The organism is Streptomyces mirabilis (genome assembly GCF_039503195.1).
Classification (GTDB): domain Bacteria; phylum Actinomycetota; class Actinomycetes; order Streptomycetales; family Streptomycetaceae; genus Streptomyces; species Streptomyces mirabilis_D.
The window spans coordinates 1186664-1648036 of sequence record NZ_JBCJKP010000001.1 but is presented as its reverse complement, the minus strand read 5'-3'; the positions used below and the strand labels follow the sequence as shown (position 1 = coordinate 1648036).

Genomic DNA, 461373 nt, shown 5'->3' with positions numbered 1-461373 from the left:
AGGCCCACCCCGGCTCGTGCCGCCACGTCCTTCATGGTCGGACGGTTGCCGTAGCGGTTCTCGGATCGGCGGGCGGTCTCTGCCACGATGCGCTGTCCTGTCCTGTCGTCCACGGTTCCCGTCGTCCACGCGGCGGTCCCTGTCGGCCACGGGTCCTGTTGTCCACGGGGGTGCGTCGGTCCATGGGGTTGTATGAGGATGTGGCGTCGAGCATAGAGCCTGGACAACGTTGTCAGATGCGGGAGACACTGTCCACCGCATTCTCCGGCCTGCGCCACCCATCGCGAGACCGGTCTGCCCCTTTCACCAGGTTCACCGGGAGAACTGACACTGATGCACACCGACCTCGTGGCCGCGCTCGACATCGGCGGCACCAAGATCGCCGGAGCGCTGGTGGACGGCCGCGGCCGCATTCTTCTGCGCGCGCAGCGCGCGACGCCCGCGCAGGAGGACGGCGACACCGTGATGGGGGCCGTCGAGGAGGTGCTCGGCGAGCTGACCGGGTCACCGCTGTGGAGTCGGGCGGGGACCGTCGGCATCGGCAGCGCGGGGCCGGTGGACGCCTCCGCGGGCACGGTGAGTCCGGTGAACGTGGCGGGCTGGCGCGACTACCCGCTCGTCGAGCGGGTAGTCGCGGCCACCGGGGGCCTGCCGGTCGAGCTGATCGGCGACGGGGTGGCCATCACGGCCGCCGAGCACTGGCAGGGTGCGGCGCGCGGCCATGACAACGCCCTGTGCATGGTGGTCTCGACGGGGGTCGGGGGCGGGCTGGTCCTGAACGGTCAGCTCCACCCCGGTCCCACGGGCAACGCGGGCCATATCGGGCACATCAGCGTGGACCTCGACGGTGACCCCTGCCCGTGCGGTTCGCGCGGCTGTGTGGAGCGCATCGCGAGCGGTCCGAACATCGCGCGGCGGGCGCTGGACGGCGGCTGGCGGCCGGGGCCCGACGGTGACACCTCGGCCGCCGCGGTGGCCGTCGCCGCGCGCGAGGGCGACCCGGTGGCGGTGGCCTCGTTCGAACGCGCGGCGAAGGCGCTGGCGGCGGGCATCGCGGCGACCGCGACCCTCGTCGAGATCGACATCGCCGTCATCGGTGGGGGCGTGGGCAAGGCCGGGGACGTGCTCTTCGAGCCGCTGCGCAAGGCGCTGGCCGACTACGCCACCCTGTCCTTCGTGCGGCGGCTGACCGTGGCGCCCGCGCTGATGGGCACGGACGCCGGTCTGGTCGGCGCGGCGGCGGCCGCGCTCAGCAGGCAGCCGAACACGACCGCGGAGCGGGTGGCGGGCTGAGCGCCGCCCCGAGCCGCGGCTGATCGGCCGGGGCCCGGGTTGGCCCGCCGGGTCGGGGGGCCGATGGCCCATGGCCGGTCGGCTGAGCGGGCGTGCGCCGCGGTTCGCGTGCCCGGGCCGGGTGTGCCGACCGGAGGTGCGGGTGATCCGCCGGGTGTGCCGACCGGAGGTGCGAGTGATGCGCCGGGGGTGAGGGAGCGCGGTCGCGGCCCGAGCCGTGCGCGGGCCTGCGGTCCGGGACCGACGCTCCCTGCGGGAGCCTGCTTGGGTCAAGTCCCCCGGCGCGGTCGGCTCGGCCCCGGTCGTGCCGAGCACTTCGGTTGCCGGCGGAGTGTCCGGGGCGGGGTGCCGGTGTGGGGCGGCCGGCGACCGGCAAGGGGCCGATCGGTCGGGTTTCCCCCGCTGCCGAGCCGGGAGGAGACCCCCGGCTCGGCGCACCGGTCAGCAGGTCAGTCGGGCGTCCGCCCAGTCCGCGTGGTCCGAGTCGACGCCGTCGCCGCCGTCGGTGACGACGAGGCGAACCACCTGGGCTCCGGTCACGTCGGCCGAGAACGGCTGGGCCGGCATCGCGTTGGTGAGGACCCCGGTCGAGGCGACCTTCGTGCCATCCGCCCAGATCTCGAACGCGACGGTGCCCTTGGCGCCCTTCTCGTCGTCGACGCCGACATCCGCGGTGACGGTCCGGCACCGCTTGCCTGTGTAGTACTCGACGGCACTCGGGGCGTGCGCACCGAGCCCCTTGGCGTAGACGACTCCGCCGAGAGTGATCGGATGACCGTCGCCCGCGGCGCTCTCCCCGTTGCTGGTGTTGCGCTCAACCGGGCCGAATCCATTGGTCGTCGACAGCCATGGCAGGTCGCCGAGGTAGGAGACGCCCGAAGGGGGAGCCACGACGACGGAGACCGTGAGCGGGAGCACGCTCTCGGCGCGTATGCCGGTCGGTGAGCGGTACGCGGCCCTGAGCGTCAGGTCGTACGATCCCGCGGCCGTGCCCTCGGGCGCGGTGACCTGCCACTTCGTACGCAGGGAGTGTCCCGTGCGTACCGTGCCCGCCGTGGTCGGTGAGGCGGCCGCGACCTTCCAGCCCGTCGGGCCGCTCAGCGCCACCGAGACGCGCCGCGCGGGCGTACGGCCGAGGTCGGTCACCGCCGACGTCAGGGAGACCGGCTTGCCCGCCTCCACCAACGGGCCTCCGTCCAGGCCCACTTCGACGGCGGGCGGGTTCTTGGCCCAGTGGCGGTCGGCCGAGACGCGGACGAGGACCGTGCCGTGCGCGGGGACGGTCGCGGAGACGGCTCCGGCGGTGTTGTAGCTCCGGTGCTGCCACAGGTCGCGCAGGGTGTAGCCGTGGGCGGCCGGCAGCCCCACGGCCGCCGTGGTCGTGGCGATGTGCTGGGCGCTGCCGGTCTCGTTGAACAGCGCCACCGTCCGGCTGCCGTCCTTCATCTCCTTGGCGACGACCCAGCGTCCGCCCTCGGAGGAGAGCACGGTGCCCTGCTTGCCCAGGGGGTCCTGGTCGACCGCGATGACTTCCTTGTTGTCGAGGATGTCGAAGGTGGCGGGCGACGCCTTGCGCAGATCCGAGCCGATGAGCAGCGGAGCCGCCATGACCGACCACATCGAGAAGTGGGAGCGGTACTCGGTGTCGGTCATGCCGCCGTTGCCGACCTCCAGCATGTCCGGGTCGTTCCAGTGACCGGGACCCGCGTGCGGGGCGAGGGGCAGGTTCTGCTTGAGGATCGACAGCATCGAGCCCCAGTTGTCGCTGATGTCACCGGTCGTGCGCCACAGATGTCCGACGTCCGAGGCCCACTCCCAGGGCTTGTTCTGGCCCCATTCGCAGAGGCTGTAGACGATGGGCCGCCCGGTCGCCTTGAGTGCGTCCCGCATGGTCGTATAACGCAGCTTGGCGTCCACGCCCTGGTTGTTGCAGTTGTCGTACTTGAGGTAGTCGACGCCCCAGTCCGCGAACTGCTGGGCGTCGCTGTACTCGTGGCCGAGGGCGCCCGGGAATCCGACGCTGTCGCACGTCTTCGTGCCCGCGCTGGTGTAGATGCCGAGCTTGAGCCCCTTGGCGTGCACGTAGTCGGCGACCGCCTTGATCCCGTTCGGGAAGCGCACCGGGTCGGGTACCAGCTTGCCGTCGCCGTCCCGGGACGGCAGGGCCCAGCAGTCGTCCAGGTTGACGTACTGGTACCCGGCGTCCTTGAGCCCCTTCTCCACGAAGAGGTCCGCGATCCCCTTGACCATGGTCTCGTTGAACTCGGCCCGGCAATGTGTGGAGTTCCAGTTGTTGAAGCCCATCGGAGGGGTGAGCGCGAGGCCGTCGGCCAGGGCGGGGGACGCGGGGGCTTCGGTGGGGCCGGGGGCGGCCAGGGCCTCCGGGGCGGTCAGGCCGGTCGTACACAACAGGGCCGTCGCGAGTGCTCCGACCACTCTTCGGCGGGTTGTGCGGGTGGGAAGGTGACGCATCGTTACGTTCCTCCGAACTCGCGAAAGATAGGATGACTGCATGTCCGCGACAAGGGTGCGCGCTTACGGTAGGACCTGTCCAACTCTGTTGGAAGAGAAGTGGTAACGGTTGTTCGATATCTCGTCCGAACCCTTGACGACACTCCGACATGGGAGTGAGATCCAAGCCTCGCGTTCGGTTGTGTTGGGTGGCACCCCGAGGAGGGGGACATGGCACAGTCATCGTTGAAGGGGATTGTCGTGCCCGAAGGCACCTCAGGTCATCGGATGTCCCGGCGAAATCTCTTGCGTGGTGCGGCGCTCGGCGCCGGCGCGCTCACGCTCCCCGCCCTGCTGTCCGCCTGCGGCAGCGGACCCGGCGGAAACAAGAACGAAGTCACCGTGGGGTCCAACGCCTCTGACCCGGTCCCCAAGAAGGCGTACGCGGCGGCCTTCTCGGCGTACGAGAAGAAGTCCGGCAAGAAGGTCAAGGTCAACACCAAGGACCACAACGACTTCCAGGAGAACATCAACCGCTATCTCCAGGGCACGCCCGACGACGTCTTCATGTGGTTCGCGGGGTATCGCATGCAGTACTTCGCGGAGAAGGGGCTCCTGCACGAGATCAGCGACGTGTGGAGCGGATTCACCGGCTTCTCCGACGCCCTGAAGGAGCAGTCCACCCACTCCGGCAAGCAGTACTTCGTGCCGTACTACTACTACCCGTGGGCCGTTTTCCACCGCAAGAGCCTCTTCCAGTCCAAGGGCTACCAACAGCCCAAGACCTGGGACGACTTCATCGCACTGGCCAAGCGGATGTCGAAGGACGGGACGCCCGTCGCCTTCTGCGACAAGGACGGCTGGCCCGCGATGGGCACCTTCGACTACATCAACATGCGCCTGAACGGATACGACTTCCACAAGTCCCTGATGGCCGGCACGGAGTCATGGACCGACACCAAGGTGAAGAACGTCTTCGACACCTGGCGCGAGGTCATGCCCTACTACCAGAAGGGTGCGCTCGGCCGGACCTGGGAGGAGGCCGGGCAGAGCCTGCAGCAGCGCAAGACGGGGATGGCGGTCTTCGGAATGCCGCACCCGGGAACCCAGTTCCCCGAGAACGAACGCGACGACATCGACTTCTTCGCCTTCCCCGAGATGGACCCGCAGTACGCGCAGGACGCCGTGGAAGCGCCCATCGACGGCTTCCTGGTCGCCAAGAAGTCGAAGAACCTCGACGGCGCCATGGCCCTCCTGAAATGGCTGGGCACCCCCACCGCCGAGAACACCTACCTCGCCCTCGACCCCAACAACGTGGCCGTCAACGACGGGGCCGACACCACCAAGTACAGCGCCCTGCAGAAGAAATCGGCCCAGCTCGTCTCGGGCGCCAAGCAGATCTCGCAGTTCATGGACCGCGACACCCGTCCGGACTTCGCCTCGACCGTGATGATCAAGGCGATCCAGGACTTCATCGGCAACCCGAAGGACGTCGACGGTCTCTGCAACAGCATCGAACGACAGAAGAAGACCATCTTCTCGTCGCCCGTCGGCTGATCACTGGGGGAAGACGTTCCGTGGCGCTCAACATCCCACGGCGCGCCGGACGACGGCGGCTGCGGCGGTTCACCCGCCGCGACACCGTCGTCCTCGGCGTGCTCCTCGGCATACCCGTCCTGCTCGACATCGTCATCGTCTGGGGCCCGACCCTCGCCTCCATCGGGCTCTCCTTCACCTCCTGGGACGGCGTCGGCGACATCCACTGGGTGGGCGGCGACAACTACAAGAACGTGTTCGAGAACTACCCGGCGTTCTGGCCCGCCGTCCGCCACAACGTTCTGTGGCTGCTCTTCCTCGGCCTGATCGCCACCCCGTTCGGACTGTTTCTCGCGGTGCTCATCGACCGTGGAGTGCGCTTCAGCCGCTTCTACCAGTCCGTGATCTACCTGCCGGTCGTGCTCTCGCTCGCCATCGTCGGCTTCATCGCCCAGCTGATCCTCGGCACCGACCAGGGCGTGGTCAACACGATCCTCAACAACCACGAGAACCCGATCGACTGGCTCGGCGACGCGCACCTCAACATCTGGATGATGATGATCGCAGCGAGCTGGCGGCACACGGGTTACGTCATGATCCTCTACCTCGCCGGGCTCAAGTCCGTCGACCCGCAGCTGAAGGAAGCCGCCGCGATCGACGGCGCGAACGCCCGCCAGACCTTCTTCCGTGTCGTCTTCCCGACCCTGCGCCCGGTCAACGTGATCGTCGGTGTCATCACCGTCATCGAGGCGCTGCGCGCGTTCGACATCGTCTACGCGGTCAACAAGGGCCGCAACGGCCTGGAACTGCTCTCCGTCCTGATCACCGACAACATCATCGGGGAAGCCAGCCGCATCGGATTCGGCTCCGCCATCGCGGTCGTCCTGCTCACCGTCTCCCTGGGGTTCATCGTGACGTTCCTGGTCCAAGAGCTGCGAGGTGCGCGCGAACGATGACCGCCGACATCCGCACCGGCGCCCCCGTGCGCCCGGCACCCGCTCCGGAGAAGGCGCCCGCTCCCCGCCGCCGGCCGCGTCCCGGCCGCTTCGGCGTCCACATCTTCCTGATGGGCGTCTCGCTCGCCTTCCTCGCGCCGCTCCTGCTCGCCGTCTACGCCTCGCTGCGCCCGTACGAGGAGACGGCGCAGAACGGCTACTTCTCCTTCCCGAAGCACCTGTCCTTCGAGTACTACCGCCGCGCCTACAGCGAATCCGGCATGGGCAAGTACTTCACCAACACCCTGCTCATCGCCGTGCCCGCCGTCCTCGTGACCCTCTTCCTCGCCTCGTTCGTCGCCTTCGCCGTGTCCCGGCTGAAGCTGCGTGGGGGCCTGGTCCTGCTGATGTTCTTCACCGCGGGCAACCTGCTGCCCCAACAGGTCATCGTCACCCCGCTGTACGTCCTGTTCAACAGGATCCCGCTGCCGTGGTGGATGTCCGACTCGCTGACGATGTACGACTCCTACTGGGCCGTCATCATCGTCAACATCGGCTTCCAGATGGGCTTCTGCGTCTTCGTGCTGGCCAATTTCATGCGGACGCTGCCGCAGGAGATCCTCGAGGCCGCCATCGTCGACGGCGCGGGAGTGTGGACCCAGTTCTGGCGCATCACCCTCCCGCTGTGCCGCCCCGCCCTCGCGGCCCTCGGCACCCTCGAGTTCACCTGGATCTACAACGACTTCCTCTGGGCCCTGATCTTCATCTCCAACCCCGACAAGCTCCCGATCACGTCATCCCTCAACAACCTCCGCGGCCAGTTCTTCACCGACTACAACCTGCTGGCCGCGGGCTCCGTCCTGGTCGCCCTCCCCACGATCCTGGTCTTCCTGCTCCTGCAACGGCACTTCGTCGCGGGCCTGACACTGGGGTCCACCAAGGGGTAGGTCCTGACGCGCAGACGTCGGCCTCAGGCATGAAGTGCGCACAGACCGGGAGCCGCCGTCGGCCTCCAGCCGGGTCGCGCGTCACGTCGGTGGAGACCACGCTTCAGGCCCGCCGCCGTGCCACTCGATCACCCTTGAGTTGGCCACGTCGACTTCGTCGATCCCTTCCAGTCCGGCGTAGCGGAGGAAGGCGGCCAGGTCGCGCAATGAGTGTGCGGTGAGAAGTTCTCCGTTGACGCGCACCTGCCGACTGCCGTCGGTCGGGGATGGGGGGTACACGATCACATGCAGCTCTCCGGGCATGGTTTCAGACTCGCCCGGCCCGCCCGGATGCGCATCCGGAGCCCGGGCTCAGAGCGCCCCCGTACGCGTGCCGGACGGCGTGGGCGCTCGTAGGCCGACGTACCTTCCCGGCAAGCGGTGGCGCCGGCCCCCGGTGCCGGCCCGTTCCCCTACGGGGCGCCGCTGGACCGGCCGTACACCCTGGTCGTGGATGAGCAGGCGGATCCGGCGGCGGCGTCACCGTTCCGGGCCGATGGCACGGTGCTGCTCGCGCCGGTCACGTCCGCTCCAGCGCGGCCAGTCGCAGCTCAAGCTGGTCAACCCGGTGCCGTAGCAGAGTGACCTGGGCTTCCAGGCTGACTTCCCGTTCCGCCCTGCGCTGAATGCGTGGTGACGCGGCGGCGCGCTCGATCACCGCGTCCAGCTGGACCAGGCGCTGCGGTCCGTTCGGGCCGTCCACCAGCCGGGACCGGATCTCGCCGTTGCGGTACCAGGACCGCAGGGCCGAGCGGGAAACGCCGGTCTCGGCTTCCGCCTTGGCCAACGTGACCCAGGGTGTCTCGTCCAGCTGTTCGAACAGCTCCAGCTCATTCTGCCAGCGCGCGAGCCGGCCCTCCCAGTCCGACGGTGTCTCCATCGCACCCTCCCTTCAACAGAGTGACCCTATTAATAACAGTGTATTGACATGGTTGGGACTATGGAGCCATGCCATTTGAACGGTTCACGGTGGAAGCCCGCAAGGCGGTCGTCACGGCTCAGGAGGAGGCGAGGCTGCTCAAGCACCACCACATCGGCACGGAGCACATCCTGTTGGGGCTGCTCGACGCGCCGGACAGCACGGCGGCGAAAGTTCTGCACCGACTCGGGTACGACAAGGAGACGGCGCAGGTCGATATCGCCGCGGTGGCCAAGCCCGGCACGCAGGAGCTGAGGGGCCATATCCCGTTCGCGCCGAGCGCGAAGAAGACGCTGGACCTCGCCCTGCGAGAGGCGCAGCAGCTGCACCACACCTCCATCGGTACGGAACACATCCTGCTCGCCCTGGTCACCGGGGACGGTGAGGGCGTCGGCGCGAAGGTGCTCGCCGAGCGGATCAATCCGGTCAACAAGATCCGTGCCGCGGTGCTGGCGTCATTGGAGGGATCGCAGGACATCGAGGCCGGCCCATGGCCGGCCGGCACGCCTGCCACCGAGGACACGGTGGCCGCCGCCAGCGCGCTGGCCGGTGGTGCACCGGTCGGCAGCCATCACCTGCTCGAGGCGATGCTGCGGGCGGAGAACAGCATGGCGGCCAGGGTGCTGCGCGAACTCGGGGTCGACCCGGACGCGGTCGCCGCCAAGATCGACGAACTGGATCCGGAGACGACCACGGACGCGAACCCGGAGGAGGCCGCCGCGCGCACGATGGAAATCCGGCTGGTCGACGACGAGGTGCACCTGATCCTGCGGGACCCGACGACGGTCGCGATCGCCAAGAAGGTCACCGAACTGTCCAACGGCCCGATCCAGGGCGTCGGGCCGGCGGCCGGCATGTTCGTCCCGCTCTGGCGGTCGACCCATCAGCTGCTGCTGCAGATCCAGCGTGTGCTGGAACCGGAACCCGGAGAGGAGGACGGATCCGCCGCGAGCCACGTGGCCAAGGTCGTGCGCACGGTCCTCGCGCCCCGGCTCCGCCGGTGAACCGGCTGAGCAGCGGGCCGGAACCTGTCGGTGGGACAGGTGAGGACGGGGTGTGGTGAGCGACGATGCGCCGGCGCCGTTCTCGCCGGCGACCAGGGCGTCGTTCACAGGCCGCGTTCGCCGCGCCCACCGAGGCCCGGCGCGGCGCCTGGCAGGCCCGTCGCCGTCGGCCGGCCCGCGCCGGTAGTCGCGCCTCGCCGAGCCGACCGAGGCCGGCCGACCAGGTTCCCGACCGAGGCCGGCCGACCGGCCGACCAGGTTCCCGACCGACCGACCAGGTTCCCGACCGAGGCGATCGGCGCGTCCGGTCCCGCGTTCGGCGCCGCGCCGGTGCTGGCCCGCGCGCACCACGGGTCGATCTCCCGCGAGCAGGCAATACGGCGAATCGGAGGCGACCATCACCATCACCATCGCTGGAGCCGGACCGGACGGCCTGGCCCTTGTCCGTGTGCTGCACGTGAGCGGACGACGAGCAACGTAGTACCCGGGCCGAGCGGATCATCTGCGTGCTGGTGGCTCGGCGGCGCAGCCGGCCCGCGTTGTCAGTGGCCGCCCGTAGCATGGTCGTCGACATCCCAACGATCCAGTCGGGTTGTTGCTGATGCCCCGCCCGGAACAGCGCCCGGTGCGGGGCTCGCTGCTGTCGGAAGCGGCGGGACAAGGCGTCCCGACTGCGACACCGGGTCCACCGAGGGCTGATCCGCGTGTCACTCGCAGCCGACGCCGTCCCCGTCGCGGTCCAGGTGGCGGCCGTAACCGGGGTCTCCCACGTGGACGGGCGCGGCGCCCGCCGCCCGGGCCGCGGCGCAGTTCTCGTAGTACACGGAGCCCCCGCCGCTGTCGTCGCTGCCGCCACCGCCCGCGGCGGCGGGCTGCGCGGTGACCGTCGCGCGTGACCCACCCGTGACTCCTCGTCGCGTTGGGAGTTGAACCGGGCATGAAGAAGCGCAGCATGCTCGCCATCGCCTCCCTCGCCACCGGGTTCGTCGTCGCGGCGATCACCCCGTCCCACGCCGTCGACGGCGATTCCCTGGGCGACCTGCCCGTCAAGGACACGCTCAGCAGCCTCGACCACACGCTCAGCAGCGACAGCCTGGCGGTGGACGACACCGCGCTCGGCCACGACGGCTGAAACGCCGGGGCGGACACGCGGCGCCGGTGCTCCCCGCGACGGAACACCGGTGCCGCGCCGTCGGCTCCCTCATCTGCGGCTGGTTTCCGTGGCAGGGTGAAGCGGGCAAGCCTCAGGGGGCCAAGAGAAGAGGGGGAACTGTCCGTGATCGTCTGGATCAACGGAGCGTTCGGTGCGGGGAAGACCTCCACCGCACGGGAACTGATCGACCTGATCCCGAACAGCACGCTCTTCGACCCCGAGGTGATCGGCGGCGAGCTCGCGCACCTGCTGCCCGCCAAACGCCTCGCCGAAGTCGGCGACTTCCAGGACCTGCCGATCTGGCGGCGCCTGGTGGTCGACACCGCGGCCGCCCTGCTCGCGGAGCTCGGCGGCGTGCTCGTGGTTCCCATGACCCTGCTGCGCCAGGAGTACCGTGACGAGATCTTCGGCGGCCTCGCCTCGCGCCGGATCGAAGTACGCCATGTGCTCCTCGCCCCGGCGGAAACGATCCTGCGGGCGCGCATAGCCGACCGGGAGATACCCGAGAACCTCCCCGACGGCGAGACACGGGTGCGCCAATGGTCCTACGACCACATCGAGCCCTACCGCGCGGCGCTCGCCTCCTGGCTCACCGCCGACGCCCATCCCGTCGACACCAGCGCCCTCACCCCGTACGACACCGCAGTGCGCGTCGCCGAAGCCGTACGCACCGGTGACGCGTCGGCGTGCGACATCGTGCAGACCCCCGAACCGACCTCCGAGACCGTCGCCGCCGGAGTCCTCCTCTTCGACGAGGAGGACCGGGTACTGCTCGTCGACCCCACCTACAAGGCGGGCTGGGAGTTTCCCGGCGGCGTCGTCGAACCGGGGGAGGCTCCAGCGCGCGCGGGCATGCGCGAGGTCGCCGAGGAGACCGGCATACGGCTCGAGGACGTACCCGGTCTGCTGGTGGTGGACTGGGAGCCGCCCGCGCCCCCCGGCTACGGCGGTCTGCGCCTTCTCTTCGACGGCGGCCGCCTCGACTCCGACGAGGCCCGCCGGCTGCTCCTCCCCGGCCCCGAACTGCGCGCCTGGCGTTTCGTGACCGAGCGGGAGGCCGCGGACCTGCTGCCGCCCGTGCGCTACGAGCGGCTGCGCTGGGCCCTGCGGGCGCGGGAGCGCGGCGCCGCACTCTACCTGGAGGCCGGTGTACCGCTCGGCTGACGTCGATGCCGGGCCACCCCTCGGCCGACGCCGGGGGCGTACGGACACGGGGTGATCCGGCGCCGATGGTCAACGGCGCACGGAGCGCAGGCTGTTCACCAGACCGAGCCAGAGGGTCCTCGACGGGTCGCGAGGACCCTCTCGCCGGGTGGTCAGCTCGCCGCGTACTTCTGGAGGAACAGCGCCTCCGTGACCGAGAGACGCTCCAGCTCGTCGGGGGAGACGCTCTCGTTCACGGCGTGGATCTGCGCCTGCGGCTCGCTCAGGCCGATGAGGAGGATCTCCGCGTGCGGGTAGAGCGAGGCGAGGGTGTTGCACAACGGGATGGAACCGCCCTGGCCCGCGGACTGCATCTCCTCGCCCGGGTAGGCGACGGCCATCGCCTCGGCCATCGCCGTGTACGCCGGGCTGGAGGTGTCGGCGCGGAACGGCTGGCCCTGGCCGATCTGCTCGGTGCTCACCCGCGCGCCCCACGGCGTGCGCGCCTCGAGATGGGCCTGGAGGAGCTTGGTCGCCTCGACCGCGTCCACGCCCGGCGGCACCCGCAGACTCACCAGCGCACGCGCGCCCGCCTGCACGGACGGGGTGGCGCCGACGACCGGCGGGCAGTCGATGCCGAGCACGGTGACGGCCGGACGCGCCCAGATGCGGTCGGCGACCGTACCCGAGCCGATCAACTCGACCCCGTCCAGCACCTTGGCGTCCTTGCGGAACGCCTCCTCCTCGTACTGCAAGCCTTCCCAGCGCGCGTCCCCGGTCAGCCCGTCGATCGTCGTCGAACCGTCCTCGGCGCGCAGCGAGTCCAGTACGCGGATCAGCGCGCCCAGCGCGTCGGGCGCCGCCCCGCCGAACTGGCCCGAGTGCAGATTGCCTTCCAGCGTGTCGATCTGCACGCGAACGAGCGTCATCCCGCGCAGGGTCGAGGTGACCGTCGGCAGACCCAGCCGGAAGTTGCCGACGTCGCCGATGACGACGGTGTCGGCGGTCAGCAGCTCCGGGTGCTGTTCGGCGTACCGCTCCAGACCGCCCGTGCCCTGCTCCTCCGAACCCTCGACGATCACCTTGACGCCCACCGGAACGCCACCGTTCGCCTTCAGCGCGCGCAGCGCGAGCAGGTGCATGATGAACCCGCCCTTGCAGTCGGCGGCGCCGCGCCCGTACCAGCGGCCGGCGCGCTCCGTCAGCTCGAACGGCGGGGTCGTCCAGGCAGCCTCGTCCAGTGGCGGCTGCACGTCGTAGTGCGCGTACAGCAGCACGGTCTTGGCGCCCTCGGGCCCGGGCAGGAAGCCGTACACCGACTGCGTGCCGTCCGGGGTGTCCAGCAGCGCCACGTCCTGAAAACCCTCGGCGCGCAGCGCGCCGGCGACCCAGTTCGCGGCGCCCTCGCTCTCACTCCTGGGGTACTGGTCGAAGTCCGCCACCGACTTGAAGGCCACCAGTTCGGCGAGCTCCGCCTGCGCCCCGGGCATGAGCGAGGCGACGGTCTCGGCGACCGGATTCGACGACATGGGCACGCTCCTTGTAGGTGCGACGTTGTACTTCTGTGTACAAGTGATCGGGCGGTGCGTACGCGCGTTCCTGGTGTGCAGGGCGCATACGCCCCCGATCCTCCCACAGCGGCCTGCGGCGATGCCCGCCGTAGGATGCTCGGGACCGTGGCGGCAGACGGCTGGACTGGAGCAGTAGACCATCGTGAGCAGCGAGAACTCTTCGGCGGACGACGAACAGCGGGTGTGGGACGTCGTCGTGGTCGGCGCGGGGCCGGCGGGCGCCTCGGCCGCCTATGCGGCAGCGGTCGCGGGACGCAGCGTCCTGCTGCTGGAGAAGGCGGAACTGCCCCGCTACAAGACGTGTGGCGGCGGCATCATCGGCCCCTCGCGCGACGCCCTGCCGCCCGGCTTCGAACTTCCTCTCCAGGACCGGGTGCACGCGGTCACGTTCTCGCTCGACGGCAAGTTCACCCGCACCCGGCGCTCCAGGCAGATGCTGTTCGGGCTCATCAACCGGCCCGAGTTCGACCAGCAGCTCGTCGAGCACGCCCAGAAGGCGGGAGCCGAGCTGCGCACGGGAGTGACGGTCTCGCGGGTCGAACAGCACGGGTCCGCGGTGCCCGACCGGCGCACCGTCGCCGTCGTCCTTCAGGGCGGCGAGGCCGTGCTGGCGCGGGCGGTCGTCGGCGCGGACGGCAGCGCCAGCCGCATAGGGGCGCACGTCGGGGTGAAGCTCGACCAGGTCGACCTCGGCCTGGAGGCGGAGATCCCGGTGCCGGAGACCGTCGCCGAGGACTGGCAGGGGCGGGTCCTGATCGACTGGGGTCCCATGCCGGGCAGTTACGGCTGGGTGTTCCCCAAGGGGGACACGCTCACCGTCGGCGTGATCTCCGCGCGCGGCGAAGGTGCCGCCACCAAGCGGTACTTGGAGGACTTCATCGCCCGGCTCGGGCTCGCCGGTTTCGAGCCGAGCGTCTCCTCCGGTCACCTGACGCGCTGCCGCGCCGAGGACTCCCCGCTGTCGCGCGGGCGCGTGCTGGTCTGCGGTGACGCGGCGGGGCTGCTCGAACCCTGGACCCGCGAGGGCATCTCCTTCGCGCTGCGCTCCGGGCGGCTCGCGGGGGAGTGGGCGGTACGGATCGCCGAGGCGCACGACGCGGTGGACACCCGGCGCCAGGCGCTCAACTACGCCTTCGCCATCAAGGCCGGGCTCGGCGTGGAGATGGCCGTCGGCAAGAGCATGCTCGCGGCCTTCGAGCGCCGGCCGGGCATGCTCCACGCGGCGATCACCAGTTTCCGGCCCGCCTGGAGGGCGTTCGCCGGGATCACCCGCGGTTCGACCACGCTGGGCGAGTTGGTGCGTTCCCACCCGATGGCAGGGCGCGCCCTGTCCGCGCTCGACCGGCGCTCGGCCGTCGCCGCGCCGACGGTCGCCGAGAGCACTCCGACCACGGAGTGACCGTTGGCCGCGGAGTCGTGTCCGTGGCTGCGTCCGCGTCCGTGTGCGTGTCCGCGTCCGTGTCCCTCTCCGTGGCCCTGGAGTGCCGGTGGCCGACGGGGGTGTCCGTCGGCTTCCGGCCGGTCAGCTCGTGACCGTGATCCGGAAGACCGGGTGGTCGGGAGCGATGCGCCGCAGCTCCTCGGGGGAGGAGTCGGGGCCGACGCCTCCGAAGAAGACACCGACCTCCGCCTTCCAGCGCTTGAGGTAGGCGCGCAGCAGCGGAACCTTGTCGTCGTCGCCGACCTCGGTCGCGGTGAACGTGTCCACCCTCTTGCCGAGGCGCAGTTCGCCTCCGCCCGCGGCCCGCATGTTGTGCGTCCACTGGACGTGGCCGCGGGGTGCGACCAGGTACTGCTGTCCGTCCACGGTGAGCAGATTGACCGGGGTGGTGCGCCATGCGCCGCTCTTGCGGCCACGGACGGCCAGGACCCGGGAGCCCCAGATGCTGAGACCGCGGCGGGTCATGAACGCCACGCAGCGGTTGAAGACGTTGACGGTGAACCAGCCGGGCTTCTGGACGTGCGTGGACATGATGACCCCCATCGGTTGCGAGAGCGCCGCTCTCTGCGAGGGAGCGCTGCTCTCTTTTGTGAGCACTGCTCTCGATTGAGAGCAGTCTGCATGAGATCAGTGATCCAAATCAAGAGCAGTGCTCTCGTTTGTGTGCACTGCTCTGAAGGCGTGGCACACTCTCCGCATGAGTACCGCACGCGGAGCACGCGCCCGAGCCAGGATCGAGGTCACCGCGGCCATCAAGGAAGAGGCACGCAGACAGCTCGCCGCGGAGGGCGCCGCCAAGCTCTCGCTCAGAGCCGTCGCCCGGGAGCTCGGCATGGTCTCCTCCGCGCTCTACCGATACTTCCCCAGCCGTGACGACCTGCTGACCGCGCTCATCATCGACGCCTACGACTCCCTCGGCGAGAGCGCGGAGGCGGCGCACGCGCAGGTCGCGGGCGCCGGGCCACGCGAACGCTGGATCGCGGTGTGCATGGCGGCGCGCCGTTGGGCCCTGGCGCAACCGCACGAGTACGCGCTCATCTACGGTTCGCCCGTGCCCGGCTACACCGCGCCGGACACGACCATCCCGGCCGCCTCCCGCGTGGGGCTGCTGCTGGTCGGCATCGTGCGTGACGCGTATCGGGGCAAGGGGGTGGCCCGCACCCCGCTGCCGCCCGACCTGAAGGCCGAGGCGCAGCGGATGGCCGCCGACCTCGCGCCCGACCTGCCGCCCGAGGCGGTCGCGGCGCTCGTCGCCGCCTGGGCCCAGCTCTACGGGCTGATCGGGTTCGAGCTCTTCGGGCAGTTCAACCGGCTCGTGGAGGACCGCGAGCCGTTCTTCCGGCACGCGGTGGACCAACTCGCCCACGGCGTGGGCCTGGTGTACCCCGAGCCGACCGGGTCATCGGGCAAGGGGAACGGCACGGGCGGTCCCTGACGACGACCGGGTGGTGATCCGTGGAGGGACCGGGCGGTACTCCGTGGGGAGTACGCGTGATCACCTCGCCCGGCTGACGCCACCGGCGGCCCGTGCCGTCTAGCGTGACCGTCATGGAAGAGCAGCGAACCCCCAGGTCCCCGGTGTGGGCCGGGGGACCGCCGTGGTGGCGGCACGGGCCACCGGGGTGGCGCCGATGGAGCGGCGAGGACCAGGGCGACGGGCGCGGCGGGCGCGGTGACCGGTGGCCGTGGCGTTCCACCCTGCTGCTGACCGTCTTCGTGCTGGGCGGCTCTCAGTTCGCGGCGCACGCCCAGAACGGCGAACGCATCACCCTGGACCTTTTCGGGAGGGCGCTGCTGATCCTCGGCACCGGCCTGCTGCTGTGGCGGCACCGGCACCCGGTGCTCGTCGCCTTCGGCACGGCCGCGGCGGCGCTGGTCTATCTGGCCGCCGGATATCCGTACGGGCCCGTGTTCGTCACCGTCGCCGTCGGCTGCTTCGGAGCGGTCGTCGCGGGGCACCGCTGGGCCGCCTGGACGGCCGTCGGCATGCTGTGGGCCAGCCATCTGCTGGTGGGGCACTGGCTCTACCGTTGGTTGCCGCCCGCGGGGGACCGGGCCGCCTCCTGGAATCAGGAACTCGGCTTCCTCACGTGGGGCGTGCTGGTCGTGGTGGTGTCGGAGCTGGCCCGGATACGCCGTGAGCAGTGGGCCCGCGACCGCGCCGAACGCGCGCGGGCCGCCGCCCGGCGCGCCGACGAGGAGCGGCTGCGGATCGCCCGTGAACTGCACGACGTGCTCGCTCACAGCATCTCCGTGATCCATGTTCAGGCAGGCGTCGGCCTCGCGCTTCTCGACTCCGACCCGGAACAGGCGCGCACGGCGCTCACCACCATCAAGGAGGCCAGCAAGGAGGCGCTCGGCGAGGTCCGCCAGGTGCTCGACACACTCCGTACGCCGGGGGAGGCGCCGCGCGCGCCGGCGCCCGGGCTCGACCGGCTCCCCGAACTCGTCGAACAGGCGGCGAGCGCGGGTCTGACGGTCGAGGTCGAGAAACCCGTCGGCGTTCCGAAGCTTCCGCCGGGTACCGACCTCGCCGCGTTCCGTATCGTCCAGGAGGCCCTCACCAATGTCGTACGGCACTCGGGGTCGCGGCACGCGCGCGTGCGGCTCGAAGCCGCACAGGGCACGCTGCGGCTGCGGATCGACGACGACGGGCCCGCGACCGGCACCGACGCGGGCGGCAGCGGCAACGGGCTGGCCGGTATGCGGGAGCGGGCCGTCGCCCTCGGTGGCACGATCGAGGCGGGCCCGCGCGACGACGGAGGCTTCCGGGTGCTGGCCGTGCTCCCGCTGAAGGTCAAGGAGGACCGGTGAACGGTGAAGGAGAGCCGGCAGATGACGCAGGAGAGCCGGAGGGCGGCGGGGGAGGATCGATGGACGGCGCGGGAGGAACGGTGATCCGCGTCCTGCTCGCTGACGACCAGTCACTGGTCAGGGCGGGCTTCAAGGCGCTGCTCGACGCACAGGCGGACCTGGAGGTGGCCGGTGAGGCGGCCGACGGCGAGGAGGCGGTGCGCAAGGTGCGCGAACTTCGCCCCGACGTCGTTCTGATGGACATCCGCATGCCGCTGCTCGACGGCCTCGCCGCGACCCGCCGTCTCACCGACGACCCGGACCTCGAGGACGTGAAGGTGGTCATGCTCACCACCTTCGAGCTGGACGAGTACGTCTTCGAGGCGATCCGCTCCGGTGCCTCCGGCTTCCTCGTCAAGGACACCGAGCCGGACGAACTCCTACGCGCGGTACGGGCGGTGGTCGGCGGCGACGCGCTGCTGTCACCGGGCGTGACGCGCCGGCTGATCGCGGAGTTCGCGGCCCGCTCCAAGGAGCCCGCGGCCGCGGAGTCGCTCGTCCGGCTCACGGAGCGGGAGCGGGAGGTGATGGCTCTCGTCGGTATCGGACTGTCGAACGACGAGATCGCGCGGCGTCTGGTCGTCAGCCCGCTCACGGCCAAGACCCATGTCAGCCGCACGATGGTGAAGCTCGGCGCCCGTGACCGGGCCCAACTGGTCGTGCTCGCCTATGAGTCGGGGTTGGTGCGGCCGGGGTGGCTCGGGTGAGTGCCGGCCGCGCGGCCGAAGCGGACGAGCACCGTGACCACGCGTACCGCGAAGAGCGCGGTCGCCAGCAGTACCCCCGAGGTGATCAGGCCCTTCTCGATGGTGAGCGGGAGATCGAAGAGCAGCGCGGGGCCGGATACGGCGCCCAGCGCCAGGCCCGCCGCGAAGGTCGCGCTGAGGAGCGCGTACCCGATCTCGATCGTCATCGCGTCCCGCTGCTCCTGCGTGCGTCTCCCCATGGTCCGAGTCTGTCACGACAGCGCGCCCGGCGGACAAGGGGTTGCCTGCCGGGCGCGTCGGGTCGAAGCGTCGGTTCCAAGTGTCGTGTCCACGTGGTGAGTTGAGGTCGACGGCGAACCGGATCAGTCGCCGATCGCCACCCGCCCCTCCGAGCCCTCCCGTACGGAGTCCTTCCGCACGGATTCGTTCCCCATGGAGTCGTTCCCCACGGACCGTGCGACCACGACGGTCGGCCTCGGTCGCCGGGTTCGCAGCCCCGGCAGGGTGATCAGCAGCCCCGCCACGGCGATCCCCGTCACCACGATCAGACCGGGCCGGTAGCTGTCGAGGACGGCCTGCGGCGAGGAACCCGCCGAGGAGTTCGCGGTCACGACGGCCGTCACCACGGCCAGGAAGAGGGCGCCGCCCACCTGGACCGAGGTGTTGAGCAGACCCGAGACCATGCCCTGCTCGTGGTCGTCGACACCGTTGGTGGCCTGGATGTTGAGCGAGGGGAAGATCAGTGCGCAGGCCGCGCCGATCAGCAGCATGGTCGGCAGGATCACGGCCGCGTACCCCGGGTCGAGGCTGATGCGCAGGAACAGCGCGTAGCCGACGACCATCAGCACGAAGCCCACCGCGATGAGCCGCGGGGTCCCGAAGCGGTCGACGACGGCACCGACCTTCGTGGAGGAGAGCGCGACCAGCGCGCCGGCGGGCAGGAAGGCGAGCGCGGTGTGCAGGGCCGACCAGCCGAGCAGCGACTGCATGTACAGCGTCACCAGGAACTGGAATCCGACGTACGAGCCGAAGAACGCCATCGCGCCGAGCTGGGCGCGGATCTGACTGCCGGAGCGGAGCACGCCGAGCCGGATCAGCGGCCCCGCCGAACGCCGCTCGACACGGACGAAGACGGTGAGCAGGACGGCCACGGCGAGGAAGGACAGGAGGGTACGGGTCGAGGCCCAGCCGACCTCGGGGGCCTGGACGACGGTGAACACCAGCAGCAGCATCGAGGCCGTGCCGAGGACGGCGCCGGGGATGTCGTAGCCGTTGTGGTCCTTCTCGCGTTCGCTGCGCGGCAGCAGCTTCAGACCGACGAGCAGGGCGAGCAGCGCGATGGGCGCGGGCAGCAGCATGGTGAGGCGCCAACTGGCCTCGGTGAGCAGGCCGGACAGTACGAGGCCCATCGAGAAGCCAGTGGCCGCGCACGTCGTGTAGATGGACAGGGCGCGATTGCGCAGGGGGCCCTCGGCGAAGGTCGTGGTGATGATCGACAGGCCCGCCGGGGCGGTGAACGCCGCGCTCAGGCCCTTGATGAAGCGGCTGGCGATCAGCAGCGGGCCCGAGTCGACGAGCCCGCCGAGCAGCGAGGCGAGCGCGAAGACGCCCAGGGCCACCAGGAAGACCTGGCGGCGGCCCAGCAGGTCGGCGGTGCGACCGCCGAGGAGGAGCAGTCCGCCGTATCCCAGGATGTAGCCGCTGACGATCCATTGCAGCGTCGAGGTGGAGAGGTCCAGTTCGGAGCCGATGGACGGCAGGGCGACGCCGACCATCGACACGTCCAGCGCGTCCAGGAACATCGCGGCGCAGAGCACCAGCAGGGTGCCCCACAGCCGCGGGGTCCAGCGTCCCTCGGTGGTGGGGGTGGTGAGCGGAGAGGTCATGCGGGAGACAGTACATGCACATGCATCGGATGCAAGCGCATTTAATTCCGATGCAACAAACTCGATTCTTTGCTACGGTGCGGCCATGGCGGCGAAGAAGGCCGAGCAGGTGCTCGTGGACCAGTGGCGTGACATCCTCGCGGTGCACGCGCGCACCCTGTGCGAGCTCGACCGCGAGCTGCACGGACACGGCCTGGGCGCAAGCGACTTCGAGGTGCTGGACGTGTTGGCCGGGGGCACCGCGTCCGACGGTGACTGCTCCTACCGCGTCCAGGAGATCTCCGACCGCGTCCATCTGAGCCAGAGCGCCCTGTCCCGGCTGATCGCCCGCCTGGAGAAGGACGGTCTCGTGACGCGCGGCATGTGCCCGGAGGACCGCAGGGGGGTGCGCGTCTGCCTCACCCCGAAGGGACGAACGCTCCACGCCGAGGTGCTACCGGTGCAGCGGGCGGTGCTGACGCGGATGCTGGCGGACGGGACGGCCACCGGCGCCTGACACCGCGGACCGCGGGCCGGAGGCCACCCCACGGGATGGCAGGTCGGAGGCCACCACACGCGGACCGCCATCGCACGCGGACCGACCCGGACCGACCCGGTCGGTCCCCGGTGTCTCAGCCCCAGGTGACGCCGGACTTCTCCCGCCACAGCGCGGCGAGCGAGGTGTCACCGGTCAAGTCGGGGAACGGCAGCCGGTTCCACAGCGCCAGATAGAGCTGTGCCGCGGGCCCCGCCAGCTCGCAGTCGACGTCTCCGGCCGCCGTCGCGCCCCGCTCGCTGACCGGCGGCTCGGGCGACAGCCGTACGGTCCACACCGCGTCCACGTCGGTGGCGCGCACCCGCAGCACACGGGGCGTTCGGGAACGCACCTGGCTCCTCGGACGTCCGTGGAAGCCGCGCAGCAACTCGTCGATCCCGTCCACCGCGAAGCCCCGGGTCACCGTGTCCGGCGTCGCGCCGAGCGCCGACTGCGCGTCGACCCGGTGGATGGTCGTCTCGTGCGCCTGCCGCCGTGCCCAGAAGGCGAGCGGCGAGGGCGCGGGCAGAAAGCTCCAGCAGGACAGGTCGGGCGGAGCGGCCGCGAGCGTGTCGACCAGGCGGCGGTGGCCGTCCCTGAACCAGGCCAGCAGTTCGGCGCCGTCCAACTCGGGCAGGCCGCCGTCCGGGTGGTACGCGGCGTACCCCTCGGCGACGAACGCCGTCGCCCACCGGTGCACCATGCCCGTGTGCCGCACCAGATCCCGCACCTGCCACCCCGGGCAGGTCGCCACCTTGGCGTCGGGCCCCGCCTGCTCAGCCGCCGCGGCGAGCGACCGGCCCTCCTGGTCCAGGGTCTCCACGAACTCCGGAATCTCCATGTGGCGAGTGTGCCCGGTGGTGGACAAGGAGAAGCCCCGGCTGGACGGGGGAGACCAGCCGGGGCCGTATGTCGTGGCCGACGGAGGGCGGTCGCCTCGCGGCGGAACGCTCCATGGGGCTTCAGCCGGACGATCGTCCCCATGGGCTGTAGGTGAGACCCGGGGACACTGTCCCCTCCGTAGCCACGCACGGATCAACGGCCGATGCCCCTGGGTTGTTCCCGCCCGGCTCCGTGGCCCGCTGTGAGGTGGAGCACGCCCGCCCCCGGTCCGCGGGGGCGCCCGACAGGACCCAGGGGCGACGTACCGTCAGCCCACGGCCGCCCGGCGGGTCCCGAACCCGATGAGCGCGGCCAGCGCCGCCAGCACCGTCACGCTGGTGAGGGCGACGGGCAGCGAGAACCAGTCGGCCATGAACCCGATCGCGGGCGGGCCCAGGAGCATGCCGCCGTAGCCGAGCGTCGAGGCGATGGCGACACCGCTCGGGCCGGCGAGGGAGCCGGCGCGTTCGACGGCGACGGGGAAGATGTTGGCGAGTCCGAGCCCTGTGATCGCGAAGCCGAGAAGGGCCGCCCACACGGAGGGGGCGAGCGCGCCGAGCAGCATGCCGGTGGCGGCCGTGGCGCCGCCTCCCACCAACGTCCGTGTGCGACCCAGCCGTTCCAGCAGCGTCGTACCGCCGGCCCGGCCGATGGTCATGGCGAGCGCGAAGCAGGAGTAGCCGGCGGCCGCGACGCCCGGGTGGGCCCGCAGATCCTGTTCCAGGTGGAGGGCTCCCCAGTCGGCCAGGGCACCCTCGCCGTACGCGGTGCACAGGGCGATCAGGCCGAAGACGAACACCAGCCCTCGGGTGCGTGCGTCGAGGCGACGCGGGGCGCGCTCCTCGTGCGACGGTCCGCGCTCCGGGGGCGTCGCAGGCTCATGGCTCAGCAGAGTGCGTCCGGCGAGGGCGGTCACCAGCAGGCCGATCACGGTGAGCGCGAGCAGGTGCCGGGTGGGGGACAAGGAACCCGCCACCAGTGCGCCGAGCCCCGCGCCGATCATGCCGCCCAGGCTGAACGCCGCGTGGAAGCTCGGCATGACAGGCCGCCGCAGCGCGGCCACCAGGTCGACGGCGGCGCTGTTCATGGCGACGTTGATACCGCCGTACGCCGCTCCGAACACGAGCAGGACCAGCCCCAGCGCGACCGCCGAGTGCGTCAGCGGGGGCAGGGCCACGCTCAGCGCCAGCAGGATGCCGCAGACGACGGTCACCGGATGGCTGCCGAAGCGGCGGCACAGTCGGCCGGTGAGCGTCATCGTGATCACCGCTCCGGCGGAGACGCCGAGCAGGGCGAGCCCCAGGGCGCTCACCGAGGCGCCGGTCTGCTCCTTGATGGCCGGGATGCGCACGACCCAGCCCGCGAAGACGAAGCCGTCGAGGGCGAAGAAGGCGGTGATGGCGCCACGCAGGCGGGTGAGGCCGGCGGGGCCCCGCACGGCACTGTGCGACCTGGCTTTGTTTATTAGCGGCACAAAGTCAGCGTAGGCGGCGGGCGGGGGTGGGGCAAGGAGCCTGTCGCGCCGAGCCGGACACGCGCACGGCGGAACCGCGCGACGCCCTCGCCTGCGCCGGGGCGCAGCGCGTGGTGTCGTTCGGCCGGGCCGGCGGTGCGCCACCGGTCCTCTCCCGCGACGGCTTCCACCCCCTGCGGCGCCTCATGCGTGGGGTGAACGACGAGTGCATCGGCCTCCGATCCGCTGTCGGGACCCGAGCGCCGATGGCCTGTTCGGGTCCGGGCACGCCAATTCCCACTCTTCCGTTACGACAGACACCCTTGACAGCTTGCGTACTGATTCGCGACGTTTGAGCCTCGCGGAACAGTTCGAGACGCGTCATGGGGGAATGGGGGGCGGTCGGCCGTGCGATCGATGAACAACGATCCTCACGCCTTAGGGGTCCGCGCTGCGAACGGTACGTCCCTCGCGGAGCCCGCGGAAGGGCGGTTGATCTGAGGTGGAGATCACGATCCACAGACCGGAGGAGCTGAGCAGTTCGCTCCTCCTGGCCTGGCATCGGGTGATGGACGAGTCGCCCGACTACGCCAACCCGTTCCTGGCCCCGGAGTTCGCGGCGGGGATCGACAGGTACCGGGGCGGGGCGCACGTGGCGGTCCTCCACGAGAGAGGGGAGCCCGTCGGCTTCTTCCCGTACGAGCGCAACTCCCTGGGCGTCGGCCGAGCCATCGGTCTCGGTCTCTCCGACTGTCAGGCCCTGGTGCACCGCCCCGGGGTCACCTGGGACACGCAGGAACTACTGCGGGCCTGTGGGCTGTCCGTCTTCGAGTTCGACCACCTCGTCGAGGAGCAGAAACCCTTCGGCAGACATGTCACCGGGACGTTCGCCTCACCGGTGATAGACCTGAAGGTCGGCGAGGGCACCTACGCCGAGTGGCTGCGCGGCGCCTACCCGGGACTGGCCAAGACGACGCTGAAGAAGGAACGCCGCCTGGGACGCGACCTGGGCGAGATGCGGTTCGTCTACGACGAGCGCGACCCGCGGGTGCTGCGCACCCTCATGCGCTGGAAGTCCGCCCAGTACCGCAGGACGGGACGGATGGACCGCTTCGCGCGGCCCTGGATCGTGGACCTGGTGGACCATCTCTTCCGGGTCCGTGAGGAGCACTTCAACGGAGTGCTGTCCGTGGTGTACGCCGGTGACCGGCCGGTGGCCGCACACTTCGGACCGACCTCGCGCACGCTGTTCGCGGCCTGGTTCACCGCGTACGACCCCGAACTCCGCTACTACTCGCCCGGGTTGATCATGCACCTCCGGATGGCCGAGGCCGCAGGGCGGGAGGGCGTGCGGCTCATGGACCTGGGCCGTGGCGACAAGGAGTGGAAGGACTGGCTCAAGACCCGGGAGCTGCGCGTGGGCGAAGGGTTCGCGACCCGCCCCCACCCGGTGGCCACGGCGCACCGGCTCTGGCGCAGGCCGGTGCGGGGCCTGCGCAACACGGTCCTGGCCCATCCCCGGCTGCGGGATCCGGCCGACCGGCTGCTGAAGACGGTCGGCACGCTGCGTACTTCGGGTCGGCCGGACTCCGGCGCGGCGGGCCCCCGCGCCCGCTGAGCGGCTTCTCCACCGATGGTCCGGGGGCCGTGCGGCATCGGTGGGGCGCGTCCACCCGGAGGGTTTCCGGGTGGTGTCGCGTGGCTTGGAGTGGCAAGGGCGACGTGGTGGGTAATCTCGCGCTCCGACCGGCGGCATCGCTGCGAGCGGACCCAGGAGAAGACCCATCACCGAACCGAAGCCCGTACGGGCGGAGCCCGCGTCGGGAGATCAGCCCCGCGAGGCCGAGCAGCTGAGGGACATGCTGCGGCAGCCCGCGTACCGGCGGACGTTGCTGTTCTGCGGCCTGATCGGGATCCCGGTGTCGTTGGTCGCGTTCTGGTTCCTCGTCCTGCTGCACGAGCTGGAACGCCTGATCTGGGTGGACTGGCCGCACCGTCTCGGGTGGTCGAATCCGCCGTGGTGGTGGCCGTTGCCGCCGGCTCTGGTGTCGGGTGCGGTCGTCGCCCTGGTCGTCCTGCGGTTTCCCGGCCGGGGCGGACACGTCCCGGCGGGGGGCCTGCAGCCCGGAGGCGCGTCGAAGGCCGCCGTTCCCGGCGTGGTCCTCGCCGCGCTGGCGAGTCTGCCGCTGGGAGCCGTGCTCGGGCCCGAGGCGCCCCTGATCGCCCTGGGCGGCGGTCTGGCGCTGATGTTCCGGGATCTCGTACGTGTTCCCGCGACGGAGGCGAACACGGAGTTGCTCGGTGCCGCGGGCGCCGCGTCGGCCATCTCCGTGATCTTCGGAAGTCCGCTGGTGGCGGCGGTGCTCCTGATGGAGGTGTCCGGAGTGGGCGGGCCGCAGTTGTTCGCGGTGATGCTTCCCGTCCTGCTGGCCGGCGGAATCGGCGCCATCGTGTTCACCGGCTTCGGACACTGGACCGGGCTGAAGACCGGGAGCCTGGAGATCGGACTGCCCGCGCCCTCCGTTCTCGACGCCGGGGACGTGGTGTGGTCGGTGCTCATGGCGGTCGTCATCGGGGCGGCCATCCACTGGATCATCGTGGGCGGGCGGATCGCGGCGCGCCTCGTGGTCGCGCACCCGTTGCGCAACACGGTGCTCTGCGCACTCGGCGCGGCCGTCTGCGCGGCGCTCTACGCGGTCCTCACCGGCCGTTCGCCGTCCGACGTCGCCCTGTCGGGCCAGTCCATGCTGGGGCAGCTCGCCACCGACCCGCACGCCTGGTCGGTCGGCAGCCTGGTGGCGGTCCTGGTGTTCAAGAGTGTCGCCTACGCGCTCTGCCTGGGCAGCCTGCGCGGCGGTCCGGTGTTCCCCGCGTTGTTCCTGGGCGGCGCGACGGGCGCCCTGCTCGCGCCGCTGCCGGGGCTCGGCGTCGTGCCGGGCGTGGCGGCGGGCATGGCGGCCTCGTCCACCGCCGCGCTCCGGCTGCCGGTCAGCTGTGTGGTGCTGGTCGTGCTGATGGTGGGCAACTCGGGCACGGTGCCGGTGATCGTGCTCGCCGCCGTGGTGTCCTTCGTGACCACCGAACTGCTGTCGCAGGGGCCGGGAATCCCGGTGTTCAGCGATGGAGCGCGTCGAGCGCCTCGTCCAGCGTCGTCGCGGCCATGATCAGCGAGAGATGGGTGAAGGCCTGCGGGAAGTTGCCCAGTTGCTCCCCGCTGGGACCGATCTCCTCGGCGAACAGGCCGACGTGGTTCGCGTACGTCTGCATCTTCTCGAAGGCATAGCGGGCCTGGGAGAGGCGCCCCGCGCGGGCGAGGGCGTCGACGTACAGGAAGGTGCACAGACTGAAGGTTCCTTCGGAGCCGCGCAGTCCGTCGGGCGAGGCCCCGGGGTCGTAGCGGTAGACCAGGCTGTCGGAGACGAGGACGCGGTCCATGGCGTCCAGGGTGTTGAGCCAGCCGGGGCTGCGGGGGGCCAGGAATCCGACCCGGGGGACGAGCAGCAGGGAGGCGTCCAGGACGCCGCTGCCGTAGTACTGGACGAGGGCCTGCTCCTTCTCGTTCCAGCCGCGCTCCATGACCTGTTCGAGGATCGCGTCCCGGGCCCGGGTCCAGCGCACGGTGTCGGCCGGTCTGCTGAACTCGTGCGCCAGCTTCAGGCCGCGGTCGAACGCGGCCCAGCACATCACCCGGCTGTAGGTGAAGTCCTTGCGCCCGCCCCGGGTCTCCCAGATGCCCTCGTCGGGCCGGTCCCAGGAGTCGGCGAGCCAGTCGAGGGTGGCGGCGAGCCCCTTCCAGCCGTGGTAGCCCGTCTGTTCGCCGACCTCGCGGCCCTCGGCCAGGGCGTAGAGCACCTCGCCGTAGATGTCGAGCTGCAGTTGGTCACTGGCGGCGTTGCCGGCCCGGACCGGGTAGGAGCCGCGGTAGCCCTCGAAGTGCGCCAGGGTCTCCTCCGTCAGATGGGGGTCACCGTCGACCCGGTACATGATCTGGAGGGGTTCGTCGTCGGGACCCTCGCGGGCGCTCAGGCGGTCGCCCAGCCAGCGGGTGAAGCGGGTGGCCTCCTCCACGAAGCCGAGGTCGAGCAGGGCCCGCACCGAGAGGGAGCCGTCCCGCACCCAGGTGTAGCGGTAGTCCCAGTTGCGCTCGCCGCCGACCTGCTCGGGCAGTCCCATGGTGGCGGCGGCGACCGGGGCGCCCGTGGGGGCGTAGGTGAGGAGCTTGAGGGTGATCGCGGAGCGGTGCACCATGTCCGTCCAGCGGCCGTGGTAGCGCGAGGTGCGCACCCACTTCTGCCAGAAGTCGATGTTCTCCCAGAGGTCTTCGGTGGTCCCTTCGACCGTGGGGGGCGGCGGCGCCTCCCCGTCCGGCGCGCAGACGGTGAACACCACGACCGCCGCCTCCCCGGCGTTGAGGGTGATGGCGCCTCGGACGTCCTGCCCGTCCCGTTCGAGCGGGATGCTGCCCTGGAGGTAGGCGGTCGTCCCGGGAGCCCGGAACGTCGCCGTCTCCTGCATCGGCCTGTCGTGCGTCAGGTCGAGGTCGTGGGCGGCCCGCGCGTAGTCGAACCGCGGCCGGCATTCGAGTGTGAAGCGCACGGTGCCGCGCACCGAGCGGACGACCCGCACCAGGCTGTGCCGGTCGGTCGCCGTCGGGCCCGGCTGGACCGGCATGTGGTCGACGATCTCGCCGACTCCGTCGGGCGACATGAAGCGGGTCACCACGATGGCGGTGTCCGGGTAGTAGAGCTGTCTCCAGGTGCCTTCGGGGTGTTCGGGCGCGAGGAGGAAGTAGCCGCCGCCGTCGTGGTCGAGCAGCGCGGCGAAGATGCTCGGTGAGTCGAAGCGCGGTGCCGCGAACCAGTCGATGACCCCCTGGGACGAGACCAGAGCCGTGGTCTGAAGGTCCCCGACGAGCCCGTGGTCGGCGATGGGCGGATAGCGATCCATGCTGCTCTCCTTGTCAGGCGTGTCAGGCGGTTTCCGCCTTGACCCGCCCGGAACGGACGGCGTCGACGAGTGCCCGGTGGTCCTGCTCGTTCTGGTCGGCATAGCGCTCGGCGAACCTCACCAGCGCCCGGTCGAAGACCTCGCCCCCGCCCAGGTAGGCGGCGATGGCGATCCGGTCCCCGGACCTCGCGTGCGCGCGGGCCAGCGTGGCACCGCACAGTTCACCGAAGGCCCGCATCCCGTCCGGCACCATCGACTCGGGCTCGGCGATGCCCTTCCAGTCCCGCAGCTGCCGTACATAGAAGTCCCGTCGGCCGCCGTCGATGCCGTCGGCCCGAGCCCAGCCGAGGAAGATGTCGCTGGTGGCCTGCATGAGCCGCTGACCACAGACCACGCGCTCGCCCTGCGTCCGGCAGTCGCTCGCCCCGGTGAACGGCGCGAGTACCGACTCGTCGGCCTCCTTGGCCTGCAGGAGCAGCGGATCCTGGTCGTCGCGACCGAGCAGCAGAACGATCCAGCAGCGGGTACCCACGCTGCCGACCCCGACCACCTTGCGGGCCATGTCGACCAGCCGGTACTGCTCCAGCAGCAACCGCCGGTCCGACGAGAGGCTCTGACCGTACCGTTCGATCATCCGGCGGATCCGCTCCTCCAACGCGTCGCGTTCGACGTCCGGAAGCAGGTCCTGGAGCGGTGTGACCAGTGGGGGATCCGGAGCGATGCGGACCCTCCCGTCGACGACGTGGGTCAGCTTGTCGAAGGCCTGGAGGCTGTCGCGGGTGCATGCCTTCGCCACCGACCGGGTCCAGCGCTCGCGGGCCCGCGCGCTCACCTCCTGGATGACGTGGGTCCGCACCCAGTCGTCGTCGAACCGGGCGTACCACACGGGGAGGTTGCCCAGCGCGGCGAAGCGCCGCTGCCACTCGCGGTACGACCGCACCGTCGACCGCACGACGCCGGCCCGCTCCTTGGCGCTGAAGCCGTTCGCCCGGCCGGCGATGACGAAACTCGTGCACAGCCGCTTGACGTCCCACTCCCACGGGCCGGGCAGTGTCTCGTCGAAGTCGTTGATGTCGAACATCACGCGGCGCTCGGGCGAGGCCAGCAGCCGGAAGTTCAGCAGGTGCGCGTCGCCGCACACCTGCGTGGTGATCCCGGTGCGGGGAGTGTCGGCGAGGTCCCCGGCCATGATGGCGGCGGCCCCCCGATAGAAGCGGAACGGTGACTCGATCATCCTCCCGTAGCGGATCGGCACGAGCTCGGGCACTCGGGTCGCGGACTGCGCCTCGATGACGTCCACGGGGTCGGGCCGTTTCCGAGCGGGAGTGAACTCGGCGTGACGGGAGCGGGGTACGGCGGCCCGGGCGGCCTTGCCGGTCTCGGCACGCTCGCGGGGGGTGCGGTGCGCGACGACGCCGTCGGCGGGGTGGTGCGAGGTCATCGCAGTCGGTCCGCGATGCGATCACCGACACGCAGGGCGTTGGCGATGGCCGTCAGGGACGGATTGACCGCTCCGATGCTCGGGAAGAAGCTCGTGTTCCGCGACAGGAGATGGTGTTCGTGCATGCCCAAGTGGCTGAGCATGCCCTGCAGTTTGTGCCGCAGGTGGTTCAGTCCGGCGATGTTGTTCTTCTCGTCGAGGGCCAGGTGGATGCCGCCGTCCCGGTCCAGGGTGACGCGGTTGTCGGGGGCGGGCAGGTCCTCTCCCCACAGCCAGAAGTCGACCGCGTGGTGGGCCAGTACCTCGAAGGGCATGTCGGGAGAGACGGCCCCGGCCCAGCGGGGCGCCTCGCCGTGGATCTGTTCGGAGTCGGACTTGCCGAGCATCTGGATGCCACCGAGGGGGAACTCCCAGTCGTCGGATCCCAGGTACCAGTCGTGCAGGGCCAGGGTCTTCTGGAACCTGGTGTCGTTCGGTTCCTTGGACACGGCCATCAGGGCGAGGTTGTTGTGCCGCATGTAGTGCCGGCCCACGACGTCCGAGCAGTTGGCCAGACCCCGCGGATGCCGGTCGTTCGCCGAACGCAGCAGCAGGACGGCGGAGTTGACGGCGCCGCAGGCGACGACCACCTGTACGTCGGCCTTCGCGCCGACCAGGCAGGGGAAGCCGTCGACACGGTCGCAGCGGATGCAGGCGCTGGTGTGGGTGGCCCGGCCCCGGTCGTCCTGGGTGAGGTTCACCCCGATCGGGAGGTGGAAGGGGTGCAGCCCCTGCTTCTCCAGATCATGGCTGAGCTGCTCGATGCGCGGCTCGTGCTGGGCCGGCGGATACGCGTACTGGGCGCTGGTGGGACCCTCGGTCGGGTCCTCGCCGTGCCGGCCGTGGACGAGGTAGAGATGCTCGGCCTGGGTGTAGTACGGCTCGAGTTCCTCGTAGCTCAGTGGCCAGGCGGGGGAGATGCCGTCGTGGTGGCGGAGTTCGCCGAAGTCCTCGGGGCGCATACGGAAGAGCGCGGCGCCGTAGAACTTGGTTTTGCCGCCCACGTAGTAATTGACCTCGGGCGGGAACTGGTTTCCGTGTTTGTCGAACCAGAATTCCGGCGCGCGGTATTTCCCTTTGACGAAGACGGCGGTGGAATCCCAGTTGTCACGTTCACGAGGAAGACAGTCCCCGCGTTCGAGAAGGAGGATCCGCTTCCCCGTGGGCGCCGGCCGGTGAGCGATCGTGCCACCGCCCGCACCGGTGCCGACCACGATGACGTCGTAGTGCTGTGCGTCGGTCATGCAGGCCACCGTCCCCACTGCCCACCGTGGGCATCTGCCCCGAAGCCCAAGGTATCCCTGGGGGATATTTACGGCGAGTTGGACTGTTCGGGTGAGCCGAGGTGCCGGGACACGACGGGTTCCCGCGCGATCACCGCTCCGGCGGTGATCCCGGCGGCGATGACGACACAGAGCCCGATCAGCCATGACAACACGGTGAAGACCGCACCCAGCGACCCGTAGCGGTCCAGGCCGCGGTTGAGCGCGCTGGGCACGTACAGCTTGGCGACCACCGACAGTGTGGTCAGGGCCACCCCGGTCAGGAGCGCACCGGGCAGCAGGGGCAGCCAGGGGACGCGCGCGGCCAGCAGCAGGTGTTGGGTCCACCACCAGACGCCCACCTGGGTGACCAGCAGGAGCGGCACGCCCAGCCACGCCCCCACGCCGAACCCGGTGCGCAGCGGTCCCTGCAGGGCGAGGATGACCAGCCAGGCCGCGATCCACACGAGCCATCGCCAGGCGGCGATCCGTGCCCTCGCACCCGGCAGCCGCCAGGCGCGTTGGCACAGGCGCTGCATCGCCCGGCTGCACGCCGTGGCGGAGAGCAGCACCATCAGCGAACTGACCACTCCGGCGCTCTGCTGCAGGTTCGCGGGATTGGCCTCGAAGACCTTCTTCAACTCCTGTTCGGAGGAGCCGTTGATACCGAAGACGTCGTGCAGAGAGGAGACGATCTCCTTGCGCACCCCCTGCGGGGCGAAGGACGCGACCACGAAGAGCAGCGGAACGGCGGTCAGGAACACCTGGGCCGCCAGCCGGGTCGCGGAATCCAGCAGGTTCACGGCGATCAGGTGCGAGGTGAGGCGGGTGATCACCGGGAAGCGTTCCTCTGCGCCGGCGCGCAGCCGGCGCAGCCGCGCCCCCAGTTCCGCGGCCCGCCCGCGCAGGCGGGCCGTCCGGCCGTCGGTGGGCGGGCCCGATCCTCTGCCTGCGCGCAATTCCGCTCCCCGGGTCCGGACTGGGCTCCACGCCCCGAGGCGTGACCACGCCACCAGGGTGCCGTCCCGGGCGGCCGCCCGCCTGCGGCGCGAGCGCCGTTGCGCCGTGCGGGGGAGAGGCCGCCCGAGGAGTCCCGGACGGCACCGCTGAATGGTGGGTGCGGGCGGGAGCGGTGACGATGGGGCCATGCGCGCATCCGCCGCCGCCCCGAACCTCGCGCGGCCGTACGGGGGCAGCGATGGTCCTTGACCTGGTCCTCATCGGTCTGGCGATCGCCGTGAACCCCTTCTCGGTGACCGCGTTCGTGCTGGTGCTGTCCACACGGGGCGGGATCTGGAACGGGCTGGCCTTCGTCCTCACCTGGCTGGCCAGTTTCGTCGCGATCATCGCCGTGGTGCTGCTGATGACCGGCGGGAAACCGCCGCCGCCCAAGTCGCCGCCCTCCACGGTCGCCCTGGCCGCCAAACTGGCCATCGGCGTGGGCCTCGTCTGGTACGGGGAGCGCACCCGCCGCAGGAGGGGCAGGCGGCGCAAGTCGTCCGGGATGATGTCCCGGCTCGACCGGATCTCCCCGTGGACGGCGGCCGGACTGGCGCTGTTCCTCCAGCCCTGGGGGCTGGTGGCCGCCGGTGCCGCCACCGTGGTGGAGGCGGACCTCTCCCACGCCGCCTCGTACGCGGCGTTGCTGGGCTACTGCCTGCTGGCCAGCTCCAGCCTGCTGGTCATGGAGGTCTACGCGACCTTCGCCCCCGACTCGTCCCGCGTCCGGCTCGGGCGGCTGCGGACGTGGGTCGAGGGCCATCAGGACGAGGCGATCGTGACGGTGTGCCTGCTGCTGGGTCTGTGGCTGGTGGGCAAGAGCATCTACCAGCTGACCGCCTGACCCTGACCGGCCATCACCGCACCGCCCGGGTGACGGCGACCATCACGGCACCGTCGGGGCGAGCGCCGGCCACTACGGGACCGCCCGGTGACGACCGTCGTCACAGGATCGCCAGGGGATTGACGGGCGAGCCGGTGGCCGCGGGCAGCCGGAGCGGGGCGATCACGCACAGGAACGACCAGCGGCCTTCCCGCGCGCAGATCGGCGCGAGGTCCTCGAACCGCAGATAGTCGAGCAGATGCAGCCCCATGGCGTGGACGGCGAGCACATGCACCGGGAACGCGACCCCTCGCACCGCGCTCGGAGCCGTGTCGTTGTTGCTGTCACTGCCGAGCACCGCCACCTCCCGGTCGGCCACGAACTCCATCGCGGTCGGATGGAGTCCGGCACGGGCGGCGGCCACGTCCCAGGGGCCCAGCTCCTCGCGGCGCCGGCGGTGTCCGACCCGTACGAGCAGGATGTCGCCGCGGCCGACCCGTAGCCCCTGCCGGGTCTCGGCGGCGCTCAGATCCTCGGCGGTCACGTTCGATCCGGGTTCGAGCCAGGAGAGGCCGTGCACCCGGGGTATGTCGAGGAGGACGCCACGCCCGACGATGCCGTCGCGGGCCAGCTCGACGGACAGGACGCTCGCGCCCTCCGGCGACAGCGCGTCGGCCGCCGGTATGCCGCCGTGCAGCGTGCCGTCGTAGATGACATGGCACAGCGCGTCGAGGTGGCTGTCCACATCGCCGTGAATGTTCATGGCGAAGCGGTCCCGAGCGAAGTCCAGTCCCTTCGGGGCCGGTTCGCCGTCGGCCGGAGCGGTGAGCCGGTGCTCGGCCGGATCGGCGTCGTCGGGTTCGGTACGGGTCTCCACGGGGGCGGCGAGCGACACCGTACGTCCCGACCGCACCTCGCGGACGGCCGCCAGCACCTGTTCCGCGGTGATCGTGTCCAGGGCGCCTCGGCGCCTGCCACCGAGAGAGGCCGTGCCGCGCAGTCGGCGGTAGAGCGACCGGAACTCGGCCTCGCTCAGCTCGTCGGGCATCGGCATGTCACCAGCCTCCGACAGAAGCCGGATTCCGGCACGCCGAGTTGCCGGGGGCAGGTCCCACCGCGTTAATGAAGGGGCGACCTGTCCACGTCACGAGCCGGCGCACCGCACCGAAACGCGGAGGTCCGGATGGACATGATTCATGTCCGCGCGGTGTGCCCGCCGGAACTCACGCGGCGCACCATGGCCCTGCTGGGCGACGAGCCGTGCGCCTTGAACGTGGTCCTCCAGACGGGCGGCGTACGCAACCCCGACGGTGACGCCATCGAGTGCGACGTCCTGACCGGAGCCGCGAACGACGTGCTGCGCGGCCTGCGGGACCTGGGCCTTGAGCGCCACGGCTCCATCGTCCTCGATCCGGTGGACACGGTGTTCTCGGAACACGCCGCGAGGACCGGGGCCCAGCGGCTCGGGGCCACGCCGCGCGCACCGGTGTGGGCGCAGGTGGAGGCGCGGATCCGGGCCGAGGGCAGATACCCCCCGAGCTTCTACCTCTTCCTGGTCGTCGCGGGGCTCATCGGCGCGGTCGGCATCATCACCAACTCCCAGATCCTCATCGTCGCCGCCATGGTGGTCGGACCCGAGTACGGGGCCATCACCAGCGTCGCCCTCGCGATCGACCACGGCTCCCGGCCGAGAATCCGGCAGGGCCTGATGGCCCTGCTCGTGGGCTTCGCGCTGGCCGTCGCCGCGACCTTCCTCTTCTCGCTGTTCGTCCGGGGCTTCGGGCTTCAGCCGAGGGCCTTCGAACTGGGTGTCAGGCCCGTGTCGAATCTGATCAACACCCCCAACTTCTTCTCGGTCGTGGTGGCGGTGCTGGCCGGCGTCGTCGGCATCGTCTCGCTGGCCGAGGCCCGGACCAGCGCTCTCCTCGGCGTCTTCATCTCGGTGACCACCGTCCCGGCCGGGGCCGACATCGGGGTCTCGTGCGCGTTCGCCAGCTGGGACGAGGCCTGGGGGTCGCTGCTCCAACTCCTGCTCAACATCGTCGTACTGATCGTGGTCGGGACCGGCACGCTCAAGTGCCAGCGGGCGATCTGGCGGCGGGTGGGCGAACGCCGGCACCGGCGCGAGGTCAGGCGGACGGCGTAGGGGCGGACGGCGCCGGAGGAGACGGCGTCGAACCGACCGCGGCCGACGGAGCGCCGGTGTCCAGGAACTCGCGGATCGCGAAGGCGACCAGCACGATCACCACGGTCCACACCACGACCCACGTGGTCGGGTAACTCCAGGTGAACAGCACGATCGCGGCGACCGCCAGGATCGCGGCGCCGATCCACCGCTTGAAGCGGTGCACGAACCGGCCGACCGGACCCAGCGGGAGCCCCGCCGACACGGCGACGTCGCGCAGGGCGCCGATGCCCCTGCGACAGCCCGTACGGATCAAGGCGGCGATCCGGGACGGCCCGATGAGGAAGGCGCCTGCGGCCGTCACGAGCGCGAGCGCGCCGACCGCGCGAACACCGGCGCGCAGGAACCTGACCAGGGAGTCGAACACCGTGGCGGCGGCGTCCTCGGACGTCCCGACGGGCATATGGTCGAGATAGACCGCCCGCGCGACGGCCAGGACGATGCCGAGCACGACCATGGCGGCGAACACCCCGAGCGCGGCCCCGATCAGGGCCCGGCGACGGTCGGTGGCCAGATACACGCCCGCGGCGGCGATGAGCACGGCGATGACGGGGAGCCAGCCGCCTATGATGTCCAGCACCCGCAGATACGTCTTGATCTTGCCGACGTCCTTCGACGCGAACACCACGAAGTCCGTGTGGACGGCCGGGATCCGAGCGGCCGGTTTGAAGCCGGCGCTGACCAGCCGGTCCTTGACCTGGGCCACGATCGGCGCCACGTCGATGGTGACCTGACCGTTCTTGGCGGACACCGCACCGGTGGCGTTGCCCGTGAGAGCCTTGTCCAGCGCGCTGTGGGCCCGGCGGTTGGCGTCCACCCAGACGGTCTCGAAGGCCTTGCTGGAGACCACCCGCTGCACGGTGTCGCCGACCAGACTCTTCAGACCGCTGGTGATCGGGCCGCTCAGGTCGCCGAGCAGCTTGGCCGCCCTTGGCGGGGCACCCTTCTCCGACGCCGCCCGTTCCAGATCCTTGACCAGCGCGTCCACGTCGATCTGCGCGAGGACGGCGGTGGTGACCCGGTTGGTGACCGCCTTCTGCACATCCGGATCGCTCGCCAACGGCCCCACGGTGGCGACATAGCGGTCCGTGTCCCGGACGATGCTGTTCGCCCAGACCGCGACGACGGCCAGCAGCGACAGCAGCGAGGCGAGGAGAATCAGCAGGACCGAACCCGTCGAGCGGAGCCAGTGGTGCCGCGCGGCCCGCGACGGCCCCCCGGTCTCCAGAGCGCTCACCCGGTGCCGCAGCTCGTCCAGCTCGTTGCGCTCCCGCGCCGAGAGCCGCTGCTCGCCGGACGGTTCTGGGGGCTTCCGGTCCGGGTCCGATGGAGGCGGGCTGCTCGTCATGGTTACAGCAGAGGCGTACGGATCCGATCCCGCGACCCGGAACCGGCCCGGCGGGTGAACGCCGCACCGAGGTGCGGCGCCTTCCGTCCGATGCTGCAATGGAATTCCGGCCCCGTCGATGCGCAGGCATTCGGGGACAGGGGAAACTCCATGACCACCCAGGGGTGAAGCCGTGAGCGATTCCGCCGTGAGCGATGAATTCGCCGAAATGGGCCCGATCGACTACATAGTTGTCGAGTTTCCCGGCAACCGCATGACCGGCGAAGGCCTTCCCCTGCTGGTCGACCTGGTGGACCGCGGCGTCATCCGGATCCTCGATCTGATGTTTGTCAGGAAGGAGGAGGACGGATCCGTGGTCGGCATGGAGATCGCCGACTTCACCGGCGACGGAGCCCTCGACCTCGCCGTTTTCGAGGGCGCCTCCTCCGGCCTGCTGGGCGAGGACGACATCGAAGAAGCGGGCAGCGCCCTGGAGCCCGGCAACTCGGCCGGAATCCTGGTCTACGAGAACCTGTGGGCCGCTCCCTTCGCCACCGCCCTGCGCCGCGGCGGTGCGCAACTGGTCGCCTCCGGGCGCATCCCGGTGCCCGCCGTGCTGGCCGCGCTGGACGCGACGGAGTAGCACACGGCCGCCGCCCGCGCGTTCGGGAGGCATCGGCGCCGTACCCGTGAGTGCCTGATCCGTCAGGGGCCCGGGCGCCCGGCGCAGCGCTCGACGCCGGCCCGCACCCGGGCGAGGTTCATCGGCAGGTCGGCCGTGGCATCCAGGGTCATGCCCGGCTCGTCCCGCTCCAGCGGCTCCAGTGTCTCGAACTGCGAGTCGACCAGGCGGGCGGGCATGAAGTGGCCGGTGCGCCGGGACACACGGTCCCGGGCCGTCGCCCGGTCCAGGGCGAGGTACAGGTACCGCAACGCCGGCCCCCCGGCCTCCCGGAACTCGTCGCGATAGGCGCGCTTGAGGGCCGAACAGGCGACGACCAGTCCCTCGTGGGCCTCGGCGGAGCGACGGATGCGGTCGGAGAGGGCACGCAGCCAGGGCGCGCGGTCGGCGTCGTCCAGGGCGTGGCCCGCGGTCATCTTCGCGAGGTTCGCCGCGGGATGGAAGTCGTCGCCCTCGACGAACGCCAGGCCGAACTCCAGGGCGACCGCTTGGCCGAAGGTGGTCTTCCCGGATCCCGACACGCCCAGGACCACCATGATGGGGGGCGTTTTCCCGCACCCTTCGCCGCCTCCGGCCCCGGTCACGGATTCTCGGGTTCCCGGCCTGGTGCCGTCTGCCGCAGGTCCGCCTCGGTGAGGGGCTGGAGCGCCCCGCGGGTGTCCAGCCGGTAGAGCAGGACGAGCGGCGGCCCCACGAGCACCACCGCGATGATCGAGACCAGCATCAGCCAGCGCAGCGTCGTCGACGCGCCGGCCGCCTCGGACACGGTCAGTGACGTGGGGATGAGGTAGGGACGCTGGGCCAGTCCCCAGGCCACGACGACGAGGGCCACGCTGCCGATCGCGGTGACCCTCGCCCATCCCGTCGCGACGCGGTACAGCAGCCAGGCGGTGGCCAACGCGCTGACGACGGCGATGAGCACGAGGACGAGACCGACTCCGCCGGTCAGCCCGTCGTGGACGTAGGGCGCGTCGTCGTGGGTCACGGCGAGGCCGACGATCGCCAGCACGGCGAGGACGACGAGAGTGCACCAGGCCCGCAGCCGGAAGTAGCCGACGAGGTCGGGGGCGTCGAAGCGGCGGGCGTCGGCGGTCAGGAACACCGCCCCGAGGAAGGCGGTCGCGGCGACGGTGAGCAGGCCGGCGATCACGGAGGTCCCGTTGGACCAGGCGTCGCCGGACGCCTGTGTACCGGGAGCCACCCGGCCCGTGGCGATGCCCCCGACCGCCGCGCCGAGGAAGAAGGGGGTCAGCAGCGAGGAGACGGCGAAGACGGCGCCGTAGACCCTGCGCCGGGTGAGGCGCCGCGCGGGCTTGCGCAGGGCGAAGCCGGCACCGCGCAGGACGAGTCCCACGGCCGCGAGTGCCAGCGGGAGCCACATGGCGGAGAAGACCGTCTGGAACAGGACCGGGAACCCGGTCCACATGATGACCAGGACGAAGATGAGCCAGACGTTGTTGGTCTCCCACACGGGTTCCATGGCGTGGTCGATGAGCCACCTCGGGCGCTTGCCGCGTTCGGCGCCGCCCGCGACGAGGTCCCAGAATCCGGCACCGTAGTCCGTGCCACCGGCACACGCGTAGGCGGCCACCGCCACCAGCAGCACCCAGGCGACGACGTCCTCGATCATTCGTCTCCCCTGTCCCCGCTCGCGGTGGTCGACAACGGGCGGGGCCCGTACGGAGTGTCGCCCTCCAGATCCCCGGCGGCGGCACCCGCGGGCGCGCCCTCGTCGGCCAGCCGCCAGCGGTGGCTCATCTTCACGAGGACGGTCAGGAAGGAACCGAAAGCGAGGACGTAGACCACCGCGACGATGCCGAACATCGTCCACAGGGACGCGGCGCGGGTGCCCGTGACCGCCTCCGAGACCCGCATGTTCTGGTAGACGATCCAGGGCTGCCGGCCCACCTCGGTCGTGATCCAGCCGCACTCCACGGTCAGCAGACAGGCGGCGCCGGCGAGGGCGGCACACCGCAGGAACCAGGGCGACCGGGGCAGTTCACGACGTCGCAGCCGGCACCAGCCGTACCAGAGCGCGAGCAGCACGAGCAGGCTTCCGACGGTCACCATGATGTCGAACGCCCAGTGGGCGATGGTGGCCTGGATCACCGTCGGGCGGTCGCTCGCCGGGACCGATGTCAGGCCGGTCACCTCGGTGGACGGTCTGAATCCGGCGAGGATCGAGTCCAGTTGGGGGACCTTGATCCCGCCGGAGACCGACCCGTCGGCGTGCAGACGCCCGAAGAGGTACTCCGGTACGTGGGTGTCGGTCTTCCACACCAGCTCGGTGGCCGCGAACTTCACGGGCTGCTCGTGGAAGACGGAGCGGGCGATGGAGTCCCCCAGCACGAACTGCACGGGGGTGAGGATCGCGGCGACGGTGAACGGCAAGGTGAAGCCGAGCCGGTGGTAGCGGTCCCGGCGACCGCGCAGCAGGCCGACCGCGTACACCCCGGCGACGACGTATCCGGCGGTCAGGACCACGCCGACCACGAAGTGCCAGTACTCGGGGCCGAACATCGGTGTGAAGACCGCCTGCCGCACATTGACGTGCACCGGCTTGCCGGAGGCGTCGAGAGTGAAGCCGCGCGGGGTGTTCATCCAGGCGTTCGCGGCCACGATGCCGAACGCCCCCATCAGGGCGGCCAGCGGCAGCGGCAGGCCGAGCCAGAAGTGCGTCCACGGCTTGAGCCTGCGCCAGCCGTACAGGTAGAGGGCGATGAGGATCGCCTCGAGGAAGAACGCCCAGGCCTCGATCCCGAAGCCGAGGCCGAAGACATCGCCCCACCGGCCCATCATCCCCGGCCACAGCAGACCGAACTCGAAGGACAGCACGGTGCCCGTCACGATGCCGATCGCGAACTGGACGGCCATGACCGCCGACCAGCGCCGTGCGAGGAGCAGGGCGACGGCGTCGCCCTTGCGCAGCCCGCGGTAGTGCATGAGGAGCGTGATGGCGGGCAGCGCCACGCCGAAGGGTACGAGCAGGATGTGCGAGGCCAGGGTGAAGGCCATCAGCTCCCGGGCCGGGAGGAGTTGTGGTGGGCCGTCCGCGAGAAGGTGCTCGACTGCGCTGTTCACATGACCTCGGTGGTTCGTACGGGATGGCTGAGGGGCCCCGCGCTTCAGCCGCCGGTGGCGAAACCGGGGAACAGCGTCATTCCGCCGTCCACGTAGATCGTGGTGCCCACGACGTAGTCGAAGAGGTCGGACGCGAGCGCCGCCACCGCGTTCGCGATGTCGTCCGGGTCGCCCACGCGGCGGTAGGGGATGAGCCGGAGGAGGTCGGCCTCGGCCTCGGGGGTGTCCCAGGCGTCGCGGTTGATGGGCGTGCGAATCGCGCCCGGGGCGATGGCGTTCACCCGGATCCCCTGCGGCGCGAGCTCCTGCGCGAGGGTCGCCATGAGCATCTGCACCCCGCCCTTGGACGACGCGTAGTTCACATGACCCGCCCACGGGATGATCTGGTGGACCGAACTCATGCAGATGATCTTCCCGGCCGAACGGGAGACCTCGGGGACGACGCCTCGCCGCAGGAACTCCTTGGTCGCTTCGCGGGCACACAGGAACTGTCCGGTCAGATTGACGTCCAGCACCTTCTGCCACTGGGCCGTGGTCATCTCGGTGACGGCGGCGTCGCGCTGGAGCCCGGCGTTCGCCACCATGATGTCGATGGTCCCGAACTCCTCGACCATGCGGGACACCATGTCGACGACCTGGTTCTCCTGCGACACGTCCGCCTCGTGCGCGTAGGCGCGCACTCCGAAGCCCTCGATCTCGCGTACGACCTCTTCCGCGGCGTCCCGCCCGGACACGTAGTTCACCACCACGTCGGCGCCCACCCGGCCGAGGCCGATGGCCGTGGCCTTGCCGATGCCGGAATTCGCACCCGTCACCAGCGCCTTCTGCCCCTTGAGGAGCGGGAAGGCAAGAGGTTGGCGACCATCATTGCCGCTGGTTTCCACGCATGTCTCCCTGTGGGTGCCGACGCGGACCATCGGAGGAATCCGCTTTTCGGAGGAATCCGCCCCACAACGAAAACACTGGTGCGCCGGGACGGCGCGTCGGCACGTCCGCTGTCAGCCGGTCGGGGGGCCGACCCGGGCTGAACGGCCGAATGCCGATCCGCGGGGTCCACAGGGGTCCACCCGGGACGGCGCGCTCGGCTACTCGGTGCGGGGCTGCCGGCTGATTCCGACGCACAGCGCCCAGATGACGAAGGCGTCCACGGCGATCAGCACGATGGCCCAGACGGGGTAGTACGGCAGCCACATGAAGTTGGCGATCATCGACAGGCCCGCCAGGGTGATTCCGACCACGCGTGCCCACATCGCTCCGGTGAACAGGGCGGCGCCGGCGAGGACGACCAGGACGCCGAGGGAGAGGTGGATCCAGCCCCAACTCGTGAGATTGAAGTTGTAGGCGTAGTTGCGGGTGAGGACGAAGACGTCGTCTTCGGCGATGGCGGAGATTCCCTCGAATATCGCCATCACTCCGCCGAAGATCATCATGACTGCGGCGAAGGCGGTCCAGCTGGACGCCCACGGTCCGCCGCTCCCGGCCTCGTGTCGCTGGTGCATTCCAGTCGTGGTCATATCGAGCTCCTCCCACGTAGACCTCACCACTGACCTGTGACCGGTCGGTGGTCCGCATTTCAGCTTGCCATGAGAGTCACCGTCCGGCAGAACGGCGGAATTCCCGCGGGGTGGCACCGATGCCGATGTGCGGGGAAATCCGTGCGGTGCTCCAATGGAGGTGTCCCATGCGCCGTGAATTTCCCGTCGGCCAGGGGAGTGTGGATATTTCGCGGGCCGCCTCCCGGAATCGCGGGCCGCCTCCCGGAATCGCGGGCCGCCTTCCGGATTCTCGGGCTGCCTTTCCAGAAAGGAAACCGCCGTGCCAGGTCTCCTTCGCGGGGTCGCCCGCACAGCCGTGGTGGCCGGTACCGCGACCGCCGTGTCGAACCGTGTGTCACGCCGTCAGCAGGGGCGATGGGCTCAGCAGGAGTACCAGGAGGCCCCGCCGCAGCCCGCGCCCGCCGCGCCGCCCCCGTCGCCCGCCCCCTCGGCCGACGACATGAGCGGCAGGATCGATCAGCTGAAGCAGCTCGGGGAACTCAAGGCCCAGGGCGTCCTGACCGAGGCCGAGTTCGAGGAGCAGAAGCGCCGGATCCTTGGGTAGTGACGTTCCATGAACCTCACGCCTGCGGAAGGCCTGCGATGGGAGCCCAGCGGGCGCTGGGTGCGCGGGTGCAAGGGCGAGGTCACGGTCGTCGACAGCCGGCACCCGGTCCTCGTCTGGGAGCCCGACGTGCCCGTTCCGCTGTACGCCTTCCCACGCGAGGAGGTCCGCGAGGATCTGCTCCGCCCGGCCCGGAACCCGCCGACCGGCACGCACAGCGGATCGCGGGTCTTCCACGACCTCGAAGTCGACGGCCAACTGCTGGAGAACGCGGCCTGGACGTTCCCCGGCGACGACCTGGCCGCTCACATCGCCTTCGAGTGGTTCAGCCGCAGCGGCCGGGGACTCGACCACTGGTACGAAGAGGACGAGGAGATCTTCATCCACCCCCGCGATCCGCACAAGCGGGTGGACGCCCTCCCGAGCAGCCGTCACGTCCGGGTCGAGGTCGGCGGCACGGTCGTCGCGGACACCCGCCGTCCGGTGCTGCTCTTCGAGACCGGCCTGCCGACGCGGTACTACATCCCGCGGGAGGACGTCCGCCTCGACCTGTTCGTCCCCAGCGACCTCAGCACGGGGTGCCCCTACAAGGGCACCGCCGCGTACTGGTCGTGGCGGGGTGGCGGCGACGCCCCGGCGAACCTCGTCTGGAGCTACCCGGAGCCACTGCCCGCGGTGGGCGCCGTCAAAGGCCTCCTCGCCTTCTACAACGAGGCGGTCGACATCACCGTGGACGGGGAACGCCTCGAGCGGCCCGTCACCCCGTTCACCACGACACTCTCGGCGTAACCCGCGACGTGACGGCGGCGCGGGCTGTCACCTGGCCTCGTTGACGAAGTCGTTGGTGTACGTCTTGGACAGATCGACGCTGTGACCCTTGACCGTCGGGTCGAAGGTGGCGAGGACCTTGTAGACGGTCCTGGGACCGTCGGCGGGCATCAGACCGTCGGGGGAGTACATGCCCTTCTCGTTCTGGAGCGCCTGGGTGTAGACGGCCTTGCCGACGCCCGCGTAGTAGGCGGCCGGCATCTTGTCGGCGATCTCGGCGGCGGAGTGGGCCTGGATCCACTTGAGCGTCTCGACGTAGACGTCGACCAGCTTCTGCACCACCTCCGGGTTCTTCCGGACGTACCCGGTGGTGAGGTAGAGACAGGAGGCGGGGTAGGTGCCGCCGAGCGTGGCCTTCGCGCCCGCGGCCGTGCGCAGGTCGATCAGCGGCTCGGCCAGCTTCTTCCGCTCCAGCAGCGAGACGGTCGGCTCCGTGGTCATACCGGCGTCGATCTGTTTGTTCTGCATCGCCGCCACGAAGGTGGAGCCGGCGCCGACGGCCACCGACGTGGCGCTGCCGGCCTTGACGCCGTTCTTCGCCTCCAGGTACTGGGTGAGGAAGTTGGTGGAGGAGCCGAGGCCGGTCACGCCCAGGTGCTTGCCGCCGAAGTCCGCCGGACTCTTGACGCTGTCCGCCTCGTCGGTGCGGACCATCTCGACCTCGCCGGGGGCGCGGAGCAGTTGCACGACGGACTCGGTGGACCTGCCCTTGGACCGCAGGTCGACGGTGTGGTCGTAGAACCCGACCACCGCGTCCACCTGGCCGGAGATCATGGCGGTCTCGGCCTCGACCCCGTCCGGCTCGTCGTAGAACCGCACATCCAGACCCTGCGCCTGGTAGTAGCCCAGCTCCCGGGCGAGCGTCACCGGCAGATAGATCTGCTTGTCGAGGCCGCCGACGATGATCCGCACCGCGGGCGCGCCGTCGCCGTTCCTGGACGCGACGGCGGCGCTGGACCTGCCCCCTCCTCCGCTGCAGGCGGGCACGGCCAGGGCGAGGGCGGCGCAGACGGCCCTGGCGAGCAAGGACGTGGTGACCGGCTTCATCACTGGTCTCCTTTTGCGAGCGGGTGGGCGGGGACATGCGGGCGTGGCGCAGAAGGTACCCGCCCGAATGCTCGTGCTCACGGCCCGGGGCCGCCCAGGTGGCAAGCACCTGGGCGGCCCCGTGATCGGCGAGGCTCAGCCGTTCGGCCCTGCCGGGGTCGTGGTGGTCTTGAAGCCCTCGGTCTTGTTGGCCTGGATCGCGAAGTCATTGGTGAACGTCTTGCTGAGGTCCACCGCCCCCTTCACGTTGCCGACCAACTGCTCTGTCGCCAGAGAGGTCTTCGGACCGCCGGCCGGCATGATGCCGTCCGGGAGGAACTGACCCTTGTCCTGGGTCAGGGCCGAGATGTAGTCGGCCTTGGTCACCAACTGGTTCGACACGAACGACGCCGGAAGCTTGTTGGCGATGTCGGCCGCGCTGTGCGTGTTGATCCAGTGCATGGTGGCCACGAGTGCGTCGACGACCTTCTGCGTCGCGTCCTTGTGCGAGTTCACCCAGTCGGTGCGGGCGATCACACTGGCCGCGGGATAGGCACCGCCCATCGCCTGCGTGGCGCCGGCCGTGGTGGCCAGGTCGATCGCGGAGGCACCGACACCCTTCTTCTGGATCGCGGCGACCGTCGGCTGCGTCGTCATGACGCAGTCGACCTTTCCGTTCTGCAGCGCGGCGATGGCCGTGGATCCCGCGCCGACCCCGATCCGGTGGTACTGGCTGGTCTTGATGCCCTTCTTGGCGGCCAGGAACTGGGTGAGGGTGTCGGTGCCCGAACCCAGGTCGGTGACGCCGAGGGTCTTGCCTTTCAGGTCGGCGCCCGAGGTGACGCCCGACTTCTTGGCGCACATCTCACGCTCGCCCGGGGCGCCGGAGAGCTGGACGACGTCCTCGACCGCCTTCCCCTTCGCCTGGAACTCGATCGTGTGGTTGTACCAGGCGCCCGCCATGTCCACCTGCCCCGAGGCCATGGCTTCCTCGGCGCCGACACCGCCGTCCTGCTCGGTGCTCAGCTGGACGTTGACGCCGTACTTCTTGTAGAAGCCGAGCTGCTGGGCGAGTTGGTACGGCAGGTAGATCTGCTTGTCGAGGCCGCCGGCCATGAGCTTGACGGTCGGCGTGGAGCCCGAACCGCCGCTCGAGGCGGATGAGTTGCCGGAACAGGCACTGACCGTGCCGAGGGCGAGAACGGTGAGCAGAGACGCGGCGACGGCGACGGGTCGTCTGGACATGGCTGACCACATTCCTTTGCTGAGGGTTCTGAGATGAAGGAGGGGAAAGTGCGGAGGCGTCAGAGGGAGTTCGCCTCGGTGGGCGCCGGCGGGCGCCACGACAGCAGCCGGTGCTCCAGCTTGCTGATCAGCCACTCGGCGCCGAGCACGATGACCGAGATGACGAGCATCGTCGCGAACACGCCGTTGGGATCGAACTGGTTCTGCGCGGTCTTGATGACCAGGCCGAGCCCGCTCTGCGCGCCGAGCACCTCGCCGACCAGCGCGCCGACGATGGCGAAGCCGAAGGCGCTGTGCAGGCTGGCGATGATCCAGGTGAGAGCGGAGGGCACGGTGACGTGCCGGATGATCTGCGCCTGCGAGGCGCCGAGCACCTTGGCGTTGGCGAGGATGTTGCGGTCGACCTCACGTACGCCCTGGAAGGCGTTGAAGAAGACGATGAAGAACACCAGTACCGCGGCGAGCAGGATCTTCGGCAGCACACCGATGCCGAACGCGACGATGAAGATCGAGCCGAGGACGATACGCGGGATCGCGTTGACCACCTTGATGTAGGGGCCGAGCACATCGGCGAGGAACCGGCTCTGGCCGAGTGCGACGCCGAAGATCACGCCGGCGACGGCCCCGAGGGCGAAGCCGGCGAGCGCCTCCTGGATCGTTGTCCAGATGTTCGCGTAGAAGGACCCGAACTCGGTGCCGTGCTGGAAGAGGTCGACCAGCCGCTTGGCGATGCCCGACGGCTGCCCGAAGAAGAACGGGTCGACGATCCCCCAGGTGGTGAACGCCTGCCAGCCGCCGATGACGAAGGCCGCGAGGCCGATACGGCCCGCCCACACCAGCGCGGTGCGCCGCCGGGCGGCCCGCTTCGCGGCGGCCGCGGCCGAGGACGGTGTGCCGTCCTTGACCAGCGCGGCGGAAACTGCGGACGTCGTGCTCATGCCGTACCTCCTGCGGTGCGTGCGTAGGCGCGCTCCACCTCCTCGCGCAGCGTTTCCCAGATCTGGTGCTGAAGTTCGATGAAGCGGGGCTGGAAGCGGATCTCCTGGACCGCGCCGCGCGGGCGGGGCAGGTCGATGTCGAAGACCTCCTTGACCGATCCGGGGCTGGACGTCATGACGACGACCCGGTCGGCGAGTGCCACGGCCTCGTCGAGGTCGTGGGTGATGAAGATGACCGACGGACGGATCTGCTCCCACAGGCCCAGCAGCTCGGTCGACATGATCGCCTTGGTCTGCACGTCCAGGGCGCCGAACGGCTCGTCCATGATCAGGATCTTCGGTTCGTTGATCAGCGCCGCGGCCATCGCCACGCGCTTGCGCATACCGCCGGAGAGCTGGTGCGGGTAGCGGTCCTCGAACCCGGACAGGCCCACCCGCCGCAGCCAGTCGCGCGCCGAGACCTGGGCCTTCTGCTTGGGGACACCGCGGAAGACCGGGCCCATCAGCACATTGCCGAGGACGGTCTTCCAGGGCAGCAGCGCGTCGGTCTGGAACATGAAGCTGACGCCGTCGGTGACACCGTCCACCTCACGGCCGCCGACCTTGACCGAGCCCTCGCTGGGCCGGTCGAGCCCGGAGACCATGCTCAGGGTCGTCGACTTGCCGCAGCCCGTCGGGCCCACCACCGCGCAGAACTGGCCAGGCTCCACGGTGAACGAAACGTCCTGCAGCGCCGTGAACACCTCACCCGCGGGAGTCAGAAATCGTTTGGTGAGCCCTGAAATCTCGACTCGCGCGCTGTCCTGGCCGCTTTTGTCGGCGGCCGTGCTCAACGCGGCATCGTTTCGCGAAGCCATCTGAGGCCGTCTCCTTCCCTAACCTCGGGGTCGAGGAAGGCAGACGCTAGAGGCCGCCCCGTATTACGTCGCTGTTTCAGACGTATCTCGCGTTAGTTGTGTTAACCGGGGTTCTGCACGTTCTGCTCAGGGGGCCGGGGGTGGGCAGGATGTCCCTGGTGGGGCACAATCACGCCACCACGGGTTACGGCGAAGGGGCCGGGCCCGGCAGCAAGACAAGGGCGAAGGCACCTGTGATGCCCATCCGAATCCGGATCGGCCGCGTCGGGAAGGGGAGGCTCTCCGCGCGGATTCTGGCCAATCAGCTGGCCATCCTGGCCCTCTCCGGAGCCATCGGTTTCGTACTGTTCGCGTTCGCTCAGCGGGCCGAGATCGACCGCTCATACGAGCAGCGGGCGCTGGCCATCGCCGAGACCACGGCCGCCGAGCCGCAGATCCAGCAGGCCATGGAGTACGGCGGTGGCGGCGACATCGTGCAGACCGTCGCCGAACGGATCCGGAAGGCGTCGGGGGCGTCGTACGTGGTCGTGATCGACCTGCACGGCATCCGTCACTCGCACCCCACCCCGGCACTGATAGGCGAGCCGGTGGGCGAGCCGATCGCGGTGCTCGACGGCCTTCCCCACGTCGGCTCCGACCAGGGCGCGACCGGGCGGTCGGCCAACGGCAAGGCTCCGCTGAGGGGGCCCACGGGCACGCTGGTCGGCGAGGTCTCGGCCGGCATCCCGGAACGCGACGTACTCGGCGAGCTGTGGCGGGAGCTGCCCACCTTCGGTCTGTACGCCACGATCGCCGTCGCGCTCGGCTCGGTGGCCGCGTTCCTGCTGGCCAGACGCCTGAAGCGGACGACGTTCGGGCTGGAGCTGGAGGAGATCGCCGGCCTGCTGCAGGACCGGGAGGCGATGCTGCACGGCATCCGGGAGGGTGTGGTCGCCTTCGACCCCGAGGGCCGGATCACCGTCATCAACGACGAGGCCCGCCATCTGCTCGGTCTGGGCACGGCACTGGGCAGCCGGCTGGACGAACTCCTGCCCGAAGGGCGGCTGCGCCGGGCACTGGACGGCAGCCTCAGCGGGACGGACATCACGGTCCTCACCGACGACCACTGCCTGGCCGTCAACCGGATGCCGGTGACGCTGCACGGCCGGGCGCTGGGAGCGGTGGTCACCGTGCGCGACCGCACCGAACTGGTCGGACTGCTCAGGGAGCTGGACTCGGTGCGCGGGCTGACGGACGCGCTGCGGGCCCAGCAGCACGAGTTCACCAACCGGATGCACACCCTGGCCGGGCTGCTGGACGTGGGGGAGTACGAGTCCGCGTACGAGTACGCCGTCGAGCTGGCCGGAGCCGACCAGGAGCTGACCGAGTCGGTGCGCGAGCACATCGGGAACGCCCTGATGGTGGGTCTGATCGTGGCCAAGACGACGGTCGCCGCCGAGCGCGGCGTACGGATCGTGCTGGGTGAGGACTCCGCGCTCGGTGAGCAGCCGCCGCATCTGCACCGGCTGCTGACCATCGTCGGCAACCTGCTGGAGAACGCCCTCGACGCCGCGGTCGGCGGACCGGCCCCGGCGGGCGGCCGGGAGGTACGGCTCACGGTCGCCGAGGCCACCACGGAGGTGCTGGTACGGGTGGCCGACACCGGACCTGGCATCCCGCCGGGCGCGGCCGAGTCCATCTTCGAGGACGGCTGGTCGACCCGGCCGGACCGCGGGACCGCCCGGCGCGGCCTCGGACTCGCCCTGGTCCACCGGCTGGTCCAGCGGCACGGCGGCACCATCACGGTCAGCGAGGGGTCCGGCGCGGTCTTCACCGTGACACTGCCCCTGCCGGACGCCGCGCCCGCGCCGCAGGGCGCACTGTTCACGACGGCCATGCCGGTACCGGCAGGTGCCCTGGCCGCAGCCGATGGAGGGGAGCGCTGGTGATACGGACCCTGGTGGTGGACGACGACTTCCGGGTGAACGGACTCCACTGCACCTATGTGGCCCGCGTCGAGGGCTTCGAGGTCGTCGGCCAGGTGGCGAACGTGGCCGAGGCGCTGGACGCCGTCCACACGCTCCACCCGGAACTGCTGCTCCTCGACATCTTCCTTCCCGACGGCAGCGGCCTCGACGTGCTGCGACAGCTGACCGGCGACGCGGGTGGCGCCCGCCCCGACGCCATCGTGATCACGGCCGACCGGGACATCACCTCCGTGCGGACCGCGATGAAGCTCGGAGCCGTCGGATACCTCGTCAAGCCCTTCGGCGCCGACGCCCTGGCCGAGCGGCTCACCGCCTACCGCGCACTCCAGCACCGGGTGAACGTCCTGGGCCCGGCGGCGGAGACCGACCAGGCCGACGTGGACGCCCTGTTCAGCGTCGTCCGCCCCACCGCCCTGCCCACCGTCCCGGCCAAGGGCCACTCCGCGCCGACCCTCGCCCTGCTCCACGAGACGGTCCGCACCGCCCGCCGGGACGTGTCGGCGGCCGAGGCGGCGGAACTGACCGGCGTCTCCCGCGCCACGGCCCAGCGCTACCTGTCCTACCTCGTTCGGGAGGGCATGGTCCGACTGGAACTCCGTTACGGCGCGACCGGCCGCCCCGAACACCGCTACCGCACCGTGTCCTGACGCCCCGGCCGGTGCTGTCGGCGCACACTGAAGGCATGCTCACGGCGGACCCCTCCCGTCCGCCCTGCACCCACAGGAGTCACGCGTGCCCCTGCTGCGTACAGGCGACCTGGACCTTTACCACCAGGTCGTCGGGGAGGGCGACCCGCTCGTCCTCGTCCACGGTTCGTGGAGCGACCACACGTCGTGGCAGCTCGCGATCGAGGCCGATCTTCGGGCGTCGTTCCGGGTGGTCACCTACGACCGCCGGGGTCACGGCAAGAGCGAAGCGGGGCCGGGACAGGGCACCCGCCGACAGGACGAGAACGACCTCGAGGCCCTGATCGAGCGGCTCGGCCCCGCGCCCGCCCACGTGGCGGGCAGTTCCTTCGGCGGGTCGATCGCACTGGGGCTTGCGGCGCGCCGGCCGGAGTTGTTCCGCAGCATCACGGTCCACGAGCCCCCGCTCGTCGCGATCGTGGCCGACGACCCGGACGCGCTGGGACAACTACGCCCGACGCAAGCCTCGATGGACGCCGTCCTCGCCCATCTCCGCAAGGGCGAGCACCGACAGGGCGCACGGCAGTTCGTGGAGGAGGTGGCCATGGGACCCGGCACCTGGGACCGGCTGCCCGCGGCGGTGCGCGAGACGTTCGTGCACAACGCGCCCACCTGGCTGGACGAGCAGTCCGACCCCGACTGGGCGAAGATCGATACCGACGCCCTCGCCCGGTGCGCCGCACCGGTACCGCTCAGCGGAGGCACGCGGAGCCCGATGTGGTTGGGGACGATCCTCGACCGGCTGGCCGCGGCCCTGCCACGGGCGCGGCGGGGGACCGTCGAAGGGGCGGGGCACATTCCCCATGTCACCCATCCGCGGCGGTACGCCGCCGCCCTCACGCGCTTCGTCCGGACGTCCTGAGACGCGGGCCCCGCCACTCGTCGGTACTGTCGGAAGGGATCGCCGCTCGCTCTCCGCTCCTGGTTCCCCGACCGGGCGGCGGAGCGAAGGAGGCAGGGTGTCGTGACCGTGATCTCCCTGAAGTCCGCCCAGGTGCGGGAAGGGCTCACGCTGCCCTATGCCGAGGCCGGCTACCCCAGTGGCACACCGGTCGTCTTCGTGCACGGACTCGGTGACTCCTGGTGGGCCTTCGAACCCCTCCTCAGGCGCCTTCCGGCCGCCCTGCGCGGTTACGCGCCCACCCAGCGCGGCCATGGCGACGCCGACCGCCCGTCCGAGGGCTACACGCCCGAGGACTACGCCGCCGACCTCGTCGCCTTCCTGGACGCCGTCGCCATCGACCGCGCCGTGCTCGTCGCGGCCTCGAGCGGCGGCGTGGCCGCCCGGATGGTCGCGGGCAGCCATCCCGACCGGATCTCGGGGCTGGTGCTGATCGGCGTACCCGGCACGCTCGAGGACAAGCCGGCGGTGACCGGTATGCGGGAGGCCGTCGAGGGGCTCTCGGACCCCGTTCCCCGGGAGTTCGTCGAGGAGTTCGTCTCCGGCGCGCTGGCCCGACCCGTCGCCAGGGGCCTCGTCGAGACGATGATCGACGAAAACCTCAAGGTCCCCGCGTACGTCTGGCAGGAGACCCTGCGCGGACTGCTCGACACCGATCTGCGCGCGACCCTCGCGGGCATCCTGGTGCCCACCGTCGTCATCTGGGGTGACCAGGACGACCTGCTGCCCCGCGGCGACCAACAGACCATCCTGGACGCCATCCACGGTTCACGCCTGATCGCCTACGAGGGCGTCGGGCACGACGTCCACTGGGAACAGCCCGACCGCGTGGTCGCCGACCTCGCCGCCTTCGCCGCGCATCTCGAACACCCCGCGACTCCCGGCACGTCATAAAGGCGTGGGGGACGGCAGATTGGCCGGTTACCTATTGAATACCCGGGGTTACATCCACCTGGCCGACAAGACTTGCTATCGTGTTACTCGTTGGTAGCAAGCCGAACGGGGGCCACGAGGGGCCGGCGTATGCATCGCCGCCGCTCCTCGGGCGGGTTGGTCGAGACGGACTGTCCGGCAAGGGGGCCGGGCGGCCACGGCACCTGCGCATACGCACCCCGCGGCCTTCGAACTCCACTTTTCTCGCTCACTCATGCGAACAGGTGAGACTCCTCATATGGCTCGTTCCCTGGTCGACTTACTGACCACGCACGCCTCGCAACAGCCGGAGCGGACGGCATACCGCTACCTCGTCACGGGCGACTGCGACGGAGAGATCCAGGACATCTCGTACGGACGTCTGGCCCGTCGGTCCCGCGCCGTCGCCGCCTGGCTGCAGGAACGCGGCCTGGCCGGATCCCGTGCGCTGCTGCTGTACCCGCCCGGCCTGGAGTTCATCTGCGGCTACCTGGGCTGTCTTTCGGCCGGGGTCGTCGCCGTGCCGGGCGTTCCCCCGCAGGGGCGGTCGCAGAACCACCGTGCCCTGACCCGCATGAAGCGCCTCATCGCCGACGCGGACGCCAAGGTGATCCTGGGCGGCCGTGAGGTGCTCGCCACCCTGGCCGCCCAGGCGGAACACCTGCCCGAACTGGACGGGATCACCTGCGTCGCCACCGAGGACATACCCGACGAGGCGGCCGACTCCTGGCGCGAACCCGACCTCACCGCAGACTCGGTCGCCTTCCTCCAGTACACCTCCGGCTCCACCTCCGCCCCGCGAGGCGTGATGGTGACGCACGGGAACCTGCTGGACAACGAGCGGGCCATCACCGAGCGGATGGGCCACACCCCGGACACGCTCGCGGAGTACGACCACGAACTGTTCGTCAGCTGGCTGCCGGTGTACCACGACATGGGCCTCATCGGCCCGGTCCTGAACACCGTCCACCTCGGCGCCACCGCCACGCTCTTCTCGCCCCTGCACTTCCTCCAGCGGCCCGCGCGTTGGCTGACCGCCCTCAGCCGCTACCGCCCGCACACCAGCGGCGGCCCCAACTTCGCCTACGAGCTGTGCCTCAAGCACGCCACCCCCGAACTCCTCGACGGACTCGACCTCGGCCGGTGGAAGGTCGCCTTCAACGGAGCCGAACCGGTACGGGCCGCCACCCTGCGGCGCTTCACCGAGACCTTCGGGCCGGTCGGCTTCCGCCGCGAGGCCCTCTATCCGTGCTACGGCCTCGCCGAAGCCACGCTCATCGTCACCGGTGGGTCGGCCGACACCCCGCCCCTCCTCGCCGCGGCCCCCGGGTCAAGTCCGCACGCGGGCGCGGCCGACGCGGCAGCCGTCGGCTCCGGGCGGCCGATCCCCGGTACGACCGTGGTGATCGCCGACCCCGAGCGGCGGGAGGAGGTGCCGGAGGGGGAGGTCGGCGAGATCTGGGTGAGCGGCGCGGGCGTCGCCAAGGGCTATTGGCGCAACGCCCTCGCCACCCGCGAGACCTTCCGGGCCACGCTGAAGGACCGTCCGGACCGTTTCCTGCGGACCGGAGACCTCGGATTCCAGCGCGAGGGCGAGCTGTTCGTCACCGGCCGCCTCAAGGACCTGATGGTCATCGACGGACGCAACCACTACCCGCAGGATCTGGAGCTGTCCGCCGAGATGTCCCACGGGGCGCTTCGGCCGGGCTGCACCGCCGCGTTCTCCGTGGACGGCGGCGTCGAGGGCGAGCAGCCCGTCATCGTCGCCGAGACGGCTCCGGACGCGGCGGCCGACTCCGAGCGGATCACCGAGGTGATCCGCAGCGCGATCGGCGAGGCCCACGGCCTCGCGGTGCGTGACGTCGTGCTGGTCCACCCCGGCACCATCCCCAAGACGTCCAGCGGGAAGATCCAGCGCCACGCCTCCCGGGCGGCCTATCTCGCCGACGCCCTCGCGGTCGTGGGCGCGTCCGCCGCGAGATGAGGTAGACGAGGTCAACCCCCCCTGTCGGCGCGGACACCCGCGCCGAGGGGGCATCCCGGTGTACCCGCCGTACACCTGGGGTTCCTCAGTCGTGCGCCGGTGCCTGCGCCGTCCACCCATCACCGTCGACCGGTCGCCGTCCACGGTCGCCGTCCACGGTCGCCGTACCCGTCGTACGGAATCCGCCTGACCCGAGTTCACGAGGACACCTTTCCCGATGCCTGCGAGCGAGTCCCCGAAGCAGTTCCCCGAGATGTCCCTCACGACCTCCGAGGACGTGACCTCCGAGGACGTGCGGGCCTGGCTGACGTCGGCCGTCGCCGAGGCGGCCGGGCTCGACCCACTGGCCGTCGACCCCGAGCGGCCGATCGCCGAATTCGGCCTGGGATCTCGCCAGTTGGTGACCCTGGCCGCGGAGCTCTCGGGTCGGATCGGCCGCCCCGTGGAGCCGTCCCTCGTCTTCGACCACCCCACCGTCGCGGCGCTCGCCGCGGCGGTCCTCGACGATGGACCCGTCGGCGCGGCGGCGCCGCCGCCGGCGGACGCGCCCGTGCGCGGCGACGAGGACATCGCCGTCATCTCCATGGGCTGCCGCTACCCCGGCGGCGCCGACGACCCCGAGGCGCTGTGGCGGCTGCTCGCCTCCGGCGAGGACGCCATCACCGAGGTGCCCGCGGGCCGTTGGGACACCCGGGGCCTCTACGACCCCGACCCGGAGGCCCCCGGCACGGCGTACACCCTGCGCGGCGGCTTCCTCTCCGACATCGACCGTTTCGACGCGCACTTCTTCGGGATCTCACCGCGCGAGGCCGCGGCCATGGACCCCCAGCAGCGGCTGCTGCTCAGGACCGCCTGGGAGACCATCGAGCGCGCCGGGATCGTCCCGGACACCCTGAACGGCAGCTCCACGGGCGTCTACATCGGGCTGTACGACAGCGGCTACCAGGCCTCGGCCGCGCTCGGCCGGCTCGACGGGCACGTCGGCACCGGTTCGGCGTCCAGTGTGGCCTCCGGACGCATCGCCTACACCCTCGGCCTTCAGGGCCCGGCGGTCACCGTCGACACCGCCTGCTCCTCCTCCCTCGTCGCCCTGCACCTGGCCGCGCGGGCGCTGGCGAGCGGCGAGTGCGACCTCGCGCTGGCGGGCGGCGCGACGCTCCTTGTCACCCCGCGCGGACACGTCGAGTTCAGTCGGCTGCGCGGGCTGTCGCCGTCCGGGCGGTGCAGCCCGTTCTCGACCGACGCGGACGGCGTGGTGTGGGCCGAGGGCTGCGGTCTGGTGCTGCTCAAGCGGCTCGCGGACGCGCGCCGCGACGGCGACCGGGTCCTCGCCGTCGTCAAGGGGTCGGCGATCAACCAGGACGGCCGCAGCCAGGGCCTGAGCGCCCCGAGCGGCCCGGCGCAGGAACGGGTGGTGCGGGCCGCCCTCGGCGCGGCCGGACTCCGCCCGGACGACCTGGACCACGTCGAGGCGCACGGCACGGGCACCCGGCTCGGGGACCCCATCGAGGGCCGGGCGCTCGCCGCCGTCTTCGGGCCGGGGCGCCCGGCCGACCGGCCGCTCGGTGTCGGCTCCCTCAAGTCCCAGATCGGTCACACCCAGGCCGCGGCGGGCATCGGCGGTGTCATCAAGACGGTCCTGGCCCTCGGCCACGAACTGCTCCCCGCCTCGCTGCACGCCGACACCCCGACCGAGCACGTGGACTGGGCGGGCGGCGGCCTGCGGGTGCACAGCGTCGCCCGGACATGGCCGCGGGGCGGCGACCGGGTGCGGCGGGCCGGGGTGAGCGCGTTCGGGATCAGCGGTACGAACGCGCACGTGGTGCTGGAGGAGGCGCCGCGGGACCTCGTACGGCCGGCCACCGGGACACCCCTGGCGGACCTCCCCGGCGCGACCCTCTTCCCGCTCTCCGCCCGTACCCTCCCCGCCCTCCGGGGCCAGGCCGCCCGCCTCCTCGAAGCGCTCGACGCACAGCCGCGGCCGACGCTGCCCGAAGTGGCCGCGACGCTGGCCCACCACCGCACGCACTTCGAGCACCGGGCCGTCGTGCGGGCGACCGACCGCGACGGCCTGCTGACCGCCCTGCGCGCACTCGCCGAGGGCCCAACCGACACCGACACCGACACCGGTACTGGTACTGGTACTGGTACTGGTATCGATACGGTCGTGGGACCCCAGCAGACCGTCCCCACCGGCAAGTTGGCGTTCGTCTTCCCCGGCCAGGGCTCCCAGTGGGCTGGTATGGCCCGCGACCTGCTCGACCGCGACCCGGTGTTCGCGGACGAACTCGACCGCTGCGACGCCGCCCTGCGCCCTTTCACCACCTGGTCGGTGGCGGCCGTCCTGCGTGGTGCCGAGGGCGCCCCGCCCCTGGACCGCGCGGACGTCGTGCAGCCGGTCCTGTTCGCCGTGATGGTGTCCCTGGCCGCGGTGTGGCGGGCCCGGGGTGTACGGCCGGACGCGGTGGTCGGGCACAGCCAGGGCGAGGTCGCCGCGGCCTGCGTCGCGGGCGCGCTCAGCCTGAGCGACGCCGCCGCGGTGGTCGCCCTGCGCAGCCAGGCCCTGACCGGGCTGTCGGGCACCGGCACCATGGCCGTCGTCGCCCTCCCGCACGACGAGGTCGAGGACCGTCTCGCCGACCTCGACGGACGGGTATGGGTCGCCGCCGTGAACAGCGGCCGCTCGACGGTGATCGCCGGTGACGTCGAGCCCCTGGAAACCCTGCTCGCCGACCTCGACCGCGAGCAGGTCTTCGCCCGCCGCCTCGACGTCGACTACGCCTCCCACAGCCCCGGGGTGGAGCCGGTCCGCGCGACGGTCCTCGACGAACTCGACGGCGTCACCACCTGCCCGACCTCCGTCGCCTGGTACTCCACCGTCACCGGCGAGCCGGTCACCGAGGAGCTGGAGGCCGACTACTGGTACACCAATCTGCGCGAACCCGTCCGCTTCGCACCCACCGTGGAGCGCATGGCCGCGGACGGGTACCGCTGCTTCGTCGAACTCGGCCCCCACCCCTCCCTCGTCACCGCCCTGCACACCGTCGCCGAGGACTCCGGCCACGAGAACCTGGTCGCCGTCGGCTCGCTGCGCCGCGACGAGGACGGACCCGCCTGCCTGGACCGGGCCACCGCCGAACTCCACGTCCACGGACGGCGGATCGACTGGCGCCGGCTGGTCCCCGACACCGCCCCCGCCGACCTGCCGACGTACGCCTGGGATCCGCGGCGCCACTGGATCGAGCCCGAGTCCACGACCGGTGCCTCCGGCCTCTTCGACCGTGCCGCGCACCCCCTGCTCGGGATCCAGCTCCAGTCGCCGGACGAGACCCGCTGGACCTTCCGGGGCGAGTGGTCGGAGGACACCGCCGACTGGCTGCCCGACCACACGGTGTTCGGCCGGACCGTCGTCTCCGGCACCACCCTGATCGAACTCTGCCGCGCCGCACTCGCCGTGGCCCGCCCGGACGACCCGGCCGACCTCACCGATCTGCTCCTCCTCAGCCCTCTCACCCTCCCCGACTCCGGCACGGTCGAGGTGTCCGTCGAGGTGGTCACCGCCGGCCCCCTGCCGGAGATCACCGTGCACAGCCGCCCGCGCGCCCAAGAGGCCACGGGCTGGACCCTGCACGCCACCGCGTCCGCGTCCGCGCCCGCCGCGCCGACGGCGGATCGGCCCCCGGTGTGGCCGGAGGCCGCCGAACCGGCCTGGACCCCGGAGACGTACGAGCGGCTCACCGCGCTCGGCCTCGGCTACGGCCCGGCCTTCCAGGGCGTACGGTCGGCGGTCACGACCGGCGACGGCGAACTGCTGGCCCGGCTCTCGCTGCCGCCCACGGCCCGCGACGCGGCAGACCCGTACCCCCTCCACCCCGCCCTGCTGGACGCCGCGCTGCACGTGGCCGCCGGGCTCGACGCGTCCGACGGTCGGGTGCTGCTCCCGGTCGCGGTGGGCCGGTGCGTCCTGCCGCCCGGTGGCGCGAGGGACCTCACCGCTGCCGTACGACGCACGGGCGGCTCCGGCACGGACCTCACCCTGGACGTCGCGCTGTGGGACACCGACGGCTTCCCGGCCGGTCGTCTGGAGGGCGTACGACTGCGGGCGGCGGACCCGGCTGATCTGAACGGCGCCTCGGAGAACGCCCGGCACCTGTACGAGGTGGTCTGGACGGCCGTACCCGAACAGCCCGACGCGGCGGCGGGCACCGAGTGGGCCGTCGTCGGCGCCCCCTCGGACCCGGAGGTCGCCGGGGCCCTGCGCGGCCTCGCGGAGGCGGGGAGGACCCACGTCCGGAGCGGGACGGGCGGCGCGGACGTGAGCGGGGCGGGCGGCGTCGACGTGTTCGTACGGTTCTGGCCGCGCCCGGCGACGGACGTCGAACCGTCCGCGGCGGCACAGGAGTTGGCGGCCTCGGCCCTGGCCGAACTGCGTGCCCTGATCGCCCTCCCGCAGGACGCGGCACCCGCCCGGACCGTGTGGGTGACGCGCGGTGCGGTCGCGGCCGTCGACGAGGACACCGTGCCCGGCCTCGCCCAGTCCGTGCTGTGGGGGCTCGCCCGCAGCGCCCGCGCCGAACACCCGGAACTCGGCCTGACCCTGCTCGACCTCGACGACTCCGACCCGGCGGACGTGCTCCTGACCGCCGCCACCCGCCCCGAGGAGCCCGAACTCGCCTCCCGCGCGGGCACCTTGCTCGCGCCGCGGCTCGTCCGCGCCCGCGACCGGGACGCGACCGGCACCCCGGTCGTCCCCGACCCGGTCGGCCGCCCCGCCCTCGTACCCACCGACGGCACGGTGCTGATCACCGGAGGTCTCGGTGCCGTCGGGCGGCACATCGCCCGGCTGCTCGCCGAACACGGCGTTCCGCGCCTACTTCTGACGTCTCGTCAAGGACCGGACGATCCACGCGCCGCCGAGGTCGCCGCCGAACTGACCGCGCTCGGCGTCGAGGTCGAGGTCGCGGCCTGCGACATCGCGGACGCGGCGGCCGTGGCCGGGCTGCTCGGCCGTATCGGGGAGGAGTCGCCGCTGCGCGGTGTCGTGCACTGCGCCGGAGTCCTGGCCGACGGGGTGGTCGCCGAGCTGACGCCCGAACGCCTCGCGCAGGTACTGCGCCCCAAGGTCGACGGCGCCGCCCACCTGCACCGGCTCACCGCCGACGCGCGACTCGACCTGTTCCTGCTGGTCTCCTCGGCCGCCGGAGTCGTCGGCAACGCGGGACAGGGCAACTACGCGGCGGCCAACGTCTTCCTCGACCAACTCGCCCACCACCGGCGGGCCCTGGGCCGGCCCGGCGTGTCCCTCTCCTTCGGCGCCTGGGCGGGCGAGGGTCTCGCCGCCGCGCACGCCGACCTGAACCGGATGGCCCGGCTCGGCCACCGCGCCCTCACCCCCGATCAGGGCCGCGAACTCGTCGAGCTCGCCCTGCGGCAGGGCGCCCCGCACCTGGTCGCCTGGGCCCTGGACCTACCACGCCTGCGCGAGACCGCGGCAACGGCGGCCACCACGGGCGTCGGCAGTACGGCGGCGGTGTGGCGCTCGCTGCTGCCCGCCCCCCGCACCGGCCGCAGCGGCGGCGACGGTCTGGCCGACCGCCTGGCCCGGCTGCCCGAGGCCGAACGCGCCGAACGTGTCCTGGCCCTGGTCCGCGAGGAGATCTCCCGCGCCCTCGGCCTGCGCTCGACGGAGTCCGTCCGCCCCGACCAGCCGCTGCGCGAACTCGGCATGGACTCGGTGACGGCGGTCGAACTCCGCAACCGCATCGGCGCCCGGATCGGTGCCAAGCTCCCGGCCACCCTGCTGTTCGACCACCCCACCGCGGCCCGGCTCGCCGCGCACCTGCTGTCCACCGCCCTCGCGGCGGGCGACCGCACCACTCCCGCCACACGTCCCACACGCGTCACGACGCCGGCCGCCGACGAACCGGTGGCCCTGGTCGCCATGGCCTGCCGGCTGCCGGGCGGTGTGAGCGATCCGGAAGGCCTGTGGACCCTGGTCGCGGAGGGGCGCGACGCGGTGGGCCCCTTCCCGGCCGAACGCTGGGACGTGGCGGCGCTGTACGACCCGGACCCGGACGCCGTCGGCAAGTCGTACGCCCATGAGGGCGGCTTCCTGAACGACGACGACCTGACGTCCTTCGACGCGGGCTTCTTCGGGATCACCCCGAAGGAAGCGGCCGCGATGGACCCGCAGCAACGCCTGCTGATGGAGACGGCCTGGGAGGCGCTGGAGCGCGCCGGGATCGTGCCCGCCGAACTCGCGGGCAGCGCCACCGGTGTGTACGTCGGCATGTTCGGCAGCGACTATCTGGCGGGGTCCCGCCTCGACCAGCTGGACGGGTACGTCGGTACGGGCTCGGCGCTGAGCGTGGCCTCGGGGCGGCTCGCCTACGTGCTGGGGCTCGCCGGCCCCGCGCTGACGGTGGACACGGCGTGCTCCTCGTCGCTGGTGGCACTGCACCTGGCGGCGCAGGCGCTGCGAGCCGGAGAGTGCGACCTCGCGCTCGCCGGTGGCGTGACGGTGATGGTGACCCCGGGAACCTTCGTGGAGTTCAGCCGACTGCGGGGCCTGTCCCCGACCGGCCGCTGCCGCTCCTTCTCCGACGACGCCGACGGCGCCATATGGGCCGAGGGCGCCGGCATGGTCGTACTGAAGCGACTGAGCGACGCCCGGCGCGACGGTGACGAGGTGCTGGCCGTGCTGCGCGGCACGGCCGTCAACCAGGACGGCCGCAGCCAGGGGCTGTCCGCGCCGAACGGCCCGGCGCAGGAACAGGTGATCCGGCGGGCCCTGGAGCTGTCCGGGCTGCAGCCCGCCGACATCGACTACGTGGAGGCGCACGGCACGGGCACCACGCTGGGTGACCCGATCGAGGCGAACGCCCTGGCGGAGGTCTTCGGCGACTCACGCCCGCAGGACCACCCCCTGTACCTGGGCTCGCTCAAGTCCAACATCGGACACGCGCAGGCTGCTTCGGGTGTGATCGGCCTCCTCAAGGTGGTGCAGTCGCTGCGCCACCGGACCCTGCCGCGCACCCTGCACGCCGACACACCCAGCAGGCACGTCGACTGGGAGAACAGCGGCCTGCGGCTGGTGCGGGACACGGCGCCCTGGCCGTCGTCGCCGGGGCGGACACGACGGGCCGGAGTGAGTGCCTTCGGGATCAGCGGGACCAACGCGCATGTGATCGTGGAGGAGGCCCCGCCGGTCGAGAAGGCGGACGAGAAGGACGAAATCCCGGCGGGGAAGCGGCTGTTCGCGCTGTCGGGACGCAGTGAGGCCGCCCTGCGGGGGCAGGCCGCGCGACTGGCCGACCACCTGACCGAGGAGGCCGGCGAGGACATCGCCCTCCCCGACGTCGCGCACACCCTGGCCCGGCACCGCAGCCACTTCGAACGGCGCGCGGCCCTCGTCGCGGGTGACCGGGACGAACTGCTGCTGCGACTGGACGCGTTGGCGAGGGGACGGGCGCCCCTCGCCGCGCCCCGCGACGACGGGACGGGCAAGGTGGCGTTCGTCTTCGCCGGGCACGGCGGTCAATGGCCCGGAATGGGCGTCGAGTTGATGGCCGGGTCGGTGGCGTTCCGCGAAGAGCTGGTCCGCGTCGACGAGGCCGTTCGCCGACGGGTCGGCTGGTCGGTGCTCAACGCCCTGCGGGCGCCGGAGGAGTTCGCCCCGCTCGGCCGCACCGAGTTCCTGCAACCGGTGCTGTTCGCGGTCAACGCCTCACTGGCCGCCGCCTGGCGCGCGCTCGGCGTCCGCCCGGACGCCGTCGTCGGGCACAGCCTGGGCGAGATCGCCGCCGCGTACAGCGTGGGCGCCCTCACCCTGGACGAGGCCGTGACCGTGGTGACCGGACGCGGACAGGCGGTCGTACCGCTGGTCGGCAAGGGCGGCATGCTGTCCCTGGAGCTGCCGCCCGCGCGGGTCGAGGAGCTGCTCGCGCCGTTCACGGGCCGCCTGTTCGTCGCGGCGGTCAACAGCGCCCGGTCCACGGCCGTCTCCGGCGAGGTCGACGCACTGGCCGAGCTGCGCGAGCGCCTCGACGAACGGGGCATCGCCGCACGCCCGCTGACGACACCGTTCGCCTCGCACACCCCCCTGATGGACCCGCTCCGCGCGGAGCTGCTCGACCGCTTCTCCGGCGTCAGGGGCGTGCGGACACCGACCCCGCTGTACTCGGCGGTGCTGGCCGAACCCGTCCCCGGCGACCGGCTGGACGCCGACCACTGGTACGCCAACCTCAGGGAGCCGGTCCGGTTCGCGGACACGGTCCGACGGATGCTGGACGACGGCTACCGCTACTTCGTCGAACTGAGCCCGCACCCCTCGCTCACCTCGTCGATCGAGGCGGTGGCGGCGGAGGCCGGGATCGACGCGGTCGGCGTCGGCTCGCTGCGCCGGCAGAGCGACGGACACGACGTACTGCTGCACGGGCTGGGAGAGCTGTACACGGCCGGGTACACGCCCGACTGGCCGCTGCTGTTCCCGCAGGGCCGCCGGGTCGACCTGCCGACCTACGCCTTCACCCGCGAACGCCACTGGCTCGCGCCCGCCCCGGCCACCGCCTCGGCCGGCGGATCACCGCTCCTGGGCACGCATCTGGAGGCCAGCGACGAACCCGACCGGCACCTCTTCCAGGCAGACGTCGACCTCGACGACAGCCGCTTCGCCTATCTCACCGACCATCGGGTCACCGGTGAGGTCTGGCTGCCCGGCGCCGCCTTCCTCGACATGGCCCTGGAGGCCGCGTCCACGCTGCGGGGCGGCGGCGAAGTACGGCTGGCCGACGTCAGGTTCGAACAGCCGCTGCCGCTGGAGGTGGACCGGCCCGTACGGCTGCAACTGGTCCTGAGCCCGGCCGAGGACGGCTTCCGGGACTTCACCATCGCCTCGACACCCTCCGGTGGGCACGGCGCGCCGTGGCAGCGGCACGTCAGCGGACGTCTCGCGGTCACCACGGAAACCGCCACCGACGACGAAGAGCGGCTCGACGCCGTGCGCGAACGGTGCGACGAGCAAGTCGATCTGGCGGCGGTCTACACCGGGCTCGCGGCCCTGGGCATCGACTACGGCCCCGCCTTCCGGGGGCTGGAGGAGGGCCGCCGTACGAACGTGGCCGCCCTCGGCCGCCTGGCCCACACGCCCGCCGCCGGACATCTGCTGCATCCCGCCGTCCTCGACGCGGCCTTCCACACGGCCGCCCTGCCGGGCGGCGCGCCCGAGGGCCGGGCGTTCGTGCCCGCGGCCGTCGGGCGACTGACGTTCACCGGACTGCGCACGGCCCCCGTGTGGGCGACCTGCCGACTGCGTTCCGTGGACGGCGACACGGCGACCGTGGACCTGCGGCTGTGGGACGAGGACGAGCAACTGGTCCTTGAGGCAAGAGAGTTCGAACTGGCCGCGCTGTCTCCGCTGGACGGCGCGCTCTTCGAGACCCACTGGCAGCCGCGTCCGGCGGCACAACACCCGCCCGCCGAGGGCGGTGGGCTGATCCTGGCGGACGACACGGGCGTCGCGGCCGAACTGACGGAGCGGCTCGGCTCGAGCGTGCCGTGGGTGATCGCCCGCAGGGGTGAGTCGTTCGGCGTCGACGGACCCGGTCGTTACGTGCTCGACCCCGCCGATCCGCGGCACCTGGCCCGCCTCCTGGACGAGGCCTTCCCCGACGGGCCGCCCGAGCGGGTGGTCCAGCTGTCCGCGCTCGACGCCCCGGCGATCACGGATGCCGGTACGGCCGAGGAGGCGGCGCGGCTGTGCTGCCTGAGCACGCTGCACCTGGTACGGGCGCTGGCGGACCGGCCGGTGGGCCGGGCCCCCCGTCTGTTCGTCGTCGCGCGCGGCAGCCAGGCCGCCGGTGACAGCACGCGGGTGACGCACCCTGAGCAGGCCCTCGCCTGGGGCTTCGGCCTCGCGGTGGCGCAGGAGTACCCGGAGCTGTCGGCCACCCTGATCGACCTGCCGCCCAACGACGGTGTCGACGCCCTGTGGACACAGCTGCGGCACGCGGACGACGAACGGCTCGTCGCGCTGCGGGAGTCGGGCCGACTGGTCCCGCGCCTGGCCCGCACCCGCCCCGACGACGGCGGCAACGGCGAGGTCACCTCCGACGGGGTGTACCTGATCACCGGCGGTCTGGGCGGCCTCGGCCGGGTCGTCGCCGAACGACTGGTCCGCCGCGGCGCCCGCCGACTGGCCCTGATGAGCCGCGGCGAGCCCGACGCGCGCACCGCGAGCTGGATCAGGGGCCTCGAAGGACACGGGACCACCGTCCACCTCGCCCGCGCCGACGTGGCCGACCGCGAGGAACTGACGGCAGCCCTGGGCGCCGTACGACGGGAAGCGGGGCCGATCGCCGGAGTCGTTCACGCGGCCGGTGTCCTCGACGACGCGACGGTGGCGAACCTGACCGACGAGCGCGTCCTGCGCGTGCTCGCCCCCAAGGTCCTCGGCACCACGCTGCTCACCGAACTGATCCCGGAGGCCGAGAGCCTCGTCCTGTTCGCCTCGGCGGCCGGTCTCCTCGGCTCCGCGGGACAGAGCCCGTACGCGGCGGCGAACGCCTTCCTCGACGCCTGGGCGCACCACCTCTCCCGCGCCGACCGCCGGGCCCTGAGCCTGGACTGGGGCGCCTGGGCGGGCGTGGGCATGGTCGCCGAGTCCGGCGTCCGGGCGGCCGAGACCGGCCGGTCCGGGCTGCTCGCGCTCTCCCCGCAGGACGGGGGCGAACTCTTCGAACGGGTGCTGGCCACCTCCCGCCGCCAACTCGCCCCCCTCGCCCTGGACTGGGAGACCCTCGCGCACGACCCGGACGCGGCCCGCACCCGTCCGATCCTCGGTGACCTGATCACCGTACCGACCGGCGGTGACGGCGCGGACGACCTCGTCGCCAGCGTGTTCGCGGCGACGACGGAACGGGACCGCGCGGACCGCCTCGAAGCGTATGTACGGGCCCGGGTCGGCCAGGTCTCGGAAGGCACGGTGGACGTCTCCGCGACCACGGCCCTGAAGGAACTCGGCCTGGACTCCCTCATGCTCGTCCGGCTGCGCAACGCCTTCGCCCGCGAGCTGGGCGCCGAACTCCCGGCCGCCACCGTGTTCTCCGCCTCCGACATCCGCGGCCTGGCCCGGGCGCTCGGCGAGGTGCTGCCCGAACGGGACACCGCCGCGCAGGCCGGGGAACGGCGGCCAGAGGCGCGGCGGCCCGAGGCCGCCGTCGAGGTGCCCGAGAGCGAACTGCTGCCCGCGACCCGCGATGTCCTACGACTGCTGCGCAGCGCCCCGCCGGGCATGCCGGACGCGGCCCACGCGGTCGGCCTGGCCCTCCGGCTCACCACGCCCACGACCCGCGAGGAGCTCACCGACATCCTCACCCGTCTCGCCGGACGGCACGCCGCGCTGCGCACCGCGATCGTGACCGGTGCCGGAGGCGAACACGCGCGGCTGCTCCGGGTGGACCGAGAGCTCGCAGGGCCGGTGCTGCGCTGGACGGACGTGCCCGGCGACGACGAACTCGACGGGGCCGACCGGCTGCGTCGGCTGCTGGAACCGCCCTTCGACCTGGTGAACCCTCCGCTGTGGCGCTTCGAGCTGCTCGATTCCGGTGCCCGGGGCCAGGTCCTGGCGTTCGGCGCGCACCACGCGGTGAGCGACCTGCAGTCGCTGCTGCTCGTGGCGGGGGAACTCGACGCCGAACTGTCCGGCACCTCGCTCGGCGACGCCGTCACCAACCGGGACATCGATCTCCTGATCGAGGCGCAACCGACGGACGACACCCCCGGCGAGGGCGTGACCGCATGGCGTGAGGCCTTCCAGGGCAGCGACCGACTCGACCTGACGCTCGCCCGGCCCCGCCCGGCGACCCGCTCGTACCGGGCCGGCAGCGTGAGCGTGACGATCCCCGACGGGCTCATGGAACGGGTGTCGGCCGCCGCGAGCGCGCTCGCGATCACGCCCGCCGCCTTCTGCCTCGGCACCCTGACCGTGCTGCTCGCCAGGATGCGGCAGAAGGAACGCTTCGTTCTCGCCGTGCCCGTCGACACCCGCATCCACGCCGACGCGTACGACGCGGTGGGCTTCTTCGGAGTGCCGGTGCCGTTCCCGGCCGAGGCCGGGGCGGGCGAACCGATCGAGCGGGTGCTGCGCCGCACCGACGGCCGCCTCGACCGGGTCCGCGCGAAGGGCGCCATGTTCTCGGACGTGCTGTCGACCCTCACGCGACAGGGGCTGCACCGGGCGAACGCGCCATTGGTGGAGGTGTACTTCAACTACGTACGCTCCGCGGCGGGCCGTCTCGCCCACCTGGAGGTTCTGCCCGCCGGGACCGGGTACTCCGACCTCGACCTGATGATCACCATGACCCCCGACGCGGGCCGGATCCGGCTCGACCACAACCTCGACATCCTGGACGCGGCGACCTCTGTCGAACTGGGGGAGGGGTTCCTGCGGCTGCTCGCGGAGGTGGCGGACGATCCGACGGCGGCGGTCCGTTCGATGCCGGATACGGCGGTCGAGGCGACGCCGGCGGTCCGTTCGACGTCGGGTACGGCGGTGGACGTGCCCGAGGGGGCGCCCGAGGACACTCGCCACCCCCCGCGCCGGTCGCTCGCCCTCGCCGCCACCTTCGCCCTCGGGAATCTGCCCCTGCTGTGCGAGGCGGCGGTCGAGGAAGGCGCGTGGGACGGCGGCCTGACCGTCGCGGAAGCCCCGTACCACCAGGTGCTCGCCGCCCTGCGTGACCCCTGCGGCGTCTTCGCCGACCCCACGGCGGCGGTGGGCGTGGCGCTGCTGCGGGCGGCGGACATGGAACGGTTCGGCCCGGTGGACGACGCGCTGCTCGCCGAGTTGCGCACCGCGTTCCCGGCCGCGCTGCGCGCCGTGTCCGAACGGACGCGAAAGCCGCTGATCGTCGGCTTCCTGCCGTCCGCGCACGCGCGGGGCCGCTTCGCACGGTGGGAGCGCGAGGTCGCCGACGAACTGGCCGAGGTGCCCGGCATCGCGGTGCTCCGCCCCGACGACTGGACTCGATGCCACGCCGTCGAGGAACCCTTCGACGAGCGGACCGAGCGCATCGCCCACCTGCCCTTCACCCCGCACTTCCAGGCGGCGGTGGCGCTGTGCCTCGCCGACGTCGTCCGTGCGGTACGGCGCCCCGCGCCCAAGGTGATCGCGGTGGACGGCGACGAGACGCTGTGGGGCGGAGTGGCCGGGGAGATCGGCCCGGAGGCGGTGGACCTGACCGGACCGCGTGCCCTGCTCGCCCGCCGACTCCTTCAGTGGCGTGCGGCGGGCGCGCTGTTGGCACTGGTCAGCAACAACGACGAGGCCACGGTACGGGCCGTCCTGGACCGCCCGGACAGCCTGCTCGAGGCCGAACACTTCAGCGTGCTCTCCGCGACCTGGGGCCCGAAGTCCGCACGGCTCGCCGAGGCGGCCCGGACGCTCGGCCTCGGCCCGGACAGTTTCCTGTTCCTCGACGACAACCCGGTCGAGATCGCGGGAGTGCGGTCCGCGCTGCCGGAGGTGCTGTCGGTGACCTGCCCGCCGTCGGCCGAACTGGGGGAATTCCTGGGCAGGTTGTGGCCGCTCGTGCCGGCCGCGGCGACGGCCGAGGACGCGCTGCGGGCACGGTTCTACGAACAGGAGCGGGACCGGGACGCGGTGCGCGCGCAGGCCGGATTCGAGGAGTTCCTCGCCCAGCTGGAACTTGAGGTCGACATCCGGGCCCTGTCCGGGGCCGATGTCGAGCGGGCCGAGCAACTCCTCCGCCGTACCAATCAGTTCACCCTGCGGGGCCGGTCCGCCGACGGGGGCGATCTCGGGCGGTGGCGGGAGCGCGGTGAGGTGTGGACGGCCGCGGCCCGGGACCGGTTCGGCGACTACGGCCAGATCGGGCTGCTCGCCCTCCGTGCGGACGGCGACCAACTCGACGTACTGGCCTGGCTGATGAGCTGCCGGGCGCTCGGCCGGGGAGTCGAGGAACGGCTGTTGCGGTGGCTGGCCGACCGTGCCGACGAGCTGGGCTGCGTCAAGGTCCGACTGACGGCGGAGCACACTCCGCGCAACGTACCGGCCCGGCGGCTGCTGGCCGCGCTCGGTGGCGGGGACCAGGACGACGAACGTCTGGAGACCGTGGTCACGCCGGAACACCTGCGGGCCTTCCGGTCCTGGCGGCGGGGGTGAACCGGCGGCGCCGACGGGTGAAGGCGGTGGCAGTGGTGGCAGTGCGCGAAAGGACAAGTCACGGGGTGAAGGGCTCTCATGCGTGAGATGAACGAGGACGCGTCGGTGTACGCCGGACAGCGGGCGGCGGCCGAGGCGATCGAGCGGGGTGGTGGCGGGCTGAGCGTGGACGCCCTGCTGGCCAAGGTGAGGACGGCCGCGGCGCCCACGCCGACCGGTCCCGCCGCAGGCGTTGCGGCGGGGGCGGTTCCGGACGTGGTCCGGGACGTGGAGGGTCCGGCGGCAGCGGTCCGGGACGTGGAGGGTCCGGCGGCAGCGGTCCCTGACGTGGCGGCTCTGGCGGCAGCCATCGCCGCCGTGGCGGGCCGGCATCTGCCCGAGGGGCACCTGTCGCCCGACGTCGACTTCTTCGACGCCGGGGGCACCTCGGTGGGCGCCGTGGAACTCGTCGCCGCGCTGGAGGACGAGCTGGGCATGGAGATCGCCCTCGACGACGTCTTCGCCGACGCCCGCCCGACCAGCCTGGCCCACCGCCGGCTGCCGACGGCGGGCGCCACGGCCGCCCTCTCGGCCCCGGCCGCACCGAAGACGCCCACGCCCGGGGTGATCCGGGCCCCGGACACGGCAGGTACAGCCAGGTCCGAGGGGACCTCGGGTTCGGTCACGGTGGGAAGTCCGCCTCCGTCGTCCGCCGCGGGCAACCGTCCGGCGCCCGCACCCGGCATCCTCCCCGTCCCGGGCCCCCGCACCGCCCCCGCGGTGGCCGTCCCCGCGGTGGCCGCCCCCCCGCCCCGTACGCCACGGCCCGGTCCGAGGACCTCGACCGGATCCTGGCCGACCTGACGCTCGCCGACCGGCTGCCCTGGACCGGCGACCCCGAGCCGCTGCCGCCCCGTCGGATCCTGCTGACCGGCGCCACCGGCTTCCTCGGCAGCCATATGCTCCTCGACCTGCTGCGGCACAGCGACGCCCATGTCTACTGCCTGGTCCGCGCCGCCGACGAGGAGGCGGCCCTCGGGCGGCTCGGTGAGGCGCTCAAGAGATACGAGCTGCCCTGGTCGTCGGAGGTCCGCCGCCGGGTGACCGTGCTCCCCGGCGACATCCGGCGCCCGCACCTGGGCCTGTCCGACGAACGGTGGACCAGGCTCACCCACGAGCTGGACAGCGTCGTCGGCGTGGCGGCGGCCGTGGACTTCCTGCGCGGCTACCAGTCGCTGCGGCAGAGCAACGTCGTCGGCTCGCTGACCCTCGCCGAGCTCGCGGCGACGGGCCGGCCGAAGCCGCTGCACCACATCTCCTCCATCGCGGTCTTCAACGAGGTCGGCATCACCGCGATGGGCGAGGACGACCCGCTCGCCCATGTCGACCGCCTCGTCGCGGGATACGACCAGACGAAGTGGGCGGCGGAGGTCGCCCTGCGACGGGCCCGCGACCACGGCCTGATCGTCACGGCCCTGCGCCCCGGCGGCATCGGCGGCCACACCAGGACGGGCGCCTACAACCCGCAGGACCTCAGCAGCGGTCTCCTCTCGGCCTTCGGCCGCTTCCGCACGGTCCCCGCCTTCAGCCACCTGAACGCGGCCCCGGTGGACTGGGTGAGCCGGGTCGCGGTCGGCGTCGTCTGCGAACCGGACGCGTGGGGCTACGACTACAACCTGACCGGCGTACCCAACACCCTCGACGACGTCGTGCGGGACATGGCGCTCGGCGGGATGCACGTACGCGTACAGGACTGGGACGAGTGGCGGACCCACGCCCTGGCCCGGCTGGAAGCCGAGCCCGTGCCCGAACTGGCCTTCCTCACCAGGGTGTTGCAGAGCCCCACCGCGCTCAGACTGTGCGAGGCGACCCTGAAGGGCCCGGCGGCCGCCGCCGAGCGCACCGCCGCGCTCGTCGAGGCGCTCGGATTGCGGCCCGCCGCCCGCTACGACGCCCAGGCCCAGCTGAGGACGTTCGAGCGGCTCGCCCAGGACGGGTTGGCCCGGCTGCCGCACAAGGACGACCAGCCCTATCTGTGGTTCTCCGAGACGACCGAGGGCGGTGTCGGCCCGGTCGGAGCCCCCGCCGACACTCCCTGCTCGATGGCGCTCACCCTCTCCCTCGCGAGCATGTACCAGCTGGTGAAGGAGCGCCGCGTCGACGTCACCGGCGAGTTGACGTGCGCGGCGGTTCATCCCGAACCGCTGGTCGTCGAGCACGGCGACCTCTGGATCCGGCCCGAGGAGGGCATCCCGCAGCGGCACGGTATGCGCCACCGACTCCTCAGCTACCGGCTGGCGTTGCGTGACGCGGAAGGCGGCCGCTGGTGGCTGGAGGGCCACAAGTACGCCCGGGCCCGTCGTGACGTATGGCGCCAGACCCGGGCGCTCACCGTCGAGATCGGCCGCGAGGGCGCACCGGCGGCCCTGGCGGGCGAGCTCGTCGTGCCCGCCGACAGCTATCTGCGCGACCAGGTCGACGGCATCAAGGTCGACCCGCGCCTGACCAGCCAGGAGAAGCGGGCCGCCAAGCTGACCTGGCTCGCCTGGTTCGGCCTGGAGATGGGCCGCGGTCTGCTCGGCCCCTTCGCCCGGGCCGCCGCCGACCTCCTCGACCTCCGCCGCACCACGACCCCCTCGGAGCACCACCGATGATCCTCCGGAGCACCGACTCCCGCACCAGGCCGATGCTCCGCAGGGTCAGGAGCACCACGACCCTGCGTCCCCTCCACCACCGCCTCGACCCGGCGCGGGTCGAGGAGATCCCCTTCCGGGCGGGCGACGGCGTACGCCTCGGCCTGACCCGGGTGGACAGCGGCGACACGGACCGCCCCGCCGTGCTGCTCCTGCACGGGCACACCGCGTCCGCCGACATGTTCCTGCTGCCCGAGACCCGCAACCTGGTCGACGTCCTGCTCGACGACGGCTACGAGCCCTGGCTGCTCGACTGGCGGGGCAGCTGCCGGCTGCCGTACAACGAGACCGGCCAGAAGTACACGTACGACGACGTCGCCCTGTACGACATCCCGGCGGCCGTCTCCCACATCCGCGGCCGCATCGGCGACCGGCCGCTGTTCGTGGTCGCCCACTGCGTCGGCTCCCTCACGCTGTCGCTCAGTATGACGGCCGGGCTGGTCCCGGGCCTCGCGGGTGTGGTGTCCCAGGGCGTGTTCCTGACGCCGAAGCTCGCGGGCCGCACCTCGCTGCGCATGTCGCTGGCGGGAGAGCTGCTCAGGTCCCGCATCGATCACATACCGGTCGACATCCGCAGGGCCGGCCTGTGGTCGAAGTACACCCCCCTGTTCGCCCTCGCCTCGCGCGGGGCGAGCTGCCCGGATCCGACCTGCCAGATCCTGCACAACTCGGCGTGGGGGACGGGCGCCTCGCTGTTCGTGCACGAGCACCTGTCCGAGGCCACCCACCACCGGCTCGCCGAGCTGCTGGGCCCCGCCCCGCTGTGGATCCTGCCGCATCTGCGCCGTATCGAGCTGGCCCGCACCGTGGTGCGCTGGCACGACGGCGACCACCGCTACCGGGCGCTGCCGCAGAACGCGCTGGACGCGGCGGCCCGAATCGACACCCCCGTCCTGCTGCTCGCCGGCAGCGAGAACGGTCTGTGGCTCGACTCCCAGAGGCTCTGTCACGACGTACTGGCCCGCAGACAGCCACAGCTGGACGTCGCGTACACCGAGATTCCCGGCTACGGCCACCTGGACACGTTCCTCGGCCGGGGCGCGGCCCTCGACGTGTTCGGGCACATCCTCGAATTCCTCGGCGAACGACGGTGACGGCGGACCGGGCGGCCGGTTACCGTACCCGTCAGTAACCGGACCGCATCGCAGGAGGCCACCCATGCCGCAGCTCGAAGTCGACGGCGCCAGGCTGACGTACGACGACGAGGGCCCCCGTGACGGTGCGGGCGCGCCCCTGGTGTTCATCCACGGCTGGACCGCCAACCGGCACCGCTGGGACCACCAGCTGGCCCACTTCTCCGCCACGCGGCGGGTCATACGTGTCGATCTGCGCGGCCACGGAGAGAGCGACGGCTCGGGACGGCGGAGCATCGGGGAGCTGGCCGGTGACGTCCTCGCCGTCCTCGATCACCTGAAGGTCGAACGGTTCGTCCCCGTCGGTCACTCGATGGGCGGGATGATCGCGCAGACCCTGGCGCTGGGCCACCCGGACCGGATCGAGCGCATGGTCCTGGTGAACTCGATCAGCCGGATGACGTACAGCAGGGGGAGGGGCCTGCTGATGGCGGTGTCCACGCGGGTGCCGTTCAAGGTGTTCGTCGCCGCCAACATCCAGCGGGCCTTCGCCCCCGGGTACCCGCGCGAGGAGATCAAGGAGTACATCCGGACCTCCGCGGCCACACCGCGGGAGGTGGTCATGACCTGCTACGGCGCGATGCGGTCCTTCGACGTCCTCGACCGGGTCGGGGAGATCCGTGTCCCCACCCTCATGATCCACGGTTACTACGACATCCAGCTGCCCGTCTCCCAGATGCTGCGGATGGCGAAGGCCTACCCCGACGCGGAGGTGCGCATCCTGGACGCCGGCCACGAACTCCCGGTGGAGAAGCCCGAGGAACTCACCTCGACCATCGACCGGTTCCTGACCGAGCGCCCCTGAGGCGCCCGCGAGCCCACGAGGTTGCCCTAGGCCGTCGCGATCGGCAGGGGGCGCCGGGCGACCTCGTGGGCCTCCTCGGGGGGCAGGCCCAGCATGCGCAGGACGAGTTCGGCCATCTCCTCGTCGGCGCCGGGGCCCGACTGCTCGGATTTGGCGGACGACTTCAGCTGGAGCAGCCCGAGGAGGGAACCACCCACGGCGCTGAGGGCGACGAGGGGACTGTCCACCTGGAAGCGGCCGGAGGCGTTGCCCCTCTCGATGTCCCGCAGGGCGCGGGGGCCCAGGCCGAAGTCGGCGTGGATGTAGGGGAGGCCGCCGTAGCGCAGGACGCGGGTGAGTTCCGGGTGGGTGTCGGCGAGCCGGAAGGTCAGCCGGACGCTCACCGCGAACACCTCGGCGGGGTCGTCGAGGTCGCCGGTGATCGAGTCGATCAGCTTGCCGTACTCCTCCAGCGCGTCGACGACCGCCGCCTCGAAGAGCTCCGCCTTCGTCTGGAAGTGGTTGTAGAAGGAGCCGAACCCGACGTCGGCACGCGCGGCGATCTGCTGGATGCTGACCTCGCTCGTGCCCTGCTCGGCCAGGATCCCCTGGGCGGCGGCGATCAGGGCATGGCGGGTCCGGGCGCGCCTGCGTTCGAAGCGGTTGGCGGGCTGGGCGGCGGCGGCTCGATCGGGCATGCGATCATCCTAGCCGCGGCCTCTTCAGAACTGATGAGCGGATCAGTCGGCGAGCGTCGGTGATCTCGCGACGCACGGGCGACCGTCGTGCCTCGTAGACCCCGCGGCACGGCAAAGGCCGGAGCGGCGGACCCCCGCTCCGGCCTGCGCACCTCCGTCGGAACTACAGCCCGGCGGTCGACAGCCAGCTCTTGGCCACGTCCAGCGGGTCCTTGTTGTCGTTCTGCACCTGGGCGTTGAGCTTGACCAGGGTGTCCGTGTCGAGCTTCGCCGATACGGCGTTGAGCGCGGAAACTCCGGCGGCGGAGAGGCCGCTCTTGTAGGCCAGTGGCGTCACGTTCTCAAAACCGAAGAGATTCTTCGGGTCTTGAAGGACCACGAACTTGTTCTTGGTGATTCCGGGGTCGGTGGTGAAAATATCTGCGGCCTGAATGTTGTTGCCCTTGAGGGCGGCCACCGTCAACGGCCCACCCGCGTCCAGCGCCTTGAACGACTTGAATTCAAGGCCGTATTCGGACTTGAGGCCCACCAATCCCTGCTTGCGCGTCTGGAACTCCGGTGACCCGCCGATGACCAGGTCCTTGGCCGAGGCGGAGAGGTCGGCGATCGTCGACGAGGTCGTGAGCTTGTACTTCTTGGCGGTCGCCTCGTTGACCGCGATCGCGTCCTTGTCCTCCGCCTTGGAGGGCTCGAGCAGGGTCAGCTTGGAATCGAGCGCGGCCGCGATGGCCTTGCTGGTGTCCTCGACCGTGGTCGGGGCGGCCTTGGCGTTCAGATAGGCCAGCAGCGCGCCGTTGTACTCGGGCAGGACGGTGATCGTGCCGTTCTTGATCAGACCGTAGGTGGTCTCGCGGCTGCCGATGTTCAACTTGTAACTGACCTTGACGCCCTTGGCCTTCAGGGCCTCGCCGTAGATGTCGGCGAGCAGGATGCTCTCGGGGAAGTTGTTGGAGCCGACCACGACCGTGCCGCCCTTGGCGGTGTCGCCCTTCAGCGGGTCCTTGCTGCCGGAGTTGTCGGAGGAACCGCAGCCCGTGAGGGCGGCCGCAGCCACAACCAGCAGGGATACAGCGTACGTTGCGTTGGTTCTGGTGCTTCTGGCGTGGGTCACGTTGGTCATCCAGACTTGTGCATGGGCGGTCGACGGCCGGAAGGCATGGCGTGATGACGATCCAATCGAGCCCAGTAACGCACCGTCAAGACACGAATAGATCACCGATGGAGACCACACGGCTTCGCCGTGTGGGCGCAACCTGACCGAAACGGGAGCGAATCCGACGTATCACCATGTCAGTTTTTGGTTGATCATGGCCGTACTCTTGCGGCAGCCGCTAATGTTGGCCGAGTCGGGGGACCTGGTTCCACTTGCTCGGCCCGAGCGTGCTGGCATGACTCAGTCCACGCAGCCCGGGCTGCGGGCTTCCAATTGGGAATGAAGTCAAGGAGGTTTGGTGCCCGCGCACAGGAAAGCCGCCCGGGGGCCGCAGACCACGGCTCCCCGAATAGGCCGGACGCCTTCCCTCCTCGACCGTTGGCCTTTCCGCAGGAAACTCAACGTCCTGGTGATTGTCCCGCTCGCCGTCGTTTCGGCGATGATCGCCTATGTCGTGTACGCCGAGATCGACTCGGCCCGTTCCGCCGCCTCCACCGCCCAACTCGTGCGGGACAGCGCGCAGGTCACCCAGCTCATCGACGGCGTGCAGACCGAGCACCGCCAGGCGCTCCTCGTCTCCCTGCGCTACGAGGCCGCCCGCTCCGGAGAGAAGGCGCCCAACACCTCCGCCTTCCTCCAGGCGCAGCAGAAGGTCACCGCCCAGGCGGAGGCCGTGCGGTCCACCTACGGGGACCGGCTGCCCGACGCCGAGGCCCAGGCGCTCAAGGAGCTGGAAGGCCTCGACAGCCTCCGCAAGACCATCGAAGAGGGTCCGATCCCCGCCGACAACATCGACCCGGCGTACGGATCGGTCATCGAGGGCCTCATCAACGGCCTCGGGCTCGGTCAGTCGGGCGGCGAGTCCTCGGAGGCCGCGGGCAATCTGCTGGACGCGCTGCTGCGCGCCGACACCGCCCACGCCTCCTTCGAGACCAGTGTGTTCGCGGCCCGGACCCGGGACCCCAACGCGCTCATCGAGTACACCGGGGCCGTCGGCGACTACGAGCAGTACACCTACCAGGCCGAGCGGTTCACCCGGTTCGCCAGCCAGGAACAGGGCGCCGAACTCGCCGCGATCGAGCACAGCCCGTACCAGAGCGTCGTCGCCCAGCACTACGCCGCGCTGCAGGTCGACCCCAGCGGTCTGGTCGCGGAGAACGCCTCGCAGCTGCGCGCCGCGCTCGACGACGCCCTGGCCGCCGACCCGACGTACCAGCGTCAGGCCGAGAACCGGCTGAAGATCACCGAGTCGCTCATCCACCAGATCGCCGCCGACACCCAGAAGGCGTCCAGCGACGCCTGGTGGCAGGTGCTGTGGCTGGTGGCCGCCAACCTCGCCGCCTTCGCGGCCTGGATCCTGTTCTCCGTACTGGTCCGCCGCTCCGTGGTGCGGACCGTGCGGAGCCTCACCGAGGCGGCCCAGCACGTGGCCGACGCGGCCGAGACGGAGCTCGCCCGGGTCGCCGACGACGACGCCGACGACGCGAGCCCGCCGCGCCTCGAGGCCGTACCCGTGCCGGTCCGCGACGAACTCGGCGAACTCGCCGAAGCCTTCAACCAGGTGCAGGTGACCGCGACCGCCCTGCTGGAGCGCCAGGTCATCAGCCGCCGCAACATCGCCGAGATGTTCGGCAACGTCGGCCACCGCGTCAGCAACCTGACCGCTCGCCAGCTCGCGCTGATCGACTCGGTGGAGCGCGGCGAGACCGACCCGGAGGTACTGGACCGGCTCTACCGCATCGACCACATCGCGGTACGCCTCCAGCGCAACGCCGACAGCCTGATGCTGCTCGCCGGCCTCCGCGAGACGGGCCTCAACACCGGGCCGATGCGGCTCAGCAACATCGTCCGCGCCGCGCTCGGCCAGATCGAGGGCTACCAGCGGGTCACCCCGCACGCCGAGGGCGATGTCACCGTCGCCCCCGACATCGTCGGCGACCTCACGCTGATGCTCGCCGAACTGCTGGAGAACGCGGTGACGTTCTCCCCGGCGTCCAGCAGCGTCGAAGTCGTCCTGCGGCCCCGGCACGGCTCCGGCGGCGGCGCCCTGATCGAGATCATCGACCACGGGCTCGGGATGAGCGCCGAGCGGCTGGAGGAGGAGAACGCCCGCCTGATCCGCCGCGAACGGCTCGACCTGGCCCCGACCGAGGTCCTCGGCCTCTTCGTGGTCGGTGGTCTGTCCCGGCGCTGGGGCATCGAGGTCGTCCTGACCCGCACCCCGGGCGGCGGCGTCACCGTCACCGTCGCGGTGCCCGGCTCCCATCTGCTGCTCGCCGACCCCACGGGGGCCGCGACCAGGGCCCCGCACATCCTGCCGCCGCCGCGCCGCCCCGGCGGGACCGAACCGCGCCCCGCGGCGGTCGACCCGGAACCCGGCCCCTCGTCCCTGCCGCGCAGGATCCCCGCGCGCGGCCGGGGAGCGGACGGCCACACGGGCCGTCAGGAACCGATGGGCGACGGCGCCTCGGGCGGCTACGGCGGCCCGGGCGCCTCCCGGCCCCGTCCGGGCGGCACACCGGGCGCCACGACTCCGGGGGCGGCGCAGCCCGCGGAGCGCGCGACAGCGGGACACGGTACGCCTCAGGACGCGGTCGGCGGCCCGGGCCACCGGCGTGGCACCGGCATGGAGAGCGGACAGAGTCGGCCGTCACGCGCCGCGGGCAGCGGCATGGACGGTGGGCTCCTGCAGCGCTCACGCGGTGCGAGCACCGGCCCGGGGAGTGCGGCGGGGCAGCCGCCGCGCGGCCCGAACAATGGCACGAGCAGCGGGCTCGGTCAGCCGCCCCGCGGTGCGAGCGCCGCGCGCGGCTCCGGTACGGCCCCTTCGGCACCCGGCAGCGCCCCGGCGCGACCGGGCGAGGGCGGCCCCAGTCCGCTCAGGCGGCGCGTGCGCGGGGCGACCCTGCAGGCCACCACCGCCTCGACCCGGCTGCCCAAACAGACCATCACCAACCCACGGCCGCCCGCCTGGCAGACCGCCGACGCGGAAGCGGCACGATCCGAGATCGACGAGTTCGAGGAAGCCGTTCTGCGGGCCGAGCGCGAGAGCGCGACAGAGGCTCGCGGTACCGGCTTCGGGTCGGCCCGTTCAGGGGGCCGTCCCGACATCTCTGGCGATTCCAGCACAGAGAACAACAGACCCTCATTCCCGGAAGGCATGAGCAAGTGACCATGTGGACAGGTGGACCGGAGTCCGCAGCCGTGGAACAGGCGACGGACGTGAAGGCCGCCGCTGCCGACTTCAATTGGCTGCTCAATCGTTTCGCCACCGAGACCGCCGGTGTCGTCGACGTGATCGGGGTGTCCTCCGACGGTCTGTTGATCGCGGTGTCCCAACTGCGCGGCAAGGCGGACTCGGAGCGGCTCGCGGCCATCGTCTCCGGGATCACCAGCCTCGCCATGGGCGCGTCCGGCAACTACGGCCTCGGCGGGCTCAACAAGGTCATCATCGACCTGGAGGAAGGGCACGTCCTGGTGTCCGCGCTCGGCGCGGGCGCGGTGCTCGGCGTGGTCGCCTCCAAGGAGGCGAAGCTCGGGAACATCGCGTACGAGATGACCCTCTTCGCCAACCGCGCCGGTGCCGCTCTGAGCCCGCAACTGGTCATGGAGCTCAAGAACACCGTGGGGATCGCGCCGACCGGTTGACGGTCGGCGGGGGCGTCACGAAGGCCGGGACGACCCGCGAGGTGAAGGGTGAGGACGAGATGACGGCCGGCGAGCCATCAGCCGCCGACGACGACGCATGGGGAGCGGAGCACCCCCCGTCGATCGTCAGGCCATTCCTGCTGACCGCGGGACGGATCGCCGGCGGTGACAGTCTGGTGCCGACGATTCCGATCGAGACGCAGGTCGTCGCGACGGATCTCGGTCTGGCCACGCTGGACGCGTTCGTCTTCGACCAGCACCGCGACATCATCACGGTCTGCCGCCAGCCGCAGTCGCTGGCGGAGATCGCGGCGAAACTGCGGATGCATTTGAATGTGATCAGGGTGCTCGCCGACGATCTGCGCGCCGACGGTCAACTGGCCTTGTACGCACCGCAGGCCGAATCCGCCCGCGACGCCACCGTATTGCGAAGGGTTATCGATGGTCTCCGAGCTATCCCCGACTCCCGGGGCGCGATCCGTGAGCGCTGACACCGAGGGTCCCCGGCCGCCGATGCCGGTGAAGATGGTGATCGCGGGCGGCTTCGGTGTGGGCAAGACCACCACCGTGGGTGCCATCTCCGAAATCGAGCCGCTCACCACCGAGGCGTCCATCACCTCGGTCGCCGCGGGCATCGACGACCTCTCCCACACCCCGGAGAAGATGACGACCACCGTCGCCATGGACTTCGGCTGTGTCACGCTCGACCCGACCCTGAAGCTCTATCTGTTCGGCACCCCCGGCCAGGAGCGCTTCGGGTTCATGTGGGACGACCTGGTCGAGGGAGCCCTCGGCGGGCTCGTCATCGTCGACACCCGCCGACTCGACGACTGCTACGCGGCCGTCGACTACTTCGAGCACCGCGAGATCCCCTTCGCGGTGGCCGTCAACGCCTTCGACGGCAAGGTCGAACACGATCTGAACGACGTACGGTGGGCCCTCGACGTCGGCGACCACGTGCCGCTCACCGTGTTCGACGCCCGCGAGCGCGGGTCCGTACGGGACGCGCTCCTCGTCGTCCTCGAACACGCCCTGGCGACCGCGCAGCAGTGAACGAGGGAAGAGGGGGACGGTCCTTGCGGTTCGTCCCCCCTCTTCCCTTTTCCTCAGGCCGTACGTCGCCTGCGCACTCCCGGGGACACCGCCACCCGGGCAATGGCCCAGAACAGCACCAGCACGAGCAGCGCCAGGATCGCGGTGAGGGCCGCGCCGCCCACCACCTTCTCGTAGTTGCGCTGGTAGAGGCCGTCCAGGATGTAACGGCCGACTCCGCCGAGGCTCACATAGGCCGCGATGGTCGCCGTGGAGACGATCTGGATCGCCGCCGAACGCAGACCGCTGAGGATCAGCGGCAGCGCCGCCGGCACCTCGACCTGGAACAGGACCTTCCGCTCCGGCATGCCCATTCCGCGGGCGGCGTCGACGGGGGAGGGATCCAGGGTGCGGATCGCCTCGTAGGTGGTGATGAGGATCGGCGGGACCGCCAGCACCACGAGCGGGATCATCACGGGCACGATGCCGAGGCCGAGCCAGACGAACATCAGCACCAGCAGCCCGAAGGTGGGCAACGCCCGAGCACCCGCCGACACGAACGCCAGCGCGTTGCCGCCGCGTCCCGTGTGTCCGGTGACCAGGCCGACGGGCAGGCCGACGGCCGCGGCGATCGCGAGCGCCCCGGCGGTGTACTGGAGGTGTTCCCACACGCGCTGCGGGATCCCGTCGTACCCGTGCCAGTGGGAGCCGTCGGAGAAGAAGGACTGAATGAAGTTGAGTACGTTCACGAGACGCTCTCCGGGGTGCGGGCGGCGCCCGCGATCGTGGACGTACGGCGTTTGGCCCTGCGGCCGGAGGCGGGCTGCCAGGGGGTGAGCACGCGGCGCAGCAGGACGAGCACGGCGTCGACCAGCACCGCGAGAACGGCGGTGGTGACGACCGAGTTCACGGCGAGGAGCGGGCGGTGGTAGAGCATCGCGGTGGTGAGCAGGTTGCCGAGCGCCCCCTGGTTGCCGATCAGCGAGCCGACGCTGACCAGACTGATGCTGGAGGCGGTCGCCACGCGCAGTCCGGCCATGATCGCGGGTACGGCGATGGGCAGTTGGACCTGGAGGTAGCGTCGCAGCGAACCGATGCCCATCGCCGCGGCGGCGGCGTTCGTCTCCTCGGGGACCGAGCGGACGCCGTCGACGACGGCCGGGACGAGAACCACCAGACTGTAGAGGGTCAGCGGGATCATCACGGTGGTCTTGCTCAGGCCGGTGTAGTCGATGAGCACCACGAAGAAGGCGATCGACGGGATCGCGTACAGCACCGTGGTGATCCAGAGGACCGGCGGATAGATCCAGTTGACACGAACGCACAACAGGCCGATCGGCAGCGCCAGCAGGAGGCCGACGAGAACCGGGACCAGCGCCTCCTGCATGTGTGTGGAGATCAGGCCGAGATAGCTGCTCTGGAGGTCGCTCGGGATGTCGAAGAAGCCGTTCATCGCGAGGCCTTCACCGTGGAGACGCCCTCGGAGTCCGCGGCGCGGCGCTGCCTGGCCGCGCGGATCGCGGCGGCGACCGTCTCCTGCCCGGCGAGCCCCAGCACGCGTCCCGCCCCGTCCACGGCGACCGCCTGACCGGTGGGCGAGAGCACCGCCCGGTCCAGCGCGACCCGTAGCGAGTCCTTGCCCACCTCGAAGGCCTGCCCATGCGGCTCCAGCGCCTGGACGTCACCGGCCCACACCGTCAGGTCGGCCCAACCCAGCGGCTTTCCGTCCGCGTCGGTGACCAGGACCGGCTCCGTGCCGCCCGGCTTTCCGGCGAGCTCCTGCCAGCCGCTGCCGACCGGGAAGACCCGGGAGCGGTCGAGTGCGAGGTCGCGGGTGGACAGGAACGACAGCCCGCGGATGCCCCGGTCGCCGCCGAGGAACTCCTCCACGAACGCGTCGGCGGGCGCCGACAGCAGCTCGTCGGGGGCGGCGAACTGGGCGAGCTTGCCACCGGTGCGTAGTACGGCGACGCGGTCACCGATCGTGATGGCCTCGTCCATGTCGTGGGTGACGAACACGATGGCCTTGCCCAGCTCGCCCTGGATGCGCAGCAACTCCTCCTGCAGACCCCGGCGGACGACCGGATCGACGGCGGAGAACGGCTCGTCCATCAGCAGGATCGGCGGGTCGGCGGCGAGCGCGCGGGCGACACCGACGCGCTGCTGCTGGCCGCCGGAGAGCTGGTAGGGGTAGCGGCGGGCCATGGCCGGGTCCAGGCCCACCCGTTCCATCAGTTCCGCCGCGCGGGCGCGGGCGCGCTGCTTGGACCAGCCGAGCAGCCGCGGCACCGTGGCGATGTTGTCGAGGATCGTGCGGTGCTGGAAGAGCCCCGCGTTCTGGATGACGTAACCCATGGACTGGCGCAGGGCGTTGACCGGCTTGCGGAGGATGTCCTCGCCGTTGACGCGGATCGTGCCGCTGCTGGGCTCGATCATGCGGTTGATCATCCGCAGGGTGGTGGTCTTGCCGCACCCCGAAGGCCCGACGAGCACGGTGATCGAGTGGTTCGGTATCTGGAGGGACAGGCGATCGACGGCCACCGTGCCGTCGGCATATCGCTTGCTGACATCTTCGATGGCTATCAAGCGTCGAAACCCTTCGGGAACGGCTGTGATCGGACGTGACCGGATCACATGCACGAGGCTGCGTAGTCTAGCCAGTTGGCGCGTGCGTTCGGGCACCGCAGGGTGGCCGGTTGTGGAGGGTGTGCAGGTGGAGCCCGCCGCGTCGCACGAGCCGGTCGGGTGAGAGCGGGCGCTCCGCCGTGCGGGTGATCTTCGGGCGTGGCGGCGCGGAGGTGACGACACCCCTGGGGAGACTGTCGTCCTCATACTCTGTCGCCCCGCCCGCCACAGCCCGGAGAGACCCACTTGCGATTCCCCTTCCGCCGGGCCGCGCTGGCCGGCGCCGCCGTGCTCGTCGTGTCGTCCGCCCCGGCCACACCCGCCGCCGCGGACGACACGGTGGCCGACCCGGCCCAGTACGTGAACCCCTTCGTCGGTACCGCGCCCGGAGGGGCCGATTTCGGCCATGGCGGCGGTGCCGGAAACACCTTCCCCGGCGCGACCGCACCCCTCGGCGGGGTGCAGTGGAGCCCGGACACGGTGACCTATCAGCACGGCGGGTACGCGTACGGGGACAACCGGATCAGAGGGTTCAGCCTCACCCACATCTCCGGGGCCGGCTGCAAGGACTACGGCAACGTGCCCTTCATGCCGATGCTCGCCGGCGACACCAGCGGGCAGGCGACCTTCTCGCACGCCAACGAGCAGGCGACACCGGGAAACTACCGGGTCACCTTCGACAACGGCATCGGCAGCGAACTCACCGCCACCCAGCGCTCCGGCATCGCCCGCTTCACCTACCCGGCCACCGACGACCGCCCCGCCGCGCTGAGTGTCGACGCGGGCAAGGCGTTCAACGCGGCGAAGGGAACGGTCGACATCGGCACCGACACCCTGTCCGGGTTCACCGACAGCGGCGGCTTCTGCAAGTCCGCCAACCGCTACCGGCTCTATTTCCACGCCGTGTTCGACCACCCCTTCGCCCATGTCGTCCACCCCGACGGCAGACCGGGCGCCGCGCAGGTCTCCTTCGACCCCGACGTACGCACGGTGACCGTCCGCGTCGGCGTCTCCTTCGTCGGCGTCGACGGCGCCCGCGGCAACATCGCCGCCGAGCAGCACACGAACGCCTACGACCAGATCCGGCGGGCCGCCCGTGCCCAGTGGAACGACTGGCTCGGCCGCATCAGTGTCGGCGGCGGCACCGACACCCAGCGCCGGATCTTCTACACCGCCCTGTACCACTCGCTCCTGCACCCCAGCGCCTTCAGCGACGCCGACGGCCGCTACCCCGGCATGGACGGCCGCATCCACACCACTCCCACCGGACACGTCCAGTACGCGAACTTCTCCGGCTGGGACGTCTACCGCTCCCAGGTCCAGCTGCTCGCCCTGCTGGCCCCGCACGAAGCCTCCGACATCGCGCAGTCCGTCCTCAACCAGGGCCTCCAGGCGGGCTACTTCGACCGCTGGACCCTCGCCAACGGCGGCACCGGCGTCATGGTCGGCGACCCGCTGCCCGTCATCGCCTCCGCCGTGTACGCCTTCGGCGCCACCGACTTCGACGCCCGCGGCCTGCTGCGCGCCGCCATGGCGGGCCGCGACGACGAGCGTCAGCGGCCCGGACACACACAGTACGACGCCCTCGGCTACATCCCCGCCGGCACCAAGGGGGTGTGGGGCTCGGCGGCCACCACCCTCGAATACGCCGTCTCCGACTACGCGTTGGCCCAGCTCGCCCACCGTCTGGGCGACACCGCCGCCTACGACACCCTGCTGAAGGCCTCCGGGAACTGGCGCAACCTCTTCAACCCCGCCACCGGCTACCTCCAGCCGCGCGCGGCCGACGGCACCTGGCCGGCCTTCACCCCCGCGCAGACGAAGGAGTACGTCGAGGGCAACGCCGCCCAGTACACCTGGATGGTCCCGCACGACCTGCCCGGCCTCTTCACCCTGATGGGCGGGAACGCCGCCGTCACCGCCCGCCTCGACACCTTCTTCACCCAGCTCAACGCGGGCGGCACCCAGCCCTACGCCTACCTCGGCAACGAGCCGTCGTTCGACACCCCTTGGGCGTACGACTTCGCCGGCCGCCCCGACCGCGCCCGCGACACCGTCCACCGCGCCCTGGCCACCCTGTTCAGCGACCGTCCCGACGGCCTCGTCGGCAACGACGACCTCGGCGCCATGTCCTCCTGGGCCGTGTGGGCGAGCCTCGGCATGTATCCGCAAGCCGCCGGCACCGGGCAACTCGCCCTGGCCGAACCGGCCTTCCCCAGTGTCGTCGTGCACCGCCCGGGCGGCCCGAGGACGGTGCTCGTCGCGCCCGACGCCTCCGCCACCAGGCGCGACATCCGCACGCTCGCGGTCACCGCGCCGCAGCGGAAGGGTTCATGAGTCCGACGTCGAGGCAGCGGGCCGGTCGGGGCCGTCAGACGGCGACGACCCCGACCCCCGCCTCCGTGAACCGCCGCACGGTCTCCTCGTCCACCGCCGCGTCGGTGACCAGTGTGTCCACCGACTCGGCCGCGCAGATCCGGGCGAAGGCGCGTCGGCCCAGTTTGCTGGAGTCGGCGGCGACGATCACACGCTCGGCGCGCTCGCACAGCAGCCGGTTGATCGCCGCCTCGGCCTCGTCGTGGGCGGCGGCCCCGTGCGTCACGTCGAAGGCGACCACGCCCAGCACGGCGACGTCCATGGTGATCTGGCTGAGCACACCGTCCGCGAGCGGCCCGACCAGCTCGTACGACTGCGGGCGGGCCACGCCGCCGGTCAGCACGATCTTGAACTGGGGCCGCACGGCCAGTTCGCCCGCGATGTTGAGCGCGTTCGTCACCACGGTCAGCGCGGGCGACCCCGAGGCGAGATCGGGATGTACCGCCAGTGCGCGGGCCACCTCGGTGGTGGTCGTGCCGCCGGTCAGGCCCACCGCCTCGCCCGGCGCGACGAGATCGGCGACCGCCTTCGCGATGCGCTGCTTCTCCGTGGCGTGCCGGGCGGTCTTGTAGCGCAGCGGCAGTTCGTACGACACGCCGTGGACGACCGCGCCGCCCCGGGTGCGTACGAGCATCTGCTGCTCGGCGAGCTGGTCGAAGTCGCGCCGGATCGTGGCGGGTGACACCTCCAGCTCGGCCGCGGCCTGCTCGACCTCCAGCCGGCCCCGCTCCACGAGCAGTTCCAGCAGGGCCTTCCAGCGGGCGTCGCGCGACATCCGCACTCTCCGTTCCTCGATCCTTCGCGACCCTAGCGCACCCCCCGGCACACCACATTCCCTGGCATTTCCGCAGTCGACATGCTTGATTGTGCTCGAAAGTCGGCCTTAACTTGCACTATCTTGCATGGACAGCGTCAATGGGAGGGGTACGGCATGACCCATGTCGAGCATGAGCTGAAGAGCCAGCCTGAGTGCTGGATCCGCGCCGCCGAGCAGGCCAAGGCGCACGACGGCGCGCTGCCGGAAGTGGGGGAGCGGGTCGCGATCGTGGGCTGCGGGACCTCCTTCTTCATGGCGCAGGCCGCCGCCGCCCTGCGTGAGGGGTCCGGGCAGGGCGAGACGGACGCCTTCGCCGCCTCGGAGTTCCCGGAGGGCCGCTCCTACGACCGTGTGGTCGCCCTCACCCGTTCCGGCACCACCACCGAGGTGCTCGAACTCCTCGGGCGGCTGCGCGGACGTACCCGGACGACCGCGATCACCGCCGACCCCGCGACTCCCGTGATGGACCGCGCGGACGACCTCGTCGTACTCGACTTCGCGGACGAACGCTCCGTGGTGCAGACCCGGTTCGCGACCACCGCGCTCACCCTGTTCCGCGCCCACCTCGGACTGCACACCGACGACGTCGTCGCCGACGCGCGCACCGCGCTCGCGACCCCGCTGCCCGAAGGGCTCGTCGACTGCGCGCAGTTCACCTTCCTCGGCCGCGGCTGGACCGTCGGGCTCGCCAACGAGGCCGGGCTGAAGATGCGTGAAGCCTCCCTGGCCTGGACCGAGGCGTACCCGGCGATGGAGTACCGGCACGGGCCCATCAGCGTCACCACCGCCGGCACGGCCACCTGGATGCTCGGCGAGGCCCCAAAAGGGCTGGCCGAGCAGGTACGGGCCACGGGGGGACGCTGGGTGGCGGGTGCACTCGACCCGCTCGCCGAACTCGTCCGCGCCCAGCGGCTCGCGGTCGCCGTCGCCGCGGCCCGCGGACTCGACCCCGACCGGCCCCGCCACCTCACCCGCTCGGTCGTCCTCGCCCCGTCGGCCCGCTGAGCCGTCGGGCCGCGCACCCAGAAGGAGGAGTTGTGCCACTCGCAGCCACCGGTGACCTGGTCACCGCCGCGGCCGGGGCGCGGACCGCCGTCGCCGCGTTCAACATCATCACCCTGGAACATGTCGAGGCCGTCATCGCGGGCGCCGAGTCCGTGGTCGCCCCCGTCGTCCTCCAGGTCAGCGAGAACGCCGTGAAGTTCCGCTACGGACGGCTGCTGCCGCTGGCCCGCGCCGCCGCCGCGGCCGCCGAGCGCGCCTCGGTGCCCGTCGCGCTGCATCTCGACCACGTCCAGAGCGACGACCTGCTCCGCCAGGCGTCCGCCGCCGGATTCAGCTCGGTGATGTACGACGCGGCCCGGCTGCCGTACGAGGAGAACCTCGCCGCCACCCGGGCCGCCGCCGACTGGGCACACGCACAAGGCCTGTGGATCGAGGCCGAGCTGGGGGCGGTGGGAGGCAAGAACGGTGAGCCGCCGCTCGACGCGCACGCGCCCGGCGCCCGCACGGACCCCGCCGAGGCCCGCGCCTTCGTGGCCGACTCCGGCGTGGACGCCCTGGCCGTCGCGATCGGCAGCTCGCACGCCATGACCACCCGCACCGCCGCCCTCGACCACGACCGCCTCAAGCGGCTGACCGCGGCACTCGGAGTGCCGCTCGTCCTGCACGGCTCCTCCGGAGTGCCGGACGACGAACTGGCCGCGGCCGTCGCGGGCGGCATCGCCAAGGTCAACGTGGGGACCGCCCTGAACATCGCGATGACCGGCGCCGTCCGGGAGTTCCTCGCCGCCCACCCCGAAGCCGTCGACTCCCGCAAGTACCTCAGCGTGGGGCGGGAGGCGATGGCGGAGACGGTGGCACGCCTGATCCGCGTACTGGGCGCCTGACCTCAGGGGGCACCGACGTCGACCAGCTTCTCGAAGAAGAACTCGTGCTTGAGGAACGACACGTCGTACTCGCCCCCGGGACACGGCGGGATCAGCTGTGCCGCCTGGAACAGCCGCCAGCCGTCCCGCAAGGCGTCCACACCCGACGCGTACGGCGGCTCGTCGCTGTCCCCGGTCGTGGGGGACGTGCGGCCGGTGCCGTCGTAGGCCGACCAGCCCACCACCTCCGAGTCCAGGGCGGAGGTGGCCAGATAGAGGACCAGAATCTGCTGACGGACATTCATACGGTTTCCTCCCTGGGCTGGTTGGAGACCCGGGTCACCCAGTGGTCCAGGTCGAAGGAGTCGTCCCCGGTGAGCGCGCGCCACAGCAGGACACGGTGGTAGATCTCGAGACGGCCGGTGGCGTGCTCGTACCAGGGGAAGGTCGTGGAGAGTTCCTCGGCGACCCGCGGGTCGCCGAGGTCCGAGGTGTCCCACAGCCGCCGCTGCCGCACGGTCGGGTTGAAGCGGATCTTGAACATGTAGCGGACCGCGTCGCTGTCGTTGCGCCGCCCGCCGTGCCACAGGCCATGGTGCAGAAACACCACGGTGCCCGCCGGGCAGACCAGCCGGCTCTGCCCGCGCAGATTCTGGTAGCGCCCGGTGTCCGACTCGTTGGTGCGCCGCAGATGGCTGCCCGGCACGCTGAGGGTGCCGCCCATGTCGAGGGTGACGTCCTGCGGGTAGTACATCAGCTGCACGTCGAAGGCGTCGGTGCGCACATCGATGATCGCGTCGGCGTGCAGCGGCTGCGCCCGCCCCTCGTGCGGCTCGCGGAGGTGGACGTAGTGGTGGTCGACGGCGGGTCCTGGCCCGACGAGGCTTCGCAGGGCCCCGGCCACGGCGGGGAGTTCCAGCAGCCGGCGGACGAAGGAACCCGCCGGGTAGGCGGCCGGCACGCAGCTGCCGTAGGGCACCTCGGGCACGCCCGCGCGCAGCACCTCCATGCCCTCGGCGTTCATCTCCGGCGGCACCACGGCGTCCAGCCGCAGCGAGCCGTGAGCCACGAAGTGCGCCATCCGGACCGAACTCAGGAGTGGGATGTTCGAGGTGTGCTCCAGTGTGTGGGTCATGCGCCTCAACGTAGGGTCGGGGCCGCCGACGGCGCGTGGGCGCGGCTCACCACTGCTGGTAGCTTTTCACCATGCGGGAGACGGACGTCCACCTCGGCGAACCGCCCGCCGTCGTCAACATCGGCGTCGGCGTGCACGGCGTGGCGAGCCGCACGGACGTCTTCCGGCTGCCGGAACTGTGGCAGCTGCACCTCTACCAGTACGACGCCGAGCTGACCGTCGACGGCACCGCGCACACCATCCGCCCCGGCCGCGTCAGCCTCGTACCGCCCGGCACCACGGTCCGCTACCGCTACCAGGGCCGCTCCGAACACCTCTACGCCCATCTGCGCATCGCCCCCGCCGGGCCGCCTCGCACCGTCCCCGTGATGCAGGACGCGGGGCCCGAGTTCCCCATGCTCTCCGGCCTGTTGCTGAACGCGATCGCGGCGGCCCCCGGAGCGCCCGAGCACACCCGGGCCGAGATCTGGACCGCGCTGTGGCGCGTCGCCCGGCTCACTCCGCCCACCGCCACGAGCCGCGGCCCGCACCCGGCGGTCGGCACGGCCATCGCCCACATCGAGGCCCGGCTGGCGGCACCGCTCACCATCCCGGAGATCGCCCGCGCCGCCGGAATCTCCCACAACCACCTCACCCGGCTCTTCCGCGCCGAGACCGGCACCACGGTCGTGGCCTACATCCGCCGCCGCAGACTTCAGCGCGCCCACCATCTGCTGCGCGCCACGACGCTCTCCATCCCGGCGGTCGCCGCCTCCGTAGGCATCCCCGACCTGCAGGCCTTCAACAAGGCGTGCCGCCGCGAACTCGGCGCCTCGCCCCGCGTACTGCGCGGAACTACTTCTTGACGGCCCTCAGGACGACGAACTTCGCGTCACTCGCCACGAGTTCGCTGTTGCCGAAGAGGCGGCGCAGCTTCAGGTGGTAGCCGAGATGGCGGTTCCCGATGACCCACAGCTCGCCGCCCGGCCGCAGCGCGCGCCGCGCCCCCGAGAACATCCGCCAGGCCGTGGTGTCCGTCGTCGCCTGGTGCGAGTGGAAGGGCGGATTGTTCAGGACGAGGTCCACGCTCCCGGCGGGGACCTCCGCGAGCCCGTCGCCCACGCGGAACTCCGCGCCCAAGCCGTCGGTGTTCTCCCGGTACGTCTCCTCGGCCGAGGCGACCGCCTGGTACGACTCGTCCACGAACAGCACCTCCGCCTCCGGGTTGGCCAGCGCCATCGCCGTACCGACGACTCCGTTGCCGCAGCCCAGGTCCACGATCCGCTCGGGGCCCCGGCTGCGCGGCAGGTGCTGGAGGAGGAAGCGGGTGCCGATGTCGAGACGGTCGGCGCAGAACACACCGGCGTGGTTGACGACGGTACGGCCGGAAACCGGTCCGATGCCGTCGGGGAGCCGGTAGCTGTACGGCCAGGGGTTGGCGGCCCGGGCGATCCCGGGGTAGGGGGTGCAGAAGATCAGCCGGGCCTTCTTCTCGGCCAGCGAGGTCCGGGTCGGGCCGAGGATCCGTTCGAAGAGGTGCAGCGTCGAGGTGTGGATCTCCTTGACCATGCCCGTGCCCACGACGACGGTCCCCTCGTGCACGCCGGGCGCCAGCCGGTGCAGCTGGTCCTCCAGCAGGGCGAGGCTCCTCGGCACCCGGACGAGCAGGACGTCGATGCGGTCGGGGGGCGTGTCCTGGGTGGTCAGCAGCCGTACCGCGGTTGCCTCGACCCCGTTGCGGGCCAGGTTCGCCCGGGTCGCCTCCTGCGCGAGGAAGGAGTCGGTGATCTGCGTCGGCCGGTGCGCCGACAGCGCCGTGGCGAGCGCTCCCCAGCGGTCGCCGACCACCACGACCGACCCGGACAGCGGCGTTCCGCTCTCCGCGAGGTGCCGCAGCAGATAGGTGTCGGCGGCGTCCCAGGCACGGAGCTGGTCGCGGGGGTCCTCGGGGAAGCGGGCCAGCGCGTACTCGGCCCAGGGCGCGGTCATCCGGTCGTTCATCGTGGGTCAAGGCTAGCCGAGCCGCAGCTCAGCCACGTGCGGGCCGGGTCTTGATCAGATGCGGGCACGGAACGGGCGGGGTGCGCGAGGATGGTGGCATGTCCATGGATGCTGAGCTGTTCCCCCGGAGCCGGGCGGAGATCGCGCCGGGCGCGGTGCATCTGCCGGACTGGCTGGACCCGGTTGCCCAGCGGGAGCTTCTCGACGCCTGCCGTGCGTGGGCCCGCCCACCGGCCGGACTGCGAACGGTGCGCACGCCCGGCGGCGGCACGATGACCTCCCGGCAGGTGTGCCTGGGCTGGCACTGGTACCCGTACCGGTACGCGCGCACGGTGGCCGACGGCGACGGCGCCCCGGTGAAGCCCTTCCCCGCCTGGCTGGACGAGCTCGGCCGCCGCGCGGTCGCGGACACCCTGGGCCCCGAGGCCGCCACCGCCCCGTACGACATCGCACTGATCAATTTCTACGACGCCGACGCCCGGATGGGCATGCACCGCGACAGCGACGAGAAGTCCGACGCGCCCGTGGTGTCGCTGAGCCTCGGCGACACGTGCGTCTTCCGCTTCGGGAACACCGAGTCGCGCTCGCGCCCGTACACGGATGTCGAGCTGCGCAGCGGGGACCTGTTCGTGTTCGGCGGGGCCTCCCGGCTCGCCTACCACGGGGTTCCCCGAGTGCTCCCCGACACGGCGCCGCCCGAACTGGGCCTGACCGGCCGTCTGAACGTGACGCTACGGGTGAGTGGCTTCCAGGTGCCTTCGGACGGGGCACCGCACGAGCGGATCATGGGAGACTCGCCCTCATGAACGGCAAGGCGGGCCCCCGGACGGCGGGGGAAGGGAACACGCGGACACGGCTGGACCGGGGGCGCGGGGCGCTCGGACCCGCGCTGGAACTCGTGCACACCGGACGTGCGCCGACGCGTGCCGTACTCACCGCCGAGCTGGGCGTCACCCGGGCGACCGCCGGCGTGGTGGCCTCGGAGCTGGAGGCGCTCGGGCTGATCCGGGTCGACGCGCGGCCCGGCGCGGCGGCCGGTTCGCAGGGACGGCCCTCGCACCGGCTGGAGGTCGCCGAGGACGGTCCTGTGGCGCTGGCCGCACAGGTGCACGCCGACGGGTTCCGCGCCGCACTGGTCGGGCTCGGCGGCCGGATCGTCGCCACCGCACCCAGCTGCGAGACCGTCGACGCCGACCCGGCGAAGGTGCTGGGCGCCGTCGTCGAGACCGGAGCGGAGCTCCTTCGCGAGACCGGGCGGCGCTGCGTGGGCGCCGGACTCGCCGTACCGTCCGCCGTCGCCGAACCGGACGGGCTCGCCCTCAACCCCCTTCACCTCGCCTGGCCCGCGGGCGCCCCCGTCCGCCGGATCTTCGCCGAGCGGGTGCGCGCGGCGGGCATCGAGGGCCCGGCGTTCGCCGCGAACGACATCAACCTCGCCGCGCTCGCCGAACACCGCCACGGCGCCGGGCGCGGCGCCCGCGACCTGCTGTGCGTGGCCACCGGGCACCGGGGCGTCGGTGGCGCGCTCGTCCTCGACGGACGACTGCACACGGGCAGCTCGGGCCTCGCCCTCGAAGTCGGCCACCTCACCGTCAATCCCGAGGGCCGCCCCTGCTACTGCGGCAGCCGCGGCTGCCTCGACGTCGAGGCGGACCCCCTGGCGTTCCTCACGGCGGCGGGCCGTGACCCCGGCCCCGAGGTGTCCCTCCTCCAGCAGGCCAACGACCTGATCCGCACCCGGTACGACCAGGACCCCTCCGTCCGCACGGCCACCGAGGCGCTGATCGACCGCCTCGGCCTCGGCCTCGCCGGACTGGTCAACATCCTCAACCCCGACCGGATCATCCTCGGCGGCCTGCACCGCACCCTCCTCGACGCCGACCCCGACCGGCTGCGCGCCGTCGTAGCGGACCGCAGCCTGTGGGGCCAGAGCGGCGGCGTACCGATCCTCGCCTGCACCCTGGACCACAACACCCTGGTGGGTGCCGCGGAGCTGGCCTGGCAGCCGGTCCTCGACGACCCACCGGCGGCGCTGGCTCGGACCTGAGGCCGGACCTGATACGAGGCCGTCCAGGCGGTAGCGGCCCCTCACGTCCTCGGCGTAATCAGACTCACAGCGCCATGGACCCTGGTGTCACGGGAGAGCAGCGGCAGGTCCGGGGAGCGCGGGACTGCCGAAGAAGAGGTGGTCATGGGCGTCGCACACCCCGAGGTGCTCCGGCGGCACGTCTCCGAGGACCGTACGGACCCTCGCGGGGACGGCGCCTTCGGGGCTTGTGGGGGCAGGGCTCACCACTGCCGGCCACGGGGCAGCCGGTCGCGCCCGGGGGCCGACAAGTGCAGCACCTGGAAGACCCCGCCGGGAGCCTTGGGCGTGTCGTGGTCCCAGAGGGAGAAGTGGACCAGCTCCCAGTGGCGCGGGTCGACGGCGGCGGCCGCGCACACCGCGCCGTCGAGCGAGGCCAGCCGCTCCGTCTCCGCCGCGGCGTCCGCCATCACCTCGGCCAGGTCGACGCCCTCCGGTACGGGCTGCCGTCGCCGCACCGCGACCTGGGCCGACGCGTCGGCGGCGCCGCCCTCCTCGTACGCGAGGCCCGTCCAGTTCTGCACCACCGGCCGCCCGAAGTCATCGACCAGTCCCTGGAAGGCGCCGTCCCAGAGGAAGGAGTTCATGCCCTCGACGGTGTTCCAGAGGTAGAAGGGCGCGTACTGGTTGACCGGCGAGCCGCGCACCCCGCGCTCACGCATCAGATACGTCTTGAAACCGAGCCCCTCCCAGTCGTCGAGGAGGTGTCCGACGCGGGAGACCCGGGTGCGGATGATCCCCATGTCGTAGTCGGCGGGGAACGTCAGTTCGTACTGCGTCGCGTGCATCGCATGCCTCCTTGAGGGGCCTTCAGGCCTTCAGGTCTTCAGCCGAGGCCCCGACCGGCGGGGGAGAGCAGGGCCAGCAGTCCGCGGACGGCCGTGTCGAAGGCGGCCGGGGAGCCGGAGGCGCGCGCGAGCACATAGCCTCCCTGGACGGTCGCGAGGATCGTCGCGGCGATCTCCTCGGCGTCCAGCGACTGCGCGAACTGCCCCTGTTCCTTGCCCTCTTCGACGATCCCGGCCAGTCGCTCGCGCAGCCAGTCGATCGTCTCGTCGACAGGGGCGCGCAGCTCCGCACTGGCGATCACGTCCGGGTCCATCGTCAGCCGCCCGACCGGACAGCCGCGCAGGACGTCTCGCTCCCGGCGCAGATACGCCTCGACGCGCTCGTAGGGCGAACCGGGCGCGCCCAGTACGCCCTCGGCAGCAGCCCGCAGTTCCTCGGCGGTGCGTCGGATCGCGGCCAGGGCGAGATCGGGCTTGCCCTGGAAGTGGTGGTACATGCTGCCCTGCCCGGCGCCCGCGTGCTCCTGGATCGCCTTGGGACTGGTGCCCACGTAACCGCGCTCCCACAACAACTCACGCGTGGACTCGATCAGCCGCTCCGGAGTACTCATGAACTCACTGTACATACTAGTAGGTACAGAGTCGAGGGCGGTAAGAGCGGACTGAGGAAGCAGGCGGGGGCGCCCCGCGTACTCCCCGGAGGTACGGGAACGGCCGCTGGCCGTACGACGACTCGGGCGCCTTCCCGGAGCGAGTCTCGATGCATCGCAACAGCTCCCACCCACAACTGCTCCTCTAGGAGATGACTCGAGATGCAGACCCTGGCGAACTGGGACGGCGGCCCGGCCCGTGGATCCTGTTCTTCCCGCTGATCTGGGCGGCCGTCGTGATCGGTGTCGTGACGGTCCTGCGCCGCACCGTGGGGCGCGGGCGCCGCGGACCGTGGCGCGCCATGGGCGACTTCGGCCCGCCCCGCGACTCCCGCCAGACGGGCGACTCGCCGATCGCGCTGCTCGGCCGCCGCTTCGCCACCGGAGAGATCGACGAGGACGAGTACTGGCGCCGACTGTCGGTCCTGGACGAGCAGTTCGGCCGCCCGGGCAAGGGAGGAGCGGCATGACGACCGCCACCACGACGCGTCATGCCGCGGGTGTCACCGACGCCGTCAAGGTGTACGGCAGCGGCGACACCGCCGTCAGGGCCCTGGACGGGGTGAGCGTCGGCTTCCCGGCCGGACGCTTCACCGCGATCATGGGCCCCTCGGGCTCCGGCAAGTCCACCCTGATGCACTGCGCGGCGGGACTGGACACGCTCACCTCGGGCGCCGCGTTCATCGGCGACACCCCACTGAGCACGCTGGACGACCGCCGTCTCACCCTGCTGCGCCGCGACCGTATCGGCTTCGTCTTCCAGGCGTTCAACCTGATCCCGACGCTGACCGTCGCCGAGAACATCACGCTGCCCCTGGACCTCGCCGGGACGAAGGGCTCCCGCGAGTGGATCGACGCGCTCGTCGACGTCGTCGGCCTGCGCGACCGGCTCCACCACCGCCCCGCCGAACTCTCCGGCGGACAGCAGCAACGCGTCGCCGTGGCCCGGGCGTTCGCCGGCCGTCCCGACGTCGTCTTCGCCGACGAACCCACCGGCAACCTCGACTCCCGCTCCGGCGAGGAGGTCCTGAACCTCCTCGGCCGCGCGGTGCGCCGGATGGACCGTACGGTCGTCATGGTCACGCACGACCCGGTGGCGGCCGCACACGCCGACGAGGTCGTCTTCCTCGCCGACGGACGCCTCGTGGACCGGATGGAGTCCCCGACGGCCGACAAGGTCCTCGACCGGATGAAGGCGTTCGACGCCCAAGGCGGGCGGTCGTGAACGCCTCCGTGCGCCTGAGCGTGTCCTCCCTGCGCGCCCACAAACGCCGCTTCGCCGGTACGTTCCTGGCGGTGCTCCTCGGTGTCGCCTTCCTGGCCGGAACGCTGGTCATGGGCGACACGCTGCGAGCGAGCTTCAGCACGCTGTTCGGCGACGCCACGAAGGGCACCGACGCGGTCGTCCGCAGCGCCGACGCCATCACGACGCCCGGTGAGAGCCAGGGTGTGCGCCAACCGGTCGACACCGCCCTGGTCAAGACCGTCGAGCGGGTTCCCGGCGTCGCGGCCGCCGCCCCTGAGATCCAGGGCGCGGGCCAACTCGTCGGCAGCGACGGCAAGCCCGTCGGCGGCCAGGGCCCGCCCACCCTCGCCGGCAACTGGATCACCGACCCGAAGCTCAACCCGTACCAACTCGCCGCGGGCCACGCCCCGTCGAAGTCCGGCGAGGTCGTCGTCAACCGGGGCGCAGCGAAGAAGGGCGGCCTGAAGATCGGCGACACGACCACCCTGCGCACCCCCGGTCCCGTCAAGGTGACGATCGTGGGCCTCGCGACCTTCGGTGGCGAGGACGGCATGGCGCAGGTGACGTTCACCGGGATGACGCAGGCCGACGCCGAGAAGTACCTCACCGCGAAGCCCGGCGAGGCGGCGAACATCCGGGTGCGGGCCGGTCCCGGGGTGGGTCAGGCCGAGCTCGTCGCGGATCTGACTCCCGTCCTGCCCAAGGGAGTGGAGGCGATCACCGGCCAGGAGTCGGCGCGGGAGAACACCGACATGATCTCCAGCCAGTTCCTGAACATCTTCACCACCTTCCTGCTCGTCTTCTCCGGCATCGCGCTGCTGGTCGCGACCTTCTCCATCCACAACACCTTCGCGATCGTCGTCGCCCAACGCACCCGGGAAAACGCCCTGTTGCGTGCCCTGGGCGCCTCCCGCCGCCAGGTCACCGCCTCGTCCCTGGTCGAGGCGAGCGTGGTCGCGGTGACCGCGTCGGCCGTCGGCCTCGCGGGCGGCATCGGGATCGCGGCCGGCCTGCAGGCGCTGTTCCCCGCCATCGGGTTCCCCTTCCCCCAGGGCGGCTTGGTGGTCAGCGCTCTGTCCATGCTGCTGCCGCTCGCGGTCGGCGTCGTGGTCTGCCTGGGCTCCGCGCTGCTGCCCGCCGTACGCGCCGGACGCACCGCGCCGCTCGCCGCGCTGCGCGAGACCGCCGTCGACGGGTCCGGGGTCTCGCGGGGGAGGGCGATCGTGGGTGCGGCGCTGGCCGTGCTCGCGGTGGGAGCCACCCTGACCGGCGTACTGGTGAGCCCGTCGCTGTGGCTCGCGGGCCTCGGCGCCGTACTCGCCCTCGCCGCCTTCGTGGTCCTCGGACCCGTGGCGTCGTCGGCCGCCGTACGAGCACTCGGCGCCCCCCTCGACACGCTGCGCGGTGTCACCGGCGGCCTGGCCCGGCGCAACGCGCTGCGCAGCCCGAAGCGGACCGCCGCCACCGCGAGCGCCCTGATGATCGGCGTCGCCGTCGTCTCGCTGTTCACGATCTTCGGCGCCTCGCTGAAGGCCACCATGGACCAGACGGTCTCCCGGTCCTTCGCGGGCGACGTCGCCGTCAGCACCCCGTCCTTCGGCGCGGGCGGCAGCGGGCTGAGCCCCGAGCTGGCTCCCGCGATCGCGCGGCAGCCGGCCGTCCGGTACGCGGTGGGCCTCGGCCGCGGGGTCGCCCAGGTCAACGGCAAGGGGCGGGCGCTGACCGTCACCGACCCCGTCACACTCGGCAAGGTGTTCGACCTCGGTGAGGTGCGCGGCTCGCTCGACGACCTGGGCACCGACGGCATCGCGCTCACCCGGAAGGAGGCCGCGGATCAACACCTCACGACCGGCGACACCGCCCGGCTCACCTTCACCGACGGCAGGCGCGAGAACTTCACCGTCCGCGCGGTCTACGGCCGCTCCGAACTCGCCGGCGACTACGTCGTCACCCGCGCCGCCTGGGCCCCGCACCGCACCCAGGACTCCGACTCGCTCGTCGCCGTCACCTTCAAGAACGGTGTCGGTACGGCCGACGGCAGGGCGGCCGTCGAGAGGGTGGCCGCGCGGTACGGCAACCCCGACGTGCAGACCCGCGACGCGTACGCGCGGTCCTCGGCCGGCGGCATCGACATGATGCTCACCCTGGTCTACGCGCTGCTCGCACTCGCGGTGCTCATCGCCCTGCTCGGCATCGCCAACACGCTCACCCTCGCGATCCACGAGCGCACCCGTGAACTCGGTCTGCTGCGGGCGGTCGGGCAGACCCGGGCGCAGCTGCGCGCCATGGTCCGCTGGGAGTCGGTCCTCGTCGCCGCCTTCGGAACGGCGGGCGGACTAGCCCTCGGTGCCTTCCTGGGCTGGGTGCTCGTCGAGGCCTCCGACGGCGCGTCGGACAGTGCCTTCGCCTTCGCGATCCCGCCCGTGCGGCTCGGCGTGGTGGCGCTCGTGGGCCTGTCGGCGGGAGCCCTCGCGGGGCTGCGCCCGGCCCGGCGGGCAGCACGCCTGGACGTGCTGCGCGCCATCGCCACCGAGTGACGTACGAGACGGGGGTCACCGCCCGGTCAGCCGGCAACGGCGGACCGGGCGGGAGCGTGTCCGGGCCGGCGTTCGTCGAGGGGGTCGAGCGGGGCGACGGCGTGTCGGCGCGTGGTCTCGCGAGCCTGTTCGTACGACGGGAGCACGGGCTCCGCCACCGCGGGCGAGGTCGCCGGCAGGGAGAACCACACGACCTTGCCCGACTCGCCGTCCGGGCGCACGCCCCAGCTCTCGCTCACCGCGGCGATCATCGCGAGACCGCGTCCGCAGGTGGCCGTGGGGTCCACGTCCTGTACCTCGGGCAGGCGGGGGTCGTGGTCGTGCACCGAGACCGTGAGCCGGTCGAGCAGCAGCTCGATCTCCACGGTGCACACCTTGTCCGGCTGGGCGTGCCGGTGCACGTTGGTCAGCAGCTCGGTCACTCCGAGCGCGGCCCGGTCTATCAAGGGGTCCTGATGCCAGTAGCGCAACTGCGCAGAAAGGATTCTGCGGACCTGGCCGATCCGCGACGGCAGGGCTTGGAGCTCCACCGTGCAATGCCTGCTTGGCTGGCTGATCACGGCTGCGACTCCCCGAATTGAGGTCCGGAAGAAGACGGAGATCGGATCCAGCAGAGTGGCTGAGTGGAACGGCCGCCTGCTGTAGTGACCGGCGGACTGATTCGTAGCGTTATCGCCGGTGAACCCAGAGTGATGATGTGAGAACAGCGTGACTCAGGGGGTGCGGTCCTGCAACTCGCGGTGCGGTCCGCTCCGGCCCGAGCCGTCGCGGGGCGGGGGCCTCGCCTGAGCGGCGGCGTCCGGCGGTCCCGGGTTCATCGTTCACCGCCGCGGGCCGGGAATTGATCGCTCACGCACCGCACGTCACCCACCACGAACGGGGGCTGCCACGCCGAGGGCGCTGATCCCGGACCGGGTTCGCCTCGGCCGCGGCCGACCGAGTCCCCGGGCGCCACCCCTCGCCCCCCGGGCCCCGAAGCCCTCCGCCCGCGGTCCGGTGGCTCCCACCCCGGGCTTGGCCGTGCGGGAGCCGGAGGCTCGCGGTCCGGGGTGGGCCGGTGGGGAGCCTGAGGCTTTTCGGCCGCCCGTGGCCGACCGTCGGCGGGTGGCCCCCAGCCCGGGCTTCGCCGTGCGGGGGCCGGAGGATCCGTAGCCGGGCTTCGTCGGCGGGGGGTCCAGGGGTTCGTCGCCGGCCGTCGCCGACCGTCGGCCCGGGGCTGCCCCGTCGACGGTCGCCGGTTGCGCGCGGGTGGTTCTCGCCTCGGGTTTCGCCGGGCGTGGGCCGGAGGGTTCCGGATCGGGCGCGGGTGGTTGTCGGCCCAGGGCTTGCGCGCCGGGCGGCGCCGACTTCGGGCCCAGGGCTTTGTCGTGGGCCGTCGGTGGTCGTGGGCCGACTGCCTTCCCGTGGGCCGTTGGTGGTCGTGCGCGGGCGGCTGTCGCGCCGGGTCCCGCGTCGGGTTTCGCCGGGCGCGCGTTCGGGGCGTGCCGTCGGTTCTCGTCGACCGAGAGGCCCGGCATCGGGACTCCCCGGTCCGGGGATCGTCGGCTGCGGGCCCGAGCCCGGGCGTTGCCGGTCGGCTGTGGGCGGCTGTGGTGAGCGCGTTCGTGCCGGACGTCGACGGTGGGACGTCCGAGGCTCGCCCGGTCGCCGTCGCCGGTTGCGGGCCGGGGCTGCCCGGGCCGACGACCTGGGGGTGCGGGCCCGGGGCCCGCGTGCCGACCGCCGCGGGTCGCGAGCGTCGCTGGTAGCGCGCTCGGGGGTGCCCGGTGGGCGGCCGTCGGCCGGAGGCCGAAGTCCTGCGCGCAGGGCGTCGCCGGTCGCGAGTCGTGGGTGCCTGTGTCGGCCCTTGCCGGTGGCGAACCGAAGGCTCCCGTGTCGGTTGCCGCGCGGCCGACTCAGCCGTTGCGCCCCGCCGCCCTGCGAACCGCCTCTATGAACCGGCGCGCCGACGGCGGCCCCGGCCTGCCCGGCGCGGGATCGTGCTCGCCGAGCGTGAGCGAATAGCGGGTGCCGTTGACGTCGGCCAACGCCCGGTCCTCGGGCGCGAACCACGGCTTCGACGCCCGCACCGCCTGCACCGGCGCACTGTCGATCTCGCTGCCGTAACTCGTCAGCAACTCCAGCCTGCCGTCGCTGATCCGGACCTGTCCGGCCCGGGTGAGCGACCGCAGCCTCTTCCCGATCCGCACGCCCGTGGCCGTGAACTCCGGCTCCGCCATGATGCTCCGCCCCCTTGTGCGCGTCGGCCGTGCTCTGTCCCGCGTCGCTCTGTCCCGCGTCCCGGGCCCGGATGTCGCGCGGGTCGTGCTCCGGTGTGCGCGACCGCTCCGGGAGTGTCACCCCGCGCGGCGCGGTCGGACGCGGGCCGCGTGCCCTGCGGTGCAGTCTGCCCGCAGGCAGCGGCGAGCACCAGTGCGCAAGACGAGGTGACGGCGGGGACGGGAGCACTCGCCCGGGTGCGCCCCCGTCGCTTCGGACACCCCTGCTCCAGGGGTGCCTTTGAGGTGCTCAAAGGTATGTTTATGCAGGTGAGAAGCGTGCGCAAGGTGTTTATGATCGAGGCGTCCGACCATCTGAACCGGCGTCGGCGCGATGCGTTAGGAGCCCCGCCGTGAGCACCCCTCAGCAGATCCGGACCGGCGAAACCCTCGACGTCGACCACAGCGACGCGCGGTACCGGACCTGGCTCAAAGAAGCCGTCCGCAAAGTCCAGGCCGACGCGAACCGCTCGGCGGACACCCACCTGCTGCGCTTCCCGCTGCCCGAGGCGTGGGGTATCGACCTCTACCTGAAGGACGAGTCGACCCACCCCACCGGCAGCCTCAAGCACCGCCTGGCCCGCTCGCTCTTCCTGTACGGGCTCTGCAACGGCTGGATCAGGCCGGGCCGCCCGGTGATCGAGGCGTCCAGCGGCTCGACCGCGGTCTCCGAGGCGTACTTCGCGAAGCTGATCGGCGTGCCCTTCATCGCGGTCATGCCGCGCACCACGAGCGCCGAGAAGTGCCGTCTGATCGAGTTCCACGGCGGCCAGTGCCACTTCGTGGACGACTCCCGCAGGATGTACGAGGAGTCCGCCGCCCTCGCGGTCGAGACCGGCGGCCACTACATGGACCAGTTCACCTACGCGGAACGGGCCACGGACTGGCGCGGCAACAACAACATCGCCGAATCCATCTTCCGCCAGTTGGAGTTGGAGCGTTTCCCGGAGCCCGCGTGGATCGTCGCCACGGCCGGCACCGGCGGTACCTCGGCGACCCTCGCGCGCTACGTGCACTACATGCAGGCCGACACCCGAATCTGCGTCGCCGACCCGGAGAACTCGTGTTTCTTCGAGGGCTGGACCACCGGCGATCCGGACGTCACCTGCGACTGCGGCTCGCGTATCGAGGGCATCGGCAGGCCCCGTATGGAGCCGAGCTTCGTGCCGGGCGCGATCGACCGGATGATGAAGGTGCCGGACGCCGCGAGCGTGGCGGCCGTACGGGCACTGGAACAGGCCATCGGCCGCAAGGCGGGCGGCTCGACCGGCACCGGGCTGTGGAGCGCGCTGAAGATCGTCGCCGAGATGGTGACCGAGGGGCGCAAGGGGAGCGTGGTGACGCTGCTCTGCGACCCCGGGGACCGCTATCTCGACAAGTACTACTCGGACGCGTGGCTGGCCGAACAGGGGCTGGACATCGCCCCCTACACCGCTGCGATCACGGCCCTGCTCCAGACGGGCGTCTGGCCGGACTGACCTCGGGGCACGCCCTCAGGCGGACCTCCTCGTCACGCGTGTGTGGACGCCAGCCGTCGGTCCAGCGCCGTCACCGCCTGGCGGAACGCGCGGCCCAGACCCGCCCGGCCCAGCCTCAGGGCCAGCCGGAACGGGGCCGCGCCGTCGACGGCGAAGGTCCACTGGACCCGGGTGCCCTTCCCGGCCGGAGCCAGCCGCCACTCCTCGACCAGAGCCCGGGGGCCGGGCGCGTTCGAGACGTCCACCCGGTACGCGTACACCTCGGGGGCCTCGGCCACGAGGACCGTTTCCTGGAAGCGCGTACCGCCCCGGAGCCGGATCTCCCGCCCGGCGCCGTCCCCGGTCGGCCGGGCGAGTGTCACCGCCGAGAACCACTCGCTCCAGCCGGGCACGTCCTCGGCCAGCGCGCGGAAGACCACCTCGGGAGGGGCCGCCACCTCGCGGGCGAACACCAGACGCAGGGGAGCGGTCTCGGTGAAGTCGAGCCCCACCGGGCGAAGACGGCGTGCCATGGACGAAACCCCCACCTGGGAACGGAGTCTCCGGTCCCGCGTAGAGAGCCGCGGGCAGCGTCACCTTAGCTGGCGGACCGTCAGATGTCTGTACCGTCCTCGGGCTCTCCGGCAACCACCAGGCGCCGCAGGTGTTCGGAGACCTCCGCCCGCGCCTCCGCCGGCAGCCCGGCGTCGGTGACCAGCGTGTCGACCTGGTCCAGTGCGGCGAACGAACTCAGACCCACCGTGCCCCACTTGGTGTGGTCGGCGACCACGACGACCCGCCGTGCGGACTGCACCAGCCGCCGGTTGGTCTCGGCCTCCGCCAGGTTCGGCGTCGACAGGCCCGCCTCGACCGATATCCCGTGCACCCCGAGGAACAGCACGTCGAAGTGGAGCGCCGCGATGGCCTGGTCGGCCACGGGGCCGACCAGCGAGTCCGACGGGGTGCGCACCCCGCCCGTCAGCACGACCGTGGCCGCGCCCTGCCGCTGGCCGGAGAGGCGCTGCGCGGAGTGGAAGACATCGGCGACCCGCACCGAGTTGGTGACCACGGTCAGGTCCGGCACGTCAAGGAGCTGATGCGCCAGCGCGTACGTCGTCGTACCGCCCGAGAGCGCGATCGCCGTGCCCGGCGCGACCAGCTCGGCGGCGACCCGCGCGATGTCCTCCTTGGCGGTCAGCTCCAGGCCCGACTTGGCCTCGAAACCGGGCTCGTGCGTACTCGCTTCCACCAGCGGCACCGCGCCGCCGTGCACCTTCTCCACCACGCCCTGGCGGGCGAGCGCGTCGAGGTCACGACGGACCGTCATGTCGGAGACGCCCAGCTTGCGGGTCAGCTCGTTCACGCGGACGCCGCCCCGGCGCCGTACCTCGTCGAGAATCAGGGCCCGACGCTGCTCCGCGAGAAGGTTCTGATTCTCACTCACGTCCGCTCCGATCCTTGCGCCACAAGCTGCCCGACACTCCGGTCCGAACCCACTCCCACGTGGACATTCTCCTTGTCCTAGGCCTGGAGGACGACCCATCCTCGCACGGGCCACCGACACGTGCGCCACTCCCCGCAAGGACACCGCGTCCCGCTCGTCGCGTCACTGTCACACGTATCGGGGAGATTCCGTGACCACAGGTGCGCGCGCACCCCTGAGCGGAGATCCTTGTGCCTGCACATGACACATGCCAGACGCGCGCACGGGGGAAGTGCAGAAAAGTGGAACGTGCACGGGAACACGCCTCGGCGGGAGAGCTCAGAGGCCCCGCACAGCGGCCCGAAGCGGCCGATACCGCCCTCGAACTCCTGGTCCACGGAGTCGGGGGCACCACACCCGAGGAGATGCTGGACGATCCGCGGACGGTCCGGATCAGCGGAGACGACACCGCGGCCGTCTACCGGCGCGTCGACGACGCCGACGCGGAGCGGCGCCCCGACGACTACCGGGGCAAACCGGTCCCCGAGGCCTATGTGTGGTGCAACCTCACCTCCGGCAACGGCACCCGGGCCCTGTGGCTGTTGCTGCTGCCCTTCATGGTCGTCAACCTCGCGCACTGGATGCGTCCCGCCACCCGCGGCCGCACCCGGACGGTCCGCCTGTACGGCCTGCTCGTCCGGCTGGCCGGGCTCACCCTCACCGTGCTGCTGGTCGCCGCGGCCTGCGAGGTCGCGCTCGACCTGACCGCCTGGCAGTGCGCGGGCACCCGCGCGTGCGCCGAGGCGCACGCGTGGCTCGGCTTCCTCTCCCCGGACCTGTCCGACAACGGCTGGTGGAGCCGACCCGGCCGCCGCCTCGCCCTGGCCGCCCCGGTGCCCGCGGGTCTCACCTGCCTGCTCTGGTACCTCTCGCACCGCACCTGGAGCGCGTACGAGTCCCAGCAACCCGTGTCCCGCAGGCCCGAGCCCGCCGAGGAGACCGGCCGCACCGGACTCGGCAGGCCCGGCTTCTGGTACGGGCGCCGTCTGGTCGCCCGGCTGCGCGCCGCGCACACCGCGGCGGGACTCCTCACCGTCACCGCCGCCGTCGGCGGCCCCGCGGCCCGCTTCGACCGGGAGGCCGGGGGACCCGCCGTGCTCGGGATCCTCGGCCTGCTGCTCTACGCAGTGCTCGTCGTGGGCGCGGTCGTGGTGCTGTGGGTGGTCTGTCGGCGCGGGCGCAGCGAACACCGGCTGGACCAGGAACTGGACGCCACGCTCGTGCGCCTGCTGCCCCTGGGCTCGATCGTCCTGTTCGCGCTGACCCTGCTGTACGCCGGATGGTCACGGCCCGGCTGGCACTCGACGGGGCGGCTGCCGGGCGACACGACCTTCGGAGGCCTCGCCCTCGCCCAGGGGCTGCTCGTCATCACACTCGGCGTGGTGGCCCGCGTTCTGTACCGCACCAGGCCCGAACCGCGCACCGCCCTGCGTGGTCTGGCCGGACCCGCCGTCGCGATGCTGGCCTGCGCCCTGGGCGGCGTGATGTCCGGCGGAGTCGCGCAGCGCGTCGCCGACTGGCTGGACGGCACGCGCGGCTCGCTGCCCGGCCCGCCCGTCCTGCTGACCTGGCAGGCGTCCGTGATCCCGCCGACGCTCCTCGTGCTCCTCGGCCTGTGCGGCAGGCTGGCCCTGCGCACCTGGCGGCTGCGCGCCGTCGAGACGCGCGCCGTGGAACTCGACTACCTCGGCGAGGCCAAGGACACCACCCGTACCCGCCGTATCGCGAGCACGCGCGCGATGGCCGCCCTCACCGACCGGGCGCCCCTCATGATCGGCGTGATCTCGTTCGTGACCCTGCTCCTCGGCGCCGGAGCCCTGGTGGGCGTCCTGACCACCGGCGACGCTCCGGCACAGGCCGCGCGAGGGTCGTACGCCTTCGTCCGAGGCGCAGCCGAAGCCGCGCAGGCGCTCGGGTCCTGGCTGATCGGCCTCGGCTTCATCCTTCTCGTCACTTCGGGGCGACGCGCCTACAAGGACCAGGCGGCCCGCCGCACCATCGGCATCCTCTGGGACGTCGGCACCTTCTGGCCGCGCGCCGCCCACCCCTTCGCACCGCCCTGCTACGCCGAGCGTGCCGTGCCCGACCTGACGTGGCGCATGGTCACCTGGACCCGGGCCACCGGCGGGCGCCTGGTGCTCTCCGGGCACTCCCAGGGCAGTGTGCTGGCCGCCGCCGCGGCCTGGCAGCTGAAGCCCTCCGTACGCAGGCGGGTCGCGCTGCTCACCTACGGCTCTCCCCTGGAACGGCTCTACGGGCGCTGGTTCCCGGCCCACTTCGGCCCGGCCGCCCTCACCTCGCTGCACCGGGAGGTCGACTGCTGGCGCAACCTGTACCGGCTCACCGATCCCATCGGCGGCCCCGTTCGGCTGCCCGGCGACTGCGGCCCCCAGGTCGACCGCGCGCCCCTGAAGGACCCGCTCGCCTACGGACGCACCCAGGAGCATCCGCTGCCCGCGCCGATCCTCGGACACGGGGACTACCAGGCGGACCCGGCCTTCGCCGAGGAACGCGAACGGCTGCTGGCGCGGCTGCGGCCGGAGGCGGTACCGGGCCCCCGTGCCGACGGCGACGCCACGGCCTGAGGGCGACCGCCCGTCCAGGCGGCGAGGCTCAGGGCAGCTCCGGCAGGTCCTCGGGGTAGAGCAGCGTGAGGTCGTCCGTGCTCGGCTCGTCGAGCTGGGCGACCCGCCCCGCGTGCCGCTCGACCATCGCCTCGAAGGTCTGCCGCGCGGTGCGGCCGTTGCCGAACGCCGGGCCCTTGGGGATGGCCGTGAAGTACTTCAGCAGCGCCTCGGGCGCGCCGGGCGCCAGGCTGTACTCGTGCTCCTCGGCCTGCTGCTCCACGATCCGCAGCAGCTCCTCGGGGACGTAGTCGCTGAAGGTGATGGTCCGCGAGAAGCGGGACGCCACACCGGGGTTGGCGGTGAGGAAGCGCTCCATCTCGGCCGTGTAACCCGCGACGATCACGACGACCGCGTCCCGGTGGTCCTCCATCAGCTTCACGAGCGTGTCGATGGCCTCGCGGCCGAAGTCGCGGCCCGAGTCCTCCGGCGACAGCGCGTACGCCTCGTCGATGAACAGGACACCGCCGCGCGCCCGGTCGAACGCCTCCTGGGTGCGGATCGCCGTGGAGCCGATGTGCTCGCCCACCAGGTCGACGCGGGACACCTCGACCAGGTGCCCCTTCTCCAGGACACCGAGCGAGGCCAGGATCTCGCCGTACAGGCGGGCGACCGTCGTCTTGCCGGTGCCGGGGGAGCCGGTGAAGACCAGATGGCGGCGGGCGGAGGCCGCCTTGAGGCCCGCCTGCTGTCTGCGGCGGCCCACCTCGATCATGTCGGTGAGGGCGCGCACCTCGCGCTTGACGCTGTCCAGGCCCACCAGCCCGTCGAGTTCGCCGAGGACGACCTTCGGGGTACGGGCCGGCTGCGCGGGTTCGGGCTCCGAGGCGGTGACGAGCGGTTCCTGCTCGGTGGTGCGCTGGCCCGGGATCGCGCCGAGCAGGCCCGTGGACGGGTTGGACGTCTGTACGGCCGTCTCGTGCGCCGGGGGGCGCACTCCGCCGCTCTCGTCGCTCGTGCAGTCCTCGACGACCGGGCCGCCGCCCGGTGCGTTGCCGCCGTCGGCGAACTCGTAACCCCCGCGTGCGCAGCGTTCCGTACGGCACTTCTTCAGCGTCGCCCGGCAGCCGTCGATGACATGGAAGCCGTAGCCCCCGCTGCCCGTCACCCGGCAGTTGTGGAAGGTGCCGCGGCCACCCGCCGACACGTAGAAACCGGCCTCCGCGGGGGAGTCGACCGTGCAGCGCTCGATGGTGGGGTCGGCGCCCTTGGTGACGATCACGCCGGTCTGGGTGCCGTCCACGGTGCAGCCGGACAGGGTCCCGCCGCTTCCGTGGTCACGGAACCAGGCGCCCGTAGCGGCGTCGCGGATACGGCAGTCGTCGAGCTGCGCCGTCGCGCCGTCGCTCACCGACACGGCGGTGTTGCGCACTTGGGAGAGGTCGCTGTCGACGACGTCCACGCGTGAACCGCGGTCGAGGACGAACAGGGCGTCGGGCACGTCGTGCACCCGGCAGGACTCGAGCACCGCGGTCGCGCCGTCGCTGACCCACACCGCGGGGTAGTCGCCCGTGCTGTCGAAGATCTCGCACTGGTTGGCGTCCACGCGCGTGCCCGGGTCCCAGACCGACAGGCCGTTGCGCCCGAACTGCCGGACGGTGGTGCGGGTCAGGGTGAGGACCGAGCGGGAACGCAGGTCCACCGCGTTCTCCGGGATGTCGTGGATGCGGCAGTCGGCGAGGGTGAGCACGGCGTCCGTGTCCAGGGTGACGCCGTCCGACGTCGTGCGGTGCACATCGCAGTCGGTGAGATGGGCGGCGGCGCGCCCGGTGATCTGCACACCGGAGCCCTTGACCTCGTACACCTCGCAACCGACCGCCTCCAGCGAGGAGTTCTCGCCGGTCACCGACAGGCCCGCGCCGGAGGCGTGGTGCACCCGGCAGCGCTCCAGGCGGGGATGCGCGCCGCCGCGGACCGCGATGCCGGACTGTCCGGCCGCGACGACCTCGCACTCCTCGAACACGCCACCGCCGCCGTCGAGTACGGCGATGCCGACGCCGGCCGGATTGTCGACCGTGCAGCGCCGCACGGTCGGACGGGCGCCGCCGCGCACCTCGATGCCGGCCGCGGAGCGCGTGACGATCCGCACGTCGAGGAGCTCCGGGGTGCCCTCCTCGACGAGCAGCGCGGGCGCCGCCGAGTCCTGGCCCTCCACGTGCAGGTCCTGGACCACGGCCGAGGCGCGCACGGTCAGCGGCACGCCGTCCACCGGCGCGATGCGCACGGAGCCGGGGGAGCCCTCCGGGCCGCGCAGCGTCACCGCGCGCTGGACCACGAGATTCTCCCGGTAGGTGCCGGGTGCGACGGTGAGCACGTCCCCGTCGGCCGCGGCCTCCAGGGCGGCGGCCAGCGATGCGTACTCTCCTGTGCGGCGCCGCCACCGCGAGGTGCCGGTGTGCGTCACCTGGACCGTGCCCTGTGCCATGGCGCTGTTGTGCCCCCACCTCGTCGTACGCGGGTCCTGCGAGGCCGTGCTGAAACCCCGTCGCGATCAAGAACAGCTTCTCACGACGGTGCCGAACGATTCGGTCGGTCCACCGTAGCGTGCGCGGGCACGGTGGGTTGACCGGAGCCGGAAGGCGGTCAGCTGCCGGTGCCCGTCCTGCCCCAGTCCGGCCCCGCCCTGTCCCATGCCTGATCCCAACGGGCGTACCGGCGAAGGGTCATGCGCCACACGATCAGACGTCTGCCGCTGTCGAGGAGCCCGGCGGTGAGCAGGGCCGCGCCGATGCCCGCCAGCACGGCGTGCGTCGTCGCGGTGGCCGAATCCAGCGGGCGGGCGACCAGGTCACCGTGCGCGTCGGTCCAGAGCGTGAAGTGCTCGCCCTTGTGCGGTGACTTGAGGGCGGCTATCACCTTGCCGTGATGCGCCGTGCCGTCCGGAGCGATCCAGTCGGCGAGCACACGGCTGTGCGGATCCTGCGCCGACGAGGCCTCGGGATCGGGGTCCAGCGGGGCCCGGGCCGCCTTGCCGACCACGGTGGCCGTCACTTCGTGGCGGCCCAGGTGCTGGTCCCGAACGGCCTGTTGGAGGGCGTCCTCGGCCGTCGCTCCGGTGAGGGCGCCGAGCAGGGGCGCGAGGGCGAGGATCAGCAGGACGGCCAGCAGGGCCAGCCACGCCTCGACCAGATCGGTCGTGCGGCGCAGCGGATTGTGCCGCCAACGCCAGAGTCCGCCGATAGCTCGCACCGTCCCGCACCCCCTTTCGCCTCCGTGATAACCCCCGGCGAAGCCGTTCCTCTGCGAGCCCCGGGAAAGAGAGAGCGAAATCACCCTTCCCACGGGTCTTTCATGAACTTCTCACACGCTCAACGACCGTGCCCGGGGCCCGGGTTCCCGGGGGCGTCATTCAAGGACGGTGACCGGATCGCCGATCCGCACCGTGCCGCGGGACTCCGGCACCAGGTTCTGTCCGAAGACGAGCTGGGAGCCGAAGCGGCGGTGGCGTCCGAGCGTGCGCAGTGGCTCCTTGCCGCGCCGGGCGGTGTCCTGGTCGGTGGTGGTCACGACGCAGCGGCCGCACATCTTGGGCACCCGGAAGCAGACCTCGCCGATGGCGATCCGCCGCCAGCCGTCCTCGGCCCATGCCGTCGTGCCCGCCACCACCACGTTCGGTCGGAAACGGTTCATCGGGAGCGGGCCCTCGTCGGCGCGGTCGCCCTGCGCGATCAAGGAGTTGAGCGCGTCCAGCGAGGCGAGCGTGGTGACCAGCAGGGGATAGCCGTCGGCGAAGCTGACGGTCTCGCCCGGACGCGCGTAGTCCGGGTCCACCGGCCTGCGCGTGGCGGGGTCGTCCATGTGCAGGAGACGGACCTCGGTCCCCAGATAGTCACTGCACCAGGCGTGCGCGTCCGCGTCGGCGAGGACCGCCTCCAGCTTGTCGCCGAAGAGATCCAGCGGCGTCGTGCCGGCCGGCTGGGGCACGCGGACGGTCAGCGGCTCACGGCCGGGCGCGGACAGGCGTATGCCGCCGTCGGGCAGCAGCTCCGCGGCGGCCAGTGCCAGCCGTGGTTGCTGACGCTGGGTGACGACCTTTCCCCGTCGTCGATCAGTACCCAGCGTCGGTCTCCGGCCAGCCCCCAGGGCTCCACGACGGCCTCCCGGGGCGAGAGAGCCCGGAAGGCCTTGACCGGGTGGACATGGATCGAGTGCAGCTCCGCATTCCCCATGACTCCATCGTGCCAGCGGGCACCGACAATCCGGTCCGAATGCCGTGGTGCCCGCGTACCTCAGCTCCTCAGTACCCGCGGTACTGCTGGTTGTTGTACGGGTCCTGGTACGGAGCCGGGGCGGGACGGGGAGCCGCGGGGCGCATGGCCTCGTAGCCGGTGCCGGCCGCCATCGGGCGCTGCGGCTGCTGGGGTCCCGGGTAGCCACGCGGGGGGCCGGCCTGCTGCGGGATGTAGGGCGCCGGGGCCTGCTGCAGCGGTGCGGGCTGTTGGGCCTGCGGGTAGCCGCCGTACATGGGGGCCTGCTGCGAGGGGCCGGCGGGCAGGGCGGGAAGTGCCGAGGGGAGCGCGGGAAGGTAGCTGCTGCCCGTGTCGTAGGCGGCGGGAACCCGGATCGGGGCGATCTGGGGAGTGCCCCGCTCGGCGACCAGGGAGTCGTAGATCGGGGTGTCCGGGAAGGACGGCGCGGAGTAGTAACCGCCGCCATAGGTGGAGCGGGGGGAGGTCATGGCACATAAGTTAAGCCCACGATGTGCTGGTTGGGGAGACCGATAAGAGGGTTGTTTTCCGTGTCGGCAGTGACGCGGGATCCCCAATGCGAGCGAACTCGGCAAAAAAGGGCGCCGAACCGGGTTCAGATCGTGTAAAGGCCGAGTTCCGAGGGGGTTACCGGTGGTTGGCCAGCAGTCTTCGAAGCCCCTCGTGCGATCTTCCGCGGCACCTCACAGGAGTTCTCCGCCTTCGGGGAATAGGTTGGTCGGGAAAGGGCCCGAGGGACGGCCCGAGGCGCGGCCTGGCGCGGTGACACGTGATGGGGGCGGACATGACAATGCCTAAAGGTTCGAATGTTCCTGTGCCGACGCGTGCGTTGCGCGTCGAAATGGGGTGGCGTTCGGGGCCCGGGGTCCCCGACGCGGATGCTTCCGCGCTGTCGCTGGTCTCCGGAAAGGTCCGCTCGGACGGCGACTTCGTGTTCTACAACCAGCCGGCACACCCCTCCGGCGCCGTGCGGCACGAGGGCAAGCGGGGCGACGGCGGTCAGGTGACCGACACACTGTTCGTCGACCTCGCGCGTGTGGAGGGCGCGATCGAGACCGTGGTGCTGGCCGCCTCCGCGGACGGCGGCACCTTCGGGCAGGTGCCCGGTCTGTACATCCGCGTGCTCGACGCGGGACAGGGGACGGAGATCGCGCGCTTCGACAGCAAGGACGCGACCGTCGAGACCGCCTTCGTGCTCGGCGAGTTCTACCGGCGCCAGGGTGCCTGGAAGTTCCGCGCGGTCGGACAGGGCTACAGCAGCGGACTGGAAGGGCTGGCGAAGGACTACGGAATCACGGTGGACGAGCCGCAGCACGCGGCACCGCCCCCACCGGCCCCCGCACCGACCGCCGCCGCGCCGATCGCCCCCGTACCGTCGGCGCCCGCACCGCCCGGCCCCACACCCTCCGCCGCCGTGCCGCCGGCGCCCGGCACACGTGTGGCCGGTCCGCCGCCGGTCGGGCCGCCGGTGAACATGCCCCCGCCCGTCACCGCACCGCCGGTCACCGTCTCGCCCCCCGCCATCGCTCCGCCGCCCGCCCGGCCCGGGGCGGCCCCGGTCCGCCTCTCCAAGGTCACGCTCACCAAGGAGGCGCCCTCGGTCTCGCTGACCAAGCAGGGCGGCACGTCCGGGGCCATGCGTGTCAACCTCAACTGGCAGGTGCGCAAGCAGTTCTCGGGGTGGGGCAGCAAGCGGGGCCGGGCCGTCGCGGCGCACAGGGACCTCGACCTCGACCTCTGCGCCCTGTACGAGCTGTCCGACGGCCGCAAGGGAGTCGTCCAGGCGCTCGGCAACGCCTTCGGGGCGCTGCACCAGCCGCCGTACATCCATCTCGACGGCGACGACCGCACCGGTGCCGTGGCGAGCGGCGAGAACCTCACCGTCAACCTCGACCACAAGCAGAGTTTCCGGCGCATCCTCATCTTCGTCACCATCTACGAAGGGGCGCGTTCGTTCGCCGACCTGCATGCCACGGTCACCCTGCAACCGCTGAACGGCGCCCCCGTCGACTTCTCGCTCGACGAGTGCACGGTGCCCTCGACGGTCTGCGCCCTCGCCCTCATCACCAACAATGGCGGCGACCTGATCGTCCAGCGTGAAGCCCGCTACCTCGTCCCCGAGCGCGGCGTGAGCCCGCAGCGCACGGTGGACCGCGTCTACGGGTGGGGCATGAACTGGACCCCCGGCAGGAAGTGACCCACGGAAGTGGCCCACGGAAGTGACCCACGGAAGTGACCCACGGAAGTGACCCAGGAAGTGACCCGCAGGAAATGACTCGCGGGCAGTGACCGGTCAGCGCTCGTCGAGCGCCGTGTCCGGGCGCGCGTAGGTGCGGCCCTTCCAGGCCGCGCCGCGCCCCCTGTAGTGCTGCACCGCGGAATCGACCGTCATGAGGAGGTACAGGAACGCGGTCACGGGCAGCGACGCGGCGAGCCACACGGGCTGCCGGTAGTAGCGCAGCATCGGCAGATACGTCGCCGTCATCAGCAGCCACGCGAGCCCGCCGGCCGCCGCGACCCCCGTATGCCCGGAGAAGAGACCCGTGAAGACGGCGACCGGGGGCACCAGGTACACCACGGCGAGGCCGAGGACCGTACCGAGGAGCAGCAGCGGGTTGTGCCGCAGCTGGGCGTACGCGCTGCGCGAGACCATGCGCCACAGGTCGTGCAGCCGGGGATAGGGACGCACGCTGTCGACCCGCTCGGCCAGCCCCAGCCAGATGTGGCCCCCGCTCCCCTTGACCGCCCTCGCGAGCGCCACGTCGTCGATGACGGCGTGCCGGATGGCGTCCGGAATCCGCGCCCGCTCGGCGGCGTCCGCGCGCAGCAGTACGCAGCCGCCCGCCGCGGCCGCCGTCCGTGAGTCCTTCACCGCGATCCACCGGAAGGGATAGAGCTGTGCGAAGAAGTAGACGAAGGCGGGGACGACGAGCCGCTCCCACACGCTCTCCACCCGCAGCCGGGCCATCTGCGAGACCAGGTCGAAGCCGCCGGCGCGCGCCGCGGCGACCAGCGTCCGCAGGCTGTCCGGCGCGTGCGCGATGTCCGCGTCCGTCAGCAGCAGGTACTCGGGGCCACGCGCGCGTGCCAGGCCGATACCGTGACGCACGGCCCAGAGCTTGCCGGTCCAGCCCGCGGGCGGCTCCCCGGGCGAGTCGACGGTGAGCGGCAGCCCGCCGTGCGTGCGGGCGAGCGCACGGGCCAGCTCCCCGGTGCCGTCCGAGCTGCCGTCGTCGACGAGGAAGATCTCGGCGCGCCCCGGATAGTCCTGGGCGAGCAGCGAGGGCAGGCTCTCGGGCAGTACGGCGGCCTCGTCGCGCGCCGGTACGACGACGCAGACGGACGGCCAGTCGTCCGGTTCCCGACGCGGCGGCAGCCGCAGATCCGTACGCCAGAAGAAGCCCTGGCCGAGCAGCAGCCACAGCCAGGCGGCCAGTGATCCCACGGCGGTCCACGCGACGGCACTCACCCGCCGCAGTCTGCCCCACCCCGGGGGTCCGCCGGGGCGGATCGTCTATGGTGACCGGGTGAAGATCGCGCTCATGGACTCCGGAATCGGACTGCTCGCTGCCGCCGCCGCGGTACGTCGACTGCGGCCGGACGCCGATCTCGTGCTCTCCTCGGACCCCGGCAGCATGCCCTGGGGACCACGTACGCCCGAGGACGTGACCGCCCGCGCGCTAGCCGTCGCCGAGGCCGCCGCGCGACACCGTCCCGACGCCCTGATCGTCGCCTGCAACACCGCCTCCGTCCGCGCCCTTCCGGCGCTGCGGGCCCGCCTGGAGCCGGAGGTGCCCGTCATCGGCACCGTCCCGGCGATCAAGCCGGCCGCGGCCGGTGGGGGACCCGTCGCGATCTGGGCCACGCCCGCCACCACCGGCAGCCCCTATCAGCGCGGGCTCATCGGCGCGTTCGCCGAGGGAGTGTCCGTGACCGAAGTGGCCTGCCCCGGGCTCGCCGACGCCGTGGAGCACGGTGACCAGGAGGGCATCGACGCCGCGATCGCCGCGGCGGCCGAGCGCACCCCCGGCGATGTGAGGGCCGTCGTCCTGGGCTGCACCCATTACGAGCTGGTCGCCGAACGCATCCGCACGGCCGTGCGGCAGCCCGGCCTCGCGCCGCTCGTGCTGCATGGCTCCGCCGGGGCGGTCGCCGCGCAGGCACTGCGCAGGATCGGCGAGCTCCCGGACCCGGAGGCCCCCGCCGAGGGCTCCCTCACCGTGCTCCTCAGCGGCAGCGAGGGCGGCCTGTCGGCGACCGCGCTGGCGTACGAGGAAGGCCGCCATCTCCAGGCGGTCAGCCCCGCCCGCTGACTCTGCCTCCGGGCGGAGGCTCCGCCCGACGACCGTCCGTCACGGCTCGAACGCCCCGCGTGCGCGGTGCGCCCACCCGGAGCAGTGGCCCTCCGCGACCCGGTGCCCGCGGTGCGGAACCTGAGTAGTCTTTTAAACATGAGGGACCACCTCCACCGCGAAAACTTCTCGCACCCCGATGTCTGGACCGGGCGTGCGACCAATCGCGTCCAGTGGCTGCCCGCCATAGGCGGGGCCGCCTGCATCGCGCTGGGTGTCGAACTGGCCGTCGACTCGACGTGGACGTCGGGTGTCGCGGCACTGGCCATGTCCGTCGTCGGCTGCATCGCGGCGGGACTGCTCATCATGTTCGGCACGCTCGCCTTCGTGCATGTCGCCGTGAAGGTCGACAAGGACTGCCTCGAAGTGCGGTGCGGCCACATCGGTCTGCCCCGCCGGCGTATTCCGCTCTCGAGCGTCGTCGGCGCCGACTTCGCCCCCCGGGTCACCCCGCGGCAGTGGGGCGGCTGGGGCTACCGCTGGCGTCCCGACAAGGGCACCGCGGTCATCGTCCGGCGCGGCGAGGGTGTGGTGCTCCGGCTCGGTGACGGACACACGTTCACCATCACGGTGGACAACGCGGAGGCGATGGTCCGGATCATCCGGGACCGGCTGCGGCCGGCCACGCCCGGCGCGGTCATCTGACCGTCGCGCAGTTCACGGCTCCAACTGGTTCCTCGGGGTCTGGTCTCCCGCGTTCAGGACGCGCTCCAGGTCCTCGTCGGCCAGGGGACGTGCCGTCGCGAGCCCCGCGAGCAGCCCCGCACCCGCCGTCACCGTGGTGAAGCTCAGCGCGTTGCCCAGCGAGGCGATCACGGCCAGCGCCGTGAGGGCCGCGCCCGCCGTCAGCGCGATCGTCGTGGCCCGCGGCGAACGCCACAGCGAATAGAGGACCCAGCAGAAGACCGCGGCGAGCAGGGCGACGCCGACCAGACCCTGCTCGGCCGCCTGCTGCCACGGTGCCGAGTGGGGCTTGCCGTCGGGCAGCAGCGACTGTGTGACCGTCGGACCGAGTTCCCCGTACCGCCCGGGCCCCACACCCAGGGCGGGATGGTGTCCCGCCAGGTGGAGCGCGTCGCGCCAGAGCAGGACCCGGTGCTCGGTGAGCGGCCCCTCCAGGGACGCGGTCAGACCGTCGGGCAGCACGTTCTCCGCGACCGCCCAGGTCGCGCCCGTCACCAGCGCCGCGGCGAGCGCGAGACCCCCGAGTCCGAGGGCGCGCCGGCGCATGCGGTCGGCGGCGAGCGAGCACAGCAGCACTCCGGCGCCGGCGGCGGATCCCGTGGTCGAGCCGAGCACCGCCGCGCTCACCACGATTCCGACGGCGAGCAGACTCAGCGCGAGCCGCTGCGCAGGGCTGCGTGCCGCCCAGGCCGCGCAGCACGCCGCACCGGTGGACAGGGCCAGCAGCGCGGCCGTGGCGCCGCCGTGCCCGAGGGGCGTCGTGAGCTGCGGGCCCGGGGTGGTGTGCGCGGCGGTGAGTGCGAGGCCCAGTCCGGCGAGGGCCCCGGCACCCGGCGCCGCGACCGGCAGGAGAGCCCCGAGGATCCGGCCCGAGGCGTACCCGGCGGCCACGGCGAGCACGGCCAGGAGCACGCCCTCGGGCCGCCCGTCGTGCGCGGTCGCCGTGATCAGGGCCCACACCGCGCAGGCCCCGAGCACGATCACACCCATGGCGTCCGAAACGTTTCGTCTCTCGCCTTCGGCCGCCGAACCGGCCGCGGACCTCATCCCCGTGGATCCCACCCCGTCGCCCCCCGACCTGTGCCGGACCCCGACCGACACGCCCGCATCCGGCCGCACGTCAGAGGCTCGGGCACACCGTAACGGCTGATGCGCCGGTTTGTGGATGAGTTGCGCAGGAACGGTGCATCAGGCGGCCATGCGAGGGTCTGCGGAGCGGACGGACCACCCCCCGGCGCCGCGAGGTTCATGGTGCGGACCGTGCTGTCGGAGCCCAGCTCACGCGCCGTACACTCCCCGAGTGACCGCCACCGCAACTTCCGTAGACGAGCCGGATCAGCTCGAACCCCAGGCCGCGCCCGCATCCCGCGGGGCCAGACTGGCTCGGCGATACGCTCCGGCCGCCGCCGCGGCGCTCTCCGGAGTACTGCTCTACGTCAGTTTCCCGCCGCGCACCGTCTCCTGGCTGGCCCTGCCGGCCTTCGCGGTCTTCGGCTGGCTTCTGCGCGGTCGCTCCTGGAGGGCGGGCCTCGGGCTCGGCTATCTGTTCGGCCTCGGCTTCCTGCTGCCGCTGCTCGTGTGGACCGGTGTCGAGGTCGGTCCCGGCCCGTGGCTGGCCCTCGTCGCCGTGGAAGCGGTGTACGTGGCGCTCGTCGGCGCGGGCATCACCCTCGTCTCCCGGCTGCCCGGCTGGCCGCTCTGGGCGGCGGCGGTCTGGATCGCGGGCGAGGCGGCACGCGCGCGTGCGCCGTTCGGCGGCTTCCCCTGGGGCAAGATCGCCTTCGGCCAGGCGGACGGCATCTTCCTTCCCCTGGCCGCGGTGGGCGGCACCCCGGTGCTCGGCTTCGCGGTCGTGCTCTGCGGCTTCGGGCTGTACGAGGTCGTGCGCCAGGTCGTCGAGGGCCGGCGCACCGGCGTCGTACGCCGAGGGGCCGCCGCGGCGGCGCTGCTCGGCGTGGCCGTCCCCGTCGTCGGGGCGCTCGCGGCGCGGTCGCTGGTGAGCGACAAGGCCGAGAACGGCACGGCGACCGTCGCCGTCATCCAGGGCAATGTGCCGCGCGCGGGGCTCGACTTCAACGCCCAGCGGCGCGCCGTGCTCGACTACCACGCACGGGAGACCGAGCGGCTGGCCGCCGAGGTCAAGGCGGGCAAGGTCGCCCGGCCCGACTTCGTGCTGTGGCCGGAGAACTCCTCCGACGTCGACCCCTTCACCAACGCCGACGCCCGCCTCGTGATCGACGACGCCGCCAAGGCCATCGGCGCGCCCATCTCGGTCGGTGGCGTCGTCGAGCGCGACGGCAAGCTCTACAACGAGCAGATCCTGTGGGACCCGGTCAAAGGCCCCCTCGACACGTACGACAAGCGACAGGTCCAGCCCTTCGGCGAGTACCTTCCGCTGCGCTCGCTGCTCGGCGCGATCAACAAGAACTGGACCTCGATGGTCCGCCAGGACTTCAGCCGGGGCCACAAGGCGGGCGTGTTCACCATGGACGGCTCCAGGGTCGGACTGGTCACCTGCTACGAGGCCGCCTTCGACTGGGCCGTGCGCAGCACCGTGACCGACGGCGCGCAGCTGATCTCGGTGCCGAGCAACAACGCGACCTTCGACCGCAGCGAGATGACCTATCAGCAGCTCGCCATGTCCCGCGTCCGCGCCGTCGAGCACAGCCGTACCGTCACGGTGCCGGTGACCAGCGGCGTCAGCGCCGTGATCATGCCGGACGGGAGGATCACCCAGCGGACCGGGATGTTCGTGGCGGACTCGCTGGTCCAGAAGGTGCCGCTGCGCTCCTCCGAGACCCCCGCCACGCGGCTCGGCATCCTGCCGGAGATGCTGCTGGTGGCGGTCGCGGTGGGCGGTCTCGGCTGGGCGGGTACGACGGTGGTCCGGGGGCGCCGGAACGGCGCCGTTCCGGGCGATCTCGCCTGACCCCGGCCGGATGACGGAATCCGGCCGTTAGGGTCGGTCCATGGCTACTCCTGACTTCATCCGCACCCTCCGGGCCTCGGCCGGCCACCAACTGCTGTGGCTCCCCGGAGTCACCGCCATCGTCTTCGACGACGAGGGCAGAGTGCTGCTGGGCCGGCGCACCGACACCCGGAAGTGGTCGATCATCGGCGGCATTCCGGACCCGGGCGAGCAGCCCGCGGCCTGCGCCGTGCGGGAGGTGTTCGAGGAGACCAACGTGCGCTGCGTCGTCGAGCGCGTGGTGCTGGTGCAGGCCCTGGAGCCGGTCACGTACGAGAACGGCGACACCTGCCAGTACATGGACACCACGTTCCGTTGCCGGGCTGTCGGCGGCGAGGCGAGGGTCAACGACGACGAGTCGCTGGACGTCGGCTGGTTCGCGGTCGACGCGTTGCCCGAGCTGAACGAGTTCGGGATGTTCCGGATCAAGCAGGCCCTGTCGGACGCGCCCACGTGGTTCGACCCCCACGACCTGACCAAGGGCGCACTGGGGACCGGACGGCTCACAGCCGGATGACGACGAGCGCGGTGTCGTCGTCGGGGCCGCGCTGAGGTGCGGGGACGAGATCGGCGAGCACGGCGTCGGCGAGGGCCTCGGGCCCGAGCAGATGATGATGTTCGACGCTGTGGGCGAGGCGGTCCAGGCCGGCGTAGATGTCCTCGCCCCGGCGCTCGATGAGACCGTCGGTGTAGAGGACGAGGGTGCTGCCGGGATCGTAGCCCACCGTCGCCTCGCAGCGGGGAAGGGAGTCGTCACCCGCTCCCAGGGGCGGGTCGGTGGCCGAGTCCAGCACCTCGACCGCGCCGTCGCCATGGGCGAGCAGAGGCGGCGGGTGGCCGGCGCGACTGTAGGTGACGGTGAGGGCGGCCTGGTCGATGACGACCTGGACGGCGGTCGTCGCGAGCGCGCCTTCGACGGTGTGGGCATGCGCCGCGAGGGTGGTGAGAGCGGTGGCGGGCCGCCCGGTGGCGCGGATCGCCGCGCTCAGGGCGCTGCGCAGCTGCCCCATGGTCCCGGCCGCCTCCAGACCGTGCCCCACCACGTCACCGACCGCCACGGCCAGCCGTCGCGCGTCGAGGTCGATCAGGTCGTACCAGTCGCCGCACACGTTGAGGAAGCTGGTCGCGGGCCGGTAGCGCACGGCCACCCCGGGCCGGTCGGGCAGCGTCGTACTCGGCAGCATGGCTCGCTGCAGCGTGACGGCGACCTCGTGCGCGCGGGCGTGGGCCTTGCGCAACTCCTCGTTGAGTGCCTCCAGTTCCAGGGAGCGGTTCAACAGATCGGCGGTCATCGCGTCCTCGGCGGTGAGGGGCACCTCCGGTGCGGCGCCGAGTGCCCGCCGGGCGCGTATCAGCGCGGTGACCTCCTCGACGCGGTGGACGATGAGTGTCACCTGGCCGTCGGCGTCGAGAAGAGGGATGTTGACGGTGCTCCAGTAACGCTCCTCGAACACGCCGGGCCGGTCGGGCACGTCCACGGAGTACTTCTGCACGGCCATGGTGTCGGGGCCGCCGGTGGCGAGCACCCGCTCCAGCGAGGCGCGCAGCGCCTGGGGACCATTGGCCCGGGGATCGGAGGGGTTGTCGGGAAACACGTCGAAGATGCACCGACCGAGCAGCTGCGCGAGGCTCCGTCCGGAGACCCTTTCGTAGGCCCGATTGGCGTCGACCGCCACCATGTCGGGCGTGAGCAGCAGCACGGGACTGGGCAGGGCCCGGAAGACCTCCGCGTAGTGGATGCCGATGCCCCGGCCGCCTCTTTCGGCCGGCGCATCACTGTCACTCATGTCCCCTGTCTACTCCGCCCCCTGGTCCGATGCGACACGGTGACCGATTCCGGCCCGCCCGAGCGCACGGCTCGTGGCCGCGTTCTCTGCCAGGCGATGTTCGTGAGGATGATGGAGGATGGATCGCAGAGCCCCCAACAGGGCCGTGCTCACCAAAGAACGAGGTGAGGACATGAACTGTTACGACTGCCTCGGTACCCCCGGTCCCGCGGTCGCCGTATGCATCCGCTGCGGCGCGGCGCTCTGTCGCACGCATGTGCACGAAAGCCACCCGCCGACCCAGGACATCGCCGGAACCGGCCGGGCCACCCACGAGAAGCCGGCCCGCCACATCACCTGCGGCTCCTGCCGCGCGGCGGAGACGAGCTGAGTCCGGCAGCGCACCGGCCGCGACCCACGGTGTGAGCCGCGGCGTTCCTCCCTCGACCTGAACGTCACCTGAACAGCCACCGCCCCCAGGCATCCCGGTGGGCCGTTCCGCCCTCTCTCCGAGCGAACGGCGAGTACACCGGGAAGGTACGTCCATGGTCAGCACCACCGCAGCGATCATCGCGTCGGCCCAGCGGACGGGCGGGCGGCTGCTAGCCCGTCCCGGGACGTCCGGCCGCAGCCCGGTGGGAGGACCGGCCCACGCCAGACCCGCGCTGCTGGCGATCCTCGCGATGGCGGCCCTGCTGTTCACCTGGGACATCCAGCACAGTGGCTACCACGCGTTCTACGCGCAGACCGCGCGCAGCATGTCCGAGAGCTGGAAGGGCTTCCTGTTCGGCTCCTTCGACCCCGGCAACTCGATCACGATCGACAAACTGCCCGGCTTCCTGTGGCCCCAGGCGCTGTCCGCGCGGATCCTCGGATTCCATCCGTGGGCGCTCACCCTGCCCCAGGTCATCGAGGGCGTGCTCAGCGTCGCCGTCCTGTACCGCGCGGTGCGCCGCTGGGCGGGGGAGAGCGCGGGCCTGCTCGCGGCGGGCGCGTTCGCGCTCACCCCGGCGGTCGCGGGGCTCTTCCGCACGCAGGCCGAGGACCCCGCGTTCACCCTGCTCGTCCTGTTGGCCGCCGACGCCACGCTGGGCGCGGCCCGCGAGGCCCGGCTGCGCCCGCTGCTCGCGGCCGGCATATGGGTCGGCCTCGGTTTCCAGGCCAAGATGCTGGAGGCCTGGGCGGTCCTCCCGGCGCTCGGCCTGCTGTACGTGGTCTCGGCACCGGCGGTGCTGCGCCGCCGCCTGGCCCACCTGGCCGCCGCAGGCACGGTGTGTCTGGCGGTCTCGGCCTCGTGGGTGCTGCTGGTGACACTGACCCCGGCCAAGGACCGTCCGTACGTGGACGGTACGACGAACAACTCGGCCATCAGCCAGGTCGTCGGATACAACTTCCTCACCCGTTTCTCCAGCCTCGGCATCGACGCCAAGGACACCGGAAGCGTGGCGGCACAGACCATGGCGGGCACCGTCCCCAAAGAGCCCGGGGCCGGACACGCCGCCACGCAGTGGGCCAAGATGGTCGGCCCGTCGCTGGCCTCGCAGGTCGGCTGGCTGTACCCGGCGGCCGCGCTCGCCGCGGTGTGCGGTCTGGTGTGGCTGCGCGGCAGGCCGCGTACGGACCCGCTGCGGGCGGGCTTCCTGCTCTGGGCGGTCTGGCTGGCCACGTACTTCCTGGTGTTCAGCGCCGGAGCGGTCGGCGGCCATACGTACTACATGGGTGTCGTGGCCGTACCGCTGGCGGCGCTCTTCGGCGCCGGGACGGTGCAGTTCTGGCGTGCCTGGCGCAACGGGAGCGGGGCACGGACGTGGGCGCTGCCCGTCGCCGTGGTGACCACGGTGGTCTGGTCGGCGGTGGTCGCGGGGCAGTACCCGACGTTCCTGCCGTGGCTGGCCCCGGCCGCGATCATCCTTGGAGCGGGCGCGCTGGCGCTGTTGGCCCTGTCCCGTACCGACGGCGCCGTAGGGGCGCGACGGCGCATCGCGGTGCTGGGCCTCGGTCTGGCCGTCGTGGCGATGCTGGGGCCCTCCGCGGCCTGGGCCGCCTCGGTCCTCGACCCCGCCTACGGGCACTCCGGCATGGGCTCCACCGGGCCGGTGTCCGCGTGGCACCACCACAACGCGCGGCAATGGACCCTCTCCGCACCGCCCGCCGCCGGGACCGCGGGCGGTAAGGTCCCGAAGTCCACCGACGGACTCGACGAGGACCAGCAGCGGCTCCTGGCCTACACCCGGGCCCACCAGGACGGAGCCACCTACCTCTTCGCGACGACCAGTTGGCGGTCCGCCGCCGCGTACATCCTCTACGCGGGCGCCAAGGTGCTTCCCATGGGCGGATTCACCGGGGCCGCGCCCACGCCCACCGACGCCCAGTTCCGTCACCTCGTCGCCACCGGCCGGCTGCGCTACGTCGTCCTCGGCGGCGTGGTGACCGTCCCGGGCCGGACCAACGCCGAATGGGTGCGCGCCCATTGCATACGCGCACCGCTCCCGATGTCACGCCTCTACCGCTGCTCGCCCCGTTCTGCCGCCGCACTTCCTTGACATGGTTCCCCCGTCAGTCGCGGCCGGTGCCCCGGTAGAGGTCCAGTTCGCCCTCCAGCTCGACGGCGAGGACGGTGGCGTACTCGTCGAGGTCGGCCGCGGCGGGCGCGTCGATCCACGTCACGCCCGGGACGGTGTCGAGGCCGCCGGTGACGTGGTGGGCCAGTTCGGTGCCGGTGCCCAGGACCGTGACGCGCTTGACCTCGTTGCGCAGGCCGCGCAACGAGACGTTGTCACGGGGGGCGTCGAAGCAGACCAGGTACAGCGTGCGCCGGTCGGCGGAGAGGGTGCTGGGACCGTAGTGGTGCCCCGCGGGCAGCCCGGCGACCGTCCCGTACACCGCGTCCGTGTGCCGCCCGATCCACGCGCCGAGCCCCTCCAGGCGTTCGATCTGCTCCTCGGGGATGGTCCCGTCCTCGCGGGGCCCGGCGCCGAGCAGCAGATTGCCGCCCATACCGATCGTCTCGGTGAAGTAGCGCACCAGCTGACGCACCGACTTGAAGTCGCGGTCCTGCGGCCGGTGGCTCCACGAGTCGTTGATCGTCAGGCACAGCTCCCACGGGCCCTCCGGGGCCTGCAGCGGGGTGCCCTGCTCAGGGGTGGCGTAGTCGCCGTGGCTGAGCATCCGCGCGTTGAGGACGGCGTCGGGGTTGCCCGCGAGGATCAGCTCGGCGAGCTCGTCCGTCCGCCACTGCTCCTCGGTGCGCTCCCACTCGCCGTCGAACCAGAGCAGGTCGGGGCGGAAGCGGTCCATCAACTCGCGGACCTGGCCGTCGCGGTAGGCGAGGTAGCGCTCCCAGGCGGCCGGGTCCTCCTTGCCGGGCTCGGCGTGCGAGTAGGGACTCGGCGGTTCGCCCGGCCTGACGTGCCGGACGCTGGGGTAGTCGGGGTGGTTCCAGTCGGAGTGCGAGTAGTAGAGCCCGACCTTCAGCCCCCGCTCGCGCAGCGCGTCGACGAAACCCGTGACGAGGTCCCGGCCGGCCGGGGTGTCCCGGACGACGTCGAGACTGCGGTGGCCGGTGTCCCAGAGGGCGACGCCGTCGTGGTGCTTGGTGGTGAGGACCGCGTACCGGGCGCCGATGCGGGCGAACAGCTCGGCCCAGGCGTCCGGATCGTACTTCGACGCGGTGAAGCCTTCGAGCTGTTTCATGTACTGCTCGTGGGTCATCTCGCCCGTGTAGAACGACCAGGACTCGGCCGCGCCGCCCACGGCGTAGACACCGTAGTGGATGAAGACGCCCAGCTTGGCGTCGGGAAACCAGGGTTGCATCGGCATGCGCCCACGGTAGGCGGCGGGGCCTGCGAGGCGCGTGGGCCCCGGTCACCATCGCTGGTTCGTTTTCACCAAGGCCATCGCCTCGAAGCCCTGGCCGACGGGTGGGAAAAGCGCTCCCCCCGCGCTCCCGGGCGGGCCGGCCGACACTTCAACCGCTGTACAGATCCTCGTACTTGGCGTTATCCGGTGGTACACCGTGGCGGGTCTGCGTGTTCAATCACTGGTGTCGCCGCACGTACGGACAGTCCCGCCTGTCAGGAGGCCCCGTGATCGCCGTTCCCGAACCGGAACTCACCGAACGCGAAGTGATCGAGCGGGCCGTGGCGATGCGGCCCGCGCTGCTCGAACGTCAGCCGGAGACCGAGCGGCTGACGATCTACCCCAAGGACACCCACGAGGAGTTCCTGCGCGCCGGTTTCTACCGGATGCTGCAGCCGCGCAGGTACGGCGGCTACGCCTTCGGCCTGCCGACCTTCTACCGCGTCGTGACCGAGGTCGCGCGCGGTTGCCCCTCCACCGGCTGGGCCCTGTCTCTCACCGCCGCCCATGTCCTCCAGGTCGCCTCGGTCTTCGAGGAGAAGACACAGGACGAACTCTTCGGCGACGAGGGCGACTTCCGGGCCGCTTCCACCGCGACCCCCGTCGGGGTGGCGCGGCCCGACGGCGAGGGTCATGTGGTCCTCGACGGCACCTGGTCCTATTCCTCCGGCTCCCCGTACTCCACCCACTACGTCGGTCAGACCCTGCGCGCCCCCGAGAAGCCGGAGGACCCGCCGGGGCCGCTCGTGCTGTTCGTCGCGCCGCGCTCCGCCTGGACCCTGCTCGACGACTGGCAGGGCGTCCTCGGCCTGCGCGGCAGTGGTTCCCACAGCATCCGCCTCGACGAGGCCCGCATCCCCGCGCACTTCACCCGGGAGGCGAGCCTGCTCGACCTGCCCGTCGAGGGCGGCTCCGTCGGCTCGAAGCTGCACGGCCATCCCATGTACGCGGGGCGCGCGGCGAGCTTCTTCCACGGCGAGCTGGCCGCCCTCATGATCGGCACCGCGTACGCGGCCGCCGACGAGTACGCCCGGATCATCGCCGAACGGCCGCTCGTCCTGGACCCCGGCCGCACCCGCGCGGACCTCCACGACTACCAGCGCCACCTGGGGGAGGCGCTGGCCGCGATCCGTACGGCGGACGCGGCGCTGCGGGCGACCGCCGACGACTGGATGGAGGCCTGCTGCGACAACGTGTCGGGCCGGGCTCTCTTCACGACCGCCGTCGACAACCGGCTCGCGCTGGTCTTCGTCACCGCCGGGCGCCTGGCCTGGGACGCGCTCCAGGGCATCCTCTTCCGCACGGCGGGCTCCCGGCACGCCCGCGACGGCGCACGGATGCAGCGCTACTTCCGGGACGCCGCCACGATCTGGTCGCACCTCGGCCCCACGATGGCCGAACCGCTGGCCCGCCGCGTCGGCCGCGACCGCCTCGGCCTGCCCTCGGACGACATCCCGCTGATCTCCTGATCTCCTGACCTCCTGACCTCTCGGTCTCTCGACCTCGTGAGCACCGGCGGGCGGGGGCGGGGAATGCCCCGGCCGCGAGTGGGTACGCGCGACAGGAGCCGCGCCCGGGGCGAGTCCCGCCCCGGGCGGCCTGTCCGTCACTACCTGGGATCTGCCAATGGACACACCCTCGAACAACCATCACTACCTGCCGACGGCCACCACACCGGCCCAGGAGGCACTGAACGCACTCGCGGAGAACACCGAGAACCCGCTGGCGCTGGACACCCTGGCCGGCAGCGAGGTGCTGGTCCCGGTGCCGGACGACGCGAGCGAGGAGGACGTACGCGACCCCGCGGCCGTGGCACTGCCCGTGCTGGAGCAGCCGGGCGGGGAGCAGGTGGTGCCGGTGTTCACCTCGGAGCCGGCGATGGCCGAAATGCTGCCGTCCGTCTCCCGCTACCGTCTGGTTCCGCTGGGCGCGCTCGCCTCCCAATGGCCGACCGGTGATCTGTCGCTCACCATCGACCCGAGTTCACCGAACGGCCTGACCCTCACCTCCGAGGGCGTTCGTACCCTGTTGGTCCGGCCGCGGGCCTGACCGTTCGACATGCGGGTCGCGGGCCCCGTTCGCGCCGTACGAGATCCGTTGCGCTGAAGACGTCCGCGTCGGACGTGAGAATGACCGCATGAAATGGATCTCGGGCGTGGCCGGTGGCCTGCTCCTGCTGCTGGTGTTCGCCAGCATCCTGCGCACCCTCGTCGTGCCCCGCGGGCTGTACTCCTCGATGGTGATCCGCTGGTGGCGCTCCCTGCGCTTCCTGCTGCGCCTCGCCGCCCCCGGCGGCAGCTACCGTGCCATCGACCGCGCACAGACCTGGCTCGCCCCGCTCATGTTGATGGGCACACTCGTGAGCTGGCTCGGCGGCGCCCTGATCGGCTTCGGACTGCTGCTGCACGCCATCTCCTCGCTGACCTGGACCCAATCGGTCCGGGAGGCGGGCTCCAGCCTGTTCACGCTCGGCTTCGCCAGCGGCGACCGACTGCACCTGTCCGTGGTGGACTTCATCGCGGCCGTCACCGGACCGGTCGTGATCGCCCTCCAGATCGCCTACCTGCCCACCCTGTACGCCGCCTACAACCGCCGCGAGCTGGAGGTGACCCTGCTCCAGTCGCGCGCGGGCGAACCCGCCTGGGGACCGGAGATCCTCGCCCGGCAGTGGCTGGTCGACACCGAGACCGCGCTGCCCGAGCTCTACCGCTCCTGGGAACGGCTCGCCTCCGACATCGGCGAGAGCCACTCCACGTACCCCGTCCTGCTCGCGTTCCGCTCACCGCGGCCCTACCGCAGCTGGATCGTCGCCCTCGTCGCCGTCATGGACGCGGCCGCCATGCAGCTCGCCCTGACCCCGAGCAGCGCCCCGCCCGAGGCCCGCCTGATGCTGCGCGCCGGATTCACCGCACTGCGCGACATCGCCCGCTCCCTGCGTTTCCCCTACGACACCGACCCCGCACCCGAGACCCCGATCCAGCTCACCTACCTGGAGTTCGACGCGGCCGTCGCGATGCTGGAGGCGGCCGGGTTCCCCGCCGAGCGGACGGCCGAACAGGCGTGGCCGCACTTCCACGGCTGGCGGGTCAACTACGAGACGATCGCCTTCGAGTTGTGCCGCCGCGGCGACGCGGTCCCGGCGCTGTGGACCGGACCGCGGGACTTCCCCTCGACACCGATCCCGCCCGCGCGCCCCGCGGACCGGCGCCCCGGCGAAGATCGTCCCGAACTGCCCCCGGCCGCCGCGTAGTTCTGGCCGCCGAGTGGGGAAGATCCTCCGGGTACGGTTTCATGCGCAGGGAGGGGAGCCCCCTTGAAAGTCGTCCTGCTGGGCACGGCCGCCGGTGGCGGCTTCCCACAGTGGAACTGCGCGTGCGCGCTCTGCGCGGCCGCCCGCGACGGAAAACTGCCCGCGCGGACCCAGGAGTCCGTCGCCCTGAGCGGCAACTCCCGCGACTGGTGGCTGCTCAACGCCTCGCCCGACATCCGTACGCAGCTGACCACCACCCCGGCTCTCGCGCCCGGACCGGGGCCTCGGGACACCCCCGTACGGGGCGTGCTCCTGACCGACGCGGAAGCCGACCACGTCGCCGGGCTGACCGTCTTGCGCGGCGGAGCCGGGCTCAAGGTCTACGCCGCACCGCCCGTCCTCGCCACCCTGGCCCCCCTGCGTGACCTGCTCGACCGCTACGCCCCCTGGGAGTGGGCGGACAGCCTGACCGAGGGCGGATTCGTGCTGTCCGGCGGTCTGGTCGTCACCGCGCACCCCCTCGGTCCCAAGGCCCCGAAGTACGTCGCCGGCCCCGACCCGGACGACCGCTGGGTGACCGCGTACCGGATCGAGGACCTGGCAGGCGGCGGAGTGCTCCTGTACGCGCCCTGTCTGGGCGCCTGGACCCCGGAGCTGGACGACCTGCTCGCCTCGGCGGACTGCGCACTGCTCGACGGCACGTTCTTCGCGCCCGACGAGATGGGCACGGCCGTGCGCTCGCGGGGCGGGCGGCAGGCGGCGATGGGGCACCTTCCGGTGGCGGGCGTGCGCGGCAGCCTCGCGGCCCTCGCCCGTCATTCCGGCCCCCGACGGATCTACACGCACCTCAACAACACGAACCCGCTGCTCGACCCGGACTCGGACGCCCGGGCGCGGGTGAGCGCGGCGGGGGTCGAAGTGCTGCCGGACGGGGCCGAGTTCGTGGTGTGACGCGTTCGTGTGGGGAGGGGCGAGGTGCGGCGGGGGGACGCTAGACGTTCAGCATGCGGGCCAGCACGGCGCGTTGCAGGGGGCGTACCTCGGCGTGCAGGTCGCGTCCCTTGCGGGTGAGCGCGACCCACACACCGCGCCGGTCCTCCAGACACACGGTGCGTTCCACCAGGCCGTCCTTCTCCAGCCGCCCGATCAGGCGGGACAGGGCGCTCTGGCTCAGATGGACACGGTCGGCGATGTTCTGCACCCGGCAGTGCTCGCCCTCGTGCGCGAGCTCGCTCGAGACGAGGATGTCCAGCACCTCGAAGTCGCTGGCGCCGAGACCGTGCGGGTGCAGCGCGCGGTCGATCTCACACATCGTGCGCGCGTGCACCGACAGGATGTCCCGCCACCGGTCCTCGAGCCGGGCCTCGCCCACCACGTTCGCTGCCATATGTGAACGGTAACAGAGGTCCAGGGTTTTATTGAGTGTGCAACTAGTGCGGTTGCAACAACCCGGCGGGGCTACGCGCCGGAGCCGTCCTGGAGGAGCCCGACGAGGTTCCCGTCCGTGTCCTTGACCGAGGCGATCAGCCTGCCGCCGCCCACGTCCTGGACGTCCTGGAGCGTCTCGGCCCCGGCTCCCAGCAGGGCCGCCAACGTCGCCCGGATGTCGTCGACGTGCCAGTACGGGACCGGTCCGGTCATCCCCTTGGCGTGACCGTTGGGGTCGAGGCCGACGTCCTGCCCGGAGTCCTTGAATCCGACGTAGTACGCGGTGTCCGCGTAGGGCTCCGTGCCGAGCAACGCGCCGAACAGGGCCTTCGCCCGTGCGAGGTCCTTGACGGGGTAGACGATGGTCTTCAGCCCTGCGGTCATGGTGACTCCTCCGTGGTGTGTTCCGGTGCTTTCACGGTAGAGCGGGGGAGGGCCGGGAGGCTTCTCGAATCCTGACCGGTCCCGGCCCCCAGGGCCTGTCCGGCGGATCAGGTCGAGTCGCGTCGTACCAGTTCCGTCGGCAGGATCACCGCCGCCGGGTCATCGCCCCCTATCTGGGCGAGCAGCACCCGCACCATCTCGTTGCTGATGCGGTCCCAGGGCTGGCGGATGGTGGTGAGGGCGGGGGTGACCGCGGTGGCGGCGGGGGAGTCGTCGAAGCCGCCGACGGCGACGTCCTCCGGGACCCGGCGGCCGGCCTTGTGCAGCGCGGCCAGCACGCCCTGGGCCATCAGGTCGGAGGCGACGAACACCGCGTCCATGTCCGCGGCGCGGTCGAGGAGCTGTTCGGCGGCCGCCTCACCGCTGGCCCGGCTGTAGTCGCCGGAGGCGACGAGGCGGTCGTCGGCCTCGATGCCCGCCTCGGCGAGCACCTCCCGGTAGCCCGCGAGCCGCTCGACACCGCCCGGGGTGTCGAGCGGGCCCGTGACCATCCCGATGCGGCGACGGCCCAGGGAGACCAGGTGCTTGACCATGTCCCGGGCGCCGTCGCGGTCGTCGGCCGCGACGTAACTCACCTTGGAGCCGAGCCCGATGGGCTTGCCGCAGGCGACCAGCGGCACGCCCGCCTCACGCAGCTGCTCGGCGACCGGGTCGCCCGAGTGGCTGGAGACCAGCAGCACTCCGTCGACGTGGCCCGCCGTGATGTACCGCGTTATGCGCCGCCGTTCGTCCTCGGTGCCCGCGAGCATCAGCAGGAGCGGAATGTCGTGCCCGGCCAGCGCCTGGGTGCAGCCGCGCAGCAGGACGTTGAAGTTCGGGTCCTCGAAGAACCTCTCCTGCGGTTCGGTGAGCAGGAAGCCGATCGAGTCGGAGCGGCCGGTGATCAGCGAACGGGCGTGCCGGTTCACGACGTAGCCCGTTCTGCGGATGGCGGCGTTGACCGCCTCCTGTGCCGCCGGGCTCACGTAGTGCCCGCCGTTGAGCACCCGCGACACCGTGCCCCGGGACACGCCGGCCTCGCGCGCGACATCATGGATCGTCGGCGGTCTGCGCCTGCCGCCCGCGTTGGTCATGGTCACGACTTTACGGCTCCCGAGAGGAGATCGAGGCTCCAGAATCGCTGGATGACCAGGAAGAGAGCGATGAGCGGAACGATCGCGAGCAGCGCGCCGGTGATCACCAGCGTGTACAGCGCCGGGGTGTTGGAGCCCTGTTCGAGCAGCGTGAACAGACCCAGCGTGATCGGGAACTTCTCGTCGTCGCTGAGCATGATGTACGGCAGCAGGAAGTTGTTCCACACGGCGACGAACTGGAAGAGGAACACCGTCACCAGTCCGGGCACCATCATCGGCAGCGCGATCCGGGTGAAGATCCGCCACTCGCTCGCCCCGTCCATCCGCCCGGCCTCGACCACGTCACCGGGCACGGCCGCGGAGGAGTAGATCCGGGCGAGGTAGACGCCGTACGGGGAGAGGATGAGGGGGAGCAGCACGGACGCGTACGAGTCCGTGAGGTCCGCCTTCGCCAGCAGCAGGTACTGCGGGATCGCCAGGATCACGGGCGGCATGAGCACGCCCGCCATCAGGACGCCGAAGACGGTTTCGCGGCCGCGGAAGCGGTAGATCGCGAGGGCGTAGCCGCTGAGCGCCGAGACGGCCGTCGACAGGAGGGCGCCGAGGCCCGCGTAGAGGGCGGAGTTGCCCATCCACTTCCAGTAGATCCCGTCGCGGTAGGCGTTGAGGTCCTTGACGTTCTGCGTGAAGCCGGAGCCCGGCAGGAACGTGAAGGTCGAGAACAGCTCACGGCCCGACTTGGTCGCCGCGATCAGCACCCACGCGACGGGCAGCAGGCAGTAGAGCGCGCCGAGCAGCAGCGTCAGGGTGGGCACGAGGGCGATACGGCGGCGCAGGGGCGGGCCCTGGGCGGTGCCGGGGGTGGTACCCGCGGCCGGTGCGGCCTTGCGTACGGCAAGAGAACTCATCGTGCTGCCTCCTGCTTGTTACGGGAATTCGCGGCCCGCAGGAAGCCGAAGGACAGGACGAGGGTGACGACGGCGATGATCGCCGCCTCCGCGGCGGCCGAGTAGATGTCGCCCTTGCCGAAGGCGTCCTGGTACACCTTCATCAGCGGACTCCAGGTCGTGGAGACGGAGTTGGTGAGGGGTTTGAGGGTGGTCGGCTCGCTGAACACCTGGAGCGTCGCGATGATCGAGAAGAAGAAGGTGAGCACCAGCGAGGGCGCCACCATCGGGATCTTGATCTTCAGCGCGATCTGCAGGGGCGTGGCGCCGTCCAGCTTCGCCGCCTCGTACACCTCGGCCGGGATGGCCTGCAGCGAGGTGTAGATGACGATCATGTTGAAGCCGGTGCCGCCCCAGACCGCGATGTTGGACAGGGCGAGATACAGCGGGCCGCCGTCCAGAAGGTTCGGCTGCGGCATCCCCAGCTTGTCGAGGACGAAGTAGAAGGGGCTGACGTCGGGGAGGTACAGGAAGCCCCACAGCAGCGCGGCGACGACGCCGGGAATGGCGTACGGCAGGAAGATCGCGAGCCGGGTGAAGGGGGCCAGGCGCACCTTGTCCGTGTCGAGCATCAGCGCGAACAGCAGTGCGAGGCCCAGCATCACCGGGATCACGATGGCGCCGTAGCCCAGCACGCGCACCGCGCCGCTCAGCAGCTCGGAGTCGGAGAGGGCGTCCTTGTAGTTCGCCAGCCCCGCCCAGACCTCCTTGCGGGCGCCCGAGCCCAGGCCCAGGCCCTTGACCTGCACCTTGTGCAGGCTCAGCCAGAGCGCGTAGCCGATGGGCAGCGCGAAGAAGAGGGCGAAGAGGATCGTCGCGGGGAGGAGGAAAGCGTACGGGGCCCCCTTGACCCCGTACGACTTCCGACGTGCCGTCGTCACTGAGCGACCCCGAAGCCATGCTTCTTGAGGTCGGCCACCGTGTTGTCCTGCATCTTCTTCAGGGCGGTACCGAAGTCCGACTTGTCCTTGGCGGCGGCGCCGAAGGCGTCATTGAAGGTCGTGTAGGCGACGTTCACGTTCGGGCCCCAGGCGGAGGGCGCGGTGGTCTTGGCGATCTCCGCGGCCTTCGGGTAGAAGTCCGCCTGGTTGGAGAAGAACGCCGGCGGCTGGGAGAAGGCGTCACTGGTCTGCGCGGTGGTGGCGGCCGGGTAGATGCCGCCCTCCTTCGCCAGCGCGGCCACCGCCTGCGGGTCCGTGTTCAGCCAGGTCGCGAACTTCGCGGCGGCCGCCTTGTGCTGCGAGTCCGTGGTGACGGCCGTCGAGGAGCCGCCCCAGCTGCCGGTGACGTCCGTGCTGCCGTCCCACTGAGGCAGCGGGGCCATCGCCCACTTGCCCTTGGTGTCGGGGGCCGCGGTGGTGAGGGTGCCCGGCGCCCACACCGCGCTGACCCAGGCGATCTGCTTGCCGGTGTTCAGCGCCTTGTTCCAGGAGGGCGTGTACATCGGCTGGTTGTCGATCGCGCCCTCCTTGACGAGGCCGCCCCAGAAGTCGGCGACCTTCTTCGTCGCCGCGTCGTCGATGCCGACCTTCCACTTGTCGCCCGAGGCGGTCCACCACTTGGCGCCCGCCTGCTGGGCGAGACCCGCGAAGAGGCCGGAGTCGTTGGCGGAGAAGGTCGTCAGGTCCTTGTCCGGAGCCTTCTTCTTCAGCGCGCGGGCCGTCTCGGCGAACTGCTCCCAGGTCGTGGGAACCGTCAGGCCGTACTTCTTGAAGAGGTCCTGGCGGTAGTAGAACATCATCGGGCCGATGTCCTGCGGGATCGCGTACACGGCGTCCGAGCCCAGGGTCGTCTGCTGCCAGACACCGTCGGCGAACTTGCTCTTCGCGTCCTTCGACTCGCCCGCTATGTCGGCGAGCGCGTCATTGCTGACCAGGGTCGGCAGCGCCTGGTACTCGGCCTGGACCAGGTCCGGGGCCTTCTTCGCCTTGTGCGCGGTGAGGATCTTGGTGACCAGCGTGTCGCCCGACGCCTGCTTCTTCACCGTGACCGTGATCTTCTGCTGCTTGCCCGGCCCCTTGTTCCAGAGGTCGGTCACCTTGTCCATGCCCGGAGCCCAGGACCAGTACGTCAGGGACACGGGGCCCGACTCGGACGAGCTCTTGTCGTCCGACGTGCCGCAGGCGGCGAGTGCGGTGCCGCCGAGCGTGACGGCGATGGAGGTGGCCACGAGGCGACGCAGCTTCGTGTTTGGCATGGATCTTTCTCCCCTGACCTGGGTCTCCGCCTGCTGCGGCGACCGTGCCATGCTTCTGTGAGCGTTCACAGTAGAGAAACATCCCGGACACTTGTCAATGGTTGTTGCTGTGCGGTTATGTTGGCCTCGCGCCGCTGATCGAGTGTGTGCACGTTCCCAAATGATCGATTAAACGGGAGAAGATCCATGCCGGAGACCACACCCAAGGGCCTCACCGGGCTCGCCTTCGGTGGGGACTACAACCCCGAGCAGTGGCCGGAAAACGTCTGGCACGAGGACGTCCGGCTGATGCGCGAGGCGGGTGTCACGATGGTGAGCGTCGGGATCTTCTCCTGGGCGCTGCTCGAACCCGCCCGGGGGACGCACGACTTCGGCTGGCTGGACCGACTGCTCGACCTGCTGCACGAGAACGGCATCCGTGCCGACCTCGGCACCCCGACCGTCGCGCCGCCCGCCTGGTTCTACCGCGAGCACCCCGAGGCGCTGCCGGTGGCCGCCGACGGCACCCGCTACGAGTTCGGCTCGCGCGGCGCCATCTGCCACAGCAACAGCGACTACCGCGCCGCCGCGGCGAGCATCACCACCGCACTCGCCACCCGGTACGCCGACCATCCCGCGCTCGCCCTCTGGCACGTCCACAACGAGTACGGAGTGCCCGTCTCGGCCTGCTACTGCGCGTCCTGCGCCGCCCACTTCCGCCGCTGGCTGGCTCGCACGTACGGGACCGTGGACGCGGTCAACGAGGCCTGGGGCACCGCCTTCTGGGGCCAGCGCTACGCGGACTTCGAGCAGATCAACCCGCCGCGCGTGACCCCCACGGTCGGCAACCCGGCCCAGGCCCTGGACTACAAGCGCTTCGCCGACGAGACCATGCGCGAGAACTTCGTCGCCGAGCGGGACATCCTGCACCGCCTCGCCCCCGGCATCCCGGTCACCACGAACTTCATGACCGCCCTCAGCCAGTGCGACTCCGTCGACTACTGGGCCTGGGGCCGTGAGGTCGACCTCGTCACCAACGACCACTACCTGATCACCGACGGCCGCCGCACCCACGTCAACCTCGCGATGGCCGCCGACCTCACCCGCTCCGTCGCGGGCGGCGCCCCCTGGCTGCTGCTCGAACACTCCACGTCCGGCGTCAACTGGCAGCCCCGCAACCCGGCGAAGTCCCCGGGCCAGATGGCCCGCAACTCCCTCGCGCACGTGGCGCGCGGCTCCGAGGGCGCCATGTTCTTCCAGTGGCGGCAGTCCCGGCGCGGCGCCGAGAAGTTCCACTCGGCGATGCTGCCGCACGCCGGCACCGACTCCCGGGTCTGGCGCGAGGTCGTCGAACTCGGCGCGTCCGTCGAGTCGCTGACCTCGGTCAAGGGCAGCCGCACCGTCGCCGACGCCGCCGTGCTGTGGGACTGGCACTCGTGGTGGGCGCAGAGCCTCGACTGGCGCCCCAGCGAGGACCACGACCCGCGCGAGCGCGCCGACGCGTTCTACGAGGCGCTCTACGACCGTCACCTCACGGTCGACTTCGCCCACCCGGAAGCCGATTTGTCGGCCTATCCCCTTGTCGTCGTCCCCGCCCTCTACCTGATGACCGAGGCCGCCGGGAACAACCTCAGGGAGTACGTCGGACACGGCGGCACCCTCGTCGTCTCGTACTTCTCCGGCATCGTCGACGAGCACGACGCCGTGCACCAGGGTGCCTACCCCGGTGCGCTGAGGGACGTGCTCGGCCTGACCGTCGAGGAGTTCTCGCCGCTCCTGAAGGACGACCGGGTCCGGATCACCGGCCCCGACGGCTCCGAGCTCACCGGCGACGTCTGGACCGAGTTCGTGGTGCCGCGCGGCGCCGAGACCGTGTGGACGTACGCCGACGGACTCACCGCGGGCCACCCGGCCGTCACCCGTCACCGGCTCGGCGAGGGCTCCGCCTGGTACGTCTCCACCCGCCTCGGCGCGCAGGGCCTGGACGCCCTCATCGGCTGGGCGTCCGACGACGCGCGGATCGCGCCGCCGGCCGACCTGCCCCGCGATGTCGAAGTGGTGCGCCGCAGCGGTGAGTCGGGCACCTTCCTGTTCGCGATCAACCACACCTCGTCGGACGCCAAGGTGCCGCTGGACGCGGCCGGCACCGAGCTGCTGACGGGCGAACGCGCCACGGGCCGCCTCGTGCTGCCCGCGGGGGCCGTCCGGGTCGTACGGCTCGACGGCTGAGCCGACCGCCGTCCCGGCCGTACGGCCTGACGGCTGAGCCGACCGCCGTCCTCGCCGTACGACTTCACGCCTCACCCGACCGCCGCCGGGTCGCAGGGCCCCGCGGCCGAGCCGAACTCCCCTCCGCCCGTGAGTGCCACGAGAGCCGCGGGCGGAGGGGGCGCCCCCAGAGCCACTCCGGGGGCACCCCCATTCCCATCACGTCGAAGGGACGACGGACGAAGATGTTCCATCCCAGACGCACACTCAGGACCCTGCTGCTGCCGCTCGCGGCCGGGCTGGCCCTCACCGCCCTGCCCGCGCAGACGGCACAGGCGGCGAGCACCCTCACCAACGCCGGATTCGAGGCCGACGGCGCCGGCACGGCCACGCCCGCCGGCTGGTCGGAGTACGGCGACACCGGCGCCTCCTACGTGGAGGCCGGGGGCCACAGCGGTGGTTACCGCCTCACGCAGTACTCCTCCGCCGCCTACAAGGTGGAGACGTACCAGTACCTCTCCGGACTGACCAACGGGAACTACCGGCTCACCGCCTGGGTGCGCTCGGGCGGCGGCCAGAACTCCGCCTACCTCGCGCTGAAGAACTGCGGCGGCACCGAGCAGCGCACCGACCTGCCGGTCTCCAGCAGCGGATGGATACACCTCGTCGTCCCCGTCGTGGTGACCGGCAACCAGTGCACGATCAGCATCGACTCCGATGCCAACGCGGGCAACTGGATCAACGTCGACGACCTGACGTTCACCTCCGGCAGCGCCACCGGGCTCTCCGTCAAGGGCTCCGACATCTCCTCCCTCGCCAAGAGCGAGGCCCTCGGCGGCGTCTACAGGACCAGCTCCGGCACCACCGGTGACGCGCTCGCCATCCTGAAGTCCGCAGGTATGAACTACGCGCGCCTGAAGGTCTGGGTGAACCCCGCCGACGGTTACAACAACAAGACGCGCGTCCTGGCGATGGCCAAGCGCATCAAGGCGCAGGGCATGAAGCTCCTGGTCGACTTCCACTACTCGGACACCTGGGCCGATCCCGGCGCCCAGACCAAGCCGGCCGCCTGGGCGGGCCACTCCTACAGCCAGCTGAAGACGGACGTCTACAACCACACGTACGACGTCCTCAACGCGCTGAAGGCGCAGGGCACCACCGCCGACATGGTCCAGGTCGGCAACGAGATCAACGGCGGGATGCTGTGGTCCGAGGGCTCCACCGACAACTGGTCGCAGCTTGCCGGGCTCCTCAACTCCGGCTACGACGCCGTCAAGGCCGTCAGCTCGTCGACGACCGTCGCGCTGCACCTCGCCAAGGGCGGCGACCTGTCCGGCACCCGCTGGTGGTTCGACAACGCGGTCTCAAGCGGCGTGAAGTTCGACGCCATCGGCCTGTCCTACTACGGCTACTGGCACGGCCCGCTCTCCGACTTCCAGACGACCCTGGACGACGCGGCCGCGCGCTACGGCAAGCCGGTGTTCCTGGCCGAGACGGCCTACCCCTTCCGTCTCGACAGCGACGACTCGCTCGTCAACCAGATCGACACGACCGGTGAGCTGGTTTCCGGCTACCCGGCCACCACCGCCGGGCAGTCCGCGTGGCTGCGGGACGTGATGAACGTCGTGGAGGCCGTCCCGAACGGCCGCGGCCTCGGTGTCTTCTACTGGGAGGCCACCTGGACCGCCGTCACCGGCAACGGCTGGGACCCGGCCGACGCCACGTCCGGCAACGGCTGGGAGAACCAGGCGCTGTTCGGCTTCGACGACAAGGCGCTGCCCGCCATGTCGCAGTTCGGCCACCGCTGATCAGCCACCTGATCAGCGGCCTGATCAGTCACCGTCGATGACATGAGGGCCCGGCTGCCGCGGCGGCCGGGCCCTTGTGGTCGTCCAGGGACTTTCGGGCCGCGCGCAGGCGTGGAAGTCCCGTGCGGGTCGCTCCGGGCTGCGGGACAGTGGTGACACAGCGCCACCATCACGAAGAGCAGGGGGGACGAGATGCTGAGGGTTCCCGTCGGCGGGCAACGGCTGGACATCCTGGAGTGGCTGCGGGACCCCGCCGCGCACTTCCCGCCCGAGCGCCACGGCTCTCTCCTCGACGGCGTCGACGCGGCCACCCTCGCCACCAAGCTCGGCGTGAGCCACGCCGTCGCCCGCACCCACCTCGATCTCCTCGTCGGGGTCGGGCTGCTGCGCGCGAGGAAGATCGGGCGACGCACGCTCTACCGCCGCGACGAGTACCGCATCGCGGAGGTCCGCTCCCTGTTCGAGAAGGGCTGGTAGGGCGGGGAGAGGAAGCGTGGGAGGGGCGGCGGGGGCGCCGCGTGCCCCGGTCGAGTGTGCGAGGGCGATGGGGTCGGCGTTACCCTGTTCAGCGGCCGCGATCATGTGTCGCGGCGCGGCGGTGGGGCCCGCCGTACCCGAACCGCGGCGCTGATGCCGCCAACGGTCCCTACTTGCGATGAGGTGTGCCCGGGGGCCCGGGCCCGGCGAGTAGGAGAAGTACGTCATGACAGTCCCGCATCCCGAGCGCGTCGACGAGCCGGGTGCCCCCGCACGGCCGACCCCGCGGCCCGCGTCCCCCTGGCACGGCCAGGCTCCGGTCGTGGCGATGGTCTCGCTCGGCGGAGCCATCGGCGCCACCGCCCGGTACGGGGCCGCGCGGCTGTGGCCCGTGGAGACGGGCGGGTTCCCCTGGACCACGTTCTGGGTCAACGTCATCGGCTGTGCGGTGATCGGCGTCTTCATGGTCGTCATCACGGATGTGTGGGCGGCCCACCGACTCGTGCGGCCCTTCTTCGGCACCGGTGTGCTGGGAGGGTTCACCACCTTTTCGACGTACGCCGTGGACATCCGGAAACTGGTCGACTCGGGCCACCCCGGAACCGGCCTCGCCTATCTCGCCGCGACCTTGTGCGCGGCGCTCACGGCGGTGTGGCTCGCGGTGACCGCGACCCGCCGCGCCCTGGTAAGGAGGCAGCGATGACACGGCTGACGGGCAGCGCCCTACGGGTGACGATCTTCATCGGCGAGAACGACGTCTGGCACCACAAGCCGCTGTACACGGAGATCGTGCACCGCGCCCACGCGGCGGGACTGGCCGGCGCGAGCGTCTTCCGTGGCATCGAGGGCTTCGGCGCCTCCTCGCTGATCCACACCTCGCGGCTGTTGTCGCTGAGCGAGGACCTGCCGGTGGCGATCGTCATCGTGGACACCGAGGACCGCGTCCGTGCCTTCCTGCCCCAGCTCGACGAACTCGTCGGCGAGGGGCTGGTGATCCTCGACGACTGCGAAGTCATCCGGTATGCGGGACGTGACGGCGAATCCGACAAAACGGGCAAGAAAGGTAAGAGGTAGTTGTGAACTGGCTGCTGGTGATCGTCGGCGGAATGGTCGGCGCGCCCCTGCGCTATCTGACCGACCGTGCGGTGCAGACCAGGCACGACACCGTCTTCCCCTGGGGCACCTTCGCGGTCAACGTCGTCGGCTGTCTGGTTCTCGGCCTGCTGACCGGCGCGGTCGCCGCGGGGACCGCGGGGTCCCACCTTCAGCTGTTCCTCGGGACCGGCCTGTGCGGGGCGCTGACCACATACTCGACGTTCTCGTACGAGACACTACGGCTGACCGAGACCGGCGCGGGGTTCTACGCTGCGGCCAACGTGCTCGTGAGCGTGACGGCCGGGCTCGGCGCGGCGTTCGCGGGTGTCTCGTTCGCCCAGGCGTTGTGGGCCTAGGCATCGGACGTCACTCGCGCATAGTAAGACTGTCTACAGCACTGTCGACCAACCTTCCTCATCATCAACCCCTCAGACCTAGAACTGGATCCCATGAGCGTCATCAACGTCGGTCAGGCCGTCGTCCTCGGAGTCGTCGAGGGAGTGACCGAGTTCCTCCCCGTCTCCTCCACCGGCCACCTCAAGATCACCGAGGGGCTGATGAACATCCCGGTCGACGACAAGGCCGTCGTCGGGTTCTCGGCGGTCATCCAGGTCGGCGCGATCGCCGCCGTACTGGTGTACTTCTTCAAGGACATCGTGCGGATCGTCTCCGCGTGGGGCCGGGGGCTGCGCAACCGCGAGGAGCGGCAGCACCACGACTACAAGTTCGCCTGGTGGGTCATCTACGCCACCGTCCCGATCGTGATCGTGGGCCTCGCCGCCAAGCCGCTCATCGACGGGGCGCTCGGCTCCCTGTGGGTGGTCGCGGGCTCGCTGATCGTCGGCAGTGGTGTGATGTGGGCGGCGGACCAGATGGGACGCCACAAGCGCGGTGAGGACGACACGTCCTTCAAGGACGCGATGCTGGTCGGTTGTTCGCAGATCCTCGCGCTGCTCTTCCCGGGCTTCTCGCGCTCCGGCGCCACGATGTCGACCGCGCTGATCCTGGACCTGGATCGGGTCGCCGCCACCCGGCTCTCCTTCTTCCTCGGCATCCCCGCCCTCACCGGCGCCGGTCTGTACGAGCTCAAGGACGCCCTGGGTACGGGGGTGGGCGCCGCGCCGCTCGCCGTCGGCACGATCGTCTCCTTCGTCGTCGCCTACGGGTCGATCGCCTGGCTGCTGAAGTTCGTCGCCAAGCACTCCTTCAACGCCTTCGTGATCTACCGGATCGTGATCGGTCTGGCACTGTTCGGGCTGCTGGCGAGCGGGACCCTCGCCAGCTGATCGCGGAAACAGCAGCTCACAGGGGGTGCGAAGCCGGTTTACAGGCTTCGCGCCCCCTGAATGTTTCTTTTCACTCCCCTTGACAGCCCCCTCTTGTCACCCGCAGGATCACCCCCGTGAACCTGTCAGACAGCCAGACAGGTGGATCGGTACCGCGGCGCGTCAGCGCCATGGAAGCGGTGCTCACCCACCTTCGCAGCGCCATCGAGCGCGGCGAATACGCCATCGGTGACAAGCTCCCCTCCGAGGCCGAGCTGTGCCGCCGCCTGGAGGTCAGCCGGCCGGTGCTCCGCGAGGCGCTGCGGGCCCTGCAGGTGATGGGCCTGACCGTGTCCCGTACGGGCAAGGGCACCTTTGTGGTCGCCAACACGGTCGAGGACCCCACCTTCGGCGACTACGCGGCCAGCGACCTGCTCGAGGTGCGCCGCCACGTCGAGATCCCGGTCGCCGGTTACGCGGCGGTGCGCCGCACCCCGGAGAACCTCGACCACCTGGCCCATCTGCTGGACCGGATGGAGCGGGAGACCGACACCACGGCGTGGGTCGCGATGGACACGATCTTCCACATCGCGGTCGCCGAGGCCTCGCAGAACCCGGTCTTCCGCAGGGTGATCGAAGAGATCCGGGACGCTCTGGCCCGCCAGTCCGCCTTCCTCAACGAGCTCGGCGGGCGGCGCGAACAGTCCAACCGTGAGCACCGGGCGATCGTCGAAGCGCTGATCGACGGCAGTGAACACGACGCGGTGGAGGCGATGTCCCATCACCTCGACCGCGTGGAGACCACCCTCACCGACATCGTGCGCCCCGCGCGTACGGACATCCCCACGGAAGGCGGACCCGAGGCGTGAGCGAGCAGTCCCTCAAAGACGAGGCCACATCGGCAGGCAAACCGGCCGCGCACGTCGACGCCGGAGACGCGGGTTACAGCAAGTCGCTGAAGTCCCGGCACGTCAACATGATCGCCATCGGCGGTGCCATCGGCACCGGCCTGTTCCTCGGCGCGGGCGGCCGGCTGGCCGACGCCGGCCCCTCCCTCTTCGTGGCGTACGCGGTGTGCGGCGTCTTCGCCTTCCTCGTCGTGCGCGCGCTCGGCGAACTCGTCCTGTACCGGCCGTCCTCCGGCGCCTTCGTGTCGTACGCCCGGGAGTTCCTGGGGGAGAAGGGCGCGTACGTCGCCGGCTGGATGTACTTCCTGAACTGGGCCACCACCGGTATCGCCGACATCACCGCCGTGGCCGTCTACACCCACTACTGGGGCATGTTCTCCGACATCCCGCAGTGGGTGATCGCGCTCGTCGCGCTCGCCGTCGTCCTCACGGTGAACCTGATATCCGTACGCATGTTCGGCGAACTGGAGTTCTGGTTCGCGATCATCAAGGTGAGCGCGCTCGTCGTCTTCATGCTCATCGGCATCTTCCTGCTGGTCACCCAGCACCCCGTCGACGGCACCACCCCCGGCCCGTCCCTGATCACCGACAACGGCGGAATCTTCCCCAACGGCCTGCTGCCGATGCTGCTGATCATCCAGGGCGTCGTCTTCGCCTACGCCTCCGTCGAGCTGGTCGGTGTCGCGGCGGGCGAGACGGAGAACCCCGAGAAGATCATGCCGAAGGCGATCAACTCGATCATGTGGCGTGTCGGCCTGTTCTACGTCGGTTCGGTCGTCCTGCTCTCGATGCTGCTGCCCTGGAACAAGTACAGCGCGGGCCAGAGCCCCTTCGTGACCGTCCTGTCGAACATCGGAATCCCGGCGGCGGGCGGCGTGATGAACCTGGTCGTGCTCACCGCGGCCATGTCGTCCCTCAACTCCGGCCTCTACTCCACCGGCCGCATCCTGCGCTCCATGGCGATGTCGGGCTCCGCTCCCAGGTTCACCGGCGTGATGAGCCGCAGCCAGGTCCCGTACGGCGGCATCCTGCTCACCAGCGGGATCTGCGTCCTCGGTGTCGGCCTCAACTTCGTGGTCCCCGCCGACGCCTTCGAGATCGTCCTGAACTTCGCCGCCATCGGTATCCTCGCCACCTGGGGCATGATCATGCTCTGCCATGTGCTGTTCTGGCGGAAGACCCAGCGCGGCGAGCTGACCCGGCCGAGCTACCGCCTGCCCGGCTCGCCGTGGACCGAGCTCGTGACGATCGGCTTCCTCGTGTCCGTCCTCGTCCTGATGTACGCCGACGGGGGAGCGGGGCGCACCACCGTGCTGTGTCTGCCGCTGATCGCCGTGGCGCTGGTCGCCGGGTGGTACGGGGTGCGCCGCCGGGTCTCCGGCATCCGTGACGGAGTGGACGCGTGAGCACGAGCATGACGTACGCCGCCTCGATCGCCGCCGCCCCGGTGATCCGCGAACCCCTGCACGCCCCCGTCGCCCACCTCGTCCGCGGTGGAGTCGTCGAAGGCATCCACTACGGCTCGGTGGTCGTACTGGCCGCCGACGGCGGCGTCGACCTCCAGATCGGCGACATCGAGGCCGCGTTCCACCCGCGCTCGGCACTCAAGCCCGTCCAGGCGGTGGCGATGCTGCGGGCGGGACTGCCGCTGGACGGCGAACTGCTCGCGCTGGCCGCGGCCAGTCACTCGGGCGAGGAGCGGCACCTGGCCGGGACCCGGCGGATCCTGGAACTGGCCGGAGTCACCGAGGACGACCTGCGCAACGTGCCCGACCTGCCGTACGACCCGGTCGTGCGGGACGCCTGGATCCGCGAGGGGCGGCTGCCGTCCCGGCTCGCGCAGAACTGTTCCGGCAAACACGCCGCCATGCTGATGACCGCCCGGCTCAACGGCTGGTCCCTCGACGACTACCTTGACCCGGGTCACCCCCTCCAGCAGGCCGTCGCGGAGATCGTCGAGGACCTCACGGGGCAGGCGATCGCCCAGGTCACCGTCGACGGTTGTGGCGCGCCCCTCTTCTCCGTCTCGCTGCACGGGCTCGCCCGCGCCGCCGCCCGGATCACCACCGCACCGGCCGGCACCCCCGAGGCGCGGGTCGCCGACGCGATGCGCGAGCACGCCGAGATGGCGTCCGGCTCCGGCCGCGATGTCGCGGCGCTGATGCGGGCCGTTCCGGGACTGCTCACCAAGGACGGCTTCGAGGGCGTCCAGATGGCCGCGCTGCCCGACGGCCGGGCCGTCGCCGTGAAGATCGCCGACGGTGCGGACCGGGCGCGTGGGCCGGTGGCCGCGGCGGCGCTGGCGCGCGCGGGGGTCGCCCCGGCGTTGCTTGCGGAGTTCGGCGCCGTGCCGTTGCTCGGAGGCGGTGCCGTGGTGGGCGGGCTTCGCCCCGCCCGGGCGCTCGATCCGCTCCCGGGCTGAGCGGTGTGCGACCAGGTCGTGGGGGTGCGTCGCCGAGTGCGGGCCGTTGTGGCTGGTCGCGCAGTTCCCCGCGCCCCTTGGGCCCGTGCACCTCGGGCCCGGAAACGGCTCGCCCCCGACCGCCTCACCCATCCCACTCCCACCCCTCCGAAAGAGGACCGCTCAGTCATGACCGTCGCCGTAGCGCACCGCAGTGAACACGATCTGCTCGGGGACCGTGACGTCCCGGCCGAGGCGTACTGGGGCATCCACTCCCTGCGCGCCACCGAGAACTTCCCCATCACGGGAACGTCGATCTCCGCCTACCCGCATCTGATCGAGGCCCTGGCCGCCGTCAAGGAGGCCGCCGCCCGTGCCAACGAGGAACTCGGCCTGCTGGAACCGGAGAAGGCCATGGCCATCGTCGCGGCCTGCCGGGAGATCCGCGCCGGCAAGCTGCACGACCAGTTCGTCGTCGACGTGATCCAGGGCGGCGCCGGCACCTCGACGAACATGAACGCCAACGAGGTCGTCGCCAACCGGGCGTTGGAGCTCCTCGGCCGTGCCAAGGGCGAATACCAGTACCTGCACCCCAACGAGGACGTCAACCTCGGCCAGTCGACCAACGACGTCTACCCCACCGCCGTCAAGGTCGCCACCGTCTTCGCGGTGCGCGAGCTGCTCAAGGCGATGGCCGTGCTCCAGGACGCCTTCGCCGCCAAGGCCTTCGAGTTCCGCGACGTGTTGAAGATGGGGCGTACCCAGCTCCAGGACGCGGTGCCGATGACCCTCGGGCAGGAGTTCTCGGCGTACGCGGTGATGCTCGACGAGGACCGCAGCCGTCTCGCCGAGGCCGTCGAGCTGATCCACGAGATCAACCTCGGCGCCACGGCCATCGGTACCGGCCTCAACGCCCCCGCCGGATACGCGGAATCCGCCCGCCGCCACCTCGCCGCGATCACCGGGCTGCCCCTGGTCACCGCCGCCAACCTGGTCGAGGCCACCCAGGACTGCGGCGCCTTCGTCCAGATGTCCGGCGTGCTCAAGCGGATCGCGGTGAAGCTGTCGAAGAGCTGCAACGACCTGCGGCTGCTGTCCTCCGGGCCGCGCGCGGGCCTCAACGAGATCAACCTGCCGCCGGTGCAGGCCGGTTCGAGCATCATGCCCGGCAAGGTCAACCCGGTGATCCCCGAGGTCGTCAACCAGGTCGCCTTCGAGGTCATCGGCAACGACGTCACCATCACCATGGCCGCGGAAGCGGGGCAGCTCCAGCTCAACGCCTTCGAGCCGATCATCCTGCACTCCCTGTCCGAGAGCCTCACCCACCTGCGTACCGCCTGCCTGACCCTCGCAGAGCGTTGCGTCACCGGGATCACCGCCAACACGGAGGTCCTGCGCGCCGCGGTCGAGAACTCCATCGGCCTGGTGACCGCCCTGAACCCGCACATCGGGTACACGGCCGCCACCGACATCGCCAAGGAGGCCCTCGCCACCGGGCGCGGCGTCGCCGAACTCGTCCTGGAGAAGGGCCTGTTGCCCGCTGAGCGGCTGGCGGCGCTGCTGCGGCCCGAGGTGATCGCGGGCAGCGGCAGCCCGCAGGCGGTGTGACCCGATGCGCACCGGGACCGGCCCGGCGGCACAATGGTGATCATGGCTGCTTCGTCGTATCCGTCGTCCCCGACCTTCCAGCCGGTCCTGGAGCGCATCGCCACCGAGATCGGGCAGACACCCGGCCGCGGGCGGCCCGCCGACTACATCCCGGCGCTGGCCGCCTGCGACCCCCGGCGCTTCGGCATGGCCGTGGCCGAGCTCGACGGCACGGTGTACGGCGTGGGGGACTGGCGGCAGCCGTTCTCCACGCAGTCCATCACCAAGGTCTTCACGCTCGCCCTCGACCTCGCCCGTGAGGGCGACGAACTGTGGGAACACGTCGGTCGCGAGCCCTCCGGCAACCCCTTCAACTCGCTGGTGCAGCTGGAGTACGAGAACGGCATCCCTCGCAATCCCTTCATCAACGCGGGCGCCCTGGTCGTCACCGACCGGCTCCAGACCCGTACCGGCGACGCGGCCGGCACCCTGCTGGCCTTCCTCCGTGCGGAGAGCGGCAACGCCGACCTCACCTTCGACAAGGAGGTGGCCGCCTCCGAGGCCACCCGCGGCGACCGCAACGCGGCCCTCGGCCACTTCATGGCCTCGTACGGCAATATCGACAACCCGGTGCCGGTCCTCCTCGACCAGTACTTCCGCCAGTGCTCGATCGAGGCGTCCTGCGCCGACCTCGCCCTCGCCACGAGCTTCCTGGCCCGGCACGGCATCCGCGCCGACGGCTCCCGACTGCTCACCCAGAGCCAGGCCAAGCAGGTCAACGCGGTCATGCTGACGTGCGGCACATACGACGCGGCGGGCGAATTCGCCTACCGCGTCGGCCTCCCCGGCAAGAGTGGCGTAGGCGGCGGCATCATCGCGGTGGTCCCAGGCCGCTGCACCCTGTGCGTGTGGAGCCCAGGTCTGGACGAGCGGGGCAACTCGGTGGCGGGCGTGGCGGCCCTGGACCGCTTCACGACACTGACGGGCGTGTCGGTGTTCTGAGTCCGTACGGGTGGGGTTCACCCCGTCCCGGCTCGGTGGAGCGCCCCCGTCAGGGGCGCGGGGCTGTGACACGATGCGGCTCCGCCGCGTGGGCGCGACAAGCCACCACGCACCCGCACCCGACGGAGCGCCACGCGGAGGTAACTCCACGGATGCCGCCGGGAAGGCACGACGTCGCTGTCCGGCCACCCGCCCTTGACACGCTTGCCAAGTGTTGGCCAAGGCTCCCTTCGATCTCCACCGCTGTCAGGCCCTGGGCCTGACCGGTACCGCCTTCCTCGCGCTCGGCGGTGAGACGGCCGGCGCCCTGCCCACGCGGGACTTCCTCGCCCCCGGCTCCGCGCGTGCCGTACTCGGCGTGGTCGGGGTCTACTTCGGCGTCGTCCTGCTGATCGCCGCGTGGGTGCTGCTCGGCAAGGTCGTACGCGGTCCAGAGCCGCCGACGCCACGCGCACTGCTCCTGGTGCTCGCCGCGTGGGCGGCGCCGCTGCTGCTCGCGCCGCCGCTGTTCAGCAGGGACGTGTACAGCTATCTCGCGCAGGGCGCCATGGTCGACGCGCACATCGACGTGTACGCCAACGGGCCCGCGCAGCTCGGCGGGCCGCTCGCCGACGAGGTGGCACCGGTGTGGCAGCAGACCTCGACGCCGTACGGTCCGGTCTTCCTCGCCGTCGCCTCCGCGCTGTCCGGCCTCACCCGCGGGGAGATACCGGCCGGCCTGCTCGGCATGCGCCTGGTCGCGCTGCTCGGCGTCGGCCTGATGGCGGCGGCGCTGCCCCGCCTCGCCCGGCACAGCGGTGCCGATCCGGCCGCCGCGCTGTGGCTCGGCGCGCTCAACCCGCTCGTGCTGCTGCACCTGGTGGCCGGTGCGCACAACGACGCCATCATGCTGGGACTGCTCGGCGTCGGCCTGGTCGCCGCGCGCGGCCGATGGCACCTGCTGGGCGTCGTCCTCATCACCCTCGCCGCACTGGTCAAGGCGCCGGCCGTGCTCGGCCTGCTGGCGGTGGTGGCGCTGCGCGGGCGTCGCGGAGCAGTACGCACGGTCCTGACCACGACCGGGGTCGCGCTCGCCACCACGGCCGCGGTGACCGCCGTGGCGGGCACGGGGTACGGCTGGATAGCGGCCCTGAAGACCCCCGTCTCCCCGCACAACTGGTCGCCCACCAGCGTCCTCGGCCGCGCCACCGGCGCCCTGTTGGAGGATCTCGGCAGCGGTCTCGCCCCGCTGGCGATGCCCGTCTGGCACGCGACCGGGCTGGTGGTGACCGTCCTGGTCGTCCTGTTCATATGGCTGCGCCTGCGGCCGGGCCCCATCTACGCGCTGGGCCTGAGCCTGGGCGCGGTCGCCGTGTTCGGTCCCGCGATCCGGCCCTGGTACGCCCTGTGGGGCCTGTTCCTCATCGCCGCCGCGGCGCCCAACGGCTCGGTGCGCCACCGGGTCGCGGCGGCCAGTGCGGTACTCGCGCTCGCCGTCCTGCCCAGTGGCGGACCGCCGGACGTGGATCAGGTGGTGCTGGCCGTATCCGGCGGCGCGCTCGCCCTCGTCGTGCTCTGGCAGGCCCGTCAGGCCGCCAGGGCCGAGGAGCCGGCGCAGCCGCCGGTGCTGGGACGGACGGCATGAGACATCTGGACACCGACGGCCGACGGCTGCTCGGCCTGCTCTCTCTCGCCGTCTCGGTGGGCGTGTTCACCGCGACCGTGCCGCTGCTGCGCGGCTGGTTCGATCTGCGCGTCTACTACGGCACCGTCGACGCCTGGGTCCATCACGGCGGCCGGATCTACGACTACTGGGTGCCGGGAACCACGTACGGATTCACCTATCCGCCGTTCGCGGCCGTGGCCATGCTGCCGATGGCGCTTGTCGGGCTGCGCATCGCGATCGCCGTCTCCGTGGTGCTCAATCTCGTGGCGCTGGCGCTCGTGGTGTGGATCCTGGTCGGGCCCGCGCTGCGCCGCTACGGCTGGTACGGCTACGCCCTCGTGGCCTGTCTGCTGACCCTGCTCGAACCGGTCCGCGACACCTTCAGCTTCGGGCAGGTCAACCTGCTGCTGCTGGCCCTCGTCCTGAGCGACGCCTGGCTGCTGTCGACCGGCCGGGGACGCCGGGCGGGCGTCGGCATCGGGCTGGCCGCCGCGATCAAGCTCACCCCTGCGCTCTTCATCGGTCTGCTGCTGTTCGGCCGCCGCTGGCGCGCCGCCGGCGTCGCGACGGCCGTCGCCGCGGCGGCCACCGGTCTCGCGGCCTGGGCGGCACCGGACGCCTCGCGTTTCTACTGGTCCGAGGCACTGTGGGACACCACTCGCATCGGACGTCTCGCCTATGTCTCCAACCAGTCGCTGCAGGGCGTCCTGGCCCGGCTCGCCGCACCGGGCGAACCGAGTCGGGCCGTGTGGGCGGCGACCGCCCTGCTGATCCTGTGCGTCTGGGCGTGGCGGACCTCGAGGGCGCTGGCCGACGAGGACTGGACGGCCGCGTTCGCCCTCACCGGGCTCGCCGCCTGCCTCCTCAGCCCGATCACCTGGGTGCACCACCTCGTCTGGCTGCTGCCGTCCTTCGCCGTACTGCTGCACCGGCACCGGGCGCGGGTCGCGGCGGCCCTGTACGCGGTGCTGTGCAGCAGCGTGGTGTGGCTCTGGTTCGACGACTCCTCCGGCCTCGACGGATTCCTCGGCAGCAACACGTACACGTGGATCACACTGGGGCTGTTGCTGTGGCTGCCGGCGGGTCAGTCGCGGGTGGCCCGCACGCCCTTGAGACGCAGAGCGAGGGCCACTCCGCCCGCGCCCAGACCCGCGGCGCCCAGGATTCCGGCCGCCTCCGGCCAGCCGCCGTCGGGGCCGCCCGCGGACCCGGTTCTCGCCTGCACGGGCGAGGCGCCCGCCGCCGGGACGGACCGGCTGTCGGGGAGCGATCCGACGGGTTCGACGTGCCCGGCGGCCGCGAAGCCCCAGTCGAGCAGCGAGCGGGCCTCCTCGTACACCGTGGTGCCGCCACCCGCCTGAGGGTTCATCACCGTGACGAGGAGGGTGCGTCCGCCCCGGTGCGCGGCGGCGACGAGTGTGTTGCCCGCGTTGGTGGTGTAGCCGTTCTTGACGCCGATCAGGCCTGGGTAGGGCGCCACCCCGTCGGCGCCGGTCAGCAGCCGGTTGGTGTTCTGGATCTGGTACGGGTAGCCGTCGCCGGGGAAGGTGGCCTCGGCGGTGGAGCAGTAGCGCGCGAACTCCGGGTTGCGCAGGCCGGCCCGTCCGAAGACCGCGAGGTCGTACGCCGACGAGACCTGGCCGGGGGTGTCGTAGCCGTCGGGCGACTCGACATGGGTGTCGAGGGCGCCCAGCGAGCGGGCCTTGGCCTGCATCCGGACCGCCGTCCGGTGCCAGCCGCCGTTCATCGCGGCCAGTACGTGCACGGCGTCGTTGCCGGAGTTGAGAAAGACGCCGCGCCACAGGTCGGCCACGCGGTAGGTGTGCCCCGCGGCCACGCCCACCAAGCTGCTGCCGTCGCCGATGCCCTCCAGTTCCTCCTCCTTGACGGTGTGCTGGATGCCGGCGGGCAGCGCCGGGAGCACGGTGAGCGCGAAAAGGGTCTTGAGGGTGCTGGCGGGCGGCAGCTTGAGGTGCGCGTCGTGCGCGGCGAGCACCTCGCCGGTGCCTGAGTCGGCCACCACCCACGACAGCGCCGAGACGTTCGGCAGTGCGGGGGCGTCGGACCGTGTGCGTACCTGTGTCCCGGCCCGCTGGAGGTAGGGCGTCTGGGCGGCCATGGGTCTCGGCAGGCCCGTACCGAGGCGGGCGAGGGCCGGACTCGGCGCGAGGGCCAGTGCTCCGGCCACACAGAGGGCGGAGCAGGAGAAGGCGGTCAACGAGACGACCATCCGGGATGGGAATCCGATTGTCATACTGTCAACGTAGGAACGGAGTCGCCGTGCGCCGGGGTGCCAGGCCCGAGCGAGGGGATGCAGTACCCGGATGCCACACGCGGGAGAGGTCCGGGGGTCCGGCGTGGCGGATTCGCGGTGGGGTCAGGCGGTGGGCAGGGTCGGCTGGACCTGACGCAGGAAGGTCGCGTTGTCCGGCGTGGCGCGCAGCCGCTCCAACAGGGTTTCCAGGGCGGCCTGGGCGTCCCGGCTCTGCAGGGCGCGTCGCAGGCCGCGTACGGCCGTCAACTCGGCCCCGGGCAGGAGCAGTTCCTCGCGGCGGGTGCCGGAAGGGATGATGTCCACGGCCGGGAACACACGCCGTGAGGCGAGGATACGGTCGAGGCGGAGCTCCATGTTGCCGGTGCTCTTGAGCTCCTCGAAGAAGTAGTCGTCGGCGCGGGAGCCGGTCTCCACCAGGGCGGTGGCGAGGATGGTGAGCGAGCCGCCCTCCTCGGCGAGGCGCGCGGCGCCGAAGAACCGCTTGGGACCGTGCACCGCGGCGGCGTCGACGCCGCCGCTGAGGGTGCGGCCACCGGAGGCGGCCGCGTTGTTGTGCGCGCGGCACAACCGGGTGAGCGAGTCCATCAGGATGACGACGTCCTCGCCCTGTTCGACGAGCCGCTTGGCGCGCTCGACGACGAGCTCGGCCAGGGCGATGTGCTGCTTCGGCGTCTTGTCGAAGGTCGAGGCGTAGACCTCGCCACGGACGGAGCGCCGCATGTCGGTGACCTCTTCGGGCCGCTCGTCGAGGAGCAGCACGATCAGACGGCATTCGGGGTGGTTGCCCGCGACGGCGGCGGCGAGCTGCTGGAGCAGTACCGTCTTGCCGGTCTTGGGCGGGGCGACGATCAGACCGCGCTGGCCCTTGCCGACGGGGGAGACCAGGTCGACGACGCGTCCGGCCATGCCGCTCGCCGGGTGCTCCAGGCGGAGCCGGTCGCGCGGGTGCAGCGGGGTGAGGTCGTGGAAGTGCGGGCGGCGGCGCAGCTCTTCGGGGGTGCGGCCGTTGATCCGCTCGACCTCGGCGAGGGCGCGGGGTCCGCCGCGTACGCCTTCGACGGTGTCGCCCTTGCGCAGGCCGTGACGGCGGATCAGCGCGGCGGAGACCTGGACGTCGGTCGGCGTGGGCAGGCAGCTCTCGGCGGCGCGCAGGTACCCCTGCCCGTTGTGCGCGATGTCGAGGACACCGGTGGCGTGGGCCGGGAGCTGCTTCTGTACGGGAGGGTGTTCGAGTGTGGTGGTCATGAGAGGTGGTCCTTTCGAGGACGGAATCATGAGGTCATGAAGAAGGGAGGGGTGTGCCGGGGGGAGGCGGCGTGCTCACGCCTCGGTGCGGCGGGGAAGATCACCTGAAGGAGCTACGGCTGACCGCGCTCGGAAGGTGATGCGAAGAAGCTGGTCGCCCGATCGGAAACGCGACGGGGATGTCAGCGAAAGAAGGGGATTCAGCACCGGCGCCCGAGACGGGGCGTACACAAGTGCTGAGTGCAGACTACCACGGCCTGTGGCGAAGTGGCTGTGATCTAGCTCTCAACGGCCCGCCAGGAGGCCGTACAGCAGCGGAATGCGCGGCTCCCCCTCCGGCAGGCGCCACCAGCCGGACGGCGTACGGACCATCTGCGGCCAGCGCGGCCAGGGAAGCTCGTCGCTCTCCCGGAGCCGGCGGACACCGAGTCCCGCCCTCGTCAACGCGTTGATGACCTCGTCCATTCCGTGCATCCACTCGTAACTGTCGGTCGCGCCCTCGACGGCCGGTCCGTCGGTGTACGTGTAGGTCGCGTTCCGGTGCACGGCGTCCCGGCCGCCCAGGTAGTCGTGGCGCAGCAGCAGTTCGGTGCCCTCGCCCTCGGCGGGCTTGGGGCCCAGCGCGTTGAGCAGCGGATGGAACTCGGCGATGTACAACCTCCCTCCCAGGCGCAGCAGTTGAGCGATGACGCTGGCCCAGCGGTCCAGATCGGGCAGATAGCACAGGGCGCCCTTGCCGGTGTAGATCACGTCGAACCGCCGCCCGTCCAGGGCTTCGACGGCGTCGTACACATTGGCCCGTACGTACGTCACGTCGGCGCCCGCCCGTGCCGCGATGTCGGCAGCGGCCGCCACGGACGCCTCGGAGATGTCCAGGCCGACGGTCCGCGCGCCGCGCTCGGCGAAGGCGATCGTCTCGGTGCCGAGGTGGCACTGGAGATGGAGCACGTCGAGGCCGGCCAGGTCCCCGAGGTCCTCCCACTCGAAGGCGGCGAACCAGCGCGCCGGGTCGAGCTTCTCGCCCAGCCCGTAGAACCGGCTGGCGAGATGGACGGGGGTCCGCGCGTCCCAGTTGGCCTGGTTGGCCCGCATCATCCGCTCGTGCTCGTCGGTCATGGAACCATCCAACCGTGGACTCAGGCTCATCCGGGGGAAGAACCGCGGATCGGCGCGTACGCCCTCGCTGTCGGTCACGGGGCCGAGCGGGCAGAATCCTTCGTCGTAACGGCTCGCAGCGCCCGCGCCCGACTCCCCACGCCCATAAGGAGACCTCCGGTGGACACCTCTCCCGTCACGCCGCACCGCATGGACCCGGCCGGTGGCTGTCCGCACGCCGACAACGCGCGGCTGCTCGAGCGGAGCGCCGTCGCGGCGGTGGTGCTGCCCGGCGAGGTGGCGGGCATGGCGGTGCTCGGTCACGAGGCGTTGAAGGAGTTCCTCGCGCATCCCGAAGTCGCCAAGGGCGCCGAGCACTTCACCGCGCTGCGGGAGGGGCGGATAACGCCGGGGTGGCCGCTCACGACCTTCGCGACCGTACGGGGGATGACGACCGCGGACGGCGAGGACCACCGGCGGCTGCGCTCGCTCGTGAGCAAGGCGTTCACCGCGCGCCGGGTCGAGGAACTGCGGCCCCGGATAGAGGAGTTGACGGCGGGACTGCTCGACGACCTCCGGGCCGCGGCCGAGCGGGACGGCGGAGTCGTCGATCTGCGGAGGCACTTCGCGATGCCGCTGCCCATGGGGGTCGTCGGGGAACTGCTCGGGGTGGACACGGAGCACCGCGACCGGCTGCACCACCTGTCGAACCAGGTGGTCGCCACCGACATCGGCCCCGAGAAGGCCCTGGCGGCCAACCGTGAACTCGTCGCCGTGCTCACCGCCGTGGCCGTCGCGCGGGGCGAGCGGCCGGGCGACGACCTCACCAGCGCGCTGATCGCCGCCCGGGACGAGGAGGGCGACCGGCTCAGCCAGGAGGAGCTGATCGGCACCCTGGTACTGATGATCATCGCGGGGCACGAGACCACCCTCAACCTCCTCACCAACGCGGTACGGGCGCTCTGCGGCCATCGGGACCAGCTGGAGCTGGTCATGAAGGGCGAGGGCGGGGTGGGCTGGGCGGACGTGGTCGAGGAGACCCTGCGCTGGGACGCGCCCGTCAGCTACTTCCCCTTCCGTTATCCGGTGCGGGACCTGACGGTTGACGGCACGGTGATCCCCAAGGGGACGCCCGTGCTGGCCGGTTACTCGGCGGCGGGGCGCGACCCGTCCGTGCACGGCCCGGACGCCGACCGCTTCGACGTCACCCGGCCCGCCAGGTCCGGCGCCGCCCGCCACCTCTCCCTCGGACACGGCGCCCACTACTGCCTCGGTGCCCCGCTGGCACGCATGGAGGCGACCATCGCCCTGGAACGGCTGTTCACCCGCTTCCCCGACCTCGACCTCGCCGTGACGGAGGCGGAGCTCTCCCGGCACTCCAGTTTCGTCGGCAACAGCGTGCGGGTGCTTCCGGTACGGCTGGGCACCTCCCACGGCTGACCGCGCGCATACCGCCGTACGACACCGCGCCGCATACCGTCGTACGACACCGCACCGCATACCAGCCATACGACACCGCGATGCCCCTGCGCCGACCCTTTTCTTGTTCTGGGCAAGGGCCGTCCCCGCGCTGCCAGCACCGCACACCGGCGGTACGGGACAAGGGACATGGCCATCATGGGTCGACTGGCCGGAAAAATCGCTTTCATCAGCGGAACGGGGCCGGAATAGGGCGGGCCGCGGCCCAGGTATTCGCCGCGGAAGGCGCCACCGTATTCGGCTGCGACCTCGATGCCGACGCCACCGCGGAAACGGTGGAACGCGTCGAGAAGGCCGGCGGTGTCATGCGGTCCCTCGCCCCGGTGGACCTCTCCACCGAGGCGGGGTCGGTGGCCGCCGTCCGGGGCGCCCCCTGCCGCCACCCCGGACGGGAAGGACCGCGCCAAGGCGGTCTCCACCCGGACGCTCAGCATCTCCCTCGCCTCCGCGGTCGGACCGCTGTCCTCCGGGGTCCTCGCCACCGTCGCCGACTTCCGCTGGGCGTTCGTGCCGCCCGTCGTCCTCGGCCCGGCGGTCGCGGTCGCCTGCTGGAAACTGGTCACCTCACCGACTCCAAGGCCCCCGAAGGCCGCGCCCTGGACTGGCCGGGCCAGATCACCATCGCCGTCGGCCTCACCGCCCTGCTCTGGGGCATCATCGAGGGCGGCGACCGCGGCTGGGGCAGCGCGGCGATCGTCGGCGCGCTGGCCCTCGCGGCGGTGGCCCTCGTCGGCTTCGTCGTCGCCGAGACCCGCGCCGCCTCGCCCATGTTCAACCTGGACCTGCTGAGGATCCCTTCCTTCGCCGCGGCGGCCCCCTGCTCGGCGCGCTGGTCACCCTGCTGCTGGTGCGCAAGAACACCGCCCGAGCGGCGGTCGGCGTCGGCGGTGAGCCGTCGGTGCGCACGGCTACCGCGTAGCGCGGAACGTCACGAAGGGGCCGGGACCCGGGTCCCGGCCCCTTCGCGTGCCCAGGGTGTCGAATCGGGGCGGTCCCGTTCGTCGGTGGGGTGTAGGAAGTTCATGAGCACCGGGAGGAACCGTGAAGTACATGTTGCTGGTCTGCGGCGACGACACCGCCGACGCCTCGGGCATGGCGCCCGTCGAGCCCTGGGTCGAGGAGCACGGCGCCCGCAGCGGTGTCCGGCTGCACGGCCACCGGCTCCGGCTCCCCGCCGAGGCGGTCACCGTGCGGGTGCGCGACGGCGAGGTGCTGCGTACCGACGGGCCGTTCGCCGAGACGAAGGAGTACGTCGCCGGATACGACATCCTCGACTGCGACAGCCTGGAGGAGGCCGTCGAGGTGGCCGCGCAGCACCCCGTGGCGACCATCGGCGCCATGGAGGTGCGCGCCTTCTGGGACGACGAGGACGCCGAGACCCAGATCCGTCGGCTCGACGCGGAACTCACCGCCGCCGGCCGGGATCGGGACTTCGACCGGGCGATGGCCTGCTACGCCCCCGACGTCGAGGTGTTCCACCCCGTGAGCGGTCTGGAACAGAGCGGCGTCGAAGCCCTGCGCAAGGCGGAGGAGCTGTGGTTCTCCACCCTGAGCGGGCCCGTGCACCGCGAGGTGTCCGACTTCCGCGTACGGGTCGACGAGGGCGTCGCCTTCAGCCACGCGCTCGTACGGATCCGCGCCACGCTCGCCACCGGTGAACCGCTCGACACCACCGCCCGGGTGACCACCGGCTACCGCGCCGCGGGCGACCGCTGGCAGATCGTCCACCAGCACACCTCGATCCCGTTCGACACCGGTGTCACGGAGGGCCTGTCATGAAGTACGTCCTGTTCATCTGCACCCCCGTCGGCGGCGAGGAGCTGAGCCCCGCGCAGATCGCCGACGACCCCCGCTTCACCTCGTACATCGACGAGGTCCGCAGCCGCGACATCGTCAAGGGCGGAGCGCGGCTGCGACCGTCCGCCGACGCCACCACCGTCCGTGTCCAGGGCGACGAAGTCCTGCTCAGCGACGGGCCGTTCGTGGAGTCCAAGGAGTACGTGGCCGGCTTCGACCTCATCGAGGTCGCCGACCTCGACGAGGCCATCGCGCTCGCGTCCCGGCATCCGGCGGCGCTGGGCGGCGGCTCGGTCGAGGTGCGGCCGGTCTGGGAGTGAACGACATCCGCGACGTGGAGGCGGCGGTCGCCGCCGCCTTCCGCGAGGAATGGGGCCAGGTCGTCGCCACCCTGATCCGGGTGACCGGCGACTGGGACCTCGCCGAGGAGTGCGCACAGGACGCCTTCGCCCAGGCCCTGGACCGGTGGCGGCGCGACGGAGTGCCGCGCCGCCCCGGCGCCTGGCTGACCACGACCGCACGCCACCGGGCCCTGGACGTGCTGCGCCGCGAGGCGGTGGGGGCCCAGAAACTGCGGGAGGCGGCGGTGCTGGCACGGGACGAGGGGCCCGGAGACCCGGAGTACGACGGCGACGACAGCGGCGTCCGGGACGACCGGCTGCGCCTCATCTTCACCTGCTGCCACCCGGCGCTCCCCATCGAGGCCCGGGTGGCACTGACCCTGCGCACCCTCGCCGGGCTCACCACCCCCGAGATCGCCCGCGCCTTCCTGGTGCCCGAGGCGACCATGGCGCAGCGCCTGGTGCGCGCCAAACGGAAGATCCGCAACGCCGGCATCCCCTACCGCGTACCGCCCGCGCATCTGCTGCCCGAACGCACCACCGGCGTCCTCGGCGTGGTCTACCTGCTCTTCAACGAGGGGTACGCCGCCACGGCCGGCGCCGACCTCGTGCGCACGAACCTCTGCGCGGAGGCCGTCCGGCTCGCCCGGGTCCTGGCCCGACTGATGCCCGACGAACCCGAGGTCCTCGGTCTGCTCGCCCTCCTGCTGCTGCACGACGCCCGGCGCGCCACCCGGGTGGACGCGGCCGGCCAGCTGGTGACGCTGGAGGACCAGGACCGTACCGCCTGGGACAAGGCCGCCGTCGACGAGGGCGCCGCCCTCCTGGAGAACGCCCTGCGCCGCGGACGCCCGGGGCCCTACCAGATCCAGGCCGCCATCGCCGCCTGTCACACCACCGCCGCGACGGCCGAGGACACGGACTGGGCCGACATCGCCGCGCTGTACGGGGAACTGACGCGCTTCGTGCCCTCCGCCGTGGTGCGGCTCAACCATGCGGTGGCGGTGGGCATGTCCGAGGGCCCGGAAGCGGGGCTGGCGCTCGTCGCGGAGCTGGAGCGGGAGGGCGAGCTGGACGGCTACCACCTGCTGCCCGCCACCCGCGCGGATCTGCTGCGCCGCATGGGACGCCCGGTGGAGGCGGCCGAGGCGTACGCCCGGGCGCTGGAGCTCGTGGAGAACGCCGCCGAGCGGCGCTTTCTGGAGAAGCGGCTCGCGCAGTGCCGATCGGTGTAGGACCCGTCCGGGGCGGCCGTCCCCGGGCCGGGTGGTCACACCGAGTCGAGCGCGTTCGCGATCGCCTTCACACCGCCGTGTGCGCAGTAGCCGCCGTCCACGGTGATCTCCGTGCCGTTCACGTAGGACGACTCGTCGGAGAGCAGATACACGACCAGCGGAGCGGCCTCCTCGCAGCTGCCCGGGCGGCCCTGCGGAGTCTGCGCGTTCCTGGACCGGGGCAGGGACGGCGACTAGCGGTCGGCGCCCAGGTCGAAGATCCCGTACGCGAAGCCCTCGGCGGTGATCGTGGAGCCGTTCACCGTGACCCCGTCGGCCTCCAGGGGCACCCCGGCGCGGGCACCGTCGCAGGCACAACTCGCGCTCCGCTCCCGTGGGTTGATGACCACGAGGTAGCGTCCGCCGCGCAGGTACACGAACGGATGGCCGGCGTGCAGCACCTCCACCGAGCCGCGGGAGCCGAGCTGCGGGGTGTGGGTGCGCAGGGTGACGAGGCGGCGTACGAGGTGGAGGAGCGAGGTCTCGTCGGCGCGCTGGGTGGCGACGGTCGGGCGGGTGGGCGACGGGTCGAGGGGGAGGTAGAGGCGGTCCGGCGCGGCCGTGGAGAAACCGGCGTTCGGGCCCTCGTCCCACTGCATCGGTGTGCGGGAGCCCGCGCGGTTGTAGCGGGGGCCGAGGACGCTGCCCTCCTGGTCGGGCAGGCCCGGAACGTAGCGCATGCCGATCTCGTCGCCGTAGTAGATCGCCGGGAGCGTCGGCCAGGTGAGCTGGAACGCGAAGGCGGCGGGCAGTTGCTCGGGTGTGCGCGGGCCGCAGTTGAGGCGGGAGAAGTCGTGGTTGGCGGTGGGCAGGGAGATGAAACCGCTCGCGCCGAGCGCGGTGGACGCCTTCTCCCAGGCTTCGAGGAAGGAGCGCGGCGAACCCCGGCCACTCCGGTCGAAGAAGCAGTCGAGCGGGTCCCAGCTCTCGTTGACCGTCCCCTCGCCGTTGCTCCACAGCGAGCGCAGGGCGAGGCCGTCGGTGGGGCCGCCGAACTGGAGGAAGAAGTCCGCGTGGAAGCCCGCCGGGACGGACACCTCCGGCTCGCCCCACTCCGAGAGCAGTACCGCGTCCGGATGCGCGTCGTCCAGCCAGTGGCGCAACTCGGCCCAGACCTTGGCGGTTTCCGTCCTGTCCGGATCGTCCTTGACGAGCGAGGCGGCCATGTCGACACGGAAGCCGGACAGGCCGAGACCCAGCCAGTGGTCCATGATCGTGCGCAGCGCGGCCCGGTTGGCGCGCGGCCCCTCGGCGTCGACCGGCAGGCGCCAGGGCTCGGCCGGATTCGCCCGCGCGTAGCCGAAGTTGAGTGCGGGCTGGAAGGCGAAGAAGTTCGGCAGGTACGTGCCCGGGCGGGTGCCGGGGGAGGGAACGAAGCCGTCGGGACGGCCCTCGGCCGCCCAGATGTACCGGTCGTCGGTCGGATCGTGCGCGGCGGCCTTGAACCACGGGTGCTCGTCGGAGGTGTGCCCTGCCACGAGATCCAGCAGGACCCGGATGCCGCGCCGGCCCGCCTCGTCGACCAGCTTGGCCAGGTCGTCGAGGGAGCCGTAGCGCGGTGCGACGGTCAGGTAGTCGCTGACGTCGTACCCGGCGTCGCGGAACGGTGAGACGAAGCACGGGTTCAGCCACACGGTGTTCACGCCCAGCCACGCGAGGTGGTCGAGGCGCTCGGCGATCCCGTTGAAGTCGCCGATGCCGTCGCCGTTCGAGTCGGCGAAGGACTGCGGATAGATCTGGTAGAAGACGGCGTCGGCCAGCCAGGCGGGGGCGGGACGGAACGAAGTCATGAACGGGACCCTAGACCGGCGCCCGGGGCGCGCGCTGCCCCTAAGCTGAGGGCGATGTTCACCCCGCAAGGTCCCACCCTCCGCGAACTCGCCGCGCAGGCACTGTCCTCCGTCGAGCACGGCTATGACCTGCTCCCACCCAAGTTCGACCACACGCCGTTCCGGACTCCGGACGCGATCCTCGACGCCGTGGCCCGCGCACTGGGCCCCATCGGCCCGTTCGACCACGGTCTCGACCTGTGCTGCGGCACGGGCGCGGGCATGGAGGTGCTGAGCGGACTGTGCCGGGGGCGGGTCACCGGGGTCGACATCAGCGCGGGGATGCTGGCCGTGGGACGGGAGCGGACGGGTACGGGGGGACTGAAGCGTACGGAAGCGGAAGCGCCGGGGGTCGCGCCCCCGGCGCCCGAACGCGCCCGCGGCCCGGCGCGCGAGCGGGGGCGAGCCCCGGATCGTACGAGGGCATGGACCAGGGGATGTCGCCGCGCCTCACGTGGGTACGGGGTGACGCGCGGGCCCTGCCCTTCGGCCCCGTCTTCGACCTCGTCGTCAGCTTCGGCGCGTTCGGGCACTTCCTGCCGCGCGAGCTGCCGGGGCTGTTCGCCCAGGTCCACTCCGTCCTGCGGCCGGGCGGCCGCTTCGCGTTCCCCGTCACGGCCCCGCCGCGCGCGAGTTCGCCCTGGTACTGGGCCCTGTGGGGTTTCGACGCGGCGATGCGGGTGCGCAACGCGGTCTGGCGGCCACCGTTCGTCATGTACTACCGGGCGTTCCGGCTCGGCGACGTACAACGGGAGCTGAGGCGGGCGGGATTCGAGGTGGAGCTCCTGGCGCTGCCCGAGTTCGGGTGGCGGCGTGACGGCGGCCCGCGATGCCGCATGGTCGTGGCCACCCGAAGCGGCGGCGCCTCCGCCGCTTCGGATGCCGCTTCCGGTTCCGGCTGACCCGCGCTGTCGCGGGAGGTCAGGCGAAGCGGCGGGCGAACTCCAGCGCGGTGTCGGCGACCTCCTGCCAGCCGTGGTCGATGGTCAGCGCGTGTCCACGGCCCGGGATCTCGGTGATCTCGGTGACGCCCGGGTTGTGCTGCTGCTTCTTGTACGAGGCGTTCGCGATCGCCCACGGCACGGTGTGGTCCTTCTCGCCCGAGATGATCAGCAGCGGGCCGCGGTCGGGGTTCTCGGTGTCGACCTTGACCTCGGTCCACGGGTTGAAGTTCGCCGTGGCGGCCTGGAAGAGCGGGGCACCCGGCGCGGGTACGGCGAACGTGTCGTACAGCTCCTTGGCCTCCTCCTCGCTCACCGCGTTGGCGAAGCCGTAACGGAACTGGTCGAAGGTGAGCGGGACGGCCCGGTGTCGGTTGGCCGGGTTGCCCAGGACCGGCGCGGCGGAGCGCAGCGACGAGATCGGCAGCGGCAGCACGCCGCGGAACGGTGCCGGGTCGATCGCCACCGAGACGGCGGACCGGCCCCGGCCGGCGAGGATCTGGGTGAGCAGTCCACCGAAGGAGTGGCCGATGACCGCCGGCTTCTTCTCCAGGCCGCCGATCAGTGACTCCAGATGGTCGGCGACCTGCCCGACCGTCTTGCCGGCGAGGACCTCCGGGTGGGCGTTGGCCTCCTCGACCGTGTCGGGGTCGTCGGGCCAGGACAGGGAGACCGGCGCGTAGCCCGCCTGCTCGAAGTGTGCGGTCCACCGGTCCCAGCTGCTCGGCAGGAGCCACAGGCCGTGAACGAAGACGACCGGGACGCGGCCCGTGGCGTTCGCTCGCTCGATCTGCTGTGCGTCGTTGGTGGTCATGTCTCGAACCTAGTCGCCCACGGCGCTCCTGGGATCTGTCACGTGACTGCGTCCCCGGACCGGTCACCCCGCCGCCGGCAGCGTGAACTCGTAGACGAGGGCGTCCTGTTGGGCCTCCACCAGCAGTTCGGTGATCTCCAGGGGCCGGTCGTACTGGTCGTGCACACGCCGGGTGACCCGCACGGACTGCGGGAGCCGGGTGATCGCGTCCCGGTGGTGCAGGGTCAGCCCGGCCTTGCGCATCCAGTCGTACGCCCGCCGCAGCTGCGCCGACGCGCAGCCGTCCGCACGGTCGCGGTAGCGGGCGAGTTCCTCGACCTCGGTCACGGCGACGGCGGAGAACGAGGTGACGGCCGTACGCAGTCCGCTGCCGTCCGCCGCGGCCGACTCGTAGCGATGCACGAGGGTCGGCCGGGCCGGCGCGAGTCCCAGTGCCTCGGCGTGCTCGGGCGGGGGAGTCTCCCAGGTGACACTGGCGCGGTGGACGGCGCACGGCTCGGCGGTGTGCGCGCCGACGGGGAAGTCGAGCGAGGGGATGTGCTCGGCGGTGGTGCCGGGCAGGGTGGCGTGGCTGCCGCGCCGGTCGGTGGAGACGAGACCGTCGCGCCGCAGCCGCTGCAGCGCCTGCCGCACCGTCTCGCGGCTGACGCCGAAGCGCGTGGCTAACTCCCTTTCTCCCGGCAGTCGTTCACCGGGCGGAACCGTCCCGTCGCGCAGTTCGCCGAGCAGTTGTGCGGCGATCCGCGCGTAGCGGGGCTCCTGGTCGGACGAGTGGATGCTGGTTGGACTGGTGGTGCGGGCCATGTCCGCGCCTCCTGAGAGGTGACCGTGGTGAGCGTGCTGATCGTGGTGACAAGACGTAGCCGTGCGGGCTCTGTGCGCCACCAGATCTAGCATTGGTCTAAACCACGAGGGAAGAGCGGTCGGACGGTTCGGCCGGTTTCAGTCCGCACCCACCGGGCGTCGCGGGCGCGCTCAGAGCGCGCTGTACAGGGCGTCCACGAGCGCCATCTTCCTTGGGTCGTCGGCGATGTGCGGGCCCATCCGGTTCATGACGTACCCCAGGGAGAGGCCCGACTCCGGGTCGGCGAGACCGCAGGAGCCGCCGAAGCCGTCGTGTCCGAAAGCCCTCGGGTGGGGACCGTACGAGCCATTGGGCCCGCTCAGCCACAGCCCGAGGCCGGCTTCCGTCTCGTGCTCGAACCCGGCGCCGAGCACCAGGTCCCGACAGCTGCCCTGCCCCTCGCGCACCCGCTCCGCGGCCTCCGGGGAGAGCACCTGCCGCGAGCCGTACGCCCCGCGCCCGGCGAAGATCCCGTACAGCGCGGCGACCGCGCGGGCGGTGCCGTGGCCGTTGGCCGCCGGTATCTCGGCGGCCCGCCATCGGGCCGTGTTGGCCTCGGTGGCGCCGACCAGCGGATTGGTGAGGGCGGCCACCGCCGCAGGCGCCAACTGGGCGAAGATCGCGGCCTGTTCACTGCTCGAGGCGACCGGCGGATGCACCAGCTCGGCCGCCCGCTCGGCCTCCTTCTCCGGCAGCCCGATGGTGAAGTCGATCCCGAGCGGCCCGGTCACCTCCCGCTCCAGGAACGCGCCCGGCCGCAGCCCGGAGACCCGCCGCACCACCTCTCCCACCAGATGGCCGAAGGTGAGCGCGTGGTACCCGGACCGGGTCCCCGGCTCCCACCACGGCTGCTGCGCCGCCAGCCGCTCCACGGTCAGCTCCCAGTCGCACAGCTGGGCCAGATCGTGCGGCTCACGCAGCCCGGCCAGCCCCGCGCGGTGCGACAGCAGATGTCGTACGAGCACGGACTCCTTGCCCGCCGCCGCGAACTCCGGCCAGTACGCGGCCACCGGGGCGTCGAAGTCGAGCAGCCCGCGATCGGCCAGGATGTGCGCGCACAGCGCGGTCGGGCCCTTGGACGTCGACCAGACGTTGACCAGCGTCTCGCGCTCCCAGGGCCGGGTGCGCGCCGCGTCGGCCCAACCGCCCCACAGGTCGACCACCGACTCGCCGTCGAGCGTGACGGTCACGGCCGCGCCGAGCTCGTCGCGATCCCGGAAGTTCTCCTCGAACGCGGTGCGCACCGCCGCGAAGCGGGCGTCGCAGTGGCCGTGAACACGCGGCGCGGGCTGGGTCATGGGACCTCCGTCATCCATCGGGACTCCGGGCCCGAACGTACCGACTGGTCGGACTGGAGGGAAGCGGTGTGACGGCATCCGTCTTCCGTATGTGTCGTCGTCGCCCGTCGTCCTTCACCGCGGGATCTTCCGGAAGTCACCCAACACCCCTACGCTGCACGTCGGTTGACCACCGAGACGCAGGAGGCAGGGGAACATGTACAGACATGTGAGGGTGTTGGCGCGTACCGGGATCGCGGTGGCGACGGCGGGAGCCCTCGCCCTGACCACGGCCCCCGGCGCCACCGCCGCGGACCTCTCGTACTCCGCCAGCACCTCCGTCGGGGTCCACAACTCCTACGACAAGGCCAAGTACACGTACTTCGCCGACGCGCTGGACTCCGGCGCCGGAATGCTCGAACTCGACGTGTGGACCAATGTGTTCGGCGCCTCCTGGCGCGTCTCGCACAGCAACCCGATCGGCAACGACAACAACTGCGAGAACGCGGCGAACGCCTCCGAACTGCGCACCAAGTCCCGCAACCGCGACCTCGCCGGCTGCCTCTCCGACATCAAGGCCTGGCACGACGCGCACCCGGGCCACCGGCCGATCCAGCTGAAGATCGAGATGAAGGACGGCTTCCAGGCCAACAACGGCCGCGGTCCCGCCCAGCTGGACGCCCTGCTCACCGCGAAGCTCGGCGATGCCCTGTTGCGCCCCGCCGACATCGTCGGCTCCCACGCCGACCTCGACTCGGCCGTACGCGCCGACGGCTGGCCCGCCCGCTCGGCCCTCGCGGGCAAGTTCATGGTCGAGCTGATCCCCGGAACCGTCGAGGAGAGCAACCCCCTCGACTCGCTCTGGACCGACCGCGAGTACGCCACCCACCTCCGCGACCTCGCCGCGGCCGGGCGGCTGCGCGAGGCGGCCGCCTTCCCCGCCGTCCACAACGCGGCCACGGGCGACCCGCGCACCCGCTACACGGACCCGGCCATCCGCCCCTGGTTCGTGATCTTCGACGGCGACGCCGCCACCTACGCGAACGGCACCATCGACACCGCCTGGTACGACGACCGCCACTACCTCGTCGTCATGACCGACGGTCAGAACGTGCCACCGGCCATCGACGCCACCAACCCCACCCAGGCCCAGGCCCTGGACCGGGTCGCCCTCCTCGCCCGGCAGCACGCGAGCGTGGTCTCGGCGGACTGGTACCCCCTGCCCGCGGTCCTGTCGACGGTCGTACCACGCGGAACGGCGGGCTGAGCACCGGCCGTCACCGCTCCACGGCCGCGTCAGAGGTGCGCGGGCAGCCAGGCCAGCTTGGCCGCCTCCTGGTAGGGGCCGCCGCCCTCGTGGTCGTTGAAGTCGTAGACCTCGATCTTCTTGTCCTCGTGGTCCCAGGCGTTGAAGGCCGCGAAGATCGTGGAGGGCGGGCAGGTCTGGTCCTCCAGCGCGACCGAGAAGAGGGCCGGCGCCCGCCCGCGCGCCGCGAAGTGCACCCCGTCGAAGTAGGACAGCGTGCGCAGGACGTCCTCGGTGCGGCCGCGGTGGGTCTTGAGGTAGTTGCCGATCTCCCGGTACGGGTGCCGGTCCGTCAGCGTCGTCGCACGCGGGAAGTCGCACAGGAACGGCACGTCGGGCGCGATCGCGGCCAGGTCGGGGACCAGACCGCCCACCGCGATCGTGATCCCGCCGCCCTGACTCCCGCCGACGGCCGCCACGCGTTCCGCGTCGACCAGCGGATGCGAGCGGGCGGTCTCCACCGCGCGCACGCCGTCGGTGAACACCCGGCGGTAGTAGTAGTTCTCGGGGGCGTCGATGCCACGGGTCATGTAACCGGGGTACGCGGGCGCGCTGCCCACCGGGTCCGGGGTCTCGCCGCCGCCCCACGCGCTGCCCTGGCCACGGGTGTCCATCACGAAGTGCGCGAAGCCCGCCGAGGCCCACAGCAGATGCGTGTGCGAGAGGCCGCGACCGCCGCCGTAGCCGACGAACTCGACGACCGTGGGCAGGGCGGAGTTCGCCCAGGCGGGCAGCGTGAGCCAGCCCTTGACCGGGTGCCCGCCGAACCCGGCGAACGTCACGTCGTACACCTTGACCGTCTTGAGCGGCGTCTCGACGGGTTCGAAGCGGGCGTCGAGGTCGTGCTCCCGCGTCTCCTGGAGGGTCTTGGCCCAGAAGGTGTCGAAGTCCTCGGGCTCGGCGGACGCGCTGCGGTATGCGCGAAGTTCGTCGAGGGGGAGGTCGAACTGGGCCATGAAGGACCACCTTTTGACGTCACGGGTGCGGATGATCACACCGTACGTGTGACGCCGGAGGGCCGCCAGACCACCGTTCGGTCAGCCGCCGGGGCCGAGGGCCAGGGCCACGGACCAACCGCAGTCACGTCGCCCGACCCGGTCGTCCTCACTCTTGCGCGACCAGCGGTTGGCATTCACGGCGACCTCCTTCGCGCCGGCCCCGACACGGCGTCGGGCGGGCGAGCGCCAGGCTAGGAAGCGCCGTCCCGCCGTGCCACGTCACGCGTGCACAGTCGGGCCGCCGGACGCGCCGCCGGGGCGGACGGGAGCCGTTCCGGTGCACAGGACGGCGGGCGCGCCACCTCACCGGTGCACAGTCCGGCGCCGGTGAGGGGCGTCTCAGGCGGCCGGCAGGAAGGGGCGGCCGGTGCCGGCGTGCAGCGCGAACGCCAACGGGCGTACGCCGCTGAGCGCCTGCTCGTGCTCGTTTCCGTCGAGCGCCTCCGTCTCGTCCGGGCCCACCGGCAGGTGGCGCTGGATCAGCGGCGCGGCGGCCCGCAGGTGACTGCGGACCGTCACCGGTGCCACGTCAAGGGCGGCGGCCGTCCGACCGGTGTGGGTGTCGTTCTCCAGCCAGACCCGGAGCGTGCGCAGCAGATCGCGGCGGTCGGCCCGCAGCGGCTCGAGGAACGAGTCGGCCCAGGCGCGGACCTCCGGAGCGGACACCATCGCGGTGAAGTCCGCCGCCGGGTCGGCCGAGTGCGCGTCATGACCGTACTTCACGACGACCTGGAGCGCCGTCGAGACCACCACCCGGTTCAGGACCTGGCCGCGGTCGAGGCCGAGCAGACCGAAGCCCTTGCTGATGCGGTGGGTCACCGTGTTGCGGTGGATGCCGAGCAGCCGGCCGACGGCCGTGTGCGGGAACTCGAGCCCCAACTCCAGTGTCCGCACGAGCTGTTCGCGCTGCCCGGCCGGCAGGGTGAGCACCGGGCGCAGCAGTGTGCCCGCCCACCGTCGGGCCGTGGCCGGCGGCAGGACGTCCATCAGGTCGGCACGCTGTTCGGCGAGCGCGACCCGGCCGGCCGTCCTGCGCGCCGTCACGAGGGCGCCGGCCGCCTGCGTGTACGCGTCCGCCACACTGCTCAGCGCGTACACCCGGCTGCCGCCCATGCAGTGCCCGGGCAGTGCGGCGACGACCGCCTCCAGTGTGTGCCACACACCGCCCGGAGCGTCCTCGTCCGTCTGGAGCGGATCGACCACGATCAGGTGATTGAACACCGGGCACCGCGCCAGCAGCGCGCGTCCGGCGAGCGCGTCCTCCGCCTGCCGGAGCGCCACCTCACGGTCCTCCCGCGCGCAGTCGATCACATGGACACGCACCGACTCGGTCGCCAGCAGCCCCGGTGCGAGGCCGGCCAGCACGCGCTGGGCCGCCACCTCCTCACCCACCATCAGCAGTTGCAGGACGCTCAGCTGCACCTCGCGCCGGGTCTCCGCCAGTTGGTCCGGCAGCCGAGTCCGGTCGATGAGACCCAGCGCCTTCGCCGCGTGCCCCATCAACTCGGTGCGTACGTCGTCGAGCGGACGGCGGGGGGTCACCGACAGCACCGCGCCGGAACCGGCGGCGCCCAGCGGGAGCGACTCCGTCCGCGTCCGGGGAAAGGCGGTGCGAGGGGGCTGCCGGGTGAGGACGTCGGGTGCCGCGGCCAGGACACCGCGCAGGGGATCACTGACCACCACTTCGGCGTCCACCGCGGCCGCCAGCCAGTCCGCTATCCGCTGCATCGCGTCCGTGTCCGCATCCGTGACCGTGTGCGCGTCGGCGAGCCGGTCCGGAAGCCGGTTCAGGAGCGCGGTGAGCTGATCGGCGTGCCATTCGGCCTGCCGGTAGCGGTACTCGCGCAGCCGCGGGATCAGTTCGTGCCAGTCGTGCAGCTCCTTCGTCGTGGTCAGCAGTGGTACGCCGAGGCGGACGGCCGAGCTGCGGATCACCACCGGAACGGACTGCGCGCCGTGCTGCCCGACCACCACGGCGAGTCCGGCGGCCCGCTGCCGCGACAGCTCACGCAGCAACGGCTCGACCCCCTCGTGCACGGACGTCCGCCCGGAAGCCCGGACGTCACCGATCACCACCAGCGCGTCCCTCACATCACCCAGCGAGCCGCCCGCGGCCGCGGCCAGGGACAGGGCGCGTACGGAATCGACCGCGCGGTCGGCCATCGGGCCCCCGTTGACGAACCGAAGACAGAAGTCGGGCTCCTCGCACAGGTTGATCAGCGTGGGCATGGCGTCCTTCCCGTGTCGATGGCGCACCGGCCGCTGCCGACACCGTAGGCGCGTCCGGCGCCGGAGCGCAGTACGGGGTGCGCGAAAAGGGCGCGGGAGGGGTGGTATCCGGCGCAGTCAAGACGGGTGGTACTCCGCGCCGTCAAGACGGGTGGATGCCCCGCCGTTGCGACGGGTGGTTCCCCCGCCATCAAGCCGTGTGCCGTCGCCACTTGGGCCCCGTACGCGCCCACTCCCGCTCCCACTCGGCCAGACGGCGACGCGCGGCGATCCGCCGTACGGCGAAGTGCCAGGCGAGTACGACGGCCACGACTCCCGCGGCGGTCGACACACCCGTCGTCAGCGCGTGTTGCCAGACCGCGCCGGTGGTCACCGGCGGACCGACGTTCCGGCCGCGCGCATCGAGCCAGACCGCGACGCGGTCGCCGCGCTGCCCGCCCGCGGGGACCAGGGCCTCACCGGTCCGGGGCCCCTTGCCCGGCTCGGTCCAGCGCACCTTCACCCGGAACGTGGGCAGCCTGGCACCCTGTGGCGAGGGCACCGCCGCGGGCGCGGTCTCCACGAGTACGGCGCTCACCCGCTGCCGCTCGGCCCGCTGCGTCGCCGCCCGTGCCTGTGCGCTCTCGTACCGCCACCACCCCACAGCGGCTCCGGCCGACGGCGCACCGACGAACACCAGCACGGCGACGGTCAGTACCGTCCACGCCTCGACGACGTCCGAGCGGCGGCGCAGTGGATTGCGGCGCCAGCGCCAACCGCGTACCCGGGTACGCATCTTCACCTCCTCGCCTCCAAGGTCCCGCCCGCGGAGGGCCGAACGGACTCCGCACCGGGACGATTCGGCCCACCTGGCGTGACTGATCCGCGCCTCCTGTGGAACCCGCGCACCACTCCACGCAGCGAACAGGAGCCACCATGACCTGTGCCCATCCAGCAGCACTCGACGCGCACTGGCGCGTAACCGATCTCCGCACGAAGGGCAGTTGTCCGCGGTCGCGCCCCCTGGGAAGGCGGGAGCCATGAGCACCGACACGCGGACGATCACCGTGGGCATCGACGGCTCGCGATCCAGCCTGGACGCGGCCGACTGGGCCGCCCGTGAGGCGCAGCGCCGCCGGCTCCCCCTGCGGCTGCTGCACGCGGGGACCGAACCGGCCGTTCCCGGCGGCGTCTTCGACACCGACGACATAGACGACATCGACGTTCCCGCCGGGCGCACCCGCGCCGCACTCGACCGGGCCGCCATCGAACTCTCCTACGCCCACCCGGCCTTGGACATCATCGCCCGCCGCACCGCGACACCGGCGGTCCCGGCGCTGCTCGCCGCGGCCGTCGAGGCGGAGACGCTGGTCCTCGGCTCGCGCGGCCGTACGGGGAGCGCGGGGTTCCCGGTCGGCTCGGTCGCCCTCGGCGTCGCGGCCCGCGCCGACCGCCCGGTCGTCCTGGTGCGCGCGGGCGAACTCCCCGAGGACGAACGGATGCCCGTCGTCAAGGGCTCACCGCCGAGTACGGCGCCCTACCTGCCCGTCGTCCTCGGACTCGATCCGGACGCCTCGGCCGACGACCTGATCGGCTACGCCTTCGACACGGCCGCCGTCCGCTCCGCGCAGCTGCACGTGGTGCACCCGTGGGCCCTGCCCACCAGCACACTGCGGCCGTGGCGCCACAGGTTCCCCGGGACCACGGTCCGCGAGCACCGCGTCGACGGCGATCCCGGCCCCCGTCTGCTGGAGGCGTCCGCGCGGGCCGGTCTGCTGGTCGTCGGGCGCCGCACCGGCCGGGGCCCGGGCCGCGCCGCGCGGTCACTGATCCGGCACGCCGACTGCCCGGTGGCGGTCGTTCCGCACGACTGACCGGGTTCGACGGGTGAGGACGTCTCAGCCGACCGGGTTCGAGGGGCGAGACGTCTCAGCCGACCGGGTTCGACGGGCGAGACGTCTCAGCCGAAGCGTTCGATACGAATGCGGTCCACCGGCTGCCCGGCCTCCACCAGCAGCCGCGAGGCGTGCTCCGCGAACCCGTTGGAGCCGCACACATAGGCCTCCCACCCACCCGGTGGCCGCTCGGCCAGCAGCGGAGCCAGATGCGCCGCCGCGAGCCGTCCCACGGCCATCCCCTCGGGTGCGGTGCGCGTGAAGACGGGCGTGGTCTCGGCACCGTACTCCCGCGCGTAGATGAGCTCTTCGGGGCCGCGCGCGGAGACGAGCAGCCGCAGCGGCACGTCCAGCGCGCGGGCCCGGTGGTGGCGCAGCATCGACATCAGCGGTACGACACCGGAGCCGGCGCCGACGAGCAGCGCGGGCCGGTCGCCGGGCCAGGCGAAGAACCCGCTGAGCGGCCCGCGCACCTCGACCGAATCACCGGGCCTCGCCACCGTGTGGAACCAGCCGGAGACCTCGCCGCCCTCGACGTGGTCGAGGGTGAGTTCGATGTGCGCGGTGTCGTCGGGCGGCGACGCGAGGGAGTAGTGACGCTGCGCCACGTACCCGTCCTCGGCGGTCAGCCGCAGCATCAGGTGCTGCCCCGGCAGATGCCCCGACCACTCCGGCACCGCGAACCGGAAGGTGACGGCGCCCGGCGTCTCCCGGCGGATCTCGGTGAGCGTGGCGGTCTGCCAGGTGGCGGCGGCCCGGTTGCTCACCGCGATCCGCCCGGGCACGGCGAACCGGGTGGGCGGTACGAACGTGTCGGTCATCGTCTCAGTCACCGGAGTAGCGCTGTTCTTCCCAGGGGTTGCCGCGTGCGTGGTAGCCGTTCTGTTCCCAGAAGCCCGGCTCGTCGTGGTCGAGGAGCCGGAGGCCCGCGATCCACTTGGCGCTCTTCCAGAAGTACAGGTGTGGCACGATCAGCCGCGCCGGCCCGCCGTGTTCGGCGGGCAGTGGCTTCCCCTCGTACTCCCAGACGATCCAGGCACGACCGCCGGTGATGTCGGCGAGCGGGAGGTTCGTCGTGTACCCGGTGTGCGAGTAGGCGACCACGTGGGTGGCGGACGCGTCCGGGCGCACGGCGTCCAGGAACGCGTCCAGGCGGACACCCCCGAAGCGCACCCCGAACTTCGACCAGCTCGTCACACAGTGGATGTCGCCCTCGTACGCCGAGGCGGGCAGCGCGTGCGCCTGTTCCCAGTTCCAGGTGCGCGGCTCGGCCACCAGCCCGTCGATCCGGAAGGTCCAGTCGGCGGGTGCCAGGTCGGGGGTGACCTCGGCGGACAGGACGGGCCAGTCGTCGCCCGCGTCGTACTGGCCGGGTGGCAGTTGGGCGTGGTCGACGCGGGGGCGCCCGGTGAAGGCTCGGGTGACGTTCATGACGGTGGTGCCTCCAGGCCGTCGGGTGCGGCGGCCCGCGGATCGAGCGTGATCGGTGCTTACGCATTCAACCGTACGTGGCCGTGGGCCGTGCTCCGTGCCCGGGCGGGATCCCGATCATTGCGGCCGTATGAACTCTCCCGGGACCTGGGAATAGCCGCGCCGTGATCTTCCTTGCCGATAGTGCCGTCCGTGGTGGTGACGGCGGAGGAGAGTGAGGAAGCAGATGCCCAAGGCGTACGTCTTCACCCGGTACGGCGGACCGGAGACCGAGGCCCTGGTGGAGCAGGACCGGCCGAGCCCGGGTCCCGGCCAGGTACTCGTGGCGGTCCGCGCGGCGGGCGTGAACCCCGTCGACTGGAAGCAGCGGACGGGATACGCCCGCCCAGGCGCCGGGGCACGCGAGCTGCCCGCCGTCCTCGGCAACGAGGTCGCCGGCGTCGTCGAGGAGCTCGGTCCCGACGTGACCGGGTTCACCGTGGGGGACGAGGTCTTCGGCAACCCGGTGGCCGGCGGATACGCCGAGTACGCGCTGCTGCCGACCGCGGTCACCGCCCACAAGCCCGCCGCGCTCTCCTTCACGGATGCGGCGGCCCTGCCCATCGCCGCGGCGACCGCGTACGACGGGATCCACCAGCTCGGCCTGCCCTCCGGCGCCACCGTGCTGATCACCGGCGCGGGCGGTGGCGTCGGTGTCGCGGCCACGCAGATCGCGCGCGCCCTCGGACTCGCCGTGGTCGGCGTCGCGAGCGAGGGCAAGAAGGACTTCGTCGAGGAGCTCGGGGCCGTGCACGTCCCGGCGGGGCCGGATCTGGCCGAGCGGGTGCGGGCCGCCGCGCCGGACGGGGTGGACGCCGTCTTCGACCTGGTCGGGGGCGAGGTGCTGGAGGCCGCGGCGACCTTGCTGGACGACCGTACGAAGCTGATCACCGGCGCCGACCGGGAGACGGCCGCCCGGCTCGGGGGAGGACCCGTCGAACGCGCCCGTACCGCCGCCGTCCTCGACGAGGTGGCGCGCCTGGTGGTCGACGGCCGGCTGAGGCCCTTCGTGACGGGGACGTTCCCCCTCGACCGGGCCGGCGAGGCGCTGCGCACGGTCGAGGACGGCCACGCCCGCGGGAAGATCGTGATCGAGGTCGCCCGATGAGCGACCGTCGCCTCACGAGCCCCCGTCCGCCGACCGACGCCACGCACCCGCTGGACAACCCGTCCCTCGCCTCGCTGACCGGCCCACACGCCCACTTCGCCGAACGCCGGGGACACGTCCTGCGCTATCCCGTCGACGTGTCGCCGTGGCTGGCCCTGCCCGACGACCCGACCGACGACGACTGGGCGGACCTCGCCGCCCTCGTCGGACCCGGCGGCGAGGCCCCGCTGGCCGGCTTCAACGGGCCGACCCCGGAAGGCTGGGAGGTGACCTTCAGCCTGGACGGCGTCCAACTCGTCGACGACGGACTCGCCGCGGCGCCGGACGCCGAAGCGGTGCGGCTCGGCCCCGCCGACGTACCCGAGATGCTGGACCTGGTGGAGCGCACCAGGCCCGGCCCCTTCCTGCCACGCACCGTCGAGCTCGGCACCTATCTCGGCATCCGGCGCGGCGGCGCGCTGATCGCCATGGCGGGGGAGCGGCTGCACCCGCCGGGCTGGACCGAGATCAGCGCGGTCTGCACCGACCCGGACTTCCGCGGCGAGGGGCTCGCCACCCGTCTGATCCTTGCCGTGGCGCACGGCATCCGCGAACGCGGCGAGACCCCCTTCCTGCACACCGCCGCGAGCAACACCAACGCCATCCGGCTCTATGAGTCCCTGGGCTTCAAACTGCGCCGCGGCACGCGGTTCATGGCGGCACGGGTTCCGGAGCATCTGACGGACGGCCGGGCCGTGGGGGTCCGTTGACGGCTCCCGAAGGCCTCCGGTGGTGAAGCCTCAGCTCCCGGAGGCCTGTGCGGCGGGCGGTGCCCCGGCCGCCGCCGTGTTGTACCGCACCAGGTAGGCGGCGAACCGCTCCAGGTCCGCCGGCGGCCAGTCCGCGAGCCGCTCACGGAACGCGATCCGGCGGCTCTCGGTGACCTGGGCGAGGATGCGGGTGCCCGCCTCCGTCAGCTGGAGCACCTGCACCCGGTGGTCCTCGGGGTCGACTCGGCGTTCGATGAGCCCGGCCCGCTCCAGCGCCGACACCTGTCGGCTCACCGTGGACTTGTCCAGGGCGTAGTGCGCGGCGAGGTCGGTGGCACGACAGCCGCCGCTCTCCTCCAGATGACCCAGCAGGGTGTACGAGACCAGCGACAGCTCCGGATGCATACGCCCCGCCGAGGCCCGGGCGCGGCGGGCGAAGGCCGTCATCTCGCGCTGGATGGTCTCGACGGACGCCTCGGCTGCATTCACGGGAGCTCCTTCCTCTCTAGTTGCATAGTACAACTTGGTGGTCCGCGACCGGCGTGCGGCGAGGGAGCACCTCCCTCGCCGTCCGGCCCTTCCTGTAAGGTGACCGTCCTGGCTGCGGACCGCCCCAGCCCGGGAGTTGCCGAGGAGGTGAGACCCATTACCGCTGTGTCAGGTCGGGTGCTCTCACCTCAGGACCCTGCGGATCGCCGCCTGTAGGTGACCGCGAGAGCGCCCTTCGGCTCACCGAAAGGCTTCTCGGCTCTCATGCCCCCTCTTTCCGATTCCGTTGTCGCCGCGCTCCGCTCCGCGGGCTGTGTCTTCGCCGAGGACGAGGCGGAGTTGATCCTCTCCACCGCCCGCACCCCGGACGAGGTCTCCGCCATGGTGGACCGGCGCGTCTCGGGACTCCCCCTCGAACACGTCCTCGGCTGGGCCCGGTTCCACGACCTGCGCATCGTCGTCGAGCCGGGCGTCTTCGTACCCCGCCGCCGCACGGAGTTCCTCGTCGACCAGGCCGTGGCTCGCGCGCGCGGCGCCGCCCTCGTCGTGGACCTGTGCTGCGGCTCCGGCGCGGTGGGTGCCGCACTGGCCGCCGCCCTCGGCGGCCCCGAACTGCACGCCGCGGACATCGATCCGGCCGCCGTGCGCTGCGCGCGCCGCAACGTCGCACCTTTCGGCGGACACGTCCACCAGGGCGACCTGTTCGACGCCCTGCCCGACGCCCTGCGCGGCCGCGTCGACGTCCTCACCGCCAACGTGCCGTACGTTCCCACGCACGAGGTCGGCCTGCTGCCGCCGGAAGCCCGCGACCACGAACCGCTCGTCGCCCTCGACGGCGGCGCGGACGGCCTCGACGTCCTGCGCCGCGTCACCGCCGAGGCGCCCCGCTGGCTGGCCCCGGGCGGCTGTCTTCTGGTCGAGACCAGCGAGCGCCAGGCCCCCGCGGCCGTCGAGGCCTTCGCCCGCGGCGGTCTGACCGCCACGCTGGCCGTCTCCGACGAGCTGTACGCGAACGTGGTGGTCGGCGTCAGGCCGCCACGGGCGGTCTGACCTGCGAGGCGGGCTCGGCGAGCGCCCGGGTCCGCCCGTCGCCATGGAGCAGGGGCGGTCCTCAGTGAGTGACCTCCGTCATTGTGCAACTAGTTGCATAAGGCGTTGCCCGTCGTCTACAACAGACACACGACACCGCGCACGGAGGGCCCGATGAGCCGTTACCCGCACCTGATGAACCCGCTCGACCTGGGCTTCACCACGCTGCCCAACCGCGTGCTCATGGGCTCCATGCACGTGGGCCTGGAGGAGGCCGAGCGCGGCTTCGAGCGCATGGCGGAGTTCTACGCCACCCGGGCCCGCGGCGGAGTCGGTCTCATCGTCACCGGTGGCATCGCGCCCAACGACGCGGGACGGCCGTACGAGGGCGGCGCGAAGCTGACCACCGAGGCGGAGGCCGAGCAGCACACGGAGATCACCGCCGCGGTGCACCGCGAGGGCGGGAAGATCGCGATGCAGATCCTGCACTTCGGGCGCTACGCCTACCACCAGGACCTGGTCGCCCCGAGCGCCCTGCAGGCCCCGATCAGCCCCTTCCCGCCGCACGCGCTCACCGACGCCGAGGTCGAGCGGACCATCGACGACTACGCCCGCGCCGCCGAGCTCGCACAGCGGGCCGGGTACGACGGCGTCGAGATCATGGGCTCCGAGGGCTATCTCATCAACGAGTTCATCGCCGCGCAGACCAACAAGCGTGAGGACCGCTGGGGCGGCTCGTACGAGAACCGCATGCGCTTCCCCGTCGAGATCGTGCGGCGCGTGCGCGAGGCCGTCGGCGAGAACTTCATCATCATCTACCGGCTCTCCATGCTGGACCTGGTGCCGGGCGGCTCCACCCTGGACGAGGTGATCACGCTGGCCCGGGCCGTCGAAGCGGCCGGAGCGACGATCATCAACACCGGCATCGGCTGGCACGAGGCCCGTATCCCCACCATCGCGACCTCCGTGCCGCGCGGCGCCTACACCTGGGTGACCAAGAAGGTCATGGGCGCGGTCTCCATTCCCCTGGTGACCACCAACCGCATCAACACCCCCGAACTCGCCGAGCAGTTGCTCGCCGACGGCCACGCCGACATGGTGTCGCTGGCCCGGCCGATGCTCGCCGACCCCGACTTCGTGGCCAAGGCGGCGGCCGGGCGGCCGGAGGCCATCAACACCTGCATCGGCTGCAACCAGGCCTGCCTCGACCACACCTTCAGCGGGAAGATCACCTCCTGCCTGGTCAACCCGCGCGCCTGCCACGAGACGGAACTCGTCCTCGCGCCGACCCGGCTGCGCAAGCGCGTCGCCGTGGTCGGTGCCGGGCCCGCCGGCCTGGCCTGCGCGGTCTCCGCGGCCGAACGCGGCCACGACGTCACCCTCTACGACGCCGCGAGCGAGATCGGCGGCCAGCTCAACGTGGCCCGCAAGGTCCCCGGCAAGCAGGAGTTCGACGAGACGATCCGCTACTTCCGCACCCAGCTCGAACTGCACGGCGTGAACGTCCGGTTGAACACCCGCGTCGCCGCCGAGGACGTCCGCGCCTACGACGAGGTCGTGGTCGCCACCGGCGTCAGCCCGCGCACCCCCGAGATCCCCGGCGTCGACCACCCCAGCGTCCTCGGCTACCTCGACGTCCTGCGCGACGGCGCCCCCGTCGGCGACCGGGTCGCGATCCTCGGCGCCGGCGGGATCGGCTTCGACGTCGCCGAGTACCTGACCGACGGCGGCGACAAGGCGAGCGAGGACCCGTCGACGTACTTCCGCCACTGGGGCGTCGACATGGACTACCAGGCACCCGGCGGCCTCGCCGCACCCGAGCGCCCCGCCCCGCCCCGCACGGTCCACCTCCTCCAGCGCAAGGCCTCCAAGGTCGGCGCCGGACTCGGCAAGACCACCGGCTGGATCCACCGCACCGAACTCAAGCACCGGGGCGTCACCATGGTCCCGGGCGTCCAGTACGACCGGATCGACGACGCCGGACTGCACGTCACCGTCGAGGGCCACAGCCAGGTCCTGGAGGTCGACACCGTCGTGCTGTGCACCGGCCAGGAGCCGCGCCGGGACCTGTACGAGGAACTGTCCGCGGCGGGACGCAGCGTGCACCTCATCGGCGGTGCCGACGTGGCCGCCGAGCTGGACGCCAAGCGCGCCATCAAGCAGGGCACGGAGCTGGCGGCGGCGCTGTGACCGGCCGAGCCGCGGCCGGAGCGATCGCGCCCGGGGCCTCGGTCCGGCGTCCCTAGGATGACCCCATGTCACTCCCGCACGCGATCCTCACCGCCCTGCTCGAGAAACCGTCGTCGGGCCTCGAACTGACCCGGAGGTTCGACAAGTCGATCGGCTACTTCTGGTCGGCGACGCATCAGCAGATCTATCGCGAGCTGGGAAGACTGGAGTCCGAGGGCTACATCCGCGCCCTGCCGTCCGAACAGCCGGCCCGGGGACAGAAGAAGAGCTACGAGGTGCTGCCGGCGGGCCGCGACGAACTGGCCCGCTGGACCTCCGCGTCCCAGGATCCGAAGCCCATGCGGGACACGATGCTGCTGCGGCTGCGCGCCTCGGCCGTCGTCGGCACCGCGGGCCTCGCGACGGACCTGCGCCGCCATCTCGACCTGCACCAAAGGCAGTTGGCCGAGTACGAGGAGATCCAGAAGCGCGACTTCCCGCCCGGCAAGGACGCTCCCCAGGACCGGCTGCGGCATCTGGTGCTGCGGGCCGGGATCGACCTGGAGACCTTCTGGACCCAGTGGCTGACGCAAGCGCTGGACGAGTTCGAGCACCTCGACGAGCAGTAGGGGCCGTCCTCTCGATCGGAGTCGGCCGTCCAGCGGACCGGAGTCGGCCGTCCAGCGGACCGGAGTCGGCCGTCCAGCGGACCGGAGTCGGACGGACGGCCGCCGGTGCGACGGACCCCGTGATCAGAGCCGGTGGGGCTTGGCCCGGCGGCGCAGGTACCAGGCGGTCGCCACGACGCCCGACGCCACCAGCGCACCGCCGCCCACCAGTGTGGCGGTCCCGTAGTCCCTGGTGGCCCCGCCGAGACCGCCCATCACGCCGCGCGACGGCGAGGAGGGCAAGGAAGGCAAGGAGGTGGAGGAGATCCTCGGGGTCTTGGTGACCTTGGGGACCGCGCTGGTCGAGACGATGACGGACTGGGTACCGGCCGTCGTCCCGTCCTGGCAGACCACGACGACGGTGTAGGTGCCGGCGCTGACGTTGGACCAGACCGCCGACTGAGTGGCGCTCGTTCCGGACAACGGCATCTGGCGGCCTTGGGAGAAGTTCACCTGCCCATTGGCGAGCAGCGAGGCATTGCCGAAACTGCTGCCGTTGCTCGGGCAGGAATTGGTGGTGACCGACACGCTGGACCCGCTGGTGCTCACCGAGATCCCCGAACCGAAGGCGGCGGCGGACTGAGCGGTCATGGTGAGCGGAAGCGCAGCGACGGCGGCCACGGTCAGGCCGGAGCGGAGAAATATCTGAGAAGTACGCATAGGACTGCCCTCCAGCGGCACGGTTGGCGGTACATCCCATGCGCCGCCGAGGATTGGAAAGGCCCGTGCTGCCTCAGGGAGAGCCAATGCGCATCCGGCTCGGGGCGCACGTGGACGGGGACCGGGCAGGTGACGAATTCGTTCGTCCGGCGGATGAATCCCGCGTTGCGCTGGTGATTCTCTCTGGGCGGATGACAGATGACGGATGACGAAATTTGTTATCCGTCATCCGTCATCCGTCAGCTGTTATCCGCTATCTGCTATCTGCTCTCCGTCGTCACCACGTGCGGCCCGCGTGAAGCAGCCGCTCTCGGACAACTGCCACATGCGGGTTGTCCGACGCGCCCGGCCGCTGGGTGAGGTACCCGGTGTTGATGGGCGGTTCCTCGGGGGACAGCAGGGGCACCAGGGCACCGGAGGCCAGCGCGTCGAGGCACAGGTAGCGGGGGAGCACGGTGATGCCGGCGCCCGCGACCACCGCGGCCAGTACGCCCCGTAGGTCGGGCACCGTGATCGACGCCGGGCCGGTAAGCCGTACGCCGAACACGTGCCGCCAGTAGCGCCGGGCGATGGGCAGATCCTCGGCGTATGTCACCAGGGGCGCCCCGTGCAGCGCGGCGGGCCCCTCGGCCGCCACTCGGGCCGGGTCGATGCGCTCGGCCCACGACGGGGCGGCGACGAGCACGAACTCCTCGTCCATCAGCGGCACGGCGGTCAGGGTGCGACCGCGCGGCCGGGTCGTGGCGATGACCAGGTCGAAGCGGCCGCCGCGCAGCCCGTCCAGCAGCTCGTCGGTGAGGCCGGGAGTGACGCGCAGACGTACGCCCTGTGCGGTCAGCGGCGCCAGCGCGGGCAGGACACGCGTGCACAGCAGCTCGGCCGGGCCCGCCAGGTGCACCGGGTCCGGCGGCTGGTCCGCGCCGGCCCCGCGGCGGTCCGCGACCGCCGCGAGCGCGTCCAGGGGCGCGGCGACCTCCGCGGCGAGTTCGTCCGCCACCGACGTGGGCACCACGCCCCGTGGCTGCCGTTCGAACAGCTCCCGTCCCAGTTGCTCCTCCAGTGACCGCATCTGCGTCGTCACCGTCGGCTGGGACAGACCGAGCAGCCGCGCGGCCGCCGTGAACGACCCCGCGCGGTGCACGGCGAGGAAGGTGCGCAGCAGGGAGAGGTCCAGGGGAGCCGTCGAGGTATCGAGTTCGCTATGGGGCACGGAGGTGAGCCTACGGTTCGCCTATTTCGGGGTGCCGGCGTTCCCACCCTCGGCGGAGCCCGTCGTCACCGTCCGCTCCGCCGAGAACCCGCCCCAGGTGCCGTCCGGCAGCTTCGCCCTGATCCGCACCCGGTACGCGACCCCGGCCTCCCGCCCGACGTAGAAGCTGTAGGTGGCCCTTCCGCTGGGCGGTGTGCCGCCCCAGACGAGTGAGGTCGCCTGTCGGCCGTCCAGGTCGATCCGGTACTCCGTGACCACCCCGTCCGTCCGCGGTGGCAACCAGGACAGGTCGAGGTAGTACGCCCCGTCCGTGCGGTGGGAAGTCGCGCGGAACCCCGTCGGCGCGGTGCCACGGCCGTCGTCCGCGCCCGGCGCGGTGGTGAGCCGGACCGCGGCGCTCGCGGGGGAGAGGTTGTCCGCCGCGTCGCGGGCTCGCACGGTGAAGGCGTACGCGGTGCCGGGTCTCAGCCCGGTGACGACGGTCGCCGTCTGTCCGCCGCCCACGCTGTGGATCTTCGAGCCGCCTTGGTAGACGTCGTACGAGACCACGCCCCGGGCGTCCGCCGACGCCGACCACTCCAGTTGGGCCGCCCGGCTCCCGACGGCCCTGCCGTGCGGCCGTCCGGGGCGGGTCGGGGGCGTGCGGTCGGCGGCGACCGCGACCGGTGTGGTGGCGCGCACCGGCTCGCTGGAGGGTCCGGGGTTTCCGTCGGTGTTCAGGGCGCGGACCGTGAAGACGTACTTCGTGGACGGGGCCAATCGGGTGACGTCCACCATGTGTTCGTCGCCGGGCACCCGCTCGACCCGTGCGGTGCCGCGGTACACCTCGTAACCGGTGACCTTCACGTCCCCGGAGACGCGGTTCCACATGACGTGCACGCTGGTCGCGCTGCCCGCCGTCGCGGTGACCCCCGTCGGGGCCGGGGGCAGCCGCTCGCCCCCGGCGTCGGCTCCCGCACCTCCTCCTCCGCACGCGGTGAGGACGAGCAGCGAGCCGCAGATCAATCCAAGGGAAACGCGTCGCACCGGCCTGCCTTCCCTCGACGGGATTGGTCTGTACCTATAAGACACGGCTGGCGCGGCCACATCAAGGGGGCGGTGGCCGTTCGTCGGACCGTCCTCGGGCTACGTATGCTGATGCCTGACGCGGCGTGAACTCACCCTCTCGACAGGGGAGTTCGCGCCCACGGCGCGGACCGCTGTCGTCGCTGATGCCGCGCCGGCGAGGGCGGTCGAGAAGCCCGGGTCCACCACGGCTCGGGCTCTCGGCCGCAATGCACCCGCCGAATCCGCCGCGTACCCGCCGATCCGCGTGCACCCGCCGAATTCGCCGCGTACCCGCCGTGCCCCCGTCGGGCCCGCCGTGCACCGTCCGGCCCCTTCCCAGTGGACGTACCGTCAGAAACCCGCCAAATTTTGCTGAACAACCGTCAATGTCCCCCAGGAGAGAGTCCTTTATCGTGCGTGTTCAGTCGCTGACGCTGGTCGCGGCCGGCGTGGCCCTGCTCGCCCCCGCCCCGCTTCCCGCCGCCCGTCCGAGCCCGCTCGTGGCGGTGCGGGAAGGGAATGTGCGCGCCGCGGATCTGCTCGCCAAGGTCCGTGACTGCGTACCCGTCTCGAAGGGGCGCTATCGCTCCGACGCCCGCAGCCGCGCCGAGATTCCCGTCTGCGGCGCGCGGGGCGCGGTGTTCTGGAAGGCCGACATGGACATCGACTGCGACGGCCGCCCAGGGCTCCTGTGCAACGGGCGGACCGACCCGCTCTTCTCCGGGACCACCGCGTACCAGCAGTCCGACGGGCGGTATCTGAGCGCCGAGACCCTCCCGTACGTCGTGGTGCCCACACCCAGTGGCATCTGGGACCACCGCGCCCACGGCATCCGAGGCGGCTCGGTGGTCGCGGTGATCTACCGGGACCGGGTCGAGTACGCGGTGGTCGGCGACACCGGACCGCGCGAAATCATCGGCGAGGCCTCGTACGCCACCGCCAAGGCGCTCGGGATTCGCCCCGGCCCGCACGGTGGCGGGACGAGTTCCGGGGTCACCTACATCGCCTTCAAGAACTCCCGGGTGTCGCCCATCGAGGATCACGCGGCAGCCGTGACAGTGGGTGAGCGGCTGGCCCGGAAGTTCGTGCGCGGCGGCTGAGCGGCCGCGATGGGGAGGTCCGTCAGGCGATGGAGGGCGTCAGACCGCCGACCAGCCGTTGTCGACGGGCAGGATCGCGCCGTTGATATTGCTCGCCGCGTCGGAGGCGAGGAACAGGATGGCGGCGGCCTGCTCCTCGGCCTCGGCCGCGGTGCCCACATTGCCCAGGTACGAGGCGAGGACCTGCGGGCCGAGGGCGTCGCGGTCGGCGTCCACGGCGATGGCGGTCTTCGTGCCGCCGGGGGCGATGGCGTTGGCCCGGATGCCCTTGTTGCGGTACGTCACGGCGAGGGACTTGGTGAGGCCCGCGATGCCGTGCTTCGAGGCGGTGTACGCGGCGCCCGCGGCGCTGCCGCGCAGGCTGGCCTCGGAGGCGGTGTTCACGATGGCGCCCTTGCCCGCCTCCAGCATGTGCGGGAGCACCGCACGGGTGAGCAGGAAGGGAGCGGTGAGGTTGACCCGGATGACCCGCTCCCACTCCGCGTCGCCGACCTCACCGGCCGCCGACATGCGGTCCATGATCCCGGCGTTGTTGACCAGCACGTCCACCCCGCCGAACTGCTCCACGGCGGTCGCGGTCACCCGGTCGACCACGGCCTGCTCGCTCAGGTCGCCCGTCACGGCCACGGCGGTGCCACCGGCCGCCACTATCTCCCCGACGACCTTCTCGGCGCCCCCGGCGTTGAGGTCGGCCACCAGGACACGGGCGCCCTCCGCGGCGAAGGCCAGGGCGGTGGCCCGCCCGATCCCGGAGCCCGCTCCGGTGACGATGACGCAGCGGCCGGCCAGTCCAGTGGTGCTCATGACGTGCTCCCAGAAGTGCGTACGTGATGCGACGAGGTCGTCGTGCGCCACACGGTACGACTTAATGTCTCTCCATGACATAAAGTCGGGAGCCGTTTTCGAGATCGTTAGAATCGCGGCAGCCCGGGCGACAGCCGCCCGTCGTCGAGTCGAGGGAGTCGCCAGTGCCGGACGGCGCGATCACCGAACCCCCCGGCCGGGGCCGCGGCCGCACGGGCCGGCCACCGCTGACCGAGCGGCGCAAGGCCGAGATCCGGCTGGAGATAGCCCGCGCCGCGGTGGAACTGTTCGTCGCCCAAGGGGTGGCCGCGACCACCGGGGAGCAGATCGGGCAGGCCGTCGGCGTCTCTGCGCGAACCGTGTGGCGTTACTTCCCGAGCAAGGAAAGCTGCGTGAGCCCGCTGTTCGCGGCCGGGATCGACGCGATCGCCGCCTCCCTGCGGGCCTGGCGCCCCGACCGGCCGCTCGAGGACGCCTTGGAACGGGCGGCCACGACCGGCGATCCCTCGACGCCCCGACCGCACCTGCCCAAGATCCGGGCGCTGATGAGACTGACCCGGACCGAGCCGGGCCTGCGCGCCGTCTGGCTCCAGGCGCACGACGAGGCCGAGCCGGTCTTCGCCCGCGCCCTCGCCGACCGGGCCGGCTTGCCCGCCGTCGACCTGCGCTCGGAGATCCAGGCCGCCATGCTCAACAGCGCCCTGCGCACGGCGGTCGAGCACTACGCGTGGCGCACGGACGAGGAGCAGCCCGACCCCGCGGTGGCGGAGGCCGAACTGGTGTCGACCGTGCGCTCGGCCCTCGCCATCGTCGCGGAAGGGCTCGCCTGAGGGCTGAGCCGACCGCCGAGGCCTCCGTGCCCCAGCGCTCAGACCTCCGGCCCGCGCGTTCAGACCTTCCGGCCCACGCGTTCAGACCTCCCGGCCCCCGCGATCAGCCCTTCCGACCCCGCGTTCAGACCTCCCGGCCCGGCGATCACCTCTTTCGGTCCCCGCACTCACACGCTCCAGCCCCTGCTCTCACGCCTTCCGGTAGGTGTACGCCTCCGCGGCCGCCGCCTCGACCGCCGCGAGGTCGGCTCCGGCCGAGGCCGTGACCACCGCGGCCACCGCGCCCTCGACGAAGGGCGCGTCCACCAGGCGGCTGTTGGCGGGGAGCTCGTCCCCCTCCGCCAGCAGGGCCTTCACGGTGAGGACCGCGCTGCCCAGGTCGGTGAGCACGGCGACCCCGGCGCCGCGGTCCACCGAGGCGGCCGCCGCGGAGATCAGCTCGGCGCTGGTACCGAGACCGCCGTCCACCGTGCCGCCGGCCGCGGCGACGGGAGCGGTCGTCTCGCCGCCCGCGAGTCCCGTCGCCAGCTCGGCCACCGAGGCGGCGACGGCGGCGCTGTGGGAGACCAGCACGATGCCGACGAACTGGTTCGTGCTGTCCGGGGATTCACTCATCGCGGGCCTCCATGAGCGCGCCGATCAGCAGGGACGAGGACGTGGCACCCGGATCCTGGTGCCCGATGCTGCGCTCACCCAGGTAGCTGGCCCGACCCTTGCGGGCCTGGAGCGGTGTCGTCGCGACGGCACCCTCCTCGGCGGCCGTCTTCGCCGCGCCGAAGGACTCGGCGAGCGCGTCCACCGCGGGCACCAGCGCGTCGATCATGGTCTTGTCGCCGGGCGCGGCTCCGCCCAGCGCCATCACCGCGTCCACGCCCGCGCGCAACGCGTCCGTGAACTGTTCCTCGGTGACCTCCGCGGCGTCCCCGAGGGCCTTGCCCGTACGGCGGAGCAGGGTGCCGTACAAGGGACCCGACGCGCCGCCGACCGTGGAGATCAGCCGGCGTCCGGCGAGAGTGAGCACGGCGCCGGGGGTGTCCGGCGCCTCCTTCTCCAGCGCGGTCACCACGGCGGTGAAGCCGCGCTGCAGATTGCTGCCGTGGTCGGCGTCGCCGATCGGCGAGTCCAGAGCGGTGAGTCGCTCCGCCTCGCGATCCACGGACGCGGCGGTCGCCGTCATCCAACGGCGGAAGAACTCGGCGTCGAGCACAGAATCTCCTTGCGTGGTACGAACGTTGACCGGGCGGGGGCGACATCGTGCCGATGCCGCCGGGATTCACACGCCCCAGCGCAACGCGGGCGTCTTCACCGGCGCGTCCCACAGCCGCAGCAGTTCCTCGTCCACCTGGCACAGCGTCACCGAGGCGCCCGCCATGTCCAGCGAGGTGACGTAGTTCCCGACCAGCGTGCGTGCCACGGGCACCCCGCGCTCGGTGAGCACCCGGGTCACCTCCGCGTGGAACCCGTAGAGCTCCAGGAGCGGCGTCGCGCCCATACCGTTGACCAGCAGCAGGACGGGATTGCGCGGGTTCAGGTCCTCCAGGATCGCGTTGACCGAGAAGTCGGCGATCTCGTGCGAGGTCATCATCGCGCGCCGCTCCCGGCCCGGCTCGCCGTGGATGCCGACGCCGAGCTCCAGCTCCCCCGGCGGGAGGTCGAAGGTGGGGCTGCCCTTGGCCGGCGTGGTGCAGGCGCTCAGTGCGACACCGAAGCTGCGGGAGTTCTCGTTGACCTGCCGGGCCAGCGCCTGCACCCGCTCCAGCGGCGCGGCCTCTTCGGCCGCGGCGCCCGCTATCTTCTCCACGAACAGGGTCGCGCCGGTGCCGCGCCGCCCGGCGGTGTACAGACTGTCGGTGACGGCGACGTCGTCATTGACGAGGACCTTCGCCACCTGGATGCCCTCGTCCTCGGCGAGCTCGGCCGCCATGTCGAAGTTGAGCACGTCCCCCGTGTAGTTCTTCACGATGAACAGCACGCCCGCGCCGCTGTTCACGGCCGCCGCCGCGCGCAGCATCTGGTCCGGCACCGGTGACGTGAAGACCTCGCCAGGACAGGCCGCCGACAACATCCCGGGGCCCACGAAACCACCGTGCAACGGTTCGTGCCCCGACCCGCCGCCGGATACGAGTCCCACCCTGCCGGGCACCGGGGCGTCCCGCCGTACGATCACCCGGTTGTCCACATCCACCGTCAGCTCGGGATGCGCGGCCGCCATACCCCGCAGCGCGTCCGCGACCACCGTCTCCGCCACGTTGATGAGCATCTTCATGGATACCTCCTGGTGAGACTAAAAGGTGAGCCTCTGACCTCTATTTTTGCAGGTCAGACCATGTTGGGCGAGCAAATGATCTTGGCGGTTCAGGCTGGTCGGGGGCGGGTTCCGGCGGTGCTGACGCCGACCCGGCGCCGACTTCGGTGGCGGGGTGTCGGATGGGGCCGGCATGCATACGGATCGACCCGAGAAGCCTGCCCGGGAAGAGTCGGCGCCGGGGATGCGGTGATCATCGGTGCGCATGCGAGCGGAAACGTCTGCGGCTGTTCGGCTGCCGGGCGAAGCCCGCCCTCGGGGCGGACTGTGGAGACACTGTCCGACGGAGTGTTCATCGGAGGCGCGGAGGGCTCCGGCGCGAGTGTAGTAAGCACTTCGTGTCTCGATCCCAGGCTCGGGCGTGTTCCCCATTCCATGCAGGCCTGGTGGTGGAGAAGTCTGTTACGGCCCGCTGAACCGAGCATCCCCGAAATTCTGGCTGGCTGCCAGATGTCGTGAAGAGGGTCCGAGGGGACGGCAGCCGCAGCCGTGGCGGGGTCGCATTCGGTGGAGGGATCGTCGCGTGGTGGAACTTCATCGGGCGGTTTGGAGCGCGCGTCCGTAAGACGTGGTTGGTGCGCCCTGGGCAGGAGCGACCCAGAGGAAGGGGCGCGTCTCGGGGTGGTCGATTCCGGCCGGGCTGCAACGTTGCACGTGAAGGCGTCTGTGACCAGGTCTGATCAGGCACGGCTCACCGCCAAAGGGCACCCATGGCCTCCTCGTTCATTCGGCACGGCGCACGCCCACCCCCACTCATCACGGTGGGCCGGGAATCAAGCAGGTGCGGGAACCGGTGGCAGAGAAGCTGGCGGAGGACCGGACGTCGGAGCGGAGGGGACACAGGGCAGACCGTCCACACCGAATATCCTCTCATCCACGGGACTTGGCATGATTGTGGTGCTCGACCGAGTCGCCGCGGGCGACGAATACGTCGGCGACCAGCGTCGGAGGGAACAGGCCGTGCTCGACGACGCCGGGGGTGGCGCCGAGCAGCGCCGCCAGGCCCGCGGGGTCGTCGACGGCACCGTGGTGGTCCGCGATGACGCCGCCGTCGGGGCTGCGTGGCACGTCGCGCAGGGAGACCGGGTGGAGCAGGCGCATGGTCGCGGCCAGCCCGAATGCGAGCAGCTCGAGCGGGACCGGCGGGTGCAGCGCTGTCACTCGCTTGCTCGAGTCGGCGATCACGACGAAGCGGGCAGCGGCCGCCGCGACAATCTTCTCCCTGGTGTGCGCGGCGCCGCCGCCCTTGACCAGCCAGCCGTCCGGCGTTATCTGGTCCGCACCGTCAATCGCGATGTCGAAGCGGTCGATGCTGCCGAACGGTTCAACCCGCAGATCGAGCATCAGGGCCGCCTCCTCGGTCTGCGGCGACGTCGCGACACACCGCAGTGACAGACCGCGGCGGGCCAGCGCAGGCAGGAGGTGGGCGACGGTCGAGCCGGTGCCGAGGCCGATGGTCATGCCGTCCTCTACCAGCTCGGCCGCGGCCTCGGCGGCACGTTGCTTCTCATGCTCGACGCTCACGGTCCTCCTCCTTGGGCCAGGTCTCAGGTTGAGGGCGGCCAGGCCCGGGCTTGCGGTGCCGCGGGTCAGAGGACGAACTGCTCGACCGCGTTCGCGAAGCCCTCCTCCTCGTTGCTCGTCGTCACCCGCCTGGCCGCGCGCTGGACCTCGTGGCTTGCGTTGCCCATCGCGATGGACAGTCCCGAGTGGGCGAACATCAGTACGTCGTTGGGCATGTCGCCGATCGTGGCGATCTGGTCGGGGGAAATCTGGAGCTTGGCCGACCAGTACTTGACGACACCGCCCTTGTTGGCCTGCGGATGGGTCACATCGAGGTAGTAGGGCTGCGAACGGGCGGCCGAGACATGGTCGCCGAACTGCGCGCGAGCTGCGACCGCGGCCGCCTCGACGACCTGGTGGTCATCGCTGACCCCGACGACCTTGGCGGTGCCCTGCTCGAGACCGTCGAAGTCGGGGACGAGCGTCGGCGCGAACTGCACCGTCCAGCTCTCGCGATCCACGTGCGGCCCCTTCACGTCGCGGACGTACCAGTCGGCACCCCGGTAGATCCAGACGCTGAGGCCGAACGACTCCATCAGCGCGACGACCGGGGCCACCACCTCCGCGGGAATGACCTGCTGTTCGACGACGGTCATATCCGGGTTGACGATGAGACCACCGTTGAAGGCGGCGAGTTCAGTGGTCAGGGCCAAGGGCTCGATGATCATGGACATGCCGCGGGGTGGTCTCCCGCTGGTCACCGCGAAGAGGACGCCTGCGTCGTGGAGCTTGTGGACCGCACGGACGGCGCGGTCGGTGAGGACCTTGTCGCTCGTGACCAAGGTGCCGTCGACGTCGGCAAGAAGCAGGCGGATCGGGGTGGTTGGCATCACGCCTCCGTAAGCTCTGGTCGCGGCCGGTCCGGGTGGGAAGAGGCAACGGCTCATGGATGCGGGGGCCTGTGGGACGGGTTCGCAGTCGGCTTGATTTCCGAAAGTTGCTGGAGGGTACCGTCGCGGTCGGCAACGAGTCGCAGTCGCGTTCCTCTCGAACAGAGGGGGAAGGTCAATGCTCTTCAGGGCGCGCAATGCTTGGGTATACCCCTTGGGTTTCGATATAACCCTGTAAGAGTGATGTGGCGAATATAAAGGACATGTGCGAGCGTTGAGGATTACATGGCGAAGCTCTTATGGGGCCTGACGTCCAAAATTCACACAACGCATTTTGGGCCGGCCCCTGAGGGGAGCGGGCAGTGGCGCAGGCGAGTCTGGACAAGACGGCCCACGTGGTGGGGATCGACATCGGCGGAACCGGTATCAAGGGAGCGCCGGTCGACCTCGAGCTCGGCAGCCTCATCGGTGAGCGGGTCCGGATCCCGACCCCGCATCCGGCGACCCCGGGGGCAGTCGCGGACGTGGTCGTGCAGGTGCTCACCCAGATCGGCGTCCCAGGGCCGGTCGGGCTGACGCTCCCGGCAGTCATCCGGGGAGGCAAAGTCCAGACGACGTCCAATATCGACCCGGCCTGGATGGAGACGGACGCGGCCCAGCTCTTCGCACGAGCGACCGGCCGCGACGTGAGGGTGGTGAACGACGCGGACGCGGCCGGGATCGCCGAGATGCGCTTCGGCGCCGGCAAGGGACGCAAGGGCGTCGTCGTGATGGTGACGCTCGGCACCGGTATCGGCAGCGCCGTCTTCTCCGACGGGTTCCTGGTGCCCAACAGCGAGCTGGGGCACCTGCCGTTGCACCACGAGGATGCCGAGGACTGGGCCGCGGAGTCGGTGCGCGAGCACGACGACCTGTCCTGGAAGAAATGGGCGCACCGTCTGGAGAAATATCTCGAGCTCGTCCAGCGGCTGTTGTGGCCCGACCTGATTGTCATCGGCGGCGGCGTCAGCAAGAAGGCCGACAAGTTCCTGCCGTACCTCGAGCTCAGGACCGAGATCGTACCGGCGCAGCTGTTGAACGATGCGGGCATTGTCGGCGCGGCGCTCTTCGCCCCGGCCGGGAAAGCTCAACCCTAGTCTGCCGCACTCGACATGAGCGCAGAGGCGGCACCTTCAGGGAGGCTCGCGTTGAGCAACAAGGACCTGGAAACACTTTCCGTCAACACGATCCGCACTCTGTGCATGGACGCCATCCAGGCGGCCGACTCCGGCCGTCCGGGGACGCTGCTCGCCTACGACACGCAGCGAACGGTGGCGGACGCCAAGGCACCGCACGCAAGGGCCGCCCGGCGCAACCTCTTCAGCGAGATCCCCGGGACGCCCGAGGGGCTGCCGGAGATCGAGGAGGCCATCGCCTCGGGCGTTCCGTTGAGTGGGGCGTCGAGCTCGGCGACGTGCTTGCTGTCGCGATCATCCCGCAGCTCGAGAGCGCGACCGACCCCGAACGCGGACACGACTCGTCCACGAACGCGCTGATGCGGCACTACCGCACGCTCAAGGACTAGGAGGCGCCAGATGGCGACAGACAAGCCCATGCAGCTCGGGATGATCGGGCTCGGCCGGATGGGGGCGAACCTGGTGCGTCGGCTGATGAGAGACGGCCACAGTTGCGTCGTGTCCGACGTCGACGCCGACGCCGTCGCCGAACTGGTCGGCGAGGGCGCGACGGGCGCGGACTCACCCGGGACTTCGTCGCGAAACTGGACAAGCCACGGGCCGTATGGCTCATGCTTCCGGCCGCGATCGTCGACTCCATCCTCGGCCAGCTCGAGCCGTTGCTGGAGCCCGGTGACATCCTGATCGACGGCGGCAATTCCTACTACCGCGACGACATCACACGCGCCAAGCGTCTTGCCGACAAGTCGCTGCACTATGTCGACTGCGGGACCAGCGGTGGGGTCTGGGGCCTGGAGCGCGGCTACTGCTTGATGATCGGCGGTGAGGACGAGGTCGTGGCCCATCTGGACCCGATCTTCAAGACGATCGCTCCCGGCGAGGGCTGCGCCGAGCCGACGCCGAGCCGGACCCGTACCGACGGCACCGCCCCGCTCGGGTACCTGCACTGCGGGCCGAACGGCGCCGGGCACTTCGTGAAGATGGTCCACAACGGGGTCGAGTACGGGATGATGGCCGCGATCGCCGAGGGCCTCAGCATCATCAAACGCGCGGACGTCGGCAAGGGCCGGCAAGACGTCGACGCGGAGACGACGCCCCTGCGCGACGCGTGGGCCTACCAGTACGACATCGACGTCGGAGAGGTGGCCGAGGTCTGGCGGCGCGGCTCGGTCGTCGGCTCGTGGCTGGTCGACCTGATCGCCGACGCCTTCGCCGGCTCGCCCTCCCTCGACGGCTTCGCCGGGCGGGTCTCCGACTCCGGGGAAGGCCGTTGGACCGTCCTCGCCGCGGTGGACGAAGGCGTCCCGGCACCGGTCATCACCACCTCGCTCTACGAGCGCTTCGAGTCCAGGGAGGCCGGGGAGTTCACCGACAAGATCCTCTCGGCGATGCGCTCGGAGTTCGGCGGGCACGCCGAAAAGAAGGGCTGAGGGCTGTGCAGCACGAACTCCAAGTCGTCGCCGACCCCGATGCCGTCGCCGGCACCGCGGCGGCGTTCGTGGCGCGGCTGGCCCGGACCTGCGTGCAAGCCCACGGCCGATTCACGTTCGCCGTCAGCGGGGGGCACACGCCATGGGCGATGTTCGCGCGGCTCTATCCTGCGCTCGCCCGCGCCCAGCAAGTGCTCTGGTTCATCACCGGAGCGGACAAGCGCGAACCGCTCTCGAGGCTCGTTGCGGGAGACCGGTCGATTCCCGCCGGCCGGGTCGAGGCGGCGGCGTCGCTCGTCCTCGCGGACACGGCGGCCGGCCAGGTCCCGGCTCGCGCCGGCGCCCAGCCGCCAGCATGACCATGACGCCCGACCCTCATGACGCCCGACCCTAGTGCCGTGCCGGCCCCGTAAGGGGGATCAGATGGCTTTGAACTCGTCGAACGTTCCCGCAGACGTGCTGGTCATTTTCGGGATCACTGGCGACCTCGCGCGAAAGATGACGTTTCGCTCGCTCTATCGGCTTGAGCGGCGCAAGCTGCTGACCTGCCCGATCGTCGGCGTGGCGCGCGACGGTTGGTCCGACGACGCGCTGCGTGACCACGCCCGCGCGGCGATCAAGGCAGCGGGCGAGCCGCTCGACGACAGCGTCTTCGCCCGGTTCGCCGCCCGACTCAGCTATGTGCAGGGCGATTACGCCGACGAGGAGACGTTCCATCGCCTCGCCCGGGAGGTCGACGGCAGGCGACACCCCGTTTTCTACCTGGAGATCCCACCGTCGCTGTTTGCCCGGGTGGTCGGGGGCCTGGCAGGCGTCGGGCTGACCAAGGGCGCCCGGGTTGTCGTGGAGAAACCGTTCGGGCACGACCTCGCGTCGGCGCGCGCCCTCAACGCCGAGCTGCGTCAGCTCCTCGACGAGGATCAGCTGCTGAGGATCGACCACTTCCTCGGCAAAGAGCCGGCGATGGACATCCTGTTCCTGCGGTTCGCCAACTCCGTGTTCGAGCCGGTGTGGAACCGCGACCACGTCTCCTGCGTGCAGATCACCATGGCCGAGGACTTCGGGGTCGAGGACCGCGGGCACTTCTACGACCCGGTCGGCGCGCTCCGCGACGTCGTGCAGAACCATCTGCTGCAGCTGCTCGCCCTGGTGGCGTCCGAGCCGCCGTCAGCCGCCGACGCGGACGCGCTCCGAGACCGCCGGGTTGATGTGTTCCGGGCGATCCCCGACGCCGACCCGGCCCACTACGTCCGCGGGCAATACGAGGGGTACGTGCAGGTCCCCGGCGTGCGGCCGCACTCGCGCACCGAGACCTTCGTCGCGTTGCGGCTGGAGGTCGAGAACTGGCGCTGGTCCGGGGTGCCGTTCTTCATCCGCGCCGGCAAGTCGCTCCCCGAGCGAGTGACCGAGATCCGGATCATGTTCAAGCGCCCGCCGCGGCTTGCGTTCGCGGAGCGGTTCGCGCCCGAGCCCGACCAGTGGATCCTGCGGATCGATCCGAGCCCTGGCATGAACTTCTGTATCCAGGCCAAACAGCCGGGCAAGCAGGCCACGCAGCTGGTGGACCTCGACCTCCTCTTCGCGGCCGAGCTGGGTGAGGCACCCGAACCGTACGAGCGCCTGCTCAGTGATGCAATGCAAGGCAACGCGAGCCTGTTCACCCGAGAGGACTCGGTGGAGGAGACGTGGCGAATCGTCCAGCCACTGCTGGAGGCGCCCGGCGACCCCGAGCGCTACCGGCAGGGAACCTGGGGACCGACGGCCGCGAACAAGCTCGTCGCCGGATATCCGCGATGGCACGAACCATGGCTGCCGGCGAGCTCTCCCGACTGACACGGCCGCGCCCGGACCCGGTGCGCGCAGGGTATGAACACCGGCATCCAGACGCGCTGAACCCGGGCCGGCAGCTCGCCGTCGTCTGCCAGGGTGCCGCACCTGAGGAACTGCTGGAGACCTACGAGGCCGAGCGCGTCCCGGTCTGCCCCAACGTCCTGCGCTTCACCGACCGCGCCTTCACCATCGCCACCAGCCGCAACGAGGCGGAAACGCCTGCCTACCTCCGGCCGCGTCGCAAGCACAGACGGCTCGGTCACGCTGAGCGCCACCGGCACGCTCATCCCGACGGCATCGTCGCCGAACTGAAGCATCTCGGACATGAGCCGCAACACTCCTGGTCGCGCCGCAGGACACCCCCACTGCCCGGCCATCCTCGCCTTGAACCCGCCCTGACACCGGAACATCCGAGGATGCCGCGCGCCGTCGTCCCGCACACTCACGCCCCTCCCACCGCCCGCAGCCGAAGAACCCTCCCCGGGGCGCCGTTCATGAACCATTTTCCGGGCCGAGTGAACCTGAACGGCACCGCGCCCGTAATGCTCTTCGTCCGCCCCAGTCGGGCGATGACGAATCGGCGGATTTCTTGACGGGCAGGAGGAACGGTGCAGCGTTCGCTGAACATGGTGGGCGGTATCTTCGTAGGGGGCGCGCTGGCCCTGACACTGGGCGCGCTGGTCTACCCGTCGATGCTCGGAGTTGACACCGTGTCGACCTCGAACGACCGGATCATCGCCAACACCCAGTGGGGGCCGTTGACCGAGGGGGACCGGGCCTTCGTGGTGGCGGTGCGCGCTGCCGGTTTGTGGGAGCACCCGGTGGGGCAGATCGGGCTCCAGAAGGGGCAGAGCAAGGGGGTCCTCACCGCCAGTCAGCACCTGGTCGACGGGCACGCGGCGCTGGACGAGACCTGCCGCAAGATCGCGCCGATGCTGAACGTGACGCTGCCCAACGTGGCCAGTCCGCAGCAGGAAGGATTCGTCACCACCCTCAAGGCGGACAGCGGCAAGCAGTTCGACATCGACTTCGCCAACATTCTTCGCCAGACGCACGGTTCGATCTTCAACACCGTGGCAAAGATCCGCTCGACGACGAAGAACACGCTGGTGCGCGCCCTGGCCGACCAGGCCAACGACACCGTCCTGGACCACATCACGGTGATGGAGAAGACCGGCCTGGTCGACTTCGACACCACGCTGTTCAAGCAGACCACCCCGCCGAAGCTGCCCAAGTCGGACATGACCCCGCCGGTCCCGCCCGCCGGCCAGCCCGTGATCGTCCTCCCTCCGCCGCCGAACGCCACGTCCACCCCGGTGGACCTGGGCCCGGCATTGAACGGCCAGTCCGCCAACGGCAGGTAGGCGCTGTTTCTCGGGTCTCCCGACGTGGGTGGGGTGTGGGGGTCAGGCCGGCTGTAAGGGGCGTGGGGATCTGGCGAATGCGGAGTGGGATCGGCTGACGGGCAAGAGCTCCTGCCTGGCGTCACCGTGAACATCGGCGGCGGAGAGTAGACCCGGCTCACCCACCGGACCGAAGGGCACCGCCACCGGCGAACTCCCAGTGCCCAGCCGCAGGGCCGAGTTCTGGATCAAGCAGGTCGAGTCACTCGAGGGCTACGACCTCTACAAGCCGACGAAGACCTTCACCGCCGAGCCGGGCGCCCCGGCCACTGTGACCGTCACCAGCGCCGAGACCGCCACCACGCCCGAGCACCGAGAAGCCGGCCGAGAGCGCCTCCGGCGGGTCAAAGGCCACCCCGACGGCCACTGACCTTTCGATCGTCCCCGTCCGCGGACGGGGACGGACTCCGCGTCACCGAAGGCCCCGGCCGGCTCCCTCGCCCGCACCGGCGCCGACACCACCGTGTGGATCCTCGGCGGCGCCGGACTCCTGCTCGCCGGCGGCATCGGCGCGGTTGTCGCCGTGCGAGGACACAAGGACTCCGGGTCCGAGCAGGATGAGAGCGACGAGACCAGCTGCTCAGATCAGGCAAGCAGCAGGCCCCCCCCGGACTCACGCTCAGTCCTGGAGGCGTGGTGCGCATCAGTGCTCCTGCGCGATCGCCTGCGCGTCTTCGCGGGGTTCGAGTGACAGGGTGGACGTGCCTTCCTACGGTGGCGTAGTCCACGCCGAGGTGGACAAGTGCGCTGGGGTCACAGCCGCAACCGGGTGAAACACCCCCCGGATCGAATTGCGACAGATCAGTTACGGGTAATTGCTGATGGCCTCCATTTGGCCTGGATCCATCATGCTCTGACGCCAAAACGAACTGCGCGTATCGAGGAAGGACTCCGACCATGAGAAAAAGAGTCATCTGGACGGTCGCTCTAGTGACTGCCTCCGCCTCTCTTGTCACCCCGGCAGCAGCCACCCAACGTGGGCATGACCATCACACCTGCCACGTCTCAAACGCCGCCAACCCCAATAGGGGTGACTGTTTCGTAGAGTTCGGCGTGCAGTTCGCACAGGTGAAAAAACTCAACCTCGGGGGGCCGCCTGGGCCGAGTCTCGGCGACGAGATGATTTTGAGCCTTGACGTGTTTCAGAATGGTCGGAAGATCGGTGTCGGGGACGGCACCTTCACCACGACGCGGGTCACTGGTTCAGGGCCCAACGCGGTGGTCGAATCGCAAGGGATTTTCACCCTGCGGCTGCCCGATGGGCAATTGAGCATTCAGTTCATTCAGCTCCGTGACAATGAGCAGATCCTACCTGTTGCCGTCACGGGTGGCAGCGGAGTCTTCCGCGGGGCCGGAGGCGACGGGACTATCACGAAGGGCAACAACTCCGGCGTCGTCAGGCTGCACCTCCAGTTCGCGTAAGGCCGCCCTGGGAATGACGCGCCTTGTCCGCTCTGCGCCCGCACTGTGCTCACCGTGGCCAAGCACGTCAATCGGCGGGGAACCACGGGCAAGACCGGGGAACCACGGTGTGCCCAAACGAGAGCGGCCCCCGACCGATGCACCTGGTCAGGGGCCGTTCCTCTGCGGTGGGTGTGAGATTTGAACCCACGGTGACATCGCTGCCGGGCCTGCGTCGGGAGCGGATGGGCGACCTACCGCGGACCAGTGGGATGAGGGCGTGGCTGTCATGGAGGTTGGCGGCAGAGATACCGATCGACAGGCGCAGGCCGCTTCGGTCGACTATGAGGTGGATTTCGATCCGTTATTGCCGCGGTCGGTCGGATTCGGTCCCGTCGGCTGCCCCCTATGAGGGCTCGCCGTGAAGACCTCCACGCGTCGACCTCACTCGGAGGACCGCGCGGAGCTGTCGGCGCTGGAGGGTCGGCCCGTGCGGTGGGCGGCCCGCCTGACGCCGTACGGCCACGACACTCTCGCCTACGGCCAGTCCCGCCCCCGGGCCGAGCCTCCGCCCGGTGAGGCAGCCTCGGACCGGCAGCTTGTGGAGCTGATTCCGTCGCAGATGGCGGCGCTGCGGGTGTTCGTCGGCCTCGCCAGCCGGCTCCGGGTGCCGCCGGCCGACGGGCTGGCGGAGCAGGTCCGTGCGGCCTCGTGTGATCACGGGATCAAGCGGTGGCGGCTGTATCTGACGCAGGAGCAGATGGGGTCCGTGGTGTACGGGTTGTGGTTGCACCGGATGACGGGCTCGGCTGCGGAGGCCAACCGCTTCGGCCGCGAGTACGGCGTCGTACACAGCCCAGTCCGAGCCTCGGACGAAGAATCTCCGGCCGTCGACGGACTGCCGTCGGCGGCCAGAGCGGACGCGCGGGGTAGTGCGGGGGTCAGCGGGCGAGGGTGACCGTGATCGGCTGGTCGGGGCAGATACTGAGGGCCTCGGAGAGCGCGGCGTGTTCGGTGGGGTCGATGGACAGGCCCCACCGGGTCTTGTCGGCGCCCCAATCGGTCGCGTACGGGCAGCGGTAGCCCTGGGCGTGCGGCTGCCAGGCCAACGCCTTCAGCACGACGGTGACGCCAAACGAGTCGGAATGGTCCAGCTCGATCGAGGCGAAGGAGAAGTTCACCGCGGCCCGGATCGGCGGCGCCGGCTCACCGCCGGGCTGCGGCGCGGGGGCCGGCCTCAGGCAGGGGCGACCAACGCCCAGCCTCCGGGGCTCGGGACAGGAGCTGCTCGCTGTAGGGGAACCGGTGCAGGAAGTTCCCGTTCCGGAGAGAGCACCAGCACGGCGCCGGGCCGACGATCGGAAGCTCGCCAGCAGGGTCTCCCAGGCGAGGGCAACCTCGCTAGCGCTGGCCGCGGCGGCGATGTTCGCGAGTTCGGCGATCCCGGCGAGCGCGTCTTGGCCGACCTTCAATGGACGGACCCAGATCAGCCCGGCCACTTTGCCGCGCACCAGGCATCATCAGCGGGCGCGCCACCACCCCCTCGCCCAGCGAGGCGGCGCACGTCTCCTTAGAACCACACGTCGGGCGCGAACGAGCGCGCCGCGGCGGCGAGTGCCAGCACGAGACTCACTACGTCGTAGTTCATAGTGGCGTCTTTCCTTCCTTTCAGGCGGCGGCCTGACTTCTCCGTCCCCGGGTCGGGCGGGCAGACACCTAGAGCACCGTTGCTCCGGGGAACAGATAAGCCAACCGGTGTGGGGAAACGTACAGACCTCCGAACACATATTTCTAACGGAAGGCAACTTCCCGATTACTATGCAGATATCGATGCTTTGCTGGCGCGCACCGCCACACCCCGCATCCATCGCGCCATGCCTACCGAACTGGGCAGACGTCCGGATCGAAGAATTCTGAACTCGGTCTGCATATACCTGCAATTGCACGGTCAATTTCACGGTGTGGCTCAGACCACGTCCGCTCATCGGTGATGCGTACTCCAATGCATACTCGCCAGAGAGTGAAACCCTACGGCGCGCCGCCTTGACCAGTCTCCATGCATTCTGACCGCCACTTCGAGCCGCACACAGGTGGGCACAGGGAGAGCGACAGTCAGGCAGTGCGGCGACTCAGAGCAGCAATGGCCAACGATAACCGGTCGAAATGCCAACTATCCGCCCTAGCCTGCCCAGCGTGCCGACGGGGTGGTGATGGAAGCCGCCCGTGAACAGCCAGAGGTTGGCATCTATCGGGAGCGGAAGGTGGCCAGGGCGCCTCTGTATACGGCCCCACGAAGCGAACTGATCCAGAATGGCCAATTCGATAATCACCCCTACCGTAAGATCGACCAGTATATACCGCTGAAGGGGTTTTGTGTGCATGTAAAATCGAGCGAAATAGGCCACCATGTGGAACGAAACGCGAAGAGCACTATCGCCAATTTGCTTGCGCTCCACTGCTCGACAGGTATAAAAAGATCAAGTTCGCTACGCCGAATTCGCAACGGATCTTCTCTGACCAGGAAGTTCGGTGAGTTCGGTGAATCAGAAGGGGGAATCGGGGAGTGTCATTCACGTCACCCTTCGCCCCCTCCGAAGCATGGGGGAAGCAAGTGAAGAAGAGCAAGAAAAGCATGCTTGCCGCCGTCACAGGTATCGCGACCGCGGCCATGCTCGGCGCGGCAGCCATGCCGGCCAACGCGCAAGGAACGCCCACGCCCGGCGCTCGTGCAACCCTTCGGGCAGCAGTCGGATCGGCACAGCATCCCATGAGGGAGGTCGTCAGCTGCGCTGTCACGGCTCAGGAACCTGATTTCCTAGTAAGCGGTAGCGAGACCATCTACGCATCGGGGAAATTCGGGAGTTGTTCTTCGCCCGCGCCCGATGAATGCCACCTGACGGTCAGCATCGCCAACGGCGGCTTCAGCGACGTTGCACACAAGGACGGCGGATGACGATCATGCACAAGCCAGACGCTCAAGGTGTCTTATCACTGTGCCGGCGTAGTCGGTAGGCATCCCTACACCACGGTAGCCACTCTGGCAATTCACTACCAGGGTCAGGCGGGAAGCAAGGTAGTCCACTCCCACGCCAAGACGCTGTGGTGCGGCTGATCCTCACATATGTTGCGGCTGGCGGGCAACTTCCGCCAGCCGCAACGGCTGTCAATCCTTTTCCATAATTTCCTGGGCCTCTGCAACCTCGCGATCACCGGACTCGACACAGAAATGGTTGCCTTCAGGATCCGCCAAGGTGACCACGCCCAGCCCGAGTTCCTTGTGCCGCCAGCGTCTTTCGATGACGGTAGCCCCCAAGGCTGTCAGCCGCTCCACTTCCTCAGCGAGCGACGCCTGTAGCGGGCTCAGCCACAAACGAGTCCGGCTCCGCGGACGTATCCGGTCTCGCTCCTCGATGAGATAGAGGAACTGTGGAGTGTCGCCGGGAAACCTGATGGTTACCCCATCACTTCCCGATCCGATGGGAGAACCCAGCACGGCACTCCAAAATCGCCCTAGAGCGATCGGGTCAGTGCATTCAACTTCTAATACTCGCAGCGCGATTCGCATTTTCACACGCTAGCCTAAACTCGCGCCCTGAAAGAGAGCAGCCCTTCCAAGATTTGGCAACATCGAGTAATCAGGGGGACGAGTCAATGGGAGAACCGGCCCTCCGGGCTCCCCTGCCGTCGACAGCTTCGTGCCCGACGGAATGTACGGGATGCGGCGCGGCGACGCGTGCTTGGCGACGGAGAGGCCCGTCGACGCTCCGCTCATGATGACCGGATGGACAGGAAGCTCGGCTCCGCGACATCGGCTGCCCTGGCAGACAGGACGTGCGTTGGGGGAGTGGCACTGCGATCCGTCTGAGCGTGGGCGGCGGTCGCGGAACTGGTCGCAGCACAGGTAGGGCCGCGCGCAGTAGCGCTGGTGGGAAGAGCTTCCGTCGGGAAGCGGCTGAAGCCGTGTGCGGATTGCATGGACGCCGGGCTCTTCGCCACCGGGCTGCCCGAGCTCCCCGCCGACTCCGACGTGGACACGCTGCCCGGGGGCCCGGCCGCACTCGGCTGTCATTAGCCGGAAGTGGGTCGTGTACTGGGCGCTCGTCTACCGCACCAACGAGCCCATGTCGGGAGCCAAGTTGACGGCGATGCGGTGTCTCGCGGTATGGCGGCCGGAGCGGACCGTCGCTCCCGGATCCTCTCCACGGAAACCCCTCGGCTCGTACGTGATTAGCCACCCCTGCCACGGAGGTTGTCGCCATGTCAGCGAGCGGATCAGCCAGCTGCGGTATTCGGCCAGGTCCGATGGCTTCGTGCCATTCGTCGGCAACCCCGTCCCAACATCGCTGAGGCCCCGCTACATAAGGAGGCTGGGGTGGCGTGTTGCCATCCCCGCATGGTGATGGCCGTTCGTGTGGGGGAGGTCGGGACGGTTGCTGACCATCAACGTGACGCTGCTGCTCGCAGTCATCGTGTTCTTCCGGCTGCGGCGGCGTACGGAGGCCCGCAGCCGCTTCGACCAAAAGCTGACCGTCGTCATCGTCCTGGCGCTGGGCGTCCTGATCGCACCCACCCCGGCGGGCCAGGGGATCTTGAACATCTTGGGACAGCTCGCGAGCGGCGTCACCCAGGCCAGCCGATGAACCCCCGCCCACGCACGGGCCGGACGGCGCCCGCCGGTGCGCACCGCGGATCACGGGTCTGGGGAGCGGGGGAGTGATGGCGGCACGTCGACGGCGTCGGCGCTTGAAGAAGCGGACGCGCAGGCAGCTGCAGGGCTGGGGTGCGGTGGCGGTGGCGGCGGTGGCGGTGGCCGCCGCGTTGTGGGTGGCCCGGCACTGGTCGGTGGTGTGGCCCGTACTGGTGGCCGTGCTCGCCACGGCCGTGGTGGGCGGGGCCGGATGGACGCTGCTGCGATCGCACCGTCTCGCGGTCGGCCAAGACCGCGCGTGGCGATCCGGATCGGCTCCGTCGACGCCCTCGCCACGGATCTGACCCGGCGGGATCTGCTGCTGCAGGCCACCGAGCTGCACCGGCAGGTCCGCGCCCGCGCCACCACCGACGGGCAGCTCCCCCTGGGCGGCGAACTGGTCACCGCCGGCTCCAGCGGGCTGCCCGAGATGACCAGCCGCGACAAGCTGGGTGCCGAGCTGGACGTCCTGTCCATCGATGTCTCCCACCACTTGATGGAGCACCATCACCGGCTGCTGCGTGAGCTGGATGCCACCGACGCCGCCCACCTGCGCAACCTGCATCCCGGGCAGAAGGTGCTGGTGGCCGGGGTGCGGGCATCCACCCAGACTCCGCCGATCCCGTCGGGCAAGCGGGTCATCTTCGTCACCCTCGAAGACGGCTCCGGACTGGTCGACATCGCCTTCTTCGAAGACAGCCACGACGCCTGCGCGCACACCGTGTTCCACTCCGGGATGCTCCTGGTGCGCGGCACCGTCGAAGCCCGCGGCCCGCGCCGCACCGTCGTCGGCGAGATGGTGTGGGACCTGGAAGAAGTCGCCGCCGCCCGCCGCGACCACGGCCCCCAGGCCGCCCTGGACCTGCTCGGCCGCACCACGCCCGCCCCCACTCCAGCCCAACCTGCAGCGCCACAGCGGACGCTCACCGACGGCACCGCCGGGGCCCGGCTGCACCCGTACGCGGACCTCCAGCCCGCCGGCAGCCGCTCCGCCGATCTCCGTCGTCTCGGGCACCGCAGTCAGGGTTCTCCAGGCTGATATGTGGCTCATGAGACATAGAGGAAGAGTGCCGCGCCTCAGCGACGCGCAGCGGCTACGCGACGGGCTGCGTAACCACGCTCGCTCGTCATCCCGTCCGGCTCGCGTGTGTTGTGGCGACCGGACGCCTGCGGAGGTCCCGCATTTCGGTGCCGGCGCGTAGGTCTTCGGACCGCCCCCAGAACCCCGAAACGCAACCATGCTGACTGTGCGCCGCCGTTGCCGTCCAGGCTGCCGTCAACTCGAACAGCGGCGTGTACCCACCTGAGCTGGCCCAGCGACGTGGTCAGTGCAATTCATAGCCTGACCGCAATCGAGGTTCCGAGGGCGGCGGTCGGTCAGCAGGACGCGGGTGGGACGCTCTGCTCGTACAGGAAGACGTTGCGGGGATCGGACTTCTGCTTGATCTTGCGGAGCCGGTCGAAGTTGCCGTCCCAGTAGGCGGTTTCCCAGTCCTGCATGCCGATGTTGGGGGCGTTCACGTAGGCGCCGTGTACGTAGGGCCGCATGGCTTGGCTGAACTCGGCGATCCAGGCCTGGGCCTGCGGGTGAGCACCGGCCGCAACGGTCCCGCCCCACGACTGTGCCCCAGCTTGTCCCTGCCGATCGACGTACCCGTCTACCTGATATTCAGGCTTTTTTCAGCATATCGAGTCACCGTTTGCATACCAAACCAGTCAGCGCTAGCGTGAGTAGCAGTTCAAAAATCAAACCATGTGAGGTCATTCCTCGGCACGGCCTAGTCCACCTGCGTAGGGGGCATTCCATGTCACTCAGCGGCGTCGTCGCTGTTGCCGGCGCTGAGGGCAAGGTCGATACACACGCGCCGAGCCATTGCTGCAGCGGGGGCCTGTGCTCGCGCACTCCGGCGGCACATGGTCACGGCGCTTGCGGGCCGCCAGGGCGGAGATGGTCGTCGGGATCTGCTTGAGCTGGAAACTGCAGCTGTGCGCTGACGGGGCTCGAATCGGCGCATTTCGCGCATCCGGTCGAGCTGGGCCTGGTCCAGACGACGGCACTGTTCGCGCAGCCTGCCCATGAAGCATGTGGGCACGCGGTGGTGAACATGTCGCAGAAGCCTGCGAGCCCCGACGTCAAAAGCACTTCCGTCATGAACAAAGGTGGCTGATCTTGGTGCGGTACTGGGACATTCAAGAGTTCACGCCTGAGAACCGGGCCGAAGCCGTGCGCGAGGTCATCGCCAACATCACTGGCCGCGTCGACATCGACTTCCCTACCCGGGGCCGGCAAGTGCAGGCGAGCGGCGTCACATCTGATCTAGGACCGCTGACCGTGTGCACGGTCCGGTCGAACGCAACCCAGGTGCGGCGCACCACGCGATCTGTCAGGGATGACCTGGAACCCAGCGTCTTCGTCGGCCTTCAGATGTCGGGCTCCAGCACCGTGAGTCAGGCTGACCGTGAGGCACCGCTGCTGCCCGGCGACCTCGTCCTCTACCAGTCGACACTCCCTTACATCATCGCGGACCGGAACGGCATAGGGCAGCACTTCTTCCGCATTCCGGTCAACCGGCTGGCCTTGCCTCACGCACTGCTCAGCCAGATCTCCGCGGTCACCCTCAGCCCTGGTGATCCGATTGCGCAGTTGACCGCGAGCCACCTGTGGCAACTGGCCACGAGACACAGTCACTTCGCCGGCCCGGGTGCCGAGGCGCTAGGCCAGCCCAGCATCGACCTCCTCAGAGCTGTGATCACCACTCATCTCGATGCCGTACACCTCGCGAAGGAGTCCCTGCAGTCCACGTTGCTGCTGCGCATCCTTGAGTACGCCCGCGCTCACCTGGCGGAGCCGGGCCTGAACGCCGTCCAGGTCGCAGCCGCGCACCACATGTCCGTCCGTCGCCTCTACAAAGTGATGGCGGAAGGGGGTATCTCCCTGGCGGACTGGATACGAACGCATCGCCTTGAAGAATGCCGCAACGAATTCAGACGCCCATCTGCTCGCCTCACCACCATTGAGACCGTTGCGCGTCGCTGGGGCTTCACCGACATGTCCAACTTCGGCAGGATCTTTCGCGCGGCTTACGGAATGTCTCCTCGTGAATGGCGTGACCTGCAACCTGCACAGAAGAAATCAGAGACGGTATCCAACGCCGATGCTCAAATCGTGCACGCTCCCCTGCAGCAGCTGCACGAAGCGCCTGCGCCTCTGGTCGGCCAGCCATGCCGATGGACACAATGAGCACGTATGCGCTTTTCGTACCCGAAAATGATTGAAGGGTTGATTTCGTAATGCCGTGCATTGCCGTCGGGTGAAGAGAATTCAGGCCGGATCGACCTGTCTACGAGGGTCACGGCAGCGGGGCTCCGGTGGTGCGATCAGGGCACCCCTGATCCCATCTACATACCGAATAGCCGCTACATACCCTTCCTTCACGCTGCGCAACGCAAAAAATGGGATTAAGGTTGACAAGGGCGGCAACTCGAGTTGCCATACGTTCGCCTGACATGCATCCAGGGTCGAGTCGCCGTGAACCCCAAGCCCTAATGATCTATTCGGAAAATGACCCGATCAAGTCGATGTGGGAATCTGAACAAGGAGCGGTCATGACAGTACCTGCACCAGTCCGGCACAAGGTCTCGACACCTTGGGGTTTCCTGGCGGCGAAGGATTACCCAGGTCTGGGAATTCCCTTCCTCCTCCTCCACGGATACCCGGACGACTCGACCATCTACGACAAGCTCGCATCGGAACTCCAGCCCCGCAGGGTGATCACCTTCGACTTCCTCGGCTACGGGCAGTCTGAGCGATCACAGACTTCCCCTGTCGCCGACGGCCAGCGCCTCAGCGAAACCGCGGCCGTCATCGACCAGTTGAACCTCGACCAGGTCATCGTCGTGGGTCACGACGCCGGCGGCCCCGTCGCAGTCGAGTACGCCCTTGCGCATCCTGACCGTGTCGCGCGCATGGTGCTCCTGAACTGCTTTTTCGGCGACTCCCCGACTTTGCGGTTCCCGGAGATGATTCGCCTGCTGGGCGATCCCCATCTCGTCCTCCTCGCGGACGCCCTCATGCAGGACCCTGCCCAGAGGCAGTGGCTGCTGGAGTACACCGCCCAGCAGTTCGGCTATGGGCCCACAGCGGACATCCGGCAGAAGGCGATCATTCCTCAGTTCTTCGGAAGTGCCTCACAGCCAGACGCTCTTGACGCAATCCGGGCTTGGACAGGCCGGCTCTTCGACGACGTAGCCATCACCAACGACGTGATCGCATCAGGTCGGCTGGCGTCCCTGCAATTCCCAGTCGACATTGCCTTCGGAGTGAACGACCCCTACCTCAACACGGGGGTCGCAGAACACCTGGCCGGGCTGTTTCCGGACTCCCAAATGCATCCGATCGACGCCCGGCACTGGGTGCAATGGGACGATCCCAAGGCCGTGGCACAGGTACTCCTGCGAGATAACTGAGATTTCTCAAGCATAGAATTCAGCCCTGCTTCAGGCAGTATGGCGACAGCTGCTCCCTGGGCGACTTCACGGTCCGCGGCATGTTGCCCGCAAAGACCGGCCGATTCCAGCCGCGTGGCCGACGCTTACTCTCGGCCGTCGCGGCGCACCCTCGGCGCTGCACATCCCACTGCTTTTCCACAATCATATGTGTGATCACGCGTCAATCAGATGCCCATCAGGAGATCGACAGATGGCTGCCAGCAACCTTGTTCTCATCACCGGCGCCGGGGGCGTGGGCCGCGCCGTTATCGAGCAATTGCGCACGCAGGACGTGCCGGTGCGGGTGATGGTCCGCCGCGACGACGAACGTGCGGCCGAGCTGCGCACGTTCGGCGCTGAGGTCGTCATCGGCGATCTCACCCGTCCCGAGAGCGTCGCGGCCGCGCTGGCGGGCGTCGGCCAGATGTACTTTGCGATGCCCGTGTCTCCGGACCACCTGCTGGCAGCGACCGTGGTGGCCACCGTCGCGCGGGAGCACGGCAAACTGAATGCCCGGGTGGGCATGTCGCAGATGACGGTGTCGCAGATGACCGCCATCAGTACTGCGGAGTCGCACCAGCAGCGGCTGCACTGGTTGGCGGAGCAGGTATTGAACTGGTCCGGCCTGCCGGTGGTACACATCAGGCCGACATCGTTTCTGGACAGTCCGCTGTTCACCGCTCTGCTGGCGCGCTCGATCCGGGAGAATGGCACGATCCCGCTGCCGTTTGGAACCGGGCGGACGTCGCCGGTTGCCGTCGCTGACGTCGTGCGGGTGGTGGCCACCGTGCTTCGCGACCCGGCAGCCCACATCGGCAACGTCTACGATCTCACCGGGCCGCGCTCGGTCACCATGACGGAGATGGCCGAGGAGTTCTCACGGGCGCTGGGACAACCGGTCTCCTATGTGGAGGTGCCGCTGGAGTGGTGGCGGGCCGAGGTGCTCGGGAAGCTCGGCCTGCCGCCGCACATCGAGCAGCACATCGTCACCATGGCACGGCTGCACCAGGAAAACCGCTACGACCGCGCGTCCGACGACGTCATGCGTGTGACGGGCGTACCCGCCCAGACGATCGAGGAGTTCGTCGCCGCGCGCCGGGATTTCTACCTGGGCTGAGCTGCGCCGGCCAGGGGCGGGGCCAGACACGGTTCACCTGTTTGTGCGCCGCAGCCCTCTGCGCCGACGCTCGGCGAGGCGGCGAGAGCCGAGCCGACCTCTTTCAGCGCGGGTGGTGTGCGGGGCGCGTCCCGGCCCCGCCGTTCTTGGAATCGTGCACACCTCTATGCAGGGTGTGCACGACAACACACGCTCACTGGCGGCGCACCAGCACCCGTTGCATCGTTGATCTTGTGCCAACTTTCGTGGACGGGTGCCCAGGCCTCTGCCTCTCGCAGGTGAATGTCTCAGCCGTGGACCATCCGAGACCTCCGGAACCCATCGAGACTGCCTCCCGGCCGGAACGCGAGTCCGGAGGCAAATACATGAATGGTCACCGCGGCTCCCGTCGTCGGCGAGGCGCGGCCTGCGAAAAGTTCGTCGGCCCGGCTTGCGTCTGCGTCCGCAGCATCCGTCCATCCGGACGGTCGTACCTGCGGACTGTGCCGATGCCCCGCGTGCACAGGCCTGCTAGGTGCCCGCCACCGGGGTATGTGTGTCACCCACGACCTCGAACTCGCCGGGGCGGATCTCCTGGCGGCAGCAGTTGCACGTCACCAGCGGATGCAGCTCGGCTCCGCAGCTGTGCTGGAAGACCGTCTTGGGCTTGTCGTGGCCGGTGTGCCGCTCTCCCCACTCCGTGAGCGTGAGGATCACGGGGACGAGATCTACCCCGGCCTGCGTGAGGTGGTACTCGAAACGGACTGGGTGTTGCGAGTACTGCCGCCGCACGATGACGCCCGCCTCTTCGAGCCGCCGCAGGCGGCCGGTCAGCAAGGTGCGAGGCGCGCCGGTGAGCTTGGCCAGGTCGGAGAAGCGGTGGTAGCCGTACAGCAGTTCTCGCAGTACGGGCAGCGAGTAACGGTCGCCGAGAACCTCGAGTGCGTCGGTCAGCGAGCATTCCCGCGGGGTTGGTATCGATTCTGGACTCACGCTGTTACGGTACACCTGACTGAGTCCAGAAAGTGGACTCACTAGCTGAAGGAGCACACCATGGGTGTCGTTGAAACTCTCACCGGCCGCAACGCCGACTTCGCGAAGACGCAGTTCACCGAGGGCCTGCGCATGATGCCGGCCCTGAAGACGATCGTCATCGGCTGCGTGGACCCGCGCGTCGACCCCGAGGCGGTCCTCGGTGCGGAGCCGGGCGAGATCGCAACCATCCGCAACGTCGGCGGCCGCGTCACCCCGCGCACGCTGGAGGAGATGATGATGCTCCGCAAGGTGACGCAGGCAGCAGGTGGCGATCTCGGTCTCGGATGGGAGGTGATCGTCCTGCAGCACACGCACTGCGGCATCACTCTCCTGGAGGACCAGCCCGACCTGCTCACCCCCTACTTCGAGACCGACGAGCAGGGCCTGGCCGAGCAGGCGGTCAGCGACCCGCGCGCCGCCATTGCCCACGACGTCGCCGCTCTGCGCGCCGAGACCCGGTTGGAAGGGGTACGTGTCTCCGGGCTCCTCTACGACGTGGCCACGGGCCAGGTCGAGACCGTCGTCGCGCCGTAGCTGCGCCAGGACCAGGGGAGGGCGACCCGCCGGCCCGGCCGCCCCAGTCCCCGACCCTTCCGGGCCGGGCACGTCAGCCTGCGAATCACCTGGAGACGTCATGACCGACATTGCGGAACTGGTGCGGCGCAACGCCGACTTCGTCACTGGGCCGTATCGGACCGGACCGAGCCTGACCATCAACCCCACCGGCAACATGATGGTCATCGGGTGCGTCGACCCGCGTGTGGACCCCTCGCACGTCCTGGGTATCAGGCACGGCGAAGCGGCCGTGATCCGCAATGTGGGCGGCCGCGTCACCCCCGCGACCTTGCGCACCATGACGATGCTCCGCAAGGTCGGCGAGGCCAACCCGGACGGCAAGGCGAGCGGGCCCTGGAATCTGGTCATCCTCCACCACACCGACTGCGGCATGACCGATCTGGCGCCCTTCGAGGACCTCCTCGCCGAGTACTTCGAGATTTCGCGGGGCGAACTCGCCGCCAAGTCCGTCAGCGACCCCTATGGCTCGGTGCACGTGGACGTCGGCATCATCCGGCAGGAAGTCCGCAGGCCCGACTTCCTCGTCTCAGGACTCGTGTACGACGTGGCCGCCGGAACCGTCGAAGTCGTCATCCCGCCCACCGCCTGAACCACACAAGGACAGAACGACGCGAACCGGCACTCCGGGCCGGCATCGACACGATCGGACAGTCATGTGCGACACCACCCACGCGTCCGTGTACGACGCGGCGCTCTCCGCCCCGCGTCCCGTACTCGGCAGCGCCGTGGACCCGATCACCCTCCAGCCCGTTGACGAGGTCCGTGTCACGGTCTTGATGGACAACACCTTCGACGCCCTGCTTGTCGGCGACGGCCACACCACCAGGAGCGGCTTCGGACGGGTGGCCACCCCGGCCGGTCAGTTCGAAGCGGGACAGACCGCAGTGGGTCTACTGGCCGAGCACGGGTTCTCCGCCCTGGTCACCGTCCGGCGCGGCGACCAGGAGACGACGCTGATGTTCGATGCGGGCCTGTCGCCCTCGGGCATCATCACCAACGCCGACCGCCTCGGCATCCGCCTCGACGGCCTGCAGGGCGTGGTCCTCAGCCACGGCCACTTCGACCACGCAGGAGGCCTCGGCGGGCTTGCCAGCAGGCTCGGCAGCAGCAGGATGCCGATGGTTGTCCACCCCTATGCCTGGACCCGGCGCCGCATCCAGGATGCGCGCAGCACCTTCGACATGCCCACTCTCAGCAAGAAGGCTCTCACCGGCGAGGGCTTCGAGGTCATCGAACGAACACAACCCTCGCTCCTGGTCGACGGCAGCGTTCTCATCACCGGCGAGGTGGACCGCACCACGGACTTCGAGCACGGCATGCCGGCGGCGCACCAGGCCTGGCACGGCGACGGCTGGCAGCACGACCCGCAGGTCATTGACGATCAGGCTCTCGTCGTCCATCTCAAAGACCGCGGCCTGGTCGTCCTGACCGGATGCGGCCACGCGGGGGTCATCAACATCGTGCGCCACGCCCAGCGGCTGACCGGCGTCGCAGCACTCCACGCTCTGCTCGGCGGCTTTCACCTGAGCGGGCCCGCCTTCGAACCCGTCATCGCTCCCACGATCGCCGCGCTGAGCGACATCGCACCACATCTCATCGCACCGGGGCACTGCACCGGCTGGCGGGCCCAGCACGCGCTGGCCGCAGCCCTGCCCGACGCGTGGGTCGCCAGCAGCAGCGGTACCACGTACCGCCTCACCCGGACCTGACACGTTCACACCGCAAGAGAGCACCCGCACGGCACACCGCGCCCGCCGTACTTCGCACATCCCACCCGAAGGAACTCGTCATGCCCTCATTGCGTAGGCCCGTCGTCTTCATCCCCGGCCTCTGGGTCCACAGCATGTCGTGGGCGCCCTGGATGGAATTCTTCAGGGACGCCGGCTACGACCCGATAGCGCCGGGGTGGCCCGGCCAGGCCGCGACGGTCGAAGAGACCCGACGTCACCCCGAAGCCCTCGCCGGCCACAGCTTCGGCGCGATTGTCGCCCACTACGAGCAGTTGATCGACGGCCTGGAGGCGCAGCCCATCGTCATCGGGCACTCCTTCGGCGGAGCCGTCACCGAAAAGCTCCTCGGTCTCAACCGGGCCGCCGCAGCCGTCGCCGTGGACGCCGCGCAGATCAAGGGCGTCAGACCGGTGCCGCTCGCGATGTTGCGCAGCGCATTTCCCGGTCTGAAGAACCCAGCCAACAGCAAGCGTGCCGTTTCTCTGACGCGCGAGCAGTTCCGTTACGGCTTCGGAAACGCCGTCAGCGCACTGGAGTCCGATGCACTCCACCAGCGGTGGAGTATCCCCGGCCCGGCCAAGCCACTGTTCGAGGCGTCAGTGATGAACTTCTCGCCCAACTCGCCCCTCAAGGTCGAAACACGCAACGACGACCGCGGCCCGCTGCTGCTGATCACGGGAGGGAAGGACCACACCGTTCCCCCTGCCATTTCGAGGGCGACCTTCAAGCAGTACCGGCATTCGAAGGCTGTCACCGAACTCAAGGAATTCTCCGACCGCGGCCACTCCCTCACCATCGACCACGGATGGCGTGAGGTGGCCGAGTTCGCTCTCAAGTGGCTGCAGGGAAAGGGCTACTGACCGCCTCGCACTTTGGGACGCGAGGGCAGGACGGCGACCTGCAGAACGTTCGCCGAGGAAGACTTCCAGGTGCCGGTACCGACGCCGCCTGGAGGAGCCAACGCTCCGATAAGCAACAGAACGGACATTATGAACCGCACTCGCAGTGTCGTTGCCGCGGCTGCCGCAGCCGCCGGCGCCCTGGTCCTGATAGCCGACCCCGCAGGCGCCGCCCAGGCCTCGGATCCTACGCACTACGTCCGGCCGACCATCGTTCTGGTCCACGGCGCCTGGGCGGACGGCTCCAGTTGGAACGCCGTCACCAAGCGGCTGCAGCACCAGGGCTACACCGTCAAGGTTCCGCCCAACACCCTCAGAGGAGTCGCGACGGACTCCGAGAACCTCAAGGCCTACCTGAGCACCATCAACGGCCCCATCGTCCTGGTCGGCCACTCCTACGGCGGCATGGTCATCTCCAACGCCGCCACGGGCAACAACAACGTCAAGTCCCTGGTATACGTCGACGCCTACATCCCCGACGCCGGTGAGACGCTCGGACAGCTCACGGGCGCCGAAGAAGGATCGGCACTGAACGTGCCCGATCCCAGCACGGTGTTCAACTTCGTGCCCATCCCCAACGGCGGCGGCAACGTCGACCTCTACGTCAAGCCCGAACTCTTCCCGCAGATCTTCGCCGCAGGCATCGACCCGGACAAGGCGGCCGTCCTCGCTGCCTCCCAGCGCCCGCTGGCCGCCAGCGCTCTCGAGGAGCCCTCGGGCACACCCGCCTGGAAGAGCATCCCCTCCTGGGCCCTGATCGGCACCGCCGACAAGGTGCTGCCGCCTGCCGAGCAGACGTACCTGACCAACCGCGCACACGCGCACACCGTCAAGGTCAACGCCCCGCACCTGTCCATGGTCGCTAAGCCGGACGTCGTGACCGACCTGATCACGGACGCTGCACGGCACTGACCCACAAGCCGGCGAGGCGCACCGAACCTCCCCCGGCGGTGCGCCTCGCCACCCCTCCACAGCGCAGCCGCGGCCTCTCCGCCCCGGGCCCGGCCGAGTCCTACAAGCTGCTGCGCATGGCGCTGGAGCGGAGCAGCAAGGTGGCTGTGGCGAAGTTCGCCTCACCTGCCGAGCTGGCCCCGGAGGCGGTGACGGTGACCGATGCGGAGATCTCGGAAGCTGAACAGCTCATCGCCGGGATGACCCGCGACGACCTCGTCGGAGAGGAGTTCACCGACCGCTACACGGAGGCCGTGGAGCAGATGCTCGACGCGAAGTGTGAGCATCGCGAACCGACCAGGGCTCCTGCGGAGCCGGCGGAAACGGGCAGGGCCGTCGACCTGATGGTCGCCCTGCAGGAGAGCGTTCGCAAGGCGCAGGCCGCGCGCGGTGAGGACAGCCGTGACGCCGAGGTCCATGAGATGCCCGAGTCGAATCCGAAGAAGACCACGGCCGCGAAGAAGCCGACCCGCCGGCAACGCGGAGCGTGACCCGCCAGCGCTCTGCTGGGCGCCGATCACGAGGGGTCTCGGCCGTGCGACCACTGCCCTATGTGTGTGATGCAACCGGTGACGAGAGGAATTCTCCCGGTGTCCGGCCCGTCAGGCCTCGGGTCCCGCCATCGACCATCCCGGCGTGTTGGGCGTCCAGTGAAGCCCTCCGCTGCCGATCGCTTCTCCGCACTCGCCACACACAGTGGTCGGCCGGACCCGGTGGTCATGGTGTTCCAGGATCATGGGCGGCTCGGCGACGGCCCAGCGGTCGCCCCAGGCCAGGAGGCTGACGAGCAGGGGTAGGAGTTCTCTGCCCGACTCGGTGAGGTGGTACTCGAATCGCGTCGCCTGATACTCGTGCTTTTCGAGAATGCCTTCGGCCACGAGAGATTTGAGTCGCGCGGCGAGACGGTCGCGCGGCGCTCCGGTGTTGCGGGCGATCTGGCTGAAGCGCCGGTTGCCGAACATGATCTCGCGGGCGATCAGCAACGACCAACGGTCGCCGACGAGCTCCAGCGTGGCTGCGACCGCGCAGGGCCTTCCGGGGACTACGGGAAATTCAGGCACGTTTCAGCATATCAACTTACGGTTTGTGTATCAAACCGTTCATTGCGGACCACGACCCTGTACAAACCGGGATGCTCTCACCTTCGCGCCACAGCGAGTCTGGACGGAGCGCCCCGCGGGCCACCTTGGGGGCGGCCGGTCCGCGCTGGTATGGTTTGAAAATCAAACTAAACTGGAGGACGGTCCATGACTGCTCGAGTCACTCCCTACCTCAACTTCGGCGGCAACGCGCGTGAAGCGATGGAGTTCTACCACTCGGTCTTCGGCGGCACGCTGGACATCACCACGTACGCGGATCTGCACCGAGCGGAGGACGCCGGCCAGGAGAACCTGGTCGCGCACTCGATGTTGAAAGGCGCTGTCGGCGTCGTCCTCATGGGATCGGACACCACGACCCCGGAATCACATGGGCCCGGCGGCTCCTTCTCCGTGGCCCTCGGAGGCGACGAGACGCACCTCACCGCCTACTGGCACCGGCTCTCCGACGGCGGAACCGTGACGGTGCCCTTCGCCAAATCCGCGTGGGGCGCGCTGCACGGACAGTGCGTCGACAGGTTCGGGACCTCCTGGCTGGTGAACGTGACGGCGAGCTCACCTTCCTGAGGGTTCGTCACCTCACGCTCACCATGGCGTCATCGGCCCTCCTGCCCGAGATCGGAATTCGAGGTCTCGGGCAGGAGCTTCTTCTGCCGCGAACGGCGGGATCCTCAGCGCGCGGAGGGCGCGGAAACAGACCTCAGACGCGGCAGGGCCTGGACAACGCCCGCGGCGAGGCCGAGAGCCGCAAAGACCCACCAGATGTGCTGGAAATTGTCCACTCCGGGGCCCATTTTCGAAGTTCCCAGGAGAGCGACGAAGATGCTGACTCCCAAAACTGCCCCGAGCTGCCTGAAACTGGAGTTGATCGCGGATCCGACGGCGAACTGCGCCGGGGGAAGTTTCGCGACGGCGGCACCGGACTGCACAGGCAGGGTGAGACCGATACCCAGTCCGGTGAGCAGAGTCCACGGAAGCCAGTGGGTCACCCAGTGCGGTGAGGAGTCGACGAAAAGAGCGAAGCCGAGGCAGCCGAGTGTCCAGGTGACGGCGCCGGCGAAAAGTACGCGTCGATGTCCGACAACGGTGGCCAGCTTGGTCGTGGAGCGCGCGATGATGGTGACGACGATCGGCCCGGCGGAACTGGCGAGCGCTGCGCGCAGTACCGAGTAGTGCCATTCCACCTGAAGAAAGATCAGATTGGCCAGCAGAAGGCCGAAGAACGCCGTCGAGAACAAGAGCGTCGCGGCGTTGATCTCCGAGAACTGACGCTCCTTGAAGAGGGCGAGATCCATCACCGGCCGTGCGGCCTTCGATGTACGCCACAGGAAGACGGGAAGAGCCAGGGCCGCCGCGACGAATCCGATCACCACCCACGAGTCGGACCATCCACGAGAAGGTCCCTCGATGATGGAGAAGCTGAGAAGCGCGGGAATCGCTGCCACGAGGAGCGCCCCGAGAGGATCGGGAAGGCCGGAGGCCTGCGGGTCACGGGACTCGTGGAGCAGACGTCTGCCGAGCGCCACGATCACTGCCGCGATCGGCACGTTGACCAGGAAGATCCATCGCCATGACGCGTACTCGGTGAGCAGCGCTCCGAGCGTGGGGCCGACCGCTGCCGCCGCGGCGGCCATCGCACCCCAGACGCCGATTGCGACATGTCGGCGGGCGGCGTGGAACTCGTGAAGGACGAGCGCCAGCGAGGACGGCACGACAAGGGCGGCGAAGACCGCTTGCAGCGCGCGGGCGGTGATCAGTACTCCCGCACTCGGCGCCAGCCCGCACAGCGCACTCATGAGCGCGAATCCGGTGATGCCCACGATGAATATGTTCTTGCGCCCGTAACGGTCGGCTACCCGGCCTGCCGGGATGAGCATCGCAGCGAACACCAGGCTGTATGCATTGAGAACCCACGCCAAATGCCCGGCTGTGGTGTTGAAACTGTGGCTGATGGTCTGGAAGGCGATGTTCACAATCGTGGTGTCGAGAAAAACCACGAAAGCGCCGAGGCTGCCCAGGGCCAACACCCAACCAGCCCGCCGATTGTTCGCGGGCCCCTCATCCCGGGGGCCGTCGTCGACAGTGTTCTGGTTCTCCCCCGCGGGGGCGGGCTGCGCATTGTTCACCGTGCACAACTCCTCATGTCTTGTTGTGAGCTGCAACTTGCTCGGGTACGGTAACAGTGCTTGGTTTGAAACTCAAACCATTCAATCTCGCAGTGCCGTATGAGGAGGCGGTGAATGATCGACTCGAAGCGACCGGCCGGGCAGCCCATTTCACCGCCCGGAATCGGCCGACGTGGCATCTGCCCGCGCTCCGGCTCCCGCCGAATCTGTCGGTACGTCACACACAGGTCCAGTAACGGCTGTCAAGCGAAGCGGCGACACACATCGATACGACACGTATCGATCCAGTTCCGTCGCACCAGAGAGAAGCGCTCACATTGAATACATCGGAGACCCGCCGGCCAACGCTGATGGTCGTGCACGCGCACCCGGACGACGAGGCCAGCCAGACAGGCGGCACACTCGCGCGATACGCGGCTGCGGGCGTCCGGACAGTCCTTGTCACTTGCACCGATGGCGGACAGGGTGACGGAGTCGACGGCCGCAAACCCGGCCACCACGACCACCGGCCCGAGGAGGTCGCCGCACGGCGCGCCCACGAGCTCGCCATATCCGGTGCCGCACTGGGTGTGAGTCACCTGATTCGGCTGGACCATCCGGACTCCGGGCTGCCCGACTCCCCCGACGACATCGACCCTCGTGCGTTCAGCAGGCTCGACGGCGAGCCGGTCGTCCGGCAGCTCGAAGCCCTCATGCACGAGTACCGGCCGGATGTCCTGGTGACCTATCCCCCCAACGGGCTTTCGAACCACCCGGATCATGTCCGTACGCACGACCTCACGACCGCCGCGTTCGAGCGCATTCGGACGGCCGGCGGCTTCCCTGTCCAGGGAGGTGCCGGCACGCGTACCGGCCGGCGCCTGCCGAAGCTGTACCACATCGCCCTCTCCGTCTCCCGCCTCGCGGCGGTACGAACCCTGGCGCAGGCTTCCCTCGGTCCTGACGCCTGGACTCCCCCGCTGGACATGGGCGTTGACGATGACGACGTCACCACCGTCGTGGACATCTCCGGGTTCTGGGACCAGAAGCTTCGGGCGCTGGCGGCACACGCCAGCCAGTCGGACGCTCAGGCCCTGCTGGGGATGTTGAGCCTGACCGGTCGTGAGAACCCTGTCGAGGAGTACGTACGAGCCGACCCACCGTGGACTGGCGGAGAGCAGGAGAACGACCTCTTCCAGGGCGTCGAGGGCGGTTGATCTCCGCCTCCCGCCGTCCCGGGCCTGCCGCGGATGCCGGGGGCACCCGTGCGGATGGGTATGCACGGCCGACCTCACCACGGCCGAGCCCTCCCGGGGCGGCCGGCCGTGCTGCTCCCGCGGCGGGCGCGGGAGCAGCACGGCCAGGAGCGGCTCACTCCGCGGTGGAAGAGCCCTCTTCCACCGCACGAGCGCTGCGGACCGGAGCCTGAGCACCGCGCTCGTGGACAGGGGCTGTCGGTGTGCGGTCGATCTGCAGGCTGAGGAGTTCAGGGCGGCTGTAGTGGCCGCGCGCGTCCATCAGGCGCTTGCGCTGGTCGATCAGTCCGAAGTCCAGGTCGGCGATGACCTCGCCCTCGCCGGAGGTGAGCGGTTCTCCGAGAACGCGTCCTTCGGGATCGACGATCGCGGTGAAGAACCCCCCGGACAGCGCGGGACCACCGGTGTCCTCGGCGATGCGCCCCACCTGGTCCTTGTCGAGCCATGCGGTTGCGCAGACGACGAAGCAGGCAGCTTCCAGGGCATGCTGACGAATATTGACCTCGATCTGCTCCGCGAACAGCGCGCCGCCGAAGGAACCGGGGTACATCGCGGCGTGGATCTGCTCGCCGTCGGCGATCAGGGCGTAGCGGGCCAGGGGCTGGTAGTGCTCCCAGCAGGCAAGCTGGCCGACGCGGCCCACGGCGCTGTCCACCGCGCGCAGGCCGGAGGCGTCGCCCTGCCCCCAGACGAGCCTCTCGTGATAGGTCGGCGTGATCTTGCGGCGGCGCTGGATCAGCGTGCCGTCCGCGTCGAACAGGAGCTGCGTGTTGTAGATGGTCCCGCCGTCCCGCTCATTGACGCCGATCGAGACGACCATGTGCGCCTCTCGGGCGGCCTGGGCGATGGCGTCGGTCTCGGCGGACGGCACGGTCACCGACTCCTCGAGCAGGCGCAGCGGCTCCTTGGCCATGGCGTAGGGCGCCTGCACGAAGGAGAAGTACGGGTAGTAGGGGATGACGGTCTCGGGGAAGACCGCGTACTGAACTCCCTTCGTGCCCAGCTCGCGGATCTTCTCAACGACCTTTCCGACGGTACCCGCGCGGCTGTAGAGCACGGGGCTGATCTGGACTGCGGCAGCCTTCACAACGGTCATGGTGCGGTTCCTTCTCGGTATGAGGGGTCATCACTTGAGGCTCTGCGTGGGCCCGTTCAGGCAGACGAACCCGCCCAGCGCCGGGACCTGGTCGATCGCGGGGACATGTCGTGAGCCGGCATGGCGGCGATCACGGCCCCCGACGAACAGGTCCTGCGCGGCGCTGGGCGGGGGTTCCCGGAACGGCCGGTGGTGATTCGACGACCCCTCCGACTAATATGGTTTGAATGTCAAACCAATCGCAGCATACACATCTTGGTTTGAAAAACAAACCGAAGCGGGATTCGTTGGCAGTCGCGCTCGACGCGACGCCCGCGCCCGCTTCGGGCACAACGAGTACCCCGGACTGCCCCTGAGCGACCGAAGCCTGCCACCCGTGTGAGGAGGTGGGTGCCGGCCGGCACCCACTGCGGTCACCTCATCGCGCCACCGTCCCGACCCGCGCGTACGGCGGGGCCGGTGGTACTCACTCACAGCGATCCTGCAGGTGTCGCAGCTGGATGAGTTCGGTGATGCCGCGGGCGTCCCGGCGCCAGAACCGCAAACTGCGCCGGACTTGAGTCCGGCGCGGTGCCGGTCGGCCAGGTAGGCGCCGACCGCCCGGTCCAGGGCGTCCAGGAGTGAGGGCACGGGCTACGTCTACGTGGTTGAGGTGACAGGGCGCGTCGGGCAGGTCGTCCTGGTGCTCAAACGCTGGGGAGGCGCGTCGGCAAACGTCTTGACCATCGCGCGCAGCAGGTCGGGACTCGCCGCGGCGAGGTTGTCCTCGGCGAGGGCGTGCAGGGGCACCTACCAGGACTCAGAGGCACCGCTGGCGCCGGACCGCTGGAGCGGGTTTGGACGTCGCCGGCCGGGTCTGCCGCCGGGCCGGGGCCCGGGGGCCCTTGGTGTTCCAGCTGCCGGCGGGGATGGCGGTGGTGGTGGGTCAGCTCGTACCCGGCCAGCCGGCCCTTCTCCGGCGAGCGGGGCCGCAGGATCCCGGACGCGGTGATCGCGCTCGCCCTGTACGGGGTGCGCAGCGGGGCGGGGATCATGCCCTCGTTCGACTTCGGCAGCACCGTGCCGAACTGGGGCTACGACCCGGTGAACTACAACGTGCCCGAGGAGCAGTTCTCGCAGTACACGGTTCCTGAGGACCGGATCCGCGAGTTCAAGGACATGGTCAACGCGTTCCACAAGAACGGCATCCGTGTCGTCATGGACGTCGTCTACAACCACACCTTCAGCAAGAGCGTCTTCGGCAATATCACCGGCAAGTACTACACCTCGACCGACCTGTCCGGCACGGGCAACTCGATCGACGACGGTAACCCGATGGTCAACCGCATGATCCAGGACTCGCTGGAGCACTGGGTCCGGGACTACAACGTCGACGGCTTCCGCTTCGACCTGGTCGGCGTGCACTACGCCAACAACGTCAATACCTGGGCCAACTACCTCAACACCACCTACGCCGGCCGCAACCTGCTGATGTACGGCGAGGCCTGGAACGGCGGCGCATCCGACCCGAACGAGGTGCAGAAGGTCCGCTACGGCAACGTCCCCACCCTCGCGCCCTCACACTTCGGGGTCTTCAACGGCGTCTACCGGGACGCGATCCGAGGCGGCACGGATACCAACACCATGGGCTACATGGGTGGCACGGGCAATGCTTCCGCCATCGCCTTCGGCATGCGCGGCTCACCCACGGACGCCGACAGCACCGCCGCCGTGTCCAACCTGTGGACCCCTGCCTTCGCCGAGGACCCCGAGCAGACCATGAACTATGCCTCGATTCACGACAATCTCAACCTCTACGACAAGATCACATACTCCGGCGCGTCCGGCGGCGCCACCGGAACGGCCGGACGCATTGACCGGTTCGCCACCGGCATGGTCCTGACCACCGAGGGTATTCCGATCATCGCCGAGGGCGACGAGTTCCTTCGTTCCAAGGTCGTGAACGGCGACTACGCGACAGCGATGAACTCCTACAACGCCTCCGACGCCGTCAACGCGATTCACTGGAGCGACAAGACCGTCAACGCCAACGTCTTCGCCTACTACAAGGACGCGATCGCGCTCCGGAAAGCGAGCTTGGCCCTGCGCCTGACCACCTGGGGCGCGGTCCACAATCAGGTGAACGCGACGGCCGACGGCTCGGTGGTGATCGGCCGCTTCAGCTCGAACCCCGCCACGCCCACGAGCTACGACACCGTGGTCGTCGACAACCCGACCGGCAGCACGTACAACGTGGCTCTGCCGCCGGGAACCTGGACGAAGGTACTCGACACCACCGGTGCCGTCGCCGCGAGCGACAATGCCTGCGGGAGCCTGTCGGTGACGGTCTTCAAGAAGAACTGACACCGCACCCCGGGCGCACCCTCGGGTCAGATCGACGAGCGAGAGGGACCCCTCCAGGGGGGTGTCTCTCGCCTGACGGATAGCCTTGCCGACCGAGGTCCGGGAGGGCATGGCTATCACACGGTTCTGGGCCAGCAACGCGCGCGGTCGTTGATGCCGTGGGGCTTCGTCGCGCGGCTCCGCGAGGGCGGGATCGGGCTTCCATTGGTTCTGATCTGCATGGGCGGGGCCGGCACCGAATCACGGCCAGTTGCGGCCGGTTCGGCCGAAGGCAATGGCCGCCGGACACCGATCTTGGAGGGGAACTCCTGTACAGGGTCTGCCGCCATGCGCGTAACCAGCCTTACGGGATGGCCCGTCTTGAGCCCAGGTCTCGATGTACACGCAGAGCTGCCGCAGGGCGGCGTGGAATACAGGGGTCCGGGTGAATGCAAGTCACGTCAGCTGCGGCATGACTTCGGTGGCGAATAGCCGCATCGAGTCCAGCCGCGTGGCCTCGTGGAAGTAAAGGACGAAGTATTCGATTCCTGCGTCCACGAGCGCGCCGAAGGTCTCCACGAGCTGCTTGGGGGTGCCCACGGCATTGTGCGCCGCCAACTCTTCGCGGGTGCGTCCGTTCAGGTGGGGGGCCATCATCCGCACGAGCTCGTCCTCGTTGGAGGCGACGAACACGGAGAGCGTGGCCGTGCGCAGGATGTCGTCGTAAGGGCGGCCGACATCCTCGCAGTGGCGGGCGAGCACTTCGAGCTTGCGGAGGTAAAACTGCGGGTCGGTGTGGTCGGTCAGGTTGCAGGCGTCGGCGTACTGCGCGACCAGGCGCAGGGTGACCTTCTCGCCGCTGCCGCCGATTAGCAGCGGGATGTGCGGCTGCTGCACGCCCGTCGGCACGTTGACGGCGTCGCGGACCCCGTAGTAACGGCCTTCCACGGTACTGCGCGGGGACCGCAGCATCGAGGTGACCACCTGGGCTGCCTCGCCGAGGCGGCGCAGCCGCTCGCCGGTGGCGGGGTAGGGCGCGGGATAGCCGTAGGCCTCGTACTCGCGCTGGTCCCAGCCGGCCCCGAGGCCGAGCAGGGCCCGGCCACCGCTGGCGGCGTCCAGGGTGGCCGCCATCTTGGCGAGCAGCGCTGGGTTGCGGTAGCTGTTGCACGTCACCAGCTGTCCGAGACGGACCCGGCGGGTCTCTCGGGCGAGTGCGGCGAGGCTGGTCCAGCACTCGAACACGGTCTCCTCCTCCGCCTGTACCGGCTGGAGGTGGTCGTACAGCCAGACCGAGTCGAAGCCGAGCTCCTCCGCCTTACGGCCGACGGTGACCATTGCTTCGAACTGCTCGACCGGGTCGGAGAGGTGTCCGAGGTCCAGCCGCCAGCCCTGCGGAAGCACCGCGCCCCAACGGATCCCCGACATGCCCTCACGTCCCCTCGCTTGCACCTGTCAGCGGTCCCCCACCCCGGATCCATAGAGGAGGATCCGGCGGGACCGCTGAGGCTAGCCGCTCGCAGCACTCCTGCAAAATCTTGCAGCAAGCAGCTGTAACGTTGCCCCGTCGCGTCCGCTGGCGTGATCCCAGCGGAGTCGACACCCGTGCCTCCAGCCGGCGCTCACCGCCTGGACGGCACGCCGCTGCTCCACGATCCTGCCGGGGCTCGGTCGGCCGCCGGTCTGATGACAGCCGGGCGCCACGACACGGAGCTGGAGCGGTCTGCTGGAGAGGGAGGAAACGCTCAGCCCTCCGGAGTCCGCCTTCAAGGACCTCCTGATCGCCAAGACAGGCTCCTGGGTGAGCCCACCGAGGTCGACGGCTTCCTGGCAGGGCTCGACGCCACCAGCGTCTACGCCCCGATTCGATGGAATGCCTGGCTCAGCAGCACGCCCAAGGGCGCTGTCACGTTGACTGGCTGGGTGGGATGATCTTCTGGTTGGTCGTGGTGGAGGGGGATCGTCCGTGGAGAGCGCGTCGCCGTCGTATAGGGGGCACCGTTACCTGGTCGAGGTCATATCCCACTGCGTGTGGCTGTACCACCGATTCCCGCTCAGCTTCCGCGAGGTCGAGGAGCTGCTGCTCCAGCGCGGCGTGATCGTCTCCTACGAGACCATCCGCCGCTGGTGCGCCAAGTTCGGCCAGGCCTACGCGAACGGACTGCGCCGACGGCACCCACGGCCCGGCGACAAGTGGCACCTGGACGAGGTCTTCATCAAGATCAACGGGGAGCTGAAGTACCTGTGGCGGGCCGTCGACCAGGACGGCAACGTGCTCGACATCCTCGTGCAGAACCGGCGGGACAAGGCCGCCGCCAGGCGCTTCTTCCGCCGCCTGATGAAGAAGACCGGCACGGTGCCGCGGGTGGTCGTCACCGACAAGCTCCGCTCCTACGGCGCGGCCCACCGCGAAGTCATGCCCTCGGTCGAGCACTGCTCACACAAAGGACTGAACAACCGGGCCGAGAACAGCCACCAGCCCACCCGGCAACGGGAACACGCGATGAAAGGCTTCCGCTCCGCCGGCGGGGCGCAGCGGTTCCTGTCCGCGTTCAGCGGCATCTCGCCCCACTTCCGGCCCCACCGCCACCTGATGAGCGCCCCCGACTACCGAGCCGAGATGACCATCCGCTTCGCCATCTGGGACCAGATCACCGGCGCCGCCGGCCAGCCCGCCACGGACTGACCACAGGCCCCAACCGCAAACCCATCACGCCCCGACACACCGTCAGGCATCGGCCCCGCAACAACGTGACAGCGCCGCACGGAGGGCTCGCATGCGGCCAGGGCGCGCGGCGTGCCTGCGGGTTCGACTGCGACCAAGCCGTGCGGTCGGCCAATAGGCACACCGGGGGCTCTCTGTGTTGAACTCCGGATATGGAGTGTTGAGCCGGTACCAACCGTTGGTACATCGTGCGCCGTGGAGGGGGCAGTCGAGCCTCGGGACTTCGGCGATGATCTCGTGGTGGCTGATGTGATCACGGTGTCGGAGCCGTCCTGAATAGCCCCGTTCACGGGGCTGAGCCCACGTCAGTTCGGCAAATTGATCACGGTGTTGCGGCGCGAGGGTGCCGCCCCCCGTCCGCAGGGGCCGGCCGTGGCCCCTGCCGCTGGAGGATCGCGTGCTGCTGGTCGCCGCGTACTGGCGGACGAACCTCACCCTGCGGCAGCTGGCGCCCCTCTTCGGGGTGTCGAAGTCGGCTGCAGACCGCATCATCGATCACCTCGGTCCGGCGTTCGCGCTCCAGCAGCGCAAGCGGTTCCGCAAGGACGCCGTGTTGATCGCGGACGGCACCCCGATGGCTACGCATCCGGGAGCGATCACGCGCCGGAGACTTGACCAACAAGGTCACAAGCCGGCGAACACTCATGCAAGATCAAGGCTGGAATTGAGCAAGAGTTCGCTAAACTTGTTCATAGTGAAAGCATAAAGAGCCGCACGCAAGGCCGCCCGAAGGGGTATGGGCGAAATTTTGTGCACCTTATGCCATATTTACGGCATTACATCCCCACCCCATCGTGAACTAAGCGCGCAGGTTCCATGACCTTCCCGTGGTGATCGCCACATTGTTTCCGGGCTTATGCCGTTTTAGGGTCTCGCTCGACCATTTATTTTCGCTTTACATCTTTATGCGCGGGGGCCGTAGATGCTTTTTCGTCATGCCGTCACCCATGCCTGGAAAGGAATTCGGGTGACTCCTGGTATGCGCAGGATGCTTCCCGTCGCGGGGGTTGCTGCCGTTCTGACGCTCGTGGGCACGCCGATGCTCGCGTCCGCCGACCCGCAGCCGACAGGGGGAAGCGCCGGGGGAACGCCGCCGTCCGCGGTGGAGGACTACGCGTATCCGAACGCGGATCGGATCCAGCGGGATCAGGGCATCAAGCTGATCAAGGGCGACGGGCACATCACCCTCGCCACGTGTGACGACTCCGCCCAGCAGATCAAGGTCCTCACCGTGCAGGGGCCGAGCGGCGATCCGCAGGGCGCGTACTGCTTCAAGGCGAGTGCCGCGAGCGGTTACCTCTCCCTCGAACTGCCGCGGGTGTTCGAGCTGGAGACCGCTGACCACCCCATCAGCGCCGATCTGAGGCCGCAGGACGACCCCACCGCGCCGGTGAAGACCGTGAATGTGGACAAGAAGAGCATCAAGAGTGTGGGCGAGGGCACGGCCGGTGGTGCACCGACCGTGCTGCTGGAACTGCGGGTCACCGGCTGACCGGTCCGCCTGCCTTCCCGCTTCCCGTTCTCGCACAACAGCAAGGAATATCTTCATGTCCGGCTTTCGTCCGCGCGCCGCGTGGACCGGCGGCCTGATCGCCGCCACTTCACTGACCGCCGTCGCCGCTCTCACTGCTGCACCAGCCACCGCCGTGTCCGGGCCGACCGCTTCTGCCGCGGTCTCGGCCGCAACCGCCCGGCTCGACGTCGGCGGCCAACGCGGCTGTTCGGCCACCCTGGTGGCTGCGCAGTGGCTCCTGACCGCCGCGAGCTGCTTCACCGACACCCCCGGCGGCACACTCGCCTCCGGCACGCCGAAGCTGAAGACGACCGCCACCATTGGTGGCAGCGTCCAGCAGGTGGTGAACCTGGTGCCGCGCACGGACCGTGACGTGGTGATGGCCCAACTGGCCAAGCCCGTCAGCGGCGTCACCCCCGTACCGGTGGCCGGCGCCGCGCCTGCCGCCGGGGACGAGGTCCAGGCCGCCGGGTTCGGGCGTACCCGCGAGGAGTGGGTGCCCGACCAGGTCCACGCGGCCGCTTTCACCGTGCAGAACACCGCCGCCACGACCCTCGACCTGGCGGGCAAGTCGGACGGCGCAGCGATCTGCAAGGGCGACACCGGCGGTCCGGTACTGGGCACCACCGGAGCGGTCGTGGGTGTCAGCAGCCTGTCCTGGCAGGGCGGTTGCCTGGGTACCGATCCGGCCGAGACCCGCACCGGCGCGGTGGTCGTCCGGGTCGACGACCTGTCCTCCTGGGTCCAGCAGGTCGCCTACGCCCCCGTCTTCGCGGCAGCCCCGTGGAAGCACGCCGTGCAGATCACGGCCGGCTACTACGCGGGCGACTCCGCCGGCGGTACGCGTCACATGGACCTGATCGTCGTCTGGGGCGACGGCGAGGTCACCCTCTACCAGGGCGGCTACGGGAACGACCCCGCCCGCCCCTTCGCCGCGGAACACCAGTTGAAGCCCGGGAAGAGCATCTTCACCCAGGCCGTCAACGTGACCGGCATCAACACCGGCGGCGGCACCGACGGAGTCGTGGTGCGGTGGTCCGACGGCGAGATGACCCTGTACACATCCGTCGACGCCAAGGGCTTCCACGGCGAGAAGCAGCTCGCCGCGCCCCGCTCCGCCGAGTGGAAGGACGACGCCCGGCAGCTGACCGGCGGCCGCTTCACCGCGAACGGCCTGCGCGACGACCTGCTGGTGAGCTTCAAGGACGGCCACGTCTCCGTCTTCAGCGACCTGGCGGTCAACGGGCTGAAGAAGCAGACCCAGCCCGTCGCCAAGAACAACACCTGGCCCGCTGCCGAGGTACTCGCCAGCGGCTCCTTCACCGGGAAGGCCACCGATGACCTTCTGGTGCGCTGGATCGACGGCGAGACCACCATCTACCCCGGCATGACCGGCACATCCCTGCCCGCCGAAGACAAGATCCGCTCCCGCAATTCGCAGTGGAAGGACGCTGCCGTCATCGCCGTAGGCGCCTTCACCGCCAACACCACCGCCAACGACATCCTCGTCCGCTGGAACGACGGCCACGTCAGCTACTTCACCGGCGTCGACGCCAAGGGCCTCCACGACGAAATCCAGCTCGCACCCGCAAGCTGACACACCCGGACACGACCTTGTGGGGGGCGGCACCCGGGCAACCGGCGAGCCGCCCCCTGGCCCTCGCCTGCCCGAACGTCCCCGGCGTGACCCCCAGCTGACCACGAACGATATGAGAGAGCGTTGAAGAGAAGGAATCCCGCGAGCATCGCGGTGAGATGGGTTGCGCATGCGACACGGATGCTCTGTCTGTGTCTGCTGCCGCTTGCACTCATAGTCGGTCTGCTCGGGAACGCGGCCTCCCATGCGATGGCCGACGGCACTCCGACCGGCGGCGGTACCGCCACCAACGACGTGTCCGACCGTGCCCGCGCGCTCGACCTTTGGTCGACGGGCGGCCCCGAGGTGCGAGCCAGCGCGGAAGTCGCACTGACCGGAAGTGATGACGACGTACGGCACTTCCTCGACACGGCGAACGACGCCAGGTTCCAGGACGAGCGCGTTGCCGTGGCCCAGCTCGCCAGCGTGGGCGGGCGGAATCTGCAGGACGCCGCCCGAACAGCCCTGGACGGAACCCAGGACGACCTGGAGGACTTCCTGGACGAGGGCTGGCAGGATCCGTACTTCCAGGACCAGCGGGTTCAGGTCGCACAGATCATCGATACGGGCGGCCCGGAGGTGAAGAAGGCCGGGCAGGCCGCGCTGAACGGAACGCCCGACGGCATCAAGGCGTTCTTGTCCACCGGTCAGTACGACCGGCAGGCGCAGGACGAACGGGTCGAGGTCGCGCAGATCATCGACGCGGGCGGCCCCAACATAGCCGCGGCGGGTCGGATCGCGCTGGACGGCTCGGCGGACGACATCCACGAGTTCCTCGAGGTCGGCCAGTACGTGGCGCGCGCCCGTGACCAGGAACACGCCAGCGTCGCGCAGTTGGCGGCGCAGGCCAAGGCGGCCGGCAGCAAAGCGGCGGCACAGACCAAGGCGGCCAAGGACGCCTCCGCGCGTGCCGTGACCGCGGCGAAGCTGGCCAAGGAGGCCGCGCAGAAGGCAGCGGCCGAGACCCAGGCGGCCAAGAACGACTCCCTGCACGCTGCTTCGGCGGCCGGACGTGCGGCCTCGGCGGCCAAGCAGGCCGCGGAGGCCGCGCAGGAGGCGATCGACGCCGCTTCCGCAGCCAACAACAGTGCGCGGCTGGCGGCCAGCGCCGCCGAGCAGGCCGCTTCGGCCGCGGTGGGTGCCGCGCAGGCAGCATCCCGTGCCCAGAGCGCCGCAGCGGACGCGGCCACGGACGCGGGGAAGGCGTCCGCGGCACGCAAGGCGGCCGATGACGCCCGCACCGCGGCCAAGGGAGCACGCCTGGCGGCGGACGCGGCCACGCAGGCCGGCAACGCCGCGGCCGACGCGGGCAACGCGGCCAAGGCCGCCGCCGATGCCGGCACCAACGCCGACGCCGCCGCCGACGCCGCAGACCAGGCCAACGACTACGCAACCCAGGCTGGCGTCCACTCGTCCGAGGCCGGTGCCGAAGCGGCTGCGGCCCACCGCCATGCGCAGGAGGCCAACCGCGCCGCCAACGCGGCCGCATCACTGGCCGCAGAATCGGCCGGTGCGGCCAGCGATGCCCGGGACGCTGCCAACGCGGCGGCCACGCATGCGGAGAACGCCGCCAAGGACGCCGATGACGCGGCAGCCCACGCCGGGCAGGCGGCCACCGCCGCTGCCCAGTCCGCGGCCCATGCCAAGGCCGCCCAGGCCGCAGCCGACGCGGCCACCGCGGCCGTCGACAAGGCCAAGAAGACCCACAACACCGCCGTCAAGATCGAGACGGAGGAGCTGACCGAACGCACCAACGCCGGCATCGCCCAGGCGAAAGACCTCAAGGCCCAGCAGGACCAGCAGACAGCCGCCGACACGGCAGCCGCCCAGCAGGTCAAGGACACCGACACCCAGGCCAAAACCCTGGCGACGCAGGCCACACAGCCCGGAGCCGACCCCAAGGCCCTCGCCCCGGCCGGTCGCAAGATTGCGCTGGCGACCATGCAGACCGGCAGACCCTGGAGCAGAGGCGCAGCCGAGGTGGCCCTCACCGGCAGCGACCAGGACGTCGTCGAGTACCTCACCACCCGCCGCACACAAGCCGCCCACCAGGACGACCGCTACCAAGTACAGACCCTGGCCCAGGAAAGCTCCCTGGCCTCGGTGCGCACCGCCGCCGAGGAAGCCCTCAAGGGCAGCGACGACCAGGTCTCCGCGTTCCTGGCCACCGGGCAGTACGAGGCCGGGGCCCAGGACTTCCGCGTCGCCATCGCCCAGATCATCGACGCCGGCGGACCGGTGGTGCATGAGACCGGCCGGGCCGCGCTGGACTCCGACGACCCGCAGAAATTCCGGCAGTTCATCACCACCGGGCAATACCAGGCCCGTACCCAGGACGAACGGGTCCGCGCGGCCCAGCTGATCGACAGCGGCGGCCCCGACCTCAAGTCCGCAGCACGCATCGCCCTGGAAGGCCCCGACGACCTGCTGGACCAGTTCATCCAGGTCGGCCAGTACAAGGCCCAGCGCCAGGACTTCCTCGGCGCCACCCACACCGCGCAGATCGCCCAGCTGATCGCGGACGCCGCCGGCATCGCGGCCACCGCCCAGCAGAACGCCGCCGACGCCCACAAGGCCGCCGCCACCGCCGCCAAGGCAGCACAGCAGGCCGCCGACTGGGCGAAGAAGGCCGACGCATCCGGCAAACAGGCCAAGGGCTACGCCGACCAGGCCGCCAAGTCCGCCAAGGACGCGCAGGCCTCCGCCGACCAGGCAGCCGCCTCCGCCCACACCGCGGCCAAGGCCGCCGCCTCCGCCGACAAGTCCGCGAGCGACGCGGCCACCTCCGCCGTCGACGCCGCCGGCTCCGCCCAGTGGGCCCAGGCATCCGCCACCGCCGCCTACACCGCAGGCGACCAAGCCCGCGCCTCCGCCACCGCCGCCGGCAAGGACTCCAAAGCCGCCGACCAGGCCTTCAAGGACGCCTTCCAAGCGGCCGTGGAGAAGAAGGAAGCCGAACGCAAGGCCGCCGAGAAGGACACCGGAAGCCAGGCCGAAGCACGCTACCGCTGCGGCATGCTCGGCTGTGAGCCCCGCGAACACCCGGCCCGCTGGTGCCAGCACAACGAGGTCCTCTGCGAGCTCTCCACCATGGGCCCCGCCGCCGATGCCGCGGGCAGGCAGGCGTGGACCTTCGAGAAGGACCTCCTGGGCCTTGGACAACTCGACGCCTGCAAGGGCGGGGACCCCGTGGCCTGCCTCCAACTCGCCGAGGACGTCACCCTCAGGTCCAAGTTCAAGCTCCTCGAACGAGGTATGGACGCGCTGCAGGACTTGCGCCTCAAGCGGTACGTGCCGGGATGCGCCCAGTGCTTCCCGGCCGGCACCAAGGTCCTCATGGCCGACAGCGGCACGCGGCGTATCGAGACGATCCACCCGGGTGACACCGTCCTGGCTACTGACCCGGCCACGGGCCGCACCGCAGCCCGCAAGGTCAGCCGTCTCATCATCACCGATGGCGACAAGCACTTCGATGAACTCACCATCACCACCCCTGACGGCCCCCGCAAACTCACCGCCACCTACGAACACCCCTTCTGGAACCCCTCAGCACATCAGTGGGTCAAAGCCCGCGACCTCACCCCCGGCACCACACTCCTCAGCACTCACCGCACCACCGTGCGGGTCAAGGCCAACCGCGCCTTCGATCAGCACACCCGCACCTACAACCTCACCGTCGACGACCTCCACACGTACTATGTGCTGGCGGGCGAGACACCGGTCCTGGTGCACAATTCCACCACCCCATGTCCGACCGTTGCGCGAATTGCTCCCGGGTCTCTTCCTCCAACGGAAGAGGCTGCTCTTGGTCGCACTTTGAGTCATATTGACGCGGGAACAGTCCCCACTGGTCCGACTGCGAGGCGATGGGGTATTCCATTCCAAAATCGAGAGGGGAAGTTGCCCGGTGGACAGGGGGCCAACTCTCCCTACCGCGAGTATCGTGTAGAGCCGCCTCCCGGCACCTCCGGGGCCGGCGCCCTTCGCGTGGTTCGCAACGATCAGACGGGTGAGACGTACTACACATGGACGCACTACGGCGATTCCGGAGACCCGGCATTTGTTCAGGTTCGGTGATCGGGCATGAATGATTTCGAGTCAGGGCTTACGTGGGTCCGTGGCGATGAAATGTGCTCTCTTGCGAGCAGTATCGCCCAGCAGGGGTATCGTGTGTACTCCATAACCACTGCTGACGGCTCAGGTCGCGCGGCATTCTTCAATGCCGTTCGCGCAGCACTTCCGTTGGATCCTCCGGTGGTAAGCTCGCGTAGCTTGGACGCGCTGTCAGATTCTCTGTGGGGCGGGATCCAGTCAACCGATGATCAGAAAATCGCGATCATCTGGGAAGACTCATCGCGCTTCTTCGAGGCGTCTCCCGAGGAATTTGAGGATGCGTGCTCGGTCCTGGCTGAAGTCGCCGAGTCTCTAGCTGATCGGACGTTTACAGCGGGGCAGCCGAAACAGGTTCGCGTCTTCGTTTCAAGAGAGTAGTTCTCACGTCGAATCCAAGCCCAGAACTACTCCGATGATGGCGCCTTCGACGGTTATACGATGGGTAACCATCGACCGATTTGATCACCCCTCAGGGTGGCAGGTTGAGATCCTGTGGTGCGGGTGTTTCCTGAGCCCGCACCACAGTGGAGCTTCTCCGTCCAGACGGGCCTTACGGACTTACGCGGCCGTCGTCCGAGGATCCGGTACCGGCAGTTATTTTTCACGGCCGGTAAGGAGTTCGGTCCCCGGACGCTCTACTGGGCCGATCACGGAATGGGTTGGGTCGGAACACGCAGTATGAAATGCGATCCTGCAGCACCCCGCTGAACGGTTTGCGGGATTCTTGATTCCCTTGGGGGTTCCAGCGTTGTTGTCTCAGCCTTTCGACATACCGCCGCCGCAGACGCTCCTTCGCTCGCCGCGCGGACTCGCCACAGCCACGAGCGTGTTGCTCGGCCTGGTCGCCGCAGCCGACCTGTTCGCCCTGTACGCGGGGATGCGGATGCACAGTGTGAGCGGTGATCTGCTCAACCGCAGCGCCGACGACATCGCCGGCGCCGACGACCTGTACAAGCTGGCCGGGAACCTCCAACTGATCGGGATCCTCGCCACCGCCGTCGTGTTCGTCGTCTGGTTCTACCGGGTCCGCTGCAACGCGGACATGTTTGCGCAGGACGTGTGCACGCGGAGCCGGGGCTGGGCCATCGGCGGCTGGTTCATCCCGATCGGCAACCTGTGGATTCCGTTCACGATCGCCCGCGAGATCTGGACTGCGAGCGCGCAGAACGCACCGGACAGATCGTGGCGCGAGGTCTCCCAGCGGCCCGTAGGGCTGTGGTGGGCCGCCTGGACCGCAGCCCTGGTGATGGCCCGGATCGGTTCCACCATGCAGTCCCAGGCCGGGAGCCCCGAAACCCTCCAGCGCGCCGCTGACGTGACCATGATCGCCGATGCGTTGAACCTCACGGCCGCACTCCTCGCCATCGCCTTCGTAAGAAAGCTGACGGCGATGCAGCAGCACACCGAAGCGACCCCGGGACCGGTCGCCGCCGCCTAGAGGGTGCGTTTCATAGGCGGCTGTCCGCTGATGTCCGCAGCATGATCGGCCAGTACAGTCGCCCTCATGGCAACACCGGTACTGCGGGCGATTGAGTGGGACGGGACGTCATGGGACGACCCGTCTGACGAACATCTGCACGATCTGCTGGCCGACATGAGCCTGACTTGGCGATTTGTAGTTGTCCAGCGGCTCGACCTCGAACCTGTCGGCCAGCACTACATGCAGGTCTATCTCAACGACGACCTCAGCTACCGGGTTGAATACCGCGAGGGTGGCCCAGACAGGCACTTCCACGCCCGGGTGCCGCGCGAGCACGAGGTGTTCGCCGTGGAACCTGTAGCCGAAGTGCTTCAGGACTGGGCCCGGGGGCGGCCGGGCTGGCGTAAAGCTCTTCCCTGGGCTCCGTGGCCACCGGTGGAACCAGCGCGATGAACCTCGTGCGGCGCGATGCGCGCCCTCACAGCCACTCGTTGATCGCCGCGATGACCACGGTGGCTTCGTAGCGGACGGAGAGTTTGATGCCCCTACAGCCGGCTGTGAGGTCGCTGATGTGACAGAGCATTTGATCTGGCGAGTTGAGCACGGGGCGGGCAGGGTACCGGCACAGCCTGGCAGCGGCTCGCGCGCTACGAAGGCCCCGCCCATCCATGCGTGGCCGGGGTGCCTTCAAGAGGCAGGCGTTCGCGGTAGTACTCCGAGTCCAACCACTCCTCGATCACGAAGAGCGGGCGCGACAAGTGCACATCCGCAATCTGCTGGGCCCGCAGAATCAACCCGAGATCGGTCAGGGAGAGGGAGTCATCGGGGGTGTACAACAGGCAGTTGCCGTGCTCGGCTGCGTAGCCAAGGAGGTACTGGTGCGCCTGCTCGGGATCGCGGCCCGCCAGCGCGAAGCCTGCAAGATAGACCTGCGGACCGGTGATCGCATCCAACGCCACGCACGCCAGTTTGCCCGCGTCGTAAAACGCCGCCACCCCGTCGGCGAAGTCTTCCCGTCGGTACGGGCCACCCGCACGTTCCTGGGGCCCTGAAACCTGGAGCGCGTCGGCGACCTCAGCCGAACTCATCCCAAACCGCAGCGGCCCCACGCCAACGTTGGGCAGCGACTCCCAACGCTCCCGCTCCTCGTCAGCCCTCACTGTCCCAACCCTTCATCTGGCCGGCTCACAGCCGTATCTTCGCTCCTGGCATGCGTACGTGCCCAGCTGCCAATGTGCCAACTGGCACCTACATACAGGTACTCCGAGGCGAACCATCCTCAGGAGATGACGGCCCGCTGACCGGGGAAGAACGCCGAACGCTCAACTCACCAACCTGGGCAACGCGATGCGATCTTCGCTGTCTGACCGGTCACCCGGGCTCCCTGACGTTCCACTCCCGCGGCAGCCCCGCGCCGCAGAAGACGCAGACGAAGTCCTCCTCCCGCACGATGTTGAGCTCCCGGCAGGAGCGGCATCGGCGGAAGACCACCTCGTGCGTGAACCCGGACGGTCGATGGATCCCGATCCGATCCAGGGCCTCGGCCACGGCTGGCCATGAGCTGACGTCCGGGCAGTAGCCGGTCGACTGGTTGCTGACCTCCTCGACCACCCACCGTCCGGACTCCTCACGGAAGCTCATCTCACCGGCGCTCAGCACCTCTCCGTCACCAGCACACACCACGTGCTCGCTGCGGCGCGGAGCCAGTCGCAGCACCCCGCCGCCATCGACGACGAACGTGAACGGCTCGGCCAACTCATCCAGGGGCAGCGCAGAGACCCACTCGCCGAAGTCCGCCGACGAGCGGATGCTCCGACCATCACCACCCGCCCGGACGAGCGCCTTCAGCTCGGCCGGACCCACATACCGATACCTCTGCCCCCGCGTCTCCACGCACACCAACCTAGTGGCTCACACAGCCAGGACCTGGGAAATTACCGGCTCTGGTGAAGATCGGGGACTGTCCTGAAGTTTGTGTGTCTGGCCTGGTATGACCCTAGTTGGCATGAGATGGGTTCTCTGCCGGGAAGGATCACAGATGGGCAGCAAGGACGAACCGGGCCCCGTTGAAAGCGAGCACCAGGTGCGGACGGGGGCAGAGTTGGCGCGGATCGCTGAGAAGAACCGGGATTTGGCCGAGGAGTTGGTGGAACGGGCCCGACGGGACGGGCTCCAGTTGGTGGGCGAGAGCGGTCTGCTCACCGGGCTGGTGAAGCTGGTCCTGGAGGGTGCGCTGGAGGCCGAGATGGCCGAGCACCTGGGCTACGAGAAAGGAGACCCGGCCGGCGCGGGGTCGGGCAACCACCGCAACGGCACCAGCCGCAAGACCGTGCTCTCCCAGGTGGGGCCGGTGACCATCGACATCCCCCGCGACCGCGCGGGATCGTTCACGCCACAGATCGTGCCCAAGCACGCCCGCCGCGTCGAGGGCTTCACCGAGACCGTCGTCTCCCTGTACGCGAAGGGCCTGACTACCGGGGAGATCCAGGCCCACCTCGCGGAGGTCTACGACGTGGAGGTCTCCCGCGACCTGGTCTCCCGCGCCACTGCCCAGGTCGCCCAGGACCTGGCCGCCTGGCGCACCCGGCCGCTGGACCGCGTCTACGCGGTGCTGCTGATCGACTGCATCTACATCAAGATCCGCGACGGCGCGGTCGCGAACAAGCCGGTCTACATCGCGGTCGGCATCAACCTCGATGGGGACCGCGACGTGCTCGGGATGTGGGTCGGCACCGGCGGCGAGGGCGCCAAGCAGTGGATGACCTGGCTGACCGAACTACGCAACCGCGGCGTTGGGGACGTCCTGATCGCCTGCTGCGACGGCCTCAAGGGGCTGCCGGAGTCGATCAACGACGTGTGGCCCCAGACCGACGTCCAGCTCTGCGTGGTCCACCTCGTGCGCACCAGCCTGCGCTACTCGGCCAAGCAGCACTGGGCCGCCATCGCCCGCCAGCTTCGCGAGGTCTACACGGCCAAGACCGCCGACGAGGCCGAGCAGCGCTTCGTCCGCTTCGAAGAGGAGTGGGGCCAGCGCTACCCGGCAGTGATCGACACCTGGCGCCGCAACTGGGAACACGTGATCGTCTTCATGCGCTTCCCGGCCCCGATCCGCCGCGTCGTCTACACCACCAACATGATCGAGTCCCTCAACTCCCGCTTCCGGCAAGCAACGCGGCGACGCGGCCACTTCCCCGACGACGACGCGGCATTGAAGGTGCTCTACCTGGTCATCCGCAACCCGATCAAGAACCGGGCCAACGTCACCGGCAAGACACCCGCCTGGAAGCAGGCCATCAACATCCTCGCCAGCTACTACGGCGACCGCGTCACCAACCACTGACAGGAATCATCCACACCAGACCGCACACAAAGATCCAGACACTCCCGAAGATCGCGATCGTTGATGCGATGTGCCGGTTTGGTGTCGGTGGGTGGGTGTCAGTGACGGCATGTCAGGCCGGGGCGTTTTCGCTGTTGGTGGGGTGTTGAGCATGGGGAGTCGCTGACATAGGGCGGTGTCTGGTGCCGTTGTGACTGTCATGGGGCGGTACACCCCGTCCTGTTCCGCTGTCATGGGAACGGCACTTCTGATCCTTCGGTGGCTGTGCGGCGGCACGGTGGTCGGTGTCGGTGTCCGCAGGGGGAAGGGCGCGGGGTGGGGGAGTCGGGCGCGTGGGGTGAGGTCACGGCGGGGTTGAGGGTGTCCAGGCCGGTGCTGGTGGCGCGGCTGCTGGAGCTCGATGCGGTCGGGGCGCTGACGACGGCGCACGTGCGGGCGGGCGCCCAGGTCGCTGGGGTGAATGCGCGGACGGTGCGGCGCTGGCTGGAGGCGGCGCGGACGGAGGGCCGTGTGGAGCGCAGGCCGCGGGCCCGGCTGGAGTTGTCCGACCAGGCGTGGGAGGTGCTGGCGCAGGCGGGCGGGAACGTGTCGGTGTTGCATCGGCACTTGAAGGATGCCGGTGGAGAGGCGCCCTCGCTGGCGTCGTTGCACCGGGTGGTGCGCCGGGACCTGGAGGCCGGCAGGGCTCTGCCGGATCGCGCGGTGGTGCGGCGGGAGCGGGAGGAGCAGCAAACGCGGCAGGCGCTGGCTGACCTCGCCCTGGCCGGGACGCGTGAGGGTGGCGAGGCGAGGGCGGCTGCGCGCCGGCCGCCGCACCCCGCGCCGGCGGCGGCATCCGCGGTCCTGCCGTCGGGGGAGGGCGGCGCGGTGGTGGGTGTGGCGTTGCCGGCGGGAGCGCAGTTGGTGCGGACGTCGTTGGTGCGGGCGGTGGCCGAGGCGATCGGGCAGGCGATGGCGGCGGAGGGCGCGGTGTGTGTGTTCGGCGACCCGGGCCGGGGCAAGACCGCCGCCGTGCGGATGGCGCTCGGCGAAGTGCCCGCAGGCTGGAAGGTGACGTGGGTGCCGGTGCTGGTGCGCCCGTCGGTGGCTGGCATGAGGCGGGCGGTGTTCGACGCTCTGGCGCTGCCGGGCCGCTTCCCGCACACCTCTGCGCTGGCCGACGTCGCGGTCGCGGGGGCTCTGGGCGAGGCGCGGGTGCTGGTGGTCGATGAGGCGCAGCGCCTGCCTGGGCCGTGCCTGGAGTATCTGCAGAGCCTGTGGGATGACCCCGGCACGCGGATCACGCTGGTGCTGTGCGGGGCGGGCAGCGAGCGGGCGCTGTCCCGGCTGCCGCAGTTGGCATCGCGGGTCGGCGCGTGGCAGGAGGTCCCGCGCCTGGCCGCAGCGGAAGTGGCGACCGTGGTGGCTGACTTCCATCCGCTGTGGCGCACCGTCCCGGCCCCGGATCTGACGTGGATCGACCAGTCGTGTGCGCACGGCACGTTCCGCACGTGGGCCGCTTTGACTGCGCACAGTTCGAAGCTGCGGGGGCTGGGTGCGGAAGCGGTGGCTACACGGCCCCCGACCTATACCGCCAGACGGCGTGTTCCAGTCCGCCCTGGTCATGCCCGAGAATCGCGGCTGCTTCCTCGTACACGGCTCGCAGTTGCTCGTAGCGGAGGTCCGGTACACCGGCATCCGCAGCGAAGGTGCGCAGATGTACGTCGACGGCGACCTGCGAACGGCCGACAAGGTTGCCGATGTAATCGATGCTCTTCGGTCCCACCCCCTTCGCAGTGCGTAGAACGGCGCGATTGGCTTGCTGGCCGAGCCACGCGTGGAGATCGTCGCGGGTATCGACCCCGTTGGCAGTCAGCAGGTCAGTGATGGCGTGGGCCGTCGCGACCTTCTGGGAGTGGTTGAAGTTCATGGCGACGGCGAGGTCTTCTGTGGCGAGCCGTCTCTGGAAACCGCGGACTGTCGTTGCATCGGGCTAGTCCGTTTGAAGCCGGAGAAGTCGCGGCCGAAGGGTCGCCTCGTACTTACAGCGGGCGTGGAAGCTGGCGTCGCAGATGACAGCGCCCATGTGGGTCCATCCGCCGGGCCGGGGGAACGAGCCGTCGCCGAGGAGGTGCTGCACGTGGTCGGCGAGCCGCTGGGCGAGGCTGAGTGCGGTCATAGATCAATGATGACGCTCTGGTCTGATGATCCGAGTGGAGAGCTCAAAACGCCTCGAACGGTTGAGCGCTGCTGATCACTGGGCCGGGGAATGTTCACGAGAAATGAAGTCGGTGCATGAGGGCGGCGGGCCGTCGACTACCTGTCTCTGAACCTGACGGTGTAGGCCAGCGGCGCTCAGCCGGAGCATCGGAGAACCGTCCCGTTCGCGAAACGTCGCCGTGACGGACCCGCGAAGGGAAATCTGGGGCTCCGTGCAGTTGCGGTACGCAGTGAGAGCAGTCGCCGTTGCCGGGGAGCCGTACTGAATGGTCCTCAGGCCAGCGCGGCCATGCCCATGTGGCCCATGACGACGATGGAGCTGAGCTCTCCGTTTTCTGTACGGCCGAGCCAGGCTACGGAAAGTCCTTCGGTGGCGGAGAAGGTGATGAGGTCTGCGCCCCGGGCCTCATCACGGACCATCTCGAACTCGCCGCCGCCCACGTTCTCGGTGTCACGGGACACAAGGATGCCCGGTGCTGCTGCCCTGCACTGCTCCCAGAACCTGCGGAACGGCGCTGTCAGCGCAGGCCAGGCTGTCGCATCGCCGAAGCTGCCCATGGAGGTGTCCGTGTTGAATCCGACCTCGTCGCCCTGACGAAGGCGTTCGATGTTGTCGCCTGCGGCGATGCCCATCTCCCAGACCGCCACCGTGTCCTCCCGCACGCACAAACGCGTCGCAGCCACCTCGCGGCCGGAGAAGTGCTCCCCCATGAACTCGTACGGTGCTTCCGTCCACGCCGCGTCCACCCCGTACGCACCAGGAGGGATCCGAACCGCAAGCTCCCGCGGCTCCCTGTCCTCCAGCCATGGGGTGTCCACCACGAGCCGGCCGCTTGGCACGCGGATCGACGTCACCCGAGCCACCTCTACCACTTCAACGAACGTCAGTGGATCACCACGCCGCACCCCCAGCCGGGTGCCCGGCGTGAACACCGCATCGAGATAGGCGCGGACCTCCGGCGCCGCCACCAGTCGACCATCCCCCACGTATGCCACCTTGTGTTCTCACCACGACCCAACCAGAACTCACGACGATAGGCCCACGCTCGGACATCGCATTCCGGTCGCAGTTGGGGCCGGCATGTAGGGCTGTGCCGGTTTCTTCGGGAGTCGTTTGTCGGGCGGGTAGGCGTACGCGGTCTCACTCGACCCGCCCCCTTGCAATCGAACACCAAGGTGACGCTCCGCGACCGCTCCCCAAGATCTGTGCCAGAACCGACTTTTGATGTCGCCCGGCACGCGCGCCTGTAGCAACGCGAGGCATTTGAGCGGTTATCACCTCCCGAAGCGTGTGCGCTGAGTGGACGGTCGTGTGGCATCTCGCCTCTCCCGTCAGCGACACCGCGTAGGGTTGAGATTCCGGACGGATCATGGGGGGCCTGTGAGCCTGAAGAACGCCTACTTGGAGACCGCCGCGCAGGCCGTAGCGTTGCTGGACGCACCGGAAGTAGCCGCGTCGTGGGAGAAACCCAGCGCGTTGGCGCAGTGGACCGTCGGAGGTCTGGCCGGCCACCTTGCGTATCAGATCTTCAGCGTGGATCCGGCGCTGGAGGGGCCCGCCTCTGAGCGGGAGCCCATCCCTGTGCTGGAGCACTATTCGCGGGCCGTGTGGATCGACGCGTCACTCGACGGCGAGATCAACTCTGGGATTCGAGCGAAGGGTGAAGGTATCTCGTCCGAAGGTGTGCGGCGGCTGGTCGAGCGGGTCCATGCCGCGCTCGACCAGCAGCGAACCGGCCTCGAGGAGGTGCACGGCGACTGGGTGGTGTTCATGCCGCAAACAGGGTGGGCGCTGAGCCTGGACGATTTCCTCGTGACGCGGATGGTTGAGCTCTCTGTGCATATGGATGACCTCGCGGTCAGTGTGGGCCTCAGCGCACCGGAGCTTCCCGGGACTGCCCTCGATCCCGTGGTTGCACTGCTGACCGGGCTTGCCGTCCGGCGCCATGGCCAAGCAGCCTTGCTGCGCGCCCTGACTCGCGCGGAGCGGACACCATCTGCGATCAACGTGTTCTGACCGTCGCGTCAGCTTGCGTCAGACCTCGATGCGCAAGACGCGGTGCGCATCGAGCGGGTGCCCACGAGACGACGCGCAAGGTGCGTGCACAGCCGCCGATCGGCCGTTTCTTCCCTTGCGCGTCGTCAGAGACCCGGATGGCGAGCTCGCACCCAGGAGCAGCCGCTCACCCCCGCCTGGGTCGAAGGCCTCCCGGCCCGCGGTGGCTCGCACTACCGTGGACCTCACCACGATGCGTAGGAGATCGTCATGAGTCAGGAACCGCCCGCACGCCAGCCGTTGGAGCCCGCGGCCGCGGACGCGGTCCGCGCGTATGCCGCCCGGACCCGGGCTGATGCCGACCGGTTCGCCGGCGCGCTCGAGGACATCGCGGCCAACGGACTGCCGGCGGTCGAGGAATGCACGCCGTGGGAGGAACTGCGCGGGGCTCACCTCGCCCGCCTGGCAGCCCAGCGCCCGGCCGTCGCCTGATGACAGGACGACGCCGCGCTCAGGTCGCCTTCAGCGACTCCGCTGCGAAGCAGCTGGAGAACCTCACCGACTAACACCAGATTCACGCCCTGGACCGCGCCCTGGTCGCCATCTCCGTCGACCCCGAGATCGGCGAAGCGATCCCCGGCGACACCACCCACCCCGAACTCCGCCAGTACGCAGACGAGATCGAACGCGTCCGCGTCCTGTACTTCGTCACCGCACTGCGCACCGTTGTGGTCGTCGCGTACATCGAGGCCTGACCGCCCAGACCACGATGCGTGGGTACAGGGCGAGTTCCACGGGCAAGTCGCCAATCTCCCTACCGGCACCCCTACCGGTGCCCCTACCGTTCCCCCTACCAAGTCCCCTACCGGCAGGCAGAGCGGCTTGCCCGCTGTCTGTGCAGGTCATACCCCTTGACCAGCCCCGACCACGCGCCGCGACAACCCTCTTCCCTCTCCTCTGTCCTGCCTGCTTCTTGGGATGTATCTGATGTTGGGTGGGGGAGGCAGACAGCGGCGGATCGGGGGCGAGGGTTCGGGGGCGGGTCTGGTGTCTGTTGCGCGTCGGGCGGCGGCCCTCCGCGCTCGCGCCGGGCAGGGGCCGGCGTACCGGTGGGGCGGGCAGCGGCGGGGACGGGTGTCAGGGCGGTGTGCCGGGTTCGGCCGACTGCTCGCGCTTGTGGACGACGCGGGCCTCGTTCACGGCGCGCTGCCAGCTGCGGTCGACACCGCCGTGTTCACGCGCCAGTTCGGCAGCGAGCCCGCGGCGATGACCGCCTGGCCGGCGCAGCGCGTCCAGCGCCACTTCAACGGCCCGCTCCCGCTGTTCACGGCCGGGGCCACCGCCGCGGGTTCCCTGCCCGTCTCCGGGACGACGGCCTGACCCGAGCTGCGCTGTGCCGACGTCCTCCTGCCAGGCCGCCCAAAAGGCCTCGACGGCCTGCTGATCGAAATAGATCGTCCGGCCCACTGTGCAGACGGGCTCCGGGTGCCGCGGACGCTCGGGGCGCCGGCCCCGCTCGGCGTACCAGCGAGCGACCGTCGATGCAGCCGCACCCGTGTGCTGAAGGATCCAGGCGCGGCTCACCACCCGCTGAGAGCCTATGCCGCCCATTGCAGTCCGAGGGCGGCCAGCTGCTGGAGTTTGTCCGCGGTGAGCGTCCCCCGCCTGGATCGTGTGTTGGAGAGGAACACCCCAAGCTTCACCGGGTACTCCTGGCCGTCGACCACGACCGTCTCTACGTGGCTCCTGGGTGCGATGTGTCGGCTTCGTGTCAGTGAGAGCGTGTCAGTCACGGTTGAGTGGGAGAACTGTGTACCTGCTGGTCGTCGCCCTGTGGCTGGGGGCTTGCCACTGACACGGCGGTGGTACTTCGCGACCTCGCGGCTGTCATGGGGTGGTACATCCCCAGCTGGGTCACTGCCACGAAGCCGGCACATCGCACCTGACATTGAGTGTCCCGGTCGGTGCCGCTCAGCCTGCGCTACCCTCCGCGGACGGTGGCGCCCCGGGAGACGAAGCCGCGTGCGAGCTGAGGGAGCCTGGCGGCCTCGAAAGCGCTGTACATCCCGCTCGCGACGAGTTGGAACTTGACGCCCTCGCGGCCATCGGGGCGCTCGTAGCCGTCGGGGAGGAATCGGCGGTAGTGCTCGCTGGCGCGTTGGAAGAACTGCGGGCGCTCGGCGCGGGAGAGGCACCCCTCAAGATTGAGAAGGAAGAGGTAGTGACGAATCATGCGAGTGAAGAGAAAGGGAGCCAGAGCGTCCAGGGCGGTGCGCTCCTGCAGCAGACCGAAGCTCTCTTCGTACCTGGCGAAGACGTCGAAGTGGGTGCCGCCTGGCGCGTCTGCGGGGTGTTGGGTGAGCCGGCGGCGGATTTGCACGCAGTTCCATCTCAGAACGCCGATCCGGTCAGCGGCGAGCATGGCGCGGTGGACAGCCGAGACCTCCTCGTAGAGACCGTCGGGAAATGAGAGGTGCTGCCGGATCCACATATTGCGGCGGAACAAGCGGTCCCAGGAGTAGGCGGGGGCACCGAACAACTCAGGCAGATCGATCGGGGCGAAGGACTCACGCCCCTGCTGGGCAATCAGCTCGGCGGCGGCACCGTGCCAGGAGCGACGGTGATGCAGACGCGTATGCCCGAAGAGAAGAACGTCCGGCTCGTCTGTAGCTTGCAGCTGGTCGGCCATGGCCTGAAGTGTTGTACCCCCGACGATGTGATCGCTGTCCAGGAACAGCAGGTAATCACCGGCGGCGTGCTCCGCGCCTGCGTTGCGTATCCGGCCGATGCCGACGACACCCTTCAAGCGCACGACGGACACGCGCCCGTCACGCTGAGCGTAGTCATCCACCACGTTCGCAGGGCACTCAGGCGACTGGTCCAGGACCGCGACGACCTCCAGATCCCGGAAGGACTGGTTCAGGATCGAACGCAGGCAGCTCTCCAGCTGACCCTGCAGGTCGTGAGCGGCGACTATGACGCTGATCATTGGGGATGTACGCATGATCATCGAAACATAGGTCGGCAGCTCAAGGCATGACAAGCTATCGGACGTGAGGGTCTGGTGCACGACCGGGTGACATCTGAACTGGCTTGCCCTGTGGCGCGGGTCGGAAGGATGTCGCTGTGCCCAATCCTTATCCCGAGGAGTTCCGCGGGGACGTCGCGCGGGTCGCGAGGAACCGCGGTCCGGACGTGACACTCGAGCAGGTGGCCGCCGACTTCGGCTTCCACGCGGTGACGGATCCACATGTCGCGGCGGAACAATTGGGCGCGTGCGGTGTGTCAGCCGTGCCGATCGGCGGGTGGAGCTCGGAGACAAAGCGATGCGGCTCGGTGTGGACGTGTTGGCTCCTAGGCTGCCCAGTCCAGCCCGAGGTCGGCCAACGCCTGGAGCTTGTCGGCGGTCAACTTCCCGCGTCTGGATCGTGTGTTGGAGAGGAACACGCCGAGCTTGACCTGTGTCCCGTCGGGAAGCGTCTCTACGTGCCCCCTGGGGACGGCCACAGAGCCCTCCCGTGCCTTGTACTGGGCGAGGGCTGCGGTGCCTCGTTCGAAGGCGCTCACGGGCTTCGTGGACGGCTCCCCGGACACCTCCGGCTCCACCGGTTCCGGGGCCAGCGGCACGATGCCGAGCTGCTCCAGGCGCTCACGCTGCTCCTCCGCCAACGCCGCCCAGACCTCCGGCTTCTGCTGCTTGGCCAGCCATTTTCCGATGTCCATGCCGTGGATGGTGAAGCCGGGCAGCACCTCCGTCTCGCCGGCCGTCTGGTCTTCGTCGCGTACGAGTTCGTGTAGTGCGGCGTAGTGGCGTTGCCAGTCGGCCGGCCACGCCGGGTTCCAGTCCGGGTCGACCTCGCGCAGCGCCTGCTCCCATTCGGGGTGCCCGTCCAGGGCGCTGGGGCGGCGGAGGTTGGACAGCCACTGTCCCACCGGCCGGTCCAGCATGGTTGCGGTCCGGGGTGCGCAGAGTGTCCAGTGCTGGTCGTAGTAGGCCTTGGCGGCTTCCAGGTTCTCCTGGAAGCGCTCATCGGCCAGTGACCAGACCATGCCGAGCTTCTCGAGCCGCTGGGCGCGCAGGCCGGTCATCTGCCCGGCCCCGTACGCTCGTCGCTGCTCCGCGACCCACTGTCCGAGGGGGTACGCCCCCTCCTTGTGCCCGTACGGAACCCTGGCGTGAGCCTCACGCTCGGTGAACCTTTTCAGTGATGTCCAGCCGCGGGCCCAGTCCTGCTTCTCGGTGTCGATCACGTTGAAGGAGACCCAGTCCGCGACCATCACCGGGTCACGCGGGGCCGCGAACCGCAGCAGCAGGCGGGATTCTTCCTCGCCTTCCTCAGGTGCCGCACCGATGTACTCGGACGGCTGCACCATGTCCTTCTGCGGTTCCTGTGGAATGGCGAGCAGTTCCACGGCCTCTTCATCGTGAGCCCGCAGACCTTCAAGAACCTTGACCAATGGGCGGTAAGAGCCGGAGGTGAACATGTCCTCGGGCTTTTCCTCGGGCTGGAGGAATACCGGCACAATCAAAGAGGCGAGCTTCCCCTGTCCTGGCTTTTGACGGAGCGCGCGTCCGATGGCTTGGACGATGTCGTGGGGCGCGCCCTTCGGGTCCAGGAGGGCGACGGAGTCCACGGCGCGGATGTCGATTATCTATAGGTGGGGGAGTGCGAGGGACCTTTGCTCTGCTTGCCCCAGCAGGCGGTAGTGGCTCCGCATTGTCGACGCTGCGCAATTAGCTTTCAGTAGTGCGGTTGTTGAGACGTCGAATGGTGTCTGCGGCTGTACCGCCGAGGACAGGGTGGTCGCGATACAGGGCGAGCAGGTGGAGGGAGGACTGATCTCCTACGCGAGCGAGTAGGCGCAGCACGGTGGCGGTGCGGTCGTCGGGCTGGGGGTGCGGGAAGAGTGAGGTGAGGCGATCCGGGGCGCTCAGGCCGTGGTGCAGAACTGTGCGGATGTGGCCGGGGAAGGAATCGACGATGCGGCCGAGTGCGCTCGTACGGATGTCTTGGGCGAACATGGCAACAGACTGAAACTGCTGGAGCGGGTCAACGGCGGCCGAGCTGTTCGAGCAGTTGATCCTGCTCGCCGACCCCGGCAGTCCCCTCGCCGAATCGATCTGTCGCCGCCGCGCCCTTCGCGCCGTGCCCCCGGCTGCCGCTCCCGACCACGAGGTGCACGACACATCATGACCACTCCGCCCACGTCCGGCCCGTCCCGGGGCATTGTCGGCGACCGTCAGCTCATCGCTGTCCAAGCCTTCGACATCGCCCGCCTCACAGCACACGCCGTTCCGATCGTCCCGGAGACCTTCATCGCCGTCTCCGGCCTCGGCCCCAAGGATGACTCCAACGGCTCCGGCAAGACCAGCTTCCTCATCGCCGTCTCCCTGCTGCTGGCCGACCCGCAGTGGCGTCTGGAGGTCAACGGGGGCCGGCACGCTAGCGGCATCCTGTTCCGCCCTGAGGCAGCCGGCGTCGACCAAGCTCACCACGCCTCTCCGGTCACCCACGGCTACATCGTCGGCGTCTTCGCCCACCCCGATGATGTAGTCACCAGCCCTGTGACCGTCTGGGTCCGCATTGCCACCACCGCCCCCTACCTGCAAGCCAATTGGACCGAAGGCCTGCACGTCGCCGACGCCCCCACCGACCACGAGCGCAGCATCCAGGCCGACACCCTGTGGCGCGAGCTGGGCACACGCCAGATCCTCTCTGCCCGCGCCATGGCCGAGAAGCTCTACGGCACCGCCCCCCGCTGCCTCACCTACCTCGACACCGCCCTGCGCCCACCCGTTCCCTCGCTGCTGAGCCAGCAGCTGACCGAGATGGAGCCCCACGACATCGGCCGGTCCCTGATCGCGCTGTCGGGCATGACACACCTGCTGGAGGAGGAAGAGGACCTGCGCGGCCAGGCCCTGAAACACCAGATCAACCTCGACAAGGCCCAGACCGAGCGCGCCCAGGCGCTGCTCGCAGACGAAGAGGTGATGGGCGGCGTGCGCGCCCGCGAGGCTGCCCGCCTCGCCCTCCAGCGTGGCCACGAGGCATGGCGTCGTTACCTCGCGGCCTCCTTCCGTGACGCCCACGACAGCGACCAGCGCATTGCTGCGGCCATGGAGGAGGAGAAGCAGACCGCCGCGACAGCCGCAGCCCTGGTACAGGACGCCGAGGACCACGTGAACTCGCTCGGGTCCGCCGCGGAACTCGCTGCTCAAGAAGGCGAAGCCCGCCGGACGTGGTCCGACGCCCAAGAGCATGTGCGCGAACTGTCCAGCAAGATGACGGAGTTGACCACTCAGCAGGCGCTGCTGCGCAGTCGGCGGACCATTCTCCTGCCCCAGGCGCAGGGCTGGGACGGCAGCGACTGCGTTACCGCGGCTGCCCGCCTGGAACGGCGCCAACGCGATCACGCCAAGGCTGATCTGCAACGCGCGGATGCCGAAGGCATCGCCACCCGGGCCCGCACGTACCTGCACAGCGTTGAGCGGGGGCGCAGCGGGAAGGCCGGCCGCGCCATCGATCTGCTGAGCGAGCACGGCATCCCCGCGCACGGCTTGCTCGACCAGCTCAACGTGGACGAAGCCGCCCGCCCCGCGTGGGAACCGCGTCTGGCACCCTGGCAGGACGCGATCGTCGTCGAACCCGAGCATGAAGAGAAGGCCCGCGGTCTTCTGCATGCCGCTCTGCCCGGCGCACAGATCATCTCGTCCGATGAGGGGCCGGAACGCCTGCCTCAGGGCATTCTCAGCACCCTGAAAGTGGCACGCTTCCTCGGCACCCTTCAAGAGCGTCTGATCCCGTCGGCCGACGGGACTACCGTCCAAGACCAGACGCTGGCGCTGACCGTGACGGGTGGTTTCACGACCCCGCTGGCCGGGCGCGAAGCCCGGCTCCGACAAGCCCGCGACGATCTCACAGCCGCCGAGCAGGGGGCCGCCGAGGCCGCCGAGGCCGTGACCGTTGCCGCTGCTGCACTCACCCTGGCCAAGACCCAGCACGCAGCCGCCCAAGCGGCCGAAGAGCTCGCGCGCCTTGGCACCCGGGAGCACGACCTTCAGGCAAAGGTCGACGACCTTACCGGCCGCGTCACCAAGGCCGCGCGCGACGAACAGGAGCTCCAGCAGGTCTGGGAGAAGGCCGTGGCCCGGCACGGCTCCCACGAGCAGCTCCTCGCCAACGCAAAGCTCACCCTGGAAGGAGTCAACAAGGCGCTCAAGGAACGTCACCGCACCCTGGCAGCTCTTGAACGCCAGCGCGGTCAAGTCGCAGCATCCCGGTGGCAGCTGCAGTGGGACGGCACCCTCGAAGACGCCATCCACTTCCTGGACCAGGCACCGGACCAGGCCCGTTCATCCCGGCCGGCGGCCCTGCGTCGACAAGCGGAGGACGGACTGCGCCGGGCCTACGAGCACTACGGCGTTGACGACACCCCGGGCACAGATGTCGGCCAAGACCTCCGCGTCGGCGAGGAGATGATGCGGACCTTCGCCGACACCGATTCCGCCGACCTGCCCACCCTCACCTTCGCCGATGTGGCAGCGCCGCTCGACAACCGCCTCGCCGGCCACCGGGACCAGGACGAGGTCGCCGCAGCGCGCATCACCCGCGAGCAACACGCCCGGGAGCAAGCGATCGCAGAACTTACCAACGGGGTCGCCACCAGCGCACGCAACCTGGAAACCCTCCAGGACATGATCGAAAAGCACCTCGACGGACTCTTCGCTCAGATCAGCGCCACCTTCAACGACCTCGACCTGCGCAGCGACGGCTACGGAGCCAAGATTGAACCGATCAGCGTCCGCCCCCAGGGGGCCGGTGACTGGCAGTGGCAGGTCATCCCTCGATGGAAACGCTCCCGCAGCGGCGGATACGTCTCCTACCGAGAAAACGCCAACAGCGCCCAGGTCAAGGTGCACGCCATCCTGCTGGTCCTCGCGGCGCTCCTGGCCGACTCCCAGACCCAGGGCAGAGTCCTGATCCTGGACGAACTCGGCAACAGCCTCGGGGAGGTCAACCGCAAGGACATGCTCGCCTCCCTGCGCGACGTCGCCCGTGACCAACACCTGACCATCCTCGGTACCTGCCAGGACAGCGTCCTTGCCGACGCCGCAGATGTCTGCGGGGAACTGCTGTGGTTCGTCCACGCATCAGCAGCCGACATCATCAACCAGCCCACCAGCGCATGGGCTTTCGACAGCAATGGTGCCCGCACCCAACTCACCGAAGACTGGATCACCGCAGGACGCGCCCATGCCTGATTTCACCCCCCGGCCTCCGCTCCTCATCGGCGAAGCGCACGGCCGCGAGACCGTTCCTTTGCGCGACCTGCCGCCGGGCATTACCGCCGTCACCCTGCCGCGTGTCACCAAGGACAGCGACGACACCATCCACGTGCGTGTCCCCAGAGACCGTCGACGACGCGTCAGTCCCCGGCAGATCGACCTCGTCGCCGACCACCCCGTTAGCCCTACGAACCGCCGCCCACCCTGACCACTCGACAACTGATCAAAGTCCTGCAGACCAAGAGCACCAAGCGCTGGCCCACCATCCAAGCCGACCTTGGCGACAACACCTGGCAGACCGTGGTCGACCTCATCCGCTGCGGCGCCGTCATCCTGCGCTGCGACGTCGTCAACGGCACCGGCTACAGCCCGCGCTCATGGACGCTGACCCAGTCGTGGGCTGAAAACGCCGAGGACAAACTCGCCGAACTCCAGGGCCGCCAGCTCCCTGAGGACCTGCACCGCGAGCTCCTCGACATCATGTCCCGCCTCCCTCAGCTCGCCCATGAACACGTGTTGCTGGCCAAGACGCCACCCGGGCGCGTCCTGAAGATCCCCGAAGGCACCGCCACACGAGCCGAGGACTGGCGCGTCTACGAGGTCGCCATCCGGGCCGCCGTCATCTGGTTGCCCGCCCAGGACACCCCCCGCAAGATCACAGCCAAGGAACTCGCCGGACGCAGCCTGCGCAACACCAAGAGCGCCTGGACCCCAGCCCGGCAGCAGGCCTTCTCCAACCTGATCGGCATCCCCTTCGACCAGGCCGTCGACAAAGCCGACACCGAACTGCGCATCCGCGGCCCCCTGCAGTGGCGCGTCGGTACCGTCATCGCCGATGCGGCAGCGTGCAACCCCTGGCTCGCTCTGCCCGCCCGCGGTGTCCGCGCCCTCGGCATGATCTCCTGCGACGCCCAGGGCATCTTCCTGATCGAGAACGAGGACACCTTCGAACAGGTCTGCAAGATCCCGGAGATCGCCGACACCTGGCTGTGCATCTGGGGCAAGGGCTACGCAACCGACGGACTGGCCGAATTCCTCCGCGGCCTCGACGGCCTGCCCGTCGCGGCCTGGGGTGACCTCGACGCCCACGGCATCCGCATCATCGGGAACCTCGCCGACCGCATCGGGCGGCCCGTCACACCCGTCGCGATGACCGTCGACCTCTACCGTGCCAGCACCAAATACCACCAGGAACCCGCGAAACTGGAGGAGAACCGCAAGCTCGCCGCCCGGCTCGCGGACCAGGGCATCGAGGCCCTGCGCGATCTGGCCGACGAGATCGCTCGAAACGGCGGGCACGGCTGCGAACAGGAGACCCTCTACGACGATGTCCTCCCCACACTCCCGGGCCTGCTGAAAGCCGTGCAGATGCCCGGCAGTTGCTGACCTCGCGTCAGGCAGGCAGAGCGGGGTGGTGGGGGCTGCCTTCCACCCCTCCTGGTCCTCCCGCCGCCTGGGCGGCGATGCCTGCCGCGACCGGCGGCCTCAGCTGTGCTGTGTCTGTGGCGCGCAGTGAGGACGGTCGGCACCCCAGCTCACGGGACAAGGATGCCGGCGGGCCGGGTCAGGTCGAGTCGGGGCAGGCGCCCGACGTGTGCACGCAGATGGCGTGCCTCGGCGACCATCACGGTTGGCGAACACGCTATCCCCGGGCGGGTGGCCCGCCAGGCGGTGGTGGGCGCGGGCGCCGGCCAGCAGCGGGCGCGCCCAGGCAGGGACCGCATACAGCGGGCAGCTCCGATGGCCGACCCCGTGGAGCTTGATGACGCAGCCGTCGCCGGTGATGTCGAGATCGCGGGTCAAGCGCAGGGCGCCCAGGCCGGCCTGGGTGAAGGCCAGCACGCTCAGCGCTCCTGCGATGAGAGGGTGCGTGAGAGCGGCCAGAGCGGCGGCGTCTTCGCACGCGAGCTCGATGGCAGGGCCGGGCTGGGACAGCTGGGCTGTGGCCATCGCGCCGGTGCAGGGGTGAGCCTGCTGTCCTGGCTTCATCGACCGCGGCCGGGCATCCCGCGGCTGCCGGGCGGACGAGTGTCCCGCACCTACCGTTGCCCGTCCGGCCATCGCCGGTGCAGCAGGAGGAAAGGACTGGCGTGCGGGTATCGGACCCGGCTCGGCGAGCAGGGCCTCGAACTGGTCCCGGCTGCTGATACGGCGTTCCGCGCGGGCCAGCACCGGCGGCAGCCGGCGCGGGGCCATCTGCCACAGCAGCGTCAGCTGAACTCCCGTCATCTCGCGCCAGGCGAGCAGCTGGTCGATCCGTCGGATGGTCAGCAGATGGGCACGGGAGAGCACGACATGCCGCACTCCGGTCGCGATCGTCCAGGCGGCCGCGGCGAGCCACGCCTCGTTCACCGAGTCCAGCCAGACGTCGGGGGAGGTGGGCCCCGGAGCCAGCCGCTTTCCCAGCGCATACAGCATGTCGTGCGCCAGCGCGGCCGGGCTGCCGTTGGCGGGTGTCGGCTGCACGGTGATGCAGCCTTCCCCGGGCCGGTGGGCCTGCAGCGCCGCCCGTGTGTAGAACAGGTCGTCCCGCTCGTCCACCACAACCGTCACGTCGCTGTCCACCAGTGCCACCACCCCGTTTCTGCTGCGCGCCGACAGACCGCCCCGCACCTGGATGCGCCCGGCGCTCTGCGCAGCGCATGGTTGCTCGCGGCGCCCCGACTCTGGCCAGGCCGCCGCCAACTGCGGCCGCTGCTACATGCCGCTGAGCTTGCTGTACGTCCAGTGGACGAGGTCCTCGTTGATCTCGGTCAGCCCCTTCTTCTGCATGCCGTTGAGCATGTGCTTGGTGATGGTGACCCAGTTGCGGAAGTTGCCGTGTGCCGCAGCCCGGTCGACGTTGCGGATCATTTGCGGGGCGGCCCCGGACCACAGGGAGTGGAACGCCGGCAGGGTCGCGACGACCTCGTTCTCGGGCATGCGCTGGAGCTTCTGCCAGATGAAGATCCGCGATGCCAGCATCGGTTCCCGCTTGAGGACCCGGTAGCAGTTGTCGCCGCCGGCGAAGATCACTGCAATGTTGGTGTGGCGGTCGTCCCACAGATGGCGCCAGTACTCGAACGAACTGCGGCCCATCCACTGAGCCTCGTCACAGACCAGGACCCGGAACGTCTCCGACAGGGTCTCTTTCAAGAGGGTGTCGAATTCGATCGGTCGGCTTGGTGGGTCCCCGGGCAGTCCCAGTGCCCGGAACAGTCCGTGACGGATGTCGCGGGGCGTGGGGCCCGAGCGCAATTCCAGACGGTAGGTGATGTCGGGAGCGATCTGGCGCAGCGCCGCGTTCACTGACATCGTCTTGCCGTGCCCGGCCGCTCCGTAGATGGCCATCATGGCTTTGGCCTCGATCGTCTCTTCGATGTTGTCCAGGGTCCTCATGAGCGTGTCGGTGGCCACCAGATGCGCGTCGAGGCGGTGGAAGTGGTCGTCGCGCTCCGAGGGGAGCCTGCCGTAGTCCATGTCGCACAGGTCGACACTCACGCGTTCTCCTCCGGGCCGTCTTCGGGCAGGTTGGCGGCCGGCGGGATCGGGGGAGCCCAGCCGTCCGGGACGGGCCGGCGCGGGATGTAGTCGGGGTTGGCCCGCCGCAGGTCGGAGGTGTCCGATCCGGAGAGCTCTGCCTCGGCTTCCGCCTCGGTCAACGCGCCCAGGCGCTGGGGCGGGGCGGGAGTGGTGGAGGCCTTGAACCGCTCACGGCGCAGCCGTGCGGCCGCCTCCAAGTCCGCGCGCAGCTGTCGCGCCTTGGCTTTGCGGGCGTTGCGGACGGCGCGGATCTGTTCCTTGCTGGCGGCCTCGGCCAGGACCGCGCTGCACAGGTGTGTGCCATCGAGGTCGAAAATCTCGACGGATGTGTCGTGGTGGGGCAGGCGGCGCACCGCGACCCGGGTGCCGCCTCGGCCGACCATCCACGGGTCGATGTAGAACCGGTTGCCCATCTGCACGCCCCGTGTGGTGACGACGCGCGTGAGTCCGTCGTCCTCGAGTCCGAAATGGGCCAGCTGTTCCGCGGGGACGTCGTACAGGGGAGTGGGGTCGGCCCGCCACGCCTCCATTGGGGTGCGGCCGCCCAGCGCCTGGGGCTTGTGCTCGTTGTTCCACCAGCGCACCCACTCCAGCAGTAGTTCCACGAATGCTTCGAAGGTGAGCGCGGGCTCGTCCGGATCCGCGGTGCGGCCGCCGGTGAGCCGCTGCTGGTGGACGTAGCGCGGCATGGAGGCGAACAGCATCTTCTCGACGGCGTTGTTGAGCGCTTCGATGGTTCCTTTCAGATGCGGGGTGTAGGCGGGGAGATCGATGACGGGCACGGCGAGGGCGCCCAGGGCCGAGATCACTGTGGTGGACAGGAAGTCCTTGCCGCGGTCCACACGGATCAGGTTGGGCACGCCGCCGGCCGGGCCGAAGGGCTCGGCGCGGTCTAGTGACATGCGCAGCGCTGCCAGGACCGCGTCCCTGCTGGGGGCGTGGGGTGTCACGGCCACGCCCATGATGACCTTTCGGGCGCAGTCGATGAACCATGTCACCCACGGTCGAGAGAGTTCGTCCTCGACCTGTACCTGTACGGGAACGCACTTGTGGTCGCCTTCCCAGGCGGCGTTGCGGTGTTCCACCGGTCGTGTTCCGTACACGTCGAAGGCCCGTCGGGCGGCTTCGCCGTGGGCGAGCCCGGCCCGGTCCCCGGGAGTCAGGTCCCGTCGCAGTGCCCGGTGGAACGTTGCCAGCGACGGGGCCTTCGGCACCCGGGAATCATTGAGGGCCCGCTTCTGTAACTTGCGGTGCACGGCGGAGGCATTTCCTCCGCACTGCACCAGCAGCCGCCGGATCTCCGGAGTGATGGCGTAGCGCTCCCGGGAAGTTGGGGCGAGCTGGCCGGTGGCGCGGGCCTCGGCGATCCATCGCCACACCGCCCGTTCGGATCGGCCCAGTGCGTGGGCGACCAGCCGCACGTGTGCGGTGGTCAGTTCGCCGCGCTGATCCAGCATCACCAGCCGCGGCATCGCCGCCGCCCGTCCTGAGGCGGTGGTGAACACCGGTTTGTCGACGCCGTGCGGGTCGGCGGAGGGGGCGCTCATCGGGGGGTGCTCCTTTTCGTGGGAACGAGTGGTGAAAGGGCCACAAGTGCCGCGTATTACCGTGGCGTCGGCATGTCAGGTTCGGACGGCAGGACAGCCCTGCTACCGGGCGCGTTGTCACGTGCAGTGGGGTGTATGGCGGAGCCTTGGACCCGCGCCGTGGAATGTGGGCCTGTCCGTATCGGCCTGCCCGGATGCGCGTGTACCGCAGAGGCGGCTCGGGTGGGACGCTTTGCCGCGGCCCGTGACGGCCGGGGGTGGGTGCCGTCAAGTGGGAGAACACGCCAAGGGAACGGCCTGCCTGGAAGAAGTCGCGGTGCAGACCGGTCCGGACCGGGGCTGGCGGGCGGTGTCCGGTGGGGTTGTCCGAAGCCCGGGCCTGCCTGCCCTCCTGGAGGGCAGGCAGGCCCGGTACGACTCAGATCTGTTCCAGCGTCCGCTGGATCCCGTTGCGGACGACGTCGTTACGTTCCTGCGGCGTGAGCCAGGAGGCGGTGGAGCCCTGGGGAGTCTTCTCGACGAGCAGGACATCGTCGACCGCGTCGGCCACGGGAAACAGATGACTGATGACGGTGACCGTCTTGTCTCCGGTCACGCCGCTCTTCAGGACGGTGAGGGCGGCATCTAGCCGTTCTCCGTCCAGAGCGCCGAATCCCTCGTCCAGGAACAGGCTTTCCAGCTTGCTGCCGCCGCTGTTGCGGAGTTCGACGAGCGCCAGCGCCAGCGCGAGGGACGCCTGGAAGGTCTCCCCGCCGGAGAGTGTCTCTGGAGGGCGCGGGAGGTTCGTGGCGAGATCGACGATCTCGAATTTCTCGGTGAACGCATAGGCCCCTGCAGAAATCTGCTGGAGGATTTTGCTGCCGTGCGAGAGCAGGGAGAGGGTGCGCTGGTCGGTGAGGTACTTGAGGAATTTCCCGTCGGTCAGCTGATCGCGCACACTCCGCCATGCGGTGGCCTGTTGCTCCGCGGCTGTGAGGGCAGTGGTCAATTTGTCGTGGTAGGGAATCTGGGACTGCGCGGTACGCAGATCGGCCTCGGCTGCGTCGTGCGCCGTTTCCGCCTGGCTTGTCTTGCTGCTGAGCGGGTCGAGAACGCCGGGATCGAGCGGGTCGCTGCCGTCGGGCACCAAGAAGCCGGGGGCGGAGTCGGCTTCGTCGGCGGTGGCGCTGGCCTCGCGGGCCAGCTCCTCCTCGAACTCACGGATCTCGGCACCGGCCTGCACCGCGGCCTGGTCCAGCGCGCCGGTCAGCTGTTGCCCCAACGGGGCGAGGGTCAGGGCGTAGGCGTCGACAGCGGCCAGGTCGGTTGCGTCCGGGACGGGTGGCAGCTCGACGGACGGCTCGTCGCCGAGCAGACCGGCGGCATCGGTGGCTGCATCCGCCCACCGTTCCAGGTGTTTGATGAGGTTGCGTGCGGGAGTCTCGATCGTGCGCCGACGCCGCCCTTCGAGGGCCTGACGGTCCTTGTCGTGCAGGGTGAGGGCCTGTCTGACTGCGTCGCAGTCCTGGGTTGTCTGATCGAGAGTGGCAAGGCGGCGGCCGACCGCGTCGTGCGAGGAGGCGACGTCCTGCGGGCTGGGGAGTTCCTGCTCGGAGGGCTGTGCGGGGCGGGCCGAGACAGGGAGCGCTGCGATCTCCGTCAGCAACGCCTGGAGGTCCGTCTCGTACTGCAGTTGGGTCTTGTCCAGCCGTTTGCGTTCGCGCTGCAAGCGGGTTCGCTGGCGTTTGAGATCGGCCTGGGCCGCCTCGTTCTTGGCCTGTGCCGTGGCCAGTTCGGCGTGGGCGCTCGTATGTGCCGCGAGGACCTCTGTTTCCGCGTTGCGCAGCGGCTGGACGAGTTCCTTGACCGCACGGGTGATCCGGGACACATCTGCGCAACGCTGAGCGACGCACACATCTGGTACGCCACCCTCGAACGAGCCGACCTCAGAGGAGCCAACTTCCTCAACCCCCTCTCCTGCAGCGCGGAAGGTCGCGCACCTCGATCGACGACCACGGATGACGGCTGGGCATCGTCGAGTTCCACCCGGCCGGAACGACGGCAGCTGTCTGAACGTCGGCGTGATGCGGTTGTGGGAGGAAAGAGATCACCCGGCATTCGATGGCGGCGGCCGTGAGCCCGGATTCGAGCGGTTCGCCGAACCCCACCCAGTTCGCCCTCGACGCGCAAACCCTCGTGCGGCGAGCCGCCGACCTGGCGCTGGAAAACCGGGTCAGGCTTTTTGACCTCTCGTCCACCACCGACTTCGCCTCGACCAGGTCCTGGCCGAGGACGCCTTCGCGCCGTGGATGGTCCCCACTCGGGAGTCCGAACGGCAACTGCACGCCCTGGCAGAGGACCCCGAAGCCTTCCGGGACTCGGCGACGGAAGCCGCCATCTCCTGCGGGCGGCAGCTCAAGCCGGCCGCGTCGCAGCCGAGGACCATCGGCTGCTGTTCCTCGCGGATGCCGACTCCTCCAGGGTCCACGGATCCTGGTGGTTGAGCGGGGCGGCCCTGAGGGTGACGGTGGTCCGGTCTGCGGGCACGGCCGGCTCGGGGCGCTCCCGCCGATTCCATGCCCTTGAGCAGCTGATCACGGTCGAGGCGGCCGGTGGTGCATCGCCGCACTGGTTTCACCACCGCCGACACCCCTGAGGACGCTTTGAAACCGCGCTGAATGGGGGGTCGGCCACGCTCTGCGGCATGACGACGACGACCCCGCCAGGGGCAGCAGACCGGGAGGGGATCACCATGAACGGCCTGCGACTGATCCGTCGGCACGCGGCGGCCTTCGGGCGCTTCGCCGGGCTGGGCAGCGGGGTCACCCTGGCTGCCTCGGCGGCCCTGGTTCTGCTGTCGCAGTGGATCCCGTGGATGGCGGCGAACGCGCTGACCACCGTCGCCTCCACCGTGGTCGCCACCGAGCTGCACGCCCGCGTCTCGTTCGGCCACGGCCGGCCCGGTCTGGCCGGCCACCTGAAGAGCGCGGCCACCATTGCCCTCGGTTGGCTGGTCACGTCCGCAGCGGTCGGCTCCCTGGCCGTGTTCCGTCCCGGCGCCGGACTCGTCCTGCAGCAGACGGTGTACCTGTCGGCCACCGCGCTCGTCGGGATCGGCCGCTATCTCGTGCTGCGTCTGGCTGTGTTCGCGCCCCGCGCCCCGCGGCCCCGCACCGGCGGCGGAGTCCGGCTGAGGGCCGCGTACGACGCGGCGGCGTGAGGGCCGGTGGGGAGAGTGCTGAGGCCCGGGGTCGGGGCGGCGGGGGGCGCGTCCCTCGGGGGTCGGCGGTCGCGGATGGACGTGCGGCCGGCCGTCGGCCTCGTGGGTCGACGGCGAGTCCGGACACGTCGGCTCGTTCCACAAGGCGGCGGCTGTCGGGGGGATCAGGTCGCGGGTGCCGGCGAAGACCGTGAGCGGGGAAGGGGCTACGAGCCCTGCCGGCCTGCGCCGATCGGGTTGGCCGGCCAGATCGACTGAGGCGACACCGGACATCCGGACTTCCTGGGCCAGATCCGCTGAGACTTTCAGTCAGCCAACGTCTCAACTGAACCGGTCGCCGCACGTCACCGGGCCCGGTTGGGGCCAGATCGTTCGCCCGTCGGCCAGAGGACTTTGCGGTGCAGGGTCTGCGACTTCGCGACCTTCCTCCTGCGGTATGGCCGGCCCAAACCCCTTTCGAGCACCGTCGAAACGATGGTCAGAGCGACGGCACACGGCCAATGGTGATGTCCTTGCCGTCGACCGGTTCAGACACAGGGGGAATGACATGGGCAAAATCTTGCGTGGCGTCGCCGCGTTGGCGACCGCGGCGACCGCCGTCGTGGCGATGTGCGGCGCGGCGCAGGCGAAGCCCGCTGAAGGCGACTGGAACGGTTGCCCGTACGGGGCCGTCTGCATCTGGGGCGAGGACCGCAACCCGTACCTCGACCCCCACCCGACCAACGTGTACTGGAGCTACGGCGCCCACAACCTGAGCAACCAGTACGGCGACCACTACGTCTTCAACAACCAGTACGGCGGCGCCAGCATGAGCCTGTGCACCGGCTACAACGGCGTTGGCTGCCACGTGGCGCTCGAGGTGCAGGAAATCGGGAGCTTCAACCTGACGCCTTACAACTCGGTCACCCTCAACCGGTAGCGCATTCACTGCCCCTGGCCGGCATGGCTGTCCGCTGGCAGGTCCCGGTATCGGGAGGAGCGAGGAAAAGGGGGCGGCCTCAGGTGCATGCTGGGCCTCAGCGGTCCGTCACACGGTGATGACGACCTTCGAGCGCGCGTGCTCCACTTCGAGGTACCGAATGGCCTCGGGTACTTCACTCAACGGGTAGGTCCGGTCGATGACTGGGGTGAGTTTCCCGGACTCGGCGAGTTCTCTCAGCGCTGCCAAGTTCTCCTTGCTCGGCGTCGCCGTGAGGACGAGCAGCCGATGGCGGACAAAGCGTGACATCGCTTGCCCCTTGAGGATGAGACCCATCGGCCCGACAAGGCTCCCGCCTTCGGATACGCCCCCACCGGAGAGAACCAGCCTCCCCATGGGTGTCAGCGCGCGTCGGCACTCGGTCAACGAATGGTTCCCCACCAGGTCGAACACGACGTCGTACCGCCGTCCGTTGCGGGTGAAGTCTTCCCGGGTGTAGTCGACGAGATGATCCGCGCCCATCGACCGGACCAGTTCCATGTTTCTCGTACTGCACACGCCGGTCACTTCCGCGCCGAACGCCTTGGCGATCTGTACGGCGAAGGTGCCCACACCACCTGAGGCGCCATTGACCAGTACCCGCTGTCCCGGCTGTACCCGTCCCAGGTCGCGCAGGCCCATCAGCGCGGTGTTCCCCGCCAGCGGCACCGCGGCCGCCTGCTCGAACGACAGGCCGGCTGGTTTCGGCTCCACCACGTTGTCCTGGGCACACACGTACTCGGCGAATGCCCCGTCGACTTCGCCGAACACCTCGTCACCGGGACGGAACCGCTTCACGTTCCTGCCCACCGCTTCCACCCGACCCGCGAAGTCCGTGCCCCGGATCTTCGTCTTCGGGCCGCTCAACCCGAGCACCAGGCGCGCCAGGTACGGGTCGCCCCGCATGAGGTGCCAGTCGCGGGCGTTGACCGCGGCCGCGTGGACTCGAACCAGTACCTCATGGTCGGCGACGACCGGCTTGTCGACCTCCCTGAGTTCCAAGACGTCAGGCGAGCCGTACCGGTCCTGGGCGATCGCCTTCATCGGGCCTCCGTAGCGCACGAGTTCGATCCGGAATGGATCGGCTGACCGGAAGTTCAGCGCTACGCACGACGGTAGGCGAGCGACCTCGGTGCGGGCATCGGGGCAAATCCCTAGGTGACGCACGGAACCAGACGGCGACGCGGGCTGGTCTTTCGTCTCGCGTCGAACTCGTCGGCAACCATGACAACGCACAGGATGTCTGCGCTGCGTCCGGAACGGAAGTACAACGGCGCGGCGAGCCCGGCGCTCCGCGCGGTGGGCCGCAGCTGCGGCAGGTCTTCGCCGAAGCCGATGGTGACGACCTCGACGCCGCTCGCCCAAGGGCTCATGCCGAGCTCCGGGGCGAGGGAGGTGCATACCGCGTTCTGGCTCGGCCAGGACGGTACCGACCAGGGGCCTGCCCGTCGGATCATGCCGCACAGGCCCGCGGTCCCGAGGAGGGCTCAGGGCCTCCTCGGTCTCGACGGCGGCTTCTTCTGATTCCACGTCAGGGACCGCTGTCGCGACCTGCTCGGCCGGTGGCTCCTCAGGGTGTGCTGTCGACGTCCATGGCCGCCGGGTTCAGTGACGCCAGGAGTTTCAGGAGCAGTGAGTGGGCCTGTTCCTGCTCCGTCGGTGTGAGTACGTCCAGGGCTTCGGCGTGGGTGGCGTCCACGGCGGCGCCGGCCTCGGCCACGAGCCGCAGGCCGGCCTCGGTGGCGTGCAGGCGCTGAGTGCGTCTGTCGCCAGGGGCGGTCCGCCGTTCCAGGAGTCCCCGCTCGACCAGCCCGTTGACGGCGGTTCCCATGGACTGGGGGGTGATCGCCGCCCTGCGCGCGGCGGTCGCGCTGGAGACGCCCGGGTCGAAGGCGGCCTGGATCAGGGCGCTGTTCTGGGCGAGGGTCAGCTGGAAGGGGCGCAGGGTGCGCTCGATCCGGGACGCCATGATCTGGCCGATCTGCCAGGCCACATAGCCCGTACGCCGGTCGGGATGTTTCACGTGGCGGACCCCTTTTGTAAGGCAGTTGATTGTGGTGTACAAAGATTATCAGTTGCCTTCTATTCTTCCTATTCTTCGAGGATCCTGCCTCCGATGTCCCAGCACGCCTCTGTCCGACAGCACCACAAGCACGCCCTGGACGTGGCTCATCCGCCGCCGCGCCCCGGGACCCCGCGCGCCGTCCTGGTGCCCGTGGCGGTCGTCCTGCTGATCGGCACCCTGTTCGTCAGCGTCTACCTCGCCGCCTTCCACGCACCGCGCCCCCACGAGCTGCGGGTGGGCACCACGGAGATCGGCAGCCACCAAGCGAGCCTGCGCCAGGACCTCGCACGCGTCGTCCCGGACGGTTTCACCCTGGAGACCTATCCCGACGAGTCCGCCGCCCGGCGCGCCGTCCAGGACCGGTCCGTCTACGCGGCCTACCTCGGCAAGGGGGATCTGCTCTACGGCAGTGCCAATGGAGCCGCCGTCACCGCCACCGTGACCACCGCGTTCGGCTCCGTGGCCCGCGCGGAACACGACCGCCTCTCCGTCGAGGACGTCGCCCCGGCGTCGGCGGGGGACACCCGGGGGCTGTCCGTCTTCTACGCGGCCTTCGGCCTGGTACTGGCCGGATACCTCTTCGGCATGACCACCTACCAGCTCGCCCCCCGCCTCCAGTACCGCTGGCGGATGGCCAGCCTGGCCCTCTTCGGTGTGGCCGGCGGCGTCCTGGTCGCCGTCATCGCCGGCGGCACCGGCTTCGGCGCCCTGCCCGGCCCCTTCCTGCCCCTCGCCCTCATCGTCGCGCTGATGGGCGCCGCGGTCGGCGCCACGACCATGATGCTGCTGCGCCTGTTCGGCTCCGCCGGCGTCAGTCTCGCCTCGATCCTGCTGCTGATCCTCGGCAACAGCAGCAGCGGCGGCATCATGCCCGCCGCCTACCTCCCCGCCTGGCTGCGCCCGCTGTCCGAGATCCTGCCCGTCGGGGTCGGCGTCCGCGCCATGCAGGGGCTCTCCCGATTCCAGGACGACGGCCTGACCCGCGCCCTGGTGATCCTCCCGCTGTGGGTGCTGGGCGCTGCCGCCGTGCTCTACCTCAAGGACGTCTTCCGACGTGAGACCCCGAGCCGTGTGCCGGACACGGTCGAGCCCCAGCCCGCGGCGGCCTGACAGCGCGGGACGATTGCGCCCCTGTCCCCGGCCGAGGGTTGCATGGACAACCCCGGACGACGGTGCCGCCCTTCGGCGGGCCCGGATGAAGCGGGTCATCCCGATGGACTTGGGTGCCCTGTCGGTGAACCCGAACCTCCGGTAGAGAGGGTGCGCGTCGCCGTCGGCCATGAGGGAGACGTACGAGAGTGCCGGCGCGCGGCGTTCCAACTCGTCGTTCAGGGCCTGCATGATGCGGCGGCCGACTCCATGGCCCTGGTGCTCGGGCAGCACGCAGATGTCGACGATCTGGAAGAAGCATCCACCGTCGCCGATGATCCGGCCCATGCCGATCGGATCGCCGCCGTGGACGACCACCACCCCGTACCAGGTGTGGGCCAGCCCCACCGCCGTGCCCTCGGCCGACTTGTCGCTGAGACCGGCGCGGGTGCGGAGCCGGCGGTAGTCCTCCACCGACGGGACGCCGGGGCGGACCTCGTATGCGCTGGGATCGGGCAAGGCGGTTCCCCTTACGGCTCGGGTTACGGCTCGGTGTGACGCGGGGCGTAGCGGCCCAGGAACATGTCGACCCCACCCGTGATCAGACGGTCGGTGAGACCGTCGTCGACGTCGGTGCCGTAGGCACTGAAGACCAGGTACGGGAAGACCAGCAGGGAGTAGAGCTGGAGCACAGCCACCTCGACGTCGGGGACGTCGAGCCGGCTCTGTGCGACCAGTTGCCGGAGTGCTCCCGCGACGGCGGGGTGATGGCGCTCGGGACCGGCGTCGTGCCAGCCCTCGCCGAGTTCGGGGAAGCGGTGCAGTTCGCGGGCGACGACGTTCCGCAACGCGAGGATCTCCGGGTTGGTGCGGATTCCGGCCACCCAGGCGCGGGCGGCGGTGATGAGCGACTCACGCAGGTCGTCCGAGTCGGCGAGGCGGGCGATGGCGTCGGCGAGGGTGCCGCCGAGCGGGGCGTCGAGCGAGTCCTTGACGACCCCGATGAACAGGGCTTCCTTGCTGCCGAAGTGGTTGTAGACCGTCACCTTGGACACGCCCGCCTCGGCGGCGATGAGATCGACGCTCACGTCGAAACCCTCACGCAGAAACAGCTCGCGGGCCGCTTTGAGGATGGCCAGTCGCTTTGCCTCGGCGCGCGGTCCGGCGGGGAGCCGCTTGACGTCCTTCGTGCTCATGCGACGAGTCTACCGACATGTGAACTGAACGGTTGAGTTCATATGTACTGGGCCGTACAGTTCACTTGACCGGGCTCGTACCGAGTTCGTCGTGGCCCGGCCGCACTTCCCCCTTCCGTATCGCACGCTCGGAGGAGTCGTCGTGACGCACAGCACCGCTGACGCGCACCACGCGTCCGCTTCGCAGCCCCCGGCCGACCCGCGCCGCTGGCTGATGCTCGTCCTGCTCTGCCTGGCCCAGTTCATGCTCATCCTGGACGTCACCGTCGTGAACGTCGCCCTGCCCGACATGGCGACCGACCTCGACCTCGGCAGGCAGGCGCTGACCTGGGTGGTGACCTCGTACACCCTGTGCTTCGGCGGGCTGATGCTGCTCGGCGGGCGCCTCGCCGACGTGTTCGGCGCCCACCGCACCGTTCTCGCCGGGATCGCGGTGTTCACCGCCGCGTCCCTGGTCACCGGGCTCGCCACGGGCGCGCCCATGCTGCTGGGCGGGCGGATGTCCCAGGGCGTCGGAGCCGCCCTGCTCTCCCCGGCCGCGCTCTCGCTCGTCACCACCGGCTTCCACGGTGCGGAACGCAACAAGGCGCTCGGCGTCTGGGCCGCCGTCGGCGGCGCCGGATCGGCCATCGGCGTGCTCCTGGGCGGGGCGCTGACCGACGGGCCCGGCTGGCAGTGGGTCTTCTACATCAACGTGCCCGTCGGCGTCCTCGCCCTCGCCGCGCTGCCGGGCCTGCTCCCGGCCCGTCCGCCGCGGCCGGCCCGGCTCGATCTGCCCGGCGCGCTGCTGGTCACCGCGGGCACCGGGTCGCTCATCTACGGCCTGGTCAAGGCGGGCGACACGGGCTGGAGCGGAGCCGCCACACTGCTGTCACTGCTCGCGGCGGTCGTGCTGTACGGGGCGTTCGCCGCGGCCGAACGGGCCGGCGGCGCCCCGCTGATGGACCTCCGCATGCTCACCCGCCGTCCCGTGGTCGCAGGGGCGTTCCTGTTGCTGATCGCCACCGCGCTGCTGATCGCGTTCTTCTTCCTGGGCTCGGTCTACCTGCAGCACGTACGCGGCTTCAGCCCGCTCGGGACCGGCCTCGTGTTCCTGCCCGTGGCCGTCGCCACCGCCGCCGGCGCCCACCTCGGGTCCCGGCTCGTCGGCAGGATCGGCAGCAGGACGACGGCCGTGGCAGGCATGGTGATCGCGGCGGCGGGCACCGCGCCACTGACCCGGCTGTCGCACGACGGCAGCGTGTACGCCGGCCTGCTGCCGGGCCTCGCCGTCGCCTCACTCGGCCTCGGGGCGGTCTTCGTCACCGCCACCACCACGGCGCTGGCCATGGTCGCCCACGAGGAGGCCGGCCTCGCCTCGGGCGTCGTCAACACCTTCCACGAGGTGGGGGGTTCGATCGGCGTGGCCGTCCTGTCCACCGTCGCCGCCGCGGGCGTGGAGCACGGCGCGATCGACGGTTTCACGGACGCGTTCAGGCTCAGCGCGATGGTGGCCGCCGTGAGCGCGGGCGTCGCCCTCTTCCTCGTACCGCGAGGCAGGCCACGGACGACCGGCGGTCCGCATGTCCACTGAAGCGCCCGAGTGACCGCCCGGGCTCCCCACGGCGGCCGAGGGAGCCCGGAACGGTCAACGGGTACCGCGGATCAGAGCCGGTCGAGGATGGTCTTGAGTTGCTTGACCTCGGCGGACTGGCCCGTGACGATGGCGTCGGCCATCTTCTTGGTGTCGGCGTTCTGGCCGCTCTTCTGCTCGGTCTTCGCCATGGCGATCGCGCCGTTGTGGTGGTCGATCATCATCTGGGCGAACATCTTGTCGAACTCCTTGCCCCGCATGGCCTTGAGTTCCTTCATGTCCTTGTCGGACATCATGCCGTCGCCGCCCATGCCCATCCCGGGCATGTCCCCCGCCGCGGTGGGCTTGCCCCAGGAGTTGAGCCAACCCGTCATGGCCTTGATCTCGGGGTCCTGAGCCTTCTCGATCTTCGCGGCCAGGTCCTTGATCTCCGCGTCGGAGGCGCGGCCGTCGGCCAGTTCGGCCATCGCCACGGCCTGCTCGTGGTGGGGGATCATCATCTGCGCGAACCTGACGTCCGCCTCGTCGACGTCACCGGCCTTGGCGGCCGCCGTCGCGGTCGCTGTGGCCGAGCTCTTGCTCCCGCCGTGGTCCATGCCGCTCATGCCGCTCGCACCGTCGCCGTCGCTGCCGCAGGCGGAGAGCATCAGGGCCCCCGCCGCTACGACGCCGACGGCCGCGACACGGCGGACGGGCTTGCGGTGGAGGTGCTTGCCGTGGAAGGCGCGCGTGAAGGCAGTCATCGTGAACTCACCTCGTGTGTTGGTTCTGGCTGTGTGGGCGTACGCGTCGTCGCGGGAGCGCGCGTGGTGCGCGTCCGCGAGGGCGGTTCGGCCTACAGCCGCAGGACCGACAACTCGGTGAGATCAGGGCCGCGGGGTGGGGGATTGGGCCGCAGCATGACGGGCGCCTCGGCTAGGGGCTTCGCCAGCCAGTCCGGACGCCGGGCGAGGGCCCTCCTCAGCAGTGCCGTGAGCACCCACGCACCGAACATCACCGCCACGCACAGCGAGACCATGTCCATCGCCATGGCCGGCCTGTCCTTGGAGGACGTGTGCGTGGAGTGCGCGACGCTGCCCCGCTCCGGTGATGCCGGAGCCCTCATGGGGTCGTGGGCGGCCACCACCGTGGGCATCGTCGAGACCTGGGACGCGCGGCTCATGCCGTCGCCGGGCGGCTGGTCGGGGTGTCCGACGGTGTGCATGACGAACACGCCCAGCGCGAGAACGACGACGAGCAGCAGGTGCCCGTAGGCCCCTCCCGTTCGTACGTATCGGTTCACGCGCACCTCGGCAGTCTCCGTCTGTGATCGCTGCGGACTGGCTTTCCGACACTATCGAAGGTGAGTGGAGCGTGCCGTCGTGGGGGCCGGGTTCCGGACCACTTCCTGAACGGCTTGTTGAACGCACGGGGCGGTACCGGAACCCCGCACAGACATGGCCGACCCGGAACCGCCTCCGGTGGTGCGTCCTTCACCCGGTCGGGCCAGCGCACGTCAAGGCGGTGTCAACGTCCATGCGACCGGCGCCAAGGATGCGTCAATGAGCGCGCCGAACGACGCACGGAAGGGCTTCGGTGGGGGAAGTACCCCTTCCCGTCGGAGAGTTGATCTTCAGTGAGCGGAGCGCGTCGGCTGCGATGCATGACGGACCGACCGAGATGAGTGAGGTGCGGACCGGCGGGGGTGAGGTACGGACCGCCGTGGGTGACGTACGGCCCGGTCGGCTGAAGGTCTATCTGGGGGCGGCCCCGGGGGTCGGCAAGACCTACCGCATGCTCGACGAGGCGCGCCGTCGGGCGGCACGCGGCGCCGACGTGGTGGTGGGGTTCGTGGAGTGCCACGGCCGCCCGGGCACGGCGGCGCTGCTCGACGGCCTGGAGGTCGTGCCGCGCACCCACTGCGCCCACCGCGGCGGAGAGTTCGAGGAGATGGACCTCGCCGCGGTCCTCGAGCGTCGGCCGCAGGTCGCGATCGTCGACGAGCTGGCCCACACCAACGTTCCCGGAGCCGGCCGCAACGCCAAACGCCGGCAGGACGTCGAGGAACTGCTCGCCGCCGGGATCGACGTCATCACGGCCCTCAACATCCAGCACCTGGAGTCCCTCAACGACGTCGTCGAGAAGATCACGCGGATGCCGCAGCGCGAGACGGTGCCCGACGAGGTCGTACGACGGGCGCAGCAGATCGAGTTCGTCGACATCACGCCGGAGGGACTGCGTCGTCGGATGGCGCACGGCAACATCTACGCCCCCGAGAAGATCGACGCGGCCCTGGCCGACTACTTCCGGCCCGGCAATCTGACCGCACTGCGCCAACTGGCCCTGCTGTGGGTGGCCGACCGGGTGGACGAGGCGCTCCAGGCATACCGCTCCGAGCACGGTATCGGCGGGGTGTGGGAGATCCGGGAGCGGGTGGTCGTGGCCCTCACCGGCGGGCCCGAGGGGGACACCCTCATCCGGCGGGCCGCCCGGATCGCCGACCGCTCGGCGGGCGGTGACCTGCTCGCCGTGCACGTGACCCGCAGCGACGGCCTCGCCGCGGGTACCTCGCACGCCTCACTCGCCCGGCAGCGGCGGCTGGTCGAGGACCTGGGCGGGAGCTACCACTCGGTCGTCGGCGACGACGTGCCCACCGCCCTCGTCGACTTCGCGCGCGCCGAGGACGCCACCCAACTCGTCCTCGGCACCAGCCGCCGGGGCCGCGTCGAACGCTTCGTCACCGGCCGTGGCACGGGCGAGACGGTGGTCGAACTCTCCTCGGACATCGACGTCCACATCGTCACGCACGAGCGCGCGGGACGCGGCACGCTGCTGCCCTCGCGGCGGCGCACCCTGTCGACCGCGCGTCGGGTCGCCGGCCCGGTCGCCGGGCTGCTGCTGCCCGTGGCGCTCACCTTCCTGCTCGATCTCGACGGGGCCCGGGACCGGCTCAACCTCACCAGCGAGGCGCTGCTGTTCCTGCTCACCGTGGTGGGCGTGGCCTGCATAGGAGGGGTCGTCTCGGCGGTGATCGCCTCGGTGACGGCGTCCCTGCTGCTCAACTACTGGTTCATCCCGCCCGTCGGGCAGTTCACGCTCGACGATCCCAACGCGCTGCTGGCCCTGGCGGTCTTCGTGGCGGTCGCCGCCGTGGTCGCCGGTGTCGTGGACCGCTCCCTGCGCCTGTCGCGGCGCTCGGCCCGCGCCACCGCCGAGGCCGAGACCATGTCCTCGCTCGCCGGCAGCATCGTGCGGGGCGGCGCCACGATCCCGGCGCTGGTGGAACGTACCCGCGAGACCTTCGGCATGGACTCGGCGGAACTGGTCGACGAGCCGCCCGGAGACAACGGCGCGACGGTCGTGCCCGCGGGTCCCGGCGCCTTCCTCGTCCTGCGCGGGCGCCCCCTGCCCTCCTCCGAGCGGCGTGTGCTCGCCGCCTTCGCCGCGCACGTGGGATCCGCCGTCGAACGCGCCAGGCTCGCGGAGGCCGCCGCCGAGGTCGAACCGGTCAAAGCGGCCGACCGGATGCGTACGGCGCTGCTGCGGGCGGTCGGCCACGACCTGCGCACGCCTCTCGCGGCGGGCTGGGCCGCGGTCTCCTCGCTGCGCAGCCGGGACGTCGAATTCTCCGACGAGGACCGGGACGAACTCCTCGCGACCGCGGACGAGTCCATGGCCAAGCTCAACCGCCTGGTCGAGAACCTCCTCGACCTCAGCCGCCTTCAGGCGGGCGCGCTCACCCTGAACCTGCGGGCCACCACTCTGGAGGAGGTTCTTCCGGCGGCGCTCGCGGACACCCCCGAGGTGGTGGTCGGGGACCTGGAGGAGATCCCCGCCGTGCTGGCCGATCCGCCGCTCCTGGAGCGCGTGATCGCCAACCTCGTCGGCAACGCGGCCCGCCACAGCCCGGCGGACCGCAAGGTGCTGCTGACCGCGAGCGCACACGCGGGCCGCGTCGAGGTCCGTGTCGTCGACCGCGGTCCCGGCCTGCCGCCGTCCCCCAAGCTCTCGGCTCCGCCCGAGCAGGGCGGCACCTCCGTCCGCGACCGGCTCTTCGAGCCCTTCCAGCGCCTCGGCGACACCGACAACACCACCGGTCTCGGCCTAGGCCTGGCCCTGTCCCGGGGGCTGACCGAAGCGATGGACGGAACCCTCACCCCGGAGGACACTCCCGGCGGCGGTCTGACGATGGTGCTGTCGCTGCCCTTCGCCGAGCGGGTGGATCTTCCCAGTGATACGCAGAGCGTAGGAGGCGGCATATGAGCGGGCGCGTACGAGTCGTGGAAGCGGCGGACGAGGGCTCGGGCCCGAGGACGCCGTGGCAACCGCAGGAGGTGACGGTGTGATGACCGGCTCTTCGCTCCGGGACCGGCTCGCCCTGGTGGCGGGCCTGGTGGGCCCCTTCCTGGTGGCGCTCGTCCTGGTGCCCTTCCGCACGGATCTGTCGCGTACGAACGCGGCGCTGATCCTGGTCGTGGTGGTGGTCGCGGTCGCCGCTCTCGGCAGCCGTACGGCGGGGGCGCTCGCCGCGCTGTCCGCGGCGGCCTGGTTCGACTTCTTCCTCACCCGCCCGTACGAGACGTTCGACATCCATACCTCGTCCGACATCGAGACGGCGGTGCTGCTGCTCGTCGTCGGCGTGATCGTGTCCCAGCTCGCGGCCCGGGCCCGCCGCCTGGAGGTCATCACGGTGACGGACGCGGACTATCTCGCCCGCGTCCACGAGACCGCCGTGCTCGCCCAGTCCGCCAAGTCCTCCGACACCGTGGTCGACCACGTCCGCGGCCAGCTCACCGAGCTGCTCGGCCTGCGCGGCTGCCGCTACGAGTACGGCACCCTGCTGGGGCAGCCGCCCCGGCTCGAGCAGGACGGAAACGTCTCGGTCGGCCACCGGCGCCGGGACGTCGACGCCTGCGGCTGGCCGGATGGCGAGATCGAACTGCGCACCTACGGCAACGGCCACTACCTGGGCCGCTTCATGCTCACCCCCGGCCCGGGCCCCGTACCCCCGCTCCAGGCCCGCCTGGTGGCGGTCACCCTCGCCGACCAGACGGGCGCGGCCCTCGACACGGCCGGGCGGTAGGTACCCGCGGGGGCACTGCGCGCAGCTGAGCAGGAGCCGTGCGGGGCACTGGGGCGTCAAGGTCCCGTCAACGTCCCGTCAAGGTCCGGGGCTTCGGCGCGAAGAAGGCGCAAGGAAGGATCGAAAGCAGTCGGGGACGGACAGAACCTGGGCGCACCCGCGCACGCCTCCCCGCGTGCGCGGGCCCTCGCGTAAGGAGCCCGTAATCCATGTCTGTCCTGACCATCGAGCCGGGGGCGACCCCCGCCGACGAGGAGCCGCCGGATACCGGCGAGCGCCACCGCCTCACCGCCCTCACGGGCCTGGCCGCCCTGTCGTTGGACGCGATGGCCTCGGTGGCGTACGGGCCCGAGGCGATCGTCCTGGTGCTGGCCGCGGCGGGCGCGCACGGCCTGGGCTTCACGCTGCCGGTGACGCTGGCCATCGCCGGCCTGCTGGCGGTGCTCGTCGCCTCGTACCGGCAGGTGATCGCCGCCTTCCCGGACGGCGGTGGGTCGTACGCCGTCGCCAGGACCCACCTGGGCGCCCGTACGAGCCTGGTGGCGGCGGCCTCGCTGGTCCTGGACTATGTGCTGAACGTGGCGGTCGCCGTCACCGCCGGAGTGGCCGCCCTGACCTCGGCGTTCCCCGAACTCTACGGCGACCGGCTGTGGCTGTGTCTGGCCGTGCTGGTGCTGATCACGGGCGTGAACCTGCGCGGCATCATGGAGTCGGCGCGCGCGTTCATCGTGCCGACGGCCGTCTTCGTCGTGTCGATCCTGGTGCTGATCGCCGTCGGCCTCTTGCGGTCCGCGCCCGTCAGCACCGCGGCCGCGACCGGGCACGCCTCCGTCCTCGCCGACAACGCCACCACCGTCGGCGCGCTGCTTCTGCTGAAGGCCTTCGCCGCGGGGTGCAGCGCGCTCACCGGTGTCGAGGCACTGGCCAACGCCGTGCCGTCCTTCCGCGTCCCGCGCGTGCGCCGGGCCCAGCGGGCGGAGGTGGCCCTGGGCGCCGTCCTCGGGGTGATGCTGATCGGCCTGTCGGTCCTCATCTCGCGCTTCCACCTCCAGCCGGTCGAGGGCGTCACCGTCCTCGCCCAGCTCGCGGACGCCTCGCTCGGCCACAACTGGGCCTTCTACGTCATCCAGTTCGCCACGATGATCCTGCTGGCGCTCTCCGCGAACACCTCCTTCGGCGGCCTGCCCGTGCTGCTGAAACTGCTCGCCCGCGACAACTACCTCCCGCACGTCTTCGCCCTGAAGGCCGACCGACAGGTCCACCGTCACGGTGTGCTCGCGCTGGCCCTGGTCTCGGCGGCCCTGCTCGTCTTCTCCGGCGGCGACACCAACACCCTGGTGCCGCTCTTCGCCATCGGCGTCTTCATCGGCTTCACGATCGCGCAGGTCGGAATGGTCCGGCACTGGCGTGGGGAGCGGGGAAGGGGGTGGCGGGGCAAGGCCCTGCTGAACGGTTTCGGCGCCGTGCTCACCGGCGTCTCGGCGGTCGTGGTGACGGCGACGAAGTTCGAGGATGGCGCTTGGCTGATAGTGATCGCCGTGCCGCTGCTGGTGGCCGCCTTCGAGACGGTGCACCGGGCGTACGCGCGCATCGGTGAGCGGCTGGGCCTCGGGCGGATTCCCGAGCCGCCGCACCGGGAGCGTTCACTGGTGATCGTTCCGGTGTCGAACCTGTCCCGGCTGACCGTGGAGGCGCTGAACGCCGCCGCCTCCCTCGGGGACGAGGTGCGCGCCGTCACGGTGTGCCATCCCGACGCCGAGGACCGCGCCCGCACCCACGCGCTGGCCCGCGACTGGGCACAGTGGGACCCCGGGATACCGCTCGTCCAGCTCACCTCCGAGCGCCGCACCGTGGGGCGCCCGATCGCCGAGTACGTGGGCGAGACGGCCGCCGCGGAGCCCGGCACCCGGGTCACCATGCTGATCCCCGAGGTCGAGCCGGACCGGCTGTGGCAGCGGCTGCTCCAGAACCAGCGGGGCGCGGTCGTCGCCCACGCGGTGCGCCGTGACACGGACGCGGTGATCTGCCGACTGCGGTTCCGCGTCTTCTGACGCCCGGCTCCGAGGTCCTGCTCCGGACCCCGCTCCGACACCCCGCTCCCGACCCCGCTCCGACGCCCCGCTCCGACCTCCTGCCCTGGTCCGCGCCCCGATGGCCCGCATCTCGCCGATGCGAGCCATCGTCGTACTCGGCCGGACGGCGGCCGGCGGGCCCCGTCGCGCACGTGGAGCGGCCGACCGTAAGGGTTCCGTCAAAGGCGGACCGGCCGCCGTATGGGAGGTGTCAACGGCGGCCAGATCCGGCCATCGAGGCGGTTACCTCTAACCGTCCGCTTCATATCTGAACCTCATCTAGGAGTTCGCGATGGCCGATCTGGCCTTCGTCGTCACCACGATCGCGGTGTTCGCGCTGGTGGCCCTCGTCGCCAAGGGGGTGACGAAGCTGTGACCGCCGAGAACATTGTCGGCCTGGTCGTGGCCGTCGCCCTGCTGGGCTATCTCGTCCTCGCCCTGATCTTCCCGGAGAGGTTCTGAGAGCGCCATGAGTCCCGTTCTTGCCGGCGTGCTCCAGCTGCTCGCGCTCATAGCGGCACTGGCCCTCGCCTACGTCCCCCTTGGCGACTACATGGCCAAGGTCTACTCCTCCGACAAGCACTGGCGTGTGGAGAAGTGGATCTACAAGGGCATCGGCGCCAATCCGAACACGGAGATGCGCTGGCCCGCGTACCTACGCGGCGTCCTCGCCTTCTCCGCGGTCAGCGTCCTCTTCCTCTACTTGCTGCAGCGCCTCCAGGGCCATCTGCCCGGCTCGCTCGGCTTTGCCGCCATCGACCCGGACCAGGCGTTCAACACCGCCGCGTCCTTCGTCACGAACACCAACTGGCAGTCGTACTACGGCGAGCAGGCCATGGGCCACGTCGTGCAGACCGGCGGCCTGGCGGTGCAGAACTTCGTCTCGGCCGCGGTCGGCATCGCCGTCGCCGTGGCGCTCGTACGGGGCTTCTCGCGCTCCCGCACCGGTGAGCTCGGCAACTTCTGGGCCGACCTGGTGCGCGGCACGATCCGCATCCTGCTGCCGCTCTCGGTCGTCGCCGCGATCGTCCTGGTCGCCTGCGGCGCGATCCAGAACTTCTCCGGGATCCACTCCGTGGGCCAGTTCATGGGCGGCTCGCAGCAGTGGAACGGCGGTGCGGTCGCCTCGCAGGAGGCCATCAAGGAGGTGGGCACCAACGGTGGCGGTTACTTCAACGCGAACTCGGCCCACCCCTTCGAGAACCCCACCCCCTTCTCGAACCTGTTCGAGATCTTCCTGCTGCTGGTCATCCCGTTCGCGCTGACCCGCACCTTCGGCCGCATGGTCGGCAGCCTGAAGCAGGGCTACGCGATCCTCGCCACGATGGCCACGATCTGGCTCGGCTTCATCACCCTGATGATGTGCACCGAGTTCGCCCACCACGGCCCGGCGTTCCAGATCGCGGGCGGTGCGATGGAGGGCAAGGAGAACCGCTTCGGAGTCGGCGCCTCGTCGATCTTCGCGGTGTCGACCACCCTGACCTCGACGGGTGCGGTGGACTCCTTCCACTCCTCGTTCACCGGCCTCGGCGGCGGTATCACCCTCCTGGGCATGCAGCTGGGCGAGATCGCACCGGGTGGTACCGGCTCCGGTCTCTACGGCATGCTGATCATGGCGATCATCGCGGTGTTCATCGCCGGTCTGATGGTCGGCCGCACCCCCGAGTACCTGGGCAAGAAGATCGGCACCCGCGAGATCAAGTTCGCGGCCTGCTACATCCTCATCACCCCCGCGCTGGTGCTCGTCTTCACCGCCGCGGCGATGGCCCTGCCCACTCCGGGCCACTCCATGACCAACAGCGGGGCGCACGGCTTCTCCGAGATCCTGTACGCCTACTCCTCCGGCGCCAACAACAACGGCTCGGCCTTCGCGGGCCTGAACGCCGACACGCAGTGGTTCAACAGCACGATCGGCATCGCGATGCTGCTCGGCCGCTTCCTGCCGATGGTGTTCGTGCTGGCGCTGGCCGGTTCGCTCGCCGAGCAGAAGCCGGTCCCGGCCACCGCGGGCACCCTGCGCACCGAAAAGCCGCTGTTCACCGGCCTGTTGGTGGGCGCCATCCTGATCATCACCGGTCTGACCTACTTCCCGGCGCTCGCGCTGGGTCCGCTGGCCGAGGGGTTGGCGTCATGACCACTCGCACAGATTCACCTTCAGAAGAGGACTCGATGTCCACAGCCACTCCGACCCGGGCGCCGCACAGCGATGTGCCGACCGGCCACAAGACTGACGAAAGCCGTGTCGGCGCGGGTCTGTTCGACCCGAAGCAGCTGCTCAAGTCGCTGCCGGACGCCTTCCGTAAACTCGATCCGCGGGTGATGATCAAGTCGCCCGTCATGTTCGTGGTGCTGGTCGGCTCGGTCCTGACGACGATCTTCTCCTTCAAGGATCCGGGCGACTGGTTCGGCTGGGCGATCAGCGCCTGGCTGTGGCTGACCGTGATCTTCGCCAACCTGGCGGAGGCGGTGGCCGAGGGCCGCGGCAAGGCGCAGGCGGACACCCTGCGCAAGGCCAAGACGGACACGGTGGCCAGGCGTCTCAAGGGAGACGTGGAGGAGCAGGTCCCCGGTACCGAGTTGCGCGTCGGCGACCTGGTCGTCTGCGAGGCGGGTGACATCATCCCCGGCGACGGCGACGTCGTCGAGGGTGTGGCGAGCGTCGACGAGTCGGCGATCACCGGTGAGTCGGCCCCGGTCATCCGCGAGTCCGGCGGTGACCGCAGTGCCGTCACCGGCGGTACGAAGGTCCTCTCCGACCGCATCGTCATCAAGATCACGACGAAGCCCGGCGAGACCTTCATCGACCGGATGATCGCTCTGGTCGAGGGCGCGGCCCGGCAGAAGACGCCGAACGAGATCGCGCTGAACATCCTGCTCGCGTCGCTCACGATCGTCTTCCTGCTCGCGGTGGCGACCCTGCCGCCGTTCGCCGACTACGCGGGCACGCACCTCACGATGGTCGTCCTGGTGGCCCTCCTGGTCTGCCTGATCCCGACGACGATCGGCGCGCTGCTCTCGGCGATCGGTATCGCGGGCATGGACCGGCTGGTCCAGCGCAACGTCCTGGCCATGTCCGGCCGCGCGGTCGAGGCCGCCGGCGACGTGTCCACGCTGCTGCTCGACAAGACCGGCACCATCACCCTCGGCAACCGTCAGGCCTCCGAGTTCGTGCCGGTGCCCGGCACGACCGAGGCCGAGGTGGCCGACGCCGCCCAGCTCTCGTCGCTGGCCGACGAGACGCCCGAGGGTCGCTCCATCGTCGTACTGGCGAAGGAGAAGTACGGACTGCGCGAGCGGCACCAGGGCGAGCTGTCCGGGGCCGAGTGGATCGCCTTCACCGCCCAGACCCGTATGTCGGGTGTGGATGTCGACGGACGCAAGATCCGCAAGGGCGCGGCCGGTTCGGTCATCGCCTGGGTCCAGGAGCGGGGCGGCGAGGTGTCGGCCGACGCCGACACCCTCTCCAACCGGATCTCCGAGGCGGGCGGCACGCCGCTGCTGGTGGCCGTCGAGGACACCGACGGCGCGCGCGTCCTCGGAGTCATCCACCTGAAGGACGTCGTCAAGGAGGGCATGCGCGAGCGGTTCGACGAGCTGCGCCGGATGGGCATCAAGACCATCATGATCACGGGTGACAACCCGCTGACGGCCAAGGCGATCGCGGACGAGGCCGGCGTCGACGACTTCCTCGCGGAGGCGACTCCCGAGGACAAGATGGCGCTCATCAAGCGCGAGCAGGCGGGCGGCAAGCTCGTCGCGATGACCGGCGACGGCACGAACGACGCCCCCGCGCTGGCACAGGCGGACGTGGGCGTGGCGATGAACACGGGTACGTCGGCCGCCAAGGAGGCCGGCAACATGGTCGACCTCGACTCGAACCCGACCAAGCTCATCGAGATCGTCGAGATCGGCAAGCAGCTCCTCATCACCCGGGGCGCGCTCACGACGTTCTCCATCGCCAACGACGTCGCGAAGTACTTCGCGATCATCCCGGCGCTGTTCGCGGCGGTCTACCCGGGCCTGGACAAGCTGAACATCATGCACCTGTCCTCGCCCGACTCGGCGATCCTGTCGGCGGTCATCTTCAACGCGCTGATCATCATCGCGCTGGTCCCGCTCGCCCTGCGGGGTGTGCAGTACCGGCCGGTGAGCGCCGACAAGATGCTGCGGCGCAACCTCGGGGTCTACGGTATCGGCGGCCTGATCGCCCCCTTCATCGGCATCAAGATCATCGACCTGCTCATCTCCCTCATCCCCGGAATCGGCTGATCGGCTATGAACAACTCGGTTACGAACACTGCCCGGTTGCTCTGGGCGGGCCTGCGAGCCCTGCTCGTGCTCACCGTCATCTGCGGGGTGCTCTACCCGCTGGCCATCACCGGGGTCGCCCAGGGCCTGTTCTCGGACCAGGCGAACGGCTCGGAGATCAAGGCGAACGGCAAGGTCGTCGGCTCCTCGCTGATCGGCCAGTCCTACAACCTGCCGCTGAAGAAGGGTCAGGAGACCCCGGACGCCGACCTGAAGTGGTTCCAGGGCCGCCCCGCGAACGGCCTCGGCACCAACAGCGTCAACACCCAGTACAAGCTGATCCTGTCGGGCGCCACCAACCGTTCCGGTGACAACGCCGACCTGATCAAGTGGGTCAAGGACGCCAAGGCGGCCGTCATCAAGGACAACTCGGTGAACGGCTACACGGTCAAGCCGTCCGACGTGCCCGCCGACGCGGTCACCTCGTCCGGCTCGGGCCTGGACCCGGACATCTCCCCGAAGTACGCCGACATCCAGGTGCACCGGATCGCGGAGAAGAACGGCCTGTCCGTCGCCCAGGTGCAGAAGCTGGTCGACGAGCACACCGACGGCCGCACCCTCGGCTTCATCGGCGAGCCCCGGGTCAACGTGCTCGAACTCAACATCGCGCTCAAGGGACTCGTGGCGAAGAGCTGATGGGGTTACCTGCGCCACGCGGGAGTCGGCGGCCGGGGACGCTCCTCGAGTCGCCGACTTCCGCAGCCATGAGGCCGGTTCCATACGGCTCCGGCCCGCCGTACCACAGGAAAGGCGCACACCGATGACCCGGGTACTGGTGGTGGAGGACGACCCTCAGCTCGTCCGGGCGCTCGTGATCAACCTGCAGGCCCGGCGGTACGGAGTGGACCCGGCCCCCGACGGCACCACCGCACTGCGCATCGCCGCCGCCCGGCAGCCCGACGTGGTCCTGCTCGACCTCGGCCTGCCCGACATGGACGGCACGGACGTCATCAGGGCCCTGCGCGGCTGGACCCGCGTACCGATCCTCGTCCTGTCCGCCCGCCGCGCCTCCGACGAGAAGGTCGCGGCCCTGGACGCGGGCGCCGACGACTACATCACCAAGCCGTTCAGCATGGACGAACTCCTCGCCCGGCTGCGCGCCGCCGTCCGCCGCACGGACGACGTTCCGCCGGCCCCCGAGACCGTCCTGGTCACCACGGAGCACTTCACCATCGACCTGCTCGCCAAGAAGGCCACCCGCGCCGGGCACGACGTACGCCTCACACCGACCGAGTGGCATCTGCTGGAGATCCTGGTCACCAACCCCGGCCGGCTCATCACGCAGAAGCATCTGCTGGCGGAGGTGTGGGGTGTCAGCCAGAGCAACAAGACCAACTACCTGCGGGTCTACATGGCCCAGCTCCGCCGGAAACTGGAGGCGGACCCTGCCCACCCCCGCTATCTGATCACCGAGCCGGGCATGGGATACCGCTTCGAGAGCTGAAGCGCGCGTACGAAACCGACGAAGAGAAGAGAAGATGGCACGCGGCAAGCTTCGGATGTACCTCGGTGCGGCACCGGGCGTCGGCAAGACGTACGCGATGTTCTCCGAGGCGCACCGCCGGGTGGAGCGAGGCACCGACTGCGTCGTCGCCTTCGTGGAGCACCACCACCGGCCGCGCACCGAGGTGATGCTGCACGGTCTGGAGGAGATCCCCCGCAAGGAACTGGAGTACCGCGGCACCGTCTTCACGGAGATGGACGTGGACGCGGTGCTGGCCCGTCGCCCCGAGGCGGCCCTGGTCGACGAGCTGCCCCACACGAACATCCCCGGTTCCCGCAACGCCAAGCGCTGGCAGGACGTCGAGGAACTCCTCGCCGCCGGGATCGACGTCGTCTCCACCGTCAACCTCCAGCACCTGGAGTCGCTGGGCGACGATACTGATCATCGGGGAACGCCTCCGCATCTGTCCGCCAGCATCTGTCCGCCAGCGGTGCCCGAAGTCGGCCCGGGGCACAGCGGGGGTATGCGCGGCCGACAGTTGTTGCCGTCGGGCATGCCGTGTATGAGCCGAGGATCGTCCCAGTGGCCCGCACCGACCGTGAACGTCGGCGCGGCCCTGCACGAGCCGGCCCTGAGCCGCGTCATCGTCGAACTCATCGGCGGCGAGACCCCCGTGACCGAGGCGGGCGCTCGGCTCGTGAGTTCATGAGCCCCGCCCCGGCAGTCACCCCTCGCGGGCGGTGCGCCGGGGGTGTCGCTCACCGCGGAGCGCCGACCGCGCGCCGCGCTCGTCGGGATGCATCGGGCCGGCGGGAAGGCTGGGCAGCAGCGGCTCGATCCAGCGGGTGTCCCTGCCCGAGCAGGCGTCACGGCCGACGGACAGCTCGTACGTGTCGACGTATCCGGCCCCGACGCCCTGTGCCCGCCTGCCCAGCACGGCGTTGAGCTGCTGTTCCTTGTCGTTGAGGTAGGTCGCGTCAGCGGGTGCGAGGGTCAGGTCGTCGGCGCAGCCGGTGCCATGGGCCGGCAGGATCGCCGGGTATCCCACGACGAACAAACGGGCCTTCGGGGCACGGCGCTTCACCTCGGCCAGTGCTTCGGACAGCCGCTCACCCGCCGTGTCGATCTTCCGCTGTACGTCGTCGGTGTCGCCGGAGACGTAGCTCACGTCGCGGAAGTCGGCCGCCCGCAGCCCCAGCCGCTCGGCTACCAGCGCCGGGTAGTCGTGGTCGGAGCGATCGCACCCGGCGGGGGCTCCGGTCCGGTCGGGGATCCGTGGCCCGGCGGTGCAGGAGTCGCCGAGCGCCACGTACGGTCCTCGTGGCGTCGGGTCGGTGCCCGAGTGGTGCCGGGTGATGCCTACCGCGGCGACCAGGGTGGCGCGGGCGAGGAAGACGCCGATCAGCACGGTCCGTAGGTGATGCGTCATCGACATGTCCCGCTGACTCGGTGACGGATGAGGGCGCGCACGCCAGAAGGCCCGACAACCCGGTGGCCAAAGGGAAACAGCCAGGGGAGAGGTCTTGTCGTCCCGCTCTCGGGGACGCCTTCAGGCTCGCGGACAGGGCCCTGTCGCGTCGTCCTCCGGCTGCCGACCATCCCGCTACGGAGAACGCAGTACGCCGTGGAGTGCGCGTAGTGCCGATGCGGACGCACGCCCGCGCCCGATACGGTCCTCAGTCGCTGCCACGCCACTGGAGCAGGTCGAGGGCGACGGCGACCTTGACGGTGTTGTCCTCGAGTGGCTTCGGGAGCAGTTGGTCGGCTCGGTCGAGCTGCCGGAGCAGGGTGTTGCGGTGGGTGTAGAGCCGGCCGGCGGCGCGGGTCGTGTTGCACTGGGCCTGGATGTACGTGAGGACGGCGTGCCTCAGCTCCGGGCTCGCCGTGGCGAGGTCGCCGAGGGTGGTCTTGACGAACTCGTCGGCCTGTTCGACGTCCTGACTGATCAGGCTGCTGAGCTGGACGTCGTCGAAACCGGCGACACGACGCGGTGAACGGAGCCTGGCGAGCATGCGCTGGGTGGTCAGCGCGGCGAGGTGGCTGCGCCGGAAGCCCTCCCTGCCCCGGGCGGGCGGGCCCACGGCGATCCGGACGCCCGGCAGCGGGTCGAGGAGCCGGCTCAGCGGGCCGGTGTCGGGTGCGGCGGGTCCCGGCAGCCACACCCACAGAGTGGCCGCGCCGACGATCACGGTGAGCGGTTGCTGCACTCCGGCCGTCTGCGCCAGGGCCTCGGTCGCACGTTCGAGGTGGCCCGGTTCGGGGGCCGGTTCCTCGCTCCACACGACGGCGGCGGTGTGTGTCCGGTCGAGGGCGTAGCCCAGGCGTGCTTCCGCCCGTTGTCGGCTGATGGGCGCGCCCTCGACGAGCAGGGTGACGATCTCGCGACGTTCGGCGTGGGTGCCGTGGGTCAGCTCTTCGCGCTCGGCGGCCATGCGGGCGGCGATGTCGACGATCGTGGCGTCGAGGAAGCCCGAGACGGAGCGCGCCGACACGTCGAGCAGCTCGCGCAGTTCGTCGGGGTCGGAGGTCAGGGTGAAGACGGTCTGCATCCAGCGCCGCCAAGCCGCGTTCTGTCCGACGCGGTAGGAGTCGAGGGCCGATTCGTCGAGCCCGCGGCGTACCAGGTCGCGGGCGTGGCTGAGACTGTCCGGGCCGGTGTACGCGGGTACCGGCGCGCCGGGGTCGCGCACGGTCTCGGACGCCCAGAACGTCAGGTGGGCGCGGTTGATCCGTCGTGTGGCGGCGCGCAGGGCGGGGTCCTGCGCGACGGCTCGCATGGTCACCGCCGCCAGGGTCGCCTCGTCGATCTCGTCGAGCCACTCCTGCAGACTGTTGAGTGCGATCTCCGCACCCTGCCGAAGTAAATCGCATGTACGTTCGGAAGGGCGCTGCCGGATCATGTCCGCACGTTAGCCCGCGGTGGTGCAGAATGCACTGGTCTTTTTCGATGAAGGTGCGAACCGCCACACCGTACTGGCCGGTATGTGAGGTCATCATCGAGGCACCACCCAGCTAACGCCTCAGCAACGGAGTCCCCGCACATGACCCGTCAGAGCGAGCACATCGACGTGCTGATCATCGGCGCCGGCCTCTCCGGCATCGGCGCTGCGCACTACCTGCAGACCGAGCGGCCGGGCAGCAGTTACGCGATCCTGGAGGCCCGTGGTGTCTCCGGCGGCACGTGGGCGCTGTTCCGCTATCCGGGCATCCGGTCGGACTCCGACCTGCACACCTTCGGCTACGCCTTCAAACCGTGGCGCAACGACAAGTCGATCGCCACCGCCGATCTGATCCTCGACTACCTGCGGGAGACCGCGGGAGAGAGCGGCATCGAACAGCGCATCCGCTACCACCACCGGGTGCGCGGCGCGGCCTGGTCCACCGCCGAGGCCCGCTGGACGGTGGAGATCGAACGCGCCGACACCGGTGAGACGGTGTCGATGACCGCGAACTGGCTGTTCTGCGCCGGTGGTTACTACCGCTACGACGAAGGGTTCACCCCCCGGTTCGAGGGCAGGGAGCGGTTCGCCGGACAGATCGTGCACCCGCAGCACTGGCCGGAGGACCTGGACTGCGCGGGCAAGAAGGTCGTGGTGATCGGCAGCGGTGCGACGGCCGTCACGCTGATCCCGGCGCTGGCGGACACGGCCGGCCATGTCACCATGCTCCAGCGTTCGCCCACCTACATCCTTCCGGTCGCGTCGCAGGACGTGATCGCGAACACGCTGCGGAAGGTGTTGCCGGCCGGCCTCGCCCACCGGCTCACCCGGCGCAAGAACATCGCCATGCAGCGCTTCGTCTGGCGGACCTCGCAACGCCACCCACGGGTCGTGCGACGTCTCATCCGCGCCGTGAACATCAGGCAGCTGCCGGCCGGTTATCCCGTGGACGAGCACTTCAACCCGTCCTACGACCCCTGGGACCAGCGGCTGTGCACGGTCCCCGACGCGGACCTGTTCAAGGCGCTCAAGAAGGGAACGGCCTCGGTCGTCACCGACCGGATCGCGACGTTCACCGAGACCGGCATCCGGCTCGAGTCCGGTCGTGAGCTCGACGCCGACCTCGTCGTCACCGCCACCGGGTTGAACGTGCAGCTGTTCGGCGGGATGGCGCTCTCGGTGGACGGCGAACCCGTCGACTTCGCCGACAGGGTGGCTTTCAAGGGCATGATGCTGAGCGGCGTACCGAACTTCGCCTTCGCGATCGGCTACACGAACTCCTCGTGGACGCTCAAGGTGGGCCTGCTGTGCGAGCACTTCACCCGGCTGCTCGGACACATGGACGCCACCGGCGCGGACATCTGCCGCCCCGAGCTCCCCGACCCGGCCATGCCGACCCGTCCGCTGCTCGACTTCGGCGCCGGATACGTCAAGCGGTCCCTCCACCTGATGCCGCGTCAAGGACTCGCCCATCCCTGGCTCATGTCGATGAACTACCACTCCGACGTCAAACTGCTGCGCGGCGGCCCCGTCGAGGACGACAACCTGCGCTTCACCTCCGTCGCACGCCACGCGAAGGCCGAGACGTCGGCCTGAGCGACGACCGCACCGCCTCCGCCGGATGCGACATCACCCCGTGCCACCGGACGCACGGCGACGATCGACGGCTGCGTCGGCCGGGGCTTCTTCGTCATCCGCTTCGACAACCGGGATGCCGACCGGTCCACGGGGATCGCGGCGACCTGGCCCAGGACACCACCGGCCTGCTCGACCACCTCGGTGTGGCGAGCGCGCACCTGGTCGCCCTGTCCATGGGCGGCATGATCGCCCGTGCGAAAGACAAGGCCATCGCCCCGCAGGGCGCGGCGCGACAGACCGACCCTTCCGGAAGTCCGGCGACCGGACCGCGGAACTCCGAGATGTCACGACACCGACCCCGTCATCCACGGCGACGGTGACGTCATGGTCGCGCCCGGAGGCGGGCGGCCCACGGCCGGGGCCCTCCCCGGCGCCTGCCATGTCGTCATCGCCGCATGACAGAACGTGGCGGTGGTCGATCCCGCACGCCCGCTCTGCCCCACCGGTCTCATGCGCAGAACACGACAAGAACATTCGCGTTCATTTATCCGATCATCTGGCATTCCCCGCCCGAATGCAGGGACCCAGGATGACCCGTGGGGCGCCACTCACTTGCCCTAAGTCCGACCTCGCCGTACAGGGACAAGTGCAGCCAGTCGGGTGATGTCACGCACTCGCCTCGGATCGGGCGTGGCGCCCGGTTCGGCATCAATTCACTGGGCCCCGGGAGCGGAGCCGGATGCATCCGCGTGTCCGGATCGTACGAGGGCGACCGCGGCACTTGCGCGCACGGCGCGGTGCTCACCGGGCTCGGACCTCTGCGAGGTTGAACTCCCAAATACCTTGCGGTGCACCGGACATGTGCACGCCGTCATGCCTCGATACTGTCCACATGCTGGGATTGGGCTGCTCCGGCCGTCCGTAGCGCCGCGTGAGGACTACGCTGCTCCACAGACGTCCCAGACCCCGACGGCATGTCGTTGCCGAGCACAGATCGCCGCGGGGAGCGGGCCCTTCGCCCGTCGCCCGGCGCATCCCTGGAGGGAACCGGGTGGGTCCGCAGTCCTGCCACGCAGACGACCAGTCGGCCGTTGCCCGGCCTCCGCCGAATGCACTCCGCTGCCGGAAGTGGGCCGACGGTGCCGGGATCCCGGCACCACCGAGTCCCCTGCCGGACGGTCCTCCGAACCGAGGCGTCATGCCCCTTCCGCCGCTCACCATCTACCGTCACGACCGAAGAAAACGGGCACTGATCACGCTGGTCGGTGAGATCGACCTGGACACGGTGCCCCTGGTGCGCGCATCACTGGAACGGTGTCTGCGCGACGGCATCCGCACCATCGACGTCGACCTCACCCTCGTCACCTTCTGCGACTGCAGCGGCCTCAACGCCTTCCTCTACGCCTCACAGCGCATCACCGCGGCCCGGGGGACGCTGCGACTGCACCATCCGCCGCGGACACTGGTGCTCATGCTCGACATCGCCGGCTGCGCATTCCTGCTCCCGGCGGTCCCGTTCGGGCAACTGTCGCCACCTCCCGCTCCCGCGCCGCATCGGTCTGTTCCGCCTGTTCCGCCTGTTCCTCCTGTACCTGTCCTGTCGGGCGGTGCGGTGTGATGGATCGGCAGCATCAGGGACGGTCACGGCAGCCCCGTGGAAACGAGAAGCCCGGCGTGAACTCCGGCGCGGACCTCAGAGCGGACCCGGGAGCGGCTGCGGTGCGGTTGCGCCGGGTGAACCGATGGCTCGTGGAGGACATCCGCGAGGATCTGGGGAATCTGTACGAGGACTCCGGCGCAACGGGATCCGGAAAGGCGTACCGTCGTCCCGGCCGCCAGGACTTCCTGAACCATCTGACGGGCTACATCCGCCGCCCGGGATTCGCCATGGTGATCGCGGAGACGGACAGTCTGACGGGGTGCGCCTTCGGGTTCCCCGTGCTCAGCGACGGCCGCTGGTGGCTCGGTTTCGGCAGTGTGCTGCCACGCACCATTGAGCGGATCACCAAGTCCGGCAGTGTCTTCGCGATCAGCGACACCCTGGTCCGCCCGCACCCGCAGGACCAGAAACTGGCCCACCGTCTGCGGGAGAAGCTGCTGACCGACCACCAGGCGACCCTTGGCGCCACCTTGGTGGATCAGGCCGACCGCCCGACCCTCGACTCGCTCCACTCCTCGGGATGGCTGGACATCGGAGAGGTTCGGAGGCCGGCCAGCCCCACCACGTTCCGTGCGCTGGTGCTCCCCCTCGGGGAACGGACCACGGCAAGGCTGGAGGGCCTTGCGCACGAAGCCCGGATACGGTGGCCAAGGTGAGGTCCGACAACCGGTCGGCCCGGATCCAGGTACTGGTCGCCGAGCAGGCGGCCCGGCGGGGTGCCCGGGTCGGCGTGGTGGACGTGTGCACCGCGGCCGTGGCCGCACTGCCGGTCGGCGGGGCCGGACTTTCCGCGATGTCCAGATCTGCGGCCAGCCATCCGTTGTGCAGCACCGACGATGTCAGCGAGCAGTTGGAAGAGCTCCAGCTCACCTTGGGCGAGGGTCCTTGCGTGGATGCCTTCACACAGGGTTCGGCCGTTCTGACGCCCGATCTGCTCGCCGCCGAAGTGCAGGACCGCTGGGCCGTGTTCGCCGACGCGGCCCTGGAAGCCGGGGCACGCGCCGTCTACGCCTTCCCTCTGCACATGGGCGCGATCAGCCCCGGAGTTCTGGACCTGTATTCCCAAGTCCCGGGCAGGTTGAACGCGGAGGCGCTGGCCGACGCGTTGGCTTTCGCCGACACCGCCGCACTGGTCCTGCTCGACTCCCGGATCGACGGCGAGGAGGACCTGGCCGGTGGATGGTCGGCGGACGGACGATACGAGGACCTGGGCGCGTACCGGGCGGAGATCGACCAGGCCACGGGCATGCTCACGGCCCAGCTGGGAGTCGGTGCCGAAGAAGCCTTCGTCCGCCTGCGCGCCTACGCCTACGCCAGAGGACGCCGTCTTGCCGCGGTGGCCGCCGACGTGGTCGCCCACCGGCTCACGTTCCCCCCAGGCGCGGAAACGGATCGGACCGACGATGAGGCCTGACACCTTTGCCGAGCCAAGAAGCCGAACGAAGAAACCGAACGAAGAAACCGAGCCAAGGAACCGAGCGAAGGAACCTGACAAACACGCGAGTTGCACGTCCCGTCCCTTCATCCGGGCCGGGATCAGTCTCGACGGAGGGTGTGCACGATGAATCAGCGACTCCTGGCCAAGACCTTTGTCGAGCTGGCGGACAACCTGGTCGCCGACTTCGACCTGATCGACTTCCTGCGCCTGCTGACCGACCGCTGTGTGGGCATGCTCGGCGCGAGTGCCGCAGGCGTGCTGCTCGCGGACCGCGACGGCGAACTCCGCGTCATGGCCGCCTCCGACGAACAGGTGCGCCTGCTGGAACTCTTCCAGCTGCAGAACGACGAAGGGCCCTGCCTGGACTGCTTCCGCACCGGCGCACCGGTGATCGTCGCCAACCTGAGCGGGGAGGCCGACCGCTGGCCACGCTTCGTCGCGACCGCCCACCGCAGCGGGTTCGGGGCGGTCCAGGCCCTGCCGATGCGTCTACGGGACGAGGTCGTCGGAGCCCTGAACCTCTTCCACGCCACCCCGGGCCCCTTCGATCCGGACGCCACGCCGCTCGCCCAGGCCCTGGCCGATGTCGCCACCATCAGCCTGCTGCAACAACGCACGGCGCACCGCAGCACCGTCCTCAACGAGCAACTGCAGAGCGCGCTGAACAGCCGCGTCCTGATCGAACAGGCCAAGGGAAAACTCGCCGAACGCCAGGGCATCGACATGGAACAGGCCTTCACCACACTGCGCGGTTACGCCCGTGCTCACAACCGGCGCCTGTCCGACCTGGCCCGCGCGTTCATCGACGACTCCGAAGCCCTCCCCGGCCTGAGGTCCTGACCAAGGCCACGGCCGGTCAGCAGCAACTCCCAGAGTGTGGTTCACCGGTTTGTGGTTCGCAGACCCCGCTTTCCGGGCCGGACGGCCGCCGCCGATGGTGTTCGGCGGCGGCCGTGGTCGCGAGGACGCGAGGCCCCCCGGCCATCGCGTCCTCGCGCGCTGTCCTCCGCGGCGGCGGGGTGGCGGGAGCACCCCGAGTGGAAAACGCCAGGAGGACGGGAGCTGGAGCCGCGTTCTCCGGCGATGCGGCTCCGGCCGGCCTCGATTGCGACTCGGGGGCTGGGAGCCTGGGTGGGGGACGTGCCGGTTCCGTCGATTCCTGACACGGACGAAGTCCCGCCTGCCTTGCCCTGACGGTAGAGCACATGCACGACGAGCGGAACAGGGCATGACAGACGCGTTCGTCACCCGCGGCGCTCGCGGTCCCGCCGGTCCTCGCGGTTCCAGCGCGCTCGGTGCTGACGGCTGTAGCGGCGGTCCCAGCGGTCCTGACGCTCCCGGCGATCCCGATAGTCCTGGTACTCAGCGAAGTCGGACCCGCCGCCGCGGCCCCGGCCCCCGCCACCACGGCCGTAACGGGTGACTCCGAAGACCACCACAGCCGCGGCGACCCACCAAATGGGGTTGAGGAAACCGAAGCCGAACAAGACCACGATCAGGACGAGAAGCAGAACGAACACAGCGGGCCTCCCCGGGAGCAAAACACAGCATCGGTACCGGGGACTGGGGCCTCACCCCACAGCGTAGTCCTGTCCGAAGTCTGCCGACAGTGCGCGACACATGCATCTACTGCCAGATATCGATGGCCACTTGACGCTTGCCGAGAAATACCGGAAGGGCTGGCGTACGCCGTGCCGCCCGGGCCCTCGGCAGCGTCGCACCGCGAACGCGCCCCCAGGGGGCGCACTCCGCCCATCGGTGCCGGAACCCGCCGCGCCACGGGCGTGACCGTTCCCGCACTCGCTCCCCGCCAGGAAGCGATCCCGGCGCGGCCCGACGCGCTGCACGCGGGCAACGATCCGCTCGACCGAGCCGGCTGACGCCCTCTCCGAGGCCCCCTTCACCCCAGCAGCCCCGGCCGGCCCCGGGAACTCCCGCGTTCCGAGGCCCCGTTGACACGAGAGGGCGCCGAGCGTTGACTGACAGCACGGCGTAGGGCCGTGCCACCCCGGATCGTCCGGGCGAGGCATTCCCCCTTCCCGCTCCGCCCGGCCCCCGCGGAACCAGGAGATTCCCGCGATCCGGAAGCCGGCGATGTCACGGATTCCTCTCCTTCCGCTGATCGGTTCCGACCGCGGCCCCAGGTAATCCACCTTCAACGACGAGGCCGACCATGAGCGTTGGACAAACCGTCAGGAACAAAACGCAGGAATTCAAGGGCTGGATCACTGAAGTGCTCGGCCGGGCCACCCGCAACAGGAAACTGGAGCGACACGGCAAGGTCGAACGGGTCTCCGGCAATCTGAGGCAGGCAGGCGAGAAGGCGAGGCACGCCTTCAGGCGGTGACCACGAAAGCCCCGGGTGGTGGCCCCGTCGTATGGACACCACCCGTTCGGCATCAACACGGAATTCTCTAGGAGGAATCGGGGAATGGCAGCCGTGTTCATCGTCGTGATCACCGCCCTGATCGTCCTCGCGACGACAGCCGTACTGGTGGGACGCGGACCGGTCCGGGGCGGCGGGCCGTCCGAACCACGACTTCGGACCCCCGTACGACCCTGTCCTCACCCATGACGACGACACCGACGCGGCCGGCCCGGGACCCTGCGAGCGCTGACGCCGTACAGCTCCCTCCGGACGACCACCGAGCGCAGTATCGTTGGTTTTGGGCCGGTTCACTCTCACGTGCAACCGCCCGGAAGGGCGGCTCCGGCGTGTTTGCGCCGGAGCCGTTGGCTCATGCCTCGTGAGAGTGCCGCGCCCGGAAGGGAGAGAGCATGATCCAGGCAGCCGATATCCGTGAGTGGCGCGACCACGATGTCGTGGACCCGAAGGGGCGCAAGATCGGCGTGCTCGAAGCGATCTATGTGGACACCACCACCGACGAACCCGCCGTGGCCACCGTGCGGACCGGGCTGCCCACCCGCCAGCGCCTGGTTTTCGTCCCCCTCGACGAGGCGATCCTCGGGCCGGACTACCTCAAGGTCTCCTACGCCAAGAGCCTGGTGAGAAGGGCTCCTTCGATCGGCACGGACGACATCCTGCCCGCCGATCAGGAGAAGGGGATCTTCCAGCACTACGGCATGACCTACCAGCCAGGCGTGAAGGGGGAACGCCAACTCGCACGCCGCTGAGCGACCGCCCCGTCCCACCCAGGCCGGTCTGGTCTGGTCCAGCCCAGCCGGGTCCGGTCCAAGGAAGGCGTTCAGGCGATGGTGCTCTTCCTTCTCCTCGCCCTCGTCGCCGTTGTCCTGGGAATCGCCGGAGTGGCAGCCGAGGGCCTGGGATATCTGCTGATCATCGGCATCGGGCTGCTCGCGGCCGATGCGGCCGTCGCCAACGCCCCATGGTCCCCGGCGCGCCGGCCGTCGCCCCATCCGCTGACGGCGGGCAACGGGCGACCGCACGTCCGGCATGCCGTGGAACTCGCGTCACCATAACCGTCCATCGGACCCCGGACAGGGGTATCCTGAAGATACCGAGGGTACTTCGTACACCGGCTTCGATGCCCGTGCCGTCCCCGGCGATTCACGACACCGGGCCGGTCCTGGCCGGCCCGGGGCAGGGTTCGCGTGATGACCGCAACCATGTTCGACAAGCCCGCGGTCGAAGACCGGACCTTCTCCTCTTCACCGCCACCTCTCCGGCTGCAGCTGGCGCCACCCGGCACGGCCCCCGCCCTGATCGACGGCGCATGGTGGCCACGCTCCCGCGACCTGACGGCCGAACTTCCCGCGCTCACCGCTGTCTTGGACCCGCTGTGGGGGCGCATCACCCACGTCACCGTGAACCCCACCTTCTGGCCGGACATCCCCCGCAAGGTTCCCGTCCAGGGCCATGTGGTGAAGGTCGGCTGGTTCAAGGCCGAGCAGGACCCGCACAAACTGCTGCTCCTCTCCTACACCGCGGGTCGCTGGGACCTGCTGGTGATCCCACCCGAGACCGACGCCGTCACCGCCGCCCGGCTGATGACCACCGCCTCGGATCCCGGACGCAGCCTCACGGCAAGCGGCCTGATCCAGGAGGCCGAGCTCTTCCGCGTCGCCGAGGCCGCCGCAGGGGACTCGGCGCGGGAAACGGTCTGGGACTCCGAAGGCGGACACGACGCCCGCCACACCTCCTCCCACAGTCCCGTGGGCGCCGCCCTCGGCAGCGTGCCGATTGCGGCGGCAGGCATGTGACAGACATGCAGCCGTCCTGACCGTCCCAGGCCGGGTGTGAGGAGACCGACGGCCTTGACGCCTACCCGTCGTCAGGGCGTGCTCCGGTCTTTCCGGCCCGCCTCAGGGTCCTTGGCCGGGTCGTTCTCCGCGATTGGACGCGCTCGATCGGTTCCGGTGTCGATGGTCATGTGTGCGGCCTGCGTGACGTTGTCGGCATGGACGGCTCCGGCCGTCGCAGCATGTACCGCGTCGAGCGTCGCGTGCGGCGGGACCACTGGCGGGGAGAAGTGGTCCTGATCGCCTCGGCGGCAGGCGGGCAAGGGCACGAGGCCCGGTCTCGGGATATAGGGGGCCTGTCGGCCCTAGTGCCCCGCGGAGCGGGCGGAGCAGGCTCGCAGCGAGACCGAGAAGCGGTCTCGCGCCTCCCGGTGCCCTGCTGCGGCGACGCCTTCCTGGGCCTGGTGCCTCGTCGCCGCGGTCCACCCTCCGAGGGAGCGAAACCATGACCACCTTGATCATTGTCCTGGTGGTGCTCGTCGTCCTGGTCCTGATCGGGCTGGCGATGGCGATCCGTATCGTCCGGCAGTACGAGCAGGGCGTCCTGTTCCGGTTCGGCCGACTGGTCGGCCCGCGCGCACCCGGGCTGCGGTTCATCATCCCCTTCGTCGACGTCCTGCACCGTGTCTCGCTGCGCATCGTCACGATGCCGATCCAGTCGCAGGGCATCATCACCCGTGACAACGTCAGCGTCGACGTCTCTGCTGTGGCCTACTTCCGCGTGGTCGACGCGGTCAGGTCGGTCATCGCGATCGAGAACGTGAACGCCGCGATCAACCAGATCGCCCAGACCACCCTGCGCAAGGTCGTCGGCCAGCACACCCTGGACGAGACCCTGTCCGAGACCGACCGCATCAACCTGGACATCCGCGAGATCCTGGACGTCACCACCGCTGAGTGGGGCGTGCAGGTCACCCTGGTCGAGCTCAAGGACATCCAACTGCCCGAGTCCATGAAGCGCGCCATGGCCAGGCAGGCCGAGGCCGAGCGGGAGAAGCGTGCCAAGATCATCAACGCCGAAGGGGAGTCCCTGGCCGCCGCCGCTCTGGGCGCCGCCTCCGACACGATGATGGCCCACCCGCTCGCCCTGCAACTGCGCAACCTGCAAAGCCTGGTCGAGATCGGCGTGGACAAGAACACCACCGTCGTCTTCCCCGCACCACTGATGAGCACCATCGGAGAACTCGGCGCCTTCCTCGCCCGCGAAACGACCGCGGCCGCCGCCACGGCGCCGCCGTCCCCCACGCCGGTACCGGCCCTCGATCTGACCAAGCCCGCTCGCGTGCCGGCACCGCATGGAGCGACCAAGACCCTGTGAGCACCCGTGGCAGCACGAGGCTTGCGGTGGCCCACGGCGCACATCCGCCGGCCGGGTCACCGCATCGTGGTCCGCGTCCCTGACCCGCACCGCCGTTCGCGGCGAGGCTGACGGTCCGCGTCAGTGCGGGCCGTCGGCCGGGGTGGGGCGGGGCGCCGCGGTGCTGAAGTGGGCGGCACGGCGCCGCAGGCGACGGTGGCGGGCGTAGTGCCTGGGAACCTGAGGTGCCGCGACTGCAGCTCCGTAGAAGAGCCGTTTGCCGATCTCGACGAGGGCCAGGTAGGCGAGGATCATGCCGACCAGCGCGGCGAAGAACGCCCCGGGAAGCGGTTGGAAGCCCAGAGTGTGGGCGAGTGGGGTGGCCGGCAGCACGGCGCCGATCGTGACGACGCCGAGCGCGGCGAGAGTCAGCGGCAGGCTGGGGTGGCTGCGGAAGAACGGGATGCGCCGGGTGCGGATGGCGAAGATCACCAGGGTCTGGGTGGCCAGCGATTCGACGAACCAGCCGGAGCGGAATTGGGCCGGTCCGGAGTGGAAGACCCAGAGCATGACGCCGAAGGTGACGAAGTCGAACGCCGAGCTGAGCGGTCCGAAGGAGACCATGAATCGGCGGATGAAGGCGATGTCCCAGTGCGAGGGCTTCCGCAGCTGGTCCTCGTCCACGTTGTCCGTCGGGATGGCCAGCTGACTGCTGTCGTAGAGAAGGTTGTTCAGCAGGATCTGTGAGGGGAGCATCGGCAGGAAGGACAGGAACAGCGAGGCGCCCGCGGCGGAGGCCATGTTGCCGAAGTTGCTCGAGGTGCCCATCAACACGTACTTGATGGTGTTGGCGAAGATCCGGCGACCCTCGGCCACACCGTCTGCGAGGACGTTGAGGTCTTTCTCCAGCAGGATGACGTCGGCCGCGTCCTTGGCGACGTCGGTGGCCGAGTCGACGGAGATGCCCACGTCGGCCGCGTGCAGAGCCAGTGCATCATTGACCCCGTCACCCAGGAAGGCCACGCCGCCGTGGCTGCGCCGTTGCGCGTGCACGATCCGCGCCTTGGCTTCGGGACTCACGCGCGCGAAAACGGTGGTCCGGGTGATCGCCTCAGCCAGTTGTGCGTCGTCCAGGGTGTCGACCTCGCTGCCGGTCATCGCGCCCGCGTCGGTGAGCCCCAGGTCACGGCAGACCTTCGCGGCGACTGCGGCGTTGTCGCCGGTGACGACCTTCACCGCGATGCCGAGGCCGGAGAGTCTGCGCAGCGCTGTGGCGGCGTCCGCCTTGGGCGGGTCGAGGAACACCAGCAGCCCAGCCAGGCTCAGTCCCCGCTCGTCCTCGGGCTCCACGGCCTGCGATCCGGGGGCGACGGGCCGGGTGGCGACGGCGACCACCCGGTTCCCTGCGGCGAACTCAGCCGCCAGCGCGTCACGGGCTTCGGGCGGGACGTCGACGCAGCGGTCCAGGACAGTCTCCGGGGCGCCCTTGGTGACCAGGATCGAACGGCCGTTGCTGTCCCGCACGAGGACCGAGATCATGCGCCGTTCGTGATCGAAGGGCAGCACCGCGACCTGTGTGTACCCCTCGAGGGCGGCCCGCTCGCCCGCAGCGGCCGGAGATCGCCACAGAGCCTGGTCCAGCGGGTTCCCGCCGACGTCCTGCTCGTCCCGCGCCGCGTTCTCCGTGCCGAGCAGTCCCCACCGCGTCACCGCGTCGGAGCCGTTGCGGCCGGCGGGAACGGCGCGCATGTACTCGATACGGCCGGTGGTGAGCGTGCCGGTCTTGTCGGTGAACAGAACATCGACATCACCCAGGTCCTCGATGCACACCAGCCGCTTGACCAGCACCTTGCGCCGGCTCATCCGGCGCGACCCGGCGGCAAGACTGGTCGAGACGACGGCGGGCAGCAGCTGCGGGGTGATACCGACCGCGATGGCCAGTGAGAACAGCAGCGCGTCGATGATCGGCTTGTGCAGGGCCACGTTGATCACGAAGATCGAGGTCGTCAACGCGCCCGCGACATAGACCAGCAGTAGCGAGAAGCGCCGCAGGCCGACCTGGAACTCGGTGTCGAGCGGGTGGGTGTCGAGCCCGGCGGCGATCTTGCCGAACTCGGTGTGCGCCCCGGTGGCCACCACTACCCCGCGGGCAGCGCCGGTCCGCACGACCGTGCCCATGAGAGCGCACCCGGACAATTCGGCCAGCGAGGTCCCGGCCGCGACCGCGGCGAGGCTCTTGTCCACCGGCAGCGACTCGCCGGTCAGCACCGACTCGTCGCACTCCAAACCGGTGACTTCCAGCAGCCGCAGGTCCGCCGGCACGATGTCGCCCAGACGCAGTTCCACCAGATCACCGGGGACCAGCGCCGTGACATCCACGAGCGTGGCCTCGCCGTCGCGCAGCGCCACGGTCTGGTGGTGGATCTGGGAGTGCAGTGCCTCGGCGGCCTGCTCCGCCCGGTACTCGTTGACGAAGCCCAGTCCGACGGACACACTCACGATCAGCCCGATGATCACCGCATCGCTTCGCTCGCCCACCAGGAAGGACGCGACAGCGGCCGCCACCAGCAGCCCGAGCAGCGGCGAGCGGAGCTGATGCCACAGCACGGGAAACACCCGGGCACGGTGTGTGGCGACCGCGTTGGGGCCGAACTGTGCCTGGCGTCGCAGGACCTCCTCGCCGCTCAGGCCCTCCAAGGCGACGACGCCGAGTCCGCGAAGGACGTCGTCCCCCGACAACACCGCCGCCGACGCCACGCCGAGCGCGGGCCCAGGCGGTCGTGCCGGAGCAGAGAGACTCACCCGGCCCCACCTCCGCAGGCGGGGACACCATCCCTCGATGCGAGACACCGGCTGGTCCGACGATCTCGGCACTGCTGCGTGGTCACCATCATCACCGCCCTGGGACTGTCACGCCCGGCGAGGACGCGGGGTCCAAGGACTCGGCGCGCTCCGTGGGGTCCAGCATCGCACGCTCATCCCGGTTCAACGCCCGGCACGTGGTGAACCCCGCTGAGCATCAACAGGTCCCCCCTGTCCCCGCGTCGCCGAGGGCCTCCGTCGTTGCTTCGCCGCCACCGAGCAGCGCCTACCCCGCGGGCCGCGAGGGCGGGCCCCGCCTCGACCTCACCGTGGACACCACCCGCACGGCGGAGCCGGCACGGTCCTGGCTGGGGACCAGCGAGTCTTCAAGGAATGACGCCGAGGAATGACGATCACCGGACGGACAAGGTCTGAAGCGACCCGGGCGGACCGGCGCGGTGCGCGAGAGTGCGCTGCGCGAAGCGCGGCGTTCGGAACCGGTGTCTCGCGGGGCCCGTCCGAGGTGCCGCGGGAGTAGCGTGGGGGTATCGAGAGTATTTCGCACATCGGCCGCCATGCCGGTGTCGTTCTCGGCGAGTGACGACACCGGGCCGCCGCCCCGAGCGGCGGCCGGGAGACAGGTGCGCGCGATGTCCGCGACCACCGACCGACCCCCTCTGCGGATCGTGCCCTTCAGGGTCCCGACCGCTCGCCTCGCGCTGAAAACCGTGAGCACGTCCCGAGGACTTCTCGACGGTGCCTGGTGGCCCCGCTCCCGGGACCTGACCGACGAACTCTCCGCCCTGGCCGACGTATTGGACCCCCTGTCCGGACGGATCACCCGGATCGCCGTCAACGCGACGTACTGGCCTGCCATCCCGAGCAGGGTTCCCGTCAACGGATACGTGGTGAAGGTCGGTTGGTTCACGACGGAGCTCGACCCCCACAAGATCATGCTGCTGTCCCACACCACGGGCAGCTGGAACCTGCTGGTGATACCACCGGAGACCAGCGCCCCGGCAGCCGACCGCCTGATGACCGCCGCGAGCGACAGCTCCCGCCCTCCGACGACCGCGAGCACCCTCATGGCAGCGGAACACGCCCTCCACGGCAGTTCCCCTGCTGACCGGGACCAGGATTCCGAGTACACCTGGGAGGACGGGGATGCCGCCTCCTCCTACCGGGCGGCTGCCGCCCGGCCGTGCCGCCTGATCACGGCGAAGTGAGCGCCATGGTCACCGCCGTGGCCTTCAGCGCCCTACTGCTCCTTACCGTTGCGGCCACCCGTGTGATCACCCGGCTCAGCGGAAAGCAGCGGTCCCCGCTCCTACGACACCCCACCGACCGGGAGAAACAACCTGGGCAAGCCGTCGCCGAACCCACGTCGTCGGCCGCCCCCGAGGCCGGAGGCCGCCGGAACCACTCCCCACTCCCCAGGGGCTCCCGCACACGGGCGGCCACGCGGCCCCACTCGACCAGCTTCCTTCACACACCGGCTTCCGCGCTGGTGCTGTTCTCGCCGATCCATAGCAACGGACGCTGAAAGACCCGCCATCATGGCAACACTGCGCGAGCGGAAGAACTACCGCCAAGCGATCATGAAAATGCTGTACGAGGCCACGGAAGGCAATCGCCTCCTCGGCGTCACCGGGGCGAGGCTGCGTGACGACCTCCAGGTCCCTGAGCAGGATCTGGCCGCGGCGTGCGCATATCTGGTGGGCGAAGAGCTGATCACCGTCGACTGGGCGCAGGGAAACACACCCGCGATGGTGATGTTGACGCATCGGGGGATCCGGCTCATGGAGGCCGAGGAGGAGGAGCGCGGCTGACACGACCCGGGGCCGGTGCACTCTCACGTACAGCGACCCGGAGGGGGGTCTCCTCATGGCGTGAGATGCCGACCAGCATGGTCGGGCCGATCACGATGACCACGGGGGATGTCCGTGGTGGTGCGGCTGTCGGCTCACTCCAGGACGGCGAGGTGGTCGGCGGCGCCCCCGCGCCATTCGATCAGGAAGAGGGTCGCGTCGTCGGTGGTGCGGCCGCCCCGTTGCCGCTTCAGGGCGTGGGAGAGTGCGCGCACCACCGCTCGTACTCCTTTCTCTCCGTGTTCGATGCGGTTGACCCAGTCGATGAGCTGTTCCTCGCCGAACTGTTCTTCGCCGGCCTCGTGCTCCTCGATCAGGCCGTCGGTGAAGCACAGCACTCGGTCGCCGCGTTGGAGCATCTGCTCGCTGATCTGGGGATCTTCACCGCCGAAGCCGACCGGCAAGGTGGTCGGGCCTGCCAACTGCCGGACGACCCGGTGGTCGCGGATCAGCAGCGGTGCGGGGTGGCCGGCGTTGACCCACTGCAGGTGACCCGTCACGATGTTCAGACGCATCATCTGCGCGGTGACGAAATGGTCGGGCCCGAACTGCTCGGCGATCGCCCGGTCCATGAACGCGTAGATCTCGGACAGGCCGATGTCGGAACGTCGGGCGTGCCGGTAGGCCCCGACCGCGACGGTCGCCATCGTGGCGGCGTCCAGACCGTGGCCCATCGCGTCGACCATGCCCACGTGCAGGATGTCTTCGTTGAGGGCGTAGTCGAAGCTGTCGCCTGCGACGTTGTAGGCGGGCTCCAGGATTCCGGCCACCGCGACCTGCGGGTTGGACATCGCCAGCGGCGGCAGCAGGGACCACTGGATCTCCGCGGCCACGCTCATCGGTTCGCGGCGCCGGGTGAGGAAGAACTGGTCGGTGTAGCTGTGCTTGGTGACCAGCATGTCGGCGACCAGGCCGGCGAGCCTGCGCAGCAGCCGTCGGTCGTCGTCGTCGACGGTGTCCAGGGTGAGGGCCATCACGCCCACCTGGTCGCTGCCGTCCAGCAAGGGCAGGTACATCCGGACGCCGTCGGCCTGCGGCACCTCGGCGGTGGTCGCGTGCAGGAAGGCCGTGCCGGCGGGAGAGTCGTCGATCGGCTCGGGCTCGCCGACCGTCAGCCGCCGACCCGGTAGCGGCACCAGCACCAGTTGGCCGTAGTCCTGCAGCAGGATCGAGACGTCGCGGCCACCGACCCTGGTCACCTCTTCCGCGATCAGCGGGGCGATCAGCTGCGGCGGCATCTCGTGTGCCCGGTCCAGCAGCACCCCCAGCAGCCGCTCACCGAACCCTTCCGACCGGTCCACCATGCCCTTGTCGGGCCGCCGCTCACCTTCCGCCACAGCCGCACCCCCGCACCGGCGTCTTCAAAGCCTCGGTCACCGTGTCCCTGCTCATCTCGTGCCGCGGATCCAGCCCGACGTCCTCGGGCCCATCCGGCAGTCACGGCGGATACGCTCGACCCGCTGATCTGTACACACGAGCTCCTGACACGGCCGTGATCAACCCGCACAGAGTGACGCGGCCGACCAGCACGAAGAGCCCATTACGCCACACGCGGCATGTCACACACGGTCAGGGCCGTTGGCTCTCCATGTCGTTGTGACGCCTGGCAGGGTGTGCCTGGCGGTCATCAGCCGATATCCCCGGACAGGTGATTCCTCAGGGTCGAGCGCCGCCGTGCCGCGGAGTCTCATGGCAGTCACCGATGTTCAGCGGGCAGCATCTACGCTGTGACCTGCGGCCACCGCGTGATCGTTTGTCTTCACACACCGATGATCAACGGTGGCCGCGTCTATGAGTACCAGTGGGATGGAAAGGCTCGTCGAAGGAGACGCGTGGTGCGTTTCCACGTGGTAGGGGAAGTCCCTGCGCCACAGCCAGGTACCGTCGGTCACCAGAGAAGAGCATCGCGAAGAGTGCCGGTGGGCGCCGCCAGCACATGAGCGATCTACAACTGGAGTACTAACGAGCGGTGAGGTCCAAGGGCTTCGCCGACGGGCCGGGGCGGGTGCGTGCCTCCGGCGGGACGAGGGCGCCGTGTCCCGCGGAGCAGACGACCACGGTCTCGACCGGCGCGCCGCAGTCGGCGTGCGTGACCTCCAGGGGCGGGCCCTCGGGATCGGCCGCATGGCGGTCTCCCCACTGCTTGAGGGCGATCATCGCCGGCCACAGCTCCCAGCCCTTGCGGGTGAGCCGGTACTCGTGGCGGGTGCGGCTGCCGGGCTCGTTGTAGGGGACGGTGTCCAGGATCCCGGCCGCGACGAGCTTGCGCAGCCGGTCCGCGAGCACGCTCTCGGACAGCCCCACGTGCCGGCGGAAGTCGTCGAAGCGCCGTACGCCGTTCATGGCGTCCCGTAGGACCAGCAGCGACCACTTCTCGCCCACCAGGTCGAGGGTCCGCTGGACCGTGCAGTTCTCGGTGCTTGTCTCCAGCCACGTCATGCGGCCCATCGTAGGCTGGCTTCGACGTTGACATCCAGACCCCGTGCTGGCTAGCTTCGAATTCCACATCCAGATCATCGAGGGAGCGACATGGGCAGGTCACGCACGTACGACTGGGAGGACCCCGCCGTCTCCGCCACCGCCGTCGGGCGGTACAGCGGTCTCGACTTCCTCCGCGAGGTGCAGGCCGGACGGCTCCCCGCCGCGCCGATCGCGGCGACCCTCGGGATGACGTTCGAAGAGGTCGAACACGGCCGGGTCGTCTTCGCCCTCGTCCCGGGCGAGGAGCACTACAACCCGATCGGAAGCGTCCACGGCGGTGTGTACGCCACCCTGCTCGATTCGGCGGCGGGCTGCGCGGTGCAGTCGGTCCTGCCGCAGGGGATGGGGTATACCTCACTCGACCTGAATGTGAAGTTCCTGCGCCCGGTCACCGTGGACACCGGCAAGGTCCGTGCCGTGGGCACCGTCCTCAACAGCGGACGTCGTACCGCCCTCGCGCAGGCCGAGCTCTTCGATTCCGGGAACCGGCTGCTGGCGCACACCACCAGCAGCTGTCTGCTGTTCCCCGTCTGAGCGGCCGCCCCGCACAGGAGCGCGACGTACGGAAAGCAGGCAGCTGTGACGGTGTACGACTACGACCGGCGCCGGACGGGGGTTCTGCTGGTCGATCCGCTGAACGACTTCCTCGCCGACGAGGGCAAGCTCTGGCCGCGCATCGCGGAGGTCGCGCGGGAAGTCGACCTGAGGGCCCATCTCTCCGAACTGGTGTCCACCGCTCGTGAGGTCGACGTGCCGGTGTTCTATGTTCCGCACCACCGCTGGACACCGGGGCTGTACGAGTCCTTTTCCCACCCGAACCCGTCACAACGCTCCGTGGACAAGCATCAGCTCTTCGCCCAGGACGCGTTCGGCGGGGACTGGTACCCGCCCCTGCGGCCCGAGTCCTCGGACACGGTCGTCGTGCAGCACTGGGCCCAGAGCGGGTTCGCCAACACCGACCTGGAGATGCGCCTGCGTCAGCGAGGCGTGGACCACGTGATCGTCATCGGACTGCTGGCGAACACCTGCATCGAGACCACGGCCAAGTACGCGATGGAACTCGGATTCCATGTGTCGCTGGTGACCGACGCCACCGCGGCGTACTCGAGCGAACTCATGAGGGCCGCCCATGAATTGAACGGTCCGACCTACGCGCATGTCATCACGGACACGAAAAGCGCCGTAGCGGCACTGAAGACATAAGGTCACAGGGTCAGATGGAGCAGAGGATGTTGGACCGGCTCTGAGCCGGGCTTCACCGGAAGGATCCACTCATGGACGAGCGCTTCGACGTGGTCGTACTCGGAGCAGGACCGGGCGGCTATGTCGCCGCCATCCGCGCCGCCCAACTCGGCAAGCGGGTCGCGGTCGTCGAGGAGCGGTACTGGGGCGGTGTCTGTCTGAACGTCGGCTGCATCCCCACGAAGGCACTGCTGCGGAACGCCGAGCTGGCGCACATCTTCACGCGGGAGGCGAAGACCTTCGGCATCAAGGTCGACGGCGAGGTCTCCTTCGACTACGGCGAGGCGTTCCGGCGCAGCCGCCGGGTCGCGGACGGCCGTGTCAAGGGCGTCCACTTCCTGATGAAGAAGAACGCGATCACCGAGATCGACGGCCGCGGCACCTTCCTCGACGCCCACACGCTCCGGGTCGCCCTCGCCGACGGCACCACGAAGACGGTCGGTTTCGACGACTGCATCATCGCCACCGGCGCCACCCCCAAGTTGCTGCCCGGCACCCGGCTCAGCGACCGTGTCGTCACCTACGAGGAGCAGATCCTCGCCGAGGAACTGCCGCGCTCCATCGTGATCGCGGGCGCCGGGGCCATCGGCATCGAGTTCGCGTACGTCCTGCACAACTACGGTGTGAAAGTCACGGTCGTCGAGTTCCTGGACCGGGTGGCCCCGCTGGAGGACGCGGACGTCTCCGCCGAACTCGCCAAGCAGTACCGGAAGCTGGGCATCGACGTGCTCACCTCTACACGTGTCGAGTCGATCGACGAGTCGGGCCCGCAGGTGCGGGTGACGGTCACCGGCAAGGACGGCGCGCAGAAGGTGCTGGAGGCCGACAAGGTCCTCCAGGCGATCGGCTTCGCGCCGAACGTCACCGGTTACGGCCTGGAGACCACGGGTGTACGCGTCACCGAGCGCGGCGCGATCGACGTCGACGGCCGCTGCCGCACGTCCGTACCGCACATCTATGCGATCGGGGATGTGACCGCGAAGCTGATGCTCGCGCACAACGCCGAGTCCATGGGGATCATCGCGGCCGAGACGATCGCGGACGCGGAGACCATGGAGCTGGACTATGTGATGATCCCGCGCGCCACGTACTGCCAGCCGCAGATCGCCAGTTTCGGCTACACCGAGGAACAGGCGAAGGAGCGGGGCTACGACGTCAAGGTCGCCAAGTTCCCCTTCACGGCCAACGGCAAGTCGCACGGCCTGGGTGACACGGTCGGCTTCGTGAAGCTGATCAGCGACGCCAAGTACGGCGAGCTCCTCGGTGGCCATCTGATCGGTCCGGACGTGACGGAGCTGCTCCCGGAGCTGACGCTGGCGCAGCAGTGGGACCTGACCGTGCACGAGGTCGCCCGCAATGTCCACGCCCACCCGACCCTGGGTGAAGCGGTGAAGGAAGCCGTGCACGGCCTGGCCGGACACATGATCAACTTCTGAGTCCGTGCGACGCGCTGGAGCACCGGCCGTGCGAGGAGGTCGCCTTCCTGCGCGCCGGGCTCGACACCTTGACGCCCGTAGCGCAGCCCCCGCGGTGATTTCCACCGCGGGCGGCTGACGCTTCACGAGGGGGGTGGTGGTGCTGAGGACGCGAACGGCGCCCTCAGGGTCGCAGCACCAGGCGGATCGGATCGCCCTTCTTGTGCTCCAGCCGTTCGACGGCTTCGGCCGCCTGATCCAGGGGCAGTACGTCCGAGATGGAGCGGGAGAAGTCCAGCCGCCCGTTCTCGGTGAGGTGGATGAGCTGCGCCACCGCGTTCGCGCCGGAGCCGAAGTGGCCCAGGAGCCGCAGCTCGCGGGTACTGAAGGTGGTGCTGTCCGCGATGGTGACCGGCTTCCCGCTCAGCCCGACGAGGACCAGCTTGCCGCCGTCGGCCAGCACGGACAGGGCCTGCTCGCGCACCGGGGTGACGCCGGCGAAGTCGAAGGCGGCCTCGATACCGGCCCCGCGGGTGGCGGCGGCGACCTTGTCCGCCAGAGCCGGGTCGGCCGGATCCAGGGCGAGGTCCGCGCCGAAGGCCAGGGCGCGGTCACGGGCGGCGGGGGAGGGGTCGACAGCGATGATGGGGCAGGCGCCCACCATGCGCAGCAGCTGCACCCCGTGCGCGCCCAGACCGCCGATGCCCCAGACCCCGACCGCCTGGCCGGGGCGGACACCGGCGGTGTCGGTGATGGCGCCCCACGGGGTGGAGACCGCGTCGGGGATGACCGCTCCCTGCTCGAAGGGGATCGAGTCCGGGAGCGGGACCAGGGTGTCGATCCGGGCGAGCGCGAACTCGGCCCAGCCTCCGTCGTAGTCGACCCCACGGGTCCAGCCCCGCCCGTCGCGGTACTCGCCGGCCTGGAGGACGACGCGGTCGCCGACCGCCCAGCCGCCCGCGTCCGGACCCGGCTCGGCGACGATGCCGGCCACCTCATGCCCCAGGGTCACCGTGTCACCCCGCAACAGCGCGGGTGTGCCGCCGAGCTCTCCGGAGATCAGGTGGACGTCGGACAGACACACTCCGGCCGCTTCCACCTTGACCAGGACCTCTCCCGCACCGGGGGTGGGCCGGTCCACCTCCTCGACCCGCAGCTCGTGGGTGGGGAAGTGCAGACGCACTGCGCGCATGACAGCCATGACGGCTTCCTCTCCATACGTGATCCGTGCCGAGATCTGTACCGTGAAGTGTCACCGCTGGTGCCGCGGTTGAAGTCCGTTCTACGATCCCGGGGCATGACGACTCCCCCTGCTACGCATGCGGCAAGGAAGCGCGGTTCGACGAACTACCGCCACGCGAACGCATCGCGTTCGACCAGTACTGGCGGGTGGCTCACAGCTTCAACACCGCGGTGCCCGGCTGGCTGGTGCTGCTGCCGCGGCGGCACGTCACGGCCGTCCACGACCTCACCGACGCCGAGGCCGGGGCCCTGGGGGTATGGCAGGTCGGGCTCTCCAGGGCGCTGCGCGGGGTGACGGGTTGCCTCAAGACCTACGTCGTCCAGTTCGCCGAGTCCGAGGGCTTCGCGCACGTGCACTTCCACATCGTGCCGCGCGGGGCGGATCTGCCCGCCGCACACCGCGGGCCGGGCATCTTCGGGCTCCTGGACCGCCCGGAGACGGAGGGGGTGACAGCGGAAGGCGCGGACCGCATGGCCCGCGCCCTACGAGCCCGGCTTCACGGGCTCCCGCACTCTTGGGGTCCGCCGGACGGACCCTAGTTCTGGACCCGGAGGGTGCCCCGGTCGCTCTCCCGCAGCGCGCGACCGATGATCAGGCGCTGGATCTGGTTGGTGCCCTCGAAGATCTGCATGACCTTGGCCTCCCGCATATAGCGCTCGACCGGGAAGTCGCGGGTGTAGCCGGCGCCTCCGAGGACCTGGACGGCGTCCGTGGTGACCTTCATGGCGTTGTCCGTGGCGATCAGCTTGGCGATGGACGCCTCGCAGGCGAACGGGAGCCCCTGGTCCTTGAGCCGGGCGGCGGCGAGCGTGGTGGCCCGGGAGGCCTGGACCGCCGCGGCCATGTCCGCGAGGACGAACGCCAGGCCCTGGTGTTCGATGATCGGGCGGCCGAAGGTCTCCCGTTCGCGCGAGTAGCGCAGCGCGTGGTCCAGCGCTCCCTGGGCCAGGCCCGTGGCCACGGCCGCGATGCCCAGTCGTCCGCAGTCCAGCCCGGCGAAGGCGATCTTGAGTCCCTGGCCCTCCTCGCCGATCCGGCGATCCGCCGGGACGCGCACGTCCTCCAGACGGATGGTCGCGGTGGCCGACCCGGTCAGGCCCATCTTGTGCTCGGGCGGATCGGCTATCAGGCCGGGGGTGTCGGCCGGGACGAGGAAGCAGGAGATCGCGCCCGAGCCCGCGTCGGACGTACGCGCCATGATCGTGTAGAAGTCCGCGTGCCCCCCGTGCGTGGTCCACGCCTTGGCGCCGTTCAGGACGTAGTCGTCGCCGTCCCTGACGGCCCGGGTGCGCATCGCGGCGGGGTCGGAACCGGCGTGGGCCTCGGACAGGCAGTAGGCGCCGAGCAGCTCGCCGCTGAGCATGTCGGGCAGCCACTCCTTGCGCTGCTCCTCGGTGCCGAAGGCGGCGAGGGCGAAGCAGGACAACGCGTGCACGGAGACGCCGACCCCGACGCTGGCCCACACGGCGGCGATCTCCTCGAGGGCCTGGAGATAGACCTCGTAGGGCTGGTCCCCGCCGCCGTACTCCTCGGCGTAGGGCAGGCTCAGCAGGCCCGCCCGGCCGAGCGTGCGGAAGACCTCGCGGGGGAACTTCTCCTCGGCCTCCGCCTCGACGACGCGGGGCGCGAGCTCCTTCTCGGCGAGTTCACGGGTCAGGCCGATCAGGTCGACCGCTTCCGGGGTGGGAAGCGTGCGGGTAGCTGGCATGGGATTTCCTCGGTCGCTCAGAAATCAATGATACGGCGAGCGATACAACAGTATCGTTTTTGGTACCGTGATGCCATGCAGTCCAGCGATGGATCCGCCGGTCCCCTCGTCGGTCTACGCGTCCTCGAACTCGCGGGACTCGGGCCGGCTCCGCACGCGGCCATGGTGCTGGCCGATCTCGGCGCCGACGTGGTGCGCGTCGAGCGGCCCTCCGGCCGGGCGCTGCGGCTCGGCCCGCAGGACGCGCCCGACATCGTGCGGCGCGGCCGCCGGTCGGTGCTCGCCGATCTCAAGGAGTCCGAGGGACGTGCGCTGGTACGGGCGCTCGCCGCCCGGGCCGATGTGCTGATCGAGGGCCTCAGGCCGGGCGTCGCCGAGCGCCTCGGCGTCGGCCCCGAGGACTGCGGCAGGGACAATCCGGGGCTCGTCTACGCACGCGTCACCGGCTGGGGTCAGGACGGCCCGCTCGCCCAGGATCCCGGGCACGACCTGAACTACATCGGTCTCACCGGGCTGCTCCACGCGATGGGCCGTGCCGGTGATCCGCCGCCCCCGCCGCTCAATCTGGTCGGAGATTTCGGGGGCGGGTCCATGCTCCTGCGGCGTCCTGGCCGCGCTCTGGGAGCGCGCACGTTCCGGGGCCGGGCAGGTCGTGGACTCCGCCATGGTCGACGGGGCCGCCCTGCTGGGGCAGATGACGTACGCGCTGCGCGGCATGGGCGAGTGGTCCGACGAGCGGAGCGCCAACCTCCTCGACGGGGCCGCCCCCTTCTACGACACCTACGAGTGCGGCGACGGCAAGTACGTGGCCGTCGCCGCACTCGAACCGCAGTTCTTCGCGGCGCTGCTGGAGGGACTGGGCATCGCCGGGGTCCACCCGTCCGCCCAGGGCGACCGAGGCGGCTGGCCCGCGCTGCGCGCCCGCTTCGCGCGGCGGTTCGCCTCCCGTACGCGCGACGAGTGGGCCGCGCACTTCGCCGGCACGGACGCGTGCGTCACCCCCGTGCTGACGTTCGCGGAGGCGGGAGCGCATCCGCACGTGGCGGCCCGGAGCACCCTCGTCGAGGTCGACGGCATCCTCCAGGCCGCCCCCGCCCCGCGCTTCTCGCGCACGCCCAACCGGCGGCCCTCGGCCCCGGGCGCGCCGGGCGCGGACACCGAGTCGGTGCTGCGGGACTGGGGTGTCGGCTCCCCGGCCGCCACCCCCGCGGTCAGGGCGAGACCGCGTGCACGATGAGCGACGCCAACTCGGCGTACGCCTCCGCGTCGGTCAGCCCCGTGCGCGCGGACACCTCGCCGCGCTGGATCTCCTGCATGGTGGCGGCGACGACCTCGCCCACGAACGCGGCGTGGACGTCACGGAACGCGCCGGCGGCGACGCCGTCCGCGATCAGCTGTCTGATCCGGTCCGCGGCCAGGCGAGTGTTGGCCTCGTACACCTCGCGGGCCGGTTCGAATCCGGCCATGTCGTCGAGGAATCGCCGGGACAGCGGCCTCAACTGCTGCGCGACCGCGTTCAGGTACACCACCACGCGCTCCGCGGGCGCCGAGGTGTCCGCCACCTGCTTCTCGATGGCCTCGGCCGCGCTCCGGAAGTAGTGCTTCACGGCCTCGCGGACCAACTCCTGTTTGCTGCCCGCCAGTTGGTACAACGTCGTCTTCGAGCAGCGCAGCCGTTCGGTCAGCTCGTCGAGCGTGAACGAGGCGAAACCTTCCGCCGCCAGCAGGGCGACCAGCCTTTCGAGCAGGTCGGTCTGGCGCGCTGTGCGACGTGTGGACGGCATGACCTCAGCGTAGCCGTTTCCCTTCACTCGGCAGGAGGTGCTGTCAGCGGGCGGTCCAGCCGCCGTCGACGACGACCGTCTGCCCGGTGACATAGCTTCCGGCGTCGCCGACGAGCCACAGGACCGCGCAGCCATGTCGTCGGCGGTCCCCTCCTTGGGCAGCGGAGTGTTGCGGCGCCGGTACTCGGCGGCGCGCTCCCCCTCGTAGAGCGGGCCGGTGATCTCGCTGCGGAAGAAGCCGGGGGCGACCGTGTTCACCCGGATCGAATGCCGCGCCCACCGCACCGCGAGTTCGGCGCTCAGACCGGACAGGCCGGCCTTGCTCGCCGCGTACGAGGCCTGTGGGATACCGGGGATGCCGACCCGGCCGCTGATGGACGAGACGTGGACGATCGCGCCGCGGCCCAGGGCGCGCATGGGGGGAACACGGCCTGCGCGAGCAGCAACGGGGCCAGCAGGTCGAGGTCCATGGTCCGGCGGACGGCGTCGAGCGGTTCGGACTCGGCGCGTGTGTGCAACCTCGTCCAGGGCGACGGCCCCGGCGTGGGGGTGCCGCTCGCCGGTCACCCGGACGTCGACATGATCTCCTTCACCGGTTCGACGTGCGCGGGCATCGACATCGCGAGGAACGCCGCGCCCACGGTGACGACGACGAGGGTGACTCAGGAACTCGGCGGCAAGAGCCCGAACATCGTGCTCGACGACGAGGCCTTCGCCGAGAACGTCGGCAAGGGCGTGGCCACCATGATGGGCAACTCCGGGCAGACGTACAGCGCGCCCTCACGGATGCGCGTCCCCGCCGCCCGGATGGACGAAGCCATCGTCATCGCCCGGGGGACGGCGTCCGGGATCACCGTGGGCGACCCCCAAGGGCGACTTCGTGAGGGGACCGGTGGTCTCGGGGCCCAGTTCGAGAGGATCCAGGCGCTGATCCGAAAGGGCATCGACGAGGGCGCCACCCTGGTGGCCGGCGGCCCGGGACGCCCGGACGGGCTGGAGAGGGGCTACTACGTGAAGCCCACCGTGTTCGCCCGGGTCACGAACGACATGACCGTCGCCCGCGAGGAGATCTTCGGGCCGGTGGTGACGATCCTCGGCTACGACAGCGTCGACCACGCCGTCGAGATCGCGAACGACACCGAGTGCGGTCTCGCCGGCTTTGTGGCGGGCCCGGACCTGGAGAAGGCGCGTGCCGTGGCGCGTCGCATCCGGGCGGGACGGGTCGCGATCAGCGACGCGCTCGACTTCGGCTGCCTGTTCGGCGGACCCAAGAAGAGCGGCAACGGGCGGGAGTGGGGCGAGTTCGGCTTCCACGAGTACCTGGAGACCAACGACACCCCCTACACGCCCGAGGCGGCCTCGTCGGGCTGACGAGGCCGCCTCACGGAGCGGACATCCGGATGCCGGCGGCTGCGGGCGGGGGTGCCGGGACGGGTCAGGCGCCGCAGGAGCGCAGGAACTTGCGGGTGCGTACGGCGATCGGGAGCGGCTTGTCCGGCTCGCAGGGGTACATGTCCTGCTCGACGATGGCGAACAGGTCCACGCCCAGACGCTGGGCGGCCACCAGAACGGGCTCCAACTCCGGTACACCGGACGGGGGTTCGCACATCACGCCGCGCTGCACGGCGGGACCGAACGGCACCTCGTTCTTGACGACGTCGGCGAGGATCGCCGGGTCGACCTGCTTGAGGTGCAGATAGCCGATGCGCTCGCCGTACGTCTCGATGAGCTTGACGCTGTCGCCGCCGCAGTAGGCGTAGTGCCCGGTGTCCAGGCAGAGGTTGACCAGGTCGGAGTCGGTGGAGTCGAGGAAGCGCTCGACGTGGTCCTCGGTGTCGATGTGCGTGTCCGCGTGCGGGTGGACGACGATGTCGAGGCCGTAGGTCTCCTTGACCTCGTGGCCCAGCCGTTCCATGCCCTTGGTCAGGTGGGCCCACTGCTCGGCGGTCAGCTCGGGCGGCTCGATGATCTCGGCGGTCTTGTCGTCCCGCCAGAAGGAGGGGATGACCACCAGATGCTTCGCGCCCATGGCCCGGGTGAGCGCGGCGACCTCGCTGACGTGTTCCCAGGTGGCGTCCCAGACGGACGGTCCGCGGTGCAGCCCGGTGAAGACGGTACCGGCCGACACCTTCAGGTCGCGCTTGTCGATCTCGGCGGTGAGCCGGGCCGGGTCGCTCGGCAGATAGCCGTAGGGGCCGAGCTCGATCCAGGAGTAGCCCGCCTCGGACACCTCGTCCAGGAAGCGTTCCCAGGGCACCTGCTGGGGGTCGTCGGGGAACCAGACGCCCCAGGAGTCCGGCGCGGAGCCGACCCGGATGCGGTCCAGGGGAGCGGTCATGTCAGGAGGTCCCTTCGGGAGTGGCCGCCACGGGTGCTTTGAGGTCCTCCGCTTCGGGGAGTTCCTCGACGTCGACGCCTCGGACCTGGGCCAGTTCGTGCTTGAGGGCGGCGAGTTCGGCGCCGCCGGCCATGTGGTTGGTCAGCTCTTCCAGGCTGACCTCGCTGCGAGCGGCGCTGAGTTCCATGGTGCCGAGGCGCAGGACGCTGAAGTGGTCGCCGACCATGTACGCGTGGTGCGGGTTGTGGGTGATGAAGATGACGCCCAGGCCGCGGTCGCGGGCGGCGGCGATGTACTTCAGGACCACGCCGGACTGCTTGACGCCGAGGGCGGCGGTCGGCTCGTCGAGGATGAGGACGCGGGCTCCGAAGTAGACGGCGCGGGCGATGGCCACCGACTGGCGCTGGCCGCCGGAGAGGGTGCCGATGGGCTGGTCGAGGTCGTCGAGGACGATGCCCATGTTGCGCAGTTCCTCGTCCGCGGTCTTCTTCATGCGGTCGATGTCGAGGCGCTGGATCGGCCAGGGGCCCTTGGTCATCTCGGAGCCGAGGAAGAAGTTGCGCCAGACCGGCATGAGGGGGACGGTGGCGAGGTCCTGGTAGACGGTGGCGATGCCCTTGTCGAGGGCCTCGCGCGGGGTGGAGAAACGCACCGGGACGCCGTCGACGCGGAACTCGCCCTCGGTGTGCTGGTGCAGGCCGGAGATGATCTTGATGAGGGTGGACTTGCCGGCGCCGTTGTCGCCGAGGACGCAGGTCACCTGGCCGGGGTGGACGGCGAGGGAGACTCCGTGCAGGGCACGGATGTTGCCGTAGGCCTTCCCGGCGCTGCGCAGTTCGACGATCGGGGCGGTGCCGTCCGCGGGCGGAGCGTCCGGGAGGATGGCGCCGGCGGGTCCGGATCCGTTGGTTGTCATGGGTCGGTTCACCTCCGGGTCGCCGCGCGGCGGACCCACAGATTGATGAGCGTGGCGCCGAGCAGCATCACGCCGAGGAAGGCCTTGAACCAGTCGGGGTTCCAACCGGCGTACACGATGCCCTGGTTGACCATGCCGAACATGAAGGCGCCGAAGACCGGTCCGATCGCGGAGCCGTAGCCGCCGGTCAGCAGACAGCCGCCGATCACCGCCGCGGCGATGTAGATGAGTTCCTGGCCGACGCCCTCGCCGGACTGCACGGTGTTGAAGGAGAACAGCTGGTGCATGCCGATGAACCAGGCGCCGAAGCCGACCATCATGAAGAGCGTGATCTTGGTGAAGGTGACCGGTACGCCGACCGCGCGGGCGCTGTCCTGGTTGCCGCCGATGGCGAAGATCCAGTTGCCGTACTTGGTGCGGAGCAGGACCCAGGTGGCGATGGCCGCGAAGACCAGCCACCACACGACGGTGATCTTCACCTGGACGCCGCCGACGTCGAAGGAGGAGGCGAAGACCTTCTTCGCCTGGTCGAAGCCGTCCATGGTGCTGATGTCGTCGGTCGCGACGTTCCCGGTGATCAGCTTGGTGACCGCGAGGTTGACGCCTTGCAGGATCAGGAACGTGCCGAGAGTGACCAGGAAGCTCGGTAGCCCGGTGCGGACCATCATCCAGCCGTTGAACGCGCCGACCGCCAGCGAGACGATGAGCGCGACGATCACGCCCACCCAGACGTTCATGGTCAGTTGGTAGCTGATCATGCTCGCGGTGAGAGCCGAGGTGATCACGGCGACGCCGGCCGACAGGTCGAACTCGCCGCCGATCATCAGCAGGGCCACGGGCAGTGCCATGATCCCGATCGTCGACGACTGGTAGAGGACGGTCGCCATCGAGCTGCCGGAGCGCACCGACGGCGCCGCGATCAGGAAGAAGACGAACACCGCCACGGCGCCGAGGAAGACGCCGACCTCGGGCCGGGCGAGCAGCCGCAGCGTCAGGGAGCGCTGCGCGGTCCGCCCGTCGGTCTCCTTCGGGCCGGGGCCGGCGGTGTGGTCACCGCCGGCTCAGCCTGCTGGGCCATGCCCATCACCGGGTGCCCTTCGCGGCGAACTGGGCGACGGCGTCGACGTTGGACTTGTCGACGAACGCCGGGCCGGTCAGGATCGGCTGCTCACCGCCGCCGCTGTAGTTGCCGTTCGTCTTGTAGAGCCACAGCGAGTCGACGGCGAGGTAGCCCTGGAGGTAGGGCTGCTGGTCGACCGCGAACTGGATCGTGCCCTTGCTGATGGCACCCGTCAGGTCCTTGTTGAGGTCGAACGTGGCGATCTTCGCCTTGCTGCCGGCGTCACCCACCGACTGCACCGCGGTCAGGGCGTACGGGGCGCCGAGCGTGACGACGTAGTCGATGGCGCTGTCCTGCTTGAGCTTGGCGGTGATCGTCGACTTCACGGACGGCATGTCGGTGCCGTTGACGTACAGGGTCTCCGTCTTGCCGCTGAAGGTCTTCTTCACTCCGTCGCAGCGCTGGGTGAGTCCGATGTTGCCCTGCTCCTGGATCACACAGACGGCCTTCTTCGCGCCTTCCGAGTTCAGCCTCTTGCCCAGAGCCTCACCCGCCACCGTCTCGTCCTGGCCGAAGAACTCCATCAGACCCAGCTTCTGCCAGTCGCTGACGCCCGAGTTGAGGCCGACCACGGGGATCTTGGCCGACGTCGCCTTGCTCACGACGTCCTTCATGGCGTCCGGCTTGGCCAGGGTGATCGCGATGCCGTCGACCTTCTGGTCGATGGCGTTCTGGACCAGGTTGGCCTGATTGCCCGCGTTCGGGTCGGCGGAGTAGACCAGCTTCACGTTGTCCTTGGCGGCCGCCGCCTCGGCGCCCTTGCGGACGATGTCCCAGAACGTGTCGCCGGGTGCCTGGTGGGTCACCAGCGCGACCGTCATACGGGGAGTGTCGGCCTTGCCGGCCGACACCGCCGCCCCGCTCTCCTCGGCCTTCTTTCCGCCGGAACTGCTGGAGCAGCCGGCTATGAGCAGCACGGATGCCGCCGCGGTCGCGACGAGGGGGGCGATTCTGCGGGTACGGGGGTGAAACGTGCGGTCCATCTTTCCAGCACCTCACTGTGCGACAGGGGAAAGGGAACGGGACGGCGCCGGGGCGCTGGGCCCGTGCTGAGCTCGGACAGGACGTCCGGGTCGATGCGGGTGACTCGGCTGCTTCGTTGGGACGGGATACAAGCCCCTGACACACCCCCCTGTCAATACTTTGTTAAGACATCATTTCCTGAGCAGGTCCGAATGTCCGTACAAAGTCTTGACAGGGGAGGGCCGTGGGTCCTACACCTAAGAGGCACCGGGCGCCCCGTTGCCCGCATCCCACGCATCAGGAGCGTCACGCATGCCTGAGTCCGCTGAATCCTTCGACGCCGAATCCCTCGACGTCATCACCATGGGACGCATCGGCGTCGATCTGTATCCCCTGCAGACGGGTGTGCCGCTCGCGCAGGTCGAGTCCTTCGGGAAGTTCCTCGGCGGCTCGGCGGCCAACGTCGCGGTGGCCGCCGCACGCCTGGGCCGGTCCACCGCGGTGATCACCCGCACCGGACAGGACCCCTTCGGCACCTATCTCCACCAGGCGCTCAAGGAGTTCGGCGTCGACGACCGCTGGGTCACACCCGTCGACGCCTACCCGACGCCGATCACGTTCTGCGAGATCTTCCCGCCGGACGACTTCCCTCTCTACTTCTACCGGCGGCCCAAGGCACCCGACCTGGAGATCCGGACCGACGAGCTGGACTTCTTCGCGATCCGCGCGGCCCGCATCTTCTGGATCACCGGCACCGGCCTGAGCGAGGAGCCCAGCCGCTCCGCCACGCTCGCCGCACTGAAGACGCGCGCCAAGTCCGGCACCACCGTCTTCGACCTCGACTGGCGGCCCATGTTCTGGTCCGACCCGGACGAGGCACGCCCGTACTACGCCGAGGCGCTGCGGCACTCCACCGTCGCGGTCGGCAACCTCGACGAGTGCGAGATCGCCACCGGCGTACGCGAACCCCGCGCCTGCGCCGAAGCCCTGCTGGCGGCCGGTGTGGAACTCGCCGTCGTCAAACAGGGCCCCAAGGGAGTCCTGGCCGTCCACCGCGACGGCACCGTCGCCGAGGTCCCGCCGGTCCCGGTGGAGGTCGTCAACGGCCTCGGCGCCGGAGACGCGTTCGGCGGCTCGCTCTGCCACGGTCTGCTGTCCGGCTGGGAGCTGGAGAAGACCATCAGGTACGCCAACGCGGCCGGCGCGCTCGTCGCCTCCCGTCTCGCCTGCTCCTCCGCGATGCCCACCGAGTCCGAGGTCGAGGGCCTCCTCGCGCGCGGCTGACCGCCGCCACCCCCTGAACGGAGCCTGTCTTGAGCATCAGCATCCCCGACCTCGCCACGGTGCGCGCCCGGCATCCGGAGGCCATCGCCGAAGCGGCCGCGCGCCGGGTCCGCCGCCCGCTGATCGGTGACAGCGGTCGCCTGATGATCGTGGCCGCGGACCACCCCGCGCGCGGCGCGCTCGGCGTCGGCGAGCACCGCCTGGCCATGGCCAACCGCGCCGACCTCCTCGAACGACTCTGCGTCGCGCTGGCCCGGCCCGGGGTGGACGGGGTGCTCGCCACCGCCGACATCCTGGAGGACCTGCTCCTCCTGGGCGTTCTGGAGAACAAGGTCGTGATGGGTTCCATGAACCGCGGCGGCCTGTCCGGCGCGTCCTTCGAGATGGACGACCGCTTCACCGGCCACCGCGCCCAGGACATCGAGCGGCTGCGCTTCGACGCCGGAAAGCTGCTGGTGCGCATCGACTACGACGACCCGGGCTCCCTGGAGACCCTGCAGACCACCGCGCGCGCCATCGACGACATGGCCGCCCGCCGACTGCCGCTGTTCGTCGAGCCGTTCATATCCCGCCGGGTGGACGGCAAGGTTCGCAACGACCTGAGCGCCGAGGCCGTCACCCGGTCCATCGCCATCGCCTCCGGCCTCGGTGGCACCTCGGCCTACACCTGGCTCAAGCTCCCGGTCACCGACGACCCCGACGACATGGCCGGGGTGCTGGAGGCCTCCACCCTGCCCGCCGTGCTGCTCGGCGGCGAGGTCGGCGGCGACCAGGAGGGCGCGTACGAGAGATGGCGCAAGGCCCTGCGGCTGCCCACCGTCCAGGGCATGGTCGTGGGCCGCTCGCTGCTCTACCCCGCCGAGGGCAGCGTGGAGACCGCGGTGGACACCGCGGTCGGCCTGCTCTGACTCCCACCCGCCCGCGCCGACTCGCCGCCTCCCGAAGGCGCGCTCTGATTCCCGTAGAGGAGCCCCTCCCGATGACCACCACGCACCATCTGCCCGCGGGCAAGGCCGCCGCCGACGTCTACGCGGTGGACGTCACTCCCGAGTCGGCCGGCTGGGGCCACTCCAGCCTGCGGGTGCTCGAACTGCCCGCCGGCGGCTGGCACGCCTTCGACACCGGCGACAGCGAGTGGATCGTGCTCCCGCTCTCGGGTGGCTGCACCGTCGCGGTCGGCGGCGACACGTTCCGGCTCGCCGGGCGCGAGAGCGTCTTCAGCGGCGTGAGCGACTTCGCGTACGTGCCCCGCGACGCCCAGGTCTCGATCGCCTCGCGCGACGGCGGCCGGTTCGCGCTCACCGGCGCCCGCTGCACCCGCCGGCTGCCCGCCCGCTACGGGCCCGCCTCCTCCGTCCCCGTCGAACTGCGCGGCAGCGGCTCCTGCTCCCGCCAGGTCAACAACTTCGGCGCCGCAGGGGTCTTCGAGTGCGACAAGCTGATCGCCGTCGAGGTGATCACCCCAGGTGGCAACTGGTCCTCCTTCCCGCCGCACAAGCACGACGAGCACCGGCCCGGCGAGGAGTCCGAACTCGAGGAGATCTACTACTTCGAGTTCGCCCCCCACGAGGGCACACCCGGCCTCGGCTACCAGCGCGTCTCGCCCTCGGGCCACGGCGCCCACACCGATGTGCTGGCCGAGGTGCGCGACGGCGACGTCGTCCTCATCCCCGACGGCTGGCACGGGCCGTCCATGGCCGTGCCCGGCCACGACATGTACTACCTCAACGTCATGGCGGGCCCCGGCACCGACCGCGCCTGGCTGATCTGCGACCACCCCGACCACGCCTGGATCCGTGACACCTGGCCGGAGCGGCCGGTCGACCCCCGCCTGCCCCTCTACACCGCCCCCGAGAGGTCCTGATGAGCACCACCACCCGTCGCCTGACGACAGCCCAGGCGCTGGTGCGCTTCCTGTCCGCGCAGTACAGCGAGCGCGACGACGTACGCCACCGGCTGATCGCCGGCACCTGGGGCATCTTCGGCCACGGCAATGTGGCGGGCATCGGCCAGGCACTCCTGGAGGCCGGCGAGGACACCATGCCCTTCCACCAGGGCCGCAACGAGCAGTCCATGGTGCACGCGGCGGTCGGCTACGCCCGCCAGCTCAACCGCCTCTCCGCGCAGGCCGTGACCACGTCCATCGGTCCCGGCGCCACCAACCTCGTCACCGGCGCCGCCCTCGCGACGATCAACCGCCTGCCGGTACTGCTGCTGCCCGGCGACTACTTCGCGACGCGCTCCGCCGACCCGCTGCTCCAGCAGCTGGAACACCCCGTCGAGGCCGATGTCTCCGTCAACGACACACTGCGCCCCGTCTCCCGCTACTTCGACCGGATCACCCGGCCGGAGATGTTGATCCCGGCCGTGCTGAACGCGATGCGGGTGCTGGCCGACCCGGCGGACACCGGTGCGGTCACCCTCGCCCTGCCGCAGGACGTGCAGGCGGAGGCCTACGACTGGCCGGAGGAGTTCTTCGCCGAGCGCGTCTGGCACGTACGCCGTCCCGTCGCCGATCCGTACGAACTCGCCGAAGCCGTACGGGCGATCCGCGCCGCCGAGCGCCCCCTGATCGTCGCCGGCGGGGGAGTGCACCACAGCGAGGCCGAAGGAGCGCTCAAGGCCCTGGTCGACGCCACCGGCATCCCCGTCGCCTCCACCCAGGCGGGCAAGGGCTCCCTGCGTCACGACCACCCCGCCGACCTCGGCGGCATCGGCCACACCGGCACCGCGGTCAGCGACGACATCGCCCGCACCGCCGACCTGATCATCGGGGTCGGCACCCGCTACACCGACTTCACCACCGCCTCGAACACGCTGTTCCAGCAGCCGGGCGTGCGGTTCGTCAACCTCAACATCACCGCCTTCGACGCCCACAAGCTCGCCGCCCGGCCGCTGGTCGCGGACGCGCGGACGGGGCTCGAGGGGCTGACGGAGGGGCTGTCCGGCCACCGGGTCGACGCGGCGTACGCGGCCGAGTACCGCGCGGGCAAGGCGCGTTGGGAGGAGGTCGTCCAGGCCGCCTACCGGGCGGAGGACTCCGCCGTGCCCACCCAGACGCAGGTCCTCGGCGCCCTGGACGCCGTCGTCGGCGACGACGACGTGGTCATCAACGCGGCCGGCTCGCTCCCCGGTGACCTGCACAAGCTGTGGCGGGCGCGCGGCCCGCGTCAGTACCACCTGGAGTACGGCTACTCCTGCATGGGCTACGAGATCCCGGCCGGCATCGGCGTCCAGCAGGCGGCCCCCGGCACGCCCGTCTGGTCACTGGTCGGCGACGGCACCTATCTGATGATGCCCACCGAGATCGTCACCGCCGTCCAGGAGGGCCTGCCCGTCAACCTGGTCCTGATCCAGAACCACGGCTACGCCTCCATCGGCGGCCTCTCCGAGGAGGTCGGAGGCGAACGCTTCGGCACCGCCTACCGCTACCGCGCCGCCGACGGCACGTTCTCCGGAGCCCCGCTGCCGGTGGACCTCGCCGCCAACGCCGCGAGCCTCGGCATGGACGTCATCCGCCCTAAGACCGTACGAGAACTGCGCGACGCCCTGGCCGCGGCACGCGTCTCGGACCGGCCGACCTGCGTGTACGTCGAGACCGACCCGACGCCCACCGCTCCGCCCGCCGAGGCCTGGTGGGACGTACCCGTCGCCGAAGTCGCCTCCCGCGACGCCGCGTCGAGTGCCCGTGAACGGTACGACGGCCACGTCGCCGACCGCCGCCGCCACCTCTGATCCCGACCTCTTCGCCTGCCCCGCCACCGAAAGGCCCCCGCACCATGAAGACCATCACCCACTGGATCGGCGGCAAGCCCGTCGAGTCCGCCTCCGGACGCTTCGGTCCCGTCTACAACCCGGCCACCGGCGTCCAGGAGAAGCAGGTCGGTTTCGCCTCGGTCGACGAGGTGGACGCCGCCGTCGCCAACGCCAGGTCGGCGTACGAGAGCTGGGGCAGCGCCTCGCTCGCCAAGCGCACGGCGATCCTCTTCAAGTACCGCGAACTGCTCGACGCGCACCGCGACGAGATCGCCGAGCTGATCACCGCCGAGCACGGCAAGGTGCACTCGGACGCGCTCGGCGAGGTCGCCCGCGGCATGGAGATCGTCGAGCTGGCCTGCGGTATCGCCGAGAAGCTCAAGGGCGAGCTGTCCACCCAGGTCTCGACCCGGGTCGACGTCGCCTCGATCCGCCAGCCGCTGGGTGTCGTCGCCGGCATCACGCCGTTCAACTTCCCGGCCATGGTGCCCATGTGGATGTTCCCGCTCGCCATCGCCTGCGGCAACGCCTTCGTGCTCAAGCCGAGCGAGAAGGACCCGTCGGCCTCCTTCCGGCTCGCCGAGCTGGCCTCCGAGGCCGGGCTGCCGGACGGTGTGCTGAACATCGTGCAGGGCGACAAGGTCGCGGTGGACCGTCTCCTGGAGCACCCGGACGTCGTCGCGGTCTCCTTCGTCGGCTCCACGCCCATCGCCAAGTACATCCAGCTCAAGGGCGTCGAGCACGACAAGCGCGTACAGGCGCTGGGCGGTGCCAAGAACCACATGCTCGTCCTGCCCGACGCCGACCTGGACTTCGCCGCCGACCAGGCGATCAACGCCGCCTACGGCTCGGCCGGCGAGCGCTGCATGGCGGTCTCGGTCGTGGTCGCGGTCGGCGACACCGGCGACGAGCTGGTCGGCAAGATCGCCGAGCGGGCGAAGAGCCTGCGCATCGGCCCCGGCGACGACCCCGCCTCCGAGATGGGCCCGCTGATCACGCGCGAGCACCGCGACAAGGTGGCGTCGTACGTCGCCGGCGCGGCGGCCCAGGGCGCCGAGGTCGTCGTCGACGGCACCGGCTACTCCGTCGACGGTCACGAGGACGGCTTCTTCCTCGGTGTCTCGCTGCTCGACAAGGTCCCGGTGACGGCGGACGCGTACAAGGACGAGATCTTCGGCCCGGTGCTGTGCGTGGTGCGCGCCGACACCTACGACGACGCCATCAAGCTCATCAACGCCTCCCGCTGGGGCAACGGCACCGCGATCTTCACCCGGGACGGTGGCGCCGCCCGCCGCTTCCAGCTGGAGGTCCAGGCGGGCATGGTCGGCATCAACGTGCCGATCCCGGTGCCGGTCGGCTACCACTCCTTCGGTGGCTGGAAGGACTCCCTCTTCGGCGACCTGCACATCTACGGCAACGACGGCATCGCCTTCTACACCCAGGGCAAGGTGATCACCACGCGGTGGCCCGACCCGGCCGACGCGGGCATCAACCTCGGCTTCCCCAGCCACTCCTGACTCGCAGTGGCGGCCGGTGCGGGGACGGATCCCCTCGACTCCCGCACCGGCCGCCCTCAGGACCTACCGTCAGGACGATGCGATGGCAAGGGTTCCCGTCCGCCGGACCGCCCGGACCCCACGAGCAGCGGCCGCGATGCCCGTGGGCCTGGACTTCGCGCTGGACCGCAACAGCCCCGTACCGCTCTACTACCAGCTCGCGCAACAACTGGAGGCCGCGATCGAGCGCGGTGTGCTGAGCCCGGGCAGCCTGCTGGGCAACGAGGTCGAGCTCGCGGGCCGCCTCGGCCTGTCCCGCCCCACCGTCCGTCAGGGCATCCAGACCCTGGTCGACAAGGGTTTCCTGGTCCGCCGCCGGGGCGTGGGCACCCAGGTGGTGCACAGCCAGGTCAAACGCCCCCTGGAGCTCAGCAGCCTCTACGACGACCTGGAGAACGCCGGACAGCGTCCCACGACCCAGGTGCTGCACAACGCGGTCGAGCCCGCGTCCGCCGAGGTCGCGGCGGCCCTGGGCATCGCGGAGGGCGGCGCGGTGCACCGTGTGGAGCGGCTGCGCCTCACCCACGACCGGCCCGTGGCGGCCCTGTGCAACTACATCCCGGAAGGGCTGCTGGACGTCGACACCACCCGGCTGGAGTCGACCGGCCTGTACCGCATGATGCGGGCCGTCGGGATCACCCTGCACAGCGCCCGCCAGTCCGTGGGCGCCCGCTCCGCCTCGCCGGAGGAGGCCGAGCGGCTGGACGAACCGGCGGGCGCCGCCCTGCTCACCATGCAGCGCACGGCTTACGACGACACCGGCCGCGCGGTCGAGTACGGCACCCACATCTACCGCTCCTCGCGGTACGCCTTCGAGTTCCAGCTGCTGCTCCGCACCTGAGCGCGCCGCGACCGACGGGCGCCCGCCCGTCCGTCACTCCCCGGTGTCGCGGCGGGCCCGGTCGCGGCGGCGCAGCAGGAGGAAGCCCCCCGCGAGGGCGGCGACGCCGGTGGCGGCCGTCCAGGCCGGCAGGTCGGAGGAACCGGTGGCGGCCAGGTCGCCGCCCTTCCCGCCGAGGGGGCTCGCGGAGGAGGAGGGCGTGGCGGACGCGCCGCCGGAGGGCGACGTACCGGACCCACCGGCGGTGGGCGTCGGCGACGCCGTCGCCTCTGCGGCGGTGGCCCGGGGCCGGCTGAACGCCAGGGTGCCGAAGCCGAGTTGGTCGTAGCCGCCGCTGTGGGGGCCGTAGTCCCCGCCGCCGCCCTCGGGCGCGAACCGGGCCGAGATCTTCGTGAGGTGCGGCGCGTCCAGCCCCCGGCGCTGGGTGTAGTGGTTGGCGATCATGGCCCAGATCGGCCGGGCCATGGCCGGGTCGACGGCCGCCGCCGCGGACGCCGTCTCCGAACCGGACCAGATGCCGGGCGCGCCCTTCTTCCGGGTGTAGGAGGTGTAGGGCACGTCTCCACCGAGGCTCCACTTGGCGACGTACTGGGCGCCCTTGAGGAAGCGGCTGTCGTCGTAGCCGTACAGGTCGATGCCCTGGTTCCAGGCCATCTCGCAGATGGTGCCCATCAGGCCGACGCCCAGCAGGGCATGACCCTGGTCGCGGCCGGCCTCTGCCCATTCGGCGAGGCCGTCGGCGTACACGACCGGGATGGCGTTCTTGACGGAGCCCATCCCCGCGCCGTGCTTGAAGTACTCGACGGCGCGGTCGACCTTCGCGCGGTCGTCGCACAGGATGCCGATGGCGAGGACGGAGGAGATGTTCGTCAGGTCCCAGTTCGCCCAGTAGTTGGTGACGTAGGAGCCGTTGTGGTGCGCGAGGAAGTCCTCGCTCACCGGGTGGAAGACGTCGAGCATCATCTTCTGGAACCGGGCCAGTTCGAAGCCGTCGTGACCGCGGACGAGCTCGGCGGCGTTGGCGAACTGGTAGCCGTAGAGACCCGAGGCGAGGAACCGGTCGGCGCTGCCGTCGAGCCTCGTCAGCCTGGCCGACCAGGCGTTGAGGATGTCGCGGGCGGTGTCGGCGTGCGCGGTGTCTCCGGTGATGTGCCAGCGCAGGGCGTTCTGGTAGGCGGCGTGGATGTCGTTGTAGAGCGTGACGTAGTTCTCGGGCGTGCCCGAGCCGCGGTAGACGGTCGCCTGGGGGTTGGCCGTCCAGGTGCTCTGGGCGTGCCGGTTGGCCGTCAGCCTGGCGAAGCCGGCCGTGTAGGGCTCCGCGCCGGCCTTCACCCGGGTCGCCATGCGCTGCAGATCGGCCCGGGTGTGCAGCATCCCGGGGTGCGCGAAGGCACCGTCCGCCGCCGTTGCCGGGGGCGCCGCGAACGCGGTGCCGGCCGCGGTGGCACCGGCGATCTTCAGCATGTTCCGGCGACTGATCTGTGCTGTCACTGACGTGGTTCCTTAGCGCTCGGTGCCCGGGGATGCCTACGCACAGGAGACGCCGTGGAACGCGGCTGATAACAGAAAGTCTCCCAGAGGCCTTCCCGCATGGTCGCGATGACCGATCCGGCCATCGCGACCGCCCCGTCATGCCAGAGGCACCCACGTGCCCTGCTCGGCGGAGCGGGACATCGCGTCCAGCGCGGCCGCGCTGTGCACCGCGTCGGCCGGCGTCGCGCCGTACGGAGTGTTCTCGGCGATCGACCGCAGGAAGTGGTGGGCCTCGATGACCTTGAGATCGTCGTAGCCCATGCTGTTCGCGGAACCCGGCTGGAAGGCCGCGTACTCGCCGTCCCCGGGGCCGACGTACACCGTGCTGACGGGCTGGTCCTGGTACGACGTACCCCTGCTGACGCCCAGTTCGCCCATGCGCCGGAAGTCCCAGAAGACCGCGCCCTTGGTGCCGTGCACCTCGAAGCCGTAGTTGTTCTGCTCGCCGACCGAGACCCGGCAGGCCTCCAGCACGCCCCGCGCACCGGAGGCGAAGCGCAGCAGACAGTTGACGTAGTCCTCGTTCTCCACCGGGCCCAGTTCGCCGCCCGTCGCGCGGGTGTGACCGGCGGTGGCGCCGGTCGGGCGGGCCCGGCGAGGCAGGAAGATCGCGGTGTCGGCGGTCAGCGCCTCGATCTCGCCGAGCAGGAAGCGCGCCAGGTCGACGCCGTGCGAGGCCAGGTCGCCGAGGACGCCGCTGCCGCCGCGCTCCCGCTCGTAGCGCCAGGTCAGAGCGCCCTCGGGATGGGCCGCGTAGTCGCTGAACAGGCGGATGCGGACATGGGTGACGGTGCCGATCTCGCCGGAGGCGATCAGTTCGCGGGCGGCGGCGACGGCGGGCGCGCCCCGGTAGTTGAAGCCGACCGTGCCCTGGACCCCGGCCTTGGTGACCGCGTCCGACACGGCTCGGGCGTCCTCGGCGGTCAGTCCCACCGGCTTCTCGATCCAGATGTGCTTGCCCGCCTCGGCCATGGCGAGGCCGATCTCGCGGTGCAGGAAGTTCGGCGCGGCGATGCTCACCGCCCGGACCCGGGGATCGGCGGCCACCTCGCGCCAGTCGCGGTGGGCGGCGGCGAAGCCGTACTGGGCCGCGGCCTCCTCCGCCCGGCCCGGCACCTCGTCGGCGACGGCGACCAGTTCGGGCCGCAGGGACAGCCCGGGGAAGTGGTGGGGCACGCGGGCGTACGCCTGGGTGTGCACCCGTCCCATCCAGCCGAACCCCACGACGGCAACGCCGAGCGTACGCACCATGACTGCCCCTCTTTGGACCGGTCCAACGATTTCCCGGCTCACATTGAAGGCCTCTGCAGTGCGTGTCAAGCCCTTTGACAAGCTCGCCCGCCGTATGGAACGGTCCAGGAATGGAGCCACGCAGACCATGAGAGCACCGACGATTCGCGATGTCGCCGAGCGGGCCGGAGTGTCGAAGTCGCTGGTCTCCCTCGTGCTGCGCGGCTCCGACCAGGTCCGTGACGAGAAGCGGCAGGCCGTGCTGGCCGCCGTCGAGGAGCTCGGCTACCGGCCCAACGCCGCGGCGCGCAGCCTCAGCGAGCGGCGCACCCGTACGGTCGGGGTGCTCCTCAACGACATGCGCAACCCCTGGTTCGTGGAGCTGCTGGACGGTCTGAACTCCCGGTTGCACGACTCGGGCCTGCACATGCTGCTCGCCGACGGCCATCTCAACCGGCGTCTGGGCGAGGACCTCACCCGTACCTTCGTGGACCTGCGTGTCGACGGTCTGATCGCCGTCGGCACCCTGCCGGCCGCCGAGGCGCTGCGGGCGGCGGCCGGGCAGATTCCCACCGTGGTCGCGGGCGCCCGGGAGCCCGAGCTGCCCGGCGTCGACGTCGTCGCCAACGACGACGAGCGCGGCGCCCGCCTGGCCACCGAGCACCTCATCGGCCTCGGCCACCGCCGGATCGCGCACATCGCGGGGCGGGGGGTGGTCGGTGAGCTGCGCCGCCGCAGCTTCGAGGCGGTCATGCGCGAGCACGGACTGGCCGCGGAGGCGGTCGTGGAGCAGGGCGACCTGACCGAGGAGGGCGGCTACCGTGCCACGGTCCGGCTGCTCAGCGCCCGCGAACGGCCCACCGCCGTCTTCGCGTTCAACGACATCGCCTGCGTCGGCGCCCTCTCGGCCGCCGAGGAACTCGGCCTCCAGGTGCCGCGCGACCTCTCCCTCGTCGGCTACGACAACACCTACCTCTCCCGGCTGCGGCACCTGTGGCTCACCACCGTGGACAGCGCCGGCCATGACGTCGGCCGCCGTGCCGCGCAGTGTCTGCTCGACCGGATCGCCGACCCCGCCCGCCCGGGCGAGGTGGTCCTCACCGCCCCGGCCCTCGAGGTCCGCGGCACGACGGCACCCCCACTCGGTCAGGCGGGCGCCGGCGCCGGAGCGACGGCGGTGCGGGCGGTGAGGGACGCCGAGTAGCGGCGCGGCAGGAGTACGGCGGTGGTGGCGAGGCCGGTGAGCAGACCGAGCCAGATGCCGACGGTGTCGAGGCCGAGCGGGTGGGCTTCCAGCCACGCGGCGGGCAGCCCGACGGCGCAGTAGCCGATCAGCGTGATCCGGAAACCGTGGCCGGCGTTCACGGCGATGGACGCCACGGTGATCTGGAGCGGTGCCTGCGGGCGCCGCATCCCGACGGTGAACCGGCGGATGGCCTGGAACCACAGACAGGGCAGCAGTCCGTGCGCCAGGGCGAACAGCATCGTCCGGGCGCTGTCGACGACCGCCGCGTCCTGCCCGAGCAGGCCCAGGCATCGACGAGGATCACGAGGACGGCTGCGTCCCGCGCTCGGCCGGGCGGTGGAACGGACGGCCGACGTGGTCGTCCTGCTGCCGCGGGTCCTCGGCATCATGCTCATCGCGCTGGCCTGGCCGGACGGTGGACGCCTGGCCGTCAACACCGCGGCCGTCGTCCTCGGAGTCCCCTACGCCGCACGGCTCGTCGCGGGCGCGGCGGCCCCCTCGCGCAGTCCGGCTACATCGAGGCCGCCACCGCCCGCGGCGAGAGGCTCTGGCATCTCACCCTGCGTGACTGCACCTGCTGGATTCGGGTCGCCTGGTCCGCCACGGCCCCACCGCCGAGTTGCTGTCCGTCTGACTCGGCGGTGGGGCCGTGGCGGTTCGGCCGTGCAGGTGCCAGGCCACGCGTCTGCCGCGTGATCCGCCGGACAGGCCCTGGCCCCCTGAGGGTCAGGGCAGCCGCTTCAGCAGTTCGGCGGCGAGGGGGGCGGAGGACGCCGGGTTCTGGCCGGTGACCAGGTTGCGGTCGACGATTACCTTGGGGGCCCACGGCTCGCCCTCCTGGAAGTCGACGCCCGCCTCGACGAGCCGGTCCTGGAGCAGCCACTTCGCCTTGTCGGCGAGACCGGCCTGCGTCTCCTCGGCGTTGGTGAACCCGGAGACCCGGTAGCCCGCGAAGGCGTTGGTGCCGTCCTCCTTCGTCGCGGCGAGCAGCGCGGCCGGACCGTGGCACACCACACCGAGCGGCTTGCCCGACTCCAGCGCGAGGGTGAGCAGCCGACCCGAGTCCGCGTCGACCGCCAGGTCCTCCATCGGGCCGTGGCCGCCGGGGTAGAAGACGGCCGCGTAGTCGGCGAGGTCGACCTCCGCCAGCTTGACCGGCCGCTGGAGCGCGGTCATCGACGCGAGGGCGTGGGCGATGCGGTCGGCGGCCTCCTGGCCACCGTTGACCTCGGGAGCCAGGCTCCCCTTGTCCACGGTCGGCACGACGCCGCCGGGCGTGGCGACGACGACCTCGTGGCCCGCGGCCTCGAACGCCTCGTACGGGGCGACGGCCTCCTCGGCCCAGAAGCCGCTCGGGTGGCGGGTGCCGTCGGCGAGCGTCCAGTGGTCGACGCCGGTGATCACGAAGAGAATCTTCGACATGGTGCGTTTCTCCGAGGGTGCGGGGGCGTTGCCGGTCGTTCCTGTCGTACGCCCCGACGCACTTGACCCAGTGCGTCGCGGCGGCGATGTTCTCGACCGTAAGCGGCTCTGGCATAGGTGACCAATAGGGAGCGTCGTCGCAGCCATAGGAATGCCAATGCCTGGACGCCGGACGCCACCCCCACTACTCTGCTCGTAACCTAATCAATTAGTTGAGTGCGAGAGGCGGGGCCGGCATGCACCCCTTCCGGAAGGCCGTAGAGGCGGGCGACCTCACCGCGATCGAGGAGATGCTGGCCGACGACGTCGTGTTCACCAGCCCCGTCGCCTTCAAGCCGTACCCGGGGAAGGCCATCACCGCGGCCATCCTGCGGGGCGTCTCCCGTGTCTTCACCGACTTCCGCTACGTACGCGAGATCGCCGGTGCCGACGGTCGCGACCACGCGCTCCTCTTCACCGCGAAGGTGGGCGACAAGGAGCTCAACGGCTGCGACTTCCTGCACTTCGACGAGGACGGCAGGATCGACGACCTGATGGTGATGGTCCGCCCGCTCTCGGCGGCCCAGGCGCTCTCCGAGGCGATGGGTGCCCAGTTCGAGCGGATCTCACGCGAGGCGGCGGAGGCGATGGGCGGCTAGGAACCGTTCGTTCGTTTCAGCTCGTGCGGGGTCAGTCGGTGCTCGCTCGGGGGCAGTTCGTTGGGCTCGCGGTGCTCCCTGACCTCGTGGACCGGGCCACTGTCGGGCAGGCGAGGCTGTTCCTCCGGGCGGGGCGGGGGCGGCTGCTGTTGCCGCTTGCGGCGGCCCCACCACACGACACCGACCAGCACCGCCACCAGCACGACGCCCACGGCGAGCGGCCCGATGATCAGCAGACCCTGGGCCGCGGCGAGCACTGTCCCATCCGTATCCATGGCACTCATGCGCCCCCGAGTACCCGAAGTCATGCGCATGAACCGGGTGAGCCCGCCCCGGAGGGCGGCCGCCAGGCCCTGAGGTGCGGGGTTTGACGGGTCTTCCCGCGGCTACCCGCCCGCGGTGACGACAATGACATCCCAGCAAGAACTCATCCGATTCCTGGAGGACCGCTTCGAGTGTGCGCAGGCCTGCGCCGAGGCCGCCCGTGCCTGTGCGCTGCGGGCGAGCACGGTGGATCCGGACGGGCCGAGGGAGCAGGAACTCGTACGGCGCAAAGGCCTTCTGTGTGTGGAGGTGTGCGACGCGACCTGTCGTGTGCTGGCGGAGGAGGCCCGCCGGGACACGGCAGGCATCCGCGTCCAGGTCGAGTGGTGCCGTACCGTCTGCCGCGAGTGCGCGGACGTCTTCGACGAGCACCCGGGCGGGCAGGACAGCGCCAAGTCCTGCCGGGCGTGCGCCGAGGCCTGCACGGATTTCCTCGCCACACTGAGCCGCGGCTGAATCCCTGACGCTCCGCCCCGGAGTTCGGGTACGGCGTCGTTGACGGACCGGCGCCGCGGTGCGGACGATGGCCCGCATGCGATTTCTGGGGCGCGTTCGGCACGATCTCTCCTCCGGCGAGAACCTGGAAATCTATGCTGGGCAGCCGTCGACAGGTCGCCGAGCTGGCGGCGGAGGTGCGTGCCCGCGCCGTCGGCGACATTTCGGCGGAGGACTTCTTCAGTGGCGACAAGCCGGAACTCGTCCAACAGATACGTGGGGCACGGGACATCGGCATCGTCGGAGTGACCCTCGCCCGCACGCTCCGCAACTCGATCGACGAGCTGGAGCGTCGAGCCGTATCCGGATCCGTGATCAGGATCGCGCTCATCGACCCCTCCGGCACCGCGCCCGCCGAGGCCGCGCGCCGCAGCACCATCCCCCACCGGCCCGAGGTGTACCAGAACCGACTGCGCACCTCGATCGACCTCCTGCGAGAACTGCTCGAGAAGCCAGGGGTGAGGGACAGGGTCGAGGTGAGGTTCCTGCCGTTCGTGCCGGCCTTCGGGCTGGTCCTGCTGGACCCGCGGCGGCCGGGCGGCATCATTTACGTGGACGTCCACTCCCACAGCTCGGCCAGCGGGGACGCCGTGTTCACCCTGCGCCCCGACCGCGACGGGCACTGGTACCAGCACTTCCAGGCCGAGTTCGACCGTGTCTGGGAGTACGGCCGCCCGGCCGACGCCTCGGACGGGTTCCCGGGATGAGGGGCCCCCGGGAGGGGCGCGGTCGGGACGCCGCTGTCTTCGGCATTCACAATTTCTGAAACACGTTCTACGGTGTGCGCCGTCAGGTCCGGCCTTGGGGAGCCAGGAGGCGCCGTGCATCTCGAATACACGCCAGAACAGCAGCGGCTGCGGACCGAACTGCGCGGCTACTTCGCCGAGTTGGTGCCCGACCACGCCTACGCCCGATACGACGACCCGGCCGCCCAGAAACGGTTCTACCGCGAGACGATCCGGCGGCTCGGCAGGGACGGCTGGCTCGGGGTGGGCTGGCCCACGGAGTACGGCGGGCGCGGGCTGACCCCGATGGAGCAGTTCATCTTCTTCGACGAGGCCGCCCAGGCGGGCGTACCGCTGCCCCTGATGGCGCTGAACACCGTCGGCCCGACGATCATGCGGTTCGGCACCGCGGAGCAGAAGGAGTACTTCCTGCCCAGGATCCTCTCCGGCGAGATCGACTTCGCGATCGGCTACAGCGAGCCCGACGCGGGGACGGACCTGGCGGCGCTCAAGACCAGGGCCGTAAGGGACGGCGACGAGGCCACCGGCCACTACACCGTCAACGGGCAGAAGATCTGGACGACCAACGGCGACACCGCCGACTGGGTCTGGCTCGCCGTGCGCACCGACCCGGACGCCCCACCCCACAAGGGCATCACCATGCTCCTCGTGCCGACCTCCGACCCCGGTTACTCCTGCACCCTCATCAACACCCTCGCCTCGCACGACACCACCGCCAGCTACTACGAGAACATCCGCGTCCCCGTCTCGCGCCGGGTGGGCGAGGAGAACAAGGGCTGGCGGTTGATCACCAACCAGCTCAACCACGAACGCGTCACCCTCGCCGCACACGGCACCATGGCGATCCGCGCCCTGCACGACGTCCAGCGCTGGGCCATGGACACCAAGCTCGCCGACGGCCGCCGCGTCGCCGACCTCCCCTGGGTGCGCCGCCGCCTCGCCCAGACCCACGCCAGACTCGACGCGATGAAGCTCCTCAACTGGCAGATGGTGAACGCCGTCCAGGAGGGCACCCTCACCCCGCAGGACGCCTCCGCGGTCAAGGTGTACGGCTCCGAGGCCCGCCGGGACGCGTACGCCTGGCTCATGGAGATCGTCGCCGCGCCCGGCGTCCTCAAGGAGGGCTCCACGGGCGCCGTCCTGCACGGCGAGCTGGAACGCGGCTACCGCTCGGCGGTGATCTTCACCTTCGGCGGCGGGAACAACGAGATCCAGCGCGAAATCATCTCGTGGATCGGACTGGGGATGCCGCGGGTCCGGCGTTAGCCTGACGGGGTGGACGCGCTTCGCACAGGTGACCAGGGACTGTTCGGTCCCTCCTCGGTGACCTGGCAGATGCACGGTGATCCCATGATGTGGGTCGCCGGCATCCGCGCGCTCTACCTCCAGGCCCTGCACCCCCGCGCCGTCCGGGGCGTCCTGCAGAATTCCGACTTCCGGCGCGAGGCCTGGGGCCGCCTGATGCGCACCGCGAACTTCGTCGGCACGGCGACGTACGGCACCACCGAGGCCGCCGAGCAGGCCGGCGCCCGGGTCCGGAAGATCCACACCCTGCTCAAGGCCACCGACCCGGACACGGGGGAGCGGTACCGGATCGACGAGCCGGAGCTGCTGCTGTGGGTGCACTGCGCCGAGATCGACTCCTATCTGCACGTCCTGCGCCGCTCGGGGTTCCCGTTGACGGACGCGAACGCCGACCGGTACATCGACGAACACCGGGTCAGCGCACGCCTGGTGGGCCTCGACCCCACCGACGTACCGGCGAGTCGGGCGGAGCTGGCCGCCTACTTCGAGAAGGTGCTGCCGGAGCTCGCCGCCGGGCCCGAGGCACGGGACGTGGACGACTTCCTGTCGCACCCGCCGACCCCTTCGCTGCTCGTCCCGGCGCGCGCCCTGCTGTGGCGGCGCGTGGCGCAGCTGGCGTACGCCGCTCTGCCGCCGTACGCCCACGAGCTGTACGGCAGACCCGCGCCGGCCCCCTCGACGGTGACCCGGCGCCTGCGTGTCACGGGCACCTTGCTGCGCTGCGTTCCCGCACGTCTTCGCTGGCAACTCCCGCCCAAACACATTCTGCGGGCCATGGCGCGGCTCGGCCCCGGCTCCCGACCGGCGCCGTACAAAGTCGGCAGATAACTCGCCATACTGGACGGGCCAGGGGAGGGCGCGGCGAGCAGCGACGGGGGCGATCGCACGAGATGGCGGAGACCAGGCTGATCCAGAGCCGGTACCGACTGCTCGATCTGATCGGGCGAGGAGGTATGGGTGAGGTGTGGCGCGCCCGCGACGAGTCGCTGGGACGGCAGGTGGCCGTGAAGTGCCTCAAACCGCTCGGCCCGCACCACGATCAGTCGTTCACCCGTGTGCTGCGGGAGAGATTCCGGCGTGAGGCCCGGGTGGCCGCCGCGCTGCAACACCGCGGGGTGACCGTGGTGCACGACTTCGGCGAGTCGGAGGGGGTGCTGTACCTGGTGATGGAGCTGCTGGAGGGCCGCAACCTCAGCCAGCTCCTGGAGGACAACAAGCAGCATCCGCTCCCCGTCGCCGACGTCGTCGACATCGCCGACCAGGTGTCCGGGGCCCTCGCCTACACCCACCAACAGGGCATCGTGCACCGCGACCTGAAGCCCGCCAACATCATGCGGCTGGCCGACGGCACGGTGAAGATCTGCGACTTCGGCATCGCGCGCCTCGGCCACGACATCGGCTTCACCGCCCGGCTGACCGGCACCGGCATCGCCATGGGCACCCCGCACTACATGTCGCCGGAGCAGATCAGCGGTGCCCAGGTCGACCAGCGCAGTGATCTGTACTCCTTCGGATGTGTGCTCTACGAAATCGCCACCGGGGCACCGCCGTTCGACCTGGACGACGCGTGGGCGATCCTCGTCGGCCACCGTGACACGCCTCCCGAGCCGCCGCGCCACCACCGCGCCGAGCTCCCCGAGTACTTCGAGCGGATCATCCTGGATCTGCTGGCCAAGGAGCCGGAGAGGCGCCCGCAGGACGCGCGCGAGCTCGGTCGGCGCATCGGCACGGGGCGTACGACTCCGGTGTACGTGCCGACGGTCGTGTCCCCCGCGATCGGGCGTCCCGCCGACGAGCGGCGCATGTGGGAACCCTCGACGAGGGGTCCCGCACCCTCTTCCTCGCGTGAACCCCGGCTGCCCTCCTGGACCCGGGGCATGACCACGGGCCACAAGGCGACCGGTGCCGGACTGGGCGGCGCCCCGCCGGACGCGGCGGCGGGCCTGACCGGCGAATGGACGGCGCGCCCGGCCACGTCCGCACCGGAGGTGCCGGAGCGCGTCGAACGCCCCACTCCCGCACCGGAGTCGCTCATCACCCTGACGGGCCGGCACAACGCCGGACTGAGCCTCGGGCGGCTCGGCCGGTGGACCGAGGCGGGCGAGGTGCACCGCGCGGTCGCCGCCGAACGCGAGCACGTCCTCGGCCCCGACCACCCCGACACCCTCGCCAGCCGCTACGAGGTCGGCTTCACCCTCAGCCGCACCGGACGCGCCGCCGAAGCGCTGCGCGAGTACGCGCGGGTCGCCCGGGGCAGGGAGCGGGCACTCGGCCCCGACCATCCCGACACCCTGGCCGCGCGGCAGGAGATGGCGTACGTACTGGGCCAGTTGGGCCGTCACTTCGAGGCGCACCAGGCGTACACCGCGGTGCTCGCCGTCCGGGAGCGTGCCATGGGCCCCGACCATCCCGACACCCTCCGCTGCCGCCACAACCTGGCCTTCAACCTGAGCAGGCTGGGCCGCCTGGAGGACTCGTACCGGATGGCGAACGAGGTCGCCGCCGCGCGGGCCCGGGTGCTCGGTGCGAACCACCCCGACACGCTCGTGACACGGTACGAAGTCGCCTACGCGCTCGGTCAGTTGGGTCACTGGCCCGAGGCGTTGCAGACCTACCGGGAAGTGGCCGAGGCACGAGCCCAGGCCCTCGGCCCCGACCACCCGGACACCCTCTCCGCCCGCTACGAGGTCGGCATCAGTCTCGGCCGGCTCGGTCGCAGCGCGCAGGCCCTGGAGCTGTACCGGGACCTGATCGACGACCGCACCCGAGTGCACGGCCCCGCCCACCCCGAGACCCTGCGCGCCCGGCACGGCCTCGGCGTCAACCTGGGCCGGATGGCGCGCTGGGAGGAGGCGCTCGCCGAGTCCCGTGACGTGTGGGCCATCCGCGAGCGTGTGCTCGGCCCCGAGCACCCGGACACCCTCGTCAGCCGCCGCGAGGTCGCGGTCGGCCTCGGCTGGCTGGGCCGCTGGTCCGACGCCCTCACCGAGTACCGGGGCGTCGCCACCGCCCGCGAACGTGTCCTCGGCGCCGACCACCCCGACGCCCTGGCCAGCCGCAACGACGAGGCACACTGCCTGGAGCAACTGGGCCGGGGCCAGGAAGCGGTGGAGCTGTACCGCCGAGTGGCCGCGTTGCGGCAGCAGAGGGCGGCCCGGGGAGGCTGAGGGACTCCCGTGCGAGGGTTGCGCTGCGCTCGCCCTGTTCGAGGGACGGCACCGGCCGTACGGCGGTGTCGTGGTCGGCGGTGGCGAAGGCCACGCCGGCGCGGCTGCCCGCGCTCGTGCCCGGTCCGGACGCCGGCGCCGTGCCCCGTCCGGATGCCCGCCGGGTGCCGCGTACCTCTGGCCGTTCTGGATCATCGCGTGCTACGAAGAACCATGCCTGCACACGAGGGATACGACGTCGTGATCGTCGGCGGGGGCCACAACGGACTCGTCGCCGCCGCCTACCTGGCCCGGGCCGGCCGATCCGTGCTGGTGCTCGAGCGCCTGGGGAGCACCGGCGGCGCCGCCGTGTCCACCCGGCCGTTCGCCGGAGTCGACGCCCGGCTGTCGCGCTACTCCTACCTGGTCAGCCTGCTGCCCCGGAAGATCGTGCGGGATCTGAGCCTCGACTTCCGCGTGCGTGGCCGCACCGTGTCCTCGTACACGCCCGTCGAACGCGGCGGACGGCCCACCGGCCTGCTCGTCGGCGGCGGCGAACGCCGCACCCGCGAGGCCTTCGCGCGTCTGACCGGCTCGGACCGCGAGTACGAGTCCTGGCAGCGCTTCTACGGCATGACCGGCCGCGTCGCCCAGCAGGTCTTCCCGACGCTCACCGAACCGCTCCCCACCCGCGAGGAACTCCGCGCCCGCATCGACGACGAGGAGGCCTGGCGGGTCCTCTTCGAGGAGCCGGTCGGTGTCGCCGTGGAGGAGAACTTCGCCGACGACCTCGTACGCGGTGTCGTCCTCACCGACGCGCTCATCGGGACCTTCGCGGACGCCCACGACCCGTCCCTGCGCCAGAACCGCTGCTTCCTCTACCACGTGATCGGCGGCGGCACCGGCGCCTGGGACGTGCCGGTCGGCGGCATGGGCGCCCTCACCGACGCGATCGCCGCGGCGGCGCGCACCGCGGGCGCGGTGGTCGCCACCGGCCACGAGGCGGTGCGCATCGAGACCGACGGGCGGGCCGCCGAGGTCACCTACCGCACCGCGGACGGCGAGGGCGTCGTCCCGGCCCGGCACGTCCTCGTGAACGCCTCGCCGCAGGAACTCGCGCACCTCACGGGCGACGAACCGCCCACCCCCGCCGAGGGCGCCCAGCTGAAGGTCAACATGCTGCTCAAGCGGCTGCCGAGGCTGCGCGACACCTCGGTCGACGCACGCGAGGCGTTCTCCGGCACGTTCCACATCGCGGAGGGCTACGAGCAGTTGGCGACCGCCCACGCGCAGGCCGCGTCCGGTGAGCTGCCCACCGCACCGCCCTCCGAGATCTACTGCCACTCCCTCACCGACCCGAGCATCCTCGGCCAGGACCTGGTCGACCAGGGCTATCAGACCCTCACCCTCTTCGGCCTCCACACACCCGCCCGGCTGTTCGAGCGGGACAACGACGCCGTACGGGCGGAGCTGCTGAAGTCGACCCTGGCGCAGTTGGAGGCGCACCTCTCCGAACCGCTCGCCGACTGCCTGGCCACCGACGCGGACGGCCGGCCCTGCATCGAGGCGAAGACCCCGCTCGACCTGGAGCGTGACCTGCGGCTGCCCGGCGGCAACATCTTCCACCGCGACCTCGCCTTCCCGTACGCCCAGGAGGGCACGGGCCGCTGGGGCGTCGAGACCCGGCACGCGAACGTCCTGCTGTGCGGGGCGGGCGCGGTGCGCGGCGGCGGCGTGAGCGGGGTGCCCGGGCACAACGCGGCCATGGCCGTACTGGAGGGCGCGAACGACTAGCTCCGCCGTTCGGTCGTGTGCCGCCGGCGCGGCGCGAGGCCCGGAACTCCGTCGAGGGACCGGCCAGAAAACTGACGGAGCATCAGAAAAGGCCTTCCCTCGTCCGGAGGACTGCGGCATTCTGCGGCCATGCAGACGGAGCTGAGCAAGAAACTGGGAGTCGAGCACGCCATTTTCGGCTTCACGCCGTTTCCCGCCGTCGCCGCGGCCATCAGTCGCGCGGGCGGATTCGGTGTGCTCGGCGCGGTCCGCTACACCGCCCCCGACGACCTCAAACGCGACCTCGACTGGATCGAGGCGAACGTCGACGGCAAACCGTACGGCCTGGACGTCGTCATGCCCGCGAAGAAGGTCGAGGGGGTGACGGAGGCCGACGTCGAGGCGATGATCCCGGAGGGGCACCGGCAGTACGTCAAGGACACTCTCGCCAAGTACGGCGTGCCCGAACTCGCCGAGGGCGAGGCGTCCGGCTGGCGCATCACCGGCTGGATGGAACAGGTCGCCCGCACCCAGCTCGACGTCGCCTTCGACTACCCGATCAAACTGCTCGCCAACGCGCTGGGCTCACCGCCCGCCGACGTCGTCGCACGCGCCCACGAGCGCGGGGTGCTCGTCGCGGCCCTCGCGGGCAGCGCCCGGCACGCGCGCAAACACGCCGAGGCGGGTATCGACGTCGTCGTCGCACAGGGCTACGAGGCGGGCGGCCACACCGGCGAGATCGCCTCGATGGTGCTCACCCCCGAAGTCGTCGACGCCGTCGCCCCGCTGCCCGTACTCGCGGCGGGCGGCATCGGCAGCGGACAACAGGTGGCCGCCGCCCTCAGCCTCGGCGCCCAGGGGGTGTGGCTCGGCTCCCTGTGGCTGACCGTCACGGAAGCGGACATGCACGCGCCCGCCGTGACCCGCAAGCTGCTCGCCGCCGGGTCCGGCGACACCGTCCGCTCGCGCGCGCTGACCGGCAAGCCCGCGCGCCAGCTGCGCACCGAGTGGACCGACGCCTGGGACGACCCGAACGGCCCGGGCACACTCCCCATGCCGCTCCAGGGGCTGCTGGTGGCCGAGGCGGTCTCCCGGATCCAGAAGTACGAGGTGGAACCGCTGCTCGGGACGCCGGTCGGGCAGATCGTCGGCCGGATGAACAGCCAGCGCAGTGTCCAGGCCGTCTTCGACGACCTGACGAGCGGCTTCGAGCGGGCCGTCGACCGCGTCAACCGGATCGCGGGAAGGGGCGAACAGTCATGAGCACCGCACCCAACGGCTTCTGGGCCCAGGCCACCGCCGACCCCGGGCGGACGATCCTGATCACCCCGGACGGGGACGAGTGGACCGCGGGCCGGCTGCACGCCGCGGCCAATCGACTCGTCCACGGTCTGCGCGCCGCGGGACTCGAACGCGGCGACGCCTTCGCGGTCGTCCTGCCCAACGGCGTCGAGTTCTTCGTCGCCTACCTCGCCGCCTCCCAGGCCGGCCTCTACCTGGTGCCGGTCAACCACCACCTCGTCGGCCCCGAGATCGCCTGGATCGTCTCCGACTCGGGCGCCAAGGTGCTGATCGCCCATGAACGGTTCGCCGACGCCGCCCGTCACGCCGCGGACGAGGCGAGGCTTCCCGCGACGCAGCGGTACGCGGTGGGCACCGTGGCCGGCTTCCGGCCGTACGCCGAACTTCTCGACGCTCAGCCCGACTCGGCGCCCGCCGACCGCACCCTCGGCTGGGTCATGAACTACACCTCGGGCACCACGGGCCGCCCCCGCGGCATCAGGCGCCCGCTGCCCGGCAAGCTCCCCGAGGAGTCGTACCTCGGCGGCTTCCTCGGCATCTTCGGCATCAGGCCGTTCGACGACAACGTGCACCTGGTCTGCTCACCGCTCTACCACACCGCCGTACTCCAGTTCGCGGGCGCCTCCCTGCACATCGGGCACCGCCTGGTGCTGATGGACAAGTGGACGCCCGAGGAGATGCTCCGCGTCATCGACGCCCACGCCTGCACCCACACCCACATGGTCCCGACCCAGTTCCACCGGCTGCTGGCCCTCCCCGACGAGGTGAAGGCGCGCTACGACGTCTCCTCGATGCGGCACGCCATCCACGGCGCCGCCCCGTGCCCGGACCATGTGAAACGGGCCATGATCGAGTGGTGGGGCCACAGTGTCGAGGAGTACTACGCGGCCAGTGAGGGCGGCGGCGCCTTCGCGACCACCGAGGACTGGCTGAAGAAGCCCGGCACGGTCGGCAAGGCCTGGCCCATCAGCGAACTCGCCGTCTTCGACGACGACGGCAACCGGCTGCCGCCCGGTGAACTCGGCACCGTCTACATGAAGATGAGCACCGGCGGATTCTCGTACCACAAGGACGAGAGCAAGACGAAGAAGAACCGCATCGGCGACTTCTTCACCGTGGGTGACCTGGGCTGTCTCGACGAGGACGGCTATCTCTTCCTCCGTGACCGCAAGATCGACATGATCATCTCGGGTGGGGTCAACATCTACCCGGCCGAGATCGAGGCCGCATTGCTCTCCCACCCCGCCGTCGCCGACGCGGCCGCCTTCGGCATCCCGCACGACGACTGGGGCGAGGAGGTCAAGGCCGTCGTCGAGCCCGCCCCGGGTCATGAGCCGGGCCCGGCCCTCGCCGTCGACATCCTCGCCCACTGCGAGCGCCTGCTCGCCGGGTACAAGCGCCCCAAGAGCGTCGACTTCATCGAGTCGATGCCGCGCGACCCGAACGGGAAGCTGTACAAGCGGCGTCTGCGGGATCCCTATTGGGAGGGCCGTGCGCGAGCGGTGTGACAGCGGAGCGGGATGTGTGACCGGGGTGGTCCGCGCCCGCGCGGGCAGGGACCACCCCGCTGCCGTCAGCGGTGCTCGCCCACGCGGATCACCCGCAGCCCGGGCGAGGACAGGATGTCCTTTTCGCAGAACCGGGAGGTGACCCACTTCCCCTCGGAGAACAGCCGCGTCTGGTCACTGAAGTGCGGCGAGTTCGGGTTCGAGGACTGGGAGTAGGTCAGCAGCGTACGGGCGACCGGGCAACGGCCGCCGTCCCACCCGACGGCCTGGATGTACGAGGACCCCGTGGTGACCTCGGTGTAGCCGCCGGCCGCCGCGTCCCACACCGGCTCGACCTTGTTCCACACGCCGAGCGACTCCGTGCCGCCCGGCACGGGGATGCGTCGATCGCCGCGGACGACGACCTGGTGCGCGCCGAGCGTCGCGTCCAGCGCGATGCCCGCCGCCCGCAGCTCGCTCACCGCGTCGGCGAGGGCCGTGGCCACGCCGGGCGCTTGCGTGTTGAGCGTGTTCGGCGTGTGTACGGGGTCCGCCGCCGAGAACGGCACCTTCCAGAGCTGCGCGGGCGCGGTCACGGCGGTCAGCCGCCGCCAGAACCGGTCGAAGAGCAGTGCGCCCCGGCTGCCGGTCTTCATCGAGTGGTCCCACGTCTTCAGCACACCGCACGCCTCACTCACGTCGACGGCCTTGCCGTCGCTGCCCGTCGCCGTCCCACCGGGCAGCGCGGCACAGGCACGGGCCGTGTCGGCGGCGATGAGGTCACCCGAGGTCGCCCGGTTCGCGAACTGCTGCGCCTGTAGGTCCCGTACGGTCAGCTCGCCCTTCGCGGCCATCGCGGACACGTCCGCCTTCGCGCCGCGCGCACGGCTCGACAGCGGCGAGCCGATCGGCCCGAAGACCCGTTCGTACCCCGTGAGCGGCCGGTCCGTATTGGCCAGCCAGGCGCTGTCGTTGGAGTTCTCCGCGTACGGCGCGTCCTTGAGGACCGGCATGTGCGCGGGCCCGAAGATCCCGGGCTGTACGGCGTCGGGGTCGCTGCCCGGCGCGCATTCGCCGCGGGAGCCGTCGAGGACCGCGATACCCGACGACGGATAGAGGGCCTTGCCGAGCGCCGTCGAGCAGCGCTGGGCCAACTCGTCGGTGATGCGCGGGAGGACCTGCGACTGCGTGAACAGCGAGTGTCCGCCCGAGTCGGCGGCGATCGTGTTGATCCAGGGCAGCCCCTGTGTGCGCCTCAGCGTCGTGAGGACGTCGGCCGTGTCGCGGGCCCGGCCGAAGCCGAGGGCGGTGTCGGGGGCGCGCAGGTTCTCGGCGTTGGGGTCGTTGAGGGCGTACGCCGTCGTGGAGGTCCAGGGCAGCGGGAGTCCCGCGCCCAGCGAGGTGACGACCGGGCCGTAGCGGGTCCACCACTGGGTGCGGGTGACGGGCGGGCCGCCCCGCGCCTCGACGGTCACGGTTCGCCTCGTCATCCGCTCCGGCTTCCCGTCCACCAGGTAGGTCGTCGGGTCGGCCGGATCCAGCGTCAGCTGATGGAGGTTGAGCGTGACACCGGTGGCGACGGTATGGCTCCAGGCCATCCGTGCGTTGTGCCCGATGGAGACCGTGGTGGAGCCGAGCAGCGCGCCGCCCGCCACGTTCAGCTCTCCGGGGATCGTCTGCTGCGACTGCCAGAAACGACGGCCGCCCTGCCACGGATAGTGCGGGTTGCCGAGCAGCAACCCGCGGCCGTTGGCCGTGGTGGCACCGCTGAAGGCGACCGCGTTGGACCCCATGTCGGCGGTGTCGAGGAGTTTTCGGGCGGCGCGCGCGGCACTCTGTGGGTCGGGTATGCCGACGGCGGTACGCGCGGCGGTCGTCGCGGGCGGCCGCGCGGCCGTGATGCCGTCGACCGCGCGGCCCTGACCGCCGAGCACCGCCAGCGCGAAGGTACGCGCGGCCACGTCCACGGCGGTCACGGGCCGGACCCAGAAGGCGCCCCGGCAGGCCGGATCGGTGATCCGGTTCTGGGCGAGCCAGGCGTTGTAGCCGGCCGCCCAGCCCCGCATCAGATCCTTGGAATCGCGGCTCGGACCCCGTGGCGCGGGCTCCGCGAGCAGTTTCTCCACGGTGCCCGTGGCACGCACGCCGCGGAAGTAGAGGTCGCTGGAGAGGTTCTCGGCCGCCGAGGACAGCGAACCGTCGGGTGCCGCGTCGGGACCGAAGAAGCGGGAGCGTTCTCCGCGTACGGTCACGAACCCGTCGGCGAGGCTGCACACCTGGTCGGCGGCCTGCGCCCAGCCGGTGCCGAAGCCGAGGTCCGCGTAGTTCTTGGCGAGGATGTGCGGAATGCCGTACTCGGTGTAGCGGATCACGGCGGACAGACCGCCGGAGGACGGGTGGGACGGAGAGTGCTGACGCTCCTGGCCGTTCGCGGCGGTCGCGGGCAGCGCGGCCGAGGCGGTGAGCAGGGCTACGGCCAGGACAGCGAACCGTCCGGGGCGGATGCGCATCGTGCCTCCCGACATCATTGAGGGAAGGGGCGGTTGAGCGTAACAACAGCCACAGACGTGTGACCTGGTGTCAGTACGTTTCACGGCGGGGTTGATCCTCTTCGCGCCAAGGGCGCGGGACGCTTGACCCCGTTCGCGGGCCGGAACGAGGATCACGGCACAGCAGTCGGACGAAGGAGCAGGTCATGACGGCGGGTCAGAACCCCACGGTGGCGGCGGGCCGGAGCGTCACGGTCGACGGGGTGCTGCGGCGCAGCGCCCGGCGGACCCCCGAACGCGTCGCGATCCACTACCGCGACCGGTCCTGGACCTACGCCGAACTCGACGAGGCCGTCTCCCGCGCGGCCCAGGTGCTGCGCTCCTCGGGACTGGCGCCGGGCGACCGTGTCGGTGCCTACGGCCACAACTCGGACGCGTACCTGATCGGCTTCCTCGCGTGCGCGCGCGGCGGGCTGGTGCACGTGCCGGTCAACCAGAACCTGACCGGTGACGACCTCGCGTACATCGTCGGACAGGCCGGCTGCGGACTGGTCCTGGCCGACCCGGACCTGGCCGGGAACCTCCCCGAGGGAACCCGCGTTCTCGCCCTGCGCGACAGCGACGACGCGCTGCTCGCGCGACTCGACACGACAGCGCCGTACGACGGACCGGAGCCCCGCGGCGAGGACCTGACGCAACTCCTCTACACCTCCGGCACCACCGCGCTGCCCAAGGGCGCCATGCTGACCCACCGTGCGCTGGTGCACGAGTATCTCAGCGCGATCACCGCCCTCGATCTGCAGGCCGGCGATCTGCCCGTGCACTCGCTGCCGCTCTACCACTCGGCGCAGATGCATGTGTTCCTCCTGCCCTATCTCGCGGTCGGCGCCGTGAACGTGATCCTCGACGCGCCCGACGCCGGGCAGATCCTCGACCTGGTCGAGGCCGGTCACGCGGACAGCCTGTTCGCGCCGCCCACCGTCTGGATCGGACTGTCCCACCGCCCCGACTTCGCCACCCGTGACCTGAGCGGACTGCGCAAGGCGTACTACGGGGCGTCGATCATGCCGGTGCCGGTTCTGGAACGGCTGCGGGAGCGGCTGCCGAAGCTGGCGTTCTACAACTGCTTCGGCCAGAGCGAGATCGGACCGCTGGCCATGGTCCTCGGACCCCACGAGCACAAGGGGCGGATGGACTCGTGCGGGCGGCCGGTGCTGTTCGTCGAGGCGCGGGTCGTCGACGAGGCCGGCAAGGACGTGCCCGACGGGGAGCGGGGCGAAATCGTCTACCGCTCACCGCAGTTGTGCGAGGGCTACTGGGACAAGCCGGAGGAGACCGCGGAGGCCTTCCGTGACGGCTGGTTCCACTCGGGCGACCTCGCCGTGCGCGACGAGGAGGGCTACTTCACCGTCGTCGACCGGGTGAAGGACGTCATCAACTCCGGTGGCGTGCTGGTCGCCTCGCGCCAGGTCGAGGACGCGCTCTACACACACGATGCCGTCGCCGAGGTGGCCGTGGTCGGGCTGCCCGACGAGCGGTGGATCGAGGCGGTCACGGCGGTCGTCGTCGCCCGTACCGAGGTCACCGAGGCCGAACTCCTGGCCCACGCACGCGAGAAGCTCGCCGCCTTCAAGGCGCCCAAGCAGGTCATCTTCGTGGACGAACTGCCCCGCAACGCCAGCGGGAAGATCCTCAAACGCGAGCTGAGGGACCGCTTCGCGGACGCACGGGCCGAGACCGCCCAGGGATAGGGCGCCCTGGCGGAGACGGCCGACGACCGTCGCGTTCGACCGTCACCGGTCGCCCCGGGACGGGCTCGGCACGGGCGCTCTCCTCGACCTGGGCTTCCACGGACCGCTGTTCCTCGCCCCGCCCGCCTTCGAGCGCGTCCGCACGCCGATCGCGGGCCACTTGGTGTCGGGGCTGCGGCTGTCGGTCGCGGTGGCCGCCGGGTTCCGGCACATGCGTCAGTGGGCCGCAACCCGCCGGCCTGTGCGTCAGTGGGCCGCCTGGGTCGCCACCGAGCGCGCCCACCGGTAGTCCGCCTTGCCGCTGGGCGAGCGCTGGATGGTGTCGGTGATGACGAGCTGGCGGGGGATCTTGTAGCCGGCCAGGTGGCTTCGGCAGTGGATCTGGATGTCCTCCAGCGAGGGACTGCCCGCGCCCTCGCGGAGCTGGACGACCGCCGCCACGTGGTTGCCCCACTTCTCGTCCGGCACCCCGGCGACCAGCGCGTCGTACACGTCCGGATGGGACTTCAGGGCCTGCTCGACCTCCTCCGGATAGACCTTCTCGCCACCGGTGTTGATGCACTGGGAGCCGCGGCCGAGGACGGTGACGATGCCCTCCTCGTCGACCGTCGCCATGTCGCCGAGCAGCACCCACCGCTCGTCGTCCTTCTGGAAGAAGGTCTCGGCGGTCTTCTTCGGGTCGTTGTAGTAGCCGAGGGGGACATGGCCACGCTGTGCGACCCGGCCGGGCTCACCGACGGCGACCGGCTCGTACGTGGCCGGATCCACGACCTGCGTACGGGAGTTGACCCGGAGCCGGAAACCCTGTCCGGCCCCCGAGTCCGCGGTCGCGGTGCCGTTGAAGCCGGACTCCGAGGAGCCGTAGTTGTTGAGCAGCATCACGTTCGGGACCAGTGACTGGAACTGCTCGCGCACCGTCTCCGACATGATCGCGCCGGACGAGGACACGCTGAACATCGAGGAGCAGTCCGTGCCCTTCATCGGCCCCCGCAGCGCGTCGATCAGCGGGCGCAGCATCGCGTCGCCGACCAGCGACATGCTGGTGACCCTCTCCCTCTCCACCGTCCGCAGGACCTCTTCGGGGACGAACTTGCGGTGGATCACGACCCGTTGGCCGAAGTTGAACCCGATGAACGCCGTCAGTGTCGACGTGCCGTGCATCAGCGGGGGAGTGGGGAAGAACGTGATGCCCTCACTGCCGGCCGCCACCCGCTCGGCGAGCTCCTCCGGCTTCCTGACCGGCTCGCCCGTCGGGGCCCCGCCGCCCAGCCCGGAGAAGAACAGGTCCTCCTGGCGCCACATCACACCCTTGGGCATGCCGGTGGTGCCGCCGGTGTAGATGATGAACTGGTCGTCCGCCGAGCGCGGCGGGAAACCCCGTTCGGGGGATCCGGCGGCCTCGGCCTCGGCGAAGTCCAGGGCGGGCAAGGAGGCCCCGTCGGTCGCCGCGCCCCCCACCCGCAGGAGATGCCGCAGCGCCGAGGCCCGCGGCAGTGCCGCCGCCACCCGGTCGGTGAACTCCGTGTCGAAGACCAGCGCCACCAGATCCGCGTCCCGGTAGAGGTAGACCAACTCCTCTTCCACGTAGCGGTAGTTGACGTTGACCGGCACGATCCGTGCCTTCAGGCAGCCCAGCACGGTCTGCACGTACTCGACGCCGTTGTAGAGGTGCAGTCCGAGGTGCTCGCCGGGGCGGATGCCGCTGTCGATCAGGTGATGGGCGACGCGATTGGCCGCCGCGTCGAGTTGCGCGTACGTCAGACGGCGCTCCGCGCCCGTGCCCGGATGGTCGATGTACACGAGCGCCTCGCGGCCAGGAACCACGTCGACGACCGACTCGAACAGGTCGGCAAGGTTGTACTCCACCGCTCCTCCTGACGTCGTGCGTCCGGTCCCGCCCCTCGGCTCGACGGCCATCAGAGCAAAGCCCGCCACAACTGGGAAGGGCCCGCGCAGAAGAAATCTGACTGTCTGTCAGAAAACTCTTGTACTGGTCCCGCGCCTCCTGCAACCTGTTCTCGTTCCAGAGAGCCTGTCTGACGGGAGGACGGCAATGGGTGGTACGGAACACCTCACCGTGCAGCGCGAAGGCGCCACACTGGTGCTCACGCTCAACAGGCCCGAGGCCAAGAACGCGCTGTCGCTGCCGATGCTCGTCGGTCTGTACGACGGCTGGATCGAGGCCGACGAGGACGACGCGATCCGCTCGATCGTGCTCACCGGTGCCGGGGACGCCTTCTGCGCCGGCATGGACCTCAAGGCGTTGGCCGGGCAGGGCATGGAGGGGCAGCAATACCGGGACCGGCTGAAGGCCGACCCCGATCTGCACTGGAAGGCGATGCTGCGCCACCACCGCCCCCGCAAACCGGTGATCGCCGCCGTCGAGGGTCACTGTGTCGCGGGCGGTACCGAGATCCTCCAGGGCACCGACATCCGGGTCGCGGCAGAGTCGGCGACCTTCGGACTCTTCGAGGTCAAGCGCGGGCTCTTCCCCATCGGCGGCTCCACGGTCCGCCTGCAACGCCAGATCCCACGCACGCACGCCCTGGAGATGCTCCTCACGGGGCGTCCGTACTCGGCCCGGGAGGCCGCCGGGATCGGTCTGGTCGGACACGTCGTGCCCGACGGAACGGCGCGGCCGAAGGCCCTCGAGATCGCCGAACTGATCAACGCCTGCGGTCCGCTGGCCGTCGAGGCGGTGAAGGCGTCCGTGTACGAGACCGCCGAGATGACGGAGACGGAGGGCCTCGCGGCCGAGCTGACCCGCGGCTGGCCGATCTTCGACACGGCCGACGCGAAGGAAGGCTCCCGAGCCTTCACCGAGAAACGCCCACCCGTCTATCGGCGCGCGTGACGTCCGGGGTCGTGACGGTGCGCGGGACCGGCGGACGTGACAGCGGCCTTCTGTGGCCGGGAGGGGAGACCCGGGGGCCCGGGTTCCGCCTTCGGGGACGTGCTCGATCCTCCCTTTCCCCCCGACGCGGTCACCCCGTGCTCGATCCTCCCCCCGACGGAGTCGTGACGCGCACGATCCCCCTCCCCTAAGGAGACAACCGGGATGCCTGAAGTCCTCAAAGCCCCCCTCGTCGTCGAGTTCCCCTTCACCCGATCGCTCGGCCCCGTCCAGAGCGCGTTTCTCACCGGGCTGCGTGAGCGTGTCGTCCTGGGTGTGAAGGCCGCAGACGGCCGGACGCTCGTCCCGCCCGTCGAGTACGACCCCGTCACCGCGGAGGACCTGGGCGAGCTCGTCGAGGTCGCCCCCACCGGCACCGTCACCACCTGGGCCTGGAACCACGAACCCCGTCGGGGCCAACCCCTCGACACCCCCTTCGCCTGGGTCCTGGTCCGGCTCGACGGCGCGGACACCGCCCTTCTGCACGCCCTGGACGCGCCGGGCCCCGAGGTCGTACGCACCGGGATGCGCGTGCGTGTCCGCTGGGCGGCGCAGCGCACCGGCGCCATCACCGACATCGCCTGCTTCGAGCCGTACGACGGAGACCGCCCGCAGCTCGCGGGTCACGACGGGCGGTTCGAGGACATGGTCACCGGCATCGTCGCTCCCGCGCGCCTCGACTACGTCTACTCGCCCGGCCGCGCCCAGTCCGCCTACATCAACAGCCTCTCCTCGCGGCGCACCGTGGGCGAGCGCTGCCCGTCCTGCCGCAAGGTGTACGTCCCGCCGAGGGGCGCGTGCCCCACCTGCGGTGTCGTCACGTCGGAGCAGGTGGAGGTGGGCCCGCGCGGCACCGTGACCACGTACTGCATCGTGAACATCAAGGCCAGGAACCTCGACATCGAAGTGCCGTACGTGTACGCGCACATCGCCCTCGACGGCGCCGACCTCGCGCTGCACGGCCGGATCGGCGGCATCCCCTACGACCAGGTGCGCATGGGGCTGCGGGTGGAGCCGGTGTGGACGGAGGGCGGCCGCTATCCCGACCACTACCGGCCCACCGGCGAACCGGACGCCGAGTACGACACGTACAAGGAGCTGTTGTAGATGCCGCCCATCAGGGACGTCGCCGTCGTCGCCTTCGCGCAGAGCGACCATCTGCGCACCACCGACGAGCTCTCCGAGGTGGAGATGCTCATCCCGGTCCTGCACGCCGTCCTCGACCAGACCGGGCTGAAGACCAGCGACATCGGTTTCACCTGCTCCGGTTCGAGCGACTACCTGGCGGGCCGCGCCTTCTCCTTCACCATGGCCCTCGACGGGGTGGGCGCCTGGCCGCCGATCTCCGAGTCGCACGTGGAGATGGACGGGGCCTGGGCGCTGTACGAGGCGTGGACGAAACTTCTCACCGGGGACGCCGACACCGCTCTGGTGTACGGGTACGGGAAGTCGTCACCCGGATCCGTACGGGACGTGCTGACCCGGCAGCTCGACCCGTACTACGTCGCGCCCCTGTGGCCCGACTCCGTCTCCCTCGCGGCCCTCCAGGCGCAGGCGCTCATCGACGCCGGCGAGACCGACGAGCCCGCGCTGGCGGGGGTGGCGTCCCGCAGCCGTGCTTCGGCCGCCACCAACTCCCATGCGCAGCTTCGGGGTGCGGTGGCCCAGGGCGAGTACCTCGTACGGCCCCTGCGCGTCGGCGACTGCCCGCCCGTCGGCGACGGTGCCGCCGCCGTGATCCTCGCGGCGGGGAGCGGGCCCGCGAGCTGTGCGGGCGGCCCGCCTGGATCCGGGGCATCGACCATCGCATCGAGGCGCACGGCCTCGGCGTGCGCGATCTGACGGACTCACCGTCGACGCGCCTTGCCGCCGAGCGGGCCGGCGCCTTCGAACGGTCCGTCGACACGGCCGAGTTGCACGCGCCGTTCACCTCCCAGGAGGTGGTCCTGCGCAAGGCGCTGCGGCTCGGCCAGGAGGTGCGCGTCAACCCGTCCGGCGGCGCCCTCGCCGCCAACCCGATCATGGCCGCCGGGCTCATCCGCATCGGTGAGGCCGCCGCCCGCGTCCACCGGGGCGAGTCCGGCCGGGCGCTCGCCCACGCCACCTCCGGGCCCTGCCTCCAACAGAACCTGGTCGCCGTACTCGAAGGGGATTCCCGATGAGCAAGGAGCCCGTGGCCGTCGTAGGCATCGGCCAGACCAAGCACGTGGCGGCCCGACGGGACGTGTCCCTCGCGGGACTCGTCCGCGAGGCCGCCGGGCGGGCGCTCGCCGACGCCGAGTTGACATGGGCCGACATCGACGCCGTGGTCATCGGCAAGGCGCCCGACTTCTTCGAGGGCGTCATGATGCCGGAGCTGTACCTCGCAGACGCGCTCGGCGCGGTCGGCAAGCCGATGCTGCGGGTGCACACGGCGGGTTCCGTCGGCGGATCCACGGCCCTGGTCGCCACCAACCTGATCGCGGGCCGCGTCCACGGCACCGTCCTGACCCTGGCCTACGAGAAGCAGTCCGAGTCGAACGCCATGTGGGGCCTGTCCCTGCCGATCCCCTTCCAGCAGCCGCTGCTGGCCGGGGCGGGCGGCTTCTTCGCACCGCACGTACGGGCGTACATGCGGCGCACCGGCGCGCCCGACACCGTCGGCTCGCTGGTCGCGTACAAGGACCGGCGCAACGCGCTGAAGAACCCGTACGCCCATCTCCACGAGCACGACATCACGCTGGAGAAGGTGCAGGCCTCGCCCATGCTGTGGGACCCGATCCGCTACTCGGAGACCTGCCCGTCCTCGGACGGCGCCTGCGCGATGGTCCTCACCGACCGGGCGGGGGCGGCCCGCTCGCCGAGGCGGCCCGCGTGGCTGCACGGCGGCGCGATGCGCAGCGAGCCGACCCTGTTCGCGGGCAAGGACTGTGTGTCGCCGCAGGCGGGCAAGGACTGCGCGGCCGACGTGTACCGGCAGGCGGGCATCGCGGAACCGCGCCGTGACATCGACGCCGTGGAGATGTACGTGCCCTTCTCCTGGTACGAGCCCATGTGGCTGGAGAACCTCGGTTTCGCCGAGGAGGGCGAGGGCTGGAAGCTCACCGAATCCGGTGTGACCGAGCTTGACGGGGACCTGCCCGTCAACATGTCGGGCGGTGTCCTCTCCACCAATCCGATCGGCGCCTCCGGCATGATCCGCTTCGCCGAAGCGGCACTTCAGGTGCGCGGTCAGGCGGGAGAACACCAGGTGGAAGGGGCTCGCAGGGTGCTGGGACACGCCTATGGAGGGGGATCCCAGTTCTTCTCGATGTGGCTGGTCGGGGCCGAGCCGCCCACCTCCTGAAAGCGTCCCCCTCACGTGGCCTGTCCGCCGCCGGAACCGATCGCTAGGCTGGCGGCGGACGACGAACCGGGAGGAGCACGGACGTGGCCGAGAGCACCATCGAGCAGCACCCGCTGGCGGGGTGGGACAAGCCTGAGCTGGACCTCAGCAACGCCGAATGGCAGTCCAGCAGCCGAGGGCGGGGAGACGTCCAGATCGCTTTTGTCGAGGGCTTCATCGCGATGCGCAACAGTGGCCGCCCCGCGAGCCCTTCCTTGATCTTCACACCGGCCGAGTGGGGCGCGTTCGTGTCGGGCGCCCGCGAGGGAGAGTTCGACCTGACCTGAGCCGACCTGACCCGACCTGACGTCGAGACTGCGAGCCGACGCCCCGTAGGAGGAGGCGATACGCGACGTGGGTCCCGTCCCGGGGCCGGTGCCCGAGCCGGGGTCCGGTCCCAGGACGAGGCTTCCTCTGTGGGACGGGCGATCGTGAACGGCACGGCGGCCCCGATCGACGGACTGGCCCGATGGCCCCGAGGGATCGAACGGCACGGTGGCCCCGTACGACTGAACGGCGTGGCGGCCCCGCGCGGCTCATGGGTGCACGTGTACCTATCATTCGCGTCATGGCGGACTCGATCGACGCGGACACCCGGCTCGCCCTGGACCTCGCCCTCACCATCCGGCACGACGGACAGGGCGGAGTGGCCGACGACCTCGCGGAACCCGGTGGACTCACCACCTGGGTGCGCGGGCACGCCGACCTGCTGCCCGAGGCCGACGCCTTCGTCGCCGACGCCGCCGCGCTCGCCGCCGTACGCGACCTGCGCGCCGCGGTCCGCGCCCTGTTCGCCCGCGCCGTGCGCCCCGGCGACCCCAGCCCGGCCGACGCCGCCCGGCTGCTTCCCGTACCCCAGGCCGTGCTGTGTCTGAACACCGCCGCCGCCCTCGCGCCGACCGTCCCCGTCCTCACCTGGGACGACGGCGCCGAACCTGTCGTACGCCGGCAAGCCGCGGGCGGCGCCGCTCCCCTCCCGGCACTGCTCGCCCGCGCCACCCTCGCCTTCCTCGCGAGCCCGGACCGGTCGCGGCTGCACGCCTGCCACGCGCCACGCTGCGTGCGCTACTTCATCAAGGAACACCCGCGACAGGAGTGGTGCAAACCTTCGTGCGGGAACCGTGCACGTGTCGCCCGCCATCACGAACGGCACAGGAAATCCGCGCAGGCCGTGGGGGATTGACCGAAGAATCCGGTCGGTCGGCAGAAGCCCGCGCCGGGTAGCTGCGGAAGGGCTCCCCACGAGGCGCTACGAGCGTACTCTGAGGTCCCTGGAGGTCACGGTACGCATCCGCTCCCCGCGTGGACCGCACCACCGTGGCCAGGGGGTGGATCATGGGACAACGCGCTGTACGCAGCAGAAGGACACTCTTCGAACGGGAGGGTGAACTCGCCGCCGCCGACGAGGCGTTGAACGAGCTCACCGGTCTGCGCGAGGACGGAACCGAAGCATCCGAGCGGCCCCGCGGCGCGCTCCTCGCCTTCGCCGGACGCGCCGGAATCGGCAAGACCACGCTCCTCGCCGAGGTACGGCGGCGCGCCGCGGCCCAGGGCTGCACCGTCCTGTCCGCGCGCGGCGGCGACCAGGAACAGGGCGTCGCCTTCCACGTCGCCCGCCAGCTCCTGCAACCCCAGCTCGCCGGGATCGCGGAGGCGGAACTCCGGGCCCAGCTGGGGAGTTGGTACACGATCGTCGGTCCCGCGCTCGGCCTGTGCGCCCCGTCCGAGGGTGCCCCGCCCGACCAGCAGGGCCTGCGCGACGGCCTCGACTGGGTGCTCACCCACCTCGCGGTGCAGCGCGCCCCGATGGTGCTCGTCCTCGACGACGCGCACTGGGCCGACCCCGAGTCACTGAGCTGGCTCGCCGCCTTCGCGCCGCGCGTCGAGGAACTTCCGTTGCTGCTCGCCGTCGCCTACCGGCCCGACGAACTCCCCGACCACGCCGAGGCGTTCAGGAGCCTTCCCGGACGCGCGGGCCAGCGCCCCCTCGACCTCGAACCGCTCAGCGCCGCCGCCGTCGCCGACCTCGTCCGCGAGGACCTCGGCACCCAGGCCGACGACGTGTTCTGCCGCGAGTGCTGGGCGGTCACCGCGGGCAACCCCTTCGAGGCGGTGGAGCTGACCGCGAAGGTTCGCGACCGCGGGCTGGTCCCGACCGAGGAGGGGGCGCACCTGCTGCGCGACCTCGCCGCCGCCGTCAAGGGCAGCGGCCTGATCGCCCGCCTCGAACGCCTCGGCGCCTCCACCGTGCGCTTCGCCTGGGCCTGCGCCGTCCTCGGCACCGAGATCCCGCCGACCCTGGCCGCCGCCGTGGCCGGCCTCGGCTCCGAGGAGGCCGCCGACGCCGCGGACGCCCTGCGCGGCGCCCGTATCCTCGCCGGCGCCGACACCCTGGAGTTCGTCCACCCCCTCATCGCCACCGCCGTCTACCGAGCCATCCCGGCCGCCGTCCGCGTGGCCCTGCACGGCCAGGCCGCCTGGTGCGTCATCAACGAAGGGCTCGGCCCCTCCGCCGCCGCCCGCCACCTCATGGAGACCCACCCCGAGGGCGACAACTGGGTCGTCCAGCAGCTGCGCGCCGCCGCCCGCGAGACCCAGCGCGCCGGAGCCCCCGACGCCGCCCGCCGCTACCTCGCGCGCGCCCTGCGCGAACCGCCACCCCTCAAGGAGCGGGCCGCGGTCCTCCACGAACTGGGCTGCGCCTCCCTGCTCACCGAACCGGCGACCACCGTCAACCACCTCCGGGCCGCCCTGGAAGAACCCATCACCGACCCGGAACTGCGCCACAACATCGTCTACCGGCTCTCCCAGGTCCTCGCCCACAGCGACCGGCTCGCCGAGGCCTCCGAGACGCTGGCCCGTGAGATCCGCGTGACCGGCGACGCCCGGGTGCGGCTGCGGATGCAGTCCGAACAGTTCATGTGGGACGCCTTCCGCGCCGACGAACCCGACTCCCCGGCCCGCTCCCGCCGCCTGGCCCGCCTCGCCGACCGGCTCACCGGCCGCGACCTCACCGAGCGCTATGTCATCGGCCTGCGCGCCTGGGACGCCACCCTGCGCGGCGAGCCCGCCCACGTCGCGCTCCACCACGCCGAACGCGCCCTCGCCGGAGGGATCCGCTGGGCCGAGGCCGATCGCGGCTTCGAGGTGCCCGTCCTGGTCGCCCTCACCTTCATGTACGCCGACCGCCCGGGCCGCACCGAGGAACTGTTCGCCGCCGGGATCGCCGACTTCGAGTCCCAGGGCTGGCACGGCGCCCACCTCTCCTTCGGCTACACCCTCCTCGGATACGTCCGCTACCGCCGCGGCCGACTCGCCGAAGCGGAGGACTTCGCCCGTGCCGGCCTCAGGCTCGCGGAACGCGTCGGCGCCGGAACCCCCGTCCACTGGTACGCCGTCGGCGTCATCATCCAGATCCTGCTCGCCCGCGGTCGCGTCACCGAGGCCGCCCAGATCGGCGAGGACCACGCGTTCGGCGCGCCCTTCCCGGCCGCCGTCACCTTCCCCGACGTCCAGACCGTGCACGGCGAACTGCTGCTCGCCCGCGGCCTCACCAAGGAAGCCGCCGCCGAGCTCGAAGCGGCCGGACGCCGTCTGGACCCGCGCGGCATGCGCAACCCCTCCTGGTGCCCCTGGCAGCTCCACCTCGCCCGCGCCGAAAAGCACGACGCGCCGGAACGCGCCGTCGCCACGGCACTCGAAGCGGTGCACCGCGCCCGCCAGTTCGGCGCCCCCTCGGCCGTCGGACAGGCGCTGCGGGCCGCGGCCGACGTCTCCTCCGGCTCGACCCGCGTCAAGCTCCTCGAAGAGTCCGTCAGTCACCTGGAGCGCTCCCCGGCCGCCTACGAACTGGCCTGCGCGCTGGTCGCCCTGGGCACCGAACTGCGCCGCTCGGGCTCTCCCAAGGAAGCCGCCGAACACCTCTACCGGGGACTGGACGCGGCCATGCAGTGCGGCGCCGACGGTCTCGGCGACGAGGCCCGCGCCGAGCTGGCCGCCGCCGGACTGCGCCCGCGCCGCCTGCACAGCACCGAGACGGACACCCTCACCGCCCGTGAACGCGCGGCCGCCGCGCTGACCGCCCGGGGCCGCACCACGACCGAGGTCGCCGAGGAGCTGGGGACCGAGGAACCGACCGTCGTCCGCCTGCTCTCGGCGGTCTACCGGAAGGTGGGCACGGACCGTACGGGACTGGCGGCGGCGCTGGGCCAGCAAACGGCCCGGTAGCCACGCGCGGCCGGTCCGGCAATCATCCGCAACCGGGTCCGGCGACCGCGCACAGCCGGGTCCGGACCGGCCACGCGCGGCCGGTCCGGCACCATCCGCAACCGGGTCCGGCAGCCACGCACAGCCGGGTCCGGGGGCCACGCACGGGGGACGCCCCCGAGGTCCGGTTCGCGCCCGGGCACGTACCATTGCGGCATGTCCTTCCTCCGCCGCCGCAGCGCCACGCCCGCCGGGCCCGACTTCGACGTTCTGGCCATGGATCCGGGTGACTGGCCGGGCAATCTCGGTGCCGGTCTGCTGCCCGCCCCGGACGGCAGCTGCCAGGGTGTCTTCCTGCGCTACGACCTGTTCGGCGGCCGTGGCCCCGCGATGATCATCGGCAATCTGCCCGAGGGCTCCCCGGCCCGCGAGGTCGCCGAGGACGAGATCCCCTTCGAGGTGGCCCAGCTGCTGCTGGCGCTGGAGAACGACGAGGAGGTCACCGTCACCGGGACCGAGGACATCCCGGTGATGCAGGGCGACGGTCTCCTCATCGTGCGCCGTCTCAAGCTCTCCGAGACCCGCATCTCCTGCGTGCAGTTCGACCGCAGCGACAATGTCCTGGTGACCATCGCCGCCTGGGACCGTCCCATCACCGACGACCTGTACGCCCTGTTGAAGCCGCTGCCCCCGGAGCTTTTCCAGCAGGGCTGAGGCCCCGGCGCCGCCTTCAGGCGGCCGGCTGCCACCCGAGTGCCGGACCGAGCCGGGTGGCGAGGTCGGTGAGGATCTGCACGTAGTCCTCGTGCCCGAAGGTGAACGGCAGCGCGAACGCGACCTCGTCGACCTCCCGGAACGCGGCGTGGGCGTACAGCTGTTCGGCGATCTCCTCGGAGGTGCCGACGAGATCGGGCGCGAACATCATCCGGGCCGGGCCCTGCGGGGTCGCGGTACGAGGAGTGCGCTTCAGGGCGTACTCCTCGTACTTCTCGCGCTGCTCGGGTGAGGCGCTGTCGGTGGGAATGACGACGAGGCCCTGGGAGACCCGGGCACGGTCGCCGTCGGGGTGGTGGGCGCGGAACGTCCGGATGTGCGACCGCTGGATCTCGGCGAAGTCCTCGGACTCCTCCGCCTTGACGACACTGCTGGTCAGCAGGTTCATCCCGTGCTCGCCCGCCCACTGCGCGGAGCGCAGGCTGCCGCTCCCGTACCACATGCGCCGGCCCAGACCCGCGGCGTGCGGCTGGACGCGGTCGGAGAACACCTCGAAGCCCTCGACGCCGCTGAAGTCGGTCGCCGACTTGCCGCGCACGAAGTCCAGCAGCCGTTCCACGCGCGCGTAGCCGAAGTCCTCTACGTCGCCGGTGTCGGGGTAGAGGGCCCGCTTGACCTGGTCGTAGTGCATCGGCGGGCCGACGCTGACGCCCGGGTTGAGGCGGCCCCCGGACAGGATGTCGACCGTGGCAAGGTCCTCGGCCAGCCGCAGCGGGTTCTCCCACCCCACCGGGATGACCGCCGTCCCCAGCTCGATCCGGCTGGTGCGCTGCGAGGCCGCCGCCAGTACGGCCACGGGGGAGGAGATCCCGTACTGGAGATGACGGTGTCGCAGCCACGCGCTGTCGAATCCCAGCCGCTCACCGAGCTCGATGATCTCCAGTGTCGACTCGTGACCCCGCCGCGGGTCGGCCTCGTCGAACAACCCGATGGTCAAGAAGCCCAGCTTCCGCAAGGGGTGTGAGGGCAGTGGCACGAGGCTCCTCCAACGTTCGCGACGATCTCTGTTGAACAGTCGAACGTCGGCGCCACGGCGGCTATGCCCAGGGTGGCAGGCGCTTTCCGCACTGCCGCCCCGACGTCCACGGAGTCCGCGGGGTGGCGCGGTTGCGACATGTCCCATCCGCGCCACCGGGAAACGGTGACATCGAGTCCGGCGGCAGCGGATTCTGTGCAGCACCCGAATGAAGATCTCCTCACGCGCACGACCATGCACGGAAAGGTGCCGATCAGATGAGACGCATCCGCCTCGCGGCGGTGATATCGGCCGGCCTGGCGCTGACCGCCGGCGGCATGCCATCGGCGGCCGGCGCGGCTGGTGTGTCCAGTACGGCCGGGACGACCACGACGGCAACGGCAGCCACCGCTGTCTCGGGGAGGCTCGGCGGGTGGCAGCGCCACCGTGCGGCTGATCACCGGCGACCGTGTGACCGTCACGACGGACGGCGACGGCAAGCGGATCGCCGCCGTCGAGCCCGGCAGCGGCAGGCGCGGCATCCTGTTCCGGACCGTGGAACAGGACGGTGACCTGACGGTTCTGCCCTCCGACGCCCAGGACCTGGTCTCCGCCGGGCGCCTGGACCGGCAGTTGTTCAACGTCAGCGCACTCATCAAACAGAAGTACGACGCGGCGCACACCGACACGCTCCCCCTGATCATCGGCCGACCGGCCGGTGTCCCGGCCGCCGCGGTGCACAGGCTCACCACGCTGACCGAGGACGACGCGCCCGCCCGCACGCTGCACAGCATCGACGCGCAGGCGGTCCGGATCTCCGACGACGACCTGGGCCGGTTCTGGAAGCAACTCGCCCCCGCCCCGAACAGGGTGAGCGCCGCGGGCGTGGCCGCCACGCCCAGGATCTGGCTGGACGGCCGGGTGGACGCCACCCTCGACCGCAGCACCGGACAGATCAACGCCCCGGCGGTCTGGAAGGCCGGGTACGACGGCACCTCCGTCAAGGTCGCGGTACTCGACACCGGTGTCGATCAGACCCATCCGGACCTGGCCGGACGCATCAGCCAGGCGAAGGACTTCTCGGGCAGTTCCGGGACCGGTGACGTCTTCGGCCACGGCACCCACGTCGCCTCCACCGTCGGCGGGACCGGCGCCGCGTCCGGCGGCACCCGCAAGGGGGTGGCACCGGGCGCCGACCTGCTGATCGGCAAGGTCCTCGGGGACGACGGCTACGGAACCGAGTCGCAGGTCATCGACGGCATGGAGTGGGCCGCCGCCGAGGGCGCCAAGGTCGTCAACATGAGCCTGGGCTCGGACGAGGTGAGCGACGGCACCGACCCGATGAGCCTCGCCGTCGACGAACTCAGCAGCACCAGCGGCGCCCTGTTCGTGGTGGCGGCCGGCAACAGCGGAGAGCAGGGCCAGGAAACCATCGGCTCGCCCGGCGCCGCGGACGCCGCACTGACCGTGGGCGCGGTGGACCGCGACGACTCACTCGCCCCGTTCTCCAGCCGAGGTCCGCGCCACGGCGACCGCGCGGTCAAGCCCGACGTCACCGCGCCGGGCGTGGGCATCGTCGCGGCCCGCGCGGCCGGCACCACCATGGGCGAACCGGTGGACCAGTACTATGTGGCCGCCTCCGGTACGTCGATGGCCACCCCGCACGTGGCGGGCGCCGCCGCCCTGCTCGCCCAGGCGCATCCGACCTGGAGCGGACAGCGGCTCAAGGACGCGCTCATCAGCACGGCGCACACCGTCGGGGGACAGCAGGTGACCGAGGAGGGCGGCGGCCGGGTCGACGTGGCCGCGGCGGCGCTCGGACCGGTCACCGCCACCGGGAGTGTGGCCCTGGGACCGTACGGGACCGGCGGCGACAACGGCGCCCCGCGCACGGCCACCGTCCGCTACACCAACACCTCGGACAAGGACGTCACCCTCGCGCTCGCCGCCCACCTCGCCACCACCGGCGGCCGGGAACTCACGACCGGTGCGCTGCGACTCGGCTCCGACGCGGTGCGGATCGCCGCCGGTGCCACCGTGGACGTGCCGCTGACGGTGGACCCCTCCCGGGCCGGCCGGGGCGACTACTACGGCTATGTCACCGCCACCACGACCGACGGCGCGGTCAAGGTCCACACCACGGTGAGCATCGTGGTGCACGGCCCCACCCACAAGCTCACCGTCACCACCTACGACCACGACGGGAACCGCGTCCAGGCACTGCCCACCATCTGGGGCACGGACGGATTCGTCGACTACGTCAGCACCGAGCCCGCCGTCGCCGAAGTCGAGGAAGGCACCTATCAACTCGACTACTCCAGCCTGGACACGGCCCACGACGGACAGGAACTGCGCCACGTCGTCCTGCCGGAGGTGAAGGTCACCAAGGACACGGCCGTCACCCTGGACGCGCGCAAGACCACCAAGGTCGACATCCGCACGCCGCGGCCCGCCGAACAGCGCGGCATCCTCGACTACCAGACCTACCGGCAGATCGACGGACACAGCCTCCTCCAGGGCACGATGTACTTCGACCTGGCCAAGCGGCTCTACGTCAGCCCCACCACGGCCGTCACCGACGGCACCTTCGAGTTCGCCTCGCGCTGGCAGCTGGTCGCCCCGCTGCTCGAGGCGAAGGTGTCGGGCAGCGACCTCGCCCTCAATCCGTACTACATGCCGAGTTCACCGCTGTTCGACGCCGGCGGCATCACCCTGACCGCCGTGGACGCGGGCACCTTCGCCACGCCCGACTTCAGCCGGGCCCGCGGCAAACTCGCGATCGTCCGCAACGAAGAGGGCACGGACGAGCGGGAGTTGACCCGGCAGGCGGCCGCAGCGGGCGTACGCGGACTGCTGATGACCCACTTCGCCGACATCGCCTGGACGCGCTGGAGCCCTGACGGCGAACGCACCGCAGTGCCGACCGTCCGCGTGGGCAAGGCGGTGGGTGCCGCCCTGCTCGACCGGCTGAAGAAGCACCCGACCACCACCGTCAGGTTCACCGGAACGGCGAAGAGCCCCTACCTCTACGACGTCATGCAGACGTCGTCCCAACAGATACCCCGGCAGGTCGTGTACACGGTGTCCGAGCGCAACAGCGCGGTGCTGCGGACCACGTACGCCGACAACGGAGGAGCGCCCTGGGCCAGTGAACAGCGGTTCGCCCGGCGCCCCTACCAGGACACCGCCTGGTTGCAGTACACCCGCTATGTGCCGACGGGCTTCGTTCGCACCGAGTACGTCAGCGCGAACGGCACGGCCTGGCTCCACCGGGTGCATCACACGACCACGTTCGACGTCGACATGCCGCTGGCCGTGGGCATGCACGACGCGCCCCGCACCTACCGGCCCGGCGAGCACCTCGACGAGCGTTGGCAGGGGGCAGTGGTGCGCCCCTCGATCCCCCGGGGCACCACGACGCCCTCGGTACGGACCGGAGACGTACTGGCCCTGCGCATCCCGGAGTTCACCGACTCCACGGCGGGTCACTGGTCACGGCTGCTCGCCGGTGACGGCGGCGGGGTGGGCGGACTCGCCACGGCGGCCGACGCGCCGGGCGGTGACACGGCAGCCGCGGCGCTCTACCGCGACGGGGCGAAGGTCGCCGACGCCGACAGTGCCTGGACCGATTTCGAGGTCTCCCCGGGCGCGGCCGACTACCGGCTGGACCTGACGACCTCGCGCGTGGACGACGAGTGGGCGTTCGCCACCCGTACGGACACCTCCTGGTCCTTCCGCTCCGCGACCACGGCCACGGCGACACCGCTGTCCCTGCTGCAACTCGACTACGACGTACCGGTCGATGCGTACAACGCGGTGCGAGCCGGGCGGACGCACACCATCGGCCTGGCCGTCCGCGCCCAGGACGGGCAGCCCGCCCCGCAGGGAGTGTCCCTGCGCGTGGAGGTGTCCTACGACGACGGCAGGCACTGGGGCGGGGCGGCGGTCCAAGGCCGCGGACACAACGCCTTCCGGGCCACCGTCACCAGGCCCTCCGGCCACGGCGACGCGTATGTGACCCTGCGGGTCACGGCACGAGACCGGCTCGGCAACAGTGTCCGACAGACGGTGCAACGCGCCTACCTGCAACGGGGGTAGACACGGCCGCGCACAGCACGCACGGCGGGTGCACGGCGAAGCGACGCGGCCGTGCACCCGCCGCCCGTCCACACGGATGCAGTACGGTGTTCAACCATTGGACGGGGTGGGACCAAGGAGAGCGCCGTGACACTGGAAGCCGCCGGGGTCACCGACGCCGAGGAGTCCGCCTACCGGATCCTGGTGACGATGAGCAACGCCTCGGCGCGCGAATTCGCGATCCGCTCGGGTGCCACCACCGCGGACGCCGCACAGACTCTCGAGGCGCTCACGGCCAGGGGACTGGCCAGTCACACCGACGGATCACCACGGCTCTACCGGGCCACGCCACCCGATGTGGCGCTCATGCCCCGGCTCAAACGCAACGCCGACGCCCTCGACCAGGCCCGCGCCACGGCCACCGCCCTGCTGGCGACCTACCGGGACACCATGCGCCGGCGTGACGCCGGCGAGCTCATCGAGGTGATCACCGGGGCGGACGCCCTGCGCCAGCACCTCCGCCGCATCCAGGCGGACACCCAGGACGAGATGCTGTGGTTCTGCAAGGCCCAGTACGTCGCCATGCCGTCGGGCAGCAACGAGGCGGAGTTCGACGCCCTGGCCCGCGGGGTGCGCTATCGGGTCCTCTACGAGAAGGCGTTCTTCGACGACGAGGGAGCCGTGGACAACGTTATCGAGGGCGTACGGGCGGGTGAGGTCGCCCGCGCGGTACCCCATCTGCCCCTGCGACTCGCCGTGTCCGACCGCGCCATCGCCATCTGCCCCCTCGTACCCGGCGGTCCGCACGGCAGCCCCGAGGAACCCACCGCGGCCCTCGTGCGCGACAGCAGCCTCCTCGCCGCGCTCATCGCACTCTTCGAACGCTACTGGGACGACGCCATCCCCCTGCACGTCGACGACACCGGAACGGTCAGCGGCACTGACGGGACATCCGGCGCCGACTCCCTCTCCACCACGGACCGACGGCTGCTCTCTCTGCTCGTCGCAGGCGTCACGGACAAGGCGATCGCTTCGCAACTGGGCCTGAGCAGGCGTACGGTCCAACGTCATATCCAGCAACTGATGACGTTCGCCGGGGCGGCCACCCGTATGCAACTGGCCTGGCAGGCCGCTCGCCGGGACTGGGTGTAGCGGAGAGGGGCCCGGTGCCCGTCTCCGGGCAGTACGCCCGCCATCGACAGGAGTCCCCATGACCGACGGTGGGAGATCTATCGGTTCCGTCCGCGGAACGTCGGGCCCGGGCAGCCGGACGTCTGGACGGTCATCGAGTTCAGCGTGGCGGCGGCGCGCGCGGCGGAGGTCGCCGAGGCGATATCGGGGGCCTTGGACCAGCCCGGTTGGTACGCGGATCTGCGGTCCGCCGACGAGACGTTCGTGGTGTTCCCGGGGCGGGTTCTGCGCTATGCGCGGGGCGACCGTACGGCCCGGGCCGAGGCCCGGGCGGTGGGCTGGACCTTCGGGGTGCCGGAACACCAGCTCGACTGGTCGGAGTAACGACGCTACGGGAGCCGGGGCCGGGGCGCTGTCCGCGGCCCGGCCCCCGCGCCCCCCGGCACCTATGTGCGCGAGCGCGTCAGGTTCACGTCCGCCGCCCGCACGAACGCCACCCGGTGGCCGAACTGGATCTCGTAGTACATGTCCTTGCCGATCACGACCCTGTGCGGGGTCGTGTCGAACGTCGGCGCGTAGAAGTACTCGCCCGGCACCTTGTCACCGACCGCGTACTTCTGGCCTGCCTGCATCTTGTACGGCAGCGGCGAGACGGCCTGGACGGGCACGCCCGCGGGGTACGCCGCCGCCTCCGGGTAGGCACGCCCGTACACGGGGATCTCCGTGACGCCGGCCTTGGGGGTCACGACCTGACCCGAGGCGTTCACCGCCGTCGGCCGGCCCTGCGGGTTCTTGAACCAGGCCTTCTGGCCCAGGTACCAGATAGCCGTCCAGTCGCCGTTCCGGTCCGCGACCGCGTACCGCTGTCCGGTGGAGACCCGTGAACCCACGTCGTTCACGTCGATCGTCGAGTCGTCGCCCTGGGGACGCAGCCCGATGTCCTTGATCAGGGGCGAGGTCTCGTCCGGCCGGGAGTAGAGCCGCACCTCGCTGGAGCCGTGCGCCGCGCAGGGCTCGCCGCTGGTGACACAGCCCGTGTACCGGGGCTGGTTCCGAGCGAAGTCCGGCAGGATGGTGACCAGTCCGCCACTCGTCCTCGTCTTCGCCTTCGTCGCACGCTGCAAGGGGTGGCCGAGCAGGGTGAAGTAGTGCTGCCAGTCCCAGTACGGGCCCGGGTCCGTGTGCATGCCGGGGATGGTCGAGGTGGTCGGGCCCGGCACGTTGTCATGACCCAGGATGTGCTGCCGGTCCAGCGGAACGTGGTACTTCTCGGCGAGGTAGGTCACCAGGCGCGCCGAGGCCCGGTACATCTCCTCCGTGTACCAGGCGTCCGGCGAGGCGAGGAATCCCTCGTGCTCCAGGCCGATCGACTTGGCGTTGATGTACCAGTTGCCCGCGTGCCAGGCCACGTCCTTCGCCTTCACATGCTGGGCGATGTGACCGTCGGTCGAGCGCAGCGTGTAGTTCCACGACACGTAGGTCGGGTCCTGGACCAGCTTCAGAACGCCGTCCCAGGTGCCCTCCGTGTCATGGATGACGATGTACTTGATGCTCTGCGACGTGGGCCGGTCACCGAGGTCGTGGTTCCCGTAGTCATTGTTGCCGAACTCCGAGTACGGGGCCGGAATCCACTCGCAGGACACGGACGTGGGGCACTCCGTGCTCTTGGCGGAGACGGTACGCAGCCCGGCCCGCCGCAGCTGCGCGGTGTCGGGGCGCAGTCCGGGCCGGGCGGCCAGCGCGACCTGCTGACCTGCGTCCGTGGTGCGCTCCTCGCCTTCGCGGATCACTCCGTAGACGTCATTGGCGTACGTCGCCGCGGTCGCGGTGTCGTCCGCGCCGGAGAAGCGTGCCACCGCGCCGTACCAGTCGGCCGCGTCGGCGCTCAGCGGCTCGCCGAGGTCCTTCTGCGCGGCGGCCAGGAGCGCGGCCCCGCCCGCCACGTTCGCCGCGGCGTCGGTGCGCAGCCGTTCCTCGGGCAGGCCGGTGAGCCGGGCCGCCTTCGTCAACGTCTTCAGCCGAGCCGGGAGTTGGGAGTTCTGCGGCACCTTGGTGGTGGGCAGCAGGGCCGCGCGCGAGCTGTCACCGCGGGCGTCCTCCGTGCCGTCGCTGTGGTGCGGTGCCTCCGCGATCGCCGTCCGTGCGTCGGTGAGGTGCATGGGGCCGTAGCCGCCGCTGGCGCTCGGCGCGCCGGCGTGCGCGTCCCAGCGGGACTGGAGGTAGGAGACGCCGAGCAGGACGCTCAGCGGCACGTGGTACTCGGCGGCGGCGCCGGCGAAGGCCCGCTGGAGCCCATCGGAGGACGCCTGCGCGGTGCTGTTCGACGGTGCCGCGCCGAGCAGCGGCAGCAACAGCGTCGCCGAGGCGACGGCGCCCGCGGTACGGCGCGCGCGTCTGTGCCCGGCGGTGGCCTCGGGGTCGGTGACGGATCCTCGCAATGCAGCCTCCTGGGACGGTCGAGCGCGGTGGGGCGTGCAGGCCGAACGTGGGTCAGTGGTATCGGCTCTCCGACGATCCGTCAATCATGCCCAGGAGCAGGCGATTTTCCATGTCAGCGGAGGACGAACACGATTTCGTGGCGGCAGCGGAACGGCCTGCGAGGCGTCAGTGGAGTGGACCGGTGGCGCGAACGGGTGAAGATGGCCCGGAAGGGATGCCGGCGGGGACGCGCCGTTCGCCGTACATCGGCGCCGCACGGCAGTGCCCCCGCAGGACGAAGGCCCGCGGTGTGCCGCCGTTCAGGCGCACCGCGGGCCTTCGTCCCCGTCAACGAGTGCCGACCGCCGCTCGAACGGCCCGACGGGCCATCTGGCAGTCGTCGTGCAGCCGCCGCAGCAGCAGCCGCTGCTCCTCGCCGGACGGCGCAGCACCCGGATGGGCCGGTCCCGGTGCCGCCGGGGTCGCGTCGTGCATCGAACGCTGCACGGCCGTCTCGTACGTACGGATCTCCCGGGTCAGTACGAGCATCAGGTTCACCAGGAAGGCGTCGCGCGCCGCGGGACCGGCGGACTGCGCGAGCTGACTGATCTGCCGGCGTGCCACGGGAGCGTCACCGAGGACCGCCCACAGCGTCGCCAGGTCGTAGCCCGGCAGGTACCAGCCCGCGTGCTCCCAGTCCACCAGCACGGGACCGGCCGGTGAGAGCAGGATGTTCGACAGCAACGCGTCCCCGTGACAGAACTGGCCCATGCCCTGCCGGCCCGCCGAGTGCGCGATGCCGTGCACCAGCTTCTGCAGGTCGCCCATGTCCCGGTCCGTGAGCAGACCCAGCTCATGGAAACGGGAGATCCGCTCCGCGTAGTCCAGCGGGGCGTCGAACGTCCCCGCCGGCGGCCGCCACGCGTTCAGCCGGCAGATCGCACCCAGTGCCGCCCGGATGTCCGCGCGGGGCGGCGCCTCCGCCGGGTGCCGCTGCAGCGCGGCCACCCGCCCCGGCATCCGCTCGATCACGAGGGTGCAGTTGTCCGGGTCCGCCGCGATCAGCCGGGGCACCCGGACCGGCGGCCGATGCCGCACGAACGATCGGTATGCCGCTATTTCGTGCCTGATCCGCTCCGCCCAGATCGAGGAGTGGTCCAGTAAACACTTGGCGACCGCCGTGCTGCGCCCCGTCGTGCCGACGAGGAGCACGGAGCGCCCGCTGCGGCGCAGTACCTGGACCGGAGCGAACTCCGGACAGATGCGGTGCACCGACGCGATCGCCGTGCGCAGCTGCGCGCCCTGAGGGCCGGACAAGTCGATTCTCCCGCTGAGCGGTTGGGTGCCGAGCCCCGGAACGCGCCGCGTCCTGCCGGCGCCGAGCACGGGGGCCGCCGGTCGAGCGGGGTCGAGGTAGGGGCCGCTGCCCGCCGCCGCCGGGCGGGGGTGAAGCGACCGGGGCGGAGCGGACACGGAGGACGATGCTGTGTACATGGGCGAAACAGATCCCTTCGTGTGCCTGCAAGTTGCTGCGCTACCCGCCCCGGCCGCCCTGGTACACCCTGGGGGAATGTCCCTCGGTAGCCGGGTCGGGGTGGCGCTTTCCTACCTGACACCGGATGCCCAGTGGCAGACCATCTGGCGCACCCTGGCGAACCCTGGCGAATAGTCGCTCAGCAACTGACAGAGGGTTACTGTCAACTCAGCCGAGAACCTGGGGGCTTGACGTGAACGGACAACCCAACACTCGTCTGTCGGATCTGTTCGGCCTGGCCGGCTGGTCCAAGGGCGAACTCGCGAGGCTGGTCAACAAGCAGGCGGCGGCCATGGGTCACCCTCAGCTGGCGACCGACACCTCACGGGTGCGGCGTTGGATCGACATGGGAGAGATCCCGCGCGATCCGGTTCCGCGAGTGCTGGCGGCTCTTTTCACCGAGCGTCTCGGCCGTGTCGTGACCATCGAGGACCTCGGTCTGGTGCGGCACGGGCGTGTGGGGAAACGGCCGGGCGGCGGGAATGTGGAACATCCCGACGGTGTGCCGTGGGCGCCCGAGCGAACCGCTGCGGTCCTCACCGAATTCACGGGAATGGACCTCATGCTCAACCGACGCGGCTTGGTGGGCGCGGGTGCCGCGCTCGCCGCGGGATCCGCACTCAGCAGTGCCATGCACGACTGGCTCCACACCGATCCGGCCCTCGTGGCCGACGCCCCTGTAGTCGACAATCCCCTGCACGCCGACCCCGCTGGGTTCGACCGTTACGAGGCCGCCCCCATCGGGTCGCAGGAGATCGAGGAACTGGAGCGCTCGGTCGAGGTGTTCCGGGCCTGGGACGCGGCCCGCGGCGGCGGGTTGCAACGCAAGGCCGTGGTGGGCCAGCTCAACGAAGTGGGAGGCATGCTCTCCTACCGACACCCTGACCATCTGCAGCGCCGCCTGTGGGGCGTCGCCGCCAATCTCGCCGTCCTCGCGGGCTGGATGTCGCACGACGTCGGCCTGGAGCCCACGGCCCAGAAGTACTTCATCATCGCCGCGCACGCGGCCAGAGAAGGCGGCGACCGGCCGCGCGCCGGGGAGGCGCTCTCCCGCGCCGCCCGTCAGATGGTGCACCTCGGCCGGCCCGACGACGCCCTGGACCTGATGAAGCTCGCCAAGTCGGGCTCGGGTTCCGAGATGCTGCCGCGCACCCGCGCCATGCTCTACACGATCGAGGCCTGGGCTCAGGCGTCGATGGGCAAGGGCCAGGCCATGCGGCGCACCCTGGGGGAGGCGGAAGACCTCTTCGTCTCCGACAAGGGTGATGTGCCACCGCCGAGCTGGATGCAGATGTTCGACGAGGCGGACATGCACGGCATGCAGGCGCTTGCCTACCGGACGCTCGCGGAGCACGACCCGGCCGCGGCGACCACGGCGCAGCGCCACGCCAAGGAAGCGTTGCATCTGCGGGAGAACGGGCGGCAGCGGTCACAGATCTTCGACTGGCTGTCGCTGGCCTCGGCGTGCTTCATCGCGGACGACCCCGAGCAGGCGGACCGCTATGCCCGGCTGGCCCTGGTGTCGATGGGGGCGAACTCCTCCCACCGCACCTGGGACCGGCTGCGCGAGATGTACCGGCTCACCGCCGAGTACTCCGGCTACCCGAAGATCCACGAACTGCGTGAGGAGATCCAACTCGCCCTCCCCAAGGGCTCGCTCAGGCCGAAGCGCGGGGGCACCACCACACAGGCATGAGCACTCCTTGCCTGTGTGCACCGTAAAGGGTTTCAGGCCGGGGCGTTCCAGGGCGGACTGTGAGCCGATCTCGGTGAGGTCTATGAGCCGATCCTGGCGATGAGCACGCAGGCGTCGTCCTCGCGCTCACTCTCGCCGAATTCCTCGACAACCGTCCGTACGCAGTCCTGGGCCGTACGGGCTCCGCGGAAGCGCGGGGCCAGGTCGAGCAGCCTCTGGACGGCTTGCGCTCCATAGTGCCCGGGGACCAGTCCGTCGGTGTGCAGGAGCAGCAGGTCGCCGTCTTCGAGGGTCTCTTCGGCCTGTCCGTAGACGGCTCCGGAGGTGGCCCCGAGCAGCACGCCGTCCGGCGCCGCCAGCATGCGCCCCGTCCCGTTGCGGAACAGCAGCGGGGCGGGGTGTCCTGCCTGCGCCCAGGTGAGGGTGCGGGTCTCGGGCCGGTAGCGGCAGCAGACGGCGCTGCCGAGGGACGGCTGCACCGAGGCGTCGAGCAACTGGTTGAGCCAGGACATGAGTTGCCCGGGCCGGGTGCCCGCGACAGCCATGCCGCGCAGGGCGCCGAGCAGCATCGCCATGCCCGAGGCGACGGTGACGCCCTGCCCGGTGAGGTCACCGACACTCAACAGCGTCGCTCCGTCGGGCAGTTCCATCGCGTCGTACCAGTCGCCGCCGATCAGCGCGCTGTTCGAGGAGGGCAGATGGCGGGCGGCGAGGTCCAGGGCCTCGGGGCCCCGCTGCGGGAAGCGCAGGGAGCCGCGCCAGGGCGGCAGGACGGCCTCCTGCAGCTGGACCGCGAGCCGGCGCTCGCTCTGCGCGTGGTGCCGGTGCAGCTGCAGCGACTCACGACTCTCGCTCACCGTCCGCTGGCTGCGCCGCAGTTCACTGACATCGCGCAGCACGGCCCACATCGCGGCGGTGCTGCCGTCGGTGTCGAGCACGGGCTCGCCCATCATGTGCACGGTCCGTACCCCGCCGTCGGGGCGCACGATACGGAACTCGCCGTCGATGGGCTTGGCGTCGATGAGGCAGTCGGTGACCATCGCCGTCAGCGTCGGCCGGTCCTCGTCGAGCATCAGCGACGGCAGTTCGTCGAGGGTGAGCGGGGGAGCGGCGGGGTCGCGGCCCAGGATGTCGTAGAGCTCTCCGGACCAACTGGCCTCGTCCGTGAGCAGGTTCCACTCGGCACTGCCCACCCGGCTGAGCAGCGAACCGCGCCGGGACGCGGCCGACGCGGCAGGTGCGGCGGGCGCGCGGGCCGGCTCCGCGGGCACCGGCGGGGGTCCGTCCCGCAGCTGTGCCAAATGCTGGTCGAGGTCGTCGAGTTGGTGCATCGCCAGATCACACAGCGCGCGCTGCCAGCGTCCCTGGGGGTCCGTGCCGTCGAGGGGAGCGTCCCGCCGAACGGCGTCCATCTCGCCGCGCAGCCGTCGCGTCTGCGAAATGAGCGCGTCGACCGAGCCGCGCGGGGGCGGCTGGGCGGATGGGCGGTCCGCAGAGAGATGGGACGGCATGACGCACTCCGATGGGGGACGGTACGACCAAGGCTGGGCGGAGGGACCGTTACGACTGTTGCACAGCCCGCGACGCCCTGTAAGGGATTTGGCAACACACGATCCGGTGGTGCTTCTGGCATATGCCGCAGTCCAGACGGACGAGTCGACCGGCATGGATTCGGTACGCGGGTCGCGCGCCCAAGTCGTAGAAAGAGTACGTGACTTGAGGGGCTCCGGGGCTGGCCGGGTCCGTCCTTCATTTCTTTGTTCGACGGTCATATGTACGCGGCGTGTCCATGCCAGGGAAAGAGGGGGGCAACGTTCACAGTGAACAGACGAAAGGCGGCGGCGTTCGGCCGCTGTTCATTCGTCTCTCACCGCATCGGTAGGGCTCCCGGCGATCGCCGCGTGCACGCTGGCGCGCGGTGTGCCGCAGGGGCACTCCGGTCACGAGGGGGCGGGCGAATGACACCGATCAGCCGAAGAGGTTTCGTGGGACTCGGCGCATCCGTGGCGGCGGGCGCCGCGCTGGGCGTCGGCTCGCGCCCGGCGGCGGCCGTCGGCGCGACGACCGGCACCATCTCGGACGTACGGCACGTCGTCGTCCTCATGCAGGAGAACCGCAGCTTCGACCATTACTTCGGCCGCCTCAAGGGCGTCCGCGGCTTCGACGACCGCAGCGGCATCACCCTGTCCGGCGGGTACTCCGTCTTCAACCAACCGAACGGCGTCGGACGGCAGTACCCGTGGAAGCTCAGCTCCACACCCGCCGCGGGCGGCAAGGACGGCGAGACCCTCGCACAGTGCAACGGCGACCTCCCGCACTCCTGGTCCTCGCAGCACTCCGCCTGGAACAAGGGACGCCTCGACAACTGGGTCTCCGGTGTCGGCAACGTCCGCTCGCTCGGCTATCTCGACCGCTCCGACATCCCCTTCCACTACGCGCTCGCCGACAACTACACGATCTGCGACGCCTACTTCTGCTCCGCACTCAGCGCGACCGGCCCCAACCGCACCTACCTGTGGAGCGGCAAGGTCGACGGCTCCAGCTACGACGGCGGCGACGAGTCCGGACTGACCTGGCAGAACTACGCCGAGGCGCTCCAGACGGCCGGAGTGACCTGGAAGGTCTACCAGAACGCGCAGGACAACTACGGCGACAACGGCTGCGCCTACTTCAAGAAGTTCGCCTCCGCGAAGGCGGGCGACCCGCTCTACGACCGCGGCATGGCCTCCGTGCCGAAGGTCACCGGCTCCACCCCCGACGACATAGCCGCCGCCATCAGGGCCGACGTCCTCGCGGGCACCCTGCCCCAGGTCTCCTGGGTGGTCGCCGACCAGGCCTTCTCCGAGCACCCCTATGCCCCGCCCGGGGACGGCGCCCACTTCGTCGACCTGGTGTACAAGGCCCTCGCGGCCGACCCGGACGTCTTCGACTCCACCGTCCTGTTCCTCAACTACGACGAGAACGACGGCTTCTTCGACCACGTGCCGCCCCCGGCTCCGCCCGCGAACACGGCGGGGGAGTTCCTCAACGGCGTCCCGTACGGTCTCGGTTTCCGTGTTCCGATGCTCGTCATCTCGCCCTGGACGCGTGGCGGCTGGGTCTCCTCGGAGGTCTTCGACCACACCTCGGTCCTGCGCTTCCTGGAGACATGGACGACGGCGCTCGGCAAGCCCGCCGCCTGCCCCAACATCAGCGCCTGGCGCCGCAAGGTCACCGGCGACCTGATCGGGGTCTTCGACTTCGGCAACCCGGCCTACGGGACGGTCCCGCTGCCCGCCACGAGCGTGCTCGGGATCGCCACCTGCGGCCCCCTGCCCAACCCGGTACCGACCACCAACGCCCTGCCCGCCCAGGAGCCCGGCACCCGGCCCGCGCGCGCCCTGCCCCACCAGCCGAACGGCTACCTGGACCACCTGGAGTTCGGGTCGGGCGGCAAGGTCCTCGCCTGGTTCACGATGGCCAACCAGGGCACCCCGGCCGGCAGGGCGGCGCACCTGTCGATCCACCCGAACGCCTACCGCGACACCACGCCCTGCCAGTACACCATCGACGCCGGCGGCACCGCCTCCGACTCCTTCAACATCGGCTCGGGGTTCGGCAACGGCAAGTACGACCTCACCATGGCCGGCCCCAACCGCTTCCTGCGCCGCTTCAAGGGCGACGCGACCCAGGCGGGCAAGTCGGCCGAGGTGAGCACCCGTTACGCCACCGAACCCGGCACCGGCAAGACCGCCCTCTACTTCAAGATGACCAACTCCTCGGCCGCCCCGGTGAAGTTCACGATCACCTCGAACCAGTACCGCGGCGACGGGCCGTGGACGTACACCGTCGCCGCGGGCGGTTCGGCCGAGGACTACTTCAACGCCGTCGCGTACCAGAACGGCTGGTACGACTTCACGATCACCGTCGACTCCGACGCGAGCTGGTCGCGCCGGTTCACCGGGCACATCGAGACGGGCACGGCGAGCGTCAGTGGCTGATCACGCGTAGAGGGCTGATCACGCGTAGAGGTCCGGGCGCGGGGCGAGTTCGACGGTCACCCGGCCGCCGCTCTCCAGCGCCCGGACCCCGGCCTCGGCGACGGCCGAAGCCGCGTACCCGTCCCAGGCGCCCGGCCCGGTCACCTTCCCCTGCCGGGTGGCGTCCACCCAGGCCTGCACCTCGCGGTCGTAGGCGTCGGCGAACCGTACGAGGTAGTCCTGTGCCACCTCCTCGCGGGCATCGCCCGCCGTCGTCACCACCATGGTGTGCTCGTCCCCGATCCGCGCGCTCCCGGACTCGCAGACCGCCTCGCAGCGCACCTGGTAGCCGAAGCCGGAGTTGACGAAGACCTCGACGTCGACGAGAGCGCCTTCGGCCGTCTCGAACACCACGAACTGGGGGTCGAGAAGACCTTCGGGGGCACCCGTGGACGCCCGTGGGCGCAGCACGGTCACGGCGGTGAGTTCCTGGTCGAGCAGCCAGCGTGCCACGTCGATCTCGTGCGAGACGGAGCTGTTGACCAGCATCGCCGAGGTGAAGCCCGGCGGGGAGGACACATTGCGGTGCGTGCAGTGCAGCATCAGCGGACGGCCCAGCCGCCGACTGTCCAGCAGGGACTTCAGGCGCTGGTACTCGGCGTCGTACCGGCGCATGAATCCGACCTGCACCAGCCTCCGGCCGAGCCGCGCCTCCGCCTCCGCCACCCGCAGTGCCCCGGCCGACTCCGGCACCATCGGCTTCTCGCACAGCACCGGCAGACCGCGGTCGAAGGCCGCGAGCACCGCCTCCTCGTGCGCGGGCCCGGGGGAGGCGATCAACACCGCCTGTACACCGGGTGCGTCGAGGGCCGCCGCCACCTCGGTGTGCACCGAGACACCGTCGATGCCGGTGACGGCGTCCTTGGCGCGCCCGGTGTCGGGATCGGCCACCGCCGCCACCCGGGCGCCGTTCACCACCCGGTCGATCCGTCGTACGTGGTCGGCCCCCATGTGGCCCGCACCCAGGACCGCGACACCCAACAGCTCACTCACGCGCTCACCTCTCCGGCAGACAGCTCTGGAGGCGATTGTCTGCCGGAATGATCAGTAGCGCAGCACCCCGGCGATGCCTTTCGCGTCACCGAGACTGCCGTCGGGGACGAAACGGACGTCCGCTCCGGTCTCCAGGCACTGTTCGACGATCTCGTCGACGATGTCCTCGCGGGCGTCCAGATCACCGCTCTCGGCCGGGACCAGATGGTCGCCGCCGTCGTCGCGTACCGTCACGCGGTAGTTCTCCTCGACGGCCAGCAGGCGGACCCGGCCCTGGGAGGCGTTCTGCCACACCTCGTCGACCCCGGCCGCGAACTCCTTGCGGCCACGGGCGGATTCGAGCTCCCGGGCCACCGCGTCGGTGTCCCTGCGCTCCTCGGCACTGATCAGCGGACGGACCGCCTGCCACACGGCGTCGGGGGTGCCGTGCGCGAGTCCGCCGTGCGGGATGTGCGTGGCGTCCTTGGTGACCGTGCCGACCTCGTCGAGGAGGGAGAGCGCGGCGGTCTCGCCGGTGACGTACAGCGGACGCGGATCCTCGCGCAGGACGGCGCTCATCGCGGTGTCGGCGTCCCGCACGAAGTGCTTGGTCCGCTCGTCGCGGAAGGTGCTGGGCAGGTCTCCGATGCGCTCCTTGCGCTCGGCGTTCGGGTCCTCGAGGCTGCGGGTCCGCGGGAAACCGCCGATGCGCTGCTCGGTGACCCGGTCGGCGCCGCCGTTCCACAGCGTCACCCGGTCCGCCGACACCGCGAGCACCCAGAACGGCCGCTCCGAGACCTGCGCGGCGACGAGGTTGCGGGTCAGGAAGGTGTCCGAGAGCACCACGCGCTCGGGCACCGTGCGGGCCAGCGACCACACCTGGTGCTCGCCGGGCGCCGCGAAGATCGCGAGGCCCTCCTCCGCGTGCGCCAGGTCGACCTCGGCGAGGGCCTGGTCGAGCTGCTGGACGAGGTCGGTGCGGCGTTCGCGGGTGACCGCCGGATCGGACTCGATCTGTTTCTTGGCCTCGGCCACGACATTGCGCAGCCGGACCGGATCCTGGGCGTTGTCGGGTTCGCGGCGGTGCGTGGGCGTCAGCACCGACACCGCGGGATAAGGCCGCGGCCTGCGCAGCATGGTGAGGGTCGCTGGGCTGAGTGCGTGCTCCATAACAGCACGATAGAGCCGATTCAGTTATCGGGCATTTGGGGCAATTGATTGTTAGTGTCGCTCAGGTCGCCAGATGACGTTCCGGCCCTGTTCGAGAACGGCGCCGCCGAGCACGTGATCGGCGCGGGCCTGCCGAAGCTGCGCTCCGCGATGCACCCCGACACGGTCTTCACCTTCGCCGACCGTGACCTGGTGACGCTCTACCCGACCGTCATGGACGCCGTCCGCACCTTCTCCCTGCGCCCGAGCGACAAGGCCCCCGGCATCGAACTCACCGACGAGGGCACACGCCCTTCACCGAGGTCGTCGCCAAGGCCCTCGGACTGTCCGCACTGCGGATCGTGGAGACGGGCGGGGACCTGTACGGCTCCGAGCGGCAGCAGTGGGACAGCGGCAACAACGCGGCCGCGCTGGAACCGGGCGTGGTCTACGACCGCAACACCCGGACCAATACCCTGCTGCGCAAGGCCGGGATCGAGGTCATCACCGTCGTCGGCGCCGAGCTGGGGCGTGGCCGGGGCGGCGGCCACTGCATGACCTGCCCCATCATCAGGGACCCGGTGGAGTTCTGAACCCTCAGAACGCGTCCGGATCCGCCGCCTTCCAGTCCGCCTCCCAGGACGCGGGCGGCTCCGCGAGCAGCACGCCGGGCTCCAGCCACTCGTAGAGCTGCGCGTACGACCGTACGGTCGCCGGGTCCGTACGCCGCAGCAGCTGATGCGGTCCGAGCTCGGCCGGATCGCGTACCCCCATGGCGGCCATGATCCGGCTCGCGCTGCGGACCGTGGCCCGCTGGTAGCGGTGCACGCGCGCCGACTTGTCGGCCACGTCCAGGGCGCGCACCCGGCGCGGGTCCTGGGTCGCGACCCCGACCGGGCAGGTGTTGGTGTGGCAGCGCCGGGACTGGAGACAGCCGAGTGCGAACATCATCGCGCGGGCCGCGTTCGTGTAGTCGGCGCCCTGCGCCAGCCGTTTGACGATGTCCGAACCGGTGGCGACCCCGCCGCTCGCGCCGATCCGCACACGGTCGCGCAGCCCGGTGCCGACCAGCGCGTTGTGCACCGTGATCAGCCCTTCGGTCAGGGGCGTACCGAGGGAGGCGGCGAACTCCGGCGGCGCGGCCCCCGTACCGCCCTCGGCGCCGTCGACCACGATGAAGTCGGGCGAGACCCCCTCGGCGAGCATCGCCTTGCAAACGGCGAGGAACTGGCGGCGCGAGCCGACGCAGAGCTTGAAGCCGGTCGGCTTGCCGCCCGCCAGCTCCCGCATCCGGGCGAGGAAGCACACCAGCTCGCGCGGGGTCGAGAACACCCGGTGGTACGGCGGTGACACCACCGCCTCGCCCTCCGGGACCCCGCGGGCCCGGGCGATCTCGGTGCTCACCTTGGCGCCGGGCAGCACCCCGCCGATGCCCGGCTGCGCCCCCTGGGAGAGCTTCAGCGACACGCACTTGACCTCCGGCAGGGCGGCCTTGTCCGCGAACTCCCGTGCCTCGAAGCCCCCTTCCGGGGTGCGGCAGCCGAAGTACCCGCTGCCGATCTCCCAGATCAGGTCGCCGCCGCCCCGCAGGTGGTGGTCCGAAAGACCGCCCTCGCCGGTGTCCTGCGCGAAACCGCCGAGCGCAGCGCCCCGGCTGAGCGCCAGGATCGCGTGCGAGGACAGCGCCCCGAAGCTCATCGCGGAGACGTTCAGCAGGGCCATGTCGTACGGCTGGGTGCAGTCCGGGCCACCGACACGCACCACGGGCGGCTCGTCCGGCATCTCGACCGGGCGCATCGACGGTTCCAGGTACTCGTACCCGTCCCCGTACAGGTCAAGCCCGGTGCCGAAGGGCTCCTCGACCTCGACGCCCCCGGCGCGCTCGTACACGAGGCCGCGCACATCACGGTCGTCGGGCCGCAGGAGGAAGCGGAGGTGGCCGAGCAGGGGACGGTTCCGCAGGACCGCGTGGCGGCGCTGGGCCAGGTCCCGGACGGCGAGCGCGGTCAGGGCGAGCAGTACGGTGGCCGCCCCCCACCACCAGGGTGAGACGGCCCATGCCAGGACCAGCGCCCCGGCCGCACCCAGGGCGACGAACAGCGGCAAGAGCATCCGGCGCACACCACGAGTCAAACCCATGGGGCGGAAAGAGGCGAAAGCGGGCATGCCGCCCGGGTGCCCGAGGATCTCCCCCACGGGCACCCCGGCGGATGTTGAGGAAGACTTTGCCCGTGGCCGATTCCCGTTCGCCGACGCCCGGCAGCGGGCCGATCCGTCCGTCCGCGGGACGCAAAGCGCGGCCGAAACCGTCGGGGTGACTGGTCCGGTCAGGTTACGTACGTGTTGACGTCACTTGCGCACATGACACAACCTCGTCATATAGCTGCTCAATACAACTGGTTTTGCGGAAGCGCTGGACCGCCCATGAAACCGCAGGCTGGCGCGGTGTTCCCGGCAGAACCGGACGCGGGAGGTAACGCATGTGCGGCATCACCGGCTGGGTCTCCTTCGACCGCGACCTGCGCGCCGAGGCGGAGACATTGGATGCAATGACGGAGACGATGTCCTGCCGGGGCCCCGACGACCGCGGCACCTGGACCGAGGGGCCCGCGGCCCTCGGGCACCGCCGGCTCGCGATCATCGACCTGCCCGGCGGACGCCAGCCCATGACCGCCGAGACCCCGGACGGCACGGTCGCACTCGTCTATTCGGGGGAGACCTACAACTTCACCGAGTTGCGCCGCGAGCTGACCGACCGCGGGCACCGTTTCTCGACCGACTCCGACACCGAGGTGGTCCTGCGCGGCTACCTCGAATGGGGCGAGGCGCTCCCCGAGCGGCTCAACGGGATGTACGCCTTCGCGGTCTGGGACGGCCGGCACGACAAGCTCGTGATGATCCGCGACCGCATGGGCATCAAGCCCTTCTACTACTGTCCGACTCCCGACGGCGTCCTCTTCGGCTCCGAACCCAAGGCGATCCTCGCCAACCCGCTGGCCCCGGCCCGGGTCCGCCTCGACGGACTGCGCGAGCTGTTCACCTTCGTCAAGACGCCCGGACACGCGATCTGGGACGGCATGCGCGAGGTGGAACCCGGCACCGTCGTCACCGTCGACCGCTCCGGTCCGCGCCGCCGCGTCTACTGGCAGCTGGAGACCCGGCCGCACACCGACGACCGTGACACCTCCATCGCCACCGTCCGCTCGTTCCTCGAGGACATCGTGCGCCGCCAGCTCGTCGCCGACGTGCCGCGCTGCACCCTGCTCTCCGGCGGGCTCGACTCCTCCGCCATGACCGCGCTGGCCGCCCGGCAGCTCGGCGAGCACGGCGAGAAGGTCCGCAGCTTCGCCGTCGACTTCGTCGGCCAGAGCGACCACTTCGTCGCCGACGAGCTGCGGGGCACCCCCGACACCCCCTTCGTGCACGACGTGGCCCGCGCCTCGGCCACCGACCACCAGGACATCGTCCTCGACGCGCACGCCCTGGCCGACCTCGACGTCCGGGCGAAGGTGATCAGGGCGCGCGACCTCCCCATGGGCTTCGGCGACATGGACGCCTCCCTGTACCTGCTCTTCCAGGCCATCCGCGAGCACTCCACGGTCGCGCTCTCCGGGGAGTCGGCGGACGAGGTCTTCGGCGGCTACCTGCAGTTCTTCGACGAAGGGGCCCGCAGCGCCGAGACCTTCCCCTGGCTCGTCCGGTTCAGCCGGGACTTCGGCGACGACGCCGACGTACTGCGCCCGGACCTCACCAAGGTGCTGGACCTGGAGTCGTACGTCGCCGACGGCTACCGTACGGCCGTCGCGGGCATCCGGCGGCTCGACGGCGAGAGCGACTTCGAGTACCGGATGCGGCGGATCTGCCACCTCCACCTGACCCGCTTCGTCCGCGTCCTGCTCGACCGCAAGGACCGCGCGAGCATGGCCGTCGGCCTGGAGGTGCGGGTGCCGTACTGCGACCACCGGCTCGTCGAGTACGTCTACAACACGCCCTGGTCCCTGAAGTCCTTCGACGGACGGGAGAAGAGCCTGCTGCGGGAGGCGACCGCCGACCTGATCCCCAAGTCCGTGTACGACAGGGTCAAGAGCCCCTATCCGTCCACCCAGGACCCCAAGTACGCGATCGCCCTCCAGGACCATGCCAAGGACCTCCTGGCCCGGCCCGCGCACCCGGTCTTCGACCTCGTCGACCGGCAGCGGGTCCACCGGGCCGCCCACCGCGACAGCCCGCAGATCACGCAGGCGTCGCGGCGGGGCCTGGAGCGCACCCTGGACCTGGCGCTGTGGCTGGACATGTACGCCCCGGACGTACTGCTCACCTGAGCGCCCGGTCGGCGGCCGCCTGCGAGGACTTCCACCACGAGGTCACCGGCTCCCACACCAGGACGACGCGACCGACGCCCAGCTCGCGCGCGGTGAACGTACGGCCGAAGCGCGCGGGGTCCGCCGAGACGCTGATCGCCTCCACCCGGCGGGCCTCCGGGTCCGCCGGGTCGGCGATGGTCCGCAGGGCCGCGTACGCCGTCCGGCCCGCATCGAGCAGGTACGGCCCGCTCCGCCCCGCGGGAACCGGCAGGGCGGCGCCGTCGAGGTCCCCGAAGACGACGGTCGGGATGCGGTCGACGGTGCACGCCCGGGTGGAGCGGTTGGTAACGCCGAGGTGCAGCAGCGTGGGGTCGCCGGAGCGGTGGGCGTGGACGGTGACGGCCTTCTCGGCGCAGCGGGCGGGCCGCGCGGCGGCCGAGCCGCTCTGCGGCACGGCGAGGAGCAGCGCCACGGCGACGGCCGGGAGGGCGAGAACGGGTCGGATGCGCATCGGTGGGTTCCCCCTGTTTCGGTCACGAGCGGTGTCATCAGCGATGTCACGAACGGTGAGCAACGCCTGCTCAGTGTGACGGCCGAAGTGCCCTACGGGTGGTGTCCGACCCCTCAGGGGGCCGTCGCGTCCTCCGGGCCGCAGGAACTGCCGTTGTCCGGCAGTGAGCCGTACAGCAGGAAGTCGGTGACCTTCTGGCGCACGCACTTGGACGACGCGTAGCCGGTGTGGCCCTCGCCCTTGTTGTCGAGCACGACGGCTGCGGAGCCGAGCCGCTCGGCGGTCTCCTCGGTCCAGCGGTACGGGGTCGCCGGGTCCCCGCGGGTGCCGACGAGAAGCATCTTCGGCGTGTGGACATCGCGTACCTTCTCGCGGATGTAGTCGCTGCCCTTGGGGCGGCCGTAGCACATCAGCAGCTCGTTGAGGCGGAGGGAGCCGAAGATCGGCGACGCCTCCTGGTAGGCGGCCTTCAGCTCGTCGATCTCCTTGGTGAGCTGTGCGGCGCTGGGCCGATCGGGGTCGTCGGCGCAGTTGATCGCCAGGAGCGCGCTCTCGAGGTTGTCCGGGGGCACGTTCGCGGGGTCGACCAGCCCGCCGTACGTGGCGTGGGGCAGGGCGCTGCCCCCGGCCGCCTGCAACAGTGGGCTCGGGTCGCCGTCCTGGACGAGTGAGGCGAGGGACCGCTCGAGCTTCGGCCACCCCTTGCGGTCGAAGAGTTCCAGACCCATGGTCGCCACCAGGTCCTGGCCGGAGAACTGCTGCCCGAAGTTCGTCGGCACCGGGTCCTTGTCCAGCGAGTCGACGAGCCGCGCGACCCGCTGACGGGCATCGCGCGCATCCTGCCCGAACGGGCACGACGTGTCCTGGGTGCACCAGGTGAGGAAGTCCTCCAGGGCGGTCTGCTGCCCCTCGGCGCTCACCAGGCCCGACTCGGACAGCGGCTCGGTGAGCGTGTCCACGCCGTCGAGCACCATGCGGCCCGTCTGGTCGGGGAACTGGCTCGCGTACACCGCGCCCAGGCGAGTTCCGTACGAGAACCCCAGGTAGTTGAGCTTCTTGTCGCCGAGGGCCTGGCGCATCACGTCCAGGTCCCGGGAGGCGTTGACCGTGCCGATGTGGGCCAGTACCGGGCTGGAGTGCTTGGCGCACGCGTCGGCGTCCTTCCGCACCTGCTTGAGGAGTGCCGCCGGGCTGCTGTCGTGGGTGGCCGCGCCCGTCGCGTCGGAGCCCTGGCCCATGCCGCCGCCGCAGCTGACGGGAGAGGACCGGCCGACACCGCGCGGGTCGAAGGTCACCACGTCGTAGCCGTTGGTGAGCGGCATGAAGTCCTTGCCGCCGGTGGCGAGCTGCGGGACTCCCGGGACGCCGGGGCCGCCGAAGTTCAGCAGTACGGATCCCCTCGACGGACCGGTGGCGCGGTAGCGGGCCAGCGCGAGGTCGAGCGTCCCGGCGCCCGGGCGCGCGTAGTCCAGCGGGACGGTCACCTGCCCGCACTGCAGATCCGCGGGCATCGCGTCGCCCTTGCAGGTGCCCCACTTGATCTGCTGGTGGTAGAAGCGGGACAGGTCGGGGCCCTCGCCAGCCGTCGCCACCCCCGAGGGCAGACCCGCCGCCAGCAGGGCCAGTGTCACGACGCAGACTCCGTACGCCCAGCGTTGGTGCGCGGACAGCATGGATGCCTCCAGGGACGCCCGGCGTCGTACCGGGCGCCAGGGGGATAGCTCCTCGCTCACGATAAGCGGGTGTCCGGGAGCGCGCCTCTGGGCGGGCGTTCGATAAACGTGACCCTCGATGGGGTGAAAGCACGATCAGCCATAACGTCGGATGGTCCTCCCGCGTTTTACGCGGTGCGGGCGAGTGCCCGCGTCCATGTCTGGAAGGCAGGGAACCTATGAAACGGGTTACCCGAAATGGTTTGATCGCCGCGGCCGCCGCCTCGGGCGCCGCGATGGCCGTGGCGATGCCGGCGCACGCCGACGCCTCGGCGGACGGCGGCACGGCGGCTTCGCCCGGGCTGATCTCCGGCAACACCCTCCAGCTCCCGGTGCACGTTCCCGTGAACGTGTGCGGCAACACCGTGAACGTGGCCGGGCTCCTGAACCCCGCCGCGGGCAACGGCTGTGCGAACGTGAGCGAGGGCGGGGGCCCCGGCGTCGGCGGGAGGAGCCACGGCAGGAGCGGCGAAGGCGCCGGTGGCGTGGACCGCGGCGGTGCCGTCACACGCGGCGGTGCTGTCGCGGTCGGGAGCGGAAAGGATTCTCCGGGCGTGCTCTCGGGCAACGGCCTGCAGCTCCCGGTGCACCTCCCGGTGAACCTCAGCGGCAACTCCGTGAGCGTGGTGGGCCTCGGCAACGCGTCCGTGGGGAACACGTCCACGAACACCTCCGGCGACCACCCCCAGCCGGTGAAGACCGCCCCGAGGCCGCACACGACGCCCAGGGCGCAGGTGCCGCCCTACCAGGCCCCGCCGCGGCCGATGGCCTCCCTCGCCCACACCGGCGCCGACCAGACGATGCCGGCGGTCGCCGCGAGCGCCGCCCTTTTGCTGGGCGGGGCCGTTCTGTACCGGCGGTTCCGGCCCACGGGGGTCCGCTGACGCGCAAGGCCCCACCGGGCACACGACCCGGTGGGGCCCCGTTCGGGTGGCTTCCACGAGTGGTCCCCGGGCGGCGTCAGCGCATCTCGGGAAGGTCGTCGCGCAGGATGCTGTAGCGCATGCCGTCGCGCCACCGGCCGTCCCGGAACCCCACACTGCGCAGCACGCCCTCGCGGGTGAACCCGGCCTTCTCCAGGGCGCGTTGCTCGGCGATGTTCTCCGCCTCGGTGTCCGCCTCGATCCGCACCACGGTCGTGTGCGCGAACAGGTAACGGACGAGCTGCCGCTGGGCTTCCGTGCCCCAGCCCTTGCCGCGCGCCTCCGGCAGCAGGCCGATGCCGATGTTCCAGTAGTACGTGCTCGGGGTGGGCCGGATCTTCCGCCACCCGACGAAGCCCAGGCGCTCCTCGCCGCGCACGACCATCAGATAGCCCGCGTCGTCGCCGAGCATGTGGTCCTCCGCCCACTTGCGCCGCCAGCGGTCCGGGTCCCGCCAGCCGAACCACTGGAAGGGCGTGGCGGTCTCGGGTTCCGTCAGGAACCGCTCCATGACGGGCAGGTCGTCCTCGGCCACCGGGCGCAGGATCACGTCATCGACACTCATGGACGACAAGCCTATGAGTGACGGAGGACCAAGGACCCGTCGCTAAAGCGCCGGGCTCGCACAACGGTCATTACTGACGGTGATGTGTCGTTTGCGTCCAGCCCCGCTCCGAGGCGTTCGGGGTGGGGCGGGGGCCGTTGACGGGGCCCCGCGTCGCCACAACCCCCCTGCTCTGGCACGGATGGTGCGGGAGCCATTGCGGTCTGCGTGCGCAACGAATCCGCAGTTCCGGCACGCGAACCAGGTCTGGGAGACCCGGTTCGCTCTGTCCACGTGTCCGCACTCGGCGCAGGTGCGGGAGGTGTACGCCGGATCGACGTGCGCCACCGCCACTCCTGCCCGGCGGGCCTTGTATGCGGCCTGCGCGCCCAGGCCCCAGCGGGATTTGACCTCGCCGTAGACCTGCTTGCGCAGGGCGAAGTTCTTGAACTCCCCGCGTGCGAAAGCGGTCTCGCTCACCCAGGTGGCGGCCTCGTTGCAGGCGCGCACGGTCGAGAGACCATTTCTGGTCTCCGTCCTACCTCGCCGCCTCCGCAGGCGGCGCACCCCTCACGGTCATCAAGGAGTACATCGAGAGCCAGAAGTGTCCTGGGTGAGCCCTCAGCGGCTCCGCCGCCACGACAGGGATGCGATTCCTCCCGGGCGTAGACGCCCGGGGTTCCTCGCAAGAATCAAGCTGAAATCCCCGTGGAGATCGGGAAGGATGCTGCGGGCGCGGGCGACCGCCGCGCACCCCCGCCGCAAGCGAATGGAGCGCGCACATGACTTCTCCTGGTCCCGCGGATCTCGTCGTCGCCCGGGCCTCGCTCGACGACTGGTCGGTGATCAGCGGGTGGGCGGGGGACGAGGGATGGAATCCGGGGCTGTCCGACGCACCGAGCTTCTTCGCCCAGGATCCCGAGGGTTTCTTCATCGGCAGGATCGACGGGCAGCCGGTCTCGGCGGTGTCGGTCGTGACGTACGACGCCGACTACGCCTTCCTGGGCTTCTATCTCGTACGACCGGATCTGCGCGGCCGCGGCCACGGCCTCACCACCTGGAGGACGGCCCTCGCCCACGCCGGCGGCAGGACCGTCGGTCTGGACGGTGTGGTGGCGCAGCAGGACAACTACCGCAAGTCCGGCTTCGAACTGGCCCACCGCACCGTCCGGTTCATCGGAACCGTGCCGGCGGCACAGACGCCACCGGGGGCGCGGCCCGCCGCGGCGGCCGACTTCGCGTCGATCGCGGCGTACGACAGTGCCTGCTGCCCGGCCGACCGACCCCGCTTCCTGGAGCGGTGGCTCACCGGTCCAGGCCACCGCACCTTCGTCCGCGTGGCCGACGGCCACCTCACCGGCTACGCGGTGGTCCGGCCCGCCCTCGACCGCCCGCGCGTGGGCCCGCTGTTCGCCGACACCGCCGAGGACGCCCGCGCCCTCCTGCTGGCGCTGGCCGCCGAGGCTCCCGGGGGCGAGGTCGCCATCGACATCCCCGAGTCGAACGCGCCGGGCGTCGCCCTCGCCGAGGAGTTCGGCCTCACCCCCTCCTTCGAGACCGCCCGGATGTACACCGGACCGGTCAGGCCGTTCAGCGCCGAGCGCGTCTACGGGGTCACCACGCTCGAACTCGGCTAGATCCTGTCCGGCGGATCAGGCCGGGCGCTGGTTCACGCCGCGGAGCGTTCGTCGGGCAGGCGACGGCGCAGGGCGGTCTCCTGGACGGCGGGTGGGTTGTAGGCCATGTCGAGCGTCCCGATGTCGGTGCCGGGCGGCACGATCGCGTCGATCTGGTCGAGGATCTCGTCGGTCAGAGTGGTCTCCGCGCCCGCGAGAAGGTCGTCCAAGTGGGCCATCGTGCGCGGTCCGATGATCGCGGAGGTGACGCCGGGGTGGGCGATCGCGAACGCCATGGCCAGGTGCGTCAGCGGCATCCCCGCCTTCTCGGCCAGGGGGATGAGCTGTTCCACGGTGTCGAGCCGGCGTTCGTCGCTGAGGTGCTTGAAGCCGAACGCGGCACGGTGACTGTCGGCCTGGCGGTCCTTGCGGTAGCGGCCGGTCAACAGGCCGCCCGCGAGCGGGCTGTAGACCAGGGCGCCCATGCCGTAGCGCTCGCAGACGGGCAGCACCTCGCGCTCGATGCCGCGGTTGAGGACCGAGTACGTCGGCTGCTCGCTGCGGAACCGCATCAGACCCCGTCGCTCGGCGACCCACTGCGCCTCGACGATGTCCGAGGCGGGGAAGGAGGAGGTGCCGATGGCCCGGACCTTGCCCGCGCGCACCAGGTCGGTGAGGGCCGAGAGGGTCTCCTCCACGTCGGTGTCCGGGGCGGGCCGGTGGATCTGGAACAGGTCGACGTGGTCGGTACCGAGCCGGCGCAGCGAGTCCTCCAGCGCGCGGACCAGCCAGCGCCGCGAGTTGCCCCGCTGGTTGGGGTCGTCCCCCATGGGGAGGTGGGCCTTGGTGGCGAGTACGACGTCGTCCCGGCGGCCCTTGAGGGCCTTGCCGACGATTTCCTCGGACTCGCCGCGTGAGTAGGCGTCCGCGGTGTCGACGAAGTTGATGCCCGCGTCCAGCGCCTTGTGGATGATCCGGACGGAGTCGTCGTGGTCGGGGTTGCCGATGGCGCCGAACATCATCGCGCCCAGACAGTACGGGCTGACCTTGATGCCGGTTCGGCCCAGTGTGCGGTGCTTCATGAGTCTCCTTGTTGCGTCGGCCGGTGCCCGCCGCGGCGCGTGAGGCTGGCGGAAACGGAACAGCGTTCAACCTAGACGATACGGAACGCTGTTCCGGTTTAGCAAGGGGAAGCATCCCCTGGCGGCGCGCTACGAACCCGCCGAGGCGCTCGCCAAGTGGCTCCAGCGCTTCGCGGGCTTCATCGCCACGAAACGCGGACTCAGTGCGGCCCTGCACTCGGGGGACCCGGCCTACGACACTCTGCCCTCCTACTTCCAGCAGCGCTTCATGCCCGTCCTCGGCGCGCTCCTGGACACCGCGGCGAAGGCCGGCGAGATCCGCTCCGACGTCGACCCGGAAGACCTCCTGGTCGCCACGCGCAATCTGACGCTGCCCGCCCAGGAGGACGGCAACGGTCACACCCCGCATGATCGCCCTGCTCGTCGACGGACTCCGCTACGGCGCCCCCGCCCGGGAAACTCGCTGAAGGACCGGCGTCCGGACAGACCCTGGGGCCCTGCGGGCGGGGTGTCAGGCGGGCCGCCGCGCGGGAAACGCCCGCCACCGCCCCACCGCCACCACACCGACCGCGGCGGCGATCAGTGGGAGTGACGTCCAGGGAAGAGCCGTGGCTCCCGCGCTCTCCAGGACAAGTCCCCCGGTGAGGGAACCGGCCGCGATGCCGGCGTTGTAGACGGTGGTCTGCAGGGAGGTGGCCACGTCGGCGTGGGCGGGGCCGGATGCGTCGACCAGCGCGGTCTGGATCAGCGTCGGTGCCCCGCCGAACGCGGCGCCCCACAGGGCGACGGAGACGAGGAGCACGAGGGGGTCGCCCGCGGACACGGCCAGCGCCGCCATCGCGCAGGCGATCAGGGCGAGGGCCGTCAGCAGCGTACGGCGCAGGTGCGCGTCCACCAGGGCGCCGACGATCCAGATCCCCACGACCGTCGCCACCCCGAACACCAGCAGGACGACACCGGTATGACCGAAACCGGTGTGCGCGGCGAAGGGGGCGACGTAGGTGTACATCACCTGGTGCCCCAGCAGCAGGAGCAGGGTCACGGAAAGGACGGTCACGATGCCGGGCAGCGCGGCCACCCGGCGCAGGGGTACCCGCCCGTCCGTCGGTTCGCCGGGCAGGCCCGGCACCCGCCACCGCACCCAGAGCACGAGGAGCGCGGCGAGCACGGACAGCACACCGAAGGCCGCGCGCCAGCCGACGGCGTCCGCCAGCGCGGTGCCCGCGGGCACGCCCAGCGACAGGGCGAGGGTGATGCCCCCGAGGACGATCGCGATGGCACGGCCGCGCCGCTCGGCGGACACCATCCGGGCCGCGTAGCCGACGAGCATCGCCCACAGCGTGCCGCCCATCACCCCGGCCCCGAGCCGGGCCGCGAACGTGAGCGCGTACCAGGACGACAGCGCGGTGACGGCGTTGCAGAGGGCGAAACCCAGGAGGGTGCCGGTCAGTACCCGGCGGCGCGGCTGCCCGCGCAGCGCGGCCGTGAGGGGCACCGCGGCGAGGAAGGAGGCGAGTGCGTAACCGGTCACCAGGAAACCGACACGCCCCTCGGACACCCCCAGGGCCGGAGCCATCCGCGGCAGCAGACCGGCGGGCAGCAGTTCGGTCAGTACGGCGGTGAAGGCGGCCGTGGACAGAGCGAGCAGCCCCGGGAGCGGCAGCCCGGAGGCGGGCGGAGCGGTGCCCTTGGCGGGCGGTGCGAGCGACATGCGACCATGCTGAAACCTTCACATCAGTGTGAAGGCAAGCGCGTCTGCCCCGGAGAGCGGAGTCATGCGGATCGGTGAGCTGTCGCGCCGCACCGGCGTCCCCACCCGGATGCTGCGCTACTACGAGGAACAGGGCCTGCTGCGCCCCGAGCGGGCCGCCAACGGCTATCGCGCGTACGGCGACGCGGCCGTCCCGTGCGTACGGCAGATCCGGGGGCTGCTCGACTCCGGGCTCACCACCGAGATCATCCGTGTGATCCTGCCGTTCCTGTCCGACCCCGGCGAGATCCATCTCCACCCCGAGTGCCTGACCCAGGAGACCGCCGCACTCCTGCGGGGCGAGATCGACCGCATCCAGAGCCGCATCGACTGCCTGGCCCGCAACCGGGACGCGCTGCGGGCCTACCTCGACACCGTCCGGCCGGGAACCCCGCGGCCTTGAGCCGGCCGGCTCGAGGCGGCCGTCAGTTGGCGAGTGCCCGGGCGTGCTGGGCCGCCTCGCTCACGGATCCGCGGTGCACCGGACCGTGCCCGGGCAGCAGGACGTCCGCCGAGAGTGCCTCGATGAGTTTCAGCGAGGCGAGGGCGTTCGCGCGCTCGGCGTGGAACATGTCGGGCAGCAGCTGCGGGCCCTGTATCCGCGAGGTGGGGTGACCGCTGACCAGGGCGTCGCCGGAGATCACGATCCCGGCGTCCGGCAGGTGGTAGACGCAGTGTCCGGCGGTGTGCCCGGGTGTGTGCACCGGCACCGGACCGCCGGGAAGATCGAGCGCCCCCTGACCGGGGAACGGCTCGGGCCGGGTCATCCGGACGTCCGCCGTGCCGCCGGACCGGATCGCGTGCACCGCCCAGGGCAGCACGCCGGGACGCCAGGCCTGGCGTATCACCTCGCCCACGCTCACCTGCTGGAGGAACTCGCGGCGCGCGTGCGCCACCTCCTCCTCGTGCAGATGGACCGGGACGCCGTAGGTGCTGCTCAGGTACTCGGCCGACCCGAGATGGTCGTTGTGCGCGTGGGTGATGAGTACGGCGCTGATGGCCTCGGGGGAGTGGCCGAGCGCGTCGAGGGAGGCGAGGACGTCCGGGCGGTCGCCCGGATATCCGGTGTCGATCAGGGTGACGGCGTCCCCCTCGGTCAGGATCACCCAGTTGGTGTTGCTGCCGTGAACCAGATGGATTCCGGCCGCCACCTCGACGATCGCGTCCTCGCGCATGACCATCCCGATGCTTGAGATCTCTGCCGGCCGGGTCGGGCCGGGTCGAACCGAAAGGTACCGCGTGCGGCCGGCAACGCGACGGGCGGCCTCCGGGGCGCGGACGCGTTCACCGACGGCCTGGCCGAACGTGAACGGGCTCTGCCGGCAAGGGACTTGACGCGCCCGCGAAATCGCGGCTCCCATATGGCGAGTCTCGTTGACTTTTGTTCGAGTCTGCGAACAAACCGCTCAAGGGAGAGCCGTATGTCCCCCCATTCGCACACCGCGCGCCTCAGAGGCCTCCTGAAGCGCGCAGCCGTTCACGGCGCGGCCCTTGGCCTGGCCGTCGCCGGATTGGCCGGAGTCGGACGCTCCGCCACTGCGCTCACCGCCGAGCCGGCTGCCGTCAGCACCAACCAGATCGGGGTCGCCCCGGCCCCGATGGGCTGGGCGTCCTGGAACACCTTCGCCAGCGTCATCGACTACGACACCATCAAGGCCCAGGCCGACGCCCTCGTGTCGTCGGGCATGGCCGCCGCGGGCTACAAGTACGTCAACATCGACGAGGGCTGGTGGCTGGGCACCCGCGACGGCAACGGCGACATCACCGTCGACACCGCCAAGTGGCCGGGCGGGATGAAGGCCGTCGTCGACTACATCCACAGCAAGGGCCTCAAGGCCGGGATCTACACCGACGCGGGCAAGAACGGCTGCGGCTACTACTACCCGACCCCCTCGGGAACGGCCGCCGCGCCCAACACCGGTATGGAGGGCCACCACCAGCAGGACCTGGAGACCTTCCAGAACTGGGGCCTCGACTTCCTGAAGATCGACTGGTGCGGAGGTGACGCCGAGGGCCTCGACCAGGAGACGACGTACCAGGCAATTCGTGACGCCAACACCGCCGCGACTGCCGTCACCGGCCGCCCGCTCGTCCTGTCGCTGTGCGAGTGGGGCACGGGCAACCCCTGGAACTGGGCCGCCGGCACGGGCGCGATGTGGCGCACCAGCACCGACATCGTCTACTACCCCGACAACCCGACGATGACCAACATCCTGGCCAACTTCGACAAGTCGCTGCACCCCGCCGCCCAGCACACCGGCTACTACAACGACCCGGACATGATGACGGTCGGCATGAACGGCCTGAGCGCCGCCCAGAACCGCACCCACATGGGCCTGTGGGCGATCTCAGGCGCCCCCCTGCTCGCGGGCAACAACCTGGCCACCATGAGCTCGACGACCGCCTCGATCCTCACCAACTCCGAGGTCGTCGCGATCGACCAGGACCCGCGCGGCCTCCAGGGCGTCAAGGTCGCCGAGGACAGCACCGGCCTGCAGGTCTACAGCAAGATCCTCTCCGGTACCGGGAAGCGCGCGGTCCTGCTGCTGAACCGTACGTCCGCCGCGGCGAGCATCACCGCCCGCTGGCAGGACATGGGCCTGACCACCGCCTCCGCCGCCGTACGCAACGTCTGGTCGGCGTCCGACGCCGGTTCGTTCGCGACGAGTTACACCACCAGCGTCCCCGCGGGCGAGGGCGTGCTGCTCACCGTCTCCGGCACCGAGGCGTCCGGGACGACGTACGAGGACACCACCTCCGCGACGACCCCGGCCTTCACCGGAGTCACGGCCTCCGCCGCGGGCACCAAGCTGATCGACATCACCTACGCCAACGGCGGTACCGCGGACCGCAAGGCGACGCTTCAGGTGGGTGGCCAGTACGCGCAGACGCTGGCCTTCCCGCCCACCGGCTCGGCGACCACCTACCGGACCGTCTCCGTCCTCGCGTCCCTGGCGAAGGGCTCCAACACGCTGACCTTCGGGGCCTTGGGCACCGCGCCCGACATCGACGCCGTGGCCGTGCGCGCCGTCCCGGGCACCAACGGGACGGCGGTCGTCGGCACCGGATCCGGACGGTGCCTGGACTTCTTCAAGAGCACGATCACCAACAACAGCCAGGCCGAACTGTGGGACTGCGGCGGTGGCCAGAACCAGACGTTCACCTACACCTCGCGCGGTGAACTGGTGGTCTACGGCAACAAGTGCCTCGACGCCTACAACAGCGGTACCGCCAACGGCACCAAGGTCGTCCTGTGGGACTGCAACGGCGGCACCAACCAGAAGTGGACCTTCAACTCCAACGGAACCGTCACCAACAACGTCTCGGGCCTGTGCCTGGACGCACTGGGCGCCGCGACGGCGAGCGGAACCCTGATCGACCTCTGGTCGTGCAACGGCGGATCCAACCAGCAGTGGACCCGCAACTGAACCGTGCCTGACCAGGGACGAAACACCGGGGCGGGGCGGCCTGATCGACTCCGCCCCGGTGCGGAGCCGTTGCCCTATGCGCTCCGGGGTGCTGGAGTGACCCCATGGATCACGTTGCGGTACTTGCCCTGTTCGACCGGGACATGCGGGAGGGCGCGCGGCCCGACAGCCCGGGAGCCCGGGTCGAGCGCGTCGACAAGGTGGTGCGCCAGGTCGGCACCGAGCACGGCTGGAACGGGGTGATCTGGTCGGACCTGGACGAATCGAACGCCGATGCCGCGATCGCCGAGCAGATGCGCTACTTCGGCGAACTCGGCCGTGAGTTCGAGTGGAAGCTGTACGGACACGACAAGCCCGAGGGCCTGGGAAAGCGGCTGCGTGCCGCCGGGTTCGTCGCCCAGCCCGAGGAGACCCTGATGATCGCCGAGTTGGGCGACCTCGCGCTCGACGCCCAGCCGCCCGAGGGCGTACGCCTGCTGCCCGTCACCGACCGCGCGGGTGTCGACCTCGTCGCGGACGTCCACGAACAGGCCTTCGGCACGGACAGCACCCGGATGCGCCACCAACTCCTCGCCCAACTCACCGGCGACGAGGACAACGTGGTCGCGGTGGTGGCCCTCGCCGGTGACGTCCCGGTCAGCGCCGCCCGCATGGAGATGGTCCCCGGTACCCGCTTCGCCGGCCTCTGGGGCGGCGGCACCATCGACTCCTGGCGCCGCCGCGGCATCTACCGCGCGCTGGTGGCCCACCGCGCCCGCGTCGCCGCCGAGCGCGGCTACCGCTACGTCCAGGTCGACGCCACCAGTCAGAGCCGCCCGGTCCTCGCCCGCCTGGGCTTCGAACCCCTGACCACGACAACGCCGTACGTGTACGGGTGACACCGGACGCCGTCCGGGCAGGGACGGCGTCACCGACCGCAGGTCGGCCCCGTCAGCGGCGCACCTTCACCCGGTCGAGCGCCGCGACGCCCACCGCCGCGAGTCCGATCTGAATGACCCACTCGATCCAGTCGACGCCCTTCGTGTTCGCCACGCCGAACGCGGCGGCGATCCCCGAGCCGATGAACGCTGCCACGATGCCGACGAGGATCGTCCACAGGATGCCGATGCGCTGGCGCCCCGGGACGACGAGCCGGCCCAGCACGCCGATGATGATGCCGATGAGAATGGCGCTGATGATGCCTGAGATCTCCATGCCCGCCCCTTTTTGTCAGGACCCCCGCAGTTAGGTGTGTTCCCCCTGCGGGCGAAGACAGTCCGTCCCGCTTTCCGGCCGTCCAGCGTCCGCTCCGGCGGGCTCCTGTTCAGTCGCGTTCCTGCCATGTACCGTTCAAGAATCTGTCACGCGGCAGTCGGCCAACCACCGTTCTACGCGCGCAGACTTGGCGCCCGCACCGCCTCTCCCCACCCCTCATGGAGGTTTGCAGGATGCTCGGATTCAGAAGATCCCGCCACAGACTCACCACGGCCGCGGCCGTGTTCGGACTGCTCGTCGCGGGTGCGGCCGTCCAGGCGTCCGCGGCCGCTCCGGCCGCCGCCGCGACCCCGCACCGCATCCTGTTCGACAACGCCCACGCGGAGACGGCGGGCAACGCCGACTGGATCGTCTCCACCAGCCAGCCCGACCCGCTGGGCCAGGACTCCTCGCCGTCGGCGGAGACCGACTGGACCGGAGCCCTCTCCTCCTGGGGTGTGGCCCTGCAGAAGACCGGCGACTACAGCCTGAAGACGCTGCCTTCGGGCTCCAGCCTGGCCTACGGCGGCTCGACGGCCACCGACCTGTCGAACTTCGACACGCTGGTGCTGCCCGAGCCCAACACGCTCTTCACCACGGCCGAGAAGACCGCGATCATGACGTTCGTGAAGAACGGCGGCGGTCTGTTCATGATCTCCGACCACACCGGCGCCGACCGCAACAACGACGGCTACGACGCGGTGAAGATCCTCAACGACCTGATGACCAACAACAGCGTCGACTCCACCGACCCGTTCGGCTTCTCCATCGACTCGCTGAACATCAGCTCGGGCTACCCGGCGGCGATCAGCGACAGCACCGACGCCGTCCTGCACGGCTCGTTCGGCACCGTCACCAAGAGCCTCATCGCCAACGGTACGACGGCCACGCTGAACCCCGCCGACAACTCGTCGGTCAAGGGCCTGCTCTACCGCTCCGGTTACTCGGGCAACACCGGGGCCTTCTTCGCCACCAGCACCTTCGGCAGCGGCAAGGTCGCCTTCTGGGGCGACAGTTCGCCGATCGACGACGGAACCGGCCAGTCCGGCAACACGCTCTACGACGGCTGGAACGACACCGGCGCCACCAACGCCGCCCTCGCCCTGAACGCCACCGAGTGGCTCGCGGGCGGCAGCAGCAGCGGCGGTGGCGGCGGAGGGGGCGGCGGTACCTGCACGGCCGCCCAACTGCTCGCCAACCCCGGCTTCGAGTCCGGCAACACGTCTTGGACCGCGACCAGCGGTGTCATCACCAACAGCTCCAGCGAGGCCGCCCGTACGGGCTCCTACAAGGCCTGGCTGAACGGCTACGGCTCGGCCACCACGGACACGCTCTCCCAGTCGGTCGCCATCCCGTCCGGCTGCGCGGCCACCCTGAACTTCTATCTCCACGTGGACACGGCCGAGACGACCACCACCACGGCCTACGACACCCTCAAGGCCCAGGTGCTCAACAGCAGCGGCACAGTCCTGTCGACGCTCGCCACGTACTCGAACCTGAACGCCGCGTCGGGCTACACGCTGCGCAGTTTCGACCTGTCCGGCTACGCCGGGCAGACGGTCACCGTCAAGTTCACCGGCACCGAGGGCTCCACCCTGCAGACGTCGTTCGTCCTCGACGACACGGCGCTCAACGTGAGCTGAGTACGAAACGCGTGAGAGGGCGGGCCCGGAAACGGGCCCGCCCTCTCACGCACCGGAGTTCGGCACGTCCTTCGTCACAAGGCGTGAAACATGTGGGTCACTGTCACCCGCCGGGCGGGGTGGATCGGGTGCCGGCCGCCGGGACGGTCGTCTCCGGTGTGTTCCATCCCGAGACCCGAACCCGGGGGGCCGAACCATGCAGGTCGGCCGTCCGGCAGGTGGCGGTGAGCGTCGTGGACTCGCCGGGCCACAGGCTGACCTGGTTGTCGGACCACCGAACGGGCAGGACGGGCTTGCCTGCGGCGTCCACGAGGTGCACGTCGGTCAGCAGGGACGGAGTCTTCCCGGTCCCGGTGTTGCGTAGCGTGACCGTCGTCGTGGACGCGCCGTCCGTGCCGGCCGAGGTCGTGGCCGTCGCCGAAACCGGCACCTGTGCCATGGAGTTGAGCCCCTTGAGGTCCGCGTAGCTCGTCGTCGGCGTGTAGTACCAGTCGGTCTTGGCCCAGTCGAGGGTGTCGGACTTGGTGGACAGCCAGTAGACGTTGCGGCTGACCTCCTTGCCCTCGGCGTCGGTGAGGACGAGGCGTGCCAGGTAGGTCGTCGACAGGCCGCTCACGGAGGACGGCACGGTGAGGGGGGTGCTGTGGGCGCCGTCCCCGTCCACGTCCACCCCGGTCGCCGTCCTGTCGTACTTCTGCGTGCCGTCGGTGTCGAAGAGCGTGACCCGGGCCGTGAGTCCGGACGCGGAGGCGTGCCGGTTGTTCACGACGACGATCGAACGGGTGTCGTAGGAGTACTGGATGTGCAGCGGCTCGTTCGCCTTCCTGGCCCCGAAGTAGGCGCCGCCCTGGTCGAGGTAACGGTCCATCAACTGCCAGTGCAGCGACGTCCATCCGCTGTTGAACATCCAGTAGACGACCCCGGTCGCGGGGTTGGCGGAGTCGGTGGCGTTGCGCCCGTACGCCTCGTACTGCGCGCGTACGTTCTCGTACTGGGCGAGCTGTGCCTTGCGTACGTAGTCGGTCAGGCCGCTCGGCGCTCCGTACCGTCCCGCGAGCGCGTCGTCGTACAGCTTGAGCGTGCCGAAGGTCGACGACGGTGAGCGGTGGTACTGCTTGGTGGTCGGGCTCTTCCACAGGGTGTCCAGCTCGGCGGGCGACATCATGCGACGCAGGGTGTCGAGGGTGGGGATGTCGGGGCCCGCGCTGGTCTCGGAGTTGAAGCCGGTGGCGCCGCCCTCGCGCTTGGCGTACCAGTAGTTCGGCGGGATCCAGTCGTAGGGACCGGTCATCTTCATGCCCGAACTGCCGCTGACCGGAGAGGACTTGTCGGAGGCGGCGGCGACCACGGGGTTCGGCCAGTCGGCGGCGTCCAGCGCGTCGAGGTAGTTCTTCTCGATCGTCGCGTCCGGCGCGAAGTCGCTGCCGATGAGGAAGGAGATGACGCTCGGGTGGTCGCGCAGCCGGGCGGCCTCGGCGGCCATCGACGCCTTGGCGACCGGGTAGTCGGCCGCGGTCCACTTGTCGCCGGCCTCGCTGCCGTTGACGTTCCCCTCCCATTTGTCGCAGCATTCCCAGCCGGGCAACGTGAGGATGCCGTACCGGTCGGCGAGGTCGAAGAACTCGTCCGGCTCGAGGTGACCCTCGAGGCGGATGGTGTTGAGGCCGAGGTCGAGCGCGTACTTCAGCCGGTCCTCGACATACCTCCGGTCCCAGCGCAGGAACTCGTCCGGGGACCAGCCGCCGCCCTTGACGAGCAACCTGCGGCCGTTGACGCTGTACTGCCGGGCGCCGTCGGAGTTGAGGGGGGCCTTCACCTCGCGGATGCCGAAGTGCTCGTGCGCGGTGTCCGAGGCGCTGCCGCCGACGGAGGCCGTCAGGTCGAGGCCGTACAGCGGCTGTCCGCCCATGCCCGCGGGCCACCACACCTTCGGCGCGCTCAGCCGCAGGCCGGGGGTGTCGGTGGGGGAGAAGGTGACGGTCTTCGTCTCGTGCGCGGCGAGGGAGACGGTTGTGCTGAAGGAGGCGTCCGAGCCGATGCTGCCGGACACCGTCGCCGTGACGGGAGCGCTCGTCTCGTTGCGGGCCTGTGCCTTGACCGTCAGGTCCGCGGAGGCGAGCGAGGGGACGGCGAGCTCGGTGACGACGTGCGCGTCGCGCAGTGCGACCGGACCGCCCCGGCGGACGAGAACGTCACGCACGATGCCCATGTTCTGGTCGGGCGGGGGCTGGAGCCAGTCCAACCAGCCCATGGTCAGGTTCTTGTTGGGCGTGTTGGGCCGGATGCGGAAGGCCACCGTGTTCGTGCCCGACCGCACCAGCGAGGTGATGTCGAGTTCGTGCCGTGTGTAGGCGCCCACGACATCGGCGGCGGTGGCGACCTGCCTGCCGTTGACGTAGACGTCGGCCGCCGAGATCACCCCGCTGAAGTCCAGGTAGCTGCGCTCGGTGGTGTCGGCGACCGTGAAGTCCGAGCGGTACCACCAGGGGACCTGGAAGTCGGCCTTGGGGATCTTCTGCTGGTTGGTCGAGAAGAACGGGTCGGCGTACTTCCCGTCAGCGAGCAGCGCCGCGAGGACGGTGGAGCGGGAACCCGCGGGGTACCAGCCGCTCGCCGGATAGCCCGGGCTCGAGACGTCGGACGCCGCGTCCGTGACCTTGGCCGTCGACTGGATCGCGTACCCGGACAGCGCGGTGGTGCTGCCCGCGGTGGCGGGCACCGGGGTGACCGGCACGCGTGCGGCCGCGTCGGGTCCCGCGCTCCGGGACCCGGCCCACGCGCTGGTCGAGAGGGTGCACAGGAGGCACAGGGCGACGGCGGCCGTGGCGGAACGCCGTCTTGGGGCAGGGCGATGGAACACGGTGGTCTCCTTGGGGGTGGGGAGCATCCGCGCTACGGGACTGCATGTCGGCACTGTGAGGCAGGAGCAAGGGAGGGGAGAGGCGGGAGCAAGGAGGTGCGAGCCGGGCCTGCAAGTTAGGAAACTTTACTAACTGGCGCACAAGCTAGGCGGCCGAGCAATCCGTGTCAATCACCGACGGCGAGTGCCCCGCTCAGGACGCCGAGCGTCGCTCGAACACCACGTCCCTCGCGGTCCCGAGGGCCGTCGCCACCGCGCCCAGCAGAACCGCGTCCTCGCCCAGCCGACTCGGCACGATCTTCGGACGCAGCGGCGTGAGCGTACGCAGGGTCTCGCGCACGGGCCGCAGCAGCAGGTCGATGCTGTGGCCCACGCCGCCGCCGAGCACCACCAGATCGGGATCGAGCACCGCGGCGGCCGCGGCCACCGTGTAGGCGATCCGCTCACCCTCCAGCCGTACCGCGCGCACCGCGGCGGAGTCCCCCGCGCGCGCCGCGTCGAACACGGCCTTGGCCGTGAGCTGGCCGGTCATGCCGAACTGCCGCGCGGCCTCGACGACGGCCTCCCCCGACACCGCGTCCTCCAGCTTCTCCGGCTTCTGCAGCCCCGGCCACGGCAGGAACCCGATCTCCCCGGCCCCGCCGCGCGCCCCCGTGAACAGCCGTCCCTCGTTCACCACACCCATGCCGAGACCGGTGCCGATCAGGATGTACGCGAACAGTCGGCTGCCCGCGCCGACGCCGTACGTGTACTCGCCGAGCGCCGCGAGGTTCGCGTCGTTGTGCACCTCCAGCGGGATGCCGAGCTCCTCGCGCATCCGGTCGAACAGACCCGCGCGGCCCCACCCGGGCAGATGCATCGCGTACCGCACCCGGCGCCGTTCCCCGTCGTACACTCCCGGCGTGCCCACCACCGCGTGCGCCACCTCGTGGGCTCCCAGGCCGGAGTTGGCGACGACCTGACGGGCGGTGGAGACGACGAGGTCGGCCATGGCGCCCGAACTGCGCGCCCGATTGCGCACATCGGCGCGTGCCACCACGCCGCCGTCCAGATCGGCGACCGCCACCCGCAGCCAGCTGCGCCCGATGTCGATGCCGAGCGCGTACCCGGCCGCGGGATCCGGGGCGTAGAGCACCGCCACCCGGCCGCGCTCGGGTGCGTGCGTGCCCGCCTCACGCACCAGCCCCGCTTCCTCCAGGGCCGCGAGCGCGCTGGATACCGTCGGCTTGGACAGCCCCGTCTCCCGTGCGAGCTGAGCCCGCGAGGCGGCGCCGCCCGTGCGCAGCCGGTCGAGCAGCAGCCGCTCGTTGGTACTGCGCAGCCGCTGCCGGTTCCAGGGCTGTTCGGGCTGCGCTATGGCGTCGCTGGCGGGCATCGCACCATTCTCACGCATGCCTGACACCCTCTTGACGCATCTAGTAAGTCTCCTTAACTTTATCGCCCAGTCAGCCTCGCCGGGCCGGCCGAAGGGGAGCCCGCCTCCCCGCGTCCCGATATCAGGAGACCCCTATGTCCGGTAGCCCGCCACCCACCGGCGGTTTCGTCCGCCGCGTCGGCCTGTTCCAGGCCACCGCCATCAACATGAGCCAGATGTGCGGCATCGGCCCGTTCGTGACGATCCCGCTGATGGTCGCCGCGTTCGGCGGCCCGCAGGCGATCATCGGCTTCGTCGCGGGCGCGCTGCTGGCCCTCGCGGACGGCCTGATCTGGGCCGAACTGGGCGCGTCCATGCCCGGCTCCGGCGGCAGTTACGTGTATCTCCGCCAGGCCTTCCAGTACCGCACGGGACGCCTGATGCCGTTCCTGTTCGTCTGGACGGCCATGCTCTTCATCCCCCTGATCATGTCCACCGGCGTGGTCGGCTTCGTCCAGTACCTCGGCTACCTGGCCCCCGACATGGGGAAGACGACGGGCGACCTCATCGGCCTGGCCGTCGTCGCCCTCGTGGTGCTGCTCCTGTGGCGCGGAATCGAACACATCGCCCGCATCACGGCGGTCATGTGGGCGGTCATGATCGCCTCGGTCCTGCTGGTGATCATCGCCGCGGCCACCGACTTCAGCCCCCATCTGGCCTTCACCTACCCGGCGCACGCCTTCGAACTGACCAGCAGCCACTTCTGGATCGGCTTCGCCGCGGGCCTGACCATCGGCATCTACGACTACCTGGGCTACAACACCACCGCGTACATGGGCGCCGAGATCAAGGACCCGGGCCGCATCCTGCCCCGCTCCATCGTCTTCTCCATCCTCGGCATCATGGCGATCTACCTCCTCCTCCAGATCGGCACGCTCGGTGTCATCGACTGGAACCGCATGACCGATCCGACGGACATCGCCTCCACCTCCGTCGCCTCGGCCGTCCTCGAAAAGACCTGGGGCAAGGGAGCCGCCGACACGGTCACGGTCCTCATCCTCATCACCGCGTTCGCCTCGGTCTTCACCGGACTCCTCGGCGGCTCGCGCGTCCCCTACGACGCCGCCCGCGACCGCGTCTTCTTCCGCCCGTACGCCAAGCTGCACCCCAAGCACCGCTTCCCGATGCTGGGCCTGGCGACCATGGGCGTCATCACGGCGATCGGCTTCCTCATCGGCCGCCACACCGACCTGGCCACCCTGATCCAACTCCTCACCACCGTCATGGTGATCGTCCAGGCCCTGGCCCAGATCGTCGCCCTCTCCGTCCTGCGCAAGCGCCAGCCCACCCTCCACCGTCCCTACAAGATGTGGCTCTACCCGATCCCCAGCCTCCTCGCCCTCGTCGGCTGGCTCACGATCTACGGCTACGCCGACAAGAACTCCCCGGGCCGCCACCCCATCGAATGGTCCCTGGCCTGGGTGGCCCTGGGCTGCGTCGCCTTCGTCGTCTGGGCGAACCTGGAAAAGGTGTGGCCCTTCGGCCCGAAGGAGATCAAGGAGGAGTACCTGACCACCTCGACCCCGGACCCGGAGCCCGCCGGAGCCTGAACAGCCCACGGCCGGCACCCGCCAACGCACGGAAGGGGCCGTGGCGGTACGTCGCAAGCCCGTCGCTTACGTTCGGATCTGGAAACGGCTCCCTACAGGGCAACGCCTGATCCGGCGGCGACGGGCTCGACGTACCGCCACGGCCCCGCCCCACCCAGGACCGCGCAGGCGCCCGCCCCGCCCAGGACCGCGCAGGCGCCCGCCCCGCCCACGACCGCCTCGGCGCCCGTCACCCCCCGATCCCCGCGCAACGCAACGCCGCCCGGACCTCGTCCACCGGATCCCCCAGGTGGTAGGGCCGCTCCGACGGTTCGATGCCGTCCAGGAACTCCTGATAGCGGACGGCGTAGGTGAGATGGGCCAGCGGCTCGGCGAGATCGAGCGCCCGAGCCGGGTCACTGCCGGGCACCCGGGATTTCCACGCCGCCACCCAGTCCCGGGCGGCCGCCGCACGACCCGACTCGGGAAGGAATCCCTGGACGCGCAGCCCGTCGAGCACCGGACTGCCCCAATAGGCATCGGCGAAGTCCATCACGACGGGCGCCCCACCGTCGCTGCGCCAGTTCCCGGGGTGGAAGTCGCCGTGCACCAGTGTGTCGGGCAGCCCGCACTCCGACAGAAGCTCCCACCGCCCGGCCAACTCCCGAGCTCCCCGCGCCTCCTGCTCGGTCAACTCCCCGGCGAGGGGCCCGTCGAGCAGATCACGAACCGCCACCTCGAGAACCGGCGCACGCCAGTCCCGCACCCCCGCCACGAAGCCGCACCCACCCGAACCCCCGGAGGCGACCGCGGCCTGCGCGGCAACGAACCGCCCCACCGCCGCGCCGACCGTCTCGGGCGAGGCCCCCCAGCAGTCCTCACCGGGAATGTGCTCCATCAGGACGCGCCGCTCACCCACGCCGAGGAGCGGGGGAACGAGTCCCGGGTCGACCCCCGCGAACGCGGCGATGACGGCGGCCTCGTCCGCCGCGAAGCGCGGTGTCGCCTTGAGCCAGACCGGACCGCGCGCGGTGGGCAGACGAAAGAGCCCGGACAGATTCCAGGTACGTCGCTGTACGACCGGACCGCTCACAGGCCGCCCCGCCGAAGCCAGCTCCCCGGCCGCCCAGTCGAGCAGCTCGCGCAGCCCCTCCGTCCGGGCCCACGGCGATCTGAGCGCCTCCGCACCGTCCAACACCACGGTATCGACGCGACGTTGATCCAGCAGACCACTCGCCGGACGCTCCAACGCCTCGACGTGGTACGTCACATGACCGTCCCGCCCGCCCGCGCCCCCTTGCACGTCCAGCAGACGCAGTACCAGCACGGGCACCCCGAGGAGCCCCTCCAGCCACCCCACGACCGGACCCACTTCGGACCACCAGGGGACGTCCACGGCGAAGGGCCCCGCGCTCCCGAGGAACTCGTCGCCCGAGGTCACCCACGCACTCACAGTTCTTGTCACCGCGCGAGTGTGAACGACCGGATGCGCTCCCGGCCAGCGAATAACGGCGGCCGGGACGCGCGCACCGGAAGGGGAGCGGAGCCGATGCGGCGACTCCGCTCCCCTTCCCCCGGGTCCCCCAACCCGGTCCCCCCTCGGGCCCTGTGGCCTGCCGGGCCGGAGCGCCCCCCGCGCGCCCCGGACCGAGATCCTTCTGTCCGACCCGGACCCGAGGGCCGGACAGCACATCGAACGAAATTCCCGGCGTCAGCCCTCGGCCTCGGTGTAGACGAACGTCTCCAGCAGCCGGCGGTCCGCCGCCCGGTATCCCGGACACACCACGAAGGCGACGGGTCGCCCGGCCTCGCACGAGGGCCAGAGGGCGTGTTCCTCCGGATCCGCCGGAGCGCCGGGTTCCACCGCGAAGTCGAAGTGGCCGGCATGGCCACTGACGGTCATGGCCCGGAACAGATGGGCGGCCTCCGTGCCGACCCGCTCCAACAGCCGCTGGTGGCGTGCGTCGAGCCCCACCACCCCGGCGTCGGTGGCGATGCGGGCCAGTTCGGTGAGGTCGGGCTCGCCGAGCCCACCCCGCTCGTCGGGGCCGAACAGCACCACACACAGCCGGCTGATCAACTGCGCCTGGCGCCGTCCGACGTCACGGGGCCGCTCCGCCGTCAGCCGAGGCTGGATCAGGTCGGGCATCCGCTGGGTGTACAACGCCCTCAACCGCTGGGCGAGTTCGTAGTGGACGAGAAAGTCCTCACGGGTGAGATCGGCCCGTTCCCAGACCTGGGTGACCCGCACCAGGTCCAGTACCTCGCTCTGCTCGTCGAGCACGCGGCGGGTGTCCGCGACGGCCGTCTCCAGCGTCCGGGCCCGTTCCTCCGCGCGTTCCTGGCGCATCCTCAACTCGATCAGCCGGTCACCCAGCGGGTCGAGCGCGGCGAGTGCGGCCCGCTGGTCGTCCGCGGCGGCCTCCAGCTTCCGGATCCGCGACTCCAGGGTGTCCAAGCCGTCCAGCCTGATGCTCACTTCCTGCGGCCGTTTGCCCTTGTCGCGGTTGAACAGCACGTCTCCTCCTTCGGGGCGGTAGGCCATGGCTATAGGCGGTCGAAGTCGACGGAGACCCGGCTGGTCTCTCCGGTGGCGGGGTCGAACACCTCGACCCGGAGTTCGGCGGCGCCGAAGTAGAACAGCAGCATGATCGGACGCTCCCGCAGCGGTCTGCCGACGGTGCCGGACAGGTCGACGGTGAGTCGGCCGATCTCCTCGGACCCGTCCTCGTCGACGTACCGGGGATCGGCCTTCGCGGAGCGGTACAGGCGTACGTCGAGCGCGTCCTGGTCCTCGCGGACCGGCACGATCCGGAAGGGGTGGGCGTCGTTCACCCGCACGCTGTCCATGCGCCGGACCGCGACACCGAAGCGGCCGACGCACAGGAGGTCGCCCTCGTCGTCGCGGTACATGCGCATCGTGGAGTCGACCCCCTCCTCGAAAGGCGTGGCCGTCTCGAAGCCGTAGGTGTACCTGGCCTGCCGGGAGACGAACACGTCCGGCCGGTAGGCGAAGTGGACGGCGCCCTCCAGGACGGCGAGGGCCGGGTCCGGCGGGACGAGGATGCGGTGCCGCTCGCCGAAGCGGGCCCGCATCCGCTCGCGCAGCCACGGGGAGCGGGCGAATCCGCCGACCAGGACCAGGGTCTCCGGCTCCGCGCCCGCGCCGCTGGTCCGGCCGATGGTCGCGAGCTGCTCCGCGACCTTGTCCAGGATGCCGTCCACCCTCTCGTCGAGCAGCCCCTCCACCTCCGCGGGAGGCAGGACGATCTGCCGTGGCAGGCCGGCGGCGTCGTGTGTCAGCCGCGCCCGCACCTGCTCGTCCAGGAGGTCCCACACGGTGACCGGAACCTCGATCCGCACCGGGTCCAGCACATGGGCGACCGCATCCGCCTCCCGGTCCAGTTCCACCGTCGCCTTGGCCCGCTCCCACTGCTCGGACAGCTCGAGCAACTCGCCGGGATGATCCCGTTCGATCCGCTTCAAGGCCGCCGGTCCGAAGCGGTCGCCGAGCGTCTTGTCGAGGAAGGCCTGGTTGACGTATTCCGAACCCAGCCACCCACCGGTGGCGAGGCCGATCTCGCGCAGCGCGATGGACGGACCGGGGTCGCCGTGCGACTCGTACGCCGTGATGTCGACCGTGCCGCCGCCGCAGTCGACCACCACGGACCGGAAGCCGTCGAGGTGCAGGGGCAGCCGGGCCCGCCGGTGCGGACCCGAGGCGGCGTCGGGCATCCGCAGATGGCAGTACAGGGCCGCCGCCTCCGGCTCGATGGCCAGGAGCAGCCGCTCCGGATCACCGGGGAACCCCGCGTCCACGGCCAGCCGCCGCAGCACCGCCTTGTCCTCGTCGTCCCAGATCGCGGGGACGGTGATGCACCAGCGGACCTCTCGCTCCGTGTACGTCATCCTCTTGATCTCCGCGGTCGCCAGTTCGCGGATCTCCTTGAGGTAGGCGGTCACGAGTTCCCGTATCAGACCGCGGTCGGAGCGGTCGACGAAGCCGCCCGTGATCGGCAGGTCCGCCATCGAACCGCCGCTCTTCAGGGCCGTCTTGAAGGCGTAGGCGTAGCCGAGCCCTTGGGTCTCCCTCTTCGCCAGGGCCTGGATCCACCGAGCGCGCGCCTCGTGGCCCCAGGCGACGGTGTCCCCGTCGTCCGTCACCAGGATCGCGGTCAGGTTCTTCGCCCTGTCCAGCTGACGGCCGGGGAACCGGGTGAAGAACTGGACCCGCCTGGTCAGCGGATCGTCGTTGAGCGGCGTTCGCACCGTCCAGGCGAAGCCGGTGCCGTGGGTGCCGAAGTCGACGGCCGCCACCACCTTGGCTTCGTCCGATCCCATGACCAGTGCTCCTGTCCGCCGGTGTTCGCACCCTTGCTCGCTGTAAGCTCGCTCACAGACAGAGTGGTGGGTTTCCGCGGCAACGTGGAGCGGTCGGCTGTTGCCAACGTTTTCTGGCAACACAGGGCGGGGAGCGGGCCGTTGGGAGGATCGCGATCGAAGAGAACGCGTTCGGCGCAGAGTTGCGCCGACGTCGGACGGCGGCCGGCAAGTCACTGAGTGAGCTGGCCGAAGAGGTGCACTGCAGCCGCAGCTTTCTGAGCAGGATCGAGACGGGCCAGCGACGTGTCACGCACGAGCTCGCGCAGCTGTGCGACGAACGGCTGGAGGCGAAGGGCGCGCTGCTCGCCCTGGTTCCCGATCCGTCCACCGAGCGGATCTCGAAGACGATCCGCCCGGGCCCGGGGGAGCGGGCAGCCAAACTGGTCAAGTCCGGTGCGGGCAGGGGAGGTTCGGACACCGCTCGGCATCGGGACGAGTTCGACCGGCTGCTGCGGCGCGGCGACCTCAGCCACACCGCCGGGGACATGCGCGAAGCGGACCGGCTCTACCGCGCGGCGTACGCGAGCGCCGAGGGGGATCCCACGGCCCGGGCGGAGGCCGTCATCAGGATGGCCCGCCGCTGGTCGGACCCCGGTCAGGTCGACCACGAACTGCTCCAGCTGATCAGGGAGAGCCTGGCCGCGCTGGGTGAAGACGGGAGCGTCGAGGCCGCCGGACTGCGCCTCAGGCTCAACGCGCACCTGGCGAAGAAGCTGTCCATGGCGGTCAGCCAGGACACCGCCGCCGGCCAGGCGGGCCCGGAGCAGGGCGCACGGCTGGCGCGCAGCACACTGCGCAGGCTGTCCGTGGACGGCAAGGACGACGAGGTGGCCTGCGAGGTGCTCACCGAATGCCGGTGGGGACTGTACGACTTCATGTCCACCGCCGAGTCCCTGACGCTCTCCGAACGCCTGCGGGACGCCGCGGCCCGGCACGGCTCGGCCTACTTCCGCGGCGAGGCGCTCATGGCCGTCGCCCTCGACCAGCTGCGGGCCGGCAAGGTGTACAGCGCGCTGGCCACGGCGAACCAGTACCGCAAGCATGCCGCGGACACCCGCGGCGTGCTGACCACCTGGCAGCAGCACACCCTGGACGCCCTGCTCGACCTGTGGCACGGCCGGTTCGACAAGGCCGCGGGCTGGATCTTCGGCGACGCGCTGACGTTCGTCGAGCGATTACCCGCCGATCTGGCCGTCCCCGCCGACAACCTGCACCAGACCCGCCTCGGCCAGGCCTACTGGCTGCTGCGCGAACAGGGCCGGATGGCGGACCTGTTCGCCTCCGGTCTGGCCGACACCGTCGAACGGCACGGCTACTTCCCCGTCTGGCGGGCCGGGCTCGCCCTCGCGCTGTGCGAGACGGGTGAGTACGCCGAAGGGGCGGACCGGCTCGTCGGATTCGCCCACGACACCGCCGACTTCAGCCGGTTCCCGCCCTCCGGATGGGCGGTGCCCACGCTGGTGCTGCTGGCCGAGGTGAGCGCCGCGCTCGACGCTCGGGGCGGATTCGAGGCCGAGCTGCGCCAGGTCCTGCCGGCACTGAGGGAGCGGCTCGCCGCCCACGACGGCGAGCAGATCGCCCTCGCGGGCTGGCCCACCGTGCTGATCGGGCCGACCGCCCGGGCCCGCGGACTGCTGGCCCTGGCCGCCGGAGAGCCGGACACCGCCCTCTCCCACTTCCGCACCGCGACCGAACCGGTCCGCTCCTCCCAGCCCCAGCTGGCCCGCCTCCGGCTGGCCCAGGCCCGCGCGCTGCGCAGGTCCGACCGCCCCGGCGCCGCCGCCCACGCCTCCGGACTGCTGCGGGAGGCGCTGCGCGTGGCTCGGACGTACGGCATGGCGGCCCTCGCGACCGAGTGCGCGGCCCTGCTGGACTCCACGGCGGACGCCTGAGCCGGACAGACCCGGGCGCTCGGCCGACGAGAACGTCCGTGCCGCCTGGCACCCGCAGGGGCACCCGTGCCGCCGGGCCCCTTTCGCGTGGGGCCGGCGGCACGGGTGGTGGGGAGCGGACGGGCTACGGCTTGCGGGCCACCACCCCGTACATCGCGATGTCCTCGTCGCGGATGCTCGTCTCCGTGCCGTCCGGGTGCCACTTGTGGACCTGGACGACGCCGGGCTCGACGAGTTCGAGGCCCTCGAAGAACTCCTCGGCCTCCGCGTGGGTGCGAAGCCGCATGGGCATGTTGCGAGCCGCGTACTCACGGGCGACGCGGGCCACCTCGTCGGGTGCGAACTCGGCGGTGCCGATGGACATCGCCAGGTAGCTGCCCGAGGGAAGGGGCTCCAGTAGGCGCCGGACGATGCCGACCGCGTCGTCCTCGTCCAGGACGAAGTGGACGATCGCGATCACCGTGAGGGCGACCGGCCGGGTGAGGTCGAGGGTGTCGCGCAGTTCCGCCGCGCCCAGGATCGTCGCCGGGTCGAGCATGTCCGCCTCGACGTAGGCGGTCTTGCCCTCGGGGGTGCTCGACAGTAAACCCTGCGACAGGGTGAGGACGATGGGGTCGTTGTCCACGTAGACGACCCGGGAGTCGGGGGCCACCGACTGGGCGATCTCGTGCAGATTGGGGGAGGTGGGGATGCCGGTGCCGATGTCGAGGAACTGGCGTATCCCCGCCTCCTTGGCCAGATAGGCCACCGCGCGGTTCATCCAGTCGCGGTTGGCCTTCATGTGGATCGGCAGGGCGGGCCACTCCCGCGCCATCGCGTCGCCCGCCTCCTTGTCGGCGGGATAGTAGTCCTTACCGCCCAGGATGTAGTCGTAGATGCGCGCGGAGTGTGCGCTCTCGGTGTCGATACGGTCGGCAGGCCATCCGTTGTCGGGCAACGCCGCCCCTCCCATCAAGTCGTCGGTACACGGCCGGTGTTCGTGGGGGAAAGAGAACTTCGTGGGGAACAGGAACTTCGTGGGGGAAAGAACAGGACATAGGAATCAGACAAGGTTGTCAGAGGAGGAAGTCGGCCTCTCCCGCCTTGACGCCCGCAAGAAAGCTCGTCATTTCACGGGGCGTGAAAACCAGGGCGGGCCCTTCGGGATCGGTGGACTGACGCAGCGCGATCCGGCCGTCGCCCAGTTTCTTCGCCTCGACGCAGGCGCCGCCCGCGTCGTCGCTCCACGGCTTGGACCAGCCCTGCGTGCCCAGTTCCCGGGACGGCATACCGTTGCGTATGTGGTGGTGCACTCATAGCTCCTTGCGAATCGCACCGAGAAGTTCCTCGGTCTTCCTGGCGGGCGCCGACTGTGCGCCCAGCCGGTCCAGGGCCTCGCGGTACACCACGACGTCGTCGTCCTTGTCGAGGTAGACGGCGCCCACCAGACCGCTCAGATAGACGATGTCCGGCAACTCGGGTGCCCTGAACCGGAAGAGATGGAACGCGCCGGCCCGCATGGCCGGATGCGGGCCGTTTCTGAACGGCATGATCTGCAGGGTCACATGGGGGAGCCTGTTGACCGCGATCAGATGGTCGATCTGCGCGCGCATCACCTCGGGCCCGCCGACCGGCCACCTCAGCACGGTCTCGTCCATCACCACCCAGACGCGCGGCGGAGCGGGCCGGGACAGCAGTTCCTGACGGCGCATGCGCAGCGCGACCCGGCGCTCGGTCGCCTCGGCCGAGGCGTGCGGATTGCCCGCGCCGAGCAGGGCGCGGGCGTACGCCTCCGTCTGCAGCAGCCCGTGCACGAACTCCGCCTCGTACGCGCGGATCTGGAGGGCCGCCTGCTCCAGGCTCAGATACGCCGCGAACCAGTCGGGCAGGACATCGCGGTAGGTGTGCCACCAGCCGCGCTTGTTGGCCTCGCGGACCGACTTCAGGAAGGTGTCGATCTCCTGCTGGTCCGTCACGCCGTACGTCTGGAGGAGCTTCTCGGCGTCGGTGAGCCGGAGCCGGGCCACCTTGGCGGCTTCCATCCGGCGGATGGTGGAGTGGCTGACGCCGATGGCCTCGCCCGCCTGCTCGTATGTCAGCCCGGCCTGGGTGCGCAGCTCCTCGAGTTGCTTGCCGAGAATCATGCGCAGAACGGAGGGGGCGCCGCCCCAGTCGGTCTCCGTGGACACGCCTTACCCCCCTCGCAGCGGGCTTCGAGGTCGCAGTCTGTCACGATCATCCGTCAACGGGGGAAGCATGCACCTGGCACATTGCAATTTTCAACTTGTCGGTTGCGAGGTGTTGTTGGCAGCTGCCACAGTGGTCTTATCGTCCCTGGCCCGGTGAAGGGAGTGGTGGTGCGGCCCAGTTGGGGGAGACGGGGCTGCAACATGGCATCTTGCGCGACGAGTTGTGTGCATCTCGCGGCAGTGCGAGACCACGGGGGACGGCATTGGCACCGCTTGTGGTGCGAAGGCAGACGAAAGGCGAACGGCGATGACCCCGCCCTCCCTCCCCCAGCCTTTGGGCCTACCACCAGGGGACGAACATCCCCACCGGGCAGGTGTGTTCGCCCTGCCCGCGGCCCCCGCCTCGGTGGGTATGGCCCGAAGAGACGTCCGTGAGTGGCTCACCGAGTGGGGCATCGACCCCGAGACCCGCGACAACGCGATCCTGGTGACCTCCGAACTCGTCACCAACGCGCTGACGCACACGGCGAGCGAGTGGATCGTGTGCAGAGTCCACGTCGCCGAGGAGCGGCTCCACATCGAGGTCGAGGATCAGCACCGCGGCTGGAGCCTTCCGGCCCAGCGCCGGCCGGGGCCCGACGACCAGGGTGGACGTGGGCTCCTGCTGGTCGGCGCCCTGAGCAGCGACTGGGGCGTCACAGACACCGCCGACGGCTCCGGACGCATCGTCTGGGCCGTACTGCCGTCGAAGGGAGGAGACATCGTGTCGACCGGCTCGCCGGCGACGGTGACCATGGCCCGGCCCATCCCCCACTCGGCCGAAGGATCTTTATCTGATGGAACGACAGCACATTCCTGACCTGCGCGATCACCAGCCCGCCGGACACCCGAGCGACCACCTTTCCGCCCTCGACGGCCGAGACCGTCTCCAGGCACCCGACGGCCGCGATCACACCGCCGCCGTCGAACCGCGCCCGTATCCCGCCGTCCTCGGCCTGCGCATGTACCTCCCCACCGCGCCGCCGCACGAGTCCCCGGCACGACTGGCGATACCCGCCGAGTTGTCCGCCGCGCTGGGACACGACGCCGTGGGCACCTCCCCGGAGCACGGGGAACGGATCATGGACTGTCTGCCCCGTGTCGGTTGTGTCTTCGCCGACGACGAGCGGTGGTGGTGGATCGTCCCTTCCGGCTCCCACATAGGCGTCACCTGGCCGCCCTCCACCAGCTACGCGGTGGGCGCCCGGCTGGCCGACCCGTCCTGGACCCGGGCCTTGTTGCGCTCACGGTCCGCGCGCCCCCGTCTGATCCACCGGCCCGAGGGCGACTCGCCGTACACGCCGCCGATTCCGCTGTACTTCCTCACCTGCCGCCTCGCGGGCAGCACCCCCAGCTGGTCGCTCGGCGCGGGTATCTAGAGACGCCGGTATCCAAAGACCTGCGGCTCTTCGGCCCGCCGACACGCAAGCGGTCACCTGCGCAACTGTCCGTGGCTGGGCGACCGCCTCGATCGGGACGCGCGCGGGGCGGGCGTGAAGGAGGCCGGTCCGTGTGGACGGGCCGGCCTGTGGGGTTGTTCGTTTCCTTTCGTGGGCCTGGGCTCAGCTCGGGCATCGACTCACGGGGCTGAGCCCGGGTAGGGGCCTCCGGCGCTGGTCCCGGGAGGGGACTGCTCCGAAGGGTGTCCGTCGGGCCTACGCCCGAGGAGTGTTCCTCATCGTCGTGACCGCGCACAGCGCCCCGAGCACCACGGCCAACGCGCCGATGATGATGCTGTTGATCACGACGCCGGTGTCCGGGCTGGTTCCGACCACCCACGGTGAGATGATCAACCACGCGCCCATCGCGCACATGGACCAGCTCAGGCCGTACATCCGTTCGGGGGCCCTGGTGAATCCGAGGGCCAGCAGGCCTATGGCGATGCCCATGATGAGGTTGTGTGTCGCCAGGGCGGGCTGGCTCGTCGTGTAGTGGAGTATCCACGGGGACACGGCGCAGTACAGACCGAGCAGGAACACCGGTCCGTCGACGAGCGCCACGTCGCGGCCACCGAGCACGCGGTCATACCGCTCCCGCATTTCGGATGCATCGGGGTGGGTCGTGATGTCACTTCTGGGGTGCGAGACGTTGGCCATGAGTCGTCTCCTTCGTTCTTTGCAGGCCTGACCGCTTCTGGTGCGGTATGCGGGTTGGCGCCGCTTGTTTTCATTGTGCTCTTATTTCTTCTTTATGTGTAGAGGTGGCTTTTCGCTCCGCCGGGGCGGGATCCGTCCTCAGGGGGCGCTGAGGAGACGGGTGACGGCGCGGCGGGCCCGCGTGGGTGCCTGCGGGTCGCGATGGAGCTGGATGGACTGATCGGCCGCCAGGGCTACGCCGTTGAGCTCGAAGACGAGCTGTTCCACATCGGTGCGCGGCGGCAGTTCGCCGGCTTCGACCGCCGTGCCCAACTCCGCCGCGACGTACGCCGACCATGAGGCGAGCGCGTCGAGCACCGCGTCGCGAACCGGACCGGGGCGGCCGTCGAACTCGCTCGCCACCGAGGTGAGGAAGCAGCCCCCGTGCCCCTCGCCCTCCGTCATGTAGTCGATCCACTCGTCGAAGGCGCGCGTCAGCCGCTCGGTGCCGGGTCTGGCGCCGACGGCCCGGGCCGGCACGCGTAGCCGGAACCTCTCGACGGCCGCGGCCAGAACGGCGAGTTGGAGCGCTTCCTTGCTGCCGAAGTGGCCGATCACTCCGGCCTTGCTCATCTCCAGATCGGTCGCCAGGCGGCCGATGGTGAGGCCTTCGAGGCCGTCCGTGGAGGCCAGCGTCAGGGCGCTGGCGATGATCCGGCTCCGCGTGGCGGCGGTTTCGGCAACGGACTTGCGGGGGCTCATACGGTCACTTTAACCTAACGACCGTTCGCAATTAGCTGACGATCGTTCGGTAGCTATGTGCTCGGGTTCGTGAGCGGGCGGTACCGGGCGCGTACGAGGGACCCACCGAATCGATCCACCGAAGGGACTCACCATGAAGATCCATCACCTGAACTGCGGCTCCATGCGGACGATCGACACCGAGGAGGGGAGCCTTCCCGCGGTCTGCCACTGTCTTCTCGTGGAGACCGACCGGGACGGGCTCGTCCTCGTCGAGAGCGGCATCGGTACGCAGGACGTGGCGCGGCCCGAGGAGAGCCTCGGCCCGGACTTCCTCGGCCGGGCCCAGCCCGTCCTCGACCTCGCGGAGACCGCGCTGCACCAGGTCACCGCGCTCGGCTTCCGCCCGGAGGACGTCCGGCACGTCGTCCTCAGCCACCTCGACCTCGACCATGCCGGGGGACTGCCCGACTTCCCCTGGGCCAAGGTGCATCTGAGCGAGGCCGAACACCGCGCGGCGATGGCGGCCCCCGGGGCTCACCCCGAGGACCGCGTCCGCTACCGTCCCGCCCAGTGGGCGCACCGGCCGCACTGGGTGACGTACGCGCAGCCGCACGGCGAGGCGTGGTGCGGATTCGACGCCGTGCGCCCGCTGGAGGGCCTGGACGCCGAGATCCTGCTGGTCCCGCTCGGCGGCCACACCCGCGGCCACAGCGCGATAGCCGTCGCCGACGGTGATCGCCGGCTGCTGCACTGCGGGGACGCGTACTACTTCCACCACGAGATCGACCCGGACCATCCCCGGGGACACCCCGGCCTGGACGTCCTCCAGCAGATCACCGAGGTGGACCGGCCGTTGCGTCTCGGCAACCACGCCCGTCTGCGGGAACTGGTGCGGCTGCACGGCGACGAGGTGGAGGTCTTCAGCGCGCACGACCCGTGGGAACTGGCGCGCTACGCGGGCGGGGCCGACGGTCCGGGAACGACTCCGGCGTGATCGCGGTCCACCCCGACCAGGCCCCGCGACCGCCGGCGGATCGGCTCGCGGTGGCGAATCCAGGAGTTCAGCCGACGGCCTGCGCGCGCAGCCCCCGGCGCAGCTGGTGCAGTCCGCGCCGGGAGTGGCTCTTGACGGTGCCCAGTGGCCAGCCGGTGCGCTGCGCGATCTGGGGCTGGGTCAGGTCCTCGTAGAACGCGAGGTGCAGCACCCGGCGCTGGGGCGCGGGAAGTCTGGCGAGCTCGCCGCGCAGGAGGACGCGGTCGAGCACGGTCTCCGGGCGGGCCTGGGTGTCGTCGACCGGGCCGAGGAGGGCTCCGGCGGCGGCGACCAGATCGGTACGGCGGGTCCGCGCGGACAGCGCGTCGGCGATCTTGCGGCGGGTGATGCCGACGAGCCAGCCCGCGAACGCGCCGCGCTCGGGGCGATAACCCCGCCGGCCCTGCCAGGCGGCCAGGAACACCTGCTGGGTGACGTCCTCGGCCTCCCGGGCGTCTCCCAGCGAACGTCCCGCCAGTGTGTGCACCAGCGTTCCCCAGCGGTGGTAGGCGGCGGCCAGACACTCCTCGTCGCCGTCCACCAGGCCCTGGGCCAGATCCGTGTCGGAGAGCGCCTCCCACCGCCCGTCGACGCACTGCTCGGTGATGGAATCCACGGTCATGGCCACGGCTCCTCGGTTCGGGCGGGCTCCCGGTCACCGTGCGCTTCCCGCGACGCGCCCGGTGATCCCCATCGTGTGAACCGAGGCACATGACGGACAACTCGCATCGTTTGTGCGTCGTATAGTCGCCGCATGGGCGAGAACCAACCGGCACAGGGGCGGGAGGCGGCCGCGCGGCCCGTCGAAGCGGGCGTCACGACGGGGTCCCTGGCCCGCCGCCTCGGGGTGTCGCCCACGACCCTGCGTTCCTGGGACCGGAGGTACGGGGTGGGGCCCACGGTCCGTACCGACGGACGGCACCGCCGCTGGACGCCGCAGGACGTGGCCATGCTCGAGGAGATGTGCCGGCTGACCTCGGCCGGGGTACCGCCCGCCGAGGCGGCCAGGACCGCCCAGGAGGGCGTCGGGCGGAACCGGCCCGGCCCGGAGCTGCCCGGGGGAGGCGACCGGCCGGGCGGGCATCGTTCGCAGGCGGCCGGCGCGCTCCCGCTCGGTGACGTCCGCCAGGAGTGCAGGGGTCTCGCGCGCGCCGCGGTCCGTCTCGACGCACCGACCGTGGGCGACCAACTGGCCTCCCTCGTGGCGCGCTACGGCGTGGTCCTCGCCTGGGACGAGGTGATGGTGCCGACCTTGCACGCGGTCGGACGCAAGTGGGAGTCCTCCGGCGACCGTTATGTGGAGGTGGAACACCTGCTGTCCTGGCACATCTCACGTGCCCTGCACCGCGCCACCGCGTCGGTCGGGCCCGTGGGAAGCCCGGCCGCCGCCGCGGGGCCGGTGGTGCTGGCGTGCGTCCCGGGCGAACAGCACAGCCTGGCGCTGGAGGCGCTGCACGCGGGGCTCGTCGAACTCGGCCTGCCCACCCGGATGTTCGGCGCGGCGGTTCCGACGGAGGCGCTGACCGCCGCCGTACGACGGCTGGGCCCGAAAGCCGTACTGCTGTGGGCCCAGACCCGTTCGACGGCCGACCTGCCCTTGGCCCGGCATGTCGCGGACACCCGGTGGGGAGTCAAGGGGGCCCGCGGTCATCCGGCCGTGCTGCTCGGCGGGCCGGGCTGGGCGGGCCGCCCGGTGCGTGGGATGCTCCGCCCGCCCGGGCTCCGGGACGCCCTCGGGACCCTCTCGGCCCTGTACGACCGGCCCGTCCCGGTCACCCGGGGCTGATCGCCCGTGCGCCGTCGGGCCGGCTACGGCTCAGCCGACCGTCCCGGTGGGCGAGGGGGAGCCGCCGGCGGGCGGGGTGAGGACGGCGGTCGGCTCACCCGGCGCGGGCGCGGGCGGCGTGAGATCGGAGGCGGGCAGCTTCGGCGGGGTGGTCTGCTGGAACAGCGTCTGGTCGAAGTTGACCAGCCCGGTCTTTTCCATCACCGTGATGTGGTCAAGCACCGTGACGTTGGCCTGGTCGGCCAGCTGGCGGACCAGCGAGTTCTTGGTGGTGGACCGGATCTTGGCGACGGTGTTGAAGATCGAACCGTGGGTCATCCGCAGGATGTTGGCGAAGTCGGTGTCGAACTGCTTGCCGGTTTCTCCGGTAAGCGTCGACACGAAGCCCTGCTGCTGAGGAGACGGCTTGTTGGGGATGGTGATGCCGAGTGCGGCGGCGACCTTGCGGTCGGTCTCGTCCAGCGCGGCATGGCCCCTGACCAGGTGGTCACCGGCGGTCCTGACCGCCGGGGTGGTGCCCTTCTGCAGACCCAGCATCCCCACGGGGTACTCCCACAGCCCGGCCGCCCGCACCTTGACGACGAAGTCGCGGTCGGCCTCGGTCACCGGGCCCGTCGAGGTATTGGCGATGACGCGGCTCTGATCAGCGGCCGTGGTCTGCAGTCCGAGCATGCTGGGATACGCGAGCGCGGCGAGAGTCATGACCAACGCACCTGCCACGAAGACGGTTCCTGCGGTTCGTGCAATGCGCATTGAGCCTCCTGGCGGGGCGGCGGCCCGGAGTGTGACGCTCCGGTGGGCCGCTCGGTGGATCCGGTGCGTGGATCCGGTACGGGTGTGTCGGACGTTCACCAGTACGGCTGCGCGGGCCGGATAAATCTCTAGGGAAAGTAAAATCCGTGCCGCCATGTGCACCGTCGCGAACCGCTGAGCCACCGTCTCATCTGCCGCGATGCCGCGATGCCGCGATGCCGCGATGCCGCGATGCCGCGATGCCGCGATGCCGCGATGCCGCTCAGCCGCTCCACCGTGATGCCGCTCAGCCACGTTCCCGAGCGGCCCTGAACCGGGCCAGCCCGTCGGAGAGTTCGACGACGGGGTCCGGGTAGTCGTACGCGGCGCGCTCCTGGCCCCGGAGTTTCCAGGGCTCGTGCACGGCGCCGCCCGCGAGCCCCGCCAGCTCCGGCACCCAGCGCCGGACGTACTCCCCGTCCGGGTCGTACCGCTTGGCCTGCGTCACCGGATTGAGGACGCGGCCCGGACGCGAGTCCGTGCCCGTTCCGGCCATCCACTGCCAGTTGAGCTGGTTGTTGGCGACATCGCCGTCCACCAGCAGGTCCAGGAAGTGCCGGGCTCCGATCCGCCAGTCCACGTACAGCGTCTTGGTGAGGAAGCTGGCGGCCAGCAGCCGTGCCCGGTTGTGCATCCAGCCCTCGTGGCGCAGTTGGCGCATCGCCGCGTCGACGACCGGATAGCCGGTGCGTCCCTTCTTCCACGCCTTGATGTCCTCGTGCGCCGCTCTTTCCGACCGCCAACGGTCGCGTTTGGTGCGGTAGTCGGCGACGGCCGCGTCGGGGCGCGCGGCGAGCACCTGGTGATGGAAGTCACGCCAGGCCAGTTGTCGTACGAACGCCTCGGCGCCCGGGCCGCCCGCCGCGCGCGCCCGGTGGACGAGTTCGACCGGGGAGAGGGTGCCGAAGTGCAGATGGGGGAGAGCCGGGAGGTGGCGTCGCCCGACAGGTCGTCGTGGCCGTCCTCGTACGAGGCGATGTCCGCGCGCAGCCAGGCCGTGAGCCGCTTCCTGCCTTCCGACTCGCCGCCGCGCGCCAGCCCCTCCGACAGCCCGGACAGGCCCGTGCGGGAGGGGATTGCCTCCGAGCCGACGCCGTCCGGCACCCGGATCGCCCGGGGCGCGGCGACCGGGTCCCGCAGAGGCTCCTGCGACCAGCGCCGGAAGTACGGTGTGAACACGGCGAAGTGGTCCGAGGTGGACGGAGTGACGGCGCCGGGCGCGAGCGCGGTGATCACGGTGTCGTGAACGTGCAGCCGGCACCCCTCGCCCTCCAGGGCCGCGCGCAGCCGCTCCTCGCGGCGGCGGGCGTAGCCACTGACTCCCGCCGCCATGTGCACCTCGTCGGCGTCCGCCTCGGCGACCACCTGGCACACCTGTGCGACGACATCGCCGGAGCGCACCACGAGGCGGCCGCCGCGCGCCCGCAGTGCGCCGTTCAGGTCCGCCAGACAGTCCGCCAGGAACGCCATGCGGTTGGGCGCGGTGAACCCCGCTTCGGCGACGGCGTCGTCCCGTACGAACAGAGGCACCAGCGCGGTCGAGCCGTCCCGCGCCGCGCGCAGCGCCGGATGGTCGTGCAGGCGCAGGTCCGAGGTGAACAGGACGACCGAGACGTTCATGGGGTGACTCCGGGACAGGGGCAGGCGGTGCTGTGACGGGGCGGCGACGAGCGCTGCCATGACTGCTTCGGGCCCGCGGTGCCTCGCGGATGCGGGCATCGGCGAGAGGATGCGGGACTCAGAGGGACGGCACGGCGGCCCGCCGTGCCCCGGACGGTATGTCGGCCTCGGCCGCCCTGGCGATGTTGCGGGCCATGCCGCCGAACACGACGGCGTGGAAGGGCGAGATGGTCCACCAGTAGGCGTGTCCCAGCAGGCCGTGCGGATGGAACAGGGCCCGTTGCCGGTAGCGGGAGGACCGGCCCTCGGCGCCGGGCTCGGCGTACATCTCCAGCCACGCGAGGCCCGGCAGTCGCATTTCTGCGCGCAGCCGCAGCAGACGGCCCGGCTCGATCTCCTCGACGCGCCAGAAGTCGAGCGAGTCGCCCACGCGCAGCCGGGCGGCGTCGCGCCGTCCGCGCCGCAGGCCCACGCCGCCCACCAGCCGGTCCAGCCGGCCGCGCAGCGCCCAGGCGGGCGGGAAGGAGTACCAGCCGTTCTCACCCCCGATGCCCTCGATCACCCGCCACAGCGCCCCGGGCGGCGCGTCCACCACCTGTTCGCGTTGATCGGTGTAGAGGCTGCCGCCCGCCCAGTCGGGGTCGGTGGGGAGGGGATCACTGGGCGCGCCGGGCACGGAGGCCGACGACCACCGGGTGGTGACCTGGGCGTCCCGCACCCGTTGCAGGGCCAGCGACACCGCCTCGTCGAAGCCGATCGGACGCCCCGGCGGATCGGGGACGTACCGGACGATGTCGTGTTCGTGGCAGACGACCTCGTGGCGCAGCGATTCGGTGAGCGGGCGCGCGATGGACGCGGGTACCGGGGTGACCAGGCCGACCCAGTGGCTGGAGAGCCCGGGAGTGAGCACCGGCACGGGCAGGATCAGCCTGCGGGGCAGCCCGGCGACGGCGGCGTACCGCTGCATCATCTCCAGATAGGTCAGGACCTCGGGACCGCCGATGTCGAAGGCGCGGTTGACCTCGGCGGGCATCCGCGCGCTGCCGACCAGGGTGCGCAGCACGTCCCGTACGCCGATCGGCTGGATCCGGGTGCGCACCCAGCGGGGCGTGACCATGACCGGGAGGCGTTCGGCGAGGTAGCGGAGCATCTCGAAGGAGGCCGAGCCGGAACCGATGATCACGGCCGCGCGCAGGACCGTGGTCGGCACGCCCGACTCCAGCAGGATGCGGCCGACCTCGGCGCGCGACCTGAGGTGCGGCGAGAGGCGTTCCTCGGGGACCCCCGCCGGGGTCAGGCCGCCCAGGTAGACGATCCTGCTCACCCCGGCGGCGCGGGCCTGCTCGCCGAAGATCCGGGCCGCCTTCCGGTCGGTCTCCTCGAAGTCGTGGCCCGTGCCCAGGGCGTGCACCAGGTAGTACGCGACGTCGATGCCGCGCAGCGCCTCGGCGACCGAGCCGGCGTCCGTGACGTCGCCGCGCACCACCTCCGCGTCGCCCGCCCACGGGTAGTCACGCAGCTTGGCGGGCGAGCGGGCGAGACACCGCACGCGGAGCCCCGCCTCCAGCAGCTCGGGCACCAGCCGGCCGCCGATGTAGCCGGTGGCACCGGTCACCAGACAGCGCGGGCCGGGGCGGGGATCGTCGTCGCTCATGGGTTCCTCCGTCGTTCTCCGGGCCACCCGCTTTCCGTGTTCCCTCTCTCATCTCTTCCACGCGAACACGGCGGTCGGATGCACCCAGGACCTGTCCGGCGGAGTCCTTACGGACATGTCCGGGGGAATCGCGGGCAAGCGGGAGGACACGAGAGTTTGAGGTCACAGCTGGAGGTGTCTGCCGTGATGGGCACGAAGGTGTTGGAGCGGTTTCCGGCGGGAGGCCCGCGCGGATCCTGGACGGCGGAGGAGTACGCGGCCCGGCGCCGCACCGAGGGGCAGCCCGCGACGGTGGTGATGGACCTGAAGTCGGACGCCTTCCTCGTGGTGGTGCCGGTCGGCGACGAGGACTGAACGCCCCCGGTCAGGGCCGACCCGACAGCCGGCCGCCGAGCTCCGCCGCCCTGCGCACGAACGCCTCGTGCAGGTCGTGGGCGGCACGCGGCACCGACTCCGCCCGGCGGCGCCGCAGCATCAGCAGGACCCGTGTCGTGTCGTCCGTGAGCGGCCGGTGGGTGATCGCGCCGCACCGCTCGAGGGGATCCCCGATCACACTGAAATCGGGCAGGACCGTCGCGCCCAGCCCCTCGGCGACCATGAGCTTGCCCATCTCGGCGCCGTCGGTCGTGTACGAGAGGGCCGGGCCGCGGCCCTCCAGGAGCCGGTGGAGATAGCGGTGCATGACGTACCCGGAGCGCATCGCGATCAGCGCCTCGCGTCCGTCCAGCAGGTCGGCCGCCGACACCGCGTCGAGTGCGGCGAGCGGACTGTCCGGGCGCAGGCACACCACCGGTCGGCCGCGCAGCAGTTCGGTGGTCTCGAAGTCGGCGGGCAGGTCGTCGCCGTCGAGATGGTTCACCAGGCCCAGGTCGAGGCCGCCCTCCGACAGGGTCCGGTGGATCTCCGTCTGCTGGGCGCCGACCACCTCCACCTGCGTCAGCGGATGCGCCGCGCGGAATTCCCTGACCGTCGGGATGAGCAGGGGCACCGTCGCCGCGTTCACCGTGCCGACGCGGACCATCCGGCTGATCCGGTGCTGCTCGCCGGCCGCGCCGCGCAGCCGGTCCACCGCGTCCAGCACGTTGATGATGTGGGGCAGCAGCTCCCGTCCCTCGGCGCTCATCCGCGCGCCGGACCGCTTGCGCTCCAGCAGATCGACGCCGAGTTCGCGCTCCAGGTTCCGCACGGTCTCGCTCAACGCCGGCTGGGAGAGACGGAGTTCCTCGGCGGCCCGGCGCAGTGAGCCGAGCCGGGTGACCGCCGCGATGTATTCCAGTTGCTCTGTCCGCACGCCAGCAGAATGCGGTCCGTTTCCCGGCCCGTTCAAGGGTTTCCCGGCCCGTTCAAGGGTTTCCCTGTCACACGTTCGTGAAATTCGGTGGTCCGCGATACGAGACCGGTCGGGTTTTCCTTGACTGCCCTCGCGGCCGACTGCCACGATCGACGGCATGATGATGCGACTGGACCTCACGCGGCGACGCCATGTCGACCTCGCGCGCGTCTCCAGCGCCTCCTGTTGCACCGCGGCCTGAGTCCCCGGATCCGCCGCACCCCATCGGCCCCACCGCTGTCGTCGGACAGCCGTGTGCGGCGTTCTCACAGCACCGCCTGAATTCCGCGATCCCGTGCGCCGTCCTGAACGCACCCTCTGAATTCGGCGTATTCGAAATCCGCAACAGGAGTTCCGCATGTCCGCAGCGCCCGTGAATCCCTTGAGCCCCCTGAATCCCGTGAATCCCGTGAATCCCGTGAATCCCGTGAAATTCGCGTACTGGGTTCCCAACGTCAGTGGCGGCCTGGTCACCAGCAGGATCGAGCAGCGTACCGACTGGGGTTACGACTACAACCGCGAACTGGCCGTCCTCGCCGAGAACAACGGCTTCGACTACGCGCTCAGCCAGGTCCGTTACATGGCCAGCTACGGCGCCGAGTTCCAGCACGAGTCGACCAGCTTCAGCCTCGCCCTGTTGCTCGCCACCCAGCGTCTGAAGGTCATCGCCGCCGTCCACCCGGGCCTGTGGCACCCGGGCGTCCTCGCCAAACTCGGCGCCACCGCCGACCACGTGTCGAACGGCCGCTTCGCGGTCAACGTCGTCAGCGGCTGGTTCAAGGGCGAGTTCACCGCCCTCGGTGAACCCTGGCTGGAGCACGACGAACTCCCCCAAGTTCTCGGCTTCGCTCGAACAGGGGGTACCCCCATCCGCCGCTCCGAGGAGTTCATCCGCGCCCTGCGCCAGATCTGGACCGAGGACCACACCGAACTCGCCGGGGACTTCTACCGGTTGCGTGACTTCTCGCTCAAGCCCAAGCCCCTCAACACCCCCGAACGCCCGCACCCGGAGATCTTCCAGGGCGGCAACTCCACCGCGGCCCGCGCCATGGCGGGCCGGGTCTCCGACTGGTACTTCTCCAACGGCAAGGACTTCGACGGGGTGGTCGAGCAGATCGCGGACGTCCGGAAGTCCGCGGCCGAAGTGGGGCGCAGGGCACCGAAGTTCGGCCTCAACGGCTTCCTCATCGCCCGTGACACCGAGGCCGAGGCCCGCGAGACCCTGCGCGAGATCGTCGCTCAGGCCGACCACGAGGCCGTCGAGGGCTTCGGCGCCGCCGTGAAGCAGGCCGGACGGTCCACCGCCGACGGCAAGGGCATGTGGCAGGACTCCAGTTTCGAGGACCTCGTCCAGTACAACGACGGCTTCCGTACGGGCCTGATCGGCACGCCCGAGCGGATCGCCGAACGGATCGTCGCCTACAAGCGGCTCGGCGTCGACCTCTTCCTCCTCGGCTTCCTCCACTACCACGAGGAGGTGGAGTACTTCGGCCGCCGGGTGCTGCCCCTGGTGCGCGAACTGGAAGCGCGACTGCCGGACACAGGGACCCGGACCGAGACCGCGACCGAGTCCGAGTCCGAGTCCGAGTCCGAACCCGAGTCCGTCTCCGCGCACGTCTGAATCCGTTCCCCCCTCCGCTTCCCCCCTCCGCTTCCGCTTCCGAAAGAGGACCCCATGGCCACCGTCCTGTCCGTCTCCGGCAGTCCGTCCGTCTCTTCCCGCACCGCGAAACTCCTGCGCCATCTGGACGCCCGGCTGGCCGCGCAGGGACATGAGGTGATCCCGCTCGACGTCCGCACGATCCCCGCCGAGGCCCTGCTCGGCGCCGACTTCAAGCACCCCGCCATCGTCGAGGCGACCGCACTCTTCGCCCGCGCCGACGGCGTGGTCATCGGCACCCCCGTCTACAAGGCCGCCTACTCCGGCGTCCTCAAGGCGCTGCTCGACCTGCTCCCGCAGTACGCCCTCACCGGGAAGACCGTGCTGCCGCTCGTCACCGGCGGCAGCACCGCGCATGTCCTCGCCCTCGACTACGCCCTGCGCCCGGTCCTCAACTCCATGGGCGCCGCGCACATCGTCCAGGGCTGGTTCACTCTCGACAAGGACATCACCACGGGCGAGGACGGCGGCATCACCGTCGCCCCGGCCACGGCCGAGGCCCTCGCGCAGGTGGTCGACCAGTTCGCGGCGGCCCTCGACAGCGCGCCCCTGCTGGCCGCGGCGGGCTGAGGCGATGCCCGCCAAAGTGATCGCCGACGACGTCGAGGCCCTGACCGTCGCCGCCGCGCTCGCCGAGGAGCTCCGCGCCGGTGCCTCGGCGCGGGACTCCGAACGGCGGCTCCCGCGCGAGGAGTTGGACCGCCTCTCCGCCTCCGGACTGCTCGCCGTCACCGTGCCCGTCGAGCACGGCGGGGCGGACGTACGGCAGGAGACCCTCGCGGAGGTCTTCCGGCTGCTGGCCTCGGCCGACGCCAGCCTCGCCCAGATCCCGCAGAACCACTTCGTGTACGTGAACGTGCTGCGCCGCCAGGGCACCCCGGAGCAGCAGACGTTCTTCTTCGACGAGGTCCTGGCGGGGCGTCGCTTCGGCAACGCCCAGTCGGAGGCGGGCACCCGTCACGTCCAGGACATCCGCACCCGCCTCGACCCCGGGTCTGACGGCTCGTACGTCCTCACCGGCGTCAAGCACTACTCCACCGGCGCGCTCTTCGCCGACTGGATCCCCGTCCTCGCCCGCACCGCCGACGACAACCTGCACGTCGCCTACGTCCCGCGCGGCGCCGACGGGGTCACGGTCGTCGACGACTGGGACGGCATGGGCCAGCGTACGACGGCCAGCGGAACCGTCCGCCTCGACGCCGTCCACGTGCCCGCCGACCGTCTCGTCCCCCATCACCTCACCTTCCGAGGCCCGCAACTCCACGGAGCGGTCGCCCAGTTGCTGCATGCCGCCATCGACGCCGGGATCGCCGCGGGGGCACTGGCCGAGGCCGCCGAGTTCGTCCGCACGAAGAGCCGGCCCTGGTTCGAGAGCGGCTTCGACACGGCGGCCGAGGACCCGCTCCTCATCCAGCGGTTCGGTGAACTCGCCGTCCAGGTACGGGCGTCCGAGGCGCTGCTCGGTGCCGCGGCCCGCACGGTGGACGCTGCCGTCGACGAGCTGACCGAGGACTCGGCGGCCGAGGCGTCCATCGCGGTGGCCGCCGCGAAGGTGCACACCTCCGCCACCGCCGTGGAGGTGGCGGGCGCCCTCTTCGAGCTGTCCGGCACCCGTTCCGCCCTCAACTCGCTCAATCTGCACCGGCATTGGCGCGACGCCCGCACCCACACCCTGCACGACCCGGCCCGCTGGAAGATCCAGCACATCGGCCGATACGTGCTGGGGGGCACCAAGCCACCCCGCCACGGCCTGCTGTGACCCCACTCGCTCATCGGCCCCCACGATCGGAGAACGACCCCGTGTCCCTCACCTTCCACTGGTTCCTGCCCACCAACGGCGACAGCCGCCATGTCGTCGGCGGCGGTCACGGCACCCCCGCCACGGCCTTCGGCCGGAACCGGCCGCCGACCGTCGCCTATCTGAGCCAGATCGCCCGCGCCGCCGAGGACCTGGGCTTCGTCGGCGTGCTCACCCCCACCGGAGCCTGGTGCGAGGATGCCTGGCTGACCACCGCGATGGTCAGCCAGCACACCGAACGGCTGAAGTTCCTGGTCGCCTTCCGGCCCGGCTTCGTCTCACCCACGCTCGCCGCGCAGATGGCCTCCACCTTCCAGCGGCAGACCGGCGGCCGGCTGCTCCTCAACGTGGTCACGGGCGGCGAGAGCCACGAACAGCGTGCCTACGGCGACTTCCTCGACAAGGACGCCCGCTACCGCCGTACCGGCGAATTCCTGCAGATCGTGCGGGACCTGTGGGAGGGCAAGACCGTCGACCTGTCCGGCGAACACCTCCAGGTCGAGGACGCCAGGCTGGCCCGGGTCCCCGACCCGGTCCCCGAGGTCTACTTCGGCGGCTCCTCACCCATCGCCGGCGAGATCGCCGCCCGCCACGTCGACGTCTACCTCACCTGGGGCGAACCGCCTGCCCAGGCCGCCGAGAAGATCGCCTGGGTACGGGGGCTGGCGGCGAAGGAAGGGCGCACCGTCCGCTTCGGCATCCGGCTGCACGTCATCACGCGCGACACCGCCGAACAGGCCTGGACCGAGGCCCACAAGCTCCTGGACGGCTTCGATCCGGACACCGTGAAGTCCGTCCAGGCGGGCCTGGCCCGCAGCGAGTCGGAGGGGCAGCGGCGCATGCTCGCCCTCCACGGCGGCAACCGCGAGGACCTGGAGATCCACCCCAACCTGTGGGCCGGCATCGGCCTCGTCCGCGGCGGCGCGGGCACCGCCCTGGTCGGCAGCCACGACGAGGTCGCCGAGCGGATCAAGGAGTACCACGCCCTGGGCATCGACGAGTTCGTCCTCTCCGGCTATCCGCATCTGGAGGAGGCGTACTGGTTCGGCGAAGGCGTCCTGCCGCGCCTGGCCGCACAGGGCCTGTGGCAGCACCCGTTCGCACCTACGTCCACCCCCGCCGCACAGGTGCCCTTCACGAGCTGAGCGAACCGAACGAACCGGGCGAACCGAGCGAGCCGAGCGCACCGAGGTGGGCGGCGCGCACCTGGGCGGTCTGCCCCTGCACCAGCAGGAACATCCCCTCGCGTGCCAGCCGTTGCGACGGGCTGCCCAGGTCCATCGCGCGCCCGCCACCGGCCACGACCGCCGCGGTCGTGGCCGCGCGCATGACGTCGTACGCCCGCGTCTTGACCGCCAGCCGCTCCTCGATCCGCTCGGTGGGCACCGGGTGGTCGGCGAGTTCGTACGCGTGCCGTCGGACCTCGTCGAGGCGGGCGCGCAGCACCTGCTCCGTCTCCTTCGCCGCGGGATCGCCGTCCAGCAGGTCGAGCGCCGAGGCGGTGATCCCGAAGACGGCCGGTGAGGCGTTGGTGTTCTTGGGGCGATCGGTGACCGCCCAGGCCTCGTACGGCGTGCGCAGGGCCACGGCGTCGTCCGGGAGCCACAGCCCGTCCAGCTCCAGGGACACCGTGCGCGAGGCGGTGAGCGCCGCCAGCCGCATCGGCGGCGAAGGGCGCAGGCCGGGCTGCTCGCGCGCCTCGGTGAACGCGAACAGCGCCTCGTCCGCGTCCGTCACTCCGGCGAGCAGCATCACGTCGTTCAGTCCCCAGCCCGTGTACCAGGGGACCGTCCCGTCGAAGCGCCAGCCGCCACGCTCACGGATGACCCGAACGGGGACCCGCGGGTAGGCCCGCAGCTGTGCGTACGCGACCCCGGACAGCAGCTCTCCGCTCGCCAGCGGACCCAACAACCGTTCCCGCACGGCGAGTTCACCCTTCGCCAGGGTCAGCACCGGAGTGTGGTGCTGGGTCTGCACGAACCAGGTCGAGCAGCACGCCCCGGCCAGGATCTCAGCGGTCTCCCGGACCACCGCGGCGGGCGCGGCCGACCCGCCGTAGGCCACCGGCGCGCTCACCCCGAGCAGTCCCGACCGCTTGACCGCCTCGATGCTGCTCGCCGGCACGCCCTCCTGGTCCACGCGTTCCGCCCGTGGGGCCAGTACCTCGGCCGCCAGCCGTCCGGCCGCCGCGACGAGCGGATGCGGTGGGGTGGTCATCGAAAAAATCTCCCGCTGTCGTCGTGTCGTGTGTCGATCCGGCCGCCTCCGGTTCGTGTAGTCAGTGAAAGACCACCCGAGAACGAGCCGAGAACGACACGGCCGAGGAGCACATATGAAGTACTACCTGCTGAGCGTGATGCAGCCGCCCGGTGAACCGCCCGCGCCCGAGATCCTGAAAGAGATCATGCACAATCTCGACGTCTTCCACGCGGAGCTGCGTGAGGCCGGTGCGTGGGTGTTCGCCGGGGGACTGCACGGACCGGAGACGGCCACCGTGGTGCGTGCCAAGGAGGGCGAGGTGCTCGTCACCGACGGCCCGTACACCGAGAGCAAGGAGTACCTGGGCGGGATCTGCCTGATCAAGGCACCCGACCTCGACGCGGCGCTGGAATGGGGCCGCAAGGCGACGCTGGCGACCACGCTCCCGATCGAGGTGCGGCCCTTCATGGGCGAAGCCGAGGACGGATGACCCCGAACGCCGACACCGAGGCCGTGTTCCGCGCCGAATACGGCCGCGCGGTCGCCGTCCTCGTCCGCTTCCTCGGTGACATCGACCTCGCCGAGGAAGCGGTCCAGGACGCCTTCACCACCGCCCTGGCGAAGTGGCCGGAGTCGGGCATACCGCCCAGCCCGGCCGGATGGATCATCACCACCGCGCGCAACCGCGCCGTCGACCGGCTGCGCCGCGAGTCCACGCGCGAGGCCCGGCATGCCGAGGCCGAGCGGCTGTACGCCCGGGACGAACCGGCCGAGGAGGGCCCCGTGCGCGACGACCGGCTCCGCCTGATCTTCACCTGCTGCCATCCCGCGCTCGCCACCCAGGCCCAGGTCGCCCTCACCCTGCGCCTTCTCGGCGGTCTGACCACGCCGCAGATCGCCCGCGCCTTCCTCGTGCCCGAACCCACCATGGCCCAGCGCCTGGTCAGGGCCAAGGCCAAGATCCGCGACGCCCGCATCCCGTACCGCATCCCGCGCGACGCGGACCTCCCGGACCGCGTCAGGGGGGTGCTCGCGGTCGTCTACCTCATCTTCAACGAGGGCTACGGGGGCAGGGAGGACCTCTGCACCGAAGCCGTCCGGCTCGGCCGACTCCTCGTCGAGCTGATGCCGGACGAGCCCGAGGCGCTCGGCCTGCTCGCGCTGATACTCCTCATCGAGTCGCGCCGGTCCGCCCGCGCCACACCGGACGGCGACCTGATCCTCCTCTCCGACCAGGACCGCTCGCGGTGGGACCGCGATCTCATCACCGAGGGGCAGACCCTCGTACGGAGCTGTCTGCGCCGCGACCGGCCGGGACCGTACCAGATCCAGGCCGCGATCAACGCCGTACACAGCGACGCCCCGACCGCGGCCGCCACGGACTGGGGCCAGATCCTCCAGCTCTACGACCAGCTGGCCGCGCTCGCCCCGAGCCCGGTGGTCGCCCTCAACCGGGCCGTCGCCGTCGCCGAGGTCGAGGGCCCGGAGCAGGCGCTCGCCCTCGTGGACGCGCTCGACCTGGACGGCTACCACGCCTTCCACGCCGTACGGGCGGACCTGCTGCGCCGCCTCGGCCGCCACACCGAGGCCGTACGGGCGTACGAGGCGGCCATCGCGCTGACCGGCAGCGCACCGGAGCGCGCCTACCTCGAACGGGCCCGCGCGGCACTCCCGCCGAGCCCGCACCGCGACCCCCGTCCGTGACGGCGTGATCGCGGAACGTATTCTCCATGTACCCGGAATTTATTTGGACACATGAAAGGTTGGCGTTTACACCGAGCCCTACGGCTCACGACGACCGCCCGTGGGCCGCCAGGTCCGCACCGATCAGCGAGGCACCGTGAACGACCGCACCCCCGAGCAGCCCGCCGACATCGTGGCCCGGCTGCGCGCCACCTTCCGCTCCGGCCGCACCAAGCCCCTCGCGTGGCGCACCACCCAGCTGCGCAGACTGCGCGAACTGCTCACCACGCACGGCGCCGAGCTCGCGGAGGCCCTCCACGCGGACCTCGGCAAGAGCTCCACCGAGGCCTTCCGCACCGAGATCGACTTCACCGTGCGCGAGATCGACCACACCCTCGACCACCTCGACGCGTGGCTGCGCCCCGAGTCCGCCCCGGTCCCCGCCCACCTCGGCGGCGACGCGACGGCCTGGACGCGGTACGACCCGCTGGGTGTCGTGCTGGTCATCGCCCCCTGGAACTATCCGGTGCAGCTCCTGCTGACGCCGATGCTCGGCGCGCTGGCCGCGGGCAACGCGGTCGTCGTCAAGCCCAGCGAGCTCGCCCCCGCCACCTCCGTCGCCCTCGCCCGCCTGCTGCCGCGCTACCTCGACACCGACGCGGTCGCCGTCGTCGAGGGCGCCGTCCCGGAGACCACCGCGCTGCTGGCGGAGCGCTTCGACCACATCTTCTACACCGGCAACGGCGCGGTCGGCCGGATCGTGATGCGGGCCGCCGCCGAGCACCTCACCCCCGTCGCCCTCGAACTGGGCGGCAAGTCCCCGGCGTTCGTCGACCGTGACGCCGACCTGTCCGTCGTCGCCGACCGCCTCGCCCGCGGCAAGTTCCTCAACGCCGGTCAGACCTGCGTCGCGCCGGACTACGTCCTCACCGACCCGGAGACCGCCCGCGCGCTGGAGCCCGAGCTCGCCCGCGCCGTCGAGGCCCTGTTCGGTGCCGATCCGCAGCGGTCGGGCGAGTACGGACGGATCGTCAACGAGCGGCACTTCGACCGGCTCGGCTCGCTGCTCGACTCCGGGCGCACCGTCATCGGAGGTACCGGAGACCGGGCCACCAAGTACCTCGCGCCCACCGTCCTCGCCGACGTCGACCCCAAAGCCCCCGTGATGCAGGAGGAGATCTTCGGACCGATCCTGCCGATCGTCACGGTGACGGGGCTGGACGAGGCCATCGACTTCATCAACGACCGCGACAAGCCCCTGGCCCTCTACGTCTTCACCGAGTCGGACACCACCCGGGAGCGGATCGCCGAGGAGACGTCCTCCGGAGGCCTCGGCCTCGGTCTGCCCCTCGCCCATCTGACCGTCTCCGACCTGCCGTTCGGCGGGGTCGGCGAGAGCGGCATGGGCCGCTACCACGGCCGCTACTCCATCGAGACGTTCAGCCACCGCAAGGCGGTGCTGGAGAAGCCGCTGGGCTGAGTTGGCCCCGATGGTGCCCCGGTGGATCCTCGAGAACCCACCGGGGCACCGTTGTGCGGAACTCTCTGCCAACGTTGTCAGATCTGACTGGTCTACACCCTTGACTGGTACATACCAAAGCGGTTGAGTGTGGCTCCACACCCCCCACCACGGCCGCCCCCGACGCCGTGGCCGGCCCCGCCGGCACGTGCGCACAAGGCTCCGCTCCGCGCTGCCCTTGTCCGGGAGCGGCCGTGTCCCGCAAAGGAGTTGACCTGTGTCGAGGCGCCGCATCTCCGCAGTCCTGATCGCCCTCGCCCTCGCGTCCGCCACCCCGGTGCTGCTACCGGCCGCCGGCGCCTCCGCCGCCGCCTGTTCGAGCTATCCGAGCTGGGTGGCCGGGAGGTCGTACGTCACCGGTGACGTGGTCCGCTACACCGACGGGAAGACCTACATCGCCGAGCACGACAACCCGGGCTACGACCCCACCATCAGCACCTGGTACTGGGACCCCTACGCCTGCGACGGAGGTTCCACACCCCCCTCCGACGGCTTCGTGGTGAGCGAGGCGCAGTTCAACCAGATGTTCCCGAACCGGAGTTCCTTCTACACCTACAGCGGACTGCGGGCGGCGATGAGCGCCTATCCGGCGTTCGCCACCACCGGCAGCGACACCGTGAAGAAGCAGGAGGCCGCGGCCTTCCTCGCCAACGTCAGCCACGAGACCGGCGGTCTGGTCTACGTGGTGGAGCAGAACACCGCCAACTACCCACACTACTGCGACTGGAGCCAGCCCTACGGCTGTCCGGCCGGACAGTCGGCCTACTACGGCCGCGGCCCGATCCAGCTCAGCTGGAACTTCAACTACAAGGCCGCGGGCGACGCGCTCGGCATCGACCTCCTCAACAACCCCTACCTGGTGCAGAACGACGCCGCCGTGGCCTGGAAGACAGGCCTGTGGTACTGGAACACGCAGACGGGTCCCGGCAGCATGACGGGCCACAACGCCATGGTCAACGGCGCGGGATTCGGTCAGACCATCCGCAGCATCAACGGCTCCCTGGAGTGCGACGGCAAGAACCCGGCACAGGTGCAGAGCAGGGTGGACGCCTATCAGCGCTTCGTGCAGATCCTCGGGACCTCGGCCGGCGGCAACCTCTACTGCTGATCGGCCGTCGACGGCAGCCGCCGGGCCCGGAAAAGGTGTGCGAAACTGCCGCGATGACCTCGGAAACGATCACTGCTGCAGCTTCGGGCAGCTGGACACTCGGAGATCTCCCCGTCCGTCGCATCGGCTTCGGCGCGATGCGGCTGACGGGCAGCGCGGCCTTCCACCTCGGCACGCCCAGTGACCGCGACCGGTCGATCGCCGTGCTGCGCCGCGCGATCGAGCTGGGCGTCGACCACATCGACACCGCCGCGTTCTACTTCTCGTCGCTGCGCTCCGCGAACGAGCTGATCAACAGCGCGCTGGCCCCGTACCCTGACGACCTGGTCATCGCCACCAAGGTCGGGCCGTTCCGCGACTACTCGGGGGAGTGGGGCACCCCGGCCCGGCCGGACCAGCTGCGTGCCCATGTCGAGGAGAACCTGCGGCAGTTGGGCCGCGACCACCTCGACCTCGTGTATCTGCGGAGGACGGGGCAGGACTCGATCGCCGAGCACTTCGGCGCGCTGGCCGAGCTGCGCGAGGCGGGGCTGATCCGGCACCTCGGCATGTCGAGCATCGGACTCCGGCACCTCGAGGAGGCGCAGGCCATCGCGCCGGTGGTGAGCGTGCAGAACCAGTACGGGCTCGACTTCCCGAACGCCGAGACCGACGAACTCCTGCGCACGTGCGGGGAACAGGGCGTCGCGTTCGTGCCGTACTTCGCGATCGCGGGCAAGGGCGGCGCGCAGGGCCCGAGCGGCAGCGACGGTGACGAGGTGCTCGCCGTCGCGCGTACGCACGGCGCGACGCCCGCGCAGGTACATCTCGCGTGGACCCTGCGGCAGGGCCCGCACGTGCTCGCCATCCCCGGCACCGGCAGCCCGGACCATCTCGTCGAGAACGTCGCCGCCGGCGCGCTCAGGCTCACCGACGACGAGATGGCCCGCCTCGACGCACTCCATCGGCCGGGCGAGTGACCGACGGGCCCCGCCACCGGGGGCGGTCCTCGTCGGGCCACCCCGGGTGACCTGCTCAGCCCAGTTGCTCGTGCAGGAAGGGCACCGTGCTCTCCCAGGCCCGCGCGGCCGACTCGCGGTCGTACGTCTCCGGTCGGCCGTCGTTGAAGAAGGCGTGGCCGGCCGGGTAGAGACGGAAGTCCGCGGCGATGCCGGCCTGCTGCTGGACCGCCTCCCTCAGCTGCTCCAGGTTCTCCTTCGGGATGCTCGTGTCGAGTTCGCCGTAGTGACCTAGGATCTGCGCCTTCAGGCGGGAGAAGTCGGGCAGTTCACCCTGGATCACGCCGTAGAACGGCACCGCCGCGCTGACCCGGGGGTCCGCCGCGGCCAGATGGAGGACGAAGCCGCCGCCCATGCAGAAGCCGACCGCGCCCACCGTGTCCGAGGTGACCTCGGGCAGCCCGAGCAGGTGATCGACCGCACCGGAGAGCAGCTCGACGCCGCGCGACACCGGCAGCTCCTTCATCATCCGGAAGGCCTCGCCGCTGTCATGGGCGACATTGCCGCCGTACAGGTCGGGCGCGAGGGCCACGAAGCCCTCCGCGGCCAGCCGGTCCGCCACCTGCGCGATGTGGTCGGTCAGACCCCACCACTCCTGGATGACGATCACCCCGGGGCCCTGCCCGGACGGCGGCAGCGCCAGATAGCCGTGGGCCGTGGTCCCGGCGCTGGGGAAGGTCACGTTCTGATGGGCGGGGGCTCCGGTCGGCTTCGGCAGCTCGGACATCGCACTCAACTCCTGTGGGGCAGCGCTGGGCAGGAGCCGGTGGGGCCGGCCCCGAGTTGATCTCCACGATGTCATGCGCGGACGCCCGGTCTGCCCCCGGCCCGCACGACGCGCCCCGCGGCCACCTTCTGCAGCAGGCTGTACGCCAGCACCGGCAGCAGGACGTGCGGCCGGTCGGGCAGGGTCGTCGTGATGAGGACCGCGCTCGCGCTGCTGTTGTTCATCCCGCAGGCCAGTGTCACGGAGGCGCCCTGCGGAGCGTCCAGGCGCAGTGCGCGGGCCGTGATCCCGCCCAGGGCGAACGACAGGCCGCAGACAGGCGCGGCGACGACCAGCGCCGCCACCAGCAGCACCGGAGGCGGGTCAGCGCACGGTCACCGGCTCAGGGCGAAGGCGACGCCCGGAATGATCAGCAGGGGTGCGACCAGATGGAGGACGAGCCCGGTCAGCAGTGCGGTGGGGCGCCTGAGCAGGGACAGCAGGAAACGCGGGGTCTCGAAGGCGATGTGCGGTAACCCGGCCGCCCCGATCAGGTGCGGATGACGCAACCACCGGCCCGGCGCCGGCAGGGCCGCGGCGGCGAGGTACGACGCGCCGACGGCCCAGCCGAGGTGGTCACGGAGCCGAGTGAGGGGGGACTTCGCGGTGCGGTGGGGAGTCATCGGGGCGCTCTTCCGTCGTCGTGGGACCGGGGCGGAGACGGAGCGCCGATATGGCGGAGAACGTGTGCGGGGCGACGCGGGCAAGGGCGTAGACACTGAGGCTCAGCCAGCACAGGGCGAACAGCCAGCCGCCGAGCACGTCGGAGAACCAGTGGACGCCCAGATAGACCCTGGTGAGTCCGACCAGGACGGCCCAGCATGCGAGGAGCGCCGCGAGGGTGCGCCCGCCGCGGGGCGCCCGCGCGAGCACCGCGAGGACGAGCAGGCCGCCGGTGATGGCGGATGTGGTGGTGTGGCCCGAGGGGAAGGACCAGCCGGAGGCGTGCGTGGCCCACTCCACCGTCGCGGGCCGGGGGCGGGCGACCAGGGACATGACGCCGAACCGAACGGCCTGGGCGGCGGCGAGACAGCCGACGCAGCCGAGGGCGAAGAGGATTCGCTGCCGTGCGGTGCGACCGAGGACGACACCTGCCAGCGCGACCAGCAGGTACGGCAGGACGCCCGTGCCCGTGTAGGTCAGCCCGCGGGCCACGGCCAGGGCCACGGGCGGGCGGTGGTCCGCGGACCAGGAGTTGAGGTCCTGGTCGCCGAAGAGCGGGGCACCGTCCTGACCGGTCACGACCAGCGTCAGCAGCACGAAGGCGACCAGGCTGCCGACCGCGATCGAGCCCGCGAGGTCCGATGCGTCCGCACGTCTCATGACTGGGCCCGGGGAACATCGACCGCGTACGGCGGCGCGGTGTGCAGGGCTGCGGACATCGACGGAGGCCCCTTCCATGAAGGCGTGCGGGCGCGTCGGAAGACCGCGTCCGCGGTGACTACAATTCTGTAGACGGTCTACAGAACTGTAGACGATTGGCGCGCCGAGATCGTTCCCGCGGCGGCCACGAAAGATGAACGCCCTGCGTGGGCCACGGCCTTGCCGGACGCCGACGGGCGGCGGGGGCCGAGGGTGGGCCCAGCGTCCCGCACCCCGCCGCACCCGGCGAATCGGCATGGGCAGGGCCGGCGGGAGCATGCGGTGGGATGCCGTACCCTAGCGTGTTACGTATAACTACCTAAGGGGTCCCGATGCGACGCATCGCGCTGGTCACCCTCGTCGTCGACGACTACGACGAGGCGATCCGCTTCTACACCGAAGCCCTCGGGTTCCGGCTCGTCGAGGACCAGCCGCGGCCCGACGGCTCCCGCTGGGTCGTCGTCGAGCCGGGCACGGAGGGCGGCGGCAGCGGACTGCTGCTGGCCCGGGCCAAGGACGAGGCGCAGCGCGGCCGGGTCGGCGACCAGACCGGCGGGCGCGTGGGCTTCTTCCTGCACACCGACGACTTCGCCCGCGACCACGCCCGCATGCGCGAGGCGGGCGTCACCTTCCTGGAAGAGCCGCGCCACGAACCGTACGGCTCGGTCGTCGTCTTCCAGGACCTGTACGGAAACCGCTGGGACCTGCTCCAGCCCGCCACCGCCTGACATCCACCCATCTGTTCAGAACCTGCCGAGGAACGACACGCATGACCGCGCCCCGCATCGACATCGACACCATCCGCCGCCTCCCCAAGGCCGTGCTGCACGACCACCTCGACGGCGGCCTGCGCCCCGCCACGCTGGTGGAGCTCGCCGAGACGGTCGGCCACACGCTGCCCACCACCGACCCGGACGCGCTGGCCGCCTGGTACTACGAGGCCGCCAACTCCGGTGACCTGGTGCGCTACATAGCCACCTTCGAGCACACCCTCGCGGTCATGCAGAGCCGCGAGGGCCTGCTGCGCACGGCCGAGGAGTACGTGCTCGACCTGGCCGGGGACGGCGTCGTCTACGGCGAGGTCCGGTACGCGCCCGAGCTGATGGTGAACGGCGGCCTGACCCTGCCCGAGGTCGTCGAGACGGTGCAGGAGGGCCTGGCGGCCGGTATGGCCAAGGCGGCGGCAGCGGGCACCCCGGTGCGGGTCGGCACCCTGCTGTGCGGGATGCGCATGTTCGACCGCACCCGGGAGATCGCCGACCTCGCGGTGGCGTTCCGGGACGCCGGCGTCGTCGGCTTCGACATCGCGGGTGCCGAGGACGGCTTCCCGCCCGCCGACCACCTCGCCGCCTTCGAGCACCTGCGCGGCGAGAGCGTCCCGTTCACCATCCACGCCGGTGAGGCCCACGGCCTGCCCAGCATCCACCAGGCCCTCCAGGTCTGCGGTGCCCAGCGCATCGGCCATGGCGTCCGCATCACCGAGGACATCGTCGACGGCAAGCTCGGCCGCCTCGCGGGCTGGGTGCGCGACCGCCGTATCGCCCTGGAGATGTGCCCGACGTCGAACCTCCAGACGGGTGCCGCGACCTCCATCGCCGAGCACCCCATCACCGCACTGCGCGACCTCGGCTTCCGCGTCACCCTCAACACCGACAACCGTCTGGTGTCGGGCACGACGATGACGCGCGAGATGGCGCTGCTGGTGGAGGAGGCGGGCTGGACGGTGGAGGATCTGCGCACGGTCACGGTGAACGCCGTCAAGAGCGCGTTCATCCCGTTCGACGAGCGCAAGGCCCTCATCGAGGACGTCGTGCTGCCCGGCTACGCCCTCTGAACCAGCCCCCGTACATAGGCGGCCTGTCCGACGTGCTGCAGATCGTCGGACAGGACGCTGACCAGCCGTACTCCGAGGGTGACCGCGGGATCCCAGCGCTCGTCCACGATCCGCTCGAAGTCCTTGGCGGTCAGCCCGCGCAGGAACTCCAGCGTCTGTTCGTGCACGGCGTCGTAGTACCCGGTCAGCAGGTCACCGGAGTCGACCCGCACCTTGGCGACCTTCGCGGAGCTGTGCCCGTACCCCGTGTCCCGGCGCGGCAGATCGAGCCCGAAGCGCTTCTCCCAGTCCTGCGCGAGCCAGACCTGCTCGAGCCCGGCGGCGTCCGCGACATGGTCGTCCTGGACGCGGGTGAGGTGCCAGACCAGCCATGAGACGGAGTTGGCGTCGTCCGAGGGGCGGGCGTTGAGAACGTCCGGCGACAGGCCCTCGACGGCGGCATGGACCTCTTCCTGGATGCGGCTGTACGCGTCGATGAGGATGTCCTTTGCATGCATGCGTCCACCATCGCGCATCGCGGTCGCTCACGCGTCCGGAATCCAACTGCCGTGGAAGCCGAGCGGCACCCGCCCCGGGAGATGGATCCGGGCGACCGGCTCGCCCGTGAAGTCCTGGGCGGCCACGATCACCAGGTCGGCGGCCCCGCGATCGGGATTGTGCACATAGGCGATCGCGTAGCCGTCGTCCTCGGCCCGTGCGCCCTCGGAGGGGACGAAGACGGCTTCCCCCGCGGCGGCGTCCCGCGGCAGCCGGTGGACCTGCGTGGTCCCGCGGAGCAGGTCGTGCTTGATCAACGCGTTGGCGAAGGCCCGGTCGGGCGGGTTCCCGTCGGGCGTCAGATACGCCAGGGTCATGTCCGCGGCGGCGACCGTGTAGGCGTAACGGTGCCGCCTGGACACCAACGCCTCGTGGACGCGGGGGAACTCCTGGGGACGGTCGTCGAGGGTCCTGGTGCGCACCCGGCCGTGCGCCACGTCGATCGTCCAGCGTTCGAGCGAGGCGGTGCCGGCGCCGTACGGTCCGTCGGAGCCGCGGCCCGCGACGTAGAAGGGCGCCGGGTAGGTCGTCATGTCGACGACCACGGACGAGCCCTCGTCGTACGCGTTCAGGGTGTGCGAGTAGAAGACCGGATCCACCTCGAACCAGCGGACCTCGCCCCCCGCGCGTGGCAGCAGACCGACCCGCGTTCGGTGCTTCTCGTTCCAGACGTACGGCACGAGGTCGCCCCGCTCGGCTCCCGCGGGGTCGAAGGTGAGGGGCAGATCGAAGATCACGACGTACTTCTCGGTGAGCGCGAAGTCGTGCGTCATGGGCGCGTCCGCCACCGGGATCCGCGTGGTCCTCGCGACCCGGCCCGTGTGGTCGATCACCTGGTGCCGGACGTGGTCCCAGGTGGGGTAGTAGGCGATCGCGTGCAGTTCTCCGGCCGCCGCGTCGAACTTCGTGTGGGCGGTGAAGGCCCCTTCGAGGGTGCCGCGGAAGTCGTACGTGCCCACCGTGTCGAGCTCGTGGTCGAGTTCGTACGGCAGCGGCCCACTCTCCTGGAGGGCCAGGATCCGTCCCCTGTACCCGATCACATGGGTGTTGCACGGGAAGTCGTCCGGTGGGACGGGCCCGGGGTACGGCTCGCCGAGCTTCTTCGCCACGGAGGCCGACCGGACCCAGCGGTTGCGGTACCACTCCGCGCGACCGTCCCGCAGCCGCACGCCGTGCACCATGCCCTCACCGAGCATCCAGTGGTGGGCGCGCGGATCCTCCAGGCCCAGGACGTTGGGGCCGTTGCGCAGGAAGCGGCCGTTCAGCTCGCGCGGAACGCGTCCGGTGACCGGCAGGTCGAACGCCGTCAGCTCCTCGGTGACGGGCTCGAACGCCCCCTCCAGGAAGGGGAACCGATGGCCGCCCTGTGTCGCCGTGCCCGGCACCGGTGTCGCCGCCGCTGCCACCCGGCCCCCCATCGCGCCGACGAGCCCACCCGCCGCCGCGACCGCCGTCCCGCGCAGGACCGTCCGTCGTGTGTGATCCGCCATCTCCGTACTCCAGCCTCGCAGTCGCCTTGGTGGACGTCCACGAGTCTGCGGCCGGGCAGCGGGCCAGGTCAGGAGTGCTGGAGCCCCTCCGGGGGTGGTGTCAGACCCCCTCTTGCGGGGTGTCGAGAAGCACCATCAGCGCCCGCGCCGCCGGACTGGTGGCGTCCGGCGGCGGCAGCATGGCGACCGTCTCGTACGACGCTTCACAGGCGCCCTTGAAAGGGAGAGCGGTGAGATCGCCGGCCTCGCGTTTGTGGCCGAAGTGGCGCGGCACGACGGCGATGCCGAGGCCCTCGTGGACCAGCTCCAGCAGGCTGTGCACGTCGCTGACCTCCAGCGCCACCGTCCGCCGTACGTCCGCCGCCGCGAAGGCCGCGTCCGTGGTGCGGCGCGGCCCCCAGTCGGGGTGGAAGTCGACGAAGGCCTCGCCGCCCAGCTCCTGGGGCGTGACCACGGCGGCGGTCGCGAGGTGGTGCGTGGGATGGCAGAGCACGGTCATCGGCTCGCTGGTCAGCGGGACCGACCGCAGCTGGTCCCCGTCCGCCCGCGTCCTGACGGCGAAGGCCAGGTCGAGACGGCCCGCGGCGACCTCCTCGGCCAGCGCCTCGGAACCCGCCTGCCGCAGCCGGATCTCGACGTCGGGATGGCGCCGCCGGAACGCCGCGAGAAGCTTGGCCACGTCCACGCCCGCGATGCACTGCTCGGTGCCCAGGGAGAGCGTGCCGCGCAGGACGCCCTGCACGGCGGCCACGGCGTCCTGTGCCGAGCGCACCTGGGCGAGGATCCGCTCGGCCTCGCCGAGCAGGGCGCGTCCGGCCTCCGTGAGCGTGACCCGACGGGTGGTGCGCACGAACAGCGGGGCCTGAAGCTCCCGCTCCAGGGCGCGGATCGAGGACGACAGTCCCGACTGCGACACCATCAGCCGTTCCGCCGCCCGGGTGAAGTGCTGGTCCTCGGCGACCGCGACGAAGTGCTGAAGGTGGCGCAGTTCCATGGGGCACCACAGTAGTCGCCGATTGAGAAGCGCCGTCGCTCAGTCCCATCCGATTCTCCCGTTGGACCTCTGCACCGTGCCCGCGCGAGAGTGGAGACCTGTTTTCCCGGCCTTCCAGGAGCACGCGTTGTACACCGCACACCCCGACCGTTACGCGGACATGCCCTACCGGCGCACCGGACGCAGCGGACTGAAGCTGCCCGCGCTGTCGCTCGGCCTGTGGCACAACTTCGGCCCCGACCGGCCGGTGGCGACCCAGCGCGCGATCCTGCGCCGCGCCTTCGACCTCGGTGTCACCCACTTCGACCTGGCCAACAACTACGGTCCGCCGCCCGGCGCCGCCGAGTCGGCCCTCGGCGACGCCCTGAAGGCGGACTTCGCGCACCACCGCGACGAGCTGGTCATCTCCACCAAGGCCGGATACCTGATGTGGCCGGGCCCCTACGGCGAGTGGGGCTCCCGCAAGTACCTGCTGTCCTCGCTCGACCAGAGCCTGGCCCGGATGGGTCTGGACTACGTGGACATCTTCTACTCGCACCGCCCCGACCCGGAGACTCCCCTGGAGGAGACGATGGGCGCCCTGCACTCGGCGGTCCAGCAGGGCAAGGCGCTCTACGTCGGCATCTCCAACTACTCCGCGGAGCAGACCAGGGAAGCCGCCCGCATCCTGGCCGAGCTGGGCACCCCTCTGCTGATCCACCAGCCGCGCTACTCGATGCTCGACCGCCGCCCCGAGGACGAGGGGCTCCTGGACACGCTCGACGAGCTGCAGGTCGGCTCCATCGCCTACTCCCCGCTGGAGCAGGGCCTGCTCACCAGCCGCTACCTCGACGGCATCCCGGAGGGCTCGCGCGCCGCGAGCGACAGCCCCTTCCTGAGCGCCGACACGGTCACCGAGGACCTGGTACGGCAGCTGCGCGCCCTCGCCGAGATCGCCAAGTCCCGCGGCCAGTCCCTGGCGCAGCTGGCGCTCGCCTGGGTGCTGCGGGGCGGCCGGGTGACCTCCGCGCTGATCGGCGCGAGCAGCCCCCAGCAGCTGGAGGACAGCGTCGCGGCCACCCGCGCCCTGGACTTCACCGCGGAGGAGCTGGCGCGGATCGACGCGATCATCAAGGCCTGAGGCTCGCTGATCAGGCCGTAGGAGTAGCCGACCGGGCCGTGTGGCCCGGTCGTCAGGCGGTGAGCCGCTCGCTGAGCTCCCAGAGGCGGTCGACCGCCGTCGGGTCCACGGCGTAGGGCACCACGCCGGCCTTCGACGACCTGTTCCCGAGGGACCACTCACGGCCCTCCTCCGCGGGCATCGGAGGGGCGATGTCGCTGTTCTCGCAGTAGACGCCGCCCCTGCCCTCGAGCAGGGGGCTGGTCGCGCACCACACGCTGGTGGCCGCCCCCTGCTCGACGGTCTTCAGCTGCCGTTCCGGGTCGAGGATCGGCCGGCCGTCCGCGTCGAGGACGCCGGCGGCCCTGAGGTCCTCCTCGGCCAGGTACTTCTTGAGACCGGTGTCGACGATGCTTCCCGGGTGCAGGGCGAAGGCCCGGATCCCGTCCGCCTTGCCCCGCTCGTCGAGACCGAGCGCGAAGAGGATGTTGGCCGTCTTCGACTGCCCGTAGGCGACCCACCGGTCGTACTCGTGGTGCTCGAAGTGCGGGTCGTCGAACAGGACGGGTGAGAACCGGTGGCCCCAGGAGGACACCGAGACGACCCGGGCCCCGTGCGCCCGGCGCAGCGCCGGCCACAGGCGGGCGACCAGCTGGAAGTGGCCGAGGTGGTTCGTGGCGAACTGCACCTCGTACCCCCGGGCGTCACGCGTCAGCGGCGTCGCCATGACGCCCGCGCTGTTGACGAGGATGTGCAGCGGCCGCCCGGAGTCGAGGAAACGTTCGGCGAACGCGTCGATCGAGGCCGGATCCAGCAGATCCATGGTCGCGGTCTCGACGCCGTCGATCCCCTTGAGCGCGGCCCGCGCCCTCTCGGTGTCCCGCGCCGGTACGACGACCTCGGCGCCCGCGGCCCGCAGGACGCGCACGGTCTCCAGGCCGATGCCGGAGTAGCCGCCGGTGACGACGGCGACCTTGCCGGTCAGGTCGATGCCCTTGATGACGTCCTCGGCGCTGGACGCGGCGTCGAATCCGGAGTGGAGGGGCTGCTGCTGTTGCTCGGTGGTCATGGTTCGGCTCTCCTCATGTGTGCCTTCCCGACCACCGTAGAACCGGGCATCCGTACGATGAATGCTTGAAAGTCCGCATTACTTGCGCGATAGTACGGATATGCCTGCGGACCCTCTTTCCGACACCCTCGGTCTCATGGACGCCCGGTGTGTCATCTCCGGCGGCTTCACGGCGGGCGGTGACTGGGCGCTGCGCTTCCCGCCGCCCGGGATGCTCAAGATCACCGCGGTGGTGCAGGGCAGCATGTCGGTGTCCCTGGACGGACTGCCGGAGTTCGCCCGGCTGGGGCCGGGCGATGTGGCCGTGTTCGACGGCAGCCGGGCGTTCGTGGTCGCGAGCGATCCGTCCGTGGAGCCGGCGGACGCCACGACACTCTTCGCGGACACCTCCGGGTCCATGATTCGTTACGGCGGCGGAGAGGACGCCGTCTTCGTCGGCGGCCACATCGAACTGGGCCGGGCGGGCGAGGAGTTGCTGCTGCACGCCCTGCCGCCGCTGCTGTGTGTCCGGGCCGGCGCCGAGGAGGCGCCGGTCATGCGCTGGCTGCTCGACCAGCTGTTGCGCGAACTGACCGCCGAGCGGGCCGGGGCCGACTTCGCGGCCGACCAGCTCGCCCAGCTCATGTTCGTCCAGGTCCTGCGCGCCTATCTCGCGGACGCCGACGCCCTCCCGGCCGGACGTCTGCGCGCCCTCGCCGATGAGCGCATCGCCCCGGCGCTGAGGCTCATGCACGCCGATCCGAGTCGCCCCTGGCAGCTGGAGGAGCTCGCCAGGGCGGCGGCCATGTCCCGGACCACCTTCTCCGAGCGTTTCCGGGCCGTGGCCGGGGTGCCGCCCCTGACGTATCTGCTGGACTGGCGGATGAGTCTGGCCCGCCGGGCCCTGCGGGACGGCGAGACGTCGGTGTCGGCCCTCGCCCAGCGGGTCGGCTATACGTCCGAGAGCGCCTTCAGTAACGCCTTCAAGCGGACGACGGGTGTCGCGCCGCGGCGCTACCGTGACGTCGCACGGGCGGCGCTCACGGGCTGAGACGCTCTTCCGGGCGGACCGTCACGCTGTCGCCCGCCTCCTTGCCGATGGTGCTCATGTGGTCTTCCGCTTCCGGTGGGTGTCCTGTTCAAGAGACCACCGGAGGCGGGAAGACTCATCGGACTCCGCGCCGGCGGACCGGAGGCGCTGGAGCGTCACTGGGTCGGCACCCGGTCCAGGAATCCGTGCACGCTGCGGATCCGGTCCTCGCCGTCCAGGGTGATCACGTCGAATCCCGCGACGGGCGCCGTGCCGTCGGCCGCGTTGACCAGTTCCCAGCCGAAGCGGGCGATGTCGTGGTGCCCGTCGACCGGTCCGGCGGGCCGGAAAGAGAACCCCGGGAACTGCTCGTGCGCCGCCGTGATCACCGCCGCGATCCCCTCGTGCCCGCGGACCTCGGCCAGCGGGTCGGTGTAGCTGCCGTCCGTACTCCAGGCGGCGGCGACCGCCTTGGCGAGCGCATCCCGGTCAGTGGCGTTCCAGGCCTCGAAGTAGCGGGCGACGGCGTTCTCGTAACGGTCGTCGGTTGCGGACATGGTGGATCAACCTCCGTGGAAAGTAAGGTAGTTGCTGGTCAGTGAGTGGATTCAGGGCGGTGGCTCTCCGCCGGGATCCGATGCCGCAACCATGCCCGCCGACGCCCGCGGGCGTCGATTACCTCCCGGGTAAGGGCAGCGAGTCGCGTTTCGGCCAAACCGGGCGGTGAATATGCCAGGAGACTGGCTGGAATGGCATGGTGACAGAGTGTCAGGAGTGGCGATACTCGAGTGACAGGGCGATTCAGCCACGCCCGCGCGCTGCACGACCATGCACGACGCGCGCAGCACCACCGTGCACCACGAACGAGCCGCACGCAGTGAGCGAGCCGCAGGGAAAGCGAGGCCGGGCCGGCGGACAGCGTTGCAATGGGGGAGCGATCGTGCACGACGAATTCCTGTGCCATGTGACCGCATACGGAATATGCGGAGGTAGACGCATCGGTGTCCCGTTGGGGACCTATCGCGCGCCCACCCTGGCGCTGGCCCTGTGGTGGATGCGGGACCGTGCCTCCTGGATGGCGTCGCGGCTCGATCCGCAACCCGAAGATCCCACCTTCCCGCCGAACTCGATCGCGCCGGTGGCGGACACCGTCCCGGACGTGCCGAGCGTCCTGCGCGCCTGGTGCGGTGACACCCTCCAACAGGAGCTGGTCGCCGAGGAGTTGGCCGCCGGAAAGCTCGTCCGCATCGCCACCAGCGACGACACCACCGAGTACGAACTGCTCGCCGAATCCGTCGACGCGCTGCGCATGCAGCGGACCGCCGCCGCCCTCGGCAGCTCCGCGGCCTGACCGCCGCCGGGCGGGTCCTGGGGTCCCGCCGACCAGCAGCCTCAGGGCGGAGACGATCGTGTGCCGCCGCGGGCCGTGAGCGCCCTGGCGCACACCGAGGACGATCGTGACGTCCTCGCCGGTCGCCGCGACGGCGGTGATCACTTTCTTGGCGCCCCCCGTCGACGTGCGCCCGGGCGCGGGCCGCGTCGGTGCGGACGCCGGTGGACTCGGCGGGTGGAGCGGCGTCGCGACCTGGGTGACGGACGTGCCCTCCTCGTCCACATCACCGAGGCGGGCCGACGGATCGGCCGCTCCCGCCACGACGGCCGGACCCGCCGTCCGGAGCTGCTCCCCGCCCGGGTGCCCCCCGGGCGGTGCGGGGAGAACGCGGAGGAGCTGCCCGCCCTGACCTGCCTCGCGGACCTCGCACAGCACCGGCCATGAGCCACTGATCAGGCGCATATATGAACGAATAGCTAGAATTCTGGGTATGGGAGAGCGGTCGGTCGCGCCGACGGCGCCCGAACTCGTCCTCGAAACGGAGACGGGCTCCACGGTGCTGAGTCCGAGCCGCGACTATCACGTCGGGCGGGACCCGTCGAGCGAGATCGTCATCGACGACGTCCGGGTCTCGTGGCACCACGCGGTCCTGCGGCCCGAGGCGGACCACTGGACGATCCAGGACGAGAACAGCACGAACGGCACGTACGCCGACGGCAGGCGGGTCCACGAATGGGGCGTCGGACCCGGCAGCGTCATCCACTTCGGCAGCCCCTCCGACGGCCCGCGGGTGGTCTTCGCCGGGAAGGCCCCGCAGCGGCCCTCGGGCGAATTCCGGCCCTCGGCCAGCGGCACCTTCCCACGGCCGACCACCGTGCGACCGCTGCCCACCCGCACCGTCCGCATCGGCCGCGGCGCCGACAACGACCTGGTCATCGACGACCTGGTCGTCTCCCGGCGGCACGCCGAACTGCTGGCCCACCCGGACAGGACGTACGAGATCCTCGACCTCGGCAGCCACAACGGCACGTTCCTCAACGGGCAGCCCGTCACCCGCGCCGCGATCACTCCCGGTGACATCGTCGGCATCGGCCACTCCGTGTTCCGCCTCGTCGGAGACGAGTTGCAGGAGTACGTCGACACCGGCGAGGTCTCCCTCGACGTCCAGGAACTGACCGTCGCCGTCGACCGCGGCCGCAAGATCCTCCTCGACCAGGTGTCCTTTCCCGTCGGCGAGAAGTGCCTGCTGGCCGTCGTGGGGCCCAGCGGCGCCGGGAAGTCCACGCTCCTCAACGCCCTCACCGGGCAGCGGCCCGCCGACCGTGGAGCGGTCCTGTACGACGGCCGCGACCTCTACCGCGACTACGCCGAGCTGCGCCAGCGCATCGGTCTCGTGCCGCAGGACGACATCCTGCACGCCCAGTTGACGGTGCGGCGCGCCCTCGTGTACGCCGCCGAACTGCGCTTCCCGCAGGACACCGCGAAGGCGGAGCGCCAGGCGCGGGTCGACGAGGTCATCCGGGAGCTGGGCCTGGAGCAGCGCGCAGGCCTGCCCATCCACAGTCTGTCCGGCGGCCAGCGCAAGCGGGTCAGTGTGGCCCTGGAACTGCTGACCAAGCCGTCGCTGCTGTTCCTGGACGAACCCACCTCCGGTCTCGACCCCGGTATGGACCGCTCGGTGATGCACATGCTGCGCGGCCTCGCGGACGACGGCCGTACGGTCATCGTGGTCACCCACAGCGTGCTCAGCCTCGACGTCTGTGACCGGCTCCTGGTGCTCGCTCCCGGTGGCAAGGTCGCCTACTTCGGACCGCCCGAGGACGCGCTCACCTATTTCGGCTACGAGCAGTGGCCCGAGGCCTTCGAGGCCTTCGAGCGGGATCAGGACCGGGACTGGGCGGGGGAGTACCGGAGCTCACCGCTCCAGGTCCGGTACATCGACAGCTCCAGCCCACAGCCCCCTCTGCTCCGGGCCGGCCCGGCCGCCGCCGTCGGACCGCCACCCAAGGCCCAGAGCTGGGGCGCGCAACTCGGCACCCTGGTGCGCCGGTACGCGGCCGTGCTCAGCGCCGACCGGACCTTCCTCGCCGTCATGATCGCGCTGCCGTGCATCATGGGCGTGATGGCCCGAGCCGTCGCGGGCAGCAAACTGACGCTGGAGACGTCGATGAACGCGCTGCTCACCCTGTGCATAGGCGGAGTCCTGGCGGGCGCGGCCAACGCCGTACGCGAAGTGGTGAAGGAACGGGTCATCTACCAGCGGGAGCGCGCGGTCGGCCTGTCCCGGTCGGCGTACCTGATGTCGAAGATCGTGGTTCTCGGCACCGTCACCGTTCTCCAGGCCGTCGTCCTGACCCTCGTCGCGCTGTTCGGCGTCGACCTCAACGCGCCCCGCGGCCAGGGTGTCCTCATGTCGCCGCTTGTCGAGATCACCCTGGCCGTGGCCCTGCTGGCCTTCAGCGCGATGATGCTCGGCCTCCTGGTCTCCGCCGTGGTGACCAAGGAGGAGGTCACCATGCCGCTGCTGGTGCTGATCGCCGTCGTCCAGGTGGTTTTCAGCGGCGCGCTGCTCAAGCTGCACGGGGTGCCCGGCATCGAACAACTGGCCTGGCTCGTGCCCGCCCGCTGGGCCCTGGGCGCGATGTCGGGGACCGTCGCCCTGGGCCGGATCGTCCCGGGGTCGCTCACCTCCGACCCGCTGTTCCGGCACGAGCCCAGCGTGTGGCTGGTCAACATGAGCATGCTGGTCCTGCTGTCGATCGTCTTCGGGTGCGTGGTGGCCCGGCTGCTGCGGCGGCACGAACCCGAGGTCATGCGGAAGTAGGTGCGATGACGACTCCCGACCCGGCGACGACCGACGAGTTCCGCCCGACGCACGTCGTTCCGCCGGACGGCCTGCCCGCCTGGGAGGCGCCGGACGCCTCCCGGCCCACCGTGCCGCTCGACGCTCTGCTCCCGGTGCAGCTCGTCGAGCGGCTCGGCGACTGGGGCCGGGTCGTCTGCGCCAACGGCTGGTCGGCCTGGGTCGACGGCCGGCTGCTCGTCGCCGTACCGCAGCCGCCGCCCGCGGAGGGCGACCCCCTCACCCGAACGGCCGACCCGCGCCCGCTCCTCGCCCGCGTCGAGCAGGCCCTCACCCGCTATCGGAGCGCGGCCGAGGACCTCGCGGCCGGGCGGCTGGACGGGGCGTCCTTCCGCGGCATCACGCGCGGGCAGCGGATCGGGGTGGTTGTCGACGGTGAGTCCCTCTGGCTGTACGACGCCGAGCACGAGCGCTGGGTGTACACCGACGGGACGCGGCTGAGCACGTACGCGGTCGCGGACGAACCGGCGGCGACCCCAGAGCGGAACGGAAGTGTTCCGGGCCGGGCGCGCACAGGTGTCGTACGGGCACCCGGCGACCATGAACCGACCCGTCTGGTCCCGGGGGTGACGGACGAGCCGGGTGACCGCTGACGGCACGGAAGGCAACCGCCCTGGCCGCCGGTGTCCTTCCTAGTCGACCGTGTCCTGCACGACCTCGCCCTTTCGGCGGACTCCCCTCGCCAGCAGGGCGCCGAGGAACCCGGTCACCAGGCCCCACACGACGGTGAGTCCGAGCGCGCCCCAGAGCCTCGGCTTGAGGAAGAGTTCGCCCGCGAGGCCGCCGCCGGCGTCACCGATGCCGATGAGCGACAGGCCGTAGTGCGCCGAGAGCCTGCCGACCAGGCAGATCATGAGCACCGTGAGCGCCAGCGCGAGGGCCATGCGGACGGCGTGCCGCCAGGCCCGCACCCGGGCCGGTGAGCGGGCGGCCATCAGGAACGCGGCGCCCAGGAGCAGCAGCGCGTCGACGACCGGCAGCCACCACACCCTGCCGTCGTAGTGGCCCAGGGTGCGCAGGTTGACCGTCGAGACGTCCGGGGTGCGCAGCACCTGGTCGAGGACGTGCGGCATGGGCAGCCCGAACGGCCCGTCCACCCGCCCCCTCCAGGTGGCGCCCAGCCCGATCGTGAAGGCGAGCCAGGCGAGGTTGGGCAGCCCGAGGAAGATCACCGCGAAGGTCTCGGGGACGTGTCCGCGCGTGGCGGCCACCACCAGCGCGACGACCGCTCCCGCCGCGACACAGGCGAGGAGCAGGACGACCATGGCGTACGCGGCCGGGCGCACCGACTCCTGGAAGCGCAGCAGCCGGGCCGGGAGCGGAGCTCCGCGCGACACCAGCAGGGCGAGGACGAGGACACCCGCGAGCCACAGCACCCCGTAGAGCAGCGTCACCGGCACGGCCGTCTTGAAGCCCACCTCGGGCGAGACCCCGATGAGGTCGCCGATGTCGCTGATCGTCCCGGTGCCGAGGGAGATCTTGAAGTTCTGGTGGGAGTAGAGCGCGAGTCCGAGGAGGGCCAGCAGCCACAGGACCGCGATCCTGGCGGCCCAGCCGGCCAACTCGGCGGCACGCGCGACGGCCCGGTGCCGCAGCGGCCGCAGGAACCCGGCGGCGATCATCAGGGCCCCCGCGAGCGTGACCGACAGCGGGATCACCGTCAGTCCCGCCCGGGTGTCGGCGATCACGCCCGCGTCACCCGCCAGCTCGACGGTGCCGCCGACCGCGGTCACGACGGAGGCCGCGACGACCCGTGGGTAGGCATGCTCGGGCAGGTCCGTCGCACCGGCCCCCCACAGCCCGAGGGCGGCGACCGCGAGCATGACGATCGCCCCGGCCACCACCGCCAGCAGGGCCTGGGCCCAGCCGTGACGGGCGGCCGTCCGCTCGCCTGGAGCGGCGATGACCTGGTCGGACGGTGTCTGCGGGCTCACGCTGCCACGCTAAGCAGCACCAGGGTCCACCGCCCGCCGGGAGGGCCGACCGCGTCGGCTTGCGGGGGACACCCGACCGGAGCACACAATGGGCTCGTTGTGGAAGGAAACGGCATAAAGGGCGAGAAATGCCGCGAGATCCCTACGCTCGGAAGAAGAGCCAGTGAGCGTCGACCCGCCGTCCTCCGACCGGCCCACCGGACCTCCTGCGGGACCGCTGTCGGGCTCCCCCGGCCGGGTGCCTCCAGCCACGCTCCGACCCACGGGATCGGCCGCCCGCTCACGCCACCGCCGAGTGTTCCGCCAACCGGTCCGCCGGGCGGCGGCGGTTCCGGAGGTCGCGGTCCCGGCGGCCGGCCCGGTCACGGCGGCGGCCCGGACCACCCCTGGTGGAAGTCGGCGCCGCGGATGGCGCTGATCACCGGGGTCGTGGTGGCCGGTGTGGTGCTCGGTGTCGTCCTCGCCCGCTCGGGCGGCACGTCCGGCACGGCGTCGGGCGGTGCGTTGTTCCTGCAGGCCGCGAACAAACCGGGTCCCGACCCGTTCACGGAGTCGACGGCGAAGGACAGCTCCACCACGCCGGTGACCCCGGCGGCGAACGCGCCGGAGTCCGCCAATGTGACGCGCGGTGTGTCGGGTTCCACGCCCGGGCTCTACGGCGGCACCCGCAACACCGCGAGTTGCGATGTCGAGAAACAGGTCAAGGCGCTCCAGGCGGAGCCGGCGAAGAACAAGGCGTTCGCCTTCGTGGAAGGCGTCCAGCCCAGCGCGGTCCCCGCCTACCTGCGCTCGCTCACCCCCGTACAGCTGCGGATGGACACCCGCGTCACCAACCACGGCTACCGGGGCGGCGCGGCCACCCCCTACCAGGCGGTGCTCCAGACGGGCACGGCGGTCCTCGTCGACGGCCACGGGGTGCCGCGCGTGCGCTGTGCCTGCGGGAACCCGTTGACACCGGCGGTCGCGCAGCAGACCGTGCCCAGGCGGACGGGTGACACCTGGGCCTCGTACCGGTCGGTGAACGTGGTGGTCGTCCTGCCCGCCACGACCACCATCGACGTCTTCGTCATCTACGACCCCCACCTCGACGAATGGGTCGGCCGTCACCGGGGCGACTCCGACGGCCGCCGGGACGAGAAGACGTACCCCCCGGCGAAGCCGTCCCCCGCGGTGAGCGTGTCGTCGGCGTCACCGAAGCCTCCGGTATCGAAGCCTCCGGTATCGAAGCCTCCGGTATCGAAGCCTCCGGTATCGAAGTCTCCGTACCCTTCGTACCCGTCGTCGTCCGATGTGGCGTCGTCCGATGCGTCGTCCCCGTCCACCTCTTCGTCATCGGATCCGGAGTACCCCTCCTCCGAACCTGCCACGACGGCGGACACCTCGTCGTCCTACGACGCGCCGGAGTCGGCCCTGACGCCTCCTGGGTACTGAGGCGGCCTCAGCCGGTCCGTACGACCAGGGCGTAGTGCCCGAGCCCGACCAGTCGGTCGCCCGGGATGTCGCCCAGGGCCGTGCACCACTTCTCCACGCGGCCGGTGACCGGGTCGAAGGCGATGTCCCGCACGGTGCCGCGCTCGTCCCCGTCCTCGGTCAGGACCCGGATGCCCAGGATGTCCACGGGCGCCGCGGGAGGGGCGGTGTCCAGGGCGGTGCCCGACCGGACGAGGACGGCGTCCGGGCCGATCACGTGCAAGGCGCTCCAGTCGATCGCGATCTCCTTGCGCCCCCGGGCCGGCGACAGCCGCACCTGGCCGATCAGCCCCGATACGACATCGATCGTGAGAGATCTGACGACGCCGAGCTCGTTCGCCTCGCCGAGCGTGACGACCGGCAGGCCGCGGATCTTGGAGAACAGCGTCACGGTGTGGGTTCCGTCCGGTCGGCGGTGTCCCGGAGCCGGAACGCCTCGACCTGGGCGGCGAAACCGGCCAGGTCGTCCGCGACGAAGCGGGTCGCGTCCGCGGGGATGACAAGAGCCTGTCCCGACACGGCGAGCGTCTCGCCCCGGGGCACGTACACCTTGCGGCGGCGGCGCTTCGAACCTGACTCCAGGGACTGACGGGCGGCGATCCGGAACCCCACCACGCGGCCGCTGATACCGGCCTCGACGACGAGGTCAAGCACGGTGCCCACCTCCGTGCCGCCGTCCGTGAGCACCCTGGCGCCCAGCACCCGGCCGTGCGCCGCCTCGCCCCGGGCGATCACCGCGGCCGGTTCGGCGAGGACCCCCCGGCCGATGATCATCACGGCGTCGCGGCCCAGCGAATGGACCGCGCTCCACGGCAGGCTCTGCTTCAGGGGGCCCGCGAGCAGCCCCCGGCCGTTGAGGGTGAAGCCGGCGACACGTCCCCCGGGCCCGTCGAAGACGGTGTCCTTGACCCGCGCCACCGCCTCACCGCCGAGCGTGACCACCGGTCGTCCACCGAGGTCGCGCGCCGACATCAACTCGCTCATCGCACCTCCCGCTTCCCGAACCGGTGCCCGCGCCGCACGGCGATGACGCTCCCCGACCGTCTGCTCGTCTGCACCCAGACCGCCGCCGCGCCCAGCAGCACCAGGGCCGCGACCACGACGACCAGCCACATCCACCAGTCCACCGTCCACCTCCGGGCCTTCGGGCCCCGGCCGCCGTCGACCGGATTCCGCCCGGTGCGGGTGCCCCGAGCGGACGGGGGAATGCGCGGTGGCGGTCGCCATTTCGGCGGCCGACCCGGGCGCGACGTCAGCCGGACGGTGTGCCGACCGGCCTGCCGGACCAGTCGAGACACACGATCAACGCGTCGTCCAGCGGTTCGGTGACGCGGTAGCGGGCCAGCTCGTCGAGGATGGCGCGCGGTACGTCGGCCGCGGGCAGCAGGGCGGTGGCGGACACGGCACGGGCCAGCGCCCGCTCCCCGAAGACCTCGCCCAACGGCGACAGGGCGTCGTACACACCGTCGCTCACCACCAGGAGCCGGTCACCGGGCAGGACGCCGAACTCCTGTGCCACGTAGTCGGACTCCTCGAACATGCCGAGCGGCAGCTGCGCCTCCAGTTCGATCCGCTCCACGGCCGTACCCCGGCGGCGCCACATCCGGGGCGAACCCGCGTCCACCGCGAGCGCGCTGCCGGTGGCGAGGTCGAAGGAGAGCAGCAGCGCCGACACGTGCTGGTCGCCGTGGTGCTGGGCGTAGAGGGCCTGGTCGGCGAGTCTGGCCTGGTCGGCGACCGGGAGCCCGGCGCGGCGGGCGTTGCGCAGGGCGCCGACGGCCAGGTGGGTCAGCAAGGACGCGTGGATGCCGTCCCCCATCCCGTTGATGATCGACAGGGTGAGCCGGTGTGCGTCCGAGGACCAGTCGAAGTTGTCCCCGCGCACCGCGTACGCGGGCTCCAGCTGGGCGCCGACCGCGAACTCCTCGCAGGCACAGGCCCGGCCCGGGAGCAGCTCCCACTGCATTTCGGCGGCCAGCGTCAGCCGGCCGACCCGCCGGGCCTGACGGTAGACGTCCGTGTCCCGTTCGGCCACGACGATCGCGTGGCCCAGCAGTTCGGCGACCTGTGCCAGGTCGTCGGTCACCGAGGGATCCACGGGCCCCGGGGGCAGCAGGACGGTGAGGATGCCCAGGCGCTCGCCCCGGGCGGTGACCGGCAGATGCAGACGCGTCCGTTCGGTGTTCCGGGGGTGTTCCTCGTGCGGCTCCTGGCTGCCGAAGGCCCGGCTCTCGGGGGTGTTGTGCAGGGACACGGCACGCGCGGGGACGCCGGGCTCCTCGACCGGCTGGAGCACGGTCATCCCGTAGTCCGCCAGCAGCAGGTCGGCGTCGATCGCCCCCCAGACATCCGTCAGGAGGGGGCGCAGGGTGTCGAGCAGCGCGTGCGGCGGGGCCGCGCGCAGGGCTCTGTCGACGTCGTTCACAGAGGTCACGGTCGTGATGACTTTCTCGTGCGGTGGTCGTGCGAGTGGGTCTGCGTGGTCGCAGGGGTCTGTTTCGGGGGCTCCGGTGGACCGGCGCGGCTGGCCATGGCCTTCAGTTGATGACAAGGTGGATCGGTGCCTCGCTCGATCCGTCCACCCGTCTCCCGAGACGAAGCCGCGCACACGCTCGACGCCGTCTCGGAGCTCCTCGAACTCCTGTGGGGTCGAGGGCAGGAGTCCGCGCCGTCCGGACCGGTGCCGCCCTCTCAGCTACGGGCCCTGATCGTGATCGAGAAGGGCGGGTCCATGAATCTTCGCTCGCTCGGCGACGCCCTGGCCTCGCGTCCCTCCTCGGTCAGCCGTCTGTGTGACCGGATGGAGGCAGTCGGCCTGATCCGCAGAGTGCCGAGCTCGACGAGCCGGCGCGAGGTCGAGGTCGGCCTCAGCCCGCTCGGCGAGCAGGTGCTGAGGGAACTCCGGGAGCACCGTGCGCGCGAGGTGCGGGCCGTGCTGGAGCAGATGTCCTCGGCGGACGTCGCCCGGCTCACCGAAGGCCTCGAAGCGTTCCGGGCGACCGCGCTGGACCAGCTCGAAGAGCGCTCCGGCGGGTCCGGCCGGGCACCCGGGCGTGCGACCGGTACCGGTTAGCTCCATCTGCGTCCCTTCGGTGCGACCCGTCACTCGACCAAATCACTGCGACAACCAGCCCACGGGTCGCCGGACTTGGGATCGCAGGGGCACCAGATTGTTGCCTGACGGCAATTGTTGTCAAATGACAACGATCGGCTACGGTAGGGCCTGACACCGCTCCATCGCGGCGTTGTGGCACACCGTCCCCATGCGGTTACCCCACTCTCCGCGGATTCGACAACATTTCGAGGGATCGCTGTGCATTCAGGCCGGAGTCCAGGTCAGGCGACCATGTCGCTGTCCACGCGCGAGGCCGGTCGGTCGACCGTGATCGCGGTCCGCGGCGAGGTGGATCTCGACAACGCGGGCGAACTCGACGAGGCTCTCGCGGCGGCGGGCCGGGTCTGTCCGGGCGCGGTGGTCCTCGACCTGGCCGCGGTGACCTTCCTGGACTCGACCACGATCAACGTCGTCCTGCGGGCCCACGGGGTGCTCGGCCCGCGGCTCCGGCTGGCCGCCCTCTCCCCGTTCGTGGAGCGGGTGCTGGGCATCACCGGCGTCTCGGACGTGCTTGCGGTCTTCCCCGGCGTGGGGGAGGCACTGGAGGCCGATGCGGTCTGAGGGCGTGTCAGACGGACCGGTCGGGTGGCCCGGGTATCTCCGCGTGCTCCGGATGCCCGTGGGCCAGGGACGGGCCGAGCGAGCGCAGCGCGGCCAGCAGTCCGCTCAGATCGGCCTCCGGCATCCGCAGCAGCGCGTCCATGATCCATGCGGTGCGCCGATCCCGCACCCGGTCGAGGGCCGACCGGCCGCGACCGGTCAGACTCAGGCCGACACCCCTGCGGTCCTCGGTGCGCGGCGAACGGGCCAGCAGTCCGGCCTCTTCGAGCGTGTCGCACACCCGGCTCGCCCGGGAGCGGCTGATCTGCGCCCGCGCGGCGAGTGCCGCGAGCGTCAGACCCGGATCCGTGCCCACCAGGGTCAGGGCGCGCAGCAGCGGCGGCGACAGTCTGCTGTCGACCGCGACCGCGGTCCGGGCCGACACGGAGACCAGGATCTCCGCCGCGGCCGCGAGTCGGTCGGCTGCCTGGAGCAGGGCGTCGTCCCCTTCCCGGGGCGGCGTCTCGTCCCGTACTTCGGGGTCCTGTCCGTCCATCCGTCCGCGCCCCTTGCTCGCACCGAGAACTCGGTGACCGGTCATGCCTCGCGTGGTGGCCCTGCCCGGCCGTGTCGGGATGACACCGTTCCCTTGTGGGAATCGTGTGCGGAAGCCACCGGGACGGGGGAATATCGGGGTGACTGCGGAGGACTTCACGGGGTACGAGCCCCTGTGCAGCAGTGTCCGGACGCGCAATGTCCCGACATACCGGCATCCGAAAGAGAACCAGATGATCGAGCGCTTGGACGGAGCGGTGATACCGACTGGCTTCGACGTGCCCGTGGAACCGCTCCGGCGGGCGGCGCACTACACCGGCGAGCCGGGGTGCATCGCCGAAGCGCGCCACTTCGCCGAGCTGTTCCTCGAACAGCTCCGTTCGGAGTGGTGTGCCGAGATCGGCACACAGGCCGCCGGCGACCTCCTGCTGGTCGTCAGCGAGCTGGTCACCAACGCGGACCGGCACAGCCATGGGCCGTACATCCTGGAACTGGAGGGAACCGACACCTCCGTGACCGTCATCGTGTACGACAGCAGCGCGGCCCTGCCCCGGCGCTATCCACGGGATCCCGAACGCGTGGGGCGGCACGGCCTGGAGATCGTGCACGCGCTCGCGACGGAGGTGACCGTCGGGCGGGTGCCGGTCGGAAAGTGCGTCAAGGCCCAGCTCGCCCTGCGCCGTTGACCCGGAGCGACGTACCAGTGGGCTCACAGCCGACCGGGGTCGGCGCGGGTCACCCGAGGGGGGCGAGCGTGGCGGATCGCCTGCCGCGGACAGGTGAACGAGGCGCGGTGCCCCGGCAGGGGAGTTCGGATCCCCGCTGGGCCCTGGACGCCACCGCGGTACTGCTGCTGGTCGAGGACGACGCCGGAGACGCGCTGCTGGTGCGGGAGGTGCTGGTCGACAGCGGCCTGCCGATGGAGGTCACCTGGTGCAAGTCCCTCGCCGAGGCACGTGTGTTTTTGGACGCCACACCGTACTCCGTGTGCGTCCTGCTGGACCTGCATCTGCCCGACACCCACGGACTCAGCGCGGTCCGGCTGGTGCGTGACGCCGCGCCCGATGCGGCCGTCGTGGTGCTCACCGGAGTCGCCGAGAACGAGGCCGGGCTCGCCGCGGTGGCCGAAGGGGCGCAGGACTTCCTCGCCAAGGACGGCCTGGACGCCGAGGCGCTCAGCCGCGCGGTCCGGTACGCCCTGCAACGCAAGCAGGTGGAGCGTTCGGGGGCCGAACTCCAGGCGAGCCGGCTGCTGGCCCGGGAGAACGCGCGCCTGGAGCGCGGACTGCTGCCCACGCCCTTGATGCGGGGCGCCGGTTGCCAGGTGGCCTCGCGCTACAGCCCGGGGCGGGACCACGCCCTGCTCGGCGGCGACTTCTTCGACGTCGTCGAGACCGAGGACGGCACCGTGCACGCCGTGATCGGGGACGTCTCCGGCCACGGCGCGGCGGAGGCCGCCCTCGGCGTCTGTCTACGGGTGGCCTGGCGGGCCGCCGTACTCTCCGGATGCGTGGGCACGCGCCAGCTCGAGCTCTTGGAGGAGATCATCGACGCCGAGCGCGCCGCGGACTACATCTTCGCCACCCTCACCGTGCTGCGGATCGCCAAGGACCGCAGCCGTATGAGCGTGATCCGCGCCGGACACCCGGGACTGCTCGTGGGCACACCGCGCGGCATCGAGCTGTTCGAGCCGACCCCGGGCCCCGCGCTCGGACTGCTCCCGGGCCGGGCCCACTGGCCGGAGACCGAGCTGTCCGCGCACGACATCAGCGCCGTGACGCTGTTCACCGACGGTCTCTTCGAGGGCGTCGTGGCCCCGGGCCGGCGGCTGGGAGAGGAAGGACTGCTCGCGGTGGCGAGGAAACACCAGACCCTGCGGGGGCGGCCGTTCGTCGACGCGGTGGTCGAGGACGTCGCCGCGCTGACGGCCTCCCACGGCGGACTGGCCGACGACGTGGCCGTCCTGCACCTGGCGACGGACGGAATGTCATGACCCGTACGCCGAACGACCCGGGCCCCGACGGCGCCACGGCGGACCGTCCCGAGGACGGAAAGCCCACGCGCGTCGCCCGGCTGACCGTGCAGGGCTGGATCCATGTGGTGCTGGCCGCCAACGTGCTGCTGGTGATCGTCTTCGCCGTGTCCGGCGGGGTCCTCCAGGCCCGCGCCGACGACCGCACCGATCTGCTCACCGACCGCATCCAGCCGGCCCGTGCCACCGCCTACCAGCTGGAGACCTCGCTGGTGGACCAGGAGACGGGCGTACGAGGCTATGTACTGAGCAGGGACTCCGGTTTCCTCGATCCGTACGCGTCGGGAGCACGGGACGAGAAGACCTTCGAGGCCCGCCTGGGCGCGGAACTCTCCGACCACTCCCGGATCGCCGCGGACCTGAAGGCGGTCGGCCGCCTCAGTGACGCCTGGCGCCGCGACTACGCCGAGCCGCTGATCGAGGCGGCCCGCGCGTCCGGCGGTGCCAAAGCCCCCTCCCTGGAGGGGAGCAAGGCCAAGTTCGACGAGATCAGAGGTCAACTCGCCACCCTGGAGAAGGACATCCAGCAGCTGCGCGACCGGACCCGCGCCTCGGCCGACGACAGCCGTCGGTCCCGCGACCTCCTCTTCGGCGGCATGCTGGCCGCCTTCCTGGCGAGCGGCCTCGCGCTGACGCTCCTGCTGCACCGGATCGTGGGGCGCCCCCTGCGGGTCCTGGAAGCGGCCTCGGTGGACGTCAGCGGCGGCGCGTTCGAGCGCAGGATCCGGCTCGACGGGCCACGCGACCTGGAGAGGGTGGCCCGGGCCGTTGAGGAGATGCGCCGCCGCATCGTCGAGGAACTCTCCGCCTCCAAGGCCCGCGAGGTCCTCCTGGAGCGGCAGGCCGAGGAGCTCGACGCCCAGACCCTGGAACTGAAGCGCTCGAACGCGGAGCTGGAGCAGTTCGCCTACGTCGCCTCGCACGATCTGCAGGAACCTCTGCGCAAGGTCGCGTCCTTCTGCCAGCTCCTGGAGAAACGGTACGGCGACCAACTGGACGACCGGGCCAAGCAGTACATCGACTTCGCCGTCGACGGCGCCAAACGCATGCAGATCCTCATCAACGACCTGCTGACCTTCTCCCGCGTCGGCCGCGTCGGCGAGGAACTGGTCCCCGTCGCGCTCGACGACGTACTGGACCGGGCAGTCGGCAACCTCAGCGTGGTGCTGGAGGAGACGGGCGCGCGTGTCGTACGGGAGGGGCCGCTGCCCACCGTGACGGGCGACGTCACCACCCTGACCATGCTCTGGCAGAACCTGATCGCCAACGCCGTGAAGTTCCGCCGTCCCGACCGGCCGCCCGAGATCGCCGTCCGCTGCGAGGCGGAGCCGGGGGACGGACAGTGGCGGCTGACCGTACAGGACAACGGCATAGGCATCGAACCCGAGTTCAGGGAGAAGGTCTTCGTCATCTTCCAGCGGCTGCACGGCCGCGACGAGTACGAGGGCACGGGCATCGGCCTTGCCGTGTGCCGCAAGATCGTCGAACATCACGGAGGTGCCATCACCCTGGACGGCACCGCCGGTGGCGGCACGCGCGTGACCTTCACCCTGCCCATGGCGCGACCGGAACCCGACCTCGGGGCCGAGGAGGCAGCGCGCCCACCCGAAGGAGCACACACGTGAGCACCCCCGCCGTACCCATCCAGGTCCTGCTCGTCGAGGACGACCCCGGCGACGAGCTGATGACCCGCGAGGCGTTCGAGGACAACAAGATCCGCAACACCCTGCACGTCGTACGGGACGGTGAGGAGGCCCTCGACTTCCTCTACCGCGCCAACCAGTACGCCGAGGCACCGCGCCCCGACCTGATCCTGCTCGACCTCAACCTGCCCAAGTACGACGGGCGTCAGGTCCTGGAGCGGATCAAGTCCGACGACGACCTGGCCCACATCCCCGTCGTCGTCCTCACCACCTCCTCCGCCGAGGAGGACATCCTGCGCAGCTACAGACTGCACGCGAACGCCTATGTGACCAAGCCGGTCGACCTCGACCAGTTCATCGCCGCGGTCCGCCAGATCGACGACTTCTTCGTGACCGTGGTGAAGCTGCCCAAGACCACCTGACCCCCACCCCGGCCGGGGTCCATGAATGCGCGAAGTCGGGGAACAGGGACAACGGCGGCACAACCTTGCCGACCAGGAGAGCTGTTGCCAAGACGCGAGGGTGGGCCTCTGATGAGAAGGCGCGGGACGGGGCGAGGGACAAGCGGCGGCACGCCGTGGCGGCCGGGCGGGGCGGCCGCGGGACCGGCAGGGCCCTCCGGATGGCGGCGGACCGTGGCCGGTGGACTCGCGTGGGGCGCCGCCGCCGCGGCCCTCGGCGCGTCGGGGAACCGGACCGCGCGCCGGGCCGCGCTGCGCGGCATCGGCACCGTCGCCATCGCCTCGGCCGTGACCCGCGTGCTGGCCCGCCCGGCGGCCCGCAAGGCACAGCCGCTCGACGCGGTCGGCCGGGTCGCGTCGGCCGCCGCGTTCGCCGTCGGCGTCCTGCTCGAAGCGCCCCGCTATGGCCTGTTCGCGGTGCCCGGCGCCGCCGCACTGACCGTGGCCCGCACGCGCTCGGGGGACCGGCGTCCGGGCGATGTGGCCGTGGGCGTCGCGATCGGTGTCGGCGCCGCCGCGCTGACCGCCCGCTGGTGGCCGGTCAAACCGGAGGCGGCGGCCGCGGCGGCACACCCGCGGCGGCCCGCTCCGGCGCTGCCCGGGGGCGCCGGACTGCACATCGTGGTCAACCCGTCCTCCGGGATCTCGTGGAGCGCCGACACCCCCGACGCGAGCGCGTATCTGCGCGCCGCGCTGCCCAAGGCCGAGATCACGGTGCCGCGGGAGGACCAGGACCTGGTGGAACTCCTGGAACAGGCCGCCCGGCGGGCCAAGGACGAGGGCGGCGCCCTCGGCGCCTGCGGCGGCGACGGCACGATCAACGCCGCGACGGAGATCGCCGCCCGGCTCGGCCTGCCGCTCGCGGTCTTCCCCGGCGGCACCTTCAACCACTTCGCCGTCGACCTCGGCAACCAGACCCTGGAGGACGTCGTACGAGCCGTGCAGGCGGGCGACGCGGTCGTCGCGGACCTCGGGCGGGCCCGCGCCCCCGGCGGACCGGAGCACGTGTTCCTCAACACCTTCAGCCTCGGCATCTACTCGGACCTGGTCGGAGCCCGGGAGAAGCTGGAGCAGCGGATCGGGAAGTGGCCGGCGCTGGTGGTCGGACTGGCCGGGGTCCTCGCCAAGGGCAGCCCCGTGACCGTCTCGGTCAACGGCCGCCCCAAGCGCCTGTGGCTCCTCTTCGCGGGCAACGGCATCTACCACCCCGCCGGGTTCGCCCCCACCTACCGCACCCAACTCGACGACGGACTGCTCGACGTCCGTGCCGTCGACGCCGGCACCCCCTTGGCCAGGACCCGGCTGCTGCTGGCCGTCCTGACCGGCACCCTGCACAGCAGCCGGGTCCTCACCACGGCGCAGGTGCGCGGCCTGCGGCTCGAAGTGCTGCACGGCGACCCGCGGTTCTCGTACGACGGCGAAGTGACCAGGGTCGCGACGCCGAGGCTGGTGCTCGACAAGGTGACACGAGCCGTGACGCTGTACCGGCCCGCGGAGAAGGACCAGTGGCTGCGGTCGACGACCCGTCGCTAGAGCGACCGGCTTGCACAACGGGCATCACTGGGTGTGATGCTGCGTTTGCGTCCAGCCCCACTCCCGGGTTTCTGGGGTGGGGCGGGGGCCGTTGACGGGGCCTCGCGTCGCCACAACTCCCACGCGCGGGCGCGGATGTTGCGGGAGCCGTTCCGGTCTGCGTGATCAACGAATCCGCAGTTCCGGCATGCGAACCAGGCTTGACTCACCCGGTTCGCCCTGTCGATGTGCCCGCATTCGGCGCAGGTGCGGGAGGTGTACGCCGGATCGACGTGCACCACCAGCACTCCGGCCTTGCGGGCTTTGTATGCGACGAATGCCCCCAGCTGGGCGAAGGCCCAGGAGGAGTGGGTGGCCCGTTGGGGCTTGCGAAGCCGTACCCGTTCGCGGATCCCTGTCAGGTCTTCCAGGGCGATTCCGCGACCGGTGCGTTCTGCCTCGACCACCACATGCTTTGCGATCTTGTGGTTGATGTCCCGTGCCCGCCGCGCCTCCTTGCGCCGCCGTTTCTTCAGGCGCCGTTTGGCGGACGGGGTGTTCTTCTTCTGCAGCTTGGCCCGCAGGCCGCGCTCGCGGACCCGGATGCGGTTCAGCTCGCGTCCGGCCATGATCTCGCCGTCCGAGGTGGTGGCGATGTTCACGATCCCCAGGTCGACGCCGAGGAAGTCCACCGGATCGGTGTTGAGGGGGGCTTCGGGGACCGCGCAGGTGGCGTTCAAGAACCACATGCCGTCCCGCTGCAGCAGGTCGGACTCGCCTTTGCGGTACAGGGCCAGGGTGGCCAGCCGCTCGGGTGAGGCGGTGAACGCCACGTCCTTGACCCGGCCCGCCACGGTCCAGACCGACACGGTCCGGTCCGGGATCTGCCAGGACAGCATGCGGTCGTCGTAGGGCTGCGCGCCCTGGGGACGGAAGACGATCGGCTTCTCGGCGGCCCGGCGGTATCGGGGCGAGCCGGAGCGGCCCAGATTTCCGGCTTTCAGGTTCGCCTTCAGTGTGGCGTACGCGTCACACGTCTTCTTGATGACGTGCTGGGCGGCTTGCGCGCCCAGGCCCCAGCGGGATTTGACCTCGCCGTAGACCTGCTTGCGCAGGATGAAGTTCTTGAACTCCCCGCGCTCGAAGGCGGTCTCGCTCACCCGGGTGGCGGCCTCGTTGCACGCGCGCAGGGTCGCCTCAAGTGCCGCCCCCCTGCACAGGCGTCGGCAGCAGCTTCACCTGCACCACCAGCTTCACTTCCTCAGGTTATCGATGAGGATTGATCTGTGTCACCGAGATGGGAATCAAACCCCGATATAGGCAGGGGCCGCAGCGTCGTCTGGTCCCTGCACGCGCACTTGGTACCCGCTGCGAGGAGATCATGCGGGACGTGTACGTGGATTTCGGCGCTGAGCTGCACGAGTTCAAGGGCGGGAAGGACCATGTGCACCTGCTGGTCCACTACCCGCCCAAGATCGCTCTGTCCCGGCTGGTGGGCTCGCTCAAGGGCGTCTCCGCGCGCCGCTTGCGTCAGGAATTGCCCGACCACATTCGCCGCTGCCTATGGGGCGACAATTTCTGGGGACCGCCTCGCCGTCCTGGCCGCCGTTCGAGGTGAGCGCGGCGTCCAGCGAGGAGGAGTTGTAGCCGTTGACGGCGATCCGAGCCTCGACGACCTCGTCCTCGGAGAGGCCCATCAGCGTGGCCAGTTCGGCGATGCTCGGTTCGCGGTTCAGTCGGCCGGCGAGTTCCTCCCGGGCCTTGGAAAGCTCCACGCGCAACTCCTGGAGTATGCACGGCACGTGCACGGCCCACGTGGTGCACCGGAAGAGGCGCTTGATCTCGCCGACGATGTACGAAAGTGCGAAGGAGGTGAACTCGACCTCGCGGGAGAGCTCGAACCGGTCGATCGCCTTGATCGGACCGATCATCCCGACATGGGGGATGTCCCGCGGATCGTCGCCCGCGATGACGGATGCATCCCGCCGCGAAGCGCGGGCGGCGTCGGAGGCGGGGATGAGAGGGCTGGTCGTCACGGCCCAGACGGCCCGCCCGTGGGACGTACATCTCGATCCGGGACAACTCCCGCGCGTCACGCGGAGCCACGATCCGCGGGAACTCGGTGTCCGCCCAGTCCGGCTTCGTGCTTCGGCGCCTACCCCGGATACGGGCGGCAAGCGTCCGTTCCGTGAGCGACAGGTTTGCGATCTCTGGGCAGCAGGTGCGCCCCCTCGGGTCAGGTGGCGAGGACGGAGTCGTCCATCGTGCGGGCTCCGGGCAGCCGGTGGCGGGCCGCGACGAGCGCCGCGTCCACATCCCTCGTACCGGTCGAGACGCACAGCGTGTAGGCCACGTCGTCCATGCGCCGCCGGACCTCCGTACCGCCGTCCTCGGCGTGCAGCGTGCGCAGGGTGACGTACTGCTCGACGAGGTTGCGCAGTACCGCGGGGTGGGCCATCAGCACGGGAGTCCTCCGGAGGGGTGGGTGGGCCGACCGGTCGGTCGCGACCGGTGATCGTTCCTGACCCCGGTTACCCGGTTCCTCCCGATCCACGCGGGCGGGGCCTCGCCCCGACGCCCGGGCACGGCGGACGACGTGAGGCCGTCTCGGGGCGGCGGAAAACCGATGGCGGATCGCGGCCGGGGCGCCGATGCTCAGAGGCATGGCCGACACCACACTTCCCCAGCATCCCCAGTCCGGGAACACCCCGCCCGAGCGGAGATTCGGGTGGTGGGACATGTTCGTGCACCCGGACGACGATCCGCGCTCCGACGGGGGGTTCGTGGGGGAGCGGGACACGCTCGTCGGGTATCTGCGCGACCAGCGGTTGACGTTGGAGATGAAGTGCGCGGGTCTGGACGCCGAGGCGATGGCCCGGCGTTCCGTCGAGCCCTCGAACATGTCGCTGCTCGGGCTGGTGCGTCATCTGGCGGGGGTCGAACAGGCCTGGTTCCGCGGGGTGCTGGCCGGCCAGGACGCGCCGCGGCACTACCGTTCGGACGGCGACCCGAACGGCGACTTCAACGGCGCGGTGCCCGACCCCGAGGTGGTGGCGGATGCCTGGGACACCTGGCGCTCCGAGGTGGCCTTCGCCGAGCGGTTCGTGGACGAGGCCCGCGACCTCGACATCACCGGCACCCACGACGACGAACCGATCGCGCTCCGGGAGGTGCTGGTGCACCTGATCGAGGAGTACGCCCGGCACAACGGCCACGCGGACTTCCTGCGCGAGCGGATCGACGGGCGGGTCGGGCAGTGACGGGCGGGTGACGCGCCTCGATTCCCCCGAGAGCGGAATGCCGAGCCGAGCCCTTTCCTGGCGGGTCGGGGCTTCTAGGCTGAAGGGGTGAGCAACCAAGCGCCGAACGAAGCCCGCGTCATTTTCCTCCGCCCGGCGACCGCACCCGCTCCGGTCACCGGCCCGGCGGCCCGTCCCACCCGTCCCGTGGCCGACGCGCCCCAGCGGCCCCGCCCGGTCCTCGCGCCCCGGCAGACGCCACCGGCGCCCAGGAGCAGGGAGCCGCTGTGGCGCGACCTGGTGGGTGACGTCCTGCGGCGCGAGCGGCTCGCGCAGGAGCGGACGCTCAAGGACGTGGCCGACGCGGCCCGGATCTCGATGCCCTATCTCTCGGAGCTGGAGCGCGGCCGCAAGGAGGCCTCGTCCGAAGTCCTCGCGGCCGCCGCGCGCGCCCTGGGCCTCGGACTCACCGATCTGCTCTCGCTGGCCCAGGGCGAACTCACCCGCCTCGCCCAGGTGCGGCCCGCCCGCCATCGCACCCCGTCGGCCTCGCACCACGACGGCATGTGCCTCGCCGCCTGACCGGAACGACCGGCCAGGGCCTGCCCGGCGGACGTCGCCGCAGACGCGGGCCCTGGCGGTGGTCCGGTCTCAGACCGTCGCGAGCCGTCGGCTCAGGACCTCGTCCGCGAGTCCGTACGCCACGGCCTCCTGTGCGGTGAACACCTTGTCGCGGTCCATGTCCGCGCGCAGGGTCGGCACGTCGTGGTGTGTGTGCCGGGAGAGGACCTCCTCGACCTGGGCGCGGATACGGAGCATCTCCTTGGCCTGGAGGGCGAGGTCGGACACCGTCCCCTGCCGGCCGCCGCTCGCGGGCTGGCCGAGCAGCACACGCGCGTGCTCCAGGACGAACCGCCGTCCGGGATCGCCGCCGGCCAGCAGCACCGCCGCCGTGGAGGCCGCCTGGCCGACGCAGAACGTCGAGATCGGCGCCTGTACGAACGTCATCGTGTCGTAGATCGCCATGAGCGAGGTGAACGACCCACCGGGCGAGTTGATGTAGATCGCGATCTCGCTCTCCGGGTTCGACGACTCCAGATGGAGGAGTTGCGCGATGACGACGTTGGCGACCCCGTCGTCGATCTCGGTGCCGAGAAAGATGATCCGCTCGGACAGCAGCCGGCTGAAGACGTCGTAGGACCGCTCGCCCTGCGGGGTCCGCTCGACGACGTTCGGAATCGTGTACGTACCCATGTCAGAGCCCCATCCGTCGCCGTGACGCGGCCGGGCGGACGTCGTCGAGCGACTCCACGACCCGGTCCACCATGCCGTACTCCTTGGCCTGTTCGGCCGTGAACCAGCGGTCGCGGTCGCCGTCCCGGGAGATCGTCTCCTGGCTCTGGCCGGTGTGCTCCGCGGTGATCCGCTCGATGGCCTGCTTCGTGAACTCCAGGTTCTGCGCCTGGATCTCGATGTCGGCGGTGGTGCCGCCGATGCCCGCCGAGGGCTGGTGCATCATGATCCGCGCGTTGGGCAGCGCGTACCGCTTGCCGTGGGTGCCGACGCTGAGCAGGAACTGCCCCATGCTCGCGGCGAATCCCATGGCGAGGGTCGAGACGTCGTTGGGGATCAGCCGCATGGTGTCGTAGATCGCGAGCCCCGCGGTCACCGATCCGCCCGGGCTGTTGATGTACAGGCTGATGTCGGTGCGCGGGTCCTCCGCCGACAGTACGAGCAGTTGGGCGCAGACCCGGTTCGCGGACACCTCGTCGACCTGGGTGCCGAGCAGGACGATCCGCTGCGCGAGCAGTTGGGCGGCCAGATGGTCGTCGAAGCGGGTCGCGGGGGTGTCGCCGTCCTCGGCGCGCGGTGCGTGGGCCGGGTACCGGCCGGTGATGAGTGGAGTCATCGGTCCTCCTCGTGGTGGCGCGGCTGTCGTCGCCGCGATCCCCACTCTCGGACCGAAGGCCCTTGCGGATCAGCTTTCTCGGCCCGCAGCAGATTCGCCACGGGCAGAGGGGATACGGGGTTGCCGTCACCGACGCCACCGACGGCCCCGGCGGAGGACCGGGGCCCAGGTGTCCGACCCGTGCCTCAGGCGTCGGCGCGCAGGTCCCGGAAGAAGGACCGCACATCCTCGACCAGCAGCTCGGGCTCCTCCGCCGCGGCGAAGTGTCCGCCCCGGTCGAATTCCGTCCACCGCACGATGTTGTTCGTACGCTCCGCGATGTGCCGCAGCGGTACGAGGGGCTCGTGCGGGAAGACGGCCAGCGCGGTCGGCGCCGTCGACGGCTCGGGCGCGGTGCCCCAGTAGTCCGCGTGCGCCCGCTCGTAGTAGATGCGGGCCGAGGACCCCGCCGTGGCGGTCAGCCAGTACAGCATCACGTTGGTCAGCATCAGGTCCCGGTCGACGGCTTCCTCGGGGCGGTCCTTCGCATCCGTCCACGCCCTGAACTTCTCGGCGATCCAGGCGAGTTGACCGACGGGGGAGTCCGTCAGCGCGTAGGCCAGGGTCTGTGGCCGGGTGCCCTGGAGCTCGGCGTACCCGGCCTCCTCGCGGCGCCATTCCACGCCCCGCCGCCACGACAGCAGCGCGCGCTCGCGTTCCTCGGGGCTCAGCGCGGCCAGTTCCCCGGGAGTCGGCTCGGCGACCGCGGACGATCCGGGCAGCAGGTTCAGGTGGACACCCACGAGCCGCTCGGGGTACGCCCGGCCCAGCTCCCGGGAGATGGCCCCGCCCCAGTCGCCGCCCTGGGCGCCGAACCGCTCGTAGCCGAGCCGTGTCATGAGCTCGGCGAAGGCGGCGGCCACCCGTTGGAACTCCCAGCCGGTGTCCCGGGTGGGCCCGGACAGCCCGAACCCTGGAATGCTCGGTACGACGAGATGGAACGCGTCGGCCGGATCGCCGCCGTGCGCGCGCGGATCGGTCAACGGGCCGACGACGTCGGTGAATTCGACGATCGAGCCGGGCCAGCCGTGCGTGATGACCAGCGGGGTCGCGTCCGGTTCCGGGGAACGGATGTGCGCGAAGTGGATCCGCGCGCCGTCGATCTCCGTCGTGAACTGCGGCCATGCGTTCAACCGCGCCTGCGCCGCCTGCCAGTCGTAGTCGTGCCGCCAGTACCGCACGAGTTCGCGCAGGTACTCCCGCGGGACGCCGTAGGCCCAGCCGACCCCGGGCAGTTCGTCGGGCCAGCGGGTGCGATCGAGCCGTCGGCGCAGGTCGTCGAGGTCGCTCTGCGGGAAGCCGATACGGAACGGCTCGATGCGCGCGCTGTCCGAGGCGGAGGGGCTGGAGGAATCAGCGGAGGAAGTCATGTCCGCGCATGCTATAGCGCCCCTTGGAGGGCGCGGCGAACGACGCGATCGGCCGCAGCCGTCCCTCCCGGCGAAAGGATCCCGCGCGACGCCGATGAGTTTTGGGACGACGATCGGTCGACAGAGGTGACGAAACCTTTCCCGCCGCAGGAGGTACGTATGTCCGCCGACGGATTCACCACGTGTCTGTGGTTCGACGGTCAGGCCGAGGAGGCCGCGCACTACTACGTCTCGATCTTCAAGAACTCCCGGCTCGGCAGGATCGCCCGCTTCTCCGAGTCGGAGCACGGCACCGCCGGTTCCGTGATGGCCGTCGACTTCGTGGCCAACGGACAGAAGTTCGTCGCACTGAACGGCGGCCCGCAGTTCACGTTCGACGAGGCCATCTCGTTCCAGATCCACTGCGACGACCAGGAGGAGGTGGACCACTACTGGAACAAGTTCGTCGAGGACGGCGGCGAGGAGGGCCCCTGCGGTTGGATCAAGGACAAGTACGGCCTGTCCTGGCAGGTCGTCCCGAGCAGGCTCATCGACCTGATCAGCGACCCGAACACGGAGAAGGCGGCCCGGACGGCCCAGGCGATGTACAAGATGTCCAAGCTGGACATCGCGGCGCTGGAGAAGGCGTACGCGGGCGAGTAACGCACCCACGGCACCATGCGGTCGGCCCGTTGCTCCTCCTCCCGGCGAGGAGCAACGGGCCGACCGCTGTGCGGTGCCGAGGTGGCCTCGTCCACCGCCCCCGATCGGCCGAGTCTGTGGGTTCGACATGCTCACCCACCCCGTAACGAGTGGGTTTCCGAGGTTGATTTCCGGGTTCCACGGGTTGGCGCGGAACCATCTCCTCGTTATCGTTCACGCCCTTCACTCAATCGTTCGGTTGAACGAATAGCGAGAAGGACGGTCGGTCCATGTCCGACATCCACCACCCGGGACGGCGATCGCTCCTCGCCGCGGGAGCCGCGAGCACCGCGGCACTCGGTGCGTCCTGGCTGCTCACCGGCTGTACGGGTGCCGCTGCCGCACCCGTGCTGCCCGCGGCGGCGAAGAAGGGCGCCCCCGACCGCGGCGGCACCCTCCGCGTCGCCCGGCCGCCCGCCTCCGAGGCCGAGACGCTGGATCCGGCCAGCGCCCTTTCCGCGTACGAATACCTCGGCGCCCTCTACAACCGCCTCGTCCGCGTCGACGCGGACGGGGGAGTGTCTGGATCTTGGGTCTGGCCCGTAGTCGGTGGTGACGCTGGGTGTCCGTCAGGGTAGGAGGATGCGGTGGCGGAGGAGGTCGAATCCGGCGCGTCCATGCATCTGTCTCATGATCCTCTTGGTGCGGGTGTTGACGCCTTCGGTGCGGCCGTTGTGGTAGGGCAGCGTGAGGCCGGCGTTCACGGCGGGCCGGTCGATTTCGAGGCCGTTGGTGAGACTGCGCAGGTGGGGTAGGTCGACGGCACGGGCGGCCGTGATCCACTCGGTGAGTTTCACGTCGTTGCCCTCGGCCGGTTTCAGCAGGGTGGCGAAGCCGCCTACGAGATCGGCGAGTGCGGTCATCTCCGGGCAGGCATTGGCGATCTTCTCCAGCAGGGTCGCTTCCTTCGGACGCAGGTTTTCGGGGTTGGTAAGCAGGAGGCGGCTGGCGTGACGTGGGGTGGTGACGGGACGGTCGCCTTCAGCGCGGCCCTGGTTGAGGTGGCGGACCAGCAGGTTCGCGCTGCCGGTGTAGCCCAACTCTCGTATCTCCCCCAGCAGTTGGGTGACAGCAACTGCTGGATCGGCCGCGCGGCGGGCGCGCAGATGGTCGCGGTAGGGGTCGACGAGGGTGGGCCGGTAGGCGGGGGCGATGCGCAGGGCCTGGGGTTCGGGCATGCGGGCGTAGCGTTTGACGGTGTTCAGGGCCAGGCCGAGGCGGCGGGAGCAGTCGAGCAGGCCGATGCCCTGGCCGAGGAGGTCGTGGATCTTGTTCCAGCGTTCGCGGGTGGTCTGCTCGCGTACTCCGCCGGGGCGGGGCGGGTTGATGGTGGCCCAGCAGCCGGTGTGCGCGCGGACCTCGAGCTGGACTTTGTCGCAGAGGTTTCTCCAGAGGTGCCATCGGTCGCTGACCTGCACCGCGTCGGGCAGGGCACGGCGGATGGCCTCGGCGTAAGTGGCGGAGCCGTCGCGGCACACGACCTCGACACCAGGATGTTTGCGCAGCCAGGACTCCAGGGTGGCCCTCTCGCGGTCGGGCAGGACCGCGACGCGTCGGCCGGTTTCGGGCAGGACCGCGACGCGTCGGCCGGTTTCGGCATCCGTGATGATCGTGGCGTAGCGGTGGCGGCGGCGCAGGGCGAAATCGTCCACGCCGATCACCCGCGGGACCGCCTGCTGCGGCAGCGGCAGGCGTCGCAGATGGCGCAGTGCGGTACTGCGGGAAACGGGCACGGCCAGCAGGCCGGCGAGGCGTGCGGTCGCCCGGCCGCATAACTCCCGCGCCACCTGGGATAGCGACCGTCCACGGACGTCGTTCGGTCCTGCAATCAGACGCGCACTTTGGCTGAGCCGTCGTCACCACAGCACCCACACCGAGATCATCGACTGCGCACCGCGTGCTTGCGCACCGCGTGCTTGCGCACTTGACGACGTCCGTCTGTGCTAGTGCGCAACCACGCCGAGATGGAACCTGCGCACAGCCCGATACGGCGGCCGCCCCGGCCGTGCGCAGAGGGCCGTTGTCTTCGGCGAGGCCGCCCTGCCTCTGTTCGGACGTGCCGGGGTGGCCGCTGCGAGCGTTACTACCAGCCGGCCCCGACCAAACCACCGACCACAGGCCCCCGACCATGATGACGAAGTAGAGACGAAAGTCCTGGTCAGGGTCGTGGTCACCCGACCACGGGCCCGACCAGGCCCGAGGCACCGGGTGACTCGTAGTGCCGTGCGTCTCGCGGACATCCCGTGCGCAGAACGGCGGCGAGCTCAGTCGCGCGCACTACTACGAGGCCATCGATAGTCCTGGCGGGATGCGCAGTGCAGCCCAAGGAGGAGGTTGCGGACGCTGCCTGGCGAACGAATCGTGCGCTGCGCAACTGCGCAGTCGTCTCTGGCGTCCAGTGCGCAGGCCCTTCTGTCATCGAGTGCGCAGCGTTCGTCTGTTGGTGCGCAGCACGGCGTGCCCCAACCAGCCGGTGTTGTGAGGCTCATTGGTTTGCCTGCGCGGGGGGCCGCAAGGAGCGAGGGAAAAGAGCGCGCAGGATGCGCACCTGCGTGGCTTGCTACCGCCGTGTGGGACAACCAGGTGGTGACGGGGCCGTCTGGTCGGCCCCGACCACAGGGCCGACCACGGCAGCCTGCGGTCCAGGTTCTGGGATCTTGATACGTCGTCGAGCTCTCGGCCGCACCCGCCCGGGCCATGTCAGTGCGCGAGTAGCCTCGATGAGCCCTACACCGGGCTCAACACTCGCCTCCACCGGCTGACTCGTCGGTGCGTGCGCCCCGAGTCCTGCCGGGTGGAACGATGCCGTGGATCATTTCGCGTAGATCGCCTGTCGGTGTGCAGCTGACAATCGCCAACGCCTCTTCCTGGACCCGTGGGGATCCCTTTCGCTGCGCTGCGGCCATCCTGCGGTGTCGGCGACGCGTGAATCGTGACCCAGTTCCGACGCTTGGGTTCGCTACCGGTCCACTTTTCAGCCGTCGTCGACACTGCGGATCTGTCGCTGCGCGATCCTGGGTTGGTCTCGCGGATCTGTTCAACGCCACTAAGGCAGCCGGCTGTCGGGAGCGGCGGCGGCTGAAGTAGGCCCCGCTGGTGCGCCCGCTCCGCTCGGGTTCGTCGCCACGAAGCACGGTCAACGCTCCTTCGTGTCCCGCCGACCGGGGGCGGGCCGGGACACGGCGACGAGTTGGTCATCTCCTGTGAGCGGCAGGTGTTGAGACACCAACTGTTGGAACCATCTACTGCGGCCACTGTTGCACCTGACTATTGCATCAAGGGTTCCCCACCTCCTGTCAGCGCCTGTGCGTAGACCCAGGTCAGCCCCCAATTTCCGCGTGGTCGGGGGCCTGACATCCCCTCTGCTGCCGCTGCTCCCATGCCCGGTGGAGAAGAAAGAAGGGTGGTGGGCGGGCTGGGTCGACGCGGCGGCCTCGGGGAGGGGCCGGCTCAGCATGGTTGCGCGTCGGCAGGCATCCGCGCCGCTGACGCGGCGTGAGCAGGGTGAGCGGCGACGTGCTGGAGAGTACTGTCGCCTGGCGAAGGTCGTCCTCGTAGCTGTGGTGGATCCACATCAGCACGCGAAGCTCGGCCTCCGTCGCGGTGGAGGTGTCAATCGCGAACGTGGTGGTGGCGCAGGGCCACCCATCGTCCGGACGCTCGAAGACCGTGTCGCTCACGCGCTGGGCGTGCCAGGAAGTCTCGGGTCCTGGGGAACTGGGACGTAGTCGCCGACCAGGTGGCTCGTCTCGGATCCTTGGTCGGGTAATTGACCCGTCGTCCGTTGCCCGGCAGGCTCCTTCCAGGTCGTGATCACGGAGGTGCCGTGGGACGCCGTTCTGAAGTGTTTGTCCGGCCGGTGAGCATGGAGGAGGGTCGGCGGCTGCAGCGGATCAGCCGGACCGCGAAGGATCCGGTGAAGCTGCGGCGGGCCATCTTGGTGATGATGTCGGCCCAGGGCCAGTCGGTGCCGGACATCACCTCGTTGATGCAGGTCAGCGCCGACCACGTCTGTGACGTCATCCACGCGTTCAACGAGCGGGGGTTCGACGCGCTGGACCCGCAATGGAGCGGGGGACGCCCCAGAACGATCAGTAGCCAGGCGCGCGAACACATTTGTCTCATCGCCCGGACATCCCCCGCCGACTGCTACCGCATCCGTCACCGCAAACAGCGGCGCGAGTTCACGGGTATAGGTGGTACCCGACGCTCTGCGTCCGTGGGAGCGCGGGATATGAAGCGACAGCCATCCAGACCGACTCCGGTGGCGCGAGCCCGCTGGCCGAAGCGTCTTATGGCATAGGGATCTCCAAGTCCGATCTCTCTGCCCAAGTTTGCCACGAGCCAGTACTCATGCGAGAGTACTCGTATGTCATCCATCAGGTTGTTCATCCTCGACACGTTCGCGAGGAACGGCGAGATGCACGGGCACAGGGTCCGTCTCCAGGCAGAGCAGGAACATCTGCACCTGTGGACGGACGTGTCGGTAGGCAGCCTGTACCAGGCGATCAAACGGCTGCTGTCCGAAGGGCTGCTCGCCGAGATACGGGTCGAGCGAGAAGGCAATCTGCCCGAGCGTCAGGTCTACGGCATCACAGACGAAGGGCGGCGGAGGCTCCGGGAACTGCAGTCGCAGGGGCTTACCCACATCTGGATGAAACCGGACCCCTTCGACCTGGCCCTCACCCGCCTGGACCCCGAGAAACTGGATGATCTCCACGCCGTCATCACCTCCCGGCTGGACGAGCTCTCCTCCATGCTGTCCACCACCGAGGCGCTGAACGCGCATGCCATCGACAGCGGCTACCTGACGGTGAGCGAGTCCCTCGCGGTCAGCCACGGCGCGCACCGGCTGCGCGCCGAAGTTGCCTGGCTCCAAGAAGTCCTGAACGCGGTGCCCGAGATCGTCGCCGACGAGCGGACCCGCCGGCCCGGAAACCCCTGATCGCCGGGCACCACGCCAGCACGTACCACCCTGCAACCTTCGCGACCAATATGCGGACCATATGGAGCATGCACCATGTCGGAACTGATCGAGCCCTTCATACTGTCCATTCCCGACGAGCAGCTGACTGACCTGGGCGAACGCCTCTCCCGCACACGGTGGCCCGACGCCGAAACCGTGCCCGACACGAGCCAGGGCTCCCAACTGGCCAAGGTTCGCGCCCTGCACGACTACTGGCTCCACACCTACGACTGGCGGCGGTGCGAGAAAACCCTCAACGGCTTCGGCCAGTCCCGCACCACCATCGACGGTCTGGGAATCCACTTCCTCCACGTGCGCTCGCCGGAACCGGAGGCCCTCCCCTTGATCGTGACCCACGGATGGCCCAGCTCGGTCCTCGACTTCCACAAGGTCATCGGCCCGCTGACCGACCCCGCGGCCCACGGCGGCGATCCGCGCGACGCTTTCCACCTCGTGGTGCCATCGCTGCCGGGATTCGGATTCTCCGACCGGCCGACCGCACCCGGCTGGGGATTTCGCCGGATCGCCGACGCCTGGGTCACCCTGATGGACCGACTCGGGTACCAGCGGTGGGGTGCACAGGGCGGCGATCTCGGCTGCGCGGTCACCGACGAGATCGGTCGCGCGGCCCCGGACGGCTGCGTCGGACTGCACCTCAACTTCGCCATGTTCCCGCCCACACCCGAGGAGATCAAGGACGCCACCGCGCAGGAACAGGCCATGCTCGACAGCGCCGGCTGGTTCTGGGAGAACCTTTCGGGCTACGCCAAACAACAGGCAACCCGTCCGCAGACCATCGGTTACTCCCTCGCGGAGTCCCCCATCGGCTTGGCCGCCTGGATCTACGCGATGTACCAGGACACCTGCGGCACACCAGGAGACGCGGAAGCGTCATTCACCCTCGACGAACTACTCGACACCATCATGCTGTACTGGCTTCCCAACACCGGAGCATCCTCCGCCCGAATGTACTGGGAAATGGCCCGGGCACCCCGCCCCTCCGCGCCGACCCCCGCCGAACCCATCACCGTGCCCACCGGATTCAGCATGTTCCCCGAGGAACACGTGCGAAAGTCCAGGCGCTGGATCGAGCGCCGCTACAGCAACGTGATCCACTTCAGCGAACCCGCCGCAGGAGGCCACTTCGCAGCCCTGGAGCAGCCGAAACGCTTCACCGATGACGTCCGGGCCACTTTCCGCTCCGTGCGCTGAGCACGGATGCCTGCGCCGCGACCTCCCTCAACCGACCTCCTTGCAGAAGGGCACGATCTCGTGGCGGCTCTGCCGACCGAACTCCTCGAACTGCTGCGGCGGCCGAGTCCCTGCTTCATCGCCACGACGATGCCCGACGGCTCGCCCCAGCTCACGCAAACCTGGGTGGACACCGACAGCGAAAACATCCTCATCAACACCGTCGAGGGCTACCGCAAGGCGAAGAACGTACAACGTGACCCGCGCGTCGCTCTGACTATCACCGACCCCGACGACACAACCCGCTACTTCGGGGTAAAGGGGCACGTGACCGCCGCCACCACCGACGGTGCCGCCGAGAACGTCGAACGCCTCTCCCAGAAGTACACCGGTCGGCCCTACACCTCCTACGGCGGCCCGGGACAGACTCGGATCCTGCTGACCATCGCCGTCGACACCATCATTCACGCCCCCGTGCACTAAGTACTTGGGGCGGTGCCCGAACGCTTCCAGCGGGTCGCGTTGCCCGACTATCCGATGTGGACGTGTGGACGGGTCCGGAGGACTTTCCAGTGCGTTGGTTCTCCGCCCCGGGACAGTTGCTACGCCAGGACGGCTTGGGCGCCCACAGCTGGCTGCACGTTCGGGGCCGGACCCGGGCCGACCTGGAGGCGATCTGCGAGACCGTTCCCGGACGGTGGGCCCTGGGATACACCGAGTCACTGGACGCCGAACCGCTGCCCTTCTGAACCGTCATGATTCGGGCCTGTTGAGACGTCTCCAGCAGATGAGGCTGCAGGCCAGGGATACGAAGGCGTTGTGGAGTTCGGTGCGTTGTTCCCAGCGGACGCGAGTCTTTTGAAGTGGTGGAGCAGGGCGAACGTCTGCTCGACGACGTAGCGGAGCTTGCCCGGGCCCTGGATGTTCGGGACCCCCTTGCGGGAGATGACCGGCAGGATCCGGCGTTTGTGCAGCTCTCGCGGTTGGCGTTGGAGTCGTAGCCCTTGTCGCCGAGCAGGGCCTCGGGGCGTCTGCGGGGACGGCCGGGGCGGCCCGCGACGGGCGGGATGCCGTCGACCAGGGCGAGGGTCTGGGTGACGTCGTTGACGTTTGCCGCGGTCGTGATGACCTTGAGCGGAGTGCCGCGTCCGTCGCGGATCAAGTGGTGTTTGCTGCCCGTTTTCCGCCGGTCGACCGGCGACGGACCGGTGTCGGAGCCCCCTTTTTCGCGCGGAGGTGAGAGCCGTCCACGCAGGCCCTCGACCAGTCAAGGCGGCCGGCCGCGTTCAGTTCGGCCAGCAGGATCCGGTGTAGCTGGTCGAAGACCCTGCCTGCTGCCAACGTTCCAGGCGTCGCCAGCAGGTCTGCCCGGAGCCCAACCCCATCTCCAGCGGCAGGAGTTGCCAGGCTAAGTCGTTGTAGAGGACGTACAGGATGCCCCGCAAACAGTGTCGGTCAGCCACCGGCCGTGGCCCCGGTGACTTCTCGGGCCAGGGTGGCAGCAGCGGCTCGATCAGTGCCCACAAGTCGTCGCCCACGATCCACGGCCGAGTACTCACAGCATCACGAACGGCCGAATCGTCACACCGGTCACGCCCGACCAGGACATCTCACCAAGATCCTGTTACGAGCTCTTAAAGGGCGTTTTGTCCCGCTGAGGTTGTTTGGTGGCGATTCGTAGACCGAGCCGGTATGGGGCTCTCGGGGCAGACGTGCCTAATGCGGAGCAAGGGATTCGTGTCGTCGTTCGGCGACCGGTTTCGTTGCGTTGCTGCTGTCTGATCCCAACGCGCCCCCAGTTGACCTCGTTTGCGCCCTGGGGAGGCGGCCTGCTCGACGGTACTACCGAAACATGACGCGACACCGCCCGTATCCCAGCGACCTCTCCGATGCGCGCTGGGAACTGATCGAGCCCACGCTCACCACCTGGCGGGCCGAACGCAGAGGCAAGGGGCTCGACATCGGCCGGCCGCCCGAGCATGACCTGCGCCGCCTCATGGGCGCCATCCTCTACGTCGACCGCACCGGCATTGCCTGGCGTTACCTGCCCCACGACTTCCCGCCGTGGGAAACGGTCTACGGCTACTTCGCCGCCTGGCAAAAAGAAGGCATCTTCGACCAACTCAACGGCCTCCTGCGCCGTCTGGTCCGGGAAGCCGAAGGCCGCGACAGCGAGCCAACCGCCTGCGTGCTGGACGCGCAGAGCGTGAAGACTTCCGCGAACGTGCCCGCGACCAGCCAGGGCATCGACCGGCAAGAAAATCGCAGGCCGCAAGCGCCATATCGGGGTGGACACCCTCGGCCTGCTCCTGGCTGTCTGGCCGAGCTGGCCGGCGTGAGCGTCCGCACGCTGCATCACTATGACGAGATCAGGCTCGTGCGTCCGTCGGCGCGGACCGCGGCCGGGTACCGGGCCTACTCGGCGGGCGACGTGGAGCGGCTGAGAGAGGTGCTGGCCTACCGGCGGCTGGGCTTCGGTCTGCGGGAGGTTGCGGAACTGGTCGGCGACCCGTCCACCGACACGGTCGCGCACCTGCGTCGGCTGCGCGGCCTGCTGCTGGAACGGCGTGATCGCACTGATGCCATGGTGGCGGCCATCGACAGGGAACTTGAGGCACGAGCAAAGGGACTGAAGGTGACACCGGAGGAACAGCTGGAGATGCTCGGTGCGCGACTGTACGACGCGATCGGCGGCGCTTACACCGCGACACGGCGTACCGAGCCGCGGATCGCCGCGCAGATCTGGGACGCGCTCGGGGACGCGCAGATGGTGCTGAACGTCGGGGCCGGCACCGGCTCCTACGAGCCTGCTGATCGCGACGTGACCGCGGTGGAGCCATCGGCGGTCATGCGGGGGCAGCGGCCTCCCGGCTCGGCGCCATGCGTGGCCGCCGCCGCGGAGAGCCTGCCGTTCGAGGACCACTCCTTCGACGTCGCGATGGCCGTCTCCACCGTTCACCATTGGGGTGACCCGATAGCGGGGCTGCGCGAGATGCGGCGCGTGGCCCGCCGCGTGGTGGTGCTCACGTTCGACACCGACGAGCCCGGATGGCAGGACCGGTTCTGGCTGACCCGCGACTACTTGCCCGAGTTCGCCGCCGTCCTCGCAAAATTTCCCTCTCTTGGTGGGATGGCCGACGCGATCGGCGCCCGCGCGGAGCCGGTCCCAATTCCGTGGGACTGCACCGACGGCCTCTTCGAAGCGTACTGGCGCCGACCGGCGGCGTATCTGGAGGATCACGTGCGCCGCGCGATGTCGGTATGGACGAGGGTCGGGCCGGAGGCCGAGCAGCGGGCAGTGCAGAGCCTCGGCGACGACCTCGATTCCGGCCGGTGGACCGAGCGCAACCGCGACCTCGCCGACCTCGATGCGGCAGATCTCGGCCTCCGCCTGCTCATAGCCTGAACCGCGTCGCACCTGAGCATCGTGGCGGCTCCTGGACGGCCCACCGGTCAGGCACCGAACAGCAGCTGATAGGCGATGATCACGTCCAGGGTCGGGATCAGCGGATCCAGCACCGTGCGAAGACCGACCCCATATTTCTACCGGAAGGGGAAGGAGCCGTGGTCTGGCAT

General features: G+C 70.6%; 400 protein-coding genes and 24 pseudogenes (1 of these 424 running past the window's edge). 240 read left to right on the top strand and 184 right to left on the bottom strand.

Annotation, left to right across the window (positions count from 1 at the left end; translation table 11 throughout):
- Window positions 1-113, bottom strand: the 5' portion of a protein-coding gene (locus AAFF41_RS08075) for a LacI family DNA-binding transcriptional regulator (protein ID WP_079090421.1). 952 nt of this gene lie to the left of the window's left edge; only the first 113 of its 1065 coding nucleotides appear in the window; the start codon lies at window positions 111-113; its stop codon lies beyond the left edge, outside the window.
- Window positions 114-333: 220 nt separating this feature from the next.
- Here AAFF41_RS08075 and AAFF41_RS08070 point away from each other — a divergent pair, with 220 nt between their 5' ends.
- Window positions 334-1293: an ROK family protein gene (locus AAFF41_RS08070; protein ID WP_343323761.1), complete on the top strand. Its 960-nt coding sequence runs from the start codon at window positions 334-336 to the stop codon at window positions 1291-1293.
- A 441-nt stretch (window positions 1294-1734) separates the two neighbouring features.
- Here AAFF41_RS08070 and AAFF41_RS08065 read toward each other — a convergent pair whose 3' ends face one another.
- The gene (locus AAFF41_RS08065; protein WP_343323760.1) at window positions 1735-3765 is read right to left on the bottom strand and encodes an NPCBM/NEW2 domain-containing protein; all 2031 of its coding nucleotides are present in this window, start codon (window positions 3763-3765) and stop codon (window positions 1735-1737) included.
- 267 nt (window positions 3766-4032) lie between these two features.
- Here AAFF41_RS08065 and AAFF41_RS08060 point away from each other — a divergent pair, with 267 nt between their 5' ends.
- The 3 genes from AAFF41_RS08060 to AAFF41_RS08050 are packed head-to-tail and all read left to right on the top strand — an operon-like array spanning window position 4033 to window position 7162.
- Entirely contained in the window at window positions 4033-5301 is a 1269-nt protein-coding gene (locus tag AAFF41_RS08060) for an ABC transporter substrate-binding protein (RefSeq protein ID WP_343323759.1), read from the top strand.
- A 20-nt stretch (window positions 5302-5321) separates the two neighbouring features.
- Window positions 5322-6236: a carbohydrate ABC transporter permease gene (locus tag AAFF41_RS08055; protein ID WP_079065231.1), complete on the top strand. Its 915-nt coding sequence runs from the start codon at window positions 5322-5324 to the stop codon at window positions 6234-6236.
- Window positions 6233-7162, top strand: coding sequence for a carbohydrate ABC transporter permease (locus AAFF41_RS08050; RefSeq protein WP_054228799.1), 930 nt, complete (start codon window positions 6233-6235; stop codon window positions 7160-7162). The genes AAFF41_RS08055 and AAFF41_RS08050 overlap by 4 nt, the downstream gene beginning before the upstream one ends.
- An 81-nt stretch (window positions 7163-7243) precedes the next feature.
- On the opposite strand, the gene AAFF41_RS08045 is transcribed toward AAFF41_RS08050, so the two are convergent.
- Together AAFF41_RS08045 and AAFF41_RS08040 are read right to left on the bottom strand one after the other, a co-directional pair.
- Window positions 7244-7465 carry a hypothetical protein gene (locus AAFF41_RS08045; protein WP_054228798.1) on the bottom strand — a complete coding sequence of 74 codons (222 nt, stop codon included), beginning with the start codon at window positions 7463-7465 and terminating at the stop codon, window positions 7244-7246.
- Between the two features lie 256 nt (window positions 7466-7721).
- Window positions 7722-8081: an excisionase gene (locus tag AAFF41_RS08040; protein WP_319745553.1), complete on the bottom strand. Its 360-nt coding sequence runs from the start codon at window positions 8079-8081 to the stop codon at window positions 7722-7724.
- Between the two features lie 68 nt (window positions 8082-8149).
- Between AAFF41_RS08040 and AAFF41_RS08035 the strand changes: the two genes are divergently transcribed.
- Window positions 8150-9124 carry a Clp protease N-terminal domain-containing protein gene (locus AAFF41_RS08035; RefSeq protein ID WP_343323758.1) on the top strand — a complete coding sequence of 325 codons (975 nt, stop codon included), beginning with the start codon at window positions 8150-8152 and terminating at the stop codon, window positions 9122-9124.
- A gap of 707 nt (window positions 9125-9831) precedes the next feature.
- Here AAFF41_RS08035 and AAFF41_RS08030 read toward each other — a convergent pair.
- Window positions 9832-10011, bottom strand: a pseudogene (locus AAFF41_RS08030) (excalibur calcium-binding domain-containing protein); the annotation flags it as partial.
- A gap of 50 nt (window positions 10012-10061) precedes the next feature.
- Between AAFF41_RS08030 and AAFF41_RS08025 the strand changes: the two are divergent.
- On the top strand, window positions 10062-10256 hold the full coding sequence (locus tag AAFF41_RS08025; protein ID WP_319745557.1) for a hypothetical protein: 195 nt from the start codon (window positions 10062-10064) through the stop codon (window positions 10254-10256).
- A gap of 144 nt (window positions 10257-10400) precedes the next feature.
- Entirely contained in the window at window positions 10401-11441 is a 1041-nt protein-coding gene (locus AAFF41_RS08020) for an NUDIX hydrolase (protein WP_319745558.1), read from the top strand.
- Window positions 11442-11593: 152 nt separating this feature from the next.
- Here the strand turns inward: AAFF41_RS08020 and AAFF41_RS08015 are convergent, their stop codons facing one another.
- On the bottom strand, window positions 11594-12949 hold the full coding sequence (locus tag AAFF41_RS08015; RefSeq protein WP_319745560.1) for a dipeptidase: 1356 nt from the start codon (window positions 12947-12949) through the stop codon (window positions 11594-11596).
- A 184-nt stretch (window positions 12950-13133) separates the two neighbouring features.
- On the opposite strand from AAFF41_RS08015, the gene AAFF41_RS08010 reads away from it, so the two are divergent.
- Window positions 13134-14390: a geranylgeranyl reductase family protein gene (locus AAFF41_RS08010; protein WP_319745562.1), complete on the top strand. Its 1257-nt coding sequence runs from the start codon at window positions 13134-13136 to the stop codon at window positions 14388-14390.
- A gap of 123 nt (window positions 14391-14513) precedes the next feature.
- On the opposite strand, the gene AAFF41_RS08005 is transcribed toward AAFF41_RS08010, so the two are convergent.
- A complete protein-coding gene (locus tag AAFF41_RS08005) occupies window positions 14514-14963 on the bottom strand; it encodes a nitroreductase family deazaflavin-dependent oxidoreductase (protein WP_079089222.1) in 450 nt (149 codons plus the stop codon).
- Window positions 14964-15129: 166 nt separating this feature from the next.
- On the opposite strand from AAFF41_RS08005, the gene AAFF41_RS08000 reads away from it, so the two are divergent.
- The 3 genes from AAFF41_RS08000 to AAFF41_RS07990 all read left to right on the top strand — a co-directional run bounded on the left by AAFF41_RS08000 (window position 15130) and on the right by AAFF41_RS07990 (window position 17992).
- A complete protein-coding gene (locus AAFF41_RS08000; protein ID WP_060894805.1) occupies window positions 15130-15867 on the top strand; it encodes a TetR/AcrR family transcriptional regulator in 738 nt (245 codons plus the stop codon).
- 113 nt (window positions 15868-15980) lie between these two features.
- A complete protein-coding gene (locus AAFF41_RS07995; protein WP_319745564.1) occupies window positions 15981-17246 on the top strand; it encodes a sensor histidine kinase in 1266 nt (421 codons plus the stop codon).
- An 80-nt stretch (window positions 17247-17326) separates the two neighbouring features.
- Window positions 17327-17992: a response regulator transcription factor gene (locus AAFF41_RS07990; protein WP_319746076.1), complete on the top strand. Its 666-nt coding sequence runs from the start codon at window positions 17327-17329 to the stop codon at window positions 17990-17992.
- On the opposite strand, the gene AAFF41_RS07985 is transcribed toward AAFF41_RS07990, so the two are convergent.
- Together AAFF41_RS07985 and AAFF41_RS07980 are read right to left on the bottom strand one after the other, a co-directional pair.
- Window positions 17953-18231, bottom strand: a complete 279-nt coding sequence (locus AAFF41_RS07985; protein WP_054228787.1) for a DUF6332 family protein — start codon at window positions 18229-18231, stop codon at window positions 17953-17955. The two genes, AAFF41_RS07990 and AAFF41_RS07985, sit on opposite strands and share 40 nt — an antisense overlap.
- 123 nt (window positions 18232-18354) lie before the next feature.
- Window positions 18355-19878 carry an MFS transporter gene (locus AAFF41_RS07980; RefSeq protein ID WP_319745566.1) on the bottom strand — a complete coding sequence of 508 codons (1524 nt, stop codon included), beginning with the start codon at window positions 19876-19878 and terminating at the stop codon, window positions 18355-18357.
- A gap of 85 nt (window positions 19879-19963) precedes the next feature.
- On the opposite strand from AAFF41_RS07980, the gene AAFF41_RS07975 reads away from it, so the two are divergent.
- A complete protein-coding gene (locus AAFF41_RS07975; protein ID WP_319745568.1) occupies window positions 19964-20374 on the top strand; it encodes a MarR family winged helix-turn-helix transcriptional regulator in 411 nt (136 codons plus the stop codon).
- 115 nt (window positions 20375-20489) lie between these two features.
- Here AAFF41_RS07975 and AAFF41_RS07970 read toward each other — a convergent pair whose 3' ends face one another.
- Window positions 20490-21233 carry a maleylpyruvate isomerase family mycothiol-dependent enzyme gene (locus AAFF41_RS07970; RefSeq protein WP_319745571.1) on the bottom strand — a complete coding sequence of 248 codons (744 nt, stop codon included), beginning with the start codon at window positions 21231-21233 and terminating at the stop codon, window positions 20490-20492.
- Window positions 21234-21542: 309 nt separating this feature from the next.
- The gene (locus AAFF41_RS07965) at window positions 21543-22712 is read right to left on the bottom strand and encodes an MFS transporter (RefSeq protein WP_343323757.1); all 1170 of its coding nucleotides are present in this window, start codon (window positions 22710-22712) and stop codon (window positions 21543-21545) included.
- 517 nt (window positions 22713-23229) lie between these two features.
- Between AAFF41_RS07965 and AAFF41_RS07960 the strand changes: the two genes are divergently transcribed.
- Entirely contained in the window at window positions 23230-24345 is a 1116-nt protein-coding gene (locus tag AAFF41_RS07960) for a GNAT family N-acetyltransferase (RefSeq protein WP_319745576.1), read from the top strand.
- A 241-nt stretch (window positions 24346-24586) separates the two neighbouring features.
- Window positions 24587-25891 carry a chloride channel protein gene (locus AAFF41_RS07955; protein WP_343323756.1) on the top strand — a complete coding sequence of 435 codons (1305 nt, stop codon included), beginning with the start codon at window positions 24587-24589 and terminating at the stop codon, window positions 25889-25891.
- On the opposite strand, the gene AAFF41_RS07950 is transcribed toward AAFF41_RS07955, so the two are convergent.
- The 4 genes from AAFF41_RS07950 to AAFF41_RS07935 form a co-directional block, all read right to left on the bottom strand.
- Complete coding sequence (locus tag AAFF41_RS07950; protein WP_319745580.1) at window positions 25842-27674, bottom strand: glycoside hydrolase family 15 protein; 1833 nt, start codon at window positions 27672-27674, stop codon at window positions 25842-25844. The genes AAFF41_RS07955 and AAFF41_RS07950 overlap by 50 nt on opposite strands.
- Window positions 27675-27696: 22 nt before the next feature.
- On the bottom strand, window positions 27697-29115 hold the full coding sequence (locus tag AAFF41_RS07945) for a DUF2252 domain-containing protein (RefSeq protein ID WP_319745583.1): 1419 nt from the start codon (window positions 29113-29115) through the stop codon (window positions 27697-27699).
- A complete protein-coding gene (locus tag AAFF41_RS07940) occupies window positions 29112-30398 on the bottom strand; it encodes a GMC family oxidoreductase (RefSeq protein WP_319745585.1) in 1287 nt (428 codons plus the stop codon). Before AAFF41_RS07940 ends, AAFF41_RS07945 begins: the two co-directional genes overlap by 4 nt.
- A gap of 68 nt (window positions 30399-30466) precedes the next feature.
- Entirely contained in the window at window positions 30467-31375 is a 909-nt protein-coding gene (locus AAFF41_RS07935; protein WP_319745588.1) for a YhjD/YihY/BrkB family envelope integrity protein, read from the bottom strand.
- Between the two features lie 239 nt (window positions 31376-31614).
- Between AAFF41_RS07935 and AAFF41_RS07930 the strand changes: the two genes are divergently transcribed.
- A complete protein-coding gene (locus AAFF41_RS07930) occupies window positions 31615-32259 on the top strand; it encodes a GAP family protein (RefSeq protein ID WP_343323755.1) in 645 nt (214 codons plus the stop codon).
- A gap of 100 nt (window positions 32260-32359) precedes the next feature.
- Here the strand turns inward: AAFF41_RS07930 and AAFF41_RS07925 are convergent, their stop codons facing one another.
- Window positions 32360-33292 carry a cyclase family protein gene (locus AAFF41_RS07925; protein WP_319745594.1) on the bottom strand — a complete coding sequence of 311 codons (933 nt, stop codon included), beginning with the start codon at window positions 33290-33292 and terminating at the stop codon, window positions 32360-32362.
- A 129-nt stretch (window positions 33293-33421) separates the two neighbouring features.
- On the opposite strand from AAFF41_RS07925, the gene AAFF41_RS07920 reads away from it, so the two are divergent.
- Complete coding sequence (locus tag AAFF41_RS07920) at window positions 33422-34384, top strand: DUF389 domain-containing protein (protein WP_319745596.1); 963 nt, start codon at window positions 33422-33424, stop codon at window positions 34382-34384.
- Here AAFF41_RS07920 and AAFF41_RS07915 read toward each other — a convergent pair.
- Complete coding sequence (locus tag AAFF41_RS07915) at window positions 34368-35771, bottom strand: hypothetical protein (RefSeq protein ID WP_343323754.1); 1404 nt, start codon at window positions 35769-35771, stop codon at window positions 34368-34370. The genes AAFF41_RS07920 and AAFF41_RS07915 overlap by 17 nt on opposite strands.
- 208 nt (window positions 35772-35979) lie before the next feature.
- On the opposite strand from AAFF41_RS07915, the gene AAFF41_RS07910 reads away from it, so the two are divergent.
- The gene (locus AAFF41_RS07910) at window positions 35980-36393 is read left to right on the top strand and encodes a DUF6325 family protein (RefSeq protein ID WP_054228775.1); all 414 of its coding nucleotides are present in this window, start codon (window positions 35980-35982) and stop codon (window positions 36391-36393) included.
- A 62-nt stretch (window positions 36394-36455) separates the two neighbouring features.
- Here the strand turns inward: AAFF41_RS07910 and AAFF41_RS07905 are convergent, their stop codons facing one another.
- The 5 genes from AAFF41_RS07905 to AAFF41_RS07885 all read right to left on the bottom strand — a co-directional run bounded on the left by AAFF41_RS07905 (window position 36456) and on the right by AAFF41_RS07885 (window position 41027).
- Complete coding sequence (locus AAFF41_RS07905; protein ID WP_319745601.1) at window positions 36456-36968, bottom strand: gluconokinase; 513 nt, start codon at window positions 36966-36968, stop codon at window positions 36456-36458.
- 44 nt (window positions 36969-37012) lie between these two features.
- Complete coding sequence (locus AAFF41_RS07900) at window positions 37013-38062, bottom strand: cytochrome d ubiquinol oxidase subunit II (protein ID WP_319745603.1); 1050 nt, start codon at window positions 38060-38062, stop codon at window positions 37013-37015.
- The gene (locus AAFF41_RS07895) at window positions 38059-39447 is read right to left on the bottom strand and encodes a cytochrome ubiquinol oxidase subunit I (protein ID WP_319746078.1); all 1389 of its coding nucleotides are present in this window, start codon (window positions 39445-39447) and stop codon (window positions 38059-38061) included. Before AAFF41_RS07895 ends, AAFF41_RS07900 begins: the two co-directional genes overlap by 4 nt.
- A 110-nt stretch (window positions 39448-39557) precedes the next feature.
- Complete coding sequence (locus AAFF41_RS07890; RefSeq protein WP_319745605.1) at window positions 39558-40397, bottom strand: SDR family oxidoreductase; 840 nt, start codon at window positions 40395-40397, stop codon at window positions 39558-39560.
- Between the two features lie 201 nt (window positions 40398-40598).
- The gene (locus tag AAFF41_RS07885; protein WP_319745607.1) at window positions 40599-41027 is read right to left on the bottom strand and encodes a DUF7144 family membrane protein; all 429 of its coding nucleotides are present in this window, start codon (window positions 41025-41027) and stop codon (window positions 40599-40601) included.
- Between the two features lie 301 nt (window positions 41028-41328).
- Between AAFF41_RS07885 and AAFF41_RS07880 the strand changes: the two genes are divergently transcribed.
- Entirely contained in the window at window positions 41329-41613 is a 285-nt protein-coding gene (locus tag AAFF41_RS07880) for an SHOCT domain-containing protein (RefSeq protein ID WP_319745610.1), read from the top strand.
- Window positions 41614-41622: 9 nt separating this feature from the next.
- On the top strand, window positions 41623-42402 hold the full coding sequence (locus AAFF41_RS07875) for a DUF427 domain-containing protein (protein ID WP_319745611.1): 780 nt from the start codon (window positions 41623-41625) through the stop codon (window positions 42400-42402).
- A gap of 27 nt (window positions 42403-42429) precedes the next feature.
- Here the strand turns inward: AAFF41_RS07875 and AAFF41_RS07870 are convergent, their stop codons facing one another.
- From AAFF41_RS07870 to AAFF41_RS07855, 4 genes are all read right to left on the bottom strand, one after another.
- On the bottom strand, window positions 42430-43488 hold the full coding sequence (locus tag AAFF41_RS07870) for an ABC transporter substrate-binding protein (protein WP_319745613.1): 1059 nt from the start codon (window positions 43486-43488) through the stop codon (window positions 42430-42432).
- A gap of 135 nt (window positions 43489-43623) precedes the next feature.
- A complete protein-coding gene (locus tag AAFF41_RS07865; RefSeq protein ID WP_319745616.1) occupies window positions 43624-44712 on the bottom strand; it encodes an ABC transporter substrate-binding protein in 1089 nt (362 codons plus the stop codon).
- 59 nt (window positions 44713-44771) lie between these two features.
- On the bottom strand, window positions 44772-45650 hold the full coding sequence (locus AAFF41_RS07860) for an ABC transporter permease (RefSeq protein WP_319745618.1): 879 nt from the start codon (window positions 45648-45650) through the stop codon (window positions 44772-44774).
- Complete coding sequence (locus tag AAFF41_RS07855; protein WP_319745620.1) at window positions 45647-46507, bottom strand: ABC transporter ATP-binding protein; 861 nt, start codon at window positions 46505-46507, stop codon at window positions 45647-45649. Before AAFF41_RS07855 ends, AAFF41_RS07860 begins: the two co-directional genes overlap by 4 nt.
- Before the next feature lie 236 nt (window positions 46508-46743).
- On the opposite strand from AAFF41_RS07855, the gene AAFF41_RS07850 reads away from it, so the two are divergent.
- From AAFF41_RS07850 to AAFF41_RS07805, 10 genes are all read left to right on the top strand, one after another.
- Window positions 46744-48435, top strand: coding sequence for a sensor histidine kinase (locus AAFF41_RS07850; protein ID WP_319745622.1), 1692 nt, complete (start codon window positions 46744-46746; stop codon window positions 48433-48435).
- Window positions 48432-49121 (top strand): response regulator, encoded by a 690-nt coding sequence (locus AAFF41_RS07845; RefSeq protein ID WP_067373034.1) that lies wholly within the window; start codon window positions 48432-48434, stop codon window positions 49119-49121. Before AAFF41_RS07850 ends, AAFF41_RS07845 begins: the two co-directional genes overlap by 4 nt.
- An 85-nt stretch (window positions 49122-49206) precedes the next feature.
- Window positions 49207-50022 carry an alpha/beta fold hydrolase gene (locus tag AAFF41_RS07840; RefSeq protein ID WP_343323753.1) on the top strand — a complete coding sequence of 272 codons (816 nt, stop codon included), beginning with the start codon at window positions 49207-49209 and terminating at the stop codon, window positions 50020-50022.
- Between the two features lie 102 nt (window positions 50023-50124).
- Window positions 50125-50955, top strand: a complete 831-nt coding sequence (locus AAFF41_RS07835; RefSeq protein ID WP_319745626.1) for an alpha/beta fold hydrolase — start codon at window positions 50125-50127, stop codon at window positions 50953-50955.
- 277 nt (window positions 50956-51232) lie between these two features.
- Complete coding sequence (locus tag AAFF41_RS07830; RefSeq protein WP_319745629.1) at window positions 51233-52957, top strand: fatty acyl-AMP ligase; 1725 nt, start codon at window positions 51233-51235, stop codon at window positions 52955-52957.
- A 217-nt stretch (window positions 52958-53174) separates the two neighbouring features.
- Window positions 53175-67139: an SDR family NAD(P)-dependent oxidoreductase gene (locus AAFF41_RS07825; RefSeq protein ID WP_343323752.1), complete on the top strand. Its 13965-nt coding sequence runs from the start codon at window positions 53175-53177 to the stop codon at window positions 67137-67139.
- Between the two features lie 78 nt (window positions 67140-67217).
- Complete coding sequence (locus tag AAFF41_RS07820) at window positions 67218-67982, top strand: acyl carrier protein (RefSeq protein ID WP_343323751.1); 765 nt, start codon at window positions 67218-67220, stop codon at window positions 67980-67982.
- 95 nt (window positions 67983-68077) lie between these two features.
- The gene (locus tag AAFF41_RS07815; protein WP_343323750.1) at window positions 68078-69772 is read left to right on the top strand and encodes an SDR family oxidoreductase; all 1695 of its coding nucleotides are present in this window, start codon (window positions 68078-68080) and stop codon (window positions 69770-69772) included.
- On the top strand, window positions 69769-70905 hold the full coding sequence (locus tag AAFF41_RS07810; protein WP_319745635.1) for an alpha/beta hydrolase: 1137 nt from the start codon (window positions 69769-69771) through the stop codon (window positions 70903-70905). The genes AAFF41_RS07815 and AAFF41_RS07810 overlap by 4 nt, the downstream gene beginning before the upstream one ends.
- A gap of 64 nt (window positions 70906-70969) precedes the next feature.
- The gene (locus AAFF41_RS07805; protein ID WP_343323749.1) at window positions 70970-71749 is read left to right on the top strand and encodes an alpha/beta fold hydrolase; all 780 of its coding nucleotides are present in this window, start codon (window positions 70970-70972) and stop codon (window positions 71747-71749) included.
- A gap of 26 nt (window positions 71750-71775) precedes the next feature.
- Here the strand turns inward: AAFF41_RS07805 and AAFF41_RS07800 are convergent, their stop codons facing one another.
- Window positions 71776-72426: a TetR/AcrR family transcriptional regulator gene (locus AAFF41_RS07800; RefSeq protein WP_319745638.1), complete on the bottom strand. Its 651-nt coding sequence runs from the start codon at window positions 72424-72426 to the stop codon at window positions 71776-71778.
- Window positions 72427-72589: 163 nt separating this feature from the next.
- Window positions 72590-73546, bottom strand: a complete 957-nt coding sequence (locus AAFF41_RS07795; RefSeq protein WP_319745639.1) for an ABC transporter substrate-binding protein — start codon at window positions 73544-73546, stop codon at window positions 72590-72592.
- 331 nt (window positions 73547-73877) lie between these two features.
- On the opposite strand from AAFF41_RS07795, the gene AAFF41_RS07790 reads away from it, so the two are divergent.
- The 4 genes from AAFF41_RS07790 to AAFF41_RS07775 are packed head-to-tail and all read left to right on the top strand — an operon-like array spanning window position 73878 to window position 78280.
- Window positions 73878-76751 (top strand): sensor histidine kinase, encoded by a 2874-nt coding sequence (locus AAFF41_RS07790; RefSeq protein WP_319745640.1) that lies wholly within the window; start codon window positions 73878-73880, stop codon window positions 76749-76751.
- A 2-nt stretch (window positions 76752-76753) separates the two neighbouring features.
- The gene (locus tag AAFF41_RS07785; RefSeq protein WP_054228754.1) at window positions 76754-77227 is read left to right on the top strand and encodes a roadblock/LC7 domain-containing protein; all 474 of its coding nucleotides are present in this window, start codon (window positions 76754-76756) and stop codon (window positions 77225-77227) included.
- A gap of 59 nt (window positions 77228-77286) precedes the next feature.
- The gene (locus tag AAFF41_RS07780) at window positions 77287-77718 is read left to right on the top strand and encodes a DUF742 domain-containing protein (protein WP_060898551.1); all 432 of its coding nucleotides are present in this window, start codon (window positions 77287-77289) and stop codon (window positions 77716-77718) included.
- Entirely contained in the window at window positions 77669-78280 is a 612-nt protein-coding gene (locus AAFF41_RS07775; protein WP_054228753.1) for a GTP-binding protein, read from the top strand. The genes AAFF41_RS07780 and AAFF41_RS07775 overlap by 50 nt, the downstream gene beginning before the upstream one ends.
- 53 nt (window positions 78281-78333) lie before the next feature.
- Here AAFF41_RS07775 and AAFF41_RS07770 read toward each other — a convergent pair whose 3' ends face one another.
- Genes AAFF41_RS07770 through AAFF41_RS07760 form a run of 3 tightly spaced genes read right to left on the bottom strand, consistent with a single transcriptional unit; the run spans window position 78334 to window position 80845 of the window.
- Window positions 78334-79008 carry an ABC transporter permease gene (locus AAFF41_RS07770; RefSeq protein ID WP_266648338.1) on the bottom strand — a complete coding sequence of 225 codons (675 nt, stop codon included), beginning with the start codon at window positions 79006-79008 and terminating at the stop codon, window positions 78334-78336.
- Window positions 79005-79712, bottom strand: coding sequence for an ABC transporter permease (locus AAFF41_RS07765; protein ID WP_319745642.1), 708 nt, complete (start codon window positions 79710-79712; stop codon window positions 79005-79007). The genes AAFF41_RS07770 and AAFF41_RS07765 overlap by 4 nt, the downstream gene beginning before the upstream one ends.
- Complete coding sequence (locus AAFF41_RS07760; RefSeq protein WP_319745644.1) at window positions 79709-80845, bottom strand: ABC transporter ATP-binding protein; 1137 nt, start codon at window positions 80843-80845, stop codon at window positions 79709-79711. The genes AAFF41_RS07765 and AAFF41_RS07760 overlap by 4 nt, the downstream gene beginning before the upstream one ends.
- 285 nt (window positions 80846-81130) lie before the next feature.
- Between AAFF41_RS07760 and AAFF41_RS07755 the strand changes: the two genes are divergently transcribed.
- Window positions 81131-83221, top strand: coding sequence for a GH92 family glycosyl hydrolase (locus tag AAFF41_RS07755; protein WP_319745646.1), 2091 nt, complete (start codon window positions 81131-81133; stop codon window positions 83219-83221).
- A 34-nt stretch (window positions 83222-83255) separates the two neighbouring features.
- On the opposite strand, the gene AAFF41_RS07750 is transcribed toward AAFF41_RS07755, so the two are convergent.
- A complete protein-coding gene (locus AAFF41_RS07750; protein ID WP_319745648.1) occupies window positions 83256-84035 on the bottom strand; it encodes a DeoR/GlpR family DNA-binding transcription regulator in 780 nt (259 codons plus the stop codon).
- 156 nt (window positions 84036-84191) lie between these two features.
- Here AAFF41_RS07750 and AAFF41_RS07745 point away from each other — a divergent pair, with 156 nt between their 5' ends.
- Together AAFF41_RS07745 and AAFF41_RS07740 are read left to right on the top strand one after the other, a co-directional pair.
- Window positions 84192-85082 carry an SIS domain-containing protein gene (locus AAFF41_RS07745; RefSeq protein ID WP_319745650.1) on the top strand — a complete coding sequence of 297 codons (891 nt, stop codon included), beginning with the start codon at window positions 84192-84194 and terminating at the stop codon, window positions 85080-85082.
- Between the two features lie 32 nt (window positions 85083-85114).
- Window positions 85115-85966 (top strand): class II fructose-bisphosphate aldolase, encoded by an 852-nt coding sequence (locus tag AAFF41_RS07740; RefSeq protein WP_319745652.1) that lies wholly within the window; start codon window positions 85115-85117, stop codon window positions 85964-85966.
- Window positions 85967-85968: 2 nt separating this feature from the next.
- On the opposite strand, the gene AAFF41_RS07735 is transcribed toward AAFF41_RS07740, so the two are convergent.
- Both AAFF41_RS07735 and AAFF41_RS07730 read right to left on the bottom strand, forming a co-directional pair.
- Window positions 85969-86250, bottom strand: coding sequence for a hypothetical protein (locus AAFF41_RS07735; RefSeq protein WP_343323748.1), 282 nt, complete (start codon window positions 86248-86250; stop codon window positions 85969-85971).
- On the bottom strand, window positions 86247-87080 hold the full coding sequence (locus AAFF41_RS07730) for a phytanoyl-CoA dioxygenase family protein (RefSeq protein ID WP_343323747.1): 834 nt from the start codon (window positions 87078-87080) through the stop codon (window positions 86247-86249). Before AAFF41_RS07730 ends, AAFF41_RS07735 begins: the two co-directional genes overlap by 4 nt.
- 71 nt (window positions 87081-87151) lie before the next feature.
- Between AAFF41_RS07730 and AAFF41_RS07725 the strand changes: the two genes are divergently transcribed.
- Complete coding sequence (locus AAFF41_RS07725; RefSeq protein ID WP_319745658.1) at window positions 87152-87925, top strand: AraC family transcriptional regulator; 774 nt, start codon at window positions 87152-87154, stop codon at window positions 87923-87925.
- On the opposite strand, the gene AAFF41_RS07720 is transcribed toward AAFF41_RS07725, so the two are convergent.
- Window positions 87915-89048 (bottom strand): methyltransferase, encoded by a 1134-nt coding sequence (locus tag AAFF41_RS07720; RefSeq protein WP_415925833.1) that lies wholly within the window; start codon window positions 89046-89048, stop codon window positions 87915-87917. The two genes, AAFF41_RS07725 and AAFF41_RS07720, sit on opposite strands and share 11 nt — an antisense overlap.
- 116 nt (window positions 89049-89164) lie before the next feature.
- Between AAFF41_RS07720 and AAFF41_RS07715 the strand changes: the two genes are divergently transcribed.
- Window positions 89165-89866, top strand: a complete 702-nt coding sequence (locus tag AAFF41_RS07715) for an alpha-ketoglutarate-dependent dioxygenase AlkB family protein (RefSeq protein WP_060902518.1) — start codon at window positions 89165-89167, stop codon at window positions 89864-89866.
- The gene (locus AAFF41_RS07710; RefSeq protein ID WP_075025604.1) at window positions 89863-91107 is read left to right on the top strand and encodes an ROK family protein; all 1245 of its coding nucleotides are present in this window, start codon (window positions 89863-89865) and stop codon (window positions 91105-91107) included. The genes AAFF41_RS07715 and AAFF41_RS07710 overlap by 4 nt, the downstream gene beginning before the upstream one ends.
- A gap of 108 nt (window positions 91108-91215) precedes the next feature.
- Here the strand turns inward: AAFF41_RS07710 and AAFF41_RS07705 are convergent.
- The 3 genes and pseudogenes from AAFF41_RS07705 to AAFF41_RS07695 form a co-directional block, all read right to left on the bottom strand.
- Window positions 91216-91356: pseudogene (locus AAFF41_RS07705) on the bottom strand (phosphotriesterase family protein); the annotation flags it as partial.
- Complete coding sequence (locus AAFF41_RS07700) at window positions 91350-91934, bottom strand: DUF4865 family protein (RefSeq protein ID WP_343323746.1); 585 nt, start codon at window positions 91932-91934, stop codon at window positions 91350-91352. The pseudogene AAFF41_RS07705 and the gene AAFF41_RS07700, both read right to left, overlap by 7 nt.
- Before the next feature lie 38 nt (window positions 91935-91972).
- Window positions 91973-92545 carry a TetR/AcrR family transcriptional regulator gene (locus AAFF41_RS07695; RefSeq protein WP_343323745.1) on the bottom strand — a complete coding sequence of 191 codons (573 nt, stop codon included), beginning with the start codon at window positions 92543-92545 and terminating at the stop codon, window positions 91973-91975.
- Between the two features lie 201 nt (window positions 92546-92746).
- On the opposite strand from AAFF41_RS07695, the pseudogene AAFF41_RS07690 reads away from it, so the two are divergent.
- From AAFF41_RS07690 to AAFF41_RS07680, 3 genes and pseudogenes are all read left to right on the top strand, one after another.
- Window positions 92747-93054 (top strand): annotated as a pseudogene (locus AAFF41_RS07690) (SHOCT domain-containing protein).
- Complete coding sequence (locus tag AAFF41_RS07685) at window positions 93051-93809, top strand: ABC transporter ATP-binding protein (RefSeq protein ID WP_343323744.1); 759 nt, start codon at window positions 93051-93053, stop codon at window positions 93807-93809. Before AAFF41_RS07690 ends, AAFF41_RS07685 begins: the two are co-directional and overlap by 4 nt.
- Window positions 93806-96367, top strand: a complete 2562-nt coding sequence (locus AAFF41_RS07680; protein ID WP_343323743.1) for an ABC transporter permease — start codon at window positions 93806-93808, stop codon at window positions 96365-96367. The genes AAFF41_RS07685 and AAFF41_RS07680 overlap by 4 nt, the downstream gene beginning before the upstream one ends.
- Before the next feature lie 26 nt (window positions 96368-96393).
- Here AAFF41_RS07680 and AAFF41_RS07675 read toward each other — a convergent pair whose 3' ends face one another.
- A complete protein-coding gene (locus AAFF41_RS07675; RefSeq protein ID WP_343323742.1) occupies window positions 96394-96927 on the bottom strand; it encodes an ATP-binding protein in 534 nt (177 codons plus the stop codon).
- A 1335-nt stretch (window positions 96928-98262) separates the two neighbouring features.
- Window positions 98263-98586 carry a hypothetical protein gene (locus AAFF41_RS07670; RefSeq protein ID WP_319745676.1) on the bottom strand — a complete coding sequence of 108 codons (324 nt, stop codon included), beginning with the start codon at window positions 98584-98586 and terminating at the stop codon, window positions 98263-98265.
- A 392-nt stretch (window positions 98587-98978) separates the two neighbouring features.
- Here AAFF41_RS07670 and cds1 point away from each other — a divergent pair, with 392 nt between their 5' ends.
- Window positions 98979-100103: an L-cysteine desulfhydrase Cds1 gene (gene cds1 / locus AAFF41_RS07665; RefSeq protein ID WP_319745677.1), complete on the top strand. Its 1125-nt coding sequence runs from the start codon at window positions 98979-98981 to the stop codon at window positions 100101-100103.
- Window positions 100104-100135: 32 nt separating this feature from the next.
- On the opposite strand, the gene AAFF41_RS07660 is transcribed toward cds1, so the two are convergent.
- Window positions 100136-100615, bottom strand: a complete 480-nt coding sequence (locus tag AAFF41_RS07660; RefSeq protein ID WP_319745680.1) for an SRPBCC family protein — start codon at window positions 100613-100615, stop codon at window positions 100136-100138.
- Between the two features lie 80 nt (window positions 100616-100695).
- Window positions 100696-101526, bottom strand: a complete 831-nt coding sequence (locus AAFF41_RS07655; protein WP_054228731.1) for a DeoR/GlpR family DNA-binding transcription regulator — start codon at window positions 101524-101526, stop codon at window positions 100696-100698.
- Between the two features lie 281 nt (window positions 101527-101807).
- Between AAFF41_RS07655 and AAFF41_RS07650 the strand changes: the two genes are divergently transcribed.
- The gene (locus AAFF41_RS07650; protein ID WP_425526114.1) at window positions 101808-104150 is read left to right on the top strand and encodes a hypothetical protein; all 2343 of its coding nucleotides are present in this window, start codon (window positions 101808-101810) and stop codon (window positions 104148-104150) included.
- A 28-nt stretch (window positions 104151-104178) separates the two neighbouring features.
- On the opposite strand, the gene AAFF41_RS07645 is transcribed toward AAFF41_RS07650, so the two are convergent.
- The 4 genes and pseudogenes from AAFF41_RS07645 to AAFF41_RS07630 form a co-directional block, all read right to left on the bottom strand.
- The gene (locus AAFF41_RS07645) at window positions 104179-106614 is read right to left on the bottom strand and encodes a right-handed parallel beta-helix repeat-containing protein (protein WP_319745682.1); all 2436 of its coding nucleotides are present in this window, start codon (window positions 106612-106614) and stop codon (window positions 104179-104181) included.
- A 158-nt stretch (window positions 106615-106772) separates the two neighbouring features.
- Window positions 106773-107378 carry an Rv1733c family protein gene (locus tag AAFF41_RS07640; RefSeq protein WP_319745684.1) on the bottom strand — a complete coding sequence of 202 codons (606 nt, stop codon included), beginning with the start codon at window positions 107376-107378 and terminating at the stop codon, window positions 106773-106775.
- Between the two features lie 156 nt (window positions 107379-107534).
- Window positions 107535-108358, bottom strand: a pseudogene (locus tag AAFF41_RS07635) (MOSC domain-containing protein).
- Between the two features lie 68 nt (window positions 108359-108426).
- On the bottom strand, window positions 108427-108867 hold the full coding sequence (locus AAFF41_RS07630; RefSeq protein ID WP_060902526.1) for a DUF6643 family protein: 441 nt from the start codon (window positions 108865-108867) through the stop codon (window positions 108427-108429).
- A gap of 314 nt (window positions 108868-109181) precedes the next feature.
- Between AAFF41_RS07630 and AAFF41_RS07625 the strand changes: the two genes are divergently transcribed.
- Window positions 109182-110594: a TerD family protein gene (locus tag AAFF41_RS07625; RefSeq protein ID WP_319745689.1), complete on the top strand. Its 1413-nt coding sequence runs from the start codon at window positions 109182-109184 to the stop codon at window positions 110592-110594.
- 96 nt (window positions 110595-110690) lie between these two features.
- On the opposite strand, the gene AAFF41_RS07620 is transcribed toward AAFF41_RS07625, so the two are convergent.
- Entirely contained in the window at window positions 110691-111866 is a 1176-nt protein-coding gene (locus tag AAFF41_RS07620) for a glycosyltransferase (RefSeq protein WP_343323741.1), read from the bottom strand.
- A gap of 58 nt (window positions 111867-111924) precedes the next feature.
- On the opposite strand from AAFF41_RS07620, the gene AAFF41_RS07615 reads away from it, so the two are divergent.
- Together AAFF41_RS07615 and AAFF41_RS07610 are read left to right on the top strand one after the other, a co-directional pair.
- Window positions 111925-112710: a glutamate racemase gene (locus AAFF41_RS07615; RefSeq protein ID WP_319745693.1), complete on the top strand. Its 786-nt coding sequence runs from the start codon at window positions 111925-111927 to the stop codon at window positions 112708-112710.
- Window positions 112711-112848: 138 nt separating this feature from the next.
- Window positions 112849-113394, top strand: a complete 546-nt coding sequence (locus tag AAFF41_RS07610) for a hypothetical protein (RefSeq protein WP_060902529.1) — start codon at window positions 112849-112851, stop codon at window positions 113392-113394.
- A gap of 12 nt (window positions 113395-113406) precedes the next feature.
- Here AAFF41_RS07610 and AAFF41_RS07605 read toward each other — a convergent pair whose 3' ends face one another.
- Window positions 113407-114423 (bottom strand): O-antigen ligase family protein, encoded by a 1017-nt coding sequence (locus AAFF41_RS07605; protein ID WP_343323740.1) that lies wholly within the window; start codon window positions 114421-114423, stop codon window positions 113407-113409.
- A gap of 310 nt (window positions 114424-114733) precedes the next feature.
- On the opposite strand from AAFF41_RS07605, the gene lnt reads away from it, so the two are divergent.
- Together lnt and AAFF41_RS07595 are read left to right on the top strand one after the other, a co-directional pair.
- Window positions 114734-116362, top strand: coding sequence for an apolipoprotein N-acyltransferase (gene lnt / locus AAFF41_RS07600; protein WP_319745697.1), 1629 nt, complete (start codon window positions 114734-114736; stop codon window positions 116360-116362).
- A gap of 40 nt (window positions 116363-116402) precedes the next feature.
- Window positions 116403-116918, top strand: coding sequence for an NUDIX hydrolase (locus tag AAFF41_RS07595; RefSeq protein ID WP_343323739.1), 516 nt, complete (start codon window positions 116403-116405; stop codon window positions 116916-116918).
- Here the strand turns inward: AAFF41_RS07595 and AAFF41_RS07590 are convergent.
- Window positions 116905-118188 (bottom strand): PP2C family protein-serine/threonine phosphatase, encoded by a 1284-nt coding sequence (locus AAFF41_RS07590; RefSeq protein ID WP_319745701.1) that lies wholly within the window; start codon window positions 118186-118188, stop codon window positions 116905-116907. The two genes, AAFF41_RS07595 and AAFF41_RS07590, sit on opposite strands and share 14 nt — an antisense overlap.
- A gap of 172 nt (window positions 118189-118360) precedes the next feature.
- Here AAFF41_RS07590 and AAFF41_RS07585 point away from each other — a divergent pair, with 172 nt between their 5' ends.
- Complete coding sequence (locus AAFF41_RS07585) at window positions 118361-118558, top strand: DUF2180 family protein (RefSeq protein ID WP_343323738.1); 198 nt, start codon at window positions 118361-118363, stop codon at window positions 118556-118558.
- Between the two features lie 154 nt (window positions 118559-118712).
- Window positions 118713-120710, top strand: a complete 1998-nt coding sequence (locus tag AAFF41_RS07580; protein WP_343323737.1) for an ArnT family glycosyltransferase — start codon at window positions 118713-118715, stop codon at window positions 120708-120710.
- Window positions 120711-120723: 13 nt separating this feature from the next.
- Here the strand turns inward: AAFF41_RS07580 and AAFF41_RS07575 are convergent, their stop codons facing one another.
- Window positions 120724-121986: an alpha-L-fucosidase gene (locus AAFF41_RS07575; protein ID WP_319745706.1), complete on the bottom strand. Its 1263-nt coding sequence runs from the start codon at window positions 121984-121986 to the stop codon at window positions 120724-120726.
- 266 nt (window positions 121987-122252) lie between these two features.
- Between AAFF41_RS07575 and AAFF41_RS07570 the strand changes: the two genes are divergently transcribed.
- From AAFF41_RS07570 to pqqB, 4 genes are all read left to right on the top strand, one after another.
- Window positions 122253-123494 carry an acyl-CoA dehydrogenase family protein gene (locus AAFF41_RS07570; RefSeq protein ID WP_319745708.1) on the top strand — a complete coding sequence of 414 codons (1242 nt, stop codon included), beginning with the start codon at window positions 122253-122255 and terminating at the stop codon, window positions 123492-123494.
- Between the two features lie 157 nt (window positions 123495-123651).
- Window positions 123652-124074, top strand: coding sequence for an SseB family protein (locus AAFF41_RS07565; protein WP_054228714.1), 423 nt, complete (start codon window positions 123652-123654; stop codon window positions 124072-124074).
- An 88-nt stretch (window positions 124075-124162) separates the two neighbouring features.
- Window positions 124163-125275 (top strand): hypothetical protein, encoded by a 1113-nt coding sequence (locus tag AAFF41_RS07560; RefSeq protein WP_319745710.1) that lies wholly within the window; start codon window positions 124163-124165, stop codon window positions 125273-125275.
- Between the two features lie 63 nt (window positions 125276-125338).
- Window positions 125339-126226, top strand: a complete 888-nt coding sequence (gene pqqB, locus AAFF41_RS07555) for a pyrroloquinoline quinone biosynthesis protein PqqB (protein WP_319745712.1) — start codon at window positions 125339-125341, stop codon at window positions 126224-126226.
- A gap of 40 nt (window positions 126227-126266) precedes the next feature.
- Here pqqB and AAFF41_RS07550 read toward each other — a convergent pair whose 3' ends face one another.
- From AAFF41_RS07550 to AAFF41_RS07525, 6 genes are all read right to left on the bottom strand, one after another.
- A complete protein-coding gene (locus AAFF41_RS07550; protein ID WP_319745714.1) occupies window positions 126267-126662 on the bottom strand; it encodes a MarR family winged helix-turn-helix transcriptional regulator in 396 nt (131 codons plus the stop codon).
- A gap of 71 nt (window positions 126663-126733) precedes the next feature.
- Window positions 126734-127087: a VOC family protein gene (locus AAFF41_RS07545; RefSeq protein WP_319745716.1), complete on the bottom strand. Its 354-nt coding sequence runs from the start codon at window positions 127085-127087 to the stop codon at window positions 126734-126736.
- A gap of 107 nt (window positions 127088-127194) precedes the next feature.
- Entirely contained in the window at window positions 127195-128226 is a 1032-nt protein-coding gene (locus AAFF41_RS07540) for a LacI family DNA-binding transcriptional regulator (protein ID WP_319745718.1), read from the bottom strand.
- The gene (locus AAFF41_RS07535) at window positions 128223-129128 is read right to left on the bottom strand and encodes a carbohydrate ABC transporter permease (RefSeq protein WP_319745720.1); all 906 of its coding nucleotides are present in this window, start codon (window positions 129126-129128) and stop codon (window positions 128223-128225) included. The genes AAFF41_RS07540 and AAFF41_RS07535 overlap by 4 nt, the downstream gene beginning before the upstream one ends.
- Window positions 129125-130048 carry a carbohydrate ABC transporter permease gene (locus AAFF41_RS07530; protein WP_097283443.1) on the bottom strand — a complete coding sequence of 308 codons (924 nt, stop codon included), beginning with the start codon at window positions 130046-130048 and terminating at the stop codon, window positions 129125-129127. Before AAFF41_RS07530 ends, AAFF41_RS07535 begins: the two co-directional genes overlap by 4 nt.
- Window positions 130045-131364 carry an ABC transporter substrate-binding protein gene (locus AAFF41_RS07525; RefSeq protein ID WP_343323736.1) on the bottom strand — a complete coding sequence of 440 codons (1320 nt, stop codon included), beginning with the start codon at window positions 131362-131364 and terminating at the stop codon, window positions 130045-130047. Before AAFF41_RS07525 ends, AAFF41_RS07530 begins: the two co-directional genes overlap by 4 nt.
- A gap of 186 nt (window positions 131365-131550) precedes the next feature.
- Between AAFF41_RS07525 and AAFF41_RS07520 the strand changes: the two genes are divergently transcribed.
- From AAFF41_RS07520 to AAFF41_RS07455, 14 genes are all read left to right on the top strand, one after another.
- Window positions 131551-133572, top strand: a complete 2022-nt coding sequence (locus tag AAFF41_RS07520) for a beta-galactosidase (RefSeq protein ID WP_343323735.1) — start codon at window positions 131551-131553, stop codon at window positions 133570-133572.
- A 224-nt stretch (window positions 133573-133796) separates the two neighbouring features.
- Complete coding sequence (locus tag AAFF41_RS07515; RefSeq protein WP_343323734.1) at window positions 133797-135359, top strand: glycosyl hydrolase 53 family protein; 1563 nt, start codon at window positions 133797-133799, stop codon at window positions 135357-135359.
- Window positions 135360-135551: 192 nt separating this feature from the next.
- Window positions 135552-135836: an ArsR family transcriptional regulator gene (locus tag AAFF41_RS07510; protein ID WP_319745730.1), complete on the top strand. Its 285-nt coding sequence runs from the start codon at window positions 135552-135554 to the stop codon at window positions 135834-135836.
- Between the two features lie 226 nt (window positions 135837-136062).
- Entirely contained in the window at window positions 136063-136539 is a 477-nt protein-coding gene (gene crcB / locus AAFF41_RS07505; protein WP_343323733.1) for a fluoride efflux transporter CrcB, read from the top strand.
- The gene (locus AAFF41_RS07500) at window positions 136536-136910 is read left to right on the top strand and encodes a DUF190 domain-containing protein (RefSeq protein ID WP_319745734.1); all 375 of its coding nucleotides are present in this window, start codon (window positions 136536-136538) and stop codon (window positions 136908-136910) included. The genes crcB (AAFF41_RS07505) and AAFF41_RS07500 overlap by 4 nt, the downstream gene beginning before the upstream one ends.
- Before the next feature lie 2 nt (window positions 136911-136912).
- Complete coding sequence (gene crcB / locus AAFF41_RS07495; protein WP_190169374.1) at window positions 136913-137287, top strand: fluoride efflux transporter CrcB; 375 nt, start codon at window positions 136913-136915, stop codon at window positions 137285-137287.
- 93 nt (window positions 137288-137380) lie between these two features.
- On the top strand, window positions 137381-138217 hold the full coding sequence (locus AAFF41_RS07490; protein WP_319745736.1) for an undecaprenyl-diphosphate phosphatase: 837 nt from the start codon (window positions 137381-137383) through the stop codon (window positions 138215-138217).
- A 116-nt stretch (window positions 138218-138333) separates the two neighbouring features.
- Window positions 138334-139065 carry a FadR/GntR family transcriptional regulator gene (locus tag AAFF41_RS07485; protein WP_079089229.1) on the top strand — a complete coding sequence of 244 codons (732 nt, stop codon included), beginning with the start codon at window positions 138334-138336 and terminating at the stop codon, window positions 139063-139065.
- Window positions 139062-140510 carry an amino acid permease gene (locus AAFF41_RS07480; RefSeq protein ID WP_343323732.1) on the top strand — a complete coding sequence of 483 codons (1449 nt, stop codon included), beginning with the start codon at window positions 139062-139064 and terminating at the stop codon, window positions 140508-140510. The genes AAFF41_RS07485 and AAFF41_RS07480 overlap by 4 nt, the downstream gene beginning before the upstream one ends.
- A gap of 8 nt (window positions 140511-140518) precedes the next feature.
- Window positions 140519-141526: an asparaginase gene (locus AAFF41_RS07475; RefSeq protein ID WP_319746083.1), complete on the top strand. Its 1008-nt coding sequence runs from the start codon at window positions 140519-140521 to the stop codon at window positions 141524-141526.
- 168 nt (window positions 141527-141694) lie between these two features.
- Complete coding sequence (aspA, locus tag AAFF41_RS07470) at window positions 141695-143113, top strand: aspartate ammonia-lyase (protein ID WP_319745740.1); 1419 nt, start codon at window positions 141695-141697, stop codon at window positions 143111-143113.
- A gap of 33 nt (window positions 143114-143146) precedes the next feature.
- Window positions 143147-144094 carry a glutaminase gene (locus AAFF41_RS07465; RefSeq protein WP_319745742.1) on the top strand — a complete coding sequence of 316 codons (948 nt, stop codon included), beginning with the start codon at window positions 143147-143149 and terminating at the stop codon, window positions 144092-144094.
- Between the two features lie 211 nt (window positions 144095-144305).
- Complete coding sequence (gene mptB / locus AAFF41_RS07460; RefSeq protein ID WP_319745744.1) at window positions 144306-145718, top strand: polyprenol phosphomannose-dependent alpha 1,6 mannosyltransferase MptB; 1413 nt, start codon at window positions 144306-144308, stop codon at window positions 145716-145718.
- A complete protein-coding gene (locus tag AAFF41_RS07455; protein ID WP_343323731.1) occupies window positions 145715-147100 on the top strand; it encodes a glycosyltransferase 87 family protein in 1386 nt (461 codons plus the stop codon). Before mptB ends, AAFF41_RS07455 begins: the two co-directional genes overlap by 4 nt.
- Window positions 147101-147159: 59 nt before the next feature.
- Here the strand turns inward: AAFF41_RS07455 and AAFF41_RS07450 are convergent.
- From AAFF41_RS07450 to AAFF41_RS07440, 3 genes and pseudogenes are all read right to left on the bottom strand, one after another.
- Window positions 147160-147858, bottom strand: a pseudogene (locus AAFF41_RS07450) (D-alanyl-D-alanine carboxypeptidase family protein); the annotation flags it as partial.
- A 258-nt stretch (window positions 147859-148116) separates the two neighbouring features.
- Entirely contained in the window at window positions 148117-149259 is a 1143-nt protein-coding gene (gene rho / locus AAFF41_RS07445; RefSeq protein WP_319745749.1) for a transcription termination factor Rho, read from the bottom strand.
- Between the two features lie 285 nt (window positions 149260-149544).
- On the bottom strand, window positions 149545-150375 hold the full coding sequence (locus AAFF41_RS07440; protein WP_319745751.1) for a class I SAM-dependent methyltransferase: 831 nt from the start codon (window positions 150373-150375) through the stop codon (window positions 149545-149547).
- A 189-nt stretch (window positions 150376-150564) separates the two neighbouring features.
- On the opposite strand from AAFF41_RS07440, the gene AAFF41_RS07435 reads away from it, so the two are divergent.
- From AAFF41_RS07435 to AAFF41_RS07415, 5 genes are all read left to right on the top strand, one after another.
- The gene (locus tag AAFF41_RS07435) at window positions 150565-151794 is read left to right on the top strand and encodes a cytochrome P450 family protein (protein ID WP_343326266.1); all 1230 of its coding nucleotides are present in this window, start codon (window positions 150565-150567) and stop codon (window positions 151792-151794) included.
- Window positions 151795-152085: 291 nt separating this feature from the next.
- Complete coding sequence (locus tag AAFF41_RS07430) at window positions 152086-152622, top strand: MFS transporter (RefSeq protein ID WP_343323730.1); 537 nt, start codon at window positions 152086-152088, stop codon at window positions 152620-152622.
- Window positions 152623-152883: 261 nt separating this feature from the next.
- Window positions 152884-153612 (top strand): nuclear transport factor 2 family protein, encoded by a 729-nt coding sequence (locus AAFF41_RS07425; protein ID WP_343326265.1) that lies wholly within the window; start codon window positions 152884-152886, stop codon window positions 153610-153612.
- Window positions 153609-153950 (top strand): YciI family protein, encoded by a 342-nt coding sequence (locus tag AAFF41_RS07420; RefSeq protein ID WP_319745757.1) that lies wholly within the window; start codon window positions 153609-153611, stop codon window positions 153948-153950. Before AAFF41_RS07425 ends, AAFF41_RS07420 begins: the two co-directional genes overlap by 4 nt.
- Window positions 153951-153955: 5 nt before the next feature.
- Window positions 153956-155206, top strand: coding sequence for an RNA polymerase sigma factor (locus AAFF41_RS07415; RefSeq protein WP_415925839.1), 1251 nt, complete (start codon window positions 153956-153958; stop codon window positions 155204-155206).
- 35 nt (window positions 155207-155241) lie between these two features.
- Here AAFF41_RS07415 and AAFF41_RS07410 read toward each other — a convergent pair whose 3' ends face one another.
- Together AAFF41_RS07410 and AAFF41_RS07405 are read right to left on the bottom strand one after the other, a co-directional pair.
- A complete protein-coding gene (locus AAFF41_RS07410) occupies window positions 155242-155364 on the bottom strand; it encodes an SDR family oxidoreductase (protein ID WP_425526237.1) in 123 nt (40 codons plus the stop codon).
- Window positions 155365-155439: 75 nt separating this feature from the next.
- A complete protein-coding gene (locus AAFF41_RS07405) occupies window positions 155440-157035 on the bottom strand; it encodes an alpha-amylase family glycosyl hydrolase (protein WP_319745761.1) in 1596 nt (531 codons plus the stop codon).
- Between the two features lie 54 nt (window positions 157036-157089).
- On the opposite strand from AAFF41_RS07405, the pseudogene AAFF41_RS07400 reads away from it, so the two are divergent.
- Window positions 157090-157976, top strand: a pseudogene (locus AAFF41_RS07400) (class I SAM-dependent methyltransferase); the annotation flags it as partial.
- Between the two features lie 19 nt (window positions 157977-157995).
- On the opposite strand, the gene AAFF41_RS07395 reads toward AAFF41_RS07400, so the two are convergent.
- From AAFF41_RS07395 to AAFF41_RS07385, 3 genes are all read right to left on the bottom strand, one after another.
- Complete coding sequence (locus tag AAFF41_RS07395; RefSeq protein ID WP_319745766.1) at window positions 157996-158829, bottom strand: alpha/beta hydrolase; 834 nt, start codon at window positions 158827-158829, stop codon at window positions 157996-157998.
- 63 nt (window positions 158830-158892) lie between these two features.
- Window positions 158893-159633: a GntR family transcriptional regulator gene (locus tag AAFF41_RS07390; protein WP_319745770.1), complete on the bottom strand. Its 741-nt coding sequence runs from the start codon at window positions 159631-159633 to the stop codon at window positions 158893-158895.
- Between the two features lie 171 nt (window positions 159634-159804).
- A complete protein-coding gene (locus tag AAFF41_RS07385; RefSeq protein ID WP_319745773.1) occupies window positions 159805-160971 on the bottom strand; it encodes a serine hydrolase domain-containing protein in 1167 nt (388 codons plus the stop codon).
- A gap of 196 nt (window positions 160972-161167) precedes the next feature.
- Here AAFF41_RS07385 and AAFF41_RS07380 point away from each other — a divergent pair, with 196 nt between their 5' ends.
- Entirely contained in the window at window positions 161168-162217 is a 1050-nt protein-coding gene (locus tag AAFF41_RS07380) for a phosphatidylinositol-specific phospholipase C domain-containing protein (RefSeq protein WP_319745776.1), read from the top strand.
- Window positions 162218-162246: 29 nt separating this feature from the next.
- Here AAFF41_RS07380 and AAFF41_RS07375 read toward each other — a convergent pair whose 3' ends face one another.
- The 3 genes from AAFF41_RS07375 to AAFF41_RS07365 all read right to left on the bottom strand — a co-directional run bounded on the left by AAFF41_RS07375 (window position 162247) and on the right by AAFF41_RS07365 (window position 166258).
- The gene (locus tag AAFF41_RS07375) at window positions 162247-163212 is read right to left on the bottom strand and encodes an acetylxylan esterase (RefSeq protein ID WP_319745779.1); all 966 of its coding nucleotides are present in this window, start codon (window positions 163210-163212) and stop codon (window positions 162247-162249) included.
- 381 nt (window positions 163213-163593) lie between these two features.
- Entirely contained in the window at window positions 163594-165483 is a 1890-nt protein-coding gene (locus AAFF41_RS07370; RefSeq protein ID WP_319745781.1) for a CdaR family protein, read from the bottom strand.
- 190 nt (window positions 165484-165673) lie between these two features.
- Window positions 165674-166258 (bottom strand): Rv1733c family protein, encoded by a 585-nt coding sequence (locus AAFF41_RS07365; RefSeq protein ID WP_343323729.1) that lies wholly within the window; start codon window positions 166256-166258, stop codon window positions 165674-165676.
- Window positions 166259-166502: 244 nt separating this feature from the next.
- Between AAFF41_RS07365 and AAFF41_RS07360 the strand changes: the two genes are divergently transcribed.
- Window positions 166503-167336, top strand: a complete 834-nt coding sequence (locus AAFF41_RS07360) for a universal stress protein (protein ID WP_319745785.1) — start codon at window positions 166503-166505, stop codon at window positions 167334-167336.
- An 86-nt stretch (window positions 167337-167422) separates the two neighbouring features.
- Here AAFF41_RS07360 and AAFF41_RS07355 read toward each other — a convergent pair whose 3' ends face one another.
- Entirely contained in the window at window positions 167423-168178 is a 756-nt protein-coding gene (locus AAFF41_RS07355; RefSeq protein ID WP_343326264.1) for a ferredoxin reductase, read from the bottom strand.
- Between the two features lie 4 nt (window positions 168179-168182).
- Window positions 168183-168788 carry a sulfite oxidase-like oxidoreductase gene (locus AAFF41_RS07350; protein WP_319745789.1) on the bottom strand — a complete coding sequence of 202 codons (606 nt, stop codon included), beginning with the start codon at window positions 168786-168788 and terminating at the stop codon, window positions 168183-168185.
- A 226-nt stretch (window positions 168789-169014) separates the two neighbouring features.
- Here AAFF41_RS07350 and AAFF41_RS07345 point away from each other — a divergent pair, with 226 nt between their 5' ends.
- Both AAFF41_RS07345 and AAFF41_RS07340 read left to right on the top strand, forming a co-directional pair.
- On the top strand, window positions 169015-169935 hold the full coding sequence (locus tag AAFF41_RS07345; protein ID WP_319746085.1) for an NADP-dependent oxidoreductase: 921 nt from the start codon (window positions 169015-169017) through the stop codon (window positions 169933-169935).
- Window positions 169932-170684 carry a GNAT family N-acetyltransferase gene (locus AAFF41_RS07340; RefSeq protein WP_319745791.1) on the top strand — a complete coding sequence of 251 codons (753 nt, stop codon included), beginning with the start codon at window positions 169932-169934 and terminating at the stop codon, window positions 170682-170684. Before AAFF41_RS07345 ends, AAFF41_RS07340 begins: the two co-directional genes overlap by 4 nt.
- A gap of 30 nt (window positions 170685-170714) precedes the next feature.
- Here AAFF41_RS07340 and AAFF41_RS07335 read toward each other — a convergent pair whose 3' ends face one another.
- Complete coding sequence (locus AAFF41_RS07335; protein ID WP_319745793.1) at window positions 170715-171173, bottom strand: MarR family winged helix-turn-helix transcriptional regulator; 459 nt, start codon at window positions 171171-171173, stop codon at window positions 170715-170717.
- 264 nt (window positions 171174-171437) lie between these two features.
- On the opposite strand from AAFF41_RS07335, the gene AAFF41_RS07330 reads away from it, so the two are divergent.
- The 3 genes from AAFF41_RS07330 (at window position 171438) to AAFF41_RS07320 (ending at window position 175000) form a co-directional block, all read left to right on the top strand.
- Entirely contained in the window at window positions 171438-172223 is a 786-nt protein-coding gene (locus AAFF41_RS07330) for a putative protein N(5)-glutamine methyltransferase (protein ID WP_319745797.1), read from the top strand.
- A gap of 153 nt (window positions 172224-172376) precedes the next feature.
- The gene (locus AAFF41_RS07325) at window positions 172377-174392 is read left to right on the top strand and encodes an NADPH-dependent 2,4-dienoyl-CoA reductase (RefSeq protein ID WP_319745800.1); all 2016 of its coding nucleotides are present in this window, start codon (window positions 172377-172379) and stop codon (window positions 174390-174392) included.
- A gap of 65 nt (window positions 174393-174457) precedes the next feature.
- Window positions 174458-175000, top strand: a complete 543-nt coding sequence (locus AAFF41_RS07320; RefSeq protein ID WP_266648221.1) for a PadR family transcriptional regulator — start codon at window positions 174458-174460, stop codon at window positions 174998-175000.
- 123 nt (window positions 175001-175123) lie between these two features.
- On the opposite strand, the gene AAFF41_RS07315 is transcribed toward AAFF41_RS07320, so the two are convergent.
- The 3 genes from AAFF41_RS07315 to AAFF41_RS07305 all read right to left on the bottom strand — a co-directional run bounded on the left by AAFF41_RS07315 (window position 175124) and on the right by AAFF41_RS07305 (window position 177935).
- The gene (locus tag AAFF41_RS07315) at window positions 175124-175699 is read right to left on the bottom strand and encodes a hypothetical protein (RefSeq protein WP_343323728.1); all 576 of its coding nucleotides are present in this window, start codon (window positions 175697-175699) and stop codon (window positions 175124-175126) included.
- A gap of 277 nt (window positions 175700-175976) precedes the next feature.
- The gene (locus tag AAFF41_RS07310) at window positions 175977-176909 is read right to left on the bottom strand and encodes a LysR family transcriptional regulator (RefSeq protein WP_319745805.1); all 933 of its coding nucleotides are present in this window, start codon (window positions 176907-176909) and stop codon (window positions 175977-175979) included.
- Window positions 176910-176930: 21 nt separating this feature from the next.
- Window positions 176931-177935 carry a fibronectin type III domain-containing protein gene (locus tag AAFF41_RS07305; protein WP_319745807.1) on the bottom strand — a complete coding sequence of 335 codons (1005 nt, stop codon included), beginning with the start codon at window positions 177933-177935 and terminating at the stop codon, window positions 176931-176933.
- Between the two features lie 434 nt (window positions 177936-178369).
- Here AAFF41_RS07305 and AAFF41_RS07300 point away from each other — a divergent pair, with 434 nt between their 5' ends.
- Window positions 178370-179056, top strand: coding sequence for a glycoside hydrolase family 75 protein (locus AAFF41_RS07300; protein ID WP_319745809.1), 687 nt, complete (start codon window positions 178370-178372; stop codon window positions 179054-179056).
- 39 nt (window positions 179057-179095) lie between these two features.
- On the opposite strand, the gene AAFF41_RS07295 is transcribed toward AAFF41_RS07300, so the two are convergent.
- Window positions 179096-179860 (bottom strand): SDR family NAD(P)-dependent oxidoreductase, encoded by a 765-nt coding sequence (locus AAFF41_RS07295; RefSeq protein ID WP_343323727.1) that lies wholly within the window; start codon window positions 179858-179860, stop codon window positions 179096-179098.
- 164 nt (window positions 179861-180024) lie between these two features.
- On the opposite strand from AAFF41_RS07295, the gene AAFF41_RS07290 reads away from it, so the two are divergent.
- On the top strand, window positions 180025-180690 hold the full coding sequence (locus AAFF41_RS07290; protein WP_343323726.1) for a TetR/AcrR family transcriptional regulator: 666 nt from the start codon (window positions 180025-180027) through the stop codon (window positions 180688-180690).
- A 189-nt stretch (window positions 180691-180879) separates the two neighbouring features.
- On the opposite strand, the gene AAFF41_RS07285 is transcribed toward AAFF41_RS07290, so the two are convergent.
- The 5 genes from AAFF41_RS07285 to AAFF41_RS07265 form a co-directional block, all read right to left on the bottom strand.
- Window positions 180880-181305 (bottom strand): PTS-dependent dihydroxyacetone kinase phosphotransferase subunit DhaM, encoded by a 426-nt coding sequence (locus tag AAFF41_RS07285; RefSeq protein WP_319745815.1) that lies wholly within the window; start codon window positions 181303-181305, stop codon window positions 180880-180882.
- Window positions 181298-181897 carry a dihydroxyacetone kinase subunit DhaL gene (gene dhaL / locus AAFF41_RS07280; protein ID WP_343323725.1) on the bottom strand — a complete coding sequence of 200 codons (600 nt, stop codon included), beginning with the start codon at window positions 181895-181897 and terminating at the stop codon, window positions 181298-181300. Before dhaL ends, AAFF41_RS07285 begins: the two co-directional genes overlap by 8 nt.
- A gap of 66 nt (window positions 181898-181963) precedes the next feature.
- Entirely contained in the window at window positions 181964-182956 is a 993-nt protein-coding gene (dhaK, locus tag AAFF41_RS07275) for a dihydroxyacetone kinase subunit DhaK (protein ID WP_319745819.1), read from the bottom strand.
- Window positions 182957-183865: 909 nt separating this feature from the next.
- Window positions 183866-184519: a ribose 5-phosphate isomerase A gene (rpiA, locus tag AAFF41_RS07270; RefSeq protein ID WP_319745821.1), complete on the bottom strand. Its 654-nt coding sequence runs from the start codon at window positions 184517-184519 to the stop codon at window positions 183866-183868.
- Window positions 184520-184584: 65 nt separating this feature from the next.
- Complete coding sequence (locus AAFF41_RS07265; protein ID WP_319745823.1) at window positions 184585-185388, bottom strand: Cof-type HAD-IIB family hydrolase; 804 nt, start codon at window positions 185386-185388, stop codon at window positions 184585-184587.
- A gap of 362 nt (window positions 185389-185750) precedes the next feature.
- On the opposite strand from AAFF41_RS07265, the gene ppgK reads away from it, so the two are divergent.
- The 8 genes and pseudogenes from ppgK (at window position 185751) to AAFF41_RS07225 (ending at window position 192648) form a co-directional block, all read left to right on the top strand.
- Window positions 185751-186524, top strand: coding sequence for a polyphosphate--glucose phosphotransferase (gene ppgK / locus AAFF41_RS07260; RefSeq protein WP_319745825.1), 774 nt, complete (start codon window positions 185751-185753; stop codon window positions 186522-186524).
- Window positions 186525-186962: 438 nt separating this feature from the next.
- Window positions 186963-187993 (top strand): annotated as a pseudogene (gnd, locus tag AAFF41_RS07255) (phosphogluconate dehydrogenase (NAD(+)-dependent, decarboxylating)).
- Window positions 187994-187998: 5 nt separating this feature from the next.
- Entirely contained in the window at window positions 187999-188352 is a 354-nt protein-coding gene (locus AAFF41_RS07250; protein ID WP_343323724.1) for a 6-phosphogluconolactonase, read from the top strand.
- A gap of 64 nt (window positions 188353-188416) precedes the next feature.
- On the top strand, window positions 188417-189826 hold the full coding sequence (gene zwf, locus AAFF41_RS07245) for a glucose-6-phosphate dehydrogenase (protein WP_343323723.1): 1410 nt from the start codon (window positions 188417-188419) through the stop codon (window positions 189824-189826).
- Window positions 189787-190416, top strand: coding sequence for an FAD-dependent monooxygenase (locus AAFF41_RS07240; RefSeq protein WP_343323722.1), 630 nt, complete (start codon window positions 189787-189789; stop codon window positions 190414-190416). Before zwf ends, AAFF41_RS07240 begins: the two co-directional genes overlap by 40 nt.
- Before the next feature lie 33 nt (window positions 190417-190449).
- Window positions 190450-191187, top strand: a complete 738-nt coding sequence (locus tag AAFF41_RS07235) for a DUF4142 domain-containing protein (protein WP_319746091.1) — start codon at window positions 190450-190452, stop codon at window positions 191185-191187.
- A gap of 199 nt (window positions 191188-191386) precedes the next feature.
- Window positions 191387-191596 (top strand): hypothetical protein, encoded by a 210-nt coding sequence (locus AAFF41_RS07230; RefSeq protein WP_319745833.1) that lies wholly within the window; start codon window positions 191387-191389, stop codon window positions 191594-191596.
- 527 nt (window positions 191597-192123) lie between these two features.
- On the top strand, window positions 192124-192648 hold the full coding sequence (locus tag AAFF41_RS07225; protein ID WP_319745835.1) for a hypothetical protein: 525 nt from the start codon (window positions 192124-192126) through the stop codon (window positions 192646-192648).
- A gap of 262 nt (window positions 192649-192910) precedes the next feature.
- Here the strand turns inward: AAFF41_RS07225 and AAFF41_RS07220 are convergent.
- Window positions 192911-193047 (bottom strand): annotated as a pseudogene (locus AAFF41_RS07220) (IS5/IS1182 family transposase); the annotation flags it as partial.
- Window position 193048: 1 nt separating this feature from the next.
- Between AAFF41_RS07220 and AAFF41_RS07215 the strand changes: the two are divergent.
- Window positions 193049-193585, top strand: coding sequence for a DUF6417 family protein (locus AAFF41_RS07215; RefSeq protein WP_343323721.1), 537 nt, complete (start codon window positions 193049-193051; stop codon window positions 193583-193585).
- Here AAFF41_RS07215 and AAFF41_RS07210 read toward each other — a convergent pair.
- Window positions 193569-194138, bottom strand: coding sequence for a hypothetical protein (locus AAFF41_RS07210; protein ID WP_343323720.1), 570 nt, complete (start codon window positions 194136-194138; stop codon window positions 193569-193571). The two genes, AAFF41_RS07215 and AAFF41_RS07210, sit on opposite strands and share 17 nt — an antisense overlap.
- Window positions 194139-195238: 1100 nt before the next feature.
- On the opposite strand from AAFF41_RS07210, the gene AAFF41_RS07205 reads away from it, so the two are divergent.
- Complete coding sequence (locus AAFF41_RS07205) at window positions 195239-195580, top strand: hypothetical protein (RefSeq protein WP_343323719.1); 342 nt, start codon at window positions 195239-195241, stop codon at window positions 195578-195580.
- 210 nt (window positions 195581-195790) lie between these two features.
- Here AAFF41_RS07205 and AAFF41_RS07200 read toward each other — a convergent pair whose 3' ends face one another.
- The gene (locus AAFF41_RS07200) at window positions 195791-196192 is read right to left on the bottom strand and encodes a VOC family protein (protein ID WP_343323718.1); all 402 of its coding nucleotides are present in this window, start codon (window positions 196190-196192) and stop codon (window positions 195791-195793) included.
- An 865-nt stretch (window positions 196193-197057) separates the two neighbouring features.
- Between AAFF41_RS07200 and AAFF41_RS07195 the strand changes: the two genes are divergently transcribed.
- The 3 genes and pseudogenes from AAFF41_RS07195 to AAFF41_RS07185 form a co-directional block, all read left to right on the top strand.
- On the top strand, window positions 197058-197267 hold the full coding sequence (locus tag AAFF41_RS07195) for a hypothetical protein (RefSeq protein ID WP_343323717.1): 210 nt from the start codon (window positions 197058-197060) through the stop codon (window positions 197265-197267).
- Between the two features lie 103 nt (window positions 197268-197370).
- Window positions 197371-197619 (top strand): hypothetical protein, encoded by a 249-nt coding sequence (locus AAFF41_RS07190; RefSeq protein WP_343323716.1) that lies wholly within the window; start codon window positions 197371-197373, stop codon window positions 197617-197619.
- Window positions 197580-198353 (top strand): annotated as a pseudogene (locus tag AAFF41_RS07185) (OB-fold nucleic acid binding domain-containing protein); the annotation flags it as partial. The gene AAFF41_RS07190 and the pseudogene AAFF41_RS07185, both read left to right, overlap by 40 nt.
- A 338-nt stretch (window positions 198354-198691) precedes the next feature.
- On the opposite strand, the gene AAFF41_RS07180 reads toward AAFF41_RS07185, so the two are convergent.
- Window positions 198692-198862: a BBE domain-containing protein gene (locus AAFF41_RS07180; RefSeq protein ID WP_343323715.1), complete on the bottom strand. Its 171-nt coding sequence runs from the start codon at window positions 198860-198862 to the stop codon at window positions 198692-198694.
- A gap of 625 nt (window positions 198863-199487) precedes the next feature.
- On the opposite strand from AAFF41_RS07180, the gene AAFF41_RS07175 reads away from it, so the two are divergent.
- The 3 genes from AAFF41_RS07175 (at window position 199488) to AAFF41_RS07165 (ending at window position 202919) form a co-directional block, all read left to right on the top strand.
- Window positions 199488-200555, top strand: a complete 1068-nt coding sequence (locus AAFF41_RS07175; protein ID WP_328983085.1) for a helix-turn-helix domain-containing protein — start codon at window positions 199488-199490, stop codon at window positions 200553-200555.
- Window positions 200556-200920: 365 nt separating this feature from the next.
- Complete coding sequence (locus AAFF41_RS07170) at window positions 200921-201781, top strand: alpha/beta fold hydrolase (protein ID WP_328983084.1); 861 nt, start codon at window positions 200921-200923, stop codon at window positions 201779-201781.
- A 232-nt stretch (window positions 201782-202013) separates the two neighbouring features.
- Window positions 202014-202919: an NmrA family NAD(P)-binding protein gene (locus tag AAFF41_RS07165; RefSeq protein WP_343323714.1), complete on the top strand. Its 906-nt coding sequence runs from the start codon at window positions 202014-202016 to the stop codon at window positions 202917-202919.
- 510 nt (window positions 202920-203429) lie between these two features.
- Here the strand turns inward: AAFF41_RS07165 and AAFF41_RS07160 are convergent.
- The gene (locus tag AAFF41_RS07160) at window positions 203430-203891 is read right to left on the bottom strand and encodes a winged helix-turn-helix transcriptional regulator (RefSeq protein ID WP_343323713.1); all 462 of its coding nucleotides are present in this window, start codon (window positions 203889-203891) and stop codon (window positions 203430-203432) included.
- 60 nt (window positions 203892-203951) lie between these two features.
- Here AAFF41_RS07160 and AAFF41_RS07155 point away from each other — a divergent pair, with 60 nt between their 5' ends.
- From AAFF41_RS07155 to AAFF41_RS07130, 6 genes are all read left to right on the top strand, one after another.
- Entirely contained in the window at window positions 203952-204467 is a 516-nt protein-coding gene (locus AAFF41_RS07155) for a carbonic anhydrase (protein ID WP_328756171.1), read from the top strand.
- A 100-nt stretch (window positions 204468-204567) separates the two neighbouring features.
- Window positions 204568-205098 (top strand): carbonic anhydrase, encoded by a 531-nt coding sequence (locus AAFF41_RS07150; protein ID WP_343323712.1) that lies wholly within the window; start codon window positions 204568-204570, stop codon window positions 205096-205098.
- A 64-nt stretch (window positions 205099-205162) separates the two neighbouring features.
- Window positions 205163-206218, top strand: coding sequence for an MBL fold metallo-hydrolase (locus tag AAFF41_RS07145; RefSeq protein WP_343323711.1), 1056 nt, complete (start codon window positions 205163-205165; stop codon window positions 206216-206218).
- A gap of 80 nt (window positions 206219-206298) precedes the next feature.
- A complete protein-coding gene (locus AAFF41_RS07140) occupies window positions 206299-207099 on the top strand; it encodes an alpha/beta hydrolase (RefSeq protein ID WP_343323710.1) in 801 nt (266 codons plus the stop codon).
- 129 nt (window positions 207100-207228) lie between these two features.
- Window positions 207229-208050 carry an alpha/beta fold hydrolase gene (locus AAFF41_RS07135; RefSeq protein WP_343323709.1) on the top strand — a complete coding sequence of 274 codons (822 nt, stop codon included), beginning with the start codon at window positions 207229-207231 and terminating at the stop codon, window positions 208048-208050.
- Window positions 208051-208088: 38 nt separating this feature from the next.
- Entirely contained in the window at window positions 208089-208580 is a 492-nt protein-coding gene (locus tag AAFF41_RS07130; protein WP_343323708.1) for a hypothetical protein, read from the top strand.
- 111 nt (window positions 208581-208691) lie between these two features.
- Here the strand turns inward: AAFF41_RS07130 and AAFF41_RS07125 are convergent, their stop codons facing one another.
- Window positions 208692-209150 carry a winged helix-turn-helix transcriptional regulator gene (locus AAFF41_RS07125; protein WP_343323707.1) on the bottom strand — a complete coding sequence of 153 codons (459 nt, stop codon included), beginning with the start codon at window positions 209148-209150 and terminating at the stop codon, window positions 208692-208694.
- Window positions 209151-209336: 186 nt separating this feature from the next.
- Between AAFF41_RS07125 and AAFF41_RS07120 the strand changes: the two genes are divergently transcribed.
- Window positions 209337-209753: a VOC family protein gene (locus AAFF41_RS07120; RefSeq protein WP_343323706.1), complete on the top strand. Its 417-nt coding sequence runs from the start codon at window positions 209337-209339 to the stop codon at window positions 209751-209753.
- 104 nt (window positions 209754-209857) lie between these two features.
- Here AAFF41_RS07120 and AAFF41_RS07115 read toward each other — a convergent pair whose 3' ends face one another.
- The gene (locus AAFF41_RS07115) at window positions 209858-211312 is read right to left on the bottom strand and encodes an MFS transporter (protein WP_343323705.1); all 1455 of its coding nucleotides are present in this window, start codon (window positions 211310-211312) and stop codon (window positions 209858-209860) included.
- Window positions 211313-211668: 356 nt separating this feature from the next.
- Between AAFF41_RS07115 and AAFF41_RS07110 the strand changes: the two genes are divergently transcribed.
- Window positions 211669-212508, top strand: coding sequence for a PIG-L deacetylase family protein (locus AAFF41_RS07110; RefSeq protein WP_343323704.1), 840 nt, complete (start codon window positions 211669-211671; stop codon window positions 212506-212508).
- A 154-nt stretch (window positions 212509-212662) separates the two neighbouring features.
- Here the strand turns inward: AAFF41_RS07110 and AAFF41_RS07105 are convergent, their stop codons facing one another.
- Window positions 212663-213643: a nitrilase-related carbon-nitrogen hydrolase gene (locus AAFF41_RS07105; RefSeq protein ID WP_343323703.1), complete on the bottom strand. Its 981-nt coding sequence runs from the start codon at window positions 213641-213643 to the stop codon at window positions 212663-212665.
- 987 nt (window positions 213644-214630) lie between these two features.
- On the opposite strand from AAFF41_RS07105, the gene AAFF41_RS07100 reads away from it, so the two are divergent.
- Window positions 214631-215986, top strand: a complete 1356-nt coding sequence (locus AAFF41_RS07100) for an alpha-amylase family protein (protein ID WP_343323702.1) — start codon at window positions 214631-214633, stop codon at window positions 215984-215986.
- A gap of 435 nt (window positions 215987-216421) precedes the next feature.
- Here AAFF41_RS07100 and AAFF41_RS07095 read toward each other — a convergent pair whose 3' ends face one another.
- Window positions 216422-217393, bottom strand: coding sequence for an LLM class F420-dependent oxidoreductase (locus tag AAFF41_RS07095; protein WP_343323701.1), 972 nt, complete (start codon window positions 217391-217393; stop codon window positions 216422-216424).
- A gap of 538 nt (window positions 217394-217931) precedes the next feature.
- Here AAFF41_RS07095 and AAFF41_RS07090 point away from each other — a divergent pair.
- The 8 genes and pseudogenes from AAFF41_RS07090 (at window position 217932) to AAFF41_RS07060 (ending at window position 227825) form a co-directional block, all read left to right on the top strand.
- A complete protein-coding gene (locus AAFF41_RS07090) occupies window positions 217932-218651 on the top strand; it encodes an IS6 family transposase (RefSeq protein ID WP_343323700.1) in 720 nt (239 codons plus the stop codon).
- A gap of 315 nt (window positions 218652-218966) precedes the next feature.
- Window positions 218967-219297: pseudogene (locus AAFF41_RS07085) on the top strand (helix-turn-helix domain-containing protein); the annotation flags it as partial.
- A gap of 360 nt (window positions 219298-219657) precedes the next feature.
- Window positions 219658-220182: a hypothetical protein gene (locus AAFF41_RS07080; protein WP_343323699.1), complete on the top strand. Its 525-nt coding sequence runs from the start codon at window positions 219658-219660 to the stop codon at window positions 220180-220182.
- A 55-nt stretch (window positions 220183-220237) separates the two neighbouring features.
- Window positions 220238-221800, top strand: coding sequence for a trypsin-like serine protease (locus AAFF41_RS07075; protein ID WP_343323698.1), 1563 nt, complete (start codon window positions 220238-220240; stop codon window positions 221798-221800).
- Window positions 221801-222049: 249 nt separating this feature from the next.
- Window positions 222050-225916 (top strand): polymorphic toxin-type HINT domain-containing protein, encoded by a 3867-nt coding sequence (locus AAFF41_RS07070; RefSeq protein ID WP_343323697.1) that lies wholly within the window; start codon window positions 222050-222052, stop codon window positions 225914-225916.
- Between the two features lie 6 nt (window positions 225917-225922).
- The gene (locus AAFF41_RS51525; RefSeq protein WP_351522445.1) at window positions 225923-226330 is read left to right on the top strand and encodes a barstar family protein; all 408 of its coding nucleotides are present in this window, start codon (window positions 225923-225925) and stop codon (window positions 226328-226330) included.
- Window positions 226331-226778: 448 nt separating this feature from the next.
- On the top strand, window positions 226779-227390 hold the full coding sequence (locus AAFF41_RS07065; RefSeq protein ID WP_144314803.1) for a DUF4328 domain-containing protein: 612 nt from the start codon (window positions 226779-226781) through the stop codon (window positions 227388-227390).
- Window positions 227391-227456: 66 nt separating this feature from the next.
- Complete coding sequence (locus AAFF41_RS07060; protein ID WP_343323696.1) at window positions 227457-227825, top strand: hypothetical protein; 369 nt, start codon at window positions 227457-227459, stop codon at window positions 227823-227825.
- 194 nt (window positions 227826-228019) lie between these two features.
- On the opposite strand, the gene AAFF41_RS07055 is transcribed toward AAFF41_RS07060, so the two are convergent.
- Window positions 228020-228532: a hypothetical protein gene (locus tag AAFF41_RS07055; RefSeq protein ID WP_343323695.1), complete on the bottom strand. Its 513-nt coding sequence runs from the start codon at window positions 228530-228532 to the stop codon at window positions 228020-228022.
- Window positions 228533-228743: 211 nt separating this feature from the next.
- Window positions 228744-229265: a hypothetical protein gene (locus AAFF41_RS07050; RefSeq protein WP_343323694.1), complete on the bottom strand. Its 522-nt coding sequence runs from the start codon at window positions 229263-229265 to the stop codon at window positions 228744-228746.
- A gap of 145 nt (window positions 229266-229410) precedes the next feature.
- Between AAFF41_RS07050 and AAFF41_RS07045 the strand changes: the two genes are divergently transcribed.
- Together AAFF41_RS07045 and AAFF41_RS07040 are read left to right on the top strand one after the other, a co-directional pair.
- A complete protein-coding gene (locus tag AAFF41_RS07045) occupies window positions 229411-230712 on the top strand; it encodes an IS256 family transposase (RefSeq protein WP_343323693.1) in 1302 nt (433 codons plus the stop codon).
- A gap of 372 nt (window positions 230713-231084) precedes the next feature.
- Window positions 231085-232578, top strand: a complete 1494-nt coding sequence (locus AAFF41_RS07040; RefSeq protein WP_343323692.1) for an AAA family ATPase — start codon at window positions 231085-231087, stop codon at window positions 232576-232578.
- A gap of 106 nt (window positions 232579-232684) precedes the next feature.
- On the opposite strand, the gene AAFF41_RS07035 is transcribed toward AAFF41_RS07040, so the two are convergent.
- Together AAFF41_RS07035 and AAFF41_RS07030 are read right to left on the bottom strand one after the other, a co-directional pair.
- Entirely contained in the window at window positions 232685-232870 is a 186-nt protein-coding gene (locus AAFF41_RS07035) for a hypothetical protein (protein WP_343323691.1), read from the bottom strand.
- 314 nt (window positions 232871-233184) lie between these two features.
- On the bottom strand, window positions 233185-233880 hold the full coding sequence (locus AAFF41_RS07030) for a DUF4241 domain-containing protein (protein WP_343323690.1): 696 nt from the start codon (window positions 233878-233880) through the stop codon (window positions 233185-233187).
- A gap of 412 nt (window positions 233881-234292) precedes the next feature.
- On the opposite strand from AAFF41_RS07030, the gene AAFF41_RS07025 reads away from it, so the two are divergent.
- The 3 genes and pseudogenes from AAFF41_RS07025 to AAFF41_RS07015 all read left to right on the top strand — a co-directional run bounded on the left by AAFF41_RS07025 (window position 234293) and on the right by AAFF41_RS07015 (window position 235662).
- Window positions 234293-234928, top strand: a complete 636-nt coding sequence (locus tag AAFF41_RS07025) for a maleylpyruvate isomerase N-terminal domain-containing protein (protein WP_343323689.1) — start codon at window positions 234293-234295, stop codon at window positions 234926-234928.
- A gap of 249 nt (window positions 234929-235177) precedes the next feature.
- Window positions 235178-235399, top strand: coding sequence for a hypothetical protein (locus tag AAFF41_RS07020; RefSeq protein WP_343323688.1), 222 nt, complete (start codon window positions 235178-235180; stop codon window positions 235397-235399).
- Window positions 235399-235662, top strand: a pseudogene (locus AAFF41_RS07015) (hypothetical protein). The gene AAFF41_RS07020 and the pseudogene AAFF41_RS07015 overlap by 1 nt, the downstream one beginning before the upstream one ends.
- 382 nt (window positions 235663-236044) lie before the next feature.
- Here the strand turns inward: AAFF41_RS07015 and AAFF41_RS07010 are convergent.
- From AAFF41_RS07010 to AAFF41_RS06990, 4 genes are all read right to left on the bottom strand, one after another.
- A complete protein-coding gene (locus tag AAFF41_RS07010; protein WP_343323687.1) occupies window positions 236045-236494 on the bottom strand; it encodes a hypothetical protein in 450 nt (149 codons plus the stop codon).
- 394 nt (window positions 236495-236888) lie between these two features.
- Window positions 236889-237977 (bottom strand): glycosyltransferase family 2 protein, encoded by a 1089-nt coding sequence (locus AAFF41_RS07000; RefSeq protein ID WP_343323685.1) that lies wholly within the window; start codon window positions 237975-237977, stop codon window positions 236889-236891.
- Between the two features lie 284 nt (window positions 237978-238261).
- Window positions 238262-239542, bottom strand: a complete 1281-nt coding sequence (locus AAFF41_RS06995; RefSeq protein ID WP_425526113.1) for a helicase associated domain-containing protein — start codon at window positions 239540-239542, stop codon at window positions 238262-238264.
- 100 nt (window positions 239543-239642) lie between these two features.
- Window positions 239643-239930, bottom strand: a complete 288-nt coding sequence (locus AAFF41_RS06990) for a hypothetical protein (RefSeq protein ID WP_343323684.1) — start codon at window positions 239928-239930, stop codon at window positions 239643-239645.
- A gap of 543 nt (window positions 239931-240473) precedes the next feature.
- Between AAFF41_RS06990 and AAFF41_RS06985 the strand changes: the two genes are divergently transcribed.
- The 3 genes from AAFF41_RS06985 to AAFF41_RS06975 all read left to right on the top strand — a co-directional run bounded on the left by AAFF41_RS06985 (window position 240474) and on the right by AAFF41_RS06975 (window position 244580).
- Window positions 240474-243170: a coiled-coil domain-containing protein gene (locus AAFF41_RS06985; protein ID WP_343323683.1), complete on the top strand. Its 2697-nt coding sequence runs from the start codon at window positions 240474-240476 to the stop codon at window positions 243168-243170.
- On the top strand, window positions 243163-243402 hold the full coding sequence (locus tag AAFF41_RS06980; protein ID WP_343323682.1) for a hypothetical protein: 240 nt from the start codon (window positions 243163-243165) through the stop codon (window positions 243400-243402). Before AAFF41_RS06985 ends, AAFF41_RS06980 begins: the two co-directional genes overlap by 8 nt.
- Before the next feature lie 92 nt (window positions 243403-243494).
- Complete coding sequence (locus AAFF41_RS06975; RefSeq protein ID WP_343323681.1) at window positions 243495-244580, top strand: Wadjet anti-phage system protein JetD domain-containing protein; 1086 nt, start codon at window positions 243495-243497, stop codon at window positions 244578-244580.
- Between the two features lie 99 nt (window positions 244581-244679).
- Here AAFF41_RS06975 and AAFF41_RS06970 read toward each other — a convergent pair whose 3' ends face one another.
- From AAFF41_RS06970 to AAFF41_RS06955, 4 genes are all read right to left on the bottom strand, one after another.
- Window positions 244680-245768, bottom strand: coding sequence for a hypothetical protein (locus tag AAFF41_RS06970; RefSeq protein WP_343323680.1), 1089 nt, complete (start codon window positions 245766-245768; stop codon window positions 244680-244682).
- 123 nt (window positions 245769-245891) lie between these two features.
- Window positions 245892-246674 carry an AAA family ATPase gene (locus tag AAFF41_RS06965; protein ID WP_343323679.1) on the bottom strand — a complete coding sequence of 261 codons (783 nt, stop codon included), beginning with the start codon at window positions 246672-246674 and terminating at the stop codon, window positions 245892-245894.
- Complete coding sequence (locus AAFF41_RS06960) at window positions 246671-248188, bottom strand: Mu transposase C-terminal domain-containing protein (protein ID WP_425526236.1); 1518 nt, start codon at window positions 248186-248188, stop codon at window positions 246671-246673. The genes AAFF41_RS06965 and AAFF41_RS06960 overlap by 4 nt, the downstream gene beginning before the upstream one ends.
- A gap of 493 nt (window positions 248189-248681) precedes the next feature.
- Complete coding sequence (locus tag AAFF41_RS06955) at window positions 248682-250130, bottom strand: SbcC/MukB-like Walker B domain-containing protein (protein ID WP_343323677.1); 1449 nt, start codon at window positions 250128-250130, stop codon at window positions 248682-248684.
- An 864-nt stretch (window positions 250131-250994) separates the two neighbouring features.
- Here AAFF41_RS06955 and AAFF41_RS06950 point away from each other — a divergent pair.
- Window positions 250995-251462 carry a hypothetical protein gene (locus tag AAFF41_RS06950; protein ID WP_415925841.1) on the top strand — a complete coding sequence of 156 codons (468 nt, stop codon included), beginning with the start codon at window positions 250995-250997 and terminating at the stop codon, window positions 251460-251462.
- 547 nt (window positions 251463-252009) lie between these two features.
- Window positions 252010-252381, top strand: a complete 372-nt coding sequence (locus AAFF41_RS06945; protein WP_319745839.1) for a hypothetical protein — start codon at window positions 252010-252012, stop codon at window positions 252379-252381.
- A 108-nt stretch (window positions 252382-252489) separates the two neighbouring features.
- Here AAFF41_RS06945 and AAFF41_RS06940 read toward each other — a convergent pair whose 3' ends face one another.
- The 3 genes from AAFF41_RS06940 to AAFF41_RS06930 all read right to left on the bottom strand — a co-directional run bounded on the left by AAFF41_RS06940 (window position 252490) and on the right by AAFF41_RS06930 (window position 254443).
- Window positions 252490-253464: an NAD(P)-dependent alcohol dehydrogenase gene (locus tag AAFF41_RS06940; protein WP_319745841.1), complete on the bottom strand. Its 975-nt coding sequence runs from the start codon at window positions 253462-253464 to the stop codon at window positions 252490-252492.
- A gap of 110 nt (window positions 253465-253574) precedes the next feature.
- Entirely contained in the window at window positions 253575-253793 is a 219-nt protein-coding gene (locus AAFF41_RS06935) for a hypothetical protein (protein ID WP_343323676.1), read from the bottom strand.
- A 197-nt stretch (window positions 253794-253990) separates the two neighbouring features.
- The gene (locus tag AAFF41_RS06930; protein ID WP_319745846.1) at window positions 253991-254443 is read right to left on the bottom strand and encodes a MarR family winged helix-turn-helix transcriptional regulator; all 453 of its coding nucleotides are present in this window, start codon (window positions 254441-254443) and stop codon (window positions 253991-253993) included.
- Between the two features lie 93 nt (window positions 254444-254536).
- On the opposite strand from AAFF41_RS06930, the gene AAFF41_RS06925 reads away from it, so the two are divergent.
- Entirely contained in the window at window positions 254537-255595 is a 1059-nt protein-coding gene (locus AAFF41_RS06925; protein ID WP_319745848.1) for an ABC transporter permease, read from the top strand.
- 84 nt (window positions 255596-255679) lie between these two features.
- On the opposite strand, the pseudogene AAFF41_RS06920 reads toward AAFF41_RS06925, so the two are convergent.
- A pseudogene (locus AAFF41_RS06920) lies at window positions 255680-256093 on the bottom strand (GNAT family N-acetyltransferase); the annotation flags it as partial.
- 23 nt (window positions 256094-256116) lie between these two features.
- Entirely contained in the window at window positions 256117-256770 is a 654-nt protein-coding gene (locus AAFF41_RS06915; protein ID WP_343323675.1) for a TetR/AcrR family transcriptional regulator, read from the bottom strand.
- Window positions 256771-256912: 142 nt separating this feature from the next.
- Here AAFF41_RS06915 and AAFF41_RS06910 point away from each other — a divergent pair, with 142 nt between their 5' ends.
- Window positions 256913-258343, top strand: coding sequence for an MFS transporter (locus tag AAFF41_RS06910; RefSeq protein ID WP_425526112.1), 1431 nt, complete (start codon window positions 256913-256915; stop codon window positions 258341-258343).
- A 71-nt stretch (window positions 258344-258414) separates the two neighbouring features.
- On the opposite strand, the gene AAFF41_RS06905 is transcribed toward AAFF41_RS06910, so the two are convergent.
- A complete protein-coding gene (locus AAFF41_RS06905; protein ID WP_343323674.1) occupies window positions 258415-259086 on the bottom strand; it encodes a DUF305 domain-containing protein in 672 nt (223 codons plus the stop codon).
- Between the two features lie 92 nt (window positions 259087-259178).
- Window positions 259179-259631: a DUF6153 family protein gene (locus tag AAFF41_RS06900; protein ID WP_343323673.1), complete on the bottom strand. Its 453-nt coding sequence runs from the start codon at window positions 259629-259631 to the stop codon at window positions 259179-259181.
- A 413-nt stretch (window positions 259632-260044) separates the two neighbouring features.
- On the opposite strand from AAFF41_RS06900, the gene AAFF41_RS06895 reads away from it, so the two are divergent.
- The 9 genes and pseudogenes from AAFF41_RS06895 to AAFF41_RS06855 all read left to right on the top strand — a co-directional run.
- The gene (locus tag AAFF41_RS06895; RefSeq protein WP_319746095.1) at window positions 260045-262585 is read left to right on the top strand and encodes a sensor histidine kinase; all 2541 of its coding nucleotides are present in this window, start codon (window positions 260045-260047) and stop codon (window positions 262583-262585) included.
- An 82-nt stretch (window positions 262586-262667) separates the two neighbouring features.
- Complete coding sequence (locus tag AAFF41_RS06890) at window positions 262668-263405, top strand: DUF4118 domain-containing protein (protein ID WP_319745854.1); 738 nt, start codon at window positions 262668-262670, stop codon at window positions 263403-263405.
- Between the two features lie 209 nt (window positions 263406-263614).
- A complete protein-coding gene (locus AAFF41_RS06885) occupies window positions 263615-265456 on the top strand; it encodes an APC family permease (protein ID WP_343323672.1) in 1842 nt (613 codons plus the stop codon).
- A 393-nt stretch (window positions 265457-265849) separates the two neighbouring features.
- Window positions 265850-265939 carry a K(+)-transporting ATPase subunit F gene (gene kdpF, locus AAFF41_RS06880; protein ID WP_016434100.1) on the top strand — a complete coding sequence of 30 codons (90 nt, stop codon included), beginning with the start codon at window positions 265850-265852 and terminating at the stop codon, window positions 265937-265939.
- Between the two features lie 7 nt (window positions 265940-265946).
- The gene (gene kdpA, locus AAFF41_RS06875) at window positions 265947-267611 is read left to right on the top strand and encodes a potassium-transporting ATPase subunit KdpA (protein WP_319745857.1); all 1665 of its coding nucleotides are present in this window, start codon (window positions 265947-265949) and stop codon (window positions 267609-267611) included.
- A 35-nt stretch (window positions 267612-267646) separates the two neighbouring features.
- Window positions 267647-269746, top strand: a complete 2100-nt coding sequence (gene kdpB / locus AAFF41_RS06870) for a potassium-transporting ATPase subunit KdpB (RefSeq protein WP_343323671.1) — start codon at window positions 267647-267649, stop codon at window positions 269744-269746.
- Between the two features lie 6 nt (window positions 269747-269752).
- Window positions 269753-270421 carry a potassium-transporting ATPase subunit C gene (locus AAFF41_RS06865; RefSeq protein ID WP_319745861.1) on the top strand — a complete coding sequence of 223 codons (669 nt, stop codon included), beginning with the start codon at window positions 269753-269755 and terminating at the stop codon, window positions 270419-270421.
- 124 nt (window positions 270422-270545) lie between these two features.
- Complete coding sequence (locus AAFF41_RS06860; RefSeq protein WP_343323670.1) at window positions 270546-271229, top strand: response regulator; 684 nt, start codon at window positions 270546-270548, stop codon at window positions 271227-271229.
- A 34-nt stretch (window positions 271230-271263) separates the two neighbouring features.
- Window positions 271264-271662: pseudogene (locus tag AAFF41_RS06855) on the top strand (histidine kinase); the annotation flags it as partial.
- Window positions 271663-271953: 291 nt separating this feature from the next.
- Here the strand turns inward: AAFF41_RS06855 and AAFF41_RS06850 are convergent.
- Entirely contained in the window at window positions 271954-272664 is a 711-nt protein-coding gene (locus tag AAFF41_RS06850) for an SGNH/GDSL hydrolase family protein (RefSeq protein ID WP_343323669.1), read from the bottom strand.
- A gap of 241 nt (window positions 272665-272905) precedes the next feature.
- A complete protein-coding gene (locus tag AAFF41_RS06845) occupies window positions 272906-274129 on the bottom strand; it encodes a PucR family transcriptional regulator (RefSeq protein ID WP_319745867.1) in 1224 nt (407 codons plus the stop codon).
- A 141-nt stretch (window positions 274130-274270) separates the two neighbouring features.
- Between AAFF41_RS06845 and AAFF41_RS06840 the strand changes: the two genes are divergently transcribed.
- The 5 genes from AAFF41_RS06840 to AAFF41_RS06820 all read left to right on the top strand — a co-directional run bounded on the left by AAFF41_RS06840 (window position 274271) and on the right by AAFF41_RS06820 (window position 279684).
- The gene (locus AAFF41_RS06840; protein WP_319745869.1) at window positions 274271-275764 is read left to right on the top strand and encodes a flavin-containing monooxygenase; all 1494 of its coding nucleotides are present in this window, start codon (window positions 274271-274273) and stop codon (window positions 275762-275764) included.
- Window positions 275765-276944: 1180 nt separating this feature from the next.
- The gene (locus tag AAFF41_RS06835; protein WP_319745873.1) at window positions 276945-277364 is read left to right on the top strand and encodes an STAS domain-containing protein; all 420 of its coding nucleotides are present in this window, start codon (window positions 276945-276947) and stop codon (window positions 277362-277364) included.
- Between the two features lie 56 nt (window positions 277365-277420).
- Window positions 277421-278062, top strand: a complete 642-nt coding sequence (locus AAFF41_RS06830) for a hypothetical protein (protein ID WP_319745875.1) — start codon at window positions 277421-277423, stop codon at window positions 278060-278062.
- A complete protein-coding gene (locus AAFF41_RS06825; RefSeq protein WP_319745877.1) occupies window positions 278059-278820 on the top strand; it encodes an ANTAR domain-containing protein in 762 nt (253 codons plus the stop codon). Before AAFF41_RS06830 ends, AAFF41_RS06825 begins: the two co-directional genes overlap by 4 nt.
- A 147-nt stretch (window positions 278821-278967) precedes the next feature.
- Entirely contained in the window at window positions 278968-279684 is a 717-nt protein-coding gene (locus tag AAFF41_RS06820) for a GAF and ANTAR domain-containing protein (protein ID WP_319745878.1), read from the top strand.
- A gap of 404 nt (window positions 279685-280088) precedes the next feature.
- On the opposite strand, the gene AAFF41_RS06815 is transcribed toward AAFF41_RS06820, so the two are convergent.
- On the bottom strand, window positions 280089-280364 hold the full coding sequence (locus tag AAFF41_RS06815) for a hypothetical protein (RefSeq protein WP_319745879.1): 276 nt from the start codon (window positions 280362-280364) through the stop codon (window positions 280089-280091).
- 653 nt (window positions 280365-281017) lie between these two features.
- Here AAFF41_RS06815 and AAFF41_RS06810 point away from each other — a divergent pair.
- From AAFF41_RS06810 to AAFF41_RS06790, 5 genes are all read left to right on the top strand, one after another.
- Window positions 281018-281191: a CsbD family protein gene (locus tag AAFF41_RS06810; protein WP_319745882.1), complete on the top strand. Its 174-nt coding sequence runs from the start codon at window positions 281018-281020 to the stop codon at window positions 281189-281191.
- 431 nt (window positions 281192-281622) lie between these two features.
- Entirely contained in the window at window positions 281623-281979 is a 357-nt protein-coding gene (locus AAFF41_RS06805; protein WP_343323668.1) for a PRC-barrel domain-containing protein, read from the top strand.
- Window positions 281980-282057: 78 nt separating this feature from the next.
- The gene (locus AAFF41_RS06800; RefSeq protein ID WP_319746105.1) at window positions 282058-282285 is read left to right on the top strand and encodes a hypothetical protein; all 228 of its coding nucleotides are present in this window, start codon (window positions 282058-282060) and stop codon (window positions 282283-282285) included.
- Between the two features lie 135 nt (window positions 282286-282420).
- The gene (locus tag AAFF41_RS06795; protein ID WP_343323667.1) at window positions 282421-283026 is read left to right on the top strand and encodes a DUF5994 family protein; all 606 of its coding nucleotides are present in this window, start codon (window positions 282421-282423) and stop codon (window positions 283024-283026) included.
- Window positions 283027-283510: 484 nt separating this feature from the next.
- On the top strand, window positions 283511-284383 hold the full coding sequence (locus tag AAFF41_RS06790) for a slipin family protein (protein ID WP_319745891.1): 873 nt from the start codon (window positions 283511-283513) through the stop codon (window positions 284381-284383).
- A 120-nt stretch (window positions 284384-284503) separates the two neighbouring features.
- Here AAFF41_RS06790 and mgtA read toward each other — a convergent pair whose 3' ends face one another.
- Window positions 284504-287164, bottom strand: coding sequence for a magnesium-translocating P-type ATPase (gene mgtA, locus AAFF41_RS06785; protein ID WP_319745893.1), 2661 nt, complete (start codon window positions 287162-287164; stop codon window positions 284504-284506).
- Between the two features lie 728 nt (window positions 287165-287892).
- Here mgtA and AAFF41_RS06780 point away from each other — a divergent pair.
- Together AAFF41_RS06780 and AAFF41_RS06775 are read left to right on the top strand one after the other, a co-directional pair.
- The gene (locus AAFF41_RS06780; protein WP_319745897.1) at window positions 287893-288390 is read left to right on the top strand and encodes a DUF5994 family protein; all 498 of its coding nucleotides are present in this window, start codon (window positions 287893-287895) and stop codon (window positions 288388-288390) included.
- Between the two features lie 330 nt (window positions 288391-288720).
- Complete coding sequence (locus tag AAFF41_RS06775) at window positions 288721-288993, top strand: hypothetical protein (protein WP_343323666.1); 273 nt, start codon at window positions 288721-288723, stop codon at window positions 288991-288993.
- 134 nt (window positions 288994-289127) lie between these two features.
- Here AAFF41_RS06775 and AAFF41_RS06770 read toward each other — a convergent pair whose 3' ends face one another.
- Together AAFF41_RS06770 and AAFF41_RS06765 are read right to left on the bottom strand one after the other, a co-directional pair.
- Window positions 289128-290369 (bottom strand): PP2C family protein-serine/threonine phosphatase, encoded by a 1242-nt coding sequence (locus tag AAFF41_RS06770; RefSeq protein WP_343323665.1) that lies wholly within the window; start codon window positions 290367-290369, stop codon window positions 289128-289130.
- 622 nt (window positions 290370-290991) lie between these two features.
- Complete coding sequence (locus AAFF41_RS06765) at window positions 290992-291471, bottom strand: winged helix-turn-helix transcriptional regulator (protein WP_319745902.1); 480 nt, start codon at window positions 291469-291471, stop codon at window positions 290992-290994.
- A 90-nt stretch (window positions 291472-291561) separates the two neighbouring features.
- Between AAFF41_RS06765 and AAFF41_RS06760 the strand changes: the two genes are divergently transcribed.
- The 3 genes from AAFF41_RS06760 to lpdA all read left to right on the top strand — a co-directional run bounded on the left by AAFF41_RS06760 (window position 291562) and on the right by lpdA (window position 294191).
- Window positions 291562-292047, top strand: coding sequence for a PaaI family thioesterase (locus AAFF41_RS06760; RefSeq protein WP_319745904.1), 486 nt, complete (start codon window positions 291562-291564; stop codon window positions 292045-292047).
- Window positions 292048-292092: 45 nt separating this feature from the next.
- Window positions 292093-292716, top strand: coding sequence for a cysteine hydrolase family protein (locus AAFF41_RS06755; protein WP_319745906.1), 624 nt, complete (start codon window positions 292093-292095; stop codon window positions 292714-292716).
- A 71-nt stretch (window positions 292717-292787) separates the two neighbouring features.
- Entirely contained in the window at window positions 292788-294191 is a 1404-nt protein-coding gene (lpdA, locus tag AAFF41_RS06750; RefSeq protein ID WP_343323664.1) for a dihydrolipoyl dehydrogenase, read from the top strand.
- A 163-nt stretch (window positions 294192-294354) separates the two neighbouring features.
- Here the strand turns inward: lpdA and AAFF41_RS06745 are convergent, their stop codons facing one another.
- A complete protein-coding gene (locus AAFF41_RS06745; RefSeq protein WP_343323663.1) occupies window positions 294355-295371 on the bottom strand; it encodes a zinc-binding dehydrogenase in 1017 nt (338 codons plus the stop codon).
- A gap of 86 nt (window positions 295372-295457) precedes the next feature.
- Here AAFF41_RS06745 and AAFF41_RS06740 point away from each other — a divergent pair, with 86 nt between their 5' ends.
- Window positions 295458-295952: an HIT family protein gene (locus tag AAFF41_RS06740; RefSeq protein ID WP_343326262.1), complete on the top strand. Its 495-nt coding sequence runs from the start codon at window positions 295458-295460 to the stop codon at window positions 295950-295952.
- On the opposite strand, the gene AAFF41_RS06735 is transcribed toward AAFF41_RS06740, so the two are convergent.
- A complete protein-coding gene (locus AAFF41_RS06735) occupies window positions 295949-297121 on the bottom strand; it encodes an acyl-CoA dehydrogenase family protein (protein ID WP_054232976.1) in 1173 nt (390 codons plus the stop codon). The two genes, AAFF41_RS06740 and AAFF41_RS06735, sit on opposite strands and share 4 nt — an antisense overlap.
- A gap of 27 nt (window positions 297122-297148) precedes the next feature.
- On the opposite strand from AAFF41_RS06735, the pseudogene AAFF41_RS51520 reads away from it, so the two are divergent.
- Window positions 297149-298358, top strand: a pseudogene (locus AAFF41_RS51520) (CaiB/BaiF CoA transferase family protein).
- Here AAFF41_RS51520 and AAFF41_RS06720 read toward each other — a convergent pair.
- Window positions 298333-299322, bottom strand: a complete 990-nt coding sequence (locus AAFF41_RS06720; RefSeq protein ID WP_343323661.1) for an SDR family oxidoreductase — start codon at window positions 299320-299322, stop codon at window positions 298333-298335. The pseudogene AAFF41_RS51520 and the gene AAFF41_RS06720 sit on opposite strands and share 26 nt — an antisense overlap.
- A gap of 51 nt (window positions 299323-299373) precedes the next feature.
- Between AAFF41_RS06720 and AAFF41_RS06715 the strand changes: the two genes are divergently transcribed.
- Window positions 299374-300276 carry an aldehyde dehydrogenase family protein gene (locus AAFF41_RS06715; protein WP_343323660.1) on the top strand — a complete coding sequence of 301 codons (903 nt, stop codon included), beginning with the start codon at window positions 299374-299376 and terminating at the stop codon, window positions 300274-300276.
- Between the two features lie 64 nt (window positions 300277-300340).
- Here AAFF41_RS06715 and AAFF41_RS06710 read toward each other — a convergent pair whose 3' ends face one another.
- The 4 genes and pseudogenes from AAFF41_RS06710 to AAFF41_RS06695 form a co-directional block, all read right to left on the bottom strand.
- Complete coding sequence (locus tag AAFF41_RS06710; RefSeq protein WP_343323659.1) at window positions 300341-301243, bottom strand: sugar phosphate isomerase/epimerase family protein; 903 nt, start codon at window positions 301241-301243, stop codon at window positions 300341-300343.
- Between the two features lies 1 nt (window position 301244).
- On the bottom strand, window positions 301245-302159 hold the full coding sequence (locus tag AAFF41_RS06705; protein ID WP_343323658.1) for an ATP-binding cassette domain-containing protein: 915 nt from the start codon (window positions 302157-302159) through the stop codon (window positions 301245-301247).
- An 8-nt stretch (window positions 302160-302167) separates the two neighbouring features.
- Window positions 302168-303243 (bottom strand): annotated as a pseudogene (locus AAFF41_RS06700) (ABC transporter permease).
- On the bottom strand, window positions 303243-304262 hold the full coding sequence (locus AAFF41_RS06695; protein ID WP_075025793.1) for a sugar ABC transporter substrate-binding protein: 1020 nt from the start codon (window positions 304260-304262) through the stop codon (window positions 303243-303245). Before AAFF41_RS06695 ends, AAFF41_RS06700 begins: the two are co-directional and overlap by 1 nt.
- A 292-nt stretch (window positions 304263-304554) precedes the next feature.
- Here AAFF41_RS06695 and iolC point away from each other — a divergent pair, with 292 nt between their 5' ends.
- The 6 genes from iolC (at window position 304555) to AAFF41_RS06665 (ending at window position 311679) form a co-directional block, all read left to right on the top strand.
- The gene (gene iolC, locus AAFF41_RS06690; RefSeq protein ID WP_319745926.1) at window positions 304555-305526 is read left to right on the top strand and encodes a 5-dehydro-2-deoxygluconokinase; all 972 of its coding nucleotides are present in this window, start codon (window positions 304555-304557) and stop codon (window positions 305524-305526) included.
- Between the two features lie 29 nt (window positions 305527-305555).
- Window positions 305556-306434, top strand: a complete 879-nt coding sequence (locus tag AAFF41_RS06685; RefSeq protein ID WP_097283329.1) for a Cgl0159 family (beta/alpha)8-fold protein — start codon at window positions 305556-305558, stop codon at window positions 306432-306434.
- Between the two features lie 71 nt (window positions 306435-306505).
- Window positions 306506-307390, top strand: a complete 885-nt coding sequence (gene iolB, locus AAFF41_RS06680) for a 5-deoxy-glucuronate isomerase (RefSeq protein ID WP_319745927.1) — start codon at window positions 306506-306508, stop codon at window positions 307388-307390.
- Window positions 307390-309261: a 3D-(3,5/4)-trihydroxycyclohexane-1,2-dione acylhydrolase (decyclizing) gene (iolD, locus tag AAFF41_RS06675; RefSeq protein ID WP_343323657.1), complete on the top strand. Its 1872-nt coding sequence runs from the start codon at window positions 307390-307392 to the stop codon at window positions 309259-309261. The genes iolB and iolD overlap by 1 nt, the downstream gene beginning before the upstream one ends.
- A 44-nt stretch (window positions 309262-309305) precedes the next feature.
- On the top strand, window positions 309306-310799 hold the full coding sequence (locus tag AAFF41_RS06670; RefSeq protein WP_319745931.1) for a CoA-acylating methylmalonate-semialdehyde dehydrogenase: 1494 nt from the start codon (window positions 309306-309308) through the stop codon (window positions 310797-310799).
- A gap of 136 nt (window positions 310800-310935) precedes the next feature.
- The gene (locus AAFF41_RS06665; protein WP_343326261.1) at window positions 310936-311679 is read left to right on the top strand and encodes a GntR family transcriptional regulator; all 744 of its coding nucleotides are present in this window, start codon (window positions 310936-310938) and stop codon (window positions 311677-311679) included.
- Window positions 311680-311712: 33 nt separating this feature from the next.
- Here the strand turns inward: AAFF41_RS06665 and AAFF41_RS06660 are convergent, their stop codons facing one another.
- The gene (locus AAFF41_RS06660) at window positions 311713-313170 is read right to left on the bottom strand and encodes an alginate lyase family protein (protein ID WP_343323656.1); all 1458 of its coding nucleotides are present in this window, start codon (window positions 313168-313170) and stop codon (window positions 311713-311715) included.
- 138 nt (window positions 313171-313308) lie between these two features.
- Complete coding sequence (locus tag AAFF41_RS06655; protein WP_319745933.1) at window positions 313309-314463, bottom strand: Gfo/Idh/MocA family protein; 1155 nt, start codon at window positions 314461-314463, stop codon at window positions 313309-313311.
- 127 nt (window positions 314464-314590) lie between these two features.
- On the opposite strand from AAFF41_RS06655, the gene AAFF41_RS06650 reads away from it, so the two are divergent.
- Window positions 314591-315646 (top strand): LacI family DNA-binding transcriptional regulator, encoded by a 1056-nt coding sequence (locus AAFF41_RS06650; RefSeq protein ID WP_343323655.1) that lies wholly within the window; start codon window positions 314591-314593, stop codon window positions 315644-315646.
- On the opposite strand, the gene AAFF41_RS06645 is transcribed toward AAFF41_RS06650, so the two are convergent.
- Window positions 315589-316083, bottom strand: a complete 495-nt coding sequence (locus tag AAFF41_RS06645; RefSeq protein WP_343323654.1) for a hypothetical protein — start codon at window positions 316081-316083, stop codon at window positions 315589-315591. The two genes, AAFF41_RS06650 and AAFF41_RS06645, sit on opposite strands and share 58 nt — an antisense overlap.
- Before the next feature lie 331 nt (window positions 316084-316414).
- Window positions 316415-317110 (bottom strand): type 1 glutamine amidotransferase domain-containing protein, encoded by a 696-nt coding sequence (locus AAFF41_RS06640; protein WP_319745938.1) that lies wholly within the window; start codon window positions 317108-317110, stop codon window positions 316415-316417.
- 236 nt (window positions 317111-317346) lie between these two features.
- Between AAFF41_RS06640 and AAFF41_RS06635 the strand changes: the two genes are divergently transcribed.
- The gene (locus tag AAFF41_RS06635; RefSeq protein WP_319745940.1) at window positions 317347-317748 is read left to right on the top strand and encodes a nuclear transport factor 2 family protein; all 402 of its coding nucleotides are present in this window, start codon (window positions 317347-317349) and stop codon (window positions 317746-317748) included.
- On the opposite strand, the gene AAFF41_RS06630 is transcribed toward AAFF41_RS06635, so the two are convergent.
- Window positions 317745-318032 (bottom strand): DUF6479 family protein, encoded by a 288-nt coding sequence (locus tag AAFF41_RS06630; RefSeq protein ID WP_159055275.1) that lies wholly within the window; start codon window positions 318030-318032, stop codon window positions 317745-317747. The genes AAFF41_RS06635 and AAFF41_RS06630 overlap by 4 nt on opposite strands.
- Window positions 318033-318147: 115 nt before the next feature.
- Between AAFF41_RS06630 and AAFF41_RS06625 the strand changes: the two genes are divergently transcribed.
- The 8 genes from AAFF41_RS06625 (at window position 318148) to AAFF41_RS06590 (ending at window position 328347) form a co-directional block, all read left to right on the top strand.
- Window positions 318148-318528 (top strand): four-helix bundle copper-binding protein, encoded by a 381-nt coding sequence (locus tag AAFF41_RS06625; RefSeq protein ID WP_319745942.1) that lies wholly within the window; start codon window positions 318148-318150, stop codon window positions 318526-318528.
- A 134-nt stretch (window positions 318529-318662) separates the two neighbouring features.
- Complete coding sequence (locus tag AAFF41_RS06620) at window positions 318663-319274, top strand: hypothetical protein (protein ID WP_343323653.1); 612 nt, start codon at window positions 318663-318665, stop codon at window positions 319272-319274.
- A 114-nt stretch (window positions 319275-319388) separates the two neighbouring features.
- Window positions 319389-320579 carry an acyl-CoA dehydrogenase family protein gene (locus tag AAFF41_RS06615; RefSeq protein ID WP_319745946.1) on the top strand — a complete coding sequence of 397 codons (1191 nt, stop codon included), beginning with the start codon at window positions 319389-319391 and terminating at the stop codon, window positions 320577-320579.
- A gap of 9 nt (window positions 320580-320588) precedes the next feature.
- A complete protein-coding gene (locus AAFF41_RS06610; protein ID WP_319745948.1) occupies window positions 320589-321446 on the top strand; it encodes an oxygenase MpaB family protein in 858 nt (285 codons plus the stop codon).
- A 62-nt stretch (window positions 321447-321508) separates the two neighbouring features.
- Window positions 321509-323785 (top strand): serine/threonine-protein kinase, encoded by a 2277-nt coding sequence (locus AAFF41_RS06605; RefSeq protein WP_343323652.1) that lies wholly within the window; start codon window positions 321509-321511, stop codon window positions 323783-323785.
- Window positions 323786-323998: 213 nt separating this feature from the next.
- Window positions 323999-325558, top strand: coding sequence for a phytoene desaturase family protein (locus tag AAFF41_RS06600; protein WP_319745953.1), 1560 nt, complete (start codon window positions 323999-324001; stop codon window positions 325556-325558).
- Between the two features lie 129 nt (window positions 325559-325687).
- Window positions 325688-326800: a nitronate monooxygenase gene (locus AAFF41_RS06595; RefSeq protein ID WP_343323651.1), complete on the top strand. Its 1113-nt coding sequence runs from the start codon at window positions 325688-325690 to the stop codon at window positions 326798-326800.
- Window positions 326797-328347, top strand: coding sequence for an acyl-CoA synthetase (locus tag AAFF41_RS06590; protein WP_343323650.1), 1551 nt, complete (start codon window positions 326797-326799; stop codon window positions 328345-328347). The genes AAFF41_RS06595 and AAFF41_RS06590 overlap by 4 nt, the downstream gene beginning before the upstream one ends.
- Window positions 328348-328412: 65 nt before the next feature.
- On the opposite strand, the gene AAFF41_RS06585 is transcribed toward AAFF41_RS06590, so the two are convergent.
- The gene (locus AAFF41_RS06585) at window positions 328413-330836 is read right to left on the bottom strand and encodes a penicillin acylase family protein (RefSeq protein ID WP_343323649.1); all 2424 of its coding nucleotides are present in this window, start codon (window positions 330834-330836) and stop codon (window positions 328413-328415) included.
- A gap of 185 nt (window positions 330837-331021) precedes the next feature.
- Between AAFF41_RS06585 and AAFF41_RS06580 the strand changes: the two genes are divergently transcribed.
- Entirely contained in the window at window positions 331022-332566 is a 1545-nt protein-coding gene (locus AAFF41_RS06580) for an acyl-CoA synthetase (protein WP_343323648.1), read from the top strand.
- 246 nt (window positions 332567-332812) lie between these two features.
- On the opposite strand, the gene AAFF41_RS06575 is transcribed toward AAFF41_RS06580, so the two are convergent.
- Window positions 332813-334432 (bottom strand): acyl-CoA synthetase, encoded by a 1620-nt coding sequence (locus AAFF41_RS06575; RefSeq protein WP_343323647.1) that lies wholly within the window; start codon window positions 334430-334432, stop codon window positions 332813-332815.
- Between the two features lie 187 nt (window positions 334433-334619).
- On the opposite strand from AAFF41_RS06575, the gene AAFF41_RS06570 reads away from it, so the two are divergent.
- The 8 genes and pseudogenes from AAFF41_RS06570 (at window position 334620) to AAFF41_RS06535 (ending at window position 343743) form a co-directional block, all read left to right on the top strand.
- Window positions 334620-335420, top strand: a complete 801-nt coding sequence (locus AAFF41_RS06570) for a crotonase/enoyl-CoA hydratase family protein (protein WP_319745966.1) — start codon at window positions 334620-334622, stop codon at window positions 335418-335420.
- A gap of 204 nt (window positions 335421-335624) precedes the next feature.
- Window positions 335625-336566, top strand: coding sequence for a Zn-ribbon domain-containing OB-fold protein (locus tag AAFF41_RS06565; protein WP_319745969.1), 942 nt, complete (start codon window positions 335625-335627; stop codon window positions 336564-336566).
- Window positions 336567-337621: pseudogene (locus AAFF41_RS06560) on the top strand (thiolase domain-containing protein).
- Window positions 337618-338784: a thiolase domain-containing protein gene (locus tag AAFF41_RS06555; RefSeq protein WP_319745975.1), complete on the top strand. Its 1167-nt coding sequence runs from the start codon at window positions 337618-337620 to the stop codon at window positions 338782-338784. The pseudogene AAFF41_RS06560 and the gene AAFF41_RS06555 overlap by 4 nt, the downstream one beginning before the upstream one ends.
- A gap of 83 nt (window positions 338785-338867) precedes the next feature.
- Window positions 338868-339110: a DUF397 domain-containing protein gene (locus AAFF41_RS06550; protein WP_054232930.1), complete on the top strand. Its 243-nt coding sequence runs from the start codon at window positions 338868-338870 to the stop codon at window positions 339108-339110.
- 281 nt (window positions 339111-339391) lie between these two features.
- Window positions 339392-340006 carry a CGNR zinc finger domain-containing protein gene (locus tag AAFF41_RS06545; protein ID WP_319745978.1) on the top strand — a complete coding sequence of 205 codons (615 nt, stop codon included), beginning with the start codon at window positions 339392-339394 and terminating at the stop codon, window positions 340004-340006.
- A gap of 152 nt (window positions 340007-340158) precedes the next feature.
- On the top strand, window positions 340159-343050 hold the full coding sequence (locus AAFF41_RS06540) for a helix-turn-helix transcriptional regulator (protein WP_343323646.1): 2892 nt from the start codon (window positions 340159-340161) through the stop codon (window positions 343048-343050).
- A 195-nt stretch (window positions 343051-343245) separates the two neighbouring features.
- Entirely contained in the window at window positions 343246-343743 is a 498-nt protein-coding gene (locus AAFF41_RS06535; RefSeq protein WP_054232928.1) for a hypothetical protein, read from the top strand.
- Window positions 343744-343759: 16 nt separating this feature from the next.
- On the opposite strand, the gene AAFF41_RS06530 is transcribed toward AAFF41_RS06535, so the two are convergent.
- Entirely contained in the window at window positions 343760-344779 is a 1020-nt protein-coding gene (locus tag AAFF41_RS06530; RefSeq protein ID WP_319745985.1) for an LLM class flavin-dependent oxidoreductase, read from the bottom strand.
- 426 nt (window positions 344780-345205) lie between these two features.
- Between AAFF41_RS06530 and AAFF41_RS06525 the strand changes: the two genes are divergently transcribed.
- From AAFF41_RS06525 to AAFF41_RS06515, 3 genes are all read left to right on the top strand, one after another.
- On the top strand, window positions 345206-348856 hold the full coding sequence (locus AAFF41_RS06525; protein ID WP_343323645.1) for a S8 family serine peptidase: 3651 nt from the start codon (window positions 345206-345208) through the stop codon (window positions 348854-348856).
- A 126-nt stretch (window positions 348857-348982) separates the two neighbouring features.
- Entirely contained in the window at window positions 348983-349987 is a 1005-nt protein-coding gene (locus AAFF41_RS06520; protein ID WP_319745992.1) for a helix-turn-helix domain-containing protein, read from the top strand.
- A gap of 144 nt (window positions 349988-350131) precedes the next feature.
- Entirely contained in the window at window positions 350132-350350 is a 219-nt protein-coding gene (locus AAFF41_RS06515; RefSeq protein ID WP_343323644.1) for a hypothetical protein, read from the top strand.
- Window positions 350351-350412: 62 nt separating this feature from the next.
- On the opposite strand, the gene AAFF41_RS06510 is transcribed toward AAFF41_RS06515, so the two are convergent.
- Window positions 350413-352404: an N-acetylmuramoyl-L-alanine amidase gene (locus AAFF41_RS06510; RefSeq protein ID WP_319745998.1), complete on the bottom strand. Its 1992-nt coding sequence runs from the start codon at window positions 352402-352404 to the stop codon at window positions 350413-350415.
- Window positions 352405-352732: 328 nt separating this feature from the next.
- Window positions 352733-353878, bottom strand: coding sequence for an aminoglycoside phosphotransferase family protein (locus AAFF41_RS06505; protein ID WP_060898028.1), 1146 nt, complete (start codon window positions 353876-353878; stop codon window positions 352733-352735).
- Window positions 353879-354111: 233 nt separating this feature from the next.
- On the opposite strand from AAFF41_RS06505, the gene AAFF41_RS06500 reads away from it, so the two are divergent.
- Entirely contained in the window at window positions 354112-355614 is a 1503-nt protein-coding gene (locus tag AAFF41_RS06500) for a DNA-binding protein NsdB (protein ID WP_319746001.1), read from the top strand.
- A gap of 80 nt (window positions 355615-355694) precedes the next feature.
- Here AAFF41_RS06500 and AAFF41_RS06495 read toward each other — a convergent pair whose 3' ends face one another.
- Window positions 355695-357125 (bottom strand): PP2C family protein-serine/threonine phosphatase, encoded by a 1431-nt coding sequence (locus AAFF41_RS06495; RefSeq protein WP_319746004.1) that lies wholly within the window; start codon window positions 357123-357125, stop codon window positions 355695-355697.
- A gap of 447 nt (window positions 357126-357572) precedes the next feature.
- Here AAFF41_RS06495 and AAFF41_RS06490 point away from each other — a divergent pair, with 447 nt between their 5' ends.
- Window positions 357573-359594: a phosphocholine-specific phospholipase C gene (locus AAFF41_RS06490; protein ID WP_343323643.1), complete on the top strand. Its 2022-nt coding sequence runs from the start codon at window positions 357573-357575 to the stop codon at window positions 359592-359594.
- A gap of 18 nt (window positions 359595-359612) precedes the next feature.
- Here the strand turns inward: AAFF41_RS06490 and AAFF41_RS06485 are convergent, their stop codons facing one another.
- Entirely contained in the window at window positions 359613-360626 is a 1014-nt protein-coding gene (locus AAFF41_RS06485) for a Gfo/Idh/MocA family protein (protein WP_319746009.1), read from the bottom strand.
- 51 nt (window positions 360627-360677) lie between these two features.
- Window positions 360678-361775 carry a baeRF3 domain-containing protein gene (locus AAFF41_RS06480; RefSeq protein ID WP_319746012.1) on the bottom strand — a complete coding sequence of 366 codons (1098 nt, stop codon included), beginning with the start codon at window positions 361773-361775 and terminating at the stop codon, window positions 360678-360680.
- A 54-nt stretch (window positions 361776-361829) separates the two neighbouring features.
- Between AAFF41_RS06480 and AAFF41_RS06475 the strand changes: the two are divergent.
- Window positions 361830-362347 (top strand): annotated as a pseudogene (locus AAFF41_RS06475) (arginine deiminase family protein).
- A gap of 4 nt (window positions 362348-362351) precedes the next feature.
- Here AAFF41_RS06475 and AAFF41_RS06470 read toward each other — a convergent pair.
- Window positions 362352-363866, bottom strand: coding sequence for an FMN-binding glutamate synthase family protein (locus AAFF41_RS06470; protein ID WP_319746014.1), 1515 nt, complete (start codon window positions 363864-363866; stop codon window positions 362352-362354).
- A 368-nt stretch (window positions 363867-364234) separates the two neighbouring features.
- Here AAFF41_RS06470 and asnB point away from each other — a divergent pair, with 368 nt between their 5' ends.
- Window positions 364235-366076: an asparagine synthase (glutamine-hydrolyzing) gene (gene asnB / locus AAFF41_RS06465; protein WP_319746016.1), complete on the top strand. Its 1842-nt coding sequence runs from the start codon at window positions 364235-364237 to the stop codon at window positions 366074-366076.
- Here the strand turns inward: asnB and AAFF41_RS06460 are convergent.
- Together AAFF41_RS06460 and AAFF41_RS06455 are read right to left on the bottom strand one after the other, a co-directional pair.
- A complete protein-coding gene (locus AAFF41_RS06460) occupies window positions 366069-366569 on the bottom strand; it encodes a DUF4232 domain-containing protein (RefSeq protein WP_319746018.1) in 501 nt (166 codons plus the stop codon). The two genes, asnB and AAFF41_RS06460, sit on opposite strands and share 8 nt — an antisense overlap.
- Window positions 366570-366682: 113 nt before the next feature.
- Window positions 366683-368242 (bottom strand): alpha/beta hydrolase, encoded by a 1560-nt coding sequence (locus tag AAFF41_RS06455; protein ID WP_343323642.1) that lies wholly within the window; start codon window positions 368240-368242, stop codon window positions 366683-366685.
- 218 nt (window positions 368243-368460) lie between these two features.
- Here AAFF41_RS06455 and AAFF41_RS06450 point away from each other — a divergent pair, with 218 nt between their 5' ends.
- Window positions 368461-369165: a chaplin gene (locus AAFF41_RS06450; RefSeq protein WP_319746022.1), complete on the top strand. Its 705-nt coding sequence runs from the start codon at window positions 368461-368463 to the stop codon at window positions 369163-369165.
- Window positions 369166-369241: 76 nt separating this feature from the next.
- Here the strand turns inward: AAFF41_RS06450 and AAFF41_RS06445 are convergent, their stop codons facing one another.
- Both AAFF41_RS06445 and AAFF41_RS06440 read right to left on the bottom strand, forming a co-directional pair.
- Window positions 369242-369769 carry a GNAT family N-acetyltransferase gene (locus tag AAFF41_RS06445; RefSeq protein WP_343323641.1) on the bottom strand — a complete coding sequence of 176 codons (528 nt, stop codon included), beginning with the start codon at window positions 369767-369769 and terminating at the stop codon, window positions 369242-369244.
- Window positions 369770-369811: 42 nt separating this feature from the next.
- Entirely contained in the window at window positions 369812-370228 is a 417-nt protein-coding gene (locus tag AAFF41_RS06440; protein WP_425526111.1) for a zinc ribbon domain-containing protein, read from the bottom strand.
- On the opposite strand from AAFF41_RS06440, the gene AAFF41_RS06435 reads away from it, so the two are divergent.
- Window positions 370207-370365: a transposase gene (locus AAFF41_RS06435; protein WP_343323640.1), complete on the top strand. Its 159-nt coding sequence runs from the start codon at window positions 370207-370209 to the stop codon at window positions 370363-370365. The two genes, AAFF41_RS06440 and AAFF41_RS06435, sit on opposite strands and share 22 nt — an antisense overlap.
- Before the next feature lie 165 nt (window positions 370366-370530).
- Window positions 370531-371385 (top strand): GNAT family N-acetyltransferase, encoded by an 855-nt coding sequence (locus tag AAFF41_RS06430; RefSeq protein ID WP_343323639.1) that lies wholly within the window; start codon window positions 370531-370533, stop codon window positions 371383-371385.
- 32 nt (window positions 371386-371417) lie between these two features.
- Here AAFF41_RS06430 and AAFF41_RS06425 read toward each other — a convergent pair whose 3' ends face one another.
- Complete coding sequence (locus AAFF41_RS06425) at window positions 371418-372446, bottom strand: aldo/keto reductase (protein ID WP_319746029.1); 1029 nt, start codon at window positions 372444-372446, stop codon at window positions 371418-371420.
- Window positions 372447-372534: 88 nt separating this feature from the next.
- Between AAFF41_RS06425 and AAFF41_RS06420 the strand changes: the two genes are divergently transcribed.
- Window positions 372535-373038 (top strand): SbtR family transcriptional regulator, encoded by a 504-nt coding sequence (locus AAFF41_RS06420; protein ID WP_343326260.1) that lies wholly within the window; start codon window positions 372535-372537, stop codon window positions 373036-373038.
- Here the strand turns inward: AAFF41_RS06420 and AAFF41_RS06415 are convergent.
- Window positions 372958-374157: an MFS transporter gene (locus tag AAFF41_RS06415; RefSeq protein WP_343323638.1), complete on the bottom strand. Its 1200-nt coding sequence runs from the start codon at window positions 374155-374157 to the stop codon at window positions 372958-372960. The two genes, AAFF41_RS06420 and AAFF41_RS06415, sit on opposite strands and share 81 nt — an antisense overlap.
- 64 nt (window positions 374158-374221) lie before the next feature.
- Here AAFF41_RS06415 and AAFF41_RS06410 point away from each other — a divergent pair, with 64 nt between their 5' ends.
- Window positions 374222-374599, top strand: coding sequence for a MerR family transcriptional regulator (locus tag AAFF41_RS06410; RefSeq protein WP_343323637.1), 378 nt, complete (start codon window positions 374222-374224; stop codon window positions 374597-374599).
- Window positions 374600-374621: 22 nt separating this feature from the next.
- Here the strand turns inward: AAFF41_RS06410 and AAFF41_RS06405 are convergent, their stop codons facing one another.
- On the bottom strand, window positions 374622-375371 hold the full coding sequence (locus AAFF41_RS06405) for an MBL fold metallo-hydrolase (protein ID WP_319746038.1): 750 nt from the start codon (window positions 375369-375371) through the stop codon (window positions 374622-374624).
- Window positions 375372-375617: 246 nt separating this feature from the next.
- On the opposite strand from AAFF41_RS06405, the gene AAFF41_RS06400 reads away from it, so the two are divergent.
- Both AAFF41_RS06400 and AAFF41_RS06395 read left to right on the top strand, forming a co-directional pair.
- Window positions 375618-377624: a ricin-type beta-trefoil lectin domain protein gene (locus AAFF41_RS06400; RefSeq protein WP_343323636.1), complete on the top strand. Its 2007-nt coding sequence runs from the start codon at window positions 375618-375620 to the stop codon at window positions 377622-377624.
- A 104-nt stretch (window positions 377625-377728) separates the two neighbouring features.
- Window positions 377729-378502: a GNAT family N-acetyltransferase gene (locus tag AAFF41_RS06395; RefSeq protein WP_319746042.1), complete on the top strand. Its 774-nt coding sequence runs from the start codon at window positions 377729-377731 to the stop codon at window positions 378500-378502.
- A 52-nt stretch (window positions 378503-378554) separates the two neighbouring features.
- Here the strand turns inward: AAFF41_RS06395 and AAFF41_RS06390 are convergent, their stop codons facing one another.
- On the bottom strand, window positions 378555-378818 hold the full coding sequence (locus AAFF41_RS06390) for a GlsB/YeaQ/YmgE family stress response membrane protein (protein WP_075025850.1): 264 nt from the start codon (window positions 378816-378818) through the stop codon (window positions 378555-378557).
- Between the two features lie 233 nt (window positions 378819-379051).
- Between AAFF41_RS06390 and AAFF41_RS06385 the strand changes: the two genes are divergently transcribed.
- Window positions 379052-380500, top strand: a complete 1449-nt coding sequence (locus tag AAFF41_RS06385) for a hydrolase (RefSeq protein WP_319746044.1) — start codon at window positions 379052-379054, stop codon at window positions 380498-380500.
- 103 nt (window positions 380501-380603) lie between these two features.
- On the opposite strand, the gene AAFF41_RS06380 is transcribed toward AAFF41_RS06385, so the two are convergent.
- Window positions 380604-383360: a glycoside hydrolase family 2 protein gene (locus AAFF41_RS06380; protein ID WP_343323635.1), complete on the bottom strand. Its 2757-nt coding sequence runs from the start codon at window positions 383358-383360 to the stop codon at window positions 380604-380606.
- Window positions 383361-383553: 193 nt separating this feature from the next.
- A complete protein-coding gene (locus AAFF41_RS06375) occupies window positions 383554-384753 on the bottom strand; it encodes an ROK family transcriptional regulator (RefSeq protein ID WP_415925837.1) in 1200 nt (399 codons plus the stop codon).
- A 116-nt stretch (window positions 384754-384869) separates the two neighbouring features.
- Between AAFF41_RS06375 and AAFF41_RS06370 the strand changes: the two genes are divergently transcribed.
- Entirely contained in the window at window positions 384870-386324 is a 1455-nt protein-coding gene (locus AAFF41_RS06370) for an APC family permease (protein ID WP_319746048.1), read from the top strand.
- Between the two features lie 92 nt (window positions 386325-386416).
- Here AAFF41_RS06370 and AAFF41_RS06365 read toward each other — a convergent pair whose 3' ends face one another.
- From AAFF41_RS06365 to AAFF41_RS06350, 4 genes are all read right to left on the bottom strand, one after another.
- Window positions 386417-386557: a hypothetical protein gene (locus tag AAFF41_RS06365; protein WP_343323634.1), complete on the bottom strand. Its 141-nt coding sequence runs from the start codon at window positions 386555-386557 to the stop codon at window positions 386417-386419.
- Window positions 386554-387768: an aminoglycoside phosphotransferase family protein gene (locus tag AAFF41_RS06360; protein WP_343323633.1), complete on the bottom strand. Its 1215-nt coding sequence runs from the start codon at window positions 387766-387768 to the stop codon at window positions 386554-386556. Before AAFF41_RS06360 ends, AAFF41_RS06365 begins: the two co-directional genes overlap by 4 nt.
- 246 nt (window positions 387769-388014) lie before the next feature.
- Window positions 388015-388821, bottom strand: coding sequence for a hypothetical protein (locus AAFF41_RS06355; protein WP_319753181.1), 807 nt, complete (start codon window positions 388819-388821; stop codon window positions 388015-388017).
- 29 nt (window positions 388822-388850) lie between these two features.
- A complete protein-coding gene (locus AAFF41_RS06350; protein ID WP_343323632.1) occupies window positions 388851-390644 on the bottom strand; it encodes an Hsp70 family protein in 1794 nt (597 codons plus the stop codon).
- Between the two features lie 5 nt (window positions 390645-390649).
- On the opposite strand from AAFF41_RS06350, the gene AAFF41_RS06345 reads away from it, so the two are divergent.
- Window positions 390650-392578, top strand: coding sequence for a helix-turn-helix domain-containing protein (locus AAFF41_RS06345; RefSeq protein WP_343323631.1), 1929 nt, complete (start codon window positions 390650-390652; stop codon window positions 392576-392578).
- A gap of 124 nt (window positions 392579-392702) precedes the next feature.
- Here AAFF41_RS06345 and AAFF41_RS06340 read toward each other — a convergent pair whose 3' ends face one another.
- The 3 genes from AAFF41_RS06340 to AAFF41_RS06330 form a co-directional block, all read right to left on the bottom strand.
- Window positions 392703-393515 carry an SAM-dependent methyltransferase gene (locus AAFF41_RS06340; RefSeq protein WP_319753178.1) on the bottom strand — a complete coding sequence of 271 codons (813 nt, stop codon included), beginning with the start codon at window positions 393513-393515 and terminating at the stop codon, window positions 392703-392705.
- Between the two features lie 118 nt (window positions 393516-393633).
- Entirely contained in the window at window positions 393634-393846 is a 213-nt protein-coding gene (locus tag AAFF41_RS06335) for a DUF397 domain-containing protein (RefSeq protein ID WP_054233852.1), read from the bottom strand.
- A gap of 24 nt (window positions 393847-393870) precedes the next feature.
- Entirely contained in the window at window positions 393871-394746 is an 876-nt protein-coding gene (locus AAFF41_RS06330; protein WP_319753177.1) for a helix-turn-helix domain-containing protein, read from the bottom strand.
- A gap of 376 nt (window positions 394747-395122) precedes the next feature.
- Between AAFF41_RS06330 and AAFF41_RS06325 the strand changes: the two genes are divergently transcribed.
- Together AAFF41_RS06325 and AAFF41_RS06320 are read left to right on the top strand one after the other, a co-directional pair.
- Window positions 395123-395605 carry an ATP-binding protein gene (locus AAFF41_RS06325; RefSeq protein WP_319753176.1) on the top strand — a complete coding sequence of 161 codons (483 nt, stop codon included), beginning with the start codon at window positions 395123-395125 and terminating at the stop codon, window positions 395603-395605.
- Window positions 395583-396164, top strand: coding sequence for a hypothetical protein (locus AAFF41_RS06320; protein WP_343323630.1), 582 nt, complete (start codon window positions 395583-395585; stop codon window positions 396162-396164). The genes AAFF41_RS06325 and AAFF41_RS06320 overlap by 23 nt, the downstream gene beginning before the upstream one ends.
- Window positions 396165-396440: 276 nt before the next feature.
- On the opposite strand, the gene AAFF41_RS06315 is transcribed toward AAFF41_RS06320, so the two are convergent.
- Window positions 396441-396881, bottom strand: a complete 441-nt coding sequence (locus tag AAFF41_RS06315; RefSeq protein WP_343323629.1) for an SPW repeat protein — start codon at window positions 396879-396881, stop codon at window positions 396441-396443.
- 138 nt (window positions 396882-397019) lie between these two features.
- Window positions 397020-397622 carry a TetR/AcrR family transcriptional regulator gene (locus AAFF41_RS06310; protein ID WP_343323628.1) on the bottom strand — a complete coding sequence of 201 codons (603 nt, stop codon included), beginning with the start codon at window positions 397620-397622 and terminating at the stop codon, window positions 397020-397022.
- A 133-nt stretch (window positions 397623-397755) separates the two neighbouring features.
- Here AAFF41_RS06310 and AAFF41_RS06305 point away from each other — a divergent pair, with 133 nt between their 5' ends.
- On the top strand, window positions 397756-398598 hold the full coding sequence (locus tag AAFF41_RS06305) for an MBL fold metallo-hydrolase (RefSeq protein WP_319753172.1): 843 nt from the start codon (window positions 397756-397758) through the stop codon (window positions 398596-398598).
- Between the two features lie 67 nt (window positions 398599-398665).
- Here AAFF41_RS06305 and AAFF41_RS06300 read toward each other — a convergent pair whose 3' ends face one another.
- Window positions 398666-399259, bottom strand: a complete 594-nt coding sequence (locus AAFF41_RS06300; protein ID WP_319753171.1) for a sigma-70 family RNA polymerase sigma factor — start codon at window positions 399257-399259, stop codon at window positions 398666-398668.
- Window positions 399260-399391: 132 nt separating this feature from the next.
- Here AAFF41_RS06300 and AAFF41_RS06295 point away from each other — a divergent pair, with 132 nt between their 5' ends.
- Complete coding sequence (locus AAFF41_RS06295) at window positions 399392-400423, top strand: MerR family transcriptional regulator (RefSeq protein ID WP_319753170.1); 1032 nt, start codon at window positions 399392-399394, stop codon at window positions 400421-400423.
- 30 nt (window positions 400424-400453) lie between these two features.
- Here the strand turns inward: AAFF41_RS06295 and AAFF41_RS06290 are convergent, their stop codons facing one another.
- The 3 genes and pseudogenes from AAFF41_RS06290 to AAFF41_RS06280 all read right to left on the bottom strand — a co-directional run bounded on the left by AAFF41_RS06290 (window position 400454) and on the right by AAFF41_RS06280 (window position 404489).
- Window positions 400454-401176, bottom strand: coding sequence for a DUF4142 domain-containing protein (locus tag AAFF41_RS06290; RefSeq protein WP_319753169.1), 723 nt, complete (start codon window positions 401174-401176; stop codon window positions 400454-400456).
- Between the two features lie 286 nt (window positions 401177-401462).
- A pseudogene (locus AAFF41_RS06285) lies at window positions 401463-402835 on the bottom strand (cryptochrome/photolyase family protein).
- Between the two features lie 118 nt (window positions 402836-402953).
- A complete protein-coding gene (locus AAFF41_RS06280) occupies window positions 402954-404489 on the bottom strand; it encodes an SDR family oxidoreductase (RefSeq protein ID WP_343323627.1) in 1536 nt (511 codons plus the stop codon).
- A gap of 183 nt (window positions 404490-404672) precedes the next feature.
- Between AAFF41_RS06280 and AAFF41_RS06275 the strand changes: the two genes are divergently transcribed.
- The gene (locus tag AAFF41_RS06275) at window positions 404673-404843 is read left to right on the top strand and encodes a hypothetical protein (RefSeq protein ID WP_159055310.1); all 171 of its coding nucleotides are present in this window, start codon (window positions 404673-404675) and stop codon (window positions 404841-404843) included.
- Between the two features lie 10 nt (window positions 404844-404853).
- Here AAFF41_RS06275 and AAFF41_RS06270 read toward each other — a convergent pair whose 3' ends face one another.
- The gene (locus AAFF41_RS06270; RefSeq protein WP_319753167.1) at window positions 404854-405780 is read right to left on the bottom strand and encodes a LysR family transcriptional regulator; all 927 of its coding nucleotides are present in this window, start codon (window positions 405778-405780) and stop codon (window positions 404854-404856) included.
- Between the two features lie 157 nt (window positions 405781-405937).
- On the opposite strand from AAFF41_RS06270, the gene AAFF41_RS51515 reads away from it, so the two are divergent.
- The 5 genes from AAFF41_RS51515 to AAFF41_RS06250 all read left to right on the top strand — a co-directional run bounded on the left by AAFF41_RS51515 (window position 405938) and on the right by AAFF41_RS06250 (window position 410422).
- On the top strand, window positions 405938-406021 hold the full coding sequence (locus tag AAFF41_RS51515) for a putative leader peptide (RefSeq protein WP_351305882.1): 84 nt from the start codon (window positions 405938-405940) through the stop codon (window positions 406019-406021).
- A gap of 156 nt (window positions 406022-406177) precedes the next feature.
- Window positions 406178-407440 carry a dimethylsulfone monooxygenase SfnG gene (sfnG, locus tag AAFF41_RS06265; protein WP_425526110.1) on the top strand — a complete coding sequence of 421 codons (1263 nt, stop codon included), beginning with the start codon at window positions 406178-406180 and terminating at the stop codon, window positions 407438-407440.
- Between the two features lie 54 nt (window positions 407441-407494).
- Window positions 407495-408049: an NADPH-dependent FMN reductase gene (ssuE, locus tag AAFF41_RS06260; RefSeq protein WP_319753165.1), complete on the top strand. Its 555-nt coding sequence runs from the start codon at window positions 407495-407497 to the stop codon at window positions 408047-408049.
- Window positions 408050-408053: 4 nt separating this feature from the next.
- Window positions 408054-409238, top strand: coding sequence for an SfnB family sulfur acquisition oxidoreductase (locus tag AAFF41_RS06255; protein WP_343323625.1), 1185 nt, complete (start codon window positions 408054-408056; stop codon window positions 409236-409238).
- A gap of 41 nt (window positions 409239-409279) precedes the next feature.
- Window positions 409280-410422, top strand: a complete 1143-nt coding sequence (locus AAFF41_RS06250; protein ID WP_319753163.1) for an LLM class flavin-dependent oxidoreductase — start codon at window positions 409280-409282, stop codon at window positions 410420-410422.
- Here the strand turns inward: AAFF41_RS06250 and AAFF41_RS06245 are convergent.
- Window positions 410412-411494 (bottom strand): acyl-CoA dehydrogenase family protein, encoded by a 1083-nt coding sequence (locus AAFF41_RS06245; RefSeq protein ID WP_343323624.1) that lies wholly within the window; start codon window positions 411492-411494, stop codon window positions 410412-410414. The two genes, AAFF41_RS06250 and AAFF41_RS06245, sit on opposite strands and share 11 nt — an antisense overlap.
- Before the next feature lie 115 nt (window positions 411495-411609).
- Here AAFF41_RS06245 and AAFF41_RS06240 point away from each other — a divergent pair, with 115 nt between their 5' ends.
- The 5 genes from AAFF41_RS06240 (at window position 411610) to AAFF41_RS06220 (ending at window position 416745) form a co-directional block, all read left to right on the top strand.
- Window positions 411610-411966: a YciI family protein gene (locus AAFF41_RS06240; protein WP_319753161.1), complete on the top strand. Its 357-nt coding sequence runs from the start codon at window positions 411610-411612 to the stop codon at window positions 411964-411966.
- A complete protein-coding gene (locus tag AAFF41_RS06235; protein ID WP_343323623.1) occupies window positions 411963-413180 on the top strand; it encodes an RNA polymerase sigma factor in 1218 nt (405 codons plus the stop codon). Before AAFF41_RS06240 ends, AAFF41_RS06235 begins: the two co-directional genes overlap by 4 nt.
- 100 nt (window positions 413181-413280) lie before the next feature.
- A complete protein-coding gene (locus AAFF41_RS06230; RefSeq protein WP_319753159.1) occupies window positions 413281-414639 on the top strand; it encodes an aldehyde dehydrogenase family protein in 1359 nt (452 codons plus the stop codon).
- Window positions 414640-414895: 256 nt separating this feature from the next.
- Window positions 414896-415786, top strand: coding sequence for a glycoside hydrolase family 19 protein (locus AAFF41_RS06225; protein ID WP_319753158.1), 891 nt, complete (start codon window positions 414896-414898; stop codon window positions 415784-415786).
- A gap of 53 nt (window positions 415787-415839) precedes the next feature.
- Complete coding sequence (locus AAFF41_RS06220) at window positions 415840-416745, top strand: aldo/keto reductase (RefSeq protein WP_343323622.1); 906 nt, start codon at window positions 415840-415842, stop codon at window positions 416743-416745.
- 55 nt (window positions 416746-416800) lie between these two features.
- Here the strand turns inward: AAFF41_RS06220 and AAFF41_RS06215 are convergent, their stop codons facing one another.
- From AAFF41_RS06215 to AAFF41_RS06200, 4 genes are all read right to left on the bottom strand, one after another.
- Window positions 416801-417511, bottom strand: coding sequence for a dienelactone hydrolase family protein (locus AAFF41_RS06215; RefSeq protein ID WP_319753156.1), 711 nt, complete (start codon window positions 417509-417511; stop codon window positions 416801-416803).
- Window positions 417512-417582: 71 nt separating this feature from the next.
- Window positions 417583-417864 carry a hypothetical protein gene (locus tag AAFF41_RS06210; protein WP_319753155.1) on the bottom strand — a complete coding sequence of 94 codons (282 nt, stop codon included), beginning with the start codon at window positions 417862-417864 and terminating at the stop codon, window positions 417583-417585.
- A gap of 21 nt (window positions 417865-417885) precedes the next feature.
- Window positions 417886-418173 carry a hypothetical protein gene (locus tag AAFF41_RS06205; protein ID WP_343323621.1) on the bottom strand — a complete coding sequence of 96 codons (288 nt, stop codon included), beginning with the start codon at window positions 418171-418173 and terminating at the stop codon, window positions 417886-417888.
- Entirely contained in the window at window positions 418127-418873 is a 747-nt protein-coding gene (locus AAFF41_RS06200) for a phosphatase PAP2 family protein (protein ID WP_319753153.1), read from the bottom strand. The genes AAFF41_RS06205 and AAFF41_RS06200 overlap by 47 nt, the downstream gene beginning before the upstream one ends.
- 371 nt (window positions 418874-419244) lie before the next feature.
- Here AAFF41_RS06200 and AAFF41_RS06195 point away from each other — a divergent pair, with 371 nt between their 5' ends.
- Both AAFF41_RS06195 and AAFF41_RS06190 read left to right on the top strand, forming a co-directional pair.
- Window positions 419245-419640 carry a VOC family protein gene (locus AAFF41_RS06195; RefSeq protein WP_054233807.1) on the top strand — a complete coding sequence of 132 codons (396 nt, stop codon included), beginning with the start codon at window positions 419245-419247 and terminating at the stop codon, window positions 419638-419640.
- A 41-nt stretch (window positions 419641-419681) separates the two neighbouring features.
- Window positions 419682-420746 carry an adenosine deaminase gene (locus tag AAFF41_RS06190; protein WP_319753152.1) on the top strand — a complete coding sequence of 355 codons (1065 nt, stop codon included), beginning with the start codon at window positions 419682-419684 and terminating at the stop codon, window positions 420744-420746.
- Here the strand turns inward: AAFF41_RS06190 and AAFF41_RS06185 are convergent.
- The 3 genes from AAFF41_RS06185 to AAFF41_RS06175 all read right to left on the bottom strand — a co-directional run bounded on the left by AAFF41_RS06185 (window position 420734) and on the right by AAFF41_RS06175 (window position 423767).
- Window positions 420734-421243, bottom strand: a complete 510-nt coding sequence (locus AAFF41_RS06185) for a mycothiol transferase (protein ID WP_319753151.1) — start codon at window positions 421241-421243, stop codon at window positions 420734-420736. The genes AAFF41_RS06190 and AAFF41_RS06185 overlap by 13 nt on opposite strands.
- Window positions 421244-421270: 27 nt before the next feature.
- Complete coding sequence (locus AAFF41_RS06180; protein WP_343323620.1) at window positions 421271-422773, bottom strand: carotenoid oxygenase family protein; 1503 nt, start codon at window positions 422771-422773, stop codon at window positions 421271-421273.
- 100 nt (window positions 422774-422873) lie between these two features.
- Entirely contained in the window at window positions 422874-423767 is an 894-nt protein-coding gene (locus AAFF41_RS06175) for a LysR family transcriptional regulator (RefSeq protein WP_075025881.1), read from the bottom strand.
- Between the two features lie 127 nt (window positions 423768-423894).
- On the opposite strand from AAFF41_RS06175, the gene mgrA reads away from it, so the two are divergent.
- A complete protein-coding gene (mgrA, locus tag AAFF41_RS06170; protein ID WP_319753149.1) occupies window positions 423895-424887 on the top strand; it encodes an L-glyceraldehyde 3-phosphate reductase in 993 nt (330 codons plus the stop codon).
- Between the two features lie 52 nt (window positions 424888-424939).
- Here mgrA and AAFF41_RS06165 read toward each other — a convergent pair whose 3' ends face one another.
- On the bottom strand, window positions 424940-425935 hold the full coding sequence (locus AAFF41_RS06165; protein WP_319753148.1) for an oxidoreductase: 996 nt from the start codon (window positions 425933-425935) through the stop codon (window positions 424940-424942).
- Window positions 425936-426035: 100 nt separating this feature from the next.
- Between AAFF41_RS06165 and AAFF41_RS06160 the strand changes: the two genes are divergently transcribed.
- Complete coding sequence (locus AAFF41_RS06160) at window positions 426036-426965, top strand: AraC family transcriptional regulator (RefSeq protein ID WP_415926023.1); 930 nt, start codon at window positions 426036-426038, stop codon at window positions 426963-426965.
- Window positions 426966-427120: 155 nt separating this feature from the next.
- Here AAFF41_RS06160 and AAFF41_RS06155 read toward each other — a convergent pair whose 3' ends face one another.
- Window positions 427121-427501, bottom strand: a complete 381-nt coding sequence (locus AAFF41_RS06155; RefSeq protein WP_343323619.1) for a nuclear transport factor 2 family protein — start codon at window positions 427499-427501, stop codon at window positions 427121-427123.
- Between the two features lie 383 nt (window positions 427502-427884).
- On the opposite strand from AAFF41_RS06155, the gene AAFF41_RS06150 reads away from it, so the two are divergent.
- The 4 genes from AAFF41_RS06150 to AAFF41_RS06135 all read left to right on the top strand — a co-directional run bounded on the left by AAFF41_RS06150 (window position 427885) and on the right by AAFF41_RS06135 (window position 431733).
- Complete coding sequence (locus AAFF41_RS06150; protein ID WP_054233816.1) at window positions 427885-428295, top strand: hypothetical protein; 411 nt, start codon at window positions 427885-427887, stop codon at window positions 428293-428295.
- A 216-nt stretch (window positions 428296-428511) separates the two neighbouring features.
- Window positions 428512-428721: a hypothetical protein gene (locus tag AAFF41_RS06145; RefSeq protein ID WP_343323618.1), complete on the top strand. Its 210-nt coding sequence runs from the start codon at window positions 428512-428514 to the stop codon at window positions 428719-428721.
- Between the two features lie 46 nt (window positions 428722-428767).
- Complete coding sequence (locus AAFF41_RS06140) at window positions 428768-431101, top strand: FHA domain-containing protein (protein WP_319753145.1); 2334 nt, start codon at window positions 428768-428770, stop codon at window positions 431099-431101.
- Window positions 431102-431106: 5 nt separating this feature from the next.
- The gene (locus AAFF41_RS06135; RefSeq protein WP_054233819.1) at window positions 431107-431733 is read left to right on the top strand and encodes a hypothetical protein; all 627 of its coding nucleotides are present in this window, start codon (window positions 431107-431109) and stop codon (window positions 431731-431733) included.
- Window positions 431734-431772: 39 nt separating this feature from the next.
- On the opposite strand, the gene AAFF41_RS06130 is transcribed toward AAFF41_RS06135, so the two are convergent.
- The gene (locus AAFF41_RS06130) at window positions 431773-433074 is read right to left on the bottom strand and encodes a streptophobe family protein (RefSeq protein WP_319753144.1); all 1302 of its coding nucleotides are present in this window, start codon (window positions 433072-433074) and stop codon (window positions 431773-431775) included.
- 408 nt (window positions 433075-433482) lie between these two features.
- On the opposite strand from AAFF41_RS06130, the gene AAFF41_RS06125 reads away from it, so the two are divergent.
- Window positions 433483-434505 (top strand): DUF6777 domain-containing protein, encoded by a 1023-nt coding sequence (locus AAFF41_RS06125; protein ID WP_343323617.1) that lies wholly within the window; start codon window positions 433483-433485, stop codon window positions 434503-434505.
- 7 nt (window positions 434506-434512) lie between these two features.
- Here the strand turns inward: AAFF41_RS06125 and AAFF41_RS06120 are convergent, their stop codons facing one another.
- The 4 genes from AAFF41_RS06120 to AAFF41_RS06105 all read right to left on the bottom strand — a co-directional run bounded on the left by AAFF41_RS06120 (window position 434513) and on the right by AAFF41_RS06105 (window position 436978).
- A complete protein-coding gene (locus AAFF41_RS06120; protein ID WP_319753142.1) occupies window positions 434513-434935 on the bottom strand; it encodes a PRC-barrel domain-containing protein in 423 nt (140 codons plus the stop codon).
- Window positions 434932-435528 carry a PRC-barrel domain-containing protein gene (locus tag AAFF41_RS06115; protein WP_319753141.1) on the bottom strand — a complete coding sequence of 199 codons (597 nt, stop codon included), beginning with the start codon at window positions 435526-435528 and terminating at the stop codon, window positions 434932-434934. The genes AAFF41_RS06120 and AAFF41_RS06115 overlap by 4 nt, the downstream gene beginning before the upstream one ends.
- Window positions 435525-435671, bottom strand: a complete 147-nt coding sequence (locus AAFF41_RS06110) for a hypothetical protein (protein ID WP_319753140.1) — start codon at window positions 435669-435671, stop codon at window positions 435525-435527. The genes AAFF41_RS06115 and AAFF41_RS06110 overlap by 4 nt, the downstream gene beginning before the upstream one ends.
- Before the next feature lie 125 nt (window positions 435672-435796).
- Complete coding sequence (locus tag AAFF41_RS06105; protein WP_415926022.1) at window positions 435797-436978, bottom strand: PP2C family protein-serine/threonine phosphatase; 1182 nt, start codon at window positions 436976-436978, stop codon at window positions 435797-435799.
- Window positions 436979-437104: 126 nt separating this feature from the next.
- On the opposite strand from AAFF41_RS06105, the gene AAFF41_RS06100 reads away from it, so the two are divergent.
- Together AAFF41_RS06100 and AAFF41_RS06095 are read left to right on the top strand one after the other, a co-directional pair.
- Entirely contained in the window at window positions 437105-437617 is a 513-nt protein-coding gene (locus AAFF41_RS06100) for a MarR family winged helix-turn-helix transcriptional regulator (protein ID WP_319753138.1), read from the top strand.
- Between the two features lie 273 nt (window positions 437618-437890).
- Window positions 437891-438220 carry an STAS domain-containing protein gene (locus AAFF41_RS06095; protein WP_343323616.1) on the top strand — a complete coding sequence of 110 codons (330 nt, stop codon included), beginning with the start codon at window positions 437891-437893 and terminating at the stop codon, window positions 438218-438220.
- 7 nt (window positions 438221-438227) lie between these two features.
- Here the strand turns inward: AAFF41_RS06095 and AAFF41_RS06090 are convergent, their stop codons facing one another.
- Window positions 438228-438800, bottom strand: a complete 573-nt coding sequence (locus tag AAFF41_RS06090; RefSeq protein ID WP_319753136.1) for a MarR family winged helix-turn-helix transcriptional regulator — start codon at window positions 438798-438800, stop codon at window positions 438228-438230.
- Window positions 438801-438987: 187 nt separating this feature from the next.
- Here AAFF41_RS06090 and AAFF41_RS06085 point away from each other — a divergent pair, with 187 nt between their 5' ends.
- The 5 genes from AAFF41_RS06085 (at window position 438988) to AAFF41_RS06065 (ending at window position 444423) form a co-directional block, all read left to right on the top strand.
- Entirely contained in the window at window positions 438988-439440 is a 453-nt protein-coding gene (locus tag AAFF41_RS06085) for an ATP-binding protein (protein WP_319753135.1), read from the top strand.
- A gap of 107 nt (window positions 439441-439547) precedes the next feature.
- Window positions 439548-440747, top strand: coding sequence for a PP2C family protein-serine/threonine phosphatase (locus AAFF41_RS06080; RefSeq protein ID WP_319753134.1), 1200 nt, complete (start codon window positions 439548-439550; stop codon window positions 440745-440747).
- Window positions 440744-442411: a sensor histidine kinase gene (locus tag AAFF41_RS06075; RefSeq protein ID WP_319753133.1), complete on the top strand. Its 1668-nt coding sequence runs from the start codon at window positions 440744-440746 to the stop codon at window positions 442409-442411. Before AAFF41_RS06080 ends, AAFF41_RS06075 begins: the two co-directional genes overlap by 4 nt.
- Window positions 442408-442851: a response regulator gene (locus tag AAFF41_RS06070; protein WP_319753132.1), complete on the top strand. Its 444-nt coding sequence runs from the start codon at window positions 442408-442410 to the stop codon at window positions 442849-442851. Before AAFF41_RS06075 ends, AAFF41_RS06070 begins: the two co-directional genes overlap by 4 nt.
- A gap of 213 nt (window positions 442852-443064) precedes the next feature.
- Window positions 443065-444423: a diacylglycerol/lipid kinase family protein gene (locus AAFF41_RS06065; RefSeq protein WP_343323615.1), complete on the top strand. Its 1359-nt coding sequence runs from the start codon at window positions 443065-443067 to the stop codon at window positions 444421-444423.
- Here AAFF41_RS06065 and AAFF41_RS06060 read toward each other — a convergent pair.
- A pseudogene (locus tag AAFF41_RS06060) lies at window positions 444420-445659 on the bottom strand (RNA-guided endonuclease InsQ/TnpB family protein). The gene AAFF41_RS06065 and the pseudogene AAFF41_RS06060 overlap by 4 nt on opposite strands.
- Window positions 445660-445688: 29 nt before the next feature.
- On the opposite strand from AAFF41_RS06060, the pseudogene tnpA reads away from it, so the two are divergent.
- A pseudogene (tnpA, locus tag AAFF41_RS51510) lies at window positions 445689-445990 on the top strand (IS200/IS605 family transposase); the annotation flags it as partial.
- On the opposite strand, the pseudogene AAFF41_RS06050 reads toward tnpA, so the two are convergent.
- Both AAFF41_RS06050 and AAFF41_RS06045 read right to left on the bottom strand, forming a co-directional pair.
- Window positions 445986-446568, bottom strand: a pseudogene (locus tag AAFF41_RS06050) (sigma-70 domain-containing protein); the annotation flags it as partial. The pseudogenes tnpA and AAFF41_RS06050 sit on opposite strands and share 5 nt — an antisense overlap.
- Before the next feature lie 70 nt (window positions 446569-446638).
- Complete coding sequence (locus AAFF41_RS06045) at window positions 446639-446866, bottom strand: DUF5133 domain-containing protein (protein ID WP_054233831.1); 228 nt, start codon at window positions 446864-446866, stop codon at window positions 446639-446641.
- Between the two features lie 274 nt (window positions 446867-447140).
- On the opposite strand from AAFF41_RS06045, the gene AAFF41_RS06040 reads away from it, so the two are divergent.
- Window positions 447141-447662 (top strand): DinB family protein, encoded by a 522-nt coding sequence (locus tag AAFF41_RS06040; RefSeq protein WP_168500816.1) that lies wholly within the window; start codon window positions 447141-447143, stop codon window positions 447660-447662.
- Between the two features lie 87 nt (window positions 447663-447749).
- Window positions 447750-448223, top strand: a complete 474-nt coding sequence (locus AAFF41_RS06035; RefSeq protein WP_319753130.1) for a helix-turn-helix domain-containing protein — start codon at window positions 447750-447752, stop codon at window positions 448221-448223.
- A gap of 69 nt (window positions 448224-448292) precedes the next feature.
- On the opposite strand, the gene AAFF41_RS06030 is transcribed toward AAFF41_RS06035, so the two are convergent.
- From AAFF41_RS06030 to AAFF41_RS06020, 3 genes are all read right to left on the bottom strand, one after another.
- Window positions 448293-448895, bottom strand: coding sequence for a ClpP family protease (locus AAFF41_RS06030; RefSeq protein ID WP_054233833.1), 603 nt, complete (start codon window positions 448893-448895; stop codon window positions 448293-448295).
- 1 nt (window position 448896) lies between these two features.
- A complete protein-coding gene (locus tag AAFF41_RS06025) occupies window positions 448897-449550 on the bottom strand; it encodes an ATP-dependent Clp protease proteolytic subunit (RefSeq protein WP_319753128.1) in 654 nt (217 codons plus the stop codon).
- A gap of 185 nt (window positions 449551-449735) precedes the next feature.
- Window positions 449736-450959, bottom strand: coding sequence for an epoxide hydrolase family protein (locus AAFF41_RS06020; protein WP_319753127.1), 1224 nt, complete (start codon window positions 450957-450959; stop codon window positions 449736-449738).
- A 159-nt stretch (window positions 450960-451118) separates the two neighbouring features.
- Here AAFF41_RS06020 and AAFF41_RS06015 point away from each other — a divergent pair, with 159 nt between their 5' ends.
- Window positions 451119-451601, top strand: a complete 483-nt coding sequence (locus AAFF41_RS06015; protein ID WP_319753126.1) for a VOC family protein — start codon at window positions 451119-451121, stop codon at window positions 451599-451601.
- Between the two features lie 608 nt (window positions 451602-452209).
- On the opposite strand, the pseudogene AAFF41_RS06010 reads toward AAFF41_RS06015, so the two are convergent.
- Window positions 452210-453436, bottom strand: a pseudogene (locus AAFF41_RS06010) (ISL3 family transposase); the annotation flags it as partial.
- A gap of 2017 nt (window positions 453437-455453) precedes the next feature.
- The gene (locus AAFF41_RS06005) at window positions 455454-455663 is read right to left on the bottom strand and encodes a hypothetical protein (RefSeq protein ID WP_319753021.1); all 210 of its coding nucleotides are present in this window, start codon (window positions 455661-455663) and stop codon (window positions 455454-455456) included.
- Here AAFF41_RS06005 and AAFF41_RS06000 point away from each other — a divergent pair.
- From AAFF41_RS06000 to AAFF41_RS05980, 5 genes are all read left to right on the top strand, one after another.
- Window positions 455584-455943: a helix-turn-helix domain-containing protein gene (locus AAFF41_RS06000; protein WP_343326259.1), complete on the top strand. Its 360-nt coding sequence runs from the start codon at window positions 455584-455586 to the stop codon at window positions 455941-455943. The two genes, AAFF41_RS06005 and AAFF41_RS06000, sit on opposite strands and share 80 nt — an antisense overlap.
- Window positions 455944-456009: 66 nt before the next feature.
- Window positions 456010-456585 carry a PadR family transcriptional regulator gene (locus AAFF41_RS05995; protein ID WP_319752964.1) on the top strand — a complete coding sequence of 192 codons (576 nt, stop codon included), beginning with the start codon at window positions 456010-456012 and terminating at the stop codon, window positions 456583-456585.
- Between the two features lie 75 nt (window positions 456586-456660).
- Window positions 456661-457818: an epoxide hydrolase family protein gene (locus AAFF41_RS05990; RefSeq protein WP_319752965.1), complete on the top strand. Its 1158-nt coding sequence runs from the start codon at window positions 456661-456663 to the stop codon at window positions 457816-457818.
- 60 nt (window positions 457819-457878) lie between these two features.
- On the top strand, window positions 457879-458280 hold the full coding sequence (locus AAFF41_RS05985) for a TIGR03618 family F420-dependent PPOX class oxidoreductase (protein WP_343323614.1): 402 nt from the start codon (window positions 457879-457881) through the stop codon (window positions 458278-458280).
- Window positions 458281-458369: 89 nt separating this feature from the next.
- A complete protein-coding gene (locus AAFF41_RS05980; protein ID WP_343323613.1) occupies window positions 458370-458546 on the top strand; it encodes a hypothetical protein in 177 nt (58 codons plus the stop codon).
- 185 nt (window positions 458547-458731) lie between these two features.
- Here AAFF41_RS05980 and AAFF41_RS51505 read toward each other — a convergent pair.
- A pseudogene (locus AAFF41_RS51505) lies at window positions 458732-458959 on the bottom strand (transposase); the annotation flags it as partial.
- 124 nt (window positions 458960-459083) lie between these two features.
- Complete coding sequence (locus AAFF41_RS51500) at window positions 459084-459335, bottom strand: transposase (RefSeq protein ID WP_425526235.1); 252 nt, start codon at window positions 459333-459335, stop codon at window positions 459084-459086.
- 314 nt (window positions 459336-459649) lie between these two features.
- On the opposite strand from AAFF41_RS51500, the pseudogene AAFF41_RS05970 reads away from it, so the two are divergent.
- Window positions 459650-460115, top strand: a pseudogene (locus AAFF41_RS05970) (IS5 family transposase); the annotation flags it as partial.
- Window positions 460115-461203 (top strand): MerR family transcriptional regulator, encoded by a 1089-nt coding sequence (locus tag AAFF41_RS05965; RefSeq protein ID WP_343326258.1) that lies wholly within the window; start codon window positions 460115-460117, stop codon window positions 461201-461203. The pseudogene AAFF41_RS05970 and the gene AAFF41_RS05965, both read left to right, overlap by 1 nt.
- Window positions 461204-461373: the final 170 nt, after the last annotated feature.

Coding starts and splice junctions, on each gene's coding strand:
- AAFF41_RS06800 (WP_319746105.1), top strand. CDS start 282,058: ATGGTGCTCTTCCTTCTCCTCGCCCTCGTCGCCGTTGTCCTGGGAATC.
- AAFF41_RS06350 (WP_343323632.1), bottom strand. CDS start 390,644: ATGGGATCGGACGAAGCCAAGGTGGTGGCGGCCGTCGACTTCGGCACC.
- AAFF41_RS07285 (WP_319745815.1), bottom strand. CDS start 181,305: ATGAGTGAATCCCCGGACAGCACGAACCAGTTCGTCGGCATCGTGCTG.
- AAFF41_RS06650 (WP_343323655.1), top strand. CDS start 314,591: ATGAGAGCACCGACGATTCGCGATGTCGCCGAGCGGGCCGGAGTGTCG.
- AAFF41_RS07385 (WP_319745773.1), bottom strand. CDS start 160,971: ATGACCCAGCCCGCGCCGCGTGTTCACGGCCACTGCGACGCCCGCTTC.
- AAFF41_RS06165 (WP_319753148.1), bottom strand. CDS start 425,935: ATGACCACCGAGCAACAGCAGCAGCCCCTCCACTCCGGATTCGACGCC.
- dhaK (WP_319745819.1), bottom strand. CDS start 182,956: ATGAAGATGCTCATCAACGTGGCGGAGACGGTGGTCGCGGACGCGCTG.
- rho (WP_319745749.1), bottom strand. CDS start 149,259: ATGACCACCACACTCGAACACCCTCCCGTACAGAAGCAGCTCCCGGCC.
- AAFF41_RS06295 (WP_319753170.1), top strand. CDS start 399,392: ATGGGCGAGAACCAACCGGCACAGGGGCGGGAGGCGGCCGCGCGGCCC.
- AAFF41_RS05990 (WP_319752965.1), top strand. CDS start 456,661: ATGTCGGAACTGATCGAGCCCTTCATACTGTCCATTCCCGACGAGCAG.
- AAFF41_RS07430 (WP_343323730.1), top strand. CDS start 152,086: ATGCCGACGCCACCGCGGAAACGGTGGAACGCGTCGAGAAGGCCGGCG.
- AAFF41_RS07950 (WP_319745580.1), bottom strand. CDS start 27,674: ATGGATCGCTATCCGCCCATCGCCGACCACGGGCTCGTCGGGGACCTT.
- AAFF41_RS07225 (WP_319745835.1), top strand. CDS start 192,124: ATGAGAAAAAGAGTCATCTGGACGGTCGCTCTAGTGACTGCCTCCGCC.
- AAFF41_RS06300 (WP_319753171.1), bottom strand. CDS start 399,259: ATGACCGTGGATTCCATCACCGAGCAGTGCGTCGACGGGCGGTGGGAG.
- AAFF41_RS07970 (WP_319745571.1), bottom strand. CDS start 21,233: ATGGAGATTCCGGAGTTCGTGGAGACCCTGGACCAGGAGGGCCGGTCG.
- AAFF41_RS07855 (WP_319745620.1), bottom strand. CDS start 46,507: ATGGCTTCGCGAAACGATGCCGCGTTGAGCACGGCCGCCGACAAAAGC.
- AAFF41_RS06220 (WP_343323622.1), top strand. CDS start 415,840: ATGACCTCGGAAACGATCACTGCTGCAGCTTCGGGCAGCTGGACACTC.
- AAFF41_RS07170 (WP_328983084.1), top strand. CDS start 200,921: ATGACAGTACCTGCACCAGTCCGGCACAAGGTCTCGACACCTTGGGGT.
- AAFF41_RS06905 (WP_343323674.1), bottom strand. CDS start 259,086: ATGACTGCCTTCACGCGCGCCTTCCACGGCAAGCACCTCCACCGCAAG.
- AAFF41_RS07700 (WP_343323746.1), bottom strand. CDS start 91,934: ATGCACGCGACGCAGTACGAACTGACGTTCCCCGCCGACTACGACATG.
- AAFF41_RS06735 (WP_054232976.1), bottom strand. CDS start 297,121: ATGCCAGCTACCCGCACGCTTCCCACCCCGGAAGCGGTCGACCTGATC.
- AAFF41_RS06670 (WP_319745931.1), top strand. CDS start 309,306: ATGAAGACCATCACCCACTGGATCGGCGGCAAGCCCGTCGAGTCCGCC.
- AAFF41_RS06310 (WP_343323628.1), bottom strand. CDS start 397,622: ATGAGCCCCCGCAAGTCCGTTGCCGAAACCGCCGCCACGCGGAGCCGG.
- AAFF41_RS06695 (WP_075025793.1), bottom strand. CDS start 304,262: ATGGACCGCACGTTTCACCCCCGTACCCGCAGAATCGCCCCCCTCGTC.
- AAFF41_RS51515 (WP_351305882.1), top strand. CDS start 405,938: ATGATGATGCGACTGGACCTCACGCGGCGACGCCATGTCGACCTCGCG.
- AAFF41_RS07775 (WP_054228753.1), top strand. CDS start 77,669: ATGGTCTCCGAGCTATCCCCGACTCCCGGGGCGCGATCCGTGAGCGCT.
- AAFF41_RS06705 (WP_343323658.1), bottom strand. CDS start 302,159: ATGACAACCAACGGATCCGGACCCGCCGGCGCCATCCTCCCGGACGCT.
- AAFF41_RS06790 (WP_319745891.1), top strand. CDS start 283,511: ATGACCACCTTGATCATTGTCCTGGTGGTGCTCGTCGTCCTGGTCCTG.
- AAFF41_RS07455 (WP_343323731.1), top strand. CDS start 145,715: ATGAGACATCTGGACACCGACGGCCGACGGCTGCTCGGCCTGCTCTCT.
- AAFF41_RS06715 (WP_343323660.1), top strand. CDS start 299,374: ATGGTCCGGCGGACGGCGTCGAGCGGTTCGGACTCGGCGCGTGTGTGC.
- AAFF41_RS07945 (WP_319745583.1), bottom strand. CDS start 29,115: ATGACCTCGCACCACCCCGCCGACGGCGTCGTCGCGCACCGCACCCCC.
- AAFF41_RS06445 (WP_343323641.1), bottom strand. CDS start 369,769: ATGAGTGTCGATGACGTGATCCTGCGCCCGGTGGCCGAGGACGACCTG.
- AAFF41_RS07730 (WP_343323747.1), bottom strand. CDS start 87,080: ATGACCCACACACTGGAGCACACCTCGAACATCCCACTCCTGAGTTCG.
- asnB (WP_319746016.1), top strand. CDS start 364,235: ATGTGCGGCATCACCGGCTGGGTCTCCTTCGACCGCGACCTGCGCGCC.
- AAFF41_RS07780 (WP_060898551.1), top strand. CDS start 77,287: ATGACGGCCGGCGAGCCATCAGCCGCCGACGACGACGCATGGGGAGCG.
- AAFF41_RS07685 (WP_343323744.1), top strand. CDS start 93,051: ATGACGACCGCCACCACGACGCGTCATGCCGCGGGTGTCACCGACGCC.
- aspA (WP_319745740.1), top strand. CDS start 141,695: ATGACCGTCGCCGTAGCGCACCGCAGTGAACACGATCTGCTCGGGGAC.
- AAFF41_RS07060 (WP_343323696.1), top strand. CDS start 227,457: ATGGCAACACCGGTACTGCGGGCGATTGAGTGGGACGGGACGTCATGG.
- AAFF41_RS06545 (WP_319745978.1), top strand. CDS start 339,392: ATGGCGGACTCGATCGACGCGGACACCCGGCTCGCCCTGGACCTCGCC.
- AAFF41_RS06255 (WP_343323625.1), top strand. CDS start 408,054: ATGCCCGCCAAAGTGATCGCCGACGACGTCGAGGCCCTGACCGTCGCC.
- AAFF41_RS06190 (WP_319753152.1), top strand. CDS start 419,682: ATGACCGCGCCCCGCATCGACATCGACACCATCCGCCGCCTCCCCAAG.
- AAFF41_RS07560 (WP_319745710.1), top strand. CDS start 124,163: ATGAAATGGATCTCGGGCGTGGCCGGTGGCCTGCTCCTGCTGCTGGTG.
- AAFF41_RS06990 (WP_343323684.1), bottom strand. CDS start 239,930: ATGTTCGCCCAAGACATCCGTACGAGCGCACTCGGCCGCATCGTCGAT.
- AAFF41_RS06605 (WP_343323652.1), top strand. CDS start 321,509: ATGGCGGAGACCAGGCTGATCCAGAGCCGGTACCGACTGCTCGATCTG.
- AAFF41_RS07465 (WP_319745742.1), top strand. CDS start 143,147: ATGGTGATCATGGCTGCTTCGTCGTATCCGTCGTCCCCGACCTTCCAG.
- AAFF41_RS06125 (WP_343323617.1), top strand. CDS start 433,483: ATGGCGCTGATCACCGGGGTCGTGGTGGCCGGTGTGGTGCTCGGTGTC.
- AAFF41_RS07930 (WP_343323755.1), top strand. CDS start 31,615: ATGGTCCTTGACCTGGTCCTCATCGGTCTGGCGATCGCCGTGAACCCC.
- AAFF41_RS06305 (WP_319753172.1), top strand. CDS start 397,756: ATGAAGATCCATCACCTGAACTGCGGCTCCATGCGGACGATCGACACC.
- iolC (WP_319745926.1), top strand. CDS start 304,555: ATGCCTGAGTCCGCTGAATCCTTCGACGCCGAATCCCTCGACGTCATC.
- AAFF41_RS07140 (WP_343323710.1), top strand. CDS start 206,299: ATGCCCTCATTGCGTAGGCCCGTCGTCTTCATCCCCGGCCTCTGGGTC.
- ssuE (WP_319753165.1), top strand. CDS start 407,495: ATGGCCACCGTCCTGTCCGTCTCCGGCAGTCCGTCCGTCTCTTCCCGC.
- AAFF41_RS06450 (WP_319746022.1), top strand. CDS start 368,461: ATGAAACGGGTTACCCGAAATGGTTTGATCGCCGCGGCCGCCGCCTCG.
- AAFF41_RS06185 (WP_319753151.1), bottom strand. CDS start 421,243: ATGCATGCAAAGGACATCCTCATCGACGCGTACAGCCGCATCCAGGAA.
- AAFF41_RS08040 (WP_319745553.1), bottom strand. CDS start 8,081: ATGGAGACACCGTCGGACTGGGAGGGCCGGCTCGCGCGCTGGCAGAAT.
- AAFF41_RS07340 (WP_319745791.1), top strand. CDS start 169,932: ATGAGCGACCGTCGCCTCACGAGCCCCCGTCCGCCGACCGACGCCACG.
- AAFF41_RS07355 (WP_343326264.1), bottom strand. CDS start 168,178: ATGACCGACACGTTCGTACCGCCCACCCGGTTCGCCGTGCCCGGGCGG.
- AAFF41_RS06980 (WP_343323682.1), top strand. CDS start 243,163: ATGCCTGATTTCACCCCCCGGCCTCCGCTCCTCATCGGCGAAGCGCAC.
- AAFF41_RS06205 (WP_343323621.1), bottom strand. CDS start 418,173: ATGACTCCCCACCGCACCGCGAAGTCCCCCCTCACTCGGCTCCGTGAC.
- AAFF41_RS07915 (WP_343323754.1), bottom strand. CDS start 35,771: ATGACGAGCAGCCCGCCTCCATCGGACCCGGACCGGAAGCCCCCAGAA.
- AAFF41_RS08045 (WP_054228798.1), bottom strand. CDS start 7,465: ATGCCCGGAGAGCTGCATGTGATCGTGTACCCCCCATCCCCGACCGAC.
- AAFF41_RS06425 (WP_319746029.1), bottom strand. CDS start 372,446: ATGAAGCACCGCACACTGGGCCGAACCGGCATCAAGGTCAGCCCGTAC.
- AAFF41_RS06745 (WP_343323663.1), bottom strand. CDS start 295,371: ATGGCTGTCATGCGCGCAGTGCGTCTGCACTTCCCCACCCACGAGCTG.
- AAFF41_RS06665 (WP_343326261.1), top strand. CDS start 310,936: ATGCCCGTGGGCCTGGACTTCGCGCTGGACCGCAACAGCCCCGTACCG.
- AAFF41_RS07800 (WP_319745638.1), bottom strand. CDS start 72,426: ATGCCCGATCGAGCCGCCGCCGCCCAGCCCGCCAACCGCTTCGAACGC.
- AAFF41_RS07320 (WP_266648221.1), top strand. CDS start 174,458: ATGTCACTCCCGCACGCGATCCTCACCGCCCTGCTCGAGAAACCGTCG.
- AAFF41_RS07425 (WP_343326265.1), top strand. CDS start 152,884: ATGTTGCTGGTCTGCGGCGACGACACCGCCGACGCCTCGGGCATGGCG.
- AAFF41_RS06820 (WP_319745878.1), top strand. CDS start 278,968: ATGAATCAGCGACTCCTGGCCAAGACCTTTGTCGAGCTGGCGGACAAC.
- AAFF41_RS06315 (WP_343323629.1), bottom strand. CDS start 396,881: ATGGCCAACGTCTCGCACCCCAGAAGTGACATCACGACCCACCCCGAT.
- AAFF41_RS07660 (WP_319745680.1), bottom strand. CDS start 100,615: ATGGCACGCCGTCTTCGCCCGGTGGGGCTCGACTTCACCGAGACCGCT.
- AAFF41_RS06000 (WP_343326259.1), top strand. CDS start 455,584: ATGATGTCGGCCCAGGGCCAGTCGGTGCCGGACATCACCTCGTTGATG.
- AAFF41_RS07265 (WP_319745823.1), bottom strand. CDS start 185,388: ATGCCAACCACCCCGATCCGCCTGCTTCTTGCCGACGTCGACGGCACC.
- AAFF41_RS05995 (WP_319752964.1), top strand. CDS start 456,010: ATGTCATCCATCAGGTTGTTCATCCTCGACACGTTCGCGAGGAACGGC.
- AAFF41_RS07750 (WP_319745648.1), bottom strand. CDS start 84,035: ATGTCGCGCGACGCCCGCTGGAAGGCCCTGCTGGAACTGCTCGTGGAG.
- AAFF41_RS07870 (WP_319745613.1), bottom strand. CDS start 43,488: ATGAAGCCGGTCACCACGTCCTTGCTCGCCAGGGCCGTCTGCGCCGCC.
- AAFF41_RS06505 (WP_060898028.1), bottom strand. CDS start 353,878: ATGTACACAGCATCGTCCTCCGTGTCCGCTCCGCCCCGGTCGCTTCAC.
- AAFF41_RS08065 (WP_343323760.1), bottom strand. CDS start 3,765: ATGCGTCACCTTCCCACCCGCACAACCCGCCGAAGAGTGGTCGGAGCA.
- AAFF41_RS06570 (WP_319745966.1), top strand. CDS start 334,620: ATGGGTGGTACGGAACACCTCACCGTGCAGCGCGAAGGCGCCACACTG.
- AAFF41_RS07330 (WP_319745797.1), top strand. CDS start 171,438: ATGCCCCCTCTTTCCGATTCCGTTGTCGCCGCGCTCCGCTCCGCGGGC.
- sfnG (WP_425526110.1), top strand. CDS start 406,178: ATGTCCGCAGCGCCCGTGAATCCCTTGAGCCCCCTGAATCCCGTGAAT.
- AAFF41_RS06175 (WP_075025881.1), bottom strand. CDS start 423,767: ATGGAACTGCGCCACCTTCAGCACTTCGTCGCGGTCGCCGAGGACCAG.
- AAFF41_RS07380 (WP_319745776.1), top strand. CDS start 161,168: ATGTACAGACATGTGAGGGTGTTGGCGCGTACCGGGATCGCGGTGGCG.
- AAFF41_RS07490 (WP_319745736.1), top strand. CDS start 137,381: ATGAGCGTCATCAACGTCGGTCAGGCCGTCGTCCTCGGAGTCGTCGAG.
- AAFF41_RS06430 (WP_343323639.1), top strand. CDS start 370,531: ATGACTTCTCCTGGTCCCGCGGATCTCGTCGTCGCCCGGGCCTCGCTC.
- AAFF41_RS51525 (WP_351522445.1), top strand. CDS start 225,923: ATGAATGATTTCGAGTCAGGGCTTACGTGGGTCCGTGGCGATGAAATG.
- AAFF41_RS07820 (WP_343323751.1), top strand. CDS start 67,218: ATGCGTGAGATGAACGAGGACGCGTCGGTGTACGCCGGACAGCGGGCG.
- AAFF41_RS06620 (WP_343323653.1), top strand. CDS start 318,663: ATGCTGGGCAGCCGTCGACAGGTCGCCGAGCTGGCGGCGGAGGTGCGT.
- AAFF41_RS06945 (WP_319745839.1), top strand. CDS start 252,010: ATGGGCAAAATCTTGCGTGGCGTCGCCGCGTTGGCGACCGCGGCGACC.
- AAFF41_RS08015 (WP_319745560.1), bottom strand. CDS start 12,949: ATGTCGTCGAATCCGGTCGCCGAGACCGTCGCCTCGCTCATGCCCGGG.
- AAFF41_RS07795 (WP_319745639.1), bottom strand. CDS start 73,546: ATGACCAACGTGACCCACGCCAGAAGCACCAGAACCAACGCAACGTAC.
- AAFF41_RS08000 (WP_060894805.1), top strand. CDS start 15,130: ATGAGTACCGCACGCGGAGCACGCGCCCGAGCCAGGATCGAGGTCACC.
- AAFF41_RS07035 (WP_343323691.1), bottom strand. CDS start 232,870: ATGACCGCACTCAGCCTCGCCCAGCGGCTCGCCGACCACGTGCAGCAC.
- AAFF41_RS06140 (WP_319753145.1), top strand. CDS start 428,768: ATGGGAGAGCGGTCGGTCGCGCCGACGGCGCCCGAACTCGTCCTCGAA.
- zwf (WP_343323723.1), top strand. CDS start 188,417: ATGGCTTTGAACTCGTCGAACGTTCCCGCAGACGTGCTGGTCATTTTC.
- AAFF41_RS06860 (WP_343323670.1), top strand. CDS start 270,546: ATGACCCGGGTACTGGTGGTGGAGGACGACCCTCAGCTCGTCCGGGCG.
- AAFF41_RS07440 (WP_319745751.1), bottom strand. CDS start 150,375: ATGACCGACGAGCACGAGCGGATGATGCGGGCCAACCAGGCCAACTGG.
- AAFF41_RS07625 (WP_319745689.1), top strand. CDS start 109,182: ATGACAATGCCTAAAGGTTCGAATGTTCCTGTGCCGACGCGTGCGTTG.
- AAFF41_RS06565 (WP_319745969.1), top strand. CDS start 335,625: ATGCCTGAAGTCCTCAAAGCCCCCCTCGTCGTCGAGTTCCCCTTCACC.
- AAFF41_RS06950 (WP_415925841.1), top strand. CDS start 250,995: ATGAACGGCCTGCGACTGATCCGTCGGCACGCGGCGGCCTTCGGGCGC.
- AAFF41_RS07240 (WP_343323722.1), top strand. CDS start 189,787: ATGGCACGAACCATGGCTGCCGGCGAGCTCTCCCGACTGACACGGCCG.
- AAFF41_RS07980 (WP_319745566.1), bottom strand. CDS start 19,878: ATGACCTCTCCGCTCACCACCCCCACCACCGAGGGACGCTGGACCCCG.
- AAFF41_RS07345 (WP_319746085.1), top strand. CDS start 169,015: ATGCCCAAGGCGTACGTCTTCACCCGGTACGGCGGACCGGAGACCGAG.
- AAFF41_RS06385 (WP_319746044.1), top strand. CDS start 379,052: ATGCTCGGATTCAGAAGATCCCGCCACAGACTCACCACGGCCGCGGCC.
- AAFF41_RS07720 (WP_415925833.1), bottom strand. CDS start 89,048: ATGACCGCGCCCTGGGCCGAGTACGCGCTGGCCCGCTTCCCCGAGGAC.
- AAFF41_RS06480 (WP_319746012.1), bottom strand. CDS start 361,775: ATGGAGCACGCACTCAGCCCAGCGACCCTCACCATGCTGCGCAGGCCG.
- AAFF41_RS06765 (WP_319745902.1), bottom strand. CDS start 291,471: ATGACGTGGCTGGAGACAAGCACCGAGAACTGCACGGTCCAGCGGACC.
- AAFF41_RS07850 (WP_319745622.1), top strand. CDS start 46,744: ATGCCCATCCGAATCCGGATCGGCCGCGTCGGGAAGGGGAGGCTCTCC.
- AAFF41_RS06540 (WP_343323646.1), top strand. CDS start 340,159: ATGGGACAACGCGCTGTACGCAGCAGAAGGACACTCTTCGAACGGGAG.
- AAFF41_RS07630 (WP_060902526.1), bottom strand. CDS start 108,867: ATGACCTCCCCCCGCTCCACCTATGGCGGCGGTTACTACTCCGCGCCG.
- AAFF41_RS07995 (WP_319745564.1), top strand. CDS start 15,981: ATGGAAGAGCAGCGAACCCCCAGGTCCCCGGTGTGGGCCGGGGGACCG.
- AAFF41_RS06795 (WP_343323667.1), top strand. CDS start 282,421: ATGACCGCAACCATGTTCGACAAGCCCGCGGTCGAAGACCGGACCTTC.
- AAFF41_RS06850 (WP_343323669.1), bottom strand. CDS start 272,664: ATGTCGATGACGCATCACCTACGGACCGTGCTGATCGGCGTCTTCCTC.
- AAFF41_RS07865 (WP_319745616.1), bottom strand. CDS start 44,712: ATGTCCAGACGACCCGTCGCCGTCGCCGCGTCTCTGCTCACCGTTCTC.
- AAFF41_RS07145 (WP_343323711.1), top strand. CDS start 205,163: ATGTGCGACACCACCCACGCGTCCGTGTACGACGCGGCGCTCTCCGCC.
- AAFF41_RS06640 (WP_319745938.1), bottom strand. CDS start 317,110: ATGTCGAAGATTCTCTTCGTGATCACCGGCGTCGACCACTGGACGCTC.
- AAFF41_RS08005 (WP_079089222.1), bottom strand. CDS start 14,963: ATGTCCACGCACGTCCAGAAGCCCGGCTGGTTCACCGTCAACGTCTTC.
- AAFF41_RS07610 (WP_060902529.1), top strand. CDS start 112,849: ATGAGGGACCACCTCCACCGCGAAAACTTCTCGCACCCCGATGTCTGG.
- AAFF41_RS07595 (WP_343323739.1), top strand. CDS start 116,403: ATGGCTACTCCTGACTTCATCCGCACCCTCCGGGCCTCGGCCGGCCAC.
- AAFF41_RS08035 (WP_343323758.1), top strand. CDS start 8,150: ATGCCATTTGAACGGTTCACGGTGGAAGCCCGCAAGGCGGTCGTCACG.
- AAFF41_RS07180 (WP_343323715.1), bottom strand. CDS start 198,862: ATGCGGCCCTACGTACACGGCGCCTACGTGAACGCCCCCAACATCGGC.
- AAFF41_RS06075 (WP_319753133.1), top strand. CDS start 440,744: ATGACCCGTACGCCGAACGACCCGGGCCCCGACGGCGCCACGGCGGAC.
- AAFF41_RS06645 (WP_343323654.1), bottom strand. CDS start 316,083: ATGAGCATGATGCCGAGGACCCGCGGCAGCAGGACGACCACGTCGGCC.
- AAFF41_RS07590 (WP_319745701.1), bottom strand. CDS start 118,188: ATGAGTGACAGTGATGCGCCGGCCGAAAGAGGCGGCCGGGGCATCGGC.
- AAFF41_RS06040 (WP_168500816.1), top strand. CDS start 447,141: ATGTTCGTGCACCCGGACGACGATCCGCGCTCCGACGGGGGGTTCGTG.
- AAFF41_RS06020 (WP_319753127.1), bottom strand. CDS start 450,959: ATGACTTCCTCCGCTGATTCCTCCAGCCCCTCCGCCTCGGACAGCGCG.
- AAFF41_RS06720 (WP_343323661.1), bottom strand. CDS start 299,322: ATGCGCGCCCTGGGCCGCGGCGCGATCGTCCACGTCTCGTCCATCAGC.
- AAFF41_RS06240 (WP_319753161.1), top strand. CDS start 411,610: ATGAAGTACTACCTGCTGAGCGTGATGCAGCCGCCCGGTGAACCGCCC.
- AAFF41_RS07105 (WP_343323703.1), bottom strand. CDS start 213,643: ATGACCGTTGTGAAGGCTGCCGCAGTCCAGATCAGCCCCGTGCTCTAC.
- AAFF41_RS07520 (WP_343323735.1), top strand. CDS start 131,551: ATGCCGGAGACCACACCCAAGGGCCTCACCGGGCTCGCCTTCGGTGGG.
- AAFF41_RS07325 (WP_319745800.1), top strand. CDS start 172,377: ATGAGCCGTTACCCGCACCTGATGAACCCGCTCGACCTGGGCTTCACC.
- AAFF41_RS06935 (WP_343323676.1), bottom strand. CDS start 253,793: ATGAGCCCTTGGGCGAGCGGCGTCGAGGTCGTCACCATCGGCTTCGGC.
- AAFF41_RS06245 (WP_343323624.1), bottom strand. CDS start 411,494: ATGACCACCCCACCGCATCCGCTCGTCGCGGCGGCCGGACGGCTGGCG.
- AAFF41_RS06580 (WP_343323648.1), top strand. CDS start 331,022: ATGACGGCGGGTCAGAACCCCACGGTGGCGGCGGGCCGGAGCGTCACG.
- AAFF41_RS06960 (WP_425526236.1), bottom strand. CDS start 248,188: ATGCCGCGGCTGGTGATGCTGGATCAGCGCGGCGAACTGACCACCGCA.
- AAFF41_RS06215 (WP_319753156.1), bottom strand. CDS start 417,511: ATGTCCGAGCTGCCGAAGCCGACCGGAGCCCCCGCCCATCAGAACGTG.
- AAFF41_RS07360 (WP_319745785.1), top strand. CDS start 166,503: ATGAGCACCGACACGCGGACGATCACCGTGGGCATCGACGGCTCGCGA.
- AAFF41_RS06390 (WP_075025850.1), bottom strand. CDS start 378,818: ATGGAGATCTCAGGCATCATCAGCGCCATTCTCATCGGCATCATCATC.
- AAFF41_RS07375 (WP_319745779.1), bottom strand. CDS start 163,212: ATGGCCCAGTTCGACCTCCCCCTCGACGAACTTCGCGCATACCGCAGC.
- AAFF41_RS06600 (WP_319745953.1), top strand. CDS start 323,999: ATGCCTGCACACGAGGGATACGACGTCGTGATCGTCGGCGGGGGCCAC.
- AAFF41_RS07295 (WP_343323727.1), bottom strand. CDS start 179,860: ATGAGCACCACTGGACTGGCCGGCCGCTGCGTCATCGTCACCGGAGCG.
- AAFF41_RS06885 (WP_343323672.1), top strand. CDS start 263,615: ATGTCTGTCCTGACCATCGAGCCGGGGGCGACCCCCGCCGACGAGGAG.
- AAFF41_RS07580 (WP_343323737.1), top strand. CDS start 118,713: ATGGTCAGCACCACCGCAGCGATCATCGCGTCGGCCCAGCGGACGGGC.
- AAFF41_RS06760 (WP_319745904.1), top strand. CDS start 291,562: ATGGGCAGGTCACGCACGTACGACTGGGAGGACCCCGCCGTCTCCGCC.
- AAFF41_RS06835 (WP_319745873.1), top strand. CDS start 276,945: ATGCCCCTTCCGCCGCTCACCATCTACCGTCACGACCGAAGAAAACGG.
- AAFF41_RS07575 (WP_319745706.1), bottom strand. CDS start 121,986: ATGCCGATGCAACCCTGGTTTCCCGACGCCAAGCTGGGCGTCTTCATC.
- AAFF41_RS06775 (WP_343323666.1), top strand. CDS start 288,721: ATGGCAACACTGCGCGAGCGGAAGAACTACCGCCAAGCGATCATGAAA.
- AAFF41_RS07200 (WP_343323718.1), bottom strand. CDS start 196,192: ATGCGAATCGCGCTGCGAGTATTAGAAGTTGAATGCACTGACCCGATC.
- AAFF41_RS06375 (WP_415925837.1), bottom strand. CDS start 384,753: ATGCGTGAGAATGGTGCGATGCCCGCCAGCGACGCCATAGCGCAGCCC.
- AAFF41_RS06915 (WP_343323675.1), bottom strand. CDS start 256,770: ATGAGCACGAAGGACGTCAAGCGGCTCCCCGCCGGACCGCGCGCCGAG.
- AAFF41_RS06810 (WP_319745882.1), top strand. CDS start 281,018: ATGAGCGTTGGACAAACCGTCAGGAACAAAACGCAGGAATTCAAGGGC.
- AAFF41_RS08050 (WP_054228799.1), top strand. CDS start 6,233: ATGACCGCCGACATCCGCACCGGCGCCCCCGTGCGCCCGGCACCCGCT.
- AAFF41_RS07975 (WP_319745568.1), top strand. CDS start 19,964: ATGGCGGCGAAGAAGGCCGAGCAGGTGCTCGTGGACCAGTGGCGTGAC.
- AAFF41_RS06280 (WP_343323627.1), bottom strand. CDS start 404,489: ATGAGCGACGACGATCCCCGCCCCGGCCCGCGCTGTCTGGTGACCGGT.
- AAFF41_RS07370 (WP_319745781.1), bottom strand. CDS start 165,483: ATGCCCACGCTGATCAACCTGTGCGAGGAGCCCGACTTCTGTCTTCGG.
- iolB (WP_319745927.1), top strand. CDS start 306,506: ATGACCACCACGCACCATCTGCCCGCGGGCAAGGCCGCCGCCGACGTC.
- AAFF41_RS06180 (WP_343323620.1), bottom strand. CDS start 422,773: ATGGCGGATCACACACGACGGACGGTCCTGCGCGGGACGGCGGTCGCG.
- AAFF41_RS07830 (WP_319745629.1), top strand. CDS start 51,233: ATGGCTCGTTCCCTGGTCGACTTACTGACCACGCACGCCTCGCAACAG.
- AAFF41_RS07885 (WP_319745607.1), bottom strand. CDS start 41,027: ATGACCACGACTGGAATGCACCAGCGACACGAGGCCGGGAGCGGCGGA.
- AAFF41_RS07235 (WP_319746091.1), top strand. CDS start 190,450: ATGGTGGGCGGTATCTTCGTAGGGGGCGCGCTGGCCCTGACACTGGGC.
- AAFF41_RS06095 (WP_343323616.1), top strand. CDS start 437,891: ATGTCGCTGTCCACGCGCGAGGCCGGTCGGTCGACCGTGATCGCGGTC.
- AAFF41_RS07545 (WP_319745716.1), bottom strand. CDS start 127,087: ATGACCGCAGGGCTGAAGACCATCGTCTACCCCGTCAAGGACCTCGCA.
- AAFF41_RS07905 (WP_319745601.1), bottom strand. CDS start 36,968: ATGGTGGTCCTGGGCGTGTCGGGATCCGGGAAGACCACCTTCGGCCAA.
- AAFF41_RS06085 (WP_319753135.1), top strand. CDS start 438,988: ATGATCGAGCGCTTGGACGGAGCGGTGATACCGACTGGCTTCGACGTG.
- AAFF41_RS08070 (WP_343323761.1), top strand. CDS start 334: ATGCACACCGACCTCGTGGCCGCGCTCGACATCGGCGGCACCAAGATC.
- AAFF41_RS07420 (WP_319745757.1), top strand. CDS start 153,609: ATGAAGTACGTCCTGTTCATCTGCACCCCCGTCGGCGGCGAGGAGCTG.
- AAFF41_RS06655 (WP_319745933.1), bottom strand. CDS start 314,463: ATGGTGCGTACGCTCGGCGTTGCCGTCGTGGGGTTCGGCTGGATGGGA.
- AAFF41_RS07075 (WP_343323698.1), top strand. CDS start 220,238: ATGTCCGGCTTTCGTCCGCGCGCCGCGTGGACCGGCGGCCTGATCGCC.
- AAFF41_RS06335 (WP_054233852.1), bottom strand. CDS start 393,846: ATGCCGTCCCGGGAACTGGGCACGCAGGGCTGGTCCAAGCCGTGGAGC.
- AAFF41_RS06030 (WP_054233833.1), bottom strand. CDS start 448,895: ATGGGTACGTACACGATTCCGAACGTCGTCGAGCGGACCCCGCAGGGC.
- AAFF41_RS07350 (WP_319745789.1), bottom strand. CDS start 168,788: ATGAACGTCACCCGAGCCTTCACCGGGCGCCCCCGCGTCGACCACGCC.
- AAFF41_RS06630 (WP_159055275.1), bottom strand. CDS start 318,032: ATGAGTGCCATGGATACGGATGGGACAGTGCTCGCCGCGGCCCAGGGT.
- AAFF41_RS07715 (WP_060902518.1), top strand. CDS start 89,165: ATGGATGCTGAGCTGTTCCCCCGGAGCCGGGCGGAGATCGCGCCGGGC.
- AAFF41_RS06470 (WP_319746014.1), bottom strand. CDS start 363,866: ATGCTCTTGCCGCTGTTCGTCGCCCTGGGTGCGGCCGGGGCGCTGGTC.
- AAFF41_RS06925 (WP_319745848.1), top strand. CDS start 254,537: ATGTCCCAGCACGCCTCTGTCCGACAGCACCACAAGCACGCCCTGGAC.
- AAFF41_RS07985 (WP_054228787.1), bottom strand. CDS start 18,231: ATGGGGAGACGCACGCAGGAGCAGCGGGACGCGATGACGATCGAGATC.
- AAFF41_RS07365 (WP_343323729.1), bottom strand. CDS start 166,258: ATGCGTACCCGGGTACGCGGTTGGCGCTGGCGCCGCAATCCACTGCGC.
- AAFF41_RS07765 (WP_319745642.1), bottom strand. CDS start 79,712: ATGAACGGCTTCTTCGACATCCCGAGCGACCTCCAGAGCAGCTATCTC.
- AAFF41_RS06395 (WP_319746042.1), top strand. CDS start 377,729: ATGGATCACGTTGCGGTACTTGCCCTGTTCGACCGGGACATGCGGGAG.
- AAFF41_RS06405 (WP_319746038.1), bottom strand. CDS start 375,371: ATGCGCGAGGACGCGATCGTCGAGGTGGCGGCCGGAATCCATCTGGTT.
- AAFF41_RS07910 (WP_054228775.1), top strand. CDS start 35,980: ATGGGCCCGATCGACTACATAGTTGTCGAGTTTCCCGGCAACCGCATG.
- AAFF41_RS07020 (WP_343323688.1), top strand. CDS start 235,178: ATGAGTCAGGAACCGCCCGCACGCCAGCCGTTGGAGCCCGCGGCCGCG.
- AAFF41_RS07045 (WP_343323693.1), top strand. CDS start 229,411: ATGGGCAGCAAGGACGAACCGGGCCCCGTTGAAAGCGAGCACCAGGTG.
- AAFF41_RS07390 (WP_319745770.1), bottom strand. CDS start 159,633: ATGGCCCGCACCACCAGTCCAACCAGCATCCACTCGTCCGACCAGGAG.
- AAFF41_RS06710 (WP_343323659.1), bottom strand. CDS start 301,243: ATGACCGCTCCCCTGGACCGCATCCGGGTCGGCTCCGCGCCGGACTCC.
- AAFF41_RS07955 (WP_343323756.1), top strand. CDS start 24,587: ATGCTGCGGCAGCCCGCGTACCGGCGGACGTTGCTGTTCTGCGGCCTG.
- AAFF41_RS06495 (WP_319746004.1), bottom strand. CDS start 357,125: ATGCCGTCCCATCTCTCTGCGGACCGCCCATCCGCCCAGCCGCCCCCG.
- AAFF41_RS07565 (WP_054228714.1), top strand. CDS start 123,652: ATGGACACACCCTCGAACAACCATCACTACCTGCCGACGGCCACCACA.
- AAFF41_RS06195 (WP_054233807.1), top strand. CDS start 419,245: ATGCGACGCATCGCGCTGGTCACCCTCGTCGTCGACGACTACGACGAG.
- AAFF41_RS07825 (WP_343323752.1), top strand. CDS start 53,175: ATGCCTGCGAGCGAGTCCCCGAAGCAGTTCCCCGAGATGTCCCTCACG.
- AAFF41_RS06005 (WP_319753021.1), bottom strand. CDS start 455,663: ATGACGTCACAGACGTGGTCGGCGCTGACCTGCATCAACGAGGTGATG.
- AAFF41_RS06805 (WP_343323668.1), top strand. CDS start 281,623: ATGATCCAGGCAGCCGATATCCGTGAGTGGCGCGACCACGATGTCGTG.
- AAFF41_RS07940 (WP_319745585.1), bottom strand. CDS start 30,398: ATGACCGACGCACAGCACTACGACGTCATCGTGGTCGGCACCGGTGCG.
- AAFF41_RS07165 (WP_343323714.1), top strand. CDS start 202,014: ATGGCTGCCAGCAACCTTGTTCTCATCACCGGCGCCGGGGGCGTGGGC.
- AAFF41_RS07095 (WP_343323701.1), bottom strand. CDS start 217,393: ATGTCGGGGATCCGTTGGGGCGCGGTGCTTCCGCAGGGCTGGCGGCTG.
- AAFF41_RS07805 (WP_343323749.1), top strand. CDS start 70,970: ATGCCGCAGCTCGAAGTCGACGGCGCCAGGCTGACGTACGACGACGAG.
- AAFF41_RS07735 (WP_343323748.1), bottom strand. CDS start 86,250: ATGAATGTCCGTCAGCAGATTCTGGTCCTCTATCTGGCCACCTCCGCC.
- kdpA (WP_319745857.1), top strand. CDS start 265,947: ATGAGTCCCGTTCTTGCCGGCGTGCTCCAGCTGCTCGCGCTCATAGCG.
- AAFF41_RS07435 (WP_343326266.1), top strand. CDS start 150,565: ATGGACCCGGCCGGTGGCTGTCCGCACGCCGACAACGCGCGGCTGCTC.
- AAFF41_RS07120 (WP_343323706.1), top strand. CDS start 209,337: ATGACTGCTCGAGTCACTCCCTACCTCAACTTCGGCGGCAACGCGCGT.
- AAFF41_RS06865 (WP_319745861.1), top strand. CDS start 269,753: ATGAACAACTCGGTTACGAACACTGCCCGGTTGCTCTGGGCGGGCCTG.
- AAFF41_RS06410 (WP_343323637.1), top strand. CDS start 374,222: ATGCGGATCGGTGAGCTGTCGCGCCGCACCGGCGTCCCCACCCGGATG.
- AAFF41_RS07815 (WP_343323750.1), top strand. CDS start 68,078: ATGCTCCTCGACCTGCTGCGGCACAGCGACGCCCATGTCTACTGCCTG.
- AAFF41_RS07395 (WP_319745766.1), bottom strand. CDS start 158,829: ATGACCACCAACGACGCACAGCAGATCGAGCGAGCGAACGCCACGGGC.
- AAFF41_RS08060 (WP_343323759.1), top strand. CDS start 4,033: ATGTCCCGGCGAAATCTCTTGCGTGGTGCGGCGCTCGGCGCCGGCGCG.
- AAFF41_RS07525 (WP_343323736.1), bottom strand. CDS start 131,364: ATGCCAAACACGAAGCTGCGTCGCCTCGTGGCCACCTCCATCGCCGTC.
- AAFF41_RS06635 (WP_319745940.1), top strand. CDS start 317,347: ATGCACCCCTTCCGGAAGGCCGTAGAGGCGGGCGACCTCACCGCGATC.
- AAFF41_RS06160 (WP_415926023.1), top strand. CDS start 426,036: ATGCCTGCGGACCCTCTTTCCGACACCCTCGGTCTCATGGACGCCCGG.
- AAFF41_RS07135 (WP_343323709.1), top strand. CDS start 207,229: ATGAACCGCACTCGCAGTGTCGTTGCCGCGGCTGCCGCAGCCGCCGGC.
- AAFF41_RS07515 (WP_343323734.1), top strand. CDS start 133,797: ATGTTCCATCCCAGACGCACACTCAGGACCCTGCTGCTGCCGCTCGCG.
- AAFF41_RS06890 (WP_319745854.1), top strand. CDS start 262,668: ATGACCGGCTCTTCGCTCCGGGACCGGCTCGCCCTGGTGGCGGGCCTG.
- AAFF41_RS06370 (WP_319746048.1), top strand. CDS start 384,870: ATGTCCGGTAGCCCGCCACCCACCGGCGGTTTCGTCCGCCGCGTCGGC.
- AAFF41_RS06015 (WP_319753126.1), top strand. CDS start 451,119: ATGTCCGCCGACGGATTCACCACGTGTCTGTGGTTCGACGGTCAGGCC.
- AAFF41_RS06090 (WP_319753136.1), bottom strand. CDS start 438,800: ATGACCGGTCACCGAGTTCTCGGTGCGAGCAAGGGGCGCGGACGGATG.
- AAFF41_RS07710 (WP_075025604.1), top strand. CDS start 89,863: ATGAACGGCAAGGCGGGCCCCCGGACGGCGGGGGAAGGGAACACGCGG.
- AAFF41_RS06940 (WP_319745841.1), bottom strand. CDS start 253,464: ATGAAGGCGATCGCCCAGGACCGGTACGGCTCGCCTGACGTCTTGGAA.
- AAFF41_RS06415 (WP_343323638.1), bottom strand. CDS start 374,157: ATGTCGCTCGCACCGCCCGCCAAGGGCACCGCTCCGCCCGCCTCCGGG.
- AAFF41_RS07785 (WP_054228754.1), top strand. CDS start 76,754: ATGTGGACAGGTGGACCGGAGTCCGCAGCCGTGGAACAGGCGACGGAC.
- AAFF41_RS06555 (WP_319745975.1), top strand. CDS start 337,618: ATGAGCAAGGAGCCCGTGGCCGTCGTAGGCATCGGCCAGACCAAGCAC.
- AAFF41_RS06025 (WP_319753128.1), bottom strand. CDS start 449,550: ATGACTCCACTCATCACCGGCCGGTACCCGGCCCACGCACCGCGCGCC.
- AAFF41_RS06155 (WP_343323619.1), bottom strand. CDS start 427,501: ATGTCCGCAACCGACGACCGTTACGAGAACGCCGTCGCCCGCTACTTC.
- AAFF41_RS07535 (WP_319745720.1), bottom strand. CDS start 129,128: ATGAGTTCTCTTGCCGTACGCAAGGCCGCACCGGCCGCGGGTACCACC.
- AAFF41_RS07605 (WP_343323740.1), bottom strand. CDS start 114,423: ATGGGTGTGATCGTGCTCGGGGCCTGCGCGGTGTGGGCCCTGATCACG.
- AAFF41_RS07670 (WP_319745676.1), bottom strand. CDS start 98,586: ATGGCGGAGCCGGAGTTCACGGCCACGGGCGTGCGGATCGGGAAGAGG.
- AAFF41_RS06595 (WP_343323651.1), top strand. CDS start 325,688: ATGCAGACGGAGCTGAGCAAGAAACTGGGAGTCGAGCACGCCATTTTC.
- AAFF41_RS06535 (WP_054232928.1), top strand. CDS start 343,246: ATGTCCTTCCTCCGCCGCCGCAGCGCCACGCCCGCCGGGCCCGACTTC.
- AAFF41_RS06115 (WP_319753141.1), bottom strand. CDS start 435,528: ATGAGCGAGTTGATGTCGGCGCGCGACCTCGGTGGACGACCGGTGGTC.
- AAFF41_RS07475 (WP_319746083.1), top strand. CDS start 140,519: ATGACGTACGCCGCCTCGATCGCCGCCGCCCCGGTGATCCGCGAACCC.
- iolD (WP_343323657.1), top strand. CDS start 307,390: ATGAGCACCACCACCCGTCGCCTGACGACAGCCCAGGCGCTGGTGCGC.
- crcB (WP_343323733.1), top strand. CDS start 136,063: ATGACAGTCCCGCATCCCGAGCGCGTCGACGAGCCGGGTGCCCCCGCA.
- AAFF41_RS07405 (WP_319745761.1), bottom strand. CDS start 157,035: ATGACTTCGTTCCGTCCCGCCCCCGCCTGGCTGGCCGACGCCGTCTTC.
- AAFF41_RS07860 (WP_319745618.1), bottom strand. CDS start 45,650: ATGAGCACGACGTCCGCAGTTTCCGCCGCGCTGGTCAAGGACGGCACA.
- AAFF41_RS07745 (WP_319745650.1), top strand. CDS start 84,192: ATGACCCATGTCGAGCATGAGCTGAAGAGCCAGCCTGAGTGCTGGATC.
- AAFF41_RS07695 (WP_343323745.1), bottom strand. CDS start 92,545: ATGAGTACTCCGGAGCGGCTGATCGAGTCCACGCGTGAGTTGTTGTGG.
- AAFF41_RS07900 (WP_319745603.1), bottom strand. CDS start 38,062: ATGATCGAGGACGTCGTCGCCTGGGTGCTGCTGGTGGCGGTGGCCGCC.
- AAFF41_RS06840 (WP_319745869.1), top strand. CDS start 274,271: ATGACCCGTCAGAGCGAGCACATCGACGTGCTGATCATCGGCGCCGGC.
- AAFF41_RS07875 (WP_319745611.1), top strand. CDS start 41,623: ATGAACCTCACGCCTGCGGAAGGCCTGCGATGGGAGCCCAGCGGGCGC.
- AAFF41_RS07920 (WP_319745596.1), top strand. CDS start 33,422: ATGGACATGATTCATGTCCGCGCGGTGTGCCCGCCGGAACTCACGCGG.
- AAFF41_RS06135 (WP_054233819.1), top strand. CDS start 431,107: ATGACGACTCCCGACCCGGCGACGACCGACGAGTTCCGCCCGACGCAC.
- AAFF41_RS07510 (WP_319745730.1), top strand. CDS start 135,552: ATGCTGAGGGTTCCCGTCGGCGGGCAACGGCTGGACATCCTGGAGTGG.
- AAFF41_RS06200 (WP_319753153.1), bottom strand. CDS start 418,873: ATGAGACGTGCGGACGCATCGGACCTCGCGGGCTCGATCGCGGTCGGC.
- AAFF41_RS07895 (WP_319746078.1), bottom strand. CDS start 39,447: ATGGCCTTCACCCTGGCCTCGCACATCCTGCTCGTACCCTTCGGCGTG.
- AAFF41_RS06490 (WP_343323643.1), top strand. CDS start 357,573: ATGACACCGATCAGCCGAAGAGGTTTCGTGGGACTCGGCGCATCCGTG.
- AAFF41_RS06455 (WP_343323642.1), bottom strand. CDS start 368,242: ATGCTGTCCGCGCACCAACGCTGGGCGTACGGAGTCTGCGTCGTGACA.
- AAFF41_RS07550 (WP_319745714.1), bottom strand. CDS start 126,662: ATGGCAGCGAACGTGGTGGGCGAGGCCCGGCTCGAGGACCGGTGGCGG.
- AAFF41_RS06400 (WP_343323636.1), top strand. CDS start 375,618: ATGTCCCCCCATTCGCACACCGCGCGCCTCAGAGGCCTCCTGAAGCGC.
- AAFF41_RS06460 (WP_319746018.1), bottom strand. CDS start 366,569: ATGCGCATCCGACCCGTTCTCGCCCTCCCGGCCGTCGCCGTGGCGCTG.
- AAFF41_RS07070 (WP_343323697.1), top strand. CDS start 222,050: ATGGCCGACGGCACTCCGACCGGCGGCGGTACCGCCACCAACGACGTG.
- AAFF41_RS07645 (WP_319745682.1), bottom strand. CDS start 106,614: ATGGCACAGGGCACGGTCCAGGTGACGCACACCGGCACCTCGCGGTGG.
- AAFF41_RS07315 (WP_343323728.1), bottom strand. CDS start 175,699: ATGCGTACTTCTCAGATATTTCTCCGCTCCGGCCTGACCGTGGCCGCC.
- AAFF41_RS07585 (WP_343323738.1), top strand. CDS start 118,361: ATGAACTGTTACGACTGCCTCGGTACCCCCGGTCCCGCGGTCGCCGTA.
- kdpB (WP_343323671.1), top strand. CDS start 267,647: ATGTCCACAGCCACTCCGACCCGGGCGCCGCACAGCGATGTGCCGACC.
- AAFF41_RS07925 (WP_319745594.1), bottom strand. CDS start 33,292: ATGCCGATGCCCGACGAGCTGAGCGAGGCCGAGTTCCGGTCGCTCTAC.
- AAFF41_RS06290 (WP_319753169.1), bottom strand. CDS start 401,176: ATGCGCATTGCACGAACCGCAGGAACCGTCTTCGTGGCAGGTGCGTTG.
- AAFF41_RS06235 (WP_343323623.1), top strand. CDS start 411,963: ATGACCCCGAACGCCGACACCGAGGCCGTGTTCCGCGCCGAATACGGC.
- AAFF41_RS07725 (WP_319745658.1), top strand. CDS start 87,152: ATGCGGGAGACGGACGTCCACCTCGGCGAACCGCCCGCCGTCGTCAAC.
- AAFF41_RS07500 (WP_319745734.1), top strand. CDS start 136,536: ATGACACGGCTGACGGGCAGCGCCCTACGGGTGACGATCTTCATCGGC.
- AAFF41_RS07155 (WP_328756171.1), top strand. CDS start 203,952: ATGGGTGTCGTTGAAACTCTCACCGGCCGCAACGCCGACTTCGCGAAG.
- AAFF41_RS06590 (WP_343323650.1), top strand. CDS start 326,797: ATGAGCACCGCACCCAACGGCTTCTGGGCCCAGGCCACCGCCGACCCC.
- AAFF41_RS08025 (WP_319745557.1), top strand. CDS start 10,062: ATGAAGAAGCGCAGCATGCTCGCCATCGCCTCCCTCGCCACCGGGTTC.
- AAFF41_RS06320 (WP_343323630.1), top strand. CDS start 395,583: ATGGAACGACAGCACATTCCTGACCTGCGCGATCACCAGCCCGCCGGA.
- AAFF41_RS06585 (WP_343323649.1), bottom strand. CDS start 330,836: ATGCGCATCCGCCCCGGACGGTTCGCTGTCCTGGCCGTAGCCCTGCTC.
- lpdA (WP_343323664.1), top strand. CDS start 292,788: ATGGACGAGCGCTTCGACGTGGTCGTACTCGGAGCAGGACCGGGCGGC.
- AAFF41_RS07150 (WP_343323712.1), top strand. CDS start 204,568: ATGACCGACATTGCGGAACTGGTGCGGCGCAACGCCGACTTCGTCACT.
- AAFF41_RS06845 (WP_319745867.1), bottom strand. CDS start 274,129: ATGATCCGGCAGCGCCCTTCCGAACGTACATGCGATTTACTTCGGCAG.
- AAFF41_RS07810 (WP_319745635.1), top strand. CDS start 69,769: ATGATCCTCCGGAGCACCGACTCCCGCACCAGGCCGATGCTCCGCAGG.